The sequence below is a fragment of the Burkholderia cepacia ATCC 25416 genome, from assembly GCF_001411495.1.
Classification (GTDB): Bacteria; Pseudomonadota; Gammaproteobacteria; order Burkholderiales; family Burkholderiaceae; genus Burkholderia; species Burkholderia cepacia.
This window is the reverse complement of record NZ_CP012982.1, coordinates 1,193,450-1,650,392: the sequence shown is the minus strand read 5'-3', so window position 1 is coordinate 1,650,392 and position 456,943 is coordinate 1,193,450. Positions and strand designations below refer to the sequence as shown.

The following is a 456,943-nucleotide window of genomic DNA, read 5'->3' as shown; positions in this document are numbered from 1 at the left end:
CGCGTTCGCTCGCGTACGGCGTCTTCTCGAGTTCCTGCTGGACGGCCTGCACGTCGACGAGGTGGTAGTGCAGCGCGTGCAGCGTCGCGGCGGTCGGCGACGGCACCCACGCGGTGTTCGCGCCGGCGCGCGGATGCGCGATCTTCTGCTCGAGCATCGCGTGCATCAGGTCGGGCATCGCCCACATGCCCTTGCCGATCTGCGCGCGGCCGCGCAGGCCGGCCGACAGGCCCGCGAGCACGTTGTTCCGCTCGTACGACTGGATCCACGCCGACGATTTCATGTCGCCCTTGCGGATCATCGGGCCCGCTTCCATCGCGGTGTGCATCTCGTCGCCGGTGCGGTCGAGGAAGCCGGTGTTGATGAACGCGACGCGCGCGGCGGCGGCGGCGATACATGCGGCGAGGTTCACGCTGGTGCGGCGCTCCTCGTCCATGATGCCCATCTTCAGCGTGTTGCGCGGCAGGTTGTACAGATCCTCGATGCGCGCGAACAGCGTATCGGCGAATGCGACTTCGACCGGGCCGTGCATCTTCGGCTTCACGATGTAGATCGAGCCGGTGCGCGAGTTGCGCTTCGCCTTCAGGTCGTGCAGCGAGCACAGCACCGTGACGACGCCGTCGAGGATCCCTTCCGGAATCTCGTTGCCGTCGCGGTCGAGCACCGCGCCGTTGGTCATCAGGTGGCCGACGTTGCGTACGAACAGCAGCGAGCGGCCGTGCAGCGACAGCGTGCCGCCGTCGGGCGTCGTGTACTCGCGGTCGGCGTTCAGGCGGCGCGTGAAGGTCTTGCCGCCCTTCGCGACTTCCTCGACCAGCGTGCCCTGCATCAGGCCGAGCCAGTTGCGGTAGAGCTGGACCTTGTCGTCGGCGTCCACCGCCGCGACCGAATCCTCGCAGTCGATGATCGTGCTGACCGCGGCTTCGAGCACGACGTCCTTCACGTTCGCGAGATCGGCGCGGCCGATCGGCGTCGATGCGTCGATCTGGATCTCGATGTGCAGGCCGTTGTGCTTCAGCAGGATCGCGGACGGCGCGTCGGCCGCGCCCTGGTAGCCGACGAACTGCGCCGGCTGCGCGAGGCCCACGATCCCCTTGGCGGTTTCGACGGCGAGCTGGCCGTCCTGCACGCGGTAGCGCAGCGCGTCGCGGTGCGAGCCGCCCGCGAGCGGCGCCGCGTTGTCGAGCACGTTGCGCGCGTAGTCGATCACGCGCTGGCCGCGCGTCGGGTTGTAGGCCGTGGTGCGTTCGGCGCCGCCGTCTTCAGGCAGTGCGTCGGTGCCGTACAGCGCGTCGTACAGGCTGCCCCAGCGAGCGTTCGCGGCGTTCAGCGCATAACGCGCGTTCGACAGCGGCACGACGAGCTGCGGGCCGGCCTGCGTCGCGATCTCGCTGTCGACGTTCGCGGTGGCTGCCGCGACGTTCGACGGGACCGGCACGAGGTAGCCGATTTGTTCGAGGAATGCGCGATACACGGCGTGGTCGCGCACCGGGCCGGGGTGCGCGCGGTGCCAGGTGTCGAGTTCCTGCTGCAGGCGGTCGCGTTCCGCGAGCAGCTCGCGGTTGCGCGGCGCCAGGTCGTGCACCAGGGCCGAGAAACCGCTCCAGAACGCGGCCTTGTCGATGCCGGTGCCCGGCAACGCTTCGTTTTCAATGAACTGGCTAAGCGCTGGCGCGACTTGCAGTCCTGCTTGGTCGATCATCGTTAATCCTCCCGGGGAAAAATCGCGCGCGGCTTGGCTGGTCATACCGCGACGCTTTGTGTGCCGGCGCGGGCAATCTGCGCGTCCTGTTCGGACTTTACGCCAGACACGCCGATCGCGCCCGCGATCCGGCCGCCGACCGTGACCGGCACGCCGCCTTCGAGCAACCCCGTCAGCGGCGCGCTGAGAAACGCGGTGCGGCCGCCGTTGATCATATCCTCATACGCCTTCGTCTCGCGCCGGCCGAGCGCCGCCGCCCGCGCCTTGTCCTGCGCGATACAGGCGCTGGCCGGCGATGCGCCGTCCAGGCGTGCAAACGCGAGCAGGTGGCCGCCGTCGTCGACGACGGCGATCGACACGGCCCAGCCGTGGCGTTCCGCTTCCGCACGGGCGGCGGCGAGCATGCGGTCGGCATCGGCCAGTTCGAGTTCGGGTTTCGTCTGCATGGAGATCCTCCGGAATCAGGTCAGTTGACGAGTCGGTTGTCGACGAGCTCGATCCAGTGGCGCACGGGCGTGCGGCCCGCGCCGTTCAGGTGAGTCTGGCAGCCGACGTTGGCCGTGACAATCAGGTCCGGCCGCGCGGCTTCAAGCGCATCGAGCTTGTTGTCGCGCAGCGTCGTCGCGAGTTCGGGCTGCGTCAGCGAATACGTGCCGGCCGAGCCGCAGCACAGATGGCCGTCGGCGACATTCGTCAGATCGAAGCCGAGCCGCGTCAGGATGCTTTCCACCGCGCCGCCGAGCCGTTGCGCGTGCTGCAGCGTGCACGGGCAATGAACCGCGACGCGGCGCGGCGTCGACTCGGCCAGCGCGTCGAGCGGCTCGGCCGCGATCACTTCCGCGAGGTCGCGCGCGAGCGCGCTGACGCGCCGCGCTTTCTCCGCGTAGACGGGGTCGGAGCGCAGCAGGTCGCCGTATTCCTTCACGAACGCGCCGCAGCCGCTTGCCGTCAGCACGATCGCTTCCGCGCCCGCTTCGATCGCGGGCCACCATGCGTCGATGTTGCGGCGTGCGCGGGCGAGGCCGGCATCCTGCGCGTTCAGGTGATATTCGGTCGCGCCGCAGCAGCCGGCCTCGCGCGCCGGGCTCACGCTGATGCCGAGCCGGTCGAGCACGCGCGCGGCGGCCGCATTGGTGTTCGGCGACAGCGACGGCTGCACGCAGCCCTCGAGCATCAGCACGCGCCGCGCGTGGCGCACGGGCGGGCGCGGCGCGGCCGCGGGCACGGCGGCCGGGATCTTGTCCCGCAGCGTGCCCGGCAGCAGCGGGCGCAGCGCGCGGCCGGCCTTCAGCAACGCGGCGAACGTCGCCGGGCGCGGCACGACGTGCCGCAGCCCCGCGCGCAGCAGGCGCTCGCGCGTGGGCCGCTGCGCACGTTTTTCGGCTTCCGCGCGGCCGATGTCGAGCAGCGTGTGATAGCGCACGCCGGACGGGCAGGTCGTCTCGCAGTTGCGGCACGTCAGGCAGCGGTCGAGATGCCGCTGCGTGCGTTCGCCGCACGGCTCGCCTTCGAGCAGCTGCTTGATCAGGTAGATGCGCCCGCGCGGCCCGTCGAGCTCGTTGCCGAGCACCTGGTAGGTCGGGCAGGTCGCGTTGCAGAAGCCGCAGTGCACGCACGCGCGCAGGATCGCTTCCGCTTCGTCGGCCCGGGCGAGGGCCTTGCTTGCTTCGCTGAGATTGGTTTGCATCGGCGGGTCGGGATCGGGTTCGCGTCAGAAATCGGCGTACAGGCGGCCGGGATTGAAAATCGCATGCGGGTCGAGCTGTGCCTTGAGCTGGCGGTGCACGCGCAGCAGCGCGGGCGGCAGCGGCTGGAACGGCTCGCGCGTCGTGCCCGGCGTGAAGCAGGTCGCGTGCCCGCCCCATTGCGCGGCGAGCCGTTGCACATCGGCCGGTGCGGCGTCGCTTTTCAGCCAGCGCTGTGCGCCGCCCCAGTCGGCCAGCAGCGCGCCGGGCAGGGCGTCGAGCGGCGCGGCGGCCGGCACCGACACGCGCCACAGCGGGCGCGGGTCGTCGAAGAACGGCAGCGCAAGGTCGCGCAGCCGTGCCCAGAACGCATCGTCATGGTCGTCCATGCAGTCGCCGCCGATCGTGTCGCGCGCGGCCTTCACCGAGCCCTCGCCGCCTTCGATCCGCACGCGCAGCACGCCGTCCGCGTGGCAGGCGCCCGCGAGCGGCAGCCCCGCGCGCCGCCATGCGGCGACGCGCTGCACGGCTTCGTCCACCGCGAGCGGCAACGCGAGATCGCACGTCGCACGGGGCTTCGGCAGCACCTTCAGCGACACCTCGGTCACGACGCCGAGACAGCCGAAGCTGCCCGCGAGCAACCGCGACACGTCGTAGCCCGCGACGTTCTTCATCACCTCGCCGCCGAAGCGCAGGTGTTTCGCGTGGCCGGTGATCACGCGGCAGCCGAGCACGAAGTCGCGTACCGCGCCGGCCCACGGGCGGCGCGGGCCCGACAGCGCCGCCGCGACCATGCCGCCGACCGTGGCCGCGCCGCCGAACGACGGCGGCTCGCACGGCAGCATCTGGCCGGCCGAATCGAGCATCGCTTCGAGGTCGGCGAGCGGCGTGCCCGCGCGCGCGGTGACGACGAGTTCGGTCGGGTCATAGGACACGACGCCGCGATGCGTGCGCACGTCGAGCGTGCGGCCTTCGACTGGGCGCCCGAGGAACGTCTTGGTGCCGGCGCCGCGAATGTGCAGCGGCTGGCGGTCGTGGATCGCCGCGTCGACCTGGGCGACGAGTGCCGCGCTGTCGTCGATCGATTCGATTTCGCGTCGCATCAGAAACGCTCCAGTTCGGGAAACGGCAGCTTGCCGTGATGGACGTGCATCGCGCCGAATTCGGCGCAGCGGTGCAGCGTCGGGATGTTCTTGCCGGGATTGAGCAGGCCCTGCGGATCGAACGCGGCCTTCACCGCGTGGAAGAACGTGATTTCGTCGGCGTTGAACTGCACGCACATCTGGTTGATCTTCTCGCGCCCGACGCCGTGCTCGCCGGTGATGCTGCCGCCCGCCGCGACGCACAGCTCGAGGATCTTTCCACCCAGCGCTTCCGCGCGGTCGAGTTCGCCGGGGCGGTTCGCGTCGAACAGGATCAGCGGGTGCATGTTGCCGTCGCCCGCGTGGAACACGTTCGCGACCGGCAGCCCGTATTCGACGGACAGCGCGGCGATTCCTTCGAGTACGCGCGGCAGCTCGCGGCGCGGGATCGTGCCGTCCATGCAGTAGTAGTCGGGTGACATGCGGCCGACCGCGGGGAACGCGTTCTTGCGACCGGCCCAGAAGCGTTGGCGCTCCGCCTCGTCGCGCGCGACGCGGATCTCCGATGCACCGGCATCGCGCAGCAGCGTGGCGACGCGTTCGGCATCTTCGTCGACGTCGGCGGGCGAGCCGTCGAGTTCGCACAGCAGGATCGCCTGTGCGTCGACCGGATAGCCCGCGTGGATGAAATCCTCGGCCGCGCGGATCGCGAGGTTGTCCATCATCTCGAGGCCGCCGGGGATCACGCCCGCGCCGATGATCCGCGCGACGGCGGCACCGGCTTCGGCGACGTCGTCGAAGCTCGCCATCAGCACCTTCACGCTCGGCGGCTTCGGCAGCAGCTTCACGGTCACTTCGGTGACGATGCCGAGCATCCCTTCCGAGCCGGTGAACAATGCGAGCAGGTCGAAGCCGGGGGCGTCGAGCGCGTCGGTGCCGAGCGTGAGCGTATCGCCGTCGATCGTCAGGATCTCGACCTTCAGGATGTTGTGCACCGTGAGCCCGTATTTCAGGCAGTGCACGCCGCCCGCGTTTTCGGCGACGTTGCCGCCGATCGAGCACGCGATCTGCGACGACGGATCGGGCGCGTAGTAGAGGCCGTGCGGTGCGGCTGCCTGCGAGATCGCGAGGTTGCGCACGCCGGGCTGCACGCGCGCGACGCCGGCATCGGGGTCGATGTCGAGAATCCGGTTGAACTTCGCCATCACGAGCAGGAGGCCCTTTTCGAGCGGCATCGCGCCGCCCGACAGCCCGGTTCCCGCGCCGCGCGCGACCACCGGCACGCCGAGCGCGGCGGCGACGCGCAGCACCGCGCGCACCTGCTCGACCGTGTCGGGCAGCACGACCGCGAGCGGTACCGTGCGATAGGCGGCGAGGCCGTCGCATTCGAACGGCTTGAGCGCTTCGCGCTCGTGCAGCACGTCGAGGCCGGGCGCCGCCGCGTGCAGTGCGGCGACGAGTGTGTCGCGGCCGACGGTCGCCAGCGGGCCGTCGATCCGTTCGTCGTAGGTGAAACTCATCGTGTGTCTCCGTCTCCACTCTCTTCGCCATGCGGGCGGCCGCGGGATACGCGCCGCGCCGGATGGACGGCATTCTTGGCGGCCGGCCGGTGCGTGTCCATACGTCGCGGGCGTGGTCATACCAGTTTTTCGAGGCGCGCCGTGAAGCCGGGGTGGGTCTTGACGTAAAAGCCAGTCATGACAAGGGTTTATGAGAAAATCGGCGACATCCGTCCAAAGTGGTCATACCAGTATGGAAATGCAGGATCGACAAGCGCCGGCGCGCAATGTCGCCGATGTCGTCGCCGAGCGGATCGAGCAATTGATCGTCGACGGCGTGCTGAAGGCCGGGCAGGCATTGCCGTCCGAACGGCGGCTGACCGAGAAGCTCGGCGTGTCGCGCACGGCCGTGCGCGAAGGGATGAAGTTGCTGCGTGCGCGCGGGATCATCGAGACGACGCACGGCAAGGGCTCGTTCGTCGCGAGCCTGACCCCGCAGCGCGAAGTCTCGCCGATGATGCACCTGCTCGGCTCGCAGCCGCGCACGCTGTACGACCTGTTCGAAGTGCGCGGGATGCTCGAGACGGAGGCCGCGCGACTGGCGGCGCTGCGCGGAACGTCTGCCGATTTCATCCTGATCAAGCGTCGCTACGACGAGATGACCGCGGCCGATGCGCAGGATCTCGACCCGGCCGCGCGCGCGAAGCTCGATCACGCGTTTCATCTCGCGATTTGCGAGGCGTCGCATAACCCGGTGCTCGTGAATACGTTGCAGTCGCTGACGGATCTGCTGCTGAGCTCGGTGTTTGCGTCGGTGAACAACCTCTATCACCGCGAGCCGTTGAAGAAGCAGATCGATCGCCAGCATGCGCGGCTCTATAACGCGGTGACCGGGCGGCTGCCCGAGCAGGCGCGCAAGGCGGCGAGCGAGCATATCCGCCAGTGCGTCGAATATCTGAGGGAGATCGAGCAGGAGGAGCAGCGGCTCGTGCGGTCGACGTTGCGGCTTGAAGGGTGGACGTGATCCCGGCTGCGCGTTGCGGCGTGTCTTGACGCGCATCACGCGCGGCGGGTCGTCTGGCAACGCGTGTCACATGGCTATGTCAGACTGTCAGCCATTCTTCGTGTGGCCTCCTGTCGTTTGCCGTGATGCGTGACGCTGTCGCGTGAGCCGTGCGTGACGGAACCACGCCGGACGAACCGGTGCGCCACGCTTCCCGAAACGGAGGACATCGCATGTCGAACCGGATCCACGATGACGGGCACGACGCCTGCCCCGCCAATGCAACGGACGATCCCGCCGATGCGCAGCGCGACGCGCTGCTCGCGTTGCTGAACGAACTGCTGGAAGCCGAGCGTGCCGGCGCGCGGGTGGCGTCGGAGACGGCGACGGAAATCGACGATCCCGAACTTCATCGGCTCGTGGCTGGTATTCGGCAGGATGAGGCGCACGGGTGTGCGGTGCTGGTCGAAGCGATTCGCTCGCTTGGTGCGACGCCGACGCATGCCACCGGGGCGCTCCATGAAAAGGCGATGGCGATCGACGATCTGGCGGAGCGGCTCGCGTTCCTGAATCGTGGCCAGCGGTGGGTCGTGCGGAAGCTGCAGGCGTTGTTGCCGACGCTTGCGCAGCCGGATATGCACCATGCGCTCACGCAAATGCTCGTGTCGCATGAGAAGAATATCGGGGCGGTGGATGCGCAGTTGAGGATCAAGGGCGGCGAGTCGGGGGCGGCATAGCTGTCTTTCAAACAAGTGCTGTAAAGCGGCCAATCGACCGCAGGCTATAGTTTTGTAAAAAATGCATATGTAGCCAATCTTTCAACCCTATGAATAACAATCGCTCTGTCTCCGCCGCCATTGGTGAATACCTCGTTCTTGGCGAGCTTTTGAAGAGAAACATTGAGGCCTATCTCGCTCATGGTGAAACGCAGAAGGGATGGGATGTAGTGATCGTAACGAACGAAAGCACGAGGCGCCTTCAAGTCAAAACTATCGATTGGCCGAATCAACTGGCGGTCAACGGAAACTTTGCAGATGGGTTCGATTATCTTGTCGTTGTGCTGCTCGATCGAAAAAATCCTCGCAGTCGATTCTTTGTGTTTGAGCATGGGGAACTTGACGCCCTTCTCTCTACGCCGAATGGAGAGAGGCGTGATGGCAAACGAACCCTGACCATGAGTCTGAAGTCCATTGAATCACGCGTAAAGCTTCACGAAGACAACTGGGAAATACTGCTACCTTCCCCGAGGGAATCGAGACAAGACGTACTACACGCCTGACCAAGGAGAGAGGTCCAACCCATCATCCGCGGGGGCGAATTGAGCCTTCCCCCTCAATAAGCGGAAGGAAAACATTGCGCCATAGCTCAAGTCAGATGCGGCGCATGAGAAGGAAAACGTGTGCGAGTCCTTTATAAACTGGCAGTTCCTCCCGCAGCAAATTCACGCGCTATGCGGGCTTACATGCAGGCGATTCTGGAAGCAACCGGGTTATTGGCAGGTGAGCGCTTCGATATTTCCCGCTTCATGGGCAACTATCGGACACATCTCGAGTCAGGCCGCCTTCTTCGTCATGGTGACGGAGCGTATTCATTGAGTGAAGAAGGTCGGCAGTATTTCATCAGCCGCCTAACCGAGGAGCCCGTAGTCAAAGGCCAACTCGTGAGTCGAGCGGAAGTAGTAGAGATGCTCAGCAAGATCACGGCAGATCAACCTGCTCCTGGGTGGTGCCCCATTGGCTAGCTAAGAAGTCATGCCCTTCAAGGCGCTCCGGCTGACGAACCTGCCTCTGCTCGCGCCGAGCTTCGGAGTTGAGAGACCGCATTTTCTTGTGGCCCTCGGCTGTTACTGGTCGAATGCAGGGTCCGTACTGCGCTTCTCGCCACAATATGGCAGCAAAAAAGCCCGCCGAAGCGGGCAACCTCTCGATGCGGAGGGGGGAGATACGAATACGCAGGGCTGCGCGCGTTCAGCCTTTGGTCGCCCCGAACGTCAGCCCCGCCACAAAATGCTTCTGCATCGCGAAGAACATCGCGACGGACGGCAACGCCGCCAGGATCGACCCGGCCGACACGAGGTTCCACGACGTCGTCCATTGCCCCTTCAACGCGGCAACCCCTGCCGTGATCGGCGCAGCCTCATCCCCTTGCGTGAGACACAGCGCCCAGAAGTAGTCATTCCACACGAACGTAAAAACGAGAATCGCCAGTGCAGCCAGCGCCGGCCGGATCAACGGCAACACGATCCGCCAGAACACCGTCCATTCCCCCGCCCCTTCGATTCGCGCCGCCTCGATCAGCTCGAACGGCAGCTGCTTGATGAAGTTGCGCAGGAACAGCGTGCAGAACCCCGTCTGGAACGCGACATGAAACAGGATCAGCGCCTCGACCGTATTGAACACACCGAGCCGCAGCGACAAGTCCCGCACCGGAATCATCAGCACCTGCACCGGCACGAAATTACCCGCGACGAACGTGCCGAACAGCGCCGTGCTCCCGCGAAACTTGTAGGTCGCAAGCGCAAAGCCCGCCATCGCCGCGAGCGCGATCGAGCCAAGCACGGACGGCACCGTGATCTGCACGCTGTTCCAGAAGTAATGCAGCATCGGCGACGTGGTCAGTGCATCGCGATAGTTCTCGATCATCGAGAAGTGCCGCGGCCAGCCCCAGTAGTGGCCTTCGACGAGTTCCTCGGTCGAGCGCACCGACGTGACGAACACCGCGATCATCGGCAGCAGCCAGATCACGAGCGCGACGGGCAGCGACAGCTTGTACAGCCGGCGCGATACCGGCTTCCATTGGGCAACGGGTGTCGGAAACATGATGAAGGCATCCCCGGAAGGTCAGGTCACTGCTCGTTGCGCAGCAGGCGGCGCAACTGGAACACGATGTAGACGAGCATGATCGCGAACAGCACGACCGCGATCGACGCGGAATAGCCGAGCCGGTAGTACTTGATCGCCTGGTCGTACATGTAATACGCAAGCACGGTCGAGCTCTCGAACGGGCCGCCGCTCGTCATCACCGAGATCAGGTCGAAGCTGCGCAGCGCACCGATCACCGTCACGACGATCGCCATGAACGTGGTCGGCCGCAGTTGTGGCAGCACCACGTGCCACAGCAGCGCGAAGCCGCGCGCGCCTTCCATGCGTGCGGCTTCGATCTGTTCCGGATTGAGCGACGTGAGGCCGGTGAGGTACAGGATCATGCAGTACGCGGTTTGCGGCCACAGCGCGGCGAACACGATGCCGAACGTCGCGTAGCGCGCGTCGCCGAGCACCGGGATGCCGTGTCCGGCGATCAGCGCGAGCAGCCCGAACGTCGGATCGTAGAACCACGAGAAGATCAGGCCGACGACCACACCCGACAGCACGAACGGCGCGAAGAACAGCGACTTCACGAGCCGGATGCCGGCGACCGCCTGGTTCAGGTACAGCGCGAGCGCGAGGCCGAGCGGCGGCGCGAGCATGAAGAGCGCGAGCCAGATCACGTTGTTGCGCAGCGCCGTGTAGAACGCCGGCGCTTGCAGCAGCTCCGCATAGTTCGCGAGACCGACGAACGTGCGCTCGGTCATCCCGTCCCAGTTGTACAGGCTCAGCCACAGCGTCGACAGGATCGGCCAGATCACATAGACGGCAACCATCGCGCAGGCCGGCGCGAGAAACAGCCACGCGGCACGCCGTTGCCGCCGCACGGCGGGCGACGGGCGGCGCGCGGGTAATGCAACCGCGGTAACCGCGGCAGGCGCGCGAGGGTGCGGCGGTTCCGGCGGCGCGGCGGGCGGCTCGAGGTGTCGGGACGAAATCGGACTGGACACGGCAGGGCTCCTGAACGAGCGAACGATGGGACAGCCGCAGCGACGGAGCACCGCCGCGCGGGTCTCGGCGTTACTTCTTGTAGATCCGCTTGCGGGTCTGTTCGAGCTGCGCGAGCACCGTATCGAGCTGCGCCGGATTTGCGAGGAACTGCTGCATGCCCTTCATCCCCTCGTCGGCCATTTCCTTCGTCATGTCGCGGTCGTAGAACTGCGCGACGCCGCCCTTCGTGTCGGCAAGGATCCGGAAGCCGATGCGCGAGACCGGGTCGGCCGGCTCGGGCGACTTGCTGTTGGCCGACAGCGAACCGAGGCCTTCCGCGAGCTTCGCGCCCATCTCGGGTGTTTCGACGAACGCGAGGAACGTGTGCGCGTCGGCCTTGTTCTTCGCCTTCGTCGGGATATGCAGCGATTCGACCGGGCCATCCTCGGCGGTCGGCACCTTCGGGTCGATGATCGGGAAGCGGTAGTAGCCCATTTCCTGCTTCACGTTCGGCGGAAAACCCGCCGCGATGAAGGTGCCCATCAGCATCATCGCGGCCTTGCCCTGGAACAGGAACGGCTGGGCGCCGTCGAGATCGTAGGACAGCGCGTTGTCGATGAAGTAGCCCGCGTCGATCAGCGACTTCCACGTCGTGTAGACCTTCTTCACGCGCGGGTCGGTGTACGGCACGTCGCCCGCCATCAGCTGCTGGTGGAACGCGTTGCCGTTCAGGCGCAGGTCGAGATAGTCGAACCAGCCGGCGAGCGTCCACGCGTCGCGGCCGCCGAGCGCGACCGGCGTGATGCCGGCCGCCTTCAGCTTCTTGCATGCGTCGAGAAACTGGTCCCACGTCTTCGGCTCGTCGGCGATGCCGACCTTGCGGAACAGGTCCTTGCGGTAGAACAGCCCCCACGAGTAGTAGACGGTCGGTGCCGCGTACTGCTTGCCGTTGTACGACGATGCGTCGCGCGTCGATGCATACATCGCGCCCCAGCCGTTCTTCGCCCAGTCGCCGCTCAGGTCCTCGAACAGCCCGCGCTTCGCGTAGTACGCCATCCGCTCGCCGGCGTGCCAGTTCACGACGTCCGGCGCGACGGTCGTGAGCCAGGCGGGGAGCTGCACCTTGTACGCTTCCTCGTCGACGAAGGTCGCCTTCACGTCGATGTCGGGATGCGCCTTGTGGAACGCGTCGAGCGTCGATTGCCAGACCGCGCGCTGGCTGGCGCCCTTGAACGCGATGTTGATCGTCAGCGTGCCGGCATCGGCGGGCGCCGTCGTGCCGAGCGATGCCAGTGCGACAGCGGCGGCCGTGGCGAGCCGGGCGGCGAAGCGAAGGGGGCGATGTGTCATGCGTGTCTCCATTCCTGTGTGTCGTCTTGTGCGTGACCGGCGCATCGCGGCGCCGGTGTCGGGGTGCTACGAACGGCTTCGATACACGGCCACGTCTTGCGGCCCGACTTGCGCACTGCCGAGCACGAACGCCGACGGCGGTACCGCGTCGATCGTGTGCGGCGTGTCGCCATAGTTGAAAACGTAAGTCAGGCCGCCGCGCCGGCTCACGCGCACGCCGTCGCCGAGCGGCGTCGGCGTGAGGCCGGCTTCGGCCGCGACATCGGCGAACAGCCGGGCGGTGGTCGCGTCGTCGAACAGCGCGGCCCAGTAGTGCAGCGTGCCGTGCGACACGCAGGCCGGGTGACCGTCGGCGAAGCGCGCGCGCACGACGCCGCGCGTGTCGTCGTGAAGCTCGACGAAGTCGCGCCAGTGGCGCGCATGGCCCGCGAGCGGCGCACCGTCGCACAGCGTGCCGTCGATCCGCTCGGTCACGTTCGGCCGCAGCGATTCGACGCGCCATACGCGCACCGGCAGGATCGACGCGAGCGGGCCGGGCGGCAGCGTCGGCGGAATCTGGAGGTCGACGGTCTTCGAGCCGGTGCGCGGCCCAAACACGGCGTGCGCGCCCGAGGCCGCGAGCCGCGCGGCGAAATCGTCCGGGACGACCGGCAGCGGCGGCACGACGACGAGCCGGTAGCCGTCGAGCGGCGCATGCGCGGAAACGATGTCGGCGTCGAGGCCGAGCGAACGCAGCGCCGCGTAGTACTCGAACGCGAAGCGCGGGTAGTGGAAATCGGCGCCTTGCGGCTGCACTTCGAACAGCCACTTCGCTTCGTAGTCGAACACGAGCGCGACGGGGGCACGCACCGCGCCGCTCGGGTCGGCATCGGCACCTGCGTCGCGTACGACCGCGATCTCGCGCGCGACGCGCTGCGCCTCGCGGCCGCCTTCGTCGAGCCGGTTGTCCGGCGTATTGAGACCCGCATGCATCTGCTCCTGCGCGAACGGCGCCTGACGCCAGCGGAAGTACGACACGCAACCGGCGCCGTGCGCGAACGCCTCCCAGCTCCACAGGCGCACCATGCCCGGCAGCGGCGCGGGGTTCCACTGCGCCCAGTTCACGGGGCCCGGCTGCTGCTCCATCACCCAGAACGGCAGCTTCGACATGCCGCGATAGAGGTCGTGATTGAACGACGCGAAATCGGGATGGCCGGTGCGCAGCCAGCGCGCCTTCACGTCGGGCGCGAACCATTGCTCCTCGAGCGCGCCAAGCGGATAGCTGTCCCACGTCGCGACGTCGAGGTCGCGCGCCAGTTCGTAATGGTCGAACTCGGTGAACAGCTGCATGAAGTTGTGCGCGACGGGCCGGCCCGGCGAGTGCGCGCGGATCACGTCGATCTGCATCCGGTGATAGCGCGCGACTTCGTCCGACGCGAAGCGCCGGTAGTCGAGGCGATGCGACGGGTGCGCTTCGGTGACGGTGCCGACGGGCGCATCGACCTCGTCGAAATGGCGATACTCCATGCTCCAGAACACGGTTCCCCACGCGCGGTTCAGCGCGTCGATCGTGCCGTAGCGCGCCTTCAGCCACGCACGGAATCGCACGAGCGCGGCCGGCGAATAGCTGACGACGGTCTGGTGGCAGCCCAGCTCGTTGTCGGTCTGCCAGTAGCGCACGGCCGGGTGCCGGCCGTAGCGCTCGGCGACCGCCGTGCAGATCTGGCGCGACGCCTCGAGATAGGTCGGCGACGAGAAGTCGTAGTGGCGGCGCGAGCCGAACGCGCGCGGCCGGCCGTCGGCGCCGATCGCGAGGATGTCCGGATGGCGGTCGACCAGCCATTTCGGCGGCGTCGCGGTCGGCGTGCACATCACGATCTCGAGGCCGGCCGCACCGAGCACGTCGACCGCCCGATCGAGCCAGCCCCAGTCGTATTCGCCGGGCGACGGCTCGATACGGCTCCACGCGAATTCGGCGATCCGCACCTGCTCGATGCCGAGCGCTTTCATCCTGCGGGCATCGTCGGCCCACATCGATTCCGGCCAGTGTTCCGGGTAGTAACAGACTCCGAGGCGCATGCCCGATCCTTATGCGTAGTGGTGAACGTGGACGTCGGCGCACGCGGGCACCGCGCGGCCGTCTTCGGTGAAGAGATGGCAGGCCGCGGCCGGCGCATGCACGTGCACGCGCTCGCCGGTACGCACCTGCGCGTCGCCGGGCACTTTCGCGATCAGCGCGTGGCCGCCGGGCTGGTCGAGGTGCACGTAGGTCTGTTCGCCCAGGCGTTCGACGAGCGCGACGTCGCGTGCGAGTGTCGTGGCGTCGTGCGCGGCGCCGAGCGTCAGGTGTTCGGGGCGAATGCCGAGCGTCACGGCGGCACCGGCGTCGAGCGCCGAGCCGTCGCGCGGCAGCGTGAAGGTTTCGCCGGACGGCGTGAGCGTGACGGCCGTGCGACGGGCATCGCACGCCGTGACGACGGCCGGCAGGAAGTTCATCCGCGGCGAGCCGATGAAGCCCGCGACGAAGCGGCTGGCCGGGTGGTGGTAGAGGTCGAGCGGCGCCCCGACCTGCGCGATGCTGCCGTGCTGCGCGGTGTCGGCGCCGGCGTGCAGCAGCACGATCTTGTCGGCGAGCGTCATCGCTTCGGTCTGGTCGTGCGTCACGTAGACGACGCTCGCGCGTTCGAACTGCCGGTGCAGCCGCGCGATCTCGATGCGGGTCTGGCCGCGCAGCGCGGCGTCGAGATTCGACAGCGGCTCGTCGAACAGGAACACGCCGGGCTCGCGCACGATCGCACGGCCGATCGCGACGCGCTGCCGCTGGCCGCCCGACAGCGCCTTCGGCTTGCGTTCGAGCAGCGTGTCGAGCTGCAGGATGCGCGCGGCATCGCGCACTTTCCGGTCGATCTCGGCTTTCGGCACGCGCGCGAGCTTCAGCCCGAACGCCATGTTCTCGTAGACCGTCATGTGCGGAAACAGCGCGTAGCTCTGGAACACCATCGCGACGCCGCGCTCGGCGGCCGGCACGTCGTCGACGCGGCGGCCGTCGATCGACAGCTCGCCCGCGCTCAGGTCCTCGAGCCCGGCGATCAACCGCAGCAACGTCGACTTCCCGCATCCGGACGGCCCGAGGAACACGCAGAACTCGTGCGCGCCGATCTCCAGATCGACGTCGCGAATGACCGGTGCGTGATCGCCGTAGGCTTTCTGCACGCGCCGCATCGAGATGCTCGCCATTGTCTCCGCTCCATGTTTTAATGCGCCATCGTCGTTGATTAAGCGCTTAATCATCGCGATCAAAAAAAGAGGCGATGCGATCGCGGCCGAGTCGCGCCCGTCGGTCGGGCGGCAGGGTGTGCGGCGATAGTGCGCCGCTTCGGTAAGCGAAGCAAATACTGGATAGACGTCTCATATAGTGAGCAACCGATGGCAACCCTGGATGAAGTGGCGCGCCGCGCCGGCGTGACGGCCGCGACCGTGTCGAACGTGCTGCGCGAGCGCGGCCGGGTCGGCGAGGCGACGCGTGCGCGGGTGCTGGAAGCCGTGGAGGCGCTCGGGTATCGGCCGCATCTCGCGGCGCGTGCGCTGGCGGAAGGGCGCGCGCCGACGGTCGCGCTGATGGTGTCGAGCATCGCGAACCCGTTCTACCCGGAGTTCGCGCTGGCGGTCGAGCGCGCGGTGCGCCGCAACGGACAGTTCCTGATCGTCTGCAATACGAATGAAGATCCGATGCAGGGGCGCGCGTATCTCGACCAGATTGCCGGCACGATCTCCGAAGGGATTCTCGTGACCAACGCGAACCTGCATCTGCCCGATCTGCTCGACGTGGCGGCGCGCGGTGTGCCGGTCGTGCTGTGCCTGTGGGAGCGGCCGGAGGCGCCGCCAGACGGATTGCCGTGCGTGGCGATCGATTTTAGGGAGGCGGGGCGGATCGCGACGCGGCACTTGCTCGAGCTGGGCCACGAGCGGATCGGCGTGATCGTCGGCGGGTCGGCGAGCGGCGTTCAGGCGGCGCGCTACGACGGCTTCGTCGACGTGATGCGTGAAGCCGGGCTCGATGCGTCGATCGTCGCGGCGGAACCCGATTCGATCGAAGGCGGCGTGCGCGCGGCGGGGCGGCTGCTCGACGCGCATCCGCGGCTGACCGCGCTGGTCGCGACCAACGACCTGCCGGCGATCGGGGCGATGCATGCGGCGGCCGATCGCGGCAGGCGCGTGCCGGACGATCTGTCGATCGTCGGGATCACCGACATTCACCTGGCCAGCGACACGCGCCCCACGCTGACGACCGTTGCGATCCCGACTGCCGAGGCCGCCGGGCTCGCGGTCGAATTGCTCAATGCGCTACGCGACGCGGGCGAGCGCAGCAGCGCTGCGTCGCGCGTGCGGATCGCGTCGCTGCCGAAACTGGTGGTGCGCGGGACGACCGGCCGCGCGCCCGGCGGGAGCGCGCAGCGGTCGATTTGATGTATCGATGTGTTGAATGTCGCGACGGAGGGTGCCGCCGCGATCGGCGCGACCCGACAAGACCGGCCCGGCCCGCGCGCGGTGCAGCAGGCGGCACACGCAGCGCCGGTTTCAGTCGCCTTCGACGAGCCCCATCACGATGCGCCTGGCCGATTCGAGATGCGCGACCGTCATCGACCGAGCGGCACGCGCATTGCGCTCGCGGCACGCCTGCAGGATCTCCTCGTGCTCGACCTGGAACGACGGCGTATCGGCGAGCAGCGTGCCCTGCAGGCGCTCGTACCGTTCGACCTGGCTGCGCAGCTCCGCGATCGTTTGCAATTGCCGTGCGTTGCCGCAGCACGAATACAGCAACGCATGGAATTCGCGGTTCAGTTCGCCCTGCCGGCGCGGCACGGCCGTATCGCCGAGCAGGCGATGGACGAGTTCGGCACGCGCGAGCGTCTCGTCGTCGAGCCGCTTCACGCTTCGGTAGATCGCGTCGCCTTCGAGCAGCACGCGCAGGTCGTAGATTTCCTGCACGTCCGATGCGCCCAGCATGCGCACGACGGCGCCGCGATTCCTGAAGATGTCCAGCAACCCTTCGCGCTCCAGGCGCTGGATCGCCTCGCGCATCGGAATCCGGCTGATGCCGAACCGGTCGGCGAGGTCGCGCTCGACGAGCCGTTCGCCCGCTTCGAACTCGCCGTTGATGATCATGTCGCGCAACGAGGCGGCGACCGCGTCCGCCGTGGAATCGAGTTTGGCTTCCATGCCTGTGTGTTCCGTCAATTTGGAATAATGGTATACCAAACGAAAATCCGGTGCCAAAATGGCGGACGCAGGCGGGCTCCGTACGACGAAATCCTGCCCGGTCGAAGCAACCCACATCAATGGAGAGCGAGATGGCATCTGGTGAACACAAGTATCGCGTCGCGGTCGCGTGGACGGGCAATCGCGGCACCGGCACGTCGGGGTATCGCGAGTACGGCCGCGATCACGTGATCCGGGCCGGTTCCAAGCCGGATATTCCCGGTTCATCGGACCCGGCGTTTCGAGGCGACGCGTCGCGCTGGAACCCCGAAGACCTGCTGCTGGCGTCGGCATCGGCGTGTCACAAGCTCTGGTACCTGCACCTGTGCTCCGAAGCGGGCATTCGCGTGCTCGCTTATGTCGACGATGCGGAAGGCACGATGGTCGACCGTGACGAGCCGGGCCGCTTCACGGAAATCGTGCTGCGCCCGCACGTGACCATTCAGGCGGGCGACGATCGCGAGCGGGCGGAACATCTGCATCATGATGCGCACGCGAAGTGCTATATCGCGAACTCGGTCAATTTTCCGATCCGCTGCGAACCCACGATCGAATTTGCCGCAGCGTGACGCCGACACCCGCCGGACGAAATCGACGATGAAGCTTTTCTACTACCCCGGCAACGCCAGCATGGCGCCGCACTTCGTGCTCGAGGAAATCGGCCAGCCGTTCGAGCTTGAATACGTCGACCGCACGCACGATCGACACAAGTCGCCGGACTACCTCGCGCTCAATCCGAACGGGCTCATTCCGGTACTGATCGACGGCGACCTGGTGCTGTATGAAACCTCCGCGATCTGCCTGCCTCTCGCCGATACGCATCCGGAGCAGCGTCTTGCGCCCGACCTCTGCACGCCGGAACGGGCTCAGTAGTTACCGCAGCGACTCGTGCGCCCGGCGATCCAGCTCGCGATGAAATTCGATTCGCCGTTGTTCCGGAGTGCGTACAGGTGGATATACGAAAGGTCCGCTTGAAATCGGTCTGGTCTGGCCGACGGATTCCTTGAGAAACCGATTGGGGATGTCCGATTCCACGTCAATCAGACGAGACTGAAATTCGAAATTTGTGTTTCTCCGTCAACAACTTGGCAATATTTGACAGTCATTCTTCGATGTTTCAGTAAGCTCGCGTTCAATAACCAAACGAACGGACGCGGGCCGCGTCGACCAGAATGAATAAGAATGCGCACCGCCTGGTGTTTTCCAGGCTTCGGGGTATGGTGGTGGCCGTCGCGGAGACAGCGACAGCTGAAGGGAAATCCGCAACAGGCGAAGCTCGCGCGCGGCGGCGGTCGTCGACGTCCGGCGCTCGCGTCCTGGTGGCGGGCGTCGCCGCGCTCGGCATGCTGCCCACCCTCTCCGGTGCGCAGATCGTCCCGACGCCCGGCACCAGCACGCAGGTGATCCAGACGCCGAACGGCTTGCCGCAAGTCAACGTGGCGCGTCCCTCGAGCGCGGGCGTATCGGTCAACACCTACAACCAGTTCGACGTACAGAAGGCCGGCGCGATCCTGAACAACTCGGCCACGATGGTTCAGACCCAGCAGGCGGGCTGGATCAACGGCAACCCGAATTACGGCGCAGGCCAGGCCGCGCGGATCATCGTCAACCAAGTCAACAGCCCGAACCCCTCTCAAATTCGGGGCGCTTTGGAGATCGCAGGCGCTCGCGCCGAGCTGGTCATCGCTAACCCGTCCGGGATTTTCGTGGACGGTGGAACCTTCCTGAATACCAGCCGCGCAACCTTGACGACCGGCGTGCCGTACTACGGCGCCGACGGTTCACTCGCCGGTTATAACGTTAACCGCGGGCTCGTAACCGTGTCAGGCGCCGGCCTGAACGCAACCGGTACCGATCAGGTTGACCTTATCGCCCGTGCCGTACAGGTGAATGCAGCGGTCTATGCGAAGAACCTGAACGTGATCGCCGGGGCGGCCCAAGTCAACCACGACACGCTTGCCGCGACGCCGATCGCCGGCGACGGCCCCGCTCCGGCGGTCGCGATCGACGTGAGCCAGTTGGGCGGAATGTATAGCAATAGGATCTTCCTCGCATCGAATGAATTCGGCGTGGGGGTGGCCAACGCCGGTACGATCGCTGCGCAGGCGGGTGATCTCACATTGCAGTCGAACGGCCGACTTGTGCTGACGGGCAAGACGACCGCGAGTGGCAACCTCGCGCTGTCGGCGGCCGGCGGCATTCAGAACAACGGCACGACGTACGCGCAGCAATCGCTATCGGCCAGCACAAGCGCCGACCTCACGAATAGCGGCACGTTCGCTGCGCAGCAGAACACGACCGTGAACGTCGGCAGCGTCAATTCGACCGGCACGCTCGGCGCGGGTGTGAACAACGACGGTTCCGTCGCGCACAGCGGCGACCTGAATCTGACGGCGTCGGGCCAGCTCACCGCGACCGGCCAGAATGTGGCGGGCGGTAACGCGTCGCTGACGGGCGGCAGCGTGAATCTCGCCGGCAGCCAGACGGCCGCAAACGGCAATCTGTCGCTGAACGCGACGGCCGGCGACGTGAATCTCGCAAATGCGACGACGAGCGCACAAGGCGCCATTCAGGCGAATGCTTCCGGCACGGTGATCAACGATCACGGCAGCTTGTCGAGTGGCGGCAGCACGACGCTGACCGGCGGCAACCTGTCGAACCAAGGCGGCAAGGTCTCGTCGCAAGGCCCGCTGTCGGTCAACGTGGCCGGCCAGATCGCCAACCGGTCTGGCGAGATGGTGTCCGAAAGTACGGCGGAGGTGCGTGGTGGCGCCATCGCAAACAACCAGGGCACCGTTCAAAGCGCGGCCGGGATGACGGTGGCCGGCGCGTCGCTGGACAACACGGCCGGCCGGATCACGTCGCTTAACGGCGACGGCCTGTCGGTGATGACCACCGGTCAACTGACCAATGCGGCGGGCACGACCGCGAACGGCGCGCACGGCGGCGTTATCGGCGGCAACGGCGATGTGTCGGTCCAAGGCGCAAACGTTGTCAATCGCGGCGTGATCACCTCCAATACGAATCTGCGGGTATCGGGCCAGTCGGTCGACAACGGCAGCGGCACGCTGCAGGCCGCGCAAAAGGTGGTTGTCGACGCAGGCGTGCGCCTGGTCAACAACGGCGGCTCGATCGTCGGTCTGACGGCCGCGCTGACGGGCACGACCCTCGACAATAGCGCGGGTGCCGTACAGGCCAACCAGGTGTCGTTGAACGCGACCGACCTCGTGAACCATGGCGGTACGATCACGCAGACCGGCGCCAGCGCGATGAACGTGAACGTGTCGGGCACGCTCGACAACTCGAATGCCGGCACGCTGCAAACCAACAGCACCGACCTGGCGCTCACCCCCACCGCACTCGTGAATGACGGCGGCACGATCACGCATGCCGGCAACGGCACACTGACGCTCGGAGGCGGCTCGGGCTCGATATCGAACGTAGGCGGTTCGATCGCGAGCAACGGACGCGTCGCCGCCCAAACCGGCGCGCTAAACAACGCGGCGGGCTCGATCAACGCGCAGAGCGGGCTGACGGCAACCGTTGCCGGCACGCTGAACAATGCAAGCGGCAAGCTGTTGTCGAATACGGATTTGAGCGTCACCAGTGGCATGCTGACGAACGATGGCGGCCAGATCGGTGCGGGCACGAACGCGGCAATCCACTCAGGCTCGATGACGAACCAGAACGGTTCGATCGTCGCGCCGAACCTGTCGATCGCGGCCGACTCGACGCTCGACAACAGCGGCGGCAAGCTCGAGGCCAATCAGATTGCGCTCACGGCAGAAAACCTCGTCAACCACGGCGGCACGATTACGCAGTATGGGTCGTCAACGATGGGCATGAATGTCAGCGGCACGCTCGACAACTCGGCCGCTGGCGTGATCCAGACCAACAGCACGGATCTGACGCTCAAGCCCGCCGAGCTGAACAACGCAGGTGGCAACATCACACATGCCGGCACGGGCACGCTGACGATCGCACCGGGCAATGGCTCGAGCGCGCTGAACAACGCGTCGGGCACCATCGTGACGAAGGGACAAGCCATCGTCAACGCGGCCGCCTGGAACAATGCGAGCGGTATCCTCGCCGCGCAACGCGGCATCAATGCGACCATCGCAGGCGATGTGAACAACGCGCAGGGCCTGCTGCGATCGGACGCGTCGCTGTCGTTGAAGAGCGGCGGTGCCTTGTCGAACCAAGGTGGCCACGTCCAGGCCGGACAATCTACTGCTGATGACACCAGCACACTCGACATTCAATCGGCTTCGATCGACAACGCGGACGGCGCCATTGTCGACCTCGGTGCTGGCAAGATGACGGTGCAAGGCGACAACCAGATCGCGAACAGTCATGCCGGCGGTGTGTCGGGCATGGGTGCGATTACCGGTAACGGCGACGTGACGGTCAGCGCGGCATCGATCAGCAATACGCAGGGCGGTCAGCTCAGTGGTGCATCGCTGCATGTCCAGGGGAACTCGCTCGACAACAGTGGCGGCATCATCGGTAACGTCACGAATTCGAACGGCAACGTGAACGTCACGACGACCGGCGCGGTCACGAACACGAACGGCCAGATCGGCTCGACGCACGACCTGTCGGTCGCAGCGGCCACGTTGCAAGGTGGCGGCACATACAGCGCGGCGCACGACGCCAACGTGAACCTGCAGGGCGACTACACGGCGGCATCCGACACGCAGTTCAACGTCGGTCACGATCTCGCCTTCACGCTGCCCGGCACCTTTACGAACAACGCGAGCCTGCAGTCGGTCAACAACCTGAGCGTCAATGCGGGCAACATCGTCAACGCGGGCGCCCTGACGGCCGGCGGCTTGCTGCGTACGCAGTCGACCGATCTGACCAACACGGGGGCGCTGGTCGGCGCCAGCGTATCGCTCAACGCGACGAATACGATCTCGAACCTTGGACCGACCGCGTTGATCGGCGGATCGGACAGCAACGGTATGCTCGAAATCCTCGCGCATGACATCGAAAACCGCGACGACACGACGGCCACCGACTCGATGGCGACGACGGCCATCTTCGGCATGGGCAAGGTCGTGCTGGCAGGAGGCAAGGACGCAAACGGCAATTACACGAACGCCGCGCTGGTCAACAACGTGTCCGCGCTGATTCAGTCCGAAGGCGATATGGAATTGCATGCGGACAAATTGACGAGCACGCGCCGCGTGATGAAGACCTCGACGAGTTCGATCGATCCATCGCTGCTCGGCCAGTTCGGTATTCCGATCAGCGGCCGTACTGGCCAGGTCGGCGTGAAGGATCCGTACAGCATCGGCGGCGTCTACACCGAGCCGCCTCACGGCGGTCAGTGGAACAGCACGTATCAGTTCACGACCTACTATGCGGACAGCGCGACGGCGACGGCTGTAACGGACATCAGCCCGGCTGCCCAGATCGTGTCGGGCGGCAAGATCGACGCCTCTTCGGTCGGTACGCTGCAAAACTACTGGAGCAACATCGCGGCGGTCGGCGACATCAAGATGCCAGCCCGCTACGATGCCGACGGCTGGGCGGCGTCCGGTCAGAAACTGCCGGGCGTGTCGGTTTCCTACTCGGGGCAATATCACTACAACAATTACGATAATTCCGAATATGACTGGAAGCTTCCGTTCGGCAATGCGCCGTTTGTCGGCTCTCGGCCGGGTGGCTACACGCAGGCGGCGCCAGCATCGATCAAAGACTACAAGCTGCCGCGTTACGATGCGACGTTGAATTCGAACGGCACGATTTCCGGTACTGGAGTGAGTGTCAACAACTCGGCGGGCAACGCATCGATCCCGTCGCTCGGCCTGCTGCCGGGACAGTCGGTGCCGGGTCTCACGCCTACCAATCTGAGTGGGAACGCGAGCGGTGCGAAATCGGGGGCGTCGTCCGTGCACGGCGGTGCGCCCGCGCCGGTCGACCCGATCATCGCCAGCGCGACGGCGCTGAACGTGCTGAACAATCTCGCCATTCCGCAGGGCGGATTGTTCAAGCCGACTACCGCGCCGAACGCGAGCTATGTGATCGAGACGAACCCTGCGTTCACGAACCAGAAGAATTTCATTTCGAGCGACTACTTCTTCGGCCAGCTCGGCGTCGATCTCACGCATATTCCGAAGCGACTCGGTGACGGCTTCTACGAGCAGCAGCTCGTGCGCAACGAAGTCACGTCGTTGACCGGCAAGGCGGTACTCGGGCCGTACGCCGACCTGGAGACGATGTACCAGTCGTTGATGGCGGCCGGTGCGAGCCTGTCGAAGTCGCTCGATCTTCCGATCGGCGCGAGCCTGTCTGCCGATCAGGTATCGAAGCTGACCAGCAACGTAATCATGATGGAAACGCGTGTGGTCGACGGTCAGTCGGTGTTGGTGCCCGTCGTGTATCTCGCGAAGGCCAGCCAGCAGAACATCGACGGCCCGCTGATCAGCGCAACGAACATCGATTTCCAGAACGCGCAGTCGTTCACGAACAGTGGCACGATCAAGGCGGACAACACGCTGGCAATCCAGGGCAAGCAGATCGACAACGCATTCGGCGCGCTGCAAAGCGGTGGGCTGATGTCTCTGAAGACAGAGAACAACATCGATCTGACGTCGGCGAACGTGAAGGCGGGCAGCCTTCAGCTTGATGCCGGCAAGGACTTGATTCTCGACACGGCGACGAAGACGAATGCGCGCGTGAGTCGGGACGGCGCGACGAGCGTGGTGACGACGCTCGGGCCCATTGCCAAACTGGATGTCGCGGGCAACGCGTCGATCGTCACCGGCGGCAACTTCCAGCAGAACGCGGGCAACCTGTCGGTCGGCGGCAACCTCGGGATGAACGTCGGCGGCAACTGGGATCTCGGCGCGGTGCAGACGGGCGAGCACAAGATCGTGCAGCGGGCGAACGGTGTGTCGAACACCGACATCAACAAGGTCACCGGCAGTTCGGTGACGGTTGGTGGGCAGTCGAGCATCGGCGTGGGCGGTGATTTGACGGCCAAGGGCGCGCAGATCGACCTCGGCCAGGGCGGCACGATCGCCGCCAAGGGCGATGTGACGCTCGGCGCGGCGAGCGCGACGTCGACGGTCAACAGCAACAGTTCAGGCAGTGATAGTCACGGCAGCTACGCGGAAACGCTGCACACGTCCGATCAGGCACTGTCCGGGACGACGCTCAAGGGCGGCGATACCGTTACGTTGGCGTCAGGCAAGGATCTTACAATCAGCGGTAGCACGATCAGCCTGGATAAGGGTAATGCGAACCTGATGGCGGCCGGCGATGTGAATATCGGCGCCGCAACCGAAACGCACGAGCTGAATTCGCACGAAACGCACAGCCATAGCAATGTTGTCAGCGGAGCAAAGATCGCGAGCGGGATCGACCAGACGGCGACCTATAGCCAAGGCAGCACGGTGTCGGCCGACGGCGTCAACATCGTCAGCAACCGCGACATCAACGTGACGGGCAGCAACGTCGTTGGTACGAACGACGTCACCTTGCAGGCGAAGCGCGACGTCAACGTCACGACCTCACAAGACACGACTCAATCGTCCAGCTACTTCGACAAGAAGGAGTCGGGTCTGCTCACGAACGGTGGTTTGTCTGTGACGGTGGGCTCACGCTCGGCCGCGCGGCAAGACCAAAGCAGTTCCGTGACGAACAAAGGGAGTGTGATCGGGTCATCGCAGGGCAATGTGACGATCCAGGCAGGGAAGGATGCGTCGATTACGGGCAGTACGGTTGTTGCGGGCCAGGATGTCGGCATCACGGCACAGAACGTGACCGTAAATGCCGCATACGATACCTACAAGGACGCGCAGTCTCAGAAGTTCAGCCAATCGGGTTTGAGCGTCGGATTGGGTGGCGGCCTGGTCGGACTCGGACAGTCGATGGCAGGCGCGGTCCGCCAAGGCCAGCAGTCGGGTGACTCGCGTCTCGTGGCAGTGCAGGCGGTGGCGGCGGCCGAGCAGGCTTACCAGAACCGCGGCGGGATCAAGGACGCGGCCAATGCACTGTCGAACGGCAACGTAAGCGAGGCTGCCAAGGGTGTTCAGGTACAGCTCAGCATCGGATCGAGCCATAGCAGCAGCAATGCGACGACATCGATCTCGAGCGCGAAAGGTTCGTCGATCATCGGCAACGGCAACGTCTCCATTACCGCGACCGGCACGCCGGACGCGAACGGAAATGTTCAGGCAGGTACCGGCAACATCGCGATGACCGGAGCGTCGGTACTCGGCAAGAATGTTGCTCTCGACGCCAACAACGCGGTCACGCTGCAAAGCGCGCAGAGCACCGATCAGAGCACGAGCTCGAACAGTTCGACCGGCTGGAATGCGGGCGTCGCGATCGGCGTGGGCAAGAACACGGGCATCAGCGTCTTTGCGAATGGCTCGAACTCGCACGGCCAGGGCAACGGCGACAGCGTCACGCAAACCAACACGACGGTGGCGGCCGGCAACTCGCTGACGATGAAGTCGGGCGGCGACGCGACGCTGTCGGGCGCCAAGGTGTCTGGCGACAAGGTCAAGGTAGATGTCGGCGGAGACTTGACGATGACGAGCCTTCAGGATACGTCGAACTACAGCAGCAACCAGCACAACACGGGCGTCAGTGGCAGCTTTACGTTCGGCTATGGTGGTGGCGTCGACGCGTCGATCGGCCATACCAGTATCGACGCGAACTATGCGTCGGCGAACCAGCAAACCGGCATCGTGGCAGGCAATGGAGGGTTCGAAGTCAACGTGACGGGCCATACGCAGCTCAACGGCGCGCAGATCGCGAGCGCGGCGCCGGCCGACAACAATACGCTGACGACCAGCAGCCTCGGATTTACCGACATCCAGAACAAGATGTCGTATTCGGGCTCGTCGGAAGGTTTTTCGACGTCGGGTGGGCCGAACTTTGCGCAGACGGGTGACAGCGCGAGTGGTGTCACGCATGCTGCGGTGAGCCCGGCGAAGATTGTCGTGAAATCGGATGAGCAGAACGGCACGGACAGCACGTCCGGCCTGTCGCGTGACACGGCGAACGCGAACCAGACGGTGGAGAACACGTTTAACCTGCAGAAGGTCCAGAACAATATGGCCTTCGCCCAGGCGTTCGGCAAGGTCGCGACTTTCGCGGTAGCGGAAGCGGCGACGCAGCTGGAAAACAGCAGCCCGCAGATGAAGGCGCTGTTCGGCGAAGGCGGGGCAGGTCGTGACGCGCTGCACGCCGCAGTGGCGGCGATCGGGGCGGCGCTGTCGGGCGGGAACGTTGGTGGTGCCGTCGCGGGTTCTTTGGCCGGAGACGTGTTGCAGTCTCTGGCGCAGCCGATCATCGATCAGACGGTGAGCCAGCTGCCGCTGAGCGCGCAATCGGCGGCGCGGAACGCGCTGAACGAGATCGTGGCGACGGCAGGCGGAGCGGCGGCTGGCGCTGTCGCGGGTGGCGGGTCATCCGGCGCGCTGGCCGGTGCAGGATCAGCCATCAACAACGAGCTTTACAATCGACAGCTTCACGTAGAAGAGGTGAAGGTCGTCGAGCAGCTCGCGAAGGAAAAGGCGCAAGCGGTATGCCGTGGCGACGCGAGTTGCGTTGCGAAGGCAACGACCTACTGGACCGACATGCTTGAGCGCGCGGCGAAGGGAATGGTCGACGACACCGCCAACAAGGAAAACATGGCGTACCTTCAGACGCTGATCCAGACGGCGAACAATCCGACCAGCGAAGGCGCAATGGGCGGGCTGAGCTCCTACCTGGCGAACCTTCAGACCGCGCAAGATATGTTGTCGCAGTATATGGGCAAGCCGATTCTGGTCCGCGGCACGCCGATCATCTCCGCCGGTTCGGCTCAGACGTATTTCAGTGCGACACCGGAGCAACGTTCCAATCAAAGCCTCAATGCCATTTTGGGCTCGCTGCCTGGCTCAATCGTGCCGGGTGCGAGCCAACGTGATCAGAATCGAGTGGATTCCTTCGCGACGCAAAACGGCTCCGTGAAACCCGATTACACGATCGAGGAAACAGTCATCGGCGGTATCCTTACCAACAAAATCGCGTCGACGGCCGCGCGCGTGGGCGAGTCGATTGATGTTTGGTTGGCGGGGCCGGTGAATCCGACGGGCAAAGGGTTCATCAGCACCGGCAAGATGACGATGGAGAGCATGCCGGTGAAATTGAATACCGCAGAACAAGGCGTGCTGTCACAACTCGACCAGCTGCCGTCCAAGGATTTGCAGGGACAGGCCCGTGAATATGTGGCGAACAACTACTTCGTACGGAATGGCTTTACGCCGCTTGATGGGAAGTGTGGGGCCAATTGCTTTGACGGCGTCTACATCAAGGGCGACACTGTCTACGTCAATGAAGTAAAGCCGTTGAACAAATCTGGCTCGATTGACTTAAATCCTGAAAACCCGGCGACCGGACTTCCGACTCAGCAAACGGATACTTGGGTGGAATACGCCATTAAACGTCTGAAAGACACCGAGGACCCGCAATTCGTTAACACGGCAACTGTTATAGAACAAGCCATGAAAAAAGGAAAGCTAGTGAAGTTGGTTTCCGGAGTTGACTCCAATGGAATGGTTATTGTAAAGATTCCCCGGAATTAACCATGACAAATCGAACAGCATTGGATAAATTGGCGAATTTTGTTCAAATTGAGAGAGATGGAATTCCCGAGCTTGTTCATGATGTGATATATCGACGAAATAAAGTTCGCCTTGGCATTGTTTACAATGCATTGGCAAGTCGTGCGCGAGCACAGGCAGTTTTTGATTATTTTTCCGATAGAAATATCGCTGCTAGCAAGCAAAATTTTTATCTATCGTCAAAATTTTCCATAGCGAGTTGCGATTTGGATGGAGGTGCTAGTTTCACCACAGGACTTGAGATGCTCTGTGCGATCTTGTCTGATAATGAAAGTGTTATTGAGGCAGTGGCACGGATGGAAACGTCAGCGCTGTTGAATGGAAGAAATGATCCAAAATCGGCGGCGGCGTTTCAATACAGATTCCAGCTCGCGATCATGGGTAAGGATCAGGAGTTGGAGGCGTGTATCGAGGAGGTGAGAAAAAAGGGAACCAAAGCTGATCGACAGGCCATTTCAAATGGTGAGTATTTTTTCTCATTGCTTCTAGCTCGCGATGCCGCAGGGTTAAGGGCGTTGATCGAAAAGCGGCACGCAAACGTCAAATGCGTTTGGCCGGATTTGGAGAACTTCATCTCATACCTTGGGACGCTTGAGACAAAAATTTGCTGGCGACGTGGCATCCAAATTGAAATTGACCATCCGCTGGTGCCAATGGAGCTGATGCCCGTCAAGCCACTCGATCACTACGATGACGTCTACGACTTTCTGAAGCCGGGGTGGGTGCCGCCTCCGCAGGGACTGATTGGCCGCGTTTCCCGGTGGTTTAAGACGTGATCGGCGCACATCGCACTCGCTTTGAGGCAACGATGAAGAAATGCAAATGGCCCGTAGCCCTAGCGTTTGTCATGTCGACGCTTCTCGCTGCATGCGAGACCGTGCCACCTGATGCACCTCCGCGTCCTCCACCGAAGCCGGAAATGGAGCCCGTGTTGCCGTCGTGGTCGAGCACGATCTGGGTCATGGGCTTCTGGAAATGGAGCGGTACCGAATGGGTTTGGATTCCGGGACATTTAGCACCCAAACCATAAAATCGATCGAACAACGCCACTTCTATGACAATCCGTACCCCGGTCATGCTGCTGTCGGCCGCATGGCTGATTCCAATGGCCGCGTCGGCGCAAGAAGCTCCCCGCCTGATCAGTTCGGGTAACGACCAGCAAATCCGACAACAGGAAGAGGCGCGCGAGCGCGAGCGGACCGTCTCCGCGCCTGGAGTGCGATCGAACCTGACGGCCAGCGCAGGGTATCCAGCCCTGCCGTCCGAAACGCCCTGCTTTCGCATTGACCGTTTCGCCCTCGACGTTCCCGATGCGCTGCCCGCTTCCCTGAAGTTGCAAGGCGCATCGACGTTGCCGATGGATCGCTTCGCCTTCGCGCGTGAATGGCTCGAGCACTACACCGGCCAGTGCGTTGGCAAACAGGGGCTCGACGTGCTCGTCAAGGGCCTGTCGCAAGCGATCCTTGCGCGCGGATACGTCACGACGCGCGTGCTGCTTCCCGAACAGGATCTGTCGACCGGCACCCTCAAGTTTTCGCTGATCCCCGGCGTAATCCGTCACGTGCGTTTCGCCGACGAAAAGCTCCGCGGCACCTGGAAAACAGCCTTCCCGACCGGCGACGGCGAACTGCTGAACCTGCGCGACCTCGAGCAGGGCCTCGAGCAGATGAAACGCGTGTCGAGCCAGGACGTGTCGATGCAGATTGTCCCGGCCGACGTGCCCGGCGAGAGCGACGTCGTGCTCGACGTGAAGCGCGGCAAGCCGTGGACCGTCGTCGCCTCGATCGACAACTCGGGCACGCGGGCGACCGGCCGCCTGCAGGGCAACCTGTCGCTCGGCATCGACAATCCGCTCGGCCTGAACGACATCTTCAACATCGGCGTGAGCCAGGATCTCGAGTTCGGCGACAAGCGGCTCGGCTCGCACGGCTGGAACGGCTTTTATTCGATCCCGTGGGGCTACTGGACCGCAACGCTCTCCGCATACACAAGCACGTACTACCAGCAGATCGCCGGCGTGAACCAGACGTTCATCGCGAGCGGCAATTCGAAGACGGTCGACCTCAAGCTGAACCGCGTGCTGTCGCGCAGCCAGAACGACGTGTTCGGCGCGCAGTTCCGGCTGTCGCGCCGCTTCGGGCAAAGCTTCATCGAAGACACCGAGATCCCGCAGCAGCGCCGCAACAACACGTTCGTCGAGTTTGGCCTGACCGATCGCCATTACTTCGGCAACGCGCAGTTCGACGGCACGCTCGCGTACCGGCAGGGCATCGGCGCATTCGGCGCGCAGGACGACAGCTTGGCTGCCGACGGCGGTCCGACGTACCGCTACAAGATGGCGGTGCTCGACGCGAACCTGTCGGTGCCGTTTGTGATCGCGCAGCAGCCGTTACGTTACGTGACGACGTTCCACGGCCAGTACACGGGCAACACGCTGTACTACATCGACGACCTGACGATCGGCAGCCGCTATACGGTACGCGGCTTTGACGGAGAGACGATGCTGGCGGCTTCTCGCGGCTTCTACTGGCGCAACGAATTGCAGGCGCCGATCGGGCAGACGGGTATGGCGGTCTACGCGGGCCTCGACTACGGTCGAGTGTGGGGCCCGCAGCCGGTCGCGCTGGTCGGCACGCAACTGGCAGGCGCCGTGATCGGCGTAAAGGGTAGCGTCGCGACTCGATTGGGCGCCTACGGTTACGACCTGTTTGCCGGCACACCGATCTACAAACCATCCGGATTCCAAACGGCACGCGTGACGGTGGGTTTTCAGGTCACGGCACAGTTCTAATGAAGCGAGCGCAATGCGGCACCCGGCCCGCCGTCGTCGGAGAGGGTGGTGGCGAGGCTCGAGAGCTGACGACTTCGACCGTATAGAGCGGGGTATTGTTGTCGGAAAGCCCCGAACGGCGACCTTGCTCTCCACGTCCGGCGGCGGAACCCTACCCTACCGCTATCTCACGGCACGACGCCATAAACCCCCCGCGCCGCCACCCGAATCGCATCCACCATCACCGCGACGGCCGGCGAATGCAGCCGGTCGGTGCGCGTGATGATCCCGAAATCGTCCATCCGGCAATCCATCTCCAGCGGCAGCACCGTGACGATCCCGTGCCGCGCGTAGTAGCGCGCGACGTCCTCGGCCAGCACCGCGATCATGTCGCTCTGTTCGAGCAGTTGCGTGATGAACAGCAGCGCGGACGTCTCGACGAGGTTCGCCGGCGGCGCGAGGCTCGCGCGCTGGAACACGAGCTCGAAGCGATGGCGCAGCACGCTGCCGGCCGGCGGCACGACCCACGCGGCGCGCTGCACGTCCGCGAGCGCCAGCGGCGCCTGCGCGAGCAGCGGATGGCCGGTCCGCACGACGGCTGCCACCGACTCGCCGGTCAGCGGCTCGTAGCGCAGCCGCAGCTTGTCGTGTTCGGCGGAAAGCCGGCCGACCACGATGTCGATCTTGTCCTGCGCGAGATGTTCGAGCAGCACGTTGCTGGTGTCGATCTCGACCGATACGTGCAGGCCCGCATGCGTGCCCTTCACCGCGGCCACCGCCGGCGGCACGAGCCGCAAGCCCGGCGACGTGATCGCCCCCACCGCCACGTGGCCGAGATGGCCGGCCTTCAGCGCGGCCAGTTCCTCGTGCGCCTGGTCGAGGCTGCCGAGCGCCGCGCGCGCGTGACGGATCAGCGCGTCGCCGTACAGCGTCGGCCGCATCCCGCGCGGCAGGCGTTCGAACAGCACCGCGCCGATCGATTCCTCGAGTTCGCGCAGCAGCTTCGACGCGGCCGGCTGCGTCATGTTCAGCGCGGCCGCCGCGCGGTGAATGCTGCCTTCGTCGGCAAGCGCGACGACCAGCAGAAGCTGGCGCGTCTTCAGGCGGCCACGGTTTCCCCACGGGCTGGCTTCGGGCATCGTACGGGTTTATATCGATATCGAAATCGATATCGTAATCGCCAAAAACGTCATTAGCCAGTTATCAAAATTCTGCCTAGACTGCGCCGGTATCCCGTCACCACAGGACTGACGATGTCGGCAACAAAACCCAGGCTGCGCTCCGCCCAATGGTTCGGCACGAACGACAAGAACGGCTTCATGTACCGGAGCTGGATGAAGAATCAGGGCATTCCCGATCACGAGTTCGATGGCCGTCCGATCATCGGCATCTGCAACACGTGGTCCGAACTGACGCCATGCAACGCGCACTTCCGCAAGCTCGCCGAGCACGTGAAGCGCGGGATCTTCGAAGCGGGCGGCTTCCCGGTCGAGTTCCCGGTGTTCTCGAACGGCGAATCGAACCTGCGCCCGTCGGCGATGCTCACGCGCAACCTTGCGTCGATGGACGTCGAGGAAGCGATCCGCGGCAACCCGATCGACGCGGTCGTGCTGCTCGCCGGCTGCGACAAGACGACGCCCGCGCTGCTGATGGGCGCGGCGAGCTGCGACGTGCCGGCGATCGTCGTGTCGGGCGGGCCGATGCTGAACGGCAAGCTCGAAGGCAGGAACATCGGCTCCGGCACGGCCGTGTGGCAGCTGCATGAATCACTGAAGGCCGGCGAGATCGACCTGCATCACTTCCTGTCGGCCGAAGCCGGGATGTCGCGCTCGGCCGGCACCTGCAACACGATGGGCACTGCGTCGACGATGGCGTGCATGGCCGAGGCGCTCGGCGTCGCGCTACCGCACAACGCGGCGATCCCGGCCGTCGATTCGCGCCGCTACGTGCTCGCGCACATGTCCGGCATCCGCATCGTCGAGATGGCGCTCGAAGGGCTGGTGCTGTCGAAGGTCCTCACGCGCGCGGCGTTCGAGAACGCGATCCGCGCGAATGCGGCGATCGGCGGCTCGACGAATGCGGTGATCCACCTGAAGGCGATCGCGGGCCGCATCGGCGTGCCGCTCGAACTGGAGGACTGGATGCGCATCGGCCGCGACACGCCGACGATCGTCGACCTGATGCCGTCGGGGCGCTTCCTGATGGAAGAGTTCTATTACGCGGGCGGGCTGCCGGCCGTGCTGCGCCGGCTCGGCGAAGGCGGGTTGCTGCCGCACCCGGACGCGCTGACGGTGAACGGCAAGTCGCTGTGGGACAACGTGCGCGAAGCGCCGAACTACGACGACGAAGTGATCCGCCCGCTCGACCGGCCGCTGATCGCGGACGGCGGCATCTGCATCCTGCGCGGCAATCTCGCGCCGCGCGGCGCGGTGCTGAAGCCGTCGGCGGCGAGCCCCGAGCTGCTGAAGCATCGCGGCCGCGCGGTCGTGTTCGAGAACCTCGACCACTACAAGGCGACGATCAACGACGAGGCGCTCGACGTCGACGCCAGCTCGGTGCTCGTGCTGAAGAACTGCGGGCCGCGCGGTTATCCGGGGATGGCCGAGGTCGGCAACATGGGCCTGCCGCCGAAGCTGCTGCGCCAGGGCGTGAAGGACATGGTGCGGATTTCCGACGCGCGGATGAGCGGCACCGCGTACGGCACGGTCGTGCTGCACGTGGCGCCGGAGGCCGCCGCCGGCGGGCCGCTCGCGGCCGTGCGCAACGGCGACTGGATCGAGCTCGACTGCGAGGCCGGCACGCTGCATCTCGACATTCCGGATGACGAACTGCAGCGCCGCCTGTCGGACGTCGATCCGACCGCGGCGCCGGGCGTGGCCGGGCAGCTCGGCAAGGGCGGCTACGCACGGCTGTACATCGATCACGTGCTGCAGGCCGACGAGGGGTGCGACCTCGACTTCCTGGTCGGCACGCGCGGCGCGGACGTGCCGAGCCATTCGCATTGAGCGGCAGGCGGCGCGAGAAGTGCCACAAACGCGCGCCGCAGCCGGTTGCGGGCCCGCCCGGGCCCGCTTCGTGAAACCGTGAACGCATGACGGCGGTCGCCACCGACGCCGAAGCAGGACGCGAACCATGACATCGAGCAGCACGCCGCGTTATCGCGGCATCTTCCCCGTCGTCCCGACGACCTTCACCGACACCGGCGAGCTCGACCTCGCGAGCCAGAAACGCGCGGTCGATTTCATGATCGACGCGGGTTCCGACGGGCTGTGCATCCTCGCGAACTTCTCCGAGCAGTTCGCGATCACCGACGACGAACGCGACGTGCTCACGCGCACGATCCTCGAACACGTCGCGGGCCGCGTGCCGGTGATCGTCACGACGTCGCACTACGGCACGCAGGTGTGCGCGGCGCGCAGCCTGCGCGCGCAGCAGCTCGGCGCGGCGATGGTGATGGCGATGCCGCCTTATCACGGCGCGACGTTCCGCGTGCCGGAAGCGCAGATCTTCGATTTCTTCGCGCGCGTTTCGGACGCGATCGACATCCCGATCATGATCCAGGATGCGCCCGCGAGCGGCACGCCGCTGTCCGCGCCGTTCCTCGCACGGATGGCGCGCGAGATCGAGCAGGTCGCGTACTTCAAGATCGAGACGCCCGGGGCGGCGAACAAGCTGCGCGAACTGATCCGGCTCGGCGGCGACGCGATCGAGGGGCCGTGGGACGGCGAGGAGGCGATCACGCTGCTCGCCGACCTCCATGCCGGCGCGACCGGCGCGATGACGGGCGGCGGGTTTCCGGACGGCATCCGGCCGATTCTCGAAGCCTGGCGCGAAGGGCGCCACGACGACGCTTTCGAGCGCTATCAGGCGTGGCTGCCGCTGATCAATCACGAGAACCGCCAGTCCGGGATTCTCACCGCGAAGGCGCTGATGCGCGAAGGCGGCGTGATCGCGTGCGAGCGGCCACGGCATCCGATGCCGGAACTGCATCCGGACACGCGCGCGGAACTGCTCGCGATCGCGCGCCGGCTCGATCCGCTCGTGCTGCGCTGGGCGCACTGAACGACCACCGAACGATTCGCGAAGGAGGCATGCACGATGAGTGATCAGGTTTCGCTGGGTATCGTCGGCGTCGGCAAGATCGCGCGCGACCAGCATCTGCCGGCGATCGACGCCGAACCGGGCTTCAAGCTGACCGCGTGCGCGAGCCGCCATGCGGAAGTCGCCGGCGTGCGCAACTATCGCGACCTGCGCGCGCTGCTGGCCACCGAGCGCGAGCTCGACGCCGTGTCGCTGTGCGCGCCGCCGCAGGTGCGCTACGCGCAGGCGCGCGCCGCGCTCGAGGCCGGCAAGCACGTGATGCTCGAGAAGCCGCCGGGCGCGACGCTCGGCGAAGTGGCCGTGCTGGAGGCGCTCGCGCGCGAGCGCGGGCTCACGTTGTTCGCCACGTGGCATTCGCGCTGCGCGAGCGCGGTGGAGCCCGCGCGCGCGTGGCTCGCGACCCGCACGATCCGCGCGGTGCAGGTGCGCTGGAAGGAGGACGTGCGGCGCTGGCACCCGGGGCAGCAATGGATCTGGGAACCGGGCGGCCTCGGCGTGTTCGATCCGGGCATCAACGCGCTGTCGATCGTCACGCGGATCCTGCCGCGCGAGCTCGTGCTGCGCGAGGCGACGCTGATCGTGCCGAGCGACGTGCAGACGCCGATCGCGGCCGAACTCGATTGCACGGATACCGATGGCGTGCCCGTGCGCGCGGAATTCGACTGGCGGCACGGCCCGGTCGAGCAATGGGAAATCGCGGTCGATACGGCCGACGGCGTGCTCGCGATCAGCCGCGGCGGCGCGCAACTGTCGATCGCGGGCGAGCCGGTCGAGATCGGGCCCGAACGCGAGTATCCGGCGCTGTATGCGCACTTCCATGCGCTGATCGCGCGGGGTGAAAGCGACGTCGACGTGCGGCCGCTGCGGCTTGTCGCCGATGCGTTCCTGTTCGGCCGGCGCGTACAGACCGACGCGTTCGGACGCTGACTGCGCGGGCGCGCCGCGGCGCGATCGCGCACGACGAATCATTACGGCACAAGCCGACATCAAGGAGACACCGCATGAACCGCACGACCCAAACGATTCGCCGACACACCCTGCGCGCGCTGCTCGCCGCGCTGTGCATCGCGCCGCTCGGCATGCAGGGCGCCGCGCGCGCCGACGCGCCGCTGAAGATCGGCTTCCTGGTGAAGATGCCCGAGCAGGCTTGGTTCATCAACGAGCAGAACGCGGCGTCCGCGCTCGGCCAGAAGGAGAATTTCTCGGTCGTGAAGATCGGCACGCCCGACGGCGAGAAGGTGCTGGCCGCGATCGACAACCTCGGCTCGCAAGGCGCGCAGGGCTTCGTGATCTGCGCGCCCGACGTGCGCCTCGGGCCGGCGATCGCCGCGCGTGCGAAGCGCTACAACATGAAGTTCGTGACCGTCGACGACCAGCTCGTCGATTCGACCGGCAAGCCGCTGTCGAACGTGCCGCACCTCGGGATGTCGGCGACCAAGATCGGCAACCAGGTCGGCCAGGCGATTTCCGACGAGATGAAGCGACGCGGCTGGAAGCCCGAGGAAGTCGGCGCGCTGCGGATCACGAACTACGAGCTGCCGACCGCGAAGCTGCGCACCGACGGCGCGACGCAGGCGCTGCTCGCGAACGGCTTCCGCCAGGAGAACATCTTCGATGCACCGCAGAAGACGACCGACGACGAAGGCGGCTTCAGCGCGGCCGCGCCGGTGCTCGCGCGGCATCCGAACATCAAGAAGTGGGTGGTCTACGCGCTGAACGAGGAAACCGTGCTCGGCGCGGTGCGCGCGACCGAACAGCTGCATATTCCGGCCGCCGACGTGATCGGCGTCGGCATCAACGGTGCCGGCGAGGCGTTCGCCGAATTCCAGAAGAAGGAGCCGACCGGCTTCTATGGGACGATCGCCGTCAGCTCGACGAACCACGGCAAGGACAGCACGCAGAACCTCGTCGACTGGATTCGCAACGGCAAGACGCCGCCGGCCGACACGCAGACGAGCGGCAAGCTGATGACGCGCGCGAACTGGCAGGCCGTGCGCGCCGAACTCGGCATCTGAGCGTGCGGGGCGAGCAAGCGATGACGACGCAGACGATGACGACCGTATCCGCCGGCAGCACGGCCGCCGGCGCAGCCGGCGTGGCGAGGCCGGACGCGGCGCTGCTCGCGCTCGACGGCATCACGGTGACGTTCCCGGGCGTGCGCGCGCTCGACGCCGTGTCGCTGTCGGTGCGCGCGGGCGAAGTGCACGGGCTGATGGGCGAGAACGGCGCGGGGAAGTCGACGCTGCTGAAGGTGCTGTCCGGCGTGAACCAGCCGCAGGCCGGCACGCTGACGCTGAACGGCGCGGTGCAGCACTTCGCGTCGACGCGCGCGGCGCTGGAGGCCGGCATCGCGATCATCTACCAGGAACTGCATCTCGTGCCCGAGCTGACGGTCGCGGAAAACCTGATGCTCGGGCAGCTGCCGAGCCGGCTCGGCGTGGTCGACGAACGCGCGCTCGCCGTGCGCGCGCTCGATGCGCTGGAGCGGCTCGGCGAGCATATCGATCCGGGCATTCCGGTGAAGTATCTGTCGATCGGCCAGCGCCAGATGATCGAGATCGGCAAGGCGCTGATGCGCGACGCGCGCGTGATCGCGTTCGACGAACCGACGAGCTCGCTGTCCGCGCGCGAGACCGCGCAACTGTTCCGGATCATCCGCGCACTGCGCGCGGAAGGCCGCGCGATCATCTACGTCACGCACCGGATGGAGGAAGTGTATGAACTGTGCGACCGCGTGACCGTGTTCCGCGACGGCCGTCGCATCGAGACGTTCGAATCCGTGGCCGATCTCGATCGCGACCGGCTGATCGGCTGCATGGTCGGCCGCTCGATCGAGGACGTATACGGCTACCGGCCGCGCACGCCCGGCGACGTGCTGATCGAGGCGAAGGGGCTGGCGGGGCCCGGGCTCGCCGAGCCCGTGTCGTTCACCGCGCGGCGCGGCGAGATCGTCGGCTTCTTCGGGCTGGTCGGCGCGGGCCGCTCGGAGCTGATGAAGCTGCTGTACGGCGCCGCGCGCCCGAGCGCGGGGCACGTCGAGCTGAACGGGCGGCGGGTCGCGTTCGGGAGCCCGCGCGACGCGGTGCGCGCCGGCCTCGCGCTGTGCCCGGAAGACCGCAAGCAGGAAGGCATCGTCGCGATCGCGTCGGTGGCCGACAACCTGAACATCAGCGCGCGCCGGCATTTCAGCCCGGCGCGCGTGCTGCTCGACGGGCGGCGCGAGCGTGAACTCGCGCAGCGCTATATCGAGCGGCTCGCGATCAAGACCCGCGACGGCGACACGCCGATCGGCGCGCTGTCGGGCGGCAACCAGCAGAAGGTCGTGCTCGCGCGCTGGCTGGCCGAGCGCATCGACGTGTTCCTGATGGACGAGCCGACGCGCGGCATCGACGTCGGCGCGCGCGCGGAAATCTACAACCTGTTCTACGAACTCGCGGAAGCGGGCCGTACGGTGATCCTCGTGTCGAGCGACCTCGCCGAGGTGATCGGCGTGTCGGACCGGATCATCGTGATGAAGGAAGGACGGATCGCGGGCGAGGTCGCGAAGGCGCAGGCGACGCCCGACGCGCTGATCAAGCTCGCGCTGCCGCGCTAGCGGCCTGCAGTCAACCGGAAAGCAACTGATATGAGCCAGGCAATGCAACCCCAACGCACTTCCCCGTCCCCCGATGCCGCGGCCACGCCCGCGCGAGCGCGCGGCGGCGTGTGGCAATTGATCAACCGCTCCGGCATCGTGATGGTGTTTCTCGTGCTGTTCGCGACGCTGTCGCTGACGGTGCCGGACTTCCTCACGCCGCGCAACATCCAGGGCCTGCTGCTGTCGGTCACGCTGATCGGCTCGATCGCGGTGACGATGATGTTCGTGCTCGCGCTCGGCGAGGTCGACCTGTCGGTCGCGTCGATCGTCGCGTTCTCGGGCGTCGTCGCGTCGACGCTGATCACCGCGACGCACAGCGTCGTGCTCGGCATCGCCGGCGGCGTGCTCGCGGGCGGCGCGGTCGGGCTCGTCAACGGCGTGCTGATCGCGCGCTGGCGGATCAACTCGCTGATCGTCACGCTCGCGATGATGGAAGTCGTGCGCGGGCTCGCGTTCATCACGTCGAACGGCGACGCGGTGATGATCTCCGAGGAGCGCTTCTTCGATCTCGGCGGCGGGTCGTTCCTCGGCATCTCGTATCCGATCTGGAGCAACATCGTCGGCTTCGTCGTGTTCGGCTTCCTGCTGCGCCGGACGGTGTTCGGCAAGAACGTGCTGGCCGTCGGCGGCAACGGCGAGGCGGCGCTGCTCGCGGGGCTGCCGGTGATGCGCATCAAGATCACCGTGTTCGTGCTGCAGGGGCTCGTGACCGGCTTCGCCGGCGTGATGCTCGCGTCGCGGATGAGCCTCGGCGATCCGAAGACGTCGGTCGGCCTCGAGCTCGGCGTGATCTCCGCGTGCGTGCTCGGCGGCGTGTCGCTGACGGGCGGCGTCGCGACGATCTCCGGCGTGCTGGTCGGCGTGCTGATCATGGGCTCCGTGCAGGACGCGATGAGCCTCTTGAACGTGCCGACGTTTTACCAATATCTGATACGCGGCGGAATTCTGTTGCTCGCGGTGCTGTTCGACCAGTATCGTCGCAACCAGCGGCGCGCGATGAAGATCTGACCCTGACGAACGCGCGGCCGCCTGCGAAGGCGACAGACATCGGGAGACGGCATGCAACAGATTCATCCGGGCGCGGCGGCGCTGCTCGTGGACAGCCGCAACACGCTCGGCGAAGGCGCGACGTGGTGCGACGCGGCGCACGCGCTGTACTGGACGGACATCGAAGGGGCGCGGCTGTGGCGCTGCCGCGCGGACGGCTCGGGCCTCGCGCAGTGGCCGATGCCGGAACGGCTCGCGTGCTTCGCGCTGACGCACGATCCGGACGTGCTGCTCGTCGGGCTCGCGACGCATCTCGCGTTCTTCGACCTGCGCAGCGGTGCGTTCACGCGGATCGTCGACGTCGAACCCGATCTGCCGACGCGGCTGAACGACGGGCGTTGCGATGGGGCCGGCGCATTCGTGTTCGGGATGAAGGACGAAGGCAGCGAACCGCCGCAAGCGGTCGGCGGGTTCCATCGGCTCAATCCGGATCTCACGCTCGAGCGGCTCGCGTTGCCGCCGGCCGCGATCGCGAACAGCATCGCGTTCTCGCCGGATGGGTCGAAGATGTATTTCTGCGATTCGCTGGTGCGCGAGATTTTCGTGTGCGATTACCGCGCGGGCGGCGATGTCGCGAATGTGCGGCCGTTCGCGCGGCTGACCGATGCGGACGGCGATCCGGACGGCTCGACGGTCGATCGCGACGGCGGCCTGTGGAATGCGCAGTGGGGCGGCCGGCGGGTGGTGCGCTACGGGCCTGACGGCGTTGAAACGGAGCGCGTCGAAGTGCCGACCGCGCAGCCGAGCTGCGTGGCGCTCGACGGCGAAGGCCGGCTGTACGTGACGAGCGCGCGCGTCGGGCTGAGCGACAACGCGCTGGCGAGCGATGCCGACGCCGGCGGCGTGTTCGTCGCCCGTACGCGCTACGCGGGGCGGCCGACCGCGCGGTTCGCGGGCAAGCCCGCGAACTGAGCGCGCCGGTGCGTGCGGCGGCGCGCTGCCGGCGCCGTCACGGCCGGACGGGTCACGACTGCTGCGCGGCCTGCAGCCCCAGCAACGCGACCGCGTTGTCTTTCAGAATCAGCGAATGCACGTCGGGCCGGAACCCGGCGCCCTGAAAATCCTCGAGCCAGCGGTCCGGCCGGATCAGCGGAAAATCGGACGCGAACAGCACCTTGTGCCTGAGCAGCGTGTTCGCGTATTTCACGAGCTCGGGCGAGAAGTACTTCGGCGACCATCCCGACAGGTCGATGTAGACGTTCGGCTTGTGCAGCGCGATCGACAGCGCCTGCTCCTGCCACGGCCATGAAGGGTGCGCGATCACGATCTTCATGTCCGGGAAGTCGGCCGCGACGTCGTCGAGGTGAATCGGTTCGGAATACTTCAGACGCAGCCCGCCGCCGCCGCGCATCCCCGATCCCATCCCCGAATGCCCGCTGTGGAAGACGGCCGGCAACCCGTATTCCGCGATCACCTCGTAGATCGGATAGGCGAGCCTGTCGTTCGGGAAGCATCCCTGCATCGTCGGGTGGAACTTGAAGCCCTTCACGCCGTGCTCGTCGATCAGGCGGCGCACCTCGCGCGCGCCGAAGCGGCCCTTGTGCGGGTCGATGCTCGCGAACGCGATCATCACGTCGGCGTTGTCCTGCGCGAATTGCGCGATTTCCTCGTTCGGAATGCGCCGCCGGCCGATGTTCGTCTCGCAGTCGACGGTGAACATCACGAAGCCGATCCGGCGCTCGCGGTAATGCGCGATCGTCTCCGGAATGGTCGGCCGACGGCCCTGCTTCAGCACGGTGCCGAAGTACTTGTCGGCCGCATCGTCGAATGCCTTCGCGAACAGGTCCGGCGGCTGGCAGCACGACACTTCGGCGTGCACGTGCGTGTCGATGGCGATCAGGTTGTCGATGTCCAAGCGTGTCTCCTCATGTCGTGATGCGTCGGCCGGCACGGCGCGAAATCGGCTGTCCGGGCCCGTTTAGGGGTTTGTCCGGAGCCGCTTCCATTCTACTTTACATATCAGGTTACCTGATAGTAAATTGGTCGCGAGTCGCACAGGGCGGCATCGTCATTGGAGAACGAAAATGGGTTACGAAGGGCGCTGGAAAACGGTGAAGGTCGAGGTCGAGGGCGGGATCGCATGGGTGACGCTGAACCGTCCGGACAAGCGCAACGCAATGAGCCCGACGCTGAACGCGGAGATGATCGACGTGCTGGAGGCGATCGAACTCGATGCCGAGGCGCAGGTGCTCGTGCTGACCGGCGAGGGCGACGCCTGGACGGCCGGGATGGACCTGAAGGAATATTTCCGCGAAGTCGACGCGGGCCCGGAAATCCTGCAGGAAAAGATTCGCCGCGACGCGAGCCGCTGGCAGTGGCAATTGCTGCGCATGTATGCGAAGCCGACGATCGCGATGGTCAACGGCTGGTGCTTCGGCGGCGGCTTCTCGCCGCTCGTCGCGTGCGACCTCGCGATCGCGGCCGACGAAGCGGTGTTCGGCCTGTCGGAAATCAACTGGGGCATCCCGCCGGGCAACCTCGTCAGCAAGGCGATGGCCGACACCGTGGGCCATCGCCAGGCGCTCTACTACATCATGACCGGCGACACCTTCACCGGCCCGCAGGCCGCGCAGATGGGGCTCGTCAACAAGAGCGTGCCGCGCGCGCAGCTGCGCGACGAGGTGCGCGCGCTGGCCGCGAAGCTGCTCGACAAGAACCCGGTCGTGATCCGTAACGCGAAGCACGGCTTCAAGCGTTGCCGCGAGCTGACCTGGGAGCAGAACGAGGACTACCTGTACGCGAAGCTCGACCAGGCGAACTACCGCGATCCGGAAGGCGGGCGCGAGCAGGGCCTCAAGCAGTTCCTCGACGACAAGAGCATCAAGCCGGGCCTGCAGGCGTACAAGCGCTGACGCGCGCCGCCGCACGCAACCGGATCCGAGTGGAGACACGGAAATGCACGAAGTGAGTTTGTTGATCGACGGCGTGTCGCGCGGCGCGTCGGACGGCGGGACCTTCGACCGGATCGATCCGGCGACGGGACGGGTGGCGTCGCGCGCCGCCGCGGCGACGCTTGCCGACGCGGACGCCGCGGTCGCGGCAGCGGCGCGCGCATTCCCCGCGTGGGCCGCGCTCGCGCCGACCGAGCGCCGTCGGCGGCTGCTCGCGGCGGCCGACCGGATGGACGCGCGCGCGGGCGAATTCATCGAAACCGGCCGCGCGGAAACCGGTGCGATGGCGAACTGGTACGGCTTCAACGTGATGCTCGCGGCGAACATGCTGCGCGAGGCAGCCGCGATGACCACGCAGATCGACGGCGCGGTGATCCCGTCGGACGTGCCCGGCAGCCTCGCGATGGCCGTGCGCCAGCCGTGCGGTGTCGTGCTCGGGATCGCGCCGTGGAATGCGCCGGTGATTCTCGCGACCCGTGCGCTCGCGATGCCGCTCGCATGCGGCAACACGGTGGTGCTGAAGGCGTCCGAGGGTTGTCCGGGCGTGCACCGGCTGATCGGCAGCGTGCTGCACGACGCAGGGCTCGGCGACGGCGTGGTCAACGTGATCACGCATGCGCCGCAGGACGCGCCGGCGATCGTCGAGCGGCTGATCGCGAACCCGGCGGTGCGCCGCGTGAACTTCACCGGTTCGACACGCGTCGGCCGCATCGTCGCGACGCTCGCCGCGCAGCACCTGAAGCCGGCGCTGCTTGAACTCGGCGGCAAGGCGCCGGTGCTCGTGCTCGACGACGCCGATCTCGACGCGGCGGTCGAGGCGGTCGCATTCGGCGCGTTCTTCAACCAGGGGCAGATCTGCATGTCGACCGAGCGCGTGATCGTCGATCGCAAGGTCGCCGATGCGTTCGTCGAACGGCTCGTCGCGAAGGCACGCACGCTGAAGGCCGGCAACCCGGCCGCGCCGGGTGTCGTGCTGGGCACGCTCGAAAGCGCGGCCGCCGCGCAGCGGATCGCGGCGATGGTGGACGACGCGCGCGCACACGGCGCCGCGCTGCCGCTCGGCTGTGAAGTCGACGGCGCGGTGATGCAGCCGACGATCGTCGACGGAGTCACGCGCGACATGCAGCTGTATGCGGACGAATCGTTCGGGCCGGTGGTGACCGTGCAGCGCGTCGACGGCGACGCCGCCGCGCTCGCGGCCGCGAACGACAGCGAGTACGGGCTGTCGGCGGCGGTGTTCAGCCGCGATATCGCGCGCGCGATGCAGGTCGCGAAGCAGATCGAATCGGGCATCTGCCACATCAACGGGCCGACGGTGCACGACGAGGCGCAGATGCCGTTCGGCGGCGTGAAGGCAAGCGGCTACGGCCGGTTCGGCAGCAAGGCGTCGATCGCCGAGTTTACCGACCTGCGCTGGATCACGGTCCAGACCACGCCGCGTCACTACCCGATCTGAGCAGTCCCGGGCGCCGCGGCGCCCCAGTTGAGACAACGACACAATGAAGTCCCCGCCCGGCGCGCGCACGCGCGCGGGGCGGAACCGACCGGAGACAGAACTTGGATGCGGATCCGACCCAACTGCGCGACGCGGCTGCCGCACAGCGCGTTCCCGCCGGCTATCGCCCCGTGGCGATCGGCACGGCACCGCCGGAGATCGTGCAACGCGACGGCTGCTGGACCTTGCGCGCGACGACCCCGCTCGGCGCGTACCCACATCGGCTGACCGACCGGCTCGCGAGCGGCGCGCGCGCGCATCCGGACCGCTGGCTGGTCGCGCGGCGCGGGCCCGACGGTACGTGGATCGGCATCACGTATGCGCAGATGCTCGAGCGCGCCCGCGCGATCGGCCAGGCGCTGCTCGATCGCGGGCTGTCGGCCGAGCGGCCCGTCGCGATCCTGTCGGGCAACGACCTCGAACATCTGCAACTCGCGTTCGGCGCGATGTGGGCCGGCATTCCGCATGCGCCGCTGTCGCCCGCGTATTCGCTCGTGTCGAGCGATTACGGCAAGCTGCGCCACGCGCTCGCCGTGCTCACGCCGGGGCTGGTCTTCGCGTCGGACGGCGCGGCGTTTCGTGCCGCGCTCGACGCGTCGGTGCCGCCTGATGTCGAGCGCGTGGTCGTGTCGGCACCCGACGGGATGGATGGCGTCACGCGTTTCTCGTCGCTGCTCGACACGACACCGGGCAGCGTCGATGCCGCGCACGATGCGATCACCGGCGACACGATCGCGAAATTCCTGTTCACGTCTGGGTCGACACGGCTGCCCAAGGCGGTGCCGACCACGCACCGGATGCTGTGCAGCAACCAGCAGATGCTGCTCGAGACGTTTCCGCAGTTCGGCCTGGAGCCGCCGGTGCTGGTCGACTGGCTGCCGTGGAATCACACGTTCGGCGGCAGCCATAACGTCGGCATCGCGCTGTACAACGGCGGCACGCTGTACATCGACGACGGCAAGCCGGTCGCCGGCAAGTTCGGCGAGACGCTGCGCAACCTGCGCGAGATCGCGCCCACCGTGTATTTCAACGTGCCGAAGGGCTGGGAAGAGCTGACCGCGGCGCTCGAAACGGATGCCGCGCTGCGCGAAACCTTCTTCTCGCGCGTGAAGATGTATTTCTTCGCGGGCGCCGGGCTGTCGCAGGCCGCGTGGGACCGGCTCGAGCGCGTGACGCTCGCGCACTGCGGCGAGCGCATCCGGATCATGGCGGGCCTCGGGATGACCGAGGCCGCGCCATCGTGCATGTTCACCACCGGGCCGATGTCGGGAGCCGGCTACATCGGCCTGCCCGCGCCCGGCTGCGACGCGAAGCTGGTGCCGGTCGACGGCAAGCTCGAGGCGCGCTTTCGCGGGCCGAACGTGATGGCCGGTTATTGGCGCGCGAGCGGCGACGACGCGCGCGAGGTATTCGACGAGGAGGGCTACTACCGCAGCGGCGATGCGGTGCGTTTCGTCGATCCCGCGCGGCCGGAGATCGGCCTGATGTTCGACGGGCGCATCGCGGAGGATTTCAAGCTGTCGTCAGGCACCTTCGTGAGCGTCGGGCCCATGCGCGCGCGGATCGTGTCGAACGGCGCGCCGTACGTGCAGGACGCGGTCGTCACGGGGATGAACCGCGACGACGTCGGCGTGATGATCTTCCCGCGCGTCGACGATTGCCGTCGCCTGGCCGGCGCGGCACCGGATGCCGACGTGCGCACCGTCCTGCAGGCGCCCGCGGTACGGGCGTTCTTCGCGGACCTGCTCGAGCGCCTGAACCGCGATGCGACCGGCAGCGCGACGTTCGTCACGCGGCTGTGCGTGCTCGATACGCCGCCTTCGCTCGATCTCGGCGAAGTCACCGACAAGGGCTCGATCAACCAGCGTGCGGTGCTCATGCACCGTGCGGCGGTGGTCGACGCGATGTACGAACCGGGCGCGGCCGACGCCGGCGTGATCGTCGCCGGCACGGCGCGCCGGGCATGAGGTGCGTGCGATGAGCAACGCGTATTGCGCGCCGTTGCGCGACATGCTGTTCGTGATCGGCGAATGGCTCGATGCGCCGGCGCTGTGGCGCCGCGTGCCCGACTGGGCGGAGCTCGACCTGTCGACCGCCGGGCAGGTGCTCGACGAAGCCGCCCGCTTCGTGGTCGAACGCATCGCGCCGCTCGATTCGACCGGCGATCTCGAGGGCTGCCGGTTCGACGGTGCCGGCGTGACGATGCCGGCGGGCTTTCGCGATGCGTACCGCGACTACGTCGACGCCGGCTGGCCGACGCTGGCGCTCGACGCCGATTGCGGCGGCCAGGGGCTGCCGCATCTGCTCGACGTCGCGCTGCAGGAGATGCTCGCGGGGGCGAACCATGCGTGGCTGATGTCGCCGGGGCTCACGCACGGCGCGGTGGCGTGCCTGCGCGCGCACGGCGGCGAGCGCCTGAAGCGCGACGTGCTGCCGAAGATCGCGAGCGGCGAGTGGCTGACGACGATGTGCATCACCGAGCCGCAGGCGGGCAGCGATCTCGGCCTGCTGCGCACGCAGGCAGTGCCGGACCCGGCCGCCGACGGCTACCGGATCAGCGGCAGCAAGCTGTTCATCACCGGCGGCGAGCACGACCTGACCGACAACATCGTGCATCTCGTGCTCGCGCGGCTGCCCGATGCGCCGGCGGGAACGAAGGGGCTGTCGCTGTTCGTCGTGCCGAAGTGGCTCGACGCGCCGGGCGGCCGCGTGCGCAACGGCGTCTGGTGCGACGGCATCGAGAAGAAGATGGGGCTGAAGGCGAGCCCGACCTGCACGATGCGTTTCGACGCGGCCGCGGGCTGGCTCGTCGGCGAGCCGCATCGCGGGCTCGCATCGATGTTCGTGATGATGAACGCGGCGCGCCTGCAGGTCGCCATGCAGGGTGTCGGGCATGCGCAGAGCGCTTGGCAGGCCGCGTCGGCCTATGCGCGTGAGCGCGTGCAGGGCAGGGCGGCGCCGATCGCGCAACACGCCGCGATCCGCCGCATCCTGCTCGATGCGCAGGCGATCGTCGAAGGCGAGCGCGCGATCGGCTACTGGATCGCGCACTGGCTCGACGTCGCCGCGCACGATCCGCAGCCGCCGGCACGGCTCGCGGCGTCGCGGCTGGCATCGTTGCTCACGCCGGTCGCCAAGGCGTTCTTCACCGCGAACGGCTTCGCGGCCGCGTCGAACGCGCTGCAGGTATTCGGCGGCTACGGCTACGTTCACGAATACGGGATCGAACAGACGGTGCGCGATTGCCGCGTGTCGATGCTGTACGAAGGGACCAACGAGATCCAGGCGATCGATCTGCTGGTGCGCAAGGTGCTGGGGGATCGCGGCGAGGCGCTGCATGCGCTGCTCGAGCTGGTTCGCGCGGAAGCCGCGCAGAGCGTCCAGGCGGCAGCGGACGAGCGGGCGAGGGACGCCGGGGCGCGCGTCGCCACGCTGTGCGCGGAGCTCGAGCGCGTGACGGCCGGCGTGATCCGCGCGAGCGAGCACGATCCGGATCTGCCCTACCGGGTCGCGGACGACTATCTCGCGCTGGTCGGCTGGCTGCTGCTCGCGTTCGCGTGGGCGCGCACGCTGCGCATCGTCGGCGATGCGCCGGGAGACGATTCGTTCCGTGCGGGCAAGCGGGCGGTCGGCACCTACTTCTTCGACTATCCGCTCGCGGCATTCGCACACCGGCTCGTGCTGGTGGACGCGGGCTGCCGCGCGGCGTTGCCGGTCGTCGCGGCATAAGGTTCGTCCGAGCCGGGCGTAGACGGCCCGGGGCGGCTCGCCGGCCGGCACGAGCCGCCGTGCGGGCCGATTACGGGCCGATATACGGGCTGATTACGACCTGATATACGGACCGCGTGAGGTAAGATGGCCCGCGATCCTCCTTCCGACACGTTCATGAGTTCGACACCCGTCAAACCGGCCGGCACGAAACGCACGGCCCGCGCCAGCGAAGCCAGGCCGCGCATGCGTTCGCAGCAGCGGCTTACCTACCTGATCGGCAATCTCGACCGGCTGCTGCGCCGCCAGATGAGCGATGCGCTCGCGCCGCTCGGTGTGACGCTTGCGCAGTACACGGCGCTGTCGGTGCTCGAGGCGCGCGGCGCGCTGTCCAATGCGCAACTCGCGGTGCGCTCGTTCATCACGCCGCAATCCGCGAACGAAGTGATGGTTGCGATGGCCGCTCGCGGTTTCGTGACGCGCGAGGCCGATCCCAGCCATGGCCGCGTGATCCTGCTGCGCCTGACCGACGAGGGCTCGGCAATCCTGCGCGAATGCGAGCAGGTGCTGCGGCCGCTCGAACGCCGGATGCTCGGCGACGACGTGAGCGCCGACGACGTCGCGCAGGTTCACCGCACGCTCGAGCTGTTCGTGCGCAACCTGCGCGACTGAGCACGCCGCCGCGTCTTTCGTTCCGGTTTCTCCGGCCGCGCCGGGCCACGCCGCGGCATGGCGCGGGTCGCGAACGGGTTGCGGGTTAACACCGCGCTCGCGACACTTGAAATATCAGGTTACCTGTTATTAAATCATCCCGTCCCTCGACGGGATTTTCTTTCGGGTTCTTAATCAGGTTACCTGATAAATAGACGAGACCCGATCACGATAAAGCAAGGACACCGCGCATGCGTTCGGCGTATGCCGCGCGAGTCACGGTTAGGAGACGACATGGACACTTCCGTTGCCGCAAGGCCGGCCGTCGCGACGACGCTCGGCCTGTGTTTCGCGATCGCATTGCTCGAGGGGCTCGACCTGCAGTCGGTCGGCGTCGCGGCACCGCGCATGGCCCACGAATTCGGGCTCTCGGTTTCACAGATGGGGCTCGCGTTCAGCGCGGGCACGTTCGGCCTGCTGCCGGGCGCGATGCTCGGCGGCTGGCTCGCCGACCGGGTCGGCCGCAAGCACGTGCTGATCGCGTCGGTCTGCCTGTTCGGGCTGCTGTCGATCGCGACCGCGCAGGTGTCGAGCTTCGCGATGCTGGTCGCCGTTCGCGCGCTGACCGGCCTCGGCCTCGGCGGCGCGATGCCGAACCTCATTGCCTTGTCGTCGGAAGCGGTCGACGCACGCTCGCGCAGCAGCGCGGTGGCCGTGATGTACTGCGGGATTCCGTTCGGCGGCGTGATCGCGTCGCTGATCGGCGTGCTGCTCGCAGGCGACACCGAATGGCGGCACATTTTCTATGTCGGGGGCGTCGGCCCGCTGCTGCTCGCGCCGCTGCTGCTCGCACTGCTGCCCGAATCGCGTGCGTTCCTCGACGTCAGCGCATCGGGCGCGGCGCGCCCCGGCGTCGGACAGACGCTGTTCGGCGGCTCGCGCACCGGCACGACGCTGGCGTTGTGGCTCAGCTACTTCTGCACGCTGATCGTGCTGTATTTCCTGCTGAACTGGCTGCCGTCGCTGATGGCCGCGAAGGGGCTCGCGCGCAGCCAGGCCGGGATCGTGCAGATCTTCTTCAACATCGGCAGCGGCCTCGGCGTGCTCGGCATCGGCATGTCGATGGACCGCTTGCGTCCGTCGCGCGTGGTCGGCGGCATGTACGCGGGGATCGTGCTGTCGCTTGCCGCGCTGGCGATCGCGCCCGGACTCCTGTGGCTGTCCGCCGCCGCGTTCGCGGCCGGGATGTTCGTCGTCGGCGGCCAGTCGGTGCTGTATGCGCTGGCCGCGATCTATTACCCGACCGCGATGCGCGGTACCGGCGTCGGCTCCGCCGTTGCCGTCGGCCGCCTCGGCTCGGTGGTCGGGCCGCTCGCCGCCGCCGAACTGCTCGCAATGGGCCGCAGCGCGTCGGTCGTGATCGGCGCGAGCATTCCCGTCACGCTCGTCGCCGCCGTCGCTGCGCTGATGCTGATCCGGCGCCCGCAGGCGCACGACTGATTTCTTCCCATTTCAACCACGAGCGCCGGTAGAGCGCGATTACGACACAGGTCTGGAGACGAACACCATGAAGCACACCAAAGCCTTGCTGGCGGCCGGCGCATGCGCGCTGGCCGCGACCGGCGCGCACGCGCAGTCGAGCGTGACGCTGTACGGGATCATCGACACGGGCGTCGAGTTCGTGTCGCACGCGAACGCGGCCGGCGACCACGTGGTGCGCATGCCGGGCGTGACGGGCGAGCTGCCGTCGCGCTGGGGCCTGCGCGGCACCGAGGATCTCGGCGGCGGCTACCAGGCGGTGTTCACGCTCGAAAGCGGCTTCAACGTGCGCGGCGGCGATCTCGGGCAGGGCGGCCGGCTGTTCGGGCGGCAGGCGTTCGTCGGGCTGAAGGGCGGCTTCGGCACGCTCGCGTTCGGCCGCCAGTACACGATGACCTATCTCGCGCTGCAGGGCGCGGACATCATCGGCCCCGACATCTACGGCCTCGGTTCGTTCGACGCGTACGTGCCGAACGGCCGCTCCGACAACGCGGTGACCTACGTCGGCACGTATCGCGGCGTGACGCTCGGCGCCGCGTACTCGTTCGGCCGGGACGGCGCGGGCACCGGCAACTCGCCGGGGCAGGGCACGTGCGCGGGCCAGGTGCCGGGCGACGCCACGCAGTGCCGCAACTGGTCGGTGATGCTCAAGTACGACAGCGCGTATTTCGGCGCGGCGGCGTCGTACGAGGAGCAGCGCGGCGGCACCGGCGCGGCCGCCAACTTCTTCGATGGCGTGGCGCCCGTTCCTTTCACGAGCAGCGGCGGCAAGGACGCGCGCACGCACGTGAGCGCGTATGCGCAGGCGGCCGGCGCGCGGATCGGCGCGGGCTGGATCGGGCGGCGCGTGTCGACCGGTTCGCCGGCCGCGCCGGGCGCGCATTCCGACCTGTTCTTCGTCGGCGCGTCGTATGCGGTGAAGCCGGATTTCGTCGTCGACGGCGAAGGCTACCGGATCGTCAACAGCGCGCACGACACGCGCGCGACGATGGCCACGCTGCGCGCGACCTATCTGCTGACCAAGCGCACGGCCGTCTACGCGCAGTCGTCGTATCTGTGGAACAGCGCGCATGCACGCTACGCGGTCAGCGGCGGCGGGCCGGGCACGACGCCCGGCGAAGGGATGGGGCAGCTCGGCGCGATGGTCGGCGTACGGCACATGTTCTGATTCGGCAGCCTGACGAACGAGGGATATCTTGAACAGAAAATCTGCATTCCTTTACATTGCGCCGCTGTCCGCGGCGGCGATGCTCGCCGGGTGCGGCGGCGACGATTCGGTCAACGCCACGCCGACACATATGAGCGCCGCGACGCCGGCCGCGATGACGCAGACCTGCGACGCGCTCGCCGCGAAGCTCGCGTATGCGAACACGTCGTTCACGTCGGTGACGACCGCGGCCGCGGGCGCGCTGAAGGTGGCTGGCAAGCCTGTCGCCGAGCACTGCGTGATCGAAGGGAAGATGAACGAGCGCGTGAGCGCGGTGGACGGCAAGACCTACGCAATCGGCTTCGAGATGCGCTTGCCGAAGGCGTGGAACGGCCGCTTCTTCTACCAGGCGAACGGCGGGCTCGACGGCAATGTCGTGACCGCGACCGGCGAGATCGGCGGCGGCGGGCCGTTGAACGATGCGCTGAACATGGGGTTCGCCGTGATCAGTTCGGATTCCGGGCACAGTGCCGCGCAGAATCCGCTGTTCGGCCTCGATCCGCAGGCGCGCATCGACTACGGCTACGGCGCGGTCGACGCGCTCACGCCGATGGCGAAGCAGGTGATCCGGCTCGCTTACGGCAAGGCGCCCGACCGCAGCTATTTCGGCGGCTGCTCGAACGGCGGCCGTCACGCGATGGTTACCGCCGTGCGCAACCCGGCCGACTACGACGGCATCATCGCGGGCGATCCGGGTTTTCATCTGCCGAAGGCGGCGATCGGCGAGATGTACGGCGCGCAACAGTTCGCGAAGATCGCCTCGGCGACCGGGACGAACGGGCTGCCGGACATCCGCAGCGGCTTCACCGATGCGGAGCGGCAGTTCGTCGGCGCGAAGATCCTCGAGAAATGCGATGCGCTGGACGGCACGGCCGACGGGATGGTGCAGGACGTGGCCGCGTGCCAGGCGCATTTCAGCGTCGAGTCGGACGTCCCGACTTGCGCGAACGGCACGCGCACGGGCGCCTGCCTGACGCCCGCACAGAAGACCGCGCTCGAGAACGTGTTCACGGGCGCACGCAACAGCGCGGGCACGGCACTCTACGCGGGTTTTCCGTACGACCCGGGCATCGCCGGTGGCGGCTGGGCCGCGTGGAAGCAGTCGAATTCGATCACGCTCGATCCGGCCGCGATGGCGTTCACGTTCACGACGCCGCCAAAAAGCGCCGCGACGCTCGCGAACCTGCCCGGTTTCGCGCTCGGCTTCGACATGGACAACGACGCACCGGCGATCTTCGCGACGAACGGTGCGTACACGCAATCCGCGTGGACGTTCATGACGCCGCCCGACGAGACGAACCTGTCCGCGCTGAAGGCGCGCGGCGCGAAGCTGCTCGTCTATCACGGCACCGGCGACCCGGTGTTCTCGTTCGACGACACGCGTGACTGGTATGCGCGGCTCGCACAGGCGAACGGCGGCGATGCGTCGGATTTCGCGCGCCTTTATCCGGTGCCGGGGATGAACCACTGTTCGGGCGGGCCGGCGGCCGACCAGTTCGACCTGCTGACGCCGCTCGTCGCGTGGGTCGAGCAGGGGCAGGCGCCCGCTACGGTGGTGGCCGCCGCGCGCGACGCGACGAACGCGGTGCCGAGTGCGGATGTGCCGGCGTCATGGGGCGCGGGTCGCACGCGCCCGCTGTGCCCGTATCCGCAGGTGGCGCGCTACAACGGTTCAGGCGACGTGAATTCGGCGGCGAGCTTCAGTTGCCGCTGACGTAGCCGTCGATGGGAAACGGCCGGCGCGCGCGATCGCGTGTCGGCCGCTTCATGTGTGCAATCGCTCACTCGTTCACTCACTCATTCGCCCGGATCGACCGGCACCTCGAGCCCGACCTTCACGCGGCTCATGCTCACCAGCGTCTTGAACCGCTTCACGTTGTTGTTCGCGAAGAACAGCTCGCGCGTGAGCGCGTTGTACTGATCCATGTTGCGCACCGCGACGATCAGCACGAAATCCCATTCCCCCGTCACGTAGTAGCACTGCTGGATCTGCGGGCAGCGCTCGAACGCACGTTTCATCGCGTCGAGCTGGTCGATCTGCTCGCTTTCGACCTCGACGTTGACGACGATCGTCAGCGGATGATCGACCTTGTCCGGTGCGACGACGGCGGTGTAGCGCTCGATCACGCCGTCGTCCGCGAGACGTTTCAGGCGCCGGTTCACGGCCGCGGTCGACAGGTTGACGCGCGCGCCGAGTTCGCTCTGCGGCGTCTGCGCGTCGCGCTGGATTTCCATCAGCAGCTTGCGATCGAACGCATCGAGTGGGGTGGTCATGATGGCGCTTGAAACCTCGAAAGAATGAGAAATTTTTGCGTATGAGCGGTCGATTCGGCGATTTTATTGACCGGGATGCGCAATATTATTTTTCGGACCGACGGCGAACGCAACCCGCGCTTGCCCGATCCGATCCACCCGACGGGCCGCCGGCGCGGCCCTGTTCCCGAGCCTTTCGCCATGCTGATCGCCAACCCCCGCGCATCGCGCGCTGCCTATCCCCACGCGCTGCGCCGCGTGATGAACATCGCGTCGGCCGACGAAAGCGGCGCGTGGTTGTCGCACTGGCCGCTCGTCGGCCACGCGCGCACGCCGCTTCGCGTGTTGCCGGATCTCGCCGCGCGGCTCGGCGTCGCGAGCGTCAGCGTGAAGGACGAGTCGTGCCGCTCGCCGCTCGGCAGCTTCAAGGCGCTTGGCGCGCCGATCGCGCTGGTGCGGCTCGTGAAGCGGCTGCGCCGCCAGCAGGATCTCGATCCGCAAGGGCTCGTCACCGGCCGCTATGCGTCCGAACTGGCCGACCTGACGGTGATCAGCGCGACCGACGGCAATCACGGCCGCGCGCTCGCCGCCGCCGCGCGCGCGATCGGCTGCGGGTGCGTGATCGTGCTGCACGCGAACGTCGATGCGGAGCGTGAGCGCGCGATCTCCGCGTACGGCGCGCGGATCGTGCGCATCGCGGGGAACTACGACGAATCGGTGGTCTGCGCGGCACAGCTCGCGCAGGCGAACGGCTGGTATGTCGTGTCGGATACGTCGTACGACGGCTACGAAGCGATTCCGCGCGACGTGATGCAGGGCTACGGCGTGATCGCCGCCGAGGCCGCCGCGCAGGCGGCGCAGGACGACGGGCGGCCGTTCACGCATGTGCTGCTGCAGGGCGGCGTGGGCGGCCTCGCCGCGGGCGTCGCGAGTTATCTGTGGGAGCGCGACGGCGTGGAGCGGCCGCATTTCATCGTCGTCGAGCCGCGCCAGGCCGACTGCCTATACCAGAGTGCACTGGCCGGGCGCGCCACCAAGGCGACCGGCAGCGTCGACTCGGTGATGGCCGGGCTCGCGTGCGGCGAGGCGTCGCCGCTGGCGTGGGATTTCCTCGAGATGTGCATCGACCATTTCATGCTGATCGACGACGAAGACGCGGTGCAGGCGATGCGCGGCCTCGCGGCCGGCAGCGAACGCGACGTGCCGGTCGTGGCCGGCGAATCGGGCGCGGCCGGCGTCGCGGGGCTGGACGTGCTGATGCGCGACCCGGCACGCGCGCGGCAGGTTGGGCTCGACGCGCATTCGCGTGTGCTGGCGATCAATACGGAAGGCGCGACGGCACCGTCCGTGTACCGGAGCTGCGTCGGCGAGTCGGCCGACGCCGTGCTCGCGCGGCAGCGCGACTGGCTGGACCGCGCGACGGTGGCGGCCTGAACGACATCACGACCGACGAGGCAAACGCAATGGACACAATCGACGAAAGCACGCTGCAAGGGCAACTGAAGACCTGGCGCCGCCACCTGCACCAGCATCCGGAGACGGGTTTCGAGGAGGTGAACACGTCGGACTACGTCGCGCGCATCCTGACGACGCTCGGGCTCGACGTGCATCGCGGGATCGGCGGCACGGGGCTCGTCGCGAACCTGACGGCCGGCACCGGCAAGCGCGCGATCGGCATCCGCGCGGACATGGACGCGCTGAACATCGCCGAGCACGCGCCGGGCCGCGAACATGCGTCGCGCACGCCGGGCAAGATGCATGCGTGCGGGCACGACGGCCACATGTCGATGGTGCTCGGTGCGGCACGACTGCTGGCCGAGCGCAAGGATTTCGACGGGACCGTGCGTTTCATTTTCCAGCCGGCCGAGGAGCATGGCCGCGGCGCGAAGGCGATGATGGCCGACGGGCTGTTCGAGCGCTTCCCGGTCGACGCGATCTTTGGTGCGCACAACATGCCGGGCATGCGCGCGGGCACCTTCTCGACGCGCGCGGGCGGCATCATGGCGAGCGAGGACAACTTCGTGATCCGGATCGACGGGCGCGGCACGCATGCGGCGCGCCCGCACATGGGCATCGATCCGATCGTGATCGGCGCGCAGGTCGTGCTCGCGCTGCAGACGATCGTGTCGCGCAATCTCGATCCGGGTCAGCAGGCGGTGATCTCGTGCACGGAGTTCATCACCGACGGGCTGCGCAACGTCCTGCCGTCGACGGTGACGATCAAGGGCGACACGCGCAGCTATTCGCGCGACGTGCAGGCGCTGCTGGAAACGCGGATGCGCGAGATCAGCGAAGGGATCTGCCGCACGCACGGCGCGGCGTGCACGTTCGAGTACACGCACGAGTTCGCGCCGACGGTGAATTCGCCGGAGTGGGTCGACACGGCGGTGCGGGCCGCGGCGCAGGTCGCGGGCGCGGAGGCGGTGAATGCCGACGTGCAGCCGATGATGATCTCCGAGGATTTCGGCGCGTTCCTGCAGGCGGTGCCCGGCAATTTCGTGTTCATCGGCAACGGTGAAGCGGGTGGCCTCGGCGGCGTGCCGCTGCACAACGCGACGTACGACTTCAACGACGCGATCCTGCCGGTGGGCGCGCGGTATTTCGCGGACGTGGCGCGGCGGGCGTTGCGGGCGGCGTAACGTGTCGTCGCGCGATTGACGTATCAGGGGAAGCGGCTCGCTTGATGGCGGGCCGCTTTGCCGTTCGGCGACACGAGCGACACGAGCGACACGAGCGACACGAGCGACACGAGCGGCTCCGCAACGCGGCAGCGCATCGCGAGCACACCGACAGCGCCGTGCCCGCACGATGCGCATCCGCCGCGAACGTCACCGCGTCACACCAGTTCCCCCAGGCACGCATCGAACTGCGCGACCAGCCGATCGACGTCCTCGGCGGTAGTCTGCGGACACACGAGCATCATGTTGTGGAACGGCGTGATCAGCACGCCGCGATTCAGCAGGTACAGGTGCACGATGTGCTCGAGTTCGCTGTCGAGCTGCGCGCCCGCGATCGTGCCGTTGCGCGGCGGCACGGGTGCGAACTGGAACTCGGTGCGCGCGCCGATACGCGTCACGCACCACGGCAGCCCGTGTTTCGCGATCGCCTGTTCGAGCCCCGTCGCCAGCCGCGCGGCGAGTTCGAACATGTGTGCATACGCGGCGTCGGTCGCGACTTCGGCGAGCGTCGCACGCATCGCATGCATCGCGAGCATGTTCGCGGTGAGCGTCGTGCCGATGCCCGAATGGCCGGGCGGCGCGTTCAGCTTCGCCTGCTTCGCGCGTTCCGCGAATTCGGCGCTGAACCCGTACACCGCGCACGGCACGCCGCCCGCGATCGGCTTGCCGACCACCAGCATGTCCGCGTCGAGATCGTGCGCGACCGCGTAGCCGCCCGGGCCGCTGCTGATCGTGTGCGTCTCGTCGATCACGAGCAGCGTGCCGTAGCGGCGCGTCAGCTCGCGCGCGGCCGCCCAGAAGCCCGGGTCAGGCAGCACCATCCCGATGTTCGTCATCGCGGGCTCGGCCAGCACGCATGCCACGTCGCCATCCTTCAGCGCGGCTTCGAGCGCGCCCAGGTCGTTGAATTCGACGACGCGCGTGTTCGCGAGCAGGTCGTAGGCTTGCCCGAGCAGGCTGTCGCGCTGCACCGGGCGGCCGTCGACGAGATCGACGAATACGTCGTCGACCGTGCCGTGATAGCAGCCGTTGAACACGACGATCGTGTTGCGGCCGGTGGCCGCGCGCGCCCAGCGCAGCACGAAGCGGTTCGCGTCGCTGGCGCTCAGCGCAAATTGCCAGACCGGCAGCTTGAAGCGGCGCGCGAGTTCGCGCGACACCCATGCGGCGTCTTCGCTCGGCAGCATCGTCGTATAACCGCGCGTGGCCTGTTCGACGAGCGCGCGCGCGACCGGTTCGGGCGCGTGGCCGAACATCGCGCCCGTATCGCCGAGGCAGAAATCGACATAGCGATGGCCGTCGACGTCGGTGAACGTCGCGCCGCGCGCCTCCTTCACATACAGCGAGAACGGCGTCGACCAGTCCTGCATCCAGTGCAACGGCACGCCGAACAGCAAGTGCTCGGACGCTTCCGCGGACAGGGCGCGGGAGACCGGCATGGCTTCGGTGAACGCTTGGCGCTCGCGCTCGAACAGCGCGCGGGCGCGGATGAGGTCGACTCCGTGGCGGGAAGGCAAAGGCAGCTCCTGGGCTGTGAAGAAGGAGAAACGATAGCGCGGCCGGCAGGGGGCTGAACAGAGGCGGAATTACCGAGGCGGGTTGGGGGCGGGCGGAAATTGGTGCGATCGACTCCCGTGTCCTATTTGATTCCGAGATGGCATTGGTGAATGGAATCCTGAAAGAACCGTGCAGGTTTCCATGGATTTTTAGTGGACGTTCCGTGACCTATCGTTATTGCATGCCGTGACGAGAGGAGCGCGTCGGAGCCTGCCGGTAAAGGCTGGCGATCGTATCCTGGCGGCGTACGAGACGGCATCCGCCGACTCGGCGCGTTCGCGTATGCGGCTGGGTATATCGAATTCCACGGGGATATTGCCGGCTAATTTTGGGATAAATGAATCCCGGATTTTCCTGCGATGACGGAATCAGGTGCCCGAACGACAACCATCCGGAAAACGGAGCACTCCAATGAAGATCGGAACACATCTCACCGCACTCGTCGCATGCGGCGTATTGGCCGGCATTGCCCACGCCGGCCCGACGTCGCCGCAAGCCGTCGTCAAGCGGATCACGTTGACCGCGCACATTGGTGACAGCCTGTTCGTTTCGAGGCCGGACAACGCCGCATACGACGTGGTCGAACTGACCGCGACGGATCGCGACCAGCGGGCCCTCGGCGCAACGCTGCCGATTCGCGTACGGACGACGAATCCAGACATCAACGTCACATTGCTGCAGCCGCTAAGGCTGTCGAATGGCCGCGACGACCTGACCAACGCGAAGGTCGTGCTGGCGGGCAGCGCGGCCGACGCCGAAATTACTGTCGACGCCGCTCGCGTGCTCACGCTGGGAAAGCGTGGGCACGACGGCTTCGACGGTTATGACGAAACCCGTCAGGTGAAGGTCAGCGCGCAAGCGCGGGCTGCCGGCGACGCGGCGCCAGCCAATGGACGTTACCGTGGCGACATGGTGCTGATCTTCGAGCCGGCCGCCTCCGCAGGGCGCGAGCCGGCGACGGGAACGATCGCGGCGACGGGTGAGTGAGCAATCGACCCGGTGGGCATCGCTTGGCGCGCGTTTTTCAATAAAAGTTTTTGCGCATAAATATTCACAACATCTCGTCGGGGAGGCGCCGCCAGTAGTCGGCGCCGACGAACGAGACGATTGCCGGGCAGGCGTGCCGGCATGCGCATGGGCGAGAGGGGGCGAGCGTTTGCGTCCGGGCGCGGCCGGCAAACGCGATCGCCAGACCGGACGCGTCAAGCCAGCGTCTTGATCATGTGGTGTTCGTCGTAGAACCGCCCGTCGACGAACAGCGAGCGCGGTTCCGTGCCGAACCGGACGAACCCTTGCGAGGCGTACAACCGCTCCGCGTTGGCGTTGACCTCGTTCACGCACAGCATCAGTTGCTTGCAGCCCCACGCCTGCGCCGCATGCGCGGTCGCGTTTTCGAGCAGCGTCTGCGCGATGCCCTGCCCGCGATAGGCGGGATCGACGAACACGCCCCAGATCGTCGCCTTGTGCGCGATCTTCGCGCGCGCATCGCGGCGCACGCCGGTGATGCCGACGAGCGTATCGCCGTCGAATGCGCCGAACACGGCACGTTCGTGGGTCGGCGTGATGCGTATCGCGAATTCGTCGACCGGCACCTGCGATTCTTCGTCGGGCGTCGGCAGGAAAGAAGTGGGCGCGGTGTCGACCGCACGCAGGCGAACGGTCTGGAAACGGGCGGCGTCGGCCGCGTCGAGCAGGCGAGTCGTGATCGTCATCGAGGGGATTCCGGTTGAGGGTTATGCATGCCGGCGCGGGCCGCTATGGCCGATATGGCCGCTATGACCGATACGGCCGCGGGATGCATCGTACTGATCCTAACGGGAATCCGGATCGCGCGTGTCGGCGTTCGGCGCATCGCTCGCCGTGGCCGCGCCGTTGCGTTCAGATCGCGTCGCGCGGCCGCCGCGCGTCGCCGTCGACGCAGCACGCGAGCACCTCGGCATCGGTGTCGCCGAGGCTCAGGTACACGTGCCCGACAGCGCTGTCGAAGTACAGGCTGTCGCCGGCGCCGAGCCGGTACGCGTGGCCGTTCTCGAAGCGCAGCTCCAGTTCGCCGCTCAGCACGAACACGAACTCCTCGCCGCTGTGCCGGATGTAGTCGGCGAAGTCCGACAGCTTGCGCGCATGGATCCGCCCGCGCACGGGCACCATCCGCTTGCCGGTCAGGTCGTTCGCGAGCATCCCGTACGCATGGTTCGGCGTGTCGTAGACCATCTGCTGGCCGGCCGGCGTGAACGACGGCGTCATCGCGCCGGCGGGCGCGGGCCGGCCGAACATCGTGTCGAAGTCAAGCGCGAGCGCATGCGTGAGCGCCGCGAACTTGTCGTAGGTGAGCGCAATGTCGCCGCGCTCGGCCTTCGAAATCGTCGACACCGCGATACCGGAACGCTCGGACAGTTGCGCGAGCGTCAGGCCGCGTGACTTGCGCGCGTCGCGCAGCCGCGCGGTCGACGCGCGTCGGGCTCGGCATCGAGCGGGTGTGACGGCCAGGCGCGGGAGCGCGGGCGTTGATGCGGGTGAGCGATCGCGCGACGGGGGCGTTGAGGGCGACGGTGTCGCGGCAATGTCGGCGGCGCATCATGTGCGCCGCACCGGCACGAAGGATGAGGATGGGGTGAAGCAGGTACGCCGTCGCGCCGAACCGGCCCCGACGTCAAACGCGCGAAGATGCGCCCGATCAGGTCAGGCGCACCGCGTCCGAATCAATACCGCGCCAGCTGGTTGCCGTTGATCTGCACGCGATCGCCCGGCCGGAGGTTGCCCGGCGACTGCACGTCGAACGAGCGCATCGTGCCGTCGCTGACCTGCACGTCGATCCGGTAGCTGCTCGGGCCTTGCGCGGCGCCCATCTGCTGGCCGATCTGGTTGCCGGCCACCGCGCCGCCGAGCGCACCGATCACGGTCGCCGCATCGCGGCCGTGGCCGCGGCCGAACTGGTTGCCCACCAGGCCGCCGACCAGCGCACCGACGACGGTGCCGGCCACGCCCGACGGGCCGACCGAACCGTTGACCGGCTGGATGTTCGAGACCGTGCCGTACTGCGTGCCGTAGCCGTTGCCGTATTGCTGCTGATTGCCGTACTGGTCATACGGCTGCGACCCGTATTGCTGCTGGTTGCCGTACTGATCGTACGGTTGCGGCGCCTGGTTCGGATACGGCTGTTGCTGCTGCACGTAGCCCGGTTGCGAATACGCGGGCTGCGCGTAGCCGGGCGTCGCGTATTGCTGTTGCTGCGGATACCCCGGCTGCGCGCCGTAGTAACCCGGCGCGACGCAGGCGGTCAGCGGAAGCGCCGCGACGGCGACGAGCGAGGCGAACAGAACGGTCTTCGTGGAAGGCATGCGCATCATGATGATTCCTGCATCGGCAACGGGTTCGCCGACGAATTCCAGGACGGGTGGCGAACTCGGCGTGAGTATAAGGAATGGCAGGTGGCGCGTCCGGTGCGGCCGGGTAACAACGTGTAAAGTCTGTTGCCGCGTAAATCGCCGCCCGGGCAGGGCAATCGCGCAATGCCCGGCGAGGGCGGCGGCGCCCGTTCGGCAACTGCGATGACGCGGATCGACAGCGGTCCGGCGGCTTATCCTGCGAGGCAGTCGGCCTCTCGATGCCGGCGCGCGAAACTTCGGCTTCGGCGACGTCACCCGACGGGCCATCGGCATGCGGGCCGTCGCCGACGAGATCGGACCCCGCAGCCGCACGTGGCTGGCACGGCGTTTGCGCCGCGCATCGCGAAATCGAATGCGCGGCATCGCGACATTTAATTGGCCTCGGCCGGCGCCGTCCGATATCGTGGCCGGACTCCCTGCCAACGGTCGCGCCGTGCCGGTTGCGGTTCGTTCCCCTGTCCGCGCCGGTGACGTGCCGCGACGGCCCCACATTCCGAGCCATGACCGATCGTATCTTCATCAACGCCGTCGACGCCGGCGGCCAGCCCATCAACCTCGTCGTCCGTGACGGCCGCTTTACCGCGATCGGCGCCGATCGTGCGGCCGCGCCCGGCGCGGAAACGATCGACCTCGACGGCCGCGTCGTGCTGCCCGGTTTCGTCGATGGCCATATCCACCTCGACAAGAGCTTCGTCGGTGATCGCTGGGTGCCGCACGAAACGGTCGGCACGCTGCGCGAGCGGCTCGCGGTCGAGAAGCGCCAGCTCGCGGCCGCGCCGCCGATCGTCGAGCGCGCGAATGCGCTGATCGCGCAGGCCGCCGCGTTCGGCACGGTCGCGATGCGCAGCCACGTCGACGTCGATGCGACGGCGGGCCTGTCGAACCTGCAGGCCGTGATGGCCGCGCGCGAGCAATGGCGCGGCATCGTCGATATCGAACTCGTCGCGTTCCCGCAGGCCGGCGTCGTCACGTGCCCCGGCACCGCGGAGATCCTCGACGCAGCGGTGCGCGAAGGCGCGGACGTGGTCGGCGGGATCGACCCGACGACACTCGACGGCGACGCGGACGGCCAGCTCGACATCGTGTTCGGCATCGCCGAGAAGCGCGGCGCGAAGATCGACATCCACCTGCACGAGCCGGGCGAGACGGGCATCGCGCAACTGCTGCGGATCGCGGCGCGCACGCGCGCGGCGGGGCTCGGCGGGCGCGTGAACGTGAGCCATGCATACGCGCTCGGCCAGGTGAGCGACGACGACGTGCGGCGCACCGCGGCGGCACTGGCCGAAGCCGGCGTGTCGATCCTGACGAATGCGCCGGGCGACTGCGCGTTTCCGCCGGTACAGCCGCTGCGCGACGCGGGCGTGCACGTGTTCGCGGGCAACGACAACATCCGCGACGCATGGTGGCCGTACGGCAACGGCGACATGCTGCAGCGCGCGATGATGGTCGGCTATCGGTCGGGCTTCTACACCGACGAGGCGCTCGGCATCGCGCTGGACATGGCGACGCATGCCGGCGCGCGCGCGATCGGCAAGGAGAACTATGGAATCGCTGTCGGCTGCGACGCGACGTTCGTCGCGGTGCGCGCGCCGAATGCGGCGGCGGCCGTCGCGGGCGTGCCGGCCGAGCGCTGGGTATTCCGCCGCGGCGAAAGCGACACGGGCGCGCCGTTCGCCCCTGCGCTGCGCTTCACGCGCTGACCGACCCGGCCGGCGGCACGGCACGCGCCGTGCTCCGATGCACCGACTGTACCGACCGCACTGACTGACCACACCGGAACCGACATGACGAACCTGCTGATCCGCAACGTCCGCCCGAGCGCCGACGCCACGCTCGACATCCTGATCGAAGGCGACCGCATCGCGCGCATCGGCCCGTCGCTCGACGTACCCGCCGGCTGCGCGATCGAGGACGGCGCGGGGGCGCTCGCGCTGCCCGGCCTCGTCGAAGGCCACACGCACCTCGACAAGACGCACTGGGGGATGCCGTGGTATCGCAACCAGGTCGGCCCGCGCCTCGTCGACCGGATCGAGAACGAGCGCCACTATCGCGCGACGAGCGGCCACGACGCCGGCGTCGCGTCGCTCGCGCTGGCGCGCGCATTCCTCGCGGCCGGCACGACGCGTATCCGCACCCACGTCGATATCGATACCGAAGCCGGGCTGCGGCATCTGCACGGCGTGCTCGCGACGCGCGAGACGCTGCGCGGGCAGGTTGAAATCCAGATCGTCGCGTTTCCTCAATCGGGCGTGCTCAAGCGGCCGGGCACCGACGCACTGCTGTCCGACGCGCTCGCCGCCGGCGCCGATCTGCTCGGCGGGCTCGACCCGTGCGCGATCGAAGGCGATCCGGTCGAGGCGGTGGACGTGCTGTTCGCGATCGCCGAACGCCACGGCCGCGGGCTCGATCTCCACCTGCACGAGCGCGGATCGATGGGCGCGTATTCGCTCGACCTGATCCTGCAGCGCACGGCGGCGCGCGGCATGCAGGGCAAGGTGACGATCAGCCACGGGTTCTGTCTGGGCGATATCGCCGAACGCGAGCGCGATGCGCTGCTTGCCCGGATGGCGGAACTCGGCGTCGGGCTGGTCACGACCGCGCCGGCGGCGGTGCCCGTGCCGCCGGTGGCCGCGTGCCGTGCGGCGGGCGTGACGGTCATCGGCGGCAACGACGGCGTGCGCGATACGTGGACGCCGTACGGGTCGCCCGACATGCTCGAACGCGCGATGCTGATCGGCATGCGCAACGATTTCCGCCGCGACGACGCGCTCGAGGTCGCGCTCGACTGCGTGACGCACGGCGCGGCGCGCGGTTGCGGCTTCGACGGTTACGGGCTGCAGCCGGGCAGCCGCGCGGACGTCGTGCTGGTCGACGCGCTGACGTTCGCCGAGGCCGTCGTCGCACGGCCGGTGCGGCGGCTCGTCGTGTCGTCGGGGAAGATCGTGGCGCGTAACGGCGCGCTGGTCTGAGCGAAACCCGGGTGAAGCATCGCCCCGGTATGATCCGGTTTTCAGCCGGATTTCCCGGGAGAAGACGATGCGACGCACGACCGCGGCACGGGCCGCACGATGGATGGCGGCGGCCCTGTTCGCCGTGAGCGCCGCGCATGCGGTGGCGGCCGGGCCGACGGACGCGCAGCAGGAAGCGAACCGGCGCACGGTGCTCGCGTTCTATGAAAAAGGCCTGAACGAGAAGGATGCCGACGCCGCACTCGCGTATGTCGGCGATCGTTACGTGCAGCACAACCCGAACGCGGCCGACGGCCGCGACGGCTTCCGCCAATTCGTCGCGTTCCTGCGCGACAAGTATCCGCGGTCGCACAGCGAGATCAAGCGCTCGTTCGTCGACGGCGACTACGTGATCCTGCACGTGCACGCGGTGCGCGAACCCGGCACGCGCGGCAGCGCGATCATGGACATCTTCCGGCTCGAGAACGGCAAGATCGTCGAGCACTGGGACGTCAATCAACCCGTGCCCGAGCAGGCCGCGAACGGGAACACGATGTTCTGACGGGGATCGGGCGCGCGGCCGTGCCGACGCGCCCGCGATCGCGTCGCATCGGCCGTGCCGGCGGCGTCGCGGCGGTCGTTCGCTTGCTCGCTTGCCGCATCCGGCGTTTTCTTTCTTACTACTCCTCGTGCTCCAGCATGGCTGCGAGCGCCTTCGTCAGTTCGCTGACCATCGGGTCGGCCGTCGGCCGATGCAGGATCGCGATGTCCATGTGTTCGATCGGCGCGAAACCCTGCTTCGCGGTCAGCACGACGTGCTCGTCCGTCACCACGCGCGCGGGCAGCACGCTGATGCCGAGCCCGTCGGCGACGGCCGCCTGGATGCCGCTCAGGCTCGACGTCGTGAAGCTGATCCGCCAGCGGCGGCCGCGCTCCTCGATCGCCTTGATCATGTCGTCGCGATAGAGCCCGCGCGGCGGAAACACGACGATCGGCACCGGGTCGAGATCGATCGACGGATGCGCGGCGCTGTCGATCCAGCGCAGCTTCTCGGGCCAGCGCACGACGGCCTCGCGGCTGTCGCGGCGCTGCTTGATCAGTACGAGGTCGAGTTCGCCGCGGTCGTATGCGGCGCTGATGTCGCGGCTCAGCCCGCACATCACCTCGAGCTTCACCTGCGGATGCTCGCGCTTGAACGCGGCGAGCGCATGCGTCGTGCGGCCCGCCGCGAAATCGTCGGGCACGCCGAGCCGGATCGTCAGCGCGACCGTCGCACCCGACAGCGCTTCCAGCATCTCGTCGTTCAACGCGAGCATGCGCCGCGCATAACTGAGCACCGTCACACCCGCGTCGGTCGGCCGCACGTCGCGCGTGCCGCGGTCGAGCAGGCGGTGCCCGGCGATTTCCTCGAGCCGGCGCACCTTCTGGCTGACCGTCGACTGCGTCGAGTGCAGGCGCGCGGACGCCGTCGTGAAGCTGCCGCAGTCGGCGACCATCACGAGCGCGCGCAGCAGGTCGATGTCGAACAGGGGTCTATTCATTTCTGCACTTCTGTGGATTCGAACATTTCGTTTTCAAATGCGTGCGACGACTTTTAACATGGCCGGATGCCGTGGGCAATCGCGGTTTCGCCGGACCCGGCGCGGCGTCGGGTGGCGTCGCGGGGGCGCCTGACGGAACGCATCGACCGGGCATCGGCGTGCGCCGCACGCAAGGAGGACACCGGATGTTTTTCAAACGGATCGCGATCATCGGCTCGTTTGCGTTGACCACGCTCACGTCGGCCGTGGCCGCCGCCGACGGCGGCGCGCTCGAGGGCCGGTTGCGCAGCGCGGCCGACCGTGGCGACGCGAGCGAAGTGCGCACGCTGCTCGAACGCGGCGCGCCGATCGATTCGCGCGACGGGCAGGGCCGCACGGCGCTGCTGCTCGCGACGCACGGCAATCACGTTGAGGCGGCGCGCGTGCTGATCGACGCGGGTGCGGACGTCAACGCGAAGGATGCGATCCAGGACAGCCCGTATCTGTACGCCGGTGCGCGCGGCCATCTCGACATCCTGCGGATGACGCTCGCGCACGGCGCCGACCTGAGCAGCACGAACCGGTATCGCGGCACCGCGCTGATTCCGGCAGCGGAGCGCGGCCATGTGGAGACGGTGCACGCGCTGATCGACGCGGGCGTGAACGTCGACCACGTGAACCGGCTCGGCTGGACCGCACTGCTGGAGGCGATCATGCTCGGCGACGGCAGCGAGCGTTATGTGCGGATCGTGCAACTGCTCGTCGACGGGCACGCGAACGTCGATCTCGCGGATTCGAACGGCGAGACGCCGCTGCGGCATGCGCGGCGGCGCGGGTATGCGGCGATCGAGCGGGTGCCTGTATAGACATCGTTATTTCACGGAAATCCGAAAAAACGCGCCCTGTGGCGGGCGCGCGTCTCGTAGGGTAAACACCCGAAAATCTCGTAAATCCCCGCTATGCGCGTGTGTTTAGGACGTCATTTCCGGCCTCTCACCGTCTCCCGACCTTAATCCGCGCATTCTGCCTTCCCCCCCGCTTGCGCTCGAAATTTGAGCGGTCTAGACTGCATCGCAGTTCCATCGAAGTCCCAGTCTTTCGCGCACCGCGCCGGGCGTTCCGGCGCAACGCCACCCACCGGACGCCGGCGCTTGCGCGCCGCGTCGAGACCATCAAGGACACGCCATGAACCGCACTGCAAGGCTTCTCGTTACCGCGCTGGCGTTCGCGCCGCTCGTGTCGTTCGCGCAGGACACGTCGACGATCCGCTGGGGCATCGACCCCACGTATCCGCCGTTCGAGGCGAAGCAGCCCGACGGCTCGCTCGCCGGCTTCGACATCGACCTGCGCAATGCGATCTGCGAGCAGCTGCGTGCAAAGTGCGTCTGGGTCGAGCAGGGCTTCGACGGGATGATTCCGGCGCTGCGCGCACGCAAGTTCGACGTGATCATGTCCGCGATGACGGCCACCGACGAGCGGCTCAAGCAGATCGACTTCTCGAACAAGCTGTATGCATCGCCGGGCGCGCTCGTCGCGCCGGTCGGCTCGAAGCTGCTGCCGACCGCCGCGTCGCTCGCGGGCAAGCGCGTCGGGATCGACCAGGGCACGACGCAGGAGGCGTACGCGAAGGCCGAATGGGCGACCAGGGGCGTGACGATCGTCTCGTACCAGAACCAGGACCAGGTGTACCAGGATCTCGTCAACGGCCGCCTCGACGCGACCTTCCAGGACAAGACGCAGGCCGGCTACTCGTTCCTGAAGACGCCGCGCGGCAAGGGCTATGCGTTCGCGGGCCCCGACGTGACCGACGTGCGGATCACCGGCTACGGCGTCGCGATGGGCGTGCGCAAGGGAGACGACGCGATGAAGAAGCGGCTGAACGACGCGATCGTCGCGATCCGTGCGAACGGTACGTACCAGAAGATCGCCGCGAAATATTTCGACTTCGACATCTACGGTGCGAAGCAGCAGCTGACTTCGGCGCCGTGATTCGGTGACTCCGCAATTCATTCAATCGACAGGCACACCATGACGAGTATCGAGGATCGCGTCGCGCAAGCCGTGACGCCCGAACTGATCGCCGCGTTCCGCGAGGAAGGTGCGGTCTGCATCAAGGGCATCTTCTCGCCCGACGAAGTCGCCGCGCTGCGCGCCGGCATCGACGCGAATCTCGCGCAGCCGAGCCCGCGCGCGAAAGTCGCGAGCCGGCCCGACGATCCGGGCTGGTTCTTCGAGGATTTCTGCAACTGGCAGCACAACGACGCGTATCGCGACTTCATCGTGCGCTCGCCGGCGCCGTCGGTGGCCGCCGCGCTGATGGGCACGGAGAACGTGCGGCTTCATCACGACCACCTGCTCGTGAAGGAGCCCGGCACGCGGCAGCGCACGCCGTGGCATCAGGACCAGCCGTACTACAACATCGAGGGCGACGACAACGTCAGCATGTGGATTCCGGTCGATCCGGTGCCGCTCGAATCGACGCTGGAGTTCGTCGCGGGCTCGCATCGCGGGCCGTGGCTGATGCCGCGCACGTTCATGGACAAGGAAGCGAAGTGGTTTCCGGAAGGCAGCCTCGCGGACCTGCCCGACATCGAAGGCGACCGCGCGGCCTTCCCGATCCGCCATTGGGCGCTCGAGCCCGGCGACATGGTGTGCTTCCGGATGCTCACGCTGCACGCGTCGGGCGGTACGCAGAACCGTCGGCGCGCGTTCTCGATCCGCTTCGTCGGCGACGATATCCGTCACGCGCCGCGCCGCTGGAAGACGTCGCCCGATTTCCCCGGGCTCGCGGAGCAACTGCCCGACGGCGCGCCGCTCGACCATCCGCTGTTTCCGGTCGTGTGGTCGCGTGGCGCGGGGCAGGCCGGCGCGCTCTGACGCCGGCGGGCGGGCGTGAAGGACGCGGCGGCCGTTTCTCGACGAAACGGCCGCCGCGCGCATTTGTGCGTGCCGGTGTGTGACGAAGGATCAGGTCGGGTGGCGCCCGGCGCCCGGCTTGAAGCGCGAGCCGAGCCGGTAGCGGTTGCCCGGATGCAGGAAATGCACGAACGTGACGGGCAGCCCGTTCGTCCAGGTGCGGCGCGTGAGCGTGAGGCACGGCTCGTCGGCGCGCATGTCGAGCAGCCGCGCCTGTTCGCCGGTCGGCAACGACGCATCGACCACGTGCTCGATTTCCAGTTCGTAGTGCGACACGTTGTTGTACAGGTACTCGGACGGCGGCTCGACCTGGAAATCCTGGTCGATGAAACCGGGCGCGGCGGCCGGGTTCACGTAGCGATCCTCGAGCTGGATCGGGCGGCCGTTTTCCTCGTGCACGCACACCACGTGAAAAACCGGCGTATTGACCGGCAGGCCGAACGCGGCCGCGACGTCGAACGACGCGGGCTCGCTCGACTGGCTCAGCACGCGGCAGCGGTATTCGTGCCCGCGCGCGCGGATTTCGTCGCGGATGTGCGCGATCATCAGCAGGTTCGACTGCGGCTTCGCCTCGGCGACGAACGTGCCGACGCCCGCGATACGCTTCAGCACGCCTTCCTCGGTCAGCTCGCGCAGCGCGCGGTTGACCGTCATGCGTGCAACGCCGAACTGCGCGGCGAGATCGAGCTCGGACGGAATGCGGTCGCCGGGGCGCCAGTCGCCCGAGTCGACGTTCTGGCGAACGAGCGTCTTGATCTGCTGGAACGGTGCGGTGGCCTTCGTGACCATCGGGGATCCTTGCGCGAAGAGGTGGCGAGGCTAGTCGTCGTGACTGACGATGACCAGAATCTCCGCCTGCGCGGCGCCGAGGCTGCGCGTGCGGTGCGGGATGAGTGCGTTGAAATAGACTGAATCACCGGTCTTGAGTTGCACCGTCTCGTTCGGGAATTCGATTTCGACGCGCCCCTTGTGCACGAACAGGAATTCCTCGCCTTCGTGCTCGCGGAACGTCGATGCGACGAATTCGTGCGGCGGATGCACGACGAACGGCAGCATCTTCTTCGGCGCGACGCCGGCCGCGATGCTCTCGAAGCGGTGCGCGTGGCTGTCGGCCGCCGCGCCCATCGCCGTGCGCTCGCCGGCGCGCGTGACCGTGATCAGCTCGCGGTTGCGGCTTTCCGAGAACAACTGTTCGACATCGACATTCAGTGCCTTCGACAGCTTCAGCGCGACCGCGATCGACGGCACGCTCAGGCCGCGCTCGACTTTCGACAGGTAGCTCTTGGTGAGGCCCGTCTCGTCGGCCAGCACGTCGAGCGTCCAGCCCTTCTGTTTTCTGAGCAGCTTCAGGCGAATCGTCATGGGGCGCCAGGTGTCCTTCGAAAAACGGATTGTAACGCATGACACAACGTTTCCTGTGGTGTATCGTGTGTCACGTATTCCCGGGAAAGCGGCGCGAACGGCGCGACCGACCCGGCCCATTCAGGAGGTGAACATGGCGGAAACGCTGAATCTGACGAAGGAGGCGCTGGTCGCACTGGCGGAGCGGCGTCTCGACAACGAGGTGGGCGACAGCGGCTGGTCCGCGCGGCAGAAGCTCGCGCTCACGTGCCGGATCCTGTTCGACGCCGGCCACGATTCCGGCTTGGCCGGGCAGATCACCTGCCGCGCGGGCGACGCCGGCACGTACTACACGCAGCGGCTCGGGCTCGGTTTCGACGAGATCTCGGCCGCGAACCTGCTGCGCGTGAACGAGGATCTCGACGTCGTCGACGGCGAAGGCATCCCGAATCCGGCCAACCGGTTCCATACATGGATCTATCGCGAGCGCCCGGACGTGAACTGCATCATCCATACGCATCCGGCGCATGTCGCGGCGCTGTCGATGCTCGAGCAGCCGCTCGTCGTGTCGCACATGGATACCTGCCCGCTGTACGACGATTGCGCGTTCCTGAAGGACTGGCCCGGCGTGCCGGTCGGCAACGAGGAGGGCGAGATCATCTCGAAGGCGCTCGGCAGCAAGCGCGCGATCCTGCTGTCGCATCACGGCCAGCTCGTGGTCGGCAAGACGATCGAGGAAGCGTGCATCCTCGCGCTGCTGATCGAGCGGGCCGCGAAGCTGCAACTGCTCGCGATGGCGGCCGGCGAGATCAGGCCGGTGCCGCCGGCGCTGGCGCGCGAAGCGCACGACTGGATTTCGAAGCCGAAGCGCGATGCGGTGACTTTCGACTACTACGCGCGCAGGGCATTGCGCACACATCCGGACTGCATCGCGTGAGCGGGCGATTCGCCGCCGCCGTGCCCGACCATCACTGAGGATTACTATCGTGTCCATCCTGCTGAAAGGCATCATTGCCTACCCGGTTACACCGTTCTCCGCCGACGGCGGCGTCGACCTCACGGTGCTCGACGCGCTGATCGAGCGCCTGATTGCCGACGGCGTCCACGCGATCGCGCCGCTGGGCAGTACCGGCGAGAGCGCGTACCTGTCCGATGCCGAATGGGAGGCGGTCGCCACCGCGTCGATCCGCGCGGTGCGACGGCGGGTGCCGACCGTCGTCGGCATTTCCGATCTCACCACGGCGGGCGCGGTGCGCCGCGCGCGCTTCGCCGAGCAGGCCGGCGCCGATGCGGTGATGGTGCTGCCGGTGTCGTACTGGAAGCTCGGTCACGACGAGATCGTCGCGCACTATCGCGCGATCGGCGCCGCCATCGGCATCCCGATCATGCTGTACAACAACCCCGCGACGAGCGGCGTCGACATGTCGCCCGACCTGATCGCGACGATCTGCCGGACCGTCGACAACGTGACGATGGTGAAGGAGAGCACGGGCGACATCGGGCGGATGCACCGTCTCGCGCAACTGAGCGACGGCGCGATTCCGTTCTACAACGGCAGCAACCCGATGGCGCTCGCCGCCCTCGCGGCCGGCGCGGCCGGATGGTGCACGGCCGCGCCGAACCTGAATGCGGCGTTGCCGCTGGCGCTGTTCGACGCGATGCGCGCGGGCGACCTGGCGCGCGCCCGGACGGTCTTTCAGGCGCAGCTGCCGCTGCTGCAGTTCATCGTCAACGGCGGCTTGCCGGTGACCGTGAAGGCCGGGCTGCGCCTGTGCGGCTTCGATGCCGGCGAACCGAGGAAACCGCTGATGCCGCTCGGCGACGCGCGCACGCGCGAACTCGAACGCCTGCTCGCGGCATTGCCTGACGGTGTGACGACATGAGCGACGCGGCACGGCCGGCGATCTCGGCCCCTATCGGCGCGGTGCGGATCGGCGCGAGCCGGCCGCTGGCCGGCACGCCGCACGCCAGCGCGATCGACAAGCAGCCGGTCGGATCGCGCTTGTGGCTGGGCGCGCTCGGTTTTGCCGGCGACGAGCAGGCCGATGCGCGGCATCATGGCGGCCCCGACAAGGCGGTGCACCACTATGCGCACGATCACTACGGATGGTGGGCCGCGCAGATCGGCGCACGCGACGTGCTCGCGCAACCGGGTGCGTTCGGCGAGAACCTGTCGACGCACGGCGTGACCGAGCACGACGTGTGTCTCGGCGACGAGTTCACGCTGGGCGGCGCCGTGCTTCAGGTGTCGCAGTCGCGGCAGCCGTGCTGGAAGCTCAACGCGCGCTTCGATCATCCGCGGATGGCCGCGCTCGTGCAGCAAAGCGGCCGGACCGGCTGGTATTACCGCGTGCTGCAGGCGGGCTGGGTGGCGCCGGGCGACGTGCTGGCGCTGCAGCGGCGCGCCTATCCGCAATGGACGTTGTCGACGGTGCTCGACGTGCTGTACCGGCGCACGCTCGACATGGCCGCGCTCGAGGCGCTGTGCGAGGTCCCGATACTGCCGGCCGGCTGGCGCAGGATGCTCGACAAGCGCCGGGCGGAGCGGCAAGTCGAAGACTGGACGAAGCGGCTCGAAGGACGTTGACGTGCGGCGTGGCTCAGTGGCTCGGCAGTTCCCGCACGTCGGCGGTCGGTACCGAGCCGAACGCATCGCTCAGCGCATAGCCGATCAACTGGCGCGCGGCTGCCTCGGGCGTCGCGAGCGCGCCGCTCGACTTCAACTGGTCGAATTTCTCGCGCATCGGGAAGTTGTCTTCGCTGGTCGAGCGGATCGTTGCCTGCATGCCCGTGTCGACGACGCCCGGCGCGACGCTGCAGACCCGCAACGCGCGGTTCGCGTCGAGCGCGACCGCGCGCGCATGGTGATCGAGCGCGGCCTTGGTCGCGCAGTAGACGCTCCAGCCCGCGTATGCGTTGCGCGCCGCGCCGCTCGACACGTGCAGGATCCGGCATTCGGTCGTGGCCGATGCCGCTTGCGCGAGCGCGGCCGACAGCATCAGCGGCGCCGCGACGTTCACGCCGACCGCGCGTGCGACGATCGCCGGATCCTGCGCGGCGAGCGGGCCGATCGGATCGACGATGCCCGCGTTGTTGAACAGCAGCACGATCGACGCGCCGTCGACGAAGCGGCGCAGCGTGTCGCCGGCCAGCCAGGTCGCGACGGCCGGCGTGTCCGACAGGTCGAGTTCGATTTCGGAGAATCGGTCGCCGGCTTGCGACGCGAGCGTCGGATGACGGCTGCGCGACACGCCCAGCACGGCGATGCCTTCCAGCAGCAGCTGTTCGGCGAGCGACGCGCCGAGGCCGCGTGTGTGTCCGGTGACGATGGCGCGCACGTGCGGTGCGGAAGAGGATGCGGTCATGGCGGTGAGCGGGTCGAAGGGGTGAATGGATGAGCGGATGTGCGGCGTCGACGGGCGACGCGCATGCGTGGCGGCATGGCGTGCGGGACGGGCGATGCGTGGTGATGCGTGCGAGAGCGCTCGCGCCGCGCCGCGGACGTCGGGGTGACGCATATCGTAGCGCCGGCATGCGTGTCGCGCAAACGCCGCCGCGTGCGAGGCGGCGGAATCGCCGGCACGGCGCGCATCCGTCGCCGCGCGGCACCGGCCGGCAGGCAGGCCGGACGAAAGCCGGCTGCGGCAAGTGCGCGCGGCGGCTGGCGGCTGGCGAGTGGCGCCGGGCCGAGCGACGCGAGCTATCATATGGCTCGCCCGTGCGCGATGCCGGACGGGCCGCGACTGTTTCCCTTCACCTGCTGCACGCTGCGACGCCACTCATGACCACCACGCCGGATACGCCCACGCCACGCGCCCTTCGCGAACTCACGCCCCTCGAGGCCCGCATTCTCGGTGTGCTCGTCGAGAAACAGCACACGGTGCCGGACACCTATCCGCTGTCGCTGAATGCGCTGACCGCGGGCTGCAACCAGAAAACCGCGCGCTCGCCGGTGATGAACGTCAGCGAGGACGAAGTCACGACCGCGCTCGACGGGCTGAAGCACCTGAGCCTCGTGATGGAAGGCAGCAGCAGCCGCGTGCCGCGTTTCGAGCACAACGTGAACCGCGTGCTCGGCATCCCGAGCCAGGCGATCGCGCTGCTGACGATCCTGCTGCTGCGCGGCCCGCAGACGGCCGCAGAGTTGCGCCTGAACAGCGCGCGCCTGCACGGTTTCGCGGATATCTCGTCGGTCGAGGCGTTCCTCGACGAACTCGCGGCGCGCGCGCAGCCGCTCGTCGTCCGGTTGCCGCGTGCGCCGGGCGCGCGCGAGAACCGCTGGATGCACCTGATGTGCGGCGAAGTGAACGTGGCCGACTTCGCGGGTGCGGATGCCGGCGGGGCGGATTCCGTGCCGCCTTCGGAATTCGAAGCGCTGAAGGCCGAACAGAAGCGCCTCGCGGATGAAGTGGCGCGGCTGAATGCGCTGGTTCTGCGGATGGCCGGCGAGCTGGGCATCGACGTCGACGCGCAAGGCGACGCGTCCTGACGTAAATGACGGCGACGCGGATAGCGCCCGCGCCGCCGCGTTACTTCAGCTTGACGCCCGGTACGAGATAACGCGCGCCGCCCGGCCTCAGGATCGGCGCGAGCGCCGCGAACGGCACATCGAGTTGCGGACCGAGACAGGCGCCCATCGCGTGGCCGATCCCGGAGACGACGAACGAGAGCTTGCCGGGTGCGTCGAGTTCGAACGCCAGATACTCGGGGAGCACGTCCGCGCACGACAGCGAATCGCCTTCGCCCTCCGTCACTTGCTGACCGTGTGTTGCCTTGTCGCGCAACTGCGTAATGAAACTCACCAGCGCGGGGCTCGTTCCCGGGGCGCCGTCCTTGCCTGCCTTAGCCGCGTCGATCACGCGATTCCAGTCGAGGTACGTACCGCGCAGCAGGTCGAACGTGACCGGATCGTAGTGATTGTTCGGATGAGCGCCGCCGCAGTACGTACTGCCCGATTCCACGATGCCGAGTGCCGCAGGTGACAGCCACGTGACCGTCACCTGTTCGTCGTCGTAGCCGCCGAGCGAACCGGCGGACGGCCCGTCGTCGGAATAGCGGGTCGACGCGCATTCGAGCGCGGCGAGATTCATCTGCCAGTGCTGCTGTTCGAGCAGGCGGTTGACCCGTGTCATGACCGCTGGATCGGGATGGCGGCTCAGACGCGGATACATGAGCTTCGTGCGCGGATCGCGCCACATCCGGTACGCGACGGTGCCGTCTCCGATCTCGGGGCCGGCCGGCTGCGCGTGCCCGGCAAGCTTCAGCGCGGCATAAGGCGCCTGCCGCATGTCGATGGCCACGCCGCTTGCGATACCGCTGCCGACGCCGCCGGCGATGCTGTTGGTGACGGCTTCGACCGACCCGGGCGCAACCGCATCGGGATCGTATTCAGCGACGCGCCGCAGCGTGAAGCTGCGCGTCTTGCCGGAGCGCGCATCGGTCCAGCGGCCGCGATAGCCGGCCTTGTCCCGCGTGCCTTGCCAGGTGGCCGCGGCATGATCGAAATCGGCTTGCTCGCGGAATCCCGACGCGTCGCGCGCATCGTCCGGCAACTGCGTTCGCACGAGCGGTTCGACCAGTTGCGCGGGCGTGCCGTGCAGCGGAATATCGACGCCGTGCTGCGCATAGAAGTAGCGGCCGGAGATCGAGCCGTCCGCGGCCGGGCGATCGTCGAGTTCCATCACGACGGTGCCGGCGCCTTGCAGCGTGCCTTCGTAGACCGTGCGCGGCGCGGCATGCGCGAAGCCTGCGTGCAGCGCGACCAGCACCCACGCGATCCGGATCAGCGGGCGCATCACCAGCGGCACCCGGTCTGTTCGGACGCGTCGACATCCAGCGCGCGGCCGAACGCGGTCTGCTTGCCGGTGCGTGCGTTGGTGTAGGTCATCGAATAGACCATCGCGCCCTGGGTCATCATTTCGTAGCGCCCGTTGACCTTGCCGCCGACCATTTCGACCCAGGTCGTCGTGTACTGGTGCGGACGGCTTTCGTCGAGCACTTCATCCTCCTCATGTTCGATCACCAGCGGCAGGGCCGTTTTCGAATGCGCGTACCGGACCATGCCGCCCGACCATTTGACCGCATCGTCATAGTAGGTGCGCATCTCGAAGCGCACGGGCTTGTCGCCGTCCGACCTGAAGCAGAACACGTCGGTGGATACCTTGGCGAGTGCCGGAAGCGACACGCAAAGCAGCACGGTTGCGAAGATTTTTTTCATGATGGCGTAAGGGAAACGGAGCGGCCAGTCAACCGATGATGATCCGCGAAGCGCCCGCATCGACGAGCCGGAACAGCAGATCCTCCACGGCCGTTTCGGGCGCGGAGCCGAGATCCGCATGGACGCGCCACCCCTGTTCCGCGCGAACCGGTTCCGACAGGTAGTGAACGATCCCGTGCAGGCCGTCTTCGGCCGGCGTGTTCTCGTCGTCGGTATCGAACCACGCGAAGAACCATGCCTTGAACGCGTCGGCCGCCGCGCTTTCGTCGAGACCGTCGGCCTCGATCGCGGCCCAGTCCCACACGAACGGGCGGATCGACACGGCCGCCGTGTCGAGATCGAACGCGAACGGCTCGAAATCCAGCTGCGTGGCGGAATCGACCATCGCCGGCTGGCCGGCCGATTCGCCTTCGGTCGCGATGATGTCGGCCCGGCACGGCAGCGCGAGCGGCCCTTCGGTGGCGAGCGTGCCGTCGGCACGCCGGTAGGCCGGTTCGGCGATCACGGCCGGTTGTGCGGCCGCTTTCGCGAGCAGGTCGGCATACGGTTGGCGAATGGCGCGGAGCAGTTCGGAGACGGTCATCGTGGCGTGTCGGTTGGGCAGGAAACGATCGGTCACAGGCAGGCGGTGCGCCGCGCGGCCGGCATCGCACGACGCGGCCGCTTCGGTACCCGACAGCCGTGATCGTACGGTACTTCCGCGAAACGCGGACAGTCGGCCGAACGGCCGGCGCGCTCCGCATCGTGCGGCGGCGGGTTTAGACGTTTACCTTCAAACAATGGAAAACGCCCGTCGAGCGCGTTCTCGATGTGCTTCAATGAATCCGGTTTGTACTCCTACTAAAACTACGAATTCAGAACAAGCTGGATCATTCTTTCACAGGAGACAGTCGATGGCACGGAAACGGTTTTGACGCGGCGCACACGATGGTCTGCAACACCGCCGAACTTCCTTCGATGAAAGCAGGTTATCCCAGGGGCCCCAACCATGTCCTCCAGACGTTTCATGCTGGCCGCGGCAGCCGTATCCGCCGCGCTGGCGGTCGCCGCATCGCCGGCCAGCGCCGGCGCACCGGCCGTGTCCGATCCGTTCTATACCTACACCGGCACCACGCCGCTGGCATCGATTCCACCGGGCACGGTGCTCAAGACGCGCAACGTCACCTATCACGTGGCCGGCATCCCGACCGCGCTGACCGCGCAGCAGTTGCTGTATCGCACCAATAACGCGCTGAACCAGCCGGTCGTGAACGTGACGTCGGTGATCCGGAGCCAGGTCAGCAACGGCCGGGCCATCTCGTACCAGTCGGCTTACGATTCGCTGAACCCGTACGACGAGCCGTCGCAGGTGATCGCCGGCGATCGCGACGTCACGAAGATCATCAACGTCGGCACGCTGCTCTACAGCGCGGAATCGATTCCGCTGTCGACGCTGCTGCTGCTCGGCTACAACGTCATCGTGCCCGATACGGAAGGCCAGACGGCCGACTTCGCCGCCGGCCCCGAATACGGGATGACGACGCTCGATTCGATCCGTGCGGCGCTCAATACGCCGTCGACCGGCCTGAGTCCGTCGAGCAAGGTCGCGATGATCGGCTATTCCGGCGGCGCGATCGCGACGAACTGGGCCGCGCAGCTCGCGCCGAGCTATGCGCCCGAGATCAACCGGCAGCTCGTCGGCGCGGCGGAAGGCGGTGTGCTGGTCGACCCCGCGCACAACCTGCGCTATGTCGACGGCAGCATCGTATGGGGCGGTGTGGCCGCGGCTGCGCTGGCCGGGCTGTCGCGCGGCTACGGCTTCGACCTGACGCCCTATCTCAGCGATACCGGCGTCGCCGTGTTCAACGACATCCAGAGCCAGTCGCTCGCGTACATCCTGCCGAAATACACGGGGCTGCACTGGGGCACGCTGTTCAAGCCGCAATACGCGAACGACATCAACAGCATTCCCGCGTACGTGACGTATGCCAACAAGGTGAATGCCGGGCTGGCCGCATCGCCGACGATCCCGATGTTCATCGGCCAGGGCACCGCGGGCGCGCTGGACGGCACCTTCAGCAGCCAGGTGGGTGACGGCGTGATGCTCGCGTACGACGTGCGCGCCCTCGCGCAGAAGTTCTGCGCCAGCGGCACGCCGGTCATATACAACGAGTATCCGCTCGAGCATGCGGGCGCGATCGTGCCGTGGGTGGCCGGCATGCTGCCGTGGCTCTACGACCGTTTCAACGGGAAAGCCGCGCCGAGCAATTGCTGGCTGACGTCGCTGCTGCCGAGCAATTCGCTGGCGCCCGAAACGCTGCATTAGCCGCACCGCACCGCACCGCACCGCACCACGCGACGCGACGCGACGCGGCGCATGGCCGGGCGACCCTTCACGGGTCGCCTTTTTTCATTCCGGAATTGACCCTGGTCGCGTCAACGCGGCCTTTGCCGCGCTCGCCCTCCCGCCGGAACCCTTCGCCGCCCCGCCCGGGTGCCATAATCGAGCCTGCTCATCATTACAGACGTCCCCCGGAGAATCACCATGCAGAACCTCGACAATCCTTCCCACGATCGCGAGGTAGGCAGCGCCGACGCGACGCAGGACACCACGCGCATCGACGACGTCCGCATCGGCGCCGTGCGCCCGCTGATTTCGCCCGCGCTGCTGCTGGACGAGCTGCCGGTGCCGGCTGCCACGCAGACGCTCGTCGAGGATACGCGCCGCGCGATCGGCGACATCCTGCACGGCCGCGACGACCGGCTGCTGCTCGTCGTCGGCCCGTGTTCGATCCACGATCACGACCAGGCGCTCGACTACGCACGCCGGCTGAAGGCCGCCGCCGATGCGCTGAAGGACGACCTGCTGATCACGATGCGCGTCTACTTCGAGAAGCCGCGCACGACGGTCGGCTGGAAGGGCTACATCAACGACCCGCGCCTCGACGGCAGCTTCCGCATCAACGAAGGGCTGCGCGCCGCGCGGCAATTGCTGCTCGACATCAACGCGCTGGGCCTGCCGGCGTCGACCGAATTCCTCGACCTGCTGAGCCCGCAGTACATCGCCGACCTGATCGCATGGGGCGCGATCGGCGCGCGCACGACCGAGAGCCAGAGCCACCGCCAGCTCGCGTCGGGCCTGAGCTGCCCGATCGGGTTCAAGAACGGTACCGACGGCGGCGTGCAGGTCGCGTCCGACGCGATCGTCGCGGCGGCCGCGAGCCATGCGTTCATGGGGATGACGAAGATGGGGATGGCCGCGATCTTCGAGACGCGCGGCAACGACGACGCGCACGTGATCCTGCGCGGCGGCAAGAACGGCCCGAACTACGACGCCGCGCATGTCGACGCATGTTGTGCGGTGCTGCGCAAGGCCGGGTTGCGCGAGCAGGTGATGGTCGACTGCTCGCACGCGAACTCGAACAAGTCGCACGACCGCCAGATCGACGTCGCGCAGGATCTCGCTCGGCAACTGTCGCAGGGCGAGCACCGAATCGTCGGCGTGATGGTCGAGAGCCATCTCGAGGCAGGGCGGCAGGACCTGAAGCCGGGCGTGCCGCTCAAGTACGGCGTATCGATCACGGATGCGTGCCTGAGCTGGACGCAGACGGAGCCGGTGCTCGACGTGCTGGCGGAGGCGGTGCGACATCGAAGGGTGTATTCGCGCAATGCGTGACGCGGACGATACCGGCATGACCGATTTCCCGTCCGACGCACCGGCTGTCCCGGGCGAACCCGCTGCTTCCGGCGGGGCGGCGACGGCGCCGCCCGGCAAGCTGTTCACGATGGCGGGCATAGGCTGGGCGGCGTTTCTCGGCTCGCCGCTCGCCGGCGGCATCCTGCTCGCGGCGAACGCGCGGCGTCTCGGCCACCGCGCGCTCGCGCAGCGGCAGATTCTCGTCACGGCACTCGTCACGCTCGCGTCGATCGTGCTTTACGCGGCGGCGGACGTTCCGGAAACCTCGGCGGTGCCCCACGCGCTCGTGCATGCGGTCGTCATTGCCGGTCTCGCCGGGACGATCGTCTATGCACGGCACGCGCAGCGCGAGGCCGTCGACGCTCATCGGGCGGCCGGCGGTGCGCTGCAATCGAACTGGCGTGCGGCGGGCATCGGCCTGCTGACGCTGCTCGGCGTCTGGCTGTCGATTGCGACGGCGATCGTCGTGCTGGGTGTTGCGGGCGTGCTGAACTTCGACAACGACCTGCGGCTCGTGCGCGACTATCCGGCGCCCGCGGAGCTGCGTCTGCCTGCGGGATGGCGGGTCGCGAACCAGCCGGAGGATCGCGGCGACGCGACCTACCGGATCCGGCGTTTCAGGTTCGGGCTGATCTCGGCCGGGATCGAGTTCGTCATCGGCGACAAGAGCGACGATGCCCTGTCGAGTCTCTGCGACGGGTGGGACGAGGGGGGCGGGGAAGGCGGCAGCGCGATCGAATCGTCGCACGCGGCAAACGAAACGATAGCCGGCAGGCCCGCACTGACTTGCGAGCACAAGGAGGCGCTCGGCGATGCAATCGTCCACCAGGCGGTCGTGGCGACTGCCGGCGACACGAAGACCTGCGCGCTGATCTACACGGCGCGCGAGGAGAACTACGCGCGTTATCTGCCGGAGTTCGACCGCGTTCGCGATTCGCTGCGGTGTCCGTAATGTCGCCGTCGCGCGGGGCAGATGACGGGTGCTGCGTCATCGCGTCCGATGCAGCGTTGCGCGAGTGGCGCTAACATGGGCCGGTGCGATGTGTCGCGCGCGGGCCACCGGGCTTCGCGCGGCGCATGCACGGCGGCGGCTCGGCCGACCGCCGCGACCGACAACAATTCACCGGAGTGCACAACAGCATGGCTTTCTACAAAACCCTCATCGCAGCAACCGTCCTCGCCTCGAGCGTCAGCGCGCACGCGCAGATCGCGGGTGCGCAGCCGATCAGCGTCACCGTCGAGCAATCGCAGGCGCTGCTCGAAGGCTGGAGCGTGAAGAAGAGTGTGCTCGGCAAGGCCGTCTACAACGACGACAACCAGAAGGTCGGCACCGTGCGCGACCTGATCGTCGCGCCGGACGGCTCGGTGTCCGCGGCGATCGTGTCGGCCGGCGGCTTCCTCGGCGTGGCCGCGCACGACGTCGCGGTGCCGATCGCGTCGCTCGACGTGCGCAAGGGCAACATCTACCTGCCGGGCGCGACGAAGGAAGCGCTGAAGGCGACGCCGGCGTTCCAGTACGCGAAGGTGCCGTCGCCGCCGAAGCCGAAGAAGGTCGACGAAAAGCACTGATCGTCGATTCGATGTATCGCAGCCCGGCGCGCACCGCGCCGGGTCCGGCGACCGCCGTTCGTCGATGACCATGCGAGTCGGCGCAAGTCGGCGGGGGTTCGGCGTCGCATCATGGCTCCGGGCGAATTGCCTCGACGATCGATGACGATGCGGCTGCGCATCGCGCGCGGACCGGCGTGGTGCGCAGCCACACGCCGTGAATGCCGCGCATGCCGGCGATCAGATCGCCGGCTTCTCTTCGTCCACCCACACCCCGTCGAACCCGAACGAAACCGGCCCGCCCAGGAGCACGCTGCCGGCGCCGTCCCATCGAACGGTGACGTCGCCGCCGTCGCAGGTCACCCGCACTGTATCGTCGAGCAGCCCGCGCCGGATGCCGTTGACGACCGCACCGCACGAACACGATCCCGAACCGAGCGGCACGCCGCCGCCGCGCTCCCAGATGCGCAGGCGAATATGCGTGCGATCGATGACCTGAACGAAATGCACGTTGGTTTTCTGCGGAAACAGCGGATGCGTTTCGATGGCGGGGCCGAGCGCCGCGACGTCGATCGTGTGGAGATCGTCGACGAAGAACGTGCAATGCGGGTTGCCCATGTTGCAGGCGGCCGGCGCGCCGGGCAGCGGCAGCGCGAGGGTGTCGAGCGCGTCGGCGACCGGCACGTCCCGCCAGCCGGTGAGCGGCGTGCCCATCTCGACGGTGATCAGGCCGTTCGTCTCCCGCGAACACACGAGATACCCGCGGCGGGTCCGCAGCACGAGCGACGCCATGCCGGTTTCCCGCATCAGTTGCCGCGCGACGCCGCGCGTCGCGCTGCCGCAGGTGTCGAGCGGCGAGCCGTCGGCGTTCCAGAACGCGACGCGGGCCGCCGCGTCGTCGCAGTCCGACACGACGGCAAGCTGGTTGAAGCCGATGCCTCTGTGCCGGTCGCCCATGCGCCGCACGAGATCGCGGTCGATACGCGGCGCGTGTTCCTGATCCTGACCGCGCAGGTCGACGATGACGAAGTCATCGCCGTTTGCGTTCATCTTCTGAAATCCGATCGGCATGGCGGTTCCGGCAGGGAGACAGGCGATCACTGTACGTGACTCGCCGTTCCCGATCAATCGCATGCCGGACCGGCGGTTTGCATGAATTTGTTCTTGTCGCCGCTGCGTCGATAGAGCGGCTGCTGGGTTTCCTTCCTTTGCGTTCCTGTCGGGCTGCATGGAGGGTGCCCCTATGTTGTTCGTCAAGCGTTAGGGGCTGACTTGGGTTGGTAAATGGTTCCGTCACGCAGCATGGCGAACAGGACGTCGCAGCGTCGCCGCGCCAGCGCGATGAGCGCTTGGTTGTGGCGCTTGCCCTGCTGGATCTTGCGGGAGTAATAGGCCCGTGAGACTGGGTCTCGTAAGGCCGCGAAGGCGGATAGGAACAAGGCGCGCTTGAGCACCTTGTTGCCCCGTCTAGATGGGTGCTCGCCACGGATCGACGATCCTGAGCGCCGGGTGACCGGCGCGAGGCCTGCGTAGGCCGCCAGATGCGCGGCGGAGGCGAAGGCTTTATGGGCGACTTCGGTCAGGAGTCTGGCAGCGGTCCTGACGCCGACTCCCGGCATGCTGGTCAGGACCGGCCAAAGAGGGTGAGCAAGCACCAGCTGTTCCACTTCGGCAGCGACCTCGTCGCGCTGCTTACGCAAGGCCGCAAGCTGCTGGGCCAAACGAGGCATGACGATGGTGGCAGCTTGCGTGCCGGGCACGGTCACGGCTTGTTCGCTCAGAGCCTGAACGATCTCGGCCGCCAAGCTCTTGCCCATGCGCGGCGCGAGCTTAGTCAGGCGGTTGGCGAGCGTCTTCTCGCTGGTTGAGGCAAGCGCGGCGGGCGACGGGTAGCGCTCAAGCAGATCGAGCACCGCCGGATGGTCGAGGCGCGGTCCGAGAACGCGCTCGAGCGCTGGATGGATCTGGGTAAGCAGGCCGCGAATGCGGTTGCTGGTTTGAGTGACCTGAGCGGCGAGATCATCGTCGAAGCCGCACAGCATGGTGAGCTCGGCGAGTTGCTCGTCAGCCAATCGAAGCGAGCGCAGCGTATGCGGCATCGAGCGGGCGGCTTCGGCAATGATCGCGGCATCGCGGGCATCGGTCTTGGCTTCACCTGCGTGCAGATCGGCGATGCGGCGCATGGCCAGTCCCGGCAGATAGGCGACGAGCACGCCTTCAGCGCGAGCGACGGCCACTGGCAGCGCTCCGATGGTGGAAGGCTGATCGACGACGAACAGGAGTCGACCATGAGTCTTGAGTTCGGCGATGAGGGCGCGCAGCTTGGCCTCATCGTTGGGCAGCGCTTTGTTGTACAGACGCTTGCCATTTCGATCGAGTGCAACAGCGTGATGCTGGCCCTTACCGACGTCAACGCCGACGAAAACATCGACGGCGTCATGCTGTTGAGTGTCTTGCATCGCAGTTTGTGCAAAGTGAACGGATTGGCCTGCAACAACGGTGGCAAGTCTCGGCATCCACGTTACGGACGGCGTCGGAATATTCCGGCCAAACCCCTATCAGCGATCACCAGCCACCCACCAGACCCGGCGACAACACCCCCCGGATCATGACTGCGACTGGGGGCGGGAATCATACCGGGCCTGGCTGGCCAAAGCCCCATTATTGGGACGGGAAGATAGTAACGGGGGCGGCGATCGCCGCGTCGAGGGACGGCGCCAGGACCTCGAGCGTCCGTTCACATGATGGCTTTTTCGTTAAAACCGCCTCTATTCCAGGGGATTCGGTGATTTCATCCGGATTCGTCGACGACGCATCGCTCGACGCGTCGTCTCAGTCCCCGAATATCGCTCGCTCACCAGGTATTCGATGTGCTGGCCACCGCCACGCCGCCGATCAGCTATACGGGAGCACGCAATCTCGGCATCGGCTGCGGCGGATCGGTCACCGTTCCGGACAAAGGCGACGTGTTGTCGAACGGCATCTCGCTCGGCAATTGCGCGGCCTCCGCGAAGCCGACCATCGGCTTGCGCGAAAAGGCCGCACAACCGAACGCGGACAAGACGCTGTTGTAGTTGAGCGCGCCGGCAGCCCGCGCGGTGGCGCAGGGTTTCAACCTCGTGATGACCGACGCATCGACCGGCGAGTGGATTGCCGGTGGCGATCCGGTGAGTGCCGGGCGGTACCCGATGAAACGCTTGGGCAACATGGCGACGATTCCGCTGCGCGCGCAATACATCCGTAGCGGCGCCGCCGAGTTGACGTTCACGTTTCCGTGATGGCAGCTCGATTCGCGGGCCGCGCCCTGCGAGATGCGGGTATGTCGACACAATGCGAGATCACAGCATGCGCTTCAACACATCGTTCTTCGACACGAAATGATGCTTGAGCGCGGCACCGGCATGCGCCGCCACCAGGGCCGCCAGCGTGTAGCAGGCGATCTTGTGGAGGGCGAACCAGTGCTCCGTCACCGGCCCTGCCGAGAACGGCGTCTTCACGAATACCGTCCAGAACAGCCAGTACCCTTCGGGCACCATCAGGTAGCCGCTCACGAGGACCACGGCGATGAGCGTATAGATCAGCGAATGCACCAGATGCGCGACCGCACGTTGCTTTTCCGGAATCGACTGAAGATCCGGCGGCGCCTTGCGGAAGAACGACCAGAGATACCGCAGTGGAAACAGCGCGATCAGGCAGGTCGCGAGCGACATGTTGAGCGTCGACACGAAGCCCCAGATCGCCGGTTGCGTGATGAAGTGAAGCGAGATGCCGGCAACCATCGTGTAGAGAATGATGGCCGCGAAGATCCAGTGCATCGCGCGGGAGAGCCGATCGTATCGGCGGACCTGGGGTGATCGGTGCCGCACGTGCGGCAGGGAAACGGAAGACATGATTCAACATCCTTGATCGGGTGTCGATCGGTGGATCGACATGATTTAAAGATGAGAATTATCTTGACCGTGCCGCGCGACGTAAAAGTTCATGAAGGATTTCTCAACGCGCGCGGCGCCTGCCCGTCACGGCCGCGCGGGCCGCGTTCGGCTGCGAACGGATCAGGTCCGCTCGAGCCGGTACCCGTAGTTGTAGATCGTCGTGATGACGAGCCCGTTCTTCGGCCGCAGCCCGAGACTCCTGCGCAGCTTGCTCACGTAGGTCGCCAGCGTCGCGTCGTATTTCCGGTCGACGACGCCCCATACGTGCTTGATCATCATGTCCTTCGACACGATCCGGCCGACACTCTCGAACAGCATCAGCGCGAGATCGAACTCGCGCCGGGCCAGCTCGACGGGCGCGCCGTCCACGGTGGCGACGTGCGTACCGGTGTCGAGCGCGAATTTCCCGACCTCGACGATCTTCGCCCGCTGCGTTTCCGGATAGTACTTCCGCGCCTGGGCGCTCACGCGCGCGATCAGTTCGCGTTCGCGCAGCGGCTTGACGAGATAATCGTCGGCGCCATTGTTGAGGCCGAACACGATGTCGTCCTCGCCGTCGTGCTGCGTCATCATGATGATCGGCAGCGCGTCGGCGAACGAATCGCGCGCCCAGCGCATCACGTCGATGCCCGACATGCCGGGTACGTCCCAGTCGAGCAGCAGCACGTCGACGCGCGTCGAGCGTACCAGTTCGACGAAGCTCTCGCCGTCGTGACGGACCTCGGTTTCGTAGCCGGCCTTCTCCAGCCAGCGGGCCACGACACCCGCCTGCGTCACGATGTCTTCCAGGATTGCAACGATCATGTTGTTTCCGCTTTCAGTGTGCGGCTCCGGTTGCCGACGTGCCGGCCGCGTTTGCAGCACCGTCGCCGGGCGCCGGCGGCAGGTAAACGAAAATCCATTCGCCATACGTGTCGCGGTCGCCGAACGACTCGTAGCGGACCGGGAACCCCTGGCGTTTCAGCGGCCGGCCGGCCGCTTCGCTGAACACGCCCATGATGCCGCCGTCCGGCGCCTTCACGAGCCCCCATCGGGTCGACCCGGTCAGCGGGTCGGCATACAGGCGTCGCAAATGGCGCTGGGTCGGCAAGGTCCGGCGATCCTCCAGCAACGCGTCGAGCGACTCGGGATAGCGGTTTTGCCCCGCTGCGCCGTAGTAGCGTTCGATCGCCGCGCGATACTGGTCGCCGACGAACAGCAGCTCGGCTTCGCGGTCGCGTTGCTGAACGGTGCTCCAGATGCGCGTTGCCTCGGTCATCCCGAGGCCGAGCGCCGCGACGAGCATCAGCACGCCGAGATACGCGATGCCGCGTTGGGTGCGCGGGCGTTGCCGCAGGTTACCACGTCTCATAGCTGCTTCCGTCGAGCGCGTTTCCCTTTGCGCCGCTCTTGATGTCGGCCACGCCGCCGCTGTCGCCGGCCAGAGGGCGCCACGAATTGCGCTTGCCCGTCACCGGGTCGAGCGGCACTTCGCGCAGGTAGCGATTTTCGACGAGCGCCTCGAGCGAGGCCGGGTCGCGGCCGTGGTCGGCGCGATAATCGTCGATCGACTGGCGCAGCGTATTCAGGTTGTGGCGCAGCACGGTTTCCTTCGCGCGGTCGCCCTGCTTCAGATAGCCGGGTGCGACGAACGCGGTCAGCGCCGCGATGATCGCCATGACGACGAGCAGTTCGACGAGCGTGAAGCCGGCGGTGCGACGCGCACGTCTACCATTGGTTGTACGGGACGCCATTGATGCCCTCCTTGCGGTTGGTGGAACGGATGTCGAACACGTCATCGCCCGACGAAAAGGATGCCGGATCGCTCGCGTAACTGCGCGTTTCCCACATCTCGTCGGGCGCCTTGCCGTCGCATTCGCACATCGGATCGGCGGGAATCTTGCGCAGGAAATACAGCCGCGCGCCGTTCGGGGACGTCTTGTCCTCGACGCCCTCGACCAGCGTGCGCAGATCCGGCGGATAGCCGCTCGCGTCGGCGCTGTGCTCGATCCGTCCTTCGCCGGCCGCCGCCTTGTAGGCATCGAGCGCCGACCGGATGACGACCAGCGCGCGGCGCAGCTCGGTTTCGTCGGCGCGGCGCCTGGCGAGATCGGTCAGCGGCAAGGCGACGGTGGCGAGCAGCGCAAGCAGCGTCAGCGCGACCATCATCTCGATCAGCGTGAAGCCGCGCGCGCGGCGGCGCCGTGCGGCGCTCATGCGACGCTCCAGCGGCTGGCCAGCCGTCCGGACGCGTCGGCGTGCAGGGTCGATCCGGGCACGGCGCCGCCGTTGACGGACGCCATGAACGACACCAGCGAGCCGATCAGCGAGCGCACCATGGCCAGCAGCCCGCGCTTTTCGGTCGCGGACGCCGCCACGTCGGCCGGCAGGTCCGCCGCCGCGACGACGGCGGCCTCGGCCTTCGGCGGCGGCACGGCACGCGTGGCCGAGGCGGGCTCGATCGCATGCGCGCGAGGCAGCGGCAACGCGGCCGCTTCCGCACGCACACGCATCATGCTGCCGCCTTTCATCGCGGGCCTGCCCGATACGGCCCCGGCGTCGCCCGATTCTTCGGCCGGGGAGGCTTCAGCGCCCTGCGCGGTATCGACGGCCTCGTCCGGGCCCGGTTGCGCGGCAGGCGCGGCGTTCGCGACGGGTGCCGCCGGTTCGATCGGCGCATCGAGATCCGGGCCGTTCGACGAAGCCGACGAAGCCCTCGGGGCCGGCGCGGCCGATGCGGATTCGAGCGTCAGCGCCTCGGTCGTCACGCGCGTCTCGGTCCCCGACAGGAACGTGGTGACGGCCGACGTCGGCAGGTCGAGGTTGCGCTCGATGTGCGGGGTAATCAGCAGCACGATTTCCGAGCGCTCGTTGCTGCGGCCGTTCGAGCCGAACAGGCGGCCGACGACGGGCAGGCCCGACACGCCGGGCAGACCCGAGACGTTCTCGATCTCGTTGCGCTTGACGAGGCCGGCGAGGATCTGCGTTTCGCCGTTTCGCGCGGTCATCAGGGTTTCCGCGTTGCGCGTCCCGAGCGAATAGGCGACGAGGCCGGTCTTGGTCGTTTCCTTCGACAGGATGCTGCTGACTTCCATGTTGACCTTCACGCTGACCTCGTCGTCGAGGCTGATGCGCGGCTCCACCTTCAGCATCAGGCCGACGTCCTGGTAGCTGACGGATTCCGTGACGACGCCGTTGGCGTTCGTGGTCGTGACGATCGGCACGCGTTCGCCGATCTTGATGTTGGCCTTCTCCATGTTGCGTACGCGGATCTTCGGATTCGCGAGCGTCTTGGTCTTGCCCTGCTTCTGCAGCGTGTCGATCGCGAGCGACAGCGCGCCGGATTCGCTGGATACGCCGATCCGGTCGCGGTTCAGGCGCAGCAGGTCGCCGAGCGTCAGCGCCGCGCCCTCCGCGCCGCCGAGCGCGCCGAACTGCACGCGGCCCGGGTACTGGATGCCGAGATCGAGGCTGTCGTTCATGTTGACCTCCAGCACCTGCACGTCGAGCGTGACTTCGGACTGGGGGATGTCCAGCCCCATCACGACGCGCTCGGCCACCTGGATCGTTTCGGGCGTGTCGCGCAGGACGACCGCGTTGACGCGCTCGTCCACGTAGATGTCCTTCGGCTTGATCATCTGGCGCAGGGCCGCCATCACCGATTTCGCGTCCGCGTGCGACAGGAAGAAGGTGCGCAGCGCGAACTCGGTATAGGTGCGGCTTTTCTCGGGCTGCGACGGATAGACGAGCAGCGTGTGCTTGTCGAGCACCTTCTTCTCGAGCTGGTTCGTGCGCAGCAGCAGGTTGATCGCATCCTCGGCGGTGGTGCGCTCGGCGAACAGCGTGGCGGGCTGGTTGGTATCGACGTCGCGGTCGAACACGAAGTTCACGCCGGACACGCGCGAGATCACGTCGAAGATGTTCGACATCGGCTGCTGCTTGAAATTGAGCGAAACCGGCTTGCGCAGCGCGTCGGACAGTTGCGGGCGCACGGGACGGCTCGCCTGCGACGCGCGCAGCAGCGCATCGCGCAGCCGCTTGGCTTCCGCGTGGTTCGGCTGTTCGGCAAGGATGCGCCGCGCGATCTCGAGGGCCTCCTGCGGCTGCTCGCCGCGGATGCGCTGTGCGCGCGACAGCTCGACCGCCATTTGCTGGCGGCGCTTGACCTGCTCGAGTTCCTGGCGGGCGCGCAGATTGCCGGCGTCCTCGGCCAGCACGTTGTTCAGGTGGTCGATCGCCGCGCTGTGGTTGCCCTGCGCGTTTTGCCGGTCGGCGGCCTTCAGCTCGGCGCGCACGTATTCCTGCCGCGTGAGTTCGAGGGAAGTGGCGATCCGGATGTCTTCCGGTGCGGCTTCCTTCTGCTGCTGGAGCGTGCCGAGGCGTTCGGCGGATGTCCCGGCGGCGGACGGGCTGCCGGCCGGGAGGCTCGAGCATCCCGCCAGCGCCAGCGCCGAGGTCAGGATCAATAGACTGATGGTTCGTTTCATCATGGTGTTCGATAGAAGTTCGATTCGCAATTCAATGGGTCGGCGACGGCGGCGACAGCTCGATGTCCGAGCCGTTTCGGGTCATGACGACCGGACCTGTTTCGCCCAGCGTTTTCAGCCGGTAGCCGTCGGCGATCTCGCCGCCCGGCAATACGGCATCGCGGACGCCGCAGCGGCGTCCGCACAGCAGGAATGTCTTGCCGTCGCCTTCCAGCACGACGATGCGCTGCCCTTGCGTGCGCCATTCGCCGGCAATCTCGAACGGCATCGGCGGCGCGGCGGCGGCGTCGATCGGATCGCTCAGCGCTGGCGGCTCCGCCGCGGGCGGCTCGACAGGGGCGGGCGTGGCGGGGGGCGCGTCTTCCGCGCCGAGCGACACCCAGCTTTGGGCCGGGAACACGTCGACGATGCTCGGCTGGCCGACGGACTCGTGCGCCAGGCTGCCGCCTGAGGCGGCAACGGCCAGCGCCGCCGCGACGCGTATGAAGGTGCGGCGCATCATGCGTCGGGCCCCAGCAGGCTGACCCGCAGATCGACGTTGACGACGGGGCTGTCGATCTTTTCGCGCTCGATCGTGACGCTCTCGATACGCACCATCGGCTGGTCGGCGATTTTCCGCATCGCTTCGCGCAATCCGGCGTAGCTGCCGCTCAGCGCGATGCTGATCGTGAGCCGTCGCAGCTTGCCCTTCACCTCGGCCTCGCGCCGGTAGGTCGCGTGCTTCCGTTCCAGGCCGTTCTGCGACAGGATCTCGAACAGCGAATACGCCTGCTCGCGGCTGCGCAGCTGCTGGACGTCGTGCAGCGTCATGCCGCCGTCGCCGGCCTTCGGGCCGGGCTTGGGCAGCGCGGCCAGATCCTTGGCGAGCGCGCCGCGCGTCGCGTCGAGTCGCGCGCCGCCCGGTTGGATATAAAGCGCGTGCAGGCCGAGCAGGGCGACGACCGCGCCGGCCGCCAGCAGCCCGGGCACGCCGAGCTTGCGGGTCGCGACATAGCGCCCCCAGCGCAACTGCGCAGCAAGCGCCGTTTTGTCGATTGCATTCAGGTGGGTCATGGATGTTCGATGCTCAGGCTGAAGTGAAAAATGGCCTTGCCGTCCTCGGTCTTCATCCGATGCTGGAGCAGGCCGATCATGCGGTCCGGATGGCGGTCGTGCAGGCGGTCGACGAACAGGTAGACGTGCGACAGCTCCGCGGCACCGCCTTCGATGCGCGCCTCGCGGCCCGCCTTGTCCACCGTCAGCGACTTCAGCGCGATCTGTGGGGTCCAGGCGTGCTCGATCCAGTCGATCACCGACAGGCCGGATCCCTTGTCGGTCATCGTCTGTTCGGCCAGCACGCGCTCGATGCGCCGCTGCTCGGGCGTCTTGGCCTTCTCCCGCCGCTGTTCGCGCTCGATGACGCGCTGACGCTGCTCGATGCGCTTCTCGACCTGCTCGACATCGTCACGCAGTGCTTCGACGCGGTTCCATTCGCTGCCGGCGAAGAGCCCGGCAGCCAGCGCGCAGCACAGCGCGATGCCGGCCCACGGCGTCAGGCGCGTGCGCGGCGCGGCGAAGTTCAGTTCCGACAGGCGCTTCATGCCGGATCCTCCGCCGCGACATCCATCGGTTCGGCCGTGCGGCCATCCGTCGGCGCGCACGCCGCGTCGCCATCGGCGAGCATCGAGCCGTCGAACCGGCATGCATGCGCGTCGCCGCAGGCCGGCTGCCCGGCGATCAGCGCCGCCGCGGCGAACCAGTCGTCGGGGCGGTCGCCGGCGCGCGGCAACGTGACGATGTCGGCCCATTCGCCCGAACGCCGGAAAATGCACGTCACGACGTGCGGCTGGCGAAGCGCGAAGCGGAAATCGTCGCCGACCAGCCGGGCGGCGTGCGAGGCGAGCGACGCCGACAGCGCGTCGCGGAAGCTGGCGAGCCGCCAGCCGGCCGCGCGGCTCGCGTCGACGAGCGCCGCGAGGAGTTCGTCGCAGGCCGCGACCGCAAGGCGCGCGCGGCCGCGCCGTTCGTCCTCGATGAGGATGCGCAACGCACCGCGCTGCGCGCGCGCGGCGAACAGCATGCGGGCATACGCATCCCACGCGGCGTCCGACACCAGGCCTTCCTGCCAGGGCAGCACCACGCCGTGCGACCACGGATGCCCGACGACGACGTGGAGGCGGTTGCGCATCGGCAGGCGCGCTTTCGGCAGGCCGGCGAGCACCTGCGCGAGCGCGTCGGCCGGCCGGCCCTCGTGGGCGACGACGGCGAGCGGTGCACCGGTGCGCCGTGCGCGCCGGCTTTCATGCGCCCGGACGTGCAGCGTATCGGCGTCGATCAGCACGGTGACGTCATTCCAGAGCGATCGCACGCTGCACCTCCTGGAATGTCGTCATTCGTGCGCGCACCGCCGCCAGCCCCGCGTCGCGCATCGACTGGTAGTCGGGGTGCTCCGCGAGTGCGCGCGCGCGCTTCTCGATCGAGCGCTCGAGCAGGGCCGCCTTCAGCGGCGCATCCAGCGCAAGCACTTCGGCAAGCCCGATCCGGCCGTGATAGCCCGTGCCGCGGCACGTGTCGCAGCCGGCGCCGGCTGCCACCTCGCGCCGAAGCACGTCGGGCGGCGCATCGGCCAGGTCCGCGCCGCTCGTCGCCGGAGCGCCGCAGGTCGCGCAGATCCGTCGCACCAGTCGCTGCGATACGACGCCGTTGAGCGCCTCGAGAAAGGTCGACGGTTCCACGCCCATGTAGATGAAGCGGTCGATCACGCTGAAGCCGTCGTTCGCGTGCACGGTCGACAGCACGCGGTGGCCGGTGAGTGCCGACTGCACCGCGATCGACGCGGTTTCCTCGTCGCGGATCTCGCCGACCATCACCGTGTCCGGATCGTGCCGCAGGATCGAACGCAGCCCGCGCGCGAAGGTGAGGCCCTTGCGCTCGTTGACCGGAATCTGCAGCACGCCCTTCAGCTCGTATTCGACCGGATCCTCGATCGTGATGATCTTGTCGTCGCCCGTGTTCACCTCCGACAGCACGGCATAAAGCGTCGTCGACTTGCCGCTTCCGGTCGGCCCCGTCACGAGCATGAGCCCGTAGGGGCGATGGGCGAGCGCACGCACGCGGCGGGCGGTCGACGCGTCGAAGCCGAGCACGTCGAGGCTCACGCTGTCGCCGCGTTGCGACTTGTCGAGCACGCGCATCACCGCGTTCTCGCCGTAGGTGCCGGGGATGATGGAGACGCGGAAATCGATTTCGCGCCCCTGCATCACGATCTTGAAGCGGCCGTCCTGCGGCACGCGTTTTTCCGCGATGTCGAGGGCCGCGAGCACCTTGAGCCGCGACATCGTCTGCGTGGCGACTTCGATGCCGGGAATGTGGCGGATCGACTGCAGGACGCCGTCGATCCGGTAGCGGATCGACAGGCCGTCCGCCGCCGATTCGAGGTGAATGTCGCTCGCGCGGCTCTGCAGCGCGTCGTACAGCGTCGAGTTGACCAGCCGGATGATCGGGCTTTCGTCCCGGGCGATGCTGGCGAGCGAAATCGATTCGGTCACGCGCGCGAGCGTGTCGCCCGATGCGTCGATCGTCACGTCGTCCATCGCGCGTTCGTTCGATTCGAGATCGCCGAGCAGGCGCTCGACTTCGCCGGGGGTGCTCATCGCGAGACTGACCGGCCGCGCGCCGACGCGCGCGAGCAGTTCGTCGCGCACGCTGCGCGCGACCGGATCGGCGACGACGATGCACGGTGCACCGTTGCGCTTGATCGGCAGCGCGCGCAGCGCCAGCGCGTCGTGCAGCGGCAACAGGTCGAAATGCGTCGGCGCGGCGCGCAGCGTGTCGGCGTCGATCGGATCGATGCCGAGGCAGGCCGCCACTTCGGCGAGACGCGTCGCGTCGGCGCGCATCAGGTCGTTGACATACTCGGCGAAACCGATGCCGGACGCCTCGCTTTCCGCGTGCCAGCGTTGAATCAGGTGTTGCGTAGTCATCTTGAATTCTCCAGTTGGGAAGCGGGAAGGCGGGCATCTGGCCGGCCGGGGCCGCTATCCGACGCTGCCGGCCAATTCGAAGATCGGCATGTACAGCAGCAGAACCACCGCGCCGACCGTTGCGCCGACCGCGAGCATCAGCACCGGTTCGAAAACCTTGCTGATCATTTCGATCGACCGGTCGAGCGCGCCGTCGTGGAACTGCGCGATGTGCTCGCACATTCCGCCCAGGTCGCCGCTCTGTTCGCCGACGCGCAGCAGCCGCTCGGCGACGGAGGTCGTCAGTGCATGGGCCGCGAAGACAGTCGATACCGATCGTCCGGCACGCAACTCGGTCAGCGCGGCCGCGAGGCGCGCCCCGAAATGCGCGGGCAGCACCTTGCCGGACAATTCCAGCGCGTCGATCACGGGCGTGCCGCCCGCGATCAGGAGTCCGACGGTTCGATAGAACCGGGTCAGGGCGAACAGCGCACAAACGTCGCGCACCTTCGGCGCCCGCCACATCAGCCGCTGTGCCGCGCGCTTCGCGGCGGCCGAGCGCACCGCCAGCCCCGCGCCGACGGCCGCCGCGGCGGCTGCCATGCCGACCGCCGCGCCGTTCTCGCGCAACAGGGTCGCCCACCAGAGCATCACCTGCGCGGTCGGCGGCAGCGTGGTCAGCGACTCGAACACCACCGCGAAACGCGGAATCACGAAAAAGGCCATGAACAGCAGGATCGCGATGCCGACGCCGATCACGACCGCCGGATAAATCAGCGCGCCGGTGACCCGCTTGCGGATCTGCTCGATCCGCACTTCGTATTGCTGGTAGCGCTTCAATACGGCGGGCAACTGGCCGCTGTCTTCCGACGACGCGATCGTCGCGACGAGCAGCCCCGGAAAGACGTCGGGCTGTCGCGCAAGCGCCGCGGATAACGGCTGCCCCTGATACATCACCGACAGGATCCGGTCGATCACCTGCTTCGACGCCTTGCCGGCATCGTTCTTGTCGCGCAGCGCCTCGAGCGCTTCGATCAGCACGAGGCCCGCATCGAGCAGCGTCGACAGTTCCTGGAGGAACAGCGCGAGCGCAAATTTCGGTGCGCGCTTGCGTCTGGCGAGGCGTGCGCGGCGAATGTCGAGCGCGACACCGCCTTGCGCCGCGATCCGGGCCCGCACGTCCGCTTCGCTCGCTGCTTCGATCGTCTGCAGGGCGACCTTGCCGTCGGCAAGCACCCGAACCTGAAACGATTGCATGGCTACCTCCGCCATTCGTCGAGCAACGCCGAGCTGGCGACGCGATTGCTGGTCAGCGTCTGGTACTCGCGCCAGACCTTGGTCGCATACGATTTGCGCACCGGTTCGCGCTTCGCCGACGATCCGGCGTTGTAGGCGCCGACGGCATTCCATGTGTAGCCGTGCCGCTCGATGAAGCCGGCGAGAATCGACGCGCCGGTGTCGATCGACGTACAGGGCTCGTTGATCAGGCGCCCGTGCGTGACGCCTGTCTTGATCAATCGCGGCAGGTGCGAGCTGTTGATCTGCATCAGCCCGATGTCGTAGGTGCCGTTGCGGTTGTAATTGATCGCGCGAGGATTCAGCGACGATTCCACTTTCGCGATCGCGACGAGCAGGAGGGGATCGATACCGTGCCGCTCGCCTGCCTGGGTAAAGCAATCCTTGGCTGCGGCGCCGGACGCGCAGACGGCGATCGCCGCCGCGACGGTCCAGCGACGCAGGCCCTTACATGCCGTAGACGAGGTCCGCATCGTTGCCGCTCCCTCCGACACGACCGTCCCGACCGAGCGACACGATCTCCGCCTCGCCGTCTCGGCCCGGCACGTTCCACTGATAGGCCCGGCCCCAGCCGTCCTTCGGCACGGCCTTCGCGAGATAGGGGCCGTTCCACCCGTCGGTGTTCTGCGGCTGCTTGACCAGCGCATCGAGCCCTTCGTCGGCGCTCGGATAGCGGCCCGTGTCGAGCCTGAACTGCGTGACCGCGTCGCCGAGCGTCTTCATCTGAGATTCGGTCGAGCGGACCTTCGCCTTGTCGACCTGCGAAAAGAGTTTCGGGCCGACATAGCCTGCCAGCAGCGCGATGATCAGCAGCACCACCAGCAATTCGAGCAAGGTGAAGCCACGCTGGCCTCGCTTCTTCGTCCATTTCGGATAGTTCGATTTCACGTTGTATGCCCTCGGTTTAAGTTCCGACGCGATTCGCGGGTCGGAGTGTCGTCGTATTGCGGACGACTGATGAATGGCGCGCTGTGGGGAAGGGGGCTTGTTCGGGCCCGAGCGCCGTTTGATAACGTCATTTTGCAAACGCGATGCAGGCGCCGCAATTTTCATGAAGGATGTCTCAACAAACTTCGAAACACGCCGCGCATGCACCCGTCGAGGACGGGCGAGCCGCACGCCGTTGGCGCGCGGCTCGCGGGATTCATGCGGGAATCCTTACTTGCTGCATGCGCCGAGATCCTTCCAGACCTTGCCGGTGTGATCGGCGCCGGTCGTCGCGGGCGAGCCCGGCACGTCGTTCTGGGTCCACCAGCGCGCCTCGTAGGTGCGGCCGTTGTGCTGCACCTTCGCGCCGCCCGTATAGGCCGTGCCCTGCTTCCACGCGGCCTGGCACTGCGCGCCTTCGCCGCCGCCCGTGCCGCCGGTCAGCTTGAACGTGACGGTTTCCTGCTTCAGCGTGCCGCCTTCGATCTGCGACGTCGCCACGGCCGTGTGCGCGCCGGCCTTCGCATTCGCGATGTCGACGCTCAGGTCGCCCTGCATCCGCATCGTTGCCGACTTCGAGCCGACCAGCGAATTGGCCGCGTCGTACACCTTCATCGTGACGCTGGTGTCCTTCGCGTGATTGAACTTCAGGAAGAACTTCGCGGTGGCCTTGCCGTTCTCGATCCTGAATTCCGGGTTGCTCGTGACGCTGAAACCTTCGTCGATGCCCGATTCCGGCTTCTTCTCGACCGTCGTCTCCGTGCGCACGATGCCGCTGCCGCTCTTGGCGAACACGTTGTTCGCGCCCAGCCCCGGCTCGATGCGCCCGTCGCGCTCGATGCCCGCCAGCAGGCCGGCCGACTGCACGCGGTTGATTTCCTTCGCGAGCAGCATCGGCCACATGTTGCGTTCACCCTGTTCGGCCGTGCCGATCGTGACGGTCGTCTTCATCGACGGTACTTCACCGCCCGACTTGAACACGCGGTTCATGACCTTGTCGCCGGCCTTCAGGTCGACGGTCGGCGCGATGGTGCCGACGGACGACCAGCTCGGCTTGCCCGGGTCGGTCGGACCGCCGTCCGCCTTGATGTTGAGGTCGGCCACGTTGTAGAACATGCCGGCCGTGTCGCCGACGTGCCACGTGCTCAGCATCACGTGATGGCCGGTGCGGTCCGACGGAATCGTGCAGTTGTGCGGCCCGATCGCGTCGGCCTTCTGCATGCCGCCGTCGACCGTGCAGAACGGCGTCAGGTCGAACTGGTCGCGCGTCAGCGGCAGGTTCGGGTTCCAGCCCTGCTTCGTCAGGTAGTACTTGAAGTTCTTCGTCACGTGCGGCGCTGTGAACGTCCACTTGAACTGCTGCGCGCCCGGCTTGATGTCGTTGGTTTTCCAGCGGTCGACGGATTGCTCGTTCAGTTCGCTGAACTGCACGACGCCGCCGCTTGCGAACTGTCCGTCGGGCGCACCGGCCTGAGGGAAGCCCTGCTTGCCTTCGACGCTTTGCGGTTCCCATGTGACCGAGCCGCAGTTGAAGTTTTGCGCCGGGCCCTGCTTCGAGCTGCACATCAGGTTGCGCGACGGCGGATCGGAGAGGTAGCCGTGCGCGAACGCATGTTGCGCGAAGAACATGGATGCGCACGCGACCAGCGGCGAAAGTTTGAAGAGCGTTCGGCTCGCGGTGTGTTTGTTCATGGTGTGTAGGAGATGGATCGTATCTGTCGGTACTGCTTTCGAAAGAGCGGTTGATCGAAGCCGGCACGGTGCCCGGCGTTTGCGCGTCGTGCATCGGGTGGGATGCGACACGGGTTGCAGTTTCCGCGAGCGCGGCGGGGGCGGGAATCTTCCTGAACGATTCATCAAGAATCCGGCTGCCGGTTTCCGAAAAACCGGCATTTCTTGAGACATCCTTGAGATTGATTGGCGCGGGGCGGCGGGGAAAAAACAATGCGACGGTCGATTCAGACACTCTTTCAATTTCTCAAGGATGACGATCAAATTGCGCCTGAATAAACTCAACCTCAATCCGTCGCGTATCGGCGTTGCATCCGGCCGCACCCAGACGCTTGCATTCGCGACGATCGCCACGGCCAGCGCGCTGTGTTTCGCGAACGCCGCGTTCGCCGCCCCCGGCAAGCCCAGTCTCAAGCAATACGAAATCACGTCGAAGCCGCACGGTTTCGTCGAGATCGATCTGCAGAGAGCGGGCAGCGCGCCCTACAAGGACCTCGTCAAGCTCAACAAGAAGGTCGACGTGCCGCTGCCGTTCGACATCTGGAGCAACGGAACGGCCGTGAAGGCGGTCGCCGTGGTCGACGGCGCGGTCGATGCCGCGTCGGAACTCAAGCTGACGCCCGGCGGCACCCAGAGCGGCACCGTCATCGCCAACGTCAAGACGCCGGGCGTGAAGAAGATGCAGGTCCGGGTGATCGACGCGAACGGCGCGTCGACGGACAGCGCGCCGATCGACGTGGTCGTGTTCGACACGATTCCGGAACTGGCCGATACGCTGCCCGACAACGCGAGCAAGGCGCACAAGCGTTTCAAGAACACGTCCGGCTCGGTGGTCGGCACCTACTTCGCGACGTGGTCGGTCTACGACCGCAAGTTCAACGTCGACAACGTGCCGGTCGAGAACCTCACGCACATGCTGTATGGCTTCGTGCCGATCTGCGGCGGAGCGAACATCAACGCGTCGCTCGCGCGCGACGTGCCGAATTCGTTCCGCGCACTGCAGCAGACGTGCGCGGGGCTGCCCGACTTCAGCGTGGCGATCCACGATACGTGGGGCGAGATGGGCATGACGCTGCCCGGCCAGACCGCGAACTCGAAGCTCAAGGGCGTGCTTGGCCAGATGATGGCCGCGAAGAAACGCAATCCGGACCTCAAGATCCTGCCGTCGATCGGCGGCTGGACGCTGTCCGATCCGTTCTTCCAGCTGCACGACCCGGCCAAGCGCAAGGTGTTCGTCGATTCGACCGAGCAGTTGCTGCGCACCTGGAAGTTCTTCGACGGCGTCGACATCGACTGGGAGTTCCCGGGCGGCAAGGGCGCGAACGGCGCGATCGGCAATCCGCAGACGGACGGCGCGCTGTATGTGACGCTGATGAAGGAACTGCGGCAGATGCTCGACCGCGTGTCGGCGGACACCGGCAAGACCTACGAGCTGACGTCTGCGATCGGCGCGGGCAAGGACAAGATCGACGTGGTGAACTACAAGGAAGCCACGAAGTACATGGACTACATCTTCGACATGACGTACGACTACTACGGTGCGTTCAGCCTGACGGAGCTGGGTCACCAGACGGCACTGCACGCGCCCGCATGGCGACCGGACACCAAGTACACGACCGACAACTCGATCAAGGCGCTGCTTGCGCAGGGCGTCGATCCGAAGAAGCTCGTCGTCGGCGCGGCGGCATACGCCCGCGGCTGGAACGGCGTATCGGGCTATACCGACGGCAATCCGTTCACGGGCACCGCGAAGGGGCCGCACAAGGGGCAGTGGGAAGCCGGCATTCTCGACTACAAGAAGCTCAAGGCGGAGATGATCGGCCCGAACAACGCGGGCATCAACGGCTACGAGTACCACTACGACCAGACGGCCGAGGCGCCGTACGTGTTCAACAAGAGCACCGGCGAACTCCTCACGTTCGACGATCCGCGCTCGGTGAACGCCAAGGGCGACTACGTGCGCAAGCACCAGCTCGGCGGCATGTTCTCGTGGGAAATCGACGCGGACAACGGCGACATCCTGAACGCGATGCACGAAGGTCTTGGCCACGGCGACGGCGGAAGCGGCGCGGAGAATCGTCCGCCGATCGCGAACGCGGGGACGGCCATGACGGTCACCGGGCCGCAGACGGTGACGCTCGACGCGTCGAAGTCGCGCGATCCCGACGGCGACAAGCTGACCTTCAAGTGGGAACAGATCGGCGGCGATCCGCTGAAGATCGGCAGTCCGGACAGTGCGAAGGCGACGGTCGACGTGCCGGCGGTCAAGCAGGACACCCGCTACACGTTCCGCGTGACGGTGACCGACCCGGCCGGGCTGAAGAGTGCCGCGCAGGTCGTCGTGACCGCGCAGGCCGAAGCGTCGGTCGAGCCGCCGCCGGCCGAAAACCGTCCGCCGGTCGCGCGACTCAGCGGCCCGGCGCAGGCGGAAGGCGGTCAGGCCGTGGCCCTGTCGGCCGAGAAATCGACCGATCCGGACGGCGACAAGCTGACGTTCCAGTGGACGGCTCCGTCCGGCATCGACGTGCAGCCTTCCGGCGCGACGCTGCGCTTCACCGCGCCGAAGCTTGCGAAGGACCAGTCGTTCACGTTCTCGGTCAAGGTCGGCGACGGCAAGCTGTCGTCCACCGCTCAGCACACGGTGCTCGTGAAGGCGACGGAGACGGGCGGCGGCAATGGTGGCGGCGGCAACGGTGGTGGCGGCAACGGCGGCGGTGGCGAAGGCGGCCAGTACCCGGCCTACAAGGCCGGGACGCAGTACAAGGCCGGCGACGTCGTGTCGAACCAGGGCAAGCTGTACCAGTGCAAGCCGTTCCCGTACAGCGGCTGGTGCTCGGGTGCACCGGCGGCCTACGAACCGGGCAAGGGCTTCGCGTGGAGCGATGCGTGGACGATCTTCGGCAACGGTGAAGGCGGCGGCAACGGCGGCAACGGCGGCAATGGCGGCAATGGCGGCAATGGCGGCAACGGTGGAGGCGGCGGCAACGGCGGCAACGGCGAAGGCGGTGGCAACGGCGGCGGCGAAAGCGGCGGCAACCATCCGCAGTACAAGGAAGGCACCAAGTACGGCGCCGGTGACATCGTGTCGAACAACGGCAAGCTGTACCGATGCAAGCCGTTCCCGTACACCAACTGGTGCTCGATGGCTGCCTGGGCCTACGAGCCCGGCAAGGGCACCGCGTGGGATCAGGCCTGGGAGGAACACAAGGACTGACGCCCGCTCCCCGGTTACGCCGGCCCGCGCTGCATGCCCGGGCCGGCGTCGAACCCGTATCCTCGAACCGGCATCGACCGATGCCGGCCCGGCCCTCGCCTCGTGCGGGGGTTTTTTGTTTCTGGCGGCCGCCGGGCCGCTATGCGGCGTCGTCCGTGCCCGCGCGGGTCATCGGCAAGTGCACGGTGAAGCGGCTGCCTTGCCGTGGCGCGGACGTCACGTCGATCGATCCGCCGTGGCGCTCGACGACCGTCCTGACGAACGGCAGCCCGAGCCCGACGCCGCCGCTTGCATCGCGATACGTGCCGTCCACCTGGAAGAACGGCTCGAACAGCCGCGGCATCGCCTCGGCCGGGATGCCGATGCCGTTGTCCGCCACGGCGATGGAGACGTGGCGCTCGTCGGAGGTGATCCATACGTCGACGACCGTGCCTTCGTCCGAATACTTGATGGCGTTGTCGAGCAGGTTGGTCAGCGCGCGGAGCAGCATGTCGCGATTGCCGAGCACGAACGCTTCGTCGCCGTCTTCATGCGGACCGTCGACGCGAATCCGCTTCGCGCCCGCACTGTGCCAGACCTGATCGACCGCTTCCATCGCCAGGTCGCTCGCGGACACCGGTATGTAGGCGCCCTGGTCGAGATGCTCCGCGCGCGAGAGCTGGGTGAAATCCTGCGCGACGCGCAAGCTGTAGTCGACGAGCCTGTGCAGGTCCGCGAGGAAATCGGGATCGGTCGAACCGTTGCTGACGCTGTGCTGCTCGAGCAGCGACAGCACGGTCGAGAGCGGATTGCGAAGATCGTGCGCCATGTGGCGCAGTGTCATGCGGTCGCTTTCGACCGCCGCCGTGATGTTGTGGATGTCGACGAGGCAGATCATGCTGGCCGTGGAGCGATGACGATCGCCGTCGCCGAACGGCGTCACCATCATCATGTGCGTGCGCGCGTTCAGCGTGAGTTCGGCCGAGTGGATCCGCCCGGTTTTCTTCGCGGCGAGGATTTTGTCGTAGGCGATGCCGATCACCTGCCGGGCGGCCGCATCGCTGTCGACGTCGATCGATTTCAGCATCGCGTTGCCGCGTTCGTTGCACATCAGCAGGCTGCCGTCCTGTTCGACGAAGATGGGATAAGGCAGCGTATGGATCACGTCGACGTAGGTCGACTGCCATTCGCGGATGCGCGACATCGCCTGCGCGACGTCGTCGTCCGTCGGCGCCGCATCGTCGGCGTCGCCCGTTTGCGCAAGGCCCGCGAACGTGTGCCGGCCCGCCAGCCCGCGCAACCCGCGGTATTCCTTCATCAGCGCGGCGCGCAGGCTGCCTGCGCGCCGCCAGCCGCAGACGGCGAAGATCGTCACGCACACGGCAAGCGACGGCCCGACCGGTGTCCAGTATGCGCCGTACACGAGCAGCGCCGTTTCGCCGGCGACGTAGGCAGCCAGCCACGCCAGCGCGAATCCGTACATGCGTCGGCCCGGCACGAGCAAGCAGATCAGCAGCATGCCGATCGCGACCGCCATGCTGACGACCAGCTGGATCCCGGCCGGCACGCGCCGCATCAGGTGCCCGTCGAGCAACGCTTCGGTGGCGAGCGCATCGACCTCGACACGCTTCACCCTTCCGCCGCTTCTCGTCGACAGATAGAACACGCCCGTCATCTCGGACATCCCGTCGCCGATGAACACGATGCGGTCGCGCCATGCCGACGCGGGCACGCGGCCCTTCAGCACGTCGACGAACGAGTAGCTCGCGAGGTCGAAGCGCAACGGAAGGCCCAGCAGGATCGTGCCGTCTTCGACTCTTCCCATCCGGGTGACATGCGGCTGCACGTGGCGACGCACGTCGCTGTCCGGCAGCGGCACGTTGGCGACGCGGATCGCCTGCAGGCCGACATGGGGAATTTCGTCGCCGCTGCTGCTTTTGACATAGGGCACGATGCCCTGCACCAGATGGTCGCTGCCCAGCACGATGCTGCGCTGGCCGATCGCCGCGGCCGCTTCCCGCAGCGACCGCGCCGGCAGGATCACGGTATCGGCCCGGTCGTGAACCGGCGACATCTGGGCGGGCAAGACCACGCGGCCGTGCCTCGCGATCGCGGCCGCCAGCACCCCGTCGTCCTGAGCCGGCGAGATCATCGTCATGTCGAGGACGACGCTCGACGCGCCGGCGACGCGATCCAGCACCCCCGCATAGGCCGTGCGCGTATAGCTCCCGCTGCCGCCCAGTTCGGCGAGCGTCTTCTTGTCGACCATGATCACCGCGACCTTGTCGCGCGGCCCGCGATCGATGCCGGATGAAACGGCGTGCCAGTAGAGTCGATCCACGGGCGAGAGCAGCGTCTCGACGGCGGCAGTGCAGCTCAGTGCCGCAAGCGCGGCGACGCCGGTCAGCAGCAGCCATGTGGACGGGCGTGCCGACGCTGCGATTCCCGGAACCTGGCGGAGCCTGTCGAGCATAGGGCGGCGTTTCCTCGAACAAGATGTTGTTGGATGTCGACCGGGATGCTGCAGCGCCGGGCGCCCCCAGCAAACGATGCTTGCCGGTTCGCGCCATGCGGGTTTTCCCGTCGGGAGAGTCTAGCGTTGTTTGCGCCGTTCGGGAGCAGGCGGCGGGGCGAAATCGCTCCGGAACGAAACCGGCGGCGCCGGGCGGCGCGTTGAGAATGGGTTGAGGATGTTTGAGCGGGGAGCGGGGCGTCGCAACAATGCGGATTCCTTTCCATTCGCGCCGTTTGCGCCTTGCCATTCCATGATCGTGAAGAACCTCAGCCATGCCTTCGCACTGACCGCGCTGTCCGCGGCCGTCGCGGCCATCCTGGTACCGTCCGGCGCATCCGCCGCTCCCGCGTACGCGCCGATCAAGCATTACCAGGACGGTGTCGAGCAATGCCTCGCGTGGCAGCCGGGCAGCGCCGATCCCGTCGTCGCGGCCTGCGACGGCGCCGCCGCGCAGGACTGGGCGTTCGTGCCGGGCGCGGGGTATTACCAGATCCGCAATGCCGGGGCCACGCAGGCGCGCGGCCAGGACATGTGCCTGCGCACCCGGGCCGGCAATACTGGCATGGGCGGCGTGTCGATCGACGCGTGCGCCGGCGGCGACGCGAAGATGTCCCAGTGGCGCTTCGAGACGGGGCCGGCCGGCCGTCTTGGCATGCTGAACGCGCACCGGATCTCGACGGGGCGAGACGAAGTGCTCGCGATCCGGGCCGGGAGCCAGGGCGTCGCGATGCAGTTCGCCCGCGGCGAGGCATCGGCGGCGTGGGTGTCGGCGGCGACGTTTGCGCCGCCGCAGCGCCCGCTGATGGGCAACAGGACGGCGCTGGTATTGACCGCGCACTTCGGCAACGCCGCGGCGAACGATCCCGGGATCATCCGCAAGGCCGTGTTCGGCGACGGCGACGACTATTCGTCGCTGCGCCGCTATATCGAAGTGGCGTCCCACGGCAAGGCCACGCTGGGCGGGACCGTGCTCGGCGACGTCGACCTGGGCGCCCGCCCGGCGACCTGCAGCTCGGGTGCGTTGCTCGACTCGGCCCGCAAGGCCGCGCTGGCGCAGGGCACCGATCCGGCGCGATTCGACTACCTGCTCGTCGATTTCTCGAAGCTCGGCAGCTGCGGCTGGGCGGGGCTGGCGGCGCAGCCGGGCAACTGGATCCTGTCGAACGGCAATGGCCACGGATACTGGATGTGGACACACGAATTCGGTCATTCGCTCGGCGCGTCCCACCCCGATTCGCTGATCGACTGCCCGACCGTCGGCGGCACGGTGCAGGTGGGTGCCGCGTGCCGCACGGGCAAGGTCGACGATCCGTCCGACACCGTCGGCGGCGGCGGCCGTCGCCTTTATCCCGGCAGCTACCAGCTGTTCTCCGGCTGGCTCGATCAAGCCCAGGTGCCGGAAATTCGCGAGTCCGGCACCTACAGGCTGATGCCGCTGTTCGGCGATCAGGCGGGTGCGAAAGGCTATCGCATCGCGCGCAGCGACGGCACGCAGCTGTGGCTCGAATTCCGGCAGCCGCTGCGCGGTTTCGACGACTGGAAGGCGGACGATCCGTTCGTCAACGGCGTGATCGTGAGGACCGTCCGGTATCAGGGCAGCTCGCTGAAGAATACGCTCGTGGATACGACGCCCGGCAGCGCCGGCGGCATGAAGGATGCCCCGCTGATGCCGGGTCACGCGCTGCACGACACGCTGTCCGGCAAGATCGTCACGGTGAACTCGGTCGGGCCGGACGGCGCCGTGGTCACCGTGAAGAACGACGGCGTGCTGCTGCCGGAGGCCGCCATCACGGGGCCCGCGCAAGCCGATGCGAACACAACGGTCACGTTGTCCGGCGACGCATCGGTCGGCGATCGCCTGCGATACCGGTGGAGCGCGCCGGCCGGCGTCGCGCTGGAGCAGAACGGCAGTCGTGCGAGCGTGGTCGTCCCGCCGGCCGACCGGGATCGCGAGTACGCGTTCGGGCTGACCGTGATCAACGGCAACGGGTATGCGGCCGGCACGACGCACGTGCTCAAGGTGAAGGCGCAGGAGGCGATTGCGCCGCCGGGCGCGTCGATCGCCGGCCCGACACGGGCCGTGGGCGGCGAACGCGTCACGTTGTCGAGCGCGCAATCGACCGGGAAGGGCCTGTCGTACGCGTGGACGAGCCCGCCCGGCGTGCAGCTCAGCCAGCAGGGGGCGACGGCGAGCTTCGTCGCGCCGAAGGCCGGGAGCGAGCGCGGATATGACTTCCGCGTGACGGTGACCGATGCGCTGAACCGCCAGTCCGTGGCCACGCACCGTGTGACGGTCCAGGCCGATGCCGGCGAGGCGGTCGAGTCATGGGATCCGAAGCGGACCTACGCCGCCCCTTGCCAGAAGGTCGCTTACGCCGGCAAGCGCTGGATGAACGGCTGGTGGGTGCTGGGCGACGTGCCCGGCCAGGGCGGCGAATGGGGCCCGTGGCGCGAATTCGGGGTGGCCAACATGCATGCGCAGTGCAAGGTCAAATGATCGAGGGCGCGCGCCGGACGGGCGGCGAAGCACCCGTCCGGCTGCCGCGCGTGCGATGGCTGGAATACCGGCATCGGCCGGTGGCGCGCCTGCTCGCGGCACCGTTGCGCACGGCGAGGTGCCGGTTTCCTCGCTCCTGGGCAGCAAACCGGGCGCAGCGATCAATGCCTGCCGCAGCGCGGGCCGCAATTCCGCGAATACGCCAGGGCCCCGTCGTGCACGACCTGCCGCAGTCTCGCGCACGGTTCGGCCGGAACGCAGTTCTACGTAATTCTACGTAGCTCCGCGTACGTAGTTAACCGCTTGTAAGCCTCCCCGGTCACACGGAATACTACGGCCCATCGCCGCGGCCTTTGCGAGACCGCGGCACGACGCATCGACGTCACGCGGGTTCGGCGCCTCGCCGCATCCACTCAAAAACACATTGGAGACCAGGAGACGCCATGAATCGGGCTTCCAGTACCCTGCTCTGGATTGCGGTCGCGCTGCTCGGCGCGTTCGCGTTCGGCACGATCGCGCTCGCACACGGCGAGCGCGTCAGTGCCCTCTGGATCGTGATCGCCGCAGTCTGCGTGTATCTGATCGCGTATCGCTTCTACAGCCGTTTCATCGCCAGCAAGGTCATGCAGCTCGACGGGCTGCGGATGACGCCGGCCGTCAAGTACAACGACGGCCTCGACTACGTGCCGACCAACAAGTACGTGCTGTTCGGCCATCACTTCGCCGCGATCGCCGGCGCCGGCCCGCTCGTCGGGCCCGTGCTCGCCGCGCAGATGGGCTACACGCCCGGCATGCTGTGGATCCTGGCCGGCGTGGTGTTCGCCGGCGCGGTGCAGGACTTCATCGTGCTGTTCATCTCGACGCGCCGCGACGGCCGTTCGCTCGGCGATCTCGTCAAGATGGAGCTCGGCACGGTGCCCGGCGTGATCGCGCTGTTCGGCGCGTTCCTGATCATGGTGATCATCCTCGCGGTGCTCGCGCTGATCGTCGTGAAGGCGCTGACCAATTCGCCGTGGGGCACGTTCACCGTCGCCGCGACGATTCCGATCGCGCTGTTCATGGGCGTCTACACGCGCTACATCCGTCCGGGCCGCATCGGCGAAGTGTCGATCATCGGCTTCGTGCTGCTGATGGCGTCGATCGCGTTCGGCCAGCACGTGCACGATTCGCCGACGCTCGCCGCGTGGTTCACGTTCACCGGCACGCAGCTCACCTGGATCCTGATCGGCTACGGCTTCGTCGCATCGGTGCTGCCGGTGTGGCTGCTGCTCGCGCCGCGCGACTACCTGTCGACGTTCCTGAAGATCGGCACGATCCTCGGCCTCGCGATCGGCATCCTCGTCGTCGCGCCGGAACTGAAGATGCCCGCGCTGACGAAGTTCGTCGACGGCACGGGCCCGGTGTGGTCGGGCAACCTGTTCCCGTTCCTGTTCATCACGATCGCGTGCGGCGCCGTGTCGGGCTTCCATGCGCTGATCTCGTCGGGCACGACGCCGAAGCTGATCGACAACGAAACCAACGCGCGCTTCATCGGTTACGGCGCGATGCTGATGGAATCGTTCGTCGCGATCATGGCGCTGGTTGCCGCGTGCGTGATCGAGCCGGGCATCTACTTCGCGATGAACGCACCGGCGGCCGTGCTCGGCTCGACGCCGGAAGCGGTGGCCAGCACGGTCACGCAGTGGGGCTTCGTGCTGACGCCGGACATGCTGACGCAGACCGCGAAGGCCGTCGGCGAAACGACGATCATCGCGCGCGCGGGCGGCGCGCCGACGCTGGCCGTCGGCATGGCGCACATCCTGCACCAGGTGATCGGCGGCGAAGCGATGATGGCGTTCTGGTATCACTTCGCGATCCTGTTCGAGGCGCTGTTCATCCTGACGGCCGTCGACGCCGGCACGCGCGCGGGCCGCTTCATGCTGCAGGACCTGCTCGGCACGTTCCACCCGGCGCTCAAGCGCACCGAGTCGCTGCCCGCGAACCTGGTCGCCACCGCGCTGTGCGTGGCCGCGTGGGGCTACTTCCTGTACCAGGGCGTGGTCGATCCGCTCGGCGGCATCAACACGCTGTGGCCGCTGTTCGGCATCTCGAACCAGATGCTGGCCGCGATCGCGCTGGTGCTCGGCACCGTCGTGCTGTTCAAGATGAAGCGCGAGCGCTATGCGTGGGTGACGATCGTGCCGACCGCGTGGCTGCTGATCTGCACGCTGACCGCCGGCTGGCAGAAGATTTTCGACGCGAACCCGAAGGTCAGCTTCCTCGCGCACGCCGCGAAGCTGCAGGCCGCGGTGGACGAAGGCAAGGTGCTCGCGCCGGCGAAGTCGATCGCGCAGATGAAGCGGATCATCTTCAACGACTACATCGACGCGGCGCTGGCCGGGCTGTTCATCTTCGTCGTCGTGGCGATCGCGGTGTACGGCGTGATCGCCGTGCTGCGCGCGCGCCGCGAGTCGAAGCCGACCGTGCGCGAGACACCGTACGAAGCGATGCCGGCCGCGCAGGCGCTCGGCAGCGGACGTTAAGGGGAGGCCGCGATGTTCAGCGATCTTGGCAGCGACCTGCGCAGCGCGGGGCGTTACCTCGGGCAGGCGTTGCGGCTGATGGTCGGCCTGCCCGACTACGATACCTACGTCGCGCACATGCGCGAGACCCATCCGGACCGCGAGCCGATGACGTACGAGGAATTCTTCCGCGAGCGTCAGAATGCGCGGTACGGGTCGGGAGCAGGGAAGTGCTGTTGAGCGGTTGAAACGGCAGGAAAGAACGAAAAGGCGTCATGGCGTGAGAGCCATGACGCCTTTTTTTCATGCCGACGCAAGGCGACCGGCTCGTGCAGCGCATGCCGTCGCGTGCGGCCGTCAGTCGTCGTGACGGAGCGCAAGCACCGCGGCGGCCCCCGCGGCGAGCGCGATCAGCGTCAAGGCGACGGCGAAACCGATCGCGCCTGCCGTGAAGCCGACGCGGTCGATCGCATACCCGGTCATCACGGGCATCAGTCCCGCCGGGAGGTAGCCGCCGATGTTCATGACGGCGTTCGCCTCGGCGCGCCGCGCGTCCGGTACGTGCAGGCCGATCAGCGTCAGGCCGCCGAGCTGCCCGAGGCCTTGTCCCGCGCCCGCGAAGAGCGCCGCCGCGACGAGGACGGCGGCCGACGACGCATGCACGGCGATGCACAGCATCACCATCGACAGCATGGTGGCGACCGTGCCGGCAACGAACGTCGTACGGATCGATCCGCGCCGTGCGACGAACTGGACACCGGTAGCGGCGATGAACATCGCGCAGGCCATTCCGCCCGCGAGCAGCGGGCTGCGCACGTGAAGCAGGCGTGCCAGCAACGACGGGCCCAACGCAAGCACGAAGGAGGTCGCGGTGATGCCCGGCCCGAACACGGCGACACCGCTGGCGACATGGCGCCGGTTGTGAACCGGCACGGACGGCAGACGTAGCGGCGGCGCGCCGCCTGGCGCCGGCGCGGGCCGGTTGCGCGGCAGCCGCAGGGCGACGGCCGACGCGCTCAGCAGGATCACGAACTCGACGCCGAAGACGAGGGCGACCGGATGCGCGGCGGTTTGCGCGGCAATCCCGGCGAGCAACGGCCCGAGCCCCGCGCCGAGCACCATGGCGACCGACGCGAGCAGCGCGGCCTTGCGCCGCTCGGTGCCCGCGAGATCGATCACCGACGCCATGCCTGCCGACACGATCACGCCGACCGCGATGCCCGTCAGCATGCGGGCGACCGCGAGCATGGCGACGGACGACGCGGTCGCGAACAACGCGCACGCGATCAGCGCCGCGGCGAGGCCGGGCAGCAGGACCGGCTTGCGCCCGTAACGGTCCGAAAGCTGGCCGGCGACGAGCAGCGTACCCAGCAGGCCGGCGATGTAGAGCGCGAAGATGACGGTCAGCGTGCCGGACGAGAAACCGAGTGCGCGCTGCCACGAAACGTACAGCGGCGTCGGCGAGTTGGACAGCATGAACACGGCGGTGACCATCCAGGCGGCGTGTGCCATGCGGGGCACGGAACGCGAGCCCGCGGGTCGCGATTGGGGGACGGCGGTGTCGGACATGAACGCACTCCTTGTACGAGTTTTTTCGAACTAAGCTATAGTTCGAAAAAACTCGTACAGGGTGATATGCTTGCCGACATGAAACGCACCCACCCTGAACGGGCGGCCGGCCTCGCGCCGGCACCTGCGGATTTGCCCGATCCGCTGCCGGAGCCGGACGTCGCCGAGCTGCGGCTCGAAACCATTCTTGGCGCGCTGGCCGATCCGTTGCGACTGACGATCGTGCGGAAACTGATGCTGGAATCCGAGGCTTACGACCATCCTTGCGGCTGGTTCGGCTTCGATCGCCCGAAATCGTCGCTCACCCATCACTTCAAGGCGTTGCGCGACGCGGGCGTGCTGCGCCAGCGTCAATACGGGCTCGAGCGGCGCAGCCGCGTGCGCACGGAAGATCTCGATCTGCGCTTTCCCGGCCTGCTGAAGCTCGTGGCCGAGTGGGCGCCGCCGGCAGACAGCGACGGTTGACGGCGGGTGGATGGTGGATGGCGGAGGGGGGATGAGCCGCCCGGCGGGGCGCGCCGGTTCGCCAAGCGGCGGCGAGCGTGACGCACCGGGCGCGCAGCGCCGCGGCGCCGTCCGAGTGCCGGGTTTGATCTGCCTGCAACCCGGCTTCGTTTCCCGGCCGGTATCATGTGAACCATTCACCCCGATGAACCCGCACAGGAGGAGCCCGTCGTGCATGCCGGTGAGCGTTTCAACAGCATTACCCATCTCGTCGGCGCGGTGCTATCGGTGGCAGGGCTGGTAACACTGGTGACGATGGGCGCGCTCGAAGGCGACGCCTACAAGGTGGTGAGCTTCAGCGTATACGGCGCGATGCTCTGCGTGCTCTACGCGATCTCGACGCTGTACCACAGCGTGCGTAGCCCGCGCCTGAAAGCCATCCTGCAGAAGTGCGACCACTCGGCGATCTACCTGCTGATTGCCGGCAGCTATACGCCGTTCACGCTGGTCACGCTGCGCGGCCCGTGGGGCTGGTCGCTGTTCGGCGTGAGCTGGGGGCTGGCCGTGTTCGGGATCGTCCAGGAACTGACGCTCGGGCGGCGCACGCGCATGCTGTCGATGATCCTGTACGTGGCGATGGGCTGGCTCGCGCTCGTCGCGGTACGTCCGCTGATTCACGCGCTGCCGCCGGTCGGCACCGCGTGGCTCGTGGCCGGCGGCCTCATCTACAGCGCGGGCATCTACTTCTTCATCAACGACGAACGCATCCGCCACGGGCACGGCATCTGGCATCTGTTCGTGCTGGCCGGCAGCCTGTGCCAGTTCGTCAGTGTCGCGATGTACGTTGCGTGAGAGGAAGGCGGCGTCAGCCGCCGCCGGCGCCGAGTCGACCGGTCGCTGATCGGCGATCGCACCGGCACGCGAGGTCGTCGTGTTCGCAACGCGGATGTCGACGTATCGCGATGAATCCGGGGGCGTGTCCGGGAAGATCCGCCGACGCGCGGCATGGTTCGGCATTACACGCTGTCGCGTCGGGCGAGGGAACTACTCGCCTTCCGCGACACGAATCCCGGCCGTGTGAGCGCCGACTTTCGGCGCTTTGCCTGTCCTTGTCGCGATCCACCACATCGGCATCGCAGACGCGGATATTGCCACGGCGGCCAGCAACGCCACCCGCATCGCCACCGGAAACGGCTGCACGGTCGCGATGCACGCGCCGAAGATCGCCACACCGAGCGCCGACCCGCTCTGCCGCGCCGCGTTCAGCGCGGCCGCCGCCACGCCCGCACGGCGGCGGTCGACCGTCCCGAGCGCCGGCGACGTCGCGGCCGGCGAGATGAATCCCGATGCAAAGCCGATCGCGAGCATCGGCGCGACGGCGAGCCATGCCGGTGTCGCCGCACCGATGCCCGTCATGCCGAGCGCGCCGGCCGCGTAGAGCGCGAACGCGGCGCACATCGAGCCGCGCGCACCGAAGCGTGCAACGAGCCTGCCCGAGCATAGTCCGCCGAGCGCGACCATCGCCGTCATCGGCAGGAACGCGAGCCCGGTGTCGAGCGGGCTCGCGCCGCGGATCTGCCGATAGAACAGGCTGAGGACGAACAGCAAGCCGTAGAACACGAACGCCGATGCCATCGACACGAACGTCGATCCGGCGAACAGCCGGTTGCGGAAGAACGCGAGCGGCAGCATCGGTTCGCGGCGCCGCGCTTCGATCGCGATGAACGCGATCCACGCGACGGCGCTCGTCGCCGCGCCGCCGACGATCGGCGCCGAGCGCCAGCCGAGCGACGGGCCTTCGATCAGTGTGCCGATCAGCGTGGCGATCGCGACGATGGCCGCGGCCTGGCCGCCCCAGTCGAAATGTCGCGACGCGTCGCCGGCGGCGCGCGTGACCGTGCGGGCGAGCCAGATGCCGGCAAGCCCGAGCGGCAGGTTCACGAAGAAGAGGCTGCGCCACCCGGACAGGTGGATCAGCAGGCCGCCGATCAGCGGGCCCGACGCCATCGCGATGCCGCCGCAGCCCATCCACAGGCTGATTGCCGATGCGCGCGCGGCCGGCTCGGGGAACGCGCGGTTGAGCAGCGCGAGCGAGCAGGGCACCAGCATCGCGCTGCCGACGCCTTGCAGCGCCCGGGCGATCGCGAGCGCCGGGAGGCTCGGCGCGATGCCGCATAGCGCGGATGCGGCGACGAAGATCGCGAGCCCCGCGACATAGACGGTGCGATCGCCCAGCCGGTCGCCGAGCGTGCCGCCCGTCATCAGCAGGCTCGCGAACGCGAGCGTGTACGCATTCACGATCCACTGCAGGCCGGCTATGCGGCTGCCGAACGTGTGGGCGATATCGGTGAGCGCGACGTTGACGATGGACGCGTCGAGCAGCACGAGCGTGTAGCTCACGCAGGTCGCGGCGAGCACGCGGCGGGCCGTGGCCCGGTTCGGTGCGGCGGCCGTCATGCGTGGTCGGGTGCCGGCGCGGCGGCCCGCAGCGCGAGAAAGCCGACCCATCCCCAGTACACGCGATGATGCGCGATCAGCCCGTCGCGCAGGTCCATCACTTCGACGAGATCGACCTGATCGCCTTCCGGCGTCGCGCGCGGATATTCCCACGTGAGCTGGCGGCCGTTCGAGAAGAACGACCCGGTGCGGTACCAGCGCCCGAGCCGGCTGCCCGGATTGCGCAGGCCGGCCGCGAAGAACGCGCCGATCGCGGCCTTGCCGTGCAGCACGCCTGAGCCGTGATCGGGCAGCGTGACGACGATCAGCGGCGTTTCGAGCACCGCGTCGTCGGTATATAGCGCCATCAGCGCATCGACGTCGCGTGCGACGACGGCCGCGTGCCAGCCTTCGTAAATGTGCCGGGCATCGGCATCGGGGTGTGTCATGGCGGGTTCCGGAAGTGTCGATAACGGAACCCACTGTATGAGCGCGCCGTCGCGGGACGTTTCACGTCGACCCGAAACGTGGATGCCGCCGCGGCGAAGGCGGCGCTTTCCTGCCGTTTTTCGGCCGTTATCCGGCCAGCGCGTCGAGATTCAGCACGTACGACTTCCCGATCCACACTGCGCAATCGCGATGGTCGCGCAGTTCGTCGCCCGTATTCGGATGCAGGAAGATATCCAGCGCGCCGTGGTTCAGCACGAGCCACGGCACGATTTCGTCGAAGCGCGTGGTGTCGAACGCGATCTGGTACGACCACGCCGGGTGCGGGCCGACGAGGCGTTCGTGAAAGCGGCCGAGTTCGATGACCGCGCCGAACCGTTCGTCGACGACCTGGCGAAACGCCCACGCGGCGTCGCGGCTGGCCGCATCGAAATAGACGTGCGCATGCCAACTGTGGATGGCGGTGGTGTCGAGGGCAGCCATGGAAGGACTCGTTAAAAATGGGAATGCATGAGGTGCCGTGCGAAACGGCCGATGCGTGATTATCGCGCGTCCTTGCCGCGCACGTCGTGTCGCTATCCGGCAATCCGGATGCGATGCTTGTCCTGAATCACGAGAACCGTTCGATCCGGCAAGGCCGCGGTTCGAGATATCCGCGGGTATCCGCACGCGCGATATCACGCCGGAAGCCTTGCCGGAAGGTGCGCCCGCTGCGATCGCATCGGCAACACGTCATTTCGGAAATTGAAAAAGCGCTGTGTGCACGGCTTCGGATCGTCTGAACAAATGCGATCAGGGCATTGAATGAAATAAAGAAATTCCGATTGAGAGGGATTCGCGCATGACGTGGTTCGCGCACCGAATTCCGAAGCCGAAAATATCAATTGCGGAATCGGCTATTCAAGCGGCATGCAGCGCGACATACGATGCTTTCAACGCATCGTCGAACACGATCGATGCGGGGACAACCACCTGGAGGCCACTATGCGATCCCTCGTTCCCGTTGCCGTACTTTCCTGCGCACTCGTTGCGCTGCCCGCCGTCAGCTTTGCGCAGTCGGCCGTTTCCGATGGGGCATCGAATGCCTCGCTGTCGAGCTGGTCGGCGGCGCGTGCCGAAACCAACGCGCAACTGATGCAGATGACGCGCGCAGGCTATCGCGCGACGTCGGCCGGCAACCAGAACTATCCGCTCGCGATGCAGCGTGCGCTCGAACGTGTCCGCAATCCGGTGCCGGACCGGTCGCGCGAAGAGCGGGCCGAGATGGAGGCGCGCGCCGCACGCGACGCGCAGGGCGGCCATCCGGTCAAGGCGTTCTTCGTGAAGACCGCGTACTACCTGAAGGGCGAGAACACGTTCTGATGCAGGAGACGAGCATGGCTTGCCCGATCCGATTTGCCTGCGTCGTGCGCGCGTCGGCGCTGCGCCGGCTGCCGGCCGCGCGAGCGTCGCAGCGGCGGGACGATGCGCGCAGCGCGCGACGTCGTGCGAAACCCCGCCGCCTTGCGCACCGTGATGCCGTTGCGTGCCGTACCGCGTGGCCGGCCGTCGCGGCGAGCGATGCGCCCGCAAGCGGGAGCCCGTCATGAAGGGCTCCCGGAAGCACCGCCGCCACGTGCCGCTGACCCGCGAGTGGTTGCTGCCGCTGCCGCCGGTGCATGCACGCGACATCTCGCTGAAATGCCACATGGCGCTCGTCGCGCTGCGTGGCGGGCATGGCAACGAGGCGCTGCTGATGCGGTTGCGCACGAGCGTCTACCTGGTGTTCCTGGCGCTCGACGATGCGGTGTGCGCGGATGCCGACATCGACCTGTGCGTCGACGCCGAGCGTGCGCTCGACGCGGGCGTGGCACGCGCGGCGCAAGGCGGCGCATGGACACTGCACGACGACGAATGCGCGGTGCTCGAGCAGGTGCTTGCGGCGAACGACACCTGCGTCACGACGCTCACGCGGCGTCGGCTGGCCGAGCTGTGGGAGCACGTCTGCGCGTTCGCGTCGAGCGGCCAGCCGGCGCTCGTCGCGGGCGCGGCGGAGAAGATGCGGGTGCACGCGGCCGAATCGCTGGCCGCGTAGCGTCGCACCGGTTTCGCCGGGAGTCTGGAGGAGACAGGGCCGGCCGCACCGGCACGGCCGCCGTTAATCGCCGAAGCAGCGATTGCACGGCTGTCGCGGCCTGTCGTGGCCATAAGGTGACGGCGGAACGCGACTCGACACCTCGGCCCAAAACAAAAGCGCCACGGAGCAGGCTCCGTGGCGCTTCTTTTTTCCCGCCGGCGCGGAGGGCAAGCCCCCGCGTGGCGAAACGCGCTTAGGCGGCGGCTGCCGGCTTCGCCGGCTTCTGCAGCTTGCCCTTGCCGGCGCGCTGGATTTCCTCGAGCTTGATCTCGACGTGGCGCGAGAACACGTACTCGGCCGGACGCTGCTTGTCGATCGGAATGTCCGGTGCGAACGGGCCGTCGGTCTTGATGCCCTTGCGGCTCACGGCGAACGCCTTCAGCGGATGCGCCATCGTGTCCATCACGGCGGTCGCCTCGAAGCCGCAGTGGACCATGCAGTCCGCGCACTTCTCGTAGTTGCCGACGCCGTAGTTGTCCCAGTTCGTGTCTTCCATCAGTTCCTTGAAGGTCTTCACGTAACCTTCGCCGACCAGGTAGCACGGCTTCTGCCAGCCGAACACCGTACGCGCCGGGTTGCCCCACGGCGTGCACTTGTACGTCTGGTTGCCGGCCAGGAAGTCGAGGAACAGCGACGACTGGCTGAACGACCAGCGCTTGCCGCCTTCGCCGCGCTTCAGGATCTCGCGGAACAGGTTCTTCGTCTTGTCGCGGTTCAGGAAGTGCTGCTGATCCGGTGCGCGCTCGTACGCGTAGCCCGGCGACACGGTGATGCCGTCGACGCCGATCGGCTTGAGCGTATCGAAGAACTTCGCGACGCGCTCGGGGATCGCATCGTTGAACAGCGTGCAGTTGATGTTCACGCGGAAGCCGCGGCGCTTCGCTTCCTTGATCGCCGCGACCGCCTTGTCGTACACGCCTTCCTGCGACACCGAGTGGTCGTGCATCTGCGCGTCGCCGTCGAGGTGGACCGACCAGACGAAGTACGGGCTCGGCTGGTAGTCGTCCATCTTCTTTTCCATCAGCAGCGCGTTCGTGCAGAGGTAGACGAACTTCTTGCGCTTCATGATGCCGCGGACGATTTCCGGCATTTCCTTGTGCAGCAGCGGCTCGCCGCCGGCGATCGACACGATGGGTGCGCCGCACTCGTCGACCGCTTCCAGGCATTCCTGGACGGACAGGCGCTGGTTCAGGATGGGATCCGGGTAATCGATCTTGCCGCAGCCGTTGCAAGCGAGGTTGCAGCGGAACAGCGGCTCGAGCATCAGCGCGAGCGGATAGCGTTTGTTGCCGGACAGGTGTTGGCGCGTGATGTACGCGCCGACGCGGACTTGCTGGAGCAGCGGAATAGACAAGAGATGTCCTCCTTAAACTTCGCGGGCGACAGCTTGCGTGAGCTTCGCCGGCAACTTGAATTCGACTTTTTCTTCACGGCCCGCCATCGTCGTGACGTCGACGGGGCCCAGCGCGCGCAACGCGCCGATTACATCTTCGACCATTTCCTCGGGCGCGGACGCCCCGGCGGTCAGGCCGACGGTCGTCGCATTCGCGAACCATTCGGCCTTGACTTCCGAACCGTCGGCGACGAGATAGCTCGGCACACCGCTTTCGGTGCCGATCTCGCGCAGGCGGTTCGAGTTCGAGCTGTTCGTCGCACCGACCACGAGCAGTACGTCGACCTGTTCGCTCAGTTCGCGCACGGCAGCCTGGCGATTCTGCGTGGCATAGCAGATGTCGCGCGTGTCCGGGCCGACGATGTCGGTGAACCGGCGCTGCAGCGCTTCGATGATGCCGCGCGTATCGTCGACCGACAGCGTGGTCTGCGTGATGTACGCGACCGGCGTGTCGACGGGCAGCGTCAGCGTATCGACTTCCGCTTCGCTTTGCACGAGGATCACCTCGGCCGGAATCTGGCCGATCGTACCCTCGACTTCCGGGTGGCCCGCATGGCCGATCAGGATCAGCCGGCGGCCCGCCGCGACGTACTGGCGGCCTTGCACGTGCACTTTCGTGACGAGCGGGCAGGTGGCGTCGAGCACGTCGAGCCCGCGCGTTTCCGCATCGCGCTCGACCGTCTGGGCGACACCGTGCGCGCTGAAGATCGCGACAGCGCCGTGGGGCACCTCGTCGAGCTCCTCAACGAATCGCGCCCCTTTATTACGCAGGTTTTCGACGACATGCCGGTTATGCACGATCTCATGACGCACATAGACCGGCGCACCGTGCTGTTGCAGCGCGCGGTCGACGATCTCGATCGCACGGACAACTCCCGCACAAAAGCCGCGGGGCTGGGCAAGGATGACTCGCATAAGTGAGCGAACTCCGACGACAGACGCCGGGGTTCGAGGAGCTGGCACTCGCTCGCTCGCCCCGGCTTGATGTTATGAAGGCAGGAACGAACCGGCCGGCCAGGCCCCGGAACCCCGAATTAATCGCGCATTTTAACTCTATCGGGCCGTCCTTGCTTTGGTGCTGTGTCTGCCGTGTTGCATTTGCGGGAGAGCCGCGTCGGCGCTGCCGCGTGCGGAACCCAGTAAACTATGCGGTTTCGCGGGCAGCCGCTCCGGCTGCCCGGCGCCGCGCTCATTCCAAGGCCATTCGATGACCGTCGATTCTTACGCGTATTACCCGGCCGCCCGTGCCGTTTCGGGCGTTTTGTTCCCGACCCCCATTGATTTTGCCGAACCCGGCGCCTGGCAGGAGGCGCGCCGATGATGCTGGTTCTCGCTTTCCTGGTGTCCGGGCTGTCGCTGATCATCTGGATCGTGCTGCTCGTCGCGCGCGGCGGTTTCTGGCGCGCGGTGCCCGCGCGGCCGCTGCCGCCCGAGGCGCGCGGCGCCGCGGCCGAGGCGGGCTGGCCGGCCGTCGTCGCGGTCGTGCCGGCGCGCAACGAGGCCGACGTGATCGCCCGGGCGGCGACTTCGCTGCTCGAGCAGGATTACCCGGGCGAATTTCATCTGATCATTGTCGACGACCACAGCGACGACGGCACCGCCGACGCGGCCCGCGCGGCCGCGCTCGCGATCAACCGCGCCGACCGGCTGACGGTGCTGGCCGCGAAGCCGCTGCCGGCCGGCTGGTCGGGCAAGGTGTGGGCGCAGTCGCAGGGGATCGCCGCGGTGCAGGCGCTCGGCCTGCCGGCCGACTACCTGCTGCTGACGGACGCCGACATCGGCCATCCGCCGGACGCCGTCGCGCAGCTCGTCACGCGCGCGCAGGCCGAGAACCGCGATCTCGTGTCGCTGATGGTGCGGCTGCGCTGCGATTCGTTCTGGGAAAAGGCGCTGATCCCGGCGTTCGTGTTCTTCTTCGCGAAGCTCTACCCGTTCTCGTGGATCAACAACCCGCGCAACCGGACGGCCGGTGCCGCGGGCGGCTGCATGCTGGTGAAGCGCACGGCGCTCGAGGAAGCGGGCGGCATCGAGTCGATCCGCGGCGCGCTGATCGACGACTGCAGCCTGGCCGCGCAGATGAAGCACCGCGGCAGCGGCCGCCACCCGATCCGGCTCGACCTGGCCGACCGCAGCGTGTCGCTGCGCCCGTACGACAGCTGGCGCGACATCTGGAACATGATCGCGCGCACGGCGTTCACGCAGCTGCACTACTCGCCGCTGCTGCTGGCCGGCACGCTGCTCGGGATGACGATCATCTATCTCGTGCCGCCCGCCGCGGCGCTCGCGTACGGCGCGCGCGCGTGGCCGGCGTGGCTCGCGTGGGCGTCGATGTGCGCCGCGTATGCGCCGATGCTGCGCTACTACCGGCGCTCGCCGCTGTGGGCGCCTGCACTGCCGCTCGTCGCGCTGTTCTACGTCGGCGCGACATTCGCGTCCGCGTGGCGCTACTGGCGCGGCAAGGGCGGCCAGTGGAAGGCGCGCGTGCAGGCGCCGGTGGAGCGCTGAGCGGATCCCGGGAGGCGTGCCTCCCGGCAGCCGGAAAGCAAACAGCCCGATCGTGGAAACGATCGGGCTGTTTCGTTTTCGGCGGGGGCTGCCTGCCGGTGCCTAGCGCTGGGTCAGCATCATGTACATCTGGATCACGACGTCCGGCGAGAACGTGAACGGCACCCAGCCGTAGCCCGTGTGACGGGCGACCAGCAGGCGATCGCCGTTCGACTGCTTCTGCACGGCCATCATCGGGTTCTTCGTCGTCACGAAGCGCCAGCCGGCCGGGATGCCGGGCGGCGGCTCGGGCTGCATCGACGCGCGAGCATGCGCGAGTTCCTCGATCAACTGGCCCAGTTGCTCCGGATGCAGCGTGATCGATTCGCCGTTGATGGTCAGCGTGAGTTCGTTCTGCGTCGGACGCGATACGTGCAGCGTCGATTTGTCGGACGGCGCCGGCGTGTTGGCGGCTTCGGCTTCGGCTTCGACTTCACCTTCAACCGGCGTGTCGGCTTGCGCCGTCGCGACGATTGCCGTCCCGGTGTCGGCCGTTGCCTCCACCGCTTCGGCCACGGCCGGCGCGGGCGCGTTCACGGCCGGTTCCGCCGCCGGCGTGTCGGCCGGCGCGGGTTCGACGACTTCCGCCGCAACGGCCGTGGCGGCCACCGCGCTCGTCGCGGCTTCCTTGACGACGGCCTCGACCAGCGCCTCGGCGTCGGCGATGGCCTTCGCGTGGTGCTGCGCAGCCGCTTCGGCTTGTGCGATCGCTTCGGTATGGCGTTGCGTGACGGCCTCGGCCTGCGCAGCGGCATCGGCGTGGCGTTGCGCGGCCGCCTCGGCCTGCGCGATCGCTTCGGTATGGCGTTGCGTGACGGCTTCGGCCTCGGCGGTGGCGTCGGCGTGACGCTGCGCGGCGGCCTGCGCTTCCGCGATCGCCTGCGCGTGCTGCTGCGCGAGCGCTTCGGCTTCGGCGATCGCGGCCGTGTGGCGCTGGGCGGCGGCTTCGGCTTCCGCGATGGCGGCCGCGTGGCGCTGCGTGGCCGCTTCGGCTTCGGCGGTCGCTTCCGCGTGACGCTTCGCGGCGGCCTCGGCTTCGACGGTCGCGGCCGCATGGCGCTGGGCGGCCGCTTCGGCTTCGGTGGCTGCGGCGTGATGACGCTGCGCGGCGGCCTCGGCTTCGGCGATCGCGGCCGCGTGGCGCTGCGACGCCGCTTCGGCATCCGCGTGACGCTGCGCGAGTGCTTCGGTCAGCGCGGTGGCTTCCGCATGGCGTTGCACGGCGGCTTCGGCTTGCGCGGTGGCATCGGTATGACGCTGGGCGGCGGCTTCGGCGGCGGCGGTCGCGCTCGCGTGGCGCTGCTGCGCGGCCTCGGCTTCGGCGGCGGCGGCCGTGTGGCGTTGCGCGGCGGCCTGCGCTTCGGTTTCCGCGGCGGCGTGACGCTCTGCCGCGGCCCGGGCTTCCGCTGCTGCGGCGCGCGCGAAGGCTTCCGCGCTGCGGGCCGCCTGTTGCGCGGCGTGGTGATCGTGGAGGAGCTGATCGACGCCCACGGTGAGCGAAGCGATCTGATCGTTCAGGTTCATGCGTGTCTTCTCTGCGTAAGACCCGCGATTTTAACCGCTGCGCCGGTGCCGGGCCGTGCGCGACGTGTAACAAAGTGCGCAAAGCGGCGTGAAGTACGCCGCTTTGTGTTACTTCAGGTAGCCCGCGGAGCCGAACCAGTCGAGCGCATCGCGCAGCCCTTCGCGGTACGGGCGCGCACGGTAGCCGAGCTCGCGTTCGGCCTTCGCGGACGTGAAATACATCTTGTTCTTCGACATCCGCAGCCCGTCCACGGTGACGAACGGCTCCTTCTTCGTGAACTTCGCGACCGCTTCCGCGCCGACTGCGAGCGGATAGAGCGGCCAGCGCGGCAGCGCGATCGTCGGCGCCTTGCGGCCCGTCATCTGCGCGATGTCGGCGAGCATCTGCTGCAGCGGCAGGTTCTCGCCGCCGAGGATGTAGCGCTCGCCGATCCGGCCGCGCTCGAGCGCGAGGAAGTGGCCGTGCGCGACGTCGTCGACGTGCACGAGGTTCAGCCCCGTGTCGACGAACGCCGGAATCTTGCCGAGCGCGGCCTCGACGATGATGCGGCCGGTCGGCGTCGGCTTCACGTCGCGCGGGCCGATCGGCGTCGACGGATTGACGATCACGGCCGGCAGCCCTTCGTCGGCGATCATCCGTTCGACCGCGCGTTCCGCGAGCACCTTGCTGCGCTTGTAGACGCCGATCGCCTGCTCCGCCGTGAGCGGCCGGTTTTCGTCGGACGGATCGCCGGCACTCGTCACCTTCAGCGTCGCGACGCTGCTCGTGTAGACGATCCGCTCGACGCCTTCCGCGCGTGCCGCGCGCATCGTCGCGACCGCCCCCTCGAGGTTCGCGCGCTCGATCTCGTCGGGATCGGGTGCCCACAGCCGGTAGTCGGCCGCGACATGCAGCAGGTAGCGCACGCCGCGCAGCGCGGCGCGCATCGACGCCTCGTCGCGCATGTCGCCGGTGACGATCTCGGCGTCGAGATCCGCCACGTTCGTGCGCGGGCTGGTCGGGCGCACGAGCACGCGCACCGCATAGCCTTTCTGCTGCGCGATGCGCGCGACGGCCGAGCCGACGAAACCGGACGCGCCGGTGACGAGAACGAGATCGCGGGAGGTATCAGTCATGCGTTTCCTTCAGGGCCGCGCGCGGGCGGCGCGGCGGTTGAGCGTCGGCGAGATTGTACGTGGTCGGCGCGCGCGGCGACGCAAGGCCGCGACGGGTGCGGGCATGTACGAAGCGGCCGACGCGACTACAATGCCGGGCTTGAACGCAACGGGAGGACGACGCGATGAGCCGCAATGAACTGGACGAACGGATCGAGACCTACTACGTACGGGTGCGCGGCGTCGTGCAGGGCGTCGGCTTCCGGCATGCGACGGTGCGCGAGGCGCATGCGCTGAAGCTGCGCGGCTGGGTCGCGAATCTCGAGGACGGCACCGTCGAAGCGATGATCCAGGGCCCCGGCGCGCAGATCGACCGGATGCTCGCGTGGCTGCGTCACGGGCCGCCGGCCGCGCGCGTGACCGAGGTGACGTTCGAGGAACGCCGGACCGAGAAGCGCTTCGAGCGCTTCCAGCAGCAGTAAGCGGCACGGAACGATCATGACGGGGTATCCGGAGGCCGGGCGCGGCCTCATGCTGTCGGTGGCGGCATCGACGCTGTTCGCGCTGATGTCCGCCTACGCGAAACTGCTCGCGCCGCTCACGGGGCTCGACATCTTCGCGTGGCGCGTGTTGTGGACCGCACCGGGCGCGCTCGCGCTGATCGCGCTGCGCGGCCGCTGGCCGGCGCTCGTCGACCTCCTTCGGCGCAGCGTGCGCGACTGGCGCCTGCTGATCGCGGTGCCCGTGAGCGCCGCGCTGCTCGGATTGCAGTTGTGGCTGTTCCTGTGGGCGCCGCTGCACGGGCGCATGCTCGAAGTGTCGCTCGGCTATTTCCTGTTGCCGCTGACGATGGTGCTCGTCGGCCGCTTCTACTATCACGAACGGCTCGATCCGCTGCAATGGACGGCGGTCGCGTGCGCCGCGCTCGGCGTCGCGCACGAAGTGTGGGCGACGCGCGCGTTCGCGTGGCCGACGCTCGTCGTCGCGCTCGGTTATCCGCCGTATTTCGTGCTGCGCCGGCGGATCAACGCCGATTCGCTCGCCGCGTTCGCGGTCGAGATCGCGCTGCTGTGCCCGGTCGCGTTCGCGATGGTCGCGACGAGCGCGACGCGCGTGGCCGGCCATCCCGTGCTGTGGGCCGCGCTGCTGCCGGGGCTCGGCGTGCTGAGCACGCTCGCGCTCGCGAGCTACCTGAAGGCCAGCCGGATGCTGCCGATGGCCCTGTTCGGAATTCTCGGCTACGTCGAGCCCGTGCTGCTCGTCGCGGTGTCGCTGTTGCTGCTCGGCGAAACGCTGAGCGTCGCGAAGCTCGCGACGTACGGGCCGATCTGGGTCGCCGTTGCGCTGACCGCGTGGCACAGCGCCATGCTGATGCGGCGCCTGCCCGCGCACGGATAGGCGCACGGATAGGCGTCGATCGCGACGCGGCGGCGGCGCGGAACGTGGCGCAGATCGCACCAGCATCAGCATCGGCATCGTCATCGCCCGGCAGTCGAACCCGTCGATGCTGACCGCAAACTGGCGTCGCGCTGGCGCGAATCTGGCGACGCTGCCTGCTTCGCATCACAAGGCTCGCGCGTGTAATCGAACAGAAGATTCGGTTGCACTTTGTTACTTAGGGTCTCTCCTGATCGGCTACTAGACTGGCCTCACCGACTTCCCTTCGTATGCAGCCTTTCAATGAACGGTCCTCTCCGTGCCTGGCCGGCCGGGTTGGCGCGATGCGGGCATACGCGTATCGCGGCTGATCCCGCGCGCCTTCTTCTTCCCGATCCATTCTCCGGTGCATGCCGCACCGCCGTCGTGCGGGTGCGCTCATGTCGTTGAGCGTGCCGCCCGCCACCGCTCGGCCGCCGCGCGGCGGCCGCCTGATCGAAGTGGATTTCTTCCGCGGCATCGTGCTGTTGATGATCGTCGTCGATCACATCGGCGCGAGCGTGTTGTCGCGCGTCACGCTGCACGCGTTCGCGCTGTGCGACGCGGCCGAGGTCTTCGTCTTTCTCGGCGGTTTCGCGACCGCGAGCGCCTATGGCGCGATCGCCGAACGGCACGGCGCGCGCGCCGCGCAACGGCGGTTCGTGCGCCGCGCGATGCAGATCTACCGCGCGTTTCTCGCGACCTCGACGCTGATGCTCGTCGTGTCGGCCGTGCTCGACCATTACGGGATCGATGCGCCGAACCTCGCGCTCGACGACGTCAGCGTGATGCTCGCCTCGCCGCTCACGGGCCTGGCCGAGCTGCTGACGTTCCAGCGCCAGCCCTATCTCGCGTCGGTGCTGCCGATGTACGTGCTGTTCGCGCTCGCGTCGCCGGTGCTCGTGCCGTTCGCGCGCCGGCATCCGTGGCTGCTCGTCGCGCTCGGCGTCGCGTCGTGGATCGCGGCGGGCTGGCTCGGCCCCGAGCTGCTGGACACCGACGGATTCCGCTGGAGTTTCAATCCGTTCGCGTGGCAACTGATGTTCGTCGCCGGCGTGCTCGCGCGCTGCCAGCCGTTCTACCGGCGCATCGCGCTCGGCCGCTGGGGGGCCGCGGCGACCGGGCTGGCCTGCGCGGTCGTGCTCGGCTGCGCGAGCTACAAGCTGTTCTCGGGGCTGCCGCTGCCGGAAGGCGTGTTCAAGCGCGATCTCGCGCTGCCGCGCGTCGTGAGCTTCGCGGCCATCGCGTGGCTGATGGCCGATTGCGTGCGCTTCGGCTGGATCGCGCGGATCGCGCAGGGCGTGCGGCCGGTCGTGGCCGTGGGCCAGCGCGGGCTGATCTGCTTCGTCGCGGGCGCGGCGATCTCGCTCGTCATCGATTCGCTCCTGCATCCGGTCGTGGGCAGTGCCGACCTGCGGCACGTCGGCGTGGGCCTCGTGGCCGACGCGTGCGCGCTCGGGCTGATGATGGCCGTGGCCGGTTCGGGAACGTGGATCGCGCGGTGGCGCGGTGCGGCCGCGTGAGCGGCGCGGGCGGCACGGAACGTGCGGCGCGGCGTCAGTGAGGTGAGCCGATACGGGAGCGGGGAACAGCGGTGGGGTCGTCGGATTCGGCGTCGTCGCGCTCGTCGGGCGCCGGATCGTCGCGTTCCGCGAGTACCGCGTCGGCTTCGGCTGCTGCCCGGGCGGCGCGCAGCGCAGTGCATCGCTGCGCGTACCGGATGTCCGAGAGGATCCGGAGGAGCCTCGTGGTCTTGCTTTTCATGGTCTTCTCCCGCCAGCGCGCATCGCGGCGGATGCACTGCTTTGCAACCAGTGTAGGACGCAATCGCGCAACCGGCGGGAGAATGTGGCGTGCAGGCCGCACGCCGAGGGATAGTCCTTACTGGGCCGTGGCGGCACCCTGCGCCTGCAGCGATTCCTCGCGGCGCTCTTCCGCACAACGTTGGTGCTGGCGCGACAGGCGGTTCATCAGCGGCAGCAGCAGCAGCGCGAGCAGCATGCCGATCGCGGCGAGCCAGCCGAGCTTCTCGAACAGCGACAGGTAGAGCGGCAGCGATTCGGTGGCCGGCAGTTCGTGCGACGGCATCTGCGCGAAGTTCGCGACGACGCTGCCCAGATACTGCGACACGCCCGTCGCGACGAAGTACGCACCCATCATGAAGCCGCTCATGCGTGCCGGCACGTAGCGGGCGATCATCGCGAGGCCGAGGCCGCTCACCAGCAGTTCGCCGAGCGAGTAGAGGCCGTAGCCCCACACCATGAACCACGACGACACGCGGCCGTCCACCGCAAAGCGGCCGCTGATCGTGAACACCAGGTAGCCTGCGGCCACTGCGCCGAAGCCGAGCGCGTACTTCGCGGCGACCGGCAGGTCACGGCCGCCCTTCGCGACGGCGTTGTAGACCCACACGAGCACCGGGCTGAGCAGCATGATCCAGATCGGGTTCAGCGCCTGGAACTGCGCGGCGCTCCACGTGAACAGCGTCGTGCCGAACAGCATGAAGCGCGGATCGACGTTGCGCAGCGCGAACAGCGTCAGCGACGTCGACATCTGCACGTAGAAGATGAAGAACAGGATCACCTGGCCGATCAGCACGAGCGCCGCGATCAGGCCGGCGCGCTCCGAGCGCTCCGACTTCGCGATCATGTACGCGAAGATCGCGAGGATCGCGAACGCTGCCGTCCACACGCTGGCGACGGCGAGCTGCTTGTGCTGCAGCACGTACAGCGTGACCAGCGCGAGCCCGACACCGCCCAGGGCGACCGCGCCGAGGCGCTTCCAGCGGATCGGCTGGTCGTCGGGCAGCGAGCCGACGTGTGCGAGCGTGCGATGCATCAGCATGAAGTTGAGGATCGCGAGCAGCATGCCGCCGCAGCAGACCGCGAACGCGGTGTGCCAGCCCCAGTGATCCTTGATCCACGGCGTCGCGAGCATCGACACCGTCGAGCCGATGTTGACCGCCATGTAGTAGATCGTGAACGCGCTGTCGATGCGCGCGTCGTCGCCTTCATAGATGCGGCGCACGAGGTTCGCCGCGTTGGCCTTGAACAGGCCGTTGCCGACGACGATCACGCCGAGCGACGCGTACATGTACGTCAGCTGGTCGTTCGGTACCGACAGCATCAGGTAGCCGGCGCAGAGCACGGACGCGCCGATGATCATCGTGCGGCGGGCGCCGAGCACCTTGTCGCCGATCCAGCCGCCGATCGACGGCGCGGCATAGACGAGTGCGGTAAACGCACCCCAGGTCAGGTTCGCATGGCTGTCGGTGAAACCGAGCCGGTCGACCATGAAGAGGACCAGGAGCGCGGCCATGCCGTAGTAGCCGAAACGCTCCCACATTTCGATGAGGAAGACCGTCGTGAACGATCGGGTTTGTGAAACAGGTGGTTGCATCATCAATCTCGTTTGAAACGGACGGCACGGATCGCGCGTCGTCTTGGGGTCGAACTGGCGCCGATGCACAATGGGCCGGGTAAGCTTTGCGCTGGCGATGGAACAGTCGGGCGGTTAGCCCGGGCCGGGGCCTGACTCCGCCGGGTGTGGCGGGGAAGGGCCCCGACCGGCGCGCGCATGGTAACGGCAGCCGGTCCGGTGCGTCTGGTATCCGCCACTTAGGGAAACTCCTAATGTGGCAGTAGCTTTCAGGAACATTCGTCTCATCATTTACTTGTAAGCTTTCATGCCGGCTCTCCGAATATTCCCGGAGAGCCGCTTGCAGCTTGCCTGTGAAGCCGGCGAGTCTGGCAAGATAGCGCGTCGTTTCGCTCGCTTCGTGTCCCGTTTAGTGCACCGGGCTCAACACCGAAGACGGGTGCGAACCCGAAGACTAAGCTATATCGTTCTAACTTAGTTATTTTCCATCAAACATTTTTTGACGATCACTTTTCGGCCTGCTATGGTTCCCCCCACTGAAAACTCGCGGTCCGCAGATGCTGCCGCCGCTCTGGGCAGCAAGATTCGCGCGTTGCGCCAACGACTCAAGCGCACGCTCGACGACACCGCTACCGCCGCGGGGATTTCGAAGCCGTTTCTGTCTCAAGTCGAACGCGGGCTCGCGTCGCCGTCGCTGACATCGTTGGCCGGTATCGCGCACGCGCTCGGTGTGACGGTGCAGTACTTCGTGGATACGCCGAGCGAGGAACGCTCGGTCTGCCGAGGCGAGCAGCTGCGCTTCTTCGGGTTTGCCGATTCGGCGAACCTGTTCGCGAGGCTGACGAACGTGTCCGAAGGGCGCCAGCTGGAGGCGATCCTCGTGAGGATGCCGCCGGGGCAGAAGCGGTCTGAGGTGACGACACATGCAGGAGAGGAGTTCCTGTATGTGATTGAAGGGGAAGTGTCGCTGACGCTGGAAGGCAAGACGTTCGTCCTGCAGGCCGGTGACAGTTCGCACTATCAGTCGACGGTCCCGCACAGCTGGGTCAACACCGCGAAGATCGAGTCGGTGGTGGTCTGGGTCGGTACGCCGAGGCTGTTCTAACGCACAGGTATTCCTTCGTTTCGAAGACGGAATACCTGTCGAAAGAAACGTAAGGAATACTAAAATGCAATACGAGAATCACGGGCCTCCTCAATCGCTGCGCCCGTCAGCGTCTCACGCGTAAGCCGCGGCATCCGCCGCGCGACGCTCACCGAACAACCCTTCTCAAGACTGCCACGATGAAATCCTTGCATGCCATGTCGGCCGTGCTGGCCGCGCTCGCCCTGACGCCTGTCGCCCACGCCGTTTCCGTTCCGTCGAACGTCGCGCTCGCTCCTCAACAGGACCTGACGCGCCAGGTGCCCGCCGAAGTCGAGTCGCTCGACCCGGCGCACATCGAATCGTGGACCGGCAACACGATCGGCCTCGACCTGTTCGAAGGGCTGGCGCGCATCGACGCAGCCGGCCAGGTCGTGCCGGGTGTCGCGCTGTCGTGGGAACGCAAGACGCCGACGACGTGGATCTTCAAGCTTCGCCGCGACGCGAAGTGGAGCAACGGCCAGCCGGTGACGGCCGCCGATTTCGTCTATGCATGGCAGCGCCTCGTCGATCCGAAGACGGGCTCGAAGTACACGATCCTCGTCGAGTTCGTGAAGAACTCGAAGGACATCATCGCGGGCAAGGCCGCGCCGTCGACGCTCGGCGTGCGCGCCGTCGACCCGTACACGCTGGAAGTAACGACCGACGTGCCGGTCGCGTTCTTCCCCGAGCTCACCGCGATGGTGCCGCTCGCACCGGTGAACAAGGACACGGTGACGAAGCTCGGCGACGCATGGACGCGCCCGGGCAACATCGTCAGCAACGGCGCCTACCAGCTCGTCGACTGGCAGCCGAACAACCGCATCGTGATCTCGAAGGATGCGAAATACTGGAATGCGCCGAAGGTCGTGATCAACAAGGTCACGTACCTGCCGATCGAGAGCGACGAGACGGCGATGCGCATGTACCAGGCCGGCCAGATCGACTACAGCTACTCGATCCCGTCGGGGATCTTCCAGCAGGTCAGCAAGCAGTTCGGCGGCGAACTGCGCCAGGGCCTGCAGCTCGCGACGTACTACTACTACCTGAACAACAGCGATCCGGCACTGAAGGACAAGCGCGTGCGCCAGGCGCTATCGATGGTGCTCGATCGCGACGTGCTGACCCAGAAGCTCACGCAGGCCGGCGAGAAGCCGATGTACGGCCTGATGCCGAACGGCACGAAGGGCGTGCAGCCGTTCACGCCGGACTGGGCGTCGTGGCCGATGGCCAAGCGCGTCTCGACCGCGAAGGACCTGCTGAAGCAGGCCGGCTATTCGGACGCGAAGCCGCTGTCGTTCACGCTGACCTACAACACCAACGACCTGCACAAGAAGGTCGCGCTGTTCGCGGCGTCCGAATGGCGTACCAAGCTCGGCATCAACACGAAGCTCGAGAACGTCGAGTTCAAGGTGCTGATGAAGCAGCGCCATGACGGCAAGGTGCAGATCGCGCGCGACGGCTGGTTCGCCGACTACAACGACGCGATGACGTTCTTCGACCTGCTGCGTTGCGGCAGCGCGCAGAACACCGTCGGCTACTGCAACAAGCAGGTGGACGCACTCGTCGACGAAGGCAACCAGAAGCTCGACGACAAGGCGCGTGCCACGCTGCTCACGCAGGCACACGATCTCGCACTGAACGACACGCCGATGGTGCCGCTGTTCCAGTACTCGGCCGACCGTCTCGTGAAGCCGTACGTCGGTGGCTACTCGCTGAAGAACGTGATCGACATGCGTGCGTCGCAGGACATGTACGTGATCAAGCACTGAGCGGAGCGATCATGCTGGCCTACGCATTGAGGCGTACGTTGTGGGCGGTGCCGACGATCCTCGCGGTCGTCACCGTCTGCTACCTGCTGCTGCACCTGACGCCCGGTGGCCCGTTCGATACGGAAAAGCAGCTGTCCGCGGCGACGCTCGCGAACCTGAACGCGAAGTATCACCTCGACCAGCCGCTGTGGAAGCAGTACCTGATGTACCTGAACGCGCTGCTGCACGGCGATCTCGGTCCGTCGTTCCGTTACGTCGACTGGTCCGTGAACGACCTGGTGCGCAAGGCGCTGCCGGTGAGCCTCGGCGTGGGCGGCCTGTCGATCCCGATCTCGATCGGGCTCGGCGTGCTGCTCGGCACCGTCGCGGCCGTGCGCCGCGACAGCTTCATCGACCGCATCGTGATGCTGATCGGCAACATCGGCAACGTCGTGCCGCCGTTCGTGCTCGGCCCCGTGCTCGTGTGGATCTTCGCGATCCTGCTGAAGACGTCGGCCGGTAACGGCTGGCTGCCGGCGGGCGGCTGGGGCGACGGCGGCTGGCAGTACCGGCTGCTGCCGATCGTGCTGCTGACCTTCATCAACATGTCGCTGCTCGCGCGCGTGATGCGCGGCTCGATGATCGAGACGCTGTCGAGCAACTACATCCGCACCGCGCGCGCGAAGGGCCTGCCGGGCTCGACGATCGTGCTGCGCCACGCGCTGAAGCCCGCGCTGATGCCGGTCGTGTCGCTGGTCGGCACGGTCTGCATCTCGTCGATCACCGCGGCCGTCGTCACCGAATCGGTGTTCGCGCTGCCGGGCCTCGGCCAGCTCGTCGTGAACGGTGCGATCAACCGCGACTACACGCTCGTGCTCGGCCTCGTCGTGCTGACCACCGTCTGCGCCGTGCTGTTCAACCTGCTGGTCGACCTCGCGTACGCGTGGCTCGATCCGCGCATCCGTTATTGAGCGAGGCACTGCGATGACTCCGACTACTCCCGTCGTCGGCCTGCCCGTGCAGACCGACACGCCGCCGCGTTCGCGCTCGCCGCTCGCGCTTGCCATGGCGCGCTTCCTTCACAACCGTGCGGCCGTGTTCAGCCTCGTGCTGCTCGCGCTGATCACGATCGCGTGTTTCGTCGGCCCGTGGCTGCTGACCGCCGACCCGGCCGCGAGCGACTGGGGCGCGATCAGCCTGCCGCCGACCTGGGCCAACCAGCACTGGTTCGGTACCGACGAGCTCGGCCGCGACCTGCTCGTGCGCACGCTGATCGGCGGACGCGTGTCGATCGAGGTCGGCTTGCTCGGCACGCTCGTGTCGGGCCTGTTCGGCGTCGCGTGGGGCGCGACCGCGGGCTTCGCGGGCGGCCGCACCGATGCCGTGATGATGCGCGTCGTCGACATGATGTACGCGATCCCGTACCTGCTGATCGCGATCCTGATGATGACCCTGTTCGGCCGCTCGTTCATGCTGGTCGTGCTGACCATCAGCGCGTTCTCGTGGATCGACATGGCGCGTGTCGTGCGCGGCCAGACGCTGTCGCTGCGCAGCCGCGAGTTCGTCGATGCGGCGCGCGCGATCGGCGTGTCGCCGGCCACGATCGTGCGGCGCCACGTGGTGCCGAACCTGCTCGGCGTGGTCGTCGTGTACGCGACGGTCTCGGTGCCGGGCATCGTGCTGACCGAATCGGTGCTGTCGTTCCTCGGCCTCGGCGTGCAGGAACCGATGACGAGCTGGGGCGTGCTGATCCAGGACGGCGCGCAGAAACTGGAATCGATGCCGTGGCTGCTGCTGGCCCCGGCCGTCATGCTGTGCGTGACGCTCTACTGCGTGAACTTCGTCGGCGATGGCCTGCGTGACGCGCTCGACCCGAAGGATCGCTGAAATGGGTGCACTGCTGGAAGTAGACAACCTCGGCGTGCGCTTCACGCGCAAGGACGCGCCGCCGGTCGACGCCGTGAGCGGCGTGTCGTTCTCGCTCGAAGCCGGCAAGACGCTCGGCATCGTCGGCGAATCGGGCTCGGGCAAGAGCCAGACCGTGATGGCGCTGCTCGGCCTGCTGGCCGGCAACGGCACGACGACGGGCGCCGCGCGCTATCGCGGCGACAACCTGCTCGAGATGGATGCACGCGCGCTGAACAAGGTGCGCGGCGACCGGATCGCGATGATTTTCCAGGACCCGATGACGTCGCTCAATCCGTTCCTGACGATCGAGCGGCAGATGACCGAGACGCTGCAGCTGCATCGCAAGCTGTCGCGCAGGGAAGCCACGAAGCGCGCGATCGAGGCGCTCGAATCAGTGCGTATCCCGGACGCGGCGCGCCGCATCCGCATGTATCCGCACGAGTTCTCGGGCGGGATGCGCCAGCGCGTGATGATCGCGATGGCGCTGCTGTCCGAGCCGGAGATCCTGATCGCCGACGAGCCGACCACCGCGCTCGACGTGACCGTGCAGGCGCAGATCATCGACCTGCTGCGCGAGCTGAACCGCGAGCGCGGCACGGCGATCGTGCTGATCACGCACGACATGGGCGTGGTCGCGGGCCTCGCGGACGACGTGATGGTCATGTATGCGGGCCGCACCGTCGAATACGCGCCGGCCGAATCGATTTTCGCGGCGCCGTCGCATCCGTACACGATCGGCCTGCTCAACGCGCTGCCGCGCCTGACCGACGCGGACGATGCGCCGCTCGTCGCGATTCCCGGCAATCCGCCGATGCCCGGCACCGCGCCGGCCGGCTGCGCGTTCGCGAAGCGCTGCACGTATGCGGAAGAACGCTGCGGCGCGGCGCGCCCGGCGCTCGAAACCTATGGCGCCGTGGGCGCGGTGCGCGCGTGCCACCGGCCCGTGGCCGATTTGACGGGAGGTCTGCGATGAGCGTCGATGAACGCCGCAATACCGGCGCGACGGACGACACGCTGCTGTCCGTCGATGGGCTGAAAGTGCATTTCCGCGTGCCGCTCGGCGGCTATCCGTGGTCGCCGAAGGGCACGCTGCGCGCCGTCGACGGCGTGTCGTTCGACGTGAAGCGCGGCGAGACCGTCGGGCTCGTCGGCGAATCGGGCTGCGGGAAGTCGACGCTCGCGCGTGCGCTGATCGGGCTCGTGCCGATGACGGCCGGCGCCGTGAAATGGCGCGGCGAAGCCGTGGCGCCCGATCACCTGCGCGGCACCGCGATGCGGCGCGAAGTGCAGATGATCTTCCAGGATCCGCTCGCGTCGCTCGATCCGCGCATGACGATCGAACAGGTCGTCGCGGAGCCGCTCGTCACGCACCAGGCCGGCCTCGGCCGCACCGAGGTGCGCCGCCGCGTGGTCACGATGCTCGAACGCGTCGGCCTGAACGCGCATCACCTGCTGCGCTATCCGCATGAATTTTCCGGCGGGCAGTGCCAGCGCGTCGGCATCGCGCGCGCGCTGATCAGCGAGCCGAAGCTCGTGATCTGCGACGAACCCGTATCGGCGCTCGACGTCTCGATCCAGGCGCAGATCGTGAACCTGCTGCGCGATCTTCAACGCGAACTGTCGTTGTCCTATCTGTTCGTTGCACACGATCTCGCCGTGGTGAAGGCGATCAGCCAGCGTGTGCTCGTGATGTATCTCGGCCGCGTGATGGAGTTCGGCACGCGGCATGACGTGTACGGCGTCCCTCAACACCCGTACACGAAGGCGCTGCTCGATGCGGCGCCGACGCCGGAGCCGGCGCGCGAGCGTGCTCGCCGCCCGATGCTGCTGGCGGGCGAGATGCCCTCGCCGCTCAACCCGCCGTCCGGCTGTGCGTTCCGCACGCGCTGCCCGGTCGCGATCGATGCGTGCGCGCAGGACGTGCCGCTGCCGGAAGTTCGGCAGGGGTCGGCAGCGCGTGTCGCGTGCATCCGCGCGGGTGTGGCGTGAGCTGAAGTGACGCAGCAAACATAACCAAGGCAGGTCAACAGGGGTAGGTGCGGCGCGAACGATCTTCGCGCCGCGGGTACAGGCGCGTCCTTAACCGGGCGCGCCGGGGGGCCGGGAGCGGATCGCAGCCGGCGTGGACGATATCAACACAAGACGAGAATTACGATGAAGAAACAGAAGACGATCGGGACGGCATCGAAAATGCTGCTCGCATGGGGGCTGCCGGCACTCGCCGGTGTCTCGCTGACGGGCGTCGCGCACGCCGACGACGCGGCCCCCGCACCGCTGACGGTCGCCCAGGCCGCACCGGGCACGACCGTTGCGCAGGCAACGACCCCGAACGCCATTGTCAACGCCGAAGCGACCCAGGCCGTCACGCCGCCCGACGAGCCGTCGGCCCAGTCGCAGTCGAAGGGTTTCATTGCCGACAGCCACCTCAACTTCCTGTTCCGCAACTATGCGGACGTGCTCGACGCCAAGGGCGGGCCGCATCGCCACGCGTGGGTCCAGGGCGCGATGGCGAACTTCGAGTCGGGCTATACGACGGGCCTGATCGGTATCGGCTTCGATGCGTCGCTGTATGCGGCGCTGAAGCTCGACGGCGGCCAGGGCGCCGGCAGCATGGTGCACATCGCGAAGGGCGGCGGTGGCGGCAACCAGCTCGCATGGGCCTACCCCGGCATCTACGACGTGAAGGCGCGTATCTCGAACACGGTGGTCAAGTACGGTCTGCAGGCCGTCGACAACCCGTTCATGGAGCAGCACGACAACCGTGCGCTGCCGCCGACGTTCCTCGGCGCGACACTCGTCAGCAATGAATTCAAGAACGTGATGCTCGAGGCCGGCAGCTTCACGAAGACCGACGCGCGCGGTCACACGACGCTCACCAACCTGACGACGCAGTACGGCGGCACGCGCATCAATCGCCTGTCGTACGTCGGCGGCACGTGGGATTACTCGCCGAACGGCGAAATCGCGCTGTACGCGAACCAGGCCGACGACGTGTGGCACCAGTACTACGCGTCGGTGAAGCACAGCATCGGCAGCCCGCAGACGATCAAGTGGACGGGCTTCGGCAACGTCTACTCGACGCACGACACGGGCGATGCGCTGCAAGGCAAGATCAACAACAACGCGTACAGCCTGTCGCTGGCCGCGCAGCACGGCCCGCACGAGCTGCTGCTCGGCTTCCAGCAGGTGCTCGGCGACCAGTTCTTCGACTACCTGAACGAAACGAACGGCATCTTCCTGACCAACTCGATGGACGTCGACTACAACGCGCCGCACGAAAAGTCGCTGCAGCTGCGTTACACGTTCTACGGCAAGGAAGCGGGCCTGCCGGGCTTCAAGGCGATGGTCTGGGGCGTGACGGGCTGGGGCGCGGACGGCAGCGCGAGCGCGGCGCTCGATCCGAGCAAGTCGAGTATCTACTGGAGCAACGGCGCGCCGGTGCAGGGCCGTCACCACGAGTTCGGCTTCATCCCGTCGTACACGTTCCAGAGCGGCAAGCTGAAGGACACGAAGGTCACGTTCATCGCGATGTGGCACGCCGGTTCGGCGCACTACTCGGACGCGACGAACACCGAGTACCGCCTGGTCGTGAACCTGCCGCTGCACGCGTTCTGATCGAAGGGGGCATGCGCCCCCGCTTCGCACGGCCGGCTTTCGATCGAAACGATCAGGCCGGCTTGTGCAGCCCCGCGACCGGATCGTTCGCGGCCGGCATGTCTTCCACGAGCGACGTGAGCTGGCGGCCCGTATCGCGCCAGGCGTCGAGGCCGCCGCGCAGCGCGAGCGCATCGGTGAAGCCTGCGTCGAGCAGGCGCTTCGCCATCAGGGCCGCCGTCACTTCGTTCGGGCACGAGCAGTACACGACGAACTTCTGCGAGAGCGGATAGCGCGCGACGATGTCGCCGATCTGGCGATCGTCGGCGAATTGCGCGCCGGGAATCGTGAACGGGTCGAGCTTGCGGTGCTCGGGCGAGCGCACGTCGAGCACGACGGGCGCGGTGGTGTCGCGCAGCAGCTGGTCGAGTTCGTCGACGCTGATCCGCGCATTGGCCAGCTGGCGGATCAGCGCGCGGCGGCGCATCCAGCGGATGGCCGCATACACGGCGAGCAGCGCGACGATCACCAGCAGCACCGCGCGGCCGAGGCGGCTCGCGCCGGCGAACAGCCAGTCGATCTGCCGGTAGAACACCAGCCCGGCCACCAGGCCGACGATCGTCCACAGTGCGGCGCCGAGGGCATCGTAGCCGGCGAACGTGCGGTAGCGCGTGCCGAGCGCACCGGCCATCGGCACCGATACCAGCGACAACCCGGGAATGAAGCGCGCGACCGCGAGCACGCGCACGCCGTAGCGGCCGAAGAAGCGTTCGGTCTTTCTCACGCAGGTATCGCGCGACAGCGACAGCCGGCAGATCGTCTTCAGCGTCGTGCCGCCGTAACGGCGCCCGGCGACGTACCACACGGTGTCGCCGATCAATGCGCCGAGCACCGACAGCGCCACCACCGTCACCAGTTGCGAGCCGATCATCTCGGGATGCATCGCGGACATCGCGCCGAACAGCACGAGCGTCGGCATCGCGGGCACCGGCAGGCCGATGGCCGCCGCGAGCACGTTGGCGAAGACGAGAAGCGGCCCGTATTGGGCGACGAGGTCACGGAGCATGACGGCTGGCCGAAAAGGACATGCGTGGGCAGGAAACGCAGATGGGCCGATTATCGGCCTTTTTCAAGACAACGGCGGGAATGACGGAAAGCGCCTGACGGCGGCAGGGGCGCGGTGAGCCGGCGCGCTGCGAGCGGCTCACCGTTCGGAATCAGGAGGAGGTGCGGGCGAGCGACGCGGCGCCGTGGTTTTCGCCGGGCAGCTCGGCGCCGTGCGAGCGGATCGCCGCGATCAGTTCGGCCGGCGTGATCTCGTAGCGGACTTCGCGATGGATGCCGGGCTTGCGTTCGTCGATCTCGATCAGCAGCACGCTTTTGCCGTCGCCGGTTGCCTCGAGCCGGAGCGAGCGCAGTTCGCGGCCGTCGGCCGGGTCGTGTTCGGTGAGCAGGGTCATTGCCCCGGATGAGCCGGTAGTGCGCATCGAACCTATCCTCGTATCGTGGATGCCGTAGTGGCGAAGATGTCTTTGTTGAATACAGCTCGACGCAGTTTAACGCGAACGGGCCGCAAGTCGGAGCATTTTCGCAAGCTGAAATGAGGGCTGAACCATCGATCCTTCTGATGTTTGAGCCGCGCGGGGCGGGCGTTTGCGCCGGATCGGGGCCGGCCGCGGCCGGCGCCCGGGCGTCGTTCCCGGCCGGGCCGGCGCGGGCGGCGACACGCGTACAACGTGGGGCAACGCGTGTCGCCGCGGCGGCATCAGAAGCGGTCGGCGAGCCCCATCGCCGGGTCGCTGACCGAGTGGCGGCCGGTTTCCACGCGGCCGGCGACCCGGCGCGAGAACCCCGGGTCGCTGTCCGCGGTGACGATGAAGTCGTACCAGTGGCCGGTCGAGTCGAGTTTCCAGTCCAGTTCGGCCTGGTCGCCGGCGCGCACCGTGACCGTCCACGTGGTACCGGTACCGCGACCCTGGCCGTTGCCGTCCTCGATGCCATGGTCATGGCCGTGACCGCGACCGTCGTGTGCGCCTCGGCCCGGGAGCGGCCCGTAGACCTGGTTCGACTTCACGGTGAAGCGCACCGTGCCGCCGCCGTGGTTGCGCAGCCGCAGGTGGAGGTTGCCGCTCGCGCCCGCATAGCCGACGCGAACTTCCGGATGGGGCGCGCGTGCACCGGCCAGGCGGCTCAGGTCGCCGGTAAAGCGGCGGTGATAGCCGTTCGGGCCCAGCACCCACAGGTCGTATTTACCGCCGTCGTCGGCGCGCGCCGCCCAGTCGCCGTGCAGCGTCTTGCCCGGTTCGACGACGTAGCGCCGCGGCAGGCGGTCGAGGTGCAGCTTGTCATAGACGTGGAACACGGCGGCGGCGCGGCCCGTATTCGCGAACTTCAGCGTGAGCGTGCCGTTGCCGGCATCGGCACGCGCGCTCGCATGCAGCTCGTAAGGCAGCGCGCGCGACGGGCGCACGCCGGTAGCCTGCGCCGGCAGCGACGGCGCGGCCGGCGGCACGATCTTCGGCGCGGCCTGCTGCGCGGCGCTCAGCGCGTCGACCTGGCTTTTCGTCGTACGGCCCGCGAGCGTCGGCAGCGGTTCGTTGTTCGGCGAGCGGAAGTTGAACGCGCTCGTCAGGTCGCCGCACACCGCGCGGCGGTACGCGCTGATCTGCGGCTCGGCGACGCCGAAGCGCTTTTCGAGGAAGAGCAACGTCGACGTATGGTCGAACACCTGCGAGTTGACCCAGCCGCCGCGGCTCCACGGCGACACGACCCACATCGGCACGCGCGGGCCCGGGCCGTACGGGCGGCCGTCGATCGCCGGCTGGCTCGACGTGGCCGGCGTGAAGTCGTGGTATTCGACGGCGACGTCGGCGTCCCGCAGCGTATGGCCGCCGGCGAGCGTGCCGTCGGCGTTGCGCGACGGCACGGCCGGCGACGGCATGTGGTCGAAGAAGCCGTCGTTCTCGTCGTAGTTGACCAGCAGCACCGTCTTGCTCCATACCTCCGGGTTCGCCGTCAGCGCATCGAGCACCGCCTGCACGTACCAGCCGCCCTGCGCGGGGCTCGACGGCCCCGGGTGTTCGCTGTACACGGACGGCGGGATGATCCACGACACCTCGGGCAGCTTGCCGTTGCGGATGTCGTCGCGGAACGATTCGAGGAAGCCGTACGGCATCGTGTTGCCGAACCCCTTCGCGAGCGGGCTCAGCGGATCGTCGATCGCCGGATCGTAGAACGCGCCGGCCGCCGTCACGGGCTGCGTGATGTCCGTCGACGCGACGTAGGCGGGCCGGCGCGCGGGCGGCATCTGCTCGATCGCCGCGCGCCAGTGGCGGAAGCTCATCATCTCGTTGCAGCCGAAGTTGTCGATCAGGCTCTGGTAGACCTTCCAGTTCACGCCGGCCTGCTGCAGCCGGTCGGCGTAGGTGGTCCAGATCCAGCCCTGGCTCGACGGGCCGATGTCGTTTCCGCCGTTGAACTGGTTGTTCAGCGCGGCGATCTTCACGCGGCTGCCGTCGGCCGGGCTGATGCCGTTCGGGCCGTTGGTGCCGCTCCAGTAGAACAGGCGGTTCGCGATCGTGCCCGTGTGCATCCCGCAGTGATAGTGGTCGCACAGCGTGAACGCATCGGCGAGCGCGCGCTGGAACGGGACTTCCGCCGCGTCGTAGTAGCCCATCGACAGCGGCGTCTTCGCGTCGGGCCAGCGGTTCATCCGGCCATGGTCCCAGGCGGCCTGCGCATCGGCCCACGTGTGCGGCGTGCCGCCCGCGCGCTGTGCGTTGCCCTGGCTCGCGTCGAGGTGATACGGCGTGACGGTGGCGGCGGGCGTCGGCTTCGTGTACGTCTGGTAGAACACGTTGCGGCCGTTCGGCGACGGCACCGCAAAGCGGTCGCCGTAGCCGCGCACACCCTTGAACGTGCCGAAGTAGCTGTCGAATGCACGGTTCTCCATCATCAGCAGCACGACGTGCTTGACGTCCTGGATGGTCCCCGTTTCGTGAAACGCGGGAATCGCGAGCGCGCGGCGGATGCTCGGCGGAAACGCGGCGAGTGCGGCGGCGGCGAGGCCGGAAGTGGCGGTCTGCTGGAGGAATCTGCGGCGTGACGTCATGGCGTTCGGGTCCTGTGATGATGGGAGCGTTCGTGACTTCGTCCGGCGGTGCCCGTGCGTCGCCCGCCGGGGCGATGCGCGCGGCATGGGCGGTCGAGTGCGGCGGCCGCGCGTGGCGGAAGTGCGCGCGTCGCGCGCGATCCGTGGTGTCGCGCGGATGCCTGGGCCGTTGCCGCGATCCTGCGCGACGCGCGCTCGTGATGCGCGGGCCAGGACGTCGGCACACACCGGCCGGGTACGTGCCGGATTGGGCGGCGCCCAGTCTAGGGAGTCGACGTGACGCCGACGTGATGAAGGCATGACATCGCATGTCGCGCGCGTGACGTTGCGTGCGCAACGATCGATCGGGAGGCATCGGGAAGCGATGCGTGACGGAAGCGGGTAAGGAATTACCGGTTTCCGGCCGCCGGGCCGGTCAGATTTTCCCTGCGCGTGGAGGCGTGGCTTGAGCGCTGGTCGTTGCGGGTGCAACGGCACCGCATGACGCCGATGTTTCAAATGCGTGAAATCGGATAAGCTCGATCCGTTGCTGCGCATGTGCGCAGCCCGCGCCGCGGGCGCGACTTTTCGGAACCGGCCCACCCATGACCGACATCAAGATCCGGCACAGCGAGACGCACGACGTCGACGCGATCCGGCAGATCGCCGCGCACCCCGCGGTGTACATGAATACGCTGCAGTATCCGTTTCCATCGTTCGAAAAATGGCAGAAACGGCTCGCCAACGCGCACGAGCGCGGCGCAAGCCTCGTCGCCGAAATCGACGGCGAGGTGGTCGGCCATCTCGGCCTCGAGTTCGAACCGAATCCGCGTCGGCGCCATGCGGCAGGGCTCGGCATGATGGTCGACGCGACCCGGCACGGGCGCGGCATCGGCGGCCGGTTGCTCGCGGCCGCGATCGATCTCGCGGAAAACTGGCTGAACCTCACGCGCCTCGAGCTGACCGTGTTCACCGACAACCGCGCGGCGATCGCGCTCTACGAGAAGCACGGCTTCCGGATCGAGGGCGAATCGCCGGGTTATGCATTGCGCGACGGCGTGCACATGTCCGTGTATCACATGGCGCGGATCAAGGGCCGAGAGTGAACGCGCGGCGACGATGCCGCGCGTCATATTCATTCAAGAATTCGTTCGTTTCCCGCCGGCTGCGCGGATCGTATCGTTGAAGGATTTGCGCCGGCCGCTTCGGGCGACGTTGACGGCCTCCGCATCGATGCGTGCGGCGTGCGTCGACGCACGCCGGCTTACGCCACGCCGCACGCCGGTGCGCTTCATCGCTTCATGAATCTCGCTGCATGGGCGTCGCTTCAGGTCGTCGCTTCCCGTCGTCGCCTGGCGCGCCACTCCTTCCCGCAACCTTCTCTTTCAACGGACCCGCTTCGATGAAAACCGCTCTCCGGAATCTGACTGCCGCCTGCCTGCTCGCTGCCGCCGCGGGTGCGGCGTTTGCCGCCGCCGCGCCCACGGGCACCCCGGTCGCGAGCGCATCGCCCGACGGCGCGCACCTGCCGCCCGGCATCGCGTGGCAGCACGGCGACGTCGACGCCGCTTTCGCGTTGGCGAAGCGCACCGGCAAGCCGCTGCTGCTCTACTGGGGCGCGGTGTGGTGCCCGTCGTGCAACCAGGTGAAATCGACGATCTTCAGCCAGCAGGCATTCAAGACCCGCTCGTCGTTCTTCGTGCCCGTGTATCTCGACGGCGATACCGAAAGCGCGCAGAAGCTCGGCGAGCGCTTCAAGGTGCACGGCTACCCGACGATGATCCTGTTCCGTCCCGACGGCACCGAAGTGACGCGGCTGCCGGGCGAAGCCGATCTCGACCGCTACATGCAGGCGCTGTCGCTCGGGATGACGGCCGCGCATCCGGTGCGGCAGACGCTTGCGACCGCGCTGAAGAACGGTGCGTCGCTGACGCCGGACGAATGGCGCCTGCTGGCCGACTATTCGTGGGATACCGACGGCGCGCTGCCGGTGCCGGCCGATCGCGTGGCCGAGACGCTGCAGTCGCTCGCGCAACGCGCGCGGGCGGCCGGCGCGAAGGCCGAATCGGCGCGCTTCGCGCTGAAGTCGGCCGTGGTCGCCGCGTCCGACGATCCTGCGCAGGCCGGCGCGCTGGACAAGACGGCGCTGGCCGATTCGCTGCGCACGGTGCTGCAGGACGCCGCCTTGTCGCGGGCCGATTCGGACGTGCTGGTCGCCGCGCCCGCGCGTGTGGTCGCGTATCTCGGTGGCGGCGACGCGCAGCGCGCGAAATTGCGCGGCGCATACGACACGGCGCTTGCGCGCCTGTCGACCGACACCACGCTGTCGTCGATCGACCGGCTGATGGCGCTGCACGGCCGCGTGCTGCTCGCGCGCGGCGATGCACGCAAGGGCGCACCGCTCGCCGTGCCGGCGCTGGCCGATACTGCGCGCAAACAGATCCTGGCGTCGGTGCAGGGCGCCGCGAACGCATACGAGCGGCAGGCACTCGTCAGCGAAGGCGCGGACACGCTGACCGACGCGGGGCTGTACGACGAGTCGGATGCGTTGCTGAAGGCCGAGTTGCCGCGCTCGTCCACGCCGTACTACTTCATGTCCGGGCTGGCCGCGAACGCGAAGGCGCGCGGCGACAAGGCCGCGGCGCTCGACTGGTACCGCAAGGCATACGATGCGGCGAGCGGGCCGGCGACGAAGCTGCGCTGGGGCGCGACCTATTTCGCGAATGCGGTCGAACTGGCGCCGGACGATTCGGCGCGCATCGAAGGGATCGCCGCGAGCGTGCTCGCGCAGGCCGACAAGACGCGGGACGCGTTCTACGGCGCTAACCTGCGCGCGTTGACCAAGGTCGTCACGCAGTTGAACCGCTGGCGCGGCAGCGGCGCGCACGACGCATCGGTCAGGTCGATCGCGAAGCAGTTCGACGGCATCTGTGGGAAACTGCCCGCCGGCGATCCGCAGGCAAGCGCCTGCGAACGCCTGATCCAGCCGGTCAAGGCATAGATCCGGTGGCACTGCGTGGGCTTTCGGGATGCCGGCCGGCGTGTTTCCCGATACCGACGAGGCCACCGACCCCATGCCCCACCTGACGCTCGAATATTCTGCGAACCTCGACGGGTTCGACGCCGGCGCGACACTGCGCGCGCTCAATGCCGCGCTTGCCGCGTCCGGCCATTTCGATGAGCGCGATATCAAGAGCCGCGCGCTGCGGCTCGATACATTTGCAGTCGGCACGTCGCCGGCGCCGCGCGCGTTCGTCCACGCGAAGCTCGCGGTGCTGAGCGGCCGCCCGACTGACGTCAAGCGGGAATTCTCGGAGCGGGTGCTGGCGGAACTGAAGCGGCACGTCGTCGCGCCGCCCGGCATGCACCTGCAACTGTCCGCGGAAATACTGGAACTGGAGCGCGAGTCCTACGCGAAAGCGGTCATCGAGCCGCGCTGACCGTGCAGCGCGGTGAGCGCTGCGCGCGCCGGGAAGGTGGCGCTGACGCGAGCGCAGCCCGCTGGGTTGAAACCGGACTATTGGCCCGTGGCGGACACGCCGCGATTGCCGTAGCCGGCGCCTGCGGCCCGCGACGCACCTTGCTGCCGGGCGATCTTCGCTTCGGCGGCCTGGATGCTGGCAGGGTAGAACCAGTCGCTCGGCTGGAAGCCGGCTTTTCTCAGTGCAACCACTTCGGAATGAACTTCGGCGCGCGTGAGCGGCGAGGTGGCTTGCGCCTGCGCGGCGACGGGAGCGGCGAATGCGGCAGCGAGGGCGAGTGTACGGAGCAGCGGGTTCATGAGCGGATACCTCCAGGTTTTCGACGGCGCCGATCACGTACGGTGACCGTCGAAAGCAGTGTAGGCCTCGCCTGACGCGCGAAAAATGCCGCTGCGCCCAACGTAGTGTTCTCCGGAAGACAACAATGAACGGCCGGCGCGCGCACCTGGACGGTGCCCGGCAAAAAGGGGAGGAGCGGGGGCGAAGCCGGCCGCAGCGACGTGGCCGGCGGCCGGCGGGCAGCGACCCGGAGACGGGCCGCCGCGCGAGGGGTATTACACGAGCCCCGTCATGTAGTACACGGCGATCACGAAGAACACCGCGAGCGTCTTGATGATCGTGACCGCGAAGATGTCGCGATACGACTCGCGGTGCGTGAGGCCCGTGACCGCGAGCAGTGTGATCACCGCGCCGTTGTGCGGCAGCGTGTCCATGCCGCCGCTCGCCATCGCGACGACCCGGTGCAGCACGTCCAGCGGGATATTGGCGGCCTGCGCGCCCTTGATGAACAGGTCCGACATCGCGGCGAGCGCGATGCTCATGCCGCCCGACGCCGAGCCCGTGATGCCGGCGAGCGAGCTGACCGACACGGCCGCGTTGACGAGCGGGTTCGGGATGCTCTTCAGGGCATCGCTGACGACGAGGAAGCCCGGCAGCGCCGCGATCACGCCGCCGAAGCCGTACTCCGACGCGGTGTTCATCGCGGCGAGCAGCGCACCGGCGACGGCGGCCTTCGAGCCGTCTGCGAAGCGCCCGCTGACGCGTTTGAACGCGGTCAGCACGACCAGGACGATGCCGAGCAGCAGCGCAGCCTCGACCGACCAGATCGCGACGACGGTCTTGATCGACGTCGTGACCGGCGCGTGCACGCCGGGCAGCACTTCCGGCGCGACCGTGTACGACGCGGCGCCGTACCACTGCGGAATCAGCTTCGTGAATGCGAAGTTCGACACGCCGACGAGGATCAGCGGCAGGATCGCGAGCGCGGGATTCGGCAGCGACTTCGCCTCGACGCGCTCCGGTTCGTTGACGAGCGACGTGCCGTAGCCTTCACCCTTTGCCATCGCCGAACGGCGGCGCCATTCGAGATACGTGAGGCCGACGACGATGATGAACAGCGAGCCGATCGTGCCGAGCGCGGGCGCGGCCCAGGCGGTCGTCTTGAAGAACGTGGTCGGGATGATGTTCTGGATCTGCGGCGTGCCGGGCAGCGAATCCATCGTGAACGAGAACGCGCCGAGCGCGATCGCGCCGGGCATCAGCCGTTTCGGGATGTTGCTCTGGCGATAGAGTTCGGCCGCGAACGGATAGACCGCGAACACCACGACGAACAGCGACACACCGCCATAGGTGAGCAGCGCGCACACCGCGACGATCACCGCATTCGCGCGTGAGCGGCCGATGTAGCGGATCGCCGCGTGGACGATCGACTCGGAGAACCCGGAAAGTTCGATCACCTTGCCGAATACCGCGCCGAGCATGAACACCGGGAAATACAGTTTGACGAATCCGACCATCTTCTCCATGAAGATGCCGGAGAAGACCGGTGCGACGGCGGCGGGTTCGGTCAGGAGCACCGCGCCGAGCGCGGCGATCGGCGCGAACAGGATCACGCTGTAGCCGCGATACGCGGCGAACATCAGGAACGCCAGCGCGGCGAGGACGATCACGAAAGACAAGGGAGTCTCCTAATGGCTTTGGTTGTTGTTCGATCGCGCGATGCGCCGCGGACCGGCTCGGGTTCGTGCAGGTTTCGTGCCATCGGCCGGATAGCGCCGCCGGACATGGGTCCGCCGGGGACCGGCGGGCCCGCGCCGGTCGTTGTCTGACGATTCTACATAAAACGTCTCCATCCGGAGACGAAATGGCCGTCCGGCCAGCCCGTGGAATCGGGCGAGGCTTTCCCGGGCAACGTGTTGCGGCGTGTCTCCGGAGTGAGATAATCCGTCTCGTTCCGGAGACAGCCGGTCGACGATACACGGAGACGAAGACACGATGATGAACGACTGGGCCCGCCTGCCCGTCAACTACGGCGACGTGCTGCGGCGCGCCGCCGAGTCGCTGTTCAGGACCTTCGAGGATTCGAGCGCGGGCACGGTGGTCGTCGATCGCGATGCACGCGTCGTGTGGATGAACGAGCGGTATGCGGCGCGCTTCGGTTTCGCCGATCCGCAACAGGCCGTCGGCCTCGACTGCGAGGCCGTGATCCCGAACAGCCTGATGCGCGAGGTCGTGTCGACCGGGCAGCCGATCCTGCTCGACATCATGGAGACGGGCCGCGAGCCGCTCGTTGTCACGCGCCTGCCGCTGAAGAACGAGGCCGGCGAGACGGTCGGCGCGATCGGCTTCGCGCTGTTCGACCAGTTGAAGACGCTCACGCCGATCTTTTCCCGCTACGCCCAGCTTCAGCAGCAACTGATCGCGACACAGCGTTCGCTCGCGCAGGCGCGCCGCGCGAAATACACGTTCGCGAGTTTCGTCGGCACGAGTGCGGCGAGTCTCGAAACCAAGCGCCAGGCGCGCCGCGCCGCGCAGGTCGATTCGCCGGTGCTGCTGCTCGGCGAGACGGGCACCGGCAAGGAACTGCTTGCGCATGCGATCCACGCGGCGTCGGCGCGTGCACTCCAGCCGCTCGTGACGGTCAACGTTGCCGCGATTCCCGACACGCTGCTCGAAACCGAATTCTTCGGCGCGGCGCCCGGTGCGTATACGGGCGCCGACCGCAAGGGGCGCGTCGGCAAGTTCGAGCTGGCCGATCGCGGGACGCTGTTTCTCGACGAGATCGGCGACATGCCGCTGCCGCTGCAGGGCAAGCTGCTGCGCGTGCTGCAGGACAAGGAGTTCGAGCCGGTCGGCTCGAACCGGATCGTGCGCGCGGACGTCCGGATCATCGCGGCCACGAGCGCCGACCTGCCGGCGCTGGTCGCAGCCGGGCGTTTTCGCGCGGATCTCTATTACCGTCTGAACGTGCTGACGATCCACGCGCCGCCGCTGCGCGAGCGCGCCTCCGACATCGCGGCGCTCGTCTACGCAACCCTCGAGGAACTGGCCGCGCAACACGGGCGCGCGGCCCATTGCGAACTGACCGACGATGCGCTGCGGATGCTGTGTGCGTATCCGTGGCCGGGCAACGTGCGCGAGTTGCGCAATACGCTCGAGCGCGCGCTGATGCTGTCGGACCGGTCGGTGATCGATGCGCGTGCGCTCGCGCCGTTCCTTGGGCCGGTGCGCGTATCGACGGACGGTGCAGTACCGGCGCAGCCGGCGGCCGTGTCGACGGTCGAGCGGCGCACGGGCGAAATGCGGGCTGCACCGGCCGCGTCGTATGCCGATGCATTGGCGGCGTGGGAGCGCCAGTTCCTGACCGATGCGCTCGCGGCTTGCGACGGCAAGGTGGTGGAAGCGGCCGCGCGCATCGGGATCGGCCGCGCGACGCTGTACAAGAAGCTGGCGGCGCTGGGCATCGACCGGTAGGCCGACCGGCAACGCCGATGCGGCCGGACGTGCGGCATCGAACAGGAGAGCACGATGAAACGGATCGGCATCGCAGGATGGCTGACGCTGTTGCTGGCGAGCGCCGCGCTCGCGCAGTCCGGCGACGCCGACGCGCCCGAGGCGCGGCGCAACTGGTACAACGATCCGTTCATTGCGCTGTCGCGGGACGTGGCCGAATGCCCGTTGCCGCTCGGCCCGTGGATGACCCGGGCCGAGATGACGGACGACGCGCATTACCGTGCCGAACGCGGCACCACGTGCTGGCTCGCGCACCGCTGCACGAAGCCGAACTCCTACATGTATGACGCACCGATCGCCGACGCCGTGAAGGCACACTTCGCCGGCTCCGATCGACTGCACGGCACGAGCCTGTGGATCACGGTGCAGCGGCGTTTCATTTACGTCGAAGGATGTGCCGATACGGCGTTCGACCGGCAGGCATTGCAGCGTGAGCTCGAGGCGATTCCGGACGTCGAGCAGGTGTTCGTTCGCATCACCGACGATCCGCGCAAGCGCTTGCCGTACAAGGCGCGCGGGCAACCCGGCCGCACGCCGGACTGACGGAGAAAGGGCCGCGCATGGCATACTCGCGACATTCAAAAAAAGGTTGACGGGAAGAACAATGAAACACATGCTTGCGTCGGTCTGTCGGTGGCCTCGGGCGGCCGTTGTGCTGGGTCTGGTTGCCGGGCTCGGCGGGTGTGGCGGCAGCGCGCCGCTGTTCACTTCGGACGGGCGTCCGACTACCCAGGTGCAATGCACCGGCAGCGACTGGAGCAATTGCACGGACAATGCCCGGGCGATCTGCAACGGGGATTTCGAAGTGCTTCAGCAATCGAGCGATGACGCCACGCGAAATCTTCTCTTCGCGTGCAAGAAGAAGAGCGGTTATTGACCTCGAGATAACCGGCTGGGGAGATCACGATCGGGCGAAGCGCTTTTCTGTTTGCTGAGAGTCACCTATTTTTCACGAATAACACTCACGGAGTCCCATCCATATGGCGACCTACAGGCAACTGACCGCGCAGCTCGAACGGCTTCAGCAAAAGATCGACAAGGAACGCGAAAAGGCGATTGCCGATGCGATTGCCGATATCCGCGCGAAAATCGAGGAATACGACATTACGCCGGAAGAGCTCGGGTTCCGTGCGGCAGGGGCGGCCGCTGCCGCCGCGAAGCCGAAGCGTACGTCGCCGCCGAAGTACCTGAACCCGAAGACGGGTGAAACGTGGAGTGGCCGTGGACGGTCGCCGACGTGGCTCGGCAAGAATCGCGCGCGTTTCCTGATCAAGGACTGACTCCCGAAAATTCTCACCTTTCGCGTGCCGACCGACGGTGCGAACGGCCATGCCGCCGTCGCACCGTTTTGTTTTTGTGCATTCCCCGCGCGATTTCCGACGGCGTATTGAACTGCGATGCCGCGCAATTAACGGATCCCGTTTTGCGAATTCGCTGCGATTCGGCTGCATATCGCGGCGATTTTCGGTAAACAGCGCCGCAATTTCACGGCACATCTGCATTGGCTCGCGCCATTCTCGCGGTGCACGCGCGTCGCGAATTCCGATCACCTTTCGCGTGTTTGCGCGTCGCGCCGTGCAATTCCCGAATTTACTCACCATAGCTCCTGTAAATCCTCACCTTTGACGAAGCGGACACAGCGCCGCGCCGAATGCGAACGCCGGCTGCGTCGAGCGAATGTGGACGCCCGGCGCGCGGCGACGGCTTTCGTGCTCGTGTCACAGGCCCATGGTGCGTGCGTTGACGTCTGTCGAATAGTCGGCCGTCCGGCATATAGGCAGCCGCATGCGCTTCGCCTATGCTTGGGGTTCGCGTCGATCGGTGTATGGCCTGTCCGTGCCGCATGCCGATCGGGTCGTCTTTCGTTACCGCAGGGAGCCGATGTGACCGTTCGCCATCTCGATGCGTTGTTCCAGCCCAAGTCCGTTGCGGTCGTCGGCGCGTCGTCGCGCGCGGGCAGTATCGGCGCGATGGTATGGTCGCGCGTGCTCGACGGCGCGTTCCAGGGGCCCGTGTGGCCCGTCAATCCGAAGTATCGTGACCTGCACGGGCATGCGGTCGTTGCCGATGTCGACCGGTTGCCCGCACCGCCGTCGGTTGCCGTGATCTGCACGCCGCCCGCGACCTGGGCCGGCATCGTGCGCAAGCTCGGCGAGCTCGGCACGCGCGTGGCGGTGATCGTCGGCGAGGCGCGCACGGATGCCGATCGCGCCGCGCTCGATCGCACACTGAAGGCGGCGAAGCCGTTCGTGCTCCGTATCGTCGGGCCGGGCAGCCTCGGCGTGCTGTCGCCCGGACGGCATGCCCATTTCGGCGCACCGGCCTATACGGCGCGATCGGGCGGTGTCGCGTGGGTGTCGCAATCGAATGCGCTGACGAACGCGGTGCTCGGCTGGGCCGACGCACGGGGCCTCGGTTTTTCGCATGTCGTCGCGCTCGGCAGCGAGTCCGACGTCGATGCGGGCGACGTGCTCGACTATCTCGCGAGCGACCCCGGCACGCGCGCGATCCTGCTCGAACTCGATACCGTGCGCGCGGCGCGCAAGTTCATGTCCGCCGCCCGCGCGGCCGCGCGCAACAAGCCGGTGCTCGCCTTGCGCACCGGGCGTGCCGATCCCGGCGACGCGCTCTATACGGCGGCGTTCCAGCGCGCGGGGATGGTGCGGGTCGATGCGCTCGACGACCTCCTCGACGAGATCGAGACGCTCGGCGTCGGCCGCGTCACGGCGCGCGGCGCGGCCACGCTCGTGACGAGCGATGCCGGGGTCGCGAAACTCGCGGTCGACGCGGTGTCCGACGTGCGCGACGTACTGGCCGACTGGCCGCCCGCCGCCACGTCGGCCGTCTCGGTCGCGCTGCCGCATCTCGCGTCGCCCGGCAATCCGCTGACGCTGGGCGACGATGCGCGGCCCGAGCATTTTGCCGCGGCGGTCAAGGCGCTCGCGCCGTTCCCGCAAACGGGCACGCTGTTCGTCGTCCATTCGACTTCCCACAGCGCGCCGGCCGACGCGGTCGCGCACACGCTGATCGAAGCGCGGCAGTACGCGCATCGCGGCATCCTCGCGTGTTTCTTCGGCGCGGTCGACGCGGCGACGCGCGATGCATTGCACGCGAACGGCATTCCCGTGCACACCACGCCGCAGCGGCTCGCACGCGCGTATGCGCGTCTCGTCGACTACAACCTCGGGCGGCAACTGCTGATGCAAACGCCCGAGGGCACGCCGCTGCAGCCGGCCGAGTGCGTTGCATCCGCGCAGGCCGACGCGCGCCGGATGGTCGAAGCCGGCGAGCATGAGCTGACCGGCGAAGCCGCGCTGGGCTGGCTGTCCCGTTTCGGCCTGCAGGGCGAGCAGGCCGCCGAGCCGGCCGGCACGAAAGTCGTCGATGTCACGGTCGACATGTACGACGATGCGAACTTCGGCCCGGTGTTTCGCTATGCCGTGCCGCCCGCGGACGGCGTATCGGCGCCGTTCGTCGTCTATGGCCTGCCGCCGCTGAACACCGTGCTCGCCCGCGCGGTGATGGAACGCTCGCCGTATGCACGCCGCACACCCGTCGAGCCGACGCTCGACGCATTGACGGCGCTGTCGCAGGTCGTCTGCGACGTGCGTGAAGTCGTTGCGATGTCGGTCACGCTGCGCGTGCTGTCCGACCGTGCGCAAGTGATCGCACCGCGTATCACGCTGGCCACGGGCCGCAGCCGGCTCGCGATCATGCCGTATCCGCGCCACCTCGAACAGACGCTCGAGTGGCGCGGCGAGACGGTGACGATCCGCCCGATCCGTCCGGAAGACGAGGCCGCGCACAACGAGCTGCTCGGCGCGATGACACCGGACGATCTGCGGATGCGATTCTTCGGTGCGGTGCGCAGCTTCGATCATTCACAGGTGGCGCGCATGACGCAGATCGATTACGACCGTGAGATGGCCTTCATCGTGTCGTTCACCGATGTGTCCGGGCGCGACCACACGCTCGCGGTGGCGCGCGCGGTGGCCGATCCCGACAACGAGACGGCGGAGTTCGCGATCGCGGTACGACCCGACCAGAAGGGCAAGGGGCTTGGCCGGCTGATGATGAACCGGATCATCGACTACGCGCGTTCGCGCGGAACCGCATGGATGATCGGCGAGGCGCTGCGCGAGAACTCGGCGATGATCGCGCTTGCGAAGTCGTGCGGTTTCGCCGTGTCGACGACGGAGGAGCCCGGTGTCGTCGGCTTCAGGATGAAGCTGCAGCCGTAGCGTCCGTCGGCGGTTCGGCGCGCACGGACGCCGTATGCCGTCGATGTCCCCGGCTTCCCGGCACGTTGCGGATGTTTCCGGTCACGAATGCCGGGCATTCGAACCGGTCTCGCGAGCGAAACAACGGCGAACGTGTCGCTGCCTGTTCGCGATGGAAACAACGACACGCATACGGCAGGCATCGCGAGACGCGTTTCGTTTGCCGCGATATCCGTCGCGCGTCGTAGTTTTCCGCGCGATGTTCACACGTATTTGCCGCCGTATTTCAGCCTCGAAAATTCGAGCCTGCCCAAAAGGTGAGATTTTTCAGGAGCCACCGGTGAGCTTCTCCAGGACGGTCGAGGTGAGCCGATACGGGAGCATTCGGTGAGCCTTCCCGGGAGTGGCCGGTGAGTACCTGCGGGAGGCGTCGGTGAGCCTTTCCGGGGCACATCGGTGAGGGGCTGCGGGACGTGTCGGTGAGCACATCCGGGAGGCTTCGGTGAGCACATCCGGGAGCCTTGGTGAGCTTTTTCGGGAGGTGTGGGTGAGCGCTTGCGGGACGCCAGGGTGAGACTTTTCGGGAGTGTCCGGACGCACGGCTTGCGCAAGCGCAACGCCGGCCAAGGTCGGCGTTGAGCAGGGGGCGGGCACGCATGAACCGTGCCCGCGCTTACATTCAGGCAGCGAGTTTCGCCGCCGCGTCGTTCACCTGGTCGCGCGAAATCGCGAGTTCCTCGAGGTGCGAATCGGCATAGACGGCGCCGGTTTCGCGCTCGAGGCGGGCGATCGTCAGTGCGCAGCGTGCGATGTCCTTCGGCATCGCGATGAAGCGCTTGACCGATTCGCCGGACGTGAATGCTTCGAACAGCGCGCCGCGCACGTCGTCCGGAAGCGTCTTGGTCCACTGGTACGGCTTGCCGTTGAACGTGATCGACGGCGGCAGCGTGCGTTCCTTCTTGGTCGCCGTGATGAGCCCGTAGGTGCGGGCCGCGTCGCCGATCTGCTCGGGCGAGAAGAGTTCGTCGGGCGTGATGTCGAACTGCTCGATGTAGTTCTCGATCGCCTGCATCGCGGCGGCACGATCGTCGCGCTTCTTCTGCGCGCGCGCGACGATATCGCGCAGTTCGTCCGCCTCCTCGGGCGTGATCGTGAAGCTTGCCTGCTTCTGCTGAAGTTCGGAGAAACGCTGGAATTCTTGATCGTTCAGAAGTTTGGCCATGACATCCATCGGACACGACGGCCGCGACAACCGGCCGCCGTAGTTTTTGAGAGGGCCGCTATTTTAGCGTAGCGCCGTGGACGCACGATATGGCACCGTGCGTCGCGCCTCGCACCGGCGTGATCGCGGGCGACCGGGATCGGCGCAATCGCGCCGTACCCGGTGCGTTCCGACGAGCCTGCGTGTCGGCAGGGTCAGCTGTGTCAGCAGGTTTCGGTGCGGCACATCGACAGATGGGCGGCCGTTTCGCGCAACCCATCGACGACCGCGTCGACCGACGGCGCCATGTGCGCATCGATCCGGCGCATGTACGGGCAGGTCAGCACCGCGATCGCATGGCCGGACGGCCCGAGGATCGGCGCGGTCAGGTCGGTCACGCCGTACGCCTGGCGGCTGTCCTGGCGCAGGTAGCCGGCCTGCCGGATGGACTGGCACGCGTACGCGAGTTCCTGCTCGTTCAGCGGCGCTTCGCCCTTGACCTTGCGGTGCTCCGCGAGCATGTGCGCGCGCTGCTCGGCGCCCTGGAACGACAGCATCACCCGCCCCGATGCCGTATCGGCGAGCCCGATGCGCGAGCCGAGCCGGACCGACACACCCCACGGGCCGGGCCCGTCGACTTGCGCGATCACGAGCAGGTTGCCGCGATCGTAGACGGACAGGTGGCACGATTGTTCCGAGGAATCGGCGAAGCGCTGCATCGGCGGCAGCGCCTCGGCGATCAGCCTGCTCATCGGCGGATGCCGGTGCGCGAGCGAGAACAGCTTGAGGCTGAGCGTATAGCGGTCGCCGCCGGTCGAGCGCATCACGTAGCGGCGCGCGACGAGGCGTTCGAGCATCCGGTAGATCTCGCTCGCGTTGCGGCCGAGTTCCTTCGTGATTTCGGTGCGGGTGAGGCCTTCTTTCTGCTCCGACAGGAGTTCGAGGATGTCGAGACCCTTGTCGAGCGCGGGTGCGCGATAACGGTCGATTGTGCCCATCGATTCCCGTGCGTCGCAGCCGGGAAGCAGGTCGTTGGTTGTTTGCATTGTCGATGTGAGGTTGGGGGATTACTGTCGATCGATTGGCGACGCACGCTGACCGATTCTGCACTTCGCCTGTGTCGGGCTCGCGTGTGGCGACGCACGCCATCCGTCCGAGCTTAACAACAAACATTTAGTGTGCAATGCAGCGTCTTTTTACCGATCGTTACCTAACAAGAACGGATCAATTTGTTTTCAGGATGACAGGGAAGCTCCGAATACCCGGTATTCATGACAGGTGGCACCGGTTCAAGGTATTCGAAAGGAAATCGGGCTGCGCCGCCGCCCGCGATGCTGCGCCGCAGCGCCCGCGGGCGCACCAATAGTCGGTATCCGTCGCGCGTCATTTCATCGTGCGCGGCCGATGGTACAAAGACTGGCGGGCCAGCGACGGTGCGGCCGCGCGTGACGCCGGCCGGTACGGGCCGGGCCATGTCGCGGGTGCCGGGCCGTCGTCGCCGATGCGCAGACCGGCGGCCGCTCGTTCGATGCGCGCCATACTTCCGTGTGGCGCCACGATCGCTGCGCCCGCGCGACCCTCGCGCGTCGAACGGCATGCCGGATGCGGCGCCGACGCGCGCAATCGACGATCGACAATCAGTCCGGCACGCGGCCGCGAAGAGCGGCGTCGGCCGGTATCCTGTCCCATTCGACAACAGAGGTTGAGCACGATGAAACTGCTTCGTTATGGCCCGTCCGGCCAGGAAAAGCCCGGTATTCTCGACGCGGACGGCCGGATTCGCGACCTGTCGGCGCATGTGCCGGATCTGTCCGGCGATGTGCTGTCCGACGCGGGTCTCGCGCGTCTGCGTGCAATCGATCCGGCCACGCTGCCGCTCGTGTCGGGCGAGCCGCGCATCGGCGCGTGCGTCGGCCATGTCGGCAAGTTCATCGGCATCGGCCTGAACTACGCCGATCACGCGGCCGAAGCCGGCATGCCGGTGCCGAAGGAGCCCGTCGTGTTCGGCAAGTGGACGAGCTCGATCTGCGGCCCGAACGACGGCATCGACATCCCGAAGGGTTCGGTCAAGACGGATTGGGAAGTCGAGCTGGGCGTCGTGATCGGCGCGACCTGCAAGGACGTCGACGAAGCGCGCGCGCTCGATTACGTCGCGGGCTACTGCGTCGTCAACGACGTGTCGGAGCGCGAATGGCAGATCGAGCGCGGCGGCCAGTGGGACAAGGGCAAGGGTTTCGACACGTTCGGCCCGATCGGCCCGTGGCTCGTCACGCGTGACGAGGTGCCCGATCCGCAGCGTCTCGACCTGTGGCTCGAGGTCGACGGCCACCGCTATCAGAACGGCAACACGCGCACGATGGTGTTCACCGTCGCGCAGCTGATCGCCTATCTGTCGAGCTGCATGACGCTGCAGCCGGGCGACGTGATCACGACGGGCACGCCGCCGGGCGTCGGGATGGGCATCAAGCCGTCGCCGGTGTTCCTGAAGGCCGGCCAGACGGTGCGCCTCGGGATCGACGGGCTCGGCGAGCAGTTGCAGAGCACGCGCAACGCGCAGTAAGCGCGTGCCCGACGCGGGCGGATCGCGGGGCAATCGGCCGCGAGCCGGCCGCGCCGCCCGGCATCGGCGTGCTTGCCCACGGCGAGCGTCGCGACCGAACCTCGATGCAGCAAAAACAACGACAAGGGCCCGATTCCGCGCGATGCGGAATCGGGCCCTTGTCGTTCACCCGCGTCGGTACGAACCGGATCAGACGACGTTGTCCAGCTCGCAATGGGCTTCGAGCCGATATCCGTCGGGATCGACGACGAACGCCGCGTAATAGCCGGGGCCGTAGTGCTCGCGCTTGCCGGGCCCGCCGTTGTCCTGGCCGCCGTGCTCGAGCGCGGCGCGGTAGAACGCGTCGACCTCGACGGGCGACGCGGCCTTGAACGACAGGTGCAGCCCGGAATCGGGATCGGCGGCGATGGGGCGAGCCGCATGCTGCAGCCACAGCACCGGCTCGGTCTCGCCGTACCCGATCGAGCCGTCGTCGCTATACAGCCGCTTGTAGCCGAGCGCGCCGAGCGTGCTGTCGTAGAACGTGCGGCTGCGGTCGATGTGGGCAACGCCGAAGGAAAGGTGATCGATCATCTGTGGGCTCCTTGAACTGAAGAGGGGACGTCAGGACGGCAAAGCTGCCTACAAGCACGATGCCAGCCGCTTGTAGCGGAGCGCACCGAGTGTGCTGTCGTCGAACACCCGGCTGCGGTCGTTGTGGATAACGCTGAAGAAAAGGCGATCGATCATCTGTGTCTCCTTGAGCTGAAAGGGCGCAGTGCAGTCAACCGTTTTTAACCACCATGCCGGTTATGTTAGAAAGCGCCCGGATGCTTGTCAACCGGCATGCTGGTTAGATACGATCGCGTCATGAGCAAAACGCAACCTTCCGTCACGACGGACTGCCTGATTCCGGCGCCGCCGGAAACGCTGAGCATCGATTTCGCGAACACGCTGTACTGGCGCGGCGCCGACACGCCGACGGAGACCTTCGGGACGCTGGACGACCTGTTGACGTGGTGCCGCGAGCAGGCGTGCATACCGGCCGGTCTGGCCGACGCGTGTCGAGTGCGGGACAAGGATGACGAGCCGGCGATGCTCGCGCGCGCACTCGCGCTGCGCGAGGCGCTGTATCGGCTGTTTCATGCGCAGGCCGAGCAGCGCGAGCCGCATGCCGACGACCTGGCGCTGCTTGGCGGCTTTCTGGCGGAAGCGGCGCCGCGCGTTGCGCTGGCGCGCATCGACGGCGCCTATGCGTGGCGGATCGGCGGCGCAGGCGGCGCGCTCGCGGCGCTGCTGAGCCCGGTGCTGTGGTCGGCGATCGACCTGCTCGGCGGCGCGCGGCTCGCGAAGGTCAAGCGTTGCGCGAACGACGCCTGCCAGTGGTTGTTCATCGACGACAGCAAGAACGGCAGCCGCCGCTGGTGTTCGATGTCGTCGTGCGGCAATCGCGCGAAGGCGTACCGCCACTATCACAAGGTCGACTGACGTTCCTCGTTACGCCGGCGCGCGCCGGCGCGCCGCATCAGGCCTGCCTATTTCACCGACAACTTCCGCCACAGCGTCGTCTTGCTGATGCCGAGCATCGCGCATGCGCGATCGCGGTCGCCGCCGCACGCGTCGAGTACCGCGCGGATCTCGTCGGTTTCCGCGCGACGGCGGCGTGCGTGCAGCGTCTGCGCATCGTCGGCGTCGGCCGCGTCGGGGGGCGCCGCGAACAGCTCGGGCGCGATCGCCTGCAGCGCGTCGGGATCGAGCGTGCCGCAGGCGGCGGCCGGATCGTTTTCGTCGGCTTCCTCGGCCAGCTCCACCGCGATCCGCTCGATCACGTTCTGCAGTTCGCGCACGTTGCCGGGCCACCGGTAGCGGGTGAGCCCGGCCTGCGTCGCGCCGAGCACGCGCGCGGCATCGTCGGCGTCGCGCAGGCGCTCGGCGAGCCGCGGTTCGCGTCGTGCGGCCTGCACGAGCAGCGTGGCCGCGAGCGCCGGGATGTCGGCTGCGCGCTCGCGCAGCGGCGGCAGGCCGACGTTCAGGATGTTGAGCCGGTAATAGAGATCCGCGCGGAACGTGCCGGCCTCGACGGCGGCGAGCAGCGGACGGTGCGTCGCGGCGATCACGCGCACGTCGATGCGGATCGGCTCGGTCGAGCCGAGGCGGATCACCTCGCGCTCCTGCAGCACGCGCAGCAGCCGGCTCTGCAGCGACGGCGGCATCTCGCCGATCTCGTCGAGAAACAGCGTGCCGCGGTGTGCGGCTTCGAACAGGCCGGTCTTGCCGCCGCGCCGCGCACCGGTGAACGCGCCTTCCTCATAGCCGAACAGCTCGCTTTCGAGCAGGGCTTCCGGAAACGCGCCGCAATTGACCGCGACGAACGGGTAGCTGCGCCGCGCGGACAGCGCGTGCAGGCTCTGCGCGATCATTTCCTTGCCGGTGCCGCTTTCGCCGAGCACGAGCACGGTCGCGTCGGATTTCGCGTAGCGGCGCACGAGATCGCGCACGCGCGCCATCGGCGCCGATGCGCCGACCACGTCGTCGAGCGCGTAGCGCGCCGCGAACTGCTGCGTGGTGGGCTGCGAACGCAGTGCGCGGTCGAGCCGTTCGACCGCGCGCGATTCCTGGAACGTCAGCACGCTGCCCGACGTGACGCCGCGATCGACCAGCGGCCCGCGATGCACGACGTAGCGCACGCCGCGCACGGTCGCGAGCGCGTCGCCGTCCTCGCCGCGCAGCGTGCGCAGCTCGGGCCGCAGGTCGACGAGCGCGCGGCCGACGGCCGCCGCGGGTTCGACCCCGAGCGCCGACGCGAGCCGCTCGTTGATCGCCTCCACGCGGCCGCGCGCGTCGAGCGCGACCACGCCGTCGCGCAGGTGCTGGAGCAGGTTGTCGAGCCGCTGGCGGCGGAACGCCTCGGCATGCGTCGCGTACGCGACTTCGAGCGCCGTCTCGACGGCCTTGCGCACCGACGCGTGCGAATACAGGAACACCGCGCCCATGCCGGCGCTGGCGGCGAGATCGGTGACGAGGCCGGGGCCGACGATCGTCTCGATGCCGCGGTCGCGCAGCTCGTGCACGCAGGCTTCCGCTTCCTGCGCGGACTGATATGACGCAAACTGCACGTCGAGGCCGTATGCGGCGACGAAGCGGCGCACTTCGGGCGGCGTTTCGCCGGCGCTGACGAGCGCGATCCGCGACGCGTCGCGCCGGGCGCGCGCGAGCGCCTGCATCACGTCGAAGCCGGTCGGCGACACGACCACCACCGGCACCTGCGCACGCGTCTTCAGGAAGCCGCCGTTCGAGCCGGCCGCGACGATCACGTCGGGCCGCGCGGTGCCGGCCTCGGCGATCGCGCTGAGCGCATCCTCATAGGCGCGCGTCACGATGCGCACGTCGGCGCGTTCGTCGAATTCGCCGGCGATCTCGCGAAAGAGTTCGCGCAGGCGGCTGATGCCCATCGCCCAGATGCGCGGGCGCGCCGCGCGATCCGCCGGGCCGACGGGCTTGGTCGAGGAGAGGTCCATGGCGGTCGATTATGCGCGCGTGATTTCATTTTTGAAACATGAAATTGCTGAATTGAAATCGCCGGGTGCGGCATCGCCCGTGCCGGTTGCTTAAGAATCAGAGGGTTAGCGACATTCCGCGAGCTGGCCCGGTCCTTGCTGTTATCGGGCATTCCATCAGGAGGCCGTTCATGAGCAACACGCATCTTCAGAGCGCCGGCGCGAAATTCCGCGCGGCAGTCGCGGCCGAGCAGCCGCTGCAGGTGGTCGGCGCGATCACCGCGTACGCGGCCAAGATGGCGCAGGCCGTCGGCTTCAAGGCCGTGTACCTGTCGGGCGGCGGCGTCGCCGCGAACTCGCTCGGGATCCCCGACCTCGGCATCAGCACGATGGAAGACGTGCTGATCGACGCGAACCGGATCACCAACGCGACCGACCTGCCGCTGCTGGTCGACATCGATACGGGCTGGGGCGGCGCGTTCAACATCGCGCGCACGGTGCGCTCGTTCATCAAGGCCGGCGTCGCGGCCGTGCACCTGGAAGACCAGGTCGGCCAGAAGCGCTGCGGCCACCGTCCGGGCAAGGAAGTCGTGCCGGCCGACGAAATGGTCGATCGCATCAAGGCCGCGGTCGATGCGCGCACCGACGATCAATTCGTGATCATGGCGCGCACCGACGCGGCCGCCGCCGAAGGGATCGATTCGGCGATCGAGCGCGCGGTGGCCTATGTCGAGGCCGGCGCGGACATGATCTTCCCGGAAGCGATGAAGACGCTCGACGACTACCGCCGCTTCAAGGCGGCCGTGAAGGTGCCGATCCTCGCGAACCTGACCGAGTTCGGCTCGACGCCGCTGTTCACGCTCGACGAGCTGCGCGAGGCGAACGTCGACATCGCGCTGTACTGCTGCGGCGCGTATCGCGCGATGAACAAGGCCGCGCTGAACTTCTACGAGACGCTGCGCCGCGACGGCACGCAGAAGGCGGCCGTGCCGACGATGCAGACGCGCGCCGAGCTGTACGACTTCCTCGGCTATCACGAATACGAGCGCAAGCTCGACGAGCTGTTCGCGCAGGGCAAGAAGTAACGCGGCCCGCGCGCCGGGCACGATTCCCGGCATGCCTTGCATGAAACCGGGCCGCGCGCACCCGTGCCGCGCCCGGCGGACATGACACCCACGATACATATTGGAGAACGGAAAGATGAGCGAGACGAAAGACGCAGCAGCACCGGCCGCCGCAGGCGCATTCAAGCCGAAGAAATCGGTGGCGCTGTCGGGCGTGACGGCCGGCAACACGGCGCTGTGCACGGTCGGCAAGACCGGCAACGACCTGCACTATCGCGGCTACGACATTCTCGACGTCGCCGAGTCGTGCGAATTCGAGGAAATCGCGCACCTGCTCGTTCACGGCACGCTGCCGAACCTGACCGAACTGGCCGCGTACAAGGCGAAGCTGCGCGCGCTGCGCGGCCTGCCGAACGCGCTGAAGGCCGCGCTCGAGCAGATCCCGGCATCCGCGCACCCGATGGACGTGATGCGCACGGGCGTGTCGGTGCTCGGCACCGTGCTGCCGGAGAAGGACGACCACAACCTGCCGGGCGCGCGCGACATCGCCGACCGCCTGATGGCATCGCTCGGTTCGATGCTGCTGTACTGGTATCACTTCTCGCACAACGGCAAGCGCATCGAAACGGAAACCGACGACGACTCGATCGGCGGCCACTTCCTGCACCTGCTGCACGGCAAGACGCCGTCGAAGTCGTGGGTCGAGGCGATGCACACGTCGCTGATCCTGTACGCGGAGCACGAATTCAACGCGTCGACGTTCACCGGCCGCGTGATCGCGGGCACGGGCTCGGACATCTACTCGGCGATCACCGGCGCGATCGGCGCGCTGCGCGGGCCGAAGCACGGCGGCGCGAACGAAGTCGCATATGAAATCCAGAGCCGCTACAGCTCGCCGGACGACGCCGAGGCCGATATCCGCCGCCGCGTCGAGAACAAGGAAGTCGTGATCGGCTTCGGCCACCCGGTCTACACGATCTCCGATCCGCGCAACAAGGTGATCAAGGGCGTCGCGCACAAGCTGTCGAAGGAAGCGGGCGACCTGAAGCTGTACAACATCGCCGAGCGCCTCGAATCGGTGATGTGGGAAGCGAAGAAGATGTTCCCGAACCTCGACTGGTTCAGTGCGGTGTCGTATCACATGATGGGCGTGCCGACCGCGATGTTCACGCCGCTGTTCGTGATCTCGCGCACGTCGGGCTGGAGCGCGCACATCATCGAGCAGCGTATCGACAACAAGATCATCCGCCCGAGCGCGAACTACACCGGTCCGGAAGACCTGCAGTTCGTGCCGATCGAGAAGCGCTGAAACGCCCGCCGCGCGCGCCGGCGCCCGTGATGCGGGCCGCCGGCGCGCGCGGAACGTCTTACCCCGAATTCCGCCCCACATCATGAATACCGCCAACCGCAAACCCCTGCCCGGCACGTCGCTGGACTATTTCGACGCGCGCGCCGCGGTCGACGCGATCGCGCCCGGCGCCTACGACACGCTGCCGTACACGTCGCGCGTGCTCGCCGAAAACCTCGTGCGCCGTTGCGATCCGGCGATCCTCGCCGATTCGCTGAAGCAGATCATCGAGCGCAAGCGCGAACGCGACTTCCCGTGGTTCCCGGCGCGGGTCGTGTGCCACGACATCCTCGGGCAGACGGCGCTCGTCGACCTCGCGGGCCTGCGCGACGCGATCGCCGATGGCGGCGGCGACCCGGCGAAAGTGAACCCGGTCGTGCCCGTGCAGCTGATCGTCGACCACTCGCTCGCCGTCGAGTGCGGCGGCTTCGATCCGGACGCGTTCGCGAAGAACCGCGCGATCGAGGATCGCCGCAACGAGGATCGCTTCCACTTCATCGAGTGGACGAAGAAGGCGTTCGAGAACGTCGACGTGATCCCGCCGGGCAACGGCATCATGCACCAGATCAACCTCGAGAAGATGTCGCCGGTGATCCAGGCGCAGGACGGCGTCGCGTACCCGGACACCTGCGTCGGCACCGACAGCCACACGCCGCACGTCGACGCGCTCGGCGTGATCGCGATCGGCGTCGGCGGGCTCGAAGCGGAGAACGTGATGCTGGGCCGCGCATCGTGGATGCGCCTGCCGGACATCGTCGGCGTCGAGCTGACCGGCAAGCGCCAGCCCGGCATCACCGCGACCGACATCGTGCTCGCGCTGACCGAGTTCCTGCGCAAGGAAAAGGTGGTCGGCGCGTATCTGGAATTCCGTGGCGAAGGCGCGGCGAGCCTCACGCTCGGCGATCGCGCGACGATCTCGAACATGGCGCCCGAATACGGCGCGACGGCCGCGATGTTCTTCATCGACGGCCAGACGACCGACTACCTGCGCCTCACCGGCCGCAGCGACGAGCAGGTGAAGCTCGTCGAGACCTACGCGAAGGCGGCGGGCCTGTGGGCCGATACGCTGAACGATGCGCAGTACGAGCGCACGCTGACGTTCGACCTGTCGAGCGTGGTGCGCAACATGGCCGGCCCGTCGAACCCGCACAAGCGGCTGCCGACGTCCGACCTCGCCGCGCGCGGGATCGCCGGCCAGTGGGAAGAGAAGGCGGGCGAGATGCCCGACGGCGCGGTGATCATCGCCGCGATCACGAGCTGCACGAACACCAGCAACCCGCGCAACGTGATCGCCGCGGCCCTGCTCGCGCGCAACGCGAACGCGAAGGGCCTCACGCGCAAGCCGTGGGTGAAGAGCTCGCTCGCGCCCGGCTCGAAGGCGGTCGAGCTGTACCTGGAAGAAGCGAACCTGCTGCCCGAACTCGAGAAGCTCGGCTTCGGCATCGTCGCGTTCGCGTGCACGACCTGCAACGGGATGTCGGGCGCGCTCGACCCGAAGATCCAGCAGGAGATCGTCGATCGCGACCTGTACGCGACGGCCGTGCTGTCCGGCAACCGCAACTTCGACGGCCGCATCCACCCGTATGCGAAGCAGGCGTTCCTCGCATCGCCGCCGCTCGTCGTCGCGTATGCGATCGCCGGCACGATCCGCTTCGACATCGAGAAGGACGTGCTCGGTCATGACCACGATGGCAAGCCCGTCACGCTGAAGGACATCTGGCCGACCGACGAGGAGATCGACGCGATCGTCGCGTCGAGCGTGAAGCCCGAGCAGTTCCGCAAGGTCTACGAGCCGATGTTCGCGCGCAGCGCCGATGCGGGCGAGCGCGCGGCGCCGCTGTACGACTGGCGCCCGCAGAGCACGTACATCCGCCGTCCGCCGTACTGGGAAGGCGCGCTGGCCGGCGAACGCACGCTGCAGGGCATGCGCCCGCTCGCGGTGCTCGGCGACAACATCACGACCGACCACCTGTCGCCGTCGAACGCGATCCTGCTGGACAGCGCGGCCGGCGAATACCTCGCGAAGATGGGCCTGCCGGAAGAAGACTTCAACTCGTACGCGACGCACCGGGGAGACCACCTGACCGCGCAGCGCGCGACCTTCGCGAACCCGACGCTGATCAACGAGATGGCGGTGGTCGACGGCGCGGTGAAGAAGGGCTCGCTCGCGCGCGTCGAGCCGGAAGGCAAGGTCATGCGGATGTGGGAAGCGATCGAGACGTACATGAATCGCAAGCAGCCGCTGATCGTCGTGGCCGGCGCCGACTACGGCCAGGGCTCGTCGCGCGACTGGGCCGCGAAGGGCGTGCGGCTCGCGGGCGTCGAGGCGATCGCCGCCGAAGGCTTCGAGCGGATCCACCGCACGAACCTGATCGGGATGGGCGTGCTGCCGCTCGAGTTCAAGCCCGGCACGAACCGGACGACGCTCGGCATCGACGGCACCGAAACCTTCGACGTGATCGGCGAGCGCACGCCGCGCGCCGACCTGACGCTCGTGATTCACCGCAAGAACGGCGAGCGCGTCGAGGTGCCGATGACGTGCCGGCTCGATACGGCCGAGGAAGTGTCGATCTACGAGGCGGGCGGCGTGCTGCAGCGTTTCGCGCAGGACTTCCTCGAATCGTCGCAGGCGGCCTGACGGGCCCACGGAGAGAACACGGACATGGCTCACATTCCTCAAATCAGGGTTCCCGCGACCTATATCCGCGGCGGCACCAGCAAGGGTGTGTTCTTCAGGCTGCAGGACCTGCCGGATGCCGCGCAGGCGCCGGGCGCCGCGCGCGACGCGCTGCTGCTGCGCGTGATCGGCAGCCCCGATCCGTACGGCAAGCAGATCGACGGGATGGGCGGTGCGACGTCGTCCACCAGCAAGACGGTGATCGTGTCGAAGAGCACGCGGCCCGGCCACGACGTCGACTACCTGTTCGGGCAGGTCGCGATCGACCGCGCGTTCGTCGACTGGACCGGCAACTGCGGCAACCTGTCGGCGGCGGTCGGCCCGTTCGCGATCAGCGGCGGGCTCGTCGATCCGTCGCGCGTGCCGCGCGACGGCATCGCGACCGTGCGGATCTGGCAGGCGAACATCGGCAAGACGATCGTGGCGCACGTGCCGATCACGAACGGCGCGGTGCAGGAGACGGGCGACTTCGAACTGGACGGCGTCACGTTCCCGGCCGCCGAAGTGCAGCTCGAATTCATGGACCCGGCCGCCGAGGAGGAAGGCGCGGGCGGGTCGATGTTCCCGACCGGCAACCTCGTCGACGATCTCGCGGTGCCGGGCGTCGGCACGCTGAAGGCGACGATGATCAACGCGGGCATCCCGACGATCTTCGTCGAGGCGGAAGCGATCGGCTATACGGGCACCGAGCTGCAGGACGCGATCAACGGCGATGCGAAGGCGCTCGAGAAGTTCGAGACGATCCGCGCGCACGGCGCGCTGCGCATGGGCCTGATCGACACGCTCGATGAAATCGCGACGCGGCAGCACACGCCGAAGATCGCGTTCGTCGCGAAGCCGGCCGATTACGTCGCGTCGAGCGGCAAGCGCGTGAACGCGGGCGATGTCGACCTGCTGGTGCGCGCGATGTCGATGGGCAAGCTGCACCACGCGATGATGGGCACGGCGGCGGTCGCGATCGGCACGGCCGCGGCGATCCCCGGCACGCTCGTCAACCTGGCGGCGGGCGGCGGCGAACGCAACGCGGTGCGCTTCGGGCATCCGTCGGGCACGCTGCGCGTCGGCGCGGAAGCGCAGCAGCAGGAGAACGGCGAGTGGACCGTCACCAAGGCGATCATGAGCCGCAGCGCGCGCGTGCTGATGGAAGGCTGGGTGCGGGTGCCGGGCGACGCGTTCTGATCGTTGCCGGCGGTATCGGCGCGGATGCGGGCGGCTTCGGCCGCCCGCGTCGTTTTCGTCAGCCGTGCAGGAAGCGGCGCAGCGCGTCGTGGCTCAGGCGGCGCGCCGTTTCGGCGATGCGCGCGCCGGGCACGATGTCGAAACCGTGCACGCCGCCGGGCAGCACGTGCAGTTCGGTCGGCACGCCCGCGCGGAGCAGGCGCCGCGCATAGTCGAGGTTTTCGTCGAGGAACAGGTCGAGCGAGCCGACCGACAGGAACGCGGGCGGCAGGCCGTCGAGCCGCGTGGCGCGCGCGGCCGCCGCGTAGGGCGAGACGCCGTCGATGCCCGGCGCGTGACCGAGCAGCGAGGTCCAGCCGAACCGGTTGTTGGCCGCGTGCCAGACGAACTCGCCGGCATGCGGGTGCGGCGTGCGCGTGCAGGTGCGATCGTCGAGCATCGGGTAGATCAGATGCTGGAACGCGAGCCGGTATTCGCCGCGGTCGCGGGCCAGCAGCGCCAGCGACGCGGCGAGTCCGCCGCCCGCGCTCTCGCCCGCCACGCCGATCCGCGACGCATCGATGCCTAGCGTATCGGCGTGGCGGAAGACCCACGCGAGCGCCGCGTAGCAATCCTCGATCGCGCCGGGAAACACGGTTTCAGGCGCGAGCCGGTAGTCGATCGAGATCAGCGCGCAGCCGAGCTGCGTCACGAGCGGCCGGTGCACCGCCTCGAGATCCTTCGCCTTGCCGCGCACGAAGCCGCCGCCATGCAGGTGAACGATCGCCGGGAGCGGCCGCACGTGATGGTCGGGCAGGTAGACGAGGACCGGGACGTCCGGCGCACCGGCCGGGCCGGGCACCGTGCGGCGTTCGAGCGTGCTGCCGGCCAGGTCGGGCGGCGGCAGCGGCAGCACGCGTTCGCGCGACTGCGCGAGGTTGTCGATGCCGAGCGTGACGGTCGGCCAGGTCTCGAGCAGCGGGCGGATTTCGGGGGCGACGAGATGCAGGGTGTCCAACGCATGGCTCCATCGTGAAGGTGGGTGGTGCACCGCGGTCAGAGCGCGCTGCGCGCGATGACCCAGCGGTGCACCTCGGTCGGGCCTTCGAAGATGCGCATCAGCCGCGCTTCGCTGGCCATCTGCTGCAACGGCATTTCCTTCGTCATGCCCATCGCGCCGAGCGTCTGCATCGCATGATCGATGACGCTCGACGCCATTTCGGTGGCGAACACCTTGACCATCGAGATCTGCGTGCGTGCATCCTGCCCGGCATCCACGCGCGCGGCCGCTTCGTAGGTCATGAGGCGGCACGCGTGGATCTGCGTGAGCGCGTCGGCGACCCACCACTGGACCGCCTGGCGTTCCGCGAGCGGCACGCCGAAGGTCTTGCGCTGTTTCGCATGGTCGCACAGCATCGCGACCGCGCGCTCGGCGCGGCCGATGCACCATGCGGCCATCTCCAGCCGCCGGTTCGCGAGCCGTGTCTGCATCGGCGCGAAGCCGGCACCTTCCTGGCCCAGCAGTTGCGCGGCGGGAATGCGGCAGTCGTCCAGCACGATTTCGTAGGTCGACAGCCCGCCGATCATCGGGATCCGCCGTTCGATGATGAAACCGGGCGTGTCGCGGTCGACGATGAATGCCGACATGCCGCCGCGCTTGCCCTTGCTTCGATCGGTGAGCGCCATCACGATCGTCCAGTCGGCTTCGGGCGCGTGGCTGATCCAGATCTTCCGTCCGTTCAGCACCCAGCCGTCACCGTCGCGCACGGCCGTCGTCGACAGCGCGCCCGGGTCCGAGCCGGCGCCCGGCTCGGAGATCGCCATCGCGGCACGCGTGATGCCGCGTGCGTACGGTTCGAGATAACGCGCGCGCTGCGCGTCGTCGGCCACGTCGCAAAGCATCCGCAGGTTCGGCGAATCGGGCGGCAGGATGTACGGCGTCACGGTCGTGCCGATCGCTTCGTTGACGCCGACCATCGCGACGGCCGGCAGGTCCGAGCCGCCGGCGTCGAGCGGCGCGTCGAGGCCCCACAGGCCGAGCTGCCGGGAACGCTCGTCGAGGTGGGCGCGTTCTTCGTCGAGCAGCCCGAAGCGCTGGCCGTCGGCCTCGCGGGCCATGACCGCTGCTTCGAGCGGGATCAGCTCGTCCTGCACGAAACGTGCGACGAGGTCGCGGATCATCCGGTGTTCGAGTTCAAGGTCGAAATTCATGGGAGTCGATGAGGGTGAGTAAAGGGGGGGCGATGCCGTCAGCCGGCGTTCGTGCGCGACACCGCGCGGGTGCGCAGCGTGCCGAGCAAGGCGACGGCGCCGGCCGCGAGCAGCGCGGCGTTGAAATAGAGGCCGCCGCGCATCGACCCGGTGGCCGTGTTGAGCACGCCCATCAGGAACGGGCTCGCGAACCCGCCGATCGCGCCGGACATCGTGATCGCCGCGATCGCGACCGCCATCGAGCGCTTCGGCAGCGCGAGCCCCGGCAGCACCCAGAACGCGGGCAGCGCCGCGGCGTGCGTGGCGACCGCGACGCAGAGCGCGATCATCAGGTGCGATGTGCCGGTGGTGCTCGCCAGCCCGGCGAGCGCGGCCGCGCACGCGAGCATCGCGACCGCGCCGTGCCCGCGCCATTCGCGCCGCCGCGCGGTGCGCCAGCCCATCGCGAGCATGCCGACGATGCCGCACAGGTAGGGCAGCGCGGACAGCACCCCGATCCGCATCGCGCCATGCAGGCCGCCGCGATGCAGGATCACGGGCATCCAGAACACGAGCGCGTAGCCGGCGGCCGCGATCGCGAAATTGGCCGCGCACAGCAGCCAGAAATCGCGGTGCGCAAGCAGCGGCCGTGCCGCGTTCGCGTCCGGCGTGGCGGCTTCGGCGTGCGCGTGCGCGGCGCGCAGCGCGGCCTTGTCGGCGTCCGACAGCCAGCGCGCGTCGTCCGGCCGGTCGTCGAGAAAGCGCAGCGCGACGAGGCCGAGCACGCTGCTCGGCAGCCCTTCGACGAGGAACAGCCACTGCCAGCCGCTCAGGCCGGCGGCGCCGTCGAAGAACGAGAGGATGGCGCCCGACACGGGGCCGGCGATCAGCCCGGCGAGGTACAGCGCGGTCATGAACAGCGCGAACGCCTTCGCGCGCTGCCGCGGCGGATACCACGCGCCGAGATAGAACAGGATGCCGGGGAAGAAGCCGGCCTCGAACACGCCGAGCAGGAAGCGGCACGCGTAGAACTGCGCGGGCGTCGTGACGAACATCGTCGCGGCCGAGCCGAGCCCCCACAGCACCATGATCCGGGCAATCGTCTTGCGTGCGCCGATCCGCGCCAGCAGCGCGTTGCTCGGAATCTCGAACGCCATGTAGCCGATGAAGAAGATGCCCGCGCCGAGCCCGTAGACGGCGTCGGAGAAGTGCAGTTCGGCGGCCATCTGCGCGTGCGCGAAACCGATGTTGATCCGGTCGATGAACGACAGCGTGTAGCAGAGGATCAGGAACGGCAGCAGCCGGCGCGAGATCCGGCGGTAGAGCGCCTGCGTCGCGTGATCGCCGGCGGCGGCCGCGTGAGTGGAAAGGGTCGGGGTCATGGACACTCCGTCAGAAGCGGTGGGCGATGCCGAGCGCGAACACCTGCCCGGTGCCGCCCGGTTGCGGCTGCAGGCCGACGACGACCGTGTTGCGGGCGCCGCCGCCGTTCTTCACGTACAGATAGCGGGCGTAGAGCGACGTGCGCTTCGACAGCGGATGGTCGCAGCCGATGCCGAGCGCGGTCGCGTCGTTCGCCGAGCCTTTCACGTCGCGACGCACGACCGAGACGAGCACGCGATCGAGCGCGCCGACGTTGATCGACGCGCCGGCGCTCGCGGTCGAGAACGCCGGCAGGTGCGCCGCCGTGCCGACGCCGTACAGGAACGCGGCGTACAGCTTGACGCGCGCGAATGCGTAGTTGGCCGCGAACACGTAGTGGCGCGTCGTCGACGGCGAGACGACGGGCGCCAGGTTGCCGGCCGACGTGTCGCCCTGGAAGCCGGCGCCGAGATAGAGGCCGCCGATCCGGTACTGGAGCCCGGCGCCGTAGTTGCGCCCGGCCTGCGTGGACAGCGCGTTGGGCGTCGGAAAGCCGTACGTGGCCATCACGCGCAGGCCGTTCCAGTCGGGGCTCAGGTACGACGCCGCCTGGTTGAAGCGCGGAATCGGCGGCGTCGTGTTGCTCGTGATCGTGTCCGTCGACGTCGCGAGCAGCGCGAGCGGCGACAGCCGTTCGTTGAGCCCGAACGGATCGCCGTCGTACACGACGTAGAACGCGGGCGTGTATTGGCGGCCGAGCCGAAGGTCGCCGTAGCGCGTGTTCTGCAGCGACACGTAGGCCTGCCGGTAGAACAGCGTGCCGCCCTGGAACGATCCGTCGGCCGGCGAGAAGCCGCTTTCCAGCACGAACTTCGTCGACGTGCCGCCGCCGAGATCCTCGACGCCCGTCAGTCCGATGCGGCTCGTCGACGAGCCGCCGCCGCTTTGCCGCAGGCTCGACAGGCTGCCGATGCGGTCGAATTCGACGTAGCTGTCGACGATCCCGTACAGCGTGACCGACGATGCGTGCGCCGACGTGGCGCTCAGCACGCACGCGCCGATCAGGAATGCTTTCCGTTGCATGAAGGTGTCTCCGTTCCATGTCTTGTTGTGGCGCGCCCGCGTTCTGTGAGCGGTTGCGCGCGGGGTGCTGCTGTCCGCGTCGGTTCAGCGCCCCTTGAATACCGGCTTGCGTTTCTCGAGAAAGGCGCGGGCGCCCTCGATCCGGTCCTCGCTCGCGTAGACGTCGGGGCCGACGTCCAGCCGCAGCGCGGCGGCCGCCGGCAGCCCCTGGCTGCGTGTCGCGGTTTCCTTGATGCGGCGGATCGTGAGCGGCGCGTTCGCGGCGATCGTCCGCGCCAGTTCGCGCACGGTGTCGTCGAGCGCGGCGGCGGGGACGACGCGGTTCAGCAAGCCGACGCGCTGCGCCTCGTCCGCGTCGAGGCGGCGGCCCGTGAACAGCAGCTCCATCGCGATCGCGCGCGGCAGCAGGCGCGGCAGCAGCACGCTCGCGAAGTTCGCGCCCATCCCGACGCGCGCCTCGGGCAGCGCGAAGGTCGCGTGATCGGCGGCGATCCGCAGGTCGCACGCGAGCGCGATTTCAAAGCCGCCGCCGACGGCGAAGCCGTTGATGGCCGCGATGGTCGGCTTGCGCAGTTCCAGGATCAGCTCGTGCACGTTGCGGGCGAGCCCGCGCATCGGCCGCATCCCGCGAATCTCGGGATCGCCGAGATCGACGCCCGCGCTGAATGCGCGCTCGCCCGCGCCGCGGATCACGATGACGCGGATCGCCGGGTTGTCGTCGAGCGTGACCAGTTCGTCGCACAGGCGCCGGATCGCGTCGGCGGACAGCGCGTTGGCGACGTGCGGGCGATGGATCGTCAGCCACGCGATGCCGTCGTCGTCGTTGCGCAGGATCGACGGGGCGTCGTCGCCCGTCAGCGAGGAAAATGCGCCCGGCGTGGTCATGACGCGCTCCCGGCAGCATTCGCGCGCGTGTCGTGGAGCACGCCCGCCTGCCGCAACGCGTCCCGGCGCGCCGCGTCGATGCCGAACGCGTCGAGCACGGCGTCGGTGTCGGCGGCGAACGGCTGCGGCGGCCGGCGTATCGATCCGGGCGTACGGGAAAGCTTGGCGGGGATGCCCGCGCCGGTGTACGTGTCGGTGTCGACGAACATCGCGTTGCGCGCCGCCTGCGGGTGGCCGAAGGCATCGGCGACGGTGTTCACCGGCCCCGTCGCGACGCCCGCGTGCATCAGCCGCTCGACGACCTCGTCGGCACACAGCTCGGCGGTCAGCTGGCCGAGCAGCGTGTCGAGCGCATCGCGATGCGCGACGCGCTGCGCGTTGGTCGCGAAGCGTGGATCGCGCGCCAGCTCCGGCACGCCGAGCGCTTCGACGAGCCGCGCAAACGTGCGGTTGTTGCCGGCGCCGGTCGCGACCGGCTTGTCCTTGCACGGATAGACGCCGTACGGCGCGATCGCGCCGTACACGTTGCCGGTCGCGACGGGAACCTCGCCGGTCGCCATCCAGCTCGTGCTGACCGGATGCAGCATCGACAGCGCCGTGCTGAACAGGTCGATGTCGACGTGCTGGCCGAGGCCGGAGCGCGTCCGTTCGACCAGCGCAAGCAGGACGCTCGATACGGCGCTCATGCCGGCCGCGAAGTCGACGACCGGAAACGGCACCTTGAGCGGCATGCCGCCCGGTTCGCCGTTGATCGACATGAAGCCGGCGAGGCCCTGCGCGACGGCGTCGTAGCCCGGAAACCGCGCGAGCGGGCCGTCGGTGCCGTATCCGGAGATCGAGCAGTGGACGAGGCGCGGAAAGCGCTCGCGCAGGCAGTCTTCGTAGCCGATGCCCCAGCGTTCGAGCGTGCCCTGCTTGAAGTTGTCGACCAGCACGTCGGCTTTCTCGAGCAGGCGGAACAGCACGTCGCGTCCGTCGGGATGCGACAGGTCGAGCGCGAGGTTGAGCTTGTTGCGGTTGAGCCCCCAGTAGTAGCTGGAGAGGCCGTTCGGCATCGCGGGCCCCCAGTCGCGCGTTTCGTCGCCCTGCGGCGGTTCGATCTTGATGACGTCCGCGCCGTGGTCGGCGAGCGTCTGCGCGCAGAACGGCCCCGCATAGACGCGGCTCAGGTCCACCACACGTACGCCCGCGAGCGCGCCTTCGTTACTGCTGGTCATGACGATGTCTCCTTCGATGGGGATGCGATGCGCCGGCAGACCGGCACGCGCCGGCTGCACGGCCGTGATGCGTCGGGGTTCAGCCGCGTGCGGCGAAGAGTGCGTCGACCGCCGCGCGATGTTCCGGGGTCGCGTGCGCGAACGCCTGGTACGACGCCGACAGGTCGAGCACCGTGTCGAGGCTTGCATGGCGGCTTTCGCGCAGCAGGCGCTTGGTCAGGCGCAACGCGGTGCCCGAGTGGCGGGCGATGCGGCCGGCCAGTTCGTGGGCGTGCGCGAGGAGGTCGCCGTCGGGCACGACGCGCGACACGAGCCCGCAGCGCAGCGCAGCCTGCGCGTCCAGTGCATCGCCCGTGAACGACATTTCCGCGGCGACGGCGGCGCCGACGATCTGCGGCAGGAACCACGCGCCGCCGTCGCCGGGCACGAGGCCGAGGGCGATGAAGCTCTCGGCGAAGCGCGCGCCGTCGGCGGCGATGCGGATGTCGCACATGCATGCGAGGTCGGTGCCGGCGCCGATCGCCGGGCCGTTGACCGCCGCGATGGCCGGCACCTCGAGTTGCTGGAACGCCCGTGCAAGGCGCTGAATGCCGCGGCGGTAGCCGGACCGGATCGCGGCAAGGTCGTGCGACTCCGATTCCATGAATGCGCGCATCGCCTTCACGTTGCCGCCCGACGAGAACGTCGTGCCGGCGCCTGTCAGGACCAGCACGCGGATCGACTCGTCGCGGTTCGCGTCGTCGCAGCATTCGGTCAGCGCATCGATCGCATCGGTGTCCGAAATGGCATTGCGGGTTTCGGGACGGTTCATCGTGACGGTCAGGATCGGGCCCTGCCGTTCACGGATCAGAAAGGCTGCCATGATGTCTCCGTGTGTTCTGTGCCGCGGGGCTTCACGCCGCGGGCCGAAGCCTAGTATCGTCACGACGGTTGGCGGCGGGAAATTCCGTTCCACATATGTGGAAGGCCCGTCCCGGTTGCAGCGGAGAGGGCGGGATGAGCGGAAACGTGGTCAAGAGCGCGGCGCGCGTGTTCGAGGTGCTGGAACTCTTCAGCGCATTGCAGCGGCCGCTGAGCGTGCGCGAGATCGCCACGCGTTGCGGGTATCCGGGGTCGAGCGCGGCGGCGCTGCTGACCAGCATGAAGGCGCTCGGCTATCTTTCGTACGACGACGCAACCCACGCGTATGCGCCGACCGCACGGCTCGTCAACCTCGGCGAAGCGCTCGTCGATTCCGCGGCCGGCAGCCGGCGGCACTGGCATGCCGTCGCGAAACGGCTGGCGCTGCGCACGCACGAGGCGGTCGTGATCGCGGTGCAGAGCGACCTGTACGTGCAGTACATCGACGCGGTCGAGGGCTCGCATACGATTCCGATCCAGTTCTACGCGCCGATCGGCACGCGTCGCGAGATCTGCATGTCGGGGCTCGGCTGGGCGCTGCTGAGCCTTCAGCCGGACAGCACGATCCGCCGGCTCGTATCGCGCAGCATTCGCCGGATCGGGAAATCGGGCAGGACGATCGACGAGGACGTCGTGCTCGACAAGGTCGAACAGACGCGCCGGCTCGGTTATTCCTATTCGGCGCATACGGTCACGCAGGGCGCCGCGATGATCTCGATGGTGATCGCGGACGGCTGGAACGGCCTGCCGCTGGCCATGGGGGTGGCCGGGCCCGTCGAGCGGATCGGCGCGCGTCGCGACGCGATCGTGCGGGCGATGCGCGAGGCGCTGGACGCGCAGCGTCCGGATGCGGCGGTCGGCTAGCCGGACGAGGCCGGCGCGCGCTGGCATTCGCATAGAATCGGGCGGTTTCGCCGCTCTTGTCCCGACTGCATTTCAGCGAGGCTCTCATGTCATTGAACGCGCCGCTTTCCGGCATCCACATCATCGAATTCGAAGGTCTCGGCCCCGGCCCGCTCGCGGGCTGGATGCTCGCCGGGATGGGGGCGCGGATCACGCTGATCGCGCGCCCGGCCGGCCGCACGAGCGCGCCGGACGCATTGAAGGCCCGCGACGGCGACCTGCTGCGCGAAGGCAAGACGATCGTCGAACTCGACCTGAAGTCGCCGGCCGGCCGCGAGGCCGCGCTCGACCTGATCGCGCAGGCCGATGCGCTGATCGAGGGCCTGCGGCCCGGCGTGATGGAGCGGCTCGGCCTCGGGCCTGAAGATTGCGCGCGCCGCAATCCGAAGCTCGTGTACGGCCGGATGACCGGCTGGGGCCAGCACGGCCCGCTCGCGGCCGCGGCCGGGCACGACCTGAACTACGTCGCGCTGACAGGGCTGCTGTCGCTGTCCGCGCCGCGCGACGGCCGGCCGGGGTTGCCGCCGACCGTCGTCGGCGATGCGGGCGGCGCGCTCGGGCTCGCGTTCGGGATCGTCTGCGCGCTGTTCGACGTGCGCGGCGGCGGGCCGGGGCGGGTGGTCGACGGCGCGATCGTCGACATCGTGTCGATGCTCGGTTCGCTCGCGCTGTGGGCGCGCGCGAACGGGCAGCTCGACGGCGCGCAGCCGAGCCTGTTCCACGATGCGCCGTTCTACGACGTGTATCGCTGCGCGGACGGCGAGTGCGTGACGATCGGCGCGCTCGAGCCCCCGTTCTACGCGCTGCTGGTCGAACGGCTCGGACTGACCGACGTCGATCCGGCATCGCAGTACGACCGCGCACGCTGGCCCGCGCTGAAGGCGCGTTTCGCCGACGTGTTCGCGCAGCAGCCGTCCGCGTACTGGCGCGCGCTGCTCGAAGGCACCGACGTGTGCTTCGCGCCGCTGCTGAGCGTGGCGGACGCGGTCGCGCATCCGCATAACGTCGCACGCGGGATCTATCGAACGGACGAGAACGGCAACGTGCGGGCGCGGGTGGCGCCGCGGTTTTTGCCGCTGGCGGGGGATGAGGCCGAGTAGCGCGTCGAAGCTCGCGGTTCTGGAGCAAACCCGGCGTTATCGTGAGGGCATTCTGGATAGAGCCAAAGTTGGTACCAAATCAGGTGCGGTGAAATTTCGATCGAATCAGGAGCGGACATGCCCCACACCATTCTGGCCAGCGTGACGGCGAGCGTTTCGGAGCTGAAGCGGAACCCGACGGGAACCGTGGCGGCGGGCGAGGGCTTCCCGGTCGCGATCCTGAGCCACAACGAACCTGCGTTCTACTGCATCCCGGCGAAGACATGGGAGGCGATGGTCGAACGTCTCGAGGATATCGAAGACAACGCGCTCGTCGATTCGCGCGCCAACGGGAAAGTCGTCAAGGTCAAACTGGTTGACCTTTGAGTTCGCGTTGCTCGAACCTGCGTTGAAGGCGTGGAAGAAGCTCGATCGCACCGTTCGCGATCGGTTCGAGGCGAGACTTGCCGAACGGCTCGAAAATCCTCGCATTCCTTCGGCCAGGCCGTGCGACACGCGCTGTGGCTTCGGCGTTTCGCGGCTTGTCTCGTCGAACCGGCCGGTGCCGCCCGTCAGGCCGTCTCTTCCGGCGCGTCCGGCATCTTTCCGTCGCCGACGCGGTTGATCGTGCCTTGCGCGATCGCGACGAGCCGTTCGTGATCGCCGTCGATGACGAACACGTGACACTGGCAGGTCGCCTGGTGCCGGCCCGCGTACACGAGCTTCGCGCGCGCGACGAGCGTGCCGTTCACGGCCGGCCGCAGATAGTTGATCTTGTATTCGGCCGTAATCACGCGCGGGCCCAGCACGAGCGCGCCGGCGAACGTCAGCGCGTTGTCCGCCAGGTAGCTGATGACGCCGCCGTGCACGAACCCGTGTTGCTGCCGCAGTTCCTCGCGCACGGGCAGGCACAGCGACACTTCGTTGTCGCCGATATGCATCAGCTCCGTGCCCAGCAGCATGCTGAACGGTTGCGCGCGCAATGCGCCGCGCGCGTGATCCGTGATGTCGGTCATCGAACTTCCTTCGCAATGAGCGCCCGCTTGCGCTGAACTCTAGGAAGGGGGCTGCGGATAAGCAAGGAAATTCGTCCGCATTTCGTGCAAATTCCGGTGCGATGCGACGCGATTATTGCGTCGAATACCGAAGATCCCCCGGTTTGCCGGCGATTCCGCGGGAATGCACGAGCAACGTGAACTTTGCCGTCTCCCGGTCCTAAAGTCCGACGAAGAAATGCCGCTAATGCCGGGGCATTGCCTCATCGTCCGCTTTCCAGGAATCTCCCCCATGTTCGGAAAAATCAAGCTCGCGTCGGGTCTGCTCGGCGTGTTGACCGTGTTCTGCCTTTTCCTGTTCGCGATCGAGGCGCTCGGCTTCTGGGCGCTCACGTCGACGCGCAGCGGCGTCGACGACCTGTCGAACGTCGCGATCACGCAGGTCGGCGCGGCGAGCCAGGCCACCCAGCAGCTGCTCGACGCGCGCATCAACCTGTCGCGCGCCGGCACGCGGATGGTGCGCGGCGGCCCGAAGCCGGACGACATCATCCGCCATGCCGGCGCGTCGCTCGCGGAAGCCGACAAGGCGTTCGCCGCGCTGACGGCCGTGCAGCCGGTCGACGAGACCAACCGCGCGCGCGTCGCGGCGCTCACCGAGCGCTATCGCGCGCTGCGCGGCGCGCTGGGCGAACTCGTGCAGTTCCTCGACGCCGACAACATCCAGGCATTCCTCGACCAGCCGACGCAGGGCATCCAGGACGCCTATATCGCCGAGCTGCGCCGCTTCACCGACTACGGCGGCACATCGAGCCGCTCGGCGCTCGATACGATCGACGGCGGCATGCTGTGGTTCAAGTCGGTCGGCATCGTGCTGCTGGTGGCGATGCTCGTGGCGAGCGCGGCGATCTACGCGGCCGCGCGGCGCGCGGTCGTCGCGCCGCTGGAAGAAGCCGGCCGCCATTTCGAGCGGATCGCGCAGGGCCGGCTCGATGAAGTCGTGCGGGCAGGCGGCGTGTTCGAGATCGACCGGATGCTGCGCGGCCTCGCGACGATGCAGACGAGCATCGCGGGCACCGTGCGCACGGTGCGCCAGGCGTCCGATGCGATCCACCTCGGCGCGGGCGAGATCGCGGGCGGCAACGCCGACCTGTCGGCGCGCACCGGCACCCAGGCCGCATCGCTCGAGGAAACGGCCGCGAGCATGGAGGAGCTGACGGCAACCGTCCGTCAGAACACCGACAGCGCACGTGCGGCGAGCGCGCTGGCCGACGCGGCGCTCGAGGCGACGAGCCACGGCGGCGGCGTGGTCGACAGCGTGATCGACCGGATGCGCGGCATCGCGCAGAGCTCGGGGCGGATCGCGGAGATCATCTCGGTGATCGACGGCATCGCGTTCCAGACCAACATCCTGGCGCTGAACGCGGCCGTGGAGGCCGCGCGGGCCGGCGAACAGGGCCGCGGCTTCGCGGTCGTCGCGGGCGAAGTGCGCTCGCTCGCGCAGCGCAGCGCGCAATCGGCGAAGGAGATCAAGGCGCTGATCGAGGATTCGGTCGCGCAGATCAACGGCGGCGCGGAGCTCGTCGAGCGCGCCGGCGAAGCGATGCGGACGGTATCGACGTCGATCACGCGCGTCGTGCAGACGATGTCCGAGATCACCTCGGCGTCGGTCGAGCAGAGTGTCGGGATCGAGCAGGTGAACCAGGCCGTCACGCAGATGGATCAGCTCACGCAGCAGAACGCGGCGCTGGTCGAGGAAGTCGCGGCGGCGGCCGCGTCGCTGAACGACCAGACCGCGCATCTGATGCAGGCCGTGTCGGTATTCGAACTGGGCGACGGCCGTGCCGCACGCGACGAACGCACGGCGCCATCGTTCGCCGGGACGGGTTACGAACCGGCCGGCAGCGCCGCGTAGGCGGTCGCGAGGTGGTAGGGCGTCGTCGACGGCATGTCGGCGCGCGACACCTGCCCGTCAGCCGTCTTGCACTCGAACCAGCCGCGCGGATGCAGGAAGCGCGCGGCGAAGCGCTCGATCTGCCGCGCGAGCGGCGCGGAGGCCGGCGTGCCGCCGTGCGTCGCGAGCGCGCGCAGGTACTCCGTCTGCGCCCAGATCCGCTGCGTGCCGTCGACGCACGCGCCTTGCGCATCGAGCGCCGCGCAGACGCCGCCCGTCTGCGGATCGACACCGTATTGCTCCGCAAAGCCGAACGCGCGCGACAGCGCAGCGGGGAGCCCCGTTTGCGCGAGCCGCGCGCCGGCCGCATCGACCAGGTAGAACCACTCGAACTGATGACCGGGCTCGAAACGGTTGTCTGCCGCGCCGAGCGGCAGCTCGGCCACGCAGCCGGTCGCCGCGTCGACGAACGTGCGCTCGACGGCCTGCGCGGTGTGCGCGAGCGCGTCGTCGAACGCCGCGTCGCCGAATGCATCGGCAGCCGCGAGCCAGGCTTCGGTCAGGTGCATCAGCGGATTCTGCAGCGCCCCGCTGCCGGATGACGAGAAATCGGCGTGGCGCGCCGCATCGAGCAGCGCGTCGCCGGGGTGCGGCGCGAAACGGTCGCGGATCAGCGCGGCGGTCTCCTCGGCCGTCGTGCGCGCGGCGGCGTCGCCCGACGCCGCGTACCAGGCGGCACACGCGAACACGATGAATGCGTGCGTATAGAGATCCTTGGTCGTGTCGAGCGGCGCGCCCTGCGCGTCGACGCTGTAGATCCAGCCGCCGTGGCGCGTGTCGCGAAAGCGCCGGCCCAGCGCGTCGAACAGCGTGGCTGCGTGCGCGGTGTCGCCGGCCTGCGCGAACACGAACAGTTGCCGTGCGCACGCCATTGCGCGATAACGGGTCACGGGCAGCGGCGCGTGGGTGGCCGGATCGACGGCTTCGAACGGCAGCTGCAATGTCTGGTCGAACCCTGAACCCCGCCAGATCGGCAAGACGACGTGCGCGAAATGGTGGCGCAGCTGGGCGGCCTGGGCGGAAGCGGAGTCGGAAACGGACATGACGGGGTTGAGCGCTGGGTTCGAAACGTGTCGGCGCGGCCCGGAGGATCGGCGCGGCCGGGGCCAAGGATAAAACATTCCGCGCGGCCGGCACCAAAAAAGGAGATAAATCGCATGCTGAGCAACCTGGAACTCGTGATGCGGCTCGTTCTCGCGGCGGCGCTCGGCAGCGTCATCGGCTTCGAGCGCGAGCGCCTGTCGTGGGCCGCCGGCCTGCGCACGCACATGCTCGTCTGTGTCGGTTCGACGCTGATCATGATCGTGTCGGCGTTCGGTTTCGCCGACGTGCTCGGCAGCAGCGAGCACATCATGCTCGATCCGTCGCGGATCGCCGCGCAGGTCGTCTCGGGCATCGGCTTCCTCGGCGCGGGTTCGATCCTGCTGCGCGGCGAGATCGTGCGCGGGCTGACGACCGCCGCGAGCCTGTGGTCGGTCGCCGCGATCGGCCTTGCGGTGGGGGGCGGGCTGTACGTCGCGTCGATTTCGGCGACGATCATCATCCTGATCATCCTGGCCGGCATCAAGCCGCTGGAGCGGCGCTATTTCACGGTGCGGCAGCGCCGTCAGGTCGCGCTGACGGTCGTGAGCGGCACGCTGAACTTCGATTCGCTGCATGCGGCGCTCGGCCCGGACAGTGCGCGCGTGAAGCAGTTCATCGTGCAGCGTGCCGACGACACGGGCGAGCACGACGAGGTGCGCATCGCGCTCGCGCGGGTGTCGGCGCTCGAATACCAGGCGATCTGCGACAAGCTGCGCGCGCTGAAGGGCGTGACGCGTTTTGAAGAGGGCAACGGGCTGTCGGGCGACGAATAGGCTGAATCGGCAACGGGGCATGCGACAATGGCCGACCACCGATTCCGTTCGACATCCGGTTCCGTGTTCGCGGGCCCCGCTATCCGATTTCCATGACCGAATCCGTTTCCTCGCCTCGCTCCCGTTCCCGTTCCAATCGTTCGTCGGCCCGTTCCCGCCAGCGCTCGGCTGCTGCCGCGGGGAGTACGTCCGCGAGGGCGACGGCGCGGTCCGGCAGTGCGCCGGCCGCCGACGCGTCGCGGGACGAGCGAACGCTCGACCTGTTCGGCGATCCGGTGTTCGAGCCGGGCGAGCGCGCGCCGGTTGCGGTTCGCGACGAAGCGGGGGCGCAGGCCGATGCAGCGGCCGATATCGCGGACGATGTGGCCTCCGGGCGGCAGCCCGCGCTGGACGGGTTCGGTGCGCGGGAAGGGGCGGGCGCGGCGGCACATTCGGAAGCGGTAGAGGGCGCGGTGACGCCGGAAGTCGCGACGGTGGCCCATGGCGTTTCGGTGCCGCAAGGTGAGGAGGTTGCAGATGCCGACATCGTGCCGGCCTCCGGGGCTGTTGCGATGAAGGCGGTCGATATTCCGCTAGCTGGTGATATTGCAACGAAATCCGCCGATGTGCCCGCGGCCGACGCCGTCACAATGGCGGCGACCAGGCTGCAAGCGGCCGATGATACGGCGCCGAAGGTGACCGAAACGCAAACAGCTGGCGGTGAAGTCGAGCAGGCTGTTGTCGCTGCCGCCGCCGTCAAATCCCGCGAAGGGCGATCTTCCGGCGACGCCGTGAAGGAGCGTCGCGCGTCGTCGGGCGGCAAACGTCGGGCGACTGCCGGGGCAAGCGACGCGCCAGCAGAGCAATCTGCGCCAGTCGTGACGAGCGTCGACACGGCGCGAGCGGCGGCCGGGGCGAGCCCGGCACCGGACGCGGTGTCGATCGTCGAGCCTCGGGCGTCGGCGGAGCCGACCAAGCCGGTAATCGCCGCGAACACGGCGAACACGGTGAACCCGGTGAACCCGGCGAATATTGCGAAGGCCGTGGACGCCGCGCCGCACCCCGACACCACCGTATCCCCTGCCACCCAGCCGGTGGCTTCCGCTGCGTCCTTTGTCACGAAGCAGTCGGTGGAGCGCGCGCAACCGGCCGCGCCGGTCTTCGATCCGGATACGCACCTGCGCCCGCTGACCGACCGCCTCGCCGCGCTGCAGGCCGACGTCGACGGTTTGACGCGCACCGCCGATCGCGAGATGCGCCGCGTCAACCGCCTGCTGCTGGCCTTGGCCGTCGTCGTGCTGGTCGGGCTCGTTGCGCTGGTGTTTCAGACGCGGCAGATCGCGCATCTGAAGCAGGACGTCGCCACGAAGCAGCAGCGGATCGATCGCCTCGCGGCCGATCTGTCGACGCAGCAGGCAACGCTGATGACGCTCGAGGAGCATCACGAGGCGCTTCTGTCGCAAGTCGACCGGCTCCAGCGCAACGCAAATCGCGAGGCGGCTGTCGCGAAACGTGCGCACCGCACGCGCTAATCGTTTCGACCCTATCCTGGGAGCCCGACGGAGCAAGGATTGCGGTTCCGCGTCGGCGATCAGGCGCCGCGCGCGTGCGGCAAACTGATGCGGTGCGCTGGCAGAGTTCAGGGAAAACCCTTAGAATAGCGTCCATCTAAGGGAAAACCCTAGCCACATCTGTCAGGAGTCTCACATGAGCTTCATCCTCGCCCTGCTGCAAAAGATCGACGACCTCTTCGTGTCGCCCCACCTGCCGCTCGACGCCGAATACTCGTACGCTGCGCGTCGTGCCGAAGCCGAGCGCGTGCGCCGTGCGCACCTCGTGCCGATCGTCCTGAATCGTCGCTGATTCGCTGATTCGCTGATTCGCTGATTCGCGGCCCCCGCCGCACCTGCCTGCCCGCTTTCCGCCGCCGCATCGCGCGCCGGCGCGACCGTCCCGCTACACTGGAAGTCCGAATCCGTTCACGGTGACCGGGCCATGCTGCAGATGCGGCCGATGACGGCCAGAGAATTCCACGCGTACCGTACGCGAGCCATCGACGGCTACGCGCGCGATCTCGTTTCATCCGGACAAAATGCTGTCGAAGACGCGACCAGCCGGGCGCGTGCCTGTTTCGACACGCTGCTGCCGGATGGCTTGCGGACCTCCGGCCAGACCCTCGTCGTGCTCGTCGACACCGGCAGCGGCGACGCGGTGGGCGACCTCTGGTACGCGATCGTGCCCGAAGGGCCGAACCGCACGCTGTTCATCTACGACCTCGACATCGTCCCGTCCCGGCGTCGCCAGGGCTGGGCCACGCGCACGCTCGATGCGCTCGACGCCGAGGCGCGCCGCTACGGCATCACCGAGATCGGGCTGTCGGTGTTCAATCACAACACGGCGGCCCGCGCGCTGTATCGTGCGTGCGGCTTCGCGCCGATCACGACGACGTTGATCAAGCCGGTCATTCCGGGCTGAATCCGCTGGCAGGCGCTCAGCTGGCACTTGCGGCCAACCGGGTACGCCGCGGGCGGCCTGCACCGTCCACACTCCCGATCCTTCCTGCTCGCCGAGCGCCGAGCGCCGAGCGCCGAGCGCCGAGCGCCGAGCGCCGAGCGCCGAGCGCCGAGCCCCGAGCCCCGAGCCCCGAGCCCCGAGCCCCGAGCCCCGAGCCCCAAACACCCATCACCGACCCCGACCATCAAACACCGACAGCCGAACGGCCCTCCGACCCTTCGACCGTCCTGCACGCGCCGCCCACATCCGCTCAGTGCGCGCGCCCTTTCCATCTCCGCAGCAGCAGCGCATTGGTCACGACGCTGACGCTGGAAAACGCCATCGCCGCGCCCGCGATCACCGGGTTCAGCCAGCCGAGCGCCGCGAGCGGCACGCCGACCAGGTTGTAGACGAACGCCCAGAACAGGTTCTGCTGGATCTTCCGGTACGTGCGTCTGGAGATGTCGATCGCGTCGGCGACGAGCGCCGGGTCGCCGCGCATCAGCGTGATGCCGGCCGTGTGCATCGCGACGTCGGTGCCGGTGGCCATCGCGATGCCGACGTCGGCCGCGGCAAGCGCGGGCGCATCGTTGATCCCGTCGCCGACCATCGCGACGATTCCGCCGTGCGTGCGCTTCAGCTCGGCGACGACGCGCGCCTTGTCGTCGGGCAGCACCTGCGCATGCACCTCGCCGATGCCGAGCGACGCCGCGACGGCCGCCGCGCTGCCACGGTTGTCGCCCGTCACGAGCACGCTCGCGACGCCGCGCGCCGACAGTGCCGCGATCGCGTCGCGGGCGCCCGGCTTCACGGTGTCGCCGAAAGCGATCAGCGCGAGCAACGCGCGCGGCGCATCGGCGCGCATCAGCCACGAGATCGTGTTGCCCGCGCGTTCGAGCTCCGCCGCGCGTGCGTCGAGCGCGGGCGGCACTGCGATGCCGAGCTCGTCGCGCCAGCGTGTGCTGCCCAGCGCGAGCAACTGCCCGCCGACGCGGGCTTCCACGCCGCGTCCCGCCACCGCGCGCGCATCGGCCGCGCTTGCCGGCGGCACCGCATCGCCGCGCGCGGCAACGTCGGCGTCGTGCGCGGCGACCACGGCGCGCGCGAGCGGATGGTCGCTCTGACGCTGCACCGCCGCCGCGAGCGCGAGCGCTTCGTCATGCGGCACGCCGACGGCTTCGAACGCCGTCACGGACGGCTTGCCTTCGGTCAGCGTGCCGGTCTTGTCGAACGCGATCACGGTGGTGCGCTGCGCGAGTTCGAGCGCCTGCGCATCCTTGATCAGCACGCCGCGCCGCGCCGCGACGCCTGTGCCGGCCATGATCGCGGCGGGCGTCGCGAGGCCGAGCGCGCACGGGCACGCGATGACGAGCACCGCGACCGCGTTGAGGATCGCGGTTTCGGTGCCGGCGTCGGCGATCAGCCAGCCGATCAGCGTCAGCACCGCGATGCCGAGGATGGCCGGCACGAACACCTCGCTCACGCGATCGACAAGCCGCTGGATCGGCGCTTTCTCGGCCTGCGCGGATTCGACGAGGCGGATGATGCGCGCGAGCGTCGTCTCCGCGCCGATCGCGGTGGTTTCGACGACGAGCGCGCCTTCGCCGTTGATCGAGCCGGCCGTGACAGGGTCGCCGTCGTCCTTCGGCACCGGCAGGCTTTCGCCGGTGATCAGCGATTCGTCGATGTGCGAGCGGCCCGACACGATCCGGCCGTCGACGGGCACGCGCTCGCCGGGCCGGATGCTGACGCGGGTGCCGACACGCACCTGCGTCAGCGGCACGTCGCGTTCGACACCGTGCTCGACGACGCGGGCCCGGTCGGGACGCAGCGCGTTCAGCGCGCGGATCGCGTCGGTGGTCTGGCGCTTCGCGCGCGATTCGAGCCATTTGCCGAAGCGCACCAGCGTGACGATGACGGCCGACGCCTCGAAGTACAGGTGGCCGGGATGGCCGGTGCCGCGCAGCAGCATCCATAGGCTCAGCCCGTACGCGGCCGACGTGCCGAGCGCGACGAGCAGGTCCATGTTGCCGGTGCGCGCCTTCACCGCGTGCCAGGCCGCGCGATAGAAGCGCGCGCCGAAGCCGAACTGGACGATCGAGGCGAGCACGAGCTGGACCCAGCCGTTCGGCATCAGGTGGATGCCGAACGGCGCGACGAGCATCGGCGCGATCAGGGGCGCGCTCAGCACCGCAGACCAGATCACGAGATCGCGTTCGCGGATCGCTTCGAGGCGCTTGCGTGTTTCGGGGTCCTGCGCGGCACCGGCCGGTTGCGCGTCGGCGCCGGCCGTGGCGCCGGCTGACGACGCGTCGGCGAGCGACGCGCGATAGCCGGCGGTGGTGACGGCCGCGATCAGCGTGGCGGCGTCGAGGGCGCCGGCGCCGTGCACCGACGCGCGCTCGGTCGCGAGGTTGACCGCAACGCGGGCGACGCCCGGCACGGCGGCCAGCGCCTTTTCGACGCGGCCGACGCAGGACGCGCAGGTCATGCCGTCGATGTCGAGTTCGAGGTCGGCGAGGGCGGTGGAAGTAGCCGGCGGGATGGCCGCGCCGGCAACCGGCGTCGCGCCGTATCCGGCTTGTTTGACGGCTTCGGCGAGCCGGGCGGCGGTAACGTCGGGCGCGGCGTTCACGGTCGCCCGTTCGGTCGCGAGGTTGACCGACGCGCGCGTGACGCCCGGCACCTTCGCCAGTGCTTTCTCGACGCGCGACACGCACGACGCGCAGGTCATCCCGTCGATGTCGAGTTCGATGCTGGCGGGCGCGGCAGGCGAGGTGGGGGCGAGCGCGGTAAAGCCTGCATCCGTTACGGTCGGTGTCGCGCCGTAGCCGGCCTGTTTCACGGTTTCCACCAGTTGTGCGGCGGAAACGTCGGCCGTGACATCGACGGTCGCCCGTTCGGTCGCGAGGTTGACCGACGCGCGCGTGACGCCCGGCACCTTCGCCAGCGCTTTTTCGACGCGCGACACGCAGGACGCGCAGGTCATGCCTTCGATATCGAGTTCGATGGTGCTATTGGCGGGAAGCGGATGGCCGGCTGTCGAAGCGGCTGCGGCCATCGGCGCGGGCGATGCTTCGACAGGATGCGCATGCGCGGCGGCGGCGGTTTCGAGCACCGGTGCGCGGACGGCGGCACGGTAGCCGGCTGCGCCGATCGCCTCGATCAGTCGTGCGGCGTCGATGGTTTCCTGCGCAGTCACCGTCGCCGCGTGCGCGTCGAGGTCGACCGCCGCCTCGACGACGCCCGGCACCGCGGCCAGCGCCCGTTGCACGCGGCCCGTGCAGCCGCCGCAATGCATGCCGTCGACGCTCAGCTCGATCGTGTGCAGCGCTGTGGAGGCAAGTGATTCTGTCATGTCGGATTCCCTGAATGCACGGCTCGTGCCGCGAATGGAACCAGTATCAACATTCCCATGATGGTAAGGTCAAGCGGTGGCAGCGCGTGCCGATGCACACAGGGTGTCCCAACGCGGAAAAAGCAATCTCCCGGATTCCTGACCGACATCCGGGAGGGGCGGGCCTTTGCGCTCGACTGCGCGATCAGGCGCAGAGCTTGGCGCTCGCGAGACGATTCAGGCTGACGCCTTGCTCGGCGGCCTGGATCACCAGCGCGCGGTGTGCCTGCGGCGGGATGCGAACCTTGAATTCACCGCTGTAGGTGCGGTCGGCGATCGGCTCGGGCACCTTTTCTCCGTTTGCGGTCATGTCGCGAATGACATCGGCGACTAGCCGGCGAAGACCGGCCAGCGCACCTTCCGGCCTTGCGTCGAGCCACGAAAGAGACGGGAATTCCGCGCACAGGCCAACGTGCTCCCCGTCCTCCGGGGACCACGTTACGCGGTACGTAAAGTGGTCTTGAGTCATGATTTCTGTTCCTTCAGTCGATCGATCGCGTCGAGAACCTGTCGCACCTGATCGTTGAATCGCACGTTCGCGGGCTCGCGCCTCATGAGTTCGAGGATCTTCCATACGCTAGCCGCATCGAATGGTGTCATTAGTGACACCATTTGTCGATCGACCAGCCGACCCCTGCACTCGAGATTGTTTCGCCTTGAGCGTGTGTCGCTCCGATATCCCCTGTTTTGTTGCAAATCGCCAGAACTATTTCGCATCTGTCGACAATACGGCTAGCGTTCGGCCAGCTATTCGGCATATTAGGGGATGCCCGTAGGCGCTATGATACCGGCCTGACATCAGCGCCCACCGTTACGCAACGTCACGAAACGGTTATCCGGGCACGCTGGGGTGCCTTGCTTTCGCCATTCGCGCGTCGCACAAGGCGTTGACTGAAAAGAACGATATTCGGCCAGTACTCGATGATTGAAAACCAGCAGGAATCAGTTTCTCTGCGGCGCGTGTGCGCGTCGCTGGCCATGGCGGCGTTGCTTGCGGGGTGCGCGTCGCAACCGGATGCCATTCAGCGGAAAACCGGCTGGATGCGCGCGGAAGTCGCCGACTCCTATGTATACGCGTATCCGCTCGTGCTGATGGACGTCGCCAAGGAAGCGGCGACCGGCGGCGACGGCGCGCAGCCGGGGCAGGCGCCGCTCAACACGCTGCGCCACGCGCAGGCGCTGCCGCCCGTCGGCGCGGTCAATCCGCCGCTGCCGGGCGTCGACACGCTCGACTCGACCGGCTGGCTCGACGTCGCCGCCGAACCCGTGATCGTCACGTTGCCCGACACGCGCGGCCGCTATTGGGACGCGCGTGCGCTCGACATGTGGACGAACGTGCTGTGGTCGTCGTCGAGCGTGGCTGCGCGCGGCACACGCGGCGGTGTGCGATCGCAAACGATTGCCTTCGCCGCGAAGGATTGGCAGGGCACGCTGCCGAAGGGCGCCGTCCGGATCGACGTCCCGTCGGCCAACGCGTGGCTCGAAGTCCGTCTGCAGACGAGCGGCGGGCGCGACCTGACGAACGTGAAGAAACTGCAGCGCGCGATCCGCGTGGTGCCGCTGTCCGTCTACACGGGCGCGGCGCGCGGCGCGTCGGTGGCGGTCCATGCGGGCAGCGCGCCGTCCGAGGCGGTGGGCGGCGGCACGCCGGCCGAGCAGGTGGCCGCGCTCGACCCGAAGGCGTTCTTCGCGCGCTTCGCGCAGGCGCTGCAGGACAACCCGGCGCCCGCCGACGACGCACACGCGCAGGCGTTGCTCGGCGACATCGGCGTGTCGGCCGGCTACCCGGTGCTGTGGACGGGCGACCGCCTCGCGGCCGCGACGGCCGGCGTCGCCGAGGCGCGCGCGCGGCTCGCGACCCCGCCGTCGAACCTGCTGAACGCGAACGGCTGGAGCTGGATCGGCGATACGGCCGGCAAGTACGGCCAGGACTACACGCTGCGCGCGTACGCGGCCTACACGCAGTTCGGCACCGCGACGCGCGACGACGAAACGCTCGCGGTCGTGCGTGTCGACAGCGACGGCCATCAGTTGAACGGAGCGAACCGCTACGTGCTGCATTTCGCGCCGGGCGCGCTGCCGCCGGTTCGCGCGTTCTGGACGCTCACGCCGTATGCGACGAACGGCGCGCTGCCCGACGTCGGGTCGGCGCGCCGCTCGCTCGGCGATCGCGACCGCCTGCGCCGCAATCACGACGGGTCGATCGACATCGTCGTGTCGGCGTCGCCGGGCGGCACGCATGCGGGCAACTGGCTGCCGGCGCCGCGCGCCGATTTCGCACTCGCGTTGCGCCTGTACGCACCGAAGCCGCAGGCGAGCGACGGGTCGTGGATGCCGCCCGTCGTCGTCCGGAAATGAACGGATGATCGGCGGCGTTGTCCGACCGGCGGGCGCGACGGCGCCCGAACCCCGTACCGTCACCTCCTGAGCCTATACTTTCGGGATAGCGTGCGCGGCCGACCGGTTCTCCGGTACGGCCGGCATCCAATCCCGAGGCATTCAAGCATGGCAAGCGCAGACAAAGAAACCGTATCCTCGACCCTCCATGCCCTCGGTGGCGTTGCACGCTCGCGCCGCACCCGGCGCATCGGCCTCGGCCTGCTGATCTTCCTCGTTTTATTCGGACTGCTCGGGTTCTTCGCGGCGCCGCCGCTGATCCGCCATATCGCCGAACAGCAACTGAGCCAGCAGCTCGACCGCCCCGCCACGATCCGGCGCATCGCGCTGAACCCGTACACGCTGAACCTCGAAGCCGACGGCATCCATCTCGGCGACAAGGGCGGGCAGGGCGACTTCATCGACATCGCGAAGCTCGTCGTGCGGCCGTCGTGGTCGTCGCTGTTCCGCGGTGCGCCGATCGTCAATGAAGTCCGCCTCGACTCGCCGCGCTTCCATATCGTCCGCTACGATGCGCAGCGCTTCAATTTCACCGACCTGATCGAGAAATTCTCGACGCCGTCGCCCAAACCGGAAAGCAAGCCGACGCAGTTCTCGGTGTCGAACATCCAGGTCAACAACGGCCGGATCGATTTCGACGATCGCCTGCTGAACGAAAAGCACGTCGTCGACAACTGGACGCTCGGCATTCCGTATATCGCGACGCTGGCATCGAAGACCGACATCTTCGTCGAGCCGAAGCTGCGCGCGCGCTTCGACGGCAGCCCGATTGCAATCGACGGCAAGACCAAGCCGTTCGCGCAGTCGCGCGAATCGGAGATTGCACTGAAATTCGACGGCCTCGACGTGCCGAAGCTGATCTCGTACGTGCCCGCGAAGCTGCCGGTGGCCGTGACGAGCGGCCTGCTGAGCAGCGACCTCAAGGTCAATTTCGTGATGAGCGGCGAGACGCCCGCGCTGCGCGTATCGGGCACCGTCGACCTGAACGACGCGAAGGTGACGGACCGCGCGTCCGCGCCGCTGTTCGCCGCGCGCGGCGTGCATGTCGCGGCGGCCAGCCTCGAGCCGCTGCGCAACGCGTTGCACTTCGACGAGATCCGGATCGACCAGCCGGTGGTCGACCTGTCGCGCGACAAGCAGGGCGTGCTGAACGTCGAGAGGCTCGCCGCGCAGCCGGCAGCCGCATCGAACGCCGCCGCGGGCAAGCCGGCGGCGCCGGGCGCCGCGGCCGCTTCCGCGGCTGCGGTAGCCGCCGCCAGCGGCGCAAAGGTCGAAGCCGCCGCGAAGGCGGCGCCGCCGCTCGACCTGACGATCCGCCATTTCGCGATCGACGGCGGCACGGTCAACGTCGACGACCGCGTGCCGGCAACGCCGACCGCGCTGTCGCTCACGAAGCTCGCCGCGACGCTCGACGGCTTCTCGATGCAGGGCAAGACCCCCGCGAAATACACGCTGTCGACGTCGCTGTCGCGCGGCGGCGACGTGACGGCCGAAGGCACGTTCAATCTCGCGGAGAAGCAGGCCGACAGCAAGCTGACGGTCGCCGCACTCGCGCTGCCGGCGCTGCAACCGTACCTCGGCGAGGCCACGCGTGCGCGCGTGCTCGACGGCACGCTCGGCGCCACCGTCAACGCGAAGGCCGACTGGGGCAAGACGCCGCTCGCCGCGCAGGTCGCCGACAGCACGGTCAGCCTGAAGTCGCTGAAGATCGCGACGCCCGACGCGAAGGCGCCCGCGATCGTGCTGCCCGACGCGAGCGCGAAGATCGCGAAGGTCGACGTTGCCGCGCGCACCGCGGAGATCGCGAGCGTCGACGCCAGCGGGCTCGCGCTCGACGTGCAGCGCCTGAAGGACGGCAGGATCGACCTCGCGGCACTGGCCGAACCCGCGCAGGCGTCGGTGCCGAAGCGCACAGTCGCGCGCAAGGCCGAGGCTGCCGCGCCGTCGTGGCATTACCGGATCGATGCGCTGAACGTGAAGGATTCGTCCGCGAACTTCACCGACCTGTCGACGCCGCGCCCGGTGAAGCTGGCGATCAAGCCGCTGGACCTGTCGGTGCAGAAGATCAGCGACGACATGAGCAAGCCGCTGCCCGTGCAGTTGAAGGCGACGCTGAACCGCAAGGGCTCGCTGAACGTGACGGGCGACGTGACCGCGCAGCCGCTGAAGCTCGGCCTGAAGATCAACGGCAACCGCCTCGACGCGGCCGCGTTCGAGCCGTACTTCGGCAGCGCGCTGAACGCGACGATCGCCAGCGCGCTGCTCAACGCGCAGGGCAACCTGACGTTCGCGCAGGTGAAGGACGCACCGCGCGCGACCTATCGCGGCGACGTCGCGCTCGTCGACGTGCGGATGCTCGACAAGGCGACCTCCGACCCGTTCGCGGGCTGGCGCTCGCTTGCGCTGACGAACCTGAAGGCGAACTACGACGAGAAAGGCACCGACGTCGACGCGGCGCGCGTGACGTTCTCGAACTTCTACGGCCGCGTGCTGCTCGATGCGCAGGGGCGGCTGAACCTGAAGGACGTGGTCGCGAAGGAGACGGGCCCGGCGCAGTCGCTCACGCGCGACGCGAGCAAGGGCGAACCGGTGCCGCTGTCGCCGGGCGTGACGCCGCCGGCTGCCGCCGCGCCGCAGGCGTCCGCGCCGGCCGCCGCGTCGGCGACGGTGGTCGTGAAGGCCGCGCAGCCGCCGCAGAACCCGGTGCGGATGCATTTCGGCGAGTTGCTGCTGCAGAACGGCCGCGTCACCTACACCGACAACTTCATCAAGCCGAACTACACGGCGAACCTGGTCGCGATCAAGGGCACGGTCGGCGCGTTCGGCACGGATTCGACGACGTCCGCGCCGGTCGACGTCGCCGCGAACCTCGCGGGCAACGGGCCGATCTCGATCAAGGGTTCGGTGAACCCGCTGATCGAGAAGCCGGCGCTCGACCTCACCGCGACCGCGCACGACATCGAGCTGACCAACCTGACGCCGTATTCGGCGAAGTACGCGGGCTACCCGATCACGAAGGGCAAGCTCAACGTCGACCTGCATTACGAGCTCGCGAACGACCAGCTGAAGGCGAACAACCACATCTTCATCGACCAGCTCACGTTCGGCGACCATGTGGAGAACGACACGGCGACCAGGCTGCCGGTGAAGCTCGCGATTTCGCTGCTGAAGAACACGCGCGGCCAGATCGACGTGAACCTGCCGGTGTCGGGCTCGCTGTCGAACCCCGAGTTCAGTGTCGGCGGGCTGATCTGGCGCGCGGTGCTGAACCTGATCGCGAAGGCCGTCACGTCGCCGTTCTCGCTGCTCGCGCATGCGTTCGGCAGCGGCGGCGAGGATCTCGGCTACGTCGAATTCGCGCCGGGCTCGTACCAGCTCGACGACGCGCAGCAGAAGAAGCTCGATACCGTCGTGAAGATGCTGACCGAGAAGCCGTCGATCCGCCTCGACCTGATCGGCCGCGTCGACCCGGCAAAGGACACGTCGGGGCTCGGCGACGCGTACGTCGAGCGGCTGGTGCGCCAGCAGAAGCTGAAGGACGTGATCGGGCAGGGCGAGAGCATCGACCCGATGTCGGTGAAGGTCGAGCCGGCCGAGTACAGCAAGTACCTGACGCGCGCGTACAAGGCCGCCGACTTCAAGAAGCCGCGCAACCTGATCGGCCTGCAGAAGACGCTGCCCGATGCCGACATGAAGAAGGCGCTCGCCGAACACGCGCCGGCCGACGACAACGCGCTGCGCGCGCTCGCGCAGCAGCGCGCGCAGGCCGTGCGCCAGTACCTCGAGGGGAAGATCGATTCGAGCCGCGTGTTCGTCGTCGCACCGAAGCTCGATGCGAAGGGCATCGACGACAAGGGCGCGACCACCCGCGTCGATTTCGGCCTGCAGTAAGCAGGCCGTCCGCCGCCGCCGCGTCCGTTCCTCCGTTCGGGCGCGGCGGCGCGCTGCCTTCAGCGCGCGGCGATCGCCGGTTCCTCGCGCTTGCCCAATTCCTTCTTCGCGGCCAGCGGCAGACGCGCGTCGTCCCACTGCGCCAGCCATTCGACTTCCTTCGCGGTGAACACCTGTCCGTAATTGCGCAACGCGTACTGCAACGCGTCGACGACGTGGTGGCGAATGATTTCGGGGGTGCGTGCATCGTCCAGCACGAACCGGAGGGCTTCCAGGGTCGACATACTCATGCTCCGGGTCAGGGAAAACCCTTTATCACACGCCAATAGTCGCGCGCCAAGCCGGAAAAAAAATCGTGCGGCGGGTGACGCCGCGGACGGTGGCCGATGCACCGGGGCGGTGCTTGCCGGTGAGCGCGCGAGTCCGCGACGTGCGCCGGGCCACGCTGGTTTGCGACCGCGTCGTGTCACTTGCGATTGGTTACGTTTGATAGAAAACAGAAAGCCCCGCTTCATGCGAACGACCCACGGCGCAGCCATATTCTTGCGCGCCTGATGGCAAGTCACGCAGTTCAACGTCAATCGATGAGGTGGGGTGATCATGTCTTTCCTTGGGAAGCAGCGGAAGTGGGTGGGGATGGTGGCGGGCGCGCTGGCGCTCGCAGGCGCGGGCGCGCATGCGGCGCAGCAGGACGGCAACCGTCAGGGCGAGGACCGCGGCCACGCGAGCCGCGTCGTGAAGCACGTGCTGCTGATCAGCGTCGACGGCCTGCACGAGCAGGATCTCGCGCGCTGCATCGGCGCGAACACGTGCCCGAATATCGCGGTGCTCGCGAAGAGCGGCGTGACCTACACGAATGCCTATACGCCCGGCCTGTCGGATTCGTTTCCGGGCCTCGCCGCGCTCGTGACCGGCGGCTCGCCGAAGACGGCCGGCCTGTTCTACGACGTGTCGTACGATCGCAACCTGTACGCGCCGGGCGACACGAGCTGCACGGGCAAGCAGGGCTGGAACGTCGTGTTCGACGAGACGACCGGCATCGACGCGGAGAACGGCGGCGCGCTGGTTCACCTGAACGGCGGCGGCGCATTCAATCCGCAGGCGATCCCGAACGCGAAGGTCGACGGCAAGTGCGTGCCGGTCTATCCGCACAACTACGTGAAGACCAACACGGTGTTCGAGGCCGTGAAGGCGGGCATCCCGAACGCGACCACCGCGTGGGCCGACAAGCACGCATGGGGCTACGACTGGCTGAACGGGCCGTCGGGCACCGGCGTCGACGATCTCGCGCGCACCGAGATCAACTCGATCGACCCGGCGACGCAGACGGACTACACGGACGTCTATTCGCATACCGCGCAATTCGACAACCTGCACGTGCAGGCGCTGATCAACCAGATCAACGGCCGCGACTCGACGGGCACGAAGCGCGCGCCGGTGCCGACGCTGTTCGGCGCCGATTTCCAGACGCTGAGCGTCGCGCAGAAGGCGGTGGTGACGAAGGGCGGCGGCTACCTGGATGCGAACTTCACGCCGAACGGGCAGGTCGCGAACGCGATCACGTACGTCGACAACGCGATCGGCCACGTCGTCGAGGCGCTGAAGCAGGCGAACCTGTATTCGTCGACGGCCGTGATCGTCACGTCGAAGCATGGCCAGTCGCCGACCGATCACACGAAGCTCGTGAAGAACGGCGACACGCTGACGAAGCTGCTCGAAGCGAACAACTATCTCGACCCGAACGGCAACTTCGGCCAGAACAACACGAAGACGGGCAACCTGAACGACGGTTCGGGCCTGGTCGGCACGGGCTTCGTGCAGACCGACGACGTCGGCCTGATCTGGCTGCGCGACCGCAACCAGCGCACGGCCGTGGTGCAGACGCTGAAGGCGAACCTGGGCTGCAATGCGCCGGGGATCTGCGCGGACGGCCCGCAGGCGTACATCCTGTACGGCGCGGCGCTCGCCGAGCGGTTCGGCGATCCGGCCAACGGCCGCACGCCGGACATCGTCGTCCAGCCGAATCCGGGCGTGATCTACACGTCGAGCACGAAGAAGGACGAGGAGCACGGCGGCAACGCGCCGGACGACAGCCACCTCGGCCTGCTCGTGTCGTATCCGGGCCTGCATCGCGCGCGCACGGTGACCGACACGGTCGGCACGAAACAGGTCGCGCCGACGATCCTCGGGCTGCTCGGTGCCGACCCGCGCCTGCTGCATGCGGTGGTGGCCGAGAATACCGGCGTGCTGCCGGGGCTCGGTATCGGTCGCTGAGCGACGCGACGCCGCAGGACTGCCCGCCGCCGGCCGCGCGGCGGGCTGCCGGTGTGCCGCGTGAGGTGCCGCGCGAGGTGCTGTCCGCGTCTACTTCGCGAACAGCACCGGCATCATCTGCAGCGCGCAATCGTGCATGCGTTTGCCGATCGCCTGCACGTCCGGCTCGTCCCGCGCCATGAGCGAATCGCCCGCGCGTTTCATCGCCGCATAACTGCCGTGCATCGCCGCATACAACGGAATCGGCGACGTGGCGCCGGGGCCGGGCCCTTCGAAATAGCCGGTTGCGGCGAGTTCGCCCAGGTAGTAGGTGTACAGCGCGCCGACGTGGTTCGCCTGCAGCCACCCCATCAGCTGGATACGCCGGTAGACCGACACGAGGTCGTCCTTCGGGCGCGAGCCGAGCGCGACGAAGATCTGCAACCGCGCGAGCCAGTTGCCCTTGCGCGCGGCCTCGACGAGCGCCGTCCACTGCGCGGGCGTCGTCGAGCCGGGTTCGCGCAGGCTGCTCATGTAGTCGATCACGGCCTGCTGGTCCGGAGCCGCGCCGATCTGGTCGGGCGACCTGCACACGAAGCGGGACACGTCGATGTCGGCATCGCCGAGATTGTCGAGTTCGTGCTTGATCTTGCCGTACACGTCGTCGAGCTGTTTCTGGACGTCGTCCCTCGACCATTCGGCCGGCAGCGGGCCCAGCCACACGAGTTCGTCGTCGTTGGCCGCCGCGGCCGCGCGGTAACGGGCGAGCGCGGCATCACGGCGCCGGGCGGCCGCGGCCTGCTCGTCGCGCGCGTCGTCGGCCATGCGCTGCGCGACGAGGTTGACGGCGTCGGTCAGTTTCGCGCAGCGGGCGAAGGCGGCGTCGCGGCGCGCCCAGCACGCGTTGTCGACCGTGTAGATCCAGCGGGTGTTGACGGTCTCCAGCACATAGTGCGTCTCGCCCGCCTGCCGTGCGACGGCGGCATGCCCCTTGTCATCGGTCACGCCTTGGGACAGCACCTTGCCGTCGTGCGTGGTCCAGCTGTAGGGCTCGCTGCTCAGCGGTATTTCGCTGCCGCTGTCGCCGGTCAGGTTGATCGCGTAGCGCGTCGTCGGCTTCGTTTCGGCGTGCGCGACGCCGACGGCGGTGAGCGCGGCGAGCGCGACGGCCGCGCAGCGGTGCCGGGCCTTCCTCGGGTGCGTGACGGCGGGCGGCTCGTGGCCGTGGTGTGACGACGGGGTGTTCATTGCCCTCTTTCTCCGTTGTTGTTCTCGTCGTGCTTCGTTCGACGACGCGCGAGTGTAGCAGGCGGGTATCGCGACGAACGGCTTGAATTCTGTCGCCCGTACCGGCATATTCGCCACGCATCACCCGTTCAACGACGCACCGAGAGGTTTGTTCATGCGCCTTCTGCTTGCCCTGCTGCTGCCGTGGTTCCAGTTCTTCACGATCGGCCGCCCGATCGCCGGGATCATCTGCCTGATCCTGCAAATCACGATCGTCGGCTGGCTGCCGGCCGCGATCTGGTCGGTGTATGCGCTGAGCCAGTACAAGACCGATCGCAAGATCGAAGCGGCGCTGCGCGGGCAAAAGTAAGCGCCCGGGCCATTCCCCGTATACCGGGCTTCGTCGATCCGGCAGCGGAAGCGGCGAGTTCCGTGCGCGTCGCCGGCTATCCCGGCGGCGCCCCTTCCAGCGCCTCTGCCCGCGCGAACAGCCAGTCGACGAACGTGCGCAGCGACGCATCGCCGTCGTCGCGATACAGGCAATGAAACGGCGGCCCTTCCAGGTGGACTTCCGGAAACAGCGCGACGAGCCGCCCGTGCTCGAGATCGTCGCGCACGACCGCGCGCGGCGCGAGGCACACGCCGAGCCCGCTCGCGGCAGCCTTGGTCATCAGGAAGAACTCGCGATAGAACGGCCCGCGCAGCGTCTCGGTGACGACCGAGCCCGCCTGGTGGAACCAGTATTGCCATGCCTGCGGCAAGCCCGCGTAATGCAGCAGCGGCGCGTGGCGCAGGTCGGCCGGCGTGCGCGCGTCATCGAGCACCGGGTGGCCGGGCGCGCACACCGGCACCGCCACGGTCGCGAGCAGCGGCCGCGACACGAACCCCTTGCGGCGCAGCTCCGGCGTATAGCGGCGGATGACGATGTCGCAGGTTTCGTCGAACTGGTCGCGTTCGGTGTCGGGCGTCGTGACGAGTTGCACGTCGATATCCGGATGCCCGGCCTGGAACGCGGCCAGTTGCGTGAGCAACCATCCATGCGCGAACGACACCGACGTGTTGATCCGCACCGGATGGCCGCCGACCGGTTCGAGCATCTGGCTCGTGGCCTGCGCGAGCCGGCCGAGGCAGCTCGCGACGTCGACGAGGTAATGCCGCGCGCGCGGCGTGAGCCGCAACGAGCGCCCGTCGCGTTCGAACAGCTTCTGCCCGAAGAACGATTCGAGCACGCGGATCTGCTGCGCGACCGCGCTCTGGGTCACGTTCAACTCGTCGGCGGCGAGGGTGAGGCTCTGCAGGCGGCCGGCAGCTTCGAAGCTGCGCAGCGCATTCAGGGGCGGCAATCGGCGCATCGTGAGATCGCGAAGAAAAGCTACACAGTGGGTCAAAAAATGTCGTTTGTGGCGGCCGGGGCGCCTCCCTATCATGGCGCCGACAGGAGAGAACGCCCCGATGACGATCATATCGCCACCCGACGCCCGGGCAACCGGATTTCGCCACCGTCTACGCGTCCGGCGCGCGGCACGTCGTGAGATGAACCGCCCGGCCGCGGTGCCGCCCGTGCGCGGCCGCGGCGCGCTGGCGCTCGCCTGTGCCGGACTGTTCGCGGCGCTGACCGGATGCGCGACGAAACCCGACAACGAGCGGCAGATCGGCAACGGCGGATCGCTGGTGCGCTACAGCTCGAGCCAGACCGAAGTCGACCTGACCGATGCCGAGCAGCAGACGCTGCGCATGCTCAGCGACCGCCGCTATGCGGACGCGACGCAGGCGCGCGCGCTCGACGCGGTGGCCGGCGCGCTGCGCGCGCAGGGTTATGCGCCGGTGACGGTCGATCGCGATTCGGGGCTGGTGGAAGCGGGGCGCAGCGACACGCTGATCCCGAAGTGGCGTCAGCTGCTGCGCGGCGCGCTGAAGGCGCGCATCGGGATGCTGCCGACGAAGCCCGATCATGAACGCGTGGCCGCGATCGTGACGGTTCGGGCGGGGCGGGACGCGCACGTCGCGATCGTGCGGGCGCGATTCGATCGTACGGTGTGGGACAGCGCCGGCGATTCGCGCACCAAGACCGTCATGGAGCCCGAGTACTACCAGGCGTTCTTCGCGGAAGTGGACAAGGCGATGTGCGCGACGAAGTGCGAGCGGTGAGCGGTGAGCGGGGTGCGCGCCGGCGCGTGAAAGCCGGGGAGGATGATCGAACACGGCGGCGTGCCGGTGGCGACGGTGGCGCGCCGGAGGCGGATTGCGCGGAACGGGCCCGGCATGTGCCCCGGCGTGCAACGCGGAAGGGGCCTACTTCACCGCGAACAGCGTCAGGTTCATGAAGATCTTGAACGCGTAACCGAGCGTGACGGCGCCGATCACGCCGCCGGCCCACAGGACGACGAACCACATCCAGCCGCGCATCCGCGGCCGGGGGGCCGCGGCGGCGGAGTGTTCGGCGGAATCAGTGGTGGTAGTAATGCTGGTCTTCATGGCGCACCTTGCCTCGGAATACCCAGTAACCCATCGTCGTGTAGGCGATGATGATCGGGAGGATAACCGCTGCGCCGACCAGTGTGAAGGTCTGGCTGGAGCGCGGCGCCGCGGCTTCCCAGATCGTCATCGTCTGAGGAATCGCATACGGGAACAGCGTGACGAGCAGGCCGACGTAGCCGAGCAGCACGAGCGCCAGCGCGAGCACGAACGGCGTCATGTCATGCCGGTCGCGCACCGCGCGGCGCATCCATACCGCGCACGCGGCGACCAGGAACGGCACCGGCAGCAGGCGCCAGAACAGCCCCGAATCGAACCAGCGCTGCGCGATGGCCGGGTCCTGCAGCGGCGTCCACAGGCTGACGACCGCGATGAAGCCGAGCAGCACGAGCGTCAGCGGCCACACGACGCGATGGAGGCGCCGCTGCAGGTCGCCTTCCGTCTTCGCGACGAGCCAGCAGCAGCCGAGCAGCGCATAGGTCACGATCAGGCCGAGGCCGGTCAGCAGGCTGAACGGCGTGAGCCAGTCGAAGGCATCGCCCGCGAACACGCCGTCCTTCACGTTGATGCCTTGCAGGAACGCGCCGAGCGCGATCCCCTGGAACAGCGTCGCGCCGGCCGAGCCGCCGATGAACGCCAGATCCCACAGCTGCTTCGTGCGCCGCGCCTTCGCGCGGATCTCGAACGACACGCCGCGGAAGATCAGGCACACCAGCATGAAGATCAGCGGCAGGTACAGCGCCGACAGCACGGTCGAATAGACGACCGGGAACACCGCGAACAGCCCGGCACCGCCGAGCACGAGCCACGTCTCGTTGCCGTCCCACACGGGCGCGACCGTGTTCATCATCAGGTCGCGTTCCTTCTCGTCCGGGAAGAACGGGAAGACGATGCCGATGCCGAGGTCGAAGCCGTCGAGCACGACGTACATGAAGAGCCCCAATGCGATGATCGCGGCCCAGATTACGGTGACGTCCATAGGTTTTCTCGTATGCGGAATGGGGTAGGCTCAGACGGTCTCGATCAACTCGTCGACGGCCGACATCGGGCGGCGCGCGGTGTGATCGGGGCGCGTGTCGGGTGTGTCGTCGTGCTTCACGTCGGGCAGCGCGGGGCCGGCCTTCATCAGCTTCAGCATGTAGTACACGCCGGTGCCGAACACGAGGAAGTACACGATCACGAACGTCATCATCGACAGGCTGACCTGCTGCACCGACAGCGGCGACACCGCATGCGCGGTGCGCATCACGCCATACACGACCCACGGCTGGCGGCCCGCTTCGGTCGTGACCCAGCCCGCGAGCAGCGACACGAAGCCGGTCGGGCCCATCACGAGCGCGAAGCGCTGGAACCACTTCGATTCATACAGGCTGCCGCGGCGGCGCAGGAGCCACGCGAGCGCGGCGAGGCCGATCATCGCGATGCCGAGGCCGACCATGATCCGGAAGCTCCAGAACACGACCGTCGAGTTCGGGCGGTCTTCCGGCGGGAATTCCTTCAGCCCGCGGATCTCGCCGTCCCAGCTGTGCGTGAGGATCAGGCTGCCGAGGTGCGGCACTTTCACCGCGTAGCGGGTCGTTTCCGCCTTCATGTCCGGGATGCCGAACAGGTTGAGCGCGGTGCCGCCCTTCTCGGTTTCCCACAGCCCTTCGATCGCGGCGATCTTCGCGGGCTGGTGTTTCAGCGTGTTGATGCCGTGCTGGTCGCCGATCACGGCCTGCAGCGGTGCGAGCACGAGCAGCAGCCACAGCGCCATCGAGAACATCTTCTTCACGCCCTTGTCGCGGCGGCCCTTCAGCAGGTGCCATGCGCCCGTCGCGGCCACCACCAGCGCGGCGACGATGAACGCGGCGATCGCCATGTGGAACAGGCGGTACGGGAACGACGGGTTGAAGATGATCGCGAACCAGTCGGTCGGCACGACGCGGCCGTCGACGATCTCGAAGCCCTGCGGCGTCTGCATCCAGCTGTTCGACGCGAGAATCCAGAACGTCGAGATCAGCGTGCCGATCGCGACCATCAGCGTCGCGCCGAAGTGCGCGCGGGGGCTCACGCGGTTCCAGCCGAACAGCATGATGCCGAGGAAACCGGCCTCGAGGAAGAAGGCGGTCATGACCTCGTACATCAGCAGCGGCCCGGTGACGGCGCCGGCGAAGCTCGAGAAGCCCGACCAGTTCGTGCCGAACTGGTAGCTCATCACGACGCCGGAAACGACGCCCATCCCGAACGCGACCGCGAAGATCTTCGACCAGAACAGGCAGAGGGTTTTGTAGTACTGCTTGCCGGTTTTCAGCCAGCGATATTCGAGGACGGCGATGAAGCTGGCGAGGCCGATGCTCAGCGCCGGAAAGACGATGTGAAAGGAGACGGTGAACGCGAATTGCAGGCGGGCCAGATCGAGGGCCGAAAGAGCGGTGTCCATACCAGTTGACCGAGGCTGACGATACCCGCCGGCGGGTGCCGGCGGACCCCGGCGGACGGGCGTCGGGGTTGGCTGGAGTATGGGCCGCGATGTTGCACCGCGAAATGCGCCAACTCGTCGCAGATGTCCAGCCCGGCGCGCGCGATTCCGGGGTAAATCGTTGATTCGTATCAAGAACGCTGCTTGCGGCGCGCGCGGCCGCGGCGTGGCGGTCTGACGCACGTGCGTCAATATGGCGCGTCGCGTCATCGGAACGGTTCGATCCGGGCGCGAACGCTGCGCGACACCGCACCCCTCGGCGCCCGCGCGCGGCCGAACCGTTGCGGTGCGTTATCGCGTAACGCACCCGCTCGCGCCGGCGGGCCGCGGGTGATGGGGTCTGTCACATCGGTAACGCCGCGCAACATTGGCGCGTGCGCCCGTAATGGATGACGGATCGCGCGCGGCGTAGCGTTCGGTATGTCGGGTTCGCATCGACGAACCGCCAGCCGGAGAACGTGACGTGAATGGATTGAAGCTCGCACTGGGCGCGGTGGCCGCAGTGGCGATCGCGACGGGCGGCGTGGCGCATGCCGCCCGGGTCGGGGTCTATGTCGGCCCCGGCTACCCGTATTACTACCCCGTCGTCCCTGCGCCTTATTACTACCCGCCGCCCGTCGTCGCGGTACCCGTCGACCCGGGGCCGCCGCCCGAGTACGTCGAGAAAGGTCAGCCGCAGGACGACGGCGACGCGAACGTCTGGTACTACTGCGACGCGTCGAAGCATTACTACCCGCATGTGAAGACCTGCAAGTCGGGCTGGCGATCGGTGCCGGCACGGCCGCAGTGACGGAGGCGCGACGATGAAATCCCTGTTTCGACCACTGCGCGTGCCGGCCGCGCTGGCGCTGGCCGGCCTGCTCGGCGCGTGCGCGTACATGCCGGCCGGGCCGAGCGTGATGGCGCTGCCCGGCACCGGCAAGTCGTTCGACCAGTTCCGTGCCGACGATGCGAACTGCCGTCAATACGCGTTCGAGCAATCGGGCGGCGTGAGTGCCGGGCAGGCGTCGACCGCGAGCGCGGTCGGCAGCGCGGCCGTCGGCACCGCGCTCGGGGCGGCGGCCGGCGCGGCGTTCAACGGCGGCACGGGTGCGGCCGTCGGCGCAGGCGCGGGGCTGCTCGCGGGCAGCGTGGTCGGCGCCGGTGCGGCGCAAGGCTCGGCCTACGACATCCAGCGCCGCTACGACTACGGCTACCTGCAATGCATGTACGCGACCGGCAACCGCGTGCCGGTGCCGGGCGGGATGAGCGGCGGCGGTGGGGGCGGCGGATACGGCGGTGGCGGATACGGCGGCGCACCGCGCGCGGCACCGCCGATGCCGCCGGCGGGTGTCCAGCCGCCGCCGCCGCGCTACTGACGGCGGCCCGGGCGGCGGCGTGCCGCATCGCATGCCGGTGCGCCGTGCTCGCGTCGGCCGTCGGCACACACACGCTGCGTGAATTGCGTACACTCTGAGTCTCGTTTCGGCAGGGCCGGGCGCATCGGTTCCGGTCCGCGTTTACCCAGGACTCAGCGATGATCGATTTACGCAGCGATACCGTGACACGTCCGAGCCAGGCAATGCTGGCCGCGATGACTGCCGCCGAAGTCGGCGACGACGTATGGGGTGACGACCCGACCGTGCTGCGCCTGCAGGCGGTGATGGCCGAGCGCGCCGGCAAGGAAGCCGGCCTGTTCTTCCCGAGCGGCACGCAGAGCAACCTCGCCGCGCTGATGGCCCATTGCGAACGCGGCGACGAGTACATCGTCGGCCAGCTCGCGCACACCTACAAGTACGAAGGCGGCGGTGCGGCCGTGCTGGGCAGCATCCAGCCGCAGCCGATCGAGAACGCGCCGGACGGCACGCTGCCGCTCGCGAAGATCGCCGCGGCGATCAAGCCGATCGACAATCACTTTGCCCGCACGCGCCTGCTCGCGCTGGAAAACACGATCGGCGGCCAGGTCTTGCCGGAAGGCTATGTCCAGGAAGCCACCGCGTTCGCGCGCAGCCGCGGGTTGGCGCTGCATCTCGACGGCGCGCGCGTGTGCAACGCCGCCGTCGCGTCGGGCCGTTCGATCGCCGAGCTGTGCGCGCCGTTCGACACCGTGTCGATCTGCTTCTCGAAAGGGCTCGGTACACCGGTCGGCTCGGTGCTGGTCGGCAACCGCGTGCTGATCGAGCGCGCGCAGCGCTGGCGCAAGGTGCTCGGCGGCGCGATGCGGCAGTCGGGCATTCTCGCGGCCGCGTGCCTGTATGCGCTCGACCACAACGTCGAGCGGCTCGCGGACGATCACGCGAACGCCGCGCATCTCGCGGCGGGCCTCGCGCGCATCGACGCGGTGAAGGTGCTGTCGCACGCGACGAACATGGTGTTCGCGCAATTCCCCGAAGCCGATTGCGCGCCGCTCGAGGCGTGGCTCAAGGAACGCGGGATCCTCACGCAGATGCTGTACGCGTCGCGCTTCGTCACGCACTGCGACGTGTCGCGCGCGGACATCGATACCTTCGTCGACGCGGTCGGCGCGTATTTCGCGCAGCGCCGCGCGTAACGGGGAATGCGCCGGCCGGCGGGAGAGCCGGCACGAGGTGGCGCGAAGCAGGGAGCGAAGAGGCGACGGGGGCGACGGGGCAACCCGTCTGTCGATATCGGGCGAGCCGGCGGATTACGCTTGCCGGGGTGCGTCGGCGGGGGGCGTGCCGTCGCGGAACAGCGCTTTCAGTTGCGTGCGCAGTTCGGCGCTGTCGGTGTGCTGGTGCACCAGCACCGCGTGTTGCACGGCGGCCTCCAGCAGTTCGTTGTCGGAGTCGGCGGAAATCGCGACCGAGCAATGCGTCGCGCTGGGAAACTCTCGGCAATCGATATAGCGGCGGGACATGATGTTCTCCTTGCGGGAAAGGGAACGGCAGGATGTGCGTGATCGGCCGCGCGGTGCGTTCGCGAGGCCGATGGAAAAAGTATAGGCGGCGCGGCAGGGTTTCTCGCTGCGATGCGTACCGCGCCGCGCGCCATGCACCGCCCCGGCGGTGTCGATCACCCGCGCGTCACGGCAGCGGCGCGAGCAGCCGGCGCGCCGCCTCGACGACGCGTTCGGACAACGACGCCATCGTCGGCGACTGCACGGTCCACGCGTGCCAGTACAGCGTGACGTCGGTCGGATGCGCGGGCGCCAGATCGACGAGCCCCTGCGCGTCGAGCGGCGCGGCGCCGATCAGCGGCTCCGGCACCATCGCGTAGCCGAGCCCGTGCCGCACCGCCGCGAAGTGCGAATGGGTGCCCGGCACGTAATGGCACGGGTAGGCGCCCTCGGGCAGCCCGAACTTCTCCTTCAGGAACGACGACTGCAGCGTATCGCGTCGCGAGTACGCGACGACGGGCGCCTTGCGCGCGCTCGTGCGGTTCAGCCCGCGCGGGAACCAGCGCACCGCGAACGCGGCGGCCGCGAGCAGCCGGTAGCGCATCGTGCCGAGCGGCGTCGCGAGGCAGCCGCGCATCGGCTTCGGCTCGGTCGTCACGCAGCCCACCGCCATCCCGCTTTCGAGCAGCGCGAACGTGTGGTCCTGGTCTTCGACGATCAGCTCGAACAGGATGCGCTCGCCGGCGAGTACGGACGTCAGTGCCGGGAGAAACCACGTGCCGAGGCTGTCGGAATTGAGCGCGATCGTGACCGAGATCGGCGATTCGCGCTCGGTCGCGAGCGTGCTTTGCAGGTCGGCCTGCAGCAGCGCGACGCGGCGAAGGTGCTGCAGCACGCGCTGCCCGGCCACCGTCGGGCGGCACGGCCGCGTGCGCAGCACGAGCGGCGTGCCGAGGCTCGCTTCCAGTGCGCGGACCCGCTGTGTGACCGCTGATGCGGTCACGTGCAGGCGCACGGCCGCCTGCTCGAAGCTGCCCGTGTCGGCGACGGCCAGCAGTGCGGCGGCCTGCTTCGGATCGATCGTCATCGACATGTCGGCGGCATTCCTGTGAACGTAAGACGAGAGGAGCCGCTAGTGTAAGGCAGCCCGCGCGCGCGCCCGGTTGCGGCGCATCGTGCTGCCGTGCCGCATTCGTCGTCGGAGTCGGCCAAGGCATGACGCACACCGCACGCCGCATCCCGGTGGTGCGCGCATTTTGAACTAGGCTATATGAACGCGCGGAACCCGGGCATGTGCCATGCCTGCACTCCGCGCGCGGACGATCGCGCGTCGCGCGCAAGCCGCGGCGCGGGCGTCGTGACGATTCCCATTTGACGGAGACGAACATGTCGATTCGACTAGGCGAGGACGCGCCCGATTTCACCGCGGAGACCACCGAGGGAACGATCCGCTTTCATGAATGGATCGGCGACCATTGGGCGATCCTGTTTTCCCATCCGAAGGATTTCACGCCGGTATGCACGACCGAACTCGGCTACATGGCCGGGCTCAAGCCGGAATTCGACAAGCGCAACACGAAGATCATCGGGCTGTCGATCGATCCGGTCAGCGATCACCGGAAGTGGGTGGCGGATATCGCCGAGACGCAGGGTCACGCGGTCAACTATCCGCTGATCGGCGACGACGAGCTGAAGGTCGCGAAGCTGTACGACATGATTCATCCGAACGCGAGCGGCGGCCCGCGCACGGCGGTCGACAACGCGACCGTGCGCTCGGTGTTCGTCATCGGGCCGGACAAGAAGGTCAAGGCGATGCTCGTTTATCCGATGAGCGCGGGACGCAATTTCGACGAGGTGCTGCGCCTGCTCGACGCGTTGCAGCTCAACGCGCAGCATACGGTGGCGACGCCGGTCAACTGGCGGCCCGGCGACGATGTCATCATTCCGACGTCGGTGTCGGACGATGCGGCGAAGCAGAAGTATCCGCAGGGCTTCCGGACGCTGAAGCCGTACCTGCGTTACGTGACGCAGCCGGGCTGACGCGCCGTGCCGGCCGGATGCCGGCAGTGCAGGACCACGACGGGGCGGCCCGCGCGGCGGCCGCGGCGATAGCGGCGGCGCGGGCCGGACAATGCGCATCAACCAGCGACGGAGTGACTTCGCGATGATCTTCCGGCAACTCTTCGACCCGCAATCGTCGACGTATACGTACCTGCTCGCCGACCGCGCGTCGCGCGAAGCGCTGCTGATCGATCCGGTGTTCGAGCAGGTGCGCCGCGACGCGGCGCTGCTCGACGAGCTCGGGCTGCGGCTCGTCGCGACCGTCGACACGCACGTGCATGCCGATCACGTGACGGGCGCGTGGCTGCTGAAGCAGCGCACGGGCAGCACGATCGCGATCTCGGCCGCGAGCGGCGCGCAGGGCGCCGATCGTTACCTGAACGACGGCGACCGCTGTGCGTTCGGCGCGCGCTACCTGACCGTGCGCGCGACGCCCGGCCACACGAGCGGCTGCATCAGCCTCGTGCTCGACGACGAATCGATGGCGTTCACCGGCGATTGCCTGCTGATCCGCGGCACCGGCCGCACCGACTTCCAGCAGGGCGACCCGCGCGCGCTGTATCGCGCGGTGCACGGCCGGCTCTTCACGCTACCGGCCGCGTGCCTGCTGTATCCGGCGCACGACTATCGCGGGCTCACGGTGACGAGCGTCGGCGAGGAGCGGCGCTTCAATCCGCGCCTCGGCGGCGATCTGAGCGAAGACGATTTCGCGGGCTACATGCGCAACCTCGGGCTCGCGCACCCGCGCCAGATCGATGTCGCGGTGCCGGCGAACCTGCAATGCGGCGTCGCCGCGAACGCGCCCGATGCGCAGGCGGCACCCGACTGGGCGCCGCTCGTCTATACGTTCGCGGGGTTCTGGGAAATCGATCCGCAATGGCTCGAGGATCATTTGCAGGCGGTGCAGGTGGTCGACGTGCGCGAGCCGGACGAATTCACGGGCCCGCTCGGTCACCTGCCCGGCGCGATGCCGATTCCGCTCGGCGAACTGGCCGCGCGTGCCGGCGAGATCGCGCGCGACCGGCCGGTCGTGACCGTGTGCCGGGCCGGCGGGCGATCCGCGCAAGCGACCGTGATCCTGCTGAAAGCCGGCTTCGACACGGTCGCCAATCTCGGCGGCGGGATGCTGCGCTGGCGTGCCGAGGGGCGCGTCGTGATGGACGGCCGGTCGTAACGGCACAAGTCGCACGACAAAAAAATTCCGGACCGCTGTCGAAACGGCCGGGTGCCGTTCGTCGTCAAGGTATCCGATCACGTGGCGCCGCACGACGCGGCGCCGAAACCCGGAGAGACCGCACGATGATACCGACGCTTTACGCCCATCCCTTTTCGTCCTACTGCCAGAAGGTGCTGACCGCGCTGTACGAGAACGGCACGCCGTTCTCGTATCGCGTGCTCGCGCACGACGATCCGAAGCCGATGCAGGAACTGGCCGCGCTGTGGCCGCTGAAGCGCTTTCCGGTGCTGGTCGATGCCGGCCGCACCGTGATCGAGGCGTCCATCATCATCGAGTACCTCGGCCTGAACCATCCGGGCCCCGTGCGGCTGCTGCCCGACGATCCGCACGCGGCGCTCGAGGTGCGCACGATGGATCGTTTCTTCGACAACTACGTGTCGACGCCGCAGCAGAAGGTCGTGTTCGACGCGCTGCGGCCGGAAGCCGAGCGCGATGCGCGCGGTGTCGCCGATGCGCGCGCGATGCTCGACACGTCGTATGCGTGGCTGGACAGGAAGATGGCCGATCGCGAATGGGCGGCCGGCGACCGCTTCAGCCTCGCCGACTGCGGCGCGGCGCCGTTCCTGTTCTATGCGGACTGGACGCACCGGATCGATCCGTCGTTCGCGAACGTGATCGCGTATCGCAAGCGTCTGCTGGCGCGGCCGTCGTTTGCGCGCGCGGTCGACGAGGCGCGGCCGTATCGCCCGTTCTTTCCGCTGGGCGCGCCCGATCGCGACTGAGTGGCGCGGGCGTCGCGCGGCGCGCCGACGCCGCGCATGGCCGGCAGCGCGTGCCGGGGCGACGGAACGAAAGCAGCGGCAGCATCGCGGCGTCTCCCGTTACATCGTGCGGGTGGCCGACTGCGCGAGCGTCAGCAGTTCGTCGAACTGCGTGATCAGTTCGAAGCACAGCAGGAACGCGAGCGTATAGGCCGGCGCGGGGAAGCGCCGGATCGTCGCCAGCACCTGCGGCGCGAAACGCGAGCGGATCGCGTCGCGCGTCAGCAGCCATGCGATCGCGATGCCGATCGCGGCGCCGGCGATCAGGTCGGTCGGGTAGTGGAAGCCGAGATAGGCGCGCGGTACGCAGATGAACACGACCGCATACAGCAGCGCGAGCACGCCGACGCGGCGCGCGATGATGAAGATGCCGGTGGCGATCGCCATCCACAGCATCGCGTGATCGCTGGGAAACGAACTCCATGCCTGCAGCGTGGCCGCGCGCAGGCCTGCCGACGGGAAGTGCAGGTGCAGTTCGGGGTTGTAGATCGGCCGCACGCGGAACGGCAGCACCTGGGCGAGCAGCCGGCCGAACGCGAGCGCGACGAGCCCGCTCGCGATCGTCGCGACGACCAGCTCGCGCTGCCGCTCGCGGTTCGGGCCCGGCTGGAACCACAGCCAGCACAGCACGGGAATGAGCACGAAGCCCTTGAACGTGTACAGGCCCGCGATCACGCGGATCGCGTGATTCATCAGCGGTCCGAACGTGATGTGGGTGAGGAAGGTCTGGATCGTGGTATCGAAATTGTTCATGTCGTGCGATCCCGGCGGACGCCCGATGCATCGCGCACGGCCGGCCGGATCTGGAAGCGCGCTCGCACCGGAGCGCAACGGGGGGCAAGTATGTCACCCGTTATTTCGAAGAAAATGCGAAAAAATACCGGGAATCCCCTGATGAAACGGGGCTGTGCGGTGGGGCCGGATGGGCGAGCGCCGTGTGGCGGGGGGAACGGAATCGTCCGATATTTCCGCGTCGATGCGCGCGGCCATCGGAAAAATAATCGGTAGAACTGGACAGTCGCGCGGGCCGGTCTGGATCTTGCACCGGATGAGCGGTTCTCGCGCCGGATGCGCGCGAATCTGCCGGGCGGCGCGGCGTCATGCGTGCGCCGATCGAAAATAAAAGAAAAGGCGGGCAAGCCCTGTGGGCCTGCCCGCCACGTGCGTGCGGTGCGGAAATTCGGCGGCGCCGGATTCGTGCCGTGAGCGCCGGACGGCCGCGGCGCCGTCAGCCGCGCCGGATGCCTTCGGGCAGTGCGCTGATGCGGCGCACTTCGGGCGAATCGAGCCACGCGCGCGACGTCGCGCAGTCGGCGAACATGTCGGTCGCATCCTCGCCCCAGAACAGGTCGCCGTCGAGTTCGAAGGTCGGCACGCCGAATACGCCGTGCGCGATCGCATCGTCGGTGTTCGCGCGCAGCGCGTCCTTGACCGGCTGGGCTTCGACGGCCGTCACGCCTTCCGGGAAGCCGACGGCTTCGCACAGTGCGGCGAAGCCTTCCGGCGTCGACACGTCCTGGCCGTCGCGCCAGATATGCCGGAAGATCCGGCGGATCGCGTCGGGCGAACTGCCCATCGCGATCGCGAGACGCAGCGGCCTGATCGGATTGAACGGGTGCGCGGGCGGCATCCGGAACGTAATGCCGAGCTTGTCCGCGCGATATTGCGCGTGGCGATAGGTGAAGACGCGTTTCGCCGCGATCTCGGCCGGCGCTTTCTGGCCCCAGTGTGAGAGTAGTGCGCCGAGCACGATGGGCCGCGGCTCGAACGCGGCGGCGGCCGGCAACCGGTCGAACTGTTCCTGCTGCAGGTAGGCGAATGGCGACACGAAATCGAAATACCAGATGGCGGTGCGCGCGGCGTTCATGGTGGCTGCCCTCATGGGTGTCCGGTTGGCGGTGGCATGCGCGGCACGCCCGCAGGCGGCGCGCGATGCATGCATCGGCGGCCAGTGTCGCACGCGGCTGCCCTTTGCGTTGTTGCTGTAGCGCTGTTGCGTGGCGGGGCGCGCGCCGCCGGTCATGACGCCGTGTCGCCGTGGCCTGCTGCCGGCGCGAACTGCGCGAGGCTGTCACGTACGGCCGCCGCATCGTAGCGCGCGCCTGCGCCGCCGAGCGCCACGGTCGCCTTCTGCGCGAGCGGCAGCAGCATCGCGAGCGCTGCCGCCATGGCCGGTGCGGCGGCGAGCCGCGATTTCGGGCCCGACACGGTCAGCGCGCCGACACACTCGCCGGCCGCACCGAACACGGGTACGGACGCCGAAGCCGTCTCGGGGTCGCGCTCGCCGTACGACGCGGCCCAGAGTCGTTCGCGCACGTCGTGCCATTGCGCATCCTGCGTGTCGGTGAACGCCAGCAGCACCTTCCCGGACGCGCCCTGGCGAACCGGAAATTCCTCGCCGACACGAATCGACACGCGCACCGCGCGGGCGGGCTCGACCCGGTACAGCACCGAGCGCATGTCGCCCTGTCGCACGTAGAACGATGCCGTTTCGCCGAGTTCGCGGCTGAGCGTTTCGAGCAGCGGCTCGACCACCGGGCCGACCCGGAACGAACGCTGGTACAGCGCGGCGAGCCGCAGCGGCTCGTGCCCGATCGCGTACTGGCCGTCGTCGAGCTTGCGCATGAAGCCACCATGCTCGAGCGCGGCGAGCAGGCGCAGGATCGTGCTCTTGTACAGCCCGGTGCGGCGCGACAGCTCCGCGAGCGACAGCCGGTCGTCGGTCTGCCCGAAGGCGCGGAGGATCGCGAACGCGCGATCGAGGACGGCGACGCCGCTGGACGCTTCTTCGGCCGGCGAATCGGGCTCGTTGCCGGCGTGATCGGTGTGAGTCGTAGGCACTGCCTGCTTCCTTCAGAGGATGATCGGTCGACTATATCGTTCTGTCTGACAGAACTCAAGTTCCAGAAAATCGCAATTTCACGGGTATACCCCGCTTACAGCGCGTTCGACGCACGCTTAGAGTTCTGTCATACAGAACGATGTTCTTTCAGATAGAACGATGGAGTATCAAATGAGCGTTTCCGAATATCCGAAGGTGCTGGTCAGCGAGGTCGGGCCGCGCGACGGCCTGCAGAGCATCCGGGCCGTGATGCCGACGGCCGGCAAGCTGCGCTGGATCACGGCGCTGGCCGCGGCCGGCTTGCGCGAGATCGAGGTCGGGTCGTTCGTGCCGGCGAGGCTGTTGCCGCAGATGGCCGACGTGCGTGAGGTCGTCGCGCATGCGCTGGCGATTCCCGGGCTGCATGTCGCCGCGCTCGCGCCGAACCTGCGCGGCGCCGAGGGCGCATTCGAAGCAGGCGTGCACAAGCTCACGCTGCCGGTATCGGTGACGGAGGCGCATTCGCTGGCGAATATCCGCAAGACGCCCGCGCAGATGATCGACGAGGTGCGCGCGATCGTCGCGCTGCGCGATGCGCGGTTCCCGTCGGTGCAGATCGAGGCGGGCGTGTCGGTCGCGTTCGGCTGCACGATCGCGGGCGCCGTCAGCGACGACGAGACGATCGCGATGGCGGTGGCGATGGCCGAATGCGGGGTCGACGAGATCGGGCTGTCCGACACGAGCGGCTATGCGAACCCGGCGCAGGTGCGCCGGCTGTTTGCCCGGCTGCGCCGGGAAGTCGGCGACAAGGCGGGCGGCGCGCATTTCCACAATACGCGCGGGCAGGGGCTCGCCAACGTCGTCGCGGCGCTCGACGCGGGCGTGACGACGATCGATGCGAGCCAGGGCGGCCTCGGCGGTTGCCCGTATGCGCCGGGTGCGACCGGCAACATCGTCACCGAGGATCTCGTGTTCCTGCTCGAATCGGCGGGATTCGACACGGGTATCGACGTCGACGCCCTGCTCGCCGCGCGCGCGATCCTGCACGCGGCGCTGCCAGCCGAGGCGTTGTACGGCCATGTGCCGGACGCCGGTTTGCCGAAGGGCTTCCGTTACGCGGACGGCCGTTCTCCAGCCGCGCCGCAACCGGAAGGATGCCTGGCGGGAGTCGCGCAATGAACGGCCGCCAACCCGCTTCGATGCTGCCGTACGCCGGCGTCCGCGTGATCGAGATGACGCACATGGTGATGGGCCCGACCTGCGGGATGCTGCTCGCGGATCTCGGCGCGGAAGTCATCAAGATCGAACCGATCGCCGGCGACAGCACGCGCGCGCTGCGCGGTTCGGGCGCGGGATTCTTCGGGATGTTCAACCGCAACAAGAAAAGCCTCGCGGTCGACGTGAAGGATCCGCGCGGGCTCGAGATCGTGCTGCGGCTCGTCGCGACGGCGGACGTGTTCAGCGAGAACTTCAAGAGCGGCACGATGGACCGGCTCGGCCTCGGTTATCCGGCGCTGCACTCGCTGAATCCGCGCATCGTGTACGTGTCGCACAAGGGTTTCCTGCCGGGGCCGTACGAGCATCGCACCGCGCTCGACGAGGTGGTGCAGATGATGGGCGGCCTCGCATACATGACCGGCCCGGAGGGGCGGCCGCTGCGCGCGGGCGCGAGCGTGAACGACATCATGGGCGGCATGTTCGGCGCGATCGGCGCGATGGCCGCGCTCGCGCAGCGCGAGCGCACCGGCCGCGGCCAGCAGGTGCAGAGTTCGCTGTTCGAAAACAACGTGTTCCTCGTGGCGCAGCACATGATGCAGTTCGCGGTGACGGGGCAGGCCGCATCGCCGATGCCGAGCCGGATTTCCGCGTGGGCCGTCTACGACGTGTTCTCCGTGAAGGACGGCGAGCAGATCTTTCTCGCGGTCGTGTCGGATACGCAGTGGGCGTTGTTCTGCGATGCGTTCGGGCTGGCTGCGCTGAAGGACGATGCGCGCCTCGCGACCAACAACCTGCGCGTGCAGGCGCGCGAGTGGCTGCTGCCCGAACTGCGCGCGCGGCTCGCGCCGCATTCGGCCGCGGAGATCGGCGCGATCTTCGAGTCGATCGGCCTGCCGTATGCACCGATCACCAAGCCGCAAGACCTGTTCGACGATCCGCACCTGCTGGCGACGGGCGGCCTCGCGGACGTGACTTTGCCGGCCGATGCGAGCGGCGCCGGGCGGCCGGTCGACACGCGCACCGCGCTGCTGCCGCTCACGCTCGCGGGCGAGCGCCTGCGGCTGCGCTCGGCGCCGCCGGCGCTCGGGCAGGACACGCGCGCGCTGCTTGGCGAACTCGGCTACACGCCGGACGAGGCGCGCGCGCTGATCGAAGCCGGCGTCGTGGCCGGGCGGCACGACGCGGACGGCGCGGCGGCGGGCGGCGCGCCGTCGCCGAACGAACTGGCGAGCGCGTAGCGCGGCCGCGATCCCCTGATCGAACAAAGGCGTCCCGACCGCGCCACGCGCGGGCGAGGATCGCCCTATCCACGGAGACAACCATGACATCCGCATTCCCGGCGCTGGCCGCCGATCGCGAGACCGATGCATCGATCGAGCAGCGGGCCGTGCGCAAGGCCGCATGGCGCTTCATCCCGCTGCTCGCGCTCGCGTATTTTTTCAATTACCTGGACCGCACGAGCGTCGGGTTCGCGGCGCTCACGATGAACCGCGATCTCGGGCTGACGGCGACGCAGTTCGGCTGGGGCGCGGGGATCATGTTCGCCGGCTACTGCGTGTTCGAGGTGCCGAGCAATCTCGCGCTGTACCGTTTCGGCGCGCGCCGCTGGCTCGCCCGCATCATGATCACGTGGGGCGTGATGGCGGCCGCGACCGCGCTTGCGACCGGGCCGACGAGTTTCTATGCGATCCGGTTGCTGCTCGGTATCGGGGAAGCCGGGTTCTTTCCGGGCGTGATCTTCTTCCTCGCCGTGTGGTTTCCGGCGAGCTACCGCACGCGGGTGCTGGCGTGGTTCACCGTGTCGACGCCGCTGTCGTCGCTGATCGGCGGGCCGCTGTCGACGTGGCTGCTGCAGCTCGACGGCGCGCTCGGGCTGGCCGGCTGGAAATGGATGTTCATCGTCGAAGGGCTGCCGGCGTGCGCGCTCGGTTTTCTCGTGCTGAAGCTGCTGTCCGATTCGCCCGCGGATGCCGCGTGGCTGTCGAGCGACGAGCGTGTCGCGCTGCAGCGCGCGTTCGAGCGCGAAGGCGCGGCCGCCGGCCGCAAGAAGCGCTTCGGCGTCGCGCTGCGCGACGTGCGCGTGTACGTGCTCGCGCTGATCTCGTTCGGTTTCACGATGGGTTCTTACGGGATCGGCATCTGGCTGCCGCAGATGCTCAAGGCGCACGGCATGTCGACGATGCAGACGGGCTGGCTGTCCGCGGTGCCGTACTTCTTCGCGACCGTCGCGCTGCTGTGGTGGGCGAAGCGCGTGGACCGTCGCGGCGGCCCGGTCGCGAACCTGGCGATCGGGCTGTTCATCGGCGCGGTGGCGCTCGGCGTCTCGACGCACTTCCTGACGCTCGGCCCCGCACTCGCCGGCATCACGCTGGCGCTGGTCGGCACGATCGCCGGCCGCACGATCTTCTACACGCTGCCCTCGCGCTTCCTGTCCGGCCAGGCGGCGGCCGGCGGGCTCGCGCTGATCAACTCGATCGGCGCGCTCGGCGGCTTCGCGGGCCCTTATCTCGTCGGCTACCTGAAGGACGGCTTCGGCACCTTTACCGCCGGCATGCTCGGCCTCGCGATCGTGCTCGCGATCACGACGCTGCTGACGCTGTCGCTGTATGCGTTCGACCGGAGCGAATGACATGGACACGACGCTTTCGATCAAGCGGCGCCGGCTGCTCGGCGCGGCCGCCGCATCGCTCGCGCTGCCCGCGTTCGCCGAGACGCGCGCGGCGACCCAGGAGGGAGTTTCCCGCATGACGACGCAAAGCAACTATCTGGCGGTCCGCCCCGACTGGCTTGCGTCGGCGCTCGAACCCGTGCTCGAGCCCGACCTGCCGATCGTCGACGCGCATCATCATTTCTATGAGCGGCCGGGCTGGATCTACATGCTCGACGACTATCTGCAGGATGCGCGCTCGGGCCACAACCTCCAGGCGTCCGTCTACATGCAGGCGCAGACGCGCTATCGCGATGCGGGCCCGGTCGAACTGAAGCCGGCGGGCGAGACGGCCTACGTTGCCGGCGTGACCGAGCCGTTGCAGCAGCACGGCCGTCCGGCTGTCGCGAAAGGCATCGTCGGCCATGCGGACCTGCGTCTCGGCGAGCGCGTGCGCGAGGTGCTCGAAGCACATCTCGAAGCCGGGCGCGGGCGGTTTCGCGGCGTTCGTCACCTGACGACCTGGGATGCCGATCCGACGCTCGCCAATCCGCTATCGGCGGTGCCGCGCGGCATGCTGCTCGATTCCGCGTACCGGGCGGGCGTCGCGCAGCTCGCGCCGCTCGGGCTGTCGTACGACGCGTGGCTGTTCTTTCCCCAGCTACCTGAACTGTTCGAGCTCGCGAAGGCGAATCCCGATACGCGCATCATCGTCAATCACTGCGGCGGCGTCGTACGGATCGCGAGTTATGCCGACAAGCGGCCGGAGGTGTTCGAGCGCTGGTCGGCGTCGATGCGCGCGCTCGCGCAGCTGCCGAACGTGTACGTGAAGGTCGGCGGGCTCGGGATGCGCATCAACGGTTTCGATTTCGAGAAAGGTGCGCGGCCGCCGTCTTCCGTGCAACTCGCCGACGCGTGGAAGCCGTGGATGATGACCTGCATCGACGCGTTCGGCCCCGAGCGCTGCATGTTCGAGAGCAATTTTCCGGTCGACAAGGGCTCGTATTCGTTCGTGAACGGCTGGAATGCGTTCAAGCGCCTGACGGCGCAGGCAAGCCCGGACGAGCGCGATGCGCTGTTCCGCGGCACGGTCACGCGGGCTTACCGGCTCGGCTGACGCGCGTCGCGACGACAGGCCCGGCGCTTGCTCACTCCGCCTCCACCAGCGCGGCCAGCCTCGCCAGCGCCATTTGCCAGCCGGTTTCGTTGTCGGCGACCGGCACGCCGGGCGGCACCCCGTCGTGCACGGCGTCCACGCGCGTGCCGCCCGCTTCGTCGGACAGCGTGATCGTGATCGTCATGGCGCCGCGCAGCATCGGATCGTCGGTTTCGAACACGTCGATCTCGACGATCTGCTCGTCCGGCACGAGCGTGACGAAGCGGCCGTGATAGGTATCGGTGCGCGCGGTGGTCTTGCCGGTGCCGGCCGACGGTGCGTCATAGCTCAGCGACACGCGCAGCGCGCCGCCTTCGCGCGCGTCGTACGCATGCACGCGGCACGTCATGCCGTCGGGCACCTTCCATTGTTCGACGGCGTGCGGATCGAGCAGCGCGCGGTAGACGCGCCCGCGCGGGGCGTTCAGGTGCCGGCTGACCCGGGTCGAATGCGTGTGCGTGTGCAACATGTCGCCTCCCGCGGAGCGCGCGCGACGGTGCACGTCGGCGGCCGGCGTGTCGTCGCGCTTCCTTCAGGAATCCTAGGCGCGCGCGAGGCGGCATGCAATGATCGCGCACCCGGCCGCGCTCAGCGCAGCGCGGCCGCGAAGGCGTCGAGCTGCGTGATGCAGGTGTTCCAGCCCTCGAAGAAGCCGAGCGCTTCATGGCGCTCGCGCGTGGCGGCGTCCGGATGCATCACGCGCGCCTCGTAGCGGCTGCCCGCATCGTCGTCGGCCATCGTGACGACTGCCGTGAACCCCATCCACGGCACTTGCGGCCGCCAGCCGCCCGCGAGCATCGACGTGAACACGATGCGCGATTCGGGCACGATTTCGAGGAAGCAGCCGGGGTTGTCGCTCGTGCCGCCGTCGGGGCCGCGCATGAACGTGTGGAAAGCGCCGCCCGGACGCAGGTCGAATGCGCGCACTTCGGTGGTCCACGGTTTCGGGCACCACCATTCCTTCAGCAGTTCGGGGTCGGTCCACGCACGCCACAGCGCGTGGCGCGGCGCGTGCAACGTGCGCGTGATGACGAGATCGTGGGCTTCAGCGGGGTCGACGGGGCTGGCTGACATCGTGCTCCTCCTGGTGACGGCGTTCGACGAATTCGACGAGACGATCGGATCGTGCTTCCCACAGCGCGCGTTGCGCGGCGAGCCATGCCTCGGCCTCGGCGAGCCGGCTGCCGACCAGTGTGCAGGTGCGCGAGCGGCCGGATTTCCGGGTCTGCACGAGGCCGCTGCGCTCGAGCACGGCCACGTGCTTCATGAACGACGGCAGCGCCATGTCGAACGGCTCGGCCAGTGCGGAGACGGTCCGCTCGCCCTGGCCGAGCGCGCCGACGATCGCGCAGCGCGTCGGATCGGAGAGGGCGTGGAAGACGTCGCTGATGCCGGGTTGAAAGTTAGCCATGTGGCTAAGTGTAGGCAATGCGAACGGCGATGCAACGGGAATTTTCGTCGCGTAGGATGATGGGGCGGTAACACGCGCCGACCGGGCGCGGTATCGCCGCACGCCTGCTGCCGTTGCGCGAGCCGCGACGATCGGCCGGTGTTCTTTCCGATCCGGCCGCCCGCCGAACCCGTGCGGGCGGCCCACCTGATTACGGGGATGGCATGACCGAATCCGTTACCGTCCGCCGCATCGACGCGGGCGAAGCGATGACCTGCGTCGATGCGCTGGCCGACGTGCTGATCGATTGCGTCGAGGGCGGCGCGTCCGTCAGCTTCATGTTGCCGATCGGGCGGCCGACCGCCGTCGCGTTCTGGACCCACGTCGCCCACGGCGTCGCGAACGGCGAGCGCATCCTGCTCGTTGCCGAGGACGCGGCCGGCCGGATCGTCGGCACCGTGCAGGTCGTGACCGCGCAGCCGGAGAACCAGCCGCATCGCGCGGATATCGCGAAGATGCTCGTGTCGCGGCACGCGCGCCGGCAGGGCATCGCCGGGCGGCTGATGGCGGCGGCCGACGCGGCCGCGCGCGACGCCGGCAAGACCGTGCTCGTGCTCGATACCGTGACGGGCGGCGACGCCGAGCGGCTGTACGAGCGGGCCGGCTGGCAGCGCGTCGGCGTCGTGCCGAACTATGCGTTGATGCCCGACGGCACGCCCTGCGCGACGACGGTTTTCCACAAGCAACTCGCGTAACGGGGCGCGCGATGCAGCCCGTCGCTCCCGCGCTCCTGTTCCTTACGCTCGCGGCCGGTCTCGTCGCGCTGCTCGCGCCTGCGTGGCTCGCGGCCGCGTGGCGACGCCGCACGCAGGTGCCGCTTCGCGTGTTTTTCTACGGGATGCTGACCTTCTTCGTGTTCCAGCCGGTGCTGCGCATGTCGTGGCAGATTCCGCTATACCGCTGGCTTGCTCACGACCCGCGCTGGCACCTGCCGATGCTCGTGTTCGCGGCATTGACGGCCGGGCTCTTCGAGGAATGCGGGCGCTGGGTCGCCTTCCGGTATCTGCTGCCGAAGCGGCATGATGCGCCGACGGCCGTGATGCTCGGGCTCGGGCACGGCGGACTGGAGGCGATGCTGCTGGTCGGCGTCGGGTTTCTCGCGCTCGGCACGGCTTATCTGCTCGCGCACGCGGGTGTCGTGGTGCCTGAGGGCGTGCAGTCGCTGGTCGGGTCGCAGTTCGGGGGCATGACGCTCGCGTCGCCCGTTCTCGCGTTGCTCGAGCGCACGAGCGCGCTGGCCGCGCATGTGGGGCTGTCGCTGATCGTGCTGCAGACGTTCGTGCGCGGAACGAAGCGCTGGCTGGTGTATGCGATTACGCTTCATTTCGTGTTCGACCTCGTTGTCGTGCTGCTGACGCGGTACTGGCATGTCGATACGGTGCTGGTCGAGGCGACCCTGTTCGCGTGCAGTGCCGTGCTCCTGTTGCTGGGCATTCGCTGGAGCCGCCGGGCGGCGGGTGCCGGAGGCGCGAGCACGGGGCACGTCGCGTGACGGGCAGGGAGCGTGTCCGCCGTTTGCAGCGGGTTCGGCCGCCGGATGGCCGGCGCATCTGATTATCCAGGCGGCATCAGCGGGTAAAAGGTCCCCGGTTCGACGAAACGGCAGGTCTCAACGGCAAGCGCCGGAATGTCTCCCCGGTCGCGGCGAGCGCAGGGCCCGGGGCGACCGCGCTCCGTCCGGGAATCAGGCAGGGCCGGAGACGTCGCCAGTCCGATATAGTCACGCAGGAAGATTTCAGCAGCACGCCCCGGAACCCCCGCCTCGATGAAACGCTCCCATATCGTCTACGCCCTCACGGGCCTGCTCGTCGCGCTGCCGATTGCCGCGTATGCGCTGGTCAAGCCGCTGCGCGTCGTCGCGCCTGCGCTGGTCCCCGGCGTGTCGTGCCCGAGCGCCGATATCTGCACGGACGATGCCGCGAGGCTCGGCGACGCACGGCAGCTCTATCGCGACGGTTATGCACGCGCGGCGGCAGCCGTCGGTGCGTTCCGGGAGGCGCCGCGCGTCGTGTTCTGTTCGACCCGCGCGTGCGCCGATGCATTCGGCCTCGGCCAGCGCGCGGCGCTGACGCTCGGGAATTTCGGCGTGGTTGTCGCACCGCGCGGCTGGCAGACCTACTTTCTCGCGCACGAGCTGATCCATCACCGCCAGGCGGAAGTGCTCGGCAACCTGGCCGTCGTGACCAAGCCGCGCTGGCTGATCGAAGGGATGGCGTATTCGCTCAGCGACGATCCGCGCCATCCGCTGGCGGAGCCGTTCGAAGCGTGGCGCACGCGTTTCGGCGCATGGCATGCGGCGCTGGGCGGGCAGCCGTTGTGGGAGGCCGCGCGGGCGGTCGAATAGCGCGGCAAGGGCGCCGCGCGCGCCGTCTTGCCCGGCCGTCTGCCCGTCATGCCGGCGGGACCGGATCGTCGCGCCCGGCGGTGAGCGCGTCCCGCCCTGCCGCGAGGATTTCGTCGGCCAGCGCGGGCTCGGTGCCGGCGATCGCGCGCGACAGCACGAGCGCGCCGACCATCTGGCTGAAGACGGCGATCGCGTCGCGACGCGTCTGCGCCGGCGTCCCGCCTTCGACGGCCACCATCCGTTCCAGCCGGTCGAGATACGTGGCGAGGCCGTGCGCGTAGCACGCACGCGCCGCATCGGTCAGTCGCGGCGCATCGCCCGCGAAACCGGACAGCGGGCACCCGGCCTCGACGTTGTCGCGATGCGCGGCCGACAGATACGACGCCACCTGCGCGTCGAGACTGCCGGCGTTCGGCGAATCCGCGCGGTCCTGCATGGCCTTTTCCATCACCTCGGCAACCAGCGCGTCTTTCGACTTGAAGTGGTTGTAGAAGCCGCCCTGCGTGAAGCCGGCTTCCTTCATCAGCTCCGTGAGTCCTACCGCGTCGACGCCGCGCACGCGGAACAGCCGCTCGGCGGCTGCAACGATCGCGCTCCGGTTCTCGGCAGCCTGCTGTCTTGAAACGCCCATCGATCCCTCCCTGATTTTTGCCGATCGCGTCGATTGAAAATCACAATGGCGACCACCATTGACATGAACGGATTGCGTGAACACAATGCACGGCAAAGACAATGGTGATCGACATTGACATCGAGTGTAGCCGACTTGGCGGAGGGTGCAAAGCCGCTGCCGGAACGGCCGATGGCAATCGATCGGCGTCTTGGGCGCCGCCGGGGCACGTGTATCGGCCAACGGGCGGCTCGCCGTCTGCCGGCGGCGTACCGGTTCGGAACGCAATGGCAGCCTGGTTTTTCACCGGATCTCACGCGCGCGGCGAGCCGGCGCGCATGCGATTCATCATGCGAAAGGAAGCGTCATGAAGATCGAAGGTGCAGTGGTGTTCGTCACGGGTGCGAGTCGCGGGCTCGGGCTCGAGTTCGCGAAGCAGGCGCTTGCGAGAGGGGCGCGCAAGGTCTATGCGGCGGCGCGCGATCCGGCCACGGTGACGCTGCCGGGCGTCGTGCCGGTGAAACTCGACGTGACCGATCCGGCGGCCGTCGCGGCGGCCGCCGACGCGGCGCGCGACGTCACGCTGCTGATCAACAACGCAGGCATCGCGCGACTCGGCAGCCTGACGGACGACGGTGCGACCGACGCATTGCGCGACCATTTCGAAACCAACGTGTTCGGGATGCTGGCGATGTCGCGCGCGTTCGCGGGCATCCTCGCCGGCCATGGCGGCGGCGCGATCCTGAACATCCTGTCCGTCGCGAGCTGGGTGAACCGGCCGATCCTGTCGGGCTACGGCGTGTCGAAATCGGCCGCGTGGGCGCTGACCAACGGGCTGCGCCATTCGCTGCGCGAGCAGCGCACGCAGGTCGTCGGGCTGCATGCCGGCTTCATCGATACCGATCTGACGGCCGGTCTCGACGTGCCGAAGGCGACGCCGGCCGACGTCGTGCGCCAGGCGTACGAAGCGATCGAAGCAGGGGAGGAAGAAGTGTCGACCGACGAGTTCACGCGGCAGGTGAAGGCCACGCTGTCGTCGGGCGTCTATCTGGAAGAACCGGCGCCGCGTTGACGCCGCCGGAACCTCGAACCCGCCCCCGCGCCGCGTATGCGGTACGGGCGGCGGGCCGGGCCGTCAGGCCGTGGTGTCGATGATGCCCGGGATCTTCACGTCCGGGTTCACGTCCGCGTCGTAGTCGACGCCGGCAATCTCGAAGCCGAACAGGCGCAGGAATTCGGTCTTGTAGCCGGCGAAGTCGGTCAGCTCGTACAGGTTGTCGTTCGTCACGTGGTTCCACTGCGCGACGACCTTCGCCTGCACCTGCGGATCGAGCTCCTTGTAATCCGCGCGCAGGCGGCCTTCTTCGTCGACGTGCGGCGTCGCACCGTACAGGCTGTCCTTGAAGAGCCCGTACACCTGCTCGATGCAGCCTTCGTGCGTGCCGGTTTCCTTCATCGTCTTGAACAGCAGCGACAGGTACAGCGGCATCATCGGGATCGCCGAGCTCGCCTGCGTGACGACGGCTTTCAGCACCGACACGCGCGCATCGCCGCCGTGCGCGGCCAGCTTGTCGCGGATCGACAGCACCTTCTTGTCGAGATCCTTCTTCGCTTCGCCGATCGAGCCGTTCCAGTAGATGTCGTGCGTGATCTGCTCGCCGAGATACGTGAACGCGGTCGTCTTCGCGCCGTCGGCCAGCACGCCGGCTTCATCGAGCGCGTCGATCCACATCTGCCAGTCCTCGCCGCCCATCACGGCGACGGTGCCGTCGATCTCTTCCTGCGTCGCCGGTTCCAGCGTGACGTCGCGGATCACTTCCTTGTCGGTGTCGAGGCCGCGGAACGTGACCGTCTTGCCGATCGGCTTGAGCGTCGAGCTGATGGTTTCGCCCGTCTTCGGATGCGTGCGGCGCGGCGCCGCGAGGCTGTAGACAACGAGATCGACCTTGCCGAGATCCTGCTTGATGGTGTCGATCGTGACCTGCTTGACCTTGTCGGAGAATGCGTCGCCGTTGATGCTGCGCGCATAGACCCCTTTTTCGGCGGCAAATTTCTCGAACGCGGCGCTGTTGTACCAGCCGGCCGTGCCCGGCTTCGTTTCGCTGCCGGCGCGCTCGAAGAACACGCCGAGCGTGTCCGCGCCCGAGCCGAATGCGGCCGAGATCCGGGCGGCGAGGCCGTAGCCGGTCGACGCGCCGATCACGAGCACCTTTTTCGGGCCGTTGGCGATCGGGCCGTGCGAAGTCACGTAGTCGATCTGTTCCTTGACGTTGGCTTCACAGCCGACCGGATGAGTCGTCACGCAGATGAAGCCACGCACGCGCGGTTTGATGATCATGGAAACCCTCTAGTCAGAAAGGCAGAAACGGCCTGAAATCGGAAAAATCCCGCGCATTGTAATGGAAGCGGCCGATCGCGGGCGGGCGCGGCCGGAACCTGGCGGATCGTCCGGTTATTTCTCTCTTGACAGAAATAACTGAAATGCCTAAATTTCACGCCATGGAACTCACACCGATTGCCGAACGATTCATTCTCCACTGGGGCGAAATGGGCTCGCGGTGGGGCGTCAACCGCACCGTCTCGCAGATCCACGCGCTGTTGTATCTGGCCGGCCGGCCGGTCGCGGCCGACGAGATCGCCGAGACGCTCAACGTCGCGCGCTCCAACGTCAGCACGAGCCTGAAGGAGCTGCAGGCATGGCGGCTCGCGAAGGTCGTGCATGTGCTGGGCGACCGCCGCGACCACTTCGAGACGTCGACCGACATCTGGGAACTGTTCAAGCTGATCGTCGAAGGGCGGCGGCAGCGCGAGATCGAGCCGACGCTCACGGTGCTGCGCGATTGCCTGACGAATCCGGAGATCGCGAACGAGAGCCGCGAGACCGAGCAGCGCATCCGCGACACGCTGCAGTTCGTCGAGACGCTCACGACCTGGTCGGACGAGATGCTGCGGCTCAAGCCCGATACGCTGATGAAGGCGCTCGGCATCGGCGCGAAGATCAGCCAGACGGTCAGGCGCAAGCCGTCGAAGTAAGCGTTACGCGCAGTGCGGGCAGGCAGCCCGCTTTTTTTGGAGCTTTTATTTCTGTCTGTACAGAAATAACTGTAATTAGAGGATGAAAATGAACGCTGTCTTGCCGTCGACCTGCCCGCAGGGCCGCACCGGGGCGCGCCGCATGACGGTCCTCGTGTGCGGCGCGAACGGCTTCATCGGGCGGGCACTGTGCGCGCAGCTCGAAGCCGGCGGCCATCGCGTGCTGCGCGGCGTGCGGCATGCGACCGGCCCGTGCGACGTCGCGATCGACTTCGCCGCCGACATCGATCCCGACGCGTGGCTCGCGCGGCTGAAGGGCGTCGACGTGGTGATCAATGCGGTCGGCATCCTCGCCGATCGGCGCGGCGCGACGCTCGACGCCGTGCACCGTGCCGCGCCGTGCGCACTCTTTACCGCGTGCTGCCGCGCCGGCGTGCGGCGCGTGATCCAGATCTCGGCGCTCGGCGTCGAGCGCGGCGGCACGCGCTACTTCGCCAGCAAGCTGGCCGCCGACCGCTTCCTGCAGACGCTGCCGATCGACTTCCGGATCGTGCGGCCCGCGCTCGTCTACGGCACGGACGGCGCGTCCGCGCGGTTTTTCCGGATGCTCGCGAGCCTGCCCGTGCAGGTGCTGCCGGCGGGCGGCCGTCAGCGGCTGCGCCCCGTGCACGTCGACGATCTCGCCGAAGTCGTCGCGCGGCTCGTCGTACAGCCGGGCGATGCGACGGCGGCCGGCCGTGCGGTGATCGACGTGGTCGGCAACGACGAAGTCGAATACCGCGAGATGCTGGCCCGCTACCGTGCCGCGCTGGGATTTGCGCCGGCCGCCCGCGTGACGCTGCCGGGCCCGCTGGCCGGCGCGGCGGCCGCGTTGCTCGGCACGCTGCCGGGCGCGATGTTCACGCGCGACACGTGGACGATGCTGCGTGGCGGGAACACCGGCGATCCGGCCGCCGTCACGACCATGCTCGGCCGGCCGCCGCGCGGGATCGACGGCTTCATCGGCACGGAAGCCGCCGCGCTGCGTCGCGATGCGCTGGCGATGTGGCGTCGGCCGTTGCTGCGCGGCGCGCTCGCGATCGTGTGGATCTGGACGGCCATCGCCAGCGCGTTCATCCATCCGCTGCCCGCGAGCCTCGCGCTGCTCGCGCCTGCGCACCTCACGGGGCTGCCCGCGCTGATCGCGCTGTACGCGGCCAGCGCGCTGGACTTCGCGTTCGGCATCGCGACCGTCGCAGCGCCTTCACGGCGCCTGTGGGCGGCGCAAGCGGCGCTGATCGTCGCGTACTCGGCCGTCATCGCGGTCACGATGCCGGCGCTGCTCGCCGAGCCGTTCGGCCCCGTGCTCAAGAACGTGCCGATTCTCGCGATCCTGTTGATCCTTTTTTCAGAAGAAGAACAAGCATGAATACCTATCTCGTCATCAAGGCGCTTCACATCCTGTCCTCGGTGCTGCTGGTCGGCACCGGCTTCGGCACCGCGTTCTACCTCTTTTTCGCGAACCGCACGCAGTCGGTGCCCGCGATCGCGGCCGTGTCGCGCCTCGTGGTGCGCGCGGACTGGTGGTTCACGACGCCGGCCGTGATCTTCCAGCCGGCATCCGGGCTCTGGCTCGCGCACACCGCCGGCTGGCCGTGGCATACGCCGTGGCTGCTCGCATCGATCGTGCTGTATGCGATCGCCGGGGCGTGCTGGCTGCCGGTCGTGTGGCTGCAGCTCGAACTTGCATCGATGGCGAAGCTCGCCCATGCGAACGGCGACGCCGCATTGCCGGAGCGCTACTGGCGCTATGCGAAGCGCTGGGAACTGCTCGGCTACCCGGCGTTCTTCGCGATGCTGTCCGTCTACTTCCTGATGGTGCTCAAGCCGATGTAAGCGCGTGGCCGCCGCCGCACGGGAGCGGCGGTACGGCGTGCGGGAAAGCAGTCGATCGATTCACGATGCACGCAAAGACAAGAAGGAATGCGAATCATGGAATCAAGTGAACTGGTGCTGTACTTCGACGGACGATGTCCGTTATGTGTCGCGCAGATACGGCGTCTCGGTGCCCGCGACGCGCAGCAGCGGCTGGCTTTCGTCGATATCGCCGGGCCGGGCTTCGACCCGGCGCCGCTGGGCGTCGGCCTGCCCGCGCTGAATCGCGAGCTTCATGCGCGTCTGCCGGACGGACGCATGCTGACCGGTGTGGACGGCATCCTCGCCGCCCATGCGCTGACCGGGCGCGGCTGGCTCGTCCGGCTGCTTCGCGTGCCGGTCGTGCGCGGTGTGCTGGCACCGCTGTATCGCCGCTTCGCGCGCAACCGGCACGCCGTTTCGCGCTCGCTCGGCTATCGCGCCGAAGCGGCGTGCGACGGGCCGGCGTGCGGTAGCGACCGTGCCGCCGAACCCGCCGAACCCGCGGCCGATCGTCCCGCACGCGATGACATGCGCCGCATCGTGGTGACCTGGATGTATGGCGCGGCGCTCGCCCATCTGCTCGTCGGCATCGCCGTTCCGTGGGTGGCCGGCACGCCGTGGCTCGACGCGTATCACCGCGTCATCGAGCTGCATTTCTGGGCGGGCACGGCGCCCGGCCCGGCACGCGCGCAGCAGGTCTGGTGGATGTCGCTGATCGGCGCGACGGTGCAATGCGCGTCGGTCTGGATGCTGGCGCTCGTCCACCTCGGCAACCGGCTGCGCCGGCGGGAAGTGTGGGGATGGCTGCTGGCCGGCCTGGCGATCTGGGCGCCGCAGGACATGCTGTTTTCATTGCAGGCCCGAGTATCGGGCCACGTGGCGATCGACGCGGCGGCACTCGTTGCGATGGTGCCGCCACTTGTGTGGCTGTGGAGGAGGGATACCCCATGAACACCTTGCCTGCTTACGACTGGGCGCTCAACCTGCTGATCGTGCAGGGCGCGATGGGCGCATTCGATACGCTCTATCACCACGAGCTCACGCAGGATCTGCCGCACAGCCCGCGTGCGCGGCTCGAGCTGGGGATTCACGCGGTGCGCTCCGTGCTCTACGGTCTCGTGTTCGCGTCGATCGCGAACGTCGCTTTTCACGGCGCGTGGGTCGCGGCCCTCGCGGCGGTGGTGGTCGTCGAGGTGGTGCTGACGTTGTGGGATTTCGTCGTCGAGGACCAGAGCCGCAAGCTGCCGGCGACCGAGCGCGTGCTGCACACGCTGCTGGCCGTCAACGGCGGCGCGCTGTTCGGGATGATCGCGATGCAGCTGGCCGTCTGGGCGCACGAGCCGACCGCGCTTCAGGTACTCGACCTCGGCTGGCGCGGCGGGTTGCTGAGCGTGTTTGCCGTCGGCGTGGCGGTATCGGGCATCCGCGACGGAATCGCGGCCTGCCGGATCGCGCAACGCGCGCCGGCCGCCAATCCGTTCGCGGGGCAGCCGCCGGGGAACGTGCTCGTCACAGGCGGAACCGGCTTCATCGGCGAAACCCTCGTGAACCATCTGCTCGATGCGGGCCATACGGTCACGTTGCTGGCGCGCGACCCGCTGCGCGCGGCCTACCAGTTTCAGGGCCGTGTGCGCAGCGTGACGTCCGCCGGTCAACTGCAGCCGCACGAGCGTTTCGACACGGTCATCAACCTCGCGGGGGCGCCGGTGCTGGGCGCGCGCTGGAGCAAGCGCCGGCAGGCGGTGCTGCTCGCCAGCCGCGTCGGCGTCACGGAATCGCTGATGCGCTGGGTCGAGACCGCCGAGGTCAAGCCCCGCACGTGGATCCAGGCGTCGGCGATCGGCTACTACGGCGTGCGGCCTTCCGACGAGCGGCTCGACGAGCGCAGCAGCGCCGGCACCGGCTTCATGTCCGGGCTGTGCCGGCAGTGGGAGCAGTCCGCGCAGGCGCTCGAGCGTCATGGCGTGCGCTCGGTGGTGCTGCGGCTGGGCCTCGTGTTCGGCCCCGGCGGTGCGTTGCGCCCGATGCTGATGCCGCACTACTTCGGGATGGGCGGGCGATTCGGCGACGGCACGCAGGTGATGAGCTGGATACACCGGGACGACGTGCTGCGGATCATTGCACGCGCGATGTCGAACCCGGGCATGCACGGCGTCTACAACGCGGTCGCACCCGCGCCGTTGACCCAGCGCGAGTTCGTGCAGGTCGTGTCGAAGGTGTTGCGTCGCCCCGCGTTTCTGCACGTGCCGGCCGCGCCGCTGCGCGTCGCGATGGGCGAGATGGCCGCGCTGCTGCTGGACGGGCAGCGGGTGATGCCGGCGCGGCTGCATCAGGACGGATTCATGTTCCGGTTCCCGACGGCCGAGCACGCGCTGCGCGACCTGACGAACCGGCCGCACGCGGATTTTCCGCGTACGGCATGTCGTTTGCCGCGCCGTCGTGTATAAATTCGGCGTGAATGCGTTCGTGGCGCGCCGTGCGCCCCGAACGCTCCGCATCCGACCTCACAAGGAGACTGCATGCTGCACATCCTCGGCAAGATTCCGTCCATCAACGTCCGCAAGGTGCTGTGGCTGTGCACCGAACTGAACCTGCCGTTCGAACAGGAAGACTGGGGCGCGGGCTTTCGCACGACCAACGATCCGGCCTATCTCGCGCTGAACCCGAACGCGCTCGTGCCCGTCATCAAGGACGACGATTTCGTGCTCTGGGAATCGAACACGATCATCCGCTACCTCGCGAACCGTTACGGCGGCGACGCGCTGTATCCGGCCGAGCCGCAGGCGCGTGCGCGGGTCGACCAATGGATCGACTGGCAGGGCGCGGACCTGAACCGCTCGTGGGTCGGCGCGTTCCTCGGCCTCGTGCGGAAATCGCCCGATCACCAGGATCCGGCCGGCATCGCGCAGTCGATCGCAGGCTGGACGAAGCACATGCAGGTGCTGAACGCGCAGCTCGAAAAGACGGGCGCGTACGTGGCCGGCAACACGTTCACGCTCGCGGACATTCCGATCGGCCTGTCGGTGAACCGCTGGTTCGGCACGCCGTTCGAGCATCCGGAATTGCCGGCGGTGTCACGCTATATCGAACGTCTCGCGACGCGCGAAGGCTTCAAGCAATACGCGGGCAGCGCGAATCCGTAAGGCCGGGGCGGCAGTGTGTGAGGCGGCCGTGTTGCCATCGCTGCCGCTTCACGCCTGATTCATCGATCCACGTACCCGTCGTCACGCGCCGGGCGCCGGCAGCGCGTCGAGCACGCGCGCAAGAAACGCCTCGTGGTTCCACGCGGATTCCGGCCGCGACAGCCCGAGCCGCACGACCACCAGTTGACGGCTCGGCACCACGCTCACGAACTGGCCTTCATGACCGACCGCATGAAACGCGTCGGCCGGCATCGCGACCGCGTGCGGATCGCGATCGTTGAACGGCTCCGGCACCTTGACCCACAGCTGCGCGCCGTATTCCTGGCGCGACGACTGGGGCGTCGCGCGCGTCAGATAGCGTACCCAGCCGTCCGGCAGCAGCCGCTGCCCGTCCCACACGCCGTCCTGCAGCAGAAGCTGCCCGAAGCGTGCCCAGTCGCGTGCGCTCGCATACATGTACGACGGACTGACGAGTGTGCCCGACACATCGGGCTCGAACACCGCGCTGCGCATGCCGAGCGGCGCGAACAGCGCGCGACGCGGAAACGCGAGATAGTCGTCCCCGCTGCCGCCCAGCGCCTCGCGCATCACGCGTGCGACGATCGCGCTCGTGCCGCTCGAGTAGGACCACTGCGTGCCGGGTGTCGCCGCGAGCGGCTTCGCCGATGCGAACCGCGCGGTGTCGGGCTGCGTGAACAGCATCAACGCGACGTCGGACAGCGGGTCGTCGTAGTCCTCGTTGAATTGCAGGCCGCTCGTCATCCGCAGCAGCTCGTCGAGCGTGATGGCCGCGCGCGGGTCGCCGCTGCCGCGCCATTCGGGCAGCAGCGCCGACGCATCGGGCGACAGCTTGTGCTGCGCGACGAGCGCGCCGACCAGCGCGGCCGTCACGGTCTTCGTCATCGACCAGCCGGGCAGCGGCGTGTCGGCCGTGAAGCCGGGCGCATAGCGTTCGGCGATCACCTGGCCGCGCCACATCACGACGACCGCGCGCGTGCGCCGCGGTCGTGCCGGATCGGGCTCGTCGAACGCGCGATCGAGCGCGGTCTGCAGTTTCCGTGCGTCGATGCCGGCCGGCGGCGTGGCCGGCGCGGCCGGTGCGGGCTGCGCGGGCGGCGCGGGCGGCGCGGGCGGCGGATCGGGGAGGGGCGGCAGCGCGGCCGGCAACGCGCCGGGCGACGGCCCGATCGCGAGCGTACAGCCGAGCCCGGGCCGGAAGTCGGCTTCGCGTCCGGCGAAGCCGGCGAAGGTCGCCACGGCGCGATGATGGTCGGGATCGATCGACGGGCGAACCAGCTTCAGCAGCGGATGCACGCCGGCCATGATGTCGACGTCGATCACGGACGCGGCAGGGCGGCCCGATACGTACACGCCGGAACACAGCGCCTTCGCCGCATAACCGGTCGCGACCGGCGCGAGCCGGGACAGCATGTAGCCCGTGTAGCCGATCGCGGCGACGGCCGCGAGCGCGACGCCGCGCAGGATCGGCTTCTTGAAGGGGATCGTCATGCGCGGGTGTCCTCGGTTGTCTGAAGGCGGAACACGAACCGGCAGTGTCGCAGGTTCGGGCCGGCGGTGGCAATCGCGAGGGCAGCGTCGACACGGCGCGGATTGCCCGGCCTGTGCGAATCGTCTGTGTCGATCGCCGAGGTTGAACGGGCGCGTGCGGCCCGTTCAAGCGGTGTATCACTGCGCGTTGTCGTGGTCGGAGCGCAGGGTCCAGACCGTCGCGGTATTCGTGTCGTCGTCGACGGCCGCGAATTGCGGCTGGCCTTTGCTGCCGTGCCCGAACGCCTGGCCGAACGCGGCCCCGGAACGGTGTCGACCTGCATTTGCGCGACGAAGCGCCCGTCCACCGTGAATTCGACGATCTCGCTCGGCTGCAGCGGGTTGGCGTTGACGCGTCGCCGTTCGCGGTCACGAGATGGCCGTTCGGTGCGAGCGCCAGCGCGACCCGGCCCGGCAAGTTGAAATCCGACCCGTCGTCGGCCGATAATCGTCCGGCATTGCACTCCCGCTTTCCCAGTCCAACCGATATCGGAACCCGACATGTCCTACGACAACAACAACCCGTTCGCCAGAATCCTGCGTGGCGAACTGCCGTGCGTGAAGGTCGCGGAAGACGACACGACGCTCGCGATCATGGATCTGATGCCGCAGGCCGACGGCCACGTGCTCGTGATCCCGAAGGAGCCGGCCGCGCAGATCTTCGACTTGTCCGGCGACGCAGCCGCGGCCGGCATCCGCATGACGCAGCGCGTCGCGGCGGCGGTGCGCGCGGCGCTCGAGCCGGACGGCGTGTTCATCGGCCAGTTCAACGGCGCGGCAGCCGGCCAGACGGTTCCGCACGTGCACTTCCACGTGATCCCGCGCTGGGAAGGCGCCGAGCTGCGGATGCACGCGCGCGAGATCGCCGACGCGGCGACGCTCGAAGCGCTCGCGCAGCGCATTCGCGCGCGTTTCGTGTAACGCGTCGATTGCACGCGGCACGGCGCGCCACGGCACACCGGCCGGCCGTCGCGCCATTACCTGTTTCTCGGCGGTCATGCGAGGTAACACGTGTAACCGCCGGCGAAACTCGGCCCGGCCGACCCGGCGCTAGACTCGGCGCATTGCTTCATCGAGCGACAGGAAGGGCGGATCGCCTCTTCGTGCCGGCCGCCGCACCTCGCGGCGGCGCGGCTTTCGCGAGGTGCCATTCGTCTTTCGCGCCGGGAATCGAGCCATGTCCAGACTTCTCATTACGCTTGCCCTGATCGGCGGCCTGTCCGGCTGCTACGTCGCGCCGCCGTACGGCTACGCGCCCGCGCCGGCCTACTACGGCTATGCGCCGGCGTATTACGCGCCGCCTGTCAGCGTCGGGATCGGCGGCAACTTCCGCATCCGCTGACCCGGCACCGGGCGCGGGCCCTGGACGCCCCGGCCAGGGTCGTGGCGTCGTGCCGGACGATGCGCGCGGATTCGCGCGCCGCATGACGGCGGCGCGCCGCGCGCCGTGTGCGCGGTTCCTATACTTCACAGGAAAGCGCACTCCGGCGAGGCAGTCATGACAGTCACCCGCAAGGTCGCCGCCCTGTCGGGCATCTCCACGCTCGTTTATCTCGGGCTCGCGGTGCTCGGCAGCGGCGGGTTCGCGGCCTTCTTCTCGCATCCGCCGCTGATCGTCGTCGTCGTCGCGACACTCGCGATGGCCGTCGCGGCGATGTTCACCGAAGGCAACCTGAGCAGCGGCGAGCGCGAGAACCGCGACAACCGCTGGGTGCTCGCGGCGTTCGGGGTGAGCGGGTTCCTGCTGGCCTACCTGCCCGCGCTGACCGACCGGCTCGACTTCTGGACCTTCGGCGGCGACGCGGTGCGCTGGGCCGGCGTTGCGCTCTACATCGCGGGCGGCGTGCTGCGCATCTGGCCCGTGTTCGTGCTCGGCAAGCGCTTCAGCGGGCTCGTCGCGATCCAGCCGGGCCATACGCTCGTGACCGACGGCATCTACCGCCGCATCCGCAATCCGAGCTATCTCGGCCTGCTCGTCAATTCGGTCGGCTGGGCGCTCGCGTTCCGCTCGGGTGTCGGCGTGCTGCTGGTCGTGTTGACGATGATCCCGCTCGTCGCGCGTATCCGCTCCGAAGAGGCGCTGCTGCGTGCGCAATTCGGCGCCGAGTACGACGCGTATTGCGCGCGAACCTGGCGGCTGCTGCCCGGCGTGTACTGACCCCCTTCATTTTTCCCCGACCGTCGTTTCCGGGCCCGCTCACGACACGTGCCCGATGTGTTGCCACGTGTGTCGCAAACGTGCGACGCCCCGCATGGACGACCCGTCGTCGCGCAGGGCCGGAACCTCGGCAGAGCCAATGCCGGCGCGGGTTTGCGGGCATTCTGGTGCGGGCGTTCGGGGGCGTCTGTTCGTAAACAACTTGTTACCAGAATGTCGACGGCAAGGACGCGGGACCGGTGCTATTCTTCGCCGCAAGCTCATTGAAATGAATTGGTCCGCGGTTCGGCACAATGCCAGACCCGACGTCGATCGATTCAGATCGTCGTACCGAGCGGACCTTCGATAACCAGATTGCGAACAAGGAAGAATACGGGAATGTGGAAGAAAATCGCCCCCGCTCTCGTCGTCGCCGCGCTGACCGGCGCGACTGCGCTGCCGGCTCTGGCAGGTGACATGAACAACGCGCTTGGCGGCGCGCTCGGCGGGGTAGCCGGCGCAGCGGTCGGCGGTGCGCTCGGCGGCAGCACGGGCTCGGTGATCGGCGGCGCCATCGGCGGCGGCGCGGGTGGCGCGGTGACGTCGAACCGTCGCGAGCGCACCGGCGCGATCATCGGCGGCGCCCTCGGCGGCGGCGCAGGCACCGCGGCAGGCAACGCGATGGGCGGCCGCACGGGTGGCCTGCTGGGTGCGGCGGTCGGCGGCGGCGCCGGCGCGGCGCTCGGCGGCAACATGTCGCGCAGCTCGTACGAGCGCGATCATGGCGATCGTGGCTATCGTCACCGCAAGCATCGTCACCACCGCGACTGGGACTGATCGCCGTTCGCGCGGCACGGTGCGCGAACCGCGCACCGGCGCGTAGACGGCGTCGGCTTCCGACGCGAGATTCGGCCCGGCGGCCTGCCGGGCCGCCATCGCCGGCCAGACCGGCGAACATTTTCCGGCTTCACCAGCCGCGGCCGGATGCCCGATCGACGGGCCGGCCAGTTTCCCCTCCTCGCAGCATTTCCCCGTTTTCCGGCTACACCGCCTCTCGCGACGGAATGCGTCTGGGCAGCGTCGACATCCTTGGCGTTCCATTCGACCCCGTTCGATCCTCGTTCCGCCCCGTTGGCCCGTTTCAGTCCGACGACGGCTCATGATCGGTGCGGAGCGGCTCGCAGCCGTGCACGCTTCGGCGCACGCCAATCTGCGTAACCGGATGTATCGCGACCCGCGTGCGCGACCGGCGTGACCGCAGTTGCATACCCGCGCCCCCAGTGCCTCCGACTTGCGTTTGCACGGCCCCGCCCGTCAGGATTTCCCGGATAGCCAGACCGTGGCGCCACGCTCCCTCACCGCGTATCGCGGGTGCCGGCAGGTAGTGGGAAATCGAATGGAATCCATCGCAACATTTAATTGGTCGATTGCGAACGACTTCGCTATCGTCGGCGATGCTCGCGTACGGCGTCGAACCGTGCCGCCGGCCGCGCGTCGCCGCATGAACGCGAGCGCCACGGCCCGGCCGCCGGCCCCGCAAGCATGGGCCGCTGCGTCCGATGAACCGGACGAACCCGTCGCGAAGCCTGGCCGACCGAACGAAGGCGCGTGCGCCTTCAAGCCACCCCGGCAACGATGTCCCGCCGCCGCATGCGTGCCCCACGCGCATGCGTGCCGCCCGATGCCGTTGGCGCCCGGGGCCGGACCAACCCACTGCCTGGATGCACTATGTCTAAGACAACGTATTACGCGCCGCACGGCGGCCACCCGCCGCAGACCGATCTGCTGACCGATCGCGCGATGTTCACCGAGGCGTACGCGGTGATCCCGAAGGGTGTGATGCGCGACATCGTCACGAGCTGGCTGCCGTTCTGGACGAACACGCGCCTGTGGGTGATCGCCCGCCCGCTGTCGGGTTTCGCGGAAACCTTCTCGCAGTACATCGTCGAAGTGAACCCGGGCGGCGGCAGCGACAAGCCCGAGCAGGACAAGAACGCCGAAGCCGTGCTGTTCGTCGTCGAAGGCGAAGCCGAGCTGACGCTGCAGGGCACGAAGCACGTGCTGAAGCCGGGCGGCTACGCGTTCATTCCGCCGGGCGCGGACTGGACGCTGCACAACGTCAGCGATGCCGCGGTGCGTTTCCACTGGGTGCGCAAGCATTACCAGGCCGTCGACGGCATTCCGCTGCCGGACGCATTCGTGACCAACGAGCAGGACGTCGAGCCGATCCCGATGCCGGGTACCAACGGCGCATGGGTGACGACGCGCTTCGTCGACATGAGCGACATGCGCCACGACATGCACGTGAACATCGTGACGTTCGAACCGGGCGGCGTGATTCCGTTCGCTGAAACGCACGTGATGGAGCACGGGCTGTACGTGCTCGAAGGCAAGGCCGTCTATCGCCTGAACCAGGACTGGGTCGAGGTCGAAGCGGGCGATTTCATGTGGCTGCGCGCGTTCTGCCCGCAGGCATGCTATTCGGGTGGCCCTGGCCGCTTCCGCTATCTGCTGTACAAAGACGTGAACCGTCACATGAACCTGACGCTGAACCCCGCGCGCTGAAGCGCTGCGCCAGCAGTCGAATGTAAAAACCCGCCGGCGCATGCCGGCGGGTTTTTTCTTTGCGCGGCGGTTGTACGGGATGCGCATGTCGATTCCAGGGCCGGTAACCTTGCCGTCGCCCGAACGGCGGCGGCGCGGGTCATCCCGTGCGTCATTCCTTGCGTCCGACGCTCAACGGCGCATCGGTCAGGCGCAGCTCATGCGCCAGGTCGATCAGCGCGCGCAACCGCGCGGGCACGAAGCGATGGCCCGAATAGTAGAGCCGCAGCCCGCCGAACGACGGGCACCACGGCGCCAGCACCGGCACCAGCGCGCCGCTCTTCAGTTCTTCGCCGATGAACCATTCGGAAATGAAGCCGATGCCCAGCCCGAACAGGATCGCCTGCTTGATCGCGGCCAGTTCGTTGAGCGCGAACCGCACGGGCAGGTCCATCTGCAGCTTCTGCCCGTTGCGTTCGAGCTCCCAGTGATAGATGCCGCCGTGGGCCATGCGCATGCCGATGCTCTGGTGCTTGAGCAGGTCGCGCGGATGGCGCGGCGTGCCGTGGCGCTTCAGATACTCGGGCGTTGCGACCACCAGCATGCGGATATCGCGCGACAGCGCGACGGCGATCATGTCCTGCGGCACGGCTTCGGCCAGACGGATGCCGGCGTCGAACCCCTCGGCGACGATGTCGATCAGGCGCGACTCGCTCACGATGTCGATGCGGACGTTGGGGTAACGCTGCGCGTACGGATGGAACAGCGGCCCCAGCAACAGATGCGCGGCCCCCTGCGGCGCGTTGATGCGCAGCGTGCCGCTCGGTGTGTCGGGCCCGGCGGCGGCATCCTCGCCGGCGCTCCTGATCTCGGCGAGCGCGGGCGCGATGCGCTCCACGTAGCGCTGGCCCGCATCGGTCAGCGACACGCTGCGCGTCGAGCGGTTGAACAGGCGCACCTTCAGGCGCGCTTCCAGTCCGGCCACGGCGCTGCTCACCGCCGTCGTCGACATGCCCAGCTCCAGCGCCGCGCCGCGAAAGCTGCTGCGGCGCGCGACGGCCAGGACCACTTCCAGCTCGGTCATTCCGGTGCGGTGCATCGATTGTCCTGATTTTCGGGATGAGTCATCAGAGATAAGGCGGCTTATCGGAACAGTAATGTATTCCTAGACTGCGTGTCATGACGTCTTGTCGGATACGCACACAAGGAGTACGCACCATGCAACGCATCGAACAGATCTACATCGACGGCGAATTCGTGACGCCGCACGGCGACGAATGGTTTGACCTGCACGACCCGAGCACCGAGCGGGTGATCGGGCAGGTCCGCCTCGGCGACGAGCAGGATGCCGAACGTGCGATCGCCGCGGCCAAGGCCGCGTTTCCCGGCTGGTCGCGCACCACGCGGGAAGAACGGATCGCCGCGCTCGAGCGCATGCGCGACGCCGTCGTCGCGCGGGAAGACGACCTGATGGAGGCCGTCGTGACCGAATACGGCGCGCCGGTCGAGCGCGGCCGCTGGATGGCGACCTATCCGGCGGACGCGATCCGGCAGGCCATCGCCGCGCTGGAGACGTTCGCGTTCGAGGAGCAGGCCGGCTCGGCCCGCGTGATCATGACGCCCGTCGGCGTGGCCGGCCTGATCACGCCGTGGAACAGCGATGCGGGGTTCATCTGCAACAAGCTGGCCACCGCGCTGGCGGCAGGCTGCACCGCGGTCATCAAGCCCAGCGAGATGAGCGCGATGCAGACGCAGGTCGTCACCGAGGCGCTGCATGCGGCGGGCTTGCCCAAGGGGGTGTTCAATATCGTCAACGGGCGCGGCGACGTGGTCGGCGACGCGATCTCGCGCAGCCCCGACGTCGCGAAGATTTCGTTCACCGGCTCGTCCGCGGTGGGCCAGCATCTGGTGAGCGCCGGCGCGGCGACGATGAAGCGCGTGACGCTGGAGCTCGGCGGCAAATCGCCGACGGTGGTGCTCGACGATGCGGATTTCGCGAGCATCATGCCGCTCGTGCTGCAGGCGGGATTCATGAACAGCGGCCAGGCCTGCATCGCGGGGACGCGCGTGCTGGTGCCGCGCCATCGGCTCGCGGAATTCGAAGACGCGATCAGCCAGGCGGTGGCGCGTGTGCGCTCAGGCGATCCGCGCGATGCCGGCACCGACATCGGGCCGATGGTCAGCGCGAAGCAATGGGAGCGGGTGCAGCACTACATCCGCATCGGGCAGGAAGAAGGCGCGGTGCTGCTGGCGGGCGGTGAAGGGCGGCCGGACGGCTTGCAGGCCGGGTGGTTCGTGAAACCGACGGTCTTTTCCCGGGCGAACAACCGGATGCGGATCGCGCAGGAAGAAATCTTCGGGCCGGTGCTGACCCTCATCCCTTACGAAGACGACGCCGATGCGATCGCCATCGCCAACGATACGCGCTACGGCCTGAGCGCGATGGTGCTGGGCAAGGACCCCGAACGCTGCGAGCGCGTGGCGCTGCAGATCGATTCCGGCCGTGTGCTCGTCAATACGCTGGCCCACGAGCCGCTTGCGCCGTTCGGCGGCTTCAAGCATTCGGGGCTGGGGCGGGAAATGGGCCGGTGGGGCATCGGCGCGTATCTGGAGCCCAAGACCCTGATCGGGAGCGCAAGCCGGGGCGCGTGAGCAGGCGCTCGCATTCGATGCCTCCTGTACGCCGTGCGGGGGCGTTTGCGTATCTCATGTTGATGCATCACCGGTGATCGGGCGCGCAAGCCGGGTCGCGTGAGCAGGCGCTCGCATTCGATGCCCCTGTACGCCGTGCGGTCGCGTTTGCGTATCTCATGCGGCTGCACATCGCACGCGCATCGCTGGTGAAAAGGCGCGGCCGGTGATTCCAAGCCTCGGAGGTGGAACGCACGCATGCGGCGCATCCTGACGATGCGTGGCTGCTCGCGGATGCCGCTGCGTTGCGCGGCTACAAGCCGAGCGCGTGCGCGGCGAGCTGCGCGACCGCCAGCCGGGTTTCGGGCAGCAGGTCATCCTCCATCAGCCACACCGCCGACAGGCCCGCCCACGCGAGAATCCACTTCAGCAGCCGACGGCGATCGAGTCGCGCGGCATCGGCCACGCACACGACGCGTTGCGTGAAGCGCGCCGGATCGGCCGCGATCTCGTGCGCCGGATTGCAGAACAGGTTCGCGTAGTCGAACGCACGATCGCCGCGCAGCCCTTTCGGGTCGATCGCGAGCCATCCGCGATCGCCGAAATGAAGAATGTTGTCGTGATGGATGTCGCCGTGCAGGACGACTTCGTCGACGGGCGGCCCGGCCAGCAGCTCGCGCGCGATCGTTGCCGAGCAACGCAGCACGTCGTTGCCGACATCGTCCGACAGCAGCGAACGGAACCAGTCGCGCAGCGGCACGACCGAAACCGGCTCCGGCGCGCGATGCGCGTGCAGCCGGGCGACGACGCCGCATGCGATGCGCATCGTGTCGTCGTCGTGACCCGATGCGGACAATTTGGCCAGCGAGGGCGCGGGCTGCGCGCGCTCGAGCAGGATCGCGTCGCTGTCGTGCTGCCACACCTGTGCCGCGCCGTGCCCGTTCCACCACGTCATCAGCGCGTTGCCGCGCCGCTCTTCGTCGCAGGTGGCGACCTTCAGCATCGCGGGCCGCGCCTGCCAGAGAACGGGCAACAGGCCGCCGCTCGCGGTCAGGATCGGGCCGCCGTCGGGTACGAGGCCCCACAGGCCGAGGTATCGATCGAACATCACACGATGCTACAGGCGAAACGGATCGCGCGCAGCGCGGTTCTTCCGGCCGCGTTTGACGTGCCCGCACGTTCGACGTGAATGGCCCGACACCCTTTCCTAAATAAAATTTAGCCAGCCAAACTTTGGCTAAAGAATGTTCCGGTTTCGCGCGATCCCTTCGACAATGCGCGCCTTTCGTGACCGGTCGGTGCATATCGCGCGCCGGCCGTCGCAGCATCGAAGAAGGAGCCCGACATGACCGACCACACCGCATCCCCTCCGCCGCCGCCCGTGCCGCCGCCGCGCCGCCGTCGCGCATGGCGCACGCTCGCGGGCGCGCTGCTGGGCCTGACGCTCGCGTGCGCGGGCATCGGCGCATGGACGATCAATCGCATCTGGACGCAGCTGCCGTCCGTCGAGCACCTCGCCGTCTATCGTCCCGCGCTGCCGCTGCGGATCTTCTCGCGCGACGGCGATCTGCTCGCCGAATACGGCGTCGAGCGGCGCGAGTTCGTGCCGCTCGAACGCATCCCGCCGCTGATGCGGCACGCGCTGCTCGCGGCCGAGGACGCGAAGTTCTATCAGCACGGCGCGGTGGATGTCGGCGGCCTCGCGCGCGCGACGTTCGCGAACGTCGTGACGGGGCAGCCGGGGCAGGGCGGCAGCACGATCACAATGCAGGTCGCGCGCAACTTCTACCTGACGCGCGACAAGGTGCTGAGCCGCAAGCTCGCCGAGATCTTGATGGCGGCCAAGCTCGAACGCGAATACAGCAAGGACAAGCTGCTCGAGCTGTACATGAACGAGATCTACCTGGGGGAGCGCGCATACGGTTTCGCGGCGGCGGCGAACGTGTATTTCGGCAAGCCGCTCGACGCGCTGAACGCGGGCGAGGCGGCCGTGCTCGCGGGGCTGCCGAAGGCGCCGTCCGCGTTCAACCCGGTCGTCAATCCGGCGCGCGCGACCGCGCGGCGCAACTACGTGCTCGGGCGGATGCATGCACTCGGCCAGCTCGACGACGCGACGTACCGTGCGGCCGTCGACGCGCCGATCGCGCTGGCGACCACGCCGCCGCCCGGGATCGTCGCCGCGCCGTACGTCGCCGAACGCGCGCGCCGGATGATGGTCGAGCGCTTTCACGACGACGCCTATACGCTCGGCCTCGACGTGACGACGACGATCTCGATGCGCGACCAGCGCGCGGCCGAAGCCGCGCTCCAGCGTACGCTGAGCCGGCAGCCGGGCGCGAAGCGCGATGCGCGCAACGGGCTCGAAGGCGCGCTGGTGTCGCTCGATGCGGCCACCGGCGACATGCTCGCGCTCGTCGGCGGCGCGGATTTCAATCGCAACGTGTTCGACCATGCGCTGCAGGCGTACCGCCAGCCGGGTTCGAGCTTCAAGCCGTTCGTCTATTCGGCCGCGCTGGAGAAGGGCTACTTCCCGGGTGTGCTCGTCGACGATACGCAGCGCACGCTCACCCATGAGGAAACCGGCGCGCGGCCGTGGCGTCCGCGCAATTTCGGCAACCGCTACGAGGGTTTCATCCCGGTGCGGCGCGGGCTCGTGCGCTCGAAGAACCTGGTCGCGGTCAGCCTGATGCAGGCCACCGACGCGCGCTACGTGCAGCAGCACGCGGTGCATTTCGGTTTCGACGCGCAGCGTAATCCGGCGTCGCTGCCGCTCGCGCTCGGCGCGGGCGCGGTGACGCCGCTCGAACTCGCGAGCGCGTACAGCGTGTTCGCGAACGGCGGGACGCGGATGGAGCCGCGCCTGATCCTGTCGGTGAAGCAGCGCCACGGCGGCGCGATGTACGAGGCCACGACGCCGGAAGGCGCGCGCGTCGTGTCGGCGCGTAACGCGTTCTTGATGGACAGCATGCTGCGCGACGTCGTGAAGGCCGGCACCGCGCGCGGCGCGCTCGCGCTGCGCCGCGACGACGCGGCCGGCAAGACGGGCACGTCGAACGGGTCGAAGGATGTGTGGTTCGCCGGCTACTCGTCGGGGGTCGTCGCGGTCGCGTGGCTCGGCTACGACACGCCGCGCCCGATGGGGCGCGCGACCGGCGCGACGCTGGCGCTGCCGGTCTGGCTCGACTACATGAAGACGGCCGTCGACGGACGCACGCCGGTCGATGCGACGCCGCCGCAGGACGTCGCGCTCGTCGACGGTGATTTCGTCTACGCCGAATACACGCGCGGCACGTGCACGGCCGACGTGCCGCCGTACATCCGCAGCCGCTTCGCCTGCGGCGGTGCGGCGGCACAGGACGCCTCCGATGCGCCGGCCGGCAGCGGCAAACCCGACGAGCCGATGCCCGCGGCCGTCGACGCGGCCGAGCGCGAACGCGTGCTCGACCTGTTCCGTACCGACGACTGACGCGCACCATGCATACGCTTTATCTGATTGCGATCGTCGCGGAAGCGATGTCGGGTGCGCTGATGGGCATGCGGCGCGGGATGGACCGCTTCGGACTCGCGCTCGTCGGCGCGGTGACGGCGCTCGGCGGCGGCACCGTGCGCGACGTGCTGCTCGGCCACTATCCGCTCGGCTGGATCGCGCATCCCGAATACCTGGTGATCACGCTCGCCGCGGCAACCGTCGCATCGTGGGCCGCCCGGCATGTCGCGCGAATGAAGACGCTGTTCGTCACCGTCGACGCGATCGGCCTCGCTGCGTTCACGATCATCGGCTGCGACATCGGCGCGTCGACCGGCGCCGCGCCGATCATCGTCGTGCTGGCCGGCGCGATCACCGGCGTGTGCGGCGGGATGCTGCGCGACCTGCTGTGCAACGAGATGCCGCTGATCCTGCGCGAGGAACTGTACGCGAGCGTCGCGTTCGTGACGGGTGCGTTGTACGTCGGGATGCAGCATCTCGGCATCGATGCGGGCGCGGCGACCGTGGTCGCGCTGGCGGCCGGTTTCTCGATGCGGATGCTGGCCGTGCGGCTCGGGTGGAAGATGCGGACCTTCGGCGCGGCCGACGTCGGGCATTGACGCGCCGCCGCGCGGCGGCGTTCAGTCCGGCTGCATCACCTGGAAGACATTGCCTTCCGGATCGATGCCGTCGAGCAGCCGGTACGGGAATCCGTCGAAGCGCTTGACGTCGCGCACGGTGACGCCGTCGCGCGCGAGACGGTCGCGATGCGCGTCGATGTCGGCGTCGATCCGGAAGACGAGCTTCACGTTGTTCGTCGCGGGGTTCGCATTCGACGGCGCGGCCGCGTCGCGAAACGCCGGGCCGGCCAGATGCAGTGCGAGTTCGATCGCGCCCGCGTCGAGCACCGCCCATTCACCGTCGATTTCCTCGATGACAGGCAGATCGAAATGGCGTTGATAGAACGCCTTCAGCAGCGTGACGTCCTGGACGTACAGGATGATGCGGGTCATCGGAAGCGGCATGGGAGTCTCCTCGAAGGGGAAGCGCGAATGAGGCTGCTTGAAAGCCGGGCGCGCCGATCGACGGCCGGGAGACAACCGGGAGACAACCGGGAGACAACCGGGAGACAACCGGGAGACAACCGGGAGACAACCGGGAAGCGGCCGCCCCGCATGCGCCCGCGGCGTCATGCCGGGACCATGACCGGCGTCGCACCGTCGCCGGTTTCCACCATCTTCACGGAAAACCCGTAGCACTGCGCGATATGCGCGGGCGTCATCACGTCGCGCGGCGTGCCGTGCGCGACGATCGTGCCGTCGGCGAGCATCGCGATCGTATCCGCGTGCCGCGCGGCGAGGTTCGGATCGTGGACGATCGCGAGCACGCCGAGCCGCCATTCGCGCGCGACCGAGCGCACGGTGTCGAGCAGCCGGTGCTGGTGCGCGAGGTCGAGCGCGGCGGTCGGTTCGTCGAGCAGCAGGTAGCGCGGGCCGCTCTCCGTTGCTTCTTCGTCCGGCCATAGCTGCGCGAGCACGCGCGCGAACTGCACGCGCGCGAGTTCGCCGCCCGACAGCGTCGTGACGTCGCGGCCGACGAGCGCGTCGGCGCCCGCGCGTTCGAGCGCGCGCCACGCGATGTCGCGATCGTGATGCGACGTCGCGCCGCTGCGCCGCGCATGCGGATAACGGCCGAGCAGCACGATTTCGTCGACGCTGAACGGGAAGGCCGGTTGCGCGGCCTGCGGCAGCACCGCGCGCAGGCACGCGAGGCGCGGCGCGTCGATGCGCGCGAGCGGTTCGCCGTTCAGCGTGATGTCGCCGGTCACGCGCACGCCATTCGGCGCGACGCTGCCGGTCAGTTCGCCGGCGAAGGTCTTCAGCAGCGTGCTCTTGCCCGCGCCGTTGCGGCCGAGCAGCGCGGTCACGCGGCCCGGTTCGATCGACAGCGACAGGTCGCGGAGGATGGCGTTGTGGCGGCGCGCGACGTCGAGATGGTGAGCGGTCAGCATGGTCGTCGTGAAGAAAGGGTTACCCGCCGAGCGCGCCGCGGCTTTTCCACAGCAGCGCGAGAAAGAACGGTGCGCCGAGCAGCGCGGTCAGCACGCCGAGCGGAATTTCGGCCGGCGCCGCGACCGTGCGCGCGGCGAGATCGGCGGCGAGCGTCAGCAACGCGCCGAGCAGCGCGGCGCCGGGCAGCACGACACGCTGGTCGGGGCCGCACGCGAGGCGCACGCAATGCGGCGCGACGAGCCCGATGAAGCCGATGATGCCGGCGCACGATACCAGCGCGCCGACCGCGAGCGCGACCGCGACGAGCACGCGCCGCTTCAGCCGCTGTACCGGCACGCCGAGGTGCAGCGCCTCGGTTTCGCCGAGCTGCAACGCGTTCAGCGCGTCGCGTTCGCGTGCGAGCAGCACGCAGCCGATCGCGACGCACGGCGCGACGGCCGCCAGCGCGGACCATTGCGCGCCGCCGAGGCTGCCGAGGCTCCAGAAGGTCAGTGAACGCAGCTGCGCATCGTCGGCGACGAACGTGAGCAGCCCGATCGCCGCGCCGGCCAGCGCATTGATCGCGATGCCGGCGAGCAGCAGCAGCGGCAACGCGAGCCGGCCGCGCGACGCGGCGAGCCGGTAGACGAGCGCGGCGACCGCGAGCGCGCCCGCGAACGCGGCGACAGGCAACGCGGCGGCACCCACGTGCGCGGCGAACAGCGCGGGGCCGAGTACGATCATCGTGGTCGCGCCGAGTGCCGCGCCGCTCGACACGCCGACGAGCCCCGGATCGGCGAGCGGGTTGCGGAACAGCGCCTGCATCGCGGCGCCGGCCGCGCCGAAGCCGCCGCCGACCAGCAGCGCGAGCGCGACGCGCGGCGCGCGGATGTCGAGCAGTACCGCGCGCGCCTGCTGCGCGGCGGCATCACCGGTCAGCGCGGCCCAGGCTTCCGTGAGCGGAATGCGGTACGCGCCGACGCACAGCGCGACGACGGACATCGCGCACACGAGAACGGCGAGCGCGGCCAGCGCGAACGGCGCGAAGCGGCGCGACATGCCCATGCGCGCGGCGCCGGAGCGCGACGCGGGCGACGGTGCGGGGAAGGGCGAAGCGTGAGCGGGCATCGGGGCGATCCGGAATCAGGCGAGCGCATCCGACAGCCGTCGGTGCAGGGTCGTGACGGCGAGCGGCAGGCGTGGGCCGAAGCCGAGCAGGAACAGGGCATCCAGCGATACGACGCGTTGCGCGCGGCCGGCCGGCGTCGCGCCGAAGCCGGGCGTGGCGAGCAGCGCCGTGCGCCCGCCGACTGCCGCGAGCCCTTCGTCGGAAATCAGTACGACGTCGGGCGCAGCGGCCGCGAGCGCTTCAGTCGTCAGCGGCTTGTAGTGATCGAAACCCTGCATCGCGTTGCGTGCGCCCGCGTAGCGGATCATTGCGTCGGCGGCCGTGCGCTGGCCGGCGACGAGCGCCTGGTTGCCGGTATGGTTCAGCACGAACAGCACGCGCGGCGGCTGCGCGCCGCCGGGCGCGCGGGCAGCGACCGCGTCGCGCGCGGCCTGCCAGTCGCGGTCGAAACGTTGCAGCAGCGCGGCGCCCGCGTCGCGCACGTCGAGCGCCAGCGCGACACCCGTGATCTTCGCGCGGACCGATTCGACGTCGTGGCGTTCGTCGAAGGTCGTCACCGCGACGCCGGCGCCTTTCACCTGCGCGATCGCGGTGGGCGGGCCGGCTTCCGCCGACGCGAGCACGAGATCGGGCCGCAGCGACAGCAGCCCCTCGGCCGACAGCGCGCGCTGGTAGCCGACTTTCGGCAAACGCTTCGCGGCATCGGGATACGTGCAGGTCGTGTCGGCGCCGACGAGCCGGTAGCGCGGCGTCTCGGCACCGCCGAGCGCGAACGCGGTTTCCGCGAGCGCGCCGCCGATCACGACCACGCGCTTCGGCGCAGCCGGTGCGGCCTGGGCGAGCACGCTGCCGGGCAGCGCGCCGGCGAGCGCGCCGGCCGCCGCGCCCGCCAGCATGACGCGGCGGCGCGGATCGAACGGTCGCGCGCTCACCGCGCGCCTCCGCGTGCCGCGGCCGGCAGCGTCGCGACGAGCGCGCGCCAGTCGTCGCGTTCGACCTTGCCGGGCTTGCGCTCGCCGAACAGCAGCGCGACGTGGTCGCCCTGCCGGTCGAACAGCTCGAGCGACGTGACGATGCCGTCGCTCGTCGGCTTCTTCACGACCCACGCGGCGGCGATCAGGTCCTCGCGCACGTGCAGGTTGAAGCCCGGGTCGAGCACGTTGATCCACGCGCCGACCTCGCGCACGTTCGCGACCGGGCCCGTATGAATCTGGATCATCCCCGCGTTGCCGACGAACACCATGATCGGCTGGCCGCTTTGGGCGGCCTGTTCGAGCACGTGGCGCAGCGCATGCGCGGTTTCGACCGGATACGCGTATTGCGGATCGGCGAGGCGCAGCGCCTGCATGCGGCTCACGCCGAAGCGCTGCGTGATGCCGAAGAACTGGTGCGTGTCGGTCATCGCGTCCCACGCGGCGCGAAAACCCGCGACGTCGATCTCGGTGTCGGCGCGTTCGGGCGTTTTCGGCGCGGCGGCCGCGACCTCGAGTCCCGGCTCCTGCGACGGCGCGCGCCAGCGCTCGACGAACGCGTCGTACGCGGCGTGGTCGCTGTGCGCGCGCAGGTAGACCTTGTGAATCGCATGCCCCTGCGCGTCGAAGAACTGCAGGCTCTTCAGCGGGCCGTGCGCGGTCTCGTCGCGCACCGCGAACGCCGACACCCAGTGACGATAGAAGATGCGCAGGTCGATATCGCCGAGCGCGAGGCCGACAGGCCCGTCATGGCTCATCTGCGCATATTCGCCGTCCTTCTCGTGGACGGCCGTGTCGTTGCGCGTGAGCGCCATCACGCGGCCGAGGCGCGGCATTTCCTCGAACATCGCCGGAAAGCGCGCGTCGAGCCGCACGACGTGCTCGCCGACGAACGCGGCGAGCGCCTCGCCTTCGCTGACGCCGAGCGCCTGCGCGACGTCGCGGTTGCGCAGCTGGCGCTCGGTCTTGAGCTTGATGAACGCGTCGCGCAGCGCGGCGGCCGCGCGGGCCGGCGTGGCCGGTTGACCGGGAAGGGCGGATTGCATCATGTCGGACTCCTTCAAGTAACGGTTGGGGTGGCAGCGCGGGCGGCGCGCATCAGAAATCCACTTTCATGCTGACGGCGACCGTGCGTCCGGACGACGTATACGCATCGAGCACCTGCGAATCGGCTGCGATGCCGCGCACGTCCGACCAGTTCCAGTATTTGCGGTCGAACAGGTTGCGGATGCCGATCGTCGCGCTCACGTGCTTGTTGAAGCGGTAGCCGCCGCGCAGGTCGACGACGAACGACGACGGCGGCGAGAAGCACGTCTTGTTCGAACAGTCGGACTTGTCGATGTCCTTGTCGCGTTTCGCGGCCTGGAACAGCAGGTCGGTCTGCACGAACCAGCGTTCGGTCGGCTCGTAGCGCACGCCGAACACGGCGGAGAACGGGTTGACGGTGTTGAGCGGCTGGCTCGCCGCGCCGTCGTTCTGCGTCGAGCCCTTCGTGAACGCCATCGCCGTCTTCAGCGTGATGCCGTTCGGCATCACCCATTCGGCGCGGCCTTCGAGGCCGTGGATACGCGCGTCGGCGAAGTTCACGTACTGGAACACGAACGGGTCGGCCGGCCGGCCGCTGCCCGCGATCGTCGTGCGCGAGATGAAGTTGCGGTAGCGGCCCGTGAACGCGGCCGCGCTGTAGCGCACGACGCCGTAGCCGGTGCCGGCCTTGCCGCGCAGCCCGGCTTCGAAGGTATCGCTCGTCTCGGGCTTCAGGTTCGGATTGCCGATCGACGTGTAGCCGTACACCGGGTTCGAGAAACTGCTGTTCACCTGGTCGGGCGTCGGTGCGCGGAAGCCGTGCGCGTACTGCACGTACGGAATGACCGCGGGTGTGATCTCGTAGAGCACGGCGACGCGCGGCGACAGTTCGTTCGCGCTGGTCGACACGGCCTTGCCGGTGAACAGCGGATCGTTTTCGGTCGGGCTCAGCCGGTACGTGTCGAAGCGCAGGCCCGGCGTGACGAGCAGGCGGCCGTAGCCGATCTGGTCCTGCAGGAACGCGCCGAACAGCGTGTAGTCGGTATCGGGGAACGCCTTGTTCGGGAACGCTTCGCCGACGCCCGGCACCGTGCCGTCGCGCAGGTTCGTCACACGCGACACGCTGCCGTCGACGCCGTACAGCAGCTTGTGCGCGAACGGCCCGGTCGCGAAGCCGCTTTCGGCGAACGCCGAGCCGCCGAACGTGCGTTCCTTGTACTGGTTGTCGCGCGAACGCGATTTCAGCGGCGCGCCGCGCGTCTCGAACGCGTACTGGTCCTGCTTCGCGTCCTGGTAGTAGAACTGCACGTGCGCGGTCTGGAACCAGCGGAACGCATCGTCGCGGAAATCGTAGTCGACGCTGAAGCGGTTGCGCTCGAGCCGGTCGTTCGTCGTGAGGCCGAGCGTGTTCGGCGGATTGATCGCGGACAGCACGTCGGTGCTCACGCGCCGCTGCACCGTTTCGGCGGTGAGCTTGAACGTGTCGCGCGTGGTCGGCGTCAGTACGAGCTTGCCGAGCAGCGATTCCGAATAGACGTCCTGCGGGTTCGACGTGGTGCGCAGCGTGCTCGCCGAGTTGTTGCTGCCGCGCGTGTCGACCTCGTGGCCGCGCCGCCCGTCGGCGATGATCATCCCCTGGACGCGATCGTTGCCGCCCGCGGCCGACACGGTCGCGCCGATGCTGCGGTCGGCCGAGTCGTAGCTGGGCCGGAACGAGAAGTAGTAGGGCTTGTTGTAGATCGACAGCAGGTCGCGTGGATCCTTCGTGATGAAGTTCACCGCGCCGGTCAGGCCGTCGCTGCCGTAAAGCGCCGACGCCGGCCCGCGCAGGATCTCGATGCGCTTGAGCGTGTCGAGATCGGCGTAATCGCCGCGCCCCGCTTCGAGCGGGCCGAATGAAAACGCGTTCGGCAGGCGGATGCCGTCTTCCATCAGCAGCACGCGATTGCCTTCGAGGCCACGGATGTTGATGCTCGAATCGCCGTCGCGGCCGCCGCCGAGCGCGGCGCTGCCGGGCCGGTACGCGGTGCGGCGCACCGTGATGCCCGGCTCGTAGCGCAGTGCATCCTTGATGTTGGTGGCCTGCTGTTCTTCCAGATCCTCGTCGGTGATCACCGAGACGGACGCAGCCGTGCGGCTCGTGGCCGTTGCGGTGCGGTTGGCCGTGACGGTGACGGGATCGAGCAGCGCCGCATCGCCGCGCGTGGACGCGGCAACGAGCAGGGTGGAAGGCGGGGTGGCGCCTTGCGGCGACGAATCGGCGTGAGCCGGGGCGGCGGACAGGCCGAACGCGCCGAACAGCGCGGCACAGATCGGCCGCCGCGCCAGCGTATAGCAATGCACAGGTGGTCTCCCATTGACGAAAACAAGCCCGAAGGCTGGCTGGGTGACGCGTTCACCTGGCTGGCCCGCCCGCGCACGGAATGCGGCGAGCGGCGAATTGAAAGGCAACTGACAATTTTGCCAGTGTAAATGAGAATTATTATCAATACAAGAACGAAAAGCGGCGCGCGTGGGTGAGCGCTCACCTGCGCGGCTCGGGCGAGCTGCGTCGAAAAATTCGGAAGAAACGCGGGCCGTGGAGCAAGCCCGCCACGAGCGTGAACAGGCTCTAGGCGAGTGCTTCGATGCGGATCAGCAGGTTGCGCGCATGCGTGATGAACGCATCGTGCGTCGCGCGATCGCCGTGGCCTTCGAGGCCGGCCTGCTCGGCGAACGCGATCTGCTCGGTGTAGAGGTCGACGAGCGCACGGCGTGCGTCAGGGGGAAGCGCGCGGACCATCGACACGATCAGCAGTTCCTGCGCGCGAAGCGTGCCGGACAGCGTCTGGACGTTCATGCTGGCCTCCTCGGACGATGCGGCGACGAGCCGCTCTTTCCATACTAGGCGGTCGGCGTACGCAGCGCAGGCGAGGCGTTGGCGGAATGCGATTCGACGGGGCAATCGAGGGCGCCGTTGCGCGACGCGAAACGCGCCGCGCGCGGCCGGGCACCACGGATTGAAGCGTGCAGGGATGTGAACGGAATCAGCCGGCCGTCGTTGCGGCCTGCGCATCGCGCACGACCTGCGCGACGCGTTCGACGAACTCGACGTCGACGCTCGACAGCGCTTCGCGGTTGCCGTCGGGCATCTCGACCATCAGGCGATACGTGACGTCCTGCGTGGTCCACGCGAGATAACCGACGACGGCGAGCATCACGCCGACGACGAGCGCGGCGCTCGATCCGGCGATGCCGCCCGCGACGGCGGCGGCCGCGCCGATCAGCGAGATCAGCGACGGCACGAGGCGGTTTTTCGGAATCTTGACGACATCGACGTGGCGGATGTCACGCAGCGCGAATACCTGCCCGGCGGCCGACAGGCCGTTGCGCGTGATCATCACGCCGCGTTCGTTGAATGCGTTTTCCATCGTGTGTTGCGTGGACGAAAACGCGCAGCGTAGCAGGTTTCGTTGCTGCATCAAACGAGACCGACTGCCGCACGATGCGTGCGGCGCGCTCGAAAGACAGGCAGCGGGTGGAACGGGACGGCGTTCAGAACTGCAGCCGGCCGTCGCCGTAAAGCCGGCCCGGCACGTGCGACGCGACAACCTCGGCGATTTCTTCGTCGGTCGATTCGGCCGGCACGATCTGGCGCCGCGCGGGTGCGTCGAGATGCATCGTCCATTCGACGAGACGATACGGCCGTCCCCACGGGCGCTGCATTTCGACCGATACGCGGCAGCTCTGGACCGGCATCGAGTGTTGGCACGTCAGAATCGCGTGCAGATGGCTGAAAACGGTATCTTCGATCATCATGGCCTCCGATCCTGTCTTGTGGGCAATCGATGGCGGCGCCGTCGGCGGTTCAAAAAAAAAGCCGCCGATGTTCAGGCGGCCAACAGGGGGGGTGAGAGCATCCTCTCAGCCCAGAATTAAGCGAAACTTAAAAGCCCATAAAAAAGCGCCCCGCGTGGAGCGGGGCGCTTCTTGCCGTCGTGATCCGCGAGTTAAGCGGATGCTTTAGAACTTGTGACGGATACCGATACGAGCGGCGATCTGGTTCTTCGAACCCGTGCCCGACGTGTTGAAGTAGCTCGTGCTCGAGCCGATCTGCGCTTGCACGCCCTTGCCCGATGCCTGCTGGTACACGACCAGGCCGTACACGTCGGTACGCTTGCTGAGTGCGTAGTCGGCGATACCGTTGACCTGATTCCAGTGCCACGAGTTGCCGTTCTGCGTCGCGTTCGTGTACGTGTAGCCCAGGCCGCCCGACAGGGCCGGCGTGAACGCGTACTTCGCGCCTGCTTCATACGCGTTGTAGAACGTGCCGCCCGCGCCCGAGACGGTCGAGAACTGCGTACGCGTCCACAGCAGCCATGCCGTTGCCGGGCCCCAGACGTAGCGGCCGCCCACACCGTAGGTGCGCAGGTCGCGGACGTTGCCCGTGCTCAGGTTCGCGATCGACGTCGAGAAGGCCGGCGTCGACTGGCTCGGGAAGCGGATGTCCGTGTAGGCTGCGCCGACCGACAGCGGGCCGTTCGCGTAGTTCAGGCCGAAGCTGTATGCGCGCGACGAGCCTGCCGTCGTCGTCGTGCCCGACGTCGTTGCCGGTGCGCCGGCGAAGTCCGTCGAGTTCGAGAAGCCGTACAACGCGCCGAACGTGAAGCCCGAGTAGTTCGCGCTCTGGAACTTCACGGCGTTGTTGATGCGGCTCGACGTGAGCTGGTCGATGTCGTTCACGTGGTACGCGTAGTTGCCCGCGACCGTGTTGCCGCCCGTCGAGTAGTTCGAGCCGAGGATGTCGGTCGAGAACGAGTACTGGCGGCCGAACGTGACCGTGCCGTATTGCGACTGGCTCAGGCCGACGTAAGCCTGGCGGCCGAAGATCGCGCCGCCCTGGCCGATCGTGCCGTTACCGCTGTTGAAGCCGTTTTCGAGCACGAAGATCGCCTTCAGGCCGCCACCGAGGTCTTCGGTGCCGCGCAGGCCCCAACGGCTGCCCTGGGCAACGCCGTCGTCATACTTGAACAGCTTGCCCGAGCCGCCGTTGGCGGTCTTGCTGTGGTTCACGTAGCTGATACCGGCATCGATGACGCCGTACAGCGTCACGCTGCTTTGTGCGTGCGCCGTGCCGGCCGTTGCTGCCAGGACGGCGATGGTCAACAGTTTCTTGTTCAAAGGATTCTCCGAGCGAATAAATGGCGTGTCCAGTTGCGGTTCCGGCGCTCTCTGTGGGCGCTTTCACGGACCGGCGGCAACTTTATCGAGGGGCCACGTAATGAATATGACAGCGACTGTCATATGAAGAATGTGTGGCGCCGATGCGACATTGAATTCTGCCCGGTTGCGCTGCCCGGGGTTATACCGAATTCGGCTGAGAATCGATCCGGCCCCGGAATATGCACATGAAATAAGCTTGGTTGGTGGCGTTCCGGCCCCGTGCCACGATCCGTCTTCCAACAAACGACACGGGACAAGAGGACACCATGCGACGTTCATTCCTGACCGGCCTCGGCGCGCTCGCAGCCGCACTGGCATTCGCGGCGCCCGGCGCGCACGCCGACTCGCAAACGCTGAAGATCGGCACGATGAGCGGCCCCGACGCGCAGATCTGGACCGAGGTGACGAAGGTCGCCGCGCGCGAAGGCCTCGCGATCAAGGTCATCGAATTCAACGACTACGTGCAGCCGAACGCGGCGCTCGATGCCGGCGACCTGGACGCGAACGGCTTCCAGCACCAGCCGTTCCTCGACAGCCAGATCAAGCAGCGCGGCTACAAGATCGTCAACGTCGGGCTCACCTACACGGCGCCGATGGGTTTCTATTCGAAGAAGATCAAGTCGCTGAAGGATTTGCCGGTGGGCGCGAAGGTCGGGATCCAGAACGATCCGTCGAACGGCAACCGCGCGCTGCTGCTGCTGCAGAAATACGGCGTGATCAAGCTGAAGCCGGGCGTCGGTACCAACGGCGTGAACGCGACGCCGCTCGACGTCGCCGAGAACCCGAAGAAGATCAAGATCGTCGAACTCGACTCCGCCCAACTGCCGCGCGCGCTGCCCGATCTCGACGCCGCGTCGATCAACACCGACTACGCGGTGAAGGCCGGGCTCACGCCGGTGAAGGATGCGATCGCGATCGAGGACCTGCGCGGGCCGTATGCGAACCTGATCGCCGTGCGCGCGCAGGACAAGGACAAGCCGTGGGTGAAGAAACTCGTCGCGGCCTATGAATCGGCCGACGTGCGCAAGTTCATCGACCAGAAGTTCGGCGGCGCGATCGTGCCGGCGTTCTGAACGCCCACGCGTGCCTTCGCCCGGCCGGATGGATCGCCGGGCATTCCGGAAAGCAAATCGCCCGCGCAAGCGGGCGATTTCGTTGGTGCGCGCGGGTGAGCGCCGGGAGATGCCCGATACGCGCCGTGACCCGGCGCGCGGGCCGGCCGCTCAGGCCGACAGCAGCGAACCCGTGCGGATCGCGGTCGCGCCCGCGATGCGCGCGACTTCCATGCCGGCCGTCGCGAAGCGCACGATCTGGCGTGCGTACAGCACGCCCGACACGCTGCTCTTCAGCGTGACGACACGATCGGTCAGCGGATCGACGATGTCGGCCACGGCCTGGCCGGCCTCGATCATCACGCCGACCGGCGTGCGGAACACGATCACGCCCGACACGGGCGCGACGAGCGGATCGGTGCCCGCGAGCGGCGTGGCCGGATGCGCGAGCGGCGGCAGCGGTGCCGGCGTGCCTTCGACGACACCGCGCTCGGTCAGGTATTCGACGATCGCCTGCGCGTCCTTTTCGGCGAACTCGTACGACACGTCGCGTTCGCTGCGCAGTTCGACCGTGACGGAAATCGCGCCGTTCGGGATCGGGAAGCGGTCGCCGAAACGGCTGCGCAGATCCGACCAGCAGAAGCTGTGGATTTCATCGAACGGATTGCCGACCGAATTCAGCGCGAGCAGCGATGCCTGCGCGTCGAGATAGCGCGCCAGCGGCTCGACGTCGGTCCACAGATCGGGATTCGTGTAGAGGTGCATCACCGCATCGCTGTCGCAGTGCAGGTCGAGCACGATATCGGCGTCGAACGACAGCTTCTGCAGCGCGAGGCGCTGCGAATCGAGCTCGGTGCGCGGCTTCTGCTCGTCGAGCGCTTCGCGCATCGCGGCGCGCACGGCGACGAGGTTGTGCTGCGCATCGTGCGTGAGGCGGTGTTCGACGCGCGGCAGCACGAGCGCCGCGAGATCGTAGAAATTGCGGTTGAAGTTCTGCATCGAGCCGAGCTCGAAGCGGCCGAGGTGATCGCCGAACACGTGCTGCGACAGGCCGATCGGGTTCGGTACGGGCACGATGACGACTTCGCCGCGCAGCTTGCCGGCCGTTTCGAGCGCGGCGATCTTGCGGCGCAGCAGCGTGGCGACCAGCATGCCGGGCAGTTCGTCCGCGTGCAGCGACGACTGGATGTAGACCTTCTTGCCGCCGCGCGGGCCGTAGTGAAAGCTCGTGATCTGGCGTTCGGTACCGACGGCGGGGGAAATCAGCGGATGGGTCTGCGTTTGCATGATGGGGGAGTGCGGCGCAGCCGCGAATGATCCGGTGTGCGTGGAAGATCGATTGTACGTTGCCTTCCTCGCCCCCATCAAACCGGCGCCAGAACGCGCCGATTTTCGTTGCGAATCATCAGGTTGGTGCGGAAAAAATAACGCCGCGGCCGCCGTGCACGAAAAAAACGGGCTCCTTGCGGAGCCCGTTCGTGCCGAAGCGAAGCGTGCGCTTGCGTGGCGGATTACTTGCCGTAGACGTCGAAATCGAAGTACTTCTTCGCGATCTTCGCGTACGTGCCGTCCTTGCGCATGCCGGCGATCGCGCTGTCGATCTTCGCCTTCAGGTCGGTGTCTTCCTTGCGCAGGCCGATGCCGGCGCCTTCGCCGAGCGTCTTCGGATCGTCGAGATCCTTGCCGGCGAAGTCGTAGTTCGCGCCGCGCGGGGTCTTCAGGAAGCCGATTTCGGCCTGCACCGCGTCCTGCAGCGCGCCGTCCAGACGGCCGGAGATCAGGTCGGCGTAGACCTGGTCCTGGTTCTGGTAAGGCACGACGTTCACGCCCTTCGGGGCCCAGTACGTCTTCGCGTAGGTTTCCTGGATCGTGCCCTGCTCGACGCCGACCGACTTGCCCTTCAGCGATTCGGCCGTCGGCATCAGGCCGGCACCCTTCTTCGTGACGAGGCGCGTCGGCGTGTTGAACAGCTTCGCCGAGAAGGCGATCTGTTCCTGACGCGCCGGCGTCATCGACATCGACGACAGCACGCCGTCGAACTTGCGGGCCTTCAGTGCCGGGATCATCCCGTCGAAGTCGTTTTCGATCCACACGCACTTCGCGTTCATGCGGCGGCAGATTTCGTTGCCGAGATCGACGTCGAAACCTACAACCTTGCCGTCAGCGCCTTTCGATTCGAAAGGCGGGTAGCTTGCGTCGACGCCGAACCGCACGGTCGACCAGTCCTTCGCATACGCGCTGCCGGCCGATACGGCGAGCAGGGCAACGGTCACAGCCGCAAGAATCTTTTTCACCAGGTGACTCCTCGTTTTGTTCGATGGGTGCGCGGTTGTGCCGCGCCGTAAGCCTTCGGCCCGCCGCGGCTTCGCGTCAGGCTGTCCGTTTCGCCCACCCGATGCGGGCGCGCGACGTGCGCAAGATTATCAAGACAAAATACCGGCAGGGCGCCTAGGACAAGCCCCGATACCGGGCCCGGCGGCGGCGCGTTGCGTGCGCCGCCGTTTCAGACACAGGAACGATTCAGCCGAGCGTTTCGTTGACCGCACGCTGCAGGCACGTGACGAATTGCGTGACGGCGGGCGTGGGCAGCAGGTCGCGCCGCGCGATGATCGACAGGTCGAAGCGCGGTATGCGCTCGTCGAGTTCGGCCGTGCGGATGCCGAGCGGCGCGACCGTCGCGGCGAGCGGGCGCGTGAAGCAGCCGATCACGTCCGAGCGCGCGACGAGCCCGAGCGTCACCGCGAACGACATCGGCGAGCGCAAGAGCCGCTTCGGCAGCGGCAGCCCGTGCGCCTGGAACATCCCGACCATCACGCTGTGCGGAAACTGCTCGGCGCCGACGGTGACGATCCACTCGGCATCGAGCAATTCCTCTAACCGGCGCGCGTGCGCGAGCGGGTGGCCTTCGCGCATCACGACGGTGAATTCGGTCGACAGCAGCGGCAACTGCGTGAAATCGCGGTCGAGCGCGGGCACGTGGTGCATCGCAGCGATGTCGAGCGTGCCGTTGCGCAACTGCGCGAGCGCGTCGGGCACCGTCACTTCCTCGAGATGCAGGCTCACGTCCGGCATCGACCGGCGGAATGCCGTCACCGCGCGCGGCAGCGCCGTCAGCGCGATCGACGGCATCGTGCCGACCGCGACGCGGCCGGACATCTCGCCCTTCACCTGTTCGACGGCCTCGACCGTGCGGCGGATATCGCCGAGCAGTTGCTCGGCGCGCGGCAGCAGCGCATGGCCGCACGCGGTCAGCTCGACGCCGCGGACGCTGCGCGCGAGCAGCTCCGCGTTGAGCGCCGTTTCGAGCTCGCGGATCGTATGCGTGATCGCGGGCTGCGTGACGCCGAGTTCGCGCGCCGCGGCGCGCAGGCTCTTGTGATGCGCGGCGGAGACGAACGCCTGGAGCTGCGCGATGTTCAGGGGATTGCGGATGCGGGTCATCGATCGGGTCCGGTTGGCGCGAAAGGGGGCGGCGGCTGGATGCTTCAGGTAGTGATCCTGACGAACGTCACGCGCCGGTGCGTGCGCGGAACGTCTGGCGATAACGCTGCGGCGACGTGCCGACGATGCGCACGAACCGCTCGCGAAACGCGGTGACCGAACCGAATCCGGCTTCCGTCGCGACATGCTCGATCGACAGCGCCGTCACCTCCAGCAACTGCTGCGCGTGCCTGACGCGTGCGGTCTGCAGCCATTGCCGCGGCGACGTGCCGGTCTGTTCCTGGAAGCGCCGCGTCAGCGTGCGCACGCTCGTCGATGCCTTGCGGGCCATCTCGTCGAGCGTGAGCGGCTTGCGCAGGTTCGCCTGGAGCCAGTCCATCAGGTCGTGCAGCCCGTCGCCGCCGGCCGGCCATTCCGGCGCGATGAACTGCGCCTGGCCGCCTTCGCGCACGCGCGGCGCCACCGCGCTGCGTGCGGCGTCGACGGCAACCGCTGCACCGTAGTCGGCCTGGATCATGTGCAGGCACAGGTCGAGGCCGGCCGCCGCGCCGGCCGACGTCAGGATGCGCCCGTTGTCGACGAACAGCACGTTCGGATCGACGTCGACGTCCGGATAGCGGCGTGCGAGTTCGGCGGCCGCGAGCCAGTGCGTCGTCGCGCGCAGGCCGTCGAGCAACCCGGCTTCCGCGAGCACGAACGCGCCGCTGCAGATCGACGCGATCCGGCAACCGCGCGCGGCAGCCGCGCGTAACGCCGCGAGCACGCGGGGCGACGTGGGCGCGAGCGGCTCGGACGTGCCGGGGACCATGATCGTATCGGCGCCGGCCAGCGCGTCGAGGCGAAACGGCGGGCGCAGCTCGAACAGGTCGCCGGTGACGCGCGGCTGCTCGCTGCACACGCGCACGTGGTAGGCCGGCGCGACGTCGGGCGACCGCACGCGCACGAACGTGTCGCAGGCGACGCCCAGGTCGAACGGGACGACATCGGGCAAGGCAAGAACGGCGACCGTGTGCATGGCGTTCGCGGCCGTGGCCGGAATCCGTTGAAAGATGTCATTCTAGCCAATGGCTCGAACCCGCACCACGCGCGACAATCGCGGCGGATCAACCTGGAGCCTGCCGATGAAACAAGACGATCGCAATGCGTTGCGGAACCTGCAGTACCTGTCGTTGCTGGAGGCGACCACGCTCGTCGTGCTGGTGTGCGTCGCTGTGCCGCTCAAGCATCTGGCCGGTTATCCGGTCGCGGTATCGATCATGGGGCCGGTCCACGGCATCGCGTTCGCGATGTACGTGTGGGCGGTCGTCGGCACCGCATCGAGCGGGCTGTGGAGCAGGGGCGACGTCGCGCGGCTCGTGCTGTCGGCCGTCGTGCCGTTCGCGGGGCTGGCGAGTGCGGGATGGATCGCGCGCCGGAGGCACGCGCGATGATCTACCTGATGATGAAGACCGTGCACGTGGCGGCCGTCGTCACGTTCGTCGGCGGGCTGCTGATGCTGTCCGTCGGTGTCCGGATCGCGAACCTCGCCGTGCATCGCGCGGTGCGGCGCTGGGATCGCACGGTGACGGCGCCTGCCCTCGCGATCGTCTGGATCACGGGGATCGCGATCGCGCTGAGCGGTCACTGGTTCGGCGCGGCGTGGCTGTCGGTGAAGCTTGCGATCGTCGTCGCGCTGTCGGCGCTGCACGGCATGCTGGCCGGCACGCTGCGGCGCATGGAGCGCGACGATCTCGTCGTCGTGCCGACACCGTGGCTCGGGCAGGCGGCGGGCGCGGTCGTGGCCGCGACGGCGATCGTCGTCGGGCTGGTCGTGATCAAGCCGTTCTGACGAGTGCCGTTTCGACGGCCGCCAGCGTACGGCGCCGGATCCAGCCGCTTCCCAGCCGGATCGCGAGCCAGTACGGCGTGAGCAGCCAGCGCGTGCGCTCGCTCGGGCAGTGGATGAACGTTTCCGTGCGCAGCATGTGCGCGCCCGATGCGAGCCCGACGACCTCGAAGCGGAGCACCAGCTTTGCATCGCGCGGGTCGTCGTGCCGCACGAAGGCCGTTGCGTCGGCGATCGTTCGAACGTCGGGCGTGGGACGCCAGAAGCGGCCGACGAGGCCGAGCGACAGCGATGTGTCGTCGCGGTGGAGCAGCGTGAACGAGTCGAAGCCGAAGCGCGCGTGTTCGGAGCGGGCCGGCCCGTTGCGGAGCGCGCCGGCGACGGCGGCCGGGAATTCGCGCACCATGAGCAGTGTGTCGATGACGGGATCGGCACGCATGTCGAGCGACGCGACGGCGTCGATGATGCGCGCGGGCGGCGCGTCGATCGGCTGCGATTCATGCACTTCGTGGAACCCGAACGACGGGATGAACGGCGGCTTGCGCGCCGAGGTCCGGGTGCTCGATTCGGAGACGATGCCGAGCGCGTTCATCGCGGCTCCTGAAGGGGGCAAAGCGCGATCGTAGCACCGGGCGCGAATTTGCGTCGCGCCGTTTCCGCGACGCGCATCGTGCTGCACTGCACTCACAAAAAAAGCCTGGAAACTTGCGTTCCCAGGCCTGGAGACCATCAACGACGATGGTGGAGGAGACGATGTCGTCCCGATGCGCGCCGCCCTTCTGCAGGCGACGTCGCGCAGGTTTCGCGGTCAGATCGCCCAGCCGCCGAGATAGAACGTGACGAGCACGGCCGCGATGAGCACGGTGCCGACGTTCAGCTTGCGGAATTCGCCGCTGGCGATGCGGCCGATCACGAGCGTCGAGAAGCCGAGCATGATGCCCGTCACGATGTTCGCGGTCAGCACGATGAACACCGCGCACACGAGGCCCGACATCGCGTCGACCATGTCGTCCATGTGCAGCTTGCTCACGCTGCCGAGCATCAGCAGGCCGACGTACATCAGCGCGGGTGCGGTGGCGTACGACGGCACGAGGCCCGCGAGCGGCGAGAAGAACATCACGACGAGGAACAGCAGGCCGACCACGGCGGCCGCGAGGCCCGTCTTCGCGCCGGCGGCCACGCCGACGCTCGACTCGATGTAGGCCGCCGCCGGCGCGCCGCCGAGGAAACCGGAGAAGATCGAGCTGATCGAATCGGCAGTCAGCGCGCGGCCGCCGTTGATGATGCGGCCATTCTCGTCGAGCTGGCCGGCCTGGCCCGCGACCGCGCGGATCGTGCCGGTCGCGTCGAACACGGCGGTCATCACCAGCGCCAGCACGCTCGGCAGCACGGCCATCGACAGCGCGCCCTTGATGTCCATCGCGCCGATCAGCGATGCATGGCCCGGTGCGCTCAGCGACGGCAGCGCGAAGACGCCGTGGTACTTCACGGCGGGATCGAAGATCAGCCCGAAGATCGAGATCGCGATCACGACGAGCAGGATGCCGCCCGGCACGCGACGCTTCTCGAGGCCGAAGATCGCGGCGAGGCCGACGACGGACATGATCACCGGGAGGGCGGTGATCTGGCCGAGCGAGACCGGCAGGCCGGCGCCCGGGTTCTTGATCACGAGGCCGACGTCGTTCGATGCGATCAGCAGCAGGAACAGGCCGATGCCGATCCCGGTGCCGTGCGCGACGCCCACGGGCAGGTTGCGCAGGATCCACGAGCGCACGCCGGTCACCGAGATGCCGGTGAACATGAGGCCCATCAGGAACACGGCGCCGAGCGCGACCGTCGGATGCAGCCCCTTGCCGAGCACGAGGCCGAACGCGGTGAACGCGGTCAGCGAGATCGCGCAGCCGATCGCGATCGGCAGCTTCGCCCACAGGCCCATCAGCAGCGAGCCGAACGCGGTCGTGAGGCAGACCGCGACGAACACCGCGCTCGTGTCGAAGCCGGCCTTGCCGAACATGCCGGGCACGACGAACACGGAATAGACCATCGCGAGGAAGGTGGTGACGCCGGCGACGATCTCGGTGCGTTGCGTGCTGCCGCGCGACGAAATGCCGAAGTACCGGTCGATGACTCCCTGGGTGCCAAAGTCAGATTCTGCCGCGCCGACGTCGACCGTCGGCTGCACCGGGGTATCACTCATGAGCTTGCTCCTTTATCAGCATGCTGAAACGGCCCGTAGCGAACCGTCGTCAGGGTGTCTCGTATCTGGTTGGGATTTGTCGGCAACGTCGTGGGGACGAATGACGCGTGATGCGTGTCGTTACGTGCGAATCGAAACGATCGCGAGGGTGTCGCGTCGGACGACGCGTGGTGTGGTCGACCCCGTCACGTGTGCTTTGCCGTAGCGAAGGTTAGGCGAGCGGCCCATCACGTCCCATCGGGGGAAGTGCATGCAGCGCATGTCGCAGCGCTTATATCGGCGTGCAACCGGGCTCCGTCGCGACGACACGCGTGTATACGCCTAGTTCGAATCCGTTAAGGCGACTATTTGAATGCAGGGTCGACGGGCAGGGCGGGAGCGGGTGAGGCATTGAATCTTACTAATTGCTTTCATGAGGGGCGGTGCACGCGCATGAAAACGGCAGCGCGAGACGCGGTGCGCGGCCGTGCGCAGGCGGCACCCGGATGATACCGGTGCCGCACGCGGCTTGCGCTCGCACGTTCCGGCCCTCGTCGCTTCGGTCGCGCCGGTCGCGTCAGTCGCTTGGGTCGCGTCAGTCGCGTGCGAGATGCGCGAGGTACGCGCAGAACATGTCGGCCATCGCGGTCGAATAGGCGTCGATTTCCGCCGGCGTGCGCGCGGTTTCGGAGAACGCCTTGCCGCCCGACGTGAGCGTCGTCATGATCAGCTCGCAGGCGAGCGCATGCGTGGTGTCGGGCACGCCGGGCAACGCTTCGCGCATGAACGCGTTGAAGACCCGGTTGCCTTCGGCTTTCACTTCATGCGCTTCGGGGGCATTGCGATAGAGCGGTGCGGCGTCGTCGAGCGCGATGCGCATGCTCGCCTCGTCGCATTCCGACTGGACGAACGCATGGACGGCCGTGCGCAGTCGCTCGGGCGGCGTCTTCTGCGTGTCCTGCAGTATTCGGCACAGCATGTCGGACGTCTGCCGCCATTCGTCGTGCTGCAGCCGGAACAGCACCGATGCCTTGTTCGGGAAGTACTGGTACAGCGAGCCGACGCTCACGCCGGCGCGCTCGGCGACGCGCGCCATCGTGAAGCGCTGCGCGCCTTCGGTCGCCAAAACCTGAACAGCAGCCTGGAGGACGTCTTCGACGAGACGGGTCGAGCGCGCCTGCCGAGGCAGCTTGCGCGTGGCAATCGGGGCGTTTCGGCGGTCGGTCATGGGCGGTTGGCCAATGCGAATAGTAAAACCTGAATAGTTCGTCATATTCTAGTCGGGCGCACTGACGCACTCAACCTGACACCGGAGATCCGCATGACCACCCTGATTCACGACCCGCTGGCGTCGCTGCTCGCGCGCCTGTTCGACGAAGCCGAGGCGGCGTCGCCCGCGACGAGCCCGGCCTTCGCCGACCTGTCGCGCGACGAGCAGGCGCGGCTGATGCGCAGCAAGACGGACTACACCGATCTGTATGCGCGCCTGAAGGACTACCCGCTTCCCGTGTCGCGCGAGACGGGCACGCTGCTGTACATGCTCGCGCGCAGCGGCGGCGCGCGGGCGATCGTCGAGTTCGGCACGTCGTTCGGCATTTCGACGCTGCATCTCGCGGCCGCGCTGCGTGACAACGGCGGTGGCCGGCTGGTCACGAGCGAGTTCGAACCGTCGAAGGTCGCGCGCGCGAGGGCGAACCTGACGGCGGCAGGGCTCGCCGATCTCGTGGAGATTCGCGAAGGCGATGCGCTGCGCACGCTGGCCGCCGATCTTCCGGATTCGGTCGACCTGTTGCTGCTCGACGGCGCGAAGGGGCTGTATCCGGAGATCCTGGCGCTGGTCGAACCTCACCTCGGGGCGGGGGCTTTCGTCGTGGCCGACAACGCGGAATACAGCCCCGACTACCTCGCGTATGTGCGCGCGCCGGAAAACGGCTATCTGTCGGTGCCGTTCGGCGGCGATGTCGAGTTGTCGATGCGGATACGCTGAACGGGCGTAACGCGGGTGTCGACGCTGTCACGCTTGTGCGCATGAAAGACAGGAAAACTGAATGAATGGCGGCGTGGCGGCAGGAAGCGGGAAGATGCCCGGTGCCGGCGGCGCCGGGCGTTACCTCACGTCACGTCACCTCACTTCACTTCAGGAACACATAACGCGCGAAGTAAGGAAAGCGTCCGACCGCATGCTCGGTCGTGCACGTCGCGGCCGGCGGGGTGCCGCCCGCCGTGTCGAGCCGCTGCACGAAGCGCACGCCGGCAAGCGTGCCGGTCGTGGCCGGCGTGGCCGCGAGCAGCAGTTGAGGAACGCTGCCCGGGTGTGTGCCCGGCGCTTCCGCGAGCTTCTTGCCGGTGATGCGGCTGCCGTCGAGTGCCTCCCACGACGGGCCCGCGCCGTGCCGGACGACGAGCGTGCCGCCGGCATCGAACAGCAGGGCTTCGGGGTACTGGAATGCCCACGCGAGCCGGTGCCCGGCATCGTATTCGCATGCGTAGACCTGCATGCCGCTCGCGGTGGTCGACAGCACCGGCGTGGCCGGCTCGGGCGGCGCGAGGCCGGCGGCCTCGTCGGCATGCGCGGGCGCGGTGAGCGCCACGCAGGAAAGGCCGGCCGCAAGGGCCAGCAGCAGGTCGCGTGTCGGGGAACGGCTGGGCATGGCGGAGCGTCCTCTCAGGTCGGGTGACGGTCGTGTGGCGTCGATCTCGTCAACACTAGACGCCGATGGCGCAGGCCGCAACCCGGAAATGACAATCGCGGCGATAGCGGCCGCGATGGTCGGGGGGCGGAGGTGCGATCAGCGGATCGCAACCGGGTTGATGTTGACCTGCGTGGAGCCGACGTACAGCGGCTGGCCGAGCACGAACAGGAATTCCCGCGCCTTGTCGCGCACCAGCGCGCGGCTGTCGATCCGCTCCAGGTTGTAGATGCCGCGCTTCTCGCGCACGTACTGGTTGATCGGGAATTCATCCTGCGTGTGCGGATTCGGATAGACCTCCGACGCCCACTCACGTGTCGCCGCCGAACGCGTCGTTCGCGCCCTGGACGGACGGATACCGGTCGGCCGCGGGTGCGGCCGGCGCGGCGTGCGCCGCCCGGGCCGCCGCGAACGGCAGGATCGCGCCGAACGCGAGCCGGGCGAGCGTTGCTTTCATGCCGGACTGCGGTGAATCGTTACGCCGCGGCTTGCGCGAGTGTCGGGTAGTCGGTCAGGCCCTGGGCGCCGCCGCCGAACAGCGTGTTGCGGTCGTGCGGCGCGAGCGCGGCGCCGGTGCGCAGGCGTTCGGGCAGGTCGGGGTTCGCGACGAACGGGCGGCCGAACGCGACGAGGTCGGCCCAGCCGGCGGCGATCGCTTCGCGTGCGCGCTCGGCGGTGTACGCGCCGGCGTAGATCAGCACGCCCGGGTACGCGGCGCGCAGCTGCTGCTTGAATGCGACCGGCATCAGCGGCGCGTCGTCCCAGTCGGCTTCCGCAATGTGCAGGTAGCCGACGCCGAGCTCGCCGAGCAGCTTCGCGGCCGCGAGGTAGGTCGTTTCCGGATCGTCGTCGACGCAGCCGTTCAGCGTGGTCAGCGGCGCGAGGCGGATGCCGACGCGCGATGCGTCGCCGGTGCCTTCGATCAGCGCCTGCGTGACTTCACGCAGGAAGCGCAGCCGGTTCTCAAGCGAGCCGCCGTATTGGTCGGTACGCGTGTTCGCATTCGAATCGATGAACTGGTTGACGAGGTAGCCATTCGCGCCGTGCAGCTCGACGCCGTCGAAGCCGGCTTCGATCGCGTGGCGCGCGGCGGCGCGGTACTGGTCGACGATCTCGCGGATTTCGTCGACGGACAGCGCGCGCGGCTCGGATGCCTGCACGAAGCCCGGCGTGCTGCCGTCTTCACCGGCGATGAACACGTTCACGCCCTTCGCCTGGAGCGGCGACGACGATACGGGTTGCGCGCCGCCGAGCAGGCTCGTGTGGCTCAGGCGGCCGACGTGCCACAGCTGCGCGAAGATGCGGCCGTGCGCGGCATGCACGGCGTCCGTCACCTTGCGCCAGCCGGCGACCTGCGACGGCGTGTGAATGCCGGGCGTCCATGCGTAGCCCTTGCCGAGCGGCGCGATATAGGTGCCTTCGCTGACGATCAGGCCCGCACTCGCGCGCTGCGCGTAATACGCGGCCATCAGTTCGTTGGCTTCGTCGCCGGGCTGGCTGGCGCGCGAACGCGTCATCGGCGGCATCACGATGCGGTTCGGCAGCGTCAGCGCGCCGAATTGCAGCGGTTGGAAAAGCGGGTCCTGGGTCATGATGGAGTCCTGTCGGTGCCGCGGCCGGCTGGCCGCGGACGATTCGATTGAGAGAGCGGTGCGCTTAGTCCCACTTCGGCGCGAGGCCGGCCGGGTCGACTTCGCGGCCGTTGCGCTCCAGCGCGGCGATCTGCGCCATGTCTTCGTCGGTCAGGCGCAGCGTCTGCGCGAGCAGGTTGCTCGCGAGGTTCTCGCGCTTCGTCGACGACGGAATCACCGAGTAGCCGAGCTGCAGCGCCCACGCGAGTGCGACCTGTGCCGGCGTCGCGTCGTGACGCTGTGCGATCGCGCCGATCACCGGGTCGCCGAGCACCTTGCCGTACGCGAGCGTCATGTACGACGTCACGTGGATGCCTTCGGCATTCAGGAACTCGACGAGCTTGCGGTTCTGCAGGTACGGGCTCAGTTCGATCTGGTTCGTCGCGATCGCATCCTTGCCGACGGCCGCGATCGCTTCCTTCGTCAGTTCGATGTTGAAGTTCGAGATGCCGATCTGGCGCGTGAGGCCTTTCGACTTCGCGTCGGCCAGCGCGGTCATGAACGCCTCGATCGACACGCCGTTGCCCGGGGCCGGCCAGTGGATCAGCGTCAGGTCGACATAGTCGGTGCGCAGCTTGCGCAGGCTTTCCTCGAGGCTCGCGACCAGCTTTTCCGGTGCGTAGTTGTCGACCCAGATCTTCGTCGTGAGGAACAGGTCTTCGCGGCGCACGCTCGATGCGGCGATCGCTTCGCCGACTTCGGCTTCGTTGCCGTAGATCTGCGCGGTGTCGATCGCGCGGTACCCGACTTCGAGGCCGTTGCGCACCGAGTCGACGACCACCTGGCCTTGCAGGCGGAACGTACCGAGGCCGAATGCGGGAATGTTGCTCATCAAGTGCTCCTGAAAGGGGTGGAACGGTTGCGGTATGGAAGTCATTCTGGCGCTTGAGACTGATGAGATAAACGCCTTTAGAGGTCAAAAATATTTGATTTGAATTCAAATATCGGTCGTGCGGCGGGCTCGCTCGAGGCCGTTGCCGGCCTTATGCGGCGCGTGTCTGCGCGTTTGCCCTCGTCTTCGCGTGGAATGCCGGCAGCACGTCCGACGCGATCTCGGCCATCGTCTCGTCGAGCGGGCGGCGGTTGCGGCGGAAATGCAGGCCGATGTGCCGTACGCCCGCGTCGCGCATCGCCGCGAGTTCTTCCGTCAGCGCGATGCGTCCGGCGCGGGCGCCGAAGCGGTGGCGCTGCAGCGGCTCGTGCGGATCTTCCGCGAGGTCGAGGTGGATGAAGCTCACGTAGGGCTTGTCGCCGGCCACCGCGCGCCAGTTCGCGGCGCGCTGCGCATGGTCGGCCGGCGTGCCCGGATACGCGAGGCAGCCGTCCATGTGTTCGCCGATCCACGCGGGCGTCTGCTGGGCGAGACCCGCGACGAGCAGCGGCACCGGCGAGCGCGCGGCCGGCAGTACCTCGAGGCCCGGCGGCAGGTGCCCGCGTGCGCCGTCGCGCAGCAGCGCGACCTGGTCGCGGAAATTCGCGCCGCGCGACGCGAAGTCGCGGCCGAACAACGGATATTCGACCGGCCGGTCGCCGCTCGCGACGCCGAGCATCAGGCGGCCGCCGCTCAGTTCCTGGATCGTCGCGGCCGATTTCAGCGTCAGCAGCGGCTCGCGCAGCGGCAGCACGACGGCCGCCGTGCCGAGCAGGATGTCGTTCGTGATGCCGGCGAGGTAGCCGAGATACGAGAACGTTTCGAACACCTGCGCGGCGTCGCCGAACGACGGGTCGTACACCGGCACGTCGCGCACCCAGAGCGCGCGGAAGCCGAGCGTGTCGGCCAGCTGCGCAAGCTCCGCGTGGATCGCCAGGTCGGGCACGCCGGGGCGGCGGCCCTGTTGCTGGCGCTTCGCGTCGCCGGCCGGCGACCAGTCGTTGTCGAGCGGCAGTTCGATGCCGACGCTGAAGCCGCCGTCGGCGAGTTTCTCGAGTGAAGTGGACATGGTCGGGCTCCGTTCAGACCGCGCGCAGGCTGCCTTCGAGGCGGTAGAAATCGAGCGACGCCGCGGTGAAGAACGAGCGCGACGTGCCGGCGGCGAAATCGTCGACATGCACGACCGTCGCGCGGTCGGCTTCCTGCCACGAGATCGCGTAGGTTTCGCCGGCGACGTGCTGCCACGTGTATTCGACTTCACCCTTCGCGCCCGCGTACGGGCCTTCGGTGATCTCGTAGCGCATGTGGAGGCCGTCCTCGTCGTACGCGTTGAGCGCGGTGAGGCCGTCGTAACGGACTTCGAAAGTCTTGCCGGCGAACGGCGGACGTTGGGTCGATGCGTTCATGCTGGTTGGCTCCTGCAAAAAGTGACGTTCAATGGGCGAGTTCGACGGGTTCGGCCGTGCGTTCCGGCAGCCCGTGGCGGCGGTCGAGACGGCCGCTCAGCGCGGTGAGCGCGAACGCGCCGAGCGTGACGACGGCGGCGATCCACGGCGTGTGGCCGAGGCCGACGTTCGCGACGATCAGGCCGCCGAGCGACGAGCCGCCGGCCACGCCGAGGTTGAAGGCGGCGATGTTGAAGCCCGATGCGACGTCGGTGGCGTCCGGCGCGAAGTGGCGCGCCTGCTTGACGACATACACCTGCAGCCCCGGCACGTTGCCGAACGCGACCGCGCCCCATGCGAGCATCGTCAGCACCGCGAGCCATTTCACGTGGATCGTGAAGGTCAGCGCGAGCAGCACGATCGCGAGCAGCAGGAAGATCCGCTTGAGCGCCTTCACGGGGCCGACGGCATCCGCGAGCTTGCCGCCCCACACGTTGCCGAACGCGACCGACACGCCGTAGCCGACGAGCACGAGGCTGACCTGCGACGGCGTGAAGCCGGCGATCTGTTCGAGCAGCGGCGCCATGTACGTGAATGCGATCAGCGAGCCGCCGTAGCCGACGGCCGTCATCGCATAGACGAGCAGCAGGCGCGGCTGGGCCAGCACGCGCAGCTGGCGGGCGAGCGGCGCCGGCGGCGTCTGCGGCAGCCCGCGCGGCACGAACGCCACCGCGCCGAGGAACGCGACGAGGCCGAACAGCGCGACGATCAGGAACGTCGCGCGCCAGCCGAAGTGCTGGCCGATGAAGGTGCCGAGCGGAATCCCGGCGACGAATGCGACGGTCATTCCGCTGAACATCGTCGCGATCGCGCTGGCGGCCTTGTCTTTCGGCACGAGCGTGGTCGCGATGATCGAGCCGACCGAGAAGAACACGCCGTGCGCGAGGCCGGTGAGCACGCGCGCGACGATCAGCGATTCGTAGCTCGGCGCCTGCCAGGCGACGAGGTTGCCGACGGTGAAGAGCGCCATCAGCCCGGCGAGCAGCGTCTTGCGCGGCACGCGGCCGGTGAGCGCGGTGAGCAGCGGCGCGCCGATGGCGACGCTCAGCGCATAGAGGCTGACGAGCAGGCCGGCCGACGGCAGGCTGACGCCGAGGTCGGCGCCGATCGTCGGGATCAGCCCGACGATCACGAACTCGGTCGTGCCGATGGCAAAGGCGCTGATGGTCAGCGCAAGCAGGGCGAGTGGCATGATGGGATCCAGGTTCCAGTAAGGATGGATCGCAGTGTGCCGACTTTACTTTTGCGGAAAAACTGGTCTATAAACCAAATTGTTTTGATTTCAGATCAACAATGAAGATCACGCTAGACGAACTCCAGGCCTTTGCCGCCGTGGTCGACACCGGTTCGATCACCGCGGCGGCCCAGCAGCTCGACCTCACCGTGTCGGCCACGAGCCGCACGCTCGCGCGGCTCGAGGAGAAGCTGAAGACCACCCTGCTGCGCCGGACCACGCGCCGGCTCGAACTGACCGAGGAAGGGCGCGCGTTCCTGCAGGACGCGCGCGCGATCATCGAATCGGTCGAGACGGCGGAAGAGCAGATGCTCGCGCGGCGCGAGATGCCGTCGGGGCGGCTGCGTGTCGACGCGGCGACGCCGTTCATGCTGCACGTGATCGTGCCGCTCGTGCGCGGCTATCGCGAACGCTTCCCGAAAGTCGAGCTGGAACTGAACAGCAACGAGGGCATCATCGACCTGCTGGAGCGGCGCACCGACGTCGCGATCCGGATCGGGCGGCTGAAGGATTCGACGCTGCACAGCCGGCGCATCGGCAACAGCCGGCTGCGCATCTTCGCGAGCCCTGCGTATCTCGAAGCGCACGGCCAGCCGCGCAAGGTCGAGGAGCTCGGCAAGCACACGCTGCTCGGCTTCACGCAGCCCGAATCGCTGAACGTGTGGCCGATCCTCGGCGCGGACGGCGAAGCGTGCCGCATCGAGCCGGACATCTGTTCGTCGAGCGGCGAGACGTTGCGGCAGCTCGCGCTGGAGGGCGCGGGTGTCGTCTGCCTGTCGGATTTCATGACCGCGCAGGATCGCGAGGCCGGGCGGCTCGTGCAGGTGCTCGCGCGCCAGACGCTCGAGGTCGAACAGCCGATCAACGCGGTGTATTACCGGAATACCGCGATTTCGTCGCGGATCGCGTCGTTCGTCGATTACATGATCGAGGTGCTGGGCGGCGGGAGCGGCGGCAGCGATGCGCCGGCGCGGCGCAAGGCGGCGTGGATGGGGACGGTCTAGCCGGGGACGGCAGCATCGTTGCCGCCGGGCGCCGTTCCCGCGCAAGACAGCTCGACGGACTTCCTCCGGCCGAAGCGAACGGCGCGGAGGCGGGCGGTACGCGGCGGGCGCGCCGATGTGATCCGGCATGCCGACGGCGCGTGCGCCGCCGACATGCCGTCGCGTGCTGCGCGTCCTACGCTTCCTCGGACCACGACATCCCGTCGCGCGCGAGCAGCGCCGACGAAGCCGCGGGCCCGAACGTGCCGGCCGTGTACAGGCGCGGCCGGTCGCCGAGCTGCTTCCAGCCGTCGAGGATCGGCTCGACCCACGACCAGGCGGCTTCGAGCTCGTCGCGGCGCATGAAGTGCGTGAGGCGGCCGCGGATCACGTCGATCAGCAGCCGTTCGTACGCTTCCGCGCGCCGCTCCGGAATCGCCTGCTGCAGGTCGAGGTTCAGGCTCACCGGCACCATGTTCATGCCGCTGCCCGGCTCCTTCGCGAGCATCTGCAACTGGATCGACTCTTCCGGCTGCAACTGGATCACGAGGCGGTTGCCGTAATTGCGCGGGCCGGTCGGGATGATCGAGAACGGCATGTCCGCGAACTCGATCACGATTTCCGACTGGCGGCGCTGCAGCCGCTTGCCGGTGCGCAGGAAGAACGGCACGTTCGCCCAGCGCCAGTTGTTGATGTGCGCGCGCAGCGCGACGAAGGTTTCCGCGCGGCTGTCCGCCGGCACGTTGTCTTCCTCGAGATAGCCCTTGACCGGCTGGCCGTCGACCGCGCCGGCCGTGTACTGGCCGCGCACCGTGTCGCGCGCGACGTCCGACAGCGACATCGGCCGCAGCGAGCGCAGCACCTTCAGCTTCTCGTCGCGCACCGCGTCCGGGTCGAGCGACACGGGCGGCTCCATCGCGACGATGCACAGCAGCTGCAGCAGGTGGTTCTGCACCATGTCGCGCAGCGCGCCGGTATGGTCGTAGAAACCCGCGCGGCTGCCGACGCCGACCGTTTCCGCGACCGTGATCTGCACGCTGCGGATGTTCGGCGCCTGCCACAGCGGCCCGAAGATCGGGTTGCCGAAGCGCAGCACCATCAGGTTCTGCACGGTCTCCTTGCCGAGATAGTGGTCGATCCGGTAGATCTGCGATTCCTCGAAGTGCTTGCCGACCGCGTTGTTGATCGCCTTCGCGGACGCGAGATCGTGGCCCAGCGGCTTTTCGAGGACGACGCGCGAGTGCCTGTCGACGAGATGCGCGGCCGACAGGTTGTCGCAGATCGTTGTGAACAGCTCCGGCGACGTCGACAGGTAGAACACGCGGATCGCGTCGCCGCGCGCCGCTTCCGCGAGCCGCAGGTAGTCGTCCGGCGCGTTCACGTCGATCAGCACGTACTTGAACAGGTCGAGGAAACGGCTCCAGGCGGCGGGATCGAACGCCTTCTCGTCGATGAACGGGCGCGACTGCTCGTCCATGAACTTGCGATAGCCGTCGATGCCCCAGTCGCGGCGGCCGACCGCGATGATGCGCGTTTCCGGCGGCAGGTTGCAGTGCAGGTGCGCCATGTACAGCGCGGGCAACAGCTTGCGGGCGGCCAGGTCGCCGCCGCCGCCGAAGATGATCATGTCAACGGGCCGGTCGGCCGCGGTCTGGGTAGGCTGATTCGTCATGGGAGGTTCGCGTCTGAAACGGTGAGCGTGGAACGAACGTCGAGGCACAGGGCGCCGATACGCGAACGCACCCGTACGTGAAAACGCTAATAGTGCACGGTTTTGATGGATTGCGTATGGGTTCCCCCGGATGTAACAGGGCTTGCATTCCACATGATCGCCCCATTATGATTGAGCGCTCACTCATTAAAGGAATCGATTGTGGCCCGACCGCGCAGTCCCGACAAGCACGACGCCATCCTCGCCGCGGCCGCACGCGCGCTCGCCGAGGACGGCGCGAGCGCGACGACCGCGCGCATCGCCAGGCTGGCCGGCGTGGCGGAAGGCACGGTGTTCACCTATTTCGAGACCAAGGATGCGTTGCTGAACGCGCTCTACCTGAACCTGAAGGCCGGCCTGCGCGAGGCGATGATGACCGGGTTTCCGGAACACGCGTCGGCCGAGCAGGCGGTGCGGCATGCGTGGAACGGCTATGTGTCGTGGGGCGTCGCGAATCCGGACGGCCGGCGTGCGCTGCAGCAGTTGGGCGTGAGCGGGCGCATCGACGACGCGCATCGTGCGGCCGGCTCGGAAGGCTTCGGCGGGATCGGCGCGCTGCTGCGCGAACAGGTCGCCGCGTCGGGCGGGCTGAGCCGCGACGAAGCCCATGCGTTCTGCTCGGCGTTGTTTACGTCGATCGCGGACACCGCGATGGAATCGATCGCACGCGATCCGGCGCGGGCCGATGCCTACCGGGAAGCGGGGTTTCGCGCGATGTGGGCCGTGTTGCACACGGTGTGAATCAAGCATGGACGTCGGCGCGGCGCGTGCCGCGACGACGGGCGGGGCGTTTCAGGCAGGGCGATGCAGGTCATGAAGGATCGCTTCATCGTCCATATTAATGAGTGAGTAATCATTCATTTTCATCGATTCACCACGATCAAGGAGTGGAAAATGTCGAAAGTCTGGTTGGTAACGGGGGCCGCACGCGGCCTCGGGCGAGCGATTTCGGAAGCCGTGCTGGCGGCGGGCGACCGACTGGTGGCCGGCGCACGCGACCCGGCGCGACTGGCCGATCTGGCCGAACGGTATGGCGACCGCTTACTGCCGGTCGCGCTCGACGTCACCGACGAAGCGGCGGCGGAGCAGGCCGTCGCCGCGGCACGTGCCGCGTTCGGCCGCATCGACGTGCTGGTGAACAACGCGGGCTACGGCCATACGGCGCCGTTCGAGCAGATGGGCGCCGACGTGTTCCGCGATCAGGTCGAAACGAACCTGTTCGGCGTGATCAACCTGACGCGCGCGGTGCTGCCGACGATGCGCGCGCAGCGCGCGGGGCACATCTTCCAGGTGTCGTCGGTCGGCGGGCGGACGTCGACGCCCGGGTTGTCCGCGTATCAGGCCGCGAAGTGGGCGGTCGGCGGATTCAGCGACGTGCTCGCGAAGGAAGTCGCGCCGTTCGGCGTGCGCGTGTGCACGCTCGAACCGGGCGGGATGCGTACCGAATGGGCCGCGCAGGCGAAGCGCGACGTCGACGATCTGCTGCCCGACTATCAGCCGTCGGTCGGCAAGATTCTCGAGCTGCTCGGTGCGTATGGCGGCCACGAGATCGGCGATCCCGCGCGGATCGCGGCGCTGATCGTCGACCTGTCGCGCCGCGACGACGTGCCGCTGCGCCTGCTGCTCGGCGGCGATGCGCTGTTCGTCTGCGAGCAGGCGGAACGACAGCGGGCGGAAGAGGCGGCGCGGTGGCGCGACGCCACGCTGTCCACGCAGTTTCCGGACGCGAAGCTGCCGGATGGGCTGGATGCGCTCAAGGCGATCGAGTAAGGGCGGCCGTCGTCGCGGGCGGCGCGTCGAGCGTGCCGCCCGCGCAAGCCCGGTCGCGGGCCGGCGCGATCGATTTTCTCGGCGGAGCCGACGGGCCGTCGCGTCGCTGCGGCGATGCAGGCGTCATGCCGCAGCGCGCGGGCGTGGCGTGGGCGAACGTTTCCACCGTCAGGCGACGAACGGCTCGTCGGCTCGACCCCGACCTTTGCCGAAACGGCGATCAGATGCCGTAGACGTGCTCGCAGAGCGCGACGCTCGCCCCCAGCTTCCGGGAGAGATCGGCGGCCGCATCCAGTTGCGGCCGATCGAGCTCGCCCGACTCGTGCGCGACGCTGAGGCGGGATGCCGGACCGGAAAGCGTCAGCGCCGCCATGAACTTGTCGCCGGCGCCGAAGACCGGCACCGCGAACGCTGCCGTGTGCACGTCGCGCGCGCCCGCGGTGAAGAGGGGCAGCGCAGGCGGCTTGTCGTAGATCGGTTCGCCGAGCCCCCAGAAGCGGATCACGTGGCTGATGGCGGTGTCGTCGAGCGGCAGCTTCGTGCCCGCGAGGCGCGTTTCACGTAGACCTTCGGACGGCTCGACGCGAAACAGGCAAAGCCGCTGCCCGTTGTCGTGCACGTAGTACGATGCGCTTTCCTTCGTCAGCGCGGCCAGCGCATGCAGCGCCGGTTCCACCACCGTGGACAGATGGAAGGACTGCTCGTACAGCTTGCCGAGGTACAGCACGCGATGTCCGAGCGAATAGTTGCCGGATTGCGCGCGCACGACATAGCCCATTCGCTCCAGCGAATTCATCAGCCGATAGACCGTCGTCTTGTGCATGCCGGATGCCTGCGACAGCGTCGCGAGCGACTGCGATTCGGCGCCGGGCTTGAAGCAGTCCAGCAGCGCAAGCGCCTTTTCCACGGCAACGACCCCGTCGTTTCCCATTCTTTCTCTCCGGTCGACATTCACCTGGAATTGTACAGAGTAAAACGCTGGTTTACCACGTAAAAGGGTAAACGCCAGTGCCATGGCGTGCGTCGTCTGGTTATAGTGGTTTCACTATGTACACCAGTGTTGTACAGGGTACAACGAACAACTCGAGGTCGAATCATGAGCAACACATCCGCCAGCACTTCTCCGATCAATCGCGACATCGAACGCGTGTCGCCCGAACTCGTTCAGGCGGCCGCGCGCTACCAGGCCGCGATTCTGGCCGACGTCGCGGGCCGCCGCGGCACGGTGCATGGTCGCGTGCGGCCGTTGTCGCCGAAGATGAAGGTCGCCGGCCCCGCAATCACGGTCGAAGTCCGCGCGGGCGACAACCTCGCGATCCATGCGGCGCTCGCCGTCGCGAAGCCGGGCGACGTCGTCGTGGTCGACGGCAAGGGCGACATCTCGTGCGCGCTGCTCGGCGAAATCATGGCGGCGCAGGCGAAGGCGAGCGGCATCGCCGGGATCGTCATCGACGGCGCGGTGCGCGACGCGCATGAACTGGCTAACGGCGACTATCCGGTCTTCGCGGCCGGCCTCAATCCGTGCGGCCCGACCAAGAGCATCGCGGGGCGCGTGAATGCGCCGATCTCGCTCGGCGGTACGGCGGTCAATCCGGGCGACCTGGTGGTCGGCGACGCCGACGGCGTCGTCGTCATTGCGCGCGCCGACGTCGCGCGCATCGTCGATCTCGCGCAGAAAAAGCTCGACTTCGAGACCGCGCGTATCGCGGCGATCCACAAGGGCGACCTTCGTCCAGGCTGGATCGAGAAGGAACTGCGCGCGGCCGGCATGCTGGCCGAAGGCGAGGCGCTGTGATGCACGCCGCTTCGCCTAAACCCGTGGTCCTCGTGACCGCCGCCGACCTTGCGCCGCAAGCGCTCGACATGCTCGCGCAGTTCGACGTCGTGTTCGCCGGCAAGCAACCGACCGAGGACGACATCGTGGCGCTGTGCATCGAGCACAAGCCGGTCGCGATCATCGTCCGGTACGGCAAGATCAACGCCCGCATCATGGATGCCGCCGAAAACCTGCAGGTGATTTCGAAGCACGGCAGCGGCATCGACGTGATCGATCAGGAAGCGGCTGCCGCACGCGGCATCGCGGTGCGCGCGGCGGTCGGCGCGAATGCGGCCGCCGTCGCCGAGCACGCATGGGCGCTGCTGCTCGCATGTGCGAAGTCGGTTCCGCAGCTCGATATGCGCATGCGCGAAGGTCATTGGGACAAGTCGACGCACAAGTCCGTCGAACTCGACGGGCGCACGCTCGGCCTCGTCGGACTCGGCGCGATCGGCCGGCGCGTGGCCGCGATCGGCGCGGCGTTCGGCATGAAGGTGCTCGCGTTCGATCCGTTCGCCAAGGAAGCGCCTGTCGGTGTGAAGCTCGTGCCGCTCGACACGTTGTACGCGGAGTCGGACGTCGTGTCGCTGCATTGTCCGTTGACGGCCGACAACCGCCGGATGCTCAACCGCGACACGCTCGCGCGTTTCAAGCGCGGGGCGATCGTCGTCAACACCGCACGCGGTGGCTTGATCGACGAACCCGCGCTTGCCGACGCGCTGGCGAGCGGCCAGGTGCGCGCGGCCGGGCTCGACAGCTTCGACGTCGAGCCGATGACGACGCCGCACCCGTTCCAGCAGATCCCCAACGTGATTCTGTCTCCGCATATCGGCGGCGTCAGCGATGCCGCGTACGTGAACATGGGCAAGGGCGCGGCCGCCAACGTCCTCGCGGTGCTCGACGAACGCGCGCACAGCGCGGCTTGAACCCTGAACATCGAGGGACGCATGTTTTATCTGACGAACCCCGACGTGCGCGAAGCCGACGTGTTCACGCGCATGCCGGACAAGTTTCGCAAGCCGGACGTCCGCACGGAATGGGCGCGCGCGAATCGCGGCGGCATGGTCACGGATTCCTTTCTCGAAGGGCCGGTCTGGGATCCGGACGGCTATCTGTTCGTGACCGACATTCCGCACGGGCGCATCTTCCGCATTTCGCCGTCGGGCGACTGGGAGCTCGTCGTCGAATACGACGGCGAGCCCAACGGGATGAAGCGCTTCGACGCATCGCACCTGATCATCACCGACTACCGGAATGGCCTGATGCTGCTCGATATCGCGCGCGGTGAGATTCGCCCGCATCTCGAGCGCCGCAACACCGAGCGCTTCAAGGGCGTGAACGACCTGACGTTCGACTCGGCCGGCAATATCTATTTCACCGACCAGGGGCAGACCGGGCTGCACGATCCGACGGGCCGCGTGTATCGGCTGTCGCCCGACGGCAAGCTCGACATGCTGCTCGGCACCTGCCCGAGCCCGAACGGGCTCGTGCTGTCGCGCGACGAGAAAGTGCTGTTCGTCGCGATGACGCGCGGCAATGCCGTGTGGCGCATGCCGCTGCAGGCCGACGGGTCGGTCACCAAGGTCAGCCAGTTCTTTACCTCCTACGGACCGAGCGGCCCCGACGGCCTCACCGTCGATCTCGAAGGCCGCCTGTTCGTCGCGAATCCGGGGCTCGGGCGCGTGTGGGTGCTCGACCACTGCGCGGAGCCCGTCGAGATCCTGACCGGGCCGAAAGGGGCGTCGCTCACGAGCGTGTGCTTCGGCGGCCCGGACATGAAGACGCTTTTCATCACCGAATCGACGTCCGGTTCCGTGCTGAAAGCGGAGATGAGCATCGCCGGCCCGCTGCCGAAACAGGCAGTGAAGCAGGCAGTGAAGCAGGACTGAGACCCACGAGCCGGGAAGCCGCGCGTCGGCTTCCCGCCCGCATGCCGAAAGATCGCGCCGCCAGCCGCGCGACGAAGGAGACAAGCATGACCATTTCGCACGCGCTGCGTGCCGGCGATGACGCACCGCGCGCCGACGCACCATCGTCGGCGCAGCTTGCCGGCGACGATTACGCGGCCAGCGAGCGCACGCTCGCGAAGGCGTTCCGGCGCATTCTGCCGTTCATCTTCGTCTGCTACGTGATCAGCTATCTCGACAGGACCAACGTCGGTTTTGCCGCGCTGACGATGAACAAGGATCTCGGTCTGACGGCCGAGCAGTTCGGTGTCGGCGCCGGCCTGTTCTTCATCGGCTATTTCCTGTTCGAGATTCCGAGCAACCTGATCATGCAGAAGGTCGGGGCGCGCGTATGGATCGCGAGAATCATGATCACGTGGGGCCTGTTCTCGATGGCGACGGCGTTCGTCGTCGGACCGAAGAGCTTTGCGGCCGCGCGCTTCCTGCTCGGGCTCGCCGAGGCCGGGTTCACGCCCGGCATCTACCTGTATTTCACGCACTGGTTTCCCGGCAAGTGGCGCGCGAAGGTGACGGCCGCCTTCCTCGTCGGCATTCCCGTCGCGAACATGATCGGCTCGCCGATTTCCGGTGCGCTGCTCGAACTCGGCGGCCTGCACGGGCTGCGCAGCTGGCAGTGGCTGCTGCTGATCGAAGGCGTACCGGCCGTGATGCTCGGCGTCGCGTGCCTGTTCGTGCTGGCCGACCGCCCCGAGAAAGCCGCGTGGCTCAATGACGAAGAGAAGGCGTCGCTCGCGAAGCGCCTCGCGTTCGAGCAGCGCGACATCGGCGCGAAGCACGGCAGCAAGCTGCGCGACGCGATGACGAACTGGCGCGTGTTCGTGCTCGCGTTCGTCAACTTCTGCGGGATCGTCGGCTCGCTCGGCGTCGGCTTGTGGATGCCGCAGATCATCAAGCAGTTCGGCGTCGAACACGCGGTGGTCGGCTGGCTGACGGCGATTCCTTATGCGATCGGCGCCGGCGTGATGCTCGGGTGGGCGCGTCTCGCCAATCGGGCGGCCAACCGTATTCCGTATGTCGCCGGTGCGCTGGCTGTCGCCGCTGCGGCGTTGTGTGCGAGCGCCTTCATTCATGCGCCGGTTTTCAAGCTGATCGCGCTTTGCGTCACGGTGAGCGGGATCCTCGCGTTCCAGGCGACTTACTGGGCCATCCCGTCGGGATTCCTCACCGGACGGGCTGCCGCGGGCGGACTCGCGCTGATCGTGTCGGTCGGCAATCTCGGCGGTTTCGTCGGGCCGTCGATGATCGGCGCGCTCAAGCAATTCTCGGGCGGCTTCACCGCGCCGCTCATCGCCGTGTCGGGTGTGCTGCTGCTCGGCGCACTGACCATCGCGTGGCTCGGCGATCCGGGCGCGGGCGCCGGCGAAGCGCCTGCCGCCCGCGAGCCGTGAATGTTCTTTCGCCGGAAGACCCACCCACAAAAAACAGTTTGGAGACTTCATGTCGTCGAATCAGGCCAGCCAGAATTCCCGCCCGAAACCCCGCCTCATGCTCGGCGCCCTCACCGTCGCGAGCGCGACCGCGTGGTGCGGCACCGCGCATGCGCAAAGCAGCATCACGCTGTACGGCATTGCCGATGTCGGGATCGAGCACATCAACAATACGAGTACCGGCGGCGCGCAGACGCGCGAAGCGTCGGGCAATCTGTCCGGTTCGCGCTGGGGACTGAAGGGCGTCGAGGAGCTCGGCGGCGGCATGAAGGCCCTGTTCCAGCTGGAAAACGGCTTCAACCTCAATGACGGCACGACCGCGCAGTCGACGAAAGGCCTCGGTGCGAATGCCGCCACGACGTCGCGGATTTTCGGCCGGCAGGCGTGGGTCGGGCTGGCGTACCGGGGTCAGCAGCTGACGTTCGGCCGCCAGAACGCGCTCTTCTATGAACAGGCCGTGGCCTTCGACCCGATGGGCGCGTCGTCGCGGTACTCGGTGCTGTCGCTTGACTACGCGGCGGCCGCGCGCATCGACAATTCGGTGAAGTACACCGGCGTGTTCGGTCCGCTGACGGCGCAAGCCATGTACAGCACCCGCTACGACACCGGGTACGGCGCCGAGGTGCCGGGCGCGCAACTCACCGGCCGCTTCTACAGCGGGGCGCTGACTTTCTCGCAAGGGCCGCTCGCCGCGAGCGTGTCGTACGAGCAGCGCAACAGCAACACCGTCGCGACGAACACGGGCACCGAGCGTCGTGCGACGGCCGCCGCGTCGTATGCGCTCGGACCGGTGAAGGGATTCGCCGGCTATCGCTATCTTCGGGCGTCGAACGCGTTCCTGCCGGCGAACCCGATCCGGGTCGCGAACGGCTCCGAAGCCAGCGCGGCAAACCTGTACTGGGCCGGCGCGCAATACGCGGTGTCGCCGGCGTTCGTGGTCACGGCAACCGCCTATTACCAGGACGTGCATTCGACCAGTGCCGATCCGTGGCTCGCCGTGCTCTGCGCGGACTATCTGCTGTCGAAGCGCACGGATATCTATGCGACGGCGGGTTTCGCGCGTAACAAGGGCGGCTCCGCGCTCGGCGTGAACGGTTATGGCACGGTCGCACCCGATCACAACCAGACGGGCGTGGTGATCGGCATGCGCCAGAAGTTCTGACGGCGAGCGCGATGCAGATCGTTCACGCGCCCCATCTGCCCGTCCGGCCCGAGTGGCTCGCGTTGCGCGACGAGCCGGTGCTCGAACCCGAGCTTGCGATCGTCGACGCCCATCATCACCTGTGGGACCGGCAGACCGGGCGCTATCTCGCGGACGAGTTCGGTGCGGACGTGCGCAGCGGGCATCGCGTCGTGTCGACGGTTTACGTCCAGTGCCGATCGATGTTGCGTGCAAGCGGGCCGGATGCGTTCAAGCCGGTCGGCGAAGTGGAGTTCGCGAGCGGCGTCGCCGCGATGTTCGACAGCGGCGCATACGGTCCCGCGCGATGCTGCGAGGCCATCGTCGGCGGCGCCGATCTGTCGCTCGGTGCGGAACTCGAGGCGGTGCTCGACACGATGCTGCAGGTATCCGACGGGCGACTGCGCGGGATCCGCAACCCGCTCGCGTGGCATGCGAGCCCCGACGTGCGATCGAGCCCGGTGACGCCGCCGCGCGACCGGATGTCGGACCCGGCATTCCGGCAGGGCGTGACGACGCTCGGCCGCTACGGGCTGTCGCTGGACGCGTGGGTCTATCACACGCAGCTCGACGACCTGTACGAACTCGCCCGTGCATGCGACGGCGTCACCATCGTCATCGACCATTTCGGCGGCCCGCTCGGCGTGGGCCCGCATGCCGGCCGGCGCACGGAAGTTCATGCGCAATGGAAACGGCAACTCGCGCGTCTCGCGGCGCTGCCGAACACGCGCATCAAGCTCGGCGGCGCGGGCATGACCGTGTTCGGTTTCGACTTCGCCGCGCGCGACCTGCCGCCGTCGTCGCCCGAACTGGCGGCGGCGTGGCAGCCGTATTTCGACACCTGCGTCGAATGCTTCGGCGTCGATCGCTGCATGTTCGAAAGCAACTTCCCCGTCGACAAGGGGATGTTCGGCTATCGCGTGCTGTGGAACGCCTTCAAACGACTCGCGTCCGCGATGTCGGCCGATGAACGGGCCGCGCTGTTCAGCCGGACGGCCGCATCGACGTATCGCATCGCGCTTCCCGGAGACAACCCATGAAGACGAGTGCAACCGCGGCGACGCAGGACATGGAGTCCGCCGCCGCGGAAAAAGGATTGACGCGCGTGACCGGTACCGAATGGCGTTCGCTGTCGCTCGCGGGGCTCGGCTGGACGTTCGAGAGCTACGACTCGTTCCTGCTGTCGCTGCTGCTGCCGACGCTCGCGCTGCAGTTCGGGCTGAGCAAGGCGCAGCTCGGCATGTTCACGAGCGTCACGGCGGCCGGACAGATCGTCGGCGGCATTCTGTTCGGCTTCGTGTCGGACCGGATCGGGCGCGTGCGCACCGCGCTGCTCTGCGTCGGCATCTACTCGCTGTTCTCCGGCCTGATTGCATTCGCGCCCGACGCGCACGGGTTTGCCGCGCTGCGCTTTGTCGGCGCGCTCGGCATGGGCGGAACCTGGACCGCCGGCGCGGCGCTGATCGCGGAGACCTGGCACCCGAGCCGGCGCGGCAAGGGCGGTGCGCTGATGCAGATGGGCTTGCCGATCGGCGCGATTCTCGCGATCGCGATCTCGGGCATCGTCGGCGCCGTACATGGCGGATTGGGCGGCGACGGCTGGCGTCTGCTGTTCCTGATCGGTGCGTCGCCGTTCTTCATCCTGTTCTGGGTCGCGCGCAAGACGCCGGAATCACCGATCTGGCTCGAGCGCCGGCACGCGAAGTCTCGGGCCCGCAAGACCGACACGGCCAATCACGAGAAACTGAACGTGCGCGGCCTGCTCACCGCCTTCTGCTTCATCTTCTTTCTGCAGTACCTGTACTGGGGCGTATTCACGTGGACGCCGACGTTCCTCATCACGGTGAAGCACCTCGACTTCGTGCACAGCCTGAAGTTCGTGCTGGCGCTGCAGTTCGGCGCGATCGCCGGGTTTCTGCTGTTCTCGGCATGGGTCGACCGCATCGGCCGGCGGCCGATGTTCCTGGCGTACCTGCTGGTCGGCGCGCTGGCCGTCGGCGTGTACATCGTGTCGGCGAATCCGTTGCTGCTGATGACCGCGATCTTCCTGACCGGCTTCAGCGTGAACGGCATCTTCGCGGGTGCCGGCCCGTTCCTCGCGGAGATCATCGGCAACACGGCATCGCGCGGGTTCTTCATGGGCCTCGCGTACAACGGCGGCCGGCTCGGCGGCTTCATCGCGCCGCTGATCATCGGCGCGCTCGCGTCGACGTCGGGCGGCTTCGTGCTCGGACTCGCGACGACGATCGTCGCATTCGTCGCCGCGGCCGTGGTCGTGCTGGTCGCGCCCGAAACGCGCGGGAAGGCGTTGTCATGAACGTGGCGACGCAAGCGGGGTGGGCGAGCCGGCTGTTTCCCGCGCTGTCGGAGGCATCGCTGCGGCGCTATCTGAGCGGGCAGGTCGCATCGGTGCTCGGCAGCTGGACGCAGAACGTCACGCTGAATCTGCTGATCTATCACCTGTCCGGCTCGGCGGCGATCCTCGCGCTGCTCAACTTCCTGCTGTACGGGCCGCAACTGATCGTCGCGCCGGTGGCGGGCTCCCGCATCGGCTCGGCCAACGCGCGCCGCGTGACGCTCTGCGTGCTCACGACATCGCTGCTGCTGACGGGCAGCCTCTTCACGTTGTCGCTGCTCGGCCTGCTCGGCGTGAAGCTGATCCTCGCGCATGCACTGGCGATCGGCGTGTCGAGCGCGGTGGAAACGCCGGCACGGCAGGTGCTGCTGCTGACGAGCCTGCAGGATGCAACGCACACGTCCAACGCGGTCGCGATGAACACGATGGTCTACAACGTCGGGCGCATGGTCGGCCCGACCATCGCCGGATTCGTCTATCCGACGCTCGGGCCGCGGACGTCGTTTGCGATCTACGCGCTCGCGCTGTGCTTCATGGTGGCGTGCGTGCGCTCGATCCGGACCGCGTCGGTGGACCGCCCGTCGCGCGCGGAGAGCGGCCTGCGCGACGCGGTCGGTTACGTGCTGTCCGATGCGTTCTCGGCCCGCTATCTGCCGATTCTCGCGTGCATCGGCCTGTTCGCCGGCAGCTACCAGACGCTCGTGCCGCTGCTCGCGGACCAGGGCTTTCACGACGCCGCGCGCTTTACCGGCGTGTTCTTCGCGTGCGCCGGGGCCGGCTCGTTGAGCGCGGCGGCGCTGCTGTCGTCGGCGTTCGGCCCGCGCGCGTCGCACCGGTTCATCGCGTATGCGCCGTGGACGGCCGTCGGCGCGCTGGCCGTGCTGGCCGCGACGACCGATGCGGCGGGATCGATTCCCGCGTTCTATGCCCTCGGCTTCAGCCTCACGTTCGCGGCCACGTCGACCAACGCGACCATTCAGCGCCAGTGTCCGGAACACGTGCGCGGCGGGCTCGTCGGGATGTACGGCATGGCCTACAACGGCACGATGCCGTTCGGTTACCTGCTCGTCGGCAGCGCGTCCGAGGCGCTCGGCGTGCGACACACCTTTGCCGCCATGGCGGCCGTGCTCGCGAGCGGCGTCATCGCGGTCATCGCGTGGCAACGGTTCACTCGTTCACAGATACGCGCGTAAGCGCACAATAAACGGAGACAACATGCAAACCGGTTTCATGGAAGCGTCCGCGATCGAGCGCCGGACCCTACGCAAGGTCGTCTGGCGACTCATTCCCTTCTTGATGATCTGCTACCTGCTTGCCTTCATCGACCGGGGCAACGTCGGGATGGCGTCGCTGCAGATGAACCATGACCTGGGAATGTCGGCACAGGTCTTCGGCTTCGGCAGCAGCCTGTTCTTCATTTCATACTTCTTTTTCGAAGTGCCGAGCAATCTCGCGCTGCAGAAATACGGCGCGCGGATCTGGATCGCACGGATCATGATCACGTGGGGCATCGTGTCGGCGGCGACCGCGCTCGTGCACAACGCGACGACGTTCTACGTGCTGCGTTTCCTGCTGGGCGCCGCCGAGGCCGGCTTCTTCCCGGGCGTGCTGCTTTATCTGTCGTACTGGATTCCCGCGCAGTACCGTGCGCGGATCGTCGCGACGTTCATGGTCGCGATTCCGGCCGCGAGCTTCATCGGCTCGCCGATCTCCGCGCTGCTGTTGCAGATGGACGGCGTCTGGGGCCTGCGCGGCTGGCACTGGCTGTTCATCCTCGAAGGCATTCCGACCGTGCTGCTCGGCGTCGCGTGCCTGTTCATGCTGACGAACAAGCCGGACGACGCGAAGTGGCTCGACGACGACGAGCGCGCATGGCTCACGGCCGCGTTGGCCGCGGGCCACAAGACGCGCAAGAAAGTGCCGTCTCTGCCGCTCACGCAACTGTTCCGCAACCGCTACGTGCTGTGCCTCGCGCTCGTCGACACGTGTGCTTCCGCGGCAGGCAGCACGCTGTCCGTGTGGCAGCCGCAGCTCCTGAAGTCGTTCGGCCTGACCGTCATGGAGACCGGCCTGCTGAATTCGGTGCCGTATGCGGTGGCCTCGATCCTGATGGTCTACTGGGGCCGGCGCTCGGACCGCATCGGCGAACGGCGCTGGCACACGGTCGTGCCGATGCTGCTGATCGGCGTGGGCCTGTTCGCGACGTCGCTGAGCGGATCGCTGCTGCCGACGGTCTGCATGCTCTGTGCGGTGCTGGTCGGCGCGTATTCGTTCAAGGGCCCGTTCTGGGCGCTCGCGACCGACATGCTGTCCAACAGCACCGTGGCGGCCGGGCTCGCGACGGTCAATGCGATCGCGAACCTGCTCGGCGGCGGGCTGATGGTGAACGTATACGGGTGGGTGAAGGCGGCGACGGGCAGCTACGCGCTCGCATTGATGCCGCTCGCGATCCTCACGCTCGTGAGCGTCGCGACGCTGCTGCTGCTCACGCGCGATCATGCGTCCGGCAAGCTGGTCGGCAAGACGGGGACGATCTGATCATGGCGCGCATCGCGAGACGCGAATTCCTCAGGATCGCCGGCGCGACGCTGGCTTCGGCCGCATTGCCGACGCTGGCCGCGGCCGACGAAACGTGGTCGAGCGGCATCGAGCGCCCGGTGTTCCAATTGCCCGAAGGGGCGATCGACTGTCACATGCACATCTACGACGACCGGTTCCCGGTCGCGCCGGGCACGACGCTGCGGCCGCCGAATGCGACCGTCGCGCAATACCGGCGCGTGCAGACGCGTATCGGCGTGACGCGCAACGTGGTCGTGACGCCGTCGACGTACGGGACGGACAACCGCTGCACGCTGGCGGCGCTCGCGCAGTTCGGCGATGCCGCGCGCGGGGTGGCCGTCGTCGACGGCACCGTGAGCGACGACGAACTTCGGGCGCTCGATCGCGGCGGCATCCGTGCGATCCGGTTCAACCTGAGCTATCCGGGCGCGACGACGCTCGACATGCTGGCGCCGCTCGCCGCGCGCATTGCGAACCTCGGGTGGCATATCGAACTGGTGGTGCAGGGCGCGCGACTGCCGGAGCTGGAGCCACATCTTGCGGCGCTGCCGTGCCCGCTCGTCATCGACCATATCGCGCATGTGCCGCAGCCCGGCGGGCTGTCGTCGGCCGCGTTTCGGACTGCGCAACGCCTCGTCGAAAAGGGCCATACGTGGATCACGTTGTCGGGACCGTACGTTGACAGCAAGTCGGGGGCGCCGGCCTACGACGACGTCGCGCCGGTCGCGAAGGCGCTGATCGACATGGCGCCGGAGCGCATGCTGTGGGGCACCGACTGGCCGCACCCGACGCAGAAGACGGACAAGCCGGACGACGCGAGCATGCTGGACGTGATCGCCGGCTGGATCGGGCGGGCGGACTGGCAGCAACGGATATTCGTCACGAACCCGGCGAAGCTGTACGGATTTGCGTAGCGCAAGGAGGATGTCGCGAGACTCCTGCGCGAATAGGGGATCATCTGTCACGGGCCGATCGTGTTGCTGTCCACGCTGCTCGACCCGAATGCCTTCGTTGCATCGATGGTCGCCAACGACGGCAACGCGAATTCCCTCGCGGCCGGCTGGCCGTATGCCGGTTACCGGATGACCGTTTTCTCGACGGGCGAGGAGCAGCAGCTTGAAGGGCCGAGCGGGCTCGGCGGCAACGTGCAGTTCTATCCGGTGAACGCGCTGGCCGAAGCCGGCGCCCACGTCGACACGGTGGCGAACTGGCACAGCAACGTGGTCGTCGATCGCGAGCTGATCACGGGGCAGCAGCCGATGTCGGCGCCGGAATTCGGCGACGTCCTCGTGGCGAAACTGAATGCCCGGACGAACTGAATTCGTCTGCGATGGCAACGGCCGGGCGTGTCGCGCCCGGCCGCTCCGACTTGGTTGCCGATTACCGGAAAGCCGTGACGTTCGCGTCGAAAGCGATGAGCCGACTACGCATTAACCCTGATTAAAAATACTTATCACGGTGAAAAATTCCGCATCTTATTGAACCGATATCGGCTGGCTATAGTGGCTCGCTTTCCCGCACGCGCCACCGGCGTGCGCAGACAAACGCAGGAGCCCCTTGATGACCACCGATACCCGCTTCACCGAAGTCGAGGATCTGATGCCCGCCGCCGGCGGGCTGCGCGAGATCCGTCACCACATCCATCACCACCCCGAACTCGCGTACGAAGAGCACGACACGGCCGCGCTCGTCGCGGACAAGCTCGAGCAATGGGGCTGGCAGGTGACGCGCGGGGTCGGCAAGACGGGCGTGGTCGGCACGCTGCGGGTGGGCGACGGCGCGCGCAGCATCGGCATTCGCGCGGACATGGACGCGTTGCCGATCGTCGAGGCGACCGGCCTGCCGTATGCGAGCGGCACGCACGGCAAGATGCACGCATGCGGCCACGACGGCCACACGACGATGCTGCTCGGCGCCGCGCAGCATCTCGCGAAGACGCGCAACTTCTCCGGCACCGTGCACCTGTATTTCCAGCCGGCGGAAGAGCACGGCGTCGACAGCGGCGCGAAGAAGATGATCGACGACGGCCTGTTCGAACGCTTCCCGTGCGACGCCGTGTTTGGCATGCACAACCATCCGGGCGCGGCGCCGGGCGTGTTCCTCACGCGGCGCGGCCCGTTCATGTCGGCCGGCGACAAGGCGATCATCACGATCGAAGGCGTCGGCGGCCACGCGGCACGGCCGCACCTGACGGTCGACCCGGTCGTCGTCGCGGCGAGCATCGTGATGGCGCTGCAGACGATCGTCGCGCGCAACGTCGACCCGTCGCAGCCGGCGGTCGTCACGGTCGGCTCGATGCACGCGGGCACCGCGAACAATGTGATTCCGAACGGCGCGCGCCTCGAACTCAGCGTGCGGTCGTTCAGCCCGGAAGTGCGCGCGCTGCTCAAGCGCCGCATCACCGAGCTGGCCGAAACGCAGGCCGCGAGCTACGGCGCGAGCGCGAACGTCGAGTACATCGAGGGCTATCCGGTCGTCATCAATACGGATGCCGAAACGGATTTCGCCGCGCAGGTCGCGCGCGAACTGGTCGGCGACAAGCACGTGGTCGAGCAGACCGACCTGCTGATGGGCAGCGAGGATTTCGCGTTCATGCTGCAGCAGCGGCCGGGCTCGTTCGTGCGGCTCGGCAACGGCGAAGGCGAGGACGGCTGCATGGTGCACAACCCGAAATACGACTTCAACGATCGCAACCTGCCGATCGGTGCGGCGTTCTGGACGCGTCTCGTGGAGCGTTACCTCGGGCGGTGATTCCGGCGGCGGTGGCGCGCGGCCGGCGCTTCCGGCCGCATTGACAGGAGAGGATAGCGATGCAGAAAGACCATCTCGCGCTGCACCCCGCGTCGACGGGGGGCGCCGAAGTCGGCACGCCGCGCGCACCGGCCGTCACGCGGCGCGGTGCGATCGCGGCGGCCGTGATCGGCAACTGGCTGGAATTTTTCGATTTCACCGTGTACGGCTTCTTCGCGGTGCTGATCGGCAAGCTGTTCTTCCCGTCGAGCGACCCGACCACGTCGCTGCTGCTGTCGGTTGCGACGTTCGCCGCCGGCTTTTTCACGCGGCCGCTCGGCAGCGTCGTGCTCGGCGTCTACGCGGACCGCAAGGGGCGCAAGGCCGCGCTGAACCTGACGATCATGCTGATGGCGCTCGGCACGGGCCTGATCGCGATCGCGCCGACCTATGCGCAGGTCGGCGTGGCCGCGCCGCTGCTCGTCGTGTTTGCGCGGCTGATGCAGGGCTTCTCGCAGGGCGGTGAATTCGGCGCGGCGACGACGACGCTGCTCGAACAGGGCGGCACGTCGCGTCGCGCGTTCCGCGCGAGCTGGCAGCTCGCGACGCAGGGCGGCGCCGCGCTGATGGGCTCGGGTTTCGCGGCGCTGCTGTCGAACACGATGACGAAGGATGCGCTCGAAAGCTGGGGCTGGCGGCTGCCGTTCCTCGTCGGCGTGCTGATCGCGCCGGTCGGCATGTACCTGCGCCGCCGGCTCGCGGACGATGCGCCCGGCGACAGCCATCACGGGATCGAACGCGGCGTGCTGCACGAGCTGTTCTCGAAGCACACGCGCACGGTGGTGCTGCTGATGCTCACGGTGATGGGCGGCACGGTGTCGACCTACATCCTGACGTTCTACATGCCGACCTATGCGATCCACACGCTCGGGCTGCCGATGAAGCTGTCGATGTTCGTCGGCGTCGCGTCGGGCTGCGTGATGCTGGTCACGTGCCCGCTGTTCGGCTGGCTGTCGGACCGGCTCGGCAGCCGCCGCCTGCCGATCTTCGTCGGCCGCGGCGTGCTGGTCCTGTTGCTGTTCCCGGCGTTCTGGCTGATGAACCACCACCCGACGCTGTCGGTGATCCTGCCGCTGACCGCGTTGATGCTGCTGTTCTATTCGCTCGGCTCGGCGTCGGAAATGGCGCTGATGTGCGAGTCGCTGCCGCGCCACGTGCGCGCGACCGGCATCTCGATCGCGTATGCGCTCGCGGTGACGATCTTCGGCGGCACCGCGCAGCTGATCGCGACCTGGCTCGTGAAGACGACCGGCAGCAAGCTCGCGCCGGCCGGCTACGTGGCCGCGTGCGTGGTGCTGTCGCTGATCGCGGTCGCGATGCTGCGCGAGACGGCCCGGGAGTCGCTGGACTGACGCGCGGCACAGCAAGGCGGGCGGCGGGCTGCAGTACGCGCTTACCGCCCGCGCACCATCCTCAGGTACGACGCGAGCATCGTCGCGAGTTCCTGCGCGGCCGGCGTCAGCGGCACGGCCGCGCGCTGCAGCAGGCAGATGTCCTGCGATTCGGCCTGCTCGCGCACGGGCACCTTCGCGAGCGCGCCGGCGAACGGCCCGTGCCGCGTGATGGCTTCGGTTTCGAGCGCGAGGGAATCGGTCTGCGTGACGATCTGCAGCGTCTCGAACATCCCTTCGACGGTCGCGAGAATCCTCGGCGGCGGCTGGCCGTGCGCGTCGAAGTACGCGAGCAGCCGGTTCACGACCGGGTCGGCGCTCAGGTTCGGCGAGCGCGTCGACACCCACGCGTAACCGGCCAGTTCGGCGAGCGATTTTGCGTGCATCGCCGGATGCCCGTTGCGGCACACGACCACCGGCGCTGAAGCACGCAGCGGCGTGACCGCGAGATCGGTCGTGTCGGTCTGCTTCGCGACGAGTGCGATCGCGAAATCCACCGCGCTTTCGCGCAGCCAGCCGATCATCATCCGCGACGTGCCGGTGCGCAGATGCACGTCGACCTTGTCGAAGCGCGCGCGGAACGCGCTCAGCACGGGCGCGAACGCGTCGATCAGCGGTTCGGCCACGAGGCCGAGCGTGACGGTGCCTTCGTACGCGCCGCTCAACTGCCGGATCTCCCGCTCGACCTGCTCGCATTCGCCGAGGATCGAACCGGAGCGCGCGAGCAGCCGCCGGCCGACGGCCGTCGGCACGATCCCGCGATTGGTGCGCGTGAACAGCGTCGCGCCGAGCGTCGCCTCGAGGCTCTGCAGTTGCTGCGTGACGCCGCTCTGCGCGAGATCGAGCGCGCGTGCGGCGGCGCGCAGGCTGCCGTGCTCGACGACGGCCTGGAAGATGCGGAGCTGGGAGAGCGTGAACGCCATGGGCACGCGCGGGGCCGGTGATCGGAAATACCGATCATGATAAGGCAGTCGATGGTTCCGGCGGCGGCCCGTGCCGCCTACGATCGCAGGCAGTCCGGCTGATGCCGTTTGCCTTCCTTCCTGTCCTCCGTCGACCATGAAACGTATCCTCGTCCCGCTCGTTTCCCTGTGCCTTGGCTGGGCTGCCACGTCCGCGTTTGCACTCGACGCGCACGTCGTGCGCCTCGGCATCGATCCGACCTATCCGCCGATGGGTGCGAAAGCGCCCGACGGCAGCCTGAAGGGCTTCGACGTCGATCTCGGCAACGAGATCTGCCGCCGCGCGCAGTTGCGCTGCCAGTGGGTCGAGCTCGAATTCTCCGGGATGATTCCCGCGCTGCAGGCGCGCAAGATTGACGCGATCCTGTCGTCGATGGCGATCACCGACAAGCGCGAGAAGCAGATCCTGTTCTCGTCGAAGCTGTTCCGCTTCAAGTCGCGGCTCGTCGCGCGGCCCGGGAGCGGCCTCGGCAGCACGACCGCGTCGCTGGCCGGCAAGCGTGTCGGCGTGCAGTCGGGCACGCAGTTCGAATCGTGGGCGCTCGCGCACTGGGCGACGGCCGGCGTGAGCGTGGTGCCGTACAAGAGCCAGGACGACGTGTTCGCCGATCTCGTCAACGGCCGCCTCGACGCGGCGCTGCTCGGCACCGTGGAAGCCGACTACGGCTTCCTGCGCACGCCGAAGGGCAACGGTTTCGCGTTCGTCGGCGCGCCGCTCGACATGGGCGATCGCGGCGTCGGCATCGGCATGCGGCAGTCGGATACGGCGCTCAAGGCGTCGATCGACGGCGCGATCGCGTCGATGCTGAAGGACGGTACGTACGACCGGATCGCGAAGAAGTATTTCGACTTCAACCCGTACGGCGACTGAGCGCCGAGCCACCGCGCCGTTGTACCCGCGGCCCCGTTTTCATCCGTTCGAGACCCTCGATGCAGATTCGCACCACGCCACTCCTGTCGCCGTCGATCGGCACGCAGCGCACGCTGACGAGCTTTCATTTCGGGCCGGCCGGCACCGGCCGCAAGATCTACCTGCAGGCCGCGCTGCACGCGGACGAGACGCCCGCGATGCTCGCGGCGTTCGTGCTGAAGCAGCGTCTCGCGCAGCTCGAGGCCGAAGGCCGGCTCGCGGCCGAGATCGTGCTCGTGCCGGTCGCGAACCCGGTCGGCCTCAATCATCATCTGCTCGGGCAGTTCATCGGCCGTTTCGACCTTGCGAGCGGCCGCAACTTCAATCGCGGCTTCCTGCCGCTCGCGGACATCGCCGCGCGTGCGCGCGACCGGCTCGGCGACGACGGCGAATGCAATCGCGCGATCGTGCGCGGATGTGTCGGCGCGGCGCTCGACGATATCGCACCGCGTACGGAATTCGATGCGCTTCAGCTGGCGCTGCTGAAGCTGTCGTTCGACGCCGACGTCGTGATCGACCTGCATTGCTCGCTCGAAGCGGTGATGCACGTGTACACGAGCGATACCGCGTGGCCGCAAGTCGAGCCGCTTGCGCGCTATCTCGGCGCGCAGGTGTCGCTGCTCGCCGAGGATTCGGGCGGGCACGCGTTCGACGATGCGCATCATCTGCTGTGGTCGCAGTTGCGGCAGCACTTGCCGGCCGGCACGCCGATGGCGGCCGGCACCGTGGCCGTGACGGTCGAGTGCCGGGGGCAGCGCGACGTCACGTACGACCATGCGGAGCGCGATGCCGATGCGCTCGTCGCCTATCTCGTGTGGCGCGGCGCGATACGCGGCGAACGCGTGCCGCTGCCGCCGCTCGCCGCGCCGGCCACGCCGCTCGCGGGCAGCGAGCAGTTCTACGCACCGGTGAGCGGGATCCTCGTGCACCGCGCGGCGATCGGCGCGACGATCCGCGCCGGCGATCCGCTGTTCGACATCGTCGATCCGCTGACCGATGCGATCACGACGATCTCGAGCGGGACCGACGGCGTGTTCTACATGCGCCGCGCGATCCGTTTCGTCACGGCCGGCGCACCGCTCGGCCGCGTGACGGGCGCAGTGCCGGTGCGCAAGGGGATGTTGCTCGGCGCGTGACGAGCGGCGCGCGTCGCGTGCGACGAACCCGACCTTTACGAAATCGTCGAGAAATTTCGGTTTCCTCAGATAATCGCTCGCCGCTCGATCCCGGCCCCGAACCGGGGCGGCCGCCTGGAGACGGCCGGCGGACGCAGGCTGCATCGTCAGCAGGGACGTTCATGGCCCGCCGCGACGCACGGCAGCACGCTTGCCTGGTTTGCCGCGCGCCGTCGTCCCGCCGTTGCGCCCGCCCGCGTCCGAAAACATCTTCATGTCCCGAAGGATGCCGCGCAGCAGCGTATCGGCTGCCACCCCGAGCGTGCGTCCGGCCTTGACCAGCAGCCGCGCGTTCGCTGCCTCGAGCAGCGGATGGGCGACGGGAACGGCGACGAGTTCTCCCGCCTCCAGTTCCTGATAGGCCGCGAACGCCGCGAGCAGCGTGACGCCGTCGTTGCGCCTGACGAAGTGGCGCAGCACGGCCAGCGAGTTGGTGGTCAGCGTCGGGTGGAGCTGGATGTTCTCTGCATAGGCGAGCATCTGCACGGCCTGCCCGAGACCGAACGCCGGCGGCATCAGCGCGAGCGGATACCCGGCGAGTTCGTGTACCGCGACGGGCCGGCCCCGCACGGCGAGCGGGTGCCCGGGATGCACGAGCGCCACCACCGGCTGCGGCGCGGTGGCGACGTACTCGATATCCGGATGCGCCGGGGGATTGTAGGCGAGGCCGATATGCGCGCGGCTCTCGGCGACTTCCTGCAGCAATGTGCTGACCGGAAGGATATCGACGGTGACGTCGAGCTTCGGATAACGCGCGCAAAAATCGGTGAGCACCTCGTCCATCAGGCAGTCGATATAGCCTTCGCTGGTGGCGAGGCGGATCTGGCCGTGTTGCAGGCCGTGCAGCGCCTGCAGGCGGTCTTCGAACAGTTCCTGCTGGGAGCGGCAGCCGCGCCAGTATTCGAGCAGGTGCGCCGCGGCTTCGGTCGGCCGGACGCCGCGCGGCTGGCGCTCGAACAGCGGCGCCCCGATTTCTTCCTCGAGCAGCCGGATCTGCCGCGTGATGACGGACGGCGACGTGTTGATGCTGTCGGCCGCGCCGCGGATCGAGCCGTGCGTCAGGACTTCATGGAAATAGCGCAGGCGGCGCTGGTTCAGTTCGCGCATGGTGTCGGTCCGTTTGCCGTTGAAGTGTTGCTCGTTGAGCAACGATAACTCGCTTAGGTTGCTATTGCGCTGCTTTTTCGGCTCCTCGACGATTCGAACGGAGTCGATCATCGATGCGGGATTCGAAGCAATACGCCCTAAAGGAGAGCGCATGTCCGCCATTCCATCCCCTCAAGACCCGGTCGCGCCCGACAGCCCGGCGCATCAGGCCCTGTATCGCAAGCTGAACTGGCGCCTGCTGCCTTTTCTGCTGCTCTGCTACACGTTCGCCTATCTCGATCGCGTGAATATCGGGTTCGCCAAGCTCTCGATGCAGAGCGACCTGGGCATCTCCGATGCGGTGTACGGGCTGGGCGCGGGCATCTTCTTTCTCGGCTACGTGCTGTTCGAGATCCCGAGCAACCTGCTGCTGCCGCGGATCGGCGCACGCAAGACCATCAGCCGAATCATGGTGCTGTGGGGCCTGACCTCGGCGGGCATGATGTTCGTCCACAACGAGACCACCTTCTACGGGATGCGTTTCCTGCTCGGCGTGTTCGAGGCCGGCTTCGCGCCGGGGATGATCTTTTACCTGACCTACTGGTATGGCCAGCGCCGCATGGCCGGCGTGATGGCGGTCGTGATGCTCGCGGGCCCGATCGGCGGCGCCTTCGGCTCGCCGCTGTCGGCGTGGCTGATGACCGGGCTGTCCGGTGCCCACGGCCTGGCCGGCTGGCAGTGGATGTTCATCGTCGAAGGCCTGCCGTGCGTGCTGCTCGGCGCGCTCGCACTCAAGGTCCTGTCCGACCGGCCGGCCGACGCGACCTGGCTGACCGACGACGAGAAGCGCATGCTCGCCGCCGAGCTGCACGCACCCGGCGCCGGTCATCACTCGTTCGGACAGGTGTTGCGCGACCCGCGCGTGTACCTGCTGGCGTTCGCGTACTTCACGATCATCTGCGGGATCTACGCGGTGAGTTTCTGGCTGCCGTCGATCCTCAAGGCCGACGGCGTGACCGACACGATGCAGATCGGGCTGTACTCGATGATCCCGTACGTCTGCGCCGCGATCGCGATGATCGTCATCGGCCGCCGGTCGGACCGCCGCGGCGAACGTCGTTTCCACAGCGCCGTGCCGGCCCTGATCGGCGCGATCGCGCTGGCCGTGGCGACGACGGCCAACGGCAATCTCGTCATTTCACTGGTCGGCATGACGATCGCCACGTCGATGATCTGGGCCGCGTACACGGTGTTCTGGGCGATTCCGTCGCAATACCTGAAGGGCGACGCGGCCGCCGGCGGCATCGCGCTGATCAATACGATCGGCCTGATCGGCGGCTTCCTGAGCCCGACCATCATCGGTGCGATCCACTCGGCGACGGGCAGCATGGCAGCCGGCCTGCTGGTCATGGTCGCGCTGCTGGTCGCGGGCGCCGCGGTGCTCGTGGCGAACCGGCTGCCCGCGCCGCAGGACGCGTTGGCGACAGCGTGATATCGCGGGCCCGCAAGCGCTCGCGACCTCCGTCGCGGCGCAGCACGGCCCGTGCCTTGACTACCTATTTCCGGAGACACGTTTTTGAACACGCGGATCTTGATTGCCGGCTTTCAGCATGAAACCAATACGTTTGCGCCGTCGAAAGCCGCTTACGCGAACTTCGAGCGCGGCGAGGGCTTCCCGGCCATGGTGCGGGGCGACGACGTGCTTGCGCTGCGCGACGTCAACATTCCCGCGGGCGGATTCATCGTCGCGGCGGAGCGACGCGGCTGGACCCTGCTGCCGGTCATCTGGGCGGGCGCGAGCCCGTCGGCCCACGTGACCGAGGATGCGTTCGAGCGCATTGCCGGTGAAATCCTCGCGGCGGTTCGCGGCGGAGGCTACGACGCGGTGTACCTCGACCTGCACGGCGCGATGGTCGCCGAGCATACCGACGACGGCGAAGGCACGTTGCTGGAGCGCGTGCGCGCCGCGGTCGGCCCGACCGTGCCGGTGGTCGCGTCGCTCGACCTGCATGCCAACGTCACCGCGAAGATGCTGCACGAGGCCGACGCGCTGGTCGCCTTCCGCACCTATCCGCATGTCGACATGGCCGAGACCGGCGAACGCGCGGCCATGCTGCTCGAGCGCCTGCTCGTCTCGCGGGCGGCGGGTGGCCGCCCGCTGCATCGCGCGGTGCGGCGGCTGCCGTTCCTGATCCCGATCAACGGCATGTGCACGCTGCTCGAGCCTTCGCGCGGCATGTATGCGCAGCTCGCGGCGCTGGAAACCGGGGCCGTGGTATCGCTGTCGTTCGCACCGGGTTTTCCGGCGGCCGATTTTCCCGAATGCGGCCCGGTCATCTGGGGTTACGGCGATGACGCCGCGTCGGCCGAGGCCGCCGTGCAGGCGCTCTACGACAGGATGCTGGCGGACGAGGCCGCGTGGCAGGTGCCGTTCCTGTCGCCCGATGCCGCCGTGCGCGAAGCGATGCGGCTTGCCGACGGGGCCGGCAAGCCGGTCGTCATCGCCGATACGCAGGACAACCCCGGCGCGGGCGGCGACTCGAACACGACGGGCATGCTGCGGGCGTTGCTGCGCAATGGCGCGAAAGAGGCGGCGATCGGCCTGATCTGGGACCCGGCGGCCGCCGCGGCGGCTCATCGCGCCGGGGTCGGGGCGTTCGTCGAGCTGGCGCTCGGCGGCGTTTCCGGCGTGCCCGGCGACGAGCCGGTCCACGCGCGTTTCGAGGTCGTGAAGTTGTCGGACGGCGTATGCCGGTACGACGGCCCGATGATGAACGGCATGCGCGCGGATATCGGCCCCGTCGCCTGCCTGCGGATCGATGGTGTGCTGATCGTGGTGAGCAGCGGCAAGGCGCAGATGCTCGACCGCAATCTCTATCGTGTGGGCGGCGTCGAGCCGGAAGCGATGCGCATCCTCGTCAACAAGAGCTCGGTGCATTTTCGCGCCGACTTCCAGGGGATCGCCGAGGCGGTGCTCGTTGCCACGGCGCCGGGCCCGATGACGGCCGATCCGGCCGAGTTGCCGTGGACCCGGCTGGCCCCGGGCATCCGGACGAAGCCGATGGGCGACGCATTCGCCGGCAACGGCTGACGCACGGCACGCCGCCGGCGCGCCGGTACGCCTGCGAGCGGGCGGCTGTCCTGGACAACGCCGTCGCGCCGGCCGACACAGGGCGCCGCGCGTCGTTTCACGCCGCGCGGCGTGCGCGTACCCGCGCGCGGATCGGCGCTCACCCGCGCCGCGCCACCAGCTCCGACACCGTCTGCGCGGCCTGCTGCAACGGCTCGAGAAACTCCTTCACCATCTGCTTCGCGGTATGCCGCTGCGCGTTGCCGCTGATGTTCATCGCCGCGATGATCTGCCCGCGCCGGTTGCGAATCGGCGCGGACAGCGACATCAGGCCCACTTCGAGCTCCTGGTCGACCACGGCCCAGCCCTGCTGGCGCACCTGTGCGATCGCCGCCTTCAGTTCGCCGAGGTCGGTGATCGTGCGCGCCGTATGCGCGCGGATGCCGCTTTGCGCGAGCGTTTCGTCGAGCGCGGCGTCGTCGAGCGCGGACAGCAGCACGCGGCCCATCGACGTGCAGTACGCGGGCAGCCGACTGCCGATCGACAGGTTGATCGTCATGATCTTGCGGGTCGGCACGCGCAGCACGTAGACGATCTCGGTGCGGTCGAGCACGGCCGCCGAGCAGCTTTCGTGGATCTGCTCGGACAGTTGCTCCATCACGGGATCGGCGAGATTCCAGAACGGCATCGACGTGAGGTACGCGAAGCCGAGCTCGAGGATCTTCGGCGTGAGCCGGAACAGCCGGCCGTCGGCCTCGACGTAGCCGAGCGTCTGCAGCGTGAGCAGGATCCGGCGCGCGCCCGCGCGCGTGAGCCCGGTGGCCGAGGCGACCTCGGTGAGTGTCTGCTCCGGGCGGGCCGCGTCGAACGCGCGGATCACCGCGAGGCCGCGTGCGAACGACTGTACGTAGGAGTCGCCGGGTTTCGTCTGAGTGTCTTCGGTTGTCATGAGCGCCTGGAATATCGTGCAGCCGAGAAGATAGCGCACGGGGCCCGACACGCCAACCGCACGGCGGACCGGGCGCTTGACAGGTCGTCCCCGCACTCCCTATGATGCGTTGAACGTTCGATACACGATCTTATGTTCGTATATAGAACATTTAAGCGCATCCCGGCGGGCAATGCAAGGGGCGCGCCCTGTTCATTCCCCAGCCTGTCCTGGGAGCGGAGACACTGATGACCGAAGCTTTTCTGTGTGATGCGATCCGTACGCCGATCGGGCGTTACGGCGGTGCACTGTCCGGCGTGCGCGCCGACGATCTGGGCGCCGTGCCGCTCAAGGCGCTCGTGGAGCGCAACCGCGACGTCGACTGGACGGCGATCGACGACGTGATCTACGGCTGCGCGAACCAGGCCGGCGAGGACAACCGCAACGTCGCGCGCATGTCGGCGCTGCTCGCGGGGCTGCCGCAGGGTGTGCCGGGTTCGACGATCAACCGCCTGTGCGGCTCCGGGATGGACGCGGTCGGCGTGGCCGCCCGTGCGATCAAGTCCGGCGAGGCCGCGCTGATGGTCGCGGGCGGCGTCGAGAGCATGACGCGCGCGCCGTTCGTGATGGGCAAGGCCGCGAGCGCATTCGCGCGCCAGGCCGACATCTACGACACGACGATCGGCTGGCGCTTCGTCAATCCGTTGATGAAACAGCTGTACGGCGTCGATTCGATGCCGGAGACGGCCGAGAACGTCGCGGTCGACTACAACGTCAGCCGCGCCGACCAGGACCTGTTCGCGCTGCGCAGCCAGCAGAAGGCTGCGCGTGCGCAGCAGGACGGCACGCTCGCCGAGGAAATCGTGTCGGTCACGATTCCGCAGAAGAAGGGCGATCCGGTGGTCGTGTCGCGCGACGAGCATCCGCGCGAAACGTCGCTCGAAACGCTTGCGAAGCTGAAGGGCGTCGTGCGTCCGGACGGCTCGGTGACGGCCGGTAACGCGTCGGGTGTCAACGACGGTGCCGCCGCGCTGCTGCTCGCGAACGAGGAAACCGCAAAGCGCTTCGGCCTGACGCCGCGCGCCCGCGTGCTGGGCATCGCGACGGCCGGCGTCGCGCCGCGCGTGATGGGCATCGGGCCCGCACCGGCCACGCAGAAGCTGCTCGCCCGGCTCGGCATGACGATCGACCAGTTCGACGTGATCGAGCTGAACGAGGCGTTCGCATCGCAAGGTCTCGCGGTGCTGCGCATGCTCGGCGTCGCCGATGACGATCCGCGCGTGAACCCGAACGGCGGCGCGATCGCACTGGGCCATCCGCTCGGCGCATCGGGCGCGCGTCTCGTGACGACCGCGATGTACCAGCTGCATCGCACGAACGGCCGCTTCGCACTGTGCACGATGTGCATCGGCGTCGGTCAGGGCATCGCGATCGCGATCGAACGCGTCTGACCCGCGTTTCGCGGCGAAGCGGCGGCCACGAGCCGCTTTGCCGCTCGACCGCTTCGCCGCTTTGGAAACGATGCGCGGCACGAGGATGCTCGTGCCGCGCATCGTCGTTAACCGGCCTGCGACAGCTCCCTGAGGCGCGCCTCGAGCGCGTCGATCTCGGTGTCCGCGAACACCTCGATCCCGTGCTCGCGCAGCAACGCCGCCGTGACACCGGCGCCCGCGTGCCGCCGGTTCCCGAAACTCCCGTCATGGATGAACGTGCTGCCGCACGACGGACTGCCGTCGGCCAGGATAGCGAAGCGGCAACCGTGCGTGCGCGCGAGGGCCAGCGCGGTTTGCGCGCCGGAGACGAACGGCGCTGTCACGTCGGTGCCGTTCACGTCGACGATGCGCGCGGCGCCCGACAGCACCTGCTGACCCGATGCGCCGCCGGCGATTTCGGCGGGCGGGCGCGGCACGCTGAAGCCGCCGGCCAGTTCGGGGCAGACGGGCACGAGACGCCCTTCGCGCTGCCACCGTTCGAGTGCCGCGTGCGCGGCGGTCCTGGCCGAGCCGTTGTAACGCACCGGATGGCCGACCACGCACATGCTGACGAGGATCTTCGGCATGGTTGGCGACTGTGCTTCGTCCTGCAATTTTGCTCTCCGTGATTGCGCGAAGGCCGATGGCAGCCGAGGCAAGGCGGGACATCCCGCGCTTCACCCGCGTGCCGGTGCGTCAGGCCGCCGGCCCTTCCAGATGAATGTCGTCCGGCTCGAGCGCGTAAAGCGCCGGGTCGGGCGACGCGCTGACCGTGAAGCCGAGCCGCAGGTAGAAGTCGATCGTGCGCTGCGACGGCGTCGCGGACACGTACAGGCGTGCGGCGCCCATCGCGCGCGCCTGCTCGCGGGCTGCGCGGTAGAGCTGCTCGCCGAGCCCGCAGCCGCGCCAGTCGCGGCTCACGTGCAGGAACTTCAATTGCAGCATGTCGCCGTGCGGGCCGAGTGGCCGGCTGTCGACGACGACCGCCGCGACGAGCCGTTCGCCGTCGAACATGCCGAGGCACCAGCCGCCGCGATCGTGGCAGTCGATCAGGATCGGCGTGTAGTGGTCGGCTTCACCTTCCGGCCAGCCGCCGACGTCGTAGAACTCCGGAACCAGATGCAGCGCGCCGTCGCGCAGCACGTACAGGTGCTCGATGATCTCGCGCCGGTCGATGGTCCACACGAGCGGCACTTCGTCGCGCGTGAGCGGGCGTGCGCAAAGCGCGTCGCGTTCGGCGGCGGTGCGGCGCGTCATGCGGCCTCCCGATGCGCGGCGATCGCATACATCAGCGGCAGGTTCGGCATGTGACCGGGCGGCACCATCCGGCGGCCGTCCAGCTCGCGCATGCCGTCGAAGCCCTTCCAGCCGTTCGAATACGGATATTCGGTCAGGCGGTCGATCGCGAGCCCCGCCGACACGAGTGCGTTCACGACCTCGCCGATGCCCCACATGAACTCGTAGCTCGGATGCGGGTTCGCGAAATCGACGACGCCAGGATGGTCGTGCTGCGCGCCGAGCCCCGTGCCGGATACGGCGACGTAATCGCCGACGCCTGTCGGCTCCTCGGTCGCGTCGCTTTTGAAATAGTCGTAGTGCGGCTTCCACTGTTCGTCGAAATACAGCGCGAACGGATGGAACTCGACCATCGCGAAACGGCCGCCCGGCGCGAGCAGTGCGGCGATCCCGCGCGCCCACGCGTTCAGGTCGGACAGCCAGCAGATCGCGCCATACGACGTGAACACGCGATCGAAGCGCTCGCCGCGCGCGGCGGCCTCGGGCATCCAGTCGAGCACGTCGGCGCGCTCGAAACGCGCGGGCAGGCCGGAGGCGGCCGACAGTTGCCGTGCGAAGGCGATCGCTTCGTCGGAGATGTCGACGCCCGTCGCATCCGCGCCCTCGCGCACGAGGCTCAGCGTGTCCTGCCCCGCGTTGCATTGCAGGTGCAGGAGCCGCAGCCCGCCGACGTCGCCGAGCAGTTCGCGTTCTTCCGGATAGAGCGTCGAGCCGCCCGCGCGGAAAAACGCGGCCTGATCGCCTTTGTGGCTGTTATGCGCGACTGTCGCGGTATTCCAGGACAGCCGATTCAGTTCGTGTAATGCCTTTTTCATCGAATTCGAATACCGGTTGAATGGAGCAGGATAAACGGAATCGTTTCGCCGCGCGCAACGGTCGATGGCGTGGGTCTGCCGCGCGACGTCGTCGCGCAGCGTGGCGTGACATTGGGATGAACGCTCGCGGCGATTATTGCCGGATTATTTGATCGAAATCATGGCGTCGGACGAATTGGATATTTTATTCGATGAAAGGGTAAGGTTTTTCCCCAATATGCCGACAGTAAGATGAAGACCGTCGTTAAGCGATAAACCGTTTTTCGGCTACTGAGCGTGATTTCAGCGCGGCGCGGACGACAGATCCGCCTTTCGGAGCCTTGCATGCGCAATAACCAGCCCGTTACCCAACAGGAATTCGATTTTCCCGACGACGTCACGCTGATGTCGACGACCGATGCAGACAGCATCATCACCTACGCCAACACGACGTTCGCGCAGGTGAGCGGCTTCACGAACGAGGAACTCGTCGGCCAGCCGCACAACGTGGTGCGCCACCCGGACATGCCGCGCGAGGCGTTTGCCGACATGTGGGCGACGCTCCAGCGCGGCGAGCCGTGGACCGCGCTCGTGAAGAACCGCCGCAAGAACGGCGATCACTACTGGGTGCGTGCGAACGCGATACCCGTGATGCGCAACGGCGAGCCGCAGGGCTACATGTCGGTGCGCACGAGGGCGCCGCACGACGAGAGCGCGGCCGCCGACGCGCTGTATCGCGCGTTCCGCGACGGCAAGGCCGGCCAGCGCCGGTTCCACAAGGGGCTGGTGATCCGCACGGGGCTGCTGCGTATCGCGTCGCTGTCGCAGACGATGTCGGTGCGCGCGCGCGTGCATTCGGCGCTGTGCGTGCTTGCGCCGGCGGTCGTCGGCGCGGGCTGGGCGTGCGGGCTCGCCGGTGGCGGCCTCGCGGCATTTGCCGGCGTGACGGTCGGCGTGGCGGCGGCGGCCGGCTTGTGGCTCGATGCGCAGATCGTGCGTCCGCTGAAGCGGCTGCACGACCAGGCGCTGAACGTCGCGACCGGCGAAAGCCGGCGCGGCGTGCGGATGAACCGCGTCGACGAGATCGGCATGACGCTGCGCACGATCAACCAGCTCGGGCTGATGTTCCGCTGGCTCGTCGACGACGTCAGCGAGCAGGTGCACAACGTGCAGCGCGCGAGCAACGAGATCGCGCAGGGCAACAACGACCTGAGCGCGCGCACCGAGCAGGCGGCGTCGAGCGTGCAGGAGACGGCTGCGTCGATGGCCGAGATGACGGCGACCGTCGACAGCAACGCGGAGACCGCACTGCAGGCGAACCGGCTCGCGATGTCGGCGAGCGAAGTGGCCGGCCGCGGCGGGCAGGCGGTGGGCGAGGTCGTCGCGACGATGAGCGACATCACCGCTAGCTCGCGAAAGATCTCGGACATCATCGGCGTGATCGACGGCATCGCGTTCCAGACCAACATCCTTGCGCTGAACGCGGCCGTGGAAGCGGCCCGCGCCGGCGAACAGGGGCGCGGCTTCGCGGTGGTTGCCGGTGAGGTGCGGGCGCTCGCGCAGCGCAGCGCGAACGCGGCGAAGGAGATCAAGACGCTGATCGGCGCGAGCGTCGAGCGCGTCGAGTCGGGCGCGCGGCGCGTGGACGAGGCCGGCAAGACGATGGAGGACATCGTCGCGCAGGTGAAGCGCGTGTCGGATCTGATCGCGGAGATCAGCTCGTCGACGGCCGAGCAGAGCACCGGGGTGTCGCAGGTCGACCAGGCGGTGGTGCACCTGGACAACATCACGCAACAGAACGCGGCACTGGTCGAGCAGAGCACGGCGGCGTCGGAGAGCCTGAAGCAACAGGCAACGCGTCTCGTGGATGCGGTGAACGTGTTCCGGTGATTGTCGGGGCGCGCACGCGATGTGCGCGCCCGATCGATGCATCGTGACATCGTGATTGACGCGCGTAATGCGCGTTCAGGTTTTTCGATTCAATCAAAATACGCGAAACGAGAAATATTCGTATTCAGGATTTTGCATTCATGCATTGAATCGATTCGGACGAATTACGCGGATTAATCAGACGAATATCCGTCAAACCGTTGCCTGGCCTGGTGTTTAGTTTCATCAGTAAACGGATTGTTCGGTAAAGGCAAGGTGATGCATTTTTAATGCATATTTACCCGGGCAAGGCATAATGTTTTCGTAAAAATTGCCGAAAGTGCAGGAGCATGACCAATGCGCATGCGGATTGACCGCAATGTGCAGGGTCGCGAATCAATCGACAAGCGGACGCAAGATCCGTTACCCGGAGCTCCACACCATGCGCAACAACCAGCCCGTCACGCAACGCGAATTCGATTTTCCCGACGACGCGACGCTGATGTCGACCACCGACGCGAACAGCTACATTACCTACGCGAACGCGGCATTCATCCAGGTCAGCGGTTTTTCTCCCGAAGAGATCGAGGGCCAGCCGCACAACGTCGTGCGGCATCCGGACATGCCGAAGGAGGCGTTCGCCGACATGTGGGCGACGCTCAAGGGCGGCGAGCCGTGGACCGCGCTCGTGAAGAACCGCCGCAAGAACGGCGATCACTACTGGGTGCGTGCGAACGCGATACCCGTGATGCGCAACGGCGAGCCGAAGGGCTACATGTCGGTGCGCACGAAGGCGACGCGCGACGAGATCGCGGCCGCGGAGGCGCTCTACAAGGACTTCCGCGAAGGTCGGGCCGGCAACCGGCATTTTCACAAGGGGTTGATCGTCCGCAAGGGTGTGGCCGGTTTCACGTCGCTGTTCCAGACGATGTCGGTGCGGGCGCGGCTCCATGCGGCGCTGTGCGTGTTTGCGCCGGTCGTGGTGGCCGGCGGCTGGGCGTGCGGGCTGGCCGGTGGCGGGCTCGCCGCGTTCGCGGCGGTGACGGCCGGCGCCGCGGTGGCCGCGGGGCTGTGGCTCGATGCGCAGATTGCGCGCCCGCTCGTGCAGTTGCGCGACGAGGCGTTGCGCGTCGCGACCGGCGAGAGCCGCAGCGGCGTGCGGATGAACCGTGTCGACGAGATCGGCATGACGCTGCGTACGATCAACCAGCTCGGGCTGATGTTCCGCTGGCTGGTTGACGATGTCAGCGAACAGGTGCTGAACGTGCAGCGCGCGAGCAACGAGATCGCGCAGGGCAACAACGACCTGAGCGCGCGCACCGAGCAGGCTTCGACAAGCGTGCAGCAGACGGCCGCATCGATGGCCGAGATGACGGCGACCGTGTCGAGCAATGCGGAGACGGCGCTGCAGGCGAACCAGTTGTCGGTGTCGGCGAGCGAAGCCGCCGGGCGCGGCGGGCAGGCGGTGAGCGAGGTGGTGGCGACGATGAACGACATCACCGCCAGCTCGCGAAAGATCTCGGACATCATCGGCGTGATCGACGGCATCGCGTTCCAGACCAACATCCTTGCGCTGAATGCGGCGGTGGAGGCGGCGCGCGCCGGAGATCAGGGGCGCGGCTTCGCGGTGGTGGCGGGCGAGGTACGGGCGCTCGCGCAGCGCAGCGCGAATGCGGCGAAGGAGATCAAGACGCTGATCGGCGCGAGCGTCGAGCGCGTCGAATCGGGTGCGCGGATCGTCGACGGCGCGGGCAAGACGATGGAGGACATCGTCACGCAGGTGAAGCGCGTGTCGGATCTGATCGCGGAGATCAGCTCGTCGACGGCCGAGCAGAGCACGGGCGTCGCGCAGGTCGACCAGGCGGTGGTGCACCTGGACAACATCACGCAGCAGAACGCGGCACTGGTCGAGCAGAGCACGGCGGCATCGGAGAGCCTGAAGCAGCAGGCGACGCGGCTGGTGGAGGCGGTGAACGTGTTTCGGTGATGGCGGGAACGCGTGAAGCAGGAGGAAGGCGGCCCGCGTTGTGCGGGCCGGTTTGGGCGTGTCCTGCTACGTCATTGCGCCCTGGGTATGGGATTCAGGTTCGGGCAGCAGTGGTTGGGGCACCCCGGACTGACGTTTACTTCAACGCGTCGCCCGGATTGACCGAATTCGTCCGGCTTGAAAATCTTCCCCGCCAGGGCGCTTTTCTCGCCACGAATCGAATGCCGATCCAGGACAGCCATCACGTTTTCCGCTCGTTGCGTTGCGAGCTGTTGCGCGTTGTTCTCGGTTCGTTCGGCCAGTCCGATAAGCCATACCGTATCAATGATCGGAAATCGCTTGTGCATGTCGCTCGACCATGCCGACAACCTCGAGAGTTCGGTCGGAGAAATCGCACTCGAATCCGCATCGAAAACAATATCGATGTAATGGGCGGGCATGTTCGACGCACCGTCACAGGCGAACGCTGCCTGTGCGCAGCTCAACGCGAGCGCGGCGGCGGTCAGGAGTTTAGTCGCCATCGATATCGTACCCGCGGCGCCGTTGGCATTTTTGAATGAGGACACCCGCATCCGGGATGCGTTCCATGGTCAGCGATTGATGAGTTTGCTGTGTGGCGCTACTCGTGGGTCGTCGCACATCCATGCGCAGCTACCTTTATCTTTGATTCGTGATACTGCTAGCCGAACGAGTCACTGCAGAATTTCGAATAGCCGGCAATGCCTCGCTTGTGCGGGCTGGGTTCGCATACGACGGCGTGATTTTGGCCGCTGTCCGGCAGGCTTGCACAATTGGATTCCTGTTGTCGGAGAGTCTGAAGCAGCAGGCGACGCGGCTGGTGGAGGCGCTCAACCTGTTCCGCTAATCGCGGGAACCTGCGAGGCAGGAGGAAGACAGCCCGCATCGCGCGGGCCGGCGTGGGTGCGTCGTGTTACCTCATTGCGCCCTGGGTGTGGGATTCAGGTTCGGGCAGCAGTGGTTAGGGCATCCCGGGCCGAATGTGATCTCGACGCGCCGCCCGTTGTCATCAAACTCGCTCGCAGGAAACGGCAGCTTGTAGATTCGCGCGATCATCGAATTTCGTTCGCCCCGAATCAAGAATTGATCTAGCGCGCTTTTGACGTTCGCTGCGCGTCGGTGCGCAAGCTCTTGCGCGCTTCGTTCCGTCGGCTCGGCCAATCCGACAACTGACACCACATCGACAATGGGGAAGCGATTGCGCATGTTGTTCGACCATACGGAGAGCTTCGCCAGTTCGGAGGTAGATAGGTCGCTTGAATTGTTGTCGAATCGAACATCGAAATCCCAGCCGGGCATGTTTGGCGGGCCATCGCACGCGAACGCCGTATGTGCGCAGATCAACACGAATGCAGCGGCGGTTAGATGGATCGTGCATACAGATGATCTGCATGTTGTCGCTATACGCCTGATCGATCGAGTCGGGCGCATTTTTCGGCGGCGTGTATTGCTGCTGCACCATCGCGTAAAGCCGGATCGACGAGTGAAGAAAGTAAGGGCAGGCGGCATGTTTTTCTTCCATGGACTCGTATCCCTTGTGTGTGGACGAGCCATAGACAGTGGCCGGTAAGATTTTCTCTGTCTATAGAACAAGTACGATTCTTATTTTGGAATCCGACGGAGATTGATGATCCAAAACGATCGTCGAGATGGGGGCGAAGGGGCGAGCGAGTAGAACGCGGCCGGGCGTATAACCGTCCGTCATGCCGGCGACCGTTAATGTGTGTCACGGCACCGTCGGCTACAGCAGTACTTGCATGCGCTGACTCCGCACACACCGTGCCGTCGGGTGAAGTGTTCATGCGCGTGCAAACCGGATCGAGACGGAGCGCTCAATCTGGCGTCGTGCAGCGAAGTGAGAAATGAGACTGGAACGGGATTCGCGCGCGATACGACGTATCGGCGGATACAGCGATCGAAACAGGGTACGCAGAGCGGGGCGATCTCGTGCGTATCGAGACGACGCGGGCACGACGGAGAGGGGCGCCGGCCCGCGTCGGACCGCCCGGTTCCGGGCGGTCAGGGCCTGTCACCGAAGCGGTGCCAGGCCCTGAACCGTCAGACGGCGAGGCAGAGGTACTTGATCACGACGTAGTCGTCGATGCCGTAGTGCGAGCCTTCGCGGCCGAGGCCCGATTGCTTCACGCCACCGAACGGCGCGACTTCGTTCGAGATCAGGCCCGTGTTCACGCCGACCATCCCGTATTCGAGCGCTTCGGCGACCTTCCACACGCGGCCGATGTCGCGGCTGTAGAAGTAAGCGGCGAGGCCGAATTCGGTGTCGTTCGCGAGGCGGATCACTTCATCGTCGCTGCCGAACTTGAACAGCGGCGCGAGCGGCCCGAACGTCTCTTCCTTCGCGACCTTCATCGCCGGCGTGACGCCCGTCAGCACGGTCGGCTCGAAGAAGCCGTGGCCCAGCGCGTGGCGCTTGCCGCCCGTCACGACGGTCGCGCCCTTCGCGAGCGCGTCCTCGATGTGCGCCTCGACCTTCAGCACCGCTGCCTCGTTGATCAGCGGGCCTTGCGTGACGCCCGGCTCGGTGCCGCGGCCCACCTTCAACTGGCCGACGGCCGCCGCGAGCTTCTGCGCGAACTGGTCGTACACGGCTTCATGCACGTAGAAGCGGTTCGTGCACACGCAGGTCTGGCCGCTGTTGCGGTACTTCGATGCGATCGCGCCCTGCACGGCCGCGTCGAGATCGGCGTCGTCGAACACGATGAACGGCGCGTTGCCGCCGAGCTCCAGCGACACCTTCTTGACCGTCGCCGCGCATTGCGACATCAGCAGGCGGCCGACCGGCGTCGAGCCGGTGAACGACAGCTTGCGCACGATCGGGTTCGACGTCAGCTCGCCGCCGATCGCCTTCGGGTCGCCCGTGACGACGCTGAACACGCCGGCCGGCACGCCCGCACGCTCGGCCAGCACGGCCATCGCGAGCGCGGAGAACGGCGTCGCCTCGGCCGGCTTCACGACGATCGGGCAGCCCGCGGCGAGCGCCGGGCCGACCTTGCGCGTGATCATCGCCGCCGGGAAGTTCCACGGCGTGATCGCCGCGCACACGCCGATCGCTTCCTTCGTCACGACGATGCGCTTGTCGCTCGCCGGCGTCGGGATCGTGTCGCCGTACACGCGCTTGCCTTCTTCCGCGAACCATTCGAGGAACGATGCGGCATAGCCGATCTCGCCCTTCGCTTCAGCCAGCGACTTGCCCTGCTCGGTCGTCAGGATCAGCGCGAGGTCGTCGGCGTTTTCCATCATCAGGTCGTGCCACTTGCGCAGGACGACCGCGCGTTCCTTCGCGGTCTTCTTGCGCCACGCCGGCCATGCGGCGTTCGCGGCTTCGATCGCGTGACGCGTCTCGGCCGTGCCCATCGCCGGCACGGTGCCGAGCAGGCCGCCCGTCGCCGGGTTGCGGACTTCGAACGTCTCGCCGTTCGTCGCGCCTTGCCATTCGCCGTTGACGTACGCCTGCTGGCGGAACAGCGACGGATCTTTCAGTGCCAGGGTTTCCTGAACAGTGCTCATATGAATCGCCTGCTTTGAAGATGACGGATAAAAAGGCCGCCGCCGTCGTGACGACGGCGGCGGCGCATTCGGAAGGCAGGAACTCAGGCGGGCACGCCGACCGTTTCCTTCAGCACTTCCTCGAGGATCACGAGCGCTTCGTCGAACACGACCTGCGTGATCGTCAGCGGGAACAGGAAGCGCACGACGTTCGAGTACACGCCGCATACGAGCAGCAGCAGGCCGCGCTCGAGCGCACGCGTCTGCACGCGCTTCGTGAACTCGGCATCCGGCTCGCCCGAACCCGGCTTCAGGAACTCGACCGCGATCATCGCGCCCGGGCCGCGCACGTCGGCGATCTGCGGCACGTCGGCCTGCAGCGCGTTCAGCTTCGCCTTCAGCACGTCGCCGAGTTGCGTCGCGCGCTCGCACAGCTTCTCTTCGTCGATGATCTCGAGCACGGCGTGCGCCGATGCCACGGCCAGCGGGTTGCCCGCATACGTGCCGCCGAGGCCGCCGGGCGCTGCCGCGTCCATCAGGTCGGCACGGCCGACGACGCCTGACAGCGGCATGCCGCCCGCGAGGCTCTTCGCCATCGTGATCAGGTCGGCCAGCACGTCGTAGTGCTGCATCGCGAACAGCTTGCCGGTACGCGCGAAGCCGGTCTGCACTTCGTCGGCGATCAGCAGGATGCCGTGTTCGTTACAGATCTTGCGCAGCGCGCGCACGAATTCGGCCGGCGCCGGGTTGAAGCCGCCTTCGCCCTGGACCGGTTCGAAGATGATCGCGGCGACGCGCTTCGGATCGATGTCGGCCTTGAACAGCATCTCGATCGCCTTGATCGAGTCGGCCGTCGTCACGCCGTGCACGGCGTTCGGGTACGGCGCGTGGAACACGTCGCCCGGGAACGGGCCGAAGTTCAGCTTGTACGGGGCGACCTTGCCGGTCAGCGCCATGCCCATCATCGTGCGGCCGTGGAAACCGCCCGAGAAGGCGATGACGCCCGGACGGCCGGTGGCCGCGCGTGCGATCTTGATCGCGTTCTCGACGGCTTCCGCGCCGGTCGTGAAGAACGCGGTCTTCTTCGGGAAATCGCCCGGCGCGCGTGCGTTGATCTTCTCGGCCAGTTCGACGTACGACGCGTACGGGACGATCTGGTAAGCGGTGTGCGTGAAGTTGTTCAGTTGATCCGCGATCGCCTTGACGATCTTCGGGTGGCGGTGGCCGGTGTTCAGCACCGCGATGCCGGCGGCGAAATCGATGAAGCGGCGGCCTTCGACATCCCACAGTTCCGCGTTCTCGGCGCGGGCTGCGTAGAAATCGCACATCACGCCGACGCCGCGCGGGGTGGCGGCGTTCTTGCGGGCCTGCAGGTCGGCATTCTTCACGGTCATCTCCTTGATGTTCTTTCCGGTGAGGTGAAAATCGGGCGCTTCGACAGCCCATGGAGGCGACTATAATCACATTTGGCTCTGGCAATCAGAGCCATTTCAATAAATATTCAGGAGCCAATCATGCGCGCGAGCGTGTTGTCGGACTGGCTGGCGCAGCGCCTCGTGCGAGGCGGCGAACAGCCGATCTACCGGCAGCTTCACCGGCTGCTGCAACAGGCGATCCTGTCGCGTGAACTGCCGGCCGGCACGCGCGTGCCGTCGTCGCGGCTCCTCGCGGCCGAACTCGGAATCGCGCGCAACACGGTCACGCAGGTTTACGAACAGCTTTCACTCGAAGGCTACGTGAACTCGGCGACCGGCCGCGGCACGTTCGTGGCCGACAGCGCGCCCGACGAGATCGTCGGCGCGCCGCCCGACGCGACCGCCACCCACCCGGCGCTCGTGCAGCCGTCCGCGCGGCGGCTGTCGGCGCGCGGTACGCGGCTCGTCGAAGGGGCCGGCGTGTCGAAACGGCAGGGCGGCGCGTTCATGCCGGGCGTGCCCGATGTGTCGCGCTTTCCCGCTCGCGTGTGGACGCGGCTGCACAACAAATACTGGCGGCGGCTGCGCCCCGACCTGCTGACCTACGCGCCGGGCGGCGGGCTCGCGCTGCTGCGCGAGGCGCTGGCCGATTACCTGCGCACGTCGCGCTCGGTGCGCTGCACGCCCGAGCAGATCGTGATTACGACCGGCATCCACCAGTCGATCGACCTCGCGGTACGGCTGCTGACCGACCCGGGCGACGCGATCTGGACCGAGGACCCGTGCTACTGGGGCGTGCGCAGCGTGCTGAACGTGTCGGGGCTGACGACGCGGCCGATCCCGGTCGACGAGGAAGGCATCGCACCGTCGGCCGCCGATCTCGCCGAACCGCCGAAGCTGATGCTCGTCACGCCGTCGCACCAGTATCCGCTCGGGATGGTGATGAGCCTCGCGCGGCGGCGGATGCTGCTCGAATACGCACGCCAGCACGGTTGCTGGATCATCGAGGACGACTACGACAGCGAATTCCGCTACGGCAGCCGCCCGCTTGCGTCGCTGCAGGGGCTCGACACGGCCGGGCAGGTGATCTACGTCGGCAGTTTCGGCAAGACGCTGTTCCCGGGGCTGCGGGTCGGCTACCTGGTCGCGCCCGAGCCGCTCGCGGAAAGTTTCGCGACCGCGAGCGCCGAGTTGTACCGCGAAGGGCAGTTGCTGCAGCAGGCGGTGCTTGCCGAATTCATCGCGGAAGGGCACTTCGTGTCGCATATCCGCAAGATGCGCACGCTGTACGGACAGCGCCGCGAGGTGCTGCTCGACGCGGTCGCGCAACGCTATGGCGACACGCTGCACGCGCTCGGCAGCGATGCCGGGCTGCATCTGGTCACGCAGTTGCCGGAGGGCGTCGACGATCGTGCGGTCGCGCAGGCTGCGCTCGAACGCAATATCGTCGTGCGACCGTTGTCGGGTTATTACGCGGATCGCGAACGCGCGGCGCCGGGGTTGCTGCTCGGTTATGCGTGCGTGCCGGAGGACGAGATCGCGACGGCGTTCGCGACGCTCGCCGAGGCGATCGACGAGCGGGCATTCGGCGGGGCGGCGATCGCGGTCTGACACCTGGCAGGTCGGCACGACCTGCAGACGAACGCGTGTCGCGCGCGCCGCCTACAGGCGGATCAGCGCCGCGCCCACGACCACCAGCGCGCACGCGGCAAGCCGCTGCGCGCCGGGCCGCTCGCGCATCACGAGCCAGCCGATCGCGACCGCGAAGATCGAACTCGTTTCGCGCAGCGCCGACACCGTCCCGACCGGCAGGTACCGGTACGCGAGGATCACGATCCCGTAAGCGGCGAGGGAGATCGTGCCGGCGATCGCGCCCTGCGTGAGCGCCGTGCGCGAGGCGAGCACCGCGCGCGGGCCGCCACGTACCGCGCAGACCAGCACGAACTGCGGCACGCTCCACAGCACGTACACCCACGCGATGTAGCCGAGCGCACTGCCGGATACGCGCGAGCCGATGCCGTCGCAGATCGAATACGCGGCGATGAACACGCCCGTGAGCAGCGCAAACGGCACGCCTTCACCGGAGAACCGGAAGCCGCGCCGCAGCGCGAGCGACATGATGCCGAACGACACGAGCGCGATGCCCGCGAAGCCGAACGGGGTCGGCTGTTCGTGGAGGAAAGCGAGCGCGAGCACCGACACGAGCAGCGGCGAGATCCCGCGCGCGATCGGATAGATCTGCCCGAACTCGCCGCTGCGATAGGCGCGCGCCAGCGTGAAGCAGTACGCGACCTCGAGCGCGGCCGACGCGGCGATATACGGCCACGCGGCGGGTGCCGGCGCGGGCAGCAGCGCGGCGCCGGCGACGCCGAACGCGAAATAGGGCAGTGACATCGTGCCGAGCTGTACGAGCCGGTCTTCGCTGACGTGGAGGAACGCATTCCAGATGGCGTGCAGCAACGCGGAGCACAGCACGAGGCCGATGAAGAGGTGATCCATGGACGGAAGGTGCGGGCGGCAGCGGGAGCGGGGAGTGCGCCGCCATTATGTGGGTATCGGGCGCACTCGCACGGAATTGTCGATAATGTCGTGTTGTTATTCACCGGATGCCGACGATGACCGAAGCCACCCAAGCCCAGCCTGCCGTTCCGCGCCTCACGAGCCTGTCGCACGGCGGCGGCTGCGGCTGCAAGATTGCGCCGGGCGTGCTGTCCGAGCTGCTGAAGCGCGCGACGCCGCCCGCGCTGTTCCCGGATCTGCTGGTCGGTACCGAGACGTCCGACGACGCGGCCGTCTACCGTCTCAACGACGAGCAGGCGATCGTCGCGACCACCGACTTCTTCATGCCGATCGTCGACGATCCGTTCGACTTCGGCCGCATCGCCGCGACCAACGCGCTGTCCGACGTCTACGCGATGGGCGGCAAGCCGATCCTCGCGCTCGCGCTGGTCGGGATGCCGATCAACGTGCTGCCGCACGAGACGATCGCGGCCGTGCTGCGCGGAGGCGAATCGGTGTGCGCGGACGCCGGCATTCCGGTGGCGGGCGGCCATTCGATCGATTCGGTCGAGCCGATCTACGGGCTCGCGGCGATCGGCGTCGTGCATCCGTCGCGCGTGAAGCGCAACGCGGCCGCGCGTGCGGGCGACGTGCTCGTGCTCGGCAAGCCGCTCGGCGTCGGCGTGCTGTCGGCCGCGCTGAAAAAGAACCAGCTCGATGCCGCGGGTTACGCGCAGATGGTCGCGACGACCACCAAGCTGAACCGTCCGGGCGCCGACCTCGCTGCGCTGCCGGGCGTGCATGCGCTGACCGACGTCACGGGCTTCGGGCTGCTCGGTCATACGCTCGAACTCGCACGTGGCGCGCACCTCACCGCGCGCGTGCACTACGCGTCGCTGCCGTGGCTCGCGGGCGTCGAGGCGTTCGTGGCCGACGGCGTGTTCACCGGCGCATCGGGCCGCAACTGGGCCGCGTACGGCGCGGACGTTCAACTGGCCGACACGCTGCCGCCCGTCGCGCAGGCGCTGCTGACCGATCCGCAGACGTCGGGCGGCCTGCTGGTCGCGTGCGCGCCCGAGGCCGTCGACGACGTGCTCGCGTGCTTCCGTGCCGATGGCTTCGACCGCGCGGGCGTGATCGGCGAGATGGTGGACGGGCCGGCGCGCGTCGATGTCGCGTGATGCCGAATCGCCGCACCGGAGATTTTTGCGTTCGCTAGAATCGGTGCCTTCGATCGAAGGCATCGACGACCGATGAACGATTTCCTGTTCGGGCTGATGATCGCGCTGTCGGTCGGGCCCGTTGCGCTGATGATCGCGAACTACGGGATGCGCGCCGGCACCGCAAGCGGCGTGCGCGCGGCGGTGGGTGTCGCGACGGCCGACGGCTGCTACGCGGTCGTCGCGTTCACGCTCGGCGCGATGCTGGCGAGCACGCTCGCGGCGCATCTGTCGCTGTTTCGTCTGGTGGGGGCGCTCGTGCTGCTCGCGATGGGCGCGCGGATGCTGTGGCAGGCGTTGCGAGATCGCCGCCGCACGCTCGACGGCGATGCGCGGCCGCCGGGCAGCCGCCCGTTTGCATCGATGTTCTTCGTCACGCTGGCGAACCCGCTGACGATCCTGTTGTTCTACGGCTATGCAACGGCCGCCGCCGGCGCGCAGCGGCACTGGCTGCTCGGTGCCGCGTGCGTGTTTGCCGGCAGCCTCGCGGGGCAGCTGGTGTTCGCATTCGGCGGCAGCGTGATCGGCCGGATCGTGAAGTCGCCGGGGCTGCTCGCGGCGAGCCACGTGGTCGCGGCGCTTGTCGTGCTGGGGTATGGGGTGGCAGGACTGGCACGGCTGTAGCGGTTTGCCGGGCGACGGGCACGCAAGTGCGATCGACGTGTCGGTGGCGATCAACCGGATAGTATTCCTGACGGTATGTCGACGTGCGGAGCGAATTTCCGTTGTGCTTCCCGCGTGCGCCGCACCCGAACCGACGCACCGGCCGTCGTTTCGTAGTCGGGTTCCGCATCGAGCACGCCCGTTCTATACTCCGTCGCGCAGTCTACGAGAGCCGTTCTCACCCAACATCATCGAAACAAGGAACGCCGATGCTGACTCGCTCCATTCTTTCCGCCGCTGCATTCTCGCTCGCAGCCTGTGCAACCGCGCCGTCGATCGCGCAGGACAACCAGGGCAACAACGCGGGCAACAATGCATTCGCCGAGACCGGTGCACAGGGCCGCCCGGTCAAGGTCATGATCATCACGATGTTCGGTCCGGAGGGCCAGGCATGGCTCGACCGGCTCGGCCCGTGGCGCGACATCGCCGTGCCGGGCCTGTCGCCCGACTACCCGAACGTTCATTGCAACAAGCAGGACGTGTGCGTGGTCACGACCGGCATGGGCTATGCGAACGCGTCGGCGACGATCATGGCGCTCACGTTCTCGCAGCGCTTCGATCTGCGCCGCACGTATTTCCTGATCTCCGGCATCGCGGGCGTCGACCCCGCGCAAGGCACGGTCGGCTCGGCCGCGTGGTCGAAGTACCTCGTCGATTTCAGCCTGCAGTGGGAGCTCGATGCACGCGAGATTCCGGCCGGCTGGAATACCGGCTTTCTCGGCATCAACACGAAGAGCCCGAACGACAAGCCGCCGCTCGACTATCGCACCGAGGTGTTCCAGCTCAATCCGCAGTTGACCGACGCCGCGGTCGCACTGTCGCGCAACGTCGTGCTCGCCGACAGCGCGCAGGCGCAGGCCGCGCGCGCGAAGTTCACGTATGCGCCGGCGAACCGGCCGCCTACGGTGATCCAGTGCGATACGTCATCGGGCAACACGTGGTTCTCGGGCACGCTGATCGGCGAGCGCGCGCGCCAGTGGACGAAGATCCTGACCGACGGCAAGGGCACCTATTGCATGACCGCACAGGAAGACAACGCGACGTATGAAGCGCTCAAGCGTGCGGCGAGCGTGAAGCGGGTCGACCTGTCGCGCGTCGCGGTGCTGCGTACCGGGTCCGATTTCGACCGGCCGTATGCGGGGCAGACGAGTGCCGACAACCTGCTGAACTACGCGGACCAGGGCGGCTTCGCTCCGGCGACCGAAAACCTGTATCGCGCGGGCAACCCGCTCGTGCAGGACATCGTGACGCACTGGGGCGAGTGGCGCGACGGGGTGCCGCGCCGTTGAGGGCCAGGCGACGGCTCAGCCGGCGGTCAATGCGAGTGCGGGGCCGAACGGAAAGGCGTCCAGACCGGCGTGGTGTCGTCCCAGTGATCGAGCGGCGAAGGAAGTTGGTCGTTCATCATGTGCTCCTGCAACTGACTGACTCGGCGAGTCGTCGATAGGTGTGTCGCGACGCCGCGCACGGGGCACCCCGCTGCGCGGCGTTGCACGTTTACCGGCCCCCGCCGGCGAGCTGGTTGCTTTCCGGCATCGAGCGATACGGGCCTTGCGCGAGTTCGAGCCCTTGCGGGTACGAATTTGCCTTGCGCAGGTACGCGAGCGTGCCGTCCTTGCGGGCCTGCTCGACTTCCGCGCTGACTTCGGCGCGCGTGCGCGGGCCGTAGTGCTGCGAGTACCACGACGTATTGCCGTAGTCGCCGGCATGCGGCGTACCCGAATCGGCGAAGGCCGGGGCGGACACGGCGAGCGTGAGGGCCAGGGCGGAGAGAAGGTGGCGGCGGTTCATGGTGTAGCTCCTGTGTCGATATGAGTTAGCGCTTCAGCGCTTACTCAGATCCCATGCTTTGCGGTCGATATGAGTTAGCGCTTCAGCGCTTACCCAGATCCCATGCTTTGCACTGTCGGAGCTGGCGCTTGAGCGCTTGCCCCGGTCCCATCAAGCGGGATCTGTTCGATGCGCAACGAGGTGCGCGACAGGGTTTACTCTAGGTATCTGTTCCGTCGCGATAAATGCGGCAGACGCGAATTGAATTGTCGCGATGGCGGAACAATCGAAAGCCGCACAGGTAGTGGGGGATACGGGACGCCTTGCTGGCCGGGGGCGGCAGCGGAATTCGACCGATCGGGCGGGGCGTCGCGCGGCGATCAATCCGAATGACGCAATAGTCTTCTGCACGCGGTGGTGCAATGCCTCACGCCGCGACGCGCCGTTGCATGCGGCGGCCGACGAACGCGGCAGCCCGGCGATGCCGTCCGAGGGCGGAACGGGCGTGGCCGCCGTCGAGCGTCAGATCGCTTCGAGCCGATAGCCGAGCGTATAGACCGCGCTGAGTCGCACGCCGTTCGACGGCTGGAGCGCCATCTTCATCCGGAGTCGATAGATGTGCGTGTCGAGGCTACGCGATACGCCGGTCATGTCGCGACCCCACAATGAAAGGATCAGCGCGTCGCGCGGCATGATGCGGCCGAGGTTGCGAAACAGCAGCACGGCGAGATCGAATTCGCGCGGCGTCAGCCGGACATGCTCGCCATGGAGCAGCACGGTCCGCGCCTTCGTGTCGATCCGGTAGCCGCCGATATCGAGGGCGTCCTGCGGCGCGCCGCCGCTGTGATACGCGCGCCGCAGCAGCGCGTTGGCGCGGGCCAGCAGTTCGAATTGGTTGATCGGCTTGACCATGTAATCGTCGGCGCCGGCGTTGATCGCGGAGAAAATCTCGTCGTCCCGAACGCGACTCGTCAGGAACAGGATCGGCAAGCGTCCGCCGATGCGCTCGCGCGTCCATTTCAGTACCTCGAACCCCGACAGCCCCGGCACTTGCCAGTCGAGAATCAGCAGGTCGACGACCGCGTTCTCCAGGTGACGGATCGCGTGACAGCCGTTGCCGACCGCATGCACGCGGTGTCCGGATTTCTCGAGTATTGAAGTGATCATTTCGACATATGCGTTGTCGTCCTCGAGATATAAAACGTTCATGATTCGCACTCCTTTGTTAGCGAGCAGGTCGATCGTGCTGCATCGAGCGTGGGTCGGAGGATTCTGACGAACGGTGCGAGGGTGGGCGGCCGGTGGTTTGCCGCGCATGTTCGCATCGTTTCATGTTCTGAATTGTCAACAATTTTGAACGCACAAAACATGCTAATCATAGGCAAAAACAGCCTTTAACGACGTATGAATCATCTTTTTTCAACGATTGTTGTTGACAAACGTTGTCAATACGAAGCAGCAGCGTGATTACGCTTGGATGTGCCGGCAACGTCTCGGTGAAGTCCTGTAAAGAGCCGAATTGAGGGGAAAATCGCATGCTGATATACAAGTCGTTCATGGAGAAAAAGGCGCTGCTCGAAGAGCAGCTCGAACGCGAGCGTCTCGCCATATCGGAGACGGTGCTGCTCGAAGTCCGGCGCTGCATCGAGGAATTCGGGTTCACGTACAAGGATGTATTCCCGGCAGGTGCGGCCGGCGCCCGGAAGCGCAGGGCAAAGTATTTCGACCCGCGGACGGGGCAGACGTGGTGCGGCGTGGGCCGCGAGCCGGCATGGCTGCGTGGTCAGGATCGCGACCGGTTTCTGATCGACAGGTCGTCGTTCGAGCAGTCGCAGGGTCAGGATTCCTGATTAGTGAGCGGATGAAAGCGCGTTTTCTTGTCATGCGGGTATCGGGGGTGTCGATGCGAGGGCCGGGTACCGTCGGCATGGAACACGCCGAGGGCCGACCGCGATGGCTCGGGTTGAGCCGCGCCGCGAATGGAACCGGTTCTGTCCGTGAATATTACATTTAGATTATGACAGTTCTAGTGGCGAACAATAACGCCCCATTTTTCTTGTCTTCGACCGGATCGCAAGACGAGCCCGACGGGCAGATTCGTATGAACAATGAGGCGGCAGCGCGACAGCACGGCGACGAACTGACGCCGGAGCGCGTATTCGTCGGCATTAGCGTGACGCGCGAGATCCTCGAGGTCGACGTCTCGTCGTTGCGAGTGATTCTCGGTTACCGGAACGAGACGTACGGCATCGAGTCGCTGACCGATGCGATTGCCGAATGGGCGCCGGCGCGCATCGTGCTGGAGTCGTCCGGCGGTGCCGAGTCCCACGCGGCATGCGCGTTGCAGGCGGCGCGACTGCCGGTGGCCGTCGCCCACGCGCATCAGGCTCGCGATTTCATCGCGGGGGCGGCCGGGATGCCGCCCGAAGGCAAGGGCGCGCGTGCCCGTCTGCTCTCGTCATTGGCCCGCGAGTTCGACCGGTATCCGATGTGCGCGCGGCTCGCCGAGCCGTTGTCGGATCCGCCGCTGCAGTATGTTCAGGCGTTGGTGCAGCGCCGCCGGCAACTCGCGCGCACGATGATGGCCGAATATCAAGTGCTCGCGCGATCGCACGCGAGCGTGCGCGGCGGCATCGAGCAGACCATCGCGTTCCTGAAAGGCCAGCTCGGCGTGATCGACCGCTATTGCGCTCGGCATGTAAGCGCGCAGCGTGCGGAACTCGCGCGGGCGATGGCGCGCGCAAGGCGGCCGGGCAGTTGCGCGCCAGGCACGGGGGCCGCGGAGTTCATGCGCACGTGGCGAACGAAGTGACAGGCGTGCGCGGGAGCGTCGCGCCTACGCGACCCATTCGTTGATGACCGGCGTGTCGAGCACCGGCGCGCGTTCGGCTTCCTCGAACGTACGCTTGCTGCACGTCGCGTCGAGGCTGCCCTTGCCGCTCAGCAGCGGGCAACGGTCGAACACCTCGGCGATCCAGTCGACGAATACGCGCACTTTCGGCGACAGATGGCGGCTGTGCGGATACACGACGGAGATCGGCATCGGCAGCGGCTTGACGCCGGGCAGCACTTCCTTGAGCCGGCCTTCGCGCAGATGCGGCAGCACCATGAAGAGCGGCGGCTGGATCAGCCCGAAGCCTTCGATCCCGCAGGTCACGTACGCATCGGCATCGTTCACCGACACGATGCCCTCCATCTTCATCTCGACTTCCTGGCCGTCGGTCAGGAACGTCCAGTCGATCGTGCGGCCGGTGCGGCTCGAGAAGTAGTTGACGGCCTTGTGCTGGCTCAGGTCGTCGATCGTCTTCGGCTCGCCGTGACGTTCGAGATAGTCGGGCGACGCGACCGTCACGCATTCGAACAGGCCGACCCGGCGCGCGACGAGCGACGAGTCCTGCAATGCACCAACGCGGATCACGCAATCGACCCCTTCCTGCAGCAGGTCGACCGGCCGGTCGGACAGGCCGAGCTGCAGGTCGATGTCCGGGTAGCGCGTATGAAATTCGCACAGCGACGGAATCACGAGCAGCCGCCCGATCGAGCCCGGCATGTCGATACGCAACTTTCCGTGCGGCTTCCGGTTGTTCGCCTGGAAGCTCGCCTCGGTTTCCTCGACGTCCGCGAGGATGCGCACGCATCGTTCGTAGTAGGCGGCGCCGTCCGGCGTGAGCGACAGCCGACGCGTGGTCCGGTGCATCAGCCGCACACCGAGGAATGCTTCGAGATTCTGGATGATCGTCGTGACGGACGCCCGCGGCAAGCTGAGCGTTTCTGCTGCCTTGGTGAAGCTGCTTGTATCGACGACGCGAGTAAACACCTGCATGGCCTGAAGCCGGTCCATCACAACCTCCGCAATCTAATTTGCCGCCGGAACAAGAAGGCTGCGCTACCTCGTGGGTAAACGCAGCCTCGGATTGTTCGGGGGCGTTGAATTGTGTTGCCGGATTATAGGCATTTATCCCAATGTCTGCCGGACCCAGAATTCGTTCCATCTCGAAATGGATGCTGCATCGTCATGGACGCTTCTGAATTCAGCAAATTCCTGAAGGCCGCGTTGCCCGCGCAAGCCACGGCGGGCGCGGCGCTGACGGTCGCCGAAGTGGAAATTCCCGGCTACGCGCAGGACATCGTGCTGCGCCTGTACCGGCGCCCGGACAAGACCGGGTTGCCAGTAGTGCTTTACTTCCACGGCGGCGGCTTCGTCCGCGGTTCGCTCGAAGACGCCGATTTCGCTGCGCGTTTTTTAGCAGAACGCTTACCAGCTCTCGTAGTGTCGGTCGACTATTCGCTCGCGCCGGCCTTTCCCTTTCCGGCCGCGCCGGAGGATGCGTATCGCGCCGCCGTGTGGGCCGCGACGCGCGCCCGCGCGTTCGGCGGCAACCCGAAGAAGATCGGTGTCGCGGGTCACGACGCGGGCGGCCAGCTCGCGAACTGCCTCGCGTTCATTGCGCGCGATCGCGGCGAAGTGTCGATCGTCGCGCAGGCGCTGTTCGGGCCGATGCTCGACCCGAGCATGACGCGCATCGGCGACGCCGAGCGCCTCGCGTCCGACATCACCGCGCGCGAATGCGCGGCCTGTTATCGCGCATATCTGCCGCAGGCCGCGCAACGCATGCACCCGTATGCGGCGCCGCTCGAATCGGTGCGCCTCGCGGGCCTGCCGCCGACGCTCGTCGTCACCGCGCAGAACGACGTGCTGCACGTCGAGGCGGAGAAATATGCGGGCTGTCTGATCTCGTCGGGCGTGCTCACGCAGGTGATCCGCTATCCGGACATCACGCACGCCGCGCTCGCGACGCACGAAGCCGCCTTCGAGGAAGCCGTGCGCTTCTTCCAGTGCCGCTTCCAGGCGCGCCAGCCCAACCGTTCCGAATAACCAGAACCAATCCACGTTTACCTGGAGATCCACATGGCCATCCTACGCACCTCCCGTTCCCGAATCGCGACAGCGGCGATCGTGACGCTTGCCGTCGTCGGCCTCGGAACGTTCGGCGCGATGCGCGTGAACGCGAACGCACCCGAGAAAGCGGCTGCACCGCTGCCCGAAGTCGACGTCGCGACCGTCGTGCCGCAGACCGTCACCGACTGGCAGAGTTATTCGGGTCGCCTCGAAGCGGTCGAGAAAGTCGACGTGCGCCCGCAGGTGTCGGGCACGATCGTCGCGGTGAACTTCAAGGACGGCGCGCTCGTGAAGAAGGGCGACGTGCTGTTCGTGATCGACCCGCGCCCGTACCAGGCCGAAACCGATCGCGCGGCCGCGCAGCTCGCGGCCGCGCAAGCGCGCAACGGTTACGCGCAGACCGACTGGCAGCGCGCACAGCGGCTGATCGGCGACAACGCGATCGCGAAGCGCGATTACGACGAGAAGCAGAACGCGGCGCGCGAAGCGGCCGCGAACCTGAAGGCCGCCGAAGCCGCGCTCGAAACGGCGCGCATCAACCTCGGCTATACGCGGATCACCGCGCCGGTGTCGGGCCGCGTGTCGCGCGCGGAAATCACGCTCGGCAACGTCGTGTCGGCCGGTGCGTCGGCCGCGCCGCTCACCACGCTGGTGTCGGTGTCGCCGATCTACGCATCGTTCGACGCAGATGAACAGACCTACCTGCAATACATCAACGGCGCGCGCAACGGCCGCAAGGTGCCGGTCGAGCTCGGCCTCGCGAACGAAACCGGCTACTCGCGCAGCGGCGAGATCGACTCGGTCGACAACCGGCTCGACACGTCGTCGGGCACGATCCGCGTGCGCGCACGCTTCGACAATGCGGACGGTGCGCTCGTCCCGGGCCTGTACGCACGCGTGAAGGTGGGCGGCAGCGCGCCGCACGAGGCATTGCTCGTCGACGATGCGGCGATCAACACCGACCAGGACAAGAAGTTCGTGTTCGTCGTCGACCAGCAGGGCCGCGTGTCGTACCGCGAAGTGCAGCAGGGGCTGCAGCACGGCAACCGGCGCGTGATCGTGAGCGGCCTCGCGGCAGGCGATCGCGTGGTCGTGAACGGCACGCAGCGCGTGCGCCCCGGCGAACAGGTGAAGCCGCACATGGTCCCGATGACGGGCGGTGACGCGCCGTCCGCGCCGCTGGCGGACAACGCGAAGCCGGCCGCCCCGGCGAAGGCGGATTCGTAAGCGGCCCGCCGCTTCGCATCCGCGTTCAACCAGACAGAGCCACACATGAACATTTCAAAATTCTTTATCGACCGGCCGATCTTCGCAGGAGTCCTATCGGTGATCATCCTGCTCGGCGGGGTGATCGCGATGTTCCTGCTGCCGATCTCGGAATATCCGGAAGTCGTGCCGCCTTCCGTGATCGTGAAGGCGCAGTATCCGGGCGCGAACCCGAAAGTGATCGCCGAGACGGTCGCGTCGCCGCTTGAAGAACAGATCAACGGCGTCGAGGACATGCTCTACATGCAGTCGCAGGCGAACAGCGACGGCAACATGACGATCACCGTCACGTTCAAGCTGGGCACCGATCCGGACAAGGCCACGCAGCTCGTGCAGAACCGCGTGAACCAGGCGCTGCCGCGCCTGCCGGAAGACGTGCAGCGGCTCGGCATCACGACGGTGAAGAGCTCGCCGACGCTGACGATGGTGGTCCACCTGATCTCGCCGGACAACCGCTACGACATGACCTACCTGCGCAACTACGCGCTGATCAACGTGAAGGATCGCCTGTCGCGGATCCAGGGCGTCGGCCAGGTGCAGCTGTGGGGGTCGGGCGACTACGCGATGCGCGTGTGGCTCGATCCGCAGAAGGTCGCGCAGCGCGGGCTGTCGGCCGAGGACGTCGTGCAGGCGATCCGCGAGCAGAACGTGCAGGTCGCGGCCGGCGTGATCGGCGCGTCGCCGTCGCTGCCCGGCACGCCGCTGCAGTTGTCGGTGAACGCGCGCGGCCGTCTGCAGACGGAAGACGAGTTCGGCGACATCGTCGTGAAGACCACGCCGGACGGCGGCGTCACGCACCTGCGCGACATCGCGCGGATCGAGCTCGACGCATCCGAATACGGGCTGCGCTCGCTGCTCGACAACAAGCCGGCCGTCGCGATGGCGATCAACCAGTCGCCGGGCGCGAACTCGCTGCAGATCTCGGACGAAGTGCGCAAGACGATGGCCGAGCTGAAGCAGGACATGCCGGCGGGCGTCGACTACAAGATCGTCTATGACCCGACGCAGTTCGTGCGTTCGTCGATCAAGGCCGTCGTGCATACGCTGCTCGAAGCAATCGCGCTGGTCGTGATCGTCGTGATCGTGTTCCTGCAGACCTGGCGCGCGTCGCTGATTCCGCTGATCGCGGTGCCGGTGTCGATCATCGGCACGTTCTCGCTGCTGCTCGCATTCGGGTATTCGATCAATGCGCTGTCATTGTTCGGGATGGTGCTCGCGATCGGGATCGTGGTCGACGATGCGATCGTGGTGGTCGAGAACGTCGAGCGCAACATCGAAAGCGGGATGAACGCGCGGCAGGCGACCTACAAGGCGATGCAGGAAGTGAGCGGGCCGATCATCGCGATCGCGCTGACGCTCGTCGCCGTGTTCGTGCCGCTCGCGTTCATGTCGGGCCTGACCGGCCAGTTCTACAAGCAGTTCGCGATGACCATCGCGATCTCGACGGTGATCTCGGCGTTCAACTCGCTGACGCTGTCGCCGGCGCTGTCCGCGATCCTGCTGAAGGGGCATGGCGACAAGGAAGACTGGCTGACGCGCGTGATGAACCGCGTGCTCGGCGGCTTCTTCCGCGGCTTCAACAAGGTGTTCCATCGCGGTGCGGAGAACTACGGCCGCGGCGTGCGCGGCGTGCTGTCGCGCAAGACGCTGATGCTCGGCGTGTACCTCGTGCTGGTGGGCGCGACCGTGCTGGTGTCGAAGGTCGTGCCGGGCGGTTTCGTGCCCGCGCAGGACAAGGAATACCTGATCGCATTCGCGCAGCTGCCGAACGGCGCATCGCTCGACCGTACCGAGAAGGTGATCCGCGACATGGGCTCGATCGCGCTGAAGCAGCCGGGCGTCGAGAGCGCGGTCGCGTTCCCGGGTCTGTCGGTGAACGGTTTCACGAACAGCTCGAGCGCGGGCATCGTGTTCGTCACGCTGAAGCCGTTCTCGGAACGGCATGGCAAGGCGCTGTCGGCGGGCGCGATCGCGGGTGCGCTGAACCAGCAGTACAGCGCGATGAAGGACTCGTTCGTCGCGGTGTTCCCGCCGCCGCCGGTGCTCGGTCTCGGCACGCTCGGCGGGTTCAAGATGCAGATCGAGGATCGCGGTGCGGTCGGCTATGCGCGGCTCGCGGATGCGACCAACGACTTCATCAAGCGCGCGCAGCAGGCGCCGGAACTCGGCCCGTTGTTCACGAGCTACCAGATCAACGTGCCGCAGCTCAACGTCGATCTCGACCGCGTGAAGGCGAAGCAGCTCGGCGTGCCGGTGACCGACGTGTTCAACACGATGCAGGTGTATCTCGGCTCGCTGTACGTGAACGACTTCAACCGCTTCGGGCGCGTGTACCAGGTGCGCGTGCAGGCCGATGCGCCGTTCCGCCAGCGTGCGGACGACATCCTGCAGTTGAAGACGCGCAACGACAAGGGCGAGATGGTGCCGCTGTCGTCGCTCGTCACGGTGACGCCGACGTTCGGCCCCGAAATGGTCGTGCGCTACAACGGCTACACGGCGGCCGACATCAACGGCGGCCCGGCGCCGGGCTTCTCGTCGGGTCAGGCGCAGGCCGCGATCGAGCGCATCGCGCATGAAACGCTGCCGCGCGGCGTGCGGTTCGAGTGGACCGACCTCACGTACCAGCAGATCCTTGCCGGCGATTCGGCGATGTATGTGTTCCCGATCAGCGTGCTGCTCGTGTTCCTCGTGCTCGCCGCGCTGTATGAAAGCCTGACGCTGCCGCTCGCGGTGATCCTGATCGTGCCGATGAGCATTCTGTCGGCGCTGACGGGCGTGTGGCTCACGCAGGGCGACAACAACATCTTCACGCAGATCGGCTTGATGGTGCTGGTGGGGCTGTCGGCGAAGAACGCGATCCTGATCGTCGAATTCGCACGCGAGCTCGAACACGACGGCAGGACGCCGCTCGAGGCCGCGATCGAGGCGAGCCGGCTGCGGCTGCGCCCGATTCTGATGACGTCGATCGCGTTCATCATGGGCGTCGTGCCGCTCGTCACGTCGACGGGGGCCGGTTCGGAAATGCGCCATGCGATGGGTGTCGCGGTGTTCTTCGGGATGCTGGGCGTGACGCTGTTCGGGCTGATGCTGACGCCGGTGTTCTACGTCGTGTTGCGTACGCTGGCAGGCGGCAAGATCCACGTCGCGGGCAAGGACTCGTCCGGCTACGGCGTGCCGGCCCAGGGCGTACCGGCTTCGGATGCTTGAGGATAAAAAGATGGACAACATGCACAACACGAACGGCCTGATGCGCTTCGCGAAGGTGGCGGCCGCGAGCACCCTGCTCGCGACGCTGCTCGCCGCGTGCGCGGTGGGCCCCGACTACAAGCGCCCGGATGCGGCGGTGCCCGCCGCGTTCAAGGAAGCGCCGGCGCTCGCCGCCGGCGAGCAGGCCGGCACCTGGAAGACGGCCGAGCCGGCGGACGGCGAACATCGCGGCGAATGGTGGAAGGTGTTCGGCGATCCGGTGCTCGACTCGCTCGAGACCCAGGCGCTCGCCGCGAACCAGAACCTGAAAGCCGCGGCGGCGCGGGTCGAGGAAGCGCGCGCGGCGACGCGTTCGGCGCGCTCGCAATGGTTCCCGCAGATCGGCGCCGGGTTCGGGCCGACGCGCGAAGGGCTGTCGTCGGCGTCGCAGTTCCAGCCGCAGGGCACGGGCCCGACCAACGCGACGCTGTGGCGCGCGCAGGGGACGGTGTCCTACGAAGCCGACCTGTTCGGCCGTGTCGGCCGCAACGTCGAGGCGTCGCGTGCCGACCAGGCGCAGAGCGAAGCGCTGTTCCGTTCGGTGCAGCTCGCGCTGCAGGCGGACGTCGCGCAGAACTATTTCGAACTGCGCCAGCTTGACTCCGACCAGGACCTGTACCGCCGCACGGTGGAGTTGCGCGAGCAGGCACTGCAGCTCGTGCAGCGCCGCTTCAACGAAGGCGACATCAGCGAGCTCGACGTGTCGCGCGCGAAGAACGAGCTGGCCAGCGCGCAGGCCGATGCGGTCGGCGTCGCGCGCCGGCGCGCGGCATCCGAGCATGCGCTCGCGATCCTGCTCGGCAAGGCGCCCGCGGATTTCGCGTTCAAGGAAACGCCGATCGTGCCGGTCGCGGTGAAGGTGCCGCCGGGCCTGCCGTCCGCGCTGCTCGAACGCCGTCCGGACGTGTCGGCGGCCGAGCGCGCGATGGCGGCCGCGAACGCGCGGATCGGCCTCGCGAAGTCGGCGTATTTCCCGAAGCTCGACATCACGGGGGCGTTCGGCTATGAGGCGTCGACGCTCGGCAACTTGTTCCTGTGGTCGAGCCGCACGTTCCTGCTCGGGCCGTTCGCGGGCACCGCGCTGACGCTGCCGCTGTTCGACGGCGGACGCCGTGCGGCAGGCGTGCAGCAGGCGCGCGCGCAGTACGACGAGCAGGTCGCGAACTACCGGCAGCAGGTGCTCGTCGCGTTCCGCGAGGTCGAGGACAATCTCGCCGACCTGCGCCTGCTCGACGACCAGATCCGCGCGCAGGATGCGGCCGTCAATGCGTCGCGGCGCGCGGCGACGTTGTCGCGCACGCAGTATCAGGAAGGTGAAGTCGCCTATCTCGACGTCATCGACAGCGAGCGCTCGGTGCTGCAGTCGCAACTGCAGGCGAACCAGCTCACCGGGGCGCAGGCCGTGTCGACCGTCAACCTGATCCGCGCGCTCGGCGGCGGATGGGGGCCCGCGCCGACGGCGGTCGGCGATGCGGCGTCCGTCAAGGCGGAAGTCGCCGCGCGTTGAGCGCGAACGGCGGGCGAATCGTCGCTCGCCGGCAGTGAAGCGAAGAACCCCGGCATGCAGGCTCAGGTCTGCATGCCGGGGTTTTTTATGGCGTCACGCGTTTTCGCTCATCGTCAGGATGATCTTGCCTACGTTCGCGGCCGACTCCATCCGTCGATGAGCCGCCGCGGCATCGGCGAGAGGAAACACGCTGTCGACGACCGGTTCGAGACCCGCGCCTCCCGCAAAGCGGTCCAGCCAATGTTCGCGAAATCGCCGAACCATCGCGTGTTTCTCGCGCGGGTCGCGCGACTTCATCACCGTGCCGATGATTTGCAGATGACGGTACAGGATCTGATCGAGCGCAACGCTCACGTCACCGCCGCCGCCGAGTATGCCGACCTGCACCAGCCGGCCGCCGTTTGCCAATGACGCGACATTCCGCGAAAAATACGGCGCGCCCACGAAGTCGATGACGACGTCGACACCGCGTTTGCCTGTCCTGCTTGCGACGACTTCCGAAAAATCCTGCGCCTTGTAGTCGATCGCATGGTCCACGCCGAGTTGAACGATCCGTTCCAGTTTCGACGCTTCGGCGGTCGCGAATATCGTCGCGCCGGTTGCGTAGGCGAGCTGGACCGCCGCGGAACCCACCCCGCCCGCCGCTGCGTGAATCAGCACCGAATCGCCGCGTTGCAAGCGGCCCAGATGCAACAACGCTTCGTGCGCAGTGACGAAAACTTCCGGTATGGCAGCCGCGTGCACGTAGTCGATCGTTGCCGGAATGGGCATCGCCATTCTCCAGTCGATGCGCGCCAGTTCCGCATAGGCCCCGCCGCCCACGACGCCCATTACACGATCACCCACCTCGTAGCCCTGCACGGCGCTGCCCGTCTCGATCACCTCGCCGGCGATTTCGAGCCCCATGAGGGTGGAGTCGCCGAAATTGGGCCGGCCGTATCCGCCTCGCCGATGCGTCAGATCCGCGCGATTCACGCCCGCGGCATGAACGCGTACCAGTAGATCGTCGGGGCGAACCTCGGGTGCCGGGACTTCGGCCAATTGGAGAACCTCGGCCTCGCCGAATTCCTTGAATGTGATGGCTTTCATTTCACACCTTCCTGTGCGGGAGCTGAATGACCGGCGAGATCGTCGGGCCGAGGTTGTGCGCCCAGCGTTGCCTGCGCCACGGCCGAAGCGGAAATCGCTGCGGGAAACCCGGCGTAGAACGCGAGGTGAGTGATTGCCGCGGAGAGCTCTTCGCGGGTGACGCCGTTCGTCAACGCGCGCCGCAGGTGCGCCGGCAACTCGTCGAGATGGCCCCCCGCGATCAGGGCGGCGACGGTCACGAGGCTGCGGTCGCGCGGCGCGAGCGACGGATCGCTCCAGATGCGCGGATAGAGCGTGTCGTCGACGAATGCCGAGAGCGTCGGCGTGAAGGCCCGCGCGGCCTCGCGCGGACTGTCGAAATGCGTATGAGACATGGCGATACTCCTTCAAGCCTGGCTGATGAACTTGTGCGTGAGGTAGTACTCGATGCCCTCGGTGCCGCCTTCCGAGCCGTGGCCGCTTTCCTTCATGCCGCCGAACGGCAGTTCGGTCGACACGATGCGGTACTGGTTGATGCCGATCATCCCGGCTTCCAGACCGTCCGCGACATCAATGGCCGTGCGCGCGCTGCGCGTGAACGCATAGGCGGAGAGCCCGTACGGCAACCGGTTCGCTTCGGCGAGCCCGTCGGCGAGGGCATCGAAGCGCATCAGCACCGCGATCGGGCCGAACGGTTCTTCATGCATCACGCGCGCGTCCTTCGGTACGTCGGCGAGGACCGTGGGTTCGAAGAAATATCCTTCGCCCTCGATGCGCTTTCCGCCGGCGAGGACCATTGCGCCACGTTCCACCGCATCGGCGATGAGTTCTTCCATCTTGGCAAGCTGGCGCGGATTGGCCAGCGGCCCGACCTGCGTGCCGGCATCCATGCCATTCCCGACCTTGAGGGCCTGGGTGGCGCGCACGAAGTGCCCGACGAACGCGTCGTAGACTTCGCGCTGGATCAGGAAGCGCGTCGACGAGATGCAGACCTGGCCTGTACCGCGAAAGCGGTTCGCCGCACCGTCGACCGCGGCCTTCTCGACATCCGCGTCGTTGAATACGAGGACGGGCCCGTGTCCGCCCAGCTCCAGCGTGATGGGTTTGACGCCTTCGGCGGCACGCGCCGACAGCAGGCGGCCGATCGGTACCGAGCCCGTGAACGTCACCTTCCGGATGACCGGGGAAGCGATCAGATGCTTCGACACCTGGTCGGGCACGCCGAATACGACTTGAAGCACGCCCTTCGGCAAACCGGCGTCGTCCAGTGCACGTGCCAGCGCGAGCGCCGTTGCGGGGCTTTCCTCGCCGGGTTTGATGATGACGCTGCATCCGGCGGCGAGTGCGGCGGAGAGCTTGCGCGCCGGGGTGATCGCGGGAAAATTCCATGGCGTGAATGCGGCGACGGGCCCGATCGCCTGTTTTTTCACGAGCTGTTGCACGCCCGGGCGGTTGGATGGCACCACGCGGCCGTCGATACGTCGAGCCTCTTCGGCGAACCATTCGAAATAGTCGGCGGCACGCAGGACTTCGTCGCGGCTTTCTGCCAGTGGTTTGCCTTCCTCGAGCGTCATGACGGTCGCGATGTGCTCGGCGCGCTCGCGCATCAGTTCCGCCGCACGCTTCAGAATGCGCGCGCGTTCGGCAGGCACGGTGTTGCGCCAGACGTCAAAAGCCGGTGCGGTGGCCTGCAGGGCGCGATCCAGATCGGCTGCCGTCGCCAGCGGGACGCGCCCGATCTCGATTTGCGTGGCGGGGTTGATCACCGGCGCCGTTTCGCGTTCGCTCGCACCGATCCATTCGCCGTTGATGAAAAGATGAAGCGCGTCGTAACTGATGTCCATGGTATTAGCCTCTATGGTTAGGATTACGATTCGATGTGTGTTCGCCACGAGCCGGACAGGGGAACCTGCGCCACGCCGTATCTGGACGATTCGCCGTGGCGGGCCGAGCTCGGGTTCGATACTTCCGCGTTCTGATTGCCTGACTTCGGGACCCAGTCTAGGCGTGAAGCGGGCGGCAACTTAGAGGGGCCGGAAAGAATGAATCTTGTCTCGGGAGGGAAAATCCCCTGCCAGAATGAAGGTGAATTGAAAGGATGCGCGAAAACGACAAGGGATTGCGCGCTGACTGCACGAAGCAGGCGCGGGCCCTATGATCAACAGGCTCGCGCGGGCCGAAACGCAGCGATTCGGAGATCAATTCAAAACCAGGGTGCGTAATGGACAAGGTTCACACCATGTCGGTGTTTGCGAAGGTGGTCGAGATGGGCAGTTTCACGGCTGTCGCAAACCACCTCGATACGACGGTCGGCAACATTTCCCGAGCGGTCTCGGTACTCGAGGACAATCTCAACACGCGGTTGCTGCAGCGCTCGACGCGACGGCTCGTCGTCACCGATGCGGGGCGACGTTTTTACGAGCGCAGCGTTGCGATCCTCTCGGACATCGAACGGGCAGAAGCGGAAGCGCGCGATGCGCTGCTGGAGCCGCGCGGCGTGTTGCGCGTGCATGCGGTGCCGGGATTAGGCCGTCAACTCGTTTCGCAAGCCGTGCTTGCCTATCGGAACGCATACCCGGAGGTATCGGTCGATCTCATGCTGTCGCAGCGGATGCCGAACCTGCTCGAAGAGCAACTCGACGTGGCGATCGTGATTGCGCGCACGCTGCCGGACTCGGCGTATGTGAGCCAGAAGATCGGCGTCAGCCATTGCGTTCTGGCGGCGTCGCCCGAGTATCTGGCGCATCGTCCGGCTCCCGCGTGCGTGGAAGAGCTCGTCGACCACACATGTGTGCTCCTGAGCACGGTCGATTACGCGCCCGACGAATGGCGTCTGCAAGGCAGGGCCGGCGAGGCGGTGTATCGTCCGGCGGGATCGCACTTCAGCGTCAACGACATGGATGCGATGTCCACGGTACTGCGCGAGGGCGCGGGGATCGGGCTGATCGCCGCCTTCTCGGCAATCGACGATTTGCGTAAAGGATCGCTCGTTCGCGTGCTGCCTGAATTCCACACCGCCCAGCGCAACGTCTATGCGGTGTATTCGTCCCGTCAGTTCGTCGACGCGAAGATCAAACGGTTCATCGATGTCCTTAAGTTGCGGGTAGGCGACCGGTTGGAGGCGTATGCGGAGGAGCTCGCCATCACGGTCGTATGACCCGCCTCACGGTCGGCATGGTCGGGCAGGTCGAGCGATGACCGGGAACGCGTTTCCGGCGCCGAGCGCGCGGTGGTGGTCCAGTGACTGCAACTAACGGTCAAGTCGTCCGGCGTTGACGGACGGTGTGGCGACGCCATCGCCGCACCGCTCAATGCGGACTGTCTTCAGCCCGCAGTGCCCGCAAGAGTTCCCCGGCGGCCTTGCCGAGCCCCGTATGTTTCGGCCGCCGCCAATACACAGGCAGCGGCAGCCCGTTGCGAATGTTCGCGAACACGAGCGGTGCGAGTTCGCCGTCCGCCACATACCGGTCGATGATCGATTCCGGCAAGTTCGCCCAGCCATGACCGGCCTTCACGAGCGCGATCGCGGTCGCCATGTCGGTCACTTTCCACGTGCGGTTGCCGATAAGCGGCCGCACGTCGGTGAGCGGCCGCTCCGGATCGGCGATCACGATCTGCCGAAACCCCGACAAGCGCTCGATCGCCTCCGGATGCGCGGCTTCGGCAATCGCCGGATGGCCGGGCGCGGCGACCGCGATCAGCGTCTCGGTCCACAGCGCGTGAATCTGTTCCTGCGGATGAAGATCGAGCCCGCCGTACGCGACGCAAAGATCGACGGCCCCGCGATGCAGCGCGTCGACGATCGCATCCTGCGGTGCGGTGACGACGCTGACCGCGAGCGCCGGATATTTCGCGGCGACGGCGGCCAGCGCGCGCGCAATCGGCGCACCATCGATTTCGGCCGCGAGCCCGAGTCGCAGCGTGTCCTCGACACCCTCCGACAAGTGCTGCGCATGCGCACGCAGCGCATGCAGCCGTTCGGCGATCGCGCGCGCGTCGGGCAGCAGCGCGGCCATTGCGGCGGTCGGCGTCGGCTCGCGCGTGCCGCGGTCGAACAGCACGAGGTCGAGTTCGGCCTCGAGGTTCGCGATCGCCATGCTGATCGCCGACGGCGTGCGGCCGAGCGCACGCGCGGCGGCCGAGAACGAGCCTTCGTCGATGACGGTCAGCAGCATGTCGATGTGATCGCTGGTCAGCATGGTCGGCCGCCTCCTGTCAGAAAAATTGAAAGGACCTGACTTTTACGGACGAAGTGTCCGCTGTAGTCTCGCCACCTTGTTCGAAACGAAGGTGGTCGGTCATGCAAGGATGGAAGAGACGCATAGTCTACGTCGTGATGTTCGAGGTGCTCGGCATCCTCGTCGCGTCGTCGGTGCTCGGCATGCTGAGCGGCGCGAGCGCGGCGACGAGCGGCCTGCTCGGCGTGATGATCTCGACGACGGGCGTCACCGTCAATTTTCTGTACAACCTTGGGTTCGAGGCGTGGGAGCGGCGGCGCACCGAAACGACGCGCACCGTCGGGCGACGTGTCGTGCATGCGATCGGGTTTCAGGTCGCGCTCGTGACGTTCCTGATTCCGTTGATCGCGTGGTGGCTCGACGTGTCGTTATGGCAGGCGTTCCTGTACGACGCGGTGCTGATCGTGTTTTTCCCGATCTTCACGTTCACGTACAACTGGGCGTTCGACAGCGTGTTCGGGTTGCCGGATGCGGTGACGCGCAAGGCGGCATCGGCTGCGTGATGCAGAGGGATGCGAAACGATGCGGATTGCCCGTGCCGTTTCGCTTCCGCAAGAGAGGGGAAGGCCGGGCGGCGCGCATGCCGCCCGCTCGCGTTACGCGGCGACGAACTCGTGCACGTAACGGTTGAACACGGCGGGGCTTGCCGCGTTCATCCCGTGCGATGCGCCGGCGACGGTCTGCCGTTGCGCATTGCCGATCCACTGCGTCAGCGTATCGACGTTGTTGCGGAACATCTTCGGGCTGCGCTGGCCGTCGATCAGCAGCGTGCGGCACGCGATGTCGCCGGCCGTGTGCTGCGAGTACGCGGGCAGCGGGTCGCGCAACTGCTTCGGCAGCGTGCTTGCGTTGTCGATCGCCATCGTGCGGAAACGCGACGTGCTTTTCTTCCACGCGCCGGGCAGGCTCACGGAATCGACGAACATCTCGAGGCCCGCTTCGACGTCGCCTTGCCCGATCAGGCTTACGGCCTTCGTGCGCAGCGCGATCGCGGCGGCCGGCAGCGCGGCTTCGCGCACGCCCGGCTGTTGCAGTGGGCCGCCCGGATCGGCGAGCGTCAGCGATTCGACGAGTTGCGGATGCTGGCGCGCGACGTTGAACGCGACGCTGCCGCCGCGCGAGTGGCCGACCAGATGCACGGGGCCGAGATCGAGCGCGTCGATGAACTCGGCGAGCTCGTCGACGTGGTTCTGCCAGCTGAACTCGTCCTGGATGCCCGCTTCGACGGCCGGCCAGTAATGGCTGAGGCTCGGCGCGATGCAGCGGTAGTGGGCCGACAGCGACGCGAGCTGCGGATCCCAGTAGCGGTAGTCGCACAGCGAGCCGTGCACGAACACCATCGGCGCGCCGCTGCCCCGCTCGACATACGGCAGGCTGATGCCTGACGAAAGCGTCGCAAATTGCAGGTCGGGGTTCGCGAGCACGGACGGCTCGATTCGCATGTTCATGACTGAAAGACTCAAAGGTGCGTCAACACGACGCAACTATGCATCACGGCGACCTGCAAGGAAAACGCATAATTTTCATCGTGACGATCAATTTTTTTGATGGCTCGGCCGCAAACCCTTGTCGGAAGGGGATGGGTGCCGATGCTTTCAATCGTCTAACGATTGGCCGTGAAGCCGGACAGGCCCGGAAAGGCGCGTGCGACGGCCTGCGCACCCGTGCACCGCAACCAGGAAAACGGGGAATCGGGAAGGACGCGCGCCGCGAACGCGGCCCGCGTTTCAGCGCACCGCCAGCGCGGGCGCGGTCTGAAGTTCGACGGGGAGGTCGTTGTCGGCCGCGAACTGCATCGCGAAGTCGAAGGCGTCCGCGCATACGGTGCGCAATTCGTCAGACACGAACAGGCATTTGACGCCGCGGTCGACGACCGGCATCGCGAGCCGCGACAGCGCGCACGGATAGCCGGGCCGCCGCTCGCCGACGAACAGCGTGATGACGCCCGCGAGGCGCTCGGGCCAGTCGCTCGGGCGGAAGGTTTTCTGCGCGCGCGTGACGCCGCGGATCAGGTGGCCGGCGACGCGGCCGTGTTCGGTGATGTCGATGCGATCCATGCTGTCGTGCGTGTCCTCGTTCGCGTCATTCGCCGCCATCGGCCGCCGCGTCGCCGCGCGCGGGAATCCGCAGGTTGCGCAGCTTGTGATAGAGCGTCTTCTTCGGCATGCCGAGCGCTTCGCTGGCCTCCGCGACGTTGCCGTTGTGACGCTGCAGCATGTCCTCGATCAGCATCCGCTCGAAATACGCGAGCTGCTCCGCGAGCGTGCCGCCCGCGGCCGGCGTGCCGCCGGACGACAGCAGGCTGTCGCCGGTCAGCCCGAGCACGAAGCGGTCGGCCACGTTCTGCAGCTCGCGCACGTTGCCGGGCCATGCGTGCGTCATCAGTTCGGATACCTGCGCGGCCGTGACGACCGGCGCCGGTTGCCCGAAGCGCCGTGCGGCCGCGAGCACGAAATGCTCGAACAGCAGCGGCACGTCTTCGCGCCGCTCGCGCAGCGGCGGCAGCTCGATCTGCGCGACGTTGAGGCGATACAAAAGGTCGGCGCGGAAGCGGCCGTCGGCCGCCAGTTCGGCAAGATCGGCCTTCGACGCGGCGACCACGCGGCAGTCCACCGGAATCAGCTCGTTCGCGCCGAGCCGCTCGACCACGCGCTCCTGCAGCACGCGCAGCATCTTGACCTGCAGCGGAACCGGCATCGTCTCGATCTCGTCGAGGAACAGCGTGCCGCCGTCCGCCCATTCGATCTTGCCGATGCGCTTCTTGATCGCACCCGTGAACGCGCCGGCCTCGTGGCCGAACAGTTCGCTTTCGAAGACCTGCTCGGGCAGGCCGCCGCAGTTCAGCGCGACGAAATGCGCGTCGCGCCGGCCGCCGAAGTCGTGCAGGCTGCGCGCGATCAGTTCCTTGCCGGTGCCCGTTTCGCCGGTGATCAGCACCGACACCGACGTATCGGCGAGGCGCAGGATCTTCTTGCGCACGTCGGCCATCGCAGGCGACTTGCCGAGCACGAACGCCTCGATGCCCTGCCAGTTGTTCAGCGCCGCGCGCAGGCCCTGCACCTCGAGCGTCAGGCGGCGCTTCTCGACCGCGCGCGCGACGCGCCCCGCGATCACGTCCGACGAGAACGGCTTCTCGATGAAGTCGTACGCGCCGACCTGCATCGCGCCGACGGCCGTCGAGATATCGGCGTGGCCGCTGATCAGCACGACCGGGATCTGCGCGTCGATGGCCATCACGCGATCGAGCAGCTGCAGCCCGTCGATGCCCGGCATCCGCACGTCCGACACGATCACGACCGGCGCGCCGGGCGCAACGTGATGAAGCGCGTCGGCGGCCGACGCGAAGGCATCGACCGCGAAGCCGGCAAGCGCCACCGCCTGCTCGACGCCGATCCGGACGTTTTCATCGTCCTCGACGACCAGCACCCGAATCTCATCTTCCATGCTCTGTCCTTTGCAGCGTTGCCGCCGCGAATTCGATACTGAACTGCGCGCCGCCTTCGTCGCGGTTCGTCGCCGCGATCTTCGCGCCGAACGCCTCGACGATGCGCGACGTGATCGCGAGGCCGAGCCCGAGGCCCTGGCCGCGCGGCTTGGTCGTGACGAACGGCTCGAACAGGTGCGGCAGCACCTCGGGCGCGATGCCCGCGCCGCTGTCGGCGACCGTGACGCGCACACGGCCGGCTTCGTCCGGCCCGGTGGCCTCGATGACGATGCGGCGCACGGGCGCGTCGCGCACCGCGTCGAGCGCGTTGCCGAGCAGGTTCACGATCACCTGCTGCAACTGGCTCGATTCGGCCGACACGGCGGTGCCGGGCGCGATGTGCACGTCGAGTTGCACGCCTTCGTCGCGGATCCGCGCATCGTAGATGAGCCGCGCATGTGCGACGGCCTCGTTCAACGAGACCGCGACGCGCTCGACGTCGGGCTTGCGCGCGAAGGTCTTCAGCTCGCCGGTGAGCACGGCCATGCTGTCGACGAGCTTGCCGATCCGTTCGAGATTGGCGAGCGCCGGCGCCGGCTGGCCGCGCTCGAAGAACGTGCGCGCGTTGTCGCACAGCGTGCGGATCGCGACGAGCGGCTGGTTCAGCTCGTGCGTGAGACCGGCGGCCATCTGCCCGAGCACCGCGAGCTTGCCCGCATGCACGACTTCCTGCTGCGACGCGCGCAGCCGCTGCTCGGTGCGCTCGCGCTCGACGATCTCGCGCTGCATCCGTTCGTTCGCGGCCGTCAGCGCGGCCGTGCGCTGCGCGACGGTCAGCTCGAGCCGGTCGTTCGCGCGCCGCAGCGCGTCCTGCGCATTCAGCCGCGCGACGATCGCGCGGCGGCGCTGGATCGCGTAACCGGCCAGCAGCGCGGCGATCAGGAACGCGCCGGTGACGAACACGAAGGCCGTCTGCTGCTGGCGCCGCGCCCCCGCGATGTCGAGCAGCACCATCAGCGAATCGCCGGCCTGCGGCGCGGGGCGCGACATCACGAGATAGCGTGTGGTGCGGCCGGCGTGGCGCGGATCGGGGAAGGTGCCGAACCATGCGGCCGCGCTGCGGTCGCCGATGCGGCGGTACGGCAGCGCGTCGACCGTGCGGCCCGCGTACTGTCGCGATGCCTGGATGTCGCGCTGCTGCTGCGCGGTGATCGGGCGCAGCGCGGTGAATTTCCACGCGGGTTCGGTCGAGATCACGACCACGCCGTTGCCGTCGACGACCATCGCGGCGACTCCCGGCGCGCGCCACGCCGATTCGAGCGGGTCGACGCTGATCTTCACGGCGGCGACGCCGATCGGCACGCCGTCGTCGCGCACCGCGCTCGCGAAGTAGACGCCCGGCACGCCGGTATTGGTGCCGATGCCGAAGAAGCGGCCGCTGCCGCGCGCGAGCGCGTCCTTGAAATACGGCCGGTACGACACGTTGGTGCCGACGAAGCTGAGCGTTTCGTTCCAGTTGCTGGCGGCGATCACGTCGCCCTGCAGGTCGATCACGTCGACTGCGCCGCTGCCCGCGTCGCGGTTCACGGCTTCGAGGTACGTGTCGACCGTGTGCACGAGCTCGGGGGCATCGTGCGGCGCGGCTTTCAGCATCGCGCGCACGCGGTCCTGCCGCGCGACCAGGCCGGGCAGGATCTCGAAGCGGCCGAGTTCGCTCTTCAGGCTCGATGCATACAGGTCGAGCCGGTGCGCGCCGGTTTCCTCGAGCGCGTCGATCGCGCGTTCCCACGCGAAATCGACGGCCGCGGCCGCCACGCACACGTACAGCACGCCGGCCGATGCCCAGCCCCACCACGGGATTCCCTTGAAGCTCTTCTGCACGTTCGCCCTCATCGAAGCCCGCAACCGGCCGCCCGGAGCGACGCCCCGAACGACGCGCGCCGCGCGCCGGCAAGGCCGGCGGCGGCGCGTGCGAAGCGGCCTGCGCGACGGAGCGCGCGGCGGCGCGTCATCCGAAGTGTGCGATCAGGATCAGCGTGACCGTGACGACGATCGCGCCGCCGATGCGGGTCGCGATCTGCGCGAACGGCATCAGCTGCATCCGGTTCGCGGCCGTGAGGATCGCGACGTCGCCGGTGCCGCCTTGCCCGCTGTGGCAGGCGTTCACGATTGCGGTGTCGATAGGGTACATCTTCATCAGGCGGCCGACCACGAAACCGGTGCCCATCAGCGTCGCGACGGTCGACACGATCGTGACCACGTTGACGATCGTGAACGCGGCGGTCAGCTTGTCCCACGGCGTCATCGCGACGCCGATCGCGAACAGCAGCGGGTACGTGACGGCGGTCGAGAAGAACTTGTAGACGACGAACGCGCCTTCCTGCAGCGGCGGCGACACCGCGCGCGCGAGCTTCACGAGCACCGCGAGGAACAGCATCGCGACCGGCGCGGGCAGGCCGAACAGCTTGTGCGCCATCAGGCCGACCAGGTACAGCGTGATCGCCGTGATGCCGGCGCCCGCGATGTGCGAGACGTCGACGTGGCCGCGGATTTCCTCGTTCTCGGGCGTCATGTCGCCCGATTCGCCGACCTGCAGGCGGCCGTTGCCGGTCAGGTGCGGGAAGCGCTTGCCGAGCATGTCGAGCGCGCCCGACAGGATGATCGCGGTCAGGCTGCCGAGCATCACCGGCGGCAGCACCATCGCGAACATCTCGCCTTGCGGCAGGTGCATCAGTTCCGAATAGCCGATCGACAGCGGAATCGCGCCTTCGCCGACGCCGCCCGCCATGATCGGCACGACGATGTACAGCAGCGTGTGGCGCGCGCCGAGGCCGAGCGCGGTACCTACGGCCGTGCCGACGATCGCGGCCGCGACCGAGCCGGCCGCGAGCGGAATGAAGATCTTCACGAAGCCCTGGATCAGCACGCGCCGGTCCATGCTCAGGATGCTGCCGACGATGATCGACGCGATGAACAGGTACAGGAAGTTGGTCGACTTCGTGAATTCGACCGTCAGGTTCAGCACCGGCTTCGGCAGCACGTGGTAGTACGTGAGCGCCGACGGCACGAAGGTCGCGAAGATCGCGGCGGCGCCGATGTTGCGCAGGAGCGGCAAGCGCTTGCCCAGTTCCGCGCAGGTGAAGCCGAAGAACGCGAGCACCGCGATCGCCATCGAGATCTCGCCGGGCACCTTGCCGGTGACCGAGAAGCCGACGATCAGCGCAAGCAGGATGAAGTAGACGGGCAGCGGGATGATGCCGATGCGGATTTCCATCAGCTTCCACCAGCCTTCCGGCCAGAAGCGCTCGCGCGGGGCGGCGACGGCGTTGGAAACCGGCTCCGGATGGGACGGGGTATGGATAGAGGTCTGCAAGACGTGTCTCCTGATGTTGGAATGCCTGCATCGCTTCGCGGCATCGTGTGCCGTCTATTACGCAACCCCCATGCCAGAAATGCAGCCTGACGGAATATTTTTAATCCATTGATTCATAAGGGATTTGTTTCGTCTGCGGAAATGACGGCCCGGCCGGCTGGCCGAGATTTCGGAATTCGCCCGGCGTCCAGGCCGAGATTTCGGCCGGGCGCCCGGTCGGGCCGCCGATCCTGCGTGGCCGCCGCCCATATCGCCGCGCGCGATTTTCTTCGCACAATCGCTTCGTAGACCGTCCCCGCTCCGCTCTCTATCATCGGCTGATCCTTTTCCGACGTGCTTGACCCTTGTCCGGAGAACGCCCGCGCGTTCGCCGCGGCGTCGCTCATCCGTCGATACCGTCTTTGGACAGGAGAGTGGTTCCCATGCTGCATGCCGTTTTTTCCGCCCGTCTTTCCGCCGGCCGCGTCGCGCGCCTGCTGGCCGCCGCCCTGCTCGGCGTCGCGCTGCTCAATGGTGCGCGGGCCGACACCGCGCCGCTGAAGGTCGGCATTTCGACGAGCCCGCAGATCGAGGCGCTGAAGGTTGCCGCCAAGGAGGCGAAGGCGCAGGGGCTCGACGTGCGGATCGTCGAATTCACCGACTGGAATACGCCGAACGCGGCGCTCGCGAACAAGGACATCGACGTCAACTACTTCCAGCACATCCCGTTCCTCGAGAACGCGAACAAGCAGGGCGGCTACAACTTCGTGTCGATCGCGCCCGGCACGATCATGAAGATCGGCCTCTATTCGAAGAAGGTGAAAAGCTTCAGCGAGCTGAAGGACGGCGCGAAGGTCGCGATCGCGAACGATCCGGTGAACGGCGGGCGCGGGTTGCTGCTGCTGCAGCGCGCGGGGCTCATCAAGCTGAAGCCGGGCGCCGACTACCGCGCGACGACGCACGACATCGTGTCGAACCCGAAGCACCTGAAGATCATCCCGCTCGAGGCATCGCAACTCGCGCGTTCGCTCGACGACGTCGATCTCGCGCAGGGCTACCCGAGCTTCATCAAGCTCGCCGGCACGACCGACCCGAACAGCGCGCTGCTGTTCGACGGCACCGAGAACAAGATCTTCGCGATCCAGTGGGTCGTGCGGCCGGACAGCGTGAACGATCCGCGCATTCGCAAGTTCATCGCGATCTACCAGCAGTCGCCGGCCGTGCGCAAGGCGCTCGACAACGCGTTCGGCTCGCTGTACGCGATCGCGTGGTGACGGAGGCGCTCACATGACGACGGCGAACCGCAAGAAGATCCTGCTCAACGCGTTCAACATGAACTGCGTCGGGCACATTAACCATGGGCTGTGGACGCATCCGCGCGACCGCTCCGCGCACTACACCGATCTCGACTACTGGGCCGACCTCGCGAAAACGCTCGAACGCGGCAAGTTCGACGGGATCTTCCTCGCGGACATCGTCGGCGTGTACGACGTGTTCGGCGGCGGCCCCGATGCCGCGCTGCGCGAATCGGTGCAGGTGCCCGTCAACGATCCGCTGCTGCTGGTGCCCGCGATGGCGCAGGTCACGCGGCATCTCGGCTTCGGCGTGACCGCGAACCTGACCTACGAGCCGCCTTACCTGTTCGCGCGCCGCATGTCGACGCTCGATCACCTGACGAAAGGGCGCGTGGGCTGGAACATCGTCACCGGTTATCTCGACAGTGCCGCACGCGGGATGGGCCTCGCGCAGCAGATCGGCCACGACGACCGCTACGAGCGCGCGGACGACTACATGGACGTCGTCTACAAGCTGTGGGAGCAGAGCTGGGACGACGACGCGGTGATCCGCGATGCGCAGGCGCGCGTGTTCGCGCAGCCGGGCAAGGTGCGGCGCGTGAAGCACGACGGGCCGTTCTATTCGATCGATGCGATCCACCTGAGCGAGCCGTCGCTGCAGCGCACGCCGGTGTTGTACCAGGCCGGTTCGTCCGCGCGCGGCGTCGAGTTCGCGGGCCGTCACGCCGAATGCGTGTTCGTGAACGGGCAGAGCAAGGCCGCAGCGCGTGCGGCGGCGCTCGACATCCGTGCGGCTGCCGCGCGGCAGGGGCGCGATCCGGCGTCGATCAGGATCTTTGCCGGCGTGAGCGTCGTGACGGCCGAAACCGAACTTCTCGCGCGCGAGAAGTTCGACGAATACCGGCGCTATGCGAGCCCCGAAGCGGGCCTCGCGCATTTCGCGAGCTCGACCGGCATCGACTTCGCGAAGTACGGCCTCGACGAACCGATCTCGTACGTGAAGACCGACTCGATCCAGTCGGCCGTCGACGCGATCTCGCGCAAGAGCACGACCGGCACGTGGACCGTGCGGCGGATGCTCGAGCAGATGTCGCTCGGCGGCCGGTATGCGCCGATCGTCGGCTCGCCGTCGCAGGTCGCGAACGAACTGCAGTCGTGGATCGACGAGACGGGCATCGACGGTTTCAACCTCACGCGCACCGTGATGCCCGAGTCGTTCGAGGATTTCGTCGACTGGGTCGTGCCCGAGCTGCAGAACCGCGGCGTCTACAAGGAAGACTACGATCCCGCGCCGACGCTGCGCGAGAAGCTGTTCGGCGCGGGCCCGCGCCTGCCCGCGTGGCACACGGGCGCGCAGCACCGGCCGGCTGCCGTACCGGCATCCGAACCCGCGCATCCCGCGCATGCCTGAACGTGACGGAGCGAAGCGATGACGCAATTGTTCGATACGCTGGGTTTCGTCGATGCATCGGCCGCGCGTGCCGGCATCGTTGCCGGCACGCATGACGCGGCGGCCGTGGCGGCCGCCGGTGGCGCAGCCGTGTCGCTGGAGCAGGTCGGCAAGGTGTTCGCGACGCCGCGCGGCCAGGCCGCCGCGCTGCGCGACGTGACGCTCGACGTGCGGCGCGGCGAGGTGTTCGGGATCATCGGCCGCAGCGGCGCGGGCAAGTCGACGCTGCTGCGGCTCGTGAACGGGCTCGAGCGGCCGAGCTCGGGCCGCGTGCGCGTACAGGGCGTCGACGTCGGCGCGCTCGACGAGGACGGGCTCGTCGCGCTGCGGCGTCGCACCGGCATGGTGTTCCAGCATTTCAACCTGCTGTCCGCGAAGACGGTGTTCGAGAACGTCGCGCTGCCGCTGAAGATCGCCGGCGTGCCGAAGGCCGAGCGCGTGCGCAAGGTCGAGGCGCTGCTCGAACTCGTCGGGCTCGCCGCGAAACGCGACGCGTATCCGGCCAGCCTGTCGGGCGGGCAGAAGCAGCGCGTCGGCATTGCCCGCGCGCTCGTGCACAATCCCGAGGTCCTGCTGTGCGACGAGGCGACTTCGGCGCTCGATCCCGAGACGACGCAGTCGATCCTCGCGCTGCTCGCAGACATCAACCGTCGCCTCGGGCTGACGATCGTGCTGATCACGCACGAGATGGAAGTGATCCGCGCGGTGTGCGACACGGTCGCGGTGATCGAACAAGGCGAAGTCGTCGAAACGGGCCCCGTGTGGCGCGTGTTCGGCGATCCGCGCCACGGCGCGACGCGCGCACTGCTCAGCACGCTCGTGCACGACCTGCCGGCCGAACTGGCCGCGCGCGTGCAGCCGCTGCCCGAGCAGGCCGCGCTGCCCGACGGTGCGCAGGTCGTGCTCGACGTCCGTTATACGGGCGAGAGCGGCGGCGAGCCGGATGTCGGCGCGCTCGCGGCGGCGCTCGGCGGCTCGGTGCGTTTCCTGCATGGCGGGATCGAGCGCATCCAGGGGCATGCGCAAGGGCGGCTCGTGATCGCGGCGGCGCCGCGCGCAGACGACGCCGGCCAGCCGGCGGCCCGCGGCGGTGCGGTGGCGGCGCTGCTCGAACGCGCGCGCCGCCACGCGAATCACGCGGAGGTGCTCGGCTATGTTTGACCTCTGGTGGCCCGAACTGCTCGACGCGATCCGCGACACGCTGTCGATGGTCGCCGCGTCGGCCGCGGTCGCGGCGCTGATCGGCGTCCCGCTCGCGGTGATCCTCGTGACGACCGCGCCCGGCGGCATCTACGAGCGGCGCGGCGTGAACGCGGTGCTCGGCGCGCTCGTCAACGTGTTCCGCTCGACGCCGTTCATCATCCTGCTCGTCGCGCTGCTGCCGTTCACGCGCGTGCTGATCGGCACGACGATCGGCGTATGGGCGGCCGTCGTGCCGCTGTCGATCGCCGCGATCCCGTTCTTCGCGCGGATCGCCGAGGTGAGCCTGCGCGAAGTCGATCGCGGGCTGATCGAGGCCGCGCTCGCGATGGGCGCGAAGCGCCGTCACATCGTCTGGCACGTGCTGCTGCCCGAGGCGCTCCCCGGCATGCTCGGCGGCTTCACGATCACCGTCGTCGCGCTGATCGGCTCGACCGCGATGGCGGGTGCCGTCGGCGCGGGCGGGCTCGGCGATCTCGCGATCCGCTACGGCTATCAGCGTTTCGACACGACCGTCATGGCGACCGTGATCGTGATCCTGATCGCACTCGTTTCGGCCGTGCAAATCACGGGCGACCGCCTGGTCCGACGCGTGACCCGGCGTACCTGAGCGGCGCCACGAGCGCCGGCTCTTTTCATTGAAGACCCTGAGAGAACGATACCCATGACCTTACCCATCGGCGCGCCGCGCGAATGGAACGGACAATTCGAGGAAGCACTGTTCCTGGACGTCGCACGACGCCATCGTCCCGGCTTCCCGGACAAGCTGGCGACACCGCCGCGCGAGCCGCGCGGCCAAGACGAACTGGCCGCCGTCGCCGACTACTACACGAAGATGGCGTCGCACGACCTGTTCATCGTGCAGGTCGTCGCGAAGGCGATCGACACGCTGTTCCGCGACGACCCGCATTTCCAGCTGATCCTGTCGCGCCAGCTCGGCGACGACGGCGCGCACGCGGTGATCGGCCGTGAGCGCGTGACCGAACTGACGGGGCGCGATCCGCTGCCGGAAATCGACCGGCTCGTCGCCGCGCACTGGGCGCGCATCGGCGACATCGCGGTGCGCGACGTCGCGGGCTTTCTCGCGTTCGAGTGGCATTACGAGCTGCACATCCTCGCGAAGCTGTGGATCCAGCGCAAGACCGGCCGTATCGGCGACAGCGCGATGCGCGAACACGGCGAGAACCGGATCCGGCCGGACGAGGAGTGGCATCGCGTGCAGATCGTCCAGTGGTGGTTCGACACGTTGAAGGCGCTGCCGGCGGCCGAACGCGACGCGCTGATCGATCGCGTGATCGCGGCCGACGAGGAAACGCAGGCGCGGCTCGACGGTTACCTGCACGACGAGTACGCGCACACCGCGCACGTGTTCGGCGCGGATATCGCCGAATACCGCGCGATCTACGACGACTGGCGGCGCGAGATCCTCGCGCGGTTGACCGGCAGGTGCGAACTCGGGAAACTCGTGCCGTTGTCGGAAGCTGTCTCGACCCAGGAACAGGAAGCCGTCGCATGAACGATCCCCGCGGCCCGGCGACGCTCGCCGCTGCAACGGATGTGTCAGCCGTCGATCCGGACGCACTGGCGCGCGTCATCGAAACGCTGCGCGAAACCGCCGCCGCGCGCGATCGCGCGGGCGGCCATGCCGCGCAGGAAAAGCAGTGGCTCGCCGACGCGGGCCTGCTGACGCTCGCGGTGCCGCGCGAATTCGGCGGGCAGGAAGCCGGGTGGCCGGCGATCTACGACACGATCCGGCGGATCGCGCGCGTCGACAGCGCGCTCGCGCATCTGGTCGGGTTCCAGATCCTGCAGGTGGTGAGCGTCGACGTGTGGGGCAGCGCGGCACAGCGCGAACGCTATCTGCGCGGCACGGTCGAGCATCGCTGGTGGTGGGGCAATGCGGTCAACCCGATCGACACGCGGCTGGCGGCGACCGCGACGCCGGACGGCGGCTACCGGCTCGATGGCGTGAAGGGCTTCTGTTCGGGCACGCGCGGCTCGCAGCGCATGACGGTGTCCGCGCACGATCCGCAAGCGGGCCGCACCGTGTTCGGCGTGGTGCCGACCGATCGCGCGGGGATCACGGTCAACGAAGACTGGGACCCGATCGGCCAGCGCCAGACCGACAGCGGCAGCGTGAGCTTCGACGGCGTGACGCTCGCGCCGGACGAGGTGCTGCACCGCTCCGAGGCGCCGCCGACACCGCGCGCGACGCTGCGCACGCTCGTGTCGCAGCTCGTGCTGACGAACCTGTTCGTCGGGCTCGCGGAAGGTGCGCTGGCGGAAGCGCGCGACTACGTGCTGAAGCATGGCCGCCCATGGATACAGTCGGAGGTCGTGCAGGCAAGCGACGATCCGTACACGCTGCAGCGCTTCGGCGACATGCGCGTGCGGGCGATCGCCGCGGCGGCGCTGGCCGATCGCGCGGCGGCCGCGTTGCAGCGCGCGTGGGCGCGGCAGGATGCGCTGACGGCGGACGAGCGCGCCGAGGTGGCGCTCGCGGTATCGGAGGCGAAGATCGTCGCGCAGCGCGCGGCGCTCGACAACGGCGAGGCGCTGTTCGACGCATGCGGCGCGCGCGCCACGGCCGCGTCGCTCGGCCTCGACCGCTTCTGGCGCAACGCGCGCACGCATACGCTGCACGATCCGCTCGACTATCGGCTGCGTGATGTCGGCCGGTTCGCGTTGACCGGGGAATTGCCGCCGGCGTCGCTCTATACGTAAGCGGGCGCGCGCCGGGTCATTGACCGCCGGGAGGCGTGCCTTCCGGCGCCATCGGGGCGGGCGCGGGCTGAGCGGGCAGCTGCGCGCCGCCTTCCGTTCCCGCGCGCCGGTACGACACCAGTTCGTTCGTATAGCGTGCGGTGCGCATGCTGTTCGAGTCGTAGTACTCCTCGACCGACTTCACCCAGCGTCCGACCGCCGGCACGTACCAGAACGCCTTGTAAGTCTTGCCGGTCTGTTCCGCCGTGCCGTTGTTGTGGCTTTGCATCAGGATCGTCGAGCCGTTCACGGTGCGGGACAAGCCGGACGTGATCGACTGCCCGGGCGCGTTTTGCGCTTTCCACGTGCCTTCGGCCTCGATCTTGATCGCATCGAATTTCCCGCCCTGCACCGTGACCGTGTCGCGGCCGACGACCTTGTAATGCGTGTCGTACGCTTCCGACGCATGCTGCGGATTCGGGTTCGTCTCGGCATAACTGATTGCCCAGGTCTTGCCGACCGTCAGCGGAAACGCGAACGGGCGGTTCACCACGGTTTCCGTGCCGTTGACGCTGCGCGCGCGGCTCCAGTCCGCGTCGACGATCAATTCGTGCGGCGCTTGCGTCGTGCCGCTTTGCCGGGTTTCGATGTAGATGTGCCCGGGTGTCGTCCGCTGCACGGTAACCTCGTCGCGCGACTGGCGCCAGCCGTTCGGGCCGATTTCGACGGTGTTGATGTAGGTCCAGGTATCGCCGGGCTTCAGTGTCGGCGCGGCGATCGATTGGGCGAGGGCGACGCCGGGCAGCGCGGCGCAGAGTGACAACGCGGTCAGTATTTTCTTGTTCATCGTGTAGGTAGTCGGCCAACGGTCTCGCCGGCAAGCTTATCAACCACACCTTTCAATCGGCATGCCACGCGCGGTGCCGATGCCGCTGTTCGTGCCGAAGCGCTGCACCGTGGCCGATCTGCTGGACGTTCAAAATGATATGTTATATCGTTGCGATACAATATATCATTCGTTCCTCAACGTCCTCTTCCGGAATCGCCCGATGAGCACCGCACTCCCTCCGTCCACGCGGCTTCCCGTGACCGTCCTGTCCGGCTTTCTCGGCGCCGGCAAGACGACGCTGCTCAACCACATCCTGAACAATCGCGAGGGCCGTCGCGTCGCGGTGATCGTCAACGACATGTCCGAGGTCAACATCGACGCCGCGCTCGTCCGCGACGGCGGCGCAGGGCTGTCGCGCACCGACGAGAAGCTGGTCGAGATGAGCAACGGCTGCATCTGCTGCACGCTGCGCGAGGATCTGCTGATCGAGGTCGACCGGCTCGCGCGCGAAGGGCGCTTCGACCAGCTCGTGATCGAATCGACCGGCATCTCGGAGCCGCTGCCGGTGGCCGAGACGTTCACGTTCGAAGGCGAGGACGGCCGCAGCCTCGGTGAAGTCGCGCGGCTCGACACGATGGTGACCGTGGTCGATGCGTTCAATTTCCTGCGCGACTACGCGTCGCGCGACAGCCTGCAGTCGCGCGGTGAATCGATGGGCGACGAGGATGCGCGCACGGTGGTCGATCTGCTGATCGACCAGATCGAGTTCTGCGACGTGATCGTGATCAACAAGATCGACCTGATCGACGACAGCGCACGCGAGCGGCTAGTCGCGCTGCTGTGCGGGCTGAATCCGCGGGCAAGGATCGAGATCGCCGAATTCGGCAAGGTGCCGCTCGAGCGTGTGCTCGACACGGGCCTGTTCGATTTCGACGCAGCATCGCGCGCGCCGGGCTGGCTGCAGGAGCTGCGCGGCACGCACACGCCGGAAACCGACGCATACGGCATCCGCAGTTTCGTCTACCGTGCGCGGCGGCCGTTCCATCCGCAGCGCTTCTTCGCGCTCGTCGAAAGCGAATGGCCGGGCGTCGTCCGCTCGAAGGGGTTCTACTGGCTGGCCACCCATCCGACCGTCGCCGGTTCGTGGTCGCAGGCCGGCGCGGTCGCGCGGCACGGGCCGGCCGGCCACTGGTGGGCGGCCGTGCCGCCCGAGCGCTGGCCGCAGGACGCGGAAGCCGTCGCGCAGATCCGCGCCCGCTGGGACGAGCGCGTCGGCGACGCGCGGCAGGAACTCGTGCTGATCGGCATGGACATGGACGAGCCCGCGCTGCGCGCGCGCTTCGACGCGTGTCTGCTGACCGACGCCGAGATGGCCACCGGCCCCGAACACTGGACCACGTGGGACAACCCGTTTCGCGACTGGCCCTGACCTGAACGCGCTTCCTGCATCGATCCGGATGGAGAAGGCGCTCCACCGGATCCCGAGCATGAATGCCCCTCTTCCCGATATCTCCCTGACCGATGCCGCGCCGGGCCGCCGCCCGCTCGAATGGGTCGGCATGCAGGGCATCGACCTGCCCGTTGCGGTGGCCGAGCCCGGCTGCCGGCGCGACGTGCATGCGCGCGCCGACGTGCAGGTCGACCTTCCCGCACCGCACGTGAAGGGCATCCACATGTCGCGGCTGTACAGGCTGCTCGACGGGCTCGGCGATGGCGCCGCGCTGTCGCCGGCCGGCCTTCGGCCGGTGCTGCAGGCGATGGTCGACAGCCATCGCGACTGCGACACGCGCCGTGCTCGGCTACGGCTGCACTTCGACCTGCTGGCGCGCCGCGCCGCGCTGGTGACCGACGGGCTTGCCGGGTGGAAGGCCTATCCGGTCCGGATCGACGCGACGCTGACCGACGTCGGGTTCGAGCTGCGCGCGCAGGTGACGGTCGTCTATTCGTCGACGTGCCCGTGCTCGGCCGCGCTGTCGCGGCACTGGGTCGAACAGGCGTTCCTGGCGGCGTTCGGCCGCGACGATCGCGTGGAACCGGCAGCGGTCGCCGCGTGGCTGAAACGGCATGCGACGGCGGCCACGCCGCACAGCCAGCGTAGCGAAGCCGTCGTCAGCGTGGGGCTGCCGGCCGATGGCGCGACGCTCGGGCTGATCGACCTGATCGATCGCATCGAGCACGCGCTCGGCACGCCGGTGCAGACGGCCGTCAAGCGCGCGGACGAGCAGGCGTTCGCGGTGCTGAACGGCGGCAACCTGATGTTCGTCGAGGATGCCGCACGCCGGGTCCAGGCCGCGCTGGACGGCCGCCATGCGCACCCGCGCGTGCACGTGCGCCATCTCGAAAGCCTGCACCCGCACGACGCGGTGGCCTGGGCCGCGCCGGTTCGCGAAGGCGCCGACGCATGCTGATCCGCAAGCTGTTCCGGTTCGAGAACGCACACGTGGTGCGCGGCTGCAGCACGCGGCGCTGCTCGCATTCGATCCACGGCCATTCGTATCGCGTCGAGCTGCTGCTCGAGGCACACGCGCTGGACCACGGGCAGATGATCTACGACTTCGGGCTGCTCAAGGGCGACGTGCGCGACCTGATCGACGCATTCGATCACGCGGTGACGCTGTGGTCGGATGACGATCCCTGTTATGTCGAGAGCATGCGCCGGCATTCCGAGCGCTGGGTGCTGCTGCCGGTGTCGCCGAGCGCCGAGCAGTTCTCGCGCGTGTTCTTTCGCCTCGTCGATGCGGCGCTGTCCTGCACGCGCATGTCGAACGGCGAAGCCGGCGTGCGGCTGCATTCGATCATCGTTCACGAAACCGAGACCGGCTACGCGCAGTGTTTTCGCGACGATGCGTTCAACCCGCGCATGGGCCGCATCGATCTGGACGACATCGTGTTCGCGCCGGCCATCGCCGGACAGTGGCGCGATCCGGGCCTGTTCGAGCGGATCAAGCGCGGCCGTTCGATGTCAAGACAGGAATCCCGATGATCAGAAAGAACCCGCGCGGCGACCTGCCGCAGATACACCCGAGTGCATTCGTCGATCCGACCGCCATTCTGTGCGGGCTCGTGATCGTCGAGGAGAACGTGTTCATCGGCCCGTACGCGGTGATCCGCGCCGACGAAACGGATGGCGACGGCCGGATCGCGCCGATCGTGATCGGTGCGCATTCGAACATCCAGGACGGCGTGGTGATCCATTCGAAGTCGGGCGCGAGCGTCACCATCGGCCAGCACACGTCGATTGCGCATCGCGCGATCGTCCACGGGCCGTGCAAGGTCGGCAACGGCGTGTTCGTCGGCTTCAACAGCGTGCTGTTCAACTGCACCATCGACGATGGCTGCGTGGTGCGCTACAACGCGGTCGTCGACGGCTGCCACCTGCCGCCGGGCTTCTACGTGCGCTCGACCGAGCGCATCGGGCCGGAAACCGATCTCGCCGCCTTGCCGCAGGTGACGGCCGACGCGAGCGACTTCTCCGAGGACGTCGCGCGCACGAACAATGCGCTGGTGCTGGGCTACAAGCACATCCAGAACGAGTTCTGAGCCATGGACGAACCCGTTCGACGTGAAGGGCGCGCGACCGACGCGCTGAAGCGACGCCATGTCGACCTGCTCGTGCACGGCGGCACGGCGATGACACCCAACGGTGCCGAGCAGGTCGACGTCGCGTGCGTGGATGGCCGTGTCGTCGCGCTGGGTGCGTTGCATGGCACGTGGAGCGCCGACGTTCTCCTGGATGCCGGCGGCCTGCATGTGCTGCCGGGCGTCGTCGACAGCCAGGTGCATTTCCGCGAACCGGGCCTGACGCACAAGGAGACCATCGAGGCCGGCACGCGCGGCGCGGTGCTCGGCGGCGTCACGACGATCTTCGAGATGCCCAACACGCATCCGCTGACGCTGACCGCTCAGGATCTGCAGGCCAAGCTGGAACGCGCGCGCGGCCGCGCGTGGTGCGACCACGCGTTCTACATCGGCGGCTCGGCCGCGAACGCCGAACGGTTGCCGGCGCTTGAAGCGCTGCCGGGCTGCGCGGGCGTGAAGGTCTTCATGGGCAGTTCGTTCGGCGACCTGCTGGCCGACGACGAAGCCGTGTTGCGCCGGATCGTGCGCAACGGGCGGCGGCGCATGGCCGTGCACGCGGAGGACGAAGCGCGGCTGCGCGCACGCCGGGCGCTCGTCGAAGCGAGCGGCGACGTGCGCGACCATCCGCGCTGGCGCGACGTGCAAAGCGCGCTGGAGGCGACGCGGCGCATCGTCGCGCTGGCCGCCGAGACGGGCCGCCGGCTGCATGTGCTGCACGTGTCCACCGCCGAGGAAATGGCGTTGCTCGCGCGGCACCGGCAGCGCGTGACCGTCGAGGTCACGCCGCATCACCTGAGCCTGCATGCACCCGATTGCTACGAACGGCTCGGCACGTTCGCGCAGATGAATCCGCCGGTGCGTGAACGGCATCATCGGGACGCGCTGTGGCAGGCCGTTCGCGACGGCGTGGTCGACGTGATCGGCAGCGATCACGCGCCGCATACGCGCGACGAAAAACGCCGGCCCTATCCGCAGTCGCCGAGCGGGATGACCGGCGTGCAGACGCTGCTGCCGCTGATGCTCGATCACGTGCACGCGGGCCGCGTGAGCCTCGAACGACTGGTCGACCTGACCAGCGCCGGGCCGGCGCGCGTCTTCGGCATCGCGGGCAAAGGGCGCATCGCGATGGGCTACGACGCCGATTTCAGCATCGTCGACCTGCGCGCGCGGCGGATCATCCGCGACGAATGGATCGCCAGCGTCAGCGGCTGGACGCCGTACGACGGGTGCGCGGTCACGGGCTGGCCCGTGCACACGGTCGTGCGCGGGCAGGTCGTGGTGCGAGACGGCGCGCCGAACGGGGAGCCGCAGGGGCAGGCCGTCACGTTCCTGGACGCCTAGATCGGCAGGCGAACCGTCTGCTTGATGCGCTTCAGCGGAATCTCGGTTTCGACGTTGCGAACGCCTTCGATCTGCGTGAGCGTTTCCATCTGGAAGCGCTGGTAGTCGTCGAGATCGCGGGCGATCACGCGCAGCAGATAGTCGTAGCTGCCGGCCATCAGGTGGCATTCGAGCACTTCGGGCGCCTGCTCCATCTCGCGCGCGAAGCGTTCGACCGTCGTCTTGTCCTGACGCTCCAGCGTGACGCGCACGAACGCCGTGAATCGCAGGTCGACGGTGGCCGGGTTCAGCAGCGCGACATACGCGTCGATCACGCCCTGTTCCTCGAGCAGGTGAACGCGGCGCAGGCAGGGCGTGGCGGACAGCCCGGCCTGTTGCGCGAGTTCGGCATTCGTCTGGTTCGAATTCCGTTGCAATGCACGCAGAATGCGCCGGTCGATTGCATCCAGTTTGATTGACATATTTGACTACCCGAGCGGTGAATGCTAGAGAATAGCGCCAAAATCGATCGTAAAAGTAGCTGAATACGCATCCAATCTCCATGGGAAGGCGCCGATAATCCGACGACAGGCCGGGCGATTCCCGTCCGCCGGCAATCCCGTTCAGGAGCTTTCCCATGTCGCATCTATCCTGGCTGCCGTTCATCGCAACGTCGCTGCTGATCATCGTCACACCGGGCCAGGACATGGTGCTCGTGATGTCGCGTACGCTGTCCGACGGCACGCGCGCGGGCCTCGTGACCGCCGCGGGCGTCAGCGTCGGGCTGCTCGTGCACACGATGCTCGCGACGCTCGGGCTGGGCGCGCTGCTGCAGGCGTCCGAATGGCTGTTCACGGCGCTGAAGGTGGTCGGCGCGTTGTACCTGCTGTACCTCGGCATCACGCTGTTGCGCTCGTCGGGCGAACTGACGCTCGCGAGCGGCGACGGCGCGCAGGAATCGCGGCTGCGCACGTTCGCGCAAGGCGCGCTGTCCAACGTGTCGAATCCGAAGGTCGCGCTGTTCTATCTGGCGTTCCTGCCGCAGTTCGTGCCGGCGGGCGCCGCGCATCCGATGCTGTCGCTGTTCGTGCTGGGCGCGACCTTCGCGGGCCTGACGTTTCTCGTCAAGGGGCCGGTTGCAGTGTTCGCCGGCCTGCTGTCCGCATCGATCCGCCGCAACCCGCGGATATTGACGCGCATGCACCGCGTCAGCGGGGTGGTGCTGCTGGGGCTCGGGGTGAAGCTGGCGCTCGAGCGCCGCTGATGGCGGGGCGCTCGTGCGCGTGTCGTCGCGCGCGTGGCCGCATTCGAACCTGGCACCACGGAATTCGCGTCGGCCGCATTCGCGCCTTCGCCGATGGCGACCGCATTCACCGCCGAGGCCGTCGCGCGGGCGATCGCGACGCTGCCGGTCGCGGATGCCGAGCTGTCGATGCCGAGCGCAACTGCATCGGCAGCACCGGCGTTGGCCTGGAAGCCGGCGTTCGTGTGCTGCTTTCCTTCACGCTCCGTTGCGCACGCGTTATTGCGCCGGCAATGCGTCCGCCAGCGCCCGCATTGCTTCCACCGTCTCCGGATTCGCGGGGAAAAACGCCTCGATCGCGAGTTCCGACAGCGTTACGTCGACCGGCGTGCCGAACACCGTCGTCGTGCTGAAGAACGTCAGTTCGCCGGCCGCCGTGCGCAGCCGCAACGGCACGGCGATATCCGCGAAATCGGTGCGCGCATGCGTGTCGTCGGGCTGGCCGGCCGGTGCCGGATACGCGGCGAGTTCGTCGCGTAGCGTGTGCAGCGCGCGGTCGCCGCTCGCATCGATCTGCCGCTGCAGCCGATGCAGGATGTGCGCGCGCCACTCGTGCCAGTTGACGATCTGCGGCGCGAGGCCGTCCGGATGCAGGCTCAGCCGCAGCACGTTGACGGGCGGTTGCAGCAGCGACGGATCGGCCTGCGCGACCAGCGCGCCGAGCATCCGGTTCGCGGCGAGCAGTGTCCAGTGACGATCCACGGCGAGCGCCGGGTAGGGCTCGTGGCCGCGCAGCACGGCTTCCACCGCATGGCGCGCGGCATCGAGCTGCGGATCCGAGAACGGCCGTTCGCGGAACAGCGGCGCGAAGCCGGCCGCGACGAGCAGCGCATTGCGTTCGCGCAGCGGCACGTCGAGACGCTCCGCGAGATGCAGCACCATCTCGCGGCTCGGCTGCGCGCGGCCCGATTCGACGAAGCTCAGGTGGCGCGCGGAAACGTCCGCGTCGAGCGCGAGCGCCATCTGGCTCAGGCGCCGGCGTTGCCGCCACGTGCGCAGCAGCGGGCCGATGCCGGACGCGCGGCCGGCGGACGGGGAGGGCGAGTGGAAGGCGGCGGTCGGGTTCATGCAGCAGATGATAGGCAATCCAGAGTGCCTTGGGCATTACCTGCGACGTAAGCATCGCGCCTCCCCGGGCGTGTCGCGGCGCTGCGTTACCATAGCCCCCGTGCCAACTGAGAGACGACGCCGGACCCGCGATTGAAAACGCAAGGGCCGACGCCGTGCATATTTACGACAAGGCATTCCAGGGGAATCCAACAATGAAAAAACTTGCCGTCCGGCTCGCCTGCATGGCGACGCTTGCATTCACCGCGATCAGCGGCCACGCGCAGACCGAAGCCGCGCAGGTGGAAATGAGGGCCGCGGCCGCCGCCGCCAACGACGCGGTCGTGAAGGGCCCGACCGATATCGATGTGAAACACGAAGCCGTGCTGAAGCTGAAAGCCGGCGAATCGTTCGTGCCGGCCGCCGAAGCCGGCCGCTACCTGCGCTCGATGGGCAACTCGATCGACGAAACCAGGCTGGTCGGCCTCGTGCTGCCCGACGATCCCGACGCCGACTGGATCTCGGTCGTGTCGTTCGAGCCGAGCGGTTATATCCGCGACGACGACGCGAAGGACTGGAAACCCGACGAGCTGCTGAAGAGCCTGCAGGCCGGCACCGAGGAAGACAACCCCGGGCGCAAGGAACGCGGCCTGCCCGAAACCGAGGTGGTCGGCTGGGCGAAGGCGCCCGCGTACGACGCGGCCACGCACCGGCTCGTGTGGTCCGCGATCATCCGCGACAAGGGTGCGGCGCCGAACGCCGAGAACGACGGCGTGAACTACCGGACGCTCGTGCTCGGCCGCGACGGCTACCTGTCGCTGACGATGGCGTCGACGCTCGCCGATCTGCCGAAATACAAGGCGTCGGCCGACGAACTGCTGTCGAACATCAGCTTCAACGACGGCAAGCGCTACGCCGATTTCAACAAGTCGACCGACCACGTCGCCGAGTATGGCCTCGCGGCGCTGATCGTCGGCGTCGGCGCGAAGAAGCTCGGCCTGCTCGCGTTGATCGGCGCGTTCGCGGTGAAGTTCTTCAAGGTCGGCGCGGTTGCGCTGCTGGCCGGCGGCGCCGCGCTGAAACGCTTCTTCGGGCGCAAGCCGAAACCGGCCGCGGTGCCGGCCGTCGCCGATGCGTCCGGCGCGTCCGGCATGTCCGGCATGTCCGATGCATCCGCCACGGAGCGCAAGGAATGACGAAGCTGTTGCTGCTGATCTTCGGCGGCCTCAAGCTCGGCAAGGTGCTCGTGTCGGCGGGCACCATGCTCGCGTCGATCGCGGTCTACGCGCTGTTCTACGGCTGGCGGTTCGCGGCCGGTTTCGTGGCACTGCTGCTGGTGCACGAGGCCGGCCACTACGTGGCCGCGCAGCGGCGCGGGCTCGACGTCGGGCTGCCGACCTTCATCCCGTTCGTCGGCGCGTGGATCCAGCTGAAGGAGATGCCGCACGACGCGGAAACCGAGGCGTACGTCGGGCTCGCCGGGCCGTTCGTCGGCACGCTCGGTGCACTGGCCTGCTACGCGGCCGCGCGCCACTACGACAGCAACCTGCTGCTCGCGCTGTCGTACACGGGCTTCTTCCTGAACCTGTTCAACATGATTCCGCTGTCGCCGTTCGACGGCGGGCGGATCACCGCGGTGCTGTCGCCGCGCATCTGGTTCGCGGGCGTGCCCGTGCTGATCGCGCTGTTCGTGTATCGGCCGAGCCCGCTGCTGATCGTGATGGCGATCCTCGCGCTGCCGCAGCTCAAGCGCGCGTGGCGCTACGATCCCGACGCGCCGGAGAATCGCGTGTACTACGCGACGTCGATCGAGACGAAGACGACGTACGCGCTCTGCTACGTCGGCCTGCTCGCGTTCCTCGCGCTGATGACGTCCGGCGTGCACGACATGCTGCGCGTCGCGCATTCCGCGGCCTGACGCCAAAACGGCGACAGTTTTCGCGGCCGCCGTCGTTTTTCTTCCCTTTTCGTCGAATCTCACGTGTCGCGATGCCGCAGCTCGACGCGCCTGATCTCCTTCACGATCACGAGATAGCTGAACACGGTGACGAGCGCGTTCAGCCCGACGAACACGAGTGCGCCGTTGAACGAGCCGCTCGCGCCGACGAGGTAGCCGATCGCGATCGGCGCGACGATGCCGGCCGTGTTGCCGAACATGTTGAACAGGCTGCCCGACAGGCCGATCGCTTCCTTCGGCGCGGTATCCGCGACGACGGCCCAGCCGAGCGAGCCGATGCCTTTGCCGAAGAACGACACGGCCATCAGCACGATCACGAGCGCTTCGCTGTCGACGTAGTTGCAGCCGATGATGACCATCGACAGCGCCATCCCGCCGACGATCGGAATCTTGCGCGCGAGCGTGAGCGACACGCCGCGGCGGATCAGCCCGTCCGACAGCATCCCGCCGAGCACCCCGCCGAGGAACCCGCAGATCGCGGGCAGCGACGTCATGAAGCCGGCCTTCAGCAGCGACATCCCGCGCGCCTGCACGAGGTAGATCGGGAACCACGTGAGGAAGAAATAGGTGAGCACGTTCACGCAGTACTGGCCGAGATACACGCCGATCAGCATCCGGTTCGACAGCAGCTGGCGCACGTAGTACCAGCCCGCCACGCGGCGGCCTTCCGAGCGCAGGCCGTCGGTGCCGCGCGCGGTCGTGCGCACGAGGCCGCCGCCCTGCTCGATGTGCTCGAGTTCCGCGCGGTTCACGGCCGGATGGTCGGCCGGATCCTTCACGACCCGCAGCCACAGGAACGCGAGCGCGATGCCCGCGAGGCCGAGCCACAGATACACCTGGTGCCAGCCGTACGCATGCGTGAGCCACGCCATCAGCGGCGAGAACACCACGGCCGCGAAGTATTGCGCGGCGTTGAAGATCGCGGACGCCGTGCCGCGCTCGGCGGTCGGGAACCAGCTCGCGACGACTTTCGCGTTCGCGGGAAAGGCGGGCGCCTCGGCGATGCCGACCGCGAAGCGCATCGCGAACAGCGCGGCCACCGCGAACGCGGCGCTGCCGCCGAGCCCGATCGTGCCCTGCAGCAGCGTGAACGCCGACCACAGGAAGATGCTGGCCGCATACACGCGGCGCGCGCCGAAGCGGTCGAGCAGCCAGCCGCTCGGCAGTTGCGCGAGCACATACGCCCAGCTGAACGCCGAGAAGATGTAGCCCATCGTCACCGGGTCGATGCCGAACGCCTTGCGGATCGGCGTGCCGGTGATCGACAGCGTCGCGCGATCCGCATAGTTGAGCGTCGTGACGACGAACAGCATCGCCAGAATCCAGTAGCGCACGGCGGTCCGGCGCGCGGTGTGCGCGAGGTCGAGCGGAAGATCGCGAGGGGTGGTCTGATTCGGCACTTTAATGTACGTCGTCGTATGACATGGTGTGGAGTTTATGTGGGTTGGTCGACCCCGGAAACCTCGGGTTTTCCCGTTGGGCACGACGCAAAACGTCCACCATTTGGGCATGGGCCGAATAAATAAGGGATTCGCGCATTGTGTGGCAAGATCGACGACCCGCGTGAATCGCAAAATCATGTCGGCAGACATCGTATCTGTTGGGCTACAATGAGTCCATCATTCCCGAACCACGGAGCACACCCATGCAACTGACAGGAGAGATGCTGATCGGCGCCGAAGCGGTCGCCGGCTCGGCCGGTACCTTGCGCGCGTTCGACCCGTCGAAGGGCGCGCCGATCGACGCGCCGGCGTTCGGCGTCGCGGCGCAGGCCGACATCGAGCGTGCATGCGAACTCGCGCGCGACGCGTTCGACGCGTACCGCGCGCAGCCGCTCGCGGCCCGCGCGGCGTTTCTCGACGCGATCGCGGATGAAATCGTCGCGCTCGGCGACGCGCTGATCGAGCGCGCGCACGCTGAAACGGGCCTGCCCGTCGCGCGGCTGCAGGGTGAGCGCGGCCGCACCGTCGGCCAGCTTCGGCTGTTCGCGCGTGTCGTGCGCGACGGTCGTTTCCTCGCCGCGTCGATCGATCCCGCGCAGCCTGCCCGCACGCCGCTGCCGCGCTCGGACCTGCGGCTGCAGAAAGTCGGGCTCGGGCCCGTCGTCGTGTTCGGTGCGAGCAATTTCCCGCTCGCGTTCTCGGTGGCCGGCGGCGATACGGCGTCGGCGCTCGCGGCCGGCTGCCCGGTGATCGTGAAGGCGCACGAGGCGCACCTCGGCACGTCCGAACTGGTCGGCCGCGCGATTCGCGCCGCCGTCGCGAAAACCGGGATGCCGGCCGGCGTGTTCTCGCTGCTGATCGGCCCCGGCCGCGTGATCGGCGCGGCGCTCGTCGGCCATCCGGCGGTCCAGGCCGTCGGCTTCACGGGGTCGCGGCAGGGCGGCATGGCGCTCGTGCAGATCGCGAATGCCCGCCCGCAGCCGATTCCCGTCTACGCGGAAATGAGCAGCATCAACCCCGTCGTGCTGTTCCCGGCGGCGCTCGCCGCGCGCGGCGACGCGATCGCGACGGGTTTCGTCGATTCGCTGACGCTCGGCGTCGGCCAGTTCTGTACCAACCCGGGCCTCGTGCTCGCGATCGACGGCCCCGATCTCGACCGCTTCGAAGCCGTCGCCGCGCAGGCGCTCGCGAAGAAGCCGGCCGGCGTGATGCTCACGCCCGGGATCGCCGATGCGTATCGCCATGGCCGCGGCAAGCTGGCCGAACTGCCGGGCGTGCGCGAAATCGGCGCGGGCGAGGCCGCGCAGACCGACTGCCAGGCCGGCGGCGCGTTGTACGAAGTCGGCGCGCAGGCGTTCCTGTCCGAGCCGGCGTTCAGCCATGAAGTGTTCGGGCCGGCGTCGCTGATCGTGCGCTGCCGCGATCTCGACGAAGTCGCGCGCGTGCTCGACGCGCTCGAGGGCCAGCTCACGGCCACGCTGCAGATGGACGCCGACGACAAGCCGCTCGCCCGCCGGCTGCTGCCGATCCTCGAACGCAAGGCCGGGCGCCTGCTCGTGAACGGTTACCCGACCGGCGTCGAGGTGTGTGACGCGATGGTGCACGGCGGGCCGTTCCCCGCGACGTCGAACCCGTCCGTCACGTCGGTCGGCGCGACGGCGATCGAGCGTTTCCTGCGCCCGGTGTGCTACCAGGATTTCCCGGACGATCTGCTGCCGGAAGGGCTGCAGGAGAAGAATCCGCGCGCGATTCCGCGGCTGCGGGACGGGAAGGCGGAGTGACGGGCGGCGACGATTGAGCGTGTGATTTCCGGCGGCCAGTGCGTCGGGGTCGGTGCCGGCACGCGGAAACCAAAAGGCGGATGTGGCCGGTGGGCCGCGTCCGCCTTTTTTGCATGACGGGTTTCGGTGCTGACGGGTTTGTTCGAAGTGTCGACAAGAATCATGTCGGGGCAGCATGGAAGTCGGCGGTCGGAGCAGCGGCCTCGGGGTACGTGACTGCCGTGGATCTTGCCGTCTTCCCCGTCTCCCGGTTTTCTCCTACAGTAGCGAAGCCTCGGGCCAGCCGGCCCGCAGGCAAGCCTGAGAGACCGACAAAAGACAACGAGGGAACCCCCGATGAACATCAACAAGCGTGGCGATCACCTGTTCGCGGCCGGATTGTGGAAAGCGATCGGCGACGTCGCGAAATCTGTGCGCACCGAGGTCGGCCAGTACAGCGAAGGGCGCGTGCTCGCGAATGCGCTGCTGGAATTCCAGCGCGACCTGGGCGGCAGCGAATTCGACGTGACGATCAACCAGGGGCGCGTCGTCACGGGCGCCGACGCGCATTCGCTCGTGTTCGGGCAAGCCGTGCGCCGTTTCCGGCAGGACATGGAAGCGCTGGTGTTCGCGCTCCAGTACCGGCGCGGCATCGACGAACGCGACCCGGGCCTGCGCACCGAAGCACTGCTGCAGGCGAACAGCCAGCTCGCGACCGCGAAGCAGTCGGCGACGATCACGGTCGGCCGGTTCTTCGATGCGGTCGTCGACCGCGACGTGCTCGGGCAGATCCTCGACGGCGAATCGAATGCACGCGCGCGGGCGGGCACACAGGGGCAGATCGAGGCGACGCGGGTCAGGCTCGCGAACGTGCGCCACCGGATCGTCGGAATCATCGCGCAGATGTGACGCGGCCGGACGGCTTGCGAGGCGGGGTGGCGTCACGCGAAGCGCCGCGCCGGAGGCGGCACCCGACGCGGCGGATGGGTGCGCGGATACTGCTGCGAACGGTCGCGATACCGTCGAACCGGCGCGCGACGCGACAACCGGCCTGCGCGGCGCCGATCAAGGCGCCGCGCAGGCCGTACCCGCTTACTGCGGGCCCATCTTCTTGATCAGCACGTCGAGTTCGGCCGCTTCGGCCTCGGTGAGGTCGACGAGCGGCGCCCGCACGGGGCCCGCGTCGTGGCCGACGAGCTTCGCGCCCGCCTTCACGATGCTGACCGCATAACCTGCGCGGCGGTTGCGGATCTTCAGGTACGGCAGGAAGAACGTGTCGAGCAGGCGACCGACCGTCGCGTGGTCGTCCTTCGCGATCGCTTCGTAGAACTCCATCGCCGTCTTCGGGATGAAGTTGAACACGGCCGACGAATACACCGGCACGCCGAGCGCCTTGTACGCGGCGGCATAGACTTCGGCCGTCGGCAGGCCGCCGAGATACGCGAAGCGGTCGCCGAGGCGGCGGCGGATCGTCACCATGCTTTCGATTTCGCCGACGCCGTCCTTGAAGCCGATCAGGTTCGGGCAACGATCGGCGAGGCGCTCGAGCATGTCGGCGTTCAGCTTCGAATTCGCACGGTTGTACACCACGACGCCGATCTTCAGTGCGCGGCACACCTGCTCGACGTGCTCGGCGATCCCTTCCTGGCTGGCTTCGGTCAGGTAATGCGGCATCAGCAGCACGCCGCTCGCGCCGAGGCGCTCGGCCTCCTGTGCATATTCGATCGCGACGCGCGTCGCGCCGCCCGCGCCGGCGAGGATCGGCACCTTGCCCTTGCAGGTTTCCGTTGCGACGCGGATCACGTCCGAATACTCGCGCTGCGTGAGCGAGAAGAATTCACCGGTGCCGCCGGCCGCGAACAGCGCGCTCGCACCGTACGGTGCGAGCCATTCCAGGCGCTCGGCATAGGTGGACGGGCGGAAGCTGCCGTCGGCGTCGAAGTCCGTCAGCGGAAAGGACAGCAGGCCGTGGGAGATGATCTGTTTGAGTTCTTGCGGTGAAGTCATGGTTGGGTCGTCCGTCTAGCGCGAGTGCTGGTTCGTCGGGAACGGCATACGAGCCAAATTGGCGATGTCGTTGTATGTCATCGTACAACGAGGGGAAGGACCACGCAAGCGGTTTGCTGGCGGGTAAATGATAGGGTCTTTCCGGATAAGGGTTTACGCAGCATCGCCGGCCGGAGTTGAATGTCGTATGATGACTAACAATATGGCCGATAGCCTCCAGGATTTCCGATGACTGCTTCCCCGCTCTACATCCGTGTGCATCCGGACGACAACGTCGCGATCGTCGTCAACGACGGCGGCCTGCCCGAGGGCGCGACGTTCGCCGACGGGCTGACGCTGCGCGAAGGCGTGCCGCAGGGGCACAAGGTCGCGCTGGTCGATCTCGCGGCCGGCGACCCGATCGTCCGCTACAACGTGGTGATCGGTTATGCGCTGGCCGAGCTGCGACGCGGCAGCTGGGTCAACGAGCGCACGATGCGCATGCCCGAGCCGCCGGGGCTCGACGACCTGCCGCTCGCGACGCGTGCCGCGCCGCCGCTGCCGCCGCTCGAAGGCTATACGTTCGAGGGCTTCCGCAATGCCGACGGCTCGGTCGGCACGCGCAACATCCTCGCGATCACGACGACCGTGCAGTGCGTGTCGGGCGTCGTCGAGCATGCGGTGCGGCGGATCAAGGCCGAGCTGCTGCCGCGCTACCCGAACGTCGACGACGTGGTCGGGCTCGAGCACACGTACGGCTGCGGCGTCGCGATCGACGCGCCCGACGCCGACATCCCGATCCGTACGCTGCGCAACATCAGCCTGAATCCGAACTTCGGCGGCGAGGTGATGACCGTGAGCCTCGGCTGCGAGAAGCTTCAGCCCGAGCGCCTGCTGCCGCCCGGCGCGATTCCGGTGGCGGCCGACGGCGCCGGCGACAACGGCGGTGTCGTGTGCCTGCAGGACGCCGCGCACGTCGGCTTCAACTCGATGATCGACTCGATCATGAAGATGGCCGAATCGCATCTCGAGCGGCTGAACCGCCGCCGCCGCGAGACGTGCCCTGCGTCGGATCTCGTCGTCGGCGTGCAGTGCGGCGGCAGCGACGCGTTCTCGGGGCTCACCGCGAATCCGGCCGTCGGCTTCGCGGCGGACCTGCTGGTGCGCGCGGGCGCGACGATCATGTTCTCCGAGGTGACGGAAGTGCGTGACGGTGTCGCGCAGCTCACGTCGCGTGCGGCGAACGAGGACGTTGCGCGCGAGATCATTCGCGAGATGGACTGGTACGACCGTTACCTGCAGCGCGGCCGCGTCGACCGCAGCGCGAACACGACGCCCGGCAACAAGAAGGGCGGCCTGTCGAACATCGTCGAGAAGGCGATGGGCTCGATCGTGAAGTCGGGCAGCGCGCCGATCGCCGGTGTCGTGCGTCCCGGCGATCGCGCGAAGCAGAAGGGGCTGCTTTATGCGGCGACGCCCGCGAGCGACTTCATCTGCGGCACGCTGCAGCTCGCGGCCGGGATGAACCTGCACGTTTTCACGACCGGCCGCGGCACGCCGTACGGCCTCGCACAGGTGCCGGTGATCAAGGTCGCGACGCGCAGCGATCTCGCGCGCCGCTGGCACGACCTGATGGATCTCGACGCGGGGCGGATCGCGACCGGCGCGGCGACGATCGAGGACACCGGCTGGGAACTGTTCCGGCTGATGCTCGACGTCGCGAGCGGCAAGCGCCGCACGTGGGCCGAGCAGTGGAAGCTCGCGAATGCGCTGACGCTGTTCAATCCGGCGCCGGTGACCTGACGCGCGCGGCCGATGCCGCCGGACGATGCGGGCGCCCGACGGCGCCCGTTTTCATTGCGGCGATCGTTACGCGATGTCGATCGGCAGCGACAGCCCGACCTTGACGCGCGACATCACGACCATCGTTTCGAAGTGACGAATGTTGTGGTGCTGCCGGAATACGCGCGTGGAAAACTCCTCGTAGTGGTCGATGTCGCGCATCGCGATCATCAGCACGAAATCGGCGCGCCCCGTCACCACATAACACTGCATGACTTCCGGCAGCGACTTCAGGAACCGCTTGAATTCGTCGAGCAGGTCGACCCGTTCGCGCTCGACCTGCACGAGGACGAGCATCGTCAACGGGAGGCCGACCTTGGTCGGATCGACGACGGAAACGTCCTGCTGGATATAGCGCTCGTCGCGCAGCCGCTTCACGCGGCGCAGGCATGCGGGCGGGCTCAGGCCGATCTCGGCGGCGAGCGCCTGGTTGGTGATCTGGTTGTCGTGCTGGAGGCGGGCGAGGATCCGCAGGTCGAAATCGTCGAGCGGTGTGGCGGCGGGATTCATCGGATTTCCTTCGGAGAGAAAAAACGAAACAAACTCGCGAATGATGCCGCCCGATGTTTATCGGATTTCGCGACGGCTGCCGATAATCGTAGCACCCGTCAACGATGAAGCTGCGAGGAAAACATCATGCGTTTCCGACATCTGCTGCTGGCGCCGCTCGTGCTGCTGGTGCCACTTGTGTCGCTTGTACCGGCCGTTCCCGCGTTCGGCGCGGATACGGTCGTCGTGGGTTTTGCCGGCGCGCTCACGGGTGCGCAGGCGCATTTCGGCGAGGACAGCGCGCGCGGCATTCGGCTCGCGATCGACGAAATCAACGCGGCGCATCCAGGCGTCGCCGGGCATCCGGTCACGTTCGTGCTCGACGCGCAGGACGACCAGGCCGACCCGAAGGTCGCGACGACGGTCGCGCAGCGCTTCGTCGATACGCACGTCAGCGCTGTGATCGGCCACCAGAATTCGGGGACGTCGATCGCCGTCGCGCGGCTCTACGCGACGGCGAACATCGCGGAGCTGACGCCGTCGGCCACCAATCCGGCGTTCACGCGTCTCGGCTATCGCACCACGTTCCGGATGCTCGCGAACGACGACTTCCTCGGGCAGGCAGTCGCCCGCTTTGCGGTCGAGCAGTTGCACGCGCGCCGCATCGGTGTCGTCGACGATCGCACGGCCTACGGCCAGGGCATCGCGGACGTGTTCGCCGGCGGGCTCGGGAACACGGGCGCCGCCGTGGTCGCACGCGAATACACGACCGACAAGGCGTTCGACTTCGGCGCGCCGCTGACGCTGATCAAGGGCCGTGCGCCCGACGCGATCTTCTTCGGCGGCATGGACACGCAGGGCGGGCCGATGCTCAAGCAGATGAAGAAGCTGCGGATCGCCGTGCCGCTGCTGGGCGGCGACGGTCTGTGCACGCACGAGATCCTGAAACTGGCCGGCGATGCGCTCGACGGCAACCTCGTGTGCGCGGACGGCGGCCGAAGCCTCGCGAAGATGCCGGGCGGCCCCGCGTTCGCGGCTCGCTTCATGCGGAAGTACGGCGCCCCCGTGCAGCTCTACGCGCCGTACGCCTACGACGCGATGATGGCCGTCTACCACGCGGTGATGCTCGCGCAGTCCACCGATCCGGCAAAGATCGTCGACGCGCTGCATCGCGTCGACTTCCAGGGCGTGACCGGCCGGATCGCGTTCGACGCGAACGGCGAGCTGCGCAATCCGGCGGCAACGATTTCGACGTTCAAGGGAGGCAACAAGGTGACTTTGTCGGAGGTAGTGAAATGAATACGCGGATTCTTCCGGTGGGCACCGCATCGCTGCGCGACGTCGCGCGGCCGGTCGGCGACGTTACCGATCCCGCCGTACGCGAAGCCGCCGGCGCACTGCGCGCCGCGCTGCGCGCGTTTCGCGACGAACACGGTTTCGGCCGCGCGGTCGCCGCGCCGCAGATCGGCGTCGGGCAACGGATGATCGCGCTTGCGCTGGACGGCTGGCCCGACGTGATCGTGAACCCCGAAATCGTGTGGCGCAGCGACGCGCGGATGACGCTGTGGGACGACTGCATGTGCTTTCCCGACCTGTTCGTGCGAGTCGAGCGCCACGCGTCGGTGAGCGTGCAGTACATGACGCTCGACGGCGAGCTGCATCGGCGCGACGCGCTGTCGCCCGATGTGTCGGAGCTGATGCAGCACGAGATCGACCATCTCGACGGCAAGCTGTCGTTCGATCGCGCGGCGGGGCCGAATGCGATCGTGCATCGCAGCGTGTTCGACGCCGATCGCGCGTCGTTTGTCGCGCAGGTCGACTACGCGCCGTACGCGCCCGATGTGAAACGTACGGCGTCGGAGAGCATTCAGTCCGCCGAAGCATCCGCGTATCCGCCGGGCGCCGCGTACATGAATGGCCGCTTCGTTCCGATCGCCGACGCGCGCGTGTCGGTGCTCGACTGGGGTTTCCTGCATTCGGACGTCACGTACGACACCGTGCACGTGTGGAACGGCCGCTTCTTCCGCCTCGACCGGCACATCGCGCGGTTCAGGCGCTCGCTGGCGAGGCTGCGGCTGGACGTGCCGTTGAGCGACGACGCGTTGCGCGACATCCTCGTCGAATGCGTGCGCCGCTCGGGCCTGCGCAACGCGTACGTCGAAATGCTGTGCACGCGCGGCGTATCGCCCACCTTCAGCCGCGACCCGCGCGACGCGGTGAACCAGTTCATCGCGTTCGCGGTGCCGTACGGCTCGGTCGCGAACGAGCGGCAGTTGCGCGAGGGCCTGCACCTGCATCTGGTCGACGACGTGCGGCGGATTCCGCCCGAATCGGTCGATCCGCAGATCAAGAACTACCACTGGCTCGACCTCGTCGCCGGACTGCTGAAGGGGTATGACGCGGGTGCGGAGTCGGTCGTGCTGAAGTGCACGGACGGCAGCATCGCCGAAGGGCCCGGGTTCAACGTCTTCATCGTGCGCGACGGCCGGCTTCGGACGCCCGAGCGCGGCGTGCTGCACGGCATCACGCGGCAGACCGTGTTCGAGCTGGCGGCGTCGATGGGCATCGACGCGCAGGCCGGCCGCGTCGACGATGCGCAACTGCGCGAAGCCGACGAGGTGTTCATCACGTCGACGGCCGGCGGGATCATGCCCGTCACGCGGCTGAACGGCGCACCGATCGGCGACGGCCGGCCGGGCCCGATGACGCGCCGGCTGTTCGACGCGTACTGGGCGAAGCACGAGGATCCGGCGTGGAGCCTGGCGGTCGACTACGCGGCCAACTACGCGGCCAACTACGCGGCCGGCTGATCGCGGCGGCGCGGGCGCGATTTCCTTACCTCGTACGTAATCGACCGCCCGCGCGAGGCCGGCGACGATGACGGCACGCGAATACGAAACACCCAACGTTCGCGACCTCGTCCCCTCATCGACACAAGGAGCCTCGCCATGAACACCGCTCAATCCGCTTCGTCTGCCTCGTCCATTCACGCCGACCTGATCGACCGCTACTTCGACGCATGGAACGAACCCGACGTCGCGCGCCGCCGCGCGCTGATCGACGCGACCTACGCGAGCGACGCGGCCTATCGCGATCCGCTGATGGCCGGCGACGGCCACGCGGGCATCGATGCGATGATCGCGGCCGTGCAGGCGCGTTTCCCCGCGTTCCGCTTTCGCCGCACGACCGACGTCGACGGGTTCGGCCAGCACCTGCGGTTCTCTTGGGCGCTCGTGTCGCCCGACGGCGCGGCGATCGTGAAGGGTTCGGACTTCGGCACGGTCGACGCGTCGGGCCGCCTCGCGACGGTCACCGGTTTCATCGACGAGATGCCGGCCGCGGCGTCGTGACGCGAGCGATGCATGCGCAACGGCCACCGGGATCGGGTAACGTTATGCGATTCGTTCCTGATCCCGGAGACTAGCCGACATGCTGAAGAATCTCGACCCGCTGCTGCACGCCGACATCCTGCACACGCTGCGTGCGATGGGGCACGGTGACGAAATCGCGATCTGCGACGCGAATTTCCCGGCGGAATCCGTCGCGGAGCACACGGTGGTCGGCCGCGCGTTGCGCATCGACGGCGCCGATTCCGCGCGCGTCGTGCGCGCGGTGCTGTCCGTGCTGCCGCTCGACACGTTCGTTGACACACCCGCATGGCGGATGGAAGTCGTCGGCGACGCAGCCGCGGTGCCGCCCGTGCAGCGCGAGGTGCAGGCCGAGATCGACCGCGCGGAAGGGCGCGCGGTGCCGCTCGCGGGCATCGACCGTTTCGCGTTCTACGAGCGCGCGCAGCAGGCCTACGCGGTGATCGTTACCGGCGAACTGCGCGGCTATGGCTGCTTCATCTTCAAGAAAGGCGTGTTGTTGAGCGACGCGGGCTAAACGCGTTTTTCAGTGCGTCGAGCCGCCGGCGCGGCCGCCGCAGTGTAAAGATTTGCTACAACCTTTTTCTTGGACACGGCGAAAAGACCCTCTATGCTGGCCCATTTGCCGCGCCCCCTCCCGGGCCGCGCGGCGTCGAACCGCCCGGGCGCGCCCGGGGCAAGCGGCCGAATTGCATACGAGGAGAGAGGCATGACGCGTACCGTCGATTCCGGCGTCATTTTTTTCGCACGCCTGGCGCTGGCGGCGTTGTTCTTGTGGGGCGGCATCATGAAGCTGCTCGGCTACAGCGATTTCATCGCGTATCTGCACGGAATGAACGTGCCCTATCAACAGGTCGTCGCGCCGATCGTCGTCGCGATCGAGGGGCTCGGCGGCCTGCTGCTGATCGTCGGCTACAAGGTGCGGCCGCTCGCGCTGCTGATGGCCGTCTACACGATCGCGACCGCGATGGTCGGGCACAATTTCTGGGACGCGACGAGCGCCGCCGTCCAGCACGACATGGTGATTCACTTCTGGAAGAACGTCGCGATCGCCGGCGGGTTCCTGCTGCTGTTCGTCACCGGCGCTGGCGGCGCGAGTATCGACGCGCTGCGCCGGCCGAGTTCGTCGTACGGCGTGCTGCGTTGAACCGGGCCGACTCGCGCCGCCAGGCCGAGGCAAGGCAAAAGGGCCGAATCCCGCACGCCGCGGGATTCGGCCCTTCGTTCATCAAGCGGGCGCGGGCGTTCAGTGCGTGCCCTTCACATCCTTCACGTCCTTCGCATCCTTCGAGAACTGCACGGCGATCGCGCCGAGCACGCAGATCGCCGCGACGTACACGACCGGCGCGAGCGGATTCGATTTCATCATCAGCGACACGATCACCGGCGTGAGGCCGCCGAAGATCGCATACGCGACGTTGTACGAGAACGAGATGCCCGAGAAGCGCACGACGGCCGGGAAGCTCTTGACCATCACGAACGGCACCGCGCCGATCGTGCCGACCATGAAGCCCGCGATCCCGTAGTAGAGCGGCAGCGTCGACGCATCGGCCGCGACCTGCACGAACAGCAGGTAGTAGCACGCGGCCAGCCCGATGCCGCCGATGCCGAGCACGCGCTTCGCGCCGATCCAGCCCGCGAGCGAACCCGCGGTGATGCAGCCGGCGGTCAGGCACAGCGTCGCGACGCTGTTCGCGAACAGCGTCGTCGCGGGCGTCAGGTGGAACTGCTTCTGCAGCAGCGCGGGCGTCATCAGGATCACGACGACGATCGCGGCCGACAGCATCCACGTGAGCAGCATCGACACGATCACCGCGCGGCCGTGGTCGCGCAGCACGGCCTTCAGCGGAATCTCGGCCGCGAGCGCCTTCTTCGCCTTCATTTCGGCGAACACCGGCGTTTCATGCAGCCAGCGACGCAGGTACACGGAGAACAGGCCGAACACGCCGCCGAGCAGGAACGGGATGCGCCACGCGAACGCGGCGACTTCGGCGGTCGAGTAACGGCTGTTGATGCCGGCGGCGACGAGCGAGCCGAGCAGGATGCCGGCCGTCAGGCCCGCGGTCAGCGTGCCGCATGCATAGCCGATATGACGCGACGGCACGTGCTCGGACACGAACACCCACGCGCCCGGCACTTCGCCGCCGACTGCCGCGCCTTGCAGCACGCGGAACAGCAGCAGCAACACCGGCGCGAGGATGCCGATCGTGTCGTAGGTCGGCAGCAGGCCCATCAGCAGCGTCGGCACCGACATCATCAGCACGCTCAGCGTGAACATCCGCTTGCGGCCGAACAGGTCGCCGAAGTGCGCCATGATCACGCCGCCGAGCGGGCGGGCGAGATAGCCGGCCGCGAAGATGCCGAACGTCTGCAACTGGCGCAGCCAGTCGGGAATGTCGTGCGGGAAGAACAGTTGCCCAATCGCCGGCGCGAAGAACACGAAGATGATGAAGTCGTAGAACTCGAGGGCGCCGCCGAGTGCGGCAAGGCCAAGGGTCTTGTAGTCGCTGCGCGTGAGCGCGCGTTCGGCGGCGCGAGGCACGCCGCTCAATTCGGAAGCTTGCATGGTCAGGACGATCGGTTTTCGAATGTTGTTGTCGGTGCTGCGTCTCCAGGGCCCGCTATCGGCATGGACTGACAAGGCGCGGCTTGCATCGTCGAAGCGTGTCGTGTGCCGGGTGAGGCGCGCAACACGCGCCGCCGCACCGGGATGGGGCACGGCAGGGACGAAGCGTCAAAGCGGGTGGGAGGATTCTACAGGAGCGCGAAATGCGCGCGCGGGTGCGCGACGGGGAAGGCTTCGGAGCGGGCGGCCGAGGCCGGGGCAAAAGCGCGCGCGGCGCGGGCGGCCGATGAGCCGCCGACGCGCCGCGCGGGGCCGGGTTGCGTATCAGTTGCCGGCGATCGTATCGACCGGCTTGAACGTGCCGCGCTCGACCTTGTAGATCGTCACCGGCGCATCCTTCAGGTCGCCTTTCGCGTCGTACGCGATGCTCGGGGCCGACACGCCCTTGACCGACACCTTGCCGAGATACGGTGTGTACACCTTCGGGTCGGTCGAGTTCGCGTCCTTCATCGCGGTGAGCAGCGCGATCGTGCCGTCGTACGAGTACGGCGAGTAGGTGATCACGTCTTCGTTGAAGCGCGCCTTGTAGCGTGCCGCGTAGCCGGCGAAGCCCGGCATCTTCTCCTTCGGCAGCCCGCCCATGTAGACGATCGCGCCTTCGGCCGCGTCGCCGCCGACCTTCAGGAACGTCGGCGAGCGCGACATCTCGCCCGTCACGAACGCCGACTTCATCCCGAGCTGGCGCATCTTGCGGATCATCGGCGACGATTGCGCGTCGCCGCCGCCGTAGAAGATCGCGTCCGGGTTCATCCCCTTGAGGTTGGTCAGGATCGCGGAGAAATCGAGCGCCTTGTCGTTCGTGAAGTCGCGCTTGACGATCGTGCCGCCCGCCGCCTCGACGGCTTTCGCGAATTCGTCGGCGATGCCCTGGCCGTAGGCCGTGCGGTCGTCGATGATCGCGATGCGCTTGAAGCGCAGCGTCTTCACCGCGTACGTGCCGACGATGCGGCCCGCTTGCGCGTCGCTCGTCAGCAGCCGGTAGGTCGTCTTGTAGCCGCGCGCGGTGTATTGCGGCGACGTGGCCATCGAGATCTGCGGCAGCCCCGCGCGATCGTACAGGTCGGACGCGGGAATGCTCGTGCCCGAGTTGAAGTGCCCGATGATCCCGCGGACGTTGTCGTCGATCAGCCGCTGAGCGACGGTCGTGCCCGTGCGCGGGTCGGCCTGGTCGTCCTGCGAATCGAGCTGGAACGTGACGGGCTTGCCGCCGATCGTCGGACGCGTCGCGTTGAAATCGGCGATCGCGAGCTGCACGCCCTTCTGCATGTCCGTGCCGTAGTTCGACTGCGGGCCGGTCAGCGGTGCGGCGAAACCGATCTTGACGACGTCGGTGGCAATGGCGTGCGCGCCCGACAGTGCGCAGGCAGCGGCCAGCGCGACGTGCGATACCTTCAGCTTCACTTTCACTTCCCCTTGATGGCGTGGTTGGGCCGCCGCCGGCTGGCGGGCCGGCACCGGTAAACCGGGCGAGACGGTTCGGTCGGCAGGCCGATGCGAGGGCCGTGCGTGCGTGCCGCGTGCTGCCCGGGCTGTGCCGGAATCGGCGCGTGTGGTGGCCGATGCCGCAGGCCCTGCACGCCGGTCGCTGCCGCGGCGGAAGGTCGTCTCGTGACCGTGAAGCGAAGTCTAGACAGCGAAAATGCGTGCGTCTTGCGCGTTCGGTGCGCGGCCGGCGACGATATCGGCATATCGTCGATAACCCTGATATATGCCGAAATCGTCATGACGAATGCGCAAACGCGCCAAGACGCTGTACGGTTGCATTTTTATGCTGGCGAGTTCGAGCACGCCGTGTCGGTGCGCCGGTGAGCCCGTGCACTCACGGCAGGTCGGCATCGGCGCATGCGGATTTGCGGCCGGCCGCTGCATGCGCGGCGCAGTGGTTGTGCATGCAACGTATGTTGCGTGTCGAAGCCGGTCGGCGCGACGGCGCGACGTGACGGCTGCCGCCAGCTTGCCCGCCCTTGCGATCGGCGCGACGCGATCGGAGGGGCGCTTCTATAATCGACGCCATCTGCCACTCGCATTGCGGTTGCCGGGATGACGACCTTGCCAGCCGTACCGCCCATGAGCCTGTCCGATACGTTGCGCCACCAGCCCGACAACGCCGATCTCGGCGCGATGCTCGCGCACTTCCGCCTGCTCGAACCGGTGTTCGATGCGCTGCCGGACGTCGCGTTCTTCGTGAAGGACTCAAACGGCCGCTACGCGCTCGTCAACCGCACGCTGGCGATGCGCTGCGGCTACAAGGACAAGCGTGACCTGCTCGGCAAGACGGCCGACGAAGTGTTTCCGCGCCGCTTCGGCCGCAGCTATTTCGAGCAGGACATGGCGACGATCAACGCGGGCCAGCAACTGATGGACCAGCTCGAGCTGCACCTGTATCCGGGCCGCCAGCCGGGCTGGTGCCTGACCTGCAAGGAGCCGCTGCGCGATGCCGCAGGCAGGGTGGTCGGCCTCGCGGGCATCTCGCGCGACCTGAAGGCGCACGAGGGATCGCACCCGGCGTACAGCCGGCTCGCCGACGTGGTCCAGCACATCCAGGATCACTACGTACAGCCGCTGAACCTGAAGCAGCTCGCGCAGATGGCCGGGATGTCGGTCGCGCAGCTCGAGCGCTACTTCCACAAGGTGTTCCACCTGACGCCGCGCCAGGTGCTGCTGAAGACTCGGCTGGATGCGGCCACCGCGCTGCTCGTCACGCACGACAAGGTGACCGACGTCGCGGCGCTATGCGGCTATACGGATCACAGCGCGTTCACGCGCCAGTTCAAGGCGACGGTCGGCGTGACGCCGACGGAATACCGGTTGATGCTGCAGGAGCGGGCGGGGTGACGCGACACGTCGAACGGGTCGGCGAGTCGCAGGGATCGGGCGATACGGGGAAACGGTGAAAACCGCGGCTCAGCGGTAGCCGAGCCCTTTCAGGACGGCGGTGCCGTTTTCGGTCAGCCGGAAGCTGGGGGCCGTATCGGCGTCGAGCTTGACCATCTCGACGAGGCCGGCTTCCTGCAGCGCAGGCAGTTCGGGTTTGGCGTTCGCGCCGATCGGTGCGTGCAGCAGCACGAGCAGCGTCGCGATTTCATGATGACTGAGCAGGCGGCGCAGCATCGTCTTCTTTGCAGGGGGCGCGGCCGGGCGGCCCGCGGGTGCTTCTACGGCGCTCATCGCTTTCCTCCTTTTCGAGATAACTATCGGGTACTGGTTGCGGATGGTGCCGTCGAAGACTTAAGCGATTCTTAAAACTGCGGCCGCGGACCGTATGCTGCGCTGCGGTACGGGTTACCGGATGTAACGTGAGACGGGCGCGGTTTCCGGCCCGATCGCGGCAAGCCGCGCGGGCGGGTGCGCTGCCGCGCGATTCACCGCGATGGTGCGCGCGGGATGCGGCCCTTTGAGTCAGCCGCGGGGCAGCGAATGTGATTCGGCCCCGAAATCCAGGTTCGTCTCCTTCGCTTATTTCCTGTGCTGCGCCTGCGCGGCCAGGCGCACGGCTGCGTTTGCCGCCCCGTAGCCGTCGTATCCGCCGCGCCGCTCGACGATCTCGAGCGAGAAGCGGTTGTCGACCAGTTCTGTATACGCGTGCAGGAATTCGCCGCCGTGCTCGTCGCGGTCGTACAGCAGGTGATGCGTGCTCAGTGTGTCGATCAACTCGTCCGGCAGCGCGTAGCGTGCGGCGAGATCGTCGTAGTAGTTCGGCGGAATGCGCAGGAACGGAATGCCGTCGGCCGCGAATGCGGCGATCGTCTTCACGATGTCGTCCGTGCGGAACGCGACGTGGTTCAGCCCCGTGCCGTGGTAGCGGTCGAGCGATTCGGCGACCGCCGTGTGCCGGTCGACCGACGCGTTCAGCGCGATCCGCACCGAACCGTCGGCGCTGCGCACCGCGCGGCTGCGCATCAGCCCGTACGGGTCGGGCACGAGCCAGCTGCGTTCGGCCTCGAAGCCGAATGCCGTCTTGAAGAACAGGATCCACGTATCGAGTGCGTCGGCCGGCAGCGCCAGGCACACGTGATCGATACCCGTCAGCGGGCCGACCTCGCTCGGGCCGTCGATGTCGGTCAGCACGAAGTCCGATTCATACAGCGTCGGCGCGTTCGGCGCTTCGTCGACGAAATACTCGAGGCTGCCGTCCGGCGCCTGCACACTCGGCAGCACGCGTTCGTTCGGCCCGACACGGCCGGAGAACGGCGCGTAGCCGAAACCGGCCGCGCGCTCGAACGCCACTTTCGCGTCGTCGACGCGGAATGCCGAAGCACACAGCGACAGCCCGTGCTGCTGGAAGAACGCATCGGCGAACGAGTCGCGTTCCGCGTTCAGCACGATCGACGCGGCGCCGTGCTGGAACAGCGTCACGTCCTTCGACCGATGCCGGCCCGCGAGCCGGAAGCGCATCCGGCCGAGCCATTCGCCGACGGTTGCCGCGGCCTGTGCGTCGACCGCGAATTCGATGAACTGGAACCCGACGTGCGCGGGCGGCGCCGGCGGCGCGAACAGCGGCTGGCTGGCGGCCGGCGCGCGGCCGTCCCGCGCGAGCTGCTCGCGTGTCAGTTCTTCCAGGTAGAGCAGCGAGCGATGGCCGTCGGCGGCCGTGATCGCGGTCGGCGCCGCGCGGAAGCCGTCGTTGAAGATCTCGAGCGACAGCGGCCCCGTGTAGCCCGATTCGATCACGCGCGCGGTGAAGCGCGCGAGGTCGAAGTCGCCCTGGCCCGGGAACGAGCGGAAATGGCGGCTCCATTCGAGTACGTCCATCGCGAGCTTCGGCGCATCGGCGATCTGCACGAACGCGATCCGGTCGCCGGGGATGTCGGCGATCGCGTCCGGAGAATCGTCGAGCGACAGCGTATGGAAGCTGTCGAGCGCAAGGCCGAGGTGCGGGCTGTTCACGGCATTCACGAGTTTCCACGCATGGCCGTACCGCTTCACGACTCGGCCCCACGCGAGCGCTTCGTACGCGGCGACCACGCCGGCTTGCCGCGCGGCTTCCGCGAGCGCGCCGAGCTGGTCGACGAGCAGCCCGTCGTCGGCGATCGTGTCGGCCGACACGTTGCTGCACACCAGGATGCGGTCGGTGCCGAGCGCATGCATGACGTCGAACTTGCGCTTGATGCGATCGAGGTTGCGGGCGAGCTGGGCTGCGCTCACGCCCTCGAAGTCACGAAACGGCTGGAACAGCACGATGTCGAGGCCGAGATCGGCGGCCATGCGCCGGACGTCGGCCGGCGATCCGTCGAAGTAGACGAGGTCGTTTTCGAAGATTTCGACGCCGTCGAAGCCGGCGGCCTTGATGGCGGCGAGCTTCCCGGCGAGCGTGCCGGACAGTGACACGGTGGCGATCGAGCGCTGCATGGGCGAATCCTGCGGATGAGCGGGGCACGGCGCCGATCGAATCGACCCTGAATGAACCAGTCGTTGAATTAACGACGAACGCCATATCCCGAATTTACTGGGTTAGTGATACGTATTGTACAAACTAACTAGGTGGTACAAATTAGCGAAAACCCGAAAAGACATTGCGCTTTCGCAAGCGCACACTAGCGCCAAATCTTGACGTCAGGGGGCAACGTCGGCTAGCGATGCGCCCCCGTTTTAGGAGCAGAAACACCATGAGCAAGCCCAAGGTGCTGGTGCTGAACGGCCCGAACCTGAATCTGCTGGGGACGCGCGAGCCCCATATCTACGGCGCGGAAACGCTCGCCGACGTCGAGCAGCGCTGCCGTACGGCGGCTGAAGCGCTCGGGCTGGAAATCGACTTCCGCCAGTCGAACGCCGAGCATCAGCTGATCGACTGGCTGCACGCTGCGCGTCACGATACGGACGGCATCGTGATCAACCCGGCTGCCTATACGCATACGTCGGTGGCGCTGGCCGATGCGCTTTCCGCGATCGCGAAACCGGTGATCGAAGTTCATATCTCGAACGTGCATCGTCGCGAGGCGTTCCGTCACCATTCCTATGTGTCGGCGATTGCCGAAGCCGTGATCTGCGGCTGCGGCACCGAAGGCTACGTGTTCGCGCTGCAGCGTCTGGCGACGCTGTTCGCGCAGGGAGCCGCGCGATGAGCCGCCCGTCGTTTCTGATCGGCCTGATCGGCCAGGGCATCGGCGGCTCGCTGTCGCCTGCGATGCACGAGGAAGAAGGTTTTCGCCAGGGGTTCGGCTATGTCTACCGGCGGATCGACCTCGACGTGCTCGGCGTGACCGTCGACGCACTGCCGCAACTGCTCGATGCCGCGCAGCGGATGGGCTACAACGGCCTGAACATCACGCACCCGTGCAAGCAGCGCGTGATCGAGCACCTCGACGCGCTGTCGGACGATGCGCGTGCGCTCGGCGCGGTGAACACCGTGTTGTTCAAGGACGGCAAGCGGATCGGCCACAACACCGACTGGTCGGGCTTCGCGAAATCGTTCCGCCGCGGATTGCCCGACGCGTCGCTCGAACGCGTCGTCCAGCTCGGCGCGGGCGGCGCGGGCGCGGCCGTGGCGCACGCCGCGCTGCAGATGGGCGCGGCCGAACTGACGATTTTCGATGTCGACGGCACGCGTGCCGCCGCCCTCGCGGCTGAACTGCAGCAACGCTTCCCCGCGGCACGGGTTGTACAGGGCGGCGATCTCGCGGACGCGATGCGCGCCGCGACGGGCCTGATCCACGCAACGCCGACAGGCATGGCCAAGCATCCGGGCCTGCCGCTGCCGGCCGAGCTGCTCCACGCGGGCATGTGGGTGGCCGACATCGTGTATTTCCCGCTCGAAACCGAACTGGTCCGCGCCGCGCGCGCGGTCGGCTGCGCGACGCTGCCGGGAGGCGGGATGGCCGTGTACCAGGCCGTCGATGCGTTCGAGATCTTCACCGGACGAACGCCGGACGACGAACGGATGTTCGAACACTTTCAGTCGCTGGTCGCACGCTGACCCTTCTACCGACTAGCTGAAAAAAGAGATCAGGAGACAATCATGCAGCACACCACCCACTCGAACGCCGCGCCCGCGGCGGCCGGCACGGTCCGGCGCACCTCGGCGCGCTACAAGATTCTCGCGCTGCTCGCGATCGGCACGATGATCAACTATCTCGACCGCACCGTGCTGGGGGTGGCTGCACCGCAGCTCACCAAGGAGCTCGGCATCAATGCGGCCGTGATGGGCATCATGTTCTCCGCGTTTTCGTGGACGTACGTCGCGATGCAGGTGCCCGGCGGCCTGTTCCTCGACCGCTTCGGCAGCAAGATCACCTATTACTGGTCGATGACGCTGTGGTCGCTGTGCACGTTCCTGCAGGGCTTCGTGCCGGGCATCGCGACGCTGCTCGCATGCCGGCTCGGGCTCGGCGTGACGGAGGCGCCGTGCTTCCCGACCAACAGCCGGGTCGTCGCGACGTGGTTCCCGCAGAACGAGCGCGCGATGGCGACCGGTACGTATACGGTCGGCGAGTACATCGGCCTCGCGTTCTTCAGCCCGGTGCTGTTCGCGCTGATGGGCGCGTTCGGCTGGCGCTCGCTGTTCTGGGTCGTCGGCGCGATCGGCATCGCGTTCGGCCTGGTCTGGTGGAAGTTCTATCATGAGCCGCGCAACCATCCGGGCGCCAACTCCGAGGAGCTTGCGTATATCGAGGCGGGCGGCGGTCTCGTGCACAGTGCACGCAAGGACGGCGACAAAGGCGGCAAGGGCGCGCAGAAGAAGTTCAGCTGGGCGATGGCCGGCAAGCTGCTGAAGAAGCGCCAGCTCGCGGGCATCTGTCTCGGCCAGTTCGCCGGCAACTCGACGCTGGTGTTCTTCCTGACCTGGTTCCCGACCTACCTCGCCACCGAGCGCCACATGGGCTGGCTGAAGATCGGCTTCTTCGCGGTGATGCCGTTCATCGCCGCGTCGGTCGGCGTGATGTTCGGCGGGATCTTCTCCGACTGGCTGCTGCGCCGCGGCAAGTCCGCGAACCTCGCGCGCAAGCTGCCGATCATCGCGGGCCTGCTGCTCGCGTCGACGATCATTCTCGCGAACTACGTGCAGAGCAACGAAGCCGTGATCGCGATCATGTCGGTCGCATTCTTCGCGCAGGGGATGGCCGCGCTCGGCTGGACGCTCGTGTCCGACATCGCGCCGGACGGCCTGCTCGGCGTGACCGGCGGCATCTTCAACTTCGCGGCGAACCTGGCCGGCATCATCACGCCGCTCGTCGTCGGCTTCATCGTCGCGTCGACCGGCTCGTTCGTCGGCGCGCTCGTGTTCATCGGCGTGATCGCGCTGATCGGTGCGCTGTCTTACATCTTCGTCGTCGGCGACATCAAGCGGATCGAACTGTAAGCATCGCCTCCACGCGCATCCTGTGCGTTCGCCCGGCGGCCGGTAGGCCGCCGGGCTTTTTTGTTGGCGCGACGCGCTGCGTGCACCCTTATGCGTGCTGCACGGCGATACCGAGCGATTCGACCGCCTGCGCGATCGCCGCGACCGCGCGCCGGATATCGTTGGCGTCGATCGCACCGATGCAGCCGACGCGGAACGTCTCGAGCTGCGTGAGCTTGCCCGGGTACAGGATGAAGCCGGCATCGCGCACGGCGTCGTAGAAGCGGCGGAAATCGTAGGCCGGGTGGTCGGGCGCATGGAACGTGACGATCACCGGCGCCTGCACGTTCGCATCGAGGAACGGCGCGAAGCCGAGCGCGCGCATCGATTCGACCAGCGTCCGGCAGTTGTCCGCGTAGCGCGCGCCGCGCGCCGGCTGGCCGCCTTCGGCGAGATACTGGTCGAGTGCGGCGCGCAGCGCGGCGATCACGTGCGTCGGCGGCGTGAAGCGCCACTGGCCCGTCTTGCGCAGGTATGCGTACTGATCGTGGAGATCGAGCGCGAGCGACGGCGAATTTCCTTCGCCGGCCTCGAGCGCATCGCGCCGCACGATCGCGAACCCCATCCCCGGCACGCCTTCGAGACATTTGCCGCTTGCCGAGATCAGCGCATCGATGCCGCTGCCCGCCAGTGCGATCGGCAGCGCGCCGAACGAGCTCATCGCGTCGACGATCAGCCGCTTGCCGTGGCGTCGGCACACGGCGGCGATGTCGTCGAGCGGGTTCAGGATGCCGGCGCTCGTCTCCAGATGCACCTGCGCGACGTGCGTGATGCGCGGCTCGCGCGCGAACGCGGCTTCGATCGCGGCCGGATCGACGGCCGCATCCTCGCCGAACGGCAAAGCGATCGCTTCGATACCGAGCCGGCCGAGGATCTTCAGGATGCGCGCGCAATACGCGCCGTTGTCGGGCACCAGCACGACGCCGTCGCGCGGCACCAGCGTACCGAGCGCGGCTTCGACCGAGAACGTGCCGCTGCCCTGCATCGGTACGCACACGTACTCGTCGCCGCCATGCGCAATGGCGACGAGGTCCGCGCAGACGCTGGCCGTCAGTTGATTGAAAGCGGCATCCCACGAGCCCCAGTCATGTTGCATTGCGTGGCGGGTTGTGGCGGACGTGGTGAGCGGGCCGGGCGTAAGAAGAATCGGATCGGACATGGTTTTCCCTTGCAAAGGTCGGAAAGAAACGCCGGGCGGCATTTCTGAATGACTTGCATGATATTGGCAAAATGTGTCATTTTTTGGAAATTGTGGCATTCGTCACGGGTTTGTCATCGAACGCTGTGATCCTTCGCTTGCCGCGAGAAACCTGACCTCGGCGCGGCGGCGAGGCAGGCCGTTGATCGGCCTTGCCCGGAGATAACAGGAGAGCCGGATCGTGCCCCGGCCATTTGGTGTTCCGCCTACGGAGAAGTGAGATGACACTGCAGAATTCCTCGCGCGCCGCTGCCGGCGCGTTCCGCAAGCTTGCACTGGCCGCCGCCGTCGCCGGTCTGATGGGCGCCGCGTTGCCCGTGCATGCGGCGAGCGCGGTCGTGCTGTACACAGCAGACGGTCTCGAGAACCTCTATCGCGATGTGCTGCCGGCGTTCGAGAAGAAGGAAGGCGTCAAGGTCAACATCGTGACGGCGGGCAGCGGCGAAGTCGTCAACCGCGCGAACATCGAGAAGAATTCCCCGAAGGCCGACGTGATCGTCACGCTGCCGCCTTTCATTCAGCAAGCCGGCCAGATGGGCCTGCTGCAGGCGTACCAGAGCGTGAACTACAAGAACGTGCCGACGATCGCGAAGGCGGAAGACGGCACGTGGGCGACGTTCGTGAACAACTACTTCTCGTTCGCGATCAACCCGGACGTCGTGAAGAGCCAGCCGAAGACGTTCGCCGACCTGCTGTCGCCGAGCTATGCCGGCAAGGTCGCGTACTCGAACCCGGCCACGGCCGGCGACGGGATGGCCGTGCTGATCCTGACGACGTCGCTGATGGGCGAGGACAAGGCGTTCGACTACCTCGCGAAACTGTCGCAGAGCGTGAAGTTCCACACGAAGGGCACGGGCTACCTGAACGTGCTGCTGTCGCGTAACGAGATCAGCGTCGCGAACGGCGACCTGCAGATGGACCTCGACGATGCCGAACACGGCGCGCTGTCCGTCAAGCCGATCTTCCTGGCCGCGAAGGACGGCGACCAGCCGACCACGTTCCAGCTCCCGTACGGCATCGGCCTGATCAAGAGCGGCCCGAACCAGGACGCCGGCAAGAAGCTGATCGACTACCTGATGTCGACGGAAGTGCAGTCGAAGGTGCCGGACATGTACGGCATCCCGGGCCGCACGGACGTGCCGCTGGCCGGCAAGAACGGCGAAGCGGTCAAGAAGGCGATCGCGGGCGTGAAGCTGATCCCGGTCGACTGGACCCAGGTGATGGCGAAGAAGCCGGTGTGGATCGAGCGCTGGAAGAAGGACGTGATCGGCAGCTCGGGCAAGCAGCTCGACGTCGTCAAGCCGAAGTGATCGGCGCCCGCTGCCTGTATTCGTGAGCAAGAGGATGAACCCGGTGGAAACCACCCTGACCCATCCCGGCGCATTCGGCGCCGCCGAACCGCGAGCAATGCTGCGGTCCGGCGCGCCGGGCGGCGTGCAGATCGAACACCTGAGCGTGCGCTACGGCGCGCGCACGGTGCTGGAAGATCTGTCGCTGTCGATCGGTGCCGGTGAATTTCTGACCGTGCTCGGCAAGAGCGGCTGCGGCAAGACCACGCTGCTGCGCTTCATCGCCGGGTTTGTGAAGGCCGACGGCCTGACCGGCACGCTGACCGTCGCCGGACGCGACCTGACCTACGCGCCGCCGCACAAGCGCAATCTCGGTCTGCTGTTCCAGAATTACGCGCTGTTCCCGCACCTGTCGGTGTTCGAGAACGTCGCCTTCGGGCTGCGCGCGCGCGGCATGGCGTCGGCGGAAGTGACGCGCCGTGTCGCCGATGCGCTGAAGCTCGTGCAGCTCGGCGATGCGGGCCACCACCTGCCCGCACAGTTGTCGGGCGGAATGCAGCAGCGCGTCGCGCTGGCGCGCGCGCTCGTGATCGAGCCGGACGTGCTGCTGCTCGACGAGCCGCTGTCGGCGCTCGACGCCAACCTGCGCGCATCGGTGCGCAGCGAACTGAAGGCGCTGCACGAGCGCCTGCCGAACCTGACCGTCGTCTGCGTGACCCACGACCGCGACGACGCGCTCGTGCTGTCCGACCGCGCGCTGCTGATGCGCGACGGCCACATCGCGCAGCTCGGCACGCCGCAGCAGCTGTACGACGCGCCGCAGGACGGCTACGTCGCGCGTTATCTCGGCCCGGCGAACCTGCTGCCGCCGCACGTGATCTTTCCGCTCGGCGATCCGCGCCATGAAGTGCGTGGCAAGGTGGCGTGCGTGCGCCCCGAGCGCCTGACCGTGATGCCGCCCGCCGCGGGCGGGCTGCACGGCACGGTGTCGTCCGTCGAATGGCAGGGCGCGGACCTGTCGATCGCGGTCACGATCGATGCGGCGCCCGACGAGCCCGTGCGCGTCACGATGCAACGCGGCCGCGGTGCGGCTCCCGAGCGCGGTGCGCGCGTTTCCCTGCATTGCGAGGCAGACGATGTCGTCCTTATCGAGCCCTGAAGCCGGCCTGCCGCCGCACGTGCTCGCGTCGGCCGCCGCGCACGCCGCCGCCGCGCGGCGCCGCAAGCGCATGGGCGACCTGCACCTCGCCGCGCTCGCGATCGTCGTGCTGGGCCCGCTCGTCGTCTACCCGCTGGTGCGGCTCGTGCTGCTGAGCGTGTCGGGCGACCACGGGCTGGGTTTCACCGCGTACCGGACGTTCTTCGGCAACCCCGACACCCGCAACGTGCTGCTGACCACGCTCGGCGTGCTGTTCGCGAGCGCCGGCACCGCGTCGGTGCTCGGTGTGCTGCTGGCCGCGCTGCTGTTCTTCAAGCCGTTTCCGGGCGCGTCGCTCGTCACGCGCTTCCTGGAGCTGTACGTCGCGTTTCCGTCGTTCCTCGTCGCGTTCACGCTGATCTTCCTGTACGGCTCGCAAGGCTCGATCAGCATCGCGCTGCAGCACCTGTTTCATCTCGAAAATGCGCCGCTCGATTTCCTGTTCGGCATCGGCGGCGTGATTCTCGCGCAGACCGTGTTCTATACGCCGTTCGTCGTGCGGCCGACGCTCGCATCGTTCGCGACGCTCGATTTGCGGCTGATCGAAGCCGCACGCAGCCTCGGCGCTTCCGGCTGGATGCTCGCCCGCCGCGTCGTGCTGCCGATCGCGTGGCCGGGCATCGCCGCCGGCACCGTGCTGTGCTTCCTGCTGACGCTGAACGAATTCGGGATTCTGCTCGTGCTCGGCAGCGCGCGGCTCGTCACGCTGCCGGTCGCGATCTACAGCAGCGCGACCGTCGACCTCGATCTGCCGACCGCGTCGGCGGGCGCGGTGGTGATGCTCGCGTTGTCGCTGGCGCTGTATGCGGTTTATCGCCGGGTGAACCGGCGCGCGACGGGAGGGAACGATGTCCGCTGAATTCCGTATCGGGCAAGCCGTGCCGCGCCACCAGATCGGCTGGGGCGACACGGTGCTCAAGCATGCATCGCGCGCGGCGCTCGCGCTGGCCGCGTTCGCGTGCTTCTGGTTGTTCGTGTTGCCGGTCATCGTCGTCGCGCTGTCGAGCGTGTCGACGCAGTGGTCGGGCACGATCTTGCCGGCCGGTTACAGCCTGCGCTGGTTCGAGCGGCTCGGGTCGCCGGAATACGACGCGCTGCTGACGAGCCTCGAAATCGGCTTCGGCGTGTCGGCGGTCGGCACGGTCCTCGGGCTGTGGCTCGCGCTGGCGCTCGAAGGGCGCGACCGGCGCGGCCTCGGCGCGGTGGTCGATGCCCTCGTGATGGTGCCGAACGGCGTGCCGAGCGTCGTGCTCGGGCTCGCGGTGCTGATCGCGTATCACCAGAAGCCGGTCGACCTGTCGAGCTCGGCGGCGATCGTCGTGCTCGTGCAGCTCGCGCTGATCTTGCCGTTCTGCTATCGCTGCGCGGCCGCGGCGCTGCGTCCGGAGCTGACCGTGCTGCGCGAAGCGGCGGCGAGCCTCGGCGCGCCGCCCGCGATGGTGCTGCGCCGCGTGCTGCTGCCGCAGCTGGTGCCGGCGCTGCGCGCGAGCCTCGCACTCGGCTTCGCGCTGTCGCTCGGCGAGCTCGGTGCGACGCTGACGGTTTATCCGCCCGGCTTCGCGACCGTGCCGATCGTCGTGATCGGCCAGGTGGAGCGGGGGTATTACCTTCCGGCGTCGGCGCTGTCGCTGCTGATGCTGGGCGCGTCGCTCGCGGCGCTGCTGCTGATCGCCGCGCGCGTGCCGCGCGGCAAGCGGGCGGCTTCATGAACGCCGCGTTTGCATTGCGCCAACCTGGCGACGCGTCGGCGGCCGGCATCTCGACGGAGCTTGCGGGTCGCTCGGTCGACGTCAACGGCCGGCACTACCGGCTGCCGGTCGAGCCGACCGTCGTCGTCTGCGTCGACGGCTGCGAGTACGACTATCTCGAACGGGCGGTGGAAGCGCGTGTCGCGCCGTTCATCGGCCGGATGATCGCGGAAGGCACGGCCTGGCGCGCCGATTGCGTCGTGCCGACCTTCACCAACCCGAACAACCTGTCGATCGTCTGCGGCGTGCCGCCGTCGGTCCACGGAATCTGCGGCAACTATTTCTGGGACCCGGCCGCCGACGGCGGGCGTGGCGCCGAAGTCATGATGAACGACCCCGCCTACCTGCGGGCAGGCACGCTGCTCGCGGCGGCGTCCGACGCCGGTGCGCGGGTGGCCGTCGTGACGGCGAAGGACAAGCTGCGCCGGCTGCTCGGCTGGCAGATGAACGGCATCTGCTTTTCGGCCGAGAAGGCCGCGCAGGCGAATCTCGCCGAAAACGGGATCGTCGACGTGCTCGACTGGGTGGGCCTGCCGTCGCCGGACGTCTACAGCGCGGCGCTGTCCGAATTCGTGTTCGCGGCCGGCGTGCGGCTTGCGCAGACGCGCCAGGTCGACCTGATGTACCTGTCGACCACCGATTACGTGCAGCACAAGTGCGCGCCGGGCAGTGCCGGCGCGAACGCGTTCTACGCGATGATGGACGGTTATCTCGCGCAGCTCGACGCGCTCGGCTGGGCGATCGGGCTGACGGCCGACCACGGGATGAACGCGAAGCACGATCCTGCGACGGGCCGGCCGAACGTCGTCTATCTGCAGGATGCCTTCGACGGGTGGTACGGCGCGCAGGCTGCGCGCGTGATCCTGCCGATCACGGATCCTTATGTCGCGCATCACGGCGCGCTCGGCTCGTTTGCCACTGTTTATCTGGCGCCGGGCGTCGACCGGGCCGAGGCGATGTGGCGCGTCGGCGGCCTCGACGGCGTCGAGCTCGTGCTCGACAACGCGGAAGCCGCGGCACGTTTCGAGCTGCCGGCCGACCGGATCGGCGATCTCGTCGTGATCGGCCGCCGCGACATGACGCTCGGCACGCGCGAGCGCGAACACGATCTGTCGGGCCTCACGGTGCCGCTGCGTTCGCATGGCGGCGTGTCGGAGCAGGAAGTACCGCTGCTGTTCAATCGCCGTATCGAGCCGGTCGATCCTGCGCGTCGCCCGCGTAATTTCGACGTGTTCGATTACGTGCTGAACCGGGTCGCGACATGATGGCTCACCCCCGACACGATCACCCGGCGTTTCGCGCGGAGGCGCTGCGCTGGTGCGGCACGCGCGCGACGCGCGAACGCACGCTCGACGTCATGGACCCTTACACGGGCACGCGCGTCGGTACGGTGCCGCTCGCGAGCGTCGACGATGTGCGCGCGGCATTCGACTACGCGATGGCGTACCGGCCGACGCTCACGCGTTACGAGCGTTCGGAGATCCTCGAACGCACGGCTGCGCTGTTGCGCGAGCGTACCGAGGAAGCGTCCGACCTGATCACGCTCGAGTCGGGGCTGTCGAAACAGGACTCCCGCTACGAGATCGGCCGCGTGGCCGACGTGTTGAAGTTCGCGGCGGTCGAGGCGCTGCGCGACGACGCGCAGAGTTTCTCGTGCGACCTGACGCCCCATGGCAAGGCGCGCCGCGTGTTTTCGCAGCGGCAGCCGCTCGACGGCGTGATCGTCGCGATCACGCCGTTCAATCATCCGATGAACCAGGTGGCGCACAAGATTGCGCCGGCGATCGCGACCAACAACCGCGTGATCGTGAAGCCGTCGGAGAAGGTGCCGCTGTCGGCGCTCTATCTGGCCGACCTGTTGGTTGAAGCCGGTCTTCCGGAGCCGATGCTGCAGGTGCTGACCGGCGATCCGCGCGAGATCGCGGACGAGCTTGTCACGCACCCGCATGCGTCGCTGATCACCTTCACGGGCGGCGTGGCGATCGGCAAGGCGATTGCCGCGCGGGCCGGCTACCGCCGCATCGTGCTGGAACTGGGCGGCAACGATCCGCTGATCGTCCTCGACGATGCCGATCTCGAACGCGCGGCGTCGCTGGCGGTGCTCGGGTCGTACCGGAATTCGGGCCAGCGTTGCACGGCCGTCAAGCGGCTGCTGGTGCAGCGCTCGATCGCGCCCGCCTTCACCGAATTGCTCGTCGAGAAGACGCGCGCATGGAGGTACGGCGATCCGTTCGATCCCGCGAACGAAATGGGCACGGTGATCGACGAGGAGGCGGCGCGGCTGTTCGAGGCGCGGGTCGGGGAGGCGGTCGCGCAGGGCGCGCGGCTGTTGACGGGCAACGTGCGGCGCGGCGCGCTGTATGCGCCGACCGTGCTCGACAACGTCGATCCGTCGATGACGATCGTGCGCGAGGAGACCTTCGGCCCGGTATCGCCGGTGATTGCGTTCGACACGATCGACGACGCGATCCGGATCAGCAACGGGACGGCGTTCGGGCTGTCGTCGGGTGTCTGTACGGACAGCACGGCGGCGGTCGTGCGGTTCGTGAACGAGCTGAACGTCGGCACGGTGAATGTATGGGAAGTGCCCGGATACAGGATCGAGCTGTCGCCGTTCGGCGGGATCAAGGATTCTGGGCTCGGATACAAGGAAGGCGTTCAGGAGGCGATGAAGAGCTTCACGAACCTGAAGACGTTTTCGCTGCCTTGGGAGTGAATGAATGGCATTGACGGTGGAAGATATCCACGGGCTGTATCGCGAGCATGGCCATGTGGCCTATAGCGGTGAACCGGTCACGCAGCTCGAGCATGCATTGCAGAGTGGATTGCTGGCGGAAGAGGCGGGGGCTGATGAGGCGCTGGTCGCGGCGGCGTTCCTGCACGATCTCGGGCATTTGCTGAATCGTCAGGGCGAGACGCCGAGTGCGCGCGGGATCGACGATCTGCACCAGTATTACGTGCTGCCGTTCCTGCGTCCGCTGTTTTCCGACGCGGTGCTGGAGCCGATCCGGCTGCACGTCGACGCAAAGCGCTGCCTGTGCCGCACGGACGCCGGCTACTTCGAGAGCCTGTCGCCGGACTCGGTGCGCAGTCTCGCGCTGCAGGGCGGCATCTTCAGTGAAGAGGAGACGGCGGCGTTCCTGCTGCGTCCGTTCGCGGAGGATGCGCTGCGTCTGCGCCGCTGGGACGATACGGCAAAGGAAGAGGGCAAGGTGACGCCTGATCTCGATCACTATATGGCGATCGTCGCGCGCCAGGTGCGCACAGGCTGACCGGTTGAGTTGCTTCTATATAAGACCCCGCACGCGACAGCGTGCGGGGTCTTATATTTTTTGAGAAAGCCCTTGCGCAGTTGGAAGAGGGTGCTTAGAATCACGCCTCTTTCGCGCTAACGGAAACGCAGCGCGGGAGAGGGAAGCGAAGCTGGTGGTGTGCTGCAGTGTCGGGCGCGCGGCTGGCCTGGAAGTTGAACCCCGCAGTCGCAACGATGTAGTGTAAAAAGTTGTTGACGAGCTGCGAAACACGGTTCATAATCTCGCTTCTCTGCTGCTGAAAACGCAGCGCTGCCGGGAAGCACGAAGTTCCTCGCAGATTGCTCTTTAAAAATTAACAGCCGATAAGTGTGGGCGCTTGATGGAAGCGAGCTGATCTTCGGGTCAGATAGCAAAAGTATCAAGAGTCTCACACTAAAGTAAGTCAGGTTTATGAAGTGATTCATATTCCTGTCAGCTTTGAGTGAGCGACCGGTTCTTAACCGAACCGAAAACAGTAACAGGTTTAAACTGAAGAGTTTGATCCTGGCTCAGATTGAACGCTGGCGGCATGCCTTACACATGCAAGTCGAACGGCAGCACGGGTGCTTGCACCTGGTGGCGAGTGGCGAACGGGTGAGTAATACATCGGAACATGTCCTGTAGTGGGGGATAGCCCGGCGAAAGCCGGATTAATACCGCATACGATCCACGGATGAAAGCGGGGGACCTTCGGGCCTCGCGCTATAGGGTTGGCCGATGGCTGATTAGCTAGTTGGTGGGGTAAAGGCCTACCAAGGCGACGATCAGTAGCTGGTCTGAGAGGACGACCAGCCACACTGGGACTGAGACACGGCCCAGACTCCTACGGGAGGCAGCAGTGGGGAATTTTGGACAATGGGCGAAAGCCTGATCCAGCAATGCCGCGTGTGTGAAGAAGGCCTTCGGGTTGTAAAGCACTTTTGTCCGGAAAGAAATCCTTGGCTCTAATACAGTCGGGGGATGACGGTACCGGAAGAATAAGCACCGGCTAACTACGTGCCAGCAGCCGCGGTAATACGTAGGGTGCAAGCGTTAATCGGAATTACTGGGCGTAAAGCGTGCGCAGGCGGTTTGCTAAGACCGATGTGAAATCCCCGGGCTCAACCTGGGAACTGCATTGGTGACTGGCAGGCTAGAGTATGGCAGAGGGGGGTAGAATTCCACGTGTAGCAGTGAAATGCGTAGAGATGTGGAGGAATACCGATGGCGAAGGCAGCCCCCTGGGCCAATACTGACGCTCATGCACGAAAGCGTGGGGAGCAAACAGGATTAGATACCCTGGTAGTCCACGCCCTAAACGATGTCAACTAGTTGTTGGGGATTCATTTCCTTAGTAACGTAGCTAACGCGTGAAGTTGACCGCCTGGGGAGTACGGTCGCAAGATTAAAACTCAAAGGAATTGACGGGGACCCGCACAAGCGGTGGATGATGTGGATTAATTCGATGCAACGCGAAAAACCTTACCTACCCTTGACATGGTCGGAATCCTGCTGAGAGGCGGGAGTGCTCGAAAGAGAACCGGCGCACAGGTGCTGCATGGCTGTCGTCAGCTCGTGTCGTGAGATGTTGGGTTAAGTCCCGCAACGAGCGCAACCCTTGTCCTTAGTTGCTACGCAAGAGCACTCTAAGGAGACTGCCGGTGACAAACCGGAGGAAGGTGGGGATGACGTCAAGTCCTCATGGCCCTTATGGGTAGGGCTTCACACGTCATACAATGGTCGGAACAGAGGGTTGCCAACCCGCGAGGGGGAGCTAATCCCAGAAAACCGATCGTAGTCCGGATTGCACTCTGCAACTCGAGTGCATGAAGCTGGAATCGCTAGTAATCGCGGATCAGCATGCCGCGGTGAATACGTTCCCGGGTCTTGTACACACCGCCCGTCACACCATGGGAGTGGGTTTTACCAGAAGTGGCTAGTCTAACCGCAAGGAGGACGGTCACCACGGTAGGATTCATGACTGGGGTGAAGTCGTAACAAGGTAGCCGTATCGGAAGGTGCGGCTGGATCACCTCCTTTCCAGAGCTATCTCGCAAAGTTGAGCGCTCACGCTTATCGGCTGTAAATTAAAGACAGACTCAGGGGTCTGTAGCTCAGTCGGTTAGAGCACCGTCTTGATAAGGCGGGGGTCGTTGGTTCGAATCCAACCAGACCCACCATTGTCTGACGTGTCGGTGATCGTTAGCGCTTTAGCGCTTACGAGTACCCCAAGCCGACCGGCTAACACCTGAGGGTATCTGTACTCAATGGGGGCATAGCTCAGCTGGGAGAGCACCTGCTTTGCAAGCAGGGGGTCGTCGGTTCGATCCCGTCTGCCTCCACCAATCACCAACGCTAAGTGCTTGGTTCATATGATGAACCGAGAATTTTGCATTGGCGATTGAGCCAGTCAGAGCGGTACGAAAGTATCGGCTGTCGTTCTTTAACAATCTGGAAGAAGTAAGTAATTTGGATAGCGGAAGCGTCTTGAGATGGACGTGGAAACTATCCGGGTTGTGATTGTATCGATGTATCTCAAGATGATTCGAACTCTAAGTTTGACTCAATTGGAATACGGCACAACGCGAGAACTCAACCTGTAGCGACTGTCGATGAGACAGACTCGTTATAGGGTCAAGCGAACAAGTGCATGTGGTGGATGCCTTGGCGATCACAGGCGATGAAGGACGCGGTAGCCTGCGAAAAGCTACGGGGAGCTGGCAAACAAGCTTTGATCCGTAGATGTCCGAATGGGGAAACCCACTCCTTTTGGAGTATCCATGGCTGAATACATAGGCCATGTGAAGCGAACGCGGTGAACTGAAACATCTAAGTAACCGCAGGAAAAGAAATCAACCGAGATTCCCAAAGTAGTGGCGAGCGAAATGGGATGAGCCTTGCACTCTTTATTTGTATTGTTAGCCGAACGCTCTGGAAAGTGCGGCCATAGCAGGTGATAGCCCTGTAGGCGAAAACAGTATGAAAGAACTAGGTGTGCGACAAGTAGGGCGGGACACGTGAAATCCTGTCTGAAGATGGGGGGACCATCCTCCAAGGCTAAATACTCGTGATCGACCGATAGTGAACCAGTACCGTGAGGGAAAGGCGAAAAGAACCCCGGGAGGGGAGTGAAATAGATCCTGAAACCGCATGCATACAAACAGTCGGAGCCTCGTAAGGGGTGACGGCGTACCTTTTGTATAATGGGTCAGCGACTTACGTTCAGTAGCAAGCTTAACCGTATAGGGCAGGCGTAGCGAAAGCGAGTCCGAATAGGGCGTTCAGTTGCTGGGCGTAGACCCGAAACCAGGTGATCTATCCATGGCCAGGATGAAGGTGCGGTAACACGTACTGGAGGTCCGAACCCACTAACGTTGAAAAGTTAGGGGATGAGCTGTGGATAGGGGTGAAAGGCTAAACAAACCTGGAAATAGCTGGTTCTCTCCGAAAACTATTTAGGTAGTGCCTCGTGTCTCACCTTCGGGGGTAGAGCACTGTCATGGTTGGGGGGTCTATTGCAGATTACCCCGCCATAGCAAACTCCGAATACCGAAGAGTGCAATCACGGGAGACAGACATCGGGTGCTAACGTCCGGTGTCAAGAGGGAAACAACCCAGACCGCCAGCTAAGGTCCCCAAATATAGCTAAGTGGGAAACGAAGTGGGAAGGCTAAAACAGTCAGGAGGTTGGCTTAGAAGCAGCCACCCTTTAAAGAAAGCGTAATAGCTCACTGATCGAGTCGTCCTGCGCGGAAGATGTAACGGGGCTAAGCTATATACCGAAGCTGCGGATGCGTGCTTGCACGCATGGTAGGAGAGCGTTCCGTAAGCCTGCGAAGGTGCCTTGTAAAGGGTGCTGGAGGTATCGGAAGTGCGAATGCTGACATGAGTAGCGATAAAGGGGGTGAAAGGCCCCCTCGCCGTAAGCCCAAGGTTTCCTACGCAACGTTCATCGGCGTAGGGTGAGTCGGCCCCTAAGGCGAGGCAGAAATGCGTAGCTGATGGGAAGCAGGTCAATATTCCTGCACCATTGTTAGATGCGATGGGGGGACGGATCGCGGAAGGTTGTCCGGGTGTTGGAAGTCCCGGTCGCTGCATTGGAGAAGGCACTTAGGCAAATCCGGGTGCGTAATTCAAGGGTGTGGCGCGAGCTTCTTCGGAAGCGAAGCAATTGGAAGTGGTTCCAAGAAAAGCCTCTAAGCTTCAGTCTAACGATGACCGTACCGCAAACCGACACAGGTGGGCGAGATGAGTATTCTAAGGCGCTTGAGAGAACTCGGGAGAAGGAACTCGGCAAATTGGTACCGTAACTTCGGGATAAGGTACGCCCTTGTAGCTTGACTGGCCTGCGCCAGGAGGGTGAAGGGGTTGCAATAAACTGGTGGCTGCGACTGTTTAATAAAAACACAGCACTCTGCAAACACGAAAGTGGACGTATAGGGTGTGACGCCTGCCCGGTGCCGGAAGATTAAATGATGGGGTGCAAGCTCTTGATTGAAGTCCCGGTAAACGGCGGCCGTAACTATAACGGTCCTAAGGTAGCGAAATTCCTTGTCGGGTAAGTTCCGACCTGCACGAATGGCGTAACGATGGCCACACTGTCTCCTCCCGAGACTCAGCGAAGTTGAAGTGTTTGTGATGATGCAATCTACCCGCGGCTAGACGGAAAGACCCCATGAACCTTTACTGTAGCTTTGCATTGGACTTTGAACCGATCTGTGTAGGATAGGTGGGAGGCTATGAAACCGGAACGCTAGTTTCGGTGGAGCCGTCCTTGAAATACCACCCTGGTTTGTTTGAGGTTCTAACCTTGGCCCGTGATCCGGGTCGGGGACAGTGCATGGTAGGCAGTTTGACTGGGGCGGTCTCCTCCCAAAGCGTAACGGAGGAGTACGAAGGTACGCTAGGTACGGTCGGAAATCGTGCTGATAGTGCAATGGCATAAGCGTGCTTAACTGCGAGACCGACAAGTCGAGCAGGTGCGAAAGCAGGTCATAGTGATCCGGTGGTTCTGTATGGAAGGGCCATCGCTCAACGGATAAAAGGTACTCTGGGGATAACAGGCTGATACCGCCCAAGAGTTCATATCGACGGCGGTGTTTGGCACCTCGATGTCGGCTCATCTCATCCTGGGGCTGTAGCCGGTCCCAAGGGTATGGCTGTTCGCCATTTAAAGAGGTACGTGAGCTGGGTTTAAAACGTCGTGAGACAGTTTGGTCCCTATCTGCCGTGGGCGTTGGATATTTGAAGGGGGCTGCTCCTAGTACGAGAGGACCGGAGTGGACGAACCTCTGGTGTACCGGTTGTCACGCCAGTGGCATCGCCGGGTAGCTATGTTCGGAAGAGATAACCGCTGAAAGCATCTAAGCGGGAAACTCGCCTTAAGATGAGATATCCCTGGGGACTAGATCCCCTTGAAGGGTCGTTCGAGACCAGGACGTTGATAGGTCAGGTGTGTAAGCGCAGTAATGCGTTCAGCTAACTGATACTAATTGCCCGTAAGGCTTGATCCTATAACAAGTCTGCCTTGTAGATCGGCGCCGTGTGAAAGCACCGGCCGCAAGATCCAGAGCGACATGTTGGATTCTCGTGTGTGATACACACAACCTAATTACTGCTTCTTCCCAGATTGGTTCTGTTGGCCACGCCAGCAGGACAACCCTCTTTGCCTGATGACCATAGCGAGTCGGTCCCACCCCTTCCCATCCCGAACAGGACCGTGAAACGACTCTACGCCGATGATAGTGCGGATTCCCGTGTGAAAGTAGGTAATCGTCAGGCTCCCTAAGCCAGAAACCCCCGCCCGAACAGGCGGGGGTTTTTGCATTCCAGCGACGGAAATGCACGGCACAGGCCAAGCAATACTGCGGCCGGAGCCGAGACCGCCGACGGTCGTGGATCAGGATCTGCCATCCCCGAGCAATCCGCCGCCAAGCATCGTTGATATCCTCGGTACGTTCTCTGCGGACCACGCCGATCCACTTTCAGTCAGCGTCCGGTCGATGTCGATACATCCCGTGGCGATGTTTTGATGATCGACGATGCGCGACGTTCGTCGAAGATGGTCGATAAATGTCGCCTTCTGGCAAAAATGCCCTGCTTCATCCGCCGGTCTTTCGACGAGCCCTGTCGACCTGATCGGCGTGCACCCTTCTGCGAACGCACCACGAAATCGTCATAAAAATCTATGCGCATAAAGTCCGTTCGCACGGCATGCGCTGCAGAGCGGGGAGCAGGCCCTTCGGGGTAATATCGCCATTCGTCCCGATTCCCAGTGCTTTCAGGCGTCCGCTGGCGGTCGGTATCCTCCCGTATTCCGCCTCTCGCACAGTTCATGACTGACAGCCCTGCCCAAGGTAGTCGGACGACCGACTTCTTGCCGTATCTCGTCGCCGCAACGTTCTTCATGGAGTACCTCGACACGACCGTGATCGCGACCGCGCTGCCGCAAATGGCGCGTTCGTTCGGTGTCGGTCCGAACGCGCTGAGCCTCGGGATGACCGCCTATATGCTCGCGTTGGCGGTGTTCATCCCGATCAGCGGCTGGATCGCGGACCGCTATGGATCGCGTACGGTATTCGCGAGTGCGATCGTCGTCTTTACCGGTGCGTCGGTGCTGTGCGGGCTGTCCGAAGGTGTCGTGACGTTCACGGCTGCACGGCTGCTGCAGGGCGTCGGCGGGGCGATGATGGTGCCGGTCGGACGGATGATCGTCGTGCGCAGCACCGAGAAGGCGAAACTGATGCGAGCGATCGCGACGATCACGTGGCCGGGCATCGTCGCGCCGGTCGTCGGGCCGCCGATCGGCGGCTTCATCACGACCTATGCGTCGTGGCGCTGGATCTTCCTGCTGAACGTCCCGTTCGGTATTGCCGCGCTTGTCTGTACCTGGCTGATCGTCCGGAACACGCGGGCTGACGAGCAACGGCCGCTCGACTGGGCTGGATTCGTGCTGGCCGGTGGTGCATTGACTTGTCTGTTGATCGGTACCGAAGCGGCCGGCCAGCAGGACGTCGACTTCACGCGCGCGGGCGTCCTGGTGGGGGCGAGCGTGCTGTTCGGCGTGGCCGCGTGGTGGCATGCGCGACGCTGCGCGCATCCGCTGCTCGACTTCACCACGCTGAAGGTGCCGACCTTCTCGGTGACGGTGATCTCCGGCTCGATCACGCGGATGGCGATCAACGCCGTGCCGTACCTGCTGCCGCTGTTGTTCCAGATCGGCTTCGGGTTGTCGCCGTTCCAGTCCGGCCTGTTGCTGCTCGCGAGTGCGCTCGGCAATCTGGGGATGAAGGCGGGAACGTCGTGGATTCTCGACCGATATGGTTTCCGGCGCGTTGCACTCGTCGACGTGACAATTGTCGGCATCTTCACGATTGCGTGCGGCTGGCTGACCGCGTCGACGCCTCTGGCAATCACGCTGCTCGTCGTATTCGTCTACGGACTCACGCGGTCGATGCAGTTCACGACGCTCGCGACACTCGCCTATGCGGATATCCCGGCGCATCAGACGAGTGCAGCCAGCACGCTGTGGAGTGCCGCACAGCAGATGACGATCGGGATGGGGATCGCGTTCGGTGCATTGTCGCTGCGGCTCGCAGCGTTGGTGCGCGGCGATGCCGCCGGCATGCATTACGTGCTCGACGATTTCCGCTGGGCATTCGTCGCGGCCGGCGTGCTCGCGCTACTGACGTTGCCGGGTTATGCGCGGCTGGCTTCCGATGCAGGCGATCGGCTGCGGGCGAGTGTGGCGCGAGGGTAGGTCGAACGACGCATCCAATTTGCACCGCGACAGGTGAGCGCGACTGTTTTTCGTCGCTCACCCGAAACGTCGATCCGTTGTGGTGGTTGCGATGGCCTGACGGTCAGCGCAGTCGGCCCTTTGTCGCTGCTGCGGGCGTGCGGGCAGTAGCGTAGCGCGGTGCTCCCAGCGTGAACCAGAAATCATCCGCGTGACGAACGTCGGGACGGCACCACGCTCGTCCTCGCTGCCGTCACTGCGCGTCATGAAAGATGATGCCGACCGTGTGGCGGTGGCCATTGCGAATCCGGCTCACGCCGTGGCGCAGGTTGACGCGATAGACGCTGCGCGTCCCCTGCACGGGTCTGCCATGCACGGCGAAGATCACCGCGTCGCCTTGCATCAGCGGCACCACTTCCGCCCGTGATTGCATGCGTGGCCGCTGTTCCGTCAACACGAATTCCCCGCCCGTGAAATCGCGGCCCGGCGCCGACAGCAGGATCGCGACCTGCAGCGGAAACACGTGCTCGCCATAAAGATCCTGATGGAGACAGTTGTAGTCGTCGGGACCGTATTGCAGGATCAGCGGCGTCGGTCGCGTTTGCCCCGCCGCCCGGCAGCGATCGAGGAATGTCGTGTGGTCGTTCGGATAGCGGACGTCGATTCCGAGTGCCTGGTTCCAGCGATTCGCGATGGGTGCGAGATGCGGGTAGATCGTCGTGCGAAGCTCGGCAATGACCGCGGGCAGCGGGTACGCGAAATACTTGTATTCGCCGCGGCCGAATCCGTGCCGCGCCATCACGACGCGTGAACGATAAAGCGCATCCCGTGGATAGAGCGACGCGAGCGCATCGCATTCGTTCGTCGAAATCAGGCCTGGCACAGGCGCGCATCCATAGCGATCGAGCTCGGCGCCGACAGTCGGCCAGTCGATGGCGTCGACGCGTTGTGCGATGTCCGGCGATTCGACGGCAGGTTGCAGATCGGCGATGTTCACGGGCGTCCCTTGGTTCGTCAGCGATGTGGCGCCGAGTCGAGCGGAATGCCCGGAAGCATTGCGTGCACGGTTGGAGCCACGAAGAAAGTTGATGAACCCAGTCTAGCGACGTTCGTTTGCCGATGCGCTCCAGATCTTGCGCTTCAATCCGGAAGCAAGAGGGAAAGGCACGGGACGCGCACGGACACATCGAAGGCGGCGACGTATCAGTGCAAAGAAGCGAAGAAGCGAAGAAGCGAGCGGCGAATCTTCCACGACGGGCGGCCGGCTCACACCGGCCGCCCGTCGCAACGTGAATCAAGCCACCGACCGGAACAACCAGTAGAGCCCGCCAGCAAGCGCGATCGACGCCGGCAGCGTCAGCACCCACGCGAGCACGAGGCTGCGCACCGTGCTCCACTGCAGCCCGGAGCCGTTCGCCGCCATCGTCCCCGCGACACCCGACGACAGCACGTGTGTCGTCGACACGGGCAATCCGTACACGTCGGCGGCGCCGATCGTCAGCATCGCGACGAGTTCGGCCGATGCGCCTTGTCCGTACGTCAGATGCTGCTTGCCGATTTTCTCGCCGACGGTCACGACGATCCGCTTCCAGCCGACCATCGTGCCGAGGCCCAGCGCGATCGCGACGGCAACCTTCACCCACGTCGGAATGAATTTGGTCGCGTGGTCGAGCTGCTTGTGATAGTTGTCGATCGCCAGCTTGTCGTCGGCCGCGAACGCGGGCTGACCCGACTTCTCGATCAGGCGGATTGCTTCGGATACCAGATACATCGTGTTGCGCACGTTGTCGACGTCGCGCTGCGGCACGGCTGCCATCGAGCCCGACGTGCCGACCGCGGTCGCGAGCGACGTCGACAACTGCTGGACGGCCGGCAGCACCGCGGGCGTCAGTTCGCGATGCTGCACGTAGCGCTCGACGTCGGCACGCGGGTTCGCGGACGGCGCGACGCCGTTCGTGTACTTCCCGAACGTCGCGGCCGCCTGGTTCGCGACCGCCACGAAGGTCTGCGTCTCGGCCGGCGTGACGGCCTTGTTCAGCGCATAGGCGGTCGGCACCGTGCCGATCAGGATCAGCATGATGAGCCCCATCCCTTTCTGCCCGTCGTTCGACCCGTGCGCAAACGACACGCCCGTGCAGGTCAGGATCAGCAGGCAGCGAATCCAGAACGGCGGCGGCTGGTCTTTCGGCGGCTCCTTGTACAACTCCGGAACCCGCACGAGCGTCTTCAGCACGAGCAGCAGCAGCGCTGCGCACAGAAAGCCGACGATCGGCGAGAACAGCAGCGACTTGCCGACACCGAGCGCCTGGCCCCAGTCGACGCCGCTCGTGCCGGACGGCCCGTGCATCAGCTGGTTCATCAGCCCCACACCGATGATCGAACCGATCAGCGTATGCGAACTCGACGACGGCAACCCGAAATACCAGGTCGCGAGGTTCCACACGATGGCGGCGATCAGCAGCGCGAACACCATCGCGAAGCCCGCGCCGCTGCCGACCTGCAGGATCAGCTCGACCGGCAGCAACTGCAGGATGCCGAACGCAACGGCACCGCTCGAGACCATCACGCCGAGGAAGTTCCACATGCCGGACCAGATCACCGCGACGTTCGGCGTCAGCGAGTGCGTATAGATCACGGTGGCGACCGCGTTCGCGGTGTCGTGGAAGCCGTTGACGAATTCGAAGCCGAGCGCGATCAGCAGCGCCGCGCCGAGCAGCAGGTACGGGAACAGCTTGCCTTCGCGGATCGGCGACAGATCGTCGATCAGGTGCGTGGCGATATAGAGCGCGCCGAGCGCCAGCACCAGCAGGAAGACGGCATAGCCGACCTGTCTGGTGCGTTCGACGGAGCCCGGGTTGTTCGGTGCGGACGAAGCAGGTTGATTCATGACGCCATCTCGTGAGGGAACCGCGTCCGATCCTATCTGCGGCCAGCAGTCAGTTTGATGACAGTCGGGACCACGAACGGCGTGTCTTGCCGACGTGTAAGGCGATTGAAGGCGTGTATGCGCAACGTGACGTGCCGGCCCGCATCGTCGTCCACATAGTGAGCGCAATGGCGCTCTACGCGTTGCGGTCCGCGCTCAACGTCCATCCGTTCGGTGACGCAACAAGCGTCGTGCAGGACAGCGGCGCGACGTCGATGCGGGCCGCTGCCTTCGAATCCATCCGCCGCACATGGGCGATGGCCGCGCGGACGATTGGCGCATGCGTGATTGCGACGATGTCGCGATCTTGCCGCAGCCCGTTCAACCATGTGCCGACGCGGTGCATGGCGGCTTCGAACGATTCACCGCCGTGCGGCGACGCCGACGGGTCTGCGATCCACGCATCCAGTTCGTCCGGCAAGTCGCGTGCGAGGTCGTGCAGGCGCTGGCCTCGCCAGTTGCCGTAATCGATGTCGCGCAGTGCGTCGTCGATGTCGACATGAAGTCCGAGCGCATCGGCGGTCTGCCGCGCGCAGCATGCGGGGCTGCACAGCAGGAGCGCGCCGGCGGTACCTGCCCACCGGCCGCGTAGCGCAGCGGCTTCGGCGAGCCCGCGTGTATCGAGCGGATCGTCGTCGGGAAACGCGCCGGTGCGCATCGCCCGGGTCGATGCGTGTGCGATCAGGCGCAGCGAGGTAGGCATGTTCATGTCGGTTTTCGGATGATCCGGGACGGACGCACGTGTCCGCCTGGCAGCGCTTCTTCAATACGCGAACGTTCGCGCGTACAATTCGCCCGATACGAAGCGCGGAAGCCGGTGCAAGCCCGGCGCGGTCGCGCCACTGTAACCGGTGATCGATGATCCCGGAAGCCAGACCTGCCTTCGTACCCATCCAACATTTGTCGGGGCGCGATTCCCCTGAGGTGCATCCATGAGCGAAGCAGTGCTGAAGCCGGCGGTCGTGCCGGCGCCCATCCCCGTCCGTGAACTGTTGCCGTGGGCCGTGTTCGTCGGCCTGATCCTGTTGCTCGCGCTTTATTTCGTCGGCGCGGAACAAGGTGCGACGTCGCTCGTGCCGGGCATGTACGTCCACGAATTCGTCCACGACGGCCGCCACCTGCTCGGCTTCCCCTGCCACTGACGCGGAGTTCACGATGGTCGGAAAGCTGCTCATGCGCGGGATGCTCGCAGGCATCGCCGCAGGCCTCCTCACGTTCGGTTTCGCGAAGGTCGTCGGCGAACCGCAAGTCGATCAGGCAATCTCTTTTGAAGAAAAAGCCGACGCCGCCAAGGGCGACGCACCGGAGCCGGAGCTGGTCAGCCGCCACACGCAGGCCGGCCTCGGCTTGCTGACGGGCGTCGTGACCTATGGCGCGGCATTCGGCGGGCTGTTCTCGCTGGTCTTCGCGTATGCCTACGGGCGAGGCAGCCGCCTCCCGGCCCGTCCGCTGGCCGCGTGGCTCGCGCTGGCGGCGTTCATCGCGCTCGTGATCGTGCCGAACCTCAAGTACCCGGCCAATCCGCCGTCGGTCGGCGACCCCGACACGATCGGCTATCGCACGGGCCTGTTCTTCCTGATGATCGCGATCTCCGTCGCGACGATGGTGTTCTCGGTCAGCGTGCGCCGCCATCTGCTGGCGAAGCTCGGCCAGTGGAACGCGTCGATCGTCGCCGGGCTCGTGTTCGTCGCGATCATCGCGGCCGTGCAGATCGGGTTGCCGTCTGTCAGCGAGTTGCCGGCCGATTTCCCGGCGGCCTTGCTGTGGAAGTTCCGCGTGGCGGCCATCGGCATGCAGGTGATCATGTGGACGACGATCGGCCTGCTGTTCGGCGCATGGGTCGAGCGCGGCGAGCGCATCGGCATGCGCGCCGCCTGACGCGCACGGCAACGGGGCACGCCTAGCGCAGCATGCGTGGCGCGCTCCCCGTCGATTCGCGCGCCAGCGCGACGAACGCGGCCAGATAGTCGATCGATGCGTCCGCTTCGCGGATGCCGAGGAAGATCTGCTTCGCGATCCCCTTCTTGCCGAGCTTGACCGGCACGACCGGCATCCGGTCGGCGTATTCGTCGGCAAGCCATCTCGGCAGCGCGGCCACGCCGCGCTCGCTCGCCACCATCTGCAGCATGATGTCGGTCGTCTCGATCGACTTGTGCCGCCTCGGCACGATGCCGGCCGGCGTCAGGAACTGGTTGTAGATGTCGAGCCGGTCGGTTTCGACCGGATAGGTGATCAGGATCTCGTCGGTCAGCTGTTCGGGCGTCACGTAATCGGCGTTCGCGAACCGGTGCGAATCGGCGACCACCAGCACCTGCTCGTAGTCGAACACGGGGTCGAAGCGCAGGCCCGGCTTGTTCAGCGGATCGGGCGTCACGAGCACGTCGATGTCATAGCCGAACAGGGCGCCGATGCCGCCGAACTGGAAGCGCTGCTTCACGTCCACGTCGACGTCGGGCCAGCGCGACAGGTAAGGCGACACGACCTTCAGCAGCCACTGGTAGCACGGGTGGCACTCCATCCCGATGCGCAGCGTGCCGCGCTCGCCCTTCGCGTACTGCTTCATCCGCTCCTCGGCGAGCTCGAACTGCGGCAGCAGCCGGTTCGCCAGCTTCAGCAGATACTGCCCGCCCTGGGTGAGCCGCAGGCCGCGGCCCTCCCGATCCCAGATCGGCGTGCCGAGCTGCTGCTCGATTTTCCGGACGGTATGACTGAGTGCCGATTGCGTGAGGTGCAGCGCGTGGGCGGCCGCGGTCAGTGAGCCCTGGCGCTCGACTTCACGGATCACGACGAGATGGAATCGTTCCAGCATGGATATCGCTCGTGCAACGGATGCATGAACAGATTTAATGGATGAATGAAATAATGCCATTTTATTTCATGGAATGAAATCCCTATGATGGCTGCCGGATCTTCACTTCTTCTGGACGGCAGCTCATGGTCACGACACACAACCTCGGTTTCCCGCGCATCGGTGCGAAGCGCGAACTCAAGTTCGGTCTCGAACGCTACTGGAAGGGCGAATCGTCGCGCGACGAGCTGAAGGCGCTCGGCGCCGAGCTGCGCAAGCGTCACTGGAACGACCAGCGCGACCTGGACCTGGCCCCGATCGGCGACTTCGCGTTCTACGATCAGGTGCTCGACATGAGCTTCACGCTCGGCAACCTGCCGAAGCGCGTGCAGGGTTTCCACGGCGATGTGCTGGACAACTATTTTCGCGTCGCGCGCGGCCGTTCGGCGCAGTCGGCGGACGAGCATGCGGCGTGCTGCGGTGGGGTCTCCGCCGGTGAAATGACGAAGTGGTTCGATACGAACTACCACTACATCGTGCCGGAATTCCACGCGGACACGAACTTCTCGCTCGACCCGTCGCGCCTGCTCCAGCAACTGGCGGAAGCGCAGGCGCAGGGCGTGGCCGCGAAGCCGGTCATCCTCGGCCCCGTCACGTACCTGTGGCTCGGCAAGGCGAAGGACGATTCCGACCGCCTCGCGCTGCTGCCGAAGCTGCTGCCCGTGTACGGCGCGCTGCTCGACACGCTGACCGCGCAGGGCGTCGAATGGGTGCAGATCGACGAACCGATTCTCGTCACCGAACTCGACGCCGAGTGGCGTCAGGCATTGCGCACCGCCTATGCGGCGCTGGAAACGCGCCGCATCAAGCTGCTGCTCGCCACCTACTTCGGCCAGCTTCAGGACAACCTGGCGCTCGCGAGTTCGCTGCCGGTCGACGGCCTGCATGTCGATGCGATCAACGCACGCGACGAAGTTGACGCGCTGGTGCGTGAACTGCCGGCCGAGCGCGTGCTGTCGGTTGGCGCGATCAACGGCCGCAACATCTGGAAGACAGACCTGAACGCGACGCTCGACTGGCTCGAACCGCTCGCGAAGCAACTGGGCGATCGCCTGTGGCTCGCCCCGTCGTGCTCGCTGCTGCACGTGCCGGTCGATCTCGCGAGCGAGGAGAAGCTCGATGCGGAAATCCGCTCGTGGCTCGCGTTTGCGCTGCAGAAGCTCGACGAGCTGAAGGTGCTCGCGACCGCGCTGAACGAAGGCCGCGCCAAGGTGGCCGATGCACTGGCCGCGAACGCTGCCGCGATCCATTCGCGCCGCCGCTCGCCGCGCGTGCACAACCCGGCGGTGAGGGCCGCGATCGCCCGCATCGACGCGCAGCTGGGCAACCGCGTGAGCCCCTACACGCAGCGTGCGTCGAAGCAGTCGGCACGCCTGAAGCTGCCGGCGTTCCCGACGACGACGATCGGCTCGTTCCCGCAGACCGGCGAAATCCGTCACGCGCGCAGCCAGTTCAAGGCCGGTGCGCTGGACGATGCGGGCTACCGGGCCGCGATGCAGGCTGAAATCGAACGCAGCGTGCGCGAGCAGGAAGCACTGGAACTCGACGTGCTGGTGCACGGCGAAGCCGAGCGCAACGACATGGTCGAATACTTCGGCGAGCAGCTCGACGGCTACGCGTTCAGCCAGTTCGGCTGGGTGCAGTCGTACGGTTCGCGCTGCGTGAAGCCGCCGATCCTGTTCGGCGACATCAGCCGCCCGAAGGCGATGACGGTCGAATGGATCACGTATGCGCAGTCGCTGACGAACAAGCCGATGAAGGGCATGCTGACCGGCCCCGTGACGATCCTGAACTGGTCGTTCGTGCGCGACGACCAGCCGCGCTCGGTGTCGTGCTACCAGCTCGCGCTGGCGATCCGCGAGGAAGTGCTCGATCTCGAGAAGGCCGGCGTGCGCGTGATCCAGATCGACGAGGCTGCACTGCGCGAAGGGCTGCCGCTGCGCCGCGCGCAATGGGGCGCGTACCTGAAGTGGGCGGTCGAGTCGTTCCGCATCACCGCGAACGGCGTGCAGGACGACACGCAGATCCATACGCACATGTGCTATTCGGAGTTCAACGACATCATTGCGTCGATCGCCGACATGGATGCGGACGTGATCACGATCGAGACCTCGCGCTCGGACATGGAGCTGCTCGACGCGTTCGACGACTTCAAGTATCCGAACGAGATCGGGCCGGGCGTGTACGACATTCACTCGCCGAACATCCCGACGCAGGAACATATCGTCGGCCTGATGAGGAAGGCGGCGGAACGGATTCCGGCGGAGCGTCTGTGGGTCAATCCGGACTGCGGGCTGAAGACGCGCCAGTGGGCGGAAGTGATTCCGGCGCTGACGAACATGGTCGCTGCCGCGAAGACGCTGCGCAGTCAGGTGCAATAACGCAGCGAGCGCCCTGCACGCCGCCGTTGCGATCGAAGATCGGACGGCAAAAAAACGGCCCGCGGAAGCGGGCCGTTTTGCGTCATGCGAGCACTTGCGTTATGCCGTGCGTGCGCCGCGCGGCAGCGGCTCGTTCGTCTTGCCGGGCGCGCCGGCATCGTCGATGCTGACGCGGCGCGAGATCAGCCACACGCACAGCGACGACAGGAGCGCGGCGCTCGTGTACTGGAGCGCGAGCGGCCACCATTGCGGCGCGGTGTTCTGCGCGATGATGGTCGCGACGAGCGGCGTGAGGCCGCCGGCGAGCGCGCCGCACACCTGGTACGCGATCGAGATCGCCGTGTAGCGGATGCGTGCGACGAAGATGCCGCTGACGAAGCCCGCGACCACCGAGTAGTAGCCCGACTCCGCGAGCGTCGCGAGGCCGACGCCGACCGTGATCGACAGCGGCGTGCCCATGTGCACGAGCGGCAGCATCACGAACGGGACGATCGCGGCCCATGCGCCGGTGATCAGCAGCACGCGCGTGGTGCCGAAGCGCTGCGCAAGGAACGCGGCCGCGAGCTGCACGACGAACTGCAGCACCGCGACGATCGTCATGCAATGCAGCACCATCGACCGGTCGAGCGACAGGAACTGCGTCGCGTAGCTGATCATGAAGATGTTGCTGAAATACACGCCGGCGATGCCGTACACGTTCGCGCCGATCGCGAGCAGCAGCAGCGGCCAGTACTTGAGCGCCTCGCGCAGCGGTTTTTGCGCGATGTTGCCGCTCTTCCTGACTTCCTCGAACTCGGGCGATTCGGACACGCTCGCGCGGATCACGAAGCCGACGATCAGCAGCACGGAACTCGCGAGGAACGGCACGCGCCAGCCCCAGCTCATCATGTCTTCCTTCGACAGCGTGCTGATCGCGCCGAACGCGAGCATCGACAGGATCAGGCCGCTCGCGCTGCCGAGCTGCGCGAACGACGCGAAGAACGTGCGTTTGCCTTCCGGCGCATGCTCGCCGGCGAGCAGCACCGCGCCGCCCCATTCGCCGCCGACCGCGATGCCTTGCAGCACCCGCATCAGCACGAGCAGGACCGGTGCAATCACACCGGCCTGCGCATGGGTCGGCAGCAGGCCGATCGCGACCGTCGACACCGCCATCAGCATCAGCGTCGCGAGCAGCGAGCGCTTGCGGCCGAAGCGGTCGCCGAGATAGCCGAACATCACGCCGCCGAGCGGCCGTGCGAAGAAGCCCACCGCGAACGAGCCGAACGATGCGAGGAGGCTGATGAAGCGGTTTTCGCCGGGAAAGAACAGCGGCCCGAACACGATGGCGGCGGCGGTCGCGTAGCTATAGAAGTCGTACCACTCGATCGTGGTGCCGACGAACGACGCGAGTGCGGCCCGTTTGGGTTGCTTGACGGAAGTCCCCATCTTGATATGTGCTCCTCTGGAATCCTTTGATTTTGGAATAGGGGGTGGCGCGGGAGTCAGTCGCGGTACTTGACGCCCGGCAGCACGCACAGCAGCTCGTAGGCGAGGTTCGCGCCGAGCAGCGCCGTGGTGCCGAACGGGTCGTACGGCGGCGCGACTTCGACGAGATCGCAACCGACGATGTTCAGCCCTTTCGCGCCGCGGATGATCTCGAGCGCCTGCGGCACTGTGAGGCCCGCGATTTCCGGCGTGCCGGTGCCCGGCGCGTAGGCCGGGTCGATGCCGTCGATGTCGAAGCTGATGTAGACGGGCGTATCGCCGACGCGCGCGCGCACTTCTTCCATCAGCGGCGCGAGCGACTTGTTCCAGCATTCCTCGGCCTGGACGACGCGGAAGCCCTGCTCGCGGCACCAGTCGAAATCCTCGGCCGCGTAACCGGTGCCGCGCAGGCCGATCTGCGTGACCTTGTCGCCGTGCAGCAGGCCTTCCTCGACCGCGCGGCGGAACGGCGTGCCGTGCGCGATCTTTTCACCCATCATCGTGTCGTTCACGTCGGCGTGTGCATCGACGTGGATCAATGCAACCTTGCCGTGCTTGCGGTGGATCGCGCGCAGGATCGGCAGCGCGATCGTGTGGTCGCCGCCCAGCGTGATCGGCTTGCAGTCATGCTCGAGGATCGCGTCGTACGCGGCTTCGATGCGCGCGATGGAATCGTGCAGGTTGTACGGATTGATCGCGACGTCGCCGATGTCGGCGATCTGCAGCGAATCGAACGGCGCGGCGCGCGTGGCCATGTTGTACGGGCGCAGCAGCACGGATTCGGTGCGGATCTGGCGCGGGCCGAAGCGTGCGCCGGTGCGGTTGGAGGTGCCGAGGTCGAACGGCACGCCGACGAAGCAGGCGTCGAGGCCTTCGGCGCTCGCCACGTGCGGCAGGCGCATCATCGTCGCGATGCCGCCGCAGCGCGGCATTTCATTGCCGCCGAGCGGCTGGAAATGGGTGTGGTCGTTCATGGGCTGTCTCTTCCGATGTGGGGTTGCCGTATCATGCGACGCGGCCTGGCGCACAGTTTTACGCGCTCCGCCGGGAAAGAAGAATGCGAAGATATCGACGTAAACATCGATTTTCATCGATGTATGGAAGGGGATGAACGTGCTGGGGAATCTGTCGACCCTCGATCTGCGGTTGATCCGCGTGTTTCTCGCGGTCACGGATGCGGGCGGCGTGTCGGCCGCGCAGGCCGTGCTGAACGTCGGGCAGTCGACGATCAGCGCGCAGCTTTCGTCGCTGGAGACGCGGCTCGGCTACCGGCTCTGCGAGCGCGGCCGCAGCGGTTTCCGGCTCACGCCGAAGGGCGAGCGGTTCCACGCGATGAGCCGCAAGCTGCTCGCGGCGCTCGACGAATTCGGGATGGCCGCGCGGCACATGGATCGCCAGCTGGTCGGCACGCTGCACATCGGCCTGATCGGCCATACGCCGGTGAGCCAGAACGCGCGGATCGCCGAGGCGATCGCCGCGTTCCGCACGCGCGACGAGGCCGTGCGCTTCTCGATTTCCGTGCGCGCGCCGGGCGATCTCGAGGAGAAGCTGCTGAGCGACGAGATCCAGATCGCGGTCGGCTACTTCTGGCACCGGGTGCCGTCGCTGCACTACACGCCGCTGTTCATCGAGCGCCAGGTCGCGTACTGCGGGCGCGGCCATCCGCTGTTCGACGGCGCCGGCGCGCTGACGCCGGCCGACGTCGCGGGCTTCGAATGGGCGTGGCGCTCGTATCCGCTGCCCGAAGCGCAGATGTCGACGACGCCCGACCGCGTGACCGCGACGGCCGACAACATGGAGGCCGTCGCGCTGCTGATCCTGTCCGGCCACCACCTCGGCTACCTGCCGCAGCATTTCGCGGCGCCCTACGTCGCGCAGGGGCTGCTCGCGCCGCTCAATCCGGAGCAACTGCGCTACGACGTCACGTTCCACATGGTCGTCGCCCGCAACGGGCGCGGCAATCCGCTCGTGGAAGCGTTTCTCGAAGATCTGGAACGCGCGCACCAGCCGACCGACATCGCGTAGCCGGCCGGCATCGACAATGTGAACGAGTGTTGCGGCGGCGCGATCCGGCGCGGCCCACATCGACGGGCGTCGAAGTGACGAAACGGGTGTCGGGCCCGGCTTGCGTGAACCGTGCACGTGCCGGCATCACGGCACCGGCAGCCCCGCGTCGTGCTTGACCTCGCGCAGCGACAGCGCCGATTCGATCGACGTCACGCCCGGCAGCATCCGCAGCGATTCGCGCAGGAACGTGCCGTAATCGTCGAGATCGCGCGCCACGACCTGCAGCAGATAATCGGCGGTGCCCGCCACGTTGTGGCACGCCAGGATCCGCTCGATGCCGAGCACTTCCCGCTCGAAGCGGTCGGCGGTCTTGCGGTCGTGCGTCGCGAACCGCACGAGCACGAACGCAACGACGCCGTAGCCGAGCGCCTGGCGCGACAGCTGCGCGCGGTATCGCTCGATGTAGCCGTCGTTTTCGAGGCGCTTCAGGCGGCGCGCGCAAGGGGTCTCGGAGAGGCCCACGGTGTCGGCGAGGCGGGCGATCGGCAGGCGGCCGTCGCGCTGCACCGCGGCAAGGATGGCGCGGTCGGTTTTGTCGAGTTCGGTCATGATGGCGGATTCCTGATGCGGATTCGACGATTGTGGCGGATTCCCCTACGGATCGCCAATCCTGAGCCAAAGATGGCCAATAATCCCTCGCGCTCCAGCGGCAACATATCGCCGTAAGAGGAGAGGGGCAGACCATGATTTCCACGCATTTGCTGTTGATTTATCTCGCCGCGCTGGCGGCCATCTACGCGGTGCCGGGGCCGGACATGGCGCTCGTGCTGCAGACCAGCATCGGCCGCGGCGTGCGGCCGGGAATGGCGGCCGCCGCGGGCCTGTCGCTCGCGCGCACCGCGCACGTGACGCTGTCCGCCTGCGGTGTCGCGGCGCTGATCCGCAGCGCGCCGTGGCTGTACGAAGTGATCCGCTACGGCGGCGCGCTGTATCTCGCGTATGTCGCGATCCAGGTGTTCCGTTCGCCCGTGTTCGCGCTCGGCGACGGCGACGCGGCGGCCACGGCGGGCGAGTTGCGGCAGTCGTTCGTGAAGGGCCTGCTCACCAACCTGCTGAACCCGAAGGCACTGTTGTTCTGCTCGGTGCTGCTGCCGCAGTTCGTGCGCCCCGAGGCCGGGCCGGTGGTGTTGCAGATGTTCGAACTGGGCGCGTTGCTGGTGGCGGCCGGCGTGTGCTTCGACCTCGCGTGCGTGTTCGGCGCGTCGCGGATCGCCGCGTGGATGCGTGCGCATCCGCTCGCGCAGACGGTGCAGCGCTGGACGTTTTCCGCGGCGCTGATCGGCTTTGCGCTGCGCCTGTCGATGGACTGAGTGGCGCCGCGGCGCTGCGCCGGCGCAGGTCGCGCGGCGCGTCGCCGCATCCGACGAGGGCCGCGCGCAATGCCGGCCCGCGCATGCGCCCCGCCGCAGAAGGGCGTGCGCGCAAATCGTCTGACTGATCTAAACTCCCTGTTACTTCGCGCTGTCGCGAACCCGAACGACCGAACGGAACCGTCTCCCGCCGGCCCTGTCCGATTTCCTGGCTGTTCCGTGCAACGCGGTACCAAGGAGGGTCTGAACATGGCAAGGCATCTTCACGCCGACCGTGAACCCCGAATCGTCGCCGAGTCCAAGTGCCTCGGGCCGTGCGATCCGGCAGAACGCATCCACGTCACGATCATGTTGCGGCGGCAGGAAGAAGGGCAACTCGATACGCTGCTTCACCAGCTCGCCACCGGCGACGCGCAAGCGAAACCGGTGTCGCGCGAAACCTTCGCGCAACGTTTTTCCGCCAATCCCGACGACATTCGCAAGGCCGAGGACTTCGCGCGTCGCCACCAGCTGACGGTCGATCGCGTCGATCCGGTCGAAAGCGTCGTCGTGGTGTCCGGCACGATCCAGCAGTTCGAAGCCGCGTTCGGCGTCAAGCTCGAGCGCTTCGAGCATCGGTCGATCGGCCAGTATCGCGGCCGCTCCGGCCCGATCGCGCTGCCCGACGATCTCGGCGACGCCGTCACGGCCGTGCTCGGTCTCGACAGCCGTCCGCAGGCGCGGCCGCACTTCCGGCTGAGGCCGCCGTTCACGCCCGCGCGCGGCGGCGCGGCGGGCGTCACGTTCACCCCGGTCCAGCTCGCATCGCTGTACGGCTTCCCGGCCGGCGACGGCGCCGGGCAGTGCATCGCGATCATCGAGCTCGGCGGCGGCTATCGCGCGGCGGACATCCAGCAGTATTTCCGCGGGCTCGGCATCACGAAGCCGCCGACGCTCGTCGACGTCAACGTCGGCACCGGCCGCAACACGCCGACCGGCGATCCGAGCGGCCCGGACGGTGAAGTCGCGCTCGACATCGAGATCGCCGGCGCGATCGCGCCGGCCGCGAAGATCGCCGTCTATTTCGCCCCGAACAGCGACGCGGGCTTCATCCAGGCCGTCAACGCGGCCGTCAGCGACAGGACCCACAAGCCGTCGGTGATCTCGATCAGCTGGGGCGGCCCGGAGGCGATCTGGCAGGCGCAGTCCGCGCAGGCGTTCAACCGCGTGCTGCAGGCGGCGGCCGCGCAGGGCATCACGGTGTGCGCGGCCTCCGGCGACAGCGGCTCGGGCGACGGGTTGCAGGACGGCGCCGATCATGTCGACTTCCCCGCATCGAGCCCGTATGTGCTCGGCTGCGGCGGCACGCAGCTCGACGCGCTGCCCGGGCAGGGCATTCGCAGCGAGGTCACGTGGAACGACGAGGTGGCCGGCGGCGGCGCGGGCGGGGGCGGCGTCAGTACGCTGTTCGACCTGCCGGTGTGGCAGCAGGGGCTTGCCGCGACGCTGGCCGACGGCAGCCGCGTGCCGCTCGCGAAGCGCGGCGTGCCGGACGTCGCCGGCGATGCATCGCCGCAGACCGGCTACGAAGTGTCGATCGCGGGCACGGCCACGGTGATGGGCGGCACGAGTGCGGTCGCGCCGCTGTGGGCCGCGCTGATCGCGCGGATCAACGCGGCGGCGAGTGCGGCGGCGAGTGCGGCGGGCGGGGCGTCCGCCGGCTGGGTCAATCCGGTGCTCTACAGGAATCCCGGTGCGCTGCGCGACATCACGCACGGCTCGAACGGGACCTACGCGGCCGCGCAGGGCTGGGATGCCTGCACGGGCCTCGGCAGCCCGAACGGTGCGCAGCTCGCCGCGATCCTGACGCGCAAGCCGTCGAGCTGACGGCCGCGGTACACGTCTTTCCGCATGGCGCGGGCTTCCTGCCCGCGCCTTTTTCTCACCTCCAGGAGCAGCACGATGGGCATCGATTCCGCATCTTCCGGCGGCGTGTATCCGCTGCATCACGGCGACCACAATTCGCATGGCGTGCCGCCGACCGTCAACCCGGTCGCGTTGAGCCACGGTCGTGACCAGCCGTTCTTCGATCCGGTCGCGTACGGCAACGGCCCCGACGATTCGGTGACCGACACCACCGAGGCGGCCGCGATCACGCATCACACGATCCTGATCGACGGGAAGCGCATCGCCTACACGGCGACGGCCGGCCATCTCGTGACGGTCGACCCGAGCAGTTCGCTGCCGGCCGCGAAGCTCTTTTATGTCGCGTTCACGGCCGACGGCGCGAAGGAAGAAACGCGGCCCGTGACGTTCTTCTACAACGGCGGGCCCGGCTCGTCGTCGGTGTTCGTGCTGTTGGGCTCGTTCGCGCCGAAGCGCATCAAGACGTCGATGCCGGGGTTCACGCCGCCCGCGCCGTACCAGATGGAAGACAACCCGGACAGCATGATCGACCACAGCGACCTGGTGTTCATCAACCCGGTCGGCACCGGCTATTCGGCGGCCGTCGCGCCGAACAAGAACCGCAACTTCTGGGGCGTCGACCAGGATGCGGATTCGCTGAAGCAGTTCATCAAGCGCTACCTGACGAAGAACAACCGCTGGAATTCGCCGAAATACCTGTTCGGCGAATCGTACGGCACCGCACGCAGCTGCGTGCTCGCGTACAAGCTGCACGAGGACGGCGTCGACCTGAACGGCGTCACGCTGCAATCGTCGATCCTCGACTACCGGCAGGCCGGCAACCCGGTCGGCGCGCTGCCGACCGCGGCGGCCGATGCGTGGTATCACAAGAAGCTCGGCGTCACGCCGGCGCCGACCGATCTCGGCGCGTTCGTCGAGGAAGTCGCGCAGTTCGCGCGCACCGACTACCTGAACGCGTTGCGCACGGTCCCGCATGCGAACCCGGCCGCCGTGCAGAAGCTGTCGCAATACACGGGCATCGATACGGCGACGCTGCAATCGTGGAGCCTCGATATCGCCGGCTACGACACGCGCGGCAATTCGCTGTTCCTGACGACGCTGCTGCATGCGCAGGGGCTCGCGCTCGGCTCGTACGACGGCCGCGTGACCGGGATCTCGTCGGGCATCGCCGGCAAGATCGACCCGAACTCGGGCGGCAACGATCCGACGATGACGGCCGTGACGGGCGTCTATACGGCGATGTGGAACAGCTACCTGAACGAGCAGCTGAAGTTCACGTCGAATTCCGCGTTCACCGACCTGAACGACCAGGCGTTCCAGAACTGGGATTTCAGCCACATCGATCCGACCGGCGCGCAGCAGGGTATCGATGCGCAGGGGAACGTGATCCTCTATACGGCCGGCGATCTCGCCGCGGTGATGGCGCTGAACGTCGACCTGAAGGTGCTGTCGGCGAACGGTTTCTACGATTTCGTCACGCCGTTCTACCAGACCGTGATCGACCTGCAGCAGATGCCGCTCGAGGACCAGAAGGTGCGGCAGAACCTGTCCGCGCGTTTTTATCCGTCGGGGCACATGGTGTATCTCGACGGCGGCTCGCGTACCGCGCTCAAGCGCGATCTCGCGGCGATGTACGACGCGACGGTGAGCGATACGGGGGCGCGGATGCGGATTCGCGCGCTGCAGGCGTCGAAGACGGGCGGGCACGCATAGGGTTGCCCGCCGCCGGGTTGCCGCGCGTAGCCGTCACGGCCGCGCGCGGCGGTTGGGCTCCGACGCTGCCGGCCGGTAGCCGGGCCCCGCAGCGCAGGATGGCGACGCGGCAGTCGTTGTGCCGCGGTCGCGACTTACGCGGCCGGCCAGTCGAACGGCGTGTACGGCAGCGCGCGCTTGTGGCGCGAAGCGTCGAAGAAGCGCAGCACCGTTTCGTACACGCGGTCTTCGACCGGCTTGCCCTCGAGGAAATCGTCGATCTCGTCGTAGGTCACGCCGTACGCGTGCTCATCGGGCCGCAGCGGGCGCAGCTCCTCGAGGTCGGCCGTCGGCACCTTCATCACGATCAGCTCCTCGCCGCCGAGCGCACGCGCGACCGCGCGGACGCGCCGCTTGCTCAGGCCCGCGAGCGGCAGGATGTCCGCGCCGCCGTCGCCGAACTTCGTGAAGAAACCCATCAGCGATTCGGCCGCATGGTCGGTACCGATCACGATGCCGCGCCGTGCGCCGGCCACCGCATACTGCGCGATCATGCGCTCGCGCGCCTTGATGTTGCCGTGCACGAAATCCTGCTGCGCCGGCGTGTCGAATGCGTGGCCGGAGGCGACCAGCGAGCGGAGCATCGCGTCGGCGGCCGGCTTCACGTCGACCGTCAGCACCTCGTCCGCGCGCACGAACGCGAGCGCGCGCTGGGCATCGGCTTCGTCGTTCTGCACGCCGTTCGGCAAGCGCATCGCGATGAAGCGCGCATCGTAGTCGTCGGCGCGCAGGCGCTCGACCGCCAGTTGCGCGAGCCGGCCGGCCGTCGACGAATCGACGCCGCCGCTGATGCCGAGCACGTAGGTCCGCAGGCCGGTCGAACGAAGATATTGCGCGAGGAAATCGATGCGGCGGTCGATCTCGGCCTCGGCGTCGAAGTGCGGGGCAACGTTCAGTTCGGCAATGATCGCGCGCTGGCGGCTGGCGTAATCGGCGGATGTCATGAAGGAAGTTCCGGAACGAAATGCAAGGCGCCCATCATAAGCGCAATCGCGGCGCGGTGCCGCGCCAGGCGTGCGTTCCGGCGGTTTTGCGTTGCATCGGCGAGACGGGCTGCATCGCCGTGGTGCACGGTGCGCCGGGCGGGTGCAGGGTGCCGCGTGACGGGCATCCCTGCGCCCGGCGCCGACGCGGGCACCGGCCCGGCGGCGCGCGTCAGCGCCGTGCGAGCACGACGCCCACCAGCGCGAGCGCGAAGCCGGCGAGCTGGATCGCCGCGAGCGTTTCGCCGAACAGCCAGTAGCCCTGCAGCGCGGCCAGCGGCGGCGCGAGGAATAGCAGCGACGTCGCGCGCGCGGCGTTGCCGCGGCGCAGCATCCACATCAGCATCGTGACCGCGCCGCCGGACAGGAACACGACGCCCCACACCAGCGACACCCACAACGCCGGCGCGCCGATCCAGCGGGTTTCGTGAAGCAGCGCGACGAAGACGGCCGCGACGATCGCCGCGCCGAAATTCTGCACGGCAACCGCCGTGCGCAGGTCGCTTTGCGCGAGCTTGCCCTTCTGGTATAGCGAACCGGCGGTGATCGACCCGACCGCGAGCACCGAGACGGCGACGACGAGCCACGCAGGCGCGGCGCCCGGCGCCGGCGCGACACCGCCCGTCACCTTCGGCGCCAGCACGAGCGCGACGCCGGCGAGCCCGAGCGCCATCCCGAGCCAGCCGCGTGCGGGCAGGCGCTCGTTGAACAGCGGTACGGCGAGCACGGCGGTGGCGAGCGGTTGCAGTGCGCCGAGCAGTGCCATGACACCTGCGTTCAGCCCTTGCGCAACGGCCCAGTAGCTCGCGCCGAGATAGACGCCCTGCAGCAGCGCGCCCGCGATCAGGTGGCGCGGCCATTCGCGCCGGGCCGGCCACGGCGCGCGCGCGACGAGCGCCACCGCGCCGAACAGCGCGGCCGTGCCCGCGAAACGCGCGAGCAGGAACAGGTTGGGATCGGCGTAGGGCTTGATGGCCCGCGCAACGATGAAGCCGGTGGACCAGAGTGCGACGAAAGCGGCGGCGACGAGCGAGGTCAGCATGCATGGCGGGCCGCGATGCGGCCGGACAGAATCGTGAAGTCGGCCAGTATCGGGGGAAGCGATGCCGGCGTCTTGTCGAATCCTGCACTCATGCTGCGTGCCGAATGTGCACCAAGTGCGGCCGTCGGTGCGGGCCGGGCGGTGCCGCGGGAACGGGATGGGCGCCGCCCGGCATGCGCAGCGGGCGGGCGTGAAGCAGCGGAGATCAGTCGATCGAGAACGTGTCGAGCGGCTGATTGGCGCGGGCGTCGGTCGCGAAGCGCGCGGCGAGCTGTTCGTAGAGCCGGCGGGCCTCGTCGAGCGTCAGGTCGATCCAGTACGGATCGCCGGCCGCGTCGTTGAGTCGTTCGGGCGGAAACTGGATTTCGATCACACTGCCTTTGCGATACATGGCGTGAGCCCCTTTGCTTGGTCTGTCGTTCTGCGAAGCGCAAAGTGTAGCAACCGGCGCCGCGCCGATTCGCTCGCGGCGGGCAATACAGAATTTCGCTTTCGGGAAACGCGGCCCTCCCGGCGTCCCGCCGCCGTCAAATGCCGGTCAAACGGCCGTAATACAATGGGCGGCTTACCCATTACCAGTCGCCTCGGGCGCACACGCGATGCTGGCGGAACAACGTCATCAATTCATCCTGTCGGAGCTCGGACGGTCGGGCGCATTGTCGGTCGCGGAACTCGTCCGCTCGCTCGACGTGTCGCGCGAGACCGTGCGGCGCGACCTGAACGCACTGGCCGCACGCGGCCTGCTCGTGATGACGCACGGCGGCGCGCTGGCCGCGGATCGCCGTGAGCCGAGCCTGTCGGAGCGCGAAGCCGCGAATGCCGAAGCGAAGCGCACGATCGGGCGGCGCGCGGCCGAGTTCGTGCCCGACGATGCCTCGGTGCTGATCGATTCGGGCAGCACGCCGCATGCGGTTGCGCTCGCGCTCGCCGACCGGCACCGGCTGTCGATCTACACGAACGACTGGCGCACCGCGTTCGTGCTCGCGCGACGCAACGGCAATCGCGTGACGTTGCTCGGCGGCGAGCTGTCCGACGACGAGGACGCCACCTTCGGGCTCGACACGATCCAGCAGCTTGCGCAGTACCACGTCGATTTCGCGTTCATCGGCGCCGGCGGCATCACGCCCGACGGCGAATTCACCGACTACTCGCGGCTCGCGGCCGAGGTGCGCAGCCGGATGATCGCGGCGGCCGGCACGGCGATGATCGTCGCCGATCATTCGAAATTCGGCCGCGTGACGCCGGTGCAGATCAACGGCACGGCCGCCGCCCGCTATCTCGTGACCGAGCGCGCGCCCGACAAGGCCGTGCGCCGCGCGCTGACCGCGCGCGGGATCGAGCTGCTCGTGTGCGACTGACGCGCGCCGGACATACAAGGTTCATCGAACCGTCATTCCGCGGGAAGAACCGCCGTCAAGACTGACTCATTCACCTCGACCGGCCGCCAGGCCAGGGAGCAACGAATGACCGTCAGCGTGCGCAGCTATCTTTCCCCCACCTTGGTCCTGCTGGCCTTCGACTGGCCCGATGCGGCGTCGCGTGCCGATTTCCTCGGTTTCGCGATCCGGCGCACGCCGGGCTTCTGGTCGGCCGACGGCAAGACGCGCGCGCCGGACAGCTGGCTGCCGAACCGCCTGACGTTCGACGGCCCGGCCGCGCACACGCAGGGCGACGCGCCGACCGACCAGGCGCCGATCCAGAAATTCATGTGGTGGGACGCACGCATCGATCCGCAGGATCGCGGCGCATCGTTTCGCTACGACGTGTATCCGGTCGTCGGCACGCCGGCGAATCTGCAGGTACTCGACGCGCAAGCCGGCGTGTGCGACGTCGTGCTGCCCGCGCATGTCGAGGACGGCATCGGCACGTGGTTCAACCGCGCGGTGGTCAGTTCGCAGGCGTTCGCGAAGCAGGTGGCGGCGCTGGGCCTCGCGCCGAATGCGGCGCCGAGCGACGCGCAGGCGCTGAAGCTGCGCACCTGGCTCGCGAACGACATGGAGCAGGTGTTCGCGGAGATGCTCGATCCGGCATCGCGCGCGGCGTCGGCCGTCTATCACCTGACCGACACGCTGTGGGCGCTGCCCGCGTTCGAAGCGTTCGGGCGCACTCACGGCGAAGCATCGCTCGCGATCGTCTACGACGCGCACACGACGGCGCGCAAGGGCAAGCCGCCGCTACCGTCGCCGAACCAGCCGGCCGTCGATGCGCTGCAGGGGCTCGCGACGCTCGCGCCGCGCGACCGGACGCACATCATGCACGACAAGTTCATCGTGACCGATGCGGCGTCGAACCCGGCCCCCGCGCGCGTGCTGACCGGCTCCGCGAACTTCACGACCGAGGGGCTCACGGAGCAGGCGAACGTGCTGCACGCGTTCGATTCGCCCGAGCTTGCCGCGCTCTACAACGCGCGTGCGCATGCGCTGGCCGGGAATCCGCCGATCGCGGCGACCGCGCGGCTGTCGCCGGGCTGGTCGGAACCGATGACGATCGGCAGCGCGCAGGTGCGGCTCGCGTTTTCGCCGGAACCGGCGGGGCAGCGCACCGAGATCGACACGATCGTCGCCGCGATCGCGGCCGCGAAGCATTCGGTGTCGTTCTGCCTGTTCATGCCGACCGACGCGGCGCTGCGCGACGCGTGCTTCGCGGCCGGCGACCGCGGGCTGATGATGTTCGGGCTGGTGAACAGGATCAACGCCGGCAGCGCGACGAAGGCCGATGCCGCGCGGCAGGCCGGCCAGACGCTCGATGCGGCGACGCTCGCGAACCTCGAGCTGTATCACCGCAGCCGCGACAACCGCGACGTGATCGATGCCGCGTATTTCTCGCCGGCCACCGTGCCGCAGGGTTTCGAGCCCGAGCTGCGCCTCTTCCCGGGCGAGCCGGCGCCGGCCTTTCCGCCGGTCGTGATCCATCACAAGTTCATCGTGATCGATGCGGAAGGCGCGAATCCGGTCGTCTATACGGGCTCGGCGAACATGAGCCGCAATTCCGAGCAGTACAACGACGAGAACCTGCTCGAGATCCGCGACAAGCGGATCGCGGCGATCTATCTCGCGGAATTCCTGCGGCTTTACGAGCACTATCGTGCACGGGCGCTGGCGATCGATGCGAAGCAGCCGCACGGCACGGGCACCGGTACGGGCGCGCATGCGCGGCTCGCGCTTGCGCCCGATTCGAGCTGGGCGAAGAAGTACTACGTGGCGGGAAGCCCGGAAGAGAAGGCGCGGATCGCACTGGCGTCGGCCGCGCCGACGGACTGACCTGAGAGAAGGCGACGGGCGCGGATGTCGCGCGCCCGGTATGAGGCCGGCCGGGAAACCGGCCGCCGTCGTCGCTTATGCGGCGACGTAGCGCAGCACGGCGTCGGCGATCGTGTCGCGATGCCGGGCGCGCAGGCGCGGCGCCGACGGGTCGCGTCCGAACGCGGCGCCGAACGTGTAGCGGTTCGACACGCGGTGGAAGCAGAACGAGCTGATCAGCAGGTGCAGGTCGAATGCGTCGATGTCCTTGCGGAACGCGCCGCTCGCCGCGCCGCGCTCGACCAGTTCCTCGAGCGTCTTGATGATGCTGACGTTGCGGTTCTTGAACGACTTGAGCTGTTCGAGATACTTCGCGCCGTGGATGTTCTCGATCGACACGAGGCGGACGAAGTCGCGATGCTTGTCGTGATAGTCGAACGTGAATTCGACGAGGCGACGCATGCCTTCGCGCGGCTCCATGTCGCCGACGTGCAGCTCCTGCTCGAGTGCGCGGATGTCGCCGTACACCTTCTCCAGCACGGCCTCGTACAGGCCTTCCTTGCTTTCGAAGTAGTAGTAGAGCATCCGCTTCGTCGTGTTGGTACGCTCGGCGATTGCGTCGACGCGCGCGCCGGCGAGCCCCATCGCGGAGAATTCCTGCGTGGCGACATCGAGGATGTTGCGCTTGGTTTGCTCGGGATCGTATTTGCGCCGCGCATCGGACGGAAGCGTGCGGGTATCGGACGTGGCGGCCTTGCTTCCTGCTTTCATGTGACTTTATTGTGGCTTCGGCGGCGTGGAAAAGGCATTCTAGCATGCGGGAAATCCCCGCCCGGCCGACCTTCCGCTCTAATCGGCAGGGTGGTTCCGGCCGCCGCGGCCGCTCAGCGGCGGCAGGACGCGAGCGCGTCGCGGGCCTGGTACGCCGTGTACGTGAGCTGCGCGGCCGCGAGGCCCGCCAGCCCGAACGTGCGCGTGAGCCCGAACGCGTTGAAGCCTTCCGGCACCGGCCGGCCTTCGGCCAGTGCGGCCGCGAGCGCTTCGCCGGCGACCGTGGTCGGCGCCATCCCGTGGCCGCCGAACGCGATCGCGTGCCACACGCCGTCCGCGTCGCGGCCGATCTGCGGCATCTTGTGCCGCGCGTAGCTCATCAGCCCGCCCCACGCGTAGTCGACCTTCACGTCTTCCAGTTGCGGATACACGCGCAGCAGGTCGCGCCGCAGCAGGCGGGCGATCGCGTCGGGGCCGCGGTCGAGCACGGAGATCCGGCCGCCCCACAGGATGCGCGTGTCCTTCAGCGGGCGGTAATAGTCGAATGCGAAACGCGTGTCGTAGATCGCGTACGGTGCGTCGATCGCGTCGGGCAGGCGCGTGCCGAGCGGCTCGGTCGCGATCACGTAGGTCGCGATCGGCAGCACCGCGCGCTCGATGCGCGGCGACACGCCGCGTGCATAGCCGCCGCCGGCGAACACGACGTCCTTCGCGCGCACCGTGCCCTGTGCGGTGCGTACGACGTACCCGGCGCCTTCGCGCGCGATGCCGAGCGCGGCCGAGCGTTCGTACACGCGCGCGCCGCCGCGCGATGCGACCGCCGCGACGCCGAGCACGTACTTGAGCGGATGGAAGTGGAACGCGTTCGGCTCGAACAGGCCGCCGTAATAGCGCTGCGTCTTCAGCCGCTTGCGCAGCGCGGCCGTCGAAACGGGTTCCCAGTCGACGCCGAGTTCGTCCTTCATCAGCGTGCGCACGCTGTCGAGCCTCGAAGGATCGTCGAACCAGTTCGCGAGCATCACGCCCTGGTCGACGATGTCGCAGTCGATGCCGTAGCGCGCGATCCGCGCGCGGATCAGGTCGACTGCCTCGACGGTGAGCCGGTACAGCCGGCGCCCCTCGTCGCGGCCGAGCGTGCGCAGCAGGTCGGCGTTGTCGAGGCTGTAGCCGCCGAAGACGAAGCCGCCATTGCGGCCCGATGCGCCGAAGCCGACCCGTTCGCTGTCGAGCACGACGACGTCATGCACGCCGCGCTCGACGAGGCCGAGTGCCGTGCACAGGCCGGCGAGGCCGCCGCCGACGATGCAGACCTGCGTGTCGATCGTGCCGGTCAGTTGCGGGTAGGGCTGGCGGGTAACGGTGGCTTCGTAGAAGTTCTGCATGCGATTTCGTTGACTCGTAACGGCGGAAAAACAGGCGGCGCGCGTCGATCTTGCCTGAACGCGCGCGCCGCGTCGAATGGGGCGCAGGGCACCGGTCGTCGCGACTGGGCGGCGGCCGGTGCGAAGTGGGCGGGTGCGGGCCGATGCGGGCCGACTCGCGCGGTCAGGTGCCCGGTGTCGGGTTGGCCGGACGGGCGATGTAGCCCGCGTAGCCGGTTTCGGCCTGCGGCGCGGTTTCGGGTGTCGCGTTGCGTTCGATCCACGGCGCGATTTCCATGTCTTCGTAGCGCACGAGGCGGCATTTGCGCACGAGTGCGTAGCCGAGCCAGATCGCGAGGAAGAACGGCAGGCCGATGTAGGTCGCAGCGACGCCCACCCAGTCGATCTTGTCGGAGAGGAACGCCTGATAATCCTGGCCGAGCGCGACGACCGCGCACAACGCGAATGCGAACAGCGGGCCGAACGGGAACCACTTCGACCGGTACGGCAGCTGGTCGAGCCGGTAGCCCTGCTTCAGGAACCCCTTGCGGAACCGGTAGTGGCTGACCGCGATGCCGAGCCACGTGATGAAGCCGGCCATGCCCGACGTGTTCAGCAGCCACAGGTAGACCGTCTTGTCGCCATACAGCGACGTGAGGAAACACAGCGCGCCGACGGCCGTCGTCGCATACAGCGCGTTGCGCGGCACGCCGCCGCGCGACAGCTTCGCGAAGATCTTCGGCGCGCGGCCTTCGACCGCGAGGTTGTAGAGCATCCGCGTGGACGCGTACATGCCCGAGTTGCCGGCCGACAGCACGGCCGTCAGGATCACCGCGTTCATCACGCCGGCCGCGAATGCGAGGCCCGCGTGGCGGAACACGAGCGTAAACGGGCTCACGCCGATGTCGGTCACGTCCGTCTTGAGCAGGTTCGGGTCGGTATAGGGAATCAGCACGCCGATCACGAAGATCGCGAACACGTAGAACAGCAGGATGCGCCAGAAGATCTGCTTCACCGCGCGCGGGATCGTCGTGCGCGGGTTTTCCGACTCGCCGGCCGCGACGCCGATCATTTCGGTGCCCTGGAACGAGAAGCCCGCGATCATCGCGACGCCGAGCATCGTCGCCCAGCCGCCGGCGAACGGCGCGTCGCCGATCGTGAAGTTGCCCCAGCCCGCGCTCGGGCCGCCCTGCATGATCCCGAAGATCATCAGCAGGCCGACGCCGACGAACGCGAGCACCGTCAGCACCTTGATCAGCGCGAACCAGTATTCGGCTTCCCCGAAGCCGCGCACCGACAGCGCGTTGAGCGCGAAGATCAATGTCAGGAACAGCGCGCTCCACCAGACGCCCGGCACGTGCGGGAACCAGTAATGCATCACGAGCTGCGCGGCGACGAGTTCCACCGCCAGCGTCACGGCCCAGCTGTACCAGTAGTTCCAGCCGAGCGCGAAGCCGAAGCCTTCGTCGACGAACTTCGCGCCGTAGGTCGCGAACGAGCCCGACACCGGCATGAACGCGGCCATTTCGCCGAGGCTCGTCATCAGGAAATAGACCATCAGGCCGATCACCATGTACGCGAGCATCGCGCCGCCGGGGCCGGCCTGCGAGATCGACGCGCCGGACGCGACGAACAGGCCCGTGCCGATCGAGCCGCCGATCGCGATCATCCGCAGATGGCGTGCCTGCAGCGCACGGTGGAGGGACGGCTTCGCGGGCGGCGAGCCGGACGGACGGGGTGAGTCGGGGCGGGCATCTGAATGCATGGCGGGCGCTGGGCGCTGTCTCCGGGATTATTTTTCGGTGACGAAGCGCGACGCGTTGCCGGCTGCGGGCCGGGCAGCGGTGATGCGGTGCGAAAGCGCGCCGGTGAGCCGGGGCGCGATGCGTGTCGCCTTCGTCAGGCGTCCGGCTGCCGTTGTGGCGGCCGGCGGCGCGCCGGGTGCGTTGCACCTCGACGTCGCAACGATTGTGTGTGCCCGATGCACGGCCGGCAAACGATATTTCCGCACAGGGTGATGCGGGATTGTCATCAACTTGCGTCGTGTTGCGACGCGTCCTCGTGCCCGTCTGCGGGCTTTGGAAACGTCCCATATCGGCGCGCAAGCGCATCGGATCGGCGTGCCAAGGTGTTGCGTTTTCGGAATGAAGTCGTGAGTTAATATCAATAGCGGCCCGACTTGTGGCCACCGACAATGTGTTTCATGGATCGTGCCTTGCGAGGCGGGAGCGCGCCGTCTGGCCGGGCTTCCGGCGGTGGCGCGGCGCGATGCGCCGTGCGGTGCACCGGGCCTGCCGCGCGGCGCATCCGCTTGCACAGGGCGCGCGAACGCGCTCCAATCGAATCACGCGGGCGGCGCTGCCGCCGCACCGATCAATCTGTCCCTGAAGAGGAAGTGATGCAATTCAACGACATTCTTGCCGCGCTCGATATCGATCTCGCCCAGTGGAAAGGCAATGCGCTGACCGCGCGTTCGCCGCTCGACGGCGCGACGCTCGCGACGCTGGCCGTCGACACGCCCGCCGACGCCGAGCGCAAGATCGACGCCGCGCACGACGCATTCCTCAAGTGGCGCACGGTGCCGGCGCCGGTGCGCGGCGAGTTCGTGCGCGTGTTCGGCAACGTGCTCCGTGAGCACAAGGCCGAACTGGGCCGCCTCGTCACGCTCGAAGCCGGCAAGATCACGTCGGAAGGCCTGGGCGAAGTGCAGGAAATGATCGACATCTGCGATTTCGCGGTCGGCCTGTCGCGCCAGCTCTACGGCCTGACGATCGCATCCGAGCGCCCGGGCCACCGGATGATGGAAACGTGGCACCCGATCGGCGTGTGCGGCGTGATCTCGGCGTTCAACTTCCCGGTCGCGGTGTGGGCCTGGAACGCGGCGCTCGCGTTCGTGTGCGGCGATTCGGTCGTGTGGAAGCCGTCCGAGAAGACGCCGCTCACCGCGATCGCGTGCCACGTGCTGCTCGAGAAGGCGCTTCGCGAGTTCGAGAAGACGCATCCGGGCGTTGCGCCGAAGGGCCTGAGCCAGCTGGTGCTGGGCATGCGCGATGTCGGCGAGGTGCTGACGGCGTCGAAGAAGGTGCCGGTCGTCAGCGCGACGGGCAGCGTGCGGATGGGCCAGGAAGTCGCGAAGGTGCTGAGCCAGCGTCTCGCGCGCGGCATCCTCGAACTCGGCGGCAACAACGGGATGATCGTCGCGCCGAGCGCGGACCTGGATCTCGTGGTGCGCGCGGTCACGTTCGCGGCGGTCGGCACGGCCGGCCAGCGCTGCACGACGCTGCGCCGCCTGATCGTGCATCGCAGCCTGGTCGAGCAACTGCTGCCGCGCATCGAGAAGGCCTACACGTCGGTGAAGGTCGGCAACCCGCTTGAAGAAGGCACGCTGGTCGGCCCGCTGGTCGATCGCGCATCGTTCGATGCGATGCAGAAGGCGCTGGGCGACGCACGCGAACAGGGCGGCGAGGTGAAGGGCGGCGAGCGCGTCGACGTCGGTCACGCGGATGCGTACTACGTGCGTCCGGCCATCGTGCGGATGCCGAAGCAATCGGCCGTGGTCGAGCGCGAGACGTTCGCACCGATCCTGTACGTGATGGTCTACGACAACTTCGACGACGCGATCGAACTGCACAACGCGGTGCCGCAAGGGCTGTCGTCGGCGATCTTCACGAACGACATGCGCGAGGCCGAGCAGTTCATGTCGGCAGCGGGCAGCGACTGCGGGATCGTCAACGTGAACATCGGCACGAGCGGCGCGGAGATCGGCGGCGCGTTCGGCGGCGAGAAGGAAACGGGCGGCGGCCGCGAGTCGGGTTCGGATGCGTGGAAGGCGTATATGCGCCGCGCGACGAATACGATCAACTACAGCCGGCAGCTGCCGCTGGCGCAGGGGGTGAAGTTCGACGTGTGAGGCGGGGCGCCCGATATCGGGCGCCGTGCGTGAACGAGAAGGGCCGGTTACCGCGTTGCGGTACCGGCCCTTCGTTTCTTCCAGTGCGGACGGTGGAGCGCGCGATGCGTCTCCATGCGTCGCTATGCGTTGCCTGCCTCTCCGATTGCCGGCATGTTCTGCACGACCAGCATCTGCGGGCTCGACAGCGTGATCCCCGCCGCGCGCAACTGCTTGAGGATCTCGAACAGCAGATCGCTCTTCGTCGAACTCGCGATCCGCGGGCTCGACACGTAGCCCGTCACGCTCAGCGTGATCCCGTCCGGCGTGAGCTGGCTGAACGTGACCGACGGCGCCGGCTTCTCGAGGATCGCCTGGTGCTCGCGGTACGCGTCGAGCAGCAGGTCGCGCACCTGCTCGGGATCGGTGTTCAGCGGGAACGTCAGCACCAGCGTCGCGACGCCCTGCGTGCTGTTGCCCATCGTCACGTTGCGCACGTTCTGCGAGATCAGCTGCGAGTTCGGCACGATCACGGTCGAGCGGTCGCTGAGCTGGATCTCGGTCGCGCGGACGTTGATGCGGCGGATGTCGCCTTCGACACCCGCGATGCTGACCATGTCGCCGACCTTCACCGGGCGCTCGGTCAGCAGGATCAGCCCCGACACGAAGTTCTTCACGATCTCCTGCAGGCCGAAGCCGATACCCACCGACAACGCGCTGACGATCCACGCGAGGTTGTTCCACCGCACGCCGAGCAGCCCGAGCGTCATCAGTACCAGCAGTACGTAGCCGACGTTGGTGAACAGCGTGATCAGCGATACGCGCATCCCGGTATCCATGCCGAGCGCGGGCATGAACTCGCTGTCGAGCCAGCGTCGCAGCGAGCGCAACAGGTAGAAGCCGATCGCGAACCCGATTACGGCGTTCAGGATTCGGTCGGGCATGATGTTCAGGCTCTGCAGCCGCTGGCTGCCGATCATCGCGACCGCGCTGTCGAGCAGGTCGCCCGGGGTCGTGCCGAAGCCGCCCGTCACCAGCGCGATGGCCGCGATCAGCATCAGCAGGCTCGTACCGAAGCCGGACAGCACCGTGCGCGCCTGGTCGAGGTGGCGGTCCTCGAGCGCGAACAGGTGCTTGATCTGCTGCCCCGTCGACAGGCTCGACGAGAACAGGCTTTCGCTCGCGTCGCGCGTCAACTGGATCAGGATGTAGGTCGTGCACAGCACGATCTCGAACCACACGAGTTCGTACGTGATGAAGCGCGCGACCGTGACGTAACCGATCAGGAGTGCGATCAGCGATGCGACGATCGCCAGCGTGACGCAGGCATGGATCAGCCCCGCGAGCGTCGAGCGTTGCTCGGGTGCCTCGCCCGCCGCCGCGAGCGCGGCGCGCGCGCGGTTGGCGCGCAACAGCGACGCGCCGACCGTCAGCGTGACGACGAGCGACACGATGCCGCGACCGAACAGCGTGACCGACAGGCTGGTGTCGACGATCCGGTTGATCGATTCGAGCGTGCCGGACACGAGCAGCAGCGCGGCCAGGATGCCGGGGAACGGCTTCATTGCGAGCGCGACGGGATCGGCGAGCGCGGGGAGGCGCCACGACGGATGCTTCGTGCAGAGCAGTGCGCGGCCGAGCCCGGCGATCAGTGCGCAGGTCGCGGCGAGCTTCGCGAACTGGTCCCACAGATCGGTCAGCCCCGGCGTGAGGTCGTAACGGCGCGCGACGGCGAGGTAAAGGATCTGAACGGCAACGGCGGTGGCCAGCAGGGTCGACAGCGCGATGGACAGTGCCAGCGCGCTGCGGCGCAAGCGGGTGGCCGGCAGGCGGTTTACGCAGAACCAGGCGAGCCCGCGCTCGAGGAGCCGGCGGCCGCCGAGCCAGGCCGCGATCGCGGCAATCAGCAGCAGCGCGGTGATCGCCTTTTGTCCGGGCACCCACGACGAGCGCAGCATGTCGTGGATTTCTTCGTCGAAGTCTCCGAGCCGCTGGGTATCGTCCGGCGAAAGATGGAACAGCGGCAGCCAGAACTGCGCGCTGAAAATGCCGCCCGAACGGAACGCGAGCTGGTTCTTCAGCAGGCTGCGATGCAGCTTCGCGAACTGTTCGGCGAGGTTCGTGAGGTTGGTCTTCTGGTCGGCGGCCTGCTTCAGCGCCGCATCGAGCTGCGTCTTGCGCGCGTCGAGCGTGGCCCGTTGTTTCGCGACGGCTGCCGTCTCCGGCGCGGCGCCCTCGGCGGGCGGCGGCCCGAGCACGTCGAGCTGTGCCTGAATCTGCGCGCGTTGCGGCGTGAGATCGCTTTGCAGTTTCACGACGTCGGCACTCAGCTCCTGCGCCGAGTCGTCGAGCGCGTCCAGCTCCTTGCTGCTCGACGCGGTCGAAGTCTGCTGCTTGATGCGGTCGAGCTCGACCTGCATCTGCTTGAGCTGCGCGACGGCGTCGTTCAGCGAGATGGCCGGCACGGGCGCGCCGACGCCGCTTGCGCCCGGGGCGGAAGCGGCCTCCGGAAACGCCGACGCGGTTGCGATCGCAGCGAACTGCAGCAACGCGATCAGCGCGATCCGGCGAGCGTACGTGGATAGTCGTTGTATGGACATGGAATGCTTACGATTTGCCGACAAGGCCGGGCGCCGAAAGGTGCCCGGAAGCCGGTGGTTGGCCCGGTAGCATGTTACCGGGGTGTGGAACGCGTGGTTGTACTGATTGCGTGCCCCGTTTGTGGAGATTCCGGCGGCGTGCGGCCGAGCGAAACGGCGCATCAGGCCCGGACGGTGGGGCCCGCGCCGCCGCGATGCGTCGCCGCGTCGCCGTTCCTGCGCGTTTTCCGTACCCGACAGACGGTTACGAAAGTTACACGTTGGTCCGCCCAAAAATGGGGCACCCGAATCGGTTCGACGTACGGCGTGCAGTCGGCCCGTCGTCGCGCTCCGGATATCGGGGCCGGGGTGCGCTCGCGTCGGGCGGACGTGCCGGTACAATGCAGCGATTCGCCCGACGGCGGCTCGAAGGTCGCCGGACAACTACACGACACGAACAGGAGACGCGCCCACGATGGCCTCAACGGACAGCCTTTCGCAGGCACCCGCCCAATCCCCACCCGTCGACCCCGGCTCCATCTCGGCCCGCCTCGACCGCCTGCCGCCCACGCGTACCGTCTGGAAGCTCGTCGTCCTGCTGAGCCTCGGCTTCTTCTTCGAGCTCTACGACCTGCTCTACAGCGGCTACGTTGCGCCCGGCCTCGTGAAAAGCGGCATCCTCTCCGCGACGACGCATGGCCTGTTCGGCACCACGGGCGTCGCGAGCTTCATCGCCGCGCTGTTCTCGGGCCTCTTCATCGGCACGATCGCATGCGGCTTCCTCGCCGACCGCTTCGGCCGCCGCGCGATCTTCACGTGGTCGCTGCTGTGGTACACGGCCGCCAACGTCGTGATGGCGTTCCAGGACACCGCGGCCGGGCTGAACTTCTGGCGCTTCGTCGTCGGTCTCGGCCTCGGCGTCGAGATGGTGACGATCGGCACGTACATCTCCGAGCTCGTACCGAAGCAGATCCGCGGCCGCGCATTCGCGTGCGAGCAGGCGGTCGGGTTCGTCGCGGTGCCGGTGGTCGCGTTCCTCGCCTACCTGCTCGTGCCGCACGCACCGTTCGGCCTCGACGGCTGGCGCTGGGTCGTGCTGATCGGCGCGCATGGCGCGCTGTTCGTGTGGTGGATTCGCCGCGAACTGCCGGAAAGCCCGCGCTGGCTCGCGCAGCAGGGCCGGGTCGACGAAGCCGACCGCATCATGCGCGCGCTCGAGGCGAAGGTCGAAGCCGAATACGGACGGCCGCTGCCGCCGCCGGCGCCCGCCGAGCCCGTGCCGCCGCGCGGCAGCTTCCGCGACATGTGGGTGCAGCCGTATCGCAACCGCACGATCATGATGACGATCTTCAACGTGTTCCAGACGGTCGGCTTCTACGGCTTCGCGAACTGGGTGCCGACGCTGCTGATCAAGCAGGGCATCACGATCACGTCGAGCCTGATGTATTCGAGCGTGATCGCGCTCGCCGCACCGGTCGGCCCGCTGATCGGCCTCGTGATCGCCGACCGCTTCGAGCGCAAGTCGGTGATCGTCGCGATGGCGGCGGCGATCGTCGTCTGCGGGCTGCTGTTCAGCCAGACGACGGTCGGCGCATTCCTGATCGTGCTCGGCATCGGCCTCACGCTCGCCAGCAACATCATGTCGTACAGCTTCCACGCGTATCAGGCCGAGCTGTTCCCGACGTCGATCCGCGCACGGGCCGTCGGCTTCGTCTATTCGTGGAGCCGCTTCTCGGCGATCTTCTCGTCGTTCGTGATCGCGGCCGTGCTGAAGGGCTTCGGCACCTTCGGCGTGTTCGCGTTCATCGCGGGCGCGATGGTGATCGTGATGGCCGCGATCGGATTCATGGGGCCGCGCACGAAGGGCATCGCGCTCGAAGCCATCTCGAAGTGACCGGTGATCGTGCACGCGTGTCGCACGGTTCGTGCTGCATGCGTGCCATGCGATGGCATCGCACTGCGCGGCCGGTGCGTACGGCTCGTCGGGAATGATCCGGTTTCCGAATCGATTCGGCGAAGCCCTCGCACCGCGGCGAAAAAGCAGCGCCCTTTGTCGGACTCGAATGTCCAATCAGCAAGATTGCCATGCATCGAAAGATGCAGGCGGCAACGAGTTGAAACAAAGCGTGACGAAGCGCAAATTCGCCGTGAAACCGCGACTTGCGTCGCTGAAGATTCCTGTTCGGACGCGTAGAATGAAGGGCCTGACGACTCATTAGCCGCCATCGGACCGTACGCGTTGCATCGGCGAACGGCTCCGCCGCGAAGAGGCGTCGGCGCCGGGCGCACACGATGCGCCGGACGTGTCGATGGCTCGCGCGGAAGATGCGCCGCCCGCAATTGCAGCATGCGGCGGCCGGATCGGCCGATGGCTTCGAACGTATGATGCTTTTCAGCCTGACGCGGCGCATGTCGAAGTCGCGTTGCCGTACCCGCACAGTCGCCGCGTATGTGTCGCTCGCTGTTGCCCTGATCGTTCCCGTGCTTGCCGGGCAGCCTGCGTTTGCCGCGTCCGACGCTTCGTCGTCCGTTGCTCCGTCATCCTCATCAGTTGCGCCGCCCGCGTCGGCGGCGTCTCATGCGCATCGTGGCTCGCCTGCGCATGCGTCGTCGGGGGCGTCGGCCGCACAGCCCGCGTCTGCAGCGTCGCACGAGCGTCATGCGGAGCCTGCCAGCGCGGTATCGGGTGCATCGACTGCTTCCGGCACTTCCGCTGCCTCAGCCGCTTCAGCCGCTTCAGCTGCCTCAGCCGCTTCCGCCACCGCCGCGAGCGAGGCCGAAGCACCCGCGCCGACACCGCCACGCCGTCATCCGCCGCTATCGGCCGAAGAGGCGAAAAATGCGACGGCGCGCGCGGTCGACATGCGCAAGCGCTTCACGCAGGAAGTCACGCGGCGCCTGAACGTGCCCGCAAGCGAGCAGCGCGCCTACGGCCAGCGGCTCCAGGAGGCGCTCGCCGATGCGGATCTCGGCGACCTCGCCGGCGAATACGTCGCGATGGTCGACCGCGCGCCGAACGTGCAGGCGCTCTTCATCTACTTCCGTGCAACGCCGGCCAACGCGTGGCTGATGATCGGCGCATCGCCGGTCGGCACCGGGTTGCCGGGCAAGTACGACCATTTCCTGACGCCGCTCGGCGTGTTCCATCACTCGCCCGACAACATGGATTTCCGCGCGGAAGGCACGACGAACGAGAACGGCATTCGCGGCTACGGCCGCCGCGACATGCGCATCTACGACTTCGGCTGGGTGGACGGCGAGCGCGGCTGGGGCAAGGGCGGCGTGTCGCCGATGCGCTTCCAGATGCATGCGACCGATCCCGACCGGCTCGAAGCGCTGCTCGGCATCCGGCACTCGAAGGGCTGCGTGCGGATTCCGGCGTCGCTGAACACGTTCTTCGATCGTCACGGCCTGCTCGACGACGATTACCAGGCGCGTGTCGAGGCCGGCAAGTCGCTGTGGGTGCTGCGTCGCGACCGCGACATCACGCCGATCGCGGGCCGTTATCTGGTCGTGGTCGACAGCGCGCGCAAGACCCGCCCGGCCTGGTCGCCGATGCCGGGGCGCAACGCGTGGTCGAAGGTGCCGAAGGGCGGCGACACGGCGGATTGACCGCCGGTTCGCGGGGCTGACGGCTACGGGCGATGCCACGATGAGAATAAATCCGTTTTATTGATACATAAGAAAAGCAAACTTTTATTATCCGATCCGGGTTCGTATAGTCGAGGCCAGTTTCGCGGAACCCTGCCGCGCCTGGACCACCACCGATCACACGACCCGCATGAAAACTCTCTACAAGCTCGCCCCGCTCGCGATGCTCGGCGCCTTCGCGACGCATGCCTGTGCGCAAAGCAGCATCACGCTGTACGGTCTCATCTCGGCCGGTGTCGGGTTCGCGACCAACCAGGGCGGCAAGAACGCCTGGCAGGCGCTGTCCGGCACGAACCAGAACCCGCGCTGGGGGCTGAAGGGCAAGGAGGATCTCGGGCAAGGGCTGTCCGCGATCTTCCAGCTGGAGAACGGCTTCAACGTGATGACGGGCACGGCCGCGCAGAACGGCCGCGAGTTCGGGCGGATGGCCTACGTCGGCCTTGCCGACCGCACCTACGGCTCGCTGACGTTCGGCCGCCAGTACGATGCGATCCACGACTACATCGGGCCGGTGATCATCGCGAGCAACGGCGTGAACATCGGCGACAACGACAACGGCTACAACGACATCCGCGTGCAGAATTCGGTGAAGTACGTGAGCCCGGTGTACCACGGCCTGAAATTCACCGCGCTGTACGGCTTCAGCAATGCGACGGGTTTCGCGAACAACAGCGCATACAGCTTCGGGCTCGGCTACGAGCAGGGCCCGCTGCGCTGGAGCGTGGTCTACGCGCAGTACAACCACCCTTACAGCGCGACGAACCAGGACGGCGCGATCGCGAACGACTACGCGTCGCCGCTGCTGATCTTCAGCAAGAGCGCGATGACGCCCGCGGCTTACGCCAGCCGGCAGCGGATCGCGGGCACCGGCGGCTTCTACACGATCGGCCGCGCGCAGTTCGCCGCGATGTTTACCGACGTGCGCTACGATTACCTCGACAATTCGCACCTGCACCTGCAGAACCTCGGCGTGAACATCGTCTACACGATGACGCCGCAGCTCTTTCTCGGCGCCGCGTATGCGTTCACGAACGGCAAGTACGACGTGATCGACAAGCGGCCGAAATGGCACCAGGTGAACCTGCAGGCCGATTACTACCTGTCGAAACGCACCGACGTCGCGCTGACGGTGATCGCGCAGCAGGCGGCCGGCGACGCGGACCATGCGCAGATCTTCGCGTATGCGCGCTCGACCGGCACGCGCCAGATGATGGCGACGCTCGGCGTCCGGCACGTTTTCTGAGCGCCCGACCATGACCCATCCGATCGCATCCCGCCGCACCTTCCTGAAACTGTCCGCCGCGCTGGCCGGCACCGCGCTGCTGCCCGAAACGGGCGCGTTCGCCGCCGGCGGCGATGCCGCGCGCCGCACGGTGATCATCGATACCGACCCGGGGCAGGACGACGCCATCGCGATCCTGTTCGCGCTGGGCGCGCAGGACCGCCTCGACGTGCGCGCGCTGACCGCCGTCGCGGGCAACGTGCCGCTCGACCTGACCGAACGCAATGCGCGGATCATCCGCGACTGGGCCGGCCGCACGAAAACGCTGCCGGTCTACGCGGGCTGCCCGCGGCCGCTCGTGCGCGAGCTCGTGACGGCCGCGAACGTGCACGGCAAGACGGGGCTCGAAGGCGTCGAGCTGCCCGTGCCGCGCGCGCCGCTTGCCGCCGGCCACGCGGTGTCGTATCTCGTCGATACGCTGAGCCGCGCGGCGCCGAACAGCGTGACGCTGTGCGCGCTCGGCCCGCTGACGAACGTCGCGACCGCGCTGGTCGAGGCGCCGCAGATTCGCGGGGCACTGCGCGAGATCGTGCTGATGGGCGGCGCGTTTTTCGAGCGCGGCAACATCACGCCGGCCGCCGAGTTCAACATCTATGTCGATCCGCAGGCGGCCGAAGTCGTGTTCGGCAGCGGCGTGCCGATCGTCGTGCTGCCGCGCGATGTCGCGGTGAAGGCGCCGATCACGCCGGCGCGCGTCGCGCCGTTCCGTGCGCTCGGCAACCGCTGCGGCGCGATCGTCGCGGACATCATGGATGCCGAACTCGCGTACAACAAGAAGCGGCGCGGCGCTGAAGACGCGCCGATGTACGACCCGACCGCGGTCGGCTACCTCGTCGATCCGACGCTGTTCGGCGGGCGCAAGGTGAACGTGATGGTCGAGACGACCGGGCAGTGGACGCTCGGCGAGACCGTCGTCGACTGGAACGGGCGCAGCGGCCGCGCGGCGAACGCGACGTGGATCAACGAGGTCGACGCGGACCGCTTCTATGCGACGCTCGTCGAGCGTATCGCGAAGCTGCCCTGAGCGCGGGCGCTCGTGCGGCGAACGGCGAACCGCACTCGGTCGACGCAATCAGATGTGCTTCGCAATCCACTCGCGGCACGTACGGACATGCGGGCCGCGATCGTCGCCGGCGAGCGAGATCAGCGAGATCGCCCGCGTGACGCGCGGCTTGTCGACGCGCAGCGCAACGAGTTCGGGATCGTGCAGATGCATCGTATAGAGGCTCGGCAGCACGGCGGTCGCGAGGCCGTTGCGCGCGAGCGCGTAGAGCGGCTCGGTGTATTCCATCCGGTACGTGACGTTCAGGCGCAGCTTCTCGGCGCCGCCGGTGCGATGCAGCGATTCGCTGACGCTGCCGCGCACGAACACCGCGAGCTCGCGATCGACGAGCTTCGCCCACGTGACGCTCTTCGCGCGGGCGAGCGGATCGTCGTGCCGCACGACGATCACGATCTCGTCCTCGAACAGCTGCCGGTAGCGCAGCGTGCCGTCGTCGCTGTCGGGTTCGCGTACGCCGATGCCAAGATCCGCGACGCTGTCGCGCACGGCCTCGACGAGTGCGCTGTTGGGCAGGTCGGTGAGCGTGAAGCGCAGCGTCGGGTGGGCGTCGCGCAGTGCGTTGAGCGCGGGCAGCAGGCGGCCGGCGACCGACGGGATGAACGCGATGCGCACGGTCTGGATGCGTTCGCCGATGAGCCGCGTCATGTCGTCGAAGGTGCCGCGCGCCTGGTTGAGCAGGCGTTCGGCGAGCGGCAGCACGGCTTCGCCAGCAGTGGTGAGCGTGAGCCGGTGCGCGGAACGCGCGAACAGGCGCCCGCCGAGCAGGAACTCGATCTGGCGGATCGACGCGGTGAGCGCGGGCTGCGTGAGCGACAGCGCCTGCGCGGCCTGCGTGAAGCTGCGTGCGTGGGCGAGCACGACGAAGTGCTGGACCTGCCGCAGCGTGAGCGCGGGCAGCAGCGACGAGCGGTCGGACGACATCGGGCAATAACGGTCGGGATACGGTACGCGGCAGTATAAGACCGCGCTGCGTGCATCGACACAGGACAATATTCGGAATCACAGGAGAACCACCATGTCAGCGACTGACACGATGCCGGCGCGCGCGCCGGCCAACTGGCTCGAACGCCGCTTCGCGCTCGCCGCGCGCGGCACGAGCGTGCGCACCGAGACGATCGCGGGCGTCACGTCGTTTCTCGCGGCCGCGTACCTGCTCGTCGTGATCCCGTCGCTGCTCGCGACGGGCGGCATGGAGCGCGGCGCGGCGACGACCGCTACGATCGTCGTATTCGTGCTGTTCACGACGCTGATGGGGCTCTACGCGAACCTGCCGTTCCTGGTCGGCCCCGGCATCGGCGGCTCGGTGATCATCGGCGTGACGCTCGCGACGACGGAGCATGTGGGCTGGCAGACAGGCCTCGGCATCGCGTGCGTGTCGGGCATCCTGTTCTTCCTGCTGACGATTCTCGGCGCGCGCGGCGTCGTGATGAAGCTGATACCGGTGCAGATCAAGCTCGGGCTCGGCGCGTCGATCGGGCTGTTCGTGACGATGCTCGGGCTGCGCAATGCGGGGATGGTCGTCGCGAACGCGAAGACCAACGCGTTCGCGCTCGGCGATTTCTCGCGGCCGGGTGCGCTCGTCGCGCTGATCGGCCTGGCGGTTGCGATCGTACTGCAGGCGCGCAAGGTGCCCGGCGCGATCCTGATCGCGATCCTCGTCGCGGCAGCGGCGGGCGTGCCGCTCGGCGTCACGCATCTGCCTGCGTCGTTCGTGTCGCTGCCGCACAGCATCGCGCCGATCGCGTTCAAGCTCGACATCGGCAGCGCGTTGAGCCTCGCGGCCGCGCCGTACCTGTTCGCGTTCTTCGCGGCGGAATTCTTCTCGACGCTCGGCACCGCCCTCGCGGTCGGCGCGAAGGCGAACCTGCTCGACGAACAGGGCAACCTGCCGAACATCAACCGGCCGTTCCTCGTCGATTCGCTCGCGGCGACGATCGGGCCCGTGTTCGGCATTCCCGCGCTGACCGCGCTGATCGAATCGGCGGCAGGCGTCGAGGCTGGCGGCCGCAGCGGGCTGTCGTCGCTGGCCGCGGCCGTGCTGTTCGCCGCGATGCTGCTGTTCGTGCCGGTCGCGCTCGCGATCCCGAAAGAGGCGACCGCGCCGGCGCTGATCCTGATCGGGCTGTCGATGTTCGCAACGATCCGCCATACGCATTTCGACGACTTCACCGATGCGCTGCCCGTGATGTCGATGGTGCTGCTCACGCTGATGTCGAACAGCTTCGGCACCGGCATCGCGGGCGGGCTGCTGTGCTACGTGCTCGTCAAGCTGCTGGCCGGCCGCCGGCGCGACGTGTCGTGGGGGCTCGTCGTGCTCGCGCTGCCGCTCGGCTATTACTTCTGGACCGTCGTGAAGCCGCACTGAGAGACGGCTTTCGCGACGTATCGGCACTACCCAAAACGAGACTGCAATGAAGGCAACACCAGGTAACGTCCCGGCCGCGCGCACGGGCATCGAGATCACGCCGGCCCATCGGGCCTTCTTCCACGCGCTGCCGAAGGTCGAGCTGCATTGCCATCTGCTCGGCGCGGTGCGGCACGACACGTTCGTCGCGCTCGCGGAACGCAGCGGCGCGCCGATCGAGCGTGCGGAGATCGACGCGTTCTATGCGCGCGGCGAGAAGCCGGTCGGCGTGCTGCACGTGCTGCGCGCGCTCGACCAGTATCTGCTCACGCGGCCCGACGACCTGCGGCGCATCGCTTATGAGTATCTGGAGGATGCGGCCGCGCACAACGTGCGGCATGCGGAATATTTCTGGAATCCGACGGGCACGGTACGGGTGTCGGGGATCGCGTATGCGGACGCGCAGGCCGCGATCGTGACGGCGATCCGCGACGCCGCGCGCGACTTCGGAATCGGCGCGCGCCTGATCCCGAGCATCGACCGCGAGCAGGATCCGGACGAGGCCGTGGCGATCGTCGAATGGATGAAGGCGCATCGCGCGGACGAAGTGGCGGGGCTCGGGATCGACTATCGCGAGAACGACCGGCCGCCGGAGCTGTTCTGGAAGGCTTACCGCAATGCGCGCGCGGCCGGTTTCCGCACGACCGCGCATGCGGGCGAGTTCGGGATGCCGTGGCGCAACGTCGAGACGGCCGTGGATCTGCTGCAGGTCGATCGCGTCGATCACGGCTATACGATCGTCGACAACCCCGAGCTTTGCGCGCGCTACGCGGAACGCGGGATCGTCTTCACCGTCGTGCCGACGAATTCGTACTACCTGCGCACGCTGCCGCCGGAGCAATGGGCGGAACGGCATCCGATGCGCAAGATGCCGGGCCTCGGGCTGAAGATCCATCCGAACACCGACGATCCGACGCTGCACAAGGTCAACCCGTCGGAGGCGTGGGAGCTGATGTTCAGCCATTTCGGCTTTACGGTCGCCGATCTCAAGCAATTCATGCTGAACGGGATCGACGGCGCGTGGGTCGACGATGCGACGAAGGCCGCGTGGCGCGCGGCGTGGGCGCCGGAGTTCGACACGCTGGCCGCGACGCTCGCAGCCGGTTGAGCGCATTGCCTGCCACATCGGCCGGCCGGTACTTCGTTCAGGTGGAAATGCAGCCTTGCGGGCTGGCGCACGTCGGTTGCGTTCGCTATATTGGCGTCCGGCGGCACCCGGTCGTGCCGCTGCCGCCGTGCGCGTCCGCGCCGGCATTCCGACAACAATTCGAATCCTGAGAGGCCCGCCGTGCGTATTCCTGTTTTCTGTCTGATGTTGTTCGTCTCGATGTCCGCGCAAGCCGGCAGTGCCTGCGACGGGCTGCTCGGCGATTACGCGCCGGCCGCCGGCAAACCGGCGACGCTGCGCGTCGAGAAAGTGGGCGGCAAGATCGTGCTGCGCGGGCGCGACGCCGGTCAATGGAGTGTCGAAACGGCACCGACGCAAGAGGCCGAGCTGGAAACCGACGGCCCTGACAAGGCGCCGCCGGGCGCCTGTGTGCTCGAGGTGCCGGGCGGCGAGCTGATCAAGATGCCGATTGGCTCGCCGTATCAGGTCACGTCGATCACGGGCAACAGCTTCACCACGAAGCATTCGACCACGGGCGTCCTGCTGCGCACGGTGCAGGGTTTCCAGGTCGACGGCACCGAGCTGTATCGGGTCGCGCGCCGCGGCGATTCGCCGCCGGCCGCGGCACGCTGACGGCGTGCGAGCCGACGTACCGCGATACACGACGACACGACGAGGGCGACCTTTCCGATGGGCAATCGAGCATGGCTCTATCTCCAGGCCGGTGACGGCGACGACGCGCGAACGATCGAGTTCGCGGAATCCAACAATCACTTTCCGCTGCTGTGGCGCGTGCTGCTGGCCGACGGCGGTGCGGGCGACGCGATAACGGATCAGCGCGTGTTCGGCGACGCCGGCACGCCGAACCTCGCCAGCGATGCACGCGCGGCGCATGCGCGACTCAGCCGGCTCGCGTCGTTCGTCGTCGCGTATCCGCTGCCCGGCGACGATCCGGCGCTCGCGCGCCAGTTCGATGCGCTCGTGCGTCACCTCGGCGAGTCGATCGATGCGTTCGGCGATGCGCATGGCGCCCCGCGGCTGTCCGCGAATCTCGACGAACTGTCGTGGCTCGACGGCGGCGATCCGGACGAATACATCCGCGAGGAGCGCGACAACTGCACGCGCCTGTGGTGGCGGGTCGCGAACTGCATGGATTTCCGCGACGTGCGCGGCGTGCGCGACGTGCTCGAGATCGATACGCCCGCCGACTGGCGCGACTGGGCGTGGGGCTTCGGGTTCGGCGGCGTGTCGCATCACTATTTCCAGCGACAGGAGCCGCCGCGCGGCGTGGCGTTTGCCGAGATGTTCGACGCCGGCGAAGTGCACGGCAACTGGCTCGGCTACGGCACGTTCAGCTTTCGCGCGCGCAACGGCCTGTGGGGCGTGCGGCGGGAAGTCGACGACGCGTGGCGCGTGATCGTGCCGCCCGAGTGGACGAACCTGTGGACGAGCGGCGCGCGCGATCGCCGGTTGCTGTGGGCCGCGCGCGACGGGAAGGTCGGCCTGCTGTTTGCCGATGGTGATGGCGACGGTGGTGGCGACGAGATGCGGATCGTGCGCGAACCGGCGTTCGACGCCGTGTGGGATTTCAGCGGCGACGTCGCGTGCGTGCGCGTCGGCGAGCGGTTCGGGCTCGTGGGCACGGACGGCACGTGGGTGCTCGAACCGTCGCTCGACGATTTCGGCGAATTCACCGGCGGGGTTGCGTCCGCGAGCCTGGACGGCCGCTGGGGCTTCGTCGACACGCACGGTGCGTGGGTGATTCCGCCGCGCTTCGACGATGCACATGAATTCGTGAACGGCGCCGTCGCGGCGGTATCCGAAGGCGAGCAGTGGGGGCTGATCGGGCGCGACGGGCAATGGCGCGCGCCGCCCGAGTGGGCCGCACTCGAATGGTCGTCCGAATGCGGTGCCTTCCTCGCGCGGCGCAACGGCCATGTCGGCCTGGTCGATGCGAAAGGCCGGGTCGTCGTCGAGCCGCTTTACGCGGAAATCGCCACGCTGACCGACGACGAACGGACGGACATGCTGTCCGAGCTTGGCGCGATCCGCCATATCGTGCGGCGCGACGACGGGCGTTGCGCGATCGTCGACGGGCAGGGCCACGTGCTGACGCCGTTCGATTTCGTCAACATGGGGGCGCTGCCGTGGTTGCCCGATGACGAAGCCGTGCCGGGCGAACTGTTCACGCGTTACGCGATCGGCGTGCTGCCGGGCGAGCCGGTGAAGTTTGCGATCTGCGATCTCGAGACGGGCGCGACGGTCGTGCAGGGGCGCTACGACGACATGGCCGGCCTGTTCTGGGGCGCCGATCACGGCTGGCTGGCCTGCGTGCAGGACGAGAGCGGTGACGACGTGCGGGCGACGGTGTTTCGCGCGGACGGCACCGTGCTGCATCCGGCGCGTTACACGCGGATCGGCGACGATGCGCTGTTCGACGACGATCCCGACGCCGCCGCCGGGCACACGACGTTGATGCCGTGGTACGTCCGTCGTGCCGAGGTCGCGCAGAACTGGAGCATGGGCGAACCGGTCGCCGCGTTGCGCGACGACGGCGTACCCGTATGGCTGTACGCGGACGGGCACGCGACGACGACGCGGCGGTAGCCGGGGCCGCTGTCGTGCGTGCCGGCACGACGATCAGCGGAAGAACCTCAGCCAGTCGAACAGGCCGGGGTGCGGACGCCGTTTCGGCGCCGGCGCCGGTGCGCTGCGCGGCCGGAAGTCGGGCGAGAACTGCGCACGCGGATCGATCGCGCGCGTACGCAGTGCCGCATCGTAGAACGCCCCGACGATCGGCAACGCGCTGTGCGCGCCCGCGCCCCAGTAGTCGCTGCGCAGCGTCACGTTGCCGTCGTCGAAGCCGACCCACGCGCCGGCCACCAGTTGCGGATGCATCAGGATGAACCAGCCGTCCGTGTTGTCCTGCGTCGTGCCGGTCTTGCCGGCGACGTCGACGCGGATCCCGTAGCGCGAACGGATGTCCTCGCCGGTCCCGTAATCGACGACGCCGCGCATCACGTCGACCAGCGTCTGCGCGGCGGCCACCGGCAACGCGCGTTCGGGCGGTGCGCTGTTGAACGCGGCGAGCACCTTGCCGTCGCGATCCTCGATGCGCGTGATCATCTGCGGCGCGACGTATACGCCGCGATTCGCGATCGTCCCGTAGGCGGACACCATTTCCTTCAGCGTGACGGGGCTCGTGCCGAGCGCGAGCGACGGTACCGCGTCGAGCGGGCTTTCGCGCACGCCCATCGCGCGCGCGAGCTGCGCGACCCTGGCCGCGCCTTCGCGCTGCATCACCTGCGCGGTGATGCGGTTGCGCGACAGCGCGAGCGCGTCGCGCAGCGTCATCGGTGCGTCGGTCGGCGGCTCGGCGTCGGTCGGACGCCACACCGCGTGCGTGCCGATCGGGATCGCGACGGGGCGATCGACGAACGTGTCGCCCGGCCGCATGCCGTCCGCGAACGCGGCGCCATAGACGAACGGCTTGAACGTCGAACCCGGCTGGCGCCGCGCCTGCACCACGTGATCGAACGGCTCGCTGCCGAAGTCGGGGCTGCCGACCCATGCGCGAATCGCGCCGTTGCGCGGGTCGATCGCGACGAAGCCGGCCTGCACCTGCGTCTTGCGTTCGCACAACGCATGCATGAACGCGCGATTCGCGCCGAGCTGCTTCAGCGCGGCGACATCGGCGAGCCCAGCGGCGCGCGCGTCGCGATAGTCGGGCGTCTGCCGGATGAAGCCTCGGAACAGGTCGTTGCGCAGCCCGCAGCCGGACGGGCCGCGCCATGCGCTGTCGGCGACTGCCTGCAGGCGATCGGTTTGCTGCGTCAGCGCTTGCGTCGCCATGTCCTGCAGTTGCGCATCGAGCGTCGTGCGCACGACGAGGCCGTCCGAGTAGAGGTCGTAGTTGTTGCGGTCGGCCCAGGCGATCAGCCACTTGCGCAGCTGCACCGCGAAGTGCGGAGCCGGGCCCGGCTGAGCGGTTTGCGGCTCGAAGTCGACGCGCAGCGGCCGGCGCTGCAATTGCGCGAGCTGCCGTGGCGACAGCATGCCCATCGCCGCCATCCGCGCGAGCACGATGTTGCGGCGCTGGACCGCGCGTTCCGGATTCAGCACCGGGTTGTAGTAGCTGTTGCCCTTCAGCATCCCGACGAGCGTCGCGCTTTCGACGATGTCGAGCTGGTCGGCCGATTTGCCGAAGTAGGTACGCGCGGCCATCTCGACGCCGTACGCGTTGTACAGGAACGGCACGGTGTTCAGGTAGGTCTCGAGAATCTCGTCCTTGCTGTACACCGTCTCGATCTTGAACGCGGTGATCAGCTCCTTCACCTTGCGCGTGAGCGTCGGTGCGCGGCCGACTTCGTCCGGGTACAGGTTGCGCGCGAGTTGCTGCGTGATCGTCGAGCCGCCCTGGCGGCTGCCCGAGAACGTATGCAGCCCGGCCGCGAGCGTGCGGCGCCAGTCGATGCCGTGATGCGCGTAGAAGCGGTGGTCCTCGGTCGCGATCAGCGCGTTGACCATGTGCGGCGAGATCTGCTTGAGCGGCACCCATTCGCGGTTGACGGGCCGGAATTCGGCGATGACCTGGCCGTCGGCCGACAGCACGCGCGCGGGGCGGTCGATGCGGGCCTTGCGGATGTCGCCGATGCTCGGCGTGAACGGCACGAACGCGAGCAGCACCAGCAGGCCGACCAGCGGGATCGCGGCGAGCGTCAGCGCGACGCCGCGGCGCGTCGGATGGCGCAGGCGATGCCATGCGCCGGCGCACAGCGCACGGATGCGCGCGCGGCTGGCGGCGGCCAGCGGTGCGACGCGGGCGCGGCAACGGAGCCACGCGTCTCGAAGAAGCGGCACGAAGCGGTTCAAGGCGGCAGGAGCGCGGATGGAGGAGGCGCGATCCTAGCAAACGACCCACGGGCGACGCCCGCTAAAACGGCCGTTTGCTTGCAGGATTTACAGACGATTACGTTTGTTGCCCGTCGACAACCTTTTGCGGCACCCGCCGCCGCGATTCCGCTGACGATACGACGTCCGCGAGCCGCTGCGCGGCCGCTTCCATCTGCGCGCGGCCGAACCCGCCGAAGCCCAGCACGAGCCCCGGGCGGGCCGTGCCCGGCGCGAACATCGGCGATACCGCGCGCACCGCGACGCCGGCTTGCGCGGCGCGCTCGACCACGTCGAGATCGTCGATGCCGTCCGCGAGCCACAGCACGACGTGCATCCCCTGATCGCCCGGCTGCACCCACGCGCGTTCGCGCGGCAGCCGCGCACCGAGCGTGTCGATCAGCAGCGCGCGCTGCTCCGCATACACGCCGCGCACGCGGCGGATGTGGCGGTCGAGATGGCCTTCCGCGATGAACGCGGCCAGCACGTGCTGGTCGGCGGTCGGCACATGGCGATCCATCAGTGCGCGCGCGCCGCAGAACGCGGGCACGAGATCGTGGGGGGCGATCACGTAGCCGAGCCGCAGCGACGGAAACAGGATCTTGCTGAACGTGCCGAGGTAGATCACGCGATCGGGGTCGAGACCCTGCAGCGACGGGAACGGATAACCTTCGTAGCGCAGCTCGCTGTCGTAGTCGTCCTCGACCACCCACGCGTGGCGTGCACGCGCCCACGCGAGCAGCGCATTGCGCCGCGCCATGCTGAGCGGCATGCCGAGCGGATACTGGTGCGACGGCGTGACGAATGCGGCGCGCGCATCGGGCGCGAGGCGGATGCCGGCGTCGACGTCGAGGCCGTCGGCGTCGACCGGCACGCGCACCATTGCGTCGTGTCGCCCGGTGCTCTCGAGCAGCGCGGTGATGCCGCGATAGGCCGGGTTCTCGACCCAGGCCCGGTCGCCCGCGCCGAGCAGCAGCTGGCTCGCGAGGTGCAGCCCCTGCTGCGTGCCGCTCGTGATCACGACCTGGCCGGCCTCGCAGCGCACCGAGCGCGAACGGCGCACGTAGTCGGCGATCGCTTCGCGCAGCGGCAGCGCGCCTTGCGGATCGGCATAGCCGGACGGCGCGCCGGCGCCGCGCGCGCGCAGGCGGTTGCCGAGCCGGCGCCAGATGTCGTCGGGCGCGGTGAGGCCGATCGGTACCGAGATCGCGAACGGCATCGCCGGCAGCGGGCGGAATTCGCGGGCGATCCGCGCGAAGGCGGCGGCCGGCTCGGGCAGCCCGGCGTGGGCCGCGCGCCGTCGTGGCGCGGGCGGCGCGGGTTCGGGGCCGGGCGGCGGTTCCGCGAGCGCGTTCGCGACCCGCGTGCCCGCGCCGCCGCGCGATTCGAGAAAGCCTTCGGCGATGAGCTGCGCATACGCATCGACGACGGTGCCGCGGGCAACCTGCAGCGACGTGGCGAGCAGCCGCGTGGACGGGAGCGCGTCGCCCGGCCGGACGTCGCCGCGACGCACGGCTTCGCGCAGCGCCTGCGCGAGCTGGCGGCTCAGGTCGCCGGCCGCGCGGTCGAGCGCGCCGAGCGACGGGATTTCGACGATCCGGGTCGTTCTTGCCATGATTCTGGTCTGCTGAAATTGTTCCAAACCGGCTCTACAGCATAAACCAGTTTGAAGTCACAATCGGCGGGTGACGGGCTCGCGCCCGCGCCGTTTCCAACCCCGCATGACCGTGGAGCCGACATGTACGTCCCCGCCGAATTCAACGAGCCCGACCCCGACGCGATGCGCGAGCTGATCGTGCAGCATCCGTTCGGCAGCCTGATCACGCACGGCAGGAACGGGCTCGACGCGAACCACATTCCGTTCGAACTGCTGCCCGGCGACGGCGGGCTCGGCGAGCTGCACGCGCACGTCTCGCGCGCGAATCCGGTCTGGCAGGACGTCGCGAACGGCGACGAGGTGCTCGCGATCTTCCGCGCGGGCGACGCCTACATCTCGCCGACCTGGTATCCGAGCAAGCACGTGGCGCACCGGCAGGTGCCGACCTGGAACTACGTGGTCGTGCACGCGCACGGCCGCATCACGGTGCGCGACGACGAGAAGTTCGTGCGCGGCGTGGTCGCGCGGCTGACGCGCACGCACGAGGCGTCGCAGCCGGTGCCGTGGAAGATGGGCGACGCGCCGAAGGACTACATCGACAGGATGCTGGCGTCGATCGTCGGGCTGCAGATCGAGATCACGCGGCTCGTCGGCAAGCGCAAGCTCGGGCAGAACAAGGACGAAGCCGATATCCGCGGCGCGGGCGAAGCGCTGGTCGCGGAGGGCAGCCTCGCGATCGGGGAGGCGATGCTCGCGGCGGCCGACGCGAAACGCGAGTGACGCGCGTGACGCGCAAGCGGCGTGCACGCCGTGACCCCGGCGGCGTGCGCGGGCGCGTGCCACGCCCGCGCACCGGCGCCCGTCATTGCGTGCGCGTCGCGCCCTTCGTGCCTTCTCCCGCCTGCGCGAGCGCATCGCGAATCGCGGCCTCGGTCTTGTCGTACGCGCCTTCGCCATAGCGCGTATAGACGACCTTTCCGCTCGCGTCGATCAGGTAGAGCGCGGGCCAGTACTGGTTGCCGTACGCGCGCCACGTGTCGTAGCGGTTGTCCTGCGCGACCGGGTACCGGATGCCGAAGCGCCTGATCGCATCGGCGACGTTGCCCGCGTCGCGCTCGAACGGATACTCGGGCGTATGCACGCCGACCACCACGAGCCCCTGGTCGCGATACTTGCGGTCCCATTCCTTCACGTACGGAATCGTATGAATGCAGTTGATGCACGAGTACGTCCAGAAATCGACGAGCACGACCTTGCCGCGCAACTGGCCGAGCGTCAGCGGCGCGCTGTTGTGCCAGCGGTCGATGCCCGTGAAATCCGGTGCCGCCGTCCCGGCCTGCGAGGCCGGCATGCTCGCATCGTCGCGGGTGCCGGCGAACGCGGCGAGCCCGGCCGTGGCGGCGAGGGCGATGACGAGGGCGGCGGTCTTGAGTCGGGGCAGCATGGCGTTCTCCTGAGCGGGAGGCCGCCGCTCGGAGGCGGCGGCCGGACGGGTTTCGACAGGCCCCATTAGGCGGCGCCGACGTATCTGCGATGTGTCCGGCAAGCCGCGCGTGTGCAATGTTGTGTGTCGTCACGGCGGCGCGATACATTGGGATACAAACGCGCGCCCGCCGTGCGGTATAAAAGCGGACATCGCCTGCCTCGACTCATCGATACCTCGATACCGAAACGACCCATGGACAAGATCGACCACGTGCTGATCGTCGACGACGATCGCGCGATCCGCGAACTGATCGCGGATTATCTGGAGAAGAACGGCATGCGCGTATCGCTGGCCGCGAACGGCCGCGAGATGCGCAACGTGCTGGACGACGGCGCGCCCGACATGATCGTGCTCGACCTGATGATGCCGGGCGAGGACGGCCTCACGCTGTGCCGCGACCTGCGCGCGGGCAAGTTCCGCACGGTGCCCGTGCTGATGCTGACCGCGCGCGGCGAGGAAACCGACCGCATCATCGGCCTCGAGATGGGCGCCGACGACTACCTCGCCAAGCCGTTCGCGGTGCGCGAACTGCTCGCGCGGATCCGCTCGGTGCTGCGGCGCGCACGCATGCTGCCGCCCGGCATGCAGGTGACGGAAACGGCCGCGATGCTCGCGTTCGGCGAATGGCGTCTCGACACGACCGGACGCCACCTGCTCGATACCGACGGCACGCTGGTCGCGCTGAGCGGCGCCGAATACCGGCTGCTGCGCGTGTTCCTCGACAACCCGCAGCGCGTGCTGACGCGCGACCAGTTGCTCAATCTCACGCAGGGGCGGCAGTCCGACCCGTTCGACCGGTCGATCGACCTGCTCGTGAGCCGGCTGCGCCAGCGCCTGCGCGACGGCGCGCGCGAGCCGCGCTACATCAAGACGCTGCGCAACGAGGGCTACGTGTTCTCGTCGGCCGTGACCGCCGTCGACGGTACGCCATGAGCGCGCGCACGTTGACGTCGTGGCACTGGCCGCGCTCGCTGTTCGCGCGGCTCGCGTTGATCCTGTGCGTGGGCCTCGCGCTCGCGCAGACGCTGTCGTTCTGGCTCACGGTGACCGAGCGCGACCAGGCGACCACCAACCTGATGATGGGCTACATCGAGCGCGAGGTCGCCAGCTCGGTCGCGCTGCTCGACCACCTGCCGCCGGCCGAGCGGGCCGCCTGGCTGCCGCGCCTTGCGCGGCGCAGCTATGCGTTCATCCTCGGGCCCGGCGAGACCGGCACGCCGCCGGAAGCGCGGCTGTCGGCGCGCGTCGAGCGGTCGATTTCCGACGGCATCGGCGGCGACTATCCGCTGACCGCGAACGCGATCCCCGGCGACCGCGAACATCTGCAGGTGCATCTGCGCCTGACCGACGGGTCGCCGCTCACGATCGACATCCATCCGATGTCGACGGTGCCGCTGTCGGGCTGGCTGCCGGTCGTGCTCCTGCTGCAGCTCGCGGTGCTGGCCGCGTGCTGCTGGCTCGCGGTGCGGCTCGCGACGCGGCCGCTCAAGCAGCTCGCGCAGGCCGCCGATGCGCTCGGCCCCGACCTGAAGGGCGAGCGGCTGAACGAGGGCGGGCCGTCGGAAGTCGCGCGCGCCGCCCGGGCGTTCAACGCGATGCAGGACCGTATCGCGCAGTACATGGCCGAGCGCATGCAGATCCTCGCGTCGATCTCGCACGACCTGCAGACGCCGATCACGCGAATGCGCTTGCGCGTCGACGTGATGGACGACGACACGCAGGGCGCGAAGCTGCGCCAGGACCTGCTCGAGATGGAGCATCTGGTGAAGGAGGGCGTGGCGTATGCGCGGACGCTGCACGGCACCGAGGAGGCCGCGCGCCGCATCGATCTCGATGCGCTGCTCGACAGCATCGTGTGCGATTACACGGATGCGGGGCAGGACGTCGCGCTGCACAGCCGCGCGCCGCTCGCGCTCGTCACGCGGCCGAAGGCGCTGCGCCGCATCGTCGGCAACCTCGTCGACAACGCGCTGAAGTTCGCGGGCGCGGCCGAGATCGACGTGCACGCCGCGCCGGACGGCGGCGCGGTGATCGCCGTGCTCGACCGCGGGCCCGGCATTCCGGACGATCAGCTCGACGCGGTGTTCGAGCCGTTCCGGCGCGTGGAGACGTCGCGCAACCGGGAGACGGGCGGCACGGGGCTCGGCCTCGCGATCGCGCGGCAACTCGCGCTTGCGATGGGCGGCACGCTCACGCTGAACAACCGCGCGGACGGCGGCGGGCTGGAGGCGCGGCTCACGCTGCGCAATGCGGGGTGACGGGGGGCGGCGCGTGAGCCGCGGGGTTTCAGGTTCGTGCTGAAGCCGTAGCGGAAACTGACGCCGACGCCGACGCCGACGCCGACGCCGACGCCGACGCCGACGCCGACGCGCGCGACGTCACACGCGCCGCAGATGCGCATCGACGAGCGGCGCGAGCGTCGCCGCGTGCACGGCCGCGAGATCGTGCCGGCCGCCCGGCACGACGTGCAGCTGCGCGTCGGGCAGCCGCTCGAGCAGGCGCCGGCCGGCCGCGACGGGGCTGAGCGGATCGTCGTCGCCCCACAGCAGCAGCGTCGGCTGCGCGATGCGGCTGATGTCCCGCGACAGGTCGGCACGGAACGTCAGGAACCAGTCGGGCAGCTGCGGGTTGGCTTGCGCGAACCCGGCCCGCCAGTCCTGCGCGCCGAGCCCTGCCATGTCGAGCCCGCCGGACGTGACCGTCAGTACGAGGTGCGTGACCTGGCCGGGCTTGTCGAGCGCCGCGCGCATCGCGATCACGCCGCCCATCGATTGCGCGATCACGGCGGTCGGCCGGTCGATCGTTTCCAGGACATGACGCACGAGGCTGTCGAAATCGTCGACGGCCGGATCGCGCGGCGTGTCGCCGAAACCCGGATAGCCGACGATCCGGCGTTCGGCCGGATGCGTCAGGCTGCCGGCGAGCGGTTGCCAGAAGGCGGTGCTGCCCGATGCGCCGGGCAGGAAGAGCAGTTGCGACGGAACGGGCATGGTGGCGCGGTTTTCCTGTGAATGAAGTAACAGCGGGCGGCGCGTGTCAGCACCGGCCGGTGCGCAGCGCGACGGTCCAGTCGTCGCGCCCGCGCGATGCCGCGGTGGCGGCCGCCGTGTGCCAGTCGTATTCGACCGCATGAAATTCGACGTTCCAGCCGGCCGCCGTGCGCGACACCATCGCGTAGCGCGCATGCGGCGAACCCGTCTCGATGCGGTGCGGGTGCGGCAGGTCGTCCGCGTACGCCTGCAGCCCGACGCTGCCCGGGTTGACGATCAGCCGGCCGTCGTCGAGTCTGGCCGCACGCGGGATGTGCGTGTGGCCGCACAGGATCAGCGATGCCGGTTCGTCGCCCGCGCGTTGCGCGATTTCCGCGGGCGTCGCCGAGCGGCAGCCGTCGGGCGTGACGGTTTCGAGGAAATAGGCGAGGTCGCTGCCGGGCGTGCCGTGCACCATTAACACGTCGCCGTCGAGCGTCGCGCGCTCGGGCAGCGCGGCGATCCATTCGAGATGGTCGGCGCGCAGCGTGTCGTGCGCCCAGCGATCCGACAGCCGCATCGACTCGCGATCGCCGTCGAGCAGTTGCCGTTCGTGATTGCCCCTGATGGTCGGCAGGTCGAGCGCGATCAGGCGGTCGGCCGTTTCGGGCGGATGGAGCGCCCCCGACAGGATGTCGCCGAGGTTGACGATCACGTCGGCGCCGCGGCGGCGGACGTCGTCGAGCACCGCGTCGAGCGCGGCGAGGTTGCCGTGGATGTCGGACAGCGCGGCGATTTTCATGGTGGATCGTCGGGGAAGGGAACGGCGATTGTCGCCAATTCGGCGCAGGCCGTCCAATGGCGTGCACGTGCGCGTGCACGTGCGATTCCGCAGGCCGTGAACGGTTGGGCGTGAAGCCGCGGGTGGCGCGTCAGTCTGTCGCGAGGCGCGCGTACATCGCGAAATCGCCCGGTGTGCCGCGCACCATCCTGTACGCGCGCAACAGCCCTTCGTAGCGGTAGCCGCACTTCTGCAGCACGCGCGCGGAGCCCGCGTTGCCGGTCAGCACCACGCCCTGCATGCGCATGAAGCCGCCGTCCGCGAAGGCCCACGCGGTGACGGCCGCGCACAGCGCGCTCGCGACCCCGCGCCCCCAGTGCGACGGCGCGAGATCGTATGCGATCTCCGCCGAGCGGTTCGCGGTGGAGACGGTATGCAGGCCGATCGTCCCGGCGAGCGCGCCCGATGCGTCGTCGATCACGGCGAGACGCCGGATCGAATCGGGGTCGGTCGATTCGATGGTGTCGAACAGCGGCAGCAGATCGTCGGGCGCGCGCAGGTTCCAGCTCGTGTGGCGGAAGACGTCGGGCATCGACAGGTACGCATACCACGCGTCGAGGTCGGCGCGTTCGAGCTGGCGGAGCGACAGGCCGGGAAAGCCGGAGCGGGGCGGTGCGGCGATTTTCATCGGTGTCCGCCCCTACGTCGCATGACGCCGGTACAGCGCCAGCGACCCGGCGAGCGCGAGCAGCATCGCGCCGCACGTGCGTTCGAGCCACAGCGCGCCCGCGCGCTTCAGCAGTCGCACCGCGCGTGCGCCGAGCAGCGCGTAGCCGAACATCACCGCGCCGTCGAGCAGCGCGAAGGTGACCGCGAGCGCGACGTATTGCGGCGCGAGCGGCGCGGACGGATCGAGGAACTGCGGCAGGAACGCGGAGAAGAACAGGTAGCCCTTCGGGTTCGTCACCGCCGTGAGGAAACTCTTCGCGAAGATCGACGCGTTGCGCCCGGATACCGTTTCACCGTGCGCGGCGGCGACGTCGAGCGAACCCTTCGACATCAGCAGCCGGATGCCGACGTACGCGAGGTAAGCGGCGCCGAGCCACTTCACGACCGAGAACCAGAACGCCGACGCCATCAGCAGCGCGCCGAGGCCGAGCGCGACCGCGACGATCAGCACGAAATCGGACAGCATCGCGCCCGCGAAGCCATAGGCCGCGCGTCGCACGCCGTAGCGCGAGCCGTTGGTCAGCGCGAGCAGCACGGTCGGGCCGGGTGTCGCGATGCCGACGAAGGCGACGGCGGCGAAGACCAGCAGGGTCGTTTCATGCATGACGGAACTCCCGAGGGAAGGGGCGCGCTCGATTATCGGCTGCGCCCGCCCGGGCTGTACAGGGACGGCGCGCCGCGCACACGGCCGCCCGGTCGACTATCTCGATTTTGGCAATAAACATTTTTCATTATTCCGCTTCAGATTGAAACCGGTTCCATCTACCATGGCGGCCGCAGCGGGCATGCCCGCCGCGTCGTCGCGCGCGGACGATGCCGGCCTCGCACCGCCGGCGGATCTCGCCGCCCGCGCGCTACTCGCAACTGACAGCCAGAACAACGGGTTCACCGCCCGGAGACACGACAATCATGAACAAGCAACTGATCGCAGCCCCGCTGCTGCTCTCGCTCGCGGGCGTCGCCGCCGCGCAAAGCTCCGTCACGCTGTACGGCATCGTCGACGCGGGCGTGACCTATCGCAGCAACGAACGGGTCGGCTCCGCGGGCGCGTACACCGGCCATTCGAACGTCGGGCTCACGACCGGCAACCTGTCCGGCAGCCGCTGGGGCATCAAGGGTTCCGAGGATCTGGGCGGCGGGATGCGCGCGCTGTTCGTCCTCGAGAACGGCTTCGACATCACGAACGGCACGTCGGGCCAGGGTGGCCGCCAGTTCGGCCGCCAGGCGTTCGTCGGCCTCGGCAGCGACCGCTACGGCACGGTCACGCTCGGCCGCCAGTACACGTCGCTCGACGACTTCGTGAGCCCGGTCGGCCCGTCGTCGTTCATCGGCGGCTTCGGCGCGCACCCGGGCGATATCGACGACCTCGACCAGACGGCGCGCGTCAACAGCTCGATCAAGTACACGAGCGCCAACTACTCGGGCTTCACGTTCGGCGCGCTGTACGGTTTCGGCAGCCAGCCGGGCAGCATGAAGCAGCGCAACACGTGGAGCGTCGGCGCGGCGTACGCGGCGGGCCCGCTGCGCGTCGGCGTCGGCTACGAGCGATCGGACAACAGCAAGACGGGCGCGACCGACCCGACGGCCGGCAAGTGGCAGAGCACCGACGACGGGCTGTTCAACTCGTCGATCAACGAAGGCTATGCGAGCGCGCAGTCGCAGCAGATCATCGCGACCGGCGCGACCTACGATTTCGGCCCGGCCGTCGTCGGGGTGAACTACAGCAACGTGCAGTACCGCAGCGGCGACCAGTCGCGGTTCACGGGCCACGCGACGTTCAACGTCGCGGGCGTGTTCACGCGCTGGAACGTGCGCCCGCAGACGCAACTGTTCGCGGGCTACAGCTACACGCGCGGCAGCGATGTCGACGGCGTGGACGACCGTGCGCAGTATCACAACGTCACGCTCGGCGCCACCTACGACCTGTCGAAGCGCACCAGCGTGTACCTGCTCGGCGCGTACCAGCACGCATCGGGCATGACGCTCGACGCGCTTGGCCGGCCGGTGGCCGCGACCGCGTCGGTGTCCGACAAGGCGAACGGCCACTCGTCCGATTCGCGGTCGCAGGCCATCGTCAGCCTCGGCCTGCGCCAGAAGTTCTGACGCGCCGCGATCGTTGCGCCCGCAACGTTGCCCGCAGCCGATGCGGGCGACGTTGCAGGCATGCCCCTATACTGTCGCCTCCGTTTTTCGAGGAGACGACATGACCCGAACGCATTCCGCGAGTTGCCTGTGCGGAACCGTCACCGTGACGTTGCGCGGCGAGCCGGCGGCGCGCGCGAACTGCCATTGCGCGACCTGCCGCGATTTCTACGGCACGCCGATGCTGTCCGCGACCGCGTGGCCGCCGGAGCAGGTGGCCGTCGAGGGCGACCATGCGACGTTCCCGCATCCGGCGAAGTCGATGTCGCGCATGTATTGCGCGTCCTGCGGCGAGATCGTATGCGGCACCAACCGGTTCGGCATGCGCGTCGTACCGAACAGCCTGGCCGCGCGTGCGCACGGCGGGCAACTGCCCGGCGACCTGCAGCCGACGATGCACCTGTTCTACCGGCACCGCGTGATCGACGTCGTGGACGCGCTGCCGAAATTCCTCGACGGCTGGGACGGCCCGACCCTCGACGACGCGAACTGAACGATCGCGGCTGCGTGCCGGCATGGCCGGCGCGCGGTTCTCTCCGCCGTATCCCGCATTCTCCTTCCTTCCTCCCGCCGCATGCAGCCGCGCTGAATCGCACCGACGCGATCGAGCCGGACAATATTTTTTCCCTTTCATTTCAATTTCGATTTGTAATCATCGAACCCATTTCCGGGGGAATGAAAAAGGCAATGCGGGTAATTCAGAAAAAATGACGTATTTGCATTGAACAATCCGGAAGAAAATGCCGGGGAAAAGCGCCGAAACCGTGCGGCACGCAAGCCGTTGCGGCGTGATGGACGGGTTTGACCATCGTTGACGGAAAAGCGCCGGACGGCAAAAAGAATGGCGTGAATAATTCGGGATGAAGGCGAATGCGCTTTAGCCGGAATCACCAATATTTCATGCGCCGCGATTTACAGTGTCGACAATTGAACGTTCGGGAGCATTATTCATGTCAATGAAACAAATTCGGGCGGCATTGCTGGGAATGTGCATGGCGATGCTGGCGCCGGCGAGTCACGCGCAGGTGTCGTACTCGACCGACTGGCTCGCGAACACGTACGGCACGCTGGCCCAGCACGTGGGCAACGCCGCGCGCTCGATGTGGGTCGCCCCCGAGGGCGTGATCTACACGGCGTCGCGCTGGGACGAGAACGCGGGCGGTGTCGCGCTCTACCAGAACGGCCAGCCGATGGGCACGATCGGCATCCACGACGAATTCCAGGGTGGCGCGATCACCGGCAACGCGACGTCGATCTTCGTCGCGCTCGGCTACAACCGCAACTTCGGCAGCGGCTCGGTGGGCCGCTACAACCGCGGCACGAACCAGCGCGACCTGCGCATCCCGGTCAGCACGTGGACGGGCCTGCCGAATCCGGACGTGATCACCGGCCTCGCGACCGCCGGCAACCTGCTGTATGCGAGCGACTTCTACGGCAACCGCGTGCGCGTCTATACGACCGACGGCGTCTGGCAGCGCGACATCGGCGTGACCGGGCCCGGTGCGCTGGCGCTCGATGCGGCGGGCAACCTGTGGGTGGCGCGCATGAGCGCGGGCGTGGTCGTGCAGTACAGCGCGACCGGCACGCTGATGAACACGATCCAGATGGCGGCCGGCGCACGGCCGTCGGCGCTGTATTTCGACGCGTCGACGGGGCAGTTGCTGGTGGGCGACCAGGGCCCGGACATGAACATCAAGCTCTACAGCCTCGCCGGGTCGCCGCAGCAGGTCGGCACGTTCGGCGTGCAGGGCGGTTATCTCGACACGACATCGGGCATCAAGGGGCAGGTCGGCGACAAGCGCTTCACGCGCGTGGTCGGCATCGGCAAGGATGCCGGCGGCAACCTGTACGTGCTCAACAATGCGTGGGGCGGGGGCTGGGATCTCGGGCGCAACGGCAGCACCGACCTGCATTCATACGGCCCGACGGGCGCGTTGCAATGGAAGCTGCAGGCGCTGAACTTCGAGGCGATCGCCGCGCCCGACCCGGCGACCGACGGCGCGTTCTTCTATAGCGGCAACAACGTGTACACGGGCTCGGCGGGCGGCACGTTCGTCGCGAACACGGTCGATCCGTTCAGCTATCCGAAGGACCCGCGCCTCGACATGAACGACTACCAGCGCGGCCAGCACTTCGGCCAGCTCGTGACGGTCGGCGGCAACCGGATTCTCGTCGCGTCGGGCCAGAACCCCGGCAACTTCAACTTCTACTACTTCACGCCGGCGACCGGCTACATCGCGAATCCGGCCGGCTCGCTGCCGGGCAAGCCGTTCAACACGACGCTGCAGGTCACGGCCGGTTTCGACATCGACGGCAACGGCGACGTGTGGGCCGGCTTGAACGGCTCAAACGTGATTACCCGCTACCCGATGACGGGTTTCGACGCGACCGGCAAGCCGTCGTGGGGCAAGCCGACGACGACGGCCGTGCCGGGCACCGTGGCGCCGGTCACGCGCATCATCTACCAGGCGGACAGCGACACGATGATCCTCGCGCAGGGCCTCGCGGGCAACTGGGACTGGACCGCGATGAACGGGCATATCGAGGTCTATCACGGCTGGAAGAACGGCAACACGAGCGCGCCGAACCCGGTGATCAACCTGACGAGCGCGAACCCGAAATCGATCGCGGCGGCCGGCCACTACCTGTTCGTCGGCTACGTGCACACCGTGCCGAACGTCGACGTGTTCGATCTCAATACGGGCGCCCTCGTCACGACGCTGACCAACTCGAACACGTCGGCGATGGATGTCGGCAACGACGTCGACTCGATGTACGGGATCCGCGCGTACCTGCGCTCGACCGGCGAATACGTGATCACGAAGGACAACTACAACGGCACCAGCATGATCGTGTATCGCTGGCGTCCGTGAACGCGCGGGCGGAGCAGGCCGCGCGGTCTGCGCGGCCTGCCCGGTGCCCGCGTCACGGCGCGCCGAGCACGCGGCCGTTCACGCTGAGCCCGTACATCGAATCGGGCGAATCGTGGAATTTCGCGCGCGTGTCGTGCACCGAGCCCGTGAAGCGCGGGTCCTGCGGACGTTCGTGGCTGTCCATGAAGGTCGCGACGTCCCAAGCCTCCTGATCGGTCAGCGTACCGCCGAGCCCGAGCGGCATGTTGGCCTTGATGAAGCCGGCCGCATTGCGGATGTCGCCCATCCCCGCGCCCCAGTTGAACGAACGCGCGCCCCACAGCGCCGGGAAGACCGCCTTGCCGCCGCTCGACTGCCCCTGGCCGTCCGCACCGTGGCACAGCGCGCAGTGCTGCGTGTAGACGGCGGCGCCGCGCGCATAGTCGGCCTTCTGCGCGGGCGGCGGCAGTTTCAGGAAACCCTGCCCCGGCAGCTTCGTGCCGACCGGCGCGCCCTTCGCGAGCCAGTACGAATAGGTTTCGAGCGCGACGAGAATCGGGTCGCCGGCCGGCGGCGCCTTGCCGTTCATGCTGTAGCGGAAGCATCCCTGCAGGCGCTCGGCGAACGTGTTCACGTGGCCGTTCTTGCTGCGGTACGCCGGATACAGCAGGTACGCGGCCCACATCGGGCTCGAATCGGGCCGCCGGCCCGCGTCGAGGTGGCAGCTCGCGCAGGTCAGCTTGTTGCCGACGTACTTGCCCGCGAACTCGGGCGTGTGCAGGAAGATCTGCTCGCCGAGCTTCACGGTCTTGCCGAACTCGTCGGCGGGGATCGCGGATTCGGCGGGCGGCGCGAACGGCCTGGCTGCCGGCGCAACGGCGGAAGGCGCGGATGCGGAAGCGTTGACCGGTGGTGCATCCTGCGGTGCGGCCGCGAACGCGAGCGCGGGCAACCAGGCCGCGCCGAGCAATGCCGCGCGGGTGCGGCGGATCAGCGTCGTGCGGTCGATCATCGCTTGTCTCCCTGCGCGGCGCCGCCGCGTGCGTAGTAGGCGGCCACTGCGTCGATGTCGGCGTCGGACAGCTTGCCGGCGATCGCCGGCATCAGCGCCATCGGCCCGGGCGGGCGCGTGCCGTGTTTCCAGCCGTTCAACTGGCCGGCGATATAGGCGGCCGGCTGGCCCGAGAGCGGCGGAAACGCGCTGCCCACGCCGAGGCCGCCGGGGCCGTGACACTGGGCGCATGCGGGCAGGCCTTGCGACCAGCGTCCGCGCGTCGCGAGCCACGCGCCGGTGTTCGCCGGGTCGATCGACGTGTCGTCGGCGGCGACGATGCCGGCCGGCGCGGGCAGGCTCGCGAAGTACGCGGATACCGCATCGCGCTCGTGCGGCGTCAGCAGTTTCGAGAGCGGCTGCATGACGGGATTCTGGCGGCTGCCGTCCGCGAACGCGGCAAGCTGCGCGGACAGATACGCGGCGCTCGTGCCCGCGAGGCGCGGGAAGCCGGCCGCCGCGTTGCCTTCGCCCTGGCCGCCGTGGCAGCCGATGCAGGCGGCGACGCCCGTCGTCGAACCCTGTGTCGCGAGCGTCTTGCCGAGCGTCGCGTCGTCCGCGCGCGCGTGGCCGGCCAGCAGCGTCGCCGCGGCGAGCAGCAGCGGCGCGAACCGGCGTCGCGGTGTGTGCACCGTATCGTTCACGTGTCCCCTCCTTGTTGTAGGCCGCGAGCGCGCCGCCGGGCAGCCGGCGCGGCCGCGCGGTCAGCCCGCGTCGGGCTGCTTCTCCTGCTGCGCCGGCGCGAGGTGCTGCGGCGGTGTCGCCGCATCGTATCGGCCGAAGCCGTAGCGCTGGAAGATTCCGAACGCTGCCGGCGACCGGATGAACGCGAGCCATGCACGCGCGGCTTCCGGATGCGGTGCATCCTTCACCATCGCGCCCGCATAGATCGCAGTCGTATTCTGCTCGGCCGGAATGTCGATGTGCATCAGCGGATGCCCGACCTGTTCCTGGAACGCCGCCTCGGATTGCCACAGCACGCCCGCGTCCGCGCGCCCCTGCATCAGGAACAGCGCGGTTTCCCGATGGTGGATGTGCGTGAGCTCGGTCGTGCCGGCGCGCACCTTGTCGTCGTAGACGGTACGCGCGAGCGCGTCGCCGCCGGCCTTCACGAGCGACGCGCGGATCTGCCGCGCGACGCCTTCGAATGCAGGATTGGGCATCGCAAGCTGCACGTCGGGCCGCGCGAGGTCGTTCAGCGACGCGATGCGCTTCGGATTGCCGGCGCGCACCATGATCGTCAGCTGGTTCGTCACGTAGGGCACGGCCGGCCCGACGAGCGTGCCGTCCGCGATCAAGCCGTCGATCTTGCCGAGCCCCGCGAAATACGCGTCGGGCTTGACCGTCCACGTCATGTTGCCGACGGTGATCGTGCCGCCCGCCTGGATCTGCTTCACGAGCAGGCCGGGCGGGATCGTCTCCCAGTAGATGCGGCCGCGGTACTCGGGATGATCTTCCTCGAACTTCGCGACGAGCGGCGCCATCGCGAAGAAATAGTTGCCGCCGACGAACAGCACGAGCTTCGGCGCGGTGAGGTCGCCGTGGAAATCGGCGAGTACGTCGACCTGCGGCACCGTGAATTCGAGGCCGCGATGCGTCGCGTCGTTGTTGCGGCCGTCCTGCCAGGGCGGGAAGACGTTCGCGGCGGGGCCGGCCGGCGCGGCGAGCGACAGCGCCGATGCGCAGCAGAGCCAGGCGGCCAGCGCGGCGCGCAGCGTGCGCCGACGGCGCGGCAACGGTGATGGCGATGGCGATGGCGGTTGCATGGGGATCGATGTCATCGCGGTGCTCATTTCGCGTACGTGAAGCCGGCCTGCTGCAGTTCGGGCAGCGTGCCGACCGCGCCCGGCGTGACGATTGCCGACGGGATCACGTGGTTGGTCAGGTCGGCCGCGAGCGCATCGAGCGGCAGCTTGTCGGGATTCGCGTTCGCGCCGTCGAGCCGCTCTGCGAGTTCCCAGATCGCGTTGTGGCACGACAGGAACACGACGCCGCGCTGCTGCAGCGCGGCGATGCTGTTGTCGTGCGACGAGAACGCGCCGTCAGGCGACTCGTGGTTTTGTGCGCCCTTCGATTGCGCGGGTTTCGCGTCGAGCAGCGTGTTGGCCGGAAAGGCGGCGCCGGCGAATTTCGCGAGGCCGTATTTGTCCCACGCGGCCTGGTCGAACAGTGCGAGATGCGCGCTGCCGTGCGTGGCCGATACGACGAGGAAATCCGGATGGCGATACGACCAGATCTGCGCGTTCAGCGAATTGCGCATCAGGTTCAGCCACGGGCCGCCGAGCTCGGTGTTGTCCCACACCTGCTTCGGGCCGCCGCGGTATCCGGTCAGTTCGGCGAGCGCCGCATGATCCCACTGGTCGGGACGTTCGAGGATCATCGGCACCGTCTTGAAGTCGCGCCGCCGCGGTGCGGCCGCGAGGCGGCGCGTGAGGTCGGCGAGGTGCGTGGCGCCGCCGGGCAGCAGCGCGCCAGTTTCGGGCGCGGCGGCGCGAGCGGGGCGCGCGGCGGCGAGCAGCGCGGTGCCGGCCGCGAGGCCGAGTGTCTTGAGCGCGCCTCGGCGCGCGTGCCGGTCGGACATGGGGTATCTCCCGGAATCGTTTTTGTGGGGGCGTGCCGCGTTGCGGTACGGCGCTGCGGCGTCGCGAATGCGTAGCCAGTCTAGCGGCGCGCGTCCGGTACGGAAAATCGCGGTATCGGATGGGAGATATTCGGGAGGCTGATGATTGGGCGGGCGGGGTTGGGGCGATCGGTGAAACGACCATCGGTTCGGTCATTGCACTCGGCTTCGGTCGGCGAGCCCGTCGTTGAGGGGCTTCCTGCGGACGGTTCCGGTTTTGATCGGCGAATCGATCGTCCTTTTGATACGGATGGCTGATTATCCGGAACGGTCTGCACAGGATCGACTTGTATAATCGCCTCCTGCGAATGCACACATGCCTTACCGAGAGAGAGAACGTTACTCATGAATTGGGACGATGCCCGCGTTTTTCTGGCCGTTCATCGCACCGGGACGCTGCGCGAGGCCGCGGCCGTTCTCGACGTCGATCAGGCCACCGTGGGGCGACGGTTGACCGCACTCGAGAAGGCGCTCGGTGCGAAGCTGTTTCTCAAGACATCGTCAGGTTATGTCGTGACGCAGGTCGGCGAGCATTCGCTGCAGGCCGCGGAAGCGATGGAGCGGGCGGCGTGCGAATTCGAGCGTCGCGTCCAGGGCTCGGACGATCGCCTCGAAGGCGAGGTCCGGGTCACGACGACCGATTCCCTCGCGATGGATTTCGTCGTTCCCGCGATACGGGAACTGCGCCGGAAATGTCCGGCGATACACGTGATCCTGACGACGTCGGTGCAGGTGCTCAACCTGACGCGACGCGATGCGGATCTCGCGATTCGCACCGTGATGCCGGAAAACCCCGACCTCGTGCGCCGGAAGCTCGCCGAATGGGAGGTCGGGCTGTTCGCGAGCCGCGAGTATCTGGATGCGCATGGCGAGCCCGCGATCGGAGCCGCGTTCGAAGGGCATGACCTGGTCGTCTACCAGCCCGGCACGACGTCGAACCAGGGGCACGCGCTGTGCGGCGAGTCGATGAAACGCGGACGCATCGTGGCGCAGGTGAGTTCGAGCCTGATGCTGGCGGCGTCGATCCGCTCGGGTATCGGCATCGGCGAACTCCCCGCGTATATGGCGCAAGACGACGATTCGCTCGTGCGAATCTGGCCCGACCGGACGCGAGCCGTGCCGTATCAGGTCTGGCTCGTATCGCATACCGACCTGAACCGGACGGCGCGCGTTCGGGCGGTCACCGCGGAGATCGCGGCGACGTTCGACCGTTATCGATAGCGGCCGGGGCTCTGCCCGTGCAGCGCCACGGGCTCAACGGGGTAGCGTGTCGCGCATCGAGAGCGTGCGCCGCGCGGCACACCAGCGCGGCACGATCGCGATGCCCGCGACGATCGCGAAGAACGGGATGGCCGTCGCCAGCACGTGGCTTCCGGTGCCGAGCAGGCCGCCGGACACGGTGGCGGCGAGCGACGCACTGCCGATCTGGAAGAAGCCGACCAGCCCCGACGCCGTCGCCGCGCGCCCGTGTTCGCTCGCGATGGCGCCCGAGACCGCGAGCGACAGCGACGATCCATTCGACAGGCTGACGAGCACCATCGGCATCACGATCGCGACGACGCCTTTGACGTGCCACGATTCGCACAGGGCGAACGCCACGCCGCCGGCAACGAAGCAGCCCACGCCGGCCACGACGATCGAGTCGTAGGACATCCGGTCGAGCATGCGGCGCGCAATCAGGTTGGCGGAAACGATGCCGGCGGTCAGCGGCAGATAGAGCCAGCCGCTTTGCCGTTCCGAAAGACCGAGGCCGGAGAAGATGAACGGCGACTGCGTCAGGTAGACGAACCACGCGCAATAGATCGCGCAGACGACGAGCGTGTAGCGGATGAAGGCCCGGTCCGCGAGCACGCCGGTGAAGCCGGCCAGCGGTGCGGCGCGATGTTGCCCCGGTGCGACCGGCGGCCGGGTTTCCTTCAGGCGCAACTGAACGAGCGCGAGCGCGACGACGCCGAATGCGGCGACGAAAATGAAATCGCTTCGCCACCCGAACCACGCAGCCAGATATCCGCCGATTGCGGGGGCGATTGCCGGAGACAGCGACACGAGCGGATACACGATGCTGTAGATCTTCGCGGATGCGTTCTTGTCGCAGGTGTCGGCGATGATCGCGCGACCGATGACGAGACCGGACGCCGCGCCGAGCGCTTCGAGCACGCGCCATCCGAGAAAGCTCGCGAAGCCGCCGGCGCTCGCGCAGCCGATCGAGCCAAGGATGTACAGGACGATGCCGGCCGTCAGCACGGGTTTGCGCCCCCATCGATCGGAGAGGGGGCCGTAGACCAGTTGCGCACAGGCAAGCGCGATCAGGTAAGCCGATACCGTCTGGGGCATCTGCCATGCGCCGATCGAAAATTCGTGGGCCATCGACGGCATCGCGGGCAGGTAGACGTCGGACGCGATCAGGCCGAAGGCGCTCAGCATGGAGACGACGAGGATGAGTGAGAGGTTGGACATGTTCGCAGGTGGTTGGAGCGGAGCGCGTGAGCGAATGGAGAGGTAGACGCGTATCGGGCCGCCGTGGAAAAAAAGCCGGGGCGATCATACGGCGCGCGATGCGGTAAGGGAGCGGGCGGAATTGCATCGCACGGATGCATTTTTGCGGGCGGTGAAGCGAGTGCCGGGGAGGCGTGTGAATGGTGGCGTCGGGTGCCGCGCGGGACGGCAGTCAAGCGGAATCCGGCGCTGGTGTGGGCGGCGAGCAACGGGGAGATTCGCTGTCGTTCCTGCTTCGCCGGCGGATCGGACGATGTTCGGTCGCCGCGTCGTTGGTGGTTGTCCGGCACAACGCGCGCGGAGTCGCGGTGACCGCTTGCGAAGCGGCAAGAATGCTTCGCTGGAGCAAGGGGCGAGCCGCTACGCGTCGCGAGCGGCTGCGAATGCGGGCGTGGTGCATGGGCCGCCGCGTTTGGGCCGGCCCATGCACGCATCGGGCGATCGGAACGTCAGACCATCAGAACGTCAGACCATCAGAACGACACCGTCGTCGTCAGCGTGACGAGCCGCGGCTCGCCGACCGCGACGATCAGGTTGTTGTTGCTCGACGGGTAGTAGGTCTTGTCGAGCAGATTCTTCACGTTGAGCTGGAAGCGCGTCGGGAACTTGCCGATCGTCGTTTCGTAGGCTGCGAAGGCATCGACGGTCACATAGCCGGGCAGCGTGAAGCTGTTCGCCGTGTCGCCGGAGCGTGCGCCGACGAGACGCGCGCCGCCGCCGAAGCGCCAGCGGCCGGGCAGATTCGCGATGGCCGTGTCGTACACGGCGAACAGGCTGCCCGTGTGGCGCGCGACGTTCGTGAGCGGGGTGTTGCTGTCGCGATCGGTCGCGTTCGTATACGCATAGCTGCCGATCACGCTCAGGTGGCGCGTGATCTGCCCGGCGACGTCGAGCTCGATCCCGCGCGAGCGCGCGGTGCCGATCGTCGACGTGATGTCGCCGACCGTGACCGCGACGTTGCGCTTGTCGATCTGGTAGACGGCGAGCGTGCCGGTGATCGCGGGCTTCAGGCTGAACTTCAGCCCGGCCTCGAGCACGCGGCCGTATTCCGGCGCGAGCGGCGCGGCGACGTTCGATGCGACGTTCGGCTTGAACGAGCGGCTCACGTTCGCGTAGGCGGTCAGCGCCGGCGTGAGCGCGTAGGCGAGCCCGAACTGCGGCAGCCAGACGCTGCCGCGCGAGCGGTCGGCGAACACGAACGGCCGCCCCATCCCCGATTCCTGCTGCCAGTTTTCCCAGCGCAGCCCGCCCACCGCGGTGAGGCGGTCGGTGATCTTCACCGAGTCCTGCACGATCGTCGAATACGCATGCACGACCGAGCGCGAATCGCTTTGCTTCGCGTTGGGCGTGCCGCCCGCCGCGAGCAGGCCGTACACGGGATCGTAGAGATTGAAGCCCGTCGTCGCCTTGCCGCGGATCGTGTCGCCGCGGAAGCTGCGCTGCCGTTCGTATTCGCCGCCGATGTAGATCGCGTGGTTCATCCCGGCGAGCGTCACGTTGCCGAGCAGGCCGAGCGTGGCGATCTGGTCGGAGTCGTTGCGTCCGAGGTTTGCGTCGGACGAGCGCGTCATCGCACCGGTCTTGCTGTTGAACGCGGTGGCGCGCGTGATGGTTTGGTCGTAGCGGTCGCGGCCCCAGCCGTAGGTCGCGCGTACGCGCCATGCATCGGAGAAGCGATGCTCGATGCGCGTACGCAGCGTTTCCTGGATGCCGCTGCTTTGCGACCATGCTTCTTCGTAGCGGCGATAGCGCAACGCATCGTCGAGCTGGCCGTTCACGAGCACGGTGCCGCGATCGAACGGCATCGTGTAGTCGACGTACTGATAGCTGACGTCGATCGACGTGTTCGCGTCGTGCCACGACAGCGCGGGTGCGATCAGCGCGTTGCGCTCGCGGCCGAAGCTGCGCCAGTAGCCGCTCGTGTCGTATTCGCCGGTGAGCCGGAACGCGAGCGTGCCGCCCGCGACCTGGCCCGGCTTGCCGAGCGGCCCCGTGAGATCGAACTGCGCGTTGCTGCCGCCGTGGCTCGTGCGCGATGCGGAGATCGAGCCGCCGAACGTGTCTTCCGGCTTGCGCGTGACGAGGTTGATCACGCCGCCGGGATCCTGCATCCCGTACAGCAGCGAAGCGGGGCCCTTCAGCACCTCGACGCGGTCGATCGTCGCGAGATAGCTGTGCAGCACCGGCGTGCGCACGCCGTCGACCAGCACGGAGCCGTCGTTGTTCGACCCGAAGCCGCGCTTGATGAACGCGTCGCGCGTGCCGCCGAGCGTGTTGGTTTGCGTCACGCCGCTGATGTTGCCGAGCACGTCGTCGAGCGAACGCGCCTGCTGGTCCTGCATCACGCTGCTGCTGACCACCGCGACCGATTGCGGAATCTCCTTCAACGGACGGTCGTTGCCGCCCGCGATGCTGCTGGTGCGCGGCTGGTAGCCGATGGTCGGGTCGACGGTTGACGATGCGTTGACGTTGATGGCGGGGAGTTCTTTCCCGGCCGGCGTTGCGGGTGCCGATGCAGTTGCACCGGCTTCGGCGTTGGCCGCATGCGCGCCGCTTGCGACGCAAAGGGTAATCAGGGCAGGCAGGCTCGAGCGCCACGGACGCGGGGTCCGGACGCGGCGGGGCGTTCGACGGGATGGCATGAATCGATACAGGAGGGAATGCTAAGGATCGTGTCGCGGGCCGCGGCGTTTCGTTACGGCCAAGGCGTGCATGATATATGTAATGAGAATCATTTGCAATTGTAATGACATGATTGTCGAGCTCGGGCGTTGGTTGCCGGGCTGGCGGCCGTCTGCTACCGTAGCGGCCAAAATCAGACGCAGTGAAATTCAACGAGAGAGCCGGGGGCCGCACCATGTCATCTTCCTGTCACGTCGCGTTCCGCGCGACGCCACGCACCGCGCACGACCACGCGGGCGATGAAGTGATCGCAGCCGTCATCCGCCATTCGAACGATTAAAGCAACGGAAGCGAGTTCATCCGGCGTTGCGCCGGGCTTCAATCACTTCAACCACCACGCTAGACGGGAGACCACCCATGAAGAAGATTTCCGCGCCGTTCGCGGCGGCCGCGCTTGCGGCCTGCGCGCTGCTGGCAGGCATTCACCAGGCTGCTTGCGCGGCTTCCGATGCCGACCCCGCGATCGACGCGCACTACGGCGCCGTGATCGAGGCCTACACGCAGGACGCGACCGCGGCGAAGTCGAAGTACGACGGCAAGCGCCTCGCGTTCGTCGGCGCCGTGATCCGGATGGGCAGCGATCCGGGCGGCACTTACTTCGGCGCGCTGACGGCCGACGGCGAGCAGTTCGATACGCATTTCGACGTGGCCGACCAGGATGCGCTGAAGCCGAAATTCCCCGGCGGCGAAATCAAGCCGTTCGTCACGTCGACGGCGTTCCGCTTCAGCTGCGTGAACGAAGGCTATATCGATGCGCCCGTGTTGCCGGGCCTGAAGCTGGCCCACTGCCGTCTCGCCAACTGACCGGCGCACGCGCATCCGGCGTTCAGAACTTCTGCTGGATGCCGGCCATCACGCCGAGCTGGTTCATCCCGGTGCCGACCGTCCCGCCCGCGGCGACCGCGTTCGCGGCCAGCGTGCTGTTGAACATGTAGCCCACCGACGTATAGACGGTCGTCCGCTTCGAC

General features: G+C 67.5%; 397 protein-coding genes, 2 tRNA genes, 3 rRNA genes, 5 pseudogenes and 1 riboswitch (2 of these 408 cut by a window edge). Of the genes and pseudogenes, 222 read left to right on the top strand and 185 right to left on the bottom strand.

What is annotated here, in order from left to right; genetic code table 11:
• The 5 genes in view from APZ15_RS24705 to glcD are tightly spaced (at most 41 nt apart) and all read right to left on the bottom strand, a layout consistent with a single transcriptional unit that may run on beyond the window.
• Positions 1-1,702, bottom strand: partial view of a malate synthase G gene (locus APZ15_RS24705; RefSeq protein WP_027790221.1) — the 5' portion only. Its footprint begins 473 nt before the window's first position; only the first 1,702 of its 2,175 coding nucleotides appear in the window; it begins with the start codon at positions 1,700-1,702; its stop codon lies off the left edge, out of view.
• Between the two features lie 41 nt (positions 1,703-1,743).
• Complete coding sequence (locus APZ15_RS24700; RefSeq protein ID WP_027790222.1) at positions 1,744-2,148, bottom strand: GlcG/HbpS family heme-binding protein; 405 nt, start codon at positions 2,146-2,148, stop codon at positions 1,744-1,746.
• Between the two features lie 20 nt (positions 2,149-2,168).
• Complete coding sequence (gene glcF / locus APZ15_RS24695) at positions 2,169-3,389, bottom strand: glycolate oxidase subunit GlcF (RefSeq protein ID WP_027790223.1); 1,221 nt, start codon at positions 3,387-3,389, stop codon at positions 2,169-2,171.
• A 24-nt stretch (positions 3,390-3,413) separates the two neighbouring features.
• A complete protein-coding gene (glcE, locus tag APZ15_RS24690) occupies positions 3,414-4,490 on the bottom strand; it encodes a glycolate oxidase subunit GlcE (protein ID WP_027790224.1) in 1,077 nt (358 codons plus the stop codon).
• Positions 4,490-5,989, bottom strand: coding sequence for a glycolate oxidase subunit GlcD (glcD, locus tag APZ15_RS24685; protein WP_027790225.1), 1,500 nt, complete (start codon positions 5,987-5,989; stop codon positions 4,490-4,492). The genes glcE and glcD overlap by 1 nt, the downstream gene beginning before the upstream one ends.
• A gap of 232 nt (positions 5,990-6,221) precedes the next feature.
• On the opposite strand from glcD, the gene glcC reads away from it, so the two are divergent.
• From glcC to APZ15_RS41130, 3 genes and pseudogenes are all read left to right on the top strand, one after another.
• A complete protein-coding gene (glcC, locus tag APZ15_RS24680; RefSeq protein WP_027790226.1) occupies positions 6,222-6,992 on the top strand; it encodes a transcriptional regulator GlcC in 771 nt (256 codons plus the stop codon).
• Positions 6,993-7,267: 275 nt separating this feature from the next.
• Positions 7,268-7,708, top strand: a pseudogene (locus tag APZ15_RS24675) (DUF6306 domain-containing protein); the annotation flags it as partial.
• Between the two features lie 89 nt (positions 7,709-7,797).
• Complete coding sequence (locus tag APZ15_RS41130; RefSeq protein ID WP_138143398.1) at positions 7,798-8,250, top strand: hypothetical protein; 453 nt, start codon at positions 7,798-7,800, stop codon at positions 8,248-8,250.
• A gap of 688 nt (positions 8,251-8,938) precedes the next feature.
• On the opposite strand, the gene APZ15_RS24665 is transcribed toward APZ15_RS41130, so the two are convergent.
• The 5 genes from APZ15_RS24665 to APZ15_RS24645 all read right to left on the bottom strand — a co-directional run bounded on the left by APZ15_RS24665 (position 8,939) and on the right by APZ15_RS24645 (position 15,331).
• Complete coding sequence (locus APZ15_RS24665) at positions 8,939-9,790, bottom strand: carbohydrate ABC transporter permease (protein WP_027790229.1); 852 nt, start codon at positions 9,788-9,790, stop codon at positions 8,939-8,941.
• Positions 9,791-9,816: 26 nt separating this feature from the next.
• A complete protein-coding gene (locus APZ15_RS24660; protein WP_027790230.1) occupies positions 9,817-10,785 on the bottom strand; it encodes a carbohydrate ABC transporter permease in 969 nt (322 codons plus the stop codon).
• Between the two features lie 70 nt (positions 10,786-10,855).
• Positions 10,856-12,115 carry an ABC transporter substrate-binding protein gene (locus tag APZ15_RS24655; protein WP_027790231.1) on the bottom strand — a complete coding sequence of 420 codons (1,260 nt, stop codon included), beginning with the start codon at positions 12,113-12,115 and terminating at the stop codon, positions 10,856-10,858.
• A 66-nt stretch (positions 12,116-12,181) separates the two neighbouring features.
• Positions 12,182-14,173: a beta-galactosidase gene (locus tag APZ15_RS24650; protein ID WP_027790232.1), complete on the bottom strand. Its 1,992-nt coding sequence runs from the start codon at positions 14,171-14,173 to the stop codon at positions 12,182-12,184.
• A 9-nt stretch (positions 14,174-14,182) separates the two neighbouring features.
• Positions 14,183-15,331, bottom strand: coding sequence for an ABC transporter ATP-binding protein (locus tag APZ15_RS24645; protein WP_027790233.1), 1,149 nt, complete (start codon positions 15,329-15,331; stop codon positions 14,183-14,185).
• Positions 15,332-15,520: 189 nt separating this feature from the next.
• On the opposite strand from APZ15_RS24645, the gene APZ15_RS24640 reads away from it, so the two are divergent.
• Positions 15,521-16,561 (top strand): LacI family DNA-binding transcriptional regulator, encoded by a 1,041-nt coding sequence (locus tag APZ15_RS24640; RefSeq protein ID WP_027790234.1) that lies wholly within the window; start codon positions 15,521-15,523, stop codon positions 16,559-16,561.
• A 111-nt stretch (positions 16,562-16,672) separates the two neighbouring features.
• Here APZ15_RS24640 and APZ15_RS24635 read toward each other — a convergent pair whose 3' ends face one another.
• Complete coding sequence (locus tag APZ15_RS24635; protein WP_027790235.1) at positions 16,673-17,314, bottom strand: GntR family transcriptional regulator; 642 nt, start codon at positions 17,312-17,314, stop codon at positions 16,673-16,675.
• 131 nt (positions 17,315-17,445) lie between these two features.
• On the opposite strand from APZ15_RS24635, the gene APZ15_RS24630 reads away from it, so the two are divergent.
• The 6 genes and pseudogenes from APZ15_RS24630 (at position 17,446) to APZ15_RS24610 (ending at position 30,772) form a co-directional block, all read left to right on the top strand.
• Entirely contained in the window at positions 17,446-17,922 is a 477-nt protein-coding gene (locus APZ15_RS24630; protein ID WP_027790236.1) for an OsmC family protein, read from the top strand.
• Positions 17,923-17,950: 28 nt separating this feature from the next.
• A pseudogene (locus APZ15_RS24625) lies at positions 17,951-18,223 on the top strand (glutathione S-transferase N-terminal domain-containing protein); the annotation flags it as partial.
• Positions 18,224-18,525: 302 nt separating this feature from the next.
• A complete protein-coding gene (gene bcpA, locus APZ15_RS24620; protein ID WP_027790237.1) occupies positions 18,526-27,942 on the top strand; it encodes a contact-dependent inhibition toxin BcpA in 9,417 nt (3,138 codons plus the stop codon).
• Positions 27,943-27,944: 2 nt separating this feature from the next.
• A complete protein-coding gene (bcpI, locus tag APZ15_RS24615; protein WP_158605821.1) occupies positions 27,945-28,757 on the top strand; it encodes a contact-dependent inhibition immunity protein BcpI in 813 nt (270 codons plus the stop codon).
• 32 nt (positions 28,758-28,789) lie between these two features.
• The gene (gene bcpO / locus APZ15_RS39755; protein ID WP_080982132.1) at positions 28,790-29,011 is read left to right on the top strand and encodes a CDI system lipoprotein BcpO; all 222 of its coding nucleotides are present in this window, start codon (positions 28,790-28,792) and stop codon (positions 29,009-29,011) included.
• A gap of 75 nt (positions 29,012-29,086) precedes the next feature.
• Complete coding sequence (locus tag APZ15_RS24610; RefSeq protein ID WP_370448785.1) at positions 29,087-30,772, top strand: ShlB/FhaC/HecB family hemolysin secretion/activation protein; 1,686 nt, start codon at positions 29,087-29,089, stop codon at positions 30,770-30,772.
• Positions 30,773-30,939: 167 nt separating this feature from the next.
• On the opposite strand, the gene APZ15_RS24605 is transcribed toward APZ15_RS24610, so the two are convergent.
• A complete protein-coding gene (locus tag APZ15_RS24605) occupies positions 30,940-31,890 on the bottom strand; it encodes a LysR family transcriptional regulator (RefSeq protein ID WP_027790239.1) in 951 nt (316 codons plus the stop codon).
• A gap of 114 nt (positions 31,891-32,004) precedes the next feature.
• On the opposite strand from APZ15_RS24605, the gene APZ15_RS24600 reads away from it, so the two are divergent.
• The 7 genes from APZ15_RS24600 (at position 32,005) to APZ15_RS24570 (ending at position 40,448) form a co-directional block, all read left to right on the top strand.
• Complete coding sequence (locus APZ15_RS24600; protein WP_027790240.1) at positions 32,005-33,756, top strand: IlvD/Edd family dehydratase; 1,752 nt, start codon at positions 32,005-32,007, stop codon at positions 33,754-33,756.
• Positions 33,757-33,883: 127 nt separating this feature from the next.
• Positions 33,884-34,813 carry a dihydrodipicolinate synthase family protein gene (locus APZ15_RS24595; protein ID WP_027790241.1) on the top strand — a complete coding sequence of 310 codons (930 nt, stop codon included), beginning with the start codon at positions 33,884-33,886 and terminating at the stop codon, positions 34,811-34,813.
• 36 nt (positions 34,814-34,849) lie between these two features.
• Complete coding sequence (locus APZ15_RS24590) at positions 34,850-35,779, top strand: Gfo/Idh/MocA family protein (protein ID WP_027790242.1); 930 nt, start codon at positions 34,850-34,852, stop codon at positions 35,777-35,779.
• Between the two features lie 74 nt (positions 35,780-35,853).
• The gene (locus APZ15_RS24585) at positions 35,854-36,867 is read left to right on the top strand and encodes an arabinose ABC transporter substrate-binding protein (RefSeq protein ID WP_027790243.1); all 1,014 of its coding nucleotides are present in this window, start codon (positions 35,854-35,856) and stop codon (positions 36,865-36,867) included.
• 20 nt (positions 36,868-36,887) lie between these two features.
• Complete coding sequence (gene araG, locus APZ15_RS24580) at positions 36,888-38,447, top strand: L-arabinose ABC transporter ATP-binding protein AraG (RefSeq protein ID WP_027790244.1); 1,560 nt, start codon at positions 36,888-36,890, stop codon at positions 38,445-38,447.
• A 30-nt stretch (positions 38,448-38,477) separates the two neighbouring features.
• Entirely contained in the window at positions 38,478-39,497 is a 1,020-nt protein-coding gene (gene araH, locus APZ15_RS24575) for an L-arabinose ABC transporter permease AraH (RefSeq protein ID WP_027790245.1), read from the top strand.
• 51 nt (positions 39,498-39,548) lie between these two features.
• On the top strand, positions 39,549-40,448 hold the full coding sequence (locus tag APZ15_RS24570) for an SMP-30/gluconolactonase/LRE family protein (protein WP_027790246.1): 900 nt from the start codon (positions 39,549-39,551) through the stop codon (positions 40,446-40,448).
• 52 nt (positions 40,449-40,500) lie between these two features.
• On the opposite strand, the gene APZ15_RS24565 is transcribed toward APZ15_RS24570, so the two are convergent.
• Positions 40,501-41,391 (bottom strand): amidohydrolase family protein, encoded by an 891-nt coding sequence (locus APZ15_RS24565; RefSeq protein ID WP_027790247.1) that lies wholly within the window; start codon positions 41,389-41,391, stop codon positions 40,501-40,503.
• Positions 41,392-41,560: 169 nt separating this feature from the next.
• On the opposite strand from APZ15_RS24565, the gene APZ15_RS24560 reads away from it, so the two are divergent.
• The 8 genes from APZ15_RS24560 (at position 41,561) to APZ15_RS24525 (ending at position 52,741) form a co-directional block, all read left to right on the top strand.
• The gene (locus APZ15_RS24560; protein WP_021163522.1) at positions 41,561-42,388 is read left to right on the top strand and encodes a p-hydroxycinnamoyl CoA hydratase/lyase; all 828 of its coding nucleotides are present in this window, start codon (positions 41,561-41,563) and stop codon (positions 42,386-42,388) included.
• Positions 42,389-42,431: 43 nt separating this feature from the next.
• Positions 42,432-43,883, top strand: coding sequence for an aldehyde dehydrogenase (locus APZ15_RS24555; RefSeq protein ID WP_027790248.1), 1,452 nt, complete (start codon positions 42,432-42,434; stop codon positions 43,881-43,883).
• A gap of 101 nt (positions 43,884-43,984) precedes the next feature.
• Positions 43,985-45,889, top strand: coding sequence for a feruloyl-CoA synthase (locus APZ15_RS24550; protein ID WP_027790249.1), 1,905 nt, complete (start codon positions 43,985-43,987; stop codon positions 45,887-45,889).
• A gap of 10 nt (positions 45,890-45,899) precedes the next feature.
• Positions 45,900-47,651, top strand: coding sequence for an acyl-CoA dehydrogenase (locus tag APZ15_RS24545; RefSeq protein WP_027790250.1), 1,752 nt, complete (start codon positions 45,900-45,902; stop codon positions 47,649-47,651).
• A 156-nt stretch (positions 47,652-47,807) separates the two neighbouring features.
• Positions 47,808-48,302 carry a MarR family winged helix-turn-helix transcriptional regulator gene (locus tag APZ15_RS24540; protein ID WP_027790251.1) on the top strand — a complete coding sequence of 165 codons (495 nt, stop codon included), beginning with the start codon at positions 47,808-47,810 and terminating at the stop codon, positions 48,300-48,302.
• A 273-nt stretch (positions 48,303-48,575) separates the two neighbouring features.
• The gene (mhpT, locus tag APZ15_RS24535) at positions 48,576-49,781 is read left to right on the top strand and encodes a 3-(3-hydroxy-phenyl)propionate transporter MhpT (RefSeq protein WP_027790252.1); all 1,206 of its coding nucleotides are present in this window, start codon (positions 48,576-48,578) and stop codon (positions 49,779-49,781) included.
• Between the two features lie 67 nt (positions 49,782-49,848).
• Positions 49,849-50,988: a porin gene (locus APZ15_RS24530; RefSeq protein WP_027790253.1), complete on the top strand. Its 1,140-nt coding sequence runs from the start codon at positions 49,849-49,851 to the stop codon at positions 50,986-50,988.
• A 28-nt stretch (positions 50,989-51,016) separates the two neighbouring features.
• A complete protein-coding gene (locus APZ15_RS24525; protein WP_027790254.1) occupies positions 51,017-52,741 on the top strand; it encodes a tannase/feruloyl esterase family alpha/beta hydrolase in 1,725 nt (574 codons plus the stop codon).
• Between the two features lie 83 nt (positions 52,742-52,824).
• Here the strand turns inward: APZ15_RS24525 and APZ15_RS24520 are convergent, their stop codons facing one another.
• Positions 52,825-53,301, bottom strand: a complete 477-nt coding sequence (locus APZ15_RS24520) for an Lrp/AsnC family transcriptional regulator (RefSeq protein WP_027790255.1) — start codon at positions 53,299-53,301, stop codon at positions 52,825-52,827.
• 180 nt (positions 53,302-53,481) lie between these two features.
• Between APZ15_RS24520 and APZ15_RS24515 the strand changes: the two genes are divergently transcribed.
• Complete coding sequence (locus tag APZ15_RS24515) at positions 53,482-54,714, top strand: diaminopropionate ammonia-lyase (protein ID WP_027790256.1); 1,233 nt, start codon at positions 53,482-53,484, stop codon at positions 54,712-54,714.
• Positions 54,715-54,743: 29 nt separating this feature from the next.
• Complete coding sequence (locus APZ15_RS24510; protein ID WP_027790257.1) at positions 54,744-55,919, top strand: M20 aminoacylase family protein; 1,176 nt, start codon at positions 54,744-54,746, stop codon at positions 55,917-55,919.
• A gap of 197 nt (positions 55,920-56,116) precedes the next feature.
• Here APZ15_RS24510 and APZ15_RS24505 read toward each other — a convergent pair whose 3' ends face one another.
• The gene (locus APZ15_RS24505; protein WP_027790258.1) at positions 56,117-57,475 is read right to left on the bottom strand and encodes an aspartate aminotransferase family protein; all 1,359 of its coding nucleotides are present in this window, start codon (positions 57,473-57,475) and stop codon (positions 56,117-56,119) included.
• Between the two features lie 412 nt (positions 57,476-57,887).
• Between APZ15_RS24505 and APZ15_RS24500 the strand changes: the two genes are divergently transcribed.
• Positions 57,888-58,502 (top strand): hypothetical protein, encoded by a 615-nt coding sequence (locus APZ15_RS24500; RefSeq protein WP_158605822.1) that lies wholly within the window; start codon positions 57,888-57,890, stop codon positions 58,500-58,502.
• Between the two features lie 215 nt (positions 58,503-58,717).
• On the opposite strand, the gene APZ15_RS24495 is transcribed toward APZ15_RS24500, so the two are convergent.
• From APZ15_RS24495 to APZ15_RS24485, 3 genes are all read right to left on the bottom strand, one after another.
• Entirely contained in the window at positions 58,718-59,227 is a 510-nt protein-coding gene (locus APZ15_RS24495; RefSeq protein ID WP_027790260.1) for a GNAT family N-acetyltransferase, read from the bottom strand.
• Between the two features lie 166 nt (positions 59,228-59,393).
• A complete protein-coding gene (locus tag APZ15_RS24490) occupies positions 59,394-60,002 on the bottom strand; it encodes a helix-turn-helix domain-containing protein (RefSeq protein WP_027790261.1) in 609 nt (202 codons plus the stop codon).
• A gap of 212 nt (positions 60,003-60,214) precedes the next feature.
• A complete protein-coding gene (locus APZ15_RS24485; RefSeq protein ID WP_027790262.1) occupies positions 60,215-60,862 on the bottom strand; it encodes an outer membrane lipoprotein in 648 nt (215 codons plus the stop codon).
• Positions 60,863-61,401: 539 nt separating this feature from the next.
• On the opposite strand from APZ15_RS24485, the gene APZ15_RS24480 reads away from it, so the two are divergent.
• From APZ15_RS24480 to APZ15_RS24470, 3 genes are all read left to right on the top strand, one after another.
• Positions 61,402-62,601: an amidohydrolase family protein gene (locus tag APZ15_RS24480; RefSeq protein ID WP_027790263.1), complete on the top strand. Its 1,200-nt coding sequence runs from the start codon at positions 61,402-61,404 to the stop codon at positions 62,599-62,601.
• A gap of 84 nt (positions 62,602-62,685) precedes the next feature.
• On the top strand, positions 62,686-63,870 hold the full coding sequence (locus tag APZ15_RS24475; RefSeq protein WP_027790264.1) for an amidohydrolase family protein: 1,185 nt from the start codon (positions 62,686-62,688) through the stop codon (positions 63,868-63,870).
• A gap of 67 nt (positions 63,871-63,937) precedes the next feature.
• Positions 63,938-64,411, top strand: coding sequence for a nuclear transport factor 2 family protein (locus tag APZ15_RS24470; RefSeq protein WP_027790265.1), 474 nt, complete (start codon positions 63,938-63,940; stop codon positions 64,409-64,411).
• A 118-nt stretch (positions 64,412-64,529) separates the two neighbouring features.
• Here APZ15_RS24470 and APZ15_RS24465 read toward each other — a convergent pair whose 3' ends face one another.
• A complete protein-coding gene (locus APZ15_RS24465; RefSeq protein WP_027790266.1) occupies positions 64,530-65,390 on the bottom strand; it encodes a LysR family transcriptional regulator in 861 nt (286 codons plus the stop codon).
• Between the two features lie 185 nt (positions 65,391-65,575).
• On the opposite strand from APZ15_RS24465, the gene APZ15_RS24460 reads away from it, so the two are divergent.
• From APZ15_RS24460 to APZ15_RS24450, 3 genes are all read left to right on the top strand, one after another.
• Positions 65,576-66,235: an ankyrin repeat domain-containing protein gene (locus APZ15_RS24460; protein WP_088611407.1), complete on the top strand. Its 660-nt coding sequence runs from the start codon at positions 65,576-65,578 to the stop codon at positions 66,233-66,235.
• 319 nt (positions 66,236-66,554) lie between these two features.
• Complete coding sequence (locus APZ15_RS24455) at positions 66,555-67,358, top strand: ABC transporter substrate-binding protein (RefSeq protein ID WP_027790268.1); 804 nt, start codon at positions 66,555-66,557, stop codon at positions 67,356-67,358.
• 39 nt (positions 67,359-67,397) lie between these two features.
• Entirely contained in the window at positions 67,398-68,246 is an 849-nt protein-coding gene (locus APZ15_RS24450; RefSeq protein WP_027790269.1) for a phytanoyl-CoA dioxygenase family protein, read from the top strand.
• 90 nt (positions 68,247-68,336) lie between these two features.
• Here APZ15_RS24450 and hutC read toward each other — a convergent pair whose 3' ends face one another.
• On the bottom strand, positions 68,337-69,074 hold the full coding sequence (hutC, locus tag APZ15_RS24445) for a histidine utilization repressor (protein WP_027790270.1): 738 nt from the start codon (positions 69,072-69,074) through the stop codon (positions 68,337-68,339).
• 30 nt (positions 69,075-69,104) lie between these two features.
• Positions 69,105-69,647 carry a helix-turn-helix domain-containing protein gene (locus tag APZ15_RS24440; RefSeq protein WP_021158662.1) on the bottom strand — a complete coding sequence of 181 codons (543 nt, stop codon included), beginning with the start codon at positions 69,645-69,647 and terminating at the stop codon, positions 69,105-69,107.
• Positions 69,648-69,780: 133 nt separating this feature from the next.
• Here APZ15_RS24440 and APZ15_RS24435 point away from each other — a divergent pair, with 133 nt between their 5' ends.
• From APZ15_RS24435 to APZ15_RS24425, 3 genes are read left to right on the top strand one after another with little or no spacing between them, the layout of a single operon-like run.
• Entirely contained in the window at positions 69,781-70,563 is a 783-nt protein-coding gene (locus tag APZ15_RS24435) for an aldolase (RefSeq protein WP_027790271.1), read from the top strand.
• Between the two features lie 49 nt (positions 70,564-70,612).
• Complete coding sequence (locus APZ15_RS24430) at positions 70,613-71,509, top strand: dihydrodipicolinate synthase family protein (RefSeq protein WP_027790272.1); 897 nt, start codon at positions 70,613-70,615, stop codon at positions 71,507-71,509.
• Positions 71,506-72,213, top strand: a complete 708-nt coding sequence (locus APZ15_RS24425; protein ID WP_027790273.1) for an MOSC domain-containing protein — start codon at positions 71,506-71,508, stop codon at positions 72,211-72,213. Before APZ15_RS24430 ends, APZ15_RS24425 begins: the two co-directional genes overlap by 4 nt.
• A gap of 13 nt (positions 72,214-72,226) precedes the next feature.
• Here the strand turns inward: APZ15_RS24425 and APZ15_RS24420 are convergent, their stop codons facing one another.
• Positions 72,227-72,991 (bottom strand): SDR family oxidoreductase, encoded by a 765-nt coding sequence (locus tag APZ15_RS24420; protein WP_027790274.1) that lies wholly within the window; start codon positions 72,989-72,991, stop codon positions 72,227-72,229.
• Between the two features lie 416 nt (positions 72,992-73,407).
• Between APZ15_RS24420 and APZ15_RS24415 the strand changes: the two genes are divergently transcribed.
• On the top strand, positions 73,408-74,115 hold the full coding sequence (locus APZ15_RS24415; protein WP_027790275.1) for a YceH family protein: 708 nt from the start codon (positions 73,408-73,410) through the stop codon (positions 74,113-74,115).
• Positions 74,116-74,155: 40 nt separating this feature from the next.
• On the opposite strand, the gene APZ15_RS24410 is transcribed toward APZ15_RS24415, so the two are convergent.
• The 4 genes from APZ15_RS24410 to APZ15_RS41825 are packed head-to-tail and all read right to left on the bottom strand — an operon-like array spanning position 74,156 to position 76,662.
• Entirely contained in the window at positions 74,156-75,421 is a 1,266-nt protein-coding gene (locus tag APZ15_RS24410; RefSeq protein WP_027790276.1) for a hypothetical protein, read from the bottom strand.
• Positions 75,421-75,843, bottom strand: coding sequence for a hypothetical protein (locus APZ15_RS24405; RefSeq protein ID WP_027790277.1), 423 nt, complete (start codon positions 75,841-75,843; stop codon positions 75,421-75,423). Before APZ15_RS24405 ends, APZ15_RS24410 begins: the two co-directional genes overlap by 1 nt.
• A 28-nt stretch (positions 75,844-75,871) precedes the next feature.
• Positions 75,872-76,426 (bottom strand): hypothetical protein, encoded by a 555-nt coding sequence (locus tag APZ15_RS24400; RefSeq protein WP_027790278.1) that lies wholly within the window; start codon positions 76,424-76,426, stop codon positions 75,872-75,874.
• A 32-nt stretch (positions 76,427-76,458) separates the two neighbouring features.
• Positions 76,459-76,662, bottom strand: coding sequence for a hypothetical protein (locus APZ15_RS41825; protein ID WP_124672752.1), 204 nt, complete (start codon positions 76,660-76,662; stop codon positions 76,459-76,461).
• Between the two features lie 169 nt (positions 76,663-76,831).
• On the opposite strand from APZ15_RS41825, the gene APZ15_RS24395 reads away from it, so the two are divergent.
• The 4 genes from APZ15_RS24395 (at position 76,832) to APZ15_RS24380 (ending at position 81,088) form a co-directional block, all read left to right on the top strand.
• Positions 76,832-78,148, top strand: coding sequence for a lipase family protein (locus tag APZ15_RS24395; RefSeq protein WP_027790279.1), 1,317 nt, complete (start codon positions 76,832-76,834; stop codon positions 78,146-78,148).
• Positions 78,149-78,367: 219 nt separating this feature from the next.
• The gene (locus APZ15_RS24390; RefSeq protein ID WP_027790280.1) at positions 78,368-79,498 is read left to right on the top strand and encodes a 3-deoxy-7-phosphoheptulonate synthase; all 1,131 of its coding nucleotides are present in this window, start codon (positions 78,368-78,370) and stop codon (positions 79,496-79,498) included.
• A gap of 16 nt (positions 79,499-79,514) precedes the next feature.
• Positions 79,515-80,471: a hypothetical protein gene (locus APZ15_RS24385; protein WP_138143397.1), complete on the top strand. Its 957-nt coding sequence runs from the start codon at positions 79,515-79,517 to the stop codon at positions 80,469-80,471.
• 188 nt (positions 80,472-80,659) lie between these two features.
• Positions 80,660-81,088: a PRC-barrel domain-containing protein gene (locus APZ15_RS24380; protein ID WP_027790281.1), complete on the top strand. Its 429-nt coding sequence runs from the start codon at positions 80,660-80,662 to the stop codon at positions 81,086-81,088.
• Positions 81,089-81,307: 219 nt separating this feature from the next.
• Here APZ15_RS24380 and dapF read toward each other — a convergent pair whose 3' ends face one another.
• Positions 81,308-82,138, bottom strand: coding sequence for a diaminopimelate epimerase (dapF, locus tag APZ15_RS24375; RefSeq protein WP_027790282.1), 831 nt, complete (start codon positions 82,136-82,138; stop codon positions 81,308-81,310).
• A gap of 182 nt (positions 82,139-82,320) precedes the next feature.
• Positions 82,321-83,526 (bottom strand): IS110-like element ISBma3 family transposase, encoded by a 1,206-nt coding sequence (locus APZ15_RS24370; RefSeq protein WP_027788961.1) that lies wholly within the window; start codon positions 83,524-83,526, stop codon positions 82,321-82,323.
• Between the two features lie 411 nt (positions 83,527-83,937).
• Between APZ15_RS24370 and APZ15_RS24365 the strand changes: the two genes are divergently transcribed.
• Together APZ15_RS24365 and APZ15_RS24360 are read left to right on the top strand one after the other, a co-directional pair.
• Positions 83,938-84,141, top strand: a complete 204-nt coding sequence (locus APZ15_RS24365; protein WP_027790283.1) for a hypothetical protein — start codon at positions 83,938-83,940, stop codon at positions 84,139-84,141.
• Positions 84,142-84,189: 48 nt separating this feature from the next.
• Positions 84,190-84,345: a hypothetical protein gene (locus tag APZ15_RS24360; protein ID WP_155253143.1), complete on the top strand. Its 156-nt coding sequence runs from the start codon at positions 84,190-84,192 to the stop codon at positions 84,343-84,345.
• Positions 84,346-84,405: 60 nt separating this feature from the next.
• On the opposite strand, the gene APZ15_RS24355 is transcribed toward APZ15_RS24360, so the two are convergent.
• From APZ15_RS24355 to gbpA, 15 genes are all read right to left on the bottom strand, one after another.
• Positions 84,406-84,957: a cytochrome b gene (locus APZ15_RS24355; protein ID WP_049096287.1), complete on the bottom strand. Its 552-nt coding sequence runs from the start codon at positions 84,955-84,957 to the stop codon at positions 84,406-84,408.
• A gap of 162 nt (positions 84,958-85,119) precedes the next feature.
• On the bottom strand, positions 85,120-85,803 hold the full coding sequence (locus APZ15_RS24350) for a response regulator transcription factor (protein ID WP_027790286.1): 684 nt from the start codon (positions 85,801-85,803) through the stop codon (positions 85,120-85,122).
• A gap of 13 nt (positions 85,804-85,816) precedes the next feature.
• Positions 85,817-86,350: a type II secretion system protein gene (locus APZ15_RS24345; protein ID WP_027790287.1), complete on the bottom strand. Its 534-nt coding sequence runs from the start codon at positions 86,348-86,350 to the stop codon at positions 85,817-85,819.
• Complete coding sequence (locus tag APZ15_RS24340) at positions 86,337-86,732, bottom strand: type II secretion system protein (RefSeq protein WP_027790288.1); 396 nt, start codon at positions 86,730-86,732, stop codon at positions 86,337-86,339. The genes APZ15_RS24345 and APZ15_RS24340 overlap by 14 nt, the downstream gene beginning before the upstream one ends.
• Positions 86,707-87,195, bottom strand: a complete 489-nt coding sequence (locus tag APZ15_RS24335) for a type II secretion system protein (protein WP_027790289.1) — start codon at positions 87,193-87,195, stop codon at positions 86,707-86,709. Before APZ15_RS24335 ends, APZ15_RS24340 begins: the two co-directional genes overlap by 26 nt.
• The gene (locus APZ15_RS24330; protein WP_027790290.1) at positions 87,192-89,465 is read right to left on the bottom strand and encodes a secretin N-terminal domain-containing protein; all 2,274 of its coding nucleotides are present in this window, start codon (positions 89,463-89,465) and stop codon (positions 87,192-87,194) included. Before APZ15_RS24330 ends, APZ15_RS24335 begins: the two co-directional genes overlap by 4 nt.
• Before the next feature lie 31 nt (positions 89,466-89,496).
• Complete coding sequence (locus APZ15_RS24325) at positions 89,497-89,967, bottom strand: hypothetical protein (protein WP_027790291.1); 471 nt, start codon at positions 89,965-89,967, stop codon at positions 89,497-89,499.
• The gene (locus tag APZ15_RS24320) at positions 89,964-90,518 is read right to left on the bottom strand and encodes a hypothetical protein (RefSeq protein ID WP_027790292.1); all 555 of its coding nucleotides are present in this window, start codon (positions 90,516-90,518) and stop codon (positions 89,964-89,966) included. Before APZ15_RS24320 ends, APZ15_RS24325 begins: the two co-directional genes overlap by 4 nt.
• The gene (locus APZ15_RS24315; RefSeq protein WP_027790293.1) at positions 90,515-91,045 is read right to left on the bottom strand and encodes a hypothetical protein; all 531 of its coding nucleotides are present in this window, start codon (positions 91,043-91,045) and stop codon (positions 90,515-90,517) included. The genes APZ15_RS24320 and APZ15_RS24315 overlap by 4 nt, the downstream gene beginning before the upstream one ends.
• The gene (locus tag APZ15_RS42250; protein ID WP_226153316.1) at positions 91,042-91,812 is read right to left on the bottom strand and encodes a hypothetical protein; all 771 of its coding nucleotides are present in this window, start codon (positions 91,810-91,812) and stop codon (positions 91,042-91,044) included. Before APZ15_RS42250 ends, APZ15_RS24315 begins: the two co-directional genes overlap by 4 nt.
• Positions 91,793-93,427 carry a GspE/PulE family protein gene (locus APZ15_RS24305; RefSeq protein WP_027790295.1) on the bottom strand — a complete coding sequence of 545 codons (1,635 nt, stop codon included), beginning with the start codon at positions 93,425-93,427 and terminating at the stop codon, positions 91,793-91,795. Before APZ15_RS24305 ends, APZ15_RS42250 begins: the two co-directional genes overlap by 20 nt.
• Positions 93,428-93,481: 54 nt before the next feature.
• The gene (locus tag APZ15_RS24300) at positions 93,482-94,663 is read right to left on the bottom strand and encodes a type II secretion system F family protein (RefSeq protein WP_027790296.1); all 1,182 of its coding nucleotides are present in this window, start codon (positions 94,661-94,663) and stop codon (positions 93,482-93,484) included.
• 2 nt (positions 94,664-94,665) lie between these two features.
• Positions 94,666-95,175: a lytic transglycosylase domain-containing protein gene (locus tag APZ15_RS24295; RefSeq protein WP_027790297.1), complete on the bottom strand. Its 510-nt coding sequence runs from the start codon at positions 95,173-95,175 to the stop codon at positions 94,666-94,668.
• Positions 95,150-95,590, bottom strand: coding sequence for a type II secretion system major pseudopilin GspG (gene gspG, locus APZ15_RS24290; RefSeq protein ID WP_027790298.1), 441 nt, complete (start codon positions 95,588-95,590; stop codon positions 95,150-95,152). Before gspG ends, APZ15_RS24295 begins: the two co-directional genes overlap by 26 nt.
• Before the next feature lie 270 nt (positions 95,591-95,860).
• Positions 95,861-97,321 (bottom strand): N-acetylglucosamine-binding protein GbpA, encoded by a 1,461-nt coding sequence (gbpA, locus tag APZ15_RS24285; protein WP_027790299.1) that lies wholly within the window; start codon positions 97,319-97,321, stop codon positions 95,861-95,863.
• Between the two features lie 304 nt (positions 97,322-97,625).
• Between gbpA and APZ15_RS24280 the strand changes: the two genes are divergently transcribed.
• Positions 97,626-100,574 carry a glycosyl hydrolase family 18 protein gene (locus APZ15_RS24280; protein ID WP_269465410.1) on the top strand — a complete coding sequence of 983 codons (2,949 nt, stop codon included), beginning with the start codon at positions 97,626-97,628 and terminating at the stop codon, positions 100,572-100,574.
• 139 nt (positions 100,575-100,713) lie between these two features.
• On the opposite strand, the gene APZ15_RS24275 is transcribed toward APZ15_RS24280, so the two are convergent.
• Positions 100,714-103,026, bottom strand: coding sequence for an ATP-binding protein (locus tag APZ15_RS24275; protein WP_027790301.1), 2,313 nt, complete (start codon positions 103,024-103,026; stop codon positions 100,714-100,716).
• A gap of 292 nt (positions 103,027-103,318) precedes the next feature.
• On the opposite strand from APZ15_RS24275, the gene APZ15_RS24270 reads away from it, so the two are divergent.
• From APZ15_RS24270 to APZ15_RS24260, 3 genes are all read left to right on the top strand, one after another.
• The gene (locus APZ15_RS24270; RefSeq protein ID WP_226153315.1) at positions 103,319-105,565 is read left to right on the top strand and encodes a carbohydrate-binding protein; all 2,247 of its coding nucleotides are present in this window, start codon (positions 103,319-103,321) and stop codon (positions 105,563-105,565) included.
• Positions 105,566-106,008: 443 nt separating this feature from the next.
• On the top strand, positions 106,009-108,087 hold the full coding sequence (locus APZ15_RS24265; protein ID WP_027790302.1) for a carbon starvation CstA family protein: 2,079 nt from the start codon (positions 106,009-106,011) through the stop codon (positions 108,085-108,087).
• 12 nt (positions 108,088-108,099) lie between these two features.
• Positions 108,100-108,306, top strand: coding sequence for a YbdD/YjiX family protein (locus APZ15_RS24260; protein ID WP_006480280.1), 207 nt, complete (start codon positions 108,100-108,102; stop codon positions 108,304-108,306).
• A 117-nt stretch (positions 108,307-108,423) separates the two neighbouring features.
• On the opposite strand, the gene APZ15_RS24255 is transcribed toward APZ15_RS24260, so the two are convergent.
• Positions 108,424-109,635, bottom strand: a complete 1,212-nt coding sequence (locus tag APZ15_RS24255) for an MFS transporter (protein WP_226816282.1) — start codon at positions 109,633-109,635, stop codon at positions 108,424-108,426.
• Between the two features lie 78 nt (positions 109,636-109,713).
• On the opposite strand from APZ15_RS24255, the gene APZ15_RS24250 reads away from it, so the two are divergent.
• Both APZ15_RS24250 and trhA read left to right on the top strand, forming a co-directional pair.
• Entirely contained in the window at positions 109,714-110,100 is a 387-nt protein-coding gene (locus tag APZ15_RS24250) for an ArsR/SmtB family transcription factor (RefSeq protein ID WP_088611426.1), read from the top strand.
• Positions 110,101-110,310: 210 nt separating this feature from the next.
• Entirely contained in the window at positions 110,311-110,931 is a 621-nt protein-coding gene (gene trhA / locus APZ15_RS24245; RefSeq protein ID WP_021158676.1) for a PAQR family membrane homeostasis protein TrhA, read from the top strand.
• 192 nt (positions 110,932-111,123) lie between these two features.
• On the opposite strand, the gene APZ15_RS24240 is transcribed toward trhA, so the two are convergent.
• From APZ15_RS24240 to APZ15_RS24230, 3 genes are all read right to left on the bottom strand, one after another.
• Positions 111,124-112,536, bottom strand: a complete 1,413-nt coding sequence (locus APZ15_RS24240; RefSeq protein WP_027790304.1) for an MFS transporter — start codon at positions 112,534-112,536, stop codon at positions 111,124-111,126.
• Positions 112,533-112,964, bottom strand: a complete 432-nt coding sequence (locus APZ15_RS24235) for a nuclear transport factor 2 family protein (protein ID WP_027790305.1) — start codon at positions 112,962-112,964, stop codon at positions 112,533-112,535. The genes APZ15_RS24240 and APZ15_RS24235 overlap by 4 nt, the downstream gene beginning before the upstream one ends.
• Before the next feature lie 127 nt (positions 112,965-113,091).
• Entirely contained in the window at positions 113,092-113,445 is a 354-nt protein-coding gene (locus APZ15_RS24230; RefSeq protein ID WP_027790306.1) for a DOPA 4,5-dioxygenase family protein, read from the bottom strand.
• A gap of 501 nt (positions 113,446-113,946) precedes the next feature.
• Between APZ15_RS24230 and APZ15_RS24225 the strand changes: the two genes are divergently transcribed.
• Together APZ15_RS24225 and APZ15_RS24220 are read left to right on the top strand one after the other, a co-directional pair.
• Positions 113,947-114,324 carry a hypothetical protein gene (locus APZ15_RS24225; protein WP_027790307.1) on the top strand — a complete coding sequence of 126 codons (378 nt, stop codon included), beginning with the start codon at positions 113,947-113,949 and terminating at the stop codon, positions 114,322-114,324.
• Between the two features lie 223 nt (positions 114,325-114,547).
• Positions 114,548-115,036 carry a hypothetical protein gene (locus APZ15_RS24220; RefSeq protein WP_027790308.1) on the top strand — a complete coding sequence of 163 codons (489 nt, stop codon included), beginning with the start codon at positions 114,548-114,550 and terminating at the stop codon, positions 115,034-115,036.
• Positions 115,037-115,271: 235 nt separating this feature from the next.
• Here the strand turns inward: APZ15_RS24220 and hpnH are convergent, their stop codons facing one another.
• Entirely contained in the window at positions 115,272-116,432 is a 1,161-nt protein-coding gene (hpnH, locus tag APZ15_RS24215; RefSeq protein ID WP_021158681.1) for an adenosyl-hopene transferase HpnH, read from the bottom strand.
• A 12-nt stretch (positions 116,433-116,444) separates the two neighbouring features.
• Entirely contained in the window at positions 116,445-117,386 is a 942-nt protein-coding gene (gene ispH / locus APZ15_RS24210) for a 4-hydroxy-3-methylbut-2-enyl diphosphate reductase (RefSeq protein ID WP_027790309.1), read from the bottom strand.
• A 402-nt stretch (positions 117,387-117,788) separates the two neighbouring features.
• On the opposite strand from ispH, the gene APZ15_RS24205 reads away from it, so the two are divergent.
• A complete protein-coding gene (locus APZ15_RS24205) occupies positions 117,789-118,976 on the top strand; it encodes a glycosyltransferase (RefSeq protein ID WP_027790310.1) in 1,188 nt (395 codons plus the stop codon).
• A gap of 102 nt (positions 118,977-119,078) precedes the next feature.
• Here the strand turns inward: APZ15_RS24205 and APZ15_RS24200 are convergent, their stop codons facing one another.
• Entirely contained in the window at positions 119,079-120,539 is a 1,461-nt protein-coding gene (locus tag APZ15_RS24200) for a hypothetical protein (protein WP_027790311.1), read from the bottom strand.
• A 108-nt stretch (positions 120,540-120,647) separates the two neighbouring features.
• Complete coding sequence (gene hpnA, locus APZ15_RS24195) at positions 120,648-121,655, bottom strand: hopanoid-associated sugar epimerase (protein WP_011353724.1); 1,008 nt, start codon at positions 121,653-121,655, stop codon at positions 120,648-120,650.
• A gap of 164 nt (positions 121,656-121,819) precedes the next feature.
• Between hpnA and APZ15_RS24190 the strand changes: the two genes are divergently transcribed.
• From APZ15_RS24190 to APZ15_RS24180, 3 genes are all read left to right on the top strand, one after another.
• Positions 121,820-122,116 (top strand): acylphosphatase, encoded by a 297-nt coding sequence (locus APZ15_RS24190; protein WP_006480292.1) that lies wholly within the window; start codon positions 121,820-121,822, stop codon positions 122,114-122,116.
• 16 nt (positions 122,117-122,132) lie between these two features.
• Positions 122,133-123,032 carry an EamA family transporter RarD gene (rarD, locus tag APZ15_RS24185; protein WP_027790312.1) on the top strand — a complete coding sequence of 300 codons (900 nt, stop codon included), beginning with the start codon at positions 122,133-122,135 and terminating at the stop codon, positions 123,030-123,032.
• A 419-nt stretch (positions 123,033-123,451) separates the two neighbouring features.
• Complete coding sequence (locus tag APZ15_RS24180) at positions 123,452-124,573, top strand: OpgC domain-containing protein (RefSeq protein ID WP_027790313.1); 1,122 nt, start codon at positions 123,452-123,454, stop codon at positions 124,571-124,573.
• A gap of 34 nt (positions 124,574-124,607) precedes the next feature.
• On the opposite strand, the gene APZ15_RS24175 is transcribed toward APZ15_RS24180, so the two are convergent.
• Positions 124,608-124,814: a hypothetical protein gene (locus APZ15_RS24175; RefSeq protein WP_027790314.1), complete on the bottom strand. Its 207-nt coding sequence runs from the start codon at positions 124,812-124,814 to the stop codon at positions 124,608-124,610.
• A gap of 117 nt (positions 124,815-124,931) precedes the next feature.
• A complete protein-coding gene (locus APZ15_RS24170; RefSeq protein WP_027790315.1) occupies positions 124,932-126,452 on the bottom strand; it encodes a peptide MFS transporter in 1,521 nt (506 codons plus the stop codon).
• Between the two features lie 499 nt (positions 126,453-126,951).
• On the opposite strand from APZ15_RS24170, the gene APZ15_RS24165 reads away from it, so the two are divergent.
• The 7 genes from APZ15_RS24165 (at position 126,952) to APZ15_RS24135 (ending at position 134,825) form a co-directional block, all read left to right on the top strand.
• Positions 126,952-127,533, top strand: a complete 582-nt coding sequence (locus APZ15_RS24165) for a cupin domain-containing protein (RefSeq protein WP_021162455.1) — start codon at positions 126,952-126,954, stop codon at positions 127,531-127,533.
• Positions 127,534-127,712: 179 nt separating this feature from the next.
• A complete protein-coding gene (locus APZ15_RS24160) occupies positions 127,713-129,323 on the top strand; it encodes a peptide ABC transporter substrate-binding protein (protein ID WP_027790316.1) in 1,611 nt (536 codons plus the stop codon).
• 11 nt (positions 129,324-129,334) lie between these two features.
• Positions 129,335-130,273 carry an ABC transporter permease subunit gene (locus APZ15_RS24155; RefSeq protein ID WP_027790317.1) on the top strand — a complete coding sequence of 313 codons (939 nt, stop codon included), beginning with the start codon at positions 129,335-129,337 and terminating at the stop codon, positions 130,271-130,273.
• A 13-nt stretch (positions 130,274-130,286) separates the two neighbouring features.
• Positions 130,287-131,189 carry an ABC transporter permease gene (locus APZ15_RS24150; protein WP_027790318.1) on the top strand — a complete coding sequence of 301 codons (903 nt, stop codon included), beginning with the start codon at positions 130,287-130,289 and terminating at the stop codon, positions 131,187-131,189.
• A 1-nt stretch (position 131,190) separates the two neighbouring features.
• Positions 131,191-132,183, top strand: coding sequence for an ABC transporter ATP-binding protein (locus APZ15_RS24145; RefSeq protein WP_027790319.1), 993 nt, complete (start codon positions 131,191-131,193; stop codon positions 132,181-132,183).
• Positions 132,180-133,199 carry an ABC transporter ATP-binding protein gene (locus tag APZ15_RS24140; protein WP_021162449.1) on the top strand — a complete coding sequence of 340 codons (1,020 nt, stop codon included), beginning with the start codon at positions 132,180-132,182 and terminating at the stop codon, positions 133,197-133,199. The genes APZ15_RS24145 and APZ15_RS24140 overlap by 4 nt, the downstream gene beginning before the upstream one ends.
• Before the next feature lie 165 nt (positions 133,200-133,364).
• A complete protein-coding gene (locus tag APZ15_RS24135; protein WP_021162448.1) occupies positions 133,365-134,825 on the top strand; it encodes an OprD family porin in 1,461 nt (486 codons plus the stop codon).
• Between the two features lie 52 nt (positions 134,826-134,877).
• Here APZ15_RS24135 and APZ15_RS24130 read toward each other — a convergent pair whose 3' ends face one another.
• From APZ15_RS24130 to APZ15_RS24120, 3 genes are all read right to left on the bottom strand, one after another.
• Positions 134,878-135,870 (bottom strand): DedA family protein/thiosulfate sulfurtransferase GlpE, encoded by a 993-nt coding sequence (locus APZ15_RS24130; RefSeq protein WP_027790320.1) that lies wholly within the window; start codon positions 135,868-135,870, stop codon positions 134,878-134,880.
• Positions 135,871-136,021: 151 nt separating this feature from the next.
• A complete protein-coding gene (locus tag APZ15_RS24125; RefSeq protein ID WP_011353737.1) occupies positions 136,022-136,291 on the bottom strand; it encodes a hypothetical protein in 270 nt (89 codons plus the stop codon).
• Positions 136,292-136,569: 278 nt separating this feature from the next.
• A complete protein-coding gene (locus tag APZ15_RS24120; protein ID WP_027790321.1) occupies positions 136,570-138,915 on the bottom strand; it encodes a phosphocholine-specific phospholipase C in 2,346 nt (781 codons plus the stop codon).
• Positions 138,916-139,499: 584 nt separating this feature from the next.
• Here APZ15_RS24120 and APZ15_RS24115 point away from each other — a divergent pair.
• From APZ15_RS24115 to APZ15_RS24100, 3 genes are all read left to right on the top strand, one after another.
• Entirely contained in the window at positions 139,500-140,000 is a 501-nt protein-coding gene (locus APZ15_RS24115) for a GNAT family N-acetyltransferase (protein WP_027790322.1), read from the top strand.
• Between the two features lie 296 nt (positions 140,001-140,296).
• The gene (locus tag APZ15_RS24105) at positions 140,297-141,895 is read left to right on the top strand and encodes a thioredoxin family protein (RefSeq protein ID WP_027790323.1); all 1,599 of its coding nucleotides are present in this window, start codon (positions 140,297-140,299) and stop codon (positions 141,893-141,895) included.
• 28 nt (positions 141,896-141,923) lie between these two features.
• On the top strand, positions 141,924-142,334 hold the full coding sequence (locus APZ15_RS24100) for a 5-carboxymethyl-2-hydroxymuconate Delta-isomerase (RefSeq protein ID WP_226153314.1): 411 nt from the start codon (positions 141,924-141,926) through the stop codon (positions 142,332-142,334).
• A 77-nt stretch (positions 142,335-142,411) separates the two neighbouring features.
• On the opposite strand, the gene APZ15_RS24095 is transcribed toward APZ15_RS24100, so the two are convergent.
• Together APZ15_RS24095 and APZ15_RS24090 are read right to left on the bottom strand one after the other, a co-directional pair.
• The gene (locus tag APZ15_RS24095; RefSeq protein ID WP_027790325.1) at positions 142,412-142,675 is read right to left on the bottom strand and encodes a DUF4148 domain-containing protein; all 264 of its coding nucleotides are present in this window, start codon (positions 142,673-142,675) and stop codon (positions 142,412-142,414) included.
• 255 nt (positions 142,676-142,930) lie between these two features.
• Entirely contained in the window at positions 142,931-144,334 is a 1,404-nt protein-coding gene (locus tag APZ15_RS24090) for a GntP family permease (protein WP_027790326.1), read from the bottom strand.
• 316 nt (positions 144,335-144,650) lie between these two features.
• On the opposite strand from APZ15_RS24090, the gene APZ15_RS24085 reads away from it, so the two are divergent.
• The 5 genes from APZ15_RS24085 (at position 144,651) to APZ15_RS24065 (ending at position 150,409) form a co-directional block, all read left to right on the top strand.
• Positions 144,651-146,129 carry a sigma-54 interaction domain-containing protein gene (locus tag APZ15_RS24085; protein WP_027790327.1) on the top strand — a complete coding sequence of 493 codons (1,479 nt, stop codon included), beginning with the start codon at positions 144,651-144,653 and terminating at the stop codon, positions 146,127-146,129.
• Positions 146,130-146,183: 54 nt separating this feature from the next.
• A complete protein-coding gene (locus tag APZ15_RS24080) occupies positions 146,184-146,711 on the top strand; it encodes a BON domain-containing protein (RefSeq protein WP_021159648.1) in 528 nt (175 codons plus the stop codon).
• Between the two features lie 61 nt (positions 146,712-146,772).
• Entirely contained in the window at positions 146,773-147,045 is a 273-nt protein-coding gene (locus APZ15_RS24075; RefSeq protein ID WP_048023821.1) for a hypothetical protein, read from the top strand.
• Between the two features lie 103 nt (positions 147,046-147,148).
• The gene (locus APZ15_RS24070) at positions 147,149-147,448 is read left to right on the top strand and encodes an H-NS histone family protein (protein WP_027790329.1); all 300 of its coding nucleotides are present in this window, start codon (positions 147,149-147,151) and stop codon (positions 147,446-147,448) included.
• Positions 147,449-148,051: 603 nt separating this feature from the next.
• On the top strand, positions 148,052-150,409 hold the full coding sequence (locus APZ15_RS24065) for a GNAT family N-acetyltransferase (protein WP_027790330.1): 2,358 nt from the start codon (positions 148,052-148,054) through the stop codon (positions 150,407-150,409).
• A gap of 658 nt (positions 150,410-151,067) precedes the next feature.
• Here APZ15_RS24065 and APZ15_RS24060 read toward each other — a convergent pair.
• Positions 151,068-151,619 (bottom strand): hypothetical protein, encoded by a 552-nt coding sequence (locus APZ15_RS24060; RefSeq protein ID WP_027790331.1) that lies wholly within the window; start codon positions 151,617-151,619, stop codon positions 151,068-151,070.
• Positions 151,620-151,813: 194 nt separating this feature from the next.
• Positions 151,814-152,635, bottom strand: coding sequence for an IclR family transcriptional regulator (locus tag APZ15_RS24055; RefSeq protein WP_027790332.1), 822 nt, complete (start codon positions 152,633-152,635; stop codon positions 151,814-151,816).
• 665 nt (positions 152,636-153,300) lie between these two features.
• Between APZ15_RS24055 and APZ15_RS24045 the strand changes: the two genes are divergently transcribed.
• Positions 153,301-154,149: an ureidoglycolate lyase gene (locus tag APZ15_RS24045; RefSeq protein ID WP_027790333.1), complete on the top strand. Its 849-nt coding sequence runs from the start codon at positions 153,301-153,303 to the stop codon at positions 154,147-154,149.
• Positions 154,150-154,338: 189 nt separating this feature from the next.
• On the opposite strand, the gene APZ15_RS24040 is transcribed toward APZ15_RS24045, so the two are convergent.
• Positions 154,339-154,722 (bottom strand): VOC family protein, encoded by a 384-nt coding sequence (locus APZ15_RS24040; protein WP_027790334.1) that lies wholly within the window; start codon positions 154,720-154,722, stop codon positions 154,339-154,341.
• Positions 154,723-154,974: 252 nt separating this feature from the next.
• On the opposite strand from APZ15_RS24040, the gene APZ15_RS24035 reads away from it, so the two are divergent.
• Positions 154,975-155,616 (top strand): CGNR zinc finger domain-containing protein, encoded by a 642-nt coding sequence (locus APZ15_RS24035; protein ID WP_027790335.1) that lies wholly within the window; start codon positions 154,975-154,977, stop codon positions 155,614-155,616.
• A gap of 47 nt (positions 155,617-155,663) precedes the next feature.
• On the opposite strand, the gene prpR is transcribed toward APZ15_RS24035, so the two are convergent.
• On the bottom strand, positions 155,664-157,646 hold the full coding sequence (gene prpR / locus APZ15_RS24030) for a propionate catabolism operon regulatory protein PrpR (protein ID WP_027790336.1): 1,983 nt from the start codon (positions 157,644-157,646) through the stop codon (positions 155,664-155,666).
• 170 nt (positions 157,647-157,816) lie between these two features.
• Here prpR and prpB point away from each other — a divergent pair, with 170 nt between their 5' ends.
• The 4 genes from prpB (at position 157,817) to prpF (ending at position 163,893) form a co-directional block, all read left to right on the top strand.
• Positions 157,817-158,710: a methylisocitrate lyase gene (gene prpB / locus APZ15_RS24025; protein WP_027790337.1), complete on the top strand. Its 894-nt coding sequence runs from the start codon at positions 157,817-157,819 to the stop codon at positions 158,708-158,710.
• Between the two features lie 115 nt (positions 158,711-158,825).
• The gene (gene prpC / locus APZ15_RS24020) at positions 158,826-159,998 is read left to right on the top strand and encodes a bifunctional 2-methylcitrate synthase/citrate synthase (RefSeq protein ID WP_027790338.1); all 1,173 of its coding nucleotides are present in this window, start codon (positions 158,826-158,828) and stop codon (positions 159,996-159,998) included.
• Between the two features lie 82 nt (positions 159,999-160,080).
• Positions 160,081-162,675 carry a Fe/S-dependent 2-methylisocitrate dehydratase AcnD gene (gene acnD, locus APZ15_RS24015; protein ID WP_027790339.1) on the top strand — a complete coding sequence of 865 codons (2,595 nt, stop codon included), beginning with the start codon at positions 160,081-160,083 and terminating at the stop codon, positions 162,673-162,675.
• 24 nt (positions 162,676-162,699) lie between these two features.
• On the top strand, positions 162,700-163,893 hold the full coding sequence (gene prpF / locus APZ15_RS24010; RefSeq protein ID WP_027790340.1) for a 2-methylaconitate cis-trans isomerase PrpF: 1,194 nt from the start codon (positions 162,700-162,702) through the stop codon (positions 163,891-163,893).
• A 58-nt stretch (positions 163,894-163,951) separates the two neighbouring features.
• On the opposite strand, the gene APZ15_RS24005 is transcribed toward prpF, so the two are convergent.
• The 7 genes from APZ15_RS24005 to APZ15_RS23975 form a co-directional block, all read right to left on the bottom strand.
• Complete coding sequence (locus APZ15_RS24005; protein WP_027790341.1) at positions 163,952-164,890, bottom strand: alpha/beta hydrolase; 939 nt, start codon at positions 164,888-164,890, stop codon at positions 163,952-163,954.
• A gap of 38 nt (positions 164,891-164,928) precedes the next feature.
• Positions 164,929-166,083, bottom strand: a complete 1,155-nt coding sequence (locus APZ15_RS24000; protein ID WP_027790342.1) for an acyl-CoA dehydrogenase family protein — start codon at positions 166,081-166,083, stop codon at positions 164,929-164,931.
• A 38-nt stretch (positions 166,084-166,121) separates the two neighbouring features.
• Positions 166,122-167,444: an MFS transporter gene (locus tag APZ15_RS23995; protein ID WP_027790343.1), complete on the bottom strand. Its 1,323-nt coding sequence runs from the start codon at positions 167,442-167,444 to the stop codon at positions 166,122-166,124.
• 10 nt (positions 167,445-167,454) lie between these two features.
• The gene (locus APZ15_RS23990; protein WP_027790344.1) at positions 167,455-168,507 is read right to left on the bottom strand and encodes a porin; all 1,053 of its coding nucleotides are present in this window, start codon (positions 168,505-168,507) and stop codon (positions 167,455-167,457) included.
• An 84-nt stretch (positions 168,508-168,591) separates the two neighbouring features.
• Positions 168,592-169,392 carry an enoyl-CoA hydratase/isomerase family protein gene (locus tag APZ15_RS23985; RefSeq protein ID WP_027790345.1) on the bottom strand — a complete coding sequence of 267 codons (801 nt, stop codon included), beginning with the start codon at positions 169,390-169,392 and terminating at the stop codon, positions 168,592-168,594.
• Positions 169,389-170,609, bottom strand: a complete 1,221-nt coding sequence (locus APZ15_RS23980) for a CaiB/BaiF CoA transferase family protein (protein WP_027790346.1) — start codon at positions 170,607-170,609, stop codon at positions 169,389-169,391. The genes APZ15_RS23985 and APZ15_RS23980 overlap by 4 nt, the downstream gene beginning before the upstream one ends.
• Positions 170,610-170,688: 79 nt before the next feature.
• Positions 170,689-171,471 carry a crotonase/enoyl-CoA hydratase family protein gene (locus APZ15_RS23975; protein ID WP_027790347.1) on the bottom strand — a complete coding sequence of 261 codons (783 nt, stop codon included), beginning with the start codon at positions 171,469-171,471 and terminating at the stop codon, positions 170,689-170,691.
• 134 nt (positions 171,472-171,605) lie between these two features.
• Here APZ15_RS23975 and APZ15_RS23970 point away from each other — a divergent pair, with 134 nt between their 5' ends.
• The 3 genes from APZ15_RS23970 (at position 171,606) to APZ15_RS23960 (ending at position 173,878) form a co-directional block, all read left to right on the top strand.
• On the top strand, positions 171,606-172,373 hold the full coding sequence (locus APZ15_RS23970) for an IclR family transcriptional regulator (protein ID WP_027790348.1): 768 nt from the start codon (positions 171,606-171,608) through the stop codon (positions 172,371-172,373).
• Between the two features lie 86 nt (positions 172,374-172,459).
• Positions 172,460-173,512, top strand: coding sequence for a CaiB/BaiF CoA transferase family protein (locus APZ15_RS23965; RefSeq protein ID WP_027790349.1), 1,053 nt, complete (start codon positions 172,460-172,462; stop codon positions 173,510-173,512).
• Positions 173,513-173,629: 117 nt separating this feature from the next.
• Complete coding sequence (locus tag APZ15_RS23960) at positions 173,630-173,878, top strand: type II toxin-antitoxin system Phd/YefM family antitoxin (protein ID WP_027790350.1); 249 nt, start codon at positions 173,630-173,632, stop codon at positions 173,876-173,878.
• Positions 173,879-174,063: 185 nt separating this feature from the next.
• Here the strand turns inward: APZ15_RS23960 and APZ15_RS23955 are convergent, their stop codons facing one another.
• Positions 174,064-174,507, bottom strand: a complete 444-nt coding sequence (locus APZ15_RS23955; RefSeq protein WP_011353771.1) for a PaaI family thioesterase — start codon at positions 174,505-174,507, stop codon at positions 174,064-174,066.
• Positions 174,508-174,778: 271 nt separating this feature from the next.
• On the opposite strand from APZ15_RS23955, the gene APZ15_RS23950 reads away from it, so the two are divergent.
• A complete protein-coding gene (locus tag APZ15_RS23950; protein ID WP_027790351.1) occupies positions 174,779-176,398 on the top strand; it encodes a methyl-accepting chemotaxis protein in 1,620 nt (539 codons plus the stop codon).
• Here the strand turns inward: APZ15_RS23950 and APZ15_RS23945 are convergent.
• Complete coding sequence (locus APZ15_RS23945) at positions 176,371-177,480, bottom strand: AGE family epimerase/isomerase (RefSeq protein WP_027790352.1); 1,110 nt, start codon at positions 177,478-177,480, stop codon at positions 176,371-176,373. The two genes, APZ15_RS23950 and APZ15_RS23945, sit on opposite strands and share 28 nt — an antisense overlap.
• Before the next feature lie 114 nt (positions 177,481-177,594).
• On the opposite strand from APZ15_RS23945, the gene APZ15_RS23940 reads away from it, so the two are divergent.
• From APZ15_RS23940 to APZ15_RS23930, 4 genes are all read left to right on the top strand, one after another.
• A complete protein-coding gene (locus tag APZ15_RS23940) occupies positions 177,595-178,293 on the top strand; it encodes an MgtC/SapB family protein (RefSeq protein WP_027790353.1) in 699 nt (232 codons plus the stop codon).
• A 92-nt stretch (positions 178,294-178,385) separates the two neighbouring features.
• A complete protein-coding gene (locus APZ15_RS23935) occupies positions 178,386-179,804 on the top strand; it encodes a hypothetical protein (protein WP_027790354.1) in 1,419 nt (472 codons plus the stop codon).
• A gap of 175 nt (positions 179,805-179,979) precedes the next feature.
• The gene (locus APZ15_RS41820; RefSeq protein WP_167562616.1) at positions 179,980-180,135 is read left to right on the top strand and encodes a hypothetical protein; all 156 of its coding nucleotides are present in this window, start codon (positions 179,980-179,982) and stop codon (positions 180,133-180,135) included.
• A 132-nt stretch (positions 180,136-180,267) separates the two neighbouring features.
• Complete coding sequence (locus APZ15_RS23930; protein WP_027790355.1) at positions 180,268-180,747, top strand: GNAT family N-acetyltransferase; 480 nt, start codon at positions 180,268-180,270, stop codon at positions 180,745-180,747.
• 289 nt (positions 180,748-181,036) lie between these two features.
• On the opposite strand, the gene APZ15_RS23925 is transcribed toward APZ15_RS23930, so the two are convergent.
• Together APZ15_RS23925 and APZ15_RS23920 are read right to left on the bottom strand one after the other, a co-directional pair.
• Positions 181,037-184,123, bottom strand: coding sequence for a heavy metal translocating P-type ATPase (locus APZ15_RS23925; RefSeq protein ID WP_081040830.1), 3,087 nt, complete (start codon positions 184,121-184,123; stop codon positions 181,037-181,039).
• Positions 184,124-184,307: 184 nt separating this feature from the next.
• Positions 184,308-184,631: a type II toxin-antitoxin system HicB family antitoxin gene (locus APZ15_RS23920; RefSeq protein WP_027790357.1), complete on the bottom strand. Its 324-nt coding sequence runs from the start codon at positions 184,629-184,631 to the stop codon at positions 184,308-184,310.
• A 452-nt stretch (positions 184,632-185,083) separates the two neighbouring features.
• Between APZ15_RS23920 and APZ15_RS23910 the strand changes: the two genes are divergently transcribed.
• Both APZ15_RS23910 and APZ15_RS23905 read left to right on the top strand, forming a co-directional pair.
• Complete coding sequence (locus APZ15_RS23910; protein ID WP_027790359.1) at positions 185,084-186,520, top strand: DUF1254 domain-containing protein; 1,437 nt, start codon at positions 185,084-185,086, stop codon at positions 186,518-186,520.
• 147 nt (positions 186,521-186,667) lie between these two features.
• Positions 186,668-190,450 (top strand): DUF748 domain-containing protein, encoded by a 3,783-nt coding sequence (locus APZ15_RS23905; protein WP_027790360.1) that lies wholly within the window; start codon positions 186,668-186,670, stop codon positions 190,448-190,450.
• A 59-nt stretch (positions 190,451-190,509) separates the two neighbouring features.
• On the opposite strand, the gene APZ15_RS23900 is transcribed toward APZ15_RS23905, so the two are convergent.
• On the bottom strand, positions 190,510-190,734 hold the full coding sequence (locus APZ15_RS23900) for a hypothetical protein (RefSeq protein WP_027790361.1): 225 nt from the start codon (positions 190,732-190,734) through the stop codon (positions 190,510-190,512).
• 316 nt (positions 190,735-191,050) lie between these two features.
• Between APZ15_RS23900 and APZ15_RS23895 the strand changes: the two genes are divergently transcribed.
• Positions 191,051-192,724 (top strand): alkaline phosphatase family protein, encoded by a 1,674-nt coding sequence (locus APZ15_RS23895; protein WP_264173781.1) that lies wholly within the window; start codon positions 191,051-191,053, stop codon positions 192,722-192,724.
• Positions 192,725-192,814: 90 nt separating this feature from the next.
• Here APZ15_RS23895 and APZ15_RS23890 read toward each other — a convergent pair whose 3' ends face one another.
• The gene (locus APZ15_RS23890) at positions 192,815-193,951 is read right to left on the bottom strand and encodes a hypothetical protein (protein ID WP_027790363.1); all 1,137 of its coding nucleotides are present in this window, start codon (positions 193,949-193,951) and stop codon (positions 192,815-192,817) included.
• A 154-nt stretch (positions 193,952-194,105) separates the two neighbouring features.
• Here APZ15_RS23890 and APZ15_RS23885 point away from each other — a divergent pair, with 154 nt between their 5' ends.
• Positions 194,106-194,300 (top strand): YqaE/Pmp3 family membrane protein, encoded by a 195-nt coding sequence (locus APZ15_RS23885; protein ID WP_021163564.1) that lies wholly within the window; start codon positions 194,106-194,108, stop codon positions 194,298-194,300.
• 76 nt (positions 194,301-194,376) lie between these two features.
• On the opposite strand, the gene APZ15_RS23880 is transcribed toward APZ15_RS23885, so the two are convergent.
• Complete coding sequence (locus tag APZ15_RS23880) at positions 194,377-195,282, bottom strand: LysR substrate-binding domain-containing protein (RefSeq protein ID WP_034196002.1); 906 nt, start codon at positions 195,280-195,282, stop codon at positions 194,377-194,379.
• 181 nt (positions 195,283-195,463) lie between these two features.
• On the opposite strand from APZ15_RS23880, the gene APZ15_RS23875 reads away from it, so the two are divergent.
• Positions 195,464-196,078 (top strand): hypothetical protein, encoded by a 615-nt coding sequence (locus tag APZ15_RS23875; RefSeq protein ID WP_226153313.1) that lies wholly within the window; start codon positions 195,464-195,466, stop codon positions 196,076-196,078.
• Between the two features lie 144 nt (positions 196,079-196,222).
• On the opposite strand, the gene APZ15_RS23870 is transcribed toward APZ15_RS23875, so the two are convergent.
• From APZ15_RS23870 to APZ15_RS23860, 3 genes are read right to left on the bottom strand one after another with little or no spacing between them, the layout of a single operon-like run.
• Complete coding sequence (locus tag APZ15_RS23870) at positions 196,223-196,405, bottom strand: hypothetical protein (RefSeq protein ID WP_027790366.1); 183 nt, start codon at positions 196,403-196,405, stop codon at positions 196,223-196,225.
• Positions 196,377-197,384: a cytochrome d ubiquinol oxidase subunit II gene (gene cydB, locus APZ15_RS23865; RefSeq protein ID WP_027790367.1), complete on the bottom strand. Its 1,008-nt coding sequence runs from the start codon at positions 197,382-197,384 to the stop codon at positions 196,377-196,379. Before cydB ends, APZ15_RS23870 begins: the two co-directional genes overlap by 29 nt.
• Before the next feature lie 30 nt (positions 197,385-197,414).
• Positions 197,415-198,827 (bottom strand): cytochrome ubiquinol oxidase subunit I, encoded by a 1,413-nt coding sequence (locus APZ15_RS23860; protein WP_027790368.1) that lies wholly within the window; start codon positions 198,825-198,827, stop codon positions 197,415-197,417.
• Between the two features lie 502 nt (positions 198,828-199,329).
• Between APZ15_RS23860 and APZ15_RS23855 the strand changes: the two genes are divergently transcribed.
• The 3 genes from APZ15_RS23855 (at position 199,330) to ltaE (ending at position 201,396) form a co-directional block, all read left to right on the top strand.
• Positions 199,330-199,656, top strand: a complete 327-nt coding sequence (locus tag APZ15_RS23855) for a hypothetical protein (protein ID WP_027790369.1) — start codon at positions 199,330-199,332, stop codon at positions 199,654-199,656.
• Positions 199,657-199,669: 13 nt separating this feature from the next.
• Positions 199,670-200,224 carry a YMGG-like glycine zipper-containing protein gene (locus APZ15_RS23850; protein WP_027790370.1) on the top strand — a complete coding sequence of 185 codons (555 nt, stop codon included), beginning with the start codon at positions 199,670-199,672 and terminating at the stop codon, positions 200,222-200,224.
• Between the two features lie 158 nt (positions 200,225-200,382).
• Entirely contained in the window at positions 200,383-201,396 is a 1,014-nt protein-coding gene (gene ltaE / locus APZ15_RS23845; RefSeq protein ID WP_027790371.1) for a low-specificity L-threonine aldolase, read from the top strand.
• A 114-nt stretch (positions 201,397-201,510) separates the two neighbouring features.
• On the opposite strand, the gene APZ15_RS23840 is transcribed toward ltaE, so the two are convergent.
• A complete protein-coding gene (locus tag APZ15_RS23840) occupies positions 201,511-201,723 on the bottom strand; it encodes a DUF1059 domain-containing protein (RefSeq protein WP_027790372.1) in 213 nt (70 codons plus the stop codon).
• A gap of 166 nt (positions 201,724-201,889) precedes the next feature.
• On the bottom strand, positions 201,890-202,795 hold the full coding sequence (locus APZ15_RS23835; RefSeq protein ID WP_021164296.1) for an HTH-type transcriptional regulator ArgP: 906 nt from the start codon (positions 202,793-202,795) through the stop codon (positions 201,890-201,892).
• A 293-nt stretch (positions 202,796-203,088) separates the two neighbouring features.
• Between APZ15_RS23835 and APZ15_RS23830 the strand changes: the two genes are divergently transcribed.
• From APZ15_RS23830 to APZ15_RS23820, 3 genes are all read left to right on the top strand, one after another.
• Complete coding sequence (locus tag APZ15_RS23830; protein WP_027790373.1) at positions 203,089-203,742, top strand: peroxiredoxin; 654 nt, start codon at positions 203,089-203,091, stop codon at positions 203,740-203,742.
• Between the two features lie 124 nt (positions 203,743-203,866).
• A complete protein-coding gene (locus tag APZ15_RS23825; RefSeq protein WP_027790374.1) occupies positions 203,867-204,937 on the top strand; it encodes a rhodanese-like domain-containing protein in 1,071 nt (356 codons plus the stop codon).
• Between the two features lie 125 nt (positions 204,938-205,062).
• Entirely contained in the window at positions 205,063-205,722 is a 660-nt protein-coding gene (locus APZ15_RS23820) for a glutathione S-transferase family protein (RefSeq protein WP_027790375.1), read from the top strand.
• Between the two features lie 99 nt (positions 205,723-205,821).
• Here APZ15_RS23820 and APZ15_RS23815 read toward each other — a convergent pair whose 3' ends face one another.
• From APZ15_RS23815 to APZ15_RS23805, 3 genes are all read right to left on the bottom strand, one after another.
• The gene (locus APZ15_RS23815) at positions 205,822-206,514 is read right to left on the bottom strand and encodes a phosphatase PAP2 family protein (RefSeq protein ID WP_027790376.1); all 693 of its coding nucleotides are present in this window, start codon (positions 206,512-206,514) and stop codon (positions 205,822-205,824) included.
• Positions 206,515-206,989: 475 nt separating this feature from the next.
• On the bottom strand, positions 206,990-207,628 hold the full coding sequence (locus APZ15_RS23810; RefSeq protein WP_027790377.1) for a 2-hydroxychromene-2-carboxylate isomerase: 639 nt from the start codon (positions 207,626-207,628) through the stop codon (positions 206,990-206,992).
• A gap of 152 nt (positions 207,629-207,780) precedes the next feature.
• Positions 207,781-208,602, bottom strand: a complete 822-nt coding sequence (locus APZ15_RS23805) for an IclR family transcriptional regulator (protein WP_027790378.1) — start codon at positions 208,600-208,602, stop codon at positions 207,781-207,783.
• A 172-nt stretch (positions 208,603-208,774) separates the two neighbouring features.
• On the opposite strand from APZ15_RS23805, the gene APZ15_RS23800 reads away from it, so the two are divergent.
• From APZ15_RS23800 to APZ15_RS23785, 4 genes are all read left to right on the top strand, one after another.
• Complete coding sequence (locus tag APZ15_RS23800; RefSeq protein WP_027790379.1) at positions 208,775-209,761, top strand: hydroxymethylglutaryl-CoA lyase; 987 nt, start codon at positions 208,775-208,777, stop codon at positions 209,759-209,761.
• Positions 209,758-211,038: a CaiB/BaiF CoA transferase family protein gene (locus tag APZ15_RS23795; RefSeq protein WP_027790380.1), complete on the top strand. Its 1,281-nt coding sequence runs from the start codon at positions 209,758-209,760 to the stop codon at positions 211,036-211,038. Before APZ15_RS23800 ends, APZ15_RS23795 begins: the two co-directional genes overlap by 4 nt.
• Before the next feature lie 83 nt (positions 211,039-211,121).
• Positions 211,122-212,429: an MFS transporter gene (locus tag APZ15_RS23790; protein WP_027790381.1), complete on the top strand. Its 1,308-nt coding sequence runs from the start codon at positions 211,122-211,124 to the stop codon at positions 212,427-212,429.
• Position 212,430: 1 nt separating this feature from the next.
• Positions 212,431-213,564: an amidohydrolase family protein gene (locus APZ15_RS23785; protein ID WP_027790382.1), complete on the top strand. Its 1,134-nt coding sequence runs from the start codon at positions 212,431-212,433 to the stop codon at positions 213,562-213,564.
• 31 nt (positions 213,565-213,595) lie between these two features.
• On the opposite strand, the gene APZ15_RS23780 is transcribed toward APZ15_RS23785, so the two are convergent.
• The 3 genes from APZ15_RS23780 to APZ15_RS23770 form a co-directional block, all read right to left on the bottom strand.
• A complete protein-coding gene (locus APZ15_RS23780) occupies positions 213,596-214,072 on the bottom strand; it encodes an SRPBCC family protein (RefSeq protein ID WP_027790383.1) in 477 nt (158 codons plus the stop codon).
• A 119-nt stretch (positions 214,073-214,191) separates the two neighbouring features.
• The gene (locus APZ15_RS23775; RefSeq protein WP_027790384.1) at positions 214,192-214,677 is read right to left on the bottom strand and encodes an SRPBCC family protein; all 486 of its coding nucleotides are present in this window, start codon (positions 214,675-214,677) and stop codon (positions 214,192-214,194) included.
• Positions 214,649-215,014 (bottom strand): ArsR/SmtB family transcription factor, encoded by a 366-nt coding sequence (locus APZ15_RS23770; protein WP_027790385.1) that lies wholly within the window; start codon positions 215,012-215,014, stop codon positions 214,649-214,651. The genes APZ15_RS23775 and APZ15_RS23770 overlap by 29 nt, the downstream gene beginning before the upstream one ends.
• A gap of 203 nt (positions 215,015-215,217) precedes the next feature.
• Here APZ15_RS23770 and APZ15_RS23765 point away from each other — a divergent pair, with 203 nt between their 5' ends.
• The 3 genes from APZ15_RS23765 to APZ15_RS23755 all read left to right on the top strand — a co-directional run bounded on the left by APZ15_RS23765 (position 215,218) and on the right by APZ15_RS23755 (position 217,397).
• Positions 215,218-215,748: a GNAT family N-acetyltransferase gene (locus APZ15_RS23765; protein ID WP_027790386.1), complete on the top strand. Its 531-nt coding sequence runs from the start codon at positions 215,218-215,220 to the stop codon at positions 215,746-215,748.
• 11 nt (positions 215,749-215,759) lie between these two features.
• A complete protein-coding gene (locus APZ15_RS23760; RefSeq protein ID WP_027790387.1) occupies positions 215,760-216,545 on the top strand; it encodes a YhfC family intramembrane metalloprotease in 786 nt (261 codons plus the stop codon).
• A 273-nt stretch (positions 216,546-216,818) separates the two neighbouring features.
• Positions 216,819-217,397 (top strand): membrane protein, encoded by a 579-nt coding sequence (locus tag APZ15_RS23755; RefSeq protein WP_027790388.1) that lies wholly within the window; start codon positions 216,819-216,821, stop codon positions 217,395-217,397.
• 46 nt (positions 217,398-217,443) lie between these two features.
• Here APZ15_RS23755 and APZ15_RS23750 read toward each other — a convergent pair whose 3' ends face one another.
• Entirely contained in the window at positions 217,444-218,028 is a 585-nt protein-coding gene (locus APZ15_RS23750) for a TetR/AcrR family transcriptional regulator (protein ID WP_027790389.1), read from the bottom strand.
• Between the two features lie 346 nt (positions 218,029-218,374).
• Here APZ15_RS23750 and APZ15_RS23745 point away from each other — a divergent pair, with 346 nt between their 5' ends.
• Positions 218,375-219,079: an SDR family oxidoreductase gene (locus APZ15_RS23745; RefSeq protein ID WP_027790390.1), complete on the top strand. Its 705-nt coding sequence runs from the start codon at positions 218,375-218,377 to the stop codon at positions 219,077-219,079.
• Between the two features lie 63 nt (positions 219,080-219,142).
• Here APZ15_RS23745 and fabV read toward each other — a convergent pair whose 3' ends face one another.
• Positions 219,143-220,345: an enoyl-ACP reductase FabV gene (gene fabV / locus APZ15_RS23740; RefSeq protein WP_021159934.1), complete on the bottom strand. Its 1,203-nt coding sequence runs from the start codon at positions 220,343-220,345 to the stop codon at positions 219,143-219,145.
• Positions 220,346-220,506: 161 nt separating this feature from the next.
• On the opposite strand from fabV, the gene APZ15_RS23735 reads away from it, so the two are divergent.
• From APZ15_RS23735 to APZ15_RS23710, 6 genes are all read left to right on the top strand, one after another.
• The gene (locus APZ15_RS23735) at positions 220,507-221,040 is read left to right on the top strand and encodes a GbsR/MarR family transcriptional regulator (RefSeq protein WP_006480371.1); all 534 of its coding nucleotides are present in this window, start codon (positions 220,507-220,509) and stop codon (positions 221,038-221,040) included.
• Positions 221,041-221,128: 88 nt separating this feature from the next.
• On the top strand, positions 221,129-222,448 hold the full coding sequence (locus tag APZ15_RS23730; RefSeq protein ID WP_027790391.1) for an SDR family oxidoreductase: 1,320 nt from the start codon (positions 221,129-221,131) through the stop codon (positions 222,446-222,448).
• On the top strand, positions 222,445-222,915 hold the full coding sequence (locus tag APZ15_RS23725) for a DUF2269 family protein (protein ID WP_021159932.1): 471 nt from the start codon (positions 222,445-222,447) through the stop codon (positions 222,913-222,915). The genes APZ15_RS23730 and APZ15_RS23725 overlap by 4 nt, the downstream gene beginning before the upstream one ends.
• 96 nt (positions 222,916-223,011) lie before the next feature.
• A complete protein-coding gene (locus APZ15_RS23720; protein ID WP_027790392.1) occupies positions 223,012-223,887 on the top strand; it encodes a thiol-disulfide oxidoreductase DCC family protein in 876 nt (291 codons plus the stop codon).
• The gene (locus APZ15_RS23715; protein ID WP_027790393.1) at positions 223,884-225,383 is read left to right on the top strand and encodes a TIGR01777 family oxidoreductase; all 1,500 of its coding nucleotides are present in this window, start codon (positions 223,884-223,886) and stop codon (positions 225,381-225,383) included. The genes APZ15_RS23720 and APZ15_RS23715 overlap by 4 nt, the downstream gene beginning before the upstream one ends.
• Positions 225,384-225,455: 72 nt before the next feature.
• Positions 225,456-226,079, top strand: a complete 624-nt coding sequence (locus APZ15_RS23710) for a glutathione S-transferase family protein (RefSeq protein ID WP_027790394.1) — start codon at positions 225,456-225,458, stop codon at positions 226,077-226,079.
• Positions 226,080-226,160: 81 nt separating this feature from the next.
• On the opposite strand, the gene APZ15_RS23705 is transcribed toward APZ15_RS23710, so the two are convergent.
• The gene (locus APZ15_RS23705) at positions 226,161-227,588 is read right to left on the bottom strand and encodes a serine hydrolase domain-containing protein (protein ID WP_027790395.1); all 1,428 of its coding nucleotides are present in this window, start codon (positions 227,586-227,588) and stop codon (positions 226,161-226,163) included.
• Positions 227,589-227,765: 177 nt separating this feature from the next.
• Positions 227,766-228,048: pseudogene (locus tag APZ15_RS42245) on the bottom strand (hypothetical protein); the annotation flags it as partial.
• Positions 228,049-228,128: 80 nt separating this feature from the next.
• On the opposite strand from APZ15_RS42245, the gene APZ15_RS23700 reads away from it, so the two are divergent.
• From APZ15_RS23700 to APZ15_RS23685, 5 genes are all read left to right on the top strand, one after another.
• A complete protein-coding gene (locus APZ15_RS23700; RefSeq protein WP_021159927.1) occupies positions 228,129-228,548 on the top strand; it encodes an HIT family protein in 420 nt (139 codons plus the stop codon).
• Between the two features lie 256 nt (positions 228,549-228,804).
• Positions 228,805-228,969, top strand: coding sequence for a hypothetical protein (locus APZ15_RS41815; protein ID WP_162836114.1), 165 nt, complete (start codon positions 228,805-228,807; stop codon positions 228,967-228,969).
• Positions 228,970-229,125: 156 nt separating this feature from the next.
• Positions 229,126-229,785, top strand: a complete 660-nt coding sequence (locus APZ15_RS23695) for a methyltransferase family protein (protein WP_027790396.1) — start codon at positions 229,126-229,128, stop codon at positions 229,783-229,785.
• Positions 229,786-230,163: 378 nt separating this feature from the next.
• Positions 230,164-230,601, top strand: coding sequence for a hypothetical protein (locus tag APZ15_RS23690; RefSeq protein WP_027790397.1), 438 nt, complete (start codon positions 230,164-230,166; stop codon positions 230,599-230,601).
• Between the two features lie 891 nt (positions 230,602-231,492).
• Positions 231,493-232,329 carry a bifunctional allantoicase/(S)-ureidoglycine aminohydrolase gene (locus tag APZ15_RS23685; protein ID WP_027790398.1) on the top strand — a complete coding sequence of 279 codons (837 nt, stop codon included), beginning with the start codon at positions 231,493-231,495 and terminating at the stop codon, positions 232,327-232,329.
• Positions 232,330-232,480: 151 nt separating this feature from the next.
• On the opposite strand, the gene APZ15_RS23680 is transcribed toward APZ15_RS23685, so the two are convergent.
• On the bottom strand, positions 232,481-233,407 hold the full coding sequence (locus APZ15_RS23680; protein WP_027790399.1) for a LysR family transcriptional regulator: 927 nt from the start codon (positions 233,405-233,407) through the stop codon (positions 232,481-232,483).
• A 119-nt stretch (positions 233,408-233,526) separates the two neighbouring features.
• On the opposite strand from APZ15_RS23680, the gene APZ15_RS23675 reads away from it, so the two are divergent.
• Positions 233,527-234,960 (top strand): aldehyde dehydrogenase family protein, encoded by a 1,434-nt coding sequence (locus tag APZ15_RS23675; RefSeq protein ID WP_027790400.1) that lies wholly within the window; start codon positions 233,527-233,529, stop codon positions 234,958-234,960.
• A 292-nt stretch (positions 234,961-235,252) separates the two neighbouring features.
• On the opposite strand, the gene APZ15_RS23670 is transcribed toward APZ15_RS23675, so the two are convergent.
• Positions 235,253-236,047, bottom strand: a complete 795-nt coding sequence (locus APZ15_RS23670) for an aminoglycoside phosphotransferase family protein (RefSeq protein ID WP_027790401.1) — start codon at positions 236,045-236,047, stop codon at positions 235,253-235,255.
• Between the two features lie 237 nt (positions 236,048-236,284).
• Between APZ15_RS23670 and APZ15_RS23665 the strand changes: the two genes are divergently transcribed.
• Together APZ15_RS23665 and APZ15_RS23660 are read left to right on the top strand one after the other, a co-directional pair.
• Positions 236,285-238,405 carry a penicillin-binding protein 1A gene (locus APZ15_RS23665; protein WP_027790402.1) on the top strand — a complete coding sequence of 707 codons (2,121 nt, stop codon included), beginning with the start codon at positions 236,285-236,287 and terminating at the stop codon, positions 238,403-238,405.
• 8 nt (positions 238,406-238,413) lie between these two features.
• Positions 238,414-239,025 (top strand): trimeric intracellular cation channel family protein, encoded by a 612-nt coding sequence (locus APZ15_RS23660; RefSeq protein WP_027790403.1) that lies wholly within the window; start codon positions 238,414-238,416, stop codon positions 239,023-239,025.
• Positions 239,026-239,046: 21 nt separating this feature from the next.
• Here APZ15_RS23660 and APZ15_RS23655 read toward each other — a convergent pair whose 3' ends face one another.
• The 10 genes from APZ15_RS23655 to APZ15_RS23610 form a co-directional block, all read right to left on the bottom strand.
• The gene (locus APZ15_RS23655) at positions 239,047-239,430 is read right to left on the bottom strand and encodes a VOC family protein (RefSeq protein ID WP_027790404.1); all 384 of its coding nucleotides are present in this window, start codon (positions 239,428-239,430) and stop codon (positions 239,047-239,049) included.
• A 164-nt stretch (positions 239,431-239,594) separates the two neighbouring features.
• Entirely contained in the window at positions 239,595-240,416 is an 822-nt protein-coding gene (locus APZ15_RS23650; protein ID WP_027790405.1) for a heme ABC transporter ATP-binding protein, read from the bottom strand.
• 19 nt (positions 240,417-240,435) lie between these two features.
• On the bottom strand, positions 240,436-241,524 hold the full coding sequence (locus APZ15_RS23645) for a FecCD family ABC transporter permease (protein WP_027790406.1): 1,089 nt from the start codon (positions 241,522-241,524) through the stop codon (positions 240,436-240,438).
• Positions 241,525-241,539: 15 nt separating this feature from the next.
• On the bottom strand, positions 241,540-242,457 hold the full coding sequence (locus APZ15_RS23640; RefSeq protein ID WP_027790407.1) for a heme/hemin ABC transporter substrate-binding protein: 918 nt from the start codon (positions 242,455-242,457) through the stop codon (positions 241,540-241,542).
• Positions 242,454-243,545, bottom strand: a complete 1,092-nt coding sequence (locus APZ15_RS23635; RefSeq protein ID WP_027790408.1) for a hemin-degrading factor — start codon at positions 243,543-243,545, stop codon at positions 242,454-242,456. Before APZ15_RS23635 ends, APZ15_RS23640 begins: the two co-directional genes overlap by 4 nt.
• Before the next feature lie 49 nt (positions 243,546-243,594).
• Entirely contained in the window at positions 243,595-245,865 is a 2,271-nt protein-coding gene (locus APZ15_RS23630) for a TonB-dependent hemoglobin/transferrin/lactoferrin family receptor (RefSeq protein WP_027790409.1), read from the bottom strand.
• A gap of 268 nt (positions 245,866-246,133) precedes the next feature.
• Entirely contained in the window at positions 246,134-246,361 is a 228-nt protein-coding gene (locus tag APZ15_RS23625; RefSeq protein ID WP_027790410.1) for a hypothetical protein, read from the bottom strand.
• A gap of 187 nt (positions 246,362-246,548) precedes the next feature.
• Positions 246,549-246,932 (bottom strand): DUF6232 family protein, encoded by a 384-nt coding sequence (locus APZ15_RS23620; RefSeq protein WP_027790411.1) that lies wholly within the window; start codon positions 246,930-246,932, stop codon positions 246,549-246,551.
• A 124-nt stretch (positions 246,933-247,056) separates the two neighbouring features.
• Positions 247,057-247,317: a DUF2866 domain-containing protein gene (locus APZ15_RS23615; RefSeq protein WP_011353838.1), complete on the bottom strand. Its 261-nt coding sequence runs from the start codon at positions 247,315-247,317 to the stop codon at positions 247,057-247,059.
• Positions 247,318-247,524: 207 nt separating this feature from the next.
• Complete coding sequence (locus APZ15_RS23610; protein ID WP_027790412.1) at positions 247,525-248,682, bottom strand: porin; 1,158 nt, start codon at positions 248,680-248,682, stop codon at positions 247,525-247,527.
• A gap of 308 nt (positions 248,683-248,990) precedes the next feature.
• Here APZ15_RS23610 and APZ15_RS23605 point away from each other — a divergent pair, with 308 nt between their 5' ends.
• Positions 248,991-249,797: a MetQ/NlpA family ABC transporter substrate-binding protein gene (locus tag APZ15_RS23605; protein ID WP_027790413.1), complete on the top strand. Its 807-nt coding sequence runs from the start codon at positions 248,991-248,993 to the stop codon at positions 249,795-249,797.
• A gap of 150 nt (positions 249,798-249,947) precedes the next feature.
• On the opposite strand, the gene APZ15_RS23600 is transcribed toward APZ15_RS23605, so the two are convergent.
• From APZ15_RS23600 to APZ15_RS23585, 4 genes are all read right to left on the bottom strand, one after another.
• Positions 249,948-251,063, bottom strand: a complete 1,116-nt coding sequence (locus APZ15_RS23600) for a succinylglutamate desuccinylase/aspartoacylase family protein (protein WP_027790414.1) — start codon at positions 251,061-251,063, stop codon at positions 249,948-249,950.
• 224 nt (positions 251,064-251,287) lie between these two features.
• Positions 251,288-252,070: an ABC transporter substrate-binding protein gene (locus tag APZ15_RS23595; RefSeq protein ID WP_027790415.1), complete on the bottom strand. Its 783-nt coding sequence runs from the start codon at positions 252,068-252,070 to the stop codon at positions 251,288-251,290.
• Positions 252,071-252,296: 226 nt separating this feature from the next.
• Complete coding sequence (locus APZ15_RS23590; RefSeq protein WP_027790416.1) at positions 252,297-253,217, bottom strand: LysR family transcriptional regulator; 921 nt, start codon at positions 253,215-253,217, stop codon at positions 252,297-252,299.
• 67 nt (positions 253,218-253,284) lie between these two features.
• Positions 253,285-254,232: a GlxA family transcriptional regulator gene (locus APZ15_RS23585; protein WP_027790417.1), complete on the bottom strand. Its 948-nt coding sequence runs from the start codon at positions 254,230-254,232 to the stop codon at positions 253,285-253,287.
• 106 nt (positions 254,233-254,338) lie between these two features.
• Here APZ15_RS23585 and APZ15_RS23580 point away from each other — a divergent pair, with 106 nt between their 5' ends.
• Positions 254,339-254,647 (top strand): DUF3817 domain-containing protein, encoded by a 309-nt coding sequence (locus APZ15_RS23580; protein ID WP_027790418.1) that lies wholly within the window; start codon positions 254,339-254,341, stop codon positions 254,645-254,647.
• A complete protein-coding gene (locus tag APZ15_RS23575; protein ID WP_027790419.1) occupies positions 254,644-255,045 on the top strand; it encodes a CopD family protein in 402 nt (133 codons plus the stop codon). Before APZ15_RS23580 ends, APZ15_RS23575 begins: the two co-directional genes overlap by 4 nt.
• Here APZ15_RS23575 and APZ15_RS23570 read toward each other — a convergent pair.
• The 3 genes from APZ15_RS23570 to APZ15_RS23560 all read right to left on the bottom strand — a co-directional run bounded on the left by APZ15_RS23570 (position 255,032) and on the right by APZ15_RS23560 (position 258,491).
• Positions 255,032-255,634, bottom strand: coding sequence for a hypothetical protein (locus APZ15_RS23570; protein WP_027790420.1), 603 nt, complete (start codon positions 255,632-255,634; stop codon positions 255,032-255,034). The two genes, APZ15_RS23575 and APZ15_RS23570, sit on opposite strands and share 14 nt — an antisense overlap.
• Positions 255,635-255,850: 216 nt before the next feature.
• Positions 255,851-257,239, bottom strand: coding sequence for an NCS2 family permease (locus APZ15_RS23565; RefSeq protein ID WP_027790421.1), 1,389 nt, complete (start codon positions 257,237-257,239; stop codon positions 255,851-255,853).
• A 574-nt stretch (positions 257,240-257,813) separates the two neighbouring features.
• Entirely contained in the window at positions 257,814-258,491 is a 678-nt protein-coding gene (locus APZ15_RS23560; RefSeq protein WP_027790422.1) for a TetR/AcrR family transcriptional regulator, read from the bottom strand.
• Positions 258,492-258,539: 48 nt separating this feature from the next.
• Between APZ15_RS23560 and APZ15_RS23555 the strand changes: the two genes are divergently transcribed.
• On the top strand, positions 258,540-259,205 hold the full coding sequence (locus APZ15_RS23555) for an O-methyltransferase (protein WP_027790423.1): 666 nt from the start codon (positions 258,540-258,542) through the stop codon (positions 259,203-259,205).
• Positions 259,206-259,350: 145 nt separating this feature from the next.
• On the opposite strand, the gene APZ15_RS23550 is transcribed toward APZ15_RS23555, so the two are convergent.
• The 8 genes and pseudogenes from APZ15_RS23550 to APZ15_RS23525 form a co-directional block, all read right to left on the bottom strand.
• Positions 259,351-259,869: a DUF3455 domain-containing protein gene (locus tag APZ15_RS23550; RefSeq protein WP_027790424.1), complete on the bottom strand. Its 519-nt coding sequence runs from the start codon at positions 259,867-259,869 to the stop codon at positions 259,351-259,353.
• A 138-nt stretch (positions 259,870-260,007) separates the two neighbouring features.
• A pseudogene (locus APZ15_RS42620) lies at positions 260,008-260,217 on the bottom strand (cyclase family protein); the annotation flags it as partial.
• Between the two features lies 1 nt (position 260,218).
• A complete protein-coding gene (locus APZ15_RS42020) occupies positions 260,219-260,365 on the bottom strand; it encodes a hypothetical protein (RefSeq protein WP_196482337.1) in 147 nt (48 codons plus the stop codon).
• Between the two features lie 19 nt (positions 260,366-260,384).
• Positions 260,385-261,500, bottom strand: a complete 1,116-nt coding sequence (locus APZ15_RS23545) for an alkene reductase (protein ID WP_027790425.1) — start codon at positions 261,498-261,500, stop codon at positions 260,385-260,387.
• Positions 261,501-261,564: 64 nt separating this feature from the next.
• The gene (dkgB, locus tag APZ15_RS23540; RefSeq protein WP_027790426.1) at positions 261,565-262,371 is read right to left on the bottom strand and encodes a 2,5-didehydrogluconate reductase DkgB; all 807 of its coding nucleotides are present in this window, start codon (positions 262,369-262,371) and stop codon (positions 261,565-261,567) included.
• A 151-nt stretch (positions 262,372-262,522) separates the two neighbouring features.
• Positions 262,523-263,479, bottom strand: a complete 957-nt coding sequence (locus APZ15_RS23535) for an LLM class oxidoreductase (RefSeq protein WP_027790427.1) — start codon at positions 263,477-263,479, stop codon at positions 262,523-262,525.
• A 13-nt stretch (positions 263,480-263,492) separates the two neighbouring features.
• The gene (locus APZ15_RS23530) at positions 263,493-263,816 is read right to left on the bottom strand and encodes a MoaF-related domain-containing protein (protein ID WP_027790428.1); all 324 of its coding nucleotides are present in this window, start codon (positions 263,814-263,816) and stop codon (positions 263,493-263,495) included.
• Positions 263,817-263,844: 28 nt separating this feature from the next.
• Positions 263,845-265,047: an MFS transporter gene (locus tag APZ15_RS23525; RefSeq protein WP_027790429.1), complete on the bottom strand. Its 1,203-nt coding sequence runs from the start codon at positions 265,045-265,047 to the stop codon at positions 263,845-263,847.
• 101 nt (positions 265,048-265,148) lie between these two features.
• On the opposite strand from APZ15_RS23525, the gene APZ15_RS23520 reads away from it, so the two are divergent.
• A complete protein-coding gene (locus tag APZ15_RS23520; RefSeq protein WP_027790430.1) occupies positions 265,149-266,093 on the top strand; it encodes a LysR family transcriptional regulator in 945 nt (314 codons plus the stop codon).
• Positions 266,094-266,268: 175 nt separating this feature from the next.
• Here the strand turns inward: APZ15_RS23520 and zwf are convergent, their stop codons facing one another.
• A complete protein-coding gene (gene zwf / locus APZ15_RS23515) occupies positions 266,269-267,744 on the bottom strand; it encodes a glucose-6-phosphate dehydrogenase (RefSeq protein WP_027790431.1) in 1,476 nt (491 codons plus the stop codon).
• A 201-nt stretch (positions 267,745-267,945) separates the two neighbouring features.
• On the opposite strand from zwf, the gene APZ15_RS23510 reads away from it, so the two are divergent.
• Both APZ15_RS23510 and APZ15_RS23505 read left to right on the top strand, forming a co-directional pair.
• On the top strand, positions 267,946-268,524 hold the full coding sequence (locus tag APZ15_RS23510) for a TetR/AcrR family transcriptional regulator (RefSeq protein WP_027790432.1): 579 nt from the start codon (positions 267,946-267,948) through the stop codon (positions 268,522-268,524).
• Between the two features lie 153 nt (positions 268,525-268,677).
• Positions 268,678-269,553: an SDR family NAD(P)-dependent oxidoreductase gene (locus APZ15_RS23505; protein WP_027790433.1), complete on the top strand. Its 876-nt coding sequence runs from the start codon at positions 268,678-268,680 to the stop codon at positions 269,551-269,553.
• Positions 269,554-269,773: 220 nt separating this feature from the next.
• On the opposite strand, the gene APZ15_RS23500 is transcribed toward APZ15_RS23505, so the two are convergent.
• A complete protein-coding gene (locus tag APZ15_RS23500) occupies positions 269,774-270,484 on the bottom strand; it encodes an IclR family transcriptional regulator (protein WP_027790434.1) in 711 nt (236 codons plus the stop codon).
• Positions 270,485-270,649: 165 nt separating this feature from the next.
• Here APZ15_RS23500 and APZ15_RS23495 point away from each other — a divergent pair, with 165 nt between their 5' ends.
• From APZ15_RS23495 to APZ15_RS23435, 13 genes are all read left to right on the top strand, one after another.
• A complete protein-coding gene (locus APZ15_RS23495; protein WP_027790435.1) occupies positions 270,650-271,348 on the top strand; it encodes an RraA family protein in 699 nt (232 codons plus the stop codon).
• Positions 271,348-272,295 carry a hydroxyacid dehydrogenase gene (locus APZ15_RS23490; protein WP_027790436.1) on the top strand — a complete coding sequence of 316 codons (948 nt, stop codon included), beginning with the start codon at positions 271,348-271,350 and terminating at the stop codon, positions 272,293-272,295. Before APZ15_RS23495 ends, APZ15_RS23490 begins: the two co-directional genes overlap by 1 nt.
• A 21-nt stretch (positions 272,296-272,316) precedes the next feature.
• On the top strand, positions 272,317-273,258 hold the full coding sequence (locus APZ15_RS23485) for an SMP-30/gluconolactonase/LRE family protein (RefSeq protein WP_027790437.1): 942 nt from the start codon (positions 272,317-272,319) through the stop codon (positions 273,256-273,258).
• An 86-nt stretch (positions 273,259-273,344) separates the two neighbouring features.
• Positions 273,345-274,724, top strand: coding sequence for an MFS transporter (locus APZ15_RS23480; protein WP_027790438.1), 1,380 nt, complete (start codon positions 273,345-273,347; stop codon positions 274,722-274,724).
• A 49-nt stretch (positions 274,725-274,773) separates the two neighbouring features.
• Positions 274,774-275,925: a porin gene (locus APZ15_RS23475; protein ID WP_027790439.1), complete on the top strand. Its 1,152-nt coding sequence runs from the start codon at positions 274,774-274,776 to the stop codon at positions 275,923-275,925.
• A gap of 11 nt (positions 275,926-275,936) precedes the next feature.
• On the top strand, positions 275,937-276,983 hold the full coding sequence (locus APZ15_RS23470; protein ID WP_027790440.1) for an amidohydrolase family protein: 1,047 nt from the start codon (positions 275,937-275,939) through the stop codon (positions 276,981-276,983).
• A complete protein-coding gene (locus APZ15_RS23465; RefSeq protein WP_027790441.1) occupies positions 276,980-278,260 on the top strand; it encodes an MFS transporter in 1,281 nt (426 codons plus the stop codon). Before APZ15_RS23470 ends, APZ15_RS23465 begins: the two co-directional genes overlap by 4 nt.
• The gene (locus APZ15_RS23460; protein ID WP_027790442.1) at positions 278,257-279,492 is read left to right on the top strand and encodes an MFS transporter; all 1,236 of its coding nucleotides are present in this window, start codon (positions 278,257-278,259) and stop codon (positions 279,490-279,492) included. Before APZ15_RS23465 ends, APZ15_RS23460 begins: the two co-directional genes overlap by 4 nt.
• Positions 279,493-279,514: 22 nt before the next feature.
• A complete protein-coding gene (locus APZ15_RS23455) occupies positions 279,515-280,837 on the top strand; it encodes an MFS transporter (protein WP_027790443.1) in 1,323 nt (440 codons plus the stop codon).
• A 2-nt stretch (positions 280,838-280,839) separates the two neighbouring features.
• The gene (locus tag APZ15_RS23450; protein WP_027790444.1) at positions 280,840-281,772 is read left to right on the top strand and encodes an amidohydrolase family protein; all 933 of its coding nucleotides are present in this window, start codon (positions 280,840-280,842) and stop codon (positions 281,770-281,772) included.
• A 60-nt stretch (positions 281,773-281,832) separates the two neighbouring features.
• Positions 281,833-282,177 (top strand): type 1 glutamine amidotransferase family protein, encoded by a 345-nt coding sequence (locus APZ15_RS23445; protein WP_226153327.1) that lies wholly within the window; start codon positions 281,833-281,835, stop codon positions 282,175-282,177.
• Between the two features lie 241 nt (positions 282,178-282,418).
• Positions 282,419-283,609: a M20 aminoacylase family protein gene (locus APZ15_RS23440; protein ID WP_027790445.1), complete on the top strand. Its 1,191-nt coding sequence runs from the start codon at positions 282,419-282,421 to the stop codon at positions 283,607-283,609.
• 59 nt (positions 283,610-283,668) lie between these two features.
• Entirely contained in the window at positions 283,669-285,000 is a 1,332-nt protein-coding gene (locus tag APZ15_RS23435) for an MFS transporter (RefSeq protein ID WP_027790446.1), read from the top strand.
• 41 nt (positions 285,001-285,041) lie between these two features.
• Here APZ15_RS23435 and APZ15_RS23430 read toward each other — a convergent pair whose 3' ends face one another.
• The gene (locus APZ15_RS23430) at positions 285,042-285,962 is read right to left on the bottom strand and encodes a LysR family transcriptional regulator (RefSeq protein ID WP_027790447.1); all 921 of its coding nucleotides are present in this window, start codon (positions 285,960-285,962) and stop codon (positions 285,042-285,044) included.
• A 136-nt stretch (positions 285,963-286,098) separates the two neighbouring features.
• On the opposite strand from APZ15_RS23430, the gene APZ15_RS23425 reads away from it, so the two are divergent.
• On the top strand, positions 286,099-286,872 hold the full coding sequence (locus APZ15_RS23425) for a transporter substrate-binding domain-containing protein (protein WP_027790448.1): 774 nt from the start codon (positions 286,099-286,101) through the stop codon (positions 286,870-286,872).
• 59 nt (positions 286,873-286,931) lie between these two features.
• Positions 286,932-288,047 carry a succinylglutamate desuccinylase/aspartoacylase family protein gene (locus tag APZ15_RS23420; RefSeq protein WP_027790449.1) on the top strand — a complete coding sequence of 372 codons (1,116 nt, stop codon included), beginning with the start codon at positions 286,932-286,934 and terminating at the stop codon, positions 288,045-288,047.
• 159 nt (positions 288,048-288,206) lie between these two features.
• On the opposite strand, the gene APZ15_RS23415 is transcribed toward APZ15_RS23420, so the two are convergent.
• The gene (locus APZ15_RS23415) at positions 288,207-289,193 is read right to left on the bottom strand and encodes a LysR family transcriptional regulator (protein ID WP_027790450.1); all 987 of its coding nucleotides are present in this window, start codon (positions 289,191-289,193) and stop codon (positions 288,207-288,209) included.
• Between the two features lie 151 nt (positions 289,194-289,344).
• On the opposite strand from APZ15_RS23415, the gene APZ15_RS23410 reads away from it, so the two are divergent.
• Complete coding sequence (locus tag APZ15_RS23410; protein WP_027790451.1) at positions 289,345-290,664, top strand: MFS transporter; 1,320 nt, start codon at positions 289,345-289,347, stop codon at positions 290,662-290,664.
• Between the two features lie 84 nt (positions 290,665-290,748).
• The gene (locus APZ15_RS23405) at positions 290,749-292,263 is read left to right on the top strand and encodes a M81 family metallopeptidase (protein ID WP_027790452.1); all 1,515 of its coding nucleotides are present in this window, start codon (positions 290,749-290,751) and stop codon (positions 292,261-292,263) included.
• Positions 292,264-292,402: 139 nt separating this feature from the next.
• Here APZ15_RS23405 and APZ15_RS23400 read toward each other — a convergent pair whose 3' ends face one another.
• Entirely contained in the window at positions 292,403-293,191 is a 789-nt protein-coding gene (locus APZ15_RS23400; RefSeq protein ID WP_027790453.1) for an IclR family transcriptional regulator, read from the bottom strand.
• A 227-nt stretch (positions 293,192-293,418) separates the two neighbouring features.
• On the opposite strand from APZ15_RS23400, the gene pcaF reads away from it, so the two are divergent.
• Complete coding sequence (pcaF, locus tag APZ15_RS23395) at positions 293,419-294,621, top strand: 3-oxoadipyl-CoA thiolase (protein WP_027790454.1); 1,203 nt, start codon at positions 293,419-293,421, stop codon at positions 294,619-294,621.
• Positions 294,622-294,728: 107 nt separating this feature from the next.
• Here the strand turns inward: pcaF and APZ15_RS23390 are convergent, their stop codons facing one another.
• The 3 genes from APZ15_RS23390 to APZ15_RS23380 all read right to left on the bottom strand — a co-directional run bounded on the left by APZ15_RS23390 (position 294,729) and on the right by APZ15_RS23380 (position 296,753).
• Positions 294,729-295,229: a 2-thiouracil desulfurase family protein gene (locus tag APZ15_RS23390; RefSeq protein ID WP_034196003.1), complete on the bottom strand. Its 501-nt coding sequence runs from the start codon at positions 295,227-295,229 to the stop codon at positions 294,729-294,731.
• Between the two features lie 109 nt (positions 295,230-295,338).
• Positions 295,339-295,899 carry a GNAT family N-acetyltransferase gene (locus APZ15_RS23385; protein WP_034196004.1) on the bottom strand — a complete coding sequence of 187 codons (561 nt, stop codon included), beginning with the start codon at positions 295,897-295,899 and terminating at the stop codon, positions 295,339-295,341.
• Positions 295,896-296,753: a class I SAM-dependent methyltransferase gene (locus APZ15_RS23380; RefSeq protein ID WP_027790457.1), complete on the bottom strand. Its 858-nt coding sequence runs from the start codon at positions 296,751-296,753 to the stop codon at positions 295,896-295,898. Before APZ15_RS23380 ends, APZ15_RS23385 begins: the two co-directional genes overlap by 4 nt.
• A 324-nt stretch (positions 296,754-297,077) precedes the next feature.
• Here APZ15_RS23380 and APZ15_RS23375 point away from each other — a divergent pair, with 324 nt between their 5' ends.
• Together APZ15_RS23375 and APZ15_RS23370 are read left to right on the top strand one after the other, a co-directional pair.
• Positions 297,078-298,622, top strand: coding sequence for a methyl-accepting chemotaxis protein (locus APZ15_RS23375; protein ID WP_027790458.1), 1,545 nt, complete (start codon positions 297,078-297,080; stop codon positions 298,620-298,622).
• Between the two features lie 421 nt (positions 298,623-299,043).
• Entirely contained in the window at positions 299,044-300,588 is a 1,545-nt protein-coding gene (locus tag APZ15_RS23370) for a methyl-accepting chemotaxis protein (RefSeq protein WP_027790459.1), read from the top strand.
• A 71-nt stretch (positions 300,589-300,659) separates the two neighbouring features.
• Here the strand turns inward: APZ15_RS23370 and APZ15_RS39705 are convergent, their stop codons facing one another.
• The 4 genes from APZ15_RS39705 to APZ15_RS23360 all read right to left on the bottom strand — a co-directional run bounded on the left by APZ15_RS39705 (position 300,660) and on the right by APZ15_RS23360 (position 305,501).
• Complete coding sequence (locus APZ15_RS39705) at positions 300,660-301,109, bottom strand: OmpA family protein (protein WP_059554101.1); 450 nt, start codon at positions 301,107-301,109, stop codon at positions 300,660-300,662.
• Positions 301,110-301,524: 415 nt separating this feature from the next.
• Positions 301,525-301,905, bottom strand: coding sequence for an OmpA family protein (locus APZ15_RS39700; protein WP_080982052.1), 381 nt, complete (start codon positions 301,903-301,905; stop codon positions 301,525-301,527).
• 759 nt (positions 301,906-302,664) lie between these two features.
• Positions 302,665-304,134 carry an NADP-dependent succinate-semialdehyde dehydrogenase gene (gene gabD, locus APZ15_RS23365; RefSeq protein WP_021156413.1) on the bottom strand — a complete coding sequence of 490 codons (1,470 nt, stop codon included), beginning with the start codon at positions 304,132-304,134 and terminating at the stop codon, positions 302,665-302,667.
• Positions 304,135-304,217: 83 nt separating this feature from the next.
• A complete protein-coding gene (locus APZ15_RS23360) occupies positions 304,218-305,501 on the bottom strand; it encodes a 4-aminobutyrate--2-oxoglutarate transaminase (RefSeq protein ID WP_027790460.1) in 1,284 nt (427 codons plus the stop codon).
• Positions 305,502-305,627: 126 nt separating this feature from the next.
• Between APZ15_RS23360 and pdxR (APZ15_RS23355) the strand changes: the two genes are divergently transcribed.
• Entirely contained in the window at positions 305,628-307,139 is a 1,512-nt protein-coding gene (gene pdxR, locus APZ15_RS23355; RefSeq protein WP_027790461.1) for a MocR-like pyridoxine biosynthesis transcription factor PdxR, read from the top strand.
• Between the two features lie 51 nt (positions 307,140-307,190).
• Here the strand turns inward: pdxR (APZ15_RS23355) and APZ15_RS23350 are convergent, their stop codons facing one another.
• Positions 307,191-308,027: a DMT family transporter gene (locus tag APZ15_RS23350; RefSeq protein ID WP_027790462.1), complete on the bottom strand. Its 837-nt coding sequence runs from the start codon at positions 308,025-308,027 to the stop codon at positions 307,191-307,193.
• Between the two features lie 116 nt (positions 308,028-308,143).
• Here APZ15_RS23350 and selD point away from each other — a divergent pair, with 116 nt between their 5' ends.
• From selD to APZ15_RS23335, 3 genes are all read left to right on the top strand, one after another.
• A complete protein-coding gene (gene selD, locus APZ15_RS23345; protein WP_027790463.1) occupies positions 308,144-309,208 on the top strand; it encodes a selenide, water dikinase SelD in 1,065 nt (354 codons plus the stop codon).
• A gap of 72 nt (positions 309,209-309,280) precedes the next feature.
• Positions 309,281-309,871, top strand: coding sequence for a LysE family translocator (locus tag APZ15_RS23340; protein WP_027790464.1), 591 nt, complete (start codon positions 309,281-309,283; stop codon positions 309,869-309,871).
• A gap of 248 nt (positions 309,872-310,119) precedes the next feature.
• Positions 310,120-311,199 carry a purine-nucleoside phosphorylase gene (locus APZ15_RS23335; protein WP_021156407.1) on the top strand — a complete coding sequence of 360 codons (1,080 nt, stop codon included), beginning with the start codon at positions 310,120-310,122 and terminating at the stop codon, positions 311,197-311,199.
• Between the two features lie 208 nt (positions 311,200-311,407).
• Here APZ15_RS23335 and APZ15_RS23330 read toward each other — a convergent pair whose 3' ends face one another.
• Both APZ15_RS23330 and APZ15_RS23325 read right to left on the bottom strand, forming a co-directional pair.
• Positions 311,408-311,701 carry a DUF4148 domain-containing protein gene (locus tag APZ15_RS23330; RefSeq protein ID WP_027790465.1) on the bottom strand — a complete coding sequence of 98 codons (294 nt, stop codon included), beginning with the start codon at positions 311,699-311,701 and terminating at the stop codon, positions 311,408-311,410.
• A gap of 501 nt (positions 311,702-312,202) precedes the next feature.
• Positions 312,203-312,889: a response regulator transcription factor gene (locus APZ15_RS23325; protein WP_027790466.1), complete on the bottom strand. Its 687-nt coding sequence runs from the start codon at positions 312,887-312,889 to the stop codon at positions 312,203-312,205.
• A 326-nt stretch (positions 312,890-313,215) separates the two neighbouring features.
• Here APZ15_RS23325 and APZ15_RS23320 point away from each other — a divergent pair, with 326 nt between their 5' ends.
• Positions 313,216-313,530: an H-NS histone family protein gene (locus APZ15_RS23320; RefSeq protein WP_027790467.1), complete on the top strand. Its 315-nt coding sequence runs from the start codon at positions 313,216-313,218 to the stop codon at positions 313,528-313,530.
• Between the two features lie 251 nt (positions 313,531-313,781).
• Complete coding sequence (locus tag APZ15_RS23315; RefSeq protein WP_049097873.1) at positions 313,782-314,492, top strand: hypothetical protein; 711 nt, start codon at positions 313,782-313,784, stop codon at positions 314,490-314,492.
• A gap of 24 nt (positions 314,493-314,516) precedes the next feature.
• Here the strand turns inward: APZ15_RS23315 and ceoR are convergent, their stop codons facing one another.
• Positions 314,517-315,521, bottom strand: a complete 1,005-nt coding sequence (gene ceoR, locus APZ15_RS23310; protein ID WP_021156406.1) for a putative multidrug efflux transcriptional regulator CeoR — start codon at positions 315,519-315,521, stop codon at positions 314,517-314,519.
• A gap of 174 nt (positions 315,522-315,695) precedes the next feature.
• On the opposite strand from ceoR, the gene APZ15_RS23305 reads away from it, so the two are divergent.
• The 4 genes from APZ15_RS23305 to opcM are packed head-to-tail and all read left to right on the top strand — an operon-like array spanning position 315,696 to position 322,599.
• Positions 315,696-316,556, top strand: coding sequence for an alpha/beta hydrolase (locus APZ15_RS23305; RefSeq protein ID WP_027790468.1), 861 nt, complete (start codon positions 315,696-315,698; stop codon positions 316,554-316,556).
• Positions 316,557-316,589: 33 nt separating this feature from the next.
• Positions 316,590-317,807, top strand: a complete 1,218-nt coding sequence (gene ceoA, locus APZ15_RS23300; protein WP_027790469.1) for a multidrug efflux RND transporter periplasmic adaptor subunit CeoA — start codon at positions 316,590-316,592, stop codon at positions 317,805-317,807.
• Between the two features lie 45 nt (positions 317,808-317,852).
• The gene (ceoB, locus tag APZ15_RS23295; protein ID WP_027790470.1) at positions 317,853-321,053 is read left to right on the top strand and encodes a multidrug efflux RND transporter permease subunit CeoB; all 3,201 of its coding nucleotides are present in this window, start codon (positions 317,853-317,855) and stop codon (positions 321,051-321,053) included.
• Between the two features lie 10 nt (positions 321,054-321,063).
• Positions 321,064-322,599 carry a multidrug efflux transporter outer membrane subunit OpcM gene (opcM, locus tag APZ15_RS23290; protein WP_027790471.1) on the top strand — a complete coding sequence of 512 codons (1,536 nt, stop codon included), beginning with the start codon at positions 321,064-321,066 and terminating at the stop codon, positions 322,597-322,599.
• 93 nt (positions 322,600-322,692) lie between these two features.
• On the opposite strand, the gene APZ15_RS23285 is transcribed toward opcM, so the two are convergent.
• Genes APZ15_RS23285 through APZ15_RS23275 form a run of 3 tightly spaced genes read right to left on the bottom strand, consistent with a single transcriptional unit; the run spans position 322,693 to position 325,511 of the window.
• Positions 322,693-323,688: an NAD(P)H-quinone oxidoreductase gene (locus tag APZ15_RS23285; protein WP_027790472.1), complete on the bottom strand. Its 996-nt coding sequence runs from the start codon at positions 323,686-323,688 to the stop codon at positions 322,693-322,695.
• Positions 323,685-324,062, bottom strand: a complete 378-nt coding sequence (locus APZ15_RS23280) for a carboxymuconolactone decarboxylase family protein (RefSeq protein ID WP_027790473.1) — start codon at positions 324,060-324,062, stop codon at positions 323,685-323,687. The genes APZ15_RS23285 and APZ15_RS23280 overlap by 4 nt, the downstream gene beginning before the upstream one ends.
• 12 nt (positions 324,063-324,074) lie before the next feature.
• Positions 324,075-325,511, bottom strand: a complete 1,437-nt coding sequence (locus APZ15_RS23275; protein WP_027790474.1) for an NAD-dependent succinate-semialdehyde dehydrogenase — start codon at positions 325,509-325,511, stop codon at positions 324,075-324,077.
• Positions 325,512-325,888: 377 nt separating this feature from the next.
• Here APZ15_RS23275 and APZ15_RS23270 point away from each other — a divergent pair, with 377 nt between their 5' ends.
• The gene (locus APZ15_RS23270; protein ID WP_027790475.1) at positions 325,889-326,824 is read left to right on the top strand and encodes a LysR family transcriptional regulator; all 936 of its coding nucleotides are present in this window, start codon (positions 325,889-325,891) and stop codon (positions 326,822-326,824) included.
• A gap of 151 nt (positions 326,825-326,975) precedes the next feature.
• Here APZ15_RS23270 and APZ15_RS23265 read toward each other — a convergent pair whose 3' ends face one another.
• Positions 326,976-327,866 carry a LysR family transcriptional regulator gene (locus APZ15_RS23265; RefSeq protein WP_027790476.1) on the bottom strand — a complete coding sequence of 297 codons (891 nt, stop codon included), beginning with the start codon at positions 327,864-327,866 and terminating at the stop codon, positions 326,976-326,978.
• Between the two features lie 101 nt (positions 327,867-327,967).
• On the opposite strand from APZ15_RS23265, the gene APZ15_RS23260 reads away from it, so the two are divergent.
• A complete protein-coding gene (locus APZ15_RS23260) occupies positions 327,968-328,408 on the top strand; it encodes a PACE efflux transporter (RefSeq protein WP_027790477.1) in 441 nt (146 codons plus the stop codon).
• Positions 328,409-328,501: 93 nt separating this feature from the next.
• On the opposite strand, the gene APZ15_RS23255 is transcribed toward APZ15_RS23260, so the two are convergent.
• The 5 genes from APZ15_RS23255 to APZ15_RS23235 all read right to left on the bottom strand — a co-directional run bounded on the left by APZ15_RS23255 (position 328,502) and on the right by APZ15_RS23235 (position 334,702).
• Positions 328,502-329,353, bottom strand: a complete 852-nt coding sequence (locus tag APZ15_RS23255; protein WP_027790478.1) for an alpha/beta fold hydrolase — start codon at positions 329,351-329,353, stop codon at positions 328,502-328,504.
• Positions 329,354-329,632: 279 nt separating this feature from the next.
• Positions 329,633-329,962, bottom strand: a complete 330-nt coding sequence (locus tag APZ15_RS23250; RefSeq protein WP_027790479.1) for a DUF3579 domain-containing protein — start codon at positions 329,960-329,962, stop codon at positions 329,633-329,635.
• A gap of 25 nt (positions 329,963-329,987) precedes the next feature.
• Complete coding sequence (locus APZ15_RS23245) at positions 329,988-331,349, bottom strand: sigma-54-dependent transcriptional regulator (RefSeq protein ID WP_027790480.1); 1,362 nt, start codon at positions 331,347-331,349, stop codon at positions 329,988-329,990.
• Complete coding sequence (locus tag APZ15_RS23240) at positions 331,339-333,222, bottom strand: sensor histidine kinase (protein WP_027790481.1); 1,884 nt, start codon at positions 333,220-333,222, stop codon at positions 331,339-331,341. Before APZ15_RS23240 ends, APZ15_RS23245 begins: the two co-directional genes overlap by 11 nt.
• A gap of 115 nt (positions 333,223-333,337) precedes the next feature.
• Positions 333,338-334,702 (bottom strand): 2-hydroxycarboxylate transporter family protein, encoded by a 1,365-nt coding sequence (locus tag APZ15_RS23235; RefSeq protein ID WP_021156390.1) that lies wholly within the window; start codon positions 334,700-334,702, stop codon positions 333,338-333,340.
• 422 nt (positions 334,703-335,124) lie between these two features.
• On the opposite strand from APZ15_RS23235, the gene APZ15_RS23230 reads away from it, so the two are divergent.
• The 6 genes from APZ15_RS23230 to APZ15_RS23205 are packed head-to-tail and all read left to right on the top strand — an operon-like array spanning position 335,125 to position 341,350.
• Positions 335,125-335,955 (top strand): MetQ/NlpA family ABC transporter substrate-binding protein, encoded by an 831-nt coding sequence (locus tag APZ15_RS23230; protein WP_027790482.1) that lies wholly within the window; start codon positions 335,125-335,127, stop codon positions 335,953-335,955.
• Positions 335,956-335,968: 13 nt separating this feature from the next.
• A complete protein-coding gene (locus tag APZ15_RS23225) occupies positions 335,969-337,387 on the top strand; it encodes an LLM class flavin-dependent oxidoreductase (protein WP_027790483.1) in 1,419 nt (472 codons plus the stop codon).
• An 18-nt stretch (positions 337,388-337,405) separates the two neighbouring features.
• Positions 337,406-338,587, top strand: coding sequence for a methionine ABC transporter ATP-binding protein (locus tag APZ15_RS23220; RefSeq protein ID WP_027790484.1), 1,182 nt, complete (start codon positions 337,406-337,408; stop codon positions 338,585-338,587).
• Entirely contained in the window at positions 338,580-339,236 is a 657-nt protein-coding gene (locus APZ15_RS23215) for a methionine ABC transporter permease (protein WP_027790485.1), read from the top strand. The genes APZ15_RS23220 and APZ15_RS23215 overlap by 8 nt, the downstream gene beginning before the upstream one ends.
• 54 nt (positions 339,237-339,290) lie before the next feature.
• Complete coding sequence (locus APZ15_RS23210; RefSeq protein WP_027790486.1) at positions 339,291-340,142, top strand: hypothetical protein; 852 nt, start codon at positions 339,291-339,293, stop codon at positions 340,140-340,142.
• On the top strand, positions 340,139-341,350 hold the full coding sequence (locus tag APZ15_RS23205; protein ID WP_027790487.1) for an acyl-CoA dehydrogenase family protein: 1,212 nt from the start codon (positions 340,139-340,141) through the stop codon (positions 341,348-341,350). Before APZ15_RS23210 ends, APZ15_RS23205 begins: the two co-directional genes overlap by 4 nt.
• Positions 341,351-341,366: 16 nt before the next feature.
• On the opposite strand, the gene APZ15_RS23200 is transcribed toward APZ15_RS23205, so the two are convergent.
• The gene (locus tag APZ15_RS23200) at positions 341,367-342,176 is read right to left on the bottom strand and encodes a hypothetical protein (protein ID WP_027790488.1); all 810 of its coding nucleotides are present in this window, start codon (positions 342,174-342,176) and stop codon (positions 341,367-341,369) included.
• Between the two features lie 202 nt (positions 342,177-342,378).
• Here APZ15_RS23200 and zigA point away from each other — a divergent pair, with 202 nt between their 5' ends.
• Genes zigA through APZ15_RS23175 form a run of 5 tightly spaced genes read left to right on the top strand, consistent with a single transcriptional unit; the run spans position 342,379 to position 347,078 of the window.
• Positions 342,379-343,587 (top strand): zinc metallochaperone GTPase ZigA, encoded by a 1,209-nt coding sequence (zigA, locus tag APZ15_RS23195; protein WP_172535147.1) that lies wholly within the window; start codon positions 342,379-342,381, stop codon positions 343,585-343,587.
• Between the two features lie 58 nt (positions 343,588-343,645).
• Positions 343,646-344,566 carry a GTP cyclohydrolase FolE2 gene (gene folE2, locus APZ15_RS23190; protein ID WP_027790490.1) on the top strand — a complete coding sequence of 307 codons (921 nt, stop codon included), beginning with the start codon at positions 343,646-343,648 and terminating at the stop codon, positions 344,564-344,566.
• The gene (locus tag APZ15_RS23185) at positions 344,560-345,141 is read left to right on the top strand and encodes a 6-pyruvoyl trahydropterin synthase family protein (protein WP_027790491.1); all 582 of its coding nucleotides are present in this window, start codon (positions 344,560-344,562) and stop codon (positions 345,139-345,141) included. The genes folE2 and APZ15_RS23185 overlap by 7 nt, the downstream gene beginning before the upstream one ends.
• On the top strand, positions 345,138-345,698 hold the full coding sequence (locus tag APZ15_RS23180; RefSeq protein ID WP_021159293.1) for a gamma carbonic anhydrase family protein: 561 nt from the start codon (positions 345,138-345,140) through the stop codon (positions 345,696-345,698). Before APZ15_RS23185 ends, APZ15_RS23180 begins: the two co-directional genes overlap by 4 nt.
• Positions 345,699-345,701: 3 nt before the next feature.
• Positions 345,702-347,078, top strand: a complete 1,377-nt coding sequence (locus APZ15_RS23175) for a dihydroorotase (protein WP_027790492.1) — start codon at positions 345,702-345,704, stop codon at positions 347,076-347,078.
• Here APZ15_RS23175 and APZ15_RS23170 read toward each other — a convergent pair.
• Entirely contained in the window at positions 347,075-347,539 is a 465-nt protein-coding gene (locus tag APZ15_RS23170; RefSeq protein WP_034196006.1) for an Lrp/AsnC family transcriptional regulator, read from the bottom strand. The two genes, APZ15_RS23175 and APZ15_RS23170, sit on opposite strands and share 4 nt — an antisense overlap.
• Before the next feature lie 155 nt (positions 347,540-347,694).
• Here APZ15_RS23170 and APZ15_RS23165 point away from each other — a divergent pair, with 155 nt between their 5' ends.
• Positions 347,695-348,321, top strand: coding sequence for a LysE family translocator (locus APZ15_RS23165; RefSeq protein WP_027790494.1), 627 nt, complete (start codon positions 347,695-347,697; stop codon positions 348,319-348,321).
• Between the two features lie 50 nt (positions 348,322-348,371).
• On the opposite strand, the pseudogene APZ15_RS42720 reads toward APZ15_RS23165, so the two are convergent.
• Together APZ15_RS42720 and APZ15_RS23160 are read right to left on the bottom strand one after the other, a co-directional pair.
• Positions 348,372-348,635, bottom strand: a pseudogene (locus tag APZ15_RS42720) (hypothetical protein); the annotation flags it as partial.
• Positions 348,580-349,428 (bottom strand): helix-turn-helix domain-containing protein, encoded by an 849-nt coding sequence (locus APZ15_RS23160; RefSeq protein ID WP_027790495.1) that lies wholly within the window; start codon positions 349,426-349,428, stop codon positions 348,580-348,582. The pseudogene APZ15_RS42720 and the gene APZ15_RS23160, both read right to left, overlap by 56 nt.
• Before the next feature lie 194 nt (positions 349,429-349,622).
• On the opposite strand from APZ15_RS23160, the gene APZ15_RS23155 reads away from it, so the two are divergent.
• Positions 349,623-350,603 carry a DUF2167 domain-containing protein gene (locus APZ15_RS23155; protein ID WP_027790496.1) on the top strand — a complete coding sequence of 327 codons (981 nt, stop codon included), beginning with the start codon at positions 349,623-349,625 and terminating at the stop codon, positions 350,601-350,603.
• The gene (locus APZ15_RS23150) at positions 350,600-351,325 is read left to right on the top strand and encodes a site-2 protease family protein (protein WP_021159298.1); all 726 of its coding nucleotides are present in this window, start codon (positions 350,600-350,602) and stop codon (positions 351,323-351,325) included. The genes APZ15_RS23155 and APZ15_RS23150 overlap by 4 nt, the downstream gene beginning before the upstream one ends.
• 59 nt (positions 351,326-351,384) lie before the next feature.
• Here APZ15_RS23150 and APZ15_RS23145 read toward each other — a convergent pair whose 3' ends face one another.
• The gene (locus APZ15_RS23145; protein ID WP_027790497.1) at positions 351,385-352,764 is read right to left on the bottom strand and encodes an MFS transporter; all 1,380 of its coding nucleotides are present in this window, start codon (positions 352,762-352,764) and stop codon (positions 351,385-351,387) included.
• A gap of 245 nt (positions 352,765-353,009) precedes the next feature.
• On the opposite strand from APZ15_RS23145, the gene APZ15_RS23140 reads away from it, so the two are divergent.
• Together APZ15_RS23140 and APZ15_RS23135 are read left to right on the top strand one after the other, a co-directional pair.
• Complete coding sequence (locus tag APZ15_RS23140; RefSeq protein WP_027790498.1) at positions 353,010-354,587, top strand: aldehyde dehydrogenase (NADP(+)); 1,578 nt, start codon at positions 353,010-353,012, stop codon at positions 354,585-354,587.
• 336 nt (positions 354,588-354,923) lie between these two features.
• Positions 354,924-355,475: a hypothetical protein gene (locus APZ15_RS23135; RefSeq protein ID WP_027790499.1), complete on the top strand. Its 552-nt coding sequence runs from the start codon at positions 354,924-354,926 to the stop codon at positions 355,473-355,475.
• A 183-nt stretch (positions 355,476-355,658) separates the two neighbouring features.
• Here the strand turns inward: APZ15_RS23135 and kdgD are convergent, their stop codons facing one another.
• Positions 355,659-356,573, bottom strand: coding sequence for a 5-dehydro-4-deoxyglucarate dehydratase (gene kdgD / locus APZ15_RS23130; RefSeq protein ID WP_027790500.1), 915 nt, complete (start codon positions 356,571-356,573; stop codon positions 355,659-355,661).
• Positions 356,574-356,801: 228 nt separating this feature from the next.
• On the opposite strand from kdgD, the gene garD reads away from it, so the two are divergent.
• The gene (gene garD / locus APZ15_RS23125; RefSeq protein ID WP_027790501.1) at positions 356,802-358,355 is read left to right on the top strand and encodes a galactarate dehydratase; all 1,554 of its coding nucleotides are present in this window, start codon (positions 356,802-356,804) and stop codon (positions 358,353-358,355) included.
• Positions 358,356-358,421: 66 nt separating this feature from the next.
• On the opposite strand, the gene APZ15_RS23120 is transcribed toward garD, so the two are convergent.
• Positions 358,422-358,904, bottom strand: a complete 483-nt coding sequence (locus tag APZ15_RS23120) for an Lrp/AsnC family transcriptional regulator (protein ID WP_027790502.1) — start codon at positions 358,902-358,904, stop codon at positions 358,422-358,424.
• Between the two features lie 126 nt (positions 358,905-359,030).
• Between APZ15_RS23120 and APZ15_RS23115 the strand changes: the two genes are divergently transcribed.
• The 5 genes from APZ15_RS23115 to APZ15_RS23095 all read left to right on the top strand — a co-directional run bounded on the left by APZ15_RS23115 (position 359,031) and on the right by APZ15_RS23095 (position 363,398).
• A complete protein-coding gene (locus APZ15_RS23115) occupies positions 359,031-360,182 on the top strand; it encodes a branched-chain amino acid ABC transporter substrate-binding protein (protein WP_027790503.1) in 1,152 nt (383 codons plus the stop codon).
• Complete coding sequence (locus APZ15_RS39690; protein WP_080981890.1) at positions 360,179-361,693, top strand: aminotransferase class IV; 1,515 nt, start codon at positions 360,179-360,181, stop codon at positions 361,691-361,693. The genes APZ15_RS23115 and APZ15_RS39690 overlap by 4 nt, the downstream gene beginning before the upstream one ends.
• 138 nt (positions 361,694-361,831) lie before the next feature.
• Positions 361,832-362,233: a nuclear transport factor 2 family protein gene (locus APZ15_RS23105; protein ID WP_027790505.1), complete on the top strand. Its 402-nt coding sequence runs from the start codon at positions 361,832-361,834 to the stop codon at positions 362,231-362,233.
• A gap of 79 nt (positions 362,234-362,312) precedes the next feature.
• On the top strand, positions 362,313-362,768 hold the full coding sequence (locus APZ15_RS23100) for an RbsD/FucU family protein (protein WP_021159305.1): 456 nt from the start codon (positions 362,313-362,315) through the stop codon (positions 362,766-362,768).
• A 192-nt stretch (positions 362,769-362,960) separates the two neighbouring features.
• Positions 362,961-363,398, top strand: a complete 438-nt coding sequence (locus APZ15_RS23095) for a DoxX family protein (protein WP_021159306.1) — start codon at positions 362,961-362,963, stop codon at positions 363,396-363,398.
• A gap of 99 nt (positions 363,399-363,497) precedes the next feature.
• Here APZ15_RS23095 and APZ15_RS23090 read toward each other — a convergent pair whose 3' ends face one another.
• Together APZ15_RS23090 and APZ15_RS23085 are read right to left on the bottom strand one after the other, a co-directional pair.
• Positions 363,498-364,817: an MFS transporter gene (locus APZ15_RS23090; protein WP_027790506.1), complete on the bottom strand. Its 1,320-nt coding sequence runs from the start codon at positions 364,815-364,817 to the stop codon at positions 363,498-363,500.
• 324 nt (positions 364,818-365,141) lie between these two features.
• Positions 365,142-366,278, bottom strand: a complete 1,137-nt coding sequence (locus tag APZ15_RS23085) for a branched-chain amino acid ABC transporter substrate-binding protein (protein WP_027790507.1) — start codon at positions 366,276-366,278, stop codon at positions 365,142-365,144.
• Between the two features lie 639 nt (positions 366,279-366,917).
• Between APZ15_RS23085 and APZ15_RS23080 the strand changes: the two genes are divergently transcribed.
• Positions 366,918-367,712, top strand: a complete 795-nt coding sequence (locus tag APZ15_RS23080; protein WP_027790508.1) for an AraC family transcriptional regulator — start codon at positions 366,918-366,920, stop codon at positions 367,710-367,712.
• A 69-nt stretch (positions 367,713-367,781) separates the two neighbouring features.
• On the opposite strand, the gene APZ15_RS23075 is transcribed toward APZ15_RS23080, so the two are convergent.
• Complete coding sequence (locus APZ15_RS23075) at positions 367,782-368,045, bottom strand: hypothetical protein (protein ID WP_021159311.1); 264 nt, start codon at positions 368,043-368,045, stop codon at positions 367,782-367,784.
• A gap of 288 nt (positions 368,046-368,333) precedes the next feature.
• Positions 368,334-370,226 carry a bifunctional sugar phosphate isomerase/epimerase/4-hydroxyphenylpyruvate dioxygenase family protein gene (locus tag APZ15_RS23070; RefSeq protein WP_027790509.1) on the bottom strand — a complete coding sequence of 631 codons (1,893 nt, stop codon included), beginning with the start codon at positions 370,224-370,226 and terminating at the stop codon, positions 368,334-368,336.
• A 257-nt stretch (positions 370,227-370,483) separates the two neighbouring features.
• Here APZ15_RS23070 and aroQ point away from each other — a divergent pair, with 257 nt between their 5' ends.
• The 3 genes from aroQ to APZ15_RS23055 are packed head-to-tail and all read left to right on the top strand — an operon-like array spanning position 370,484 to position 373,173.
• Positions 370,484-370,939 (top strand): type II 3-dehydroquinate dehydratase, encoded by a 456-nt coding sequence (gene aroQ, locus APZ15_RS23065; protein ID WP_027790510.1) that lies wholly within the window; start codon positions 370,484-370,486, stop codon positions 370,937-370,939.
• A complete protein-coding gene (locus tag APZ15_RS23060) occupies positions 370,936-371,790 on the top strand; it encodes a shikimate dehydrogenase (RefSeq protein WP_027790511.1) in 855 nt (284 codons plus the stop codon). The genes aroQ and APZ15_RS23060 overlap by 4 nt, the downstream gene beginning before the upstream one ends.
• Positions 371,791-371,832: 42 nt before the next feature.
• The gene (locus APZ15_RS23055) at positions 371,833-373,173 is read left to right on the top strand and encodes an MFS transporter (RefSeq protein WP_027790512.1); all 1,341 of its coding nucleotides are present in this window, start codon (positions 371,833-371,835) and stop codon (positions 373,171-373,173) included.
• 88 nt (positions 373,174-373,261) lie between these two features.
• Here APZ15_RS23055 and APZ15_RS23050 read toward each other — a convergent pair whose 3' ends face one another.
• The gene (locus tag APZ15_RS23050; protein ID WP_021159314.1) at positions 373,262-374,371 is read right to left on the bottom strand and encodes a 2-aminoethylphosphonate--pyruvate transaminase; all 1,110 of its coding nucleotides are present in this window, start codon (positions 374,369-374,371) and stop codon (positions 373,262-373,264) included.
• 260 nt (positions 374,372-374,631) lie between these two features.
• Between APZ15_RS23050 and phnS the strand changes: the two genes are divergently transcribed.
• The 13 genes from phnS to APZ15_RS22985 all read left to right on the top strand — a co-directional run bounded on the left by phnS (position 374,632) and on the right by APZ15_RS22985 (position 389,676).
• Entirely contained in the window at positions 374,632-375,720 is a 1,089-nt protein-coding gene (phnS, locus tag APZ15_RS23045) for a 2-aminoethylphosphonate ABC transporter substrate-binding protein (RefSeq protein ID WP_027790513.1), read from the top strand.
• A gap of 34 nt (positions 375,721-375,754) precedes the next feature.
• A complete protein-coding gene (gene phnT, locus APZ15_RS23040) occupies positions 375,755-376,858 on the top strand; it encodes a 2-aminoethylphosphonate ABC transport system ATP-binding subunit PhnT (RefSeq protein ID WP_027790514.1) in 1,104 nt (367 codons plus the stop codon).
• A complete protein-coding gene (gene phnU / locus APZ15_RS23035; RefSeq protein ID WP_027790515.1) occupies positions 376,836-377,756 on the top strand; it encodes a 2-aminoethylphosphonate ABC transporter permease subunit in 921 nt (306 codons plus the stop codon). The genes phnT and phnU overlap by 23 nt, the downstream gene beginning before the upstream one ends.
• Complete coding sequence (phnV, locus tag APZ15_RS23030; RefSeq protein ID WP_027790516.1) at positions 377,746-378,606, top strand: 2-aminoethylphosphonate ABC transport system, membrane component PhnV; 861 nt, start codon at positions 377,746-377,748, stop codon at positions 378,604-378,606. Before phnU ends, phnV begins: the two co-directional genes overlap by 11 nt.
• Positions 378,603-379,910, top strand: a complete 1,308-nt coding sequence (gene phnA, locus APZ15_RS23025) for a phosphonoacetate hydrolase (RefSeq protein ID WP_027790517.1) — start codon at positions 378,603-378,605, stop codon at positions 379,908-379,910. The genes phnV and phnA overlap by 4 nt, the downstream gene beginning before the upstream one ends.
• Positions 379,907-381,361: a phosphonoacetaldehyde dehydrogenase gene (gene phnY / locus APZ15_RS23020; protein ID WP_027790518.1), complete on the top strand. Its 1,455-nt coding sequence runs from the start codon at positions 379,907-379,909 to the stop codon at positions 381,359-381,361. Before phnA ends, phnY begins: the two co-directional genes overlap by 4 nt.
• A 4-nt stretch (positions 381,362-381,365) precedes the next feature.
• A complete protein-coding gene (locus tag APZ15_RS23015) occupies positions 381,366-381,917 on the top strand; it encodes a phosphonate degradation HD-domain oxygenase (protein WP_027790519.1) in 552 nt (183 codons plus the stop codon).
• A gap of 507 nt (positions 381,918-382,424) precedes the next feature.
• Positions 382,425-383,957, top strand: a 16S ribosomal RNA gene (locus tag APZ15_RS23010).
• Positions 383,958-384,020: 63 nt separating this feature from the next.
• Positions 384,021-384,097, top strand: a tRNA-Ile gene (locus APZ15_RS23005).
• Positions 384,098-384,186: 89 nt separating this feature from the next.
• A tRNA-Ala gene (locus APZ15_RS23000) sits at positions 384,187-384,262 on the top strand.
• A gap of 287 nt (positions 384,263-384,549) precedes the next feature.
• Positions 384,550-387,430 (top strand): 23S ribosomal RNA (locus APZ15_RS22995).
• A 155-nt stretch (positions 387,431-387,585) separates the two neighbouring features.
• Positions 387,586-387,698 (top strand): 5S ribosomal RNA (rrf, locus tag APZ15_RS22990).
• Together the 16S, 23S and 5S rRNA genes with 2 tRNA genes alongside form the textbook arrangement of a ribosomal RNA operon.
• A 553-nt stretch (positions 387,699-388,251) precedes the next feature.
• Positions 388,252-389,676 carry an MFS transporter gene (locus tag APZ15_RS22985; RefSeq protein ID WP_027790520.1) on the top strand — a complete coding sequence of 475 codons (1,425 nt, stop codon included), beginning with the start codon at positions 388,252-388,254 and terminating at the stop codon, positions 389,674-389,676.
• Between the two features lie 232 nt (positions 389,677-389,908).
• Here the strand turns inward: APZ15_RS22985 and APZ15_RS22980 are convergent, their stop codons facing one another.
• From APZ15_RS22980 to APZ15_RS22970, 3 genes are all read right to left on the bottom strand, one after another.
• Positions 389,909-390,652: a 2OG-Fe(II) oxygenase gene (locus APZ15_RS22980; RefSeq protein WP_027790521.1), complete on the bottom strand. Its 744-nt coding sequence runs from the start codon at positions 390,650-390,652 to the stop codon at positions 389,909-389,911.
• 297 nt (positions 390,653-390,949) lie between these two features.
• Entirely contained in the window at positions 390,950-392,542 is a 1,593-nt protein-coding gene (locus tag APZ15_RS22975) for an inorganic phosphate transporter (RefSeq protein ID WP_027790522.1), read from the bottom strand.
• Between the two features lie 175 nt (positions 392,543-392,717).
• Complete coding sequence (locus tag APZ15_RS22970) at positions 392,718-393,290, bottom strand: histidine phosphatase family protein (protein ID WP_027790523.1); 573 nt, start codon at positions 393,288-393,290, stop codon at positions 392,718-392,720.
• Between the two features lie 48 nt (positions 393,291-393,338).
• Positions 393,339-393,480: riboswitch (cobalamin riboswitch) on the top strand.
• A 33-nt stretch (positions 393,481-393,513) separates the two neighbouring features.
• Here APZ15_RS22970 and APZ15_RS22965 point away from each other — a divergent pair.
• Complete coding sequence (locus APZ15_RS22965; RefSeq protein ID WP_006488502.1) at positions 393,514-393,723, top strand: CbtB domain-containing protein; 210 nt, start codon at positions 393,514-393,516, stop codon at positions 393,721-393,723.
• A 13-nt stretch (positions 393,724-393,736) separates the two neighbouring features.
• Positions 393,737-394,459: a CbtA family protein gene (locus APZ15_RS22960; protein ID WP_027790524.1), complete on the top strand. Its 723-nt coding sequence runs from the start codon at positions 393,737-393,739 to the stop codon at positions 394,457-394,459.
• Between the two features lie 22 nt (positions 394,460-394,481).
• Here APZ15_RS22960 and APZ15_RS22955 read toward each other — a convergent pair whose 3' ends face one another.
• Complete coding sequence (locus tag APZ15_RS22955; RefSeq protein WP_027790525.1) at positions 394,482-395,390, bottom strand: LysR family transcriptional regulator; 909 nt, start codon at positions 395,388-395,390, stop codon at positions 394,482-394,484.
• 125 nt (positions 395,391-395,515) lie between these two features.
• On the opposite strand from APZ15_RS22955, the gene metE reads away from it, so the two are divergent.
• Positions 395,516-397,810, top strand: a complete 2,295-nt coding sequence (metE, locus tag APZ15_RS22950) for a 5-methyltetrahydropteroyltriglutamate--homocysteine S-methyltransferase (protein ID WP_027790526.1) — start codon at positions 395,516-395,518, stop codon at positions 397,808-397,810.
• Positions 397,811-397,909: 99 nt separating this feature from the next.
• Here the strand turns inward: metE and APZ15_RS22945 are convergent, their stop codons facing one another.
• Positions 397,910-399,235, bottom strand: coding sequence for an MFS transporter (locus APZ15_RS22945; RefSeq protein ID WP_027790527.1), 1,326 nt, complete (start codon positions 399,233-399,235; stop codon positions 397,910-397,912).
• Positions 399,236-399,291: 56 nt separating this feature from the next.
• Entirely contained in the window at positions 399,292-400,248 is a 957-nt protein-coding gene (speB, locus tag APZ15_RS22940; RefSeq protein WP_021161147.1) for an agmatinase, read from the bottom strand.
• Positions 400,249-400,387: 139 nt separating this feature from the next.
• On the opposite strand from speB, the gene APZ15_RS22935 reads away from it, so the two are divergent.
• On the top strand, positions 400,388-401,299 hold the full coding sequence (locus APZ15_RS22935; RefSeq protein WP_027790528.1) for a LysR family transcriptional regulator: 912 nt from the start codon (positions 400,388-400,390) through the stop codon (positions 401,297-401,299).
• A 126-nt stretch (positions 401,300-401,425) separates the two neighbouring features.
• On the opposite strand, the gene APZ15_RS22930 is transcribed toward APZ15_RS22935, so the two are convergent.
• Positions 401,426-401,890 carry an Lrp/AsnC family transcriptional regulator gene (locus tag APZ15_RS22930; protein ID WP_027790529.1) on the bottom strand — a complete coding sequence of 155 codons (465 nt, stop codon included), beginning with the start codon at positions 401,888-401,890 and terminating at the stop codon, positions 401,426-401,428.
• A 134-nt stretch (positions 401,891-402,024) separates the two neighbouring features.
• Here APZ15_RS22930 and APZ15_RS22925 point away from each other — a divergent pair, with 134 nt between their 5' ends.
• The 3 genes from APZ15_RS22925 to APZ15_RS22915 all read left to right on the top strand — a co-directional run bounded on the left by APZ15_RS22925 (position 402,025) and on the right by APZ15_RS22915 (position 406,269).
• On the top strand, positions 402,025-402,651 hold the full coding sequence (locus APZ15_RS22925) for a LysE family translocator (protein WP_027790530.1): 627 nt from the start codon (positions 402,025-402,027) through the stop codon (positions 402,649-402,651).
• A gap of 249 nt (positions 402,652-402,900) precedes the next feature.
• On the top strand, positions 402,901-404,517 hold the full coding sequence (locus tag APZ15_RS22920; protein WP_027790531.1) for a S53 family peptidase: 1,617 nt from the start codon (positions 402,901-402,903) through the stop codon (positions 404,515-404,517).
• A gap of 75 nt (positions 404,518-404,592) precedes the next feature.
• Positions 404,593-406,269, top strand: a complete 1,677-nt coding sequence (locus APZ15_RS22915) for a S10 family peptidase (RefSeq protein WP_027790532.1) — start codon at positions 404,593-404,595, stop codon at positions 406,267-406,269.
• Between the two features lie 134 nt (positions 406,270-406,403).
• Here the strand turns inward: APZ15_RS22915 and nadE are convergent, their stop codons facing one another.
• From nadE to APZ15_RS22900, 3 genes are all read right to left on the bottom strand, one after another.
• Positions 406,404-407,252, bottom strand: coding sequence for an ammonia-dependent NAD(+) synthetase (gene nadE, locus APZ15_RS22910; protein WP_027790533.1), 849 nt, complete (start codon positions 407,250-407,252; stop codon positions 406,404-406,406).
• Between the two features lie 211 nt (positions 407,253-407,463).
• Positions 407,464-408,333, bottom strand: coding sequence for a DMT family transporter (locus APZ15_RS22905; RefSeq protein WP_027790534.1), 870 nt, complete (start codon positions 408,331-408,333; stop codon positions 407,464-407,466).
• A gap of 205 nt (positions 408,334-408,538) precedes the next feature.
• Positions 408,539-408,724 carry a hypothetical protein gene (locus APZ15_RS22900; RefSeq protein ID WP_006480515.1) on the bottom strand — a complete coding sequence of 62 codons (186 nt, stop codon included), beginning with the start codon at positions 408,722-408,724 and terminating at the stop codon, positions 408,539-408,541.
• Between the two features lie 208 nt (positions 408,725-408,932).
• Between APZ15_RS22900 and APZ15_RS22895 the strand changes: the two genes are divergently transcribed.
• Entirely contained in the window at positions 408,933-409,691 is a 759-nt protein-coding gene (locus APZ15_RS22895) for a DeoR/GlpR family DNA-binding transcription regulator (protein WP_027790535.1), read from the top strand.
• Between the two features lie 105 nt (positions 409,692-409,796).
• Positions 409,797-411,593, top strand: a complete 1,797-nt coding sequence (locus tag APZ15_RS22890) for a phospholipase D-like domain-containing protein (protein ID WP_027790536.1) — start codon at positions 409,797-409,799, stop codon at positions 411,591-411,593.
• Positions 411,594-411,668: 75 nt separating this feature from the next.
• Here the strand turns inward: APZ15_RS22890 and APZ15_RS22885 are convergent, their stop codons facing one another.
• The 3 genes from APZ15_RS22885 to APZ15_RS22875 all read right to left on the bottom strand — a co-directional run bounded on the left by APZ15_RS22885 (position 411,669) and on the right by APZ15_RS22875 (position 415,469).
• A complete protein-coding gene (locus tag APZ15_RS22885; RefSeq protein WP_027790537.1) occupies positions 411,669-412,343 on the bottom strand; it encodes a TetR/AcrR family transcriptional regulator in 675 nt (224 codons plus the stop codon).
• Positions 412,344-412,456: 113 nt separating this feature from the next.
• Entirely contained in the window at positions 412,457-413,725 is a 1,269-nt protein-coding gene (locus tag APZ15_RS22880; protein WP_027790538.1) for an NAD(P)/FAD-dependent oxidoreductase, read from the bottom strand.
• A gap of 163 nt (positions 413,726-413,888) precedes the next feature.
• The gene (locus APZ15_RS22875) at positions 413,889-415,469 is read right to left on the bottom strand and encodes an amino acid permease (RefSeq protein WP_027790539.1); all 1,581 of its coding nucleotides are present in this window, start codon (positions 415,467-415,469) and stop codon (positions 413,889-413,891) included.
• Between the two features lie 633 nt (positions 415,470-416,102).
• Here APZ15_RS22875 and amaB point away from each other — a divergent pair.
• Entirely contained in the window at positions 416,103-417,614 is a 1,512-nt protein-coding gene (gene amaB / locus APZ15_RS22865) for an L-piperidine-6-carboxylate dehydrogenase (protein WP_027790541.1), read from the top strand.
• A 122-nt stretch (positions 417,615-417,736) separates the two neighbouring features.
• Here amaB and APZ15_RS22860 read toward each other — a convergent pair whose 3' ends face one another.
• Positions 417,737-420,193, bottom strand: coding sequence for a DUF3772 domain-containing protein (locus APZ15_RS22860; protein ID WP_027790542.1), 2,457 nt, complete (start codon positions 420,191-420,193; stop codon positions 417,737-417,739).
• 454 nt (positions 420,194-420,647) lie between these two features.
• Here APZ15_RS22860 and APZ15_RS22855 point away from each other — a divergent pair, with 454 nt between their 5' ends.
• The 4 genes from APZ15_RS22855 to APZ15_RS22840 all read left to right on the top strand — a co-directional run bounded on the left by APZ15_RS22855 (position 420,648) and on the right by APZ15_RS22840 (position 426,129).
• The gene (locus tag APZ15_RS22855; RefSeq protein WP_027790543.1) at positions 420,648-422,066 is read left to right on the top strand and encodes an MFS transporter; all 1,419 of its coding nucleotides are present in this window, start codon (positions 420,648-420,650) and stop codon (positions 422,064-422,066) included.
• Positions 422,067-422,464: 398 nt separating this feature from the next.
• Entirely contained in the window at positions 422,465-423,784 is a 1,320-nt protein-coding gene (locus tag APZ15_RS22850) for a hypothetical protein (protein WP_034196009.1), read from the top strand.
• Positions 423,785-423,953: 169 nt separating this feature from the next.
• Positions 423,954-425,066 carry a porin gene (locus tag APZ15_RS22845; protein WP_027790545.1) on the top strand — a complete coding sequence of 371 codons (1,113 nt, stop codon included), beginning with the start codon at positions 423,954-423,956 and terminating at the stop codon, positions 425,064-425,066.
• A 10-nt stretch (positions 425,067-425,076) separates the two neighbouring features.
• Positions 425,077-426,129 (top strand): nucleoside hydrolase, encoded by a 1,053-nt coding sequence (locus APZ15_RS22840; protein ID WP_027790546.1) that lies wholly within the window; start codon positions 425,077-425,079, stop codon positions 426,127-426,129.
• A 48-nt stretch (positions 426,130-426,177) separates the two neighbouring features.
• Here APZ15_RS22840 and APZ15_RS22835 read toward each other — a convergent pair whose 3' ends face one another.
• Complete coding sequence (locus tag APZ15_RS22835) at positions 426,178-427,089, bottom strand: LysR family transcriptional regulator (protein ID WP_027790547.1); 912 nt, start codon at positions 427,087-427,089, stop codon at positions 426,178-426,180.
• A gap of 94 nt (positions 427,090-427,183) precedes the next feature.
• On the opposite strand from APZ15_RS22835, the gene APZ15_RS22830 reads away from it, so the two are divergent.
• The 4 genes from APZ15_RS22830 (at position 427,184) to APZ15_RS22815 (ending at position 432,287) form a co-directional block, all read left to right on the top strand.
• A complete protein-coding gene (locus APZ15_RS22830; protein WP_021161168.1) occupies positions 427,184-428,533 on the top strand; it encodes an NCS2 family permease in 1,350 nt (449 codons plus the stop codon).
• 46 nt (positions 428,534-428,579) lie between these two features.
• A complete protein-coding gene (gene add, locus APZ15_RS22825) occupies positions 428,580-429,680 on the top strand; it encodes an adenosine deaminase (RefSeq protein WP_027790548.1) in 1,101 nt (366 codons plus the stop codon).
• Positions 429,681-429,860: 180 nt separating this feature from the next.
• Positions 429,861-430,313 carry a hypothetical protein gene (locus tag APZ15_RS22820; protein WP_226112773.1) on the top strand — a complete coding sequence of 151 codons (453 nt, stop codon included), beginning with the start codon at positions 429,861-429,863 and terminating at the stop codon, positions 430,311-430,313.
• Positions 430,314-430,370: 57 nt separating this feature from the next.
• Positions 430,371-432,287, top strand: a complete 1,917-nt coding sequence (locus APZ15_RS22815) for a WG repeat-containing protein (protein WP_027790550.1) — start codon at positions 430,371-430,373, stop codon at positions 432,285-432,287.
• 33 nt (positions 432,288-432,320) lie between these two features.
• On the opposite strand, the gene APZ15_RS22810 is transcribed toward APZ15_RS22815, so the two are convergent.
• On the bottom strand, positions 432,321-434,552 hold the full coding sequence (locus APZ15_RS22810; RefSeq protein ID WP_027790551.1) for a penicillin-binding protein 1A: 2,232 nt from the start codon (positions 434,550-434,552) through the stop codon (positions 432,321-432,323).
• Between the two features lie 97 nt (positions 434,553-434,649).
• Complete coding sequence (pdxR, locus tag APZ15_RS22805) at positions 434,650-436,185, bottom strand: MocR-like pyridoxine biosynthesis transcription factor PdxR (RefSeq protein WP_049097938.1); 1,536 nt, start codon at positions 436,183-436,185, stop codon at positions 434,650-434,652.
• 123 nt (positions 436,186-436,308) lie between these two features.
• Between pdxR (APZ15_RS22805) and APZ15_RS22800 the strand changes: the two genes are divergently transcribed.
• Complete coding sequence (locus tag APZ15_RS22800) at positions 436,309-436,947, top strand: FMN-binding negative transcriptional regulator (RefSeq protein WP_027790552.1); 639 nt, start codon at positions 436,309-436,311, stop codon at positions 436,945-436,947.
• An 82-nt stretch (positions 436,948-437,029) separates the two neighbouring features.
• On the opposite strand, the gene APZ15_RS22795 is transcribed toward APZ15_RS22800, so the two are convergent.
• On the bottom strand, positions 437,030-437,611 hold the full coding sequence (locus APZ15_RS22795; protein ID WP_027790553.1) for a thioredoxin family protein: 582 nt from the start codon (positions 437,609-437,611) through the stop codon (positions 437,030-437,032).
• Between the two features lie 234 nt (positions 437,612-437,845).
• On the opposite strand from APZ15_RS22795, the gene APZ15_RS22790 reads away from it, so the two are divergent.
• Positions 437,846-438,586, top strand: a complete 741-nt coding sequence (locus APZ15_RS22790) for a response regulator (protein WP_027790554.1) — start codon at positions 437,846-437,848, stop codon at positions 438,584-438,586.
• Complete coding sequence (locus tag APZ15_RS22785; RefSeq protein ID WP_027790555.1) at positions 438,583-439,911, top strand: ATP-binding protein; 1,329 nt, start codon at positions 438,583-438,585, stop codon at positions 439,909-439,911. The genes APZ15_RS22790 and APZ15_RS22785 overlap by 4 nt, the downstream gene beginning before the upstream one ends.
• A 120-nt stretch (positions 439,912-440,031) precedes the next feature.
• Here APZ15_RS22785 and APZ15_RS22780 read toward each other — a convergent pair whose 3' ends face one another.
• The 4 genes from APZ15_RS22780 to APZ15_RS22765 form a co-directional block, all read right to left on the bottom strand.
• A complete protein-coding gene (locus tag APZ15_RS22780) occupies positions 440,032-440,643 on the bottom strand; it encodes an alpha/beta fold hydrolase (protein ID WP_027790556.1) in 612 nt (203 codons plus the stop codon).
• Between the two features lie 46 nt (positions 440,644-440,689).
• Positions 440,690-441,424 carry a metallophosphoesterase family protein gene (locus APZ15_RS22775; protein WP_027790557.1) on the bottom strand — a complete coding sequence of 245 codons (735 nt, stop codon included), beginning with the start codon at positions 441,422-441,424 and terminating at the stop codon, positions 440,690-440,692.
• A gap of 130 nt (positions 441,425-441,554) precedes the next feature.
• Entirely contained in the window at positions 441,555-442,091 is a 537-nt protein-coding gene (locus APZ15_RS22770) for a GNAT family N-acetyltransferase (RefSeq protein WP_027790558.1), read from the bottom strand.
• 12 nt (positions 442,092-442,103) lie between these two features.
• Positions 442,104-442,736, bottom strand: a complete 633-nt coding sequence (locus APZ15_RS22765; RefSeq protein ID WP_027790559.1) for a LysE family translocator — start codon at positions 442,734-442,736, stop codon at positions 442,104-442,106.
• A gap of 305 nt (positions 442,737-443,041) precedes the next feature.
• On the opposite strand from APZ15_RS22765, the gene APZ15_RS22760 reads away from it, so the two are divergent.
• The 3 genes from APZ15_RS22760 to APZ15_RS22750 all read left to right on the top strand — a co-directional run bounded on the left by APZ15_RS22760 (position 443,042) and on the right by APZ15_RS22750 (position 447,147).
• Positions 443,042-444,235, top strand: coding sequence for a porin (locus tag APZ15_RS22760; protein WP_027790560.1), 1,194 nt, complete (start codon positions 443,042-443,044; stop codon positions 444,233-444,235).
• A gap of 100 nt (positions 444,236-444,335) precedes the next feature.
• A complete protein-coding gene (locus tag APZ15_RS22755; RefSeq protein ID WP_027790561.1) occupies positions 444,336-444,767 on the top strand; it encodes a GFA family protein in 432 nt (143 codons plus the stop codon).
• 457 nt (positions 444,768-445,224) lie between these two features.
• On the top strand, positions 445,225-447,147 hold the full coding sequence (locus APZ15_RS22750; RefSeq protein WP_027790562.1) for an SMP-30/gluconolactonase/LRE family protein: 1,923 nt from the start codon (positions 445,225-445,227) through the stop codon (positions 447,145-447,147).
• A gap of 52 nt (positions 447,148-447,199) precedes the next feature.
• On the opposite strand, the gene APZ15_RS22745 is transcribed toward APZ15_RS22750, so the two are convergent.
• Genes APZ15_RS22745 through tetH form a run of 4 tightly spaced genes read right to left on the bottom strand, consistent with a single transcriptional unit; the run spans position 447,200 to position 450,758 of the window.
• Positions 447,200-448,138: a c-type cytochrome gene (locus APZ15_RS22745; RefSeq protein WP_027790563.1), complete on the bottom strand. Its 939-nt coding sequence runs from the start codon at positions 448,136-448,138 to the stop codon at positions 447,200-447,202.
• Complete coding sequence (locus APZ15_RS22740) at positions 448,135-448,821, bottom strand: c-type cytochrome (RefSeq protein ID WP_027790564.1); 687 nt, start codon at positions 448,819-448,821, stop codon at positions 448,135-448,137. Before APZ15_RS22740 ends, APZ15_RS22745 begins: the two co-directional genes overlap by 4 nt.
• A 60-nt stretch (positions 448,822-448,881) precedes the next feature.
• Positions 448,882-449,958, bottom strand: coding sequence for a molybdate ABC transporter substrate-binding protein (locus APZ15_RS22735; protein WP_027790565.1), 1,077 nt, complete (start codon positions 449,956-449,958; stop codon positions 448,882-448,884).
• 8 nt (positions 449,959-449,966) lie between these two features.
• On the bottom strand, positions 449,967-450,758 hold the full coding sequence (gene tetH / locus APZ15_RS22730) for a thiosulfate dehydrogenase (RefSeq protein WP_027790566.1): 792 nt from the start codon (positions 450,756-450,758) through the stop codon (positions 449,967-449,969).
• A gap of 384 nt (positions 450,759-451,142) precedes the next feature.
• On the opposite strand from tetH, the gene APZ15_RS22725 reads away from it, so the two are divergent.
• Positions 451,143-452,018, top strand: a complete 876-nt coding sequence (locus APZ15_RS22725; RefSeq protein WP_027790567.1) for a LysR family transcriptional regulator — start codon at positions 451,143-451,145, stop codon at positions 452,016-452,018.
• Between the two features lie 33 nt (positions 452,019-452,051).
• Here APZ15_RS22725 and APZ15_RS22720 read toward each other — a convergent pair whose 3' ends face one another.
• A complete protein-coding gene (locus APZ15_RS22720) occupies positions 452,052-453,254 on the bottom strand; it encodes a multidrug effflux MFS transporter (RefSeq protein ID WP_027790568.1) in 1,203 nt (400 codons plus the stop codon).
• A 512-nt stretch (positions 453,255-453,766) separates the two neighbouring features.
• Positions 453,767-455,935 (bottom strand): TonB-dependent siderophore receptor, encoded by a 2,169-nt coding sequence (locus APZ15_RS22715; protein ID WP_027790569.1) that lies wholly within the window; start codon positions 455,933-455,935, stop codon positions 453,767-453,769.
• Between the two features lie 397 nt (positions 455,936-456,332).
• Here APZ15_RS22715 and APZ15_RS22710 point away from each other — a divergent pair, with 397 nt between their 5' ends.
• Positions 456,333-456,779: a hypothetical protein gene (locus tag APZ15_RS22710; protein ID WP_027790570.1), complete on the top strand. Its 447-nt coding sequence runs from the start codon at positions 456,333-456,335 to the stop codon at positions 456,777-456,779.
• Between the two features lie 22 nt (positions 456,780-456,801).
• On the opposite strand, the gene APZ15_RS22705 is transcribed toward APZ15_RS22710, so the two are convergent.
• Positions 456,802-456,943, bottom strand: partial view of a porin gene (locus APZ15_RS22705; RefSeq protein WP_027790571.1) — the 3' portion only. 965 nt of this gene lie beyond the right edge of the window; the window shows 142 of its 1,107 coding nt (coding positions 966-1,107); its start codon lies beyond the right edge, outside the window; the stop codon is at positions 456,802-456,804.

Excerpts from the sequence above, each read along its gene's own strand:
- phnT (WP_027790514.1), top strand. The coding sequence starts at position 375,755 with ATGAACCCGGTGGAAACCACCCTGACCCATCCCGGCGCATTCGGCGCC.
- APZ15_RS23905 (WP_027790360.1), top strand. The coding sequence starts at position 186,668 with ATGGCAAGCGCAGACAAAGAAACCGTATCCTCGACCCTCCATGCCCTC.
- APZ15_RS23990 (WP_027790344.1), bottom strand. The coding sequence starts at position 168,507 with ATGCAACGGAAAGCATTCCTGATCGGCGCGTGCGTGCTGAGCGCCACG.
- pcaF (WP_027790454.1), top strand. The coding sequence starts at position 293,419 with ATGACCGAAGCTTTTCTGTGTGATGCGATCCGTACGCCGATCGGGCGT.
- APZ15_RS23665 (WP_027790402.1), top strand. The coding sequence starts at position 236,285 with ATGACCGACCACACCGCATCCCCTCCGCCGCCGCCCGTGCCGCCGCCG.
- APZ15_RS23270 (WP_027790475.1), top strand. The coding sequence starts at position 325,889 with ATGGACAAGGTTCACACCATGTCGGTGTTTGCGAAGGTGGTCGAGATG.
- APZ15_RS22720 (WP_027790568.1), bottom strand. The coding sequence starts at position 453,254 with ATGTCCAACCTCTCACTCATCCTCGTCGTCTCCATGCTGAGCGCCTTC.
- mhpT (WP_027790252.1), top strand. The coding sequence starts at position 48,576 with ATGGACACTTCCGTTGCCGCAAGGCCGGCCGTCGCGACGACGCTCGGC.
- APZ15_RS24200 (WP_027790311.1), bottom strand. The coding sequence starts at position 120,539 with ATGAACCTGAACGATCAGATCGCTTCGCTCACCGTGGGCGTCGATCAG.
- APZ15_RS24495 (WP_027790260.1), bottom strand. The coding sequence starts at position 59,227 with ATGACGATCACGACTCGCCTGCTCGACGCGGCCGACGCCGCCCGTTTC.
- APZ15_RS22855 (WP_027790543.1), top strand. The coding sequence starts at position 420,648 with ATGGCCTCAACGGACAGCCTTTCGCAGGCACCCGCCCAATCCCCACCC.
- APZ15_RS23520 (WP_027790430.1), top strand. The coding sequence starts at position 265,149 with ATGAAGATCACGCTAGACGAACTCCAGGCCTTTGCCGCCGTGGTCGAC.
- APZ15_RS23530 (WP_027790428.1), bottom strand. The coding sequence starts at position 263,816 with ATGAACGCATCGACCCAACGTCCGCCGTTCGCCGGCAAGACTTTCGAA.
- araG (WP_027790244.1), top strand. The coding sequence starts at position 36,888 with ATGACGACGCAGACGATGACGACCGTATCCGCCGGCAGCACGGCCGCC.
- APZ15_RS23275 (WP_027790474.1), bottom strand. The coding sequence starts at position 325,511 with ATGGACATCAGTTACGACGCGCTTCATCTTTTCATCAACGGCGAATGG.
- APZ15_RS23810 (WP_027790377.1), bottom strand. The coding sequence starts at position 207,628 with ATGAACGCCGCGCGCACCGCCATCTGGTATTTCGATTTCGTGTCGCCA.
- APZ15_RS24540 (WP_027790251.1), top strand. The coding sequence starts at position 47,808 with ATGAGTTCGACACCCGTCAAACCGGCCGGCACGAAACGCACGGCCCGC.
- APZ15_RS23885 (WP_021163564.1), top strand. The coding sequence starts at position 194,106 with ATGCGCCTTCTGCTTGCCCTGCTGCTGCCGTGGTTCCAGTTCTTCACG.
- APZ15_RS24180 (WP_027790313.1), top strand. The coding sequence starts at position 123,452 with ATGTCGTTGAGCGTGCCGCCCGCCACCGCTCGGCCGCCGCGCGGCGGC.
- APZ15_RS22900 (WP_006480515.1), bottom strand. The coding sequence starts at position 408,724 with ATGTATCGCAAAGGCAGTGTGATCGAAATCCAGTTTCCGCCCGAACGA.
- APZ15_RS24055 (WP_027790332.1), bottom strand. The coding sequence starts at position 152,635 with ATGCAAACAACCAACGACCTGCTTCCCGGCTGCGACGCACGGGAATCG.
- APZ15_RS23975 (WP_027790347.1), bottom strand. The coding sequence starts at position 171,471 with ATGGCAGCCTTTCTGATCCGTGAACGGCAGGGCCCGATCCTGACCGTC.
- APZ15_RS23710 (WP_027790394.1), top strand. The coding sequence starts at position 225,456 with ATGCTGCACATCCTCGGCAAGATTCCGTCCATCAACGTCCGCAAGGTG.
- APZ15_RS24325 (WP_027790291.1), bottom strand. The coding sequence starts at position 89,967 with ATGATGCGCCGCACCTTCATACGCGTCGCGGCGGCGCTGGCCGTTGCC.
- APZ15_RS22800 (WP_027790552.1), top strand. The coding sequence starts at position 436,309 with ATGTACGTCCCCGCCGAATTCAACGAGCCCGACCCCGACGCGATGCGC.
- APZ15_RS24640 (WP_027790234.1), top strand. The coding sequence starts at position 15,521 with ATGGCAACCCTGGATGAAGTGGCGCGCCGCGCCGGCGTGACGGCCGCG.
- APZ15_RS23695 (WP_027790396.1), top strand. The coding sequence starts at position 229,126 with ATGACAGTCACCCGCAAGGTCGCCGCCCTGTCGGGCATCTCCACGCTC.
- APZ15_RS22795 (WP_027790553.1), bottom strand. The coding sequence starts at position 437,611 with ATGCTGCCCCGACTCAAGACCGCCGCCCTCGTCATCGCCCTCGCCGCC.
- APZ15_RS23675 (WP_027790400.1), top strand. The coding sequence starts at position 233,527 with ATGCAACGCATCGAACAGATCTACATCGACGGCGAATTCGTGACGCCG.
- APZ15_RS23655 (WP_027790404.1), bottom strand. The coding sequence starts at position 239,430 with ATGCCGCTTCCGATGACCCGCATCATCCTGTACGTCCAGGACGTCACG.
- APZ15_RS23180 (WP_021159293.1), top strand. The coding sequence starts at position 345,138 with ATGATCAGAAAGAACCCGCGCGGCGACCTGCCGCAGATACACCCGAGT.
- APZ15_RS23305 (WP_027790468.1), top strand. The coding sequence starts at position 315,696 with ATGGACGCTTCTGAATTCAGCAAATTCCTGAAGGCCGCGTTGCCCGCG.
- APZ15_RS23940 (WP_027790353.1), top strand. The coding sequence starts at position 177,595 with ATGCTGAGCAACCTGGAACTCGTGATGCGGCTCGTTCTCGCGGCGGCG.
- APZ15_RS23200 (WP_027790488.1), bottom strand. The coding sequence starts at position 342,176 with ATGAACAAGAAAATACTGACCGCGTTGTCACTCTGCGCCGCGCTGCCC.
- APZ15_RS24000 (WP_027790342.1), bottom strand. The coding sequence starts at position 166,083 with ATGAATTTCGACCTTGAACTCGAACACCGGATGATCCGCGACCTCGTC.
- gabD (WP_021156413.1), bottom strand. The coding sequence starts at position 304,134 with ATGAGCACTGTTCAGGAAACCCTGGCACTGAAAGATCCGTCGCTGTTC.
- APZ15_RS23830 (WP_027790373.1), top strand. The coding sequence starts at position 203,089 with ATGTCGATTCGACTAGGCGAGGACGCGCCCGATTTCACCGCGGAGACC.
- APZ15_RS23160 (WP_027790495.1), bottom strand. The coding sequence starts at position 349,428 with ATGAACCCGACCGCCGCCTTCCACTCGCCCTCCCCGTCCGCCGGCCGC.
- APZ15_RS23440 (WP_027790445.1), top strand. The coding sequence starts at position 282,419 with ATGACCACCGATACCCGCTTCACCGAAGTCGAGGATCTGATGCCCGCC.
- APZ15_RS24165 (WP_021162455.1), top strand. The coding sequence starts at position 126,952 with ATGGTTCCCCCCACTGAAAACTCGCGGTCCGCAGATGCTGCCGCCGCT.
- APZ15_RS22785 (WP_027790555.1), top strand. The coding sequence starts at position 438,583 with ATGAGCGCGCGCACGTTGACGTCGTGGCACTGGCCGCGCTCGCTGTTC.
- APZ15_RS24105 (WP_027790323.1), top strand. The coding sequence starts at position 140,297 with ATGAAAACCGCTCTCCGGAATCTGACTGCCGCCTGCCTGCTCGCTGCC.
- APZ15_RS24415 (WP_027790275.1), top strand. The coding sequence starts at position 73,408 with ATGACCACCACGCCGGATACGCCCACGCCACGCGCCCTTCGCGAACTC.
- APZ15_RS24555 (WP_027790248.1), top strand. The coding sequence starts at position 42,432 with ATGCACGAAGTGAGTTTGTTGATCGACGGCGTGTCGCGCGGCGCGTCG.
- kdgD (WP_027790500.1), bottom strand. The coding sequence starts at position 356,573 with ATGACTTCACCGCAAGAACTCAAACAGATCATCTCCCACGGCCTGCTG.
- APZ15_RS23735 (WP_006480371.1), top strand. The coding sequence starts at position 220,507 with ATGGAACTCACACCGATTGCCGAACGATTCATTCTCCACTGGGGCGAA.
- dkgB (WP_027790426.1), bottom strand. The coding sequence starts at position 262,371 with ATGAGCAACATTCCCGCATTCGGCCTCGGTACGTTCCGCCTGCAAGGC.
- APZ15_RS23715 (WP_027790393.1), top strand. The coding sequence starts at position 223,884 with ATGAACACCTTGCCTGCTTACGACTGGGCGCTCAACCTGCTGATCGTG.
- APZ15_RS24390 (WP_027790280.1), top strand. The coding sequence starts at position 78,368 with ATGCAGAACCTCGACAATCCTTCCCACGATCGCGAGGTAGGCAGCGCC.
- APZ15_RS24480 (WP_027790263.1), top strand. The coding sequence starts at position 61,402 with ATGACCGATCGTATCTTCATCAACGCCGTCGACGCCGGCGGCCAGCCC.
- APZ15_RS23815 (WP_027790376.1), bottom strand. The coding sequence starts at position 206,514 with ATGAACAATTTCGATACCACGATCCAGACCTTCCTCACCCACATCACG.
- APZ15_RS24255 (WP_226816282.1), bottom strand. The coding sequence starts at position 109,635 with ATGTCCGACACCGCCGTCCCCCAATCGCGACCCGCGGGCTCGCGTTCC.
- APZ15_RS23745 (WP_027790390.1), top strand. The coding sequence starts at position 218,375 with ATGAAGATCGAAGGTGCAGTGGTGTTCGTCACGGGTGCGAGTCGCGGG.
- APZ15_RS23650 (WP_027790405.1), bottom strand. The coding sequence starts at position 240,416 with ATGCTGACCGCTCACCATCTCGACGTCGCGCGCCGCCACAACGCCATC.
- APZ15_RS23220 (WP_027790484.1), top strand. The coding sequence starts at position 337,406 with ATGACGCAATTGTTCGATACGCTGGGTTTCGTCGATGCATCGGCCGCG.
- phnU (WP_027790515.1), top strand. The coding sequence starts at position 376,836 with ATGTCGTCCTTATCGAGCCCTGAAGCCGGCCTGCCGCCGCACGTGCTC.
- acnD (WP_027790339.1), top strand. The coding sequence starts at position 160,081 with ATGAATACCGCCAACCGCAAACCCCTGCCCGGCACGTCGCTGGACTAT.
- APZ15_RS24610 (WP_370448785.1), top strand. The coding sequence starts at position 29,087 with ATGGCCGCGTCGGCGCAAGAAGCTCCCCGCCTGATCAGTTCGGGTAAC.
- APZ15_RS23385 (WP_034196004.1), bottom strand. The coding sequence starts at position 295,899 with ATGACGCGCCGCACCGCCGCCGAACGCGACGCGCTTTGCGCACGCCCG.
- APZ15_RS23525 (WP_027790429.1), bottom strand. The coding sequence starts at position 265,047 with ATGCCACTCGCCCTGCTTGCGCTGACCATCAGCGCCTTTGCCATCGGC.
- APZ15_RS22880 (WP_027790538.1), bottom strand. The coding sequence starts at position 413,725 with ATGCAGAACTTCTACGAAGCCACCGTTACCCGCCAGCCCTACCCGCAA.
- APZ15_RS39705 (WP_059554101.1), bottom strand. The coding sequence starts at position 301,109 with ATGGCGACTAAACTCCTGACCGCCGCCGCGCTCGCGTTGAGCTGCGCA.
- APZ15_RS41130 (WP_138143398.1), top strand. The coding sequence starts at position 7,798 with ATGAATAACAATCGCTCTGTCTCCGCCGCCATTGGTGAATACCTCGTT.
- APZ15_RS24265 (WP_027790302.1), top strand. The coding sequence starts at position 106,009 with ATGAATCGGGCTTCCAGTACCCTGCTCTGGATTGCGGTCGCGCTGCTC.
- APZ15_RS23585 (WP_027790417.1), bottom strand. The coding sequence starts at position 254,232 with ATGCACACGGTCGCCGTTCTTGCCTTGCCCGATGTCGTCCCGTTCGAC.
- APZ15_RS22780 (WP_027790556.1), bottom strand. The coding sequence starts at position 440,643 with ATGCCCGTTCCGTCGCAACTGCTCTTCCTGCCCGGCGCATCGGGCAGC.
- APZ15_RS23730 (WP_027790391.1), top strand. The coding sequence starts at position 221,129 with ATGAACGCTGTCTTGCCGTCGACCTGCCCGCAGGGCCGCACCGGGGCG.
- APZ15_RS23890 (WP_027790363.1), bottom strand. The coding sequence starts at position 193,951 with ATGAACACCCCGTCGTCACACCACGGCCACGAGCCGCCCGCCGTCACG.
- APZ15_RS22960 (WP_027790524.1), top strand. The coding sequence starts at position 393,737 with ATGGTCGGAAAGCTGCTCATGCGCGGGATGCTCGCAGGCATCGCCGCA.
- APZ15_RS22715 (WP_027790569.1), bottom strand. The coding sequence starts at position 455,935 with ATGCCATCCCGTCGAACGCCCCGCCGCGTCCGGACCCCGCGTCCGTGG.
- APZ15_RS23425 (WP_027790448.1), top strand. The coding sequence starts at position 286,099 with ATGAAACGTATCCTCGTCCCGCTCGTTTCCCTGTGCCTTGGCTGGGCT.
- APZ15_RS24635 (WP_027790235.1), bottom strand. The coding sequence starts at position 17,314 with ATGGAAGCCAAACTCGATTCCACGGCGGACGCGGTCGCCGCCTCGTTG.
- bcpO (WP_080982132.1), top strand. The coding sequence starts at position 28,790 with ATGAAGAAATGCAAATGGCCCGTAGCCCTAGCGTTTGTCATGTCGACG.
- APZ15_RS24515 (WP_027790256.1), top strand. The coding sequence starts at position 53,482 with ATGCTGATCGCCAACCCCCGCGCATCGCGCGCTGCCTATCCCCACGCG.
- APZ15_RS39690 (WP_080981890.1), top strand. The coding sequence starts at position 360,179 with ATGAATACGCGGATTCTTCCGGTGGGCACCGCATCGCTGCGCGACGTC.
- APZ15_RS24395 (WP_027790279.1), top strand. The coding sequence starts at position 76,832 with ATGTCCTCCAGACGTTTCATGCTGGCCGCGGCAGCCGTATCCGCCGCG.
- APZ15_RS23375 (WP_027790458.1), top strand. The coding sequence starts at position 297,078 with ATGCGCAATAACCAGCCCGTTACCCAACAGGAATTCGATTTTCCCGAC.
- APZ15_RS24405 (WP_027790277.1), bottom strand. The coding sequence starts at position 75,843 with ATGAAAAAAATCTTCGCAACCGTGCTGCTTTGCGTGTCGCTTCCGGCA.
- APZ15_RS24425 (WP_027790273.1), top strand. The coding sequence starts at position 71,506 with ATGAGCGACGCGGCACGGCCGGCGATCTCGGCCCCTATCGGCGCGGTG.
- APZ15_RS22975 (WP_027790522.1), bottom strand. The coding sequence starts at position 392,542 with ATGAATCAACCTGCTTCGTCCGCACCGAACAACCCGGGCTCCGTCGAA.
- APZ15_RS24590 (WP_027790242.1), top strand. The coding sequence starts at position 34,850 with ATGAGTGATCAGGTTTCGCTGGGTATCGTCGGCGTCGGCAAGATCGCG.
- APZ15_RS23400 (WP_027790453.1), bottom strand. The coding sequence starts at position 293,191 with ATGACAACCGAAGACACTCAGACGAAACCCGGCGACTCCTACGTACAG.
- selD (WP_027790463.1), top strand. The coding sequence starts at position 308,144 with ATGACCGAAGCCACCCAAGCCCAGCCTGCCGTTCCGCGCCTCACGAGC.
- APZ15_RS22945 (WP_027790527.1), bottom strand. The coding sequence starts at position 399,235 with ATGGGGACTTCCGTCAAGCAACCCAAACGGGCCGCACTCGCGTCGTTC.
- APZ15_RS24315 (WP_027790293.1), bottom strand. The coding sequence starts at position 91,045 with ATGAAGCGCCTGTCGGAACTGAACTTCGCCGCGCCGCGCACGCGCCTG.
- glcD (WP_027790225.1), bottom strand. The coding sequence starts at position 5,989 with ATGAGTTTCACCTACGACGAACGGATCGACGGCCCGCTGGCGACCGTC.
- APZ15_RS23820 (WP_027790375.1), top strand. The coding sequence starts at position 205,063 with ATGATACCGACGCTTTACGCCCATCCCTTTTCGTCCTACTGCCAGAAG.
- APZ15_RS24170 (WP_027790315.1), bottom strand. The coding sequence starts at position 126,452 with ATGATGCAACCACCTGTTTCACAAACCCGATCGTTCACGACGGTCTTC.
- APZ15_RS23415 (WP_027790450.1), bottom strand. The coding sequence starts at position 289,193 with ATGCGCGAACTGAACCAGCGCCGCCTGCGCTATTTCCATGAAGTCCTG.
- APZ15_RS22755 (WP_027790561.1), top strand. The coding sequence starts at position 444,336 with ATGACCCGAACGCATTCCGCGAGTTGCCTGTGCGGAACCGTCACCGTG.
- APZ15_RS23350 (WP_027790462.1), bottom strand. The coding sequence starts at position 308,027 with ATGGATCACCTCTTCATCGGCCTCGTGCTGTGCTCCGCGTTGCTGCAC.
- APZ15_RS24595 (WP_027790241.1), top strand. The coding sequence starts at position 33,884 with ATGACATCGAGCAGCACGCCGCGTTATCGCGGCATCTTCCCCGTCGTC.
- opcM (WP_027790471.1), top strand. The coding sequence starts at position 321,064 with ATGGACAACATGCACAACACGAACGGCCTGATGCGCTTCGCGAAGGTG.
- APZ15_RS23780 (WP_027790383.1), bottom strand. The coding sequence starts at position 214,072 with ATGTTGCACACGCACACGCATTCGACCCGGGTCAGCCGGCACCTGAAC.
- APZ15_RS23215 (WP_027790485.1), top strand. The coding sequence starts at position 338,580 with ATGTTTGACCTCTGGTGGCCCGAACTGCTCGACGCGATCCGCGACACG.
- APZ15_RS23955 (WP_011353771.1), bottom strand. The coding sequence starts at position 174,507 with ATGACCGACATCACGGATCACGCGCGCGGCGCATTGCGCGCGCAACCG.
- APZ15_RS23945 (WP_027790352.1), bottom strand. The coding sequence starts at position 177,480 with ATGTCCGTTTCCGACTCCGCTTCCGCCCAGGCCGCCCAGCTGCGCCAC.
- APZ15_RS24600 (WP_027790240.1), top strand. The coding sequence starts at position 32,005 with ATGTCGGCAACAAAACCCAGGCTGCGCTCCGCCCAATGGTTCGGCACG.
- glcC (WP_027790226.1), top strand. The coding sequence starts at position 6,222 with ATGGAAATGCAGGATCGACAAGCGCCGGCGCGCAATGTCGCCGATGTC.
- APZ15_RS22725 (WP_027790567.1), top strand. The coding sequence starts at position 451,143 with ATGAATTGGGACGATGCCCGCGTTTTTCTGGCCGTTCATCGCACCGGG.
- APZ15_RS24275 (WP_027790301.1), bottom strand. The coding sequence starts at position 103,026 with ATGCTCGACAGGCTCCGCCAGGTTCCGGGAATCGCAGCGTCGGCACGC.
- glcF (WP_027790223.1), bottom strand. The coding sequence starts at position 3,389 with ATGCAAACCAATCTCAGCGAAGCAAGCAAGGCCCTCGCCCGGGCCGAC.
- nadE (WP_027790533.1), bottom strand. The coding sequence starts at position 407,252 with ATGACATCCGCCGATTACGCCAGCCGCCAGCGCGCGATCATTGCCGAA.
- APZ15_RS23895 (WP_264173781.1), top strand. The coding sequence starts at position 191,051 with ATGTCTTTCCTTGGGAAGCAGCGGAAGTGGGTGGGGATGGTGGCGGGC.
- APZ15_RS23920 (WP_027790357.1), bottom strand. The coding sequence starts at position 184,631 with ATGACTCAAGACCACTTTACGTACCGCGTAACGTGGTCCCCGGAGGAC.
- cydB (WP_027790367.1), bottom strand. The coding sequence starts at position 197,384 with ATGGACGTCACCGTAATCTGGGCCGCGATCATCGCATTGGGGCTCTTC.
- APZ15_RS24435 (WP_027790271.1), top strand. The coding sequence starts at position 69,781 with ATGGCGGAAACGCTGAATCTGACGAAGGAGGCGCTGGTCGCACTGGCG.
- APZ15_RS23495 (WP_027790435.1), top strand. The coding sequence starts at position 270,650 with ATGAGCAACACATCCGCCAGCACTTCTCCGATCAATCGCGACATCGAA.
- APZ15_RS23910 (WP_027790359.1), top strand. The coding sequence starts at position 185,084 with ATGATTGAAAACCAGCAGGAATCAGTTTCTCTGCGGCGCGTGTGCGCG.
- APZ15_RS24345 (WP_027790287.1), bottom strand. The coding sequence starts at position 86,350 with ATGAGACGTGGTAACCTGCGGCAACGCCCGCGCACCCAACGCGGCATC.
- APZ15_RS24300 (WP_027790296.1), bottom strand. The coding sequence starts at position 94,663 with ATGCAATCGTTTCAGGTTCGGGTGCTTGCCGACGGCAAGGTCGCCCTG.
- APZ15_RS23860 (WP_027790368.1), bottom strand. The coding sequence starts at position 198,827 with ATGGACACCGCTCTTTCGGCCCTCGATCTGGCCCGCCTGCAATTCGCG.
- APZ15_RS24385 (WP_138143397.1), top strand. The coding sequence starts at position 79,515 with ATGACCGATTTCCCGTCCGACGCACCGGCTGTCCCGGGCGAACCCGCT.
- APZ15_RS24400 (WP_027790278.1), bottom strand. The coding sequence starts at position 76,426 with ATGACCGTCTCCGAACTGCTCCGCGCCATTCGCCAACCGTATGCCGAC.
- APZ15_RS23280 (WP_027790473.1), bottom strand. The coding sequence starts at position 324,062 with ATGTCTCATACGCATTTCGACAGTCCGCGCGAGGCCGCGCGGGCCTTC.
- APZ15_RS23615 (WP_011353838.1), bottom strand. The coding sequence starts at position 247,317 with ATGATCGAAGATACCGTTTTCAGCCATCTGCACGCGATTCTGACGTGC.
- APZ15_RS23545 (WP_027790425.1), bottom strand. The coding sequence starts at position 261,500 with ATGACCCAGGACCCGCTTTTCCAACCGCTGCAATTCGGCGCGCTGACG.
- APZ15_RS22770 (WP_027790558.1), bottom strand. The coding sequence starts at position 442,091 with ATGAAAATCGCCGCACCGCCCCGCTCCGGCTTTCCCGGCCTGTCGCTC.
- APZ15_RS23430 (WP_027790447.1), bottom strand. The coding sequence starts at position 285,962 with ATGGCGTTCACGCTCTCCCAGCTCCGCATCTTCCAGGCCGTCGTCGAG.
- APZ15_RS23795 (WP_027790380.1), top strand. The coding sequence starts at position 209,758 with ATGAACGGCCGCCAACCCGCTTCGATGCTGCCGTACGCCGGCGTCCGC.
- APZ15_RS23475 (WP_027790439.1), top strand. The coding sequence starts at position 274,774 with ATGTCGTCGAATCAGGCCAGCCAGAATTCCCGCCCGAAACCCCGCCTC.
- APZ15_RS22905 (WP_027790534.1), bottom strand. The coding sequence starts at position 408,333 with ATGCTGACCTCGCTCGTCGCCGCCGCTTTCGTCGCACTCTGGTCCACC.
- APZ15_RS24045 (WP_027790333.1), top strand. The coding sequence starts at position 153,301 with ATGAAACTGCTTCGTTATGGCCCGTCCGGCCAGGAAAAGCCCGGTATT.
- glcE (WP_027790224.1), bottom strand. The coding sequence starts at position 4,490 with ATGCGACGCGAAATCGAATCGATCGACGACAGCGCGGCACTCGTCGCC.
- APZ15_RS24320 (WP_027790292.1), bottom strand. The coding sequence starts at position 90,518 with ATGACCCACCTGAATGCAATCGACAAAACGGCGCTTGCTGCGCAGTTG.
- APZ15_RS24235 (WP_027790305.1), bottom strand. The coding sequence starts at position 112,964 with ATGACACACCCCGATGCCGATGCCCGGCACATTTACGAAGGCTGGCAC.
- ceoR (WP_021156406.1), bottom strand. The coding sequence starts at position 315,521 with ATGGACCGGCTTCAGGCCATGCAGGTGTTTACTCGCGTCGTCGATACA.
- APZ15_RS23120 (WP_027790502.1), bottom strand. The coding sequence starts at position 358,904 with ATGAATCCCGCCGCCACACCGCTCGACGATTTCGACCTGCGGATCCTC.
- metE (WP_027790526.1), top strand. The coding sequence starts at position 395,516 with ATGGTCACGACACACAACCTCGGTTTCCCGCGCATCGGTGCGAAGCGC.
- APZ15_RS23285 (WP_027790472.1), bottom strand. The coding sequence starts at position 323,688 with ATGAAAGCCATCACATTCAAGGAATTCGGCGAGGCCGAGGTTCTCCAA.
- APZ15_RS24040 (WP_027790334.1), bottom strand. The coding sequence starts at position 154,722 with ATGATCGATCACCTTTCCTTCGGCGTTGCCCACATCGACCGCAGCCGC.
- APZ15_RS23335 (WP_021156407.1), top strand. The coding sequence starts at position 310,120 with ATGCTGACTCGCTCCATTCTTTCCGCCGCTGCATTCTCGCTCGCAGCC.
- APZ15_RS24120 (WP_027790321.1), bottom strand. The coding sequence starts at position 138,915 with ATGACGTCACGCCGCAGATTCCTCCAGCAGACCGCCACTTCCGGCCTC.
- APZ15_RS23930 (WP_027790355.1), top strand. The coding sequence starts at position 180,268 with ATGCTGCAGATGCGGCCGATGACGGCCAGAGAATTCCACGCGTACCGT.
- APZ15_RS22885 (WP_027790537.1), bottom strand. The coding sequence starts at position 412,343 with ATGAAAGCAGGAAGCAAGGCCGCCACGTCCGATACCCGCACGCTTCCG.
- APZ15_RS24510 (WP_027790257.1), top strand. The coding sequence starts at position 54,744 with ATGGACACAATCGACGAAAGCACGCTGCAAGGGCAACTGAAGACCTGG.
- APZ15_RS24160 (WP_027790316.1), top strand. The coding sequence starts at position 127,713 with ATGAAATCCTTGCATGCCATGTCGGCCGTGCTGGCCGCGCTCGCCCTG.
- APZ15_RS23105 (WP_027790505.1), top strand. The coding sequence starts at position 361,832 with ATGAACACCGCTCAATCCGCTTCGTCTGCCTCGTCCATTCACGCCGAC.
- APZ15_RS23250 (WP_027790479.1), bottom strand. The coding sequence starts at position 329,962 with ATGGATCGCATCGACATCACCGAACACGGCCGCGTCGCCGGCCACCTG.
- APZ15_RS23680 (WP_027790399.1), bottom strand. The coding sequence starts at position 233,407 with ATGCACCGCACCGGAATGACCGAGCTGGAAGTGGTCCTGGCCGTCGCG.
- APZ15_RS24340 (WP_027790288.1), bottom strand. The coding sequence starts at position 86,732 with ATGGCGTCCCGTACAACCAATGGTAGACGTGCGCGTCGCACCGCCGGC.
- APZ15_RS23485 (WP_027790437.1), top strand. The coding sequence starts at position 272,317 with ATGTTTTATCTGACGAACCCCGACGTGCGCGAAGCCGACGTGTTCACG.
- APZ15_RS23560 (WP_027790422.1), bottom strand. The coding sequence starts at position 258,491 with ATGACGAACTATTCAGGTTTTACTATTCGCATTGGCCAACCGCCCATG.
- ceoB (WP_027790470.1), top strand. The coding sequence starts at position 317,853 with ATGAACATTTCAAAATTCTTTATCGACCGGCCGATCTTCGCAGGAGTC.
- APZ15_RS24570 (WP_027790246.1), top strand. The coding sequence starts at position 39,549 with ATGCAACAGATTCATCCGGGCGCGGCGGCGCTGCTCGTGGACAGCCGC.
- APZ15_RS22760 (WP_027790560.1), top strand. The coding sequence starts at position 443,042 with ATGAACAAGCAACTGATCGCAGCCCCGCTGCTGCTCTCGCTCGCGGGC.
- APZ15_RS23225 (WP_027790483.1), top strand. The coding sequence starts at position 335,969 with ATGACGACGGCGAACCGCAAGAAGATCCTGCTCAACGCGTTCAACATG.
- APZ15_RS23150 (WP_021159298.1), top strand. The coding sequence starts at position 350,600 with ATGACGAAGCTGTTGCTGCTGATCTTCGGCGGCCTCAAGCTCGGCAAG.
- tetH (WP_027790566.1), bottom strand. The coding sequence starts at position 450,758 with ATGTCCGACCGGCACGCGCGCCGAGGCGCGCTCAAGACACTCGGCCTC.
- APZ15_RS24655 (WP_027790231.1), bottom strand. The coding sequence starts at position 12,115 with ATGACACATCGCCCCCTTCGCTTCGCCGCCCGGCTCGCCACGGCCGCC.
- APZ15_RS23900 (WP_027790361.1), bottom strand. The coding sequence starts at position 190,734 with ATGTCGACCCTGGAAGCCCTCCGGTTCGTGCTGGACGATGCACGCACC.
- APZ15_RS23965 (WP_027790349.1), top strand. The coding sequence starts at position 172,460 with ATGTCATTGAACGCGCCGCTTTCCGGCATCCACATCATCGAATTCGAA.
- APZ15_RS24645 (WP_027790233.1), bottom strand. The coding sequence starts at position 15,331 with ATGGCGAGCATCTCGATGCGGCGCGTGCAGAAAGCCTACGGCGATCAC.
- APZ15_RS23155 (WP_027790496.1), top strand. The coding sequence starts at position 349,623 with ATGAAAAAACTTGCCGTCCGGCTCGCCTGCATGGCGACGCTTGCATTC.
- APZ15_RS23095 (WP_021159306.1), top strand. The coding sequence starts at position 362,961 with ATGACGCGTACCGTCGATTCCGGCGTCATTTTTTTCGCACGCCTGGCG.
- APZ15_RS24520 (WP_027790255.1), bottom strand. The coding sequence starts at position 53,301 with ATGACCACCCCACTCGATGCGTTCGATCGCAAGCTGCTGATGGAAATC.
- APZ15_RS23465 (WP_027790441.1), top strand. The coding sequence starts at position 276,980 with ATGAAGACGAGTGCAACCGCGGCGACGCAGGACATGGAGTCCGCCGCC.
- APZ15_RS23505 (WP_027790433.1), top strand. The coding sequence starts at position 268,678 with ATGTCGAAAGTCTGGTTGGTAACGGGGGCCGCACGCGGCCTCGGGCGA.
- APZ15_RS24240 (WP_027790304.1), bottom strand. The coding sequence starts at position 112,536 with ATGACGGCCGCCGCACCGAACCGGGCCACGGCCCGCCGCGTGCTCGCC.
- dapF (WP_027790282.1), bottom strand. The coding sequence starts at position 82,138 with ATGCCGATCGGATTTCAGAAGATGAACGCAAACGGCGATGACTTCGTC.
- APZ15_RS39700 (WP_080982052.1), bottom strand. The coding sequence starts at position 301,905 with ATGCCCGGCTGGGATTTCGATGTTCGATTCGACAACAATTCAAGCGAC.
- APZ15_RS23435 (WP_027790446.1), top strand. The coding sequence starts at position 283,669 with ATGCAGAAAGACCATCTCGCGCTGCACCCCGCGTCGACGGGGGGCGCC.
- APZ15_RS23550 (WP_027790424.1), bottom strand. The coding sequence starts at position 259,869 with ATGCCCAGCCGTTCCCCGACACGCGACCTGCTGCTGGCCCTTGCGGCC.
- APZ15_RS23470 (WP_027790440.1), top strand. The coding sequence starts at position 275,937 with ATGCAGATCGTTCACGCGCCCCATCTGCCCGTCCGGCCCGAGTGGCTC.
- prpB (WP_027790337.1), top strand. The coding sequence starts at position 157,817 with ATGAGCAACACGCATCTTCAGAGCGCCGGCGCGAAATTCCGCGCGGCA.
- APZ15_RS23115 (WP_027790503.1), top strand. The coding sequence starts at position 359,031 with ATGCGTTTCCGACATCTGCTGCTGGCGCCGCTCGTGCTGCTGGTGCCA.
- APZ15_RS23660 (WP_027790403.1), top strand. The coding sequence starts at position 238,414 with ATGCATACGCTTTATCTGATTGCGATCGTCGCGGAAGCGATGTCGGGT.
- APZ15_RS23690 (WP_027790397.1), top strand. The coding sequence starts at position 230,164 with ATGTGGAAGAAAATCGCCCCCGCTCTCGTCGTCGCCGCGCTGACCGGC.
- APZ15_RS22875 (WP_027790539.1), bottom strand. The coding sequence starts at position 415,469 with ATGCATTCAGATGCCCGCCCCGACTCACCCCGTCCGTCCGGCTCGCCG.
- APZ15_RS23985 (WP_027790345.1), bottom strand. The coding sequence starts at position 169,392 with ATGACCACGCCGGGCGCATTTTCCTCGCTGACGGGCGACGACGCCCCG.
- APZ15_RS23050 (WP_021159314.1), bottom strand. The coding sequence starts at position 374,371 with ATGTCCGATCCGATTCTTCTTACGCCCGGCCCGCTCACCACGTCCGCC.
- zwf (WP_027790431.1), bottom strand. The coding sequence starts at position 267,744 with ATGACGAATCAGCCTACCCAGACCGCGGCCGACCGGCCCGTTGACATG.
- APZ15_RS24475 (WP_027790264.1), top strand. The coding sequence starts at position 62,686 with ATGACGAACCTGCTGATCCGCAACGTCCGCCCGAGCGCCGACGCCACG.
- APZ15_RS24465 (WP_027790266.1), bottom strand. The coding sequence starts at position 65,390 with ATGAATAGACCCCTGTTCGACATCGACCTGCTGCGCGCGCTCGTGATG.
- APZ15_RS23670 (WP_027790401.1), bottom strand. The coding sequence starts at position 236,047 with ATGTTCGATCGATACCTCGGCCTGTGGGGCCTCGTACCCGACGGCGGC.
- APZ15_RS22710 (WP_027790570.1), top strand. The coding sequence starts at position 456,333 with ATGAAGAAGATTTCCGCGCCGTTCGCGGCGGCCGCGCTTGCGGCCTGC.
- APZ15_RS23600 (WP_027790414.1), bottom strand. The coding sequence starts at position 251,063 with ATGCAAACGCAGACCCATCCGCTGATTTCCCCCGCCGTCGGTACCGAA.
- pdxR (WP_027790461.1), top strand. The coding sequence starts at position 305,628 with ATGCGCGCGAGCGTGTTGTCGGACTGGCTGGCGCAGCGCCTCGTGCGA.
- APZ15_RS23185 (WP_027790491.1), top strand. The coding sequence starts at position 344,560 with ATGCTGATCCGCAAGCTGTTCCGGTTCGAGAACGCACACGTGGTGCGC.
- APZ15_RS22745 (WP_027790563.1), bottom strand. The coding sequence starts at position 448,138 with ATGATCGACCGCACGACGCTGATCCGCCGCACCCGCGCGGCATTGCTC.
- APZ15_RS23255 (WP_027790478.1), bottom strand. The coding sequence starts at position 329,353 with ATGAACATGCGAATCGAGCCGTCCGTGCTCGCGAACCCCGACCTGCAA.
- APZ15_RS23315 (WP_049097873.1), top strand. The coding sequence starts at position 313,782 with ATGAACAATGAGGCGGCAGCGCGACAGCACGGCGACGAACTGACGCCG.
- fabV (WP_021159934.1), bottom strand. The coding sequence starts at position 220,345 with ATGATCATCAAACCGCGCGTGCGTGGCTTCATCTGCGTGACGACTCAT.
- APZ15_RS24125 (WP_011353737.1), bottom strand. The coding sequence starts at position 136,291 with ATGCGCACTACCGGCTCATCCGGGGCAATGACCCTGCTCACCGAACAC.
- APZ15_RS23055 (WP_027790512.1), top strand. The coding sequence starts at position 371,833 with ATGCAGCACACCACCCACTCGAACGCCGCGCCCGCGGCGGCCGGCACG.
- APZ15_RS24070 (WP_027790329.1), top strand. The coding sequence starts at position 147,149 with ATGGCGACCTACAGGCAACTGACCGCGCAGCTCGAACGGCTTCAGCAA.
- APZ15_RS24360 (WP_155253143.1), top strand. The coding sequence starts at position 84,190 with ATGACCGACGCATCGACCGGCGAGTGGATTGCCGGTGGCGATCCGGTG.
- APZ15_RS23765 (WP_027790386.1), top strand. The coding sequence starts at position 215,218 with ATGACCGAATCCGTTACCGTCCGCCGCATCGACGCGGGCGAAGCGATG.
- APZ15_RS23935 (WP_027790354.1), top strand. The coding sequence starts at position 178,386 with ATGACCGAATCCGTTTCCTCGCCTCGCTCCCGTTCCCGTTCCAATCGT.
- APZ15_RS23790 (WP_027790381.1), top strand. The coding sequence starts at position 211,122 with ATGACATCCGCATTCCCGGCGCTGGCCGCCGATCGCGAGACCGATGCA.
- APZ15_RS23380 (WP_027790457.1), bottom strand. The coding sequence starts at position 296,753 with ATGAAAAAGGCATTACACGAACTGAATCGGCTGTCCTGGAATACCGCG.
- APZ15_RS23060 (WP_027790511.1), top strand. The coding sequence starts at position 370,936 with ATGAGCCGCCCGTCGTTTCTGATCGGCCTGATCGGCCAGGGCATCGGC.
- APZ15_RS23800 (WP_027790379.1), top strand. The coding sequence starts at position 208,775 with ATGAGCGTTTCCGAATATCCGAAGGTGCTGGTCAGCGAGGTCGGGCCG.
- APZ15_RS24130 (WP_027790320.1), bottom strand. The coding sequence starts at position 135,870 with ATGCTCCGTGACCTCGTCGCCCAATACGGGCCGCTTCTCGTCTTCGCC.
- APZ15_RS24350 (WP_027790286.1), bottom strand. The coding sequence starts at position 85,803 with ATGATCGTTGCAATCCTGGAAGACATCGTGACGCAGGCGGGTGTCGTG.
- APZ15_RS24035 (WP_027790335.1), top strand. The coding sequence starts at position 154,975 with ATGCTGGTTAGATACGATCGCGTCATGAGCAAAACGCAACCTTCCGTC.
- APZ15_RS41815 (WP_162836114.1), top strand. The coding sequence starts at position 228,805 with ATGTCCAGACTTCTCATTACGCTTGCCCTGATCGGCGGCCTGTCCGGC.
- folE2 (WP_027790490.1), top strand. The coding sequence starts at position 343,646 with ATGAATGCCCCTCTTCCCGATATCTCCCTGACCGATGCCGCGCCGGGC.
- APZ15_RS23785 (WP_027790382.1), top strand. The coding sequence starts at position 212,431 with ATGGACACGACGCTTTCGATCAAGCGGCGCCGGCTGCTCGGCGCGGCC.
- APZ15_RS24230 (WP_027790306.1), bottom strand. The coding sequence starts at position 113,445 with ATGGCTGCCCTCGACACCACCGCCATCCACAGTTGGCATGCGCACGTC.
- hpnA (WP_011353724.1), bottom strand. The coding sequence starts at position 121,655 with ATGACTGATACCTCCCGCGATCTCGTTCTCGTCACCGGCGCGTCCGGT.
- APZ15_RS23320 (WP_027790467.1), top strand. The coding sequence starts at position 313,216 with ATGCTGATATACAAGTCGTTCATGGAGAAAAAGGCGCTGCTCGAAGAG.
- zigA (WP_172535147.1), top strand. The coding sequence starts at position 342,379 with ATGAGCACCGCACTCCCTCCGTCCACGCGGCTTCCCGTGACCGTCCTG.
- APZ15_RS23725 (WP_021159932.1), top strand. The coding sequence starts at position 222,445 with ATGAATACCTATCTCGTCATCAAGGCGCTTCACATCCTGTCCTCGGTG.
- gbpA (WP_027790299.1), bottom strand. The coding sequence starts at position 97,321 with ATGAACAAACACACCGCGAGCCGAACGCTCTTCAAACTTTCGCCGCTG.
- APZ15_RS22895 (WP_027790535.1), top strand. The coding sequence starts at position 408,933 with ATGCTGGCGGAACAACGTCATCAATTCATCCTGTCGGAGCTCGGACGG.
- APZ15_RS24420 (WP_027790274.1), bottom strand. The coding sequence starts at position 72,991 with ATGACCGCATCCTCTTCCGCACCGCACGTGCGCGCCATCGTCACCGGA.
- APZ15_RS24560 (WP_021163522.1), top strand. The coding sequence starts at position 41,561 with ATGGGTTACGAAGGGCGCTGGAAAACGGTGAAGGTCGAGGTCGAGGGC.
- APZ15_RS24205 (WP_027790310.1), top strand. The coding sequence starts at position 117,789 with ATGATGCTGGTTCTCGCTTTCCTGGTGTCCGGGCTGTCGCTGATCATC.
- APZ15_RS24460 (WP_088611407.1), top strand. The coding sequence starts at position 65,576 with ATGTTTTTCAAACGGATCGCGATCATCGGCTCGTTTGCGTTGACCACG.
- APZ15_RS24335 (WP_027790289.1), bottom strand. The coding sequence starts at position 87,195 with ATGAGCGCCGCACGGCGCCGCCGCGCGCGCGGCTTCACGCTGATCGAG.
- APZ15_RS22850 (WP_034196009.1), top strand. The coding sequence starts at position 422,465 with ATGCGCCGGACGTGTCGATGGCTCGCGCGGAAGATGCGCCGCCCGCAA.
- APZ15_RS24380 (WP_027790281.1), top strand. The coding sequence starts at position 80,660 with ATGGCTTTCTACAAAACCCTCATCGCAGCAACCGTCCTCGCCTCGAGC.
- APZ15_RS22965 (WP_006488502.1), top strand. The coding sequence starts at position 393,514 with ATGAGCGAAGCAGTGCTGAAGCCGGCGGTCGTGCCGGCGCCCATCCCC.
- APZ15_RS22915 (WP_027790532.1), top strand. The coding sequence starts at position 404,593 with ATGGGCATCGATTCCGCATCTTCCGGCGGCGTGTATCCGCTGCATCAC.
- APZ15_RS24135 (WP_021162448.1), top strand. The coding sequence starts at position 133,365 with ATGAAGAAACAGAAGACGATCGGGACGGCATCGAAAATGCTGCTCGCA.
- APZ15_RS23925 (WP_081040830.1), bottom strand. The coding sequence starts at position 184,123 with ATGACAGAATCACTTGCCTCCACAGCGCTGCACACGATCGAGCTGAGC.
- APZ15_RS24270 (WP_226153315.1), top strand. The coding sequence starts at position 103,319 with ATGATCGTGAAGAACCTCAGCCATGCCTTCGCACTGACCGCGCTGTCC.
- APZ15_RS22985 (WP_027790520.1), top strand. The coding sequence starts at position 388,252 with ATGACTGACAGCCCTGCCCAAGGTAGTCGGACGACCGACTTCTTGCCG.
- APZ15_RS23575 (WP_027790419.1), top strand. The coding sequence starts at position 254,644 with ATGATCTACCTGATGATGAAGACCGTGCACGTGGCGGCCGTCGTCACG.
- APZ15_RS23755 (WP_027790388.1), top strand. The coding sequence starts at position 216,819 with ATGAAACGCTCCCATATCGTCTACGCCCTCACGGGCCTGCTCGTCGCG.
- APZ15_RS23720 (WP_027790392.1), top strand. The coding sequence starts at position 223,012 with ATGGAATCAAGTGAACTGGTGCTGTACTTCGACGGACGATGTCCGTTA.
- APZ15_RS23770 (WP_027790385.1), bottom strand. The coding sequence starts at position 215,014 with ATGGCTAACTTTCAACCCGGCATCAGCGACGTCTTCCACGCCCTCTCC.
- APZ15_RS24260 (WP_006480280.1), top strand. The coding sequence starts at position 108,100 with ATGTTCAGCGATCTTGGCAGCGACCTGCGCAGCGCGGGGCGTTACCTC.
- APZ15_RS23175 (WP_027790492.1), top strand. The coding sequence starts at position 345,702 with ATGGACGAACCCGTTCGACGTGAAGGGCGCGCGACCGACGCGCTGAAG.
- APZ15_RS23490 (WP_027790436.1), top strand. The coding sequence starts at position 271,348 with ATGCACGCCGCTTCGCCTAAACCCGTGGTCCTCGTGACCGCCGCCGAC.
- APZ15_RS24140 (WP_021162449.1), top strand. The coding sequence starts at position 132,180 with ATGAGCGTCGATGAACGCCGCAATACCGGCGCGACGGACGACACGCTG.
- APZ15_RS23170 (WP_034196006.1), bottom strand. The coding sequence starts at position 347,539 with ATGTCAATCAAACTGGATGCAATCGACCGGCGCATTCTGCGTGCATTG.
- APZ15_RS23635 (WP_027790408.1), bottom strand. The coding sequence starts at position 243,545 with ATGATGCAATCCGCCCTTCCCGGTCAACCGGCCACGCCGGCCCGCGCG.
- aroQ (WP_027790510.1), top strand. The coding sequence starts at position 370,484 with ATGAGCAAGCCCAAGGTGCTGGTGCTGAACGGCCCGAACCTGAATCTG.
- APZ15_RS23410 (WP_027790451.1), top strand. The coding sequence starts at position 289,345 with ATGTCCGCCATTCCATCCCCTCAAGACCCGGTCGCGCCCGACAGCCCG.
- APZ15_RS24190 (WP_006480292.1), top strand. The coding sequence starts at position 121,820 with ATGAGCCGCAATGAACTGGACGAACGGATCGAGACCTACTACGTACGG.
- APZ15_RS22845 (WP_027790545.1), top strand. The coding sequence starts at position 423,954 with ATGAAAACTCTCTACAAGCTCGCCCCGCTCGCGATGCTCGGCGCCTTC.
- APZ15_RS23590 (WP_027790416.1), bottom strand. The coding sequence starts at position 253,217 with ATGACCCGCATCCGCAATCCCCTGAACATCGCGCAGCTCCAGGCGTTC.
- APZ15_RS23825 (WP_027790374.1), top strand. The coding sequence starts at position 203,867 with ATGATCTTCCGGCAACTCTTCGACCCGCAATCGTCGACGTATACGTAC.
- APZ15_RS23325 (WP_027790466.1), bottom strand. The coding sequence starts at position 312,889 with ATGAACGTTTTATATCTCGAGGACGACAACGCATATGTCGAAATGATC.
- APZ15_RS24075 (WP_048023821.1), top strand. The coding sequence starts at position 146,773 with ATGAAACACATGCTTGCGTCGGTCTGTCGGTGGCCTCGGGCGGCCGTT.
- APZ15_RS24085 (WP_027790327.1), top strand. The coding sequence starts at position 144,651 with ATGATGAACGACTGGGCCCGCCTGCCCGTCAACTACGGCGACGTGCTG.
- APZ15_RS42020 (WP_196482337.1), bottom strand. The coding sequence starts at position 260,365 with ATGAAAGCAACGCTCGCCCGGCTCGCGTTCGGCGCGATCCTGCCGTTC.
- APZ15_RS22860 (WP_027790542.1), bottom strand. The coding sequence starts at position 420,193 with ATGTCCATACAACGACTATCCACGTACGCTCGCCGGATCGCGCTGATC.
- APZ15_RS24060 (WP_027790331.1), bottom strand. The coding sequence starts at position 151,619 with ATGGATGTCATGGCCAAACTTCTGAACGATCAAGAATTCCAGCGTTTC.
- APZ15_RS23750 (WP_027790389.1), bottom strand. The coding sequence starts at position 218,028 with ATGGGCGTTTCAAGACAGCAGGCTGCCGAGAACCGGAGCGCGATCGTT.
- prpR (WP_027790336.1), bottom strand. The coding sequence starts at position 157,646 with ATGGACCTCTCCTCGACCAAGCCCGTCGGCCCGGCGGATCGCGCGGCG.
- APZ15_RS23870 (WP_027790366.1), bottom strand. The coding sequence starts at position 196,405 with ATGAAGACCAGCATTACTACCACCACTGATTCCGCCGAACACTCCGCC.
- hutC (WP_027790270.1), bottom strand. The coding sequence starts at position 69,074 with ATGGTCACGAAGGCCACCGCACCGTTCCAGCAGATCAAGACGCTCGTT.
- APZ15_RS23840 (WP_027790372.1), bottom strand. The coding sequence starts at position 201,723 with ATGTCCCGCCGCTATATCGATTGCCGAGAGTTTCCCAGCGCGACGCAT.
- APZ15_RS24115 (WP_027790322.1), top strand. The coding sequence starts at position 139,500 with ATGACCGACATCAAGATCCGGCACAGCGAGACGCACGACGTCGACGCG.
- ltaE (WP_027790371.1), top strand. The coding sequence starts at position 200,383 with ATGATCGATTTACGCAGCGATACCGTGACACGTCCGAGCCAGGCAATG.
- APZ15_RS23265 (WP_027790476.1), bottom strand. The coding sequence starts at position 327,866 with ATGCTGACCAGCGATCACATCGACATGCTGCTGACCGTCATCGACGAA.
- APZ15_RS23565 (WP_027790421.1), bottom strand. The coding sequence starts at position 257,239 with ATGAGTGATACCCCGGTGCAGCCGACGGTCGACGTCGGCGCGGCAGAA.
- APZ15_RS22890 (WP_027790536.1), top strand. The coding sequence starts at position 409,797 with ATGACCGTCAGCGTGCGCAGCTATCTTTCCCCCACCTTGGTCCTGCTG.
- amaB (WP_027790541.1), top strand. The coding sequence starts at position 416,103 with ATGCAATTCAACGACATTCTTGCCGCGCTCGATATCGATCTCGCCCAG.
- APZ15_RS23090 (WP_027790506.1), bottom strand. The coding sequence starts at position 364,817 with ATGCAAGCTTCCGAATTGAGCGGCGTGCCTCGCGCCGCCGAACGCGCG.
- APZ15_RS22840 (WP_027790546.1), top strand. The coding sequence starts at position 425,077 with ATGACCCATCCGATCGCATCCCGCCGCACCTTCCTGAAACTGTCCGCC.
- APZ15_RS23705 (WP_027790395.1), bottom strand. The coding sequence starts at position 227,588 with ATGACGATCCCCTTCAAGAAGCCGATCCTGCGCGGCGTCGCGCTCGCG.
- APZ15_RS24355 (WP_049096287.1), bottom strand. The coding sequence starts at position 84,957 with ATGTCTTCCGTTTCCCTGCCGCACGTGCGGCACCGATCACCCCAGGTC.
- APZ15_RS22835 (WP_027790547.1), bottom strand. The coding sequence starts at position 427,089 with ATGTCGTCCGACCGCTCGTCGCTGCTGCCCGCGCTCACGCTGCGGCAG.
- APZ15_RS24175 (WP_027790314.1), bottom strand. The coding sequence starts at position 124,814 with ATGAAAAGCAAGACCACGAGGCTCCTCCGGATCCTCTCGGACATCCGG.
- APZ15_RS23205 (WP_027790487.1), top strand. The coding sequence starts at position 340,139 with ATGAACGATCCCCGCGGCCCGGCGACGCTCGCCGCTGCAACGGATGTG.
- bcpA (WP_027790237.1), top strand. The coding sequence starts at position 18,526 with ATGAATAAGAATGCGCACCGCCTGGTGTTTTCCAGGCTTCGGGGTATG.
- phnV (WP_027790516.1), top strand. The coding sequence starts at position 377,746 with ATGTCCGCTGAATTCCGTATCGGGCAAGCCGTGCCGCGCCACCAGATC.
- APZ15_RS24630 (WP_027790236.1), top strand. The coding sequence starts at position 17,446 with ATGGCATCTGGTGAACACAAGTATCGCGTCGCGGTCGCGTGGACGGGC.
- APZ15_RS22735 (WP_027790565.1), bottom strand. The coding sequence starts at position 449,958 with ATGACATCGATCCCCATGCAACCGCCATCGCCATCGCCATCACCGTTG.
- APZ15_RS23070 (WP_027790509.1), bottom strand. The coding sequence starts at position 370,226 with ATGCAGCGCTCGATCGCCACCGTGTCACTGTCCGGCACGCTCGCCGGG.
- APZ15_RS23230 (WP_027790482.1), top strand. The coding sequence starts at position 335,125 with ATGCTGCATGCCGTTTTTTCCGCCCGTCTTTCCGCCGGCCGCGTCGCG.
- APZ15_RS23700 (WP_021159927.1), top strand. The coding sequence starts at position 228,129 with ATGTCCTACGACAACAACAACCCGTTCGCCAGAATCCTGCGTGGCGAA.
- APZ15_RS23340 (WP_027790464.1), top strand. The coding sequence starts at position 309,281 with ATGAACGATTTCCTGTTCGGGCTGATGATCGCGCTGTCGGTCGGGCCC.
- APZ15_RS24150 (WP_027790318.1), top strand. The coding sequence starts at position 130,287 with ATGACTCCGACTACTCCCGTCGTCGGCCTGCCCGTGCAGACCGACACG.
- APZ15_RS24100 (WP_226153314.1), top strand. The coding sequence starts at position 141,924 with ATGCCGGCCGGCGTGTTTCCCGATACCGACGAGGCCACCGACCCCATG.
- APZ15_RS24530 (WP_027790253.1), top strand. The coding sequence starts at position 49,849 with ATGAAGCACACCAAAGCCTTGCTGGCGGCCGGCGCATGCGCGCTGGCC.
- APZ15_RS24700 (WP_027790222.1), bottom strand. The coding sequence starts at position 2,148 with ATGCAGACGAAACCCGAACTCGAACTGGCCGATGCCGACCGCATGCTC.
- APZ15_RS24305 (WP_027790295.1), bottom strand. The coding sequence starts at position 93,427 with ATGACTACGCAACACCTGATTCAACGCTGGCACGCGGAAAGCGAGGCG.
- APZ15_RS23605 (WP_027790413.1), top strand. The coding sequence starts at position 248,991 with ATGCGACGTTCATTCCTGACCGGCCTCGGCGCGCTCGCAGCCGCACTG.
- APZ15_RS23620 (WP_027790411.1), bottom strand. The coding sequence starts at position 246,932 with ATGGAAAACGCATTCAACGAACGCGGCGTGATGATCACGCGCAACGGC.
- APZ15_RS23570 (WP_027790420.1), bottom strand. The coding sequence starts at position 255,634 with ATGAACGCGCTCGGCATCGTCTCCGAATCGAGCACCCGGACCTCGGCG.
- APZ15_RS22775 (WP_027790557.1), bottom strand. The coding sequence starts at position 441,424 with ATGAAAATCGCCGCGCTGTCCGACATCCACGGCAACCTCGCCGCGCTC.
- ispH (WP_027790309.1), bottom strand. The coding sequence starts at position 117,386 with ATGCGAGTCATCCTTGCCCAGCCCCGCGGCTTTTGTGCGGGAGTTGTC.
- APZ15_RS23555 (WP_027790423.1), top strand. The coding sequence starts at position 258,540 with ATGACCACCCTGATTCACGACCCGCTGGCGTCGCTGCTCGCGCGCCTG.
- APZ15_RS23015 (WP_027790519.1), top strand. The coding sequence starts at position 381,366 with ATGGCATTGACGGTGGAAGATATCCACGGGCTGTATCGCGAGCATGGC.
- phnY (WP_027790518.1), top strand. The coding sequence starts at position 379,907 with ATGATGGCTCACCCCCGACACGATCACCCGGCGTTTCGCGCGGAGGCG.
- phnS (WP_027790513.1), top strand. The coding sequence starts at position 374,632 with ATGACACTGCAGAATTCCTCGCGCGCCGCTGCCGGCGCGTTCCGCAAG.
- APZ15_RS23980 (WP_027790346.1), bottom strand. The coding sequence starts at position 170,609 with ATGACCAGCAGTAACGAAGGCGCGCTCGCGGGCGTACGTGTGGTGGAC.
- APZ15_RS23775 (WP_027790384.1), bottom strand. The coding sequence starts at position 214,677 with ATGTCAGCCAGCCCCGTCGACCCCGCTGAAGCCCACGATCTCGTCATC.
- APZ15_RS23850 (WP_027790370.1), top strand. The coding sequence starts at position 199,670 with ATGAAATCCCTGTTTCGACCACTGCGCGTGCCGGCCGCGCTGGCGCTG.
- APZ15_RS23970 (WP_027790348.1), top strand. The coding sequence starts at position 171,606 with ATGAGCGGAAACGTGGTCAAGAGCGCGGCGCGCGTGTTCGAGGTGCTG.
- APZ15_RS22790 (WP_027790554.1), top strand. The coding sequence starts at position 437,846 with ATGGACAAGATCGACCACGTGCTGATCGTCGACGACGATCGCGCGATC.
- APZ15_RS23210 (WP_027790486.1), top strand. The coding sequence starts at position 339,291 with ATGACCTTACCCATCGGCGCGCCGCGCGAATGGAACGGACAATTCGAG.
- prpF (WP_027790340.1), top strand. The coding sequence starts at position 162,700 with ATGGCTCACATTCCTCAAATCAGGGTTCCCGCGACCTATATCCGCGGC.
- APZ15_RS24665 (WP_027790229.1), bottom strand. The coding sequence starts at position 9,790 with ATGTTTCCGACACCCGTTGCCCAATGGAAGCCGGTATCGCGCCGGCTG.
- APZ15_RS23645 (WP_027790406.1), bottom strand. The coding sequence starts at position 241,524 with ATGCCCGCTCACGCTTCGCCCTTCCCCGCACCGTCGCCCGCGTCGCGC.
- APZ15_RS24370 (WP_027788961.1), bottom strand. The coding sequence starts at position 83,526 with ATGCAAGACACTCAACAGCATGACGCCGTCGATGTTTTCGTCGGCGTT.
- araH (WP_027790245.1), top strand. The coding sequence starts at position 38,478 with ATGAGCCAGGCAATGCAACCCCAACGCACTTCCCCGTCCCCCGATGCC.
- APZ15_RS23075 (WP_021159311.1), bottom strand. The coding sequence starts at position 368,045 with ATGAGCGCCGTAGAAGCACCCGCGGGCCGCCCGGCCGCGCCCCCTGCA.
- APZ15_RS22750 (WP_027790562.1), top strand. The coding sequence starts at position 445,225 with ATGTCAATGAAACAAATTCGGGCGGCATTGCTGGGAATGTGCATGGCG.
- bcpI (WP_158605821.1), top strand. The coding sequence starts at position 27,945 with ATGACAAATCGAACAGCATTGGATAAATTGGCGAATTTTGTTCAAATT.
- APZ15_RS22815 (WP_027790550.1), top strand. The coding sequence starts at position 430,371 with ATGGGCAATCGAGCATGGCTCTATCTCCAGGCCGGTGACGGCGACGAC.
- APZ15_RS24225 (WP_027790307.1), top strand. The coding sequence starts at position 113,947 with ATGCGATCCCTCGTTCCCGTTGCCGTACTTTCCTGCGCACTCGTTGCG.
- APZ15_RS22955 (WP_027790525.1), bottom strand. The coding sequence starts at position 395,390 with ATGCTGGAACGATTCCATCTCGTCGTGATCCGTGAAGTCGAGCGCCAG.
- ceoA (WP_027790469.1), top strand. The coding sequence starts at position 316,590 with ATGGCCATCCTACGCACCTCCCGTTCCCGAATCGCGACAGCGGCGATC.
- APZ15_RS23480 (WP_027790438.1), top strand. The coding sequence starts at position 273,345 with ATGACCATTTCGCACGCGCTGCGTGCCGGCGATGACGCACCGCGCGCC.
- APZ15_RS23685 (WP_027790398.1), top strand. The coding sequence starts at position 231,493 with ATGTCTAAGACAACGTATTACGCGCCGCACGGCGGCCACCCGCCGCAG.
- APZ15_RS23135 (WP_027790499.1), top strand. The coding sequence starts at position 354,924 with ATGAACATCAACAAGCGTGGCGATCACCTGTTCGCGGCCGGATTGTGG.
- APZ15_RS23245 (WP_027790480.1), bottom strand. The coding sequence starts at position 331,349 with ATGGAAGATGAGATTCGGGTGCTGGTCGTCGAGGACGATGAAAACGTC.
- APZ15_RS23535 (WP_027790427.1), bottom strand. The coding sequence starts at position 263,479 with ATGTCCACTTCACTCGAGAAACTCGCCGACGGCGGCTTCAGCGTCGGC.
- add (WP_027790548.1), top strand. The coding sequence starts at position 428,580 with ATGAAGGCAACACCAGGTAACGTCCCGGCCGCGCGCACGGGCATCGAG.
- APZ15_RS23995 (WP_027790343.1), bottom strand. The coding sequence starts at position 167,444 with ATGACCCCGACCCTTTCCACTCACGCGGCCGCCGCCGGCGATCACGCG.
- APZ15_RS23165 (WP_027790494.1), top strand. The coding sequence starts at position 347,695 with ATGTCGCATCTATCCTGGCTGCCGTTCATCGCAACGTCGCTGCTGATC.
- APZ15_RS23455 (WP_027790443.1), top strand. The coding sequence starts at position 279,515 with ATGCAAACCGGTTTCATGGAAGCGTCCGCGATCGAGCGCCGGACCCTA.
- APZ15_RS22925 (WP_027790530.1), top strand. The coding sequence starts at position 402,025 with ATGATTTCCACGCATTTGCTGTTGATTTATCTCGCCGCGCTGGCGGCC.
- APZ15_RS24250 (WP_088611426.1), top strand. The coding sequence starts at position 109,714 with ATGAAACGCACCCACCCTGAACGGGCGGCCGGCCTCGCGCCGGCACCT.
- APZ15_RS24080 (WP_021159648.1), top strand. The coding sequence starts at position 146,184 with ATGAAACGGATCGGCATCGCAGGATGGCTGACGCTGTTGCTGGCGAGC.
- APZ15_RS24545 (WP_027790250.1), top strand. The coding sequence starts at position 45,900 with ATGAGCAACGCGTATTGCGCGCCGTTGCGCGACATGCTGTTCGTGATC.
- APZ15_RS23960 (WP_027790350.1), top strand. The coding sequence starts at position 173,630 with ATGCCCCACACCATTCTGGCCAGCGTGACGGCGAGCGTTTCGGAGCTG.
- pdxR (WP_049097938.1), bottom strand. The coding sequence starts at position 436,185 with ATGGCAAGAACGACCCGGATCGTCGAAATCCCGTCGCTCGGCGCGCTC.
- APZ15_RS23390 (WP_034196003.1), bottom strand. The coding sequence starts at position 295,229 with ATGCCGAAGATCCTCGTCAGCATGTGCGTGGTCGGCCATCCGGTGCGT.
- APZ15_RS23260 (WP_027790477.1), top strand. The coding sequence starts at position 327,968 with ATGCAAGGATGGAAGAGACGCATAGTCTACGTCGTGATGTTCGAGGTG.
- APZ15_RS24585 (WP_027790243.1), top strand. The coding sequence starts at position 35,854 with ATGAACCGCACGACCCAAACGATTCGCCGACACACCCTGCGCGCGCTG.
- APZ15_RS23760 (WP_027790387.1), top strand. The coding sequence starts at position 215,760 with ATGCAGCCCGTCGCTCCCGCGCTCCTGTTCCTTACGCTCGCGGCCGGT.
- APZ15_RS24155 (WP_027790317.1), top strand. The coding sequence starts at position 129,335 with ATGCTGGCCTACGCATTGAGGCGTACGTTGTGGGCGGTGCCGACGATC.
- speB (WP_021161147.1), bottom strand. The coding sequence starts at position 400,248 with ATGAACGACCACACCCATTTCCAGCCGCTCGGCGGCAATGAAATGCCG.
- APZ15_RS24220 (WP_027790308.1), top strand. The coding sequence starts at position 114,548 with ATGAAGGGCTCCCGGAAGCACCGCCGCCACGTGCCGCTGACCCGCGAG.
- APZ15_RS23580 (WP_027790418.1), top strand. The coding sequence starts at position 254,339 with ATGAAACAAGACGATCGCAATGCGTTGCGGAACCTGCAGTACCTGTCG.
- APZ15_RS23500 (WP_027790434.1), bottom strand. The coding sequence starts at position 270,484 with ATGGGAAACGACGGGGTCGTTGCCGTGGAAAAGGCGCTTGCGCTGCTG.
- APZ15_RS22765 (WP_027790559.1), bottom strand. The coding sequence starts at position 442,736 with ATGCATGAAACGACCCTGCTGGTCTTCGCCGCCGTCGCCTTCGTCGGC.
- prpC (WP_027790338.1), top strand. The coding sequence starts at position 158,826 with ATGAGCGAGACGAAAGACGCAGCAGCACCGGCCGCCGCAGGCGCATTC.
- phnA (WP_027790517.1), top strand. The coding sequence starts at position 378,603 with ATGAACGCCGCGTTTGCATTGCGCCAACCTGGCGACGCGTCGGCGGCC.
- APZ15_RS24330 (WP_027790290.1), bottom strand. The coding sequence starts at position 89,465 with ATGAAACGAACCATCAGTCTATTGATCCTGACCTCGGCGCTGGCGCTG.
- APZ15_RS22830 (WP_021161168.1), top strand. The coding sequence starts at position 427,184 with ATGTCAGCGACTGACACGATGCCGGCGCGCGCGCCGGCCAACTGGCTC.
- APZ15_RS24485 (WP_027790262.1), bottom strand. The coding sequence starts at position 60,862 with ATGATGCGCATGCCTTCCACGAAGACCGTTCTGTTCGCCTCGCTCGTC.
- APZ15_RS23100 (WP_021159305.1), top strand. The coding sequence starts at position 362,313 with ATGCTGAAGAATCTCGACCCGCTGCTGCACGCCGACATCCTGCACACG.
- garD (WP_027790501.1), top strand. The coding sequence starts at position 356,802 with ATGACTGCTTCCCCGCTCTACATCCGTGTGCATCCGGACGACAACGTC.
- APZ15_RS22920 (WP_027790531.1), top strand. The coding sequence starts at position 402,901 with ATGGCAAGGCATCTTCACGCCGACCGTGAACCCCGAATCGTCGCCGAG.
- rarD (WP_027790312.1), top strand. The coding sequence starts at position 122,133 with ATGACGGGGTATCCGGAGGCCGGGCGCGGCCTCATGCTGTCGGTGGCG.
- APZ15_RS24450 (WP_027790269.1), top strand. The coding sequence starts at position 67,398 with ATGACGAGTATCGAGGATCGCGTCGCGCAAGCCGTGACGCCCGAACTG.
- APZ15_RS23625 (WP_027790410.1), bottom strand. The coding sequence starts at position 246,361 with ATGAACGTCCAGACGCTGTCCGGCACGCTTCGCGCGCAGGAACTGCTG.
- APZ15_RS24440 (WP_021158662.1), bottom strand. The coding sequence starts at position 69,647 with ATGACGATTCGCCTGAAGCTGCTCAGAAAACAGAAGGGCTGGACGCTC.
- APZ15_RS23450 (WP_027790444.1), top strand. The coding sequence starts at position 280,840 with ATGGCGCGCATCGCGAGACGCGAATTCCTCAGGATCGCCGGCGCGACG.
- APZ15_RS24145 (WP_027790319.1), top strand. The coding sequence starts at position 131,191 with ATGGGTGCACTGCTGGAAGTAGACAACCTCGGCGTGCGCTTCACGCGC.
- APZ15_RS23420 (WP_027790449.1), top strand. The coding sequence starts at position 286,932 with ATGCAGATTCGCACCACGCCACTCCTGTCGCCGTCGATCGGCACGCAG.
- APZ15_RS24455 (WP_027790268.1), top strand. The coding sequence starts at position 66,555 with ATGAACCGCACTGCAAGGCTTCTCGTTACCGCGCTGGCGTTCGCGCCG.
- APZ15_RS41820 (WP_167562616.1), top strand. The coding sequence starts at position 179,980 with ATGAGCTTCATCCTCGCCCTGCTGCAAAAGATCGACGACCTCTTCGTG.
- APZ15_RS22930 (WP_027790529.1), bottom strand. The coding sequence starts at position 401,890 with ATGACCGAACTCGACAAAACCGACCGCGCCATCCTTGCCGCGGTGCAG.
- APZ15_RS23460 (WP_027790442.1), top strand. The coding sequence starts at position 278,257 with ATGAACGTGGCGACGCAAGCGGGGTGGGCGAGCCGGCTGTTTCCCGCG.
- APZ15_RS23950 (WP_027790351.1), top strand. The coding sequence starts at position 174,779 with ATGTTCGGAAAAATCAAGCTCGCGTCGGGTCTGCTCGGCGTGTTGACC.
- APZ15_RS23080 (WP_027790508.1), top strand. The coding sequence starts at position 366,918 with ATGACGACCTTGCCAGCCGTACCGCCCATGAGCCTGTCCGATACGTTG.
- APZ15_RS24095 (WP_027790325.1), bottom strand. The coding sequence starts at position 142,675 with ATGAACCCGCTGCTCCGTACACTCGCCCTCGCTGCCGCATTCGCCGCT.
- APZ15_RS23330 (WP_027790465.1), bottom strand. The coding sequence starts at position 311,701 with ATGAACCGCCGCCACCTTCTCTCCGCCCTGGCCCTCACGCTCGCCGTG.
- APZ15_RS23370 (WP_027790459.1), top strand. The coding sequence starts at position 299,044 with ATGCGCAACAACCAGCCCGTCACGCAACGCGAATTCGATTTTCCCGAC.
- APZ15_RS24410 (WP_027790276.1), bottom strand. The coding sequence starts at position 75,421 with ATGCGCCCGCTGATCCGGATCGCGTGGGTGCTGGTCGCGCTGCACGCA.
- APZ15_RS23880 (WP_034196002.1), bottom strand. The coding sequence starts at position 195,282 with ATGCGCCGATTGCCGCCCCTGAATGCGCTGCGCAGCTTCGAAGCTGCC.
- APZ15_RS23875 (WP_226153313.1), top strand. The coding sequence starts at position 195,464 with ATGAACCGCCCGGCCGCGGTGCCGCCCGTGCGCGGCCGCGGCGCGCTG.
- APZ15_RS24470 (WP_027790265.1), top strand. The coding sequence starts at position 63,938 with ATGCGACGCACGACCGCGGCACGGGCCGCACGATGGATGGCGGCGGCC.
- APZ15_RS23835 (WP_021164296.1), bottom strand. The coding sequence starts at position 202,795 with ATGTCGATGACGATCGATCCGAAGCAGGCCGCCGCACTGCTGGCCGTC.
- APZ15_RS24295 (WP_027790297.1), bottom strand. The coding sequence starts at position 95,175 with ATGCGGACCTCGTCTACGGCATGTAAGGGCCTGCGTCGCTGGACCGTC.
- APZ15_RS24650 (WP_027790232.1), bottom strand. The coding sequence starts at position 14,173 with ATGCGCCTCGGAGTCTGTTACTACCCGGAACACTGGCCGGAATCGATG.
- APZ15_RS23140 (WP_027790498.1), top strand. The coding sequence starts at position 353,010 with ATGCAACTGACAGGAGAGATGCTGATCGGCGCCGAAGCGGTCGCCGGC.
- APZ15_RS23240 (WP_027790481.1), bottom strand. The coding sequence starts at position 333,222 with ATGAGGGCGAACGTGCAGAAGAGCTTCAAGGGAATCCCGTGGTGGGGC.
- APZ15_RS24605 (WP_027790239.1), bottom strand. The coding sequence starts at position 31,890 with ATGCCCGAAGCCAGCCCGTGGGGAAACCGTGGCCGCCTGAAGACGCGC.
- APZ15_RS22970 (WP_027790523.1), bottom strand. The coding sequence starts at position 393,290 with ATGAACATGCCTACCTCGCTGCGCCTGATCGCACACGCATCGACCCGG.